At 40.4% G+C, this 461373-nt stretch carries 368 protein-coding genes, 9 tRNA genes, 3 rRNA genes, 1 pseudogene and 1 riboswitch (2 of these 382 only partly in view); of the genes and pseudogenes, 209 read left to right on the top strand and 172 right to left on the bottom strand.

Going from position 1 to position 461373, the window contains the following annotated elements:
• Together AB1Z56_RS15940 and AB1Z56_RS15935 are read left to right on the top strand one after the other, a co-directional pair.
• Positions 1-586 carry the end of a peptide MFS transporter gene (locus AB1Z56_RS15940; RefSeq protein WP_309366286.1) on the top strand. 1187 nt of this gene lie to the left of the window's left edge, so 586 of the gene's 1773 nt are visible here — the last part of the coding sequence; its start codon lies beyond the left edge, outside the window; its stop codon occupies positions 584-586.
• A gap of 54 nt (positions 587-640) precedes the next feature.
• Positions 641-2128: a peptide MFS transporter gene (locus tag AB1Z56_RS15935; RefSeq protein ID WP_293903883.1), complete on the top strand. Its 1488-nt coding sequence runs from the start codon at positions 641-643 to the stop codon at positions 2126-2128.
• 54 nt (positions 2129-2182) lie between these two features.
• On the opposite strand, the gene AB1Z56_RS15930 is transcribed toward AB1Z56_RS15935, so the two are convergent.
• Positions 2183-3175, bottom strand: coding sequence for an acyl-ACP desaturase (locus AB1Z56_RS15930; protein ID WP_309366289.1), 993 nt, complete (start codon positions 3173-3175; stop codon positions 2183-2185).
• Between the two features lie 190 nt (positions 3176-3365).
• On the opposite strand from AB1Z56_RS15930, the gene AB1Z56_RS15925 reads away from it, so the two are divergent.
• Entirely contained in the window at positions 3366-4589 is a 1224-nt protein-coding gene (locus AB1Z56_RS15925) for a cysteine desulfurase (protein ID WP_309366291.1), read from the top strand.
• 12 nt (positions 4590-4601) lie between these two features.
• Complete coding sequence (locus tag AB1Z56_RS15920; protein WP_070566085.1) at positions 4602-5021, top strand: SufE family protein; 420 nt, start codon at positions 4602-4604, stop codon at positions 5019-5021.
• 79 nt (positions 5022-5100) lie between these two features.
• Here the strand turns inward: AB1Z56_RS15920 and AB1Z56_RS15915 are convergent, their stop codons facing one another.
• From AB1Z56_RS15915 to AB1Z56_RS15900, 4 genes are all read right to left on the bottom strand, one after another.
• A complete protein-coding gene (locus tag AB1Z56_RS15915; RefSeq protein WP_426789628.1) occupies positions 5101-5922 on the bottom strand; it encodes a VOC family protein in 822 nt (273 codons plus the stop codon).
• Positions 5923-5945: 23 nt separating this feature from the next.
• Positions 5946-6875, bottom strand: coding sequence for a DUF1801 domain-containing protein (locus tag AB1Z56_RS15910; protein ID WP_426789627.1), 930 nt, complete (start codon positions 6873-6875; stop codon positions 5946-5948).
• A gap of 8 nt (positions 6876-6883) precedes the next feature.
• Positions 6884-7312, bottom strand: a complete 429-nt coding sequence (locus AB1Z56_RS15905; RefSeq protein ID WP_426789626.1) for a DUF1801 domain-containing protein — start codon at positions 7310-7312, stop codon at positions 6884-6886.
• A gap of 96 nt (positions 7313-7408) precedes the next feature.
• Positions 7409-7861, bottom strand: a complete 453-nt coding sequence (locus AB1Z56_RS15900) for an SRPBCC domain-containing protein (RefSeq protein WP_293903896.1) — start codon at positions 7859-7861, stop codon at positions 7409-7411.
• A 274-nt stretch (positions 7862-8135) separates the two neighbouring features.
• On the opposite strand from AB1Z56_RS15900, the gene AB1Z56_RS15895 reads away from it, so the two are divergent.
• Both AB1Z56_RS15895 and AB1Z56_RS15890 read left to right on the top strand, forming a co-directional pair.
• Positions 8136-10034, top strand: coding sequence for an alpha-L-fucosidase (locus tag AB1Z56_RS15895; protein ID WP_426789625.1), 1899 nt, complete (start codon positions 8136-8138; stop codon positions 10032-10034).
• 399 nt (positions 10035-10433) lie between these two features.
• The gene (locus AB1Z56_RS15890; protein ID WP_309366299.1) at positions 10434-11834 is read left to right on the top strand and encodes an AcvB/VirJ family lysyl-phosphatidylglycerol hydrolase; all 1401 of its coding nucleotides are present in this window, start codon (positions 10434-10436) and stop codon (positions 11832-11834) included.
• A 502-nt stretch (positions 11835-12336) separates the two neighbouring features.
• On the opposite strand, the gene AB1Z56_RS15885 is transcribed toward AB1Z56_RS15890, so the two are convergent.
• Positions 12337-12409: transfer RNA gene (locus AB1Z56_RS15885), tRNA-Lys, on the bottom strand.
• 267 nt (positions 12410-12676) lie between these two features.
• Positions 12677-13630: an acetyl-CoA carboxylase carboxyltransferase subunit alpha gene (locus AB1Z56_RS15880; RefSeq protein WP_153844744.1), complete on the bottom strand. Its 954-nt coding sequence runs from the start codon at positions 13628-13630 to the stop codon at positions 12677-12679.
• A gap of 160 nt (positions 13631-13790) precedes the next feature.
• Between AB1Z56_RS15880 and AB1Z56_RS15875 the strand changes: the two genes are divergently transcribed.
• From AB1Z56_RS15875 to chrA, 3 genes are all read left to right on the top strand, one after another.
• The gene (locus tag AB1Z56_RS15875; protein ID WP_309366303.1) at positions 13791-15977 is read left to right on the top strand and encodes a glucoamylase family protein; all 2187 of its coding nucleotides are present in this window, start codon (positions 13791-13793) and stop codon (positions 15975-15977) included.
• 96 nt (positions 15978-16073) lie between these two features.
• Entirely contained in the window at positions 16074-16595 is a 522-nt protein-coding gene (locus AB1Z56_RS15870) for an OmpA family protein (protein ID WP_046671760.1), read from the top strand.
• A gap of 201 nt (positions 16596-16796) precedes the next feature.
• Positions 16797-18125, top strand: coding sequence for a chromate efflux transporter (gene chrA, locus AB1Z56_RS15865; RefSeq protein WP_309366305.1), 1329 nt, complete (start codon positions 16797-16799; stop codon positions 18123-18125).
• Between the two features lie 139 nt (positions 18126-18264).
• On the opposite strand, the gene AB1Z56_RS15860 is transcribed toward chrA, so the two are convergent.
• From AB1Z56_RS15860 to AB1Z56_RS15850, 3 genes are all read right to left on the bottom strand, one after another.
• Positions 18265-18349, bottom strand: a tRNA-Leu gene (locus tag AB1Z56_RS15860).
• Between the two features lie 5 nt (positions 18350-18354).
• Positions 18355-18427: transfer RNA gene (locus AB1Z56_RS15855), tRNA-Gly, on the bottom strand.
• Positions 18428-18539: 112 nt separating this feature from the next.
• Positions 18540-19028, bottom strand: coding sequence for a regulatory protein RecX (locus tag AB1Z56_RS15850; protein WP_309364020.1), 489 nt, complete (start codon positions 19026-19028; stop codon positions 18540-18542).
• 77 nt (positions 19029-19105) lie between these two features.
• Between AB1Z56_RS15850 and AB1Z56_RS15845 the strand changes: the two genes are divergently transcribed.
• Both AB1Z56_RS15845 and AB1Z56_RS15840 read left to right on the top strand, forming a co-directional pair.
• Positions 19106-21547, top strand: coding sequence for a bifunctional UDP-N-acetylmuramoyl-tripeptide:D-alanyl-D-alanine ligase/alanine racemase (locus tag AB1Z56_RS15845; protein ID WP_309364022.1), 2442 nt, complete (start codon positions 19106-19108; stop codon positions 21545-21547).
• A 44-nt stretch (positions 21548-21591) separates the two neighbouring features.
• The gene (locus AB1Z56_RS15840; RefSeq protein WP_309364024.1) at positions 21592-22191 is read left to right on the top strand and encodes a DUF502 domain-containing protein; all 600 of its coding nucleotides are present in this window, start codon (positions 21592-21594) and stop codon (positions 22189-22191) included.
• Positions 22192-22354: 163 nt separating this feature from the next.
• Here AB1Z56_RS15840 and AB1Z56_RS15835 read toward each other — a convergent pair whose 3' ends face one another.
• The gene (locus AB1Z56_RS15835; RefSeq protein WP_309364026.1) at positions 22355-23254 is read right to left on the bottom strand and encodes a pirin family protein; all 900 of its coding nucleotides are present in this window, start codon (positions 23252-23254) and stop codon (positions 22355-22357) included.
• 45 nt (positions 23255-23299) lie between these two features.
• Here AB1Z56_RS15835 and AB1Z56_RS15830 point away from each other — a divergent pair, with 45 nt between their 5' ends.
• Positions 23300-23899: a hypothetical protein gene (locus tag AB1Z56_RS15830; protein ID WP_426789624.1), complete on the top strand. Its 600-nt coding sequence runs from the start codon at positions 23300-23302 to the stop codon at positions 23897-23899.
• Here AB1Z56_RS15830 and AB1Z56_RS15825 read toward each other — a convergent pair.
• Positions 23896-24678: a Cof-type HAD-IIB family hydrolase gene (locus AB1Z56_RS15825; RefSeq protein ID WP_309364030.1), complete on the bottom strand. Its 783-nt coding sequence runs from the start codon at positions 24676-24678 to the stop codon at positions 23896-23898. The two genes, AB1Z56_RS15830 and AB1Z56_RS15825, sit on opposite strands and share 4 nt — an antisense overlap.
• A gap of 409 nt (positions 24679-25087) precedes the next feature.
• Between AB1Z56_RS15825 and dnaE the strand changes: the two genes are divergently transcribed.
• Entirely contained in the window at positions 25088-29506 is a 4419-nt protein-coding gene (dnaE, locus tag AB1Z56_RS15820) for a DNA polymerase III subunit alpha (RefSeq protein WP_426789623.1), read from the top strand.
• Between the two features lie 124 nt (positions 29507-29630).
• Positions 29631-29951, top strand: a complete 321-nt coding sequence (trxA, locus tag AB1Z56_RS15815) for a thioredoxin (RefSeq protein WP_046671752.1) — start codon at positions 29631-29633, stop codon at positions 29949-29951.
• A gap of 576 nt (positions 29952-30527) precedes the next feature.
• Here the strand turns inward: trxA and rplI are convergent.
• The 7 genes from rplI to AB1Z56_RS15780 all read right to left on the bottom strand — a co-directional run bounded on the left by rplI (position 30528) and on the right by AB1Z56_RS15780 (position 36720).
• Entirely contained in the window at positions 30528-30971 is a 444-nt protein-coding gene (gene rplI / locus AB1Z56_RS15810) for a 50S ribosomal protein L9 (protein WP_046671751.1), read from the bottom strand.
• 15 nt (positions 30972-30986) lie between these two features.
• On the bottom strand, positions 30987-31250 hold the full coding sequence (gene rpsR / locus AB1Z56_RS15805) for a 30S ribosomal protein S18 (RefSeq protein WP_028071347.1): 264 nt from the start codon (positions 31248-31250) through the stop codon (positions 30987-30989).
• Entirely contained in the window at positions 31250-31618 is a 369-nt protein-coding gene (gene rpsF, locus AB1Z56_RS15800) for a 30S ribosomal protein S6 (protein ID WP_046671750.1), read from the bottom strand. Before rpsF ends, rpsR begins: the two co-directional genes overlap by 1 nt.
• Positions 31619-31765: 147 nt before the next feature.
• Positions 31766-32644, bottom strand: a complete 879-nt coding sequence (gene dapA / locus AB1Z56_RS15795) for a 4-hydroxy-tetrahydrodipicolinate synthase (protein WP_309364041.1) — start codon at positions 32642-32644, stop codon at positions 31766-31768.
• Between the two features lie 37 nt (positions 32645-32681).
• Complete coding sequence (gene ligA / locus AB1Z56_RS15790) at positions 32682-34706, bottom strand: NAD-dependent DNA ligase LigA (protein ID WP_426789622.1); 2025 nt, start codon at positions 34704-34706, stop codon at positions 32682-32684.
• 119 nt (positions 34707-34825) lie between these two features.
• Positions 34826-35857: a glycosyltransferase family 2 protein gene (locus tag AB1Z56_RS15785; RefSeq protein ID WP_309364045.1), complete on the bottom strand. Its 1032-nt coding sequence runs from the start codon at positions 35855-35857 to the stop codon at positions 34826-34828.
• Positions 35854-36720: a lysophospholipid acyltransferase family protein gene (locus tag AB1Z56_RS15780; RefSeq protein ID WP_426789621.1), complete on the bottom strand. Its 867-nt coding sequence runs from the start codon at positions 36718-36720 to the stop codon at positions 35854-35856. Before AB1Z56_RS15780 ends, AB1Z56_RS15785 begins: the two co-directional genes overlap by 4 nt.
• Positions 36721-36807: 87 nt before the next feature.
• Between AB1Z56_RS15780 and AB1Z56_RS15775 the strand changes: the two genes are divergently transcribed.
• Together AB1Z56_RS15775 and AB1Z56_RS15770 are read left to right on the top strand one after the other, a co-directional pair.
• Positions 36808-37419: a WbqC family protein gene (locus AB1Z56_RS15775; RefSeq protein WP_426789620.1), complete on the top strand. Its 612-nt coding sequence runs from the start codon at positions 36808-36810 to the stop codon at positions 37417-37419.
• A gap of 63 nt (positions 37420-37482) precedes the next feature.
• The gene (locus AB1Z56_RS15770) at positions 37483-38169 is read left to right on the top strand and encodes a hypothetical protein (protein WP_426789619.1); all 687 of its coding nucleotides are present in this window, start codon (positions 37483-37485) and stop codon (positions 38167-38169) included.
• A gap of 5 nt (positions 38170-38174) precedes the next feature.
• On the opposite strand, the gene AB1Z56_RS15765 is transcribed toward AB1Z56_RS15770, so the two are convergent.
• Together AB1Z56_RS15765 and AB1Z56_RS15760 are read right to left on the bottom strand one after the other, a co-directional pair.
• Entirely contained in the window at positions 38175-39176 is a 1002-nt protein-coding gene (locus AB1Z56_RS15765; RefSeq protein ID WP_426789618.1) for a YihY/virulence factor BrkB family protein, read from the bottom strand.
• Positions 39177-39211: 35 nt separating this feature from the next.
• Positions 39212-40978 carry an AMP-dependent synthetase/ligase gene (locus tag AB1Z56_RS15760; RefSeq protein ID WP_426789617.1) on the bottom strand — a complete coding sequence of 589 codons (1767 nt, stop codon included), beginning with the start codon at positions 40976-40978 and terminating at the stop codon, positions 39212-39214.
• A gap of 262 nt (positions 40979-41240) precedes the next feature.
• Here AB1Z56_RS15760 and AB1Z56_RS15755 point away from each other — a divergent pair, with 262 nt between their 5' ends.
• A complete protein-coding gene (locus AB1Z56_RS15755; RefSeq protein ID WP_309364055.1) occupies positions 41241-41741 on the top strand; it encodes a hypothetical protein in 501 nt (166 codons plus the stop codon).
• Positions 41742-41793: 52 nt separating this feature from the next.
• Here the strand turns inward: AB1Z56_RS15755 and AB1Z56_RS15750 are convergent, their stop codons facing one another.
• Complete coding sequence (locus tag AB1Z56_RS15750; RefSeq protein ID WP_426789616.1) at positions 41794-43539, bottom strand: M61 family metallopeptidase; 1746 nt, start codon at positions 43537-43539, stop codon at positions 41794-41796.
• Between the two features lie 336 nt (positions 43540-43875).
• Between AB1Z56_RS15750 and AB1Z56_RS15745 the strand changes: the two genes are divergently transcribed.
• Positions 43876-44742, top strand: coding sequence for an N-acetylglucosamine kinase (locus AB1Z56_RS15745; RefSeq protein WP_309364059.1), 867 nt, complete (start codon positions 43876-43878; stop codon positions 44740-44742).
• A gap of 11 nt (positions 44743-44753) precedes the next feature.
• A complete protein-coding gene (locus tag AB1Z56_RS15740; RefSeq protein ID WP_313268687.1) occupies positions 44754-45278 on the top strand; it encodes a glutathione peroxidase in 525 nt (174 codons plus the stop codon).
• 153 nt (positions 45279-45431) lie between these two features.
• On the opposite strand, the gene AB1Z56_RS15735 is transcribed toward AB1Z56_RS15740, so the two are convergent.
• Positions 45432-46568: a serine hydrolase domain-containing protein gene (locus tag AB1Z56_RS15735; RefSeq protein ID WP_426789615.1), complete on the bottom strand. Its 1137-nt coding sequence runs from the start codon at positions 46566-46568 to the stop codon at positions 45432-45434.
• 224 nt (positions 46569-46792) lie between these two features.
• Here AB1Z56_RS15735 and AB1Z56_RS15730 point away from each other — a divergent pair, with 224 nt between their 5' ends.
• Positions 46793-49222, top strand: coding sequence for a TonB-dependent siderophore receptor (locus tag AB1Z56_RS15730; RefSeq protein ID WP_426789614.1), 2430 nt, complete (start codon positions 46793-46795; stop codon positions 49220-49222).
• A gap of 84 nt (positions 49223-49306) precedes the next feature.
• Here AB1Z56_RS15730 and AB1Z56_RS15725 read toward each other — a convergent pair whose 3' ends face one another.
• Positions 49307-50188: a LysR family transcriptional regulator gene (locus tag AB1Z56_RS15725; RefSeq protein ID WP_309364067.1), complete on the bottom strand. Its 882-nt coding sequence runs from the start codon at positions 50186-50188 to the stop codon at positions 49307-49309.
• A 165-nt stretch (positions 50189-50353) separates the two neighbouring features.
• On the opposite strand from AB1Z56_RS15725, the gene AB1Z56_RS15720 reads away from it, so the two are divergent.
• Entirely contained in the window at positions 50354-51067 is a 714-nt protein-coding gene (locus tag AB1Z56_RS15720) for a class I SAM-dependent methyltransferase (protein WP_426789613.1), read from the top strand.
• Positions 51068-51365: 298 nt separating this feature from the next.
• Here AB1Z56_RS15720 and AB1Z56_RS15715 read toward each other — a convergent pair whose 3' ends face one another.
• The 3 genes from AB1Z56_RS15715 to AB1Z56_RS15705 are packed head-to-tail and all read right to left on the bottom strand — an operon-like array spanning position 51366 to position 53848.
• Positions 51366-51821: an NUDIX domain-containing protein gene (locus AB1Z56_RS15715; RefSeq protein WP_075993991.1), complete on the bottom strand. Its 456-nt coding sequence runs from the start codon at positions 51819-51821 to the stop codon at positions 51366-51368.
• Positions 51822-51858: 37 nt separating this feature from the next.
• Positions 51859-52605: a hypothetical protein gene (locus AB1Z56_RS15710; protein ID WP_309364073.1), complete on the bottom strand. Its 747-nt coding sequence runs from the start codon at positions 52603-52605 to the stop codon at positions 51859-51861.
• 52 nt (positions 52606-52657) lie between these two features.
• Positions 52658-53848, bottom strand: a complete 1191-nt coding sequence (locus AB1Z56_RS15705) for a DEAD/DEAH box helicase (protein WP_426789612.1) — start codon at positions 53846-53848, stop codon at positions 52658-52660.
• A gap of 227 nt (positions 53849-54075) precedes the next feature.
• Between AB1Z56_RS15705 and AB1Z56_RS15700 the strand changes: the two genes are divergently transcribed.
• Positions 54076-56490: an alpha-ketoacid dehydrogenase subunit alpha/beta gene (locus tag AB1Z56_RS15700; RefSeq protein WP_426789611.1), complete on the top strand. Its 2415-nt coding sequence runs from the start codon at positions 54076-54078 to the stop codon at positions 56488-56490.
• Between the two features lie 63 nt (positions 56491-56553).
• On the opposite strand, the gene AB1Z56_RS15695 is transcribed toward AB1Z56_RS15700, so the two are convergent.
• The 5 genes from AB1Z56_RS15695 to AB1Z56_RS15675 all read right to left on the bottom strand — a co-directional run bounded on the left by AB1Z56_RS15695 (position 56554) and on the right by AB1Z56_RS15675 (position 61940).
• Positions 56554-57408, bottom strand: a complete 855-nt coding sequence (locus tag AB1Z56_RS15695; RefSeq protein WP_309364079.1) for an ROK family protein — start codon at positions 57406-57408, stop codon at positions 56554-56556.
• A complete protein-coding gene (aroC, locus tag AB1Z56_RS15690) occupies positions 57395-58501 on the bottom strand; it encodes a chorismate synthase (protein ID WP_046671826.1) in 1107 nt (368 codons plus the stop codon). The genes AB1Z56_RS15695 and aroC overlap by 14 nt, the downstream gene beginning before the upstream one ends.
• Before the next feature lie 205 nt (positions 58502-58706).
• The gene (aroA, locus tag AB1Z56_RS15685; protein ID WP_426789610.1) at positions 58707-59957 is read right to left on the bottom strand and encodes a 3-phosphoshikimate 1-carboxyvinyltransferase; all 1251 of its coding nucleotides are present in this window, start codon (positions 59955-59957) and stop codon (positions 58707-58709) included.
• Positions 59957-61069, bottom strand: a complete 1113-nt coding sequence (locus AB1Z56_RS15680; RefSeq protein ID WP_312340207.1) for a chorismate mutase — start codon at positions 61067-61069, stop codon at positions 59957-59959. The genes aroA and AB1Z56_RS15680 overlap by 1 nt, the downstream gene beginning before the upstream one ends.
• Before the next feature lie 46 nt (positions 61070-61115).
• Positions 61116-61940 carry a prephenate dehydratase gene (locus AB1Z56_RS15675; RefSeq protein ID WP_046671823.1) on the bottom strand — a complete coding sequence of 275 codons (825 nt, stop codon included), beginning with the start codon at positions 61938-61940 and terminating at the stop codon, positions 61116-61118.
• 607 nt (positions 61941-62547) lie between these two features.
• Between AB1Z56_RS15675 and AB1Z56_RS15670 the strand changes: the two genes are divergently transcribed.
• The 4 genes from AB1Z56_RS15670 to AB1Z56_RS15655 are packed head-to-tail and all read left to right on the top strand — an operon-like array spanning position 62548 to position 65334.
• Positions 62548-62988, top strand: a complete 441-nt coding sequence (locus AB1Z56_RS15670) for a thermonuclease family protein (protein ID WP_426789609.1) — start codon at positions 62548-62550, stop codon at positions 62986-62988.
• Positions 62989-63002: 14 nt separating this feature from the next.
• Entirely contained in the window at positions 63003-63869 is an 867-nt protein-coding gene (locus AB1Z56_RS15665; protein WP_426789608.1) for an EamA family transporter, read from the top strand.
• Positions 63866-64483, top strand: coding sequence for an IMPACT family protein (locus AB1Z56_RS15660; protein ID WP_088162769.1), 618 nt, complete (start codon positions 63866-63868; stop codon positions 64481-64483). The genes AB1Z56_RS15665 and AB1Z56_RS15660 overlap by 4 nt, the downstream gene beginning before the upstream one ends.
• Entirely contained in the window at positions 64480-65334 is an 855-nt protein-coding gene (locus tag AB1Z56_RS15655; RefSeq protein ID WP_426789607.1) for a nucleoside phosphorylase, read from the top strand. Before AB1Z56_RS15660 ends, AB1Z56_RS15655 begins: the two co-directional genes overlap by 4 nt.
• 101 nt (positions 65335-65435) lie before the next feature.
• On the opposite strand, the gene rodA is transcribed toward AB1Z56_RS15655, so the two are convergent.
• From rodA to AB1Z56_RS15600, 11 genes are all read right to left on the bottom strand, one after another.
• Positions 65436-66701 carry a rod shape-determining protein RodA gene (rodA, locus tag AB1Z56_RS15650; protein ID WP_293907951.1) on the bottom strand — a complete coding sequence of 422 codons (1266 nt, stop codon included), beginning with the start codon at positions 66699-66701 and terminating at the stop codon, positions 65436-65438.
• Complete coding sequence (gene mrdA / locus AB1Z56_RS15645) at positions 66694-68676, bottom strand: penicillin-binding protein 2 (RefSeq protein WP_426789606.1); 1983 nt, start codon at positions 68674-68676, stop codon at positions 66694-66696. Before mrdA ends, rodA begins: the two co-directional genes overlap by 8 nt.
• 27 nt (positions 68677-68703) lie before the next feature.
• Positions 68704-69222, bottom strand: a complete 519-nt coding sequence (locus AB1Z56_RS15640) for a hypothetical protein (protein ID WP_046671817.1) — start codon at positions 69220-69222, stop codon at positions 68704-68706.
• Positions 69215-70057, bottom strand: coding sequence for a rod shape-determining protein MreC (mreC, locus tag AB1Z56_RS15635; RefSeq protein WP_075993981.1), 843 nt, complete (start codon positions 70055-70057; stop codon positions 69215-69217). Before mreC ends, AB1Z56_RS15640 begins: the two co-directional genes overlap by 8 nt.
• Before the next feature lie 91 nt (positions 70058-70148).
• On the bottom strand, positions 70149-71174 hold the full coding sequence (locus AB1Z56_RS15630; protein ID WP_046671815.1) for a rod shape-determining protein: 1026 nt from the start codon (positions 71172-71174) through the stop codon (positions 70149-70151).
• Positions 71175-71615: 441 nt separating this feature from the next.
• On the bottom strand, positions 71616-72926 hold the full coding sequence (locus AB1Z56_RS15625; protein ID WP_088162765.1) for an NAD(P)/FAD-dependent oxidoreductase: 1311 nt from the start codon (positions 72924-72926) through the stop codon (positions 71616-71618).
• 252 nt (positions 72927-73178) lie between these two features.
• Complete coding sequence (locus tag AB1Z56_RS15620; protein WP_426789605.1) at positions 73179-73511, bottom strand: 2Fe-2S iron-sulfur cluster-binding protein; 333 nt, start codon at positions 73509-73511, stop codon at positions 73179-73181.
• A gap of 2 nt (positions 73512-73513) precedes the next feature.
• Positions 73514-74518: an NAD(P)/FAD-dependent oxidoreductase gene (locus tag AB1Z56_RS15615; protein ID WP_426789604.1), complete on the bottom strand. Its 1005-nt coding sequence runs from the start codon at positions 74516-74518 to the stop codon at positions 73514-73516.
• A 2-nt stretch (positions 74519-74520) separates the two neighbouring features.
• The gene (locus AB1Z56_RS15610; RefSeq protein WP_070565996.1) at positions 74521-74958 is read right to left on the bottom strand and encodes a MarR family winged helix-turn-helix transcriptional regulator; all 438 of its coding nucleotides are present in this window, start codon (positions 74956-74958) and stop codon (positions 74521-74523) included.
• Positions 74959-75072: 114 nt separating this feature from the next.
• The gene (gene secDF / locus AB1Z56_RS15605; RefSeq protein WP_313268791.1) at positions 75073-78054 is read right to left on the bottom strand and encodes a protein translocase subunit SecDF; all 2982 of its coding nucleotides are present in this window, start codon (positions 78052-78054) and stop codon (positions 75073-75075) included.
• 257 nt (positions 78055-78311) lie between these two features.
• Complete coding sequence (locus tag AB1Z56_RS15600; RefSeq protein ID WP_426789603.1) at positions 78312-78785, bottom strand: hypothetical protein; 474 nt, start codon at positions 78783-78785, stop codon at positions 78312-78314.
• A gap of 224 nt (positions 78786-79009) precedes the next feature.
• Here AB1Z56_RS15600 and guaB point away from each other — a divergent pair, with 224 nt between their 5' ends.
• The 5 genes from guaB (at position 79010) to AB1Z56_RS15575 (ending at position 86385) form a co-directional block, all read left to right on the top strand.
• Positions 79010-80485 (top strand): IMP dehydrogenase, encoded by a 1476-nt coding sequence (gene guaB / locus AB1Z56_RS15595; RefSeq protein ID WP_075993975.1) that lies wholly within the window; start codon positions 79010-79012, stop codon positions 80483-80485.
• Between the two features lie 142 nt (positions 80486-80627).
• Positions 80628-82907, top strand: a complete 2280-nt coding sequence (locus AB1Z56_RS15590) for an ATP-dependent helicase (RefSeq protein ID WP_070565989.1) — start codon at positions 80628-80630, stop codon at positions 82905-82907.
• A 53-nt stretch (positions 82908-82960) separates the two neighbouring features.
• The gene (locus AB1Z56_RS15585; RefSeq protein WP_309364106.1) at positions 82961-83788 is read left to right on the top strand and encodes a DUF4290 domain-containing protein; all 828 of its coding nucleotides are present in this window, start codon (positions 82961-82963) and stop codon (positions 83786-83788) included.
• A 211-nt stretch (positions 83789-83999) separates the two neighbouring features.
• Complete coding sequence (gene murA / locus AB1Z56_RS15580) at positions 84000-85325, top strand: UDP-N-acetylglucosamine 1-carboxyvinyltransferase (protein ID WP_046671805.1); 1326 nt, start codon at positions 84000-84002, stop codon at positions 85323-85325.
• A 127-nt stretch (positions 85326-85452) separates the two neighbouring features.
• On the top strand, positions 85453-86385 hold the full coding sequence (locus AB1Z56_RS15575; RefSeq protein ID WP_426789602.1) for a hypothetical protein: 933 nt from the start codon (positions 85453-85455) through the stop codon (positions 86383-86385).
• An 83-nt stretch (positions 86386-86468) separates the two neighbouring features.
• On the opposite strand, the gene AB1Z56_RS15570 is transcribed toward AB1Z56_RS15575, so the two are convergent.
• Both AB1Z56_RS15570 and AB1Z56_RS15565 read right to left on the bottom strand, forming a co-directional pair.
• The gene (locus tag AB1Z56_RS15570; RefSeq protein ID WP_075993972.1) at positions 86469-86873 is read right to left on the bottom strand and encodes a DUF5606 domain-containing protein; all 405 of its coding nucleotides are present in this window, start codon (positions 86871-86873) and stop codon (positions 86469-86471) included.
• 26 nt (positions 86874-86899) lie between these two features.
• Positions 86900-87358 carry a peptidylprolyl isomerase gene (locus AB1Z56_RS15565; protein ID WP_046671802.1) on the bottom strand — a complete coding sequence of 153 codons (459 nt, stop codon included), beginning with the start codon at positions 87356-87358 and terminating at the stop codon, positions 86900-86902.
• A 164-nt stretch (positions 87359-87522) separates the two neighbouring features.
• On the opposite strand from AB1Z56_RS15565, the gene radC reads away from it, so the two are divergent.
• Positions 87523-88221, top strand: coding sequence for a RadC family protein (radC, locus tag AB1Z56_RS15560; protein WP_313268803.1), 699 nt, complete (start codon positions 87523-87525; stop codon positions 88219-88221).
• A gap of 17 nt (positions 88222-88238) precedes the next feature.
• Positions 88239-88988: a class I SAM-dependent methyltransferase gene (locus AB1Z56_RS15555; RefSeq protein ID WP_426789601.1), complete on the top strand. Its 750-nt coding sequence runs from the start codon at positions 88239-88241 to the stop codon at positions 88986-88988.
• On the opposite strand, the gene AB1Z56_RS15550 is transcribed toward AB1Z56_RS15555, so the two are convergent.
• The 3 genes from AB1Z56_RS15550 to AB1Z56_RS15540 are packed head-to-tail and all read right to left on the bottom strand — an operon-like array spanning position 88989 to position 92091.
• Positions 88989-90533 carry an MFS transporter gene (locus tag AB1Z56_RS15550; protein ID WP_426789600.1) on the bottom strand — a complete coding sequence of 515 codons (1545 nt, stop codon included), beginning with the start codon at positions 90531-90533 and terminating at the stop codon, positions 88989-88991. It lies immediately after the preceding gene.
• A 2-nt stretch (positions 90534-90535) separates the two neighbouring features.
• Positions 90536-91597, bottom strand: coding sequence for an HlyD family secretion protein (locus AB1Z56_RS15545; RefSeq protein WP_313268807.1), 1062 nt, complete (start codon positions 91595-91597; stop codon positions 90536-90538).
• A 47-nt stretch (positions 91598-91644) separates the two neighbouring features.
• The gene (locus tag AB1Z56_RS15540) at positions 91645-92091 is read right to left on the bottom strand and encodes a MarR family winged helix-turn-helix transcriptional regulator (protein WP_426789599.1); all 447 of its coding nucleotides are present in this window, start codon (positions 92089-92091) and stop codon (positions 91645-91647) included.
• 130 nt (positions 92092-92221) lie between these two features.
• Between AB1Z56_RS15540 and AB1Z56_RS15535 the strand changes: the two genes are divergently transcribed.
• The gene (locus AB1Z56_RS15535; protein WP_313268811.1) at positions 92222-92707 is read left to right on the top strand and encodes a hypothetical protein; all 486 of its coding nucleotides are present in this window, start codon (positions 92222-92224) and stop codon (positions 92705-92707) included.
• A gap of 110 nt (positions 92708-92817) precedes the next feature.
• Entirely contained in the window at positions 92818-93321 is a 504-nt protein-coding gene (locus AB1Z56_RS15530) for a hypothetical protein (RefSeq protein WP_426789598.1), read from the top strand.
• A gap of 71 nt (positions 93322-93392) precedes the next feature.
• On the opposite strand, the gene AB1Z56_RS15525 is transcribed toward AB1Z56_RS15530, so the two are convergent.
• From AB1Z56_RS15525 to AB1Z56_RS15510, 4 genes are all read right to left on the bottom strand, one after another.
• On the bottom strand, positions 93393-96707 hold the full coding sequence (locus AB1Z56_RS15525; RefSeq protein ID WP_426789597.1) for a DEAD/DEAH box helicase: 3315 nt from the start codon (positions 96705-96707) through the stop codon (positions 93393-93395).
• Between the two features lie 9 nt (positions 96708-96716).
• Positions 96717-98789: a TonB-dependent receptor gene (locus tag AB1Z56_RS15520; RefSeq protein ID WP_426789596.1), complete on the bottom strand. Its 2073-nt coding sequence runs from the start codon at positions 98787-98789 to the stop codon at positions 96717-96719.
• 15 nt (positions 98790-98804) lie between these two features.
• Positions 98805-99608 carry a hypothetical protein gene (locus tag AB1Z56_RS15515; protein WP_426789595.1) on the bottom strand — a complete coding sequence of 268 codons (804 nt, stop codon included), beginning with the start codon at positions 99606-99608 and terminating at the stop codon, positions 98805-98807.
• Between the two features lie 107 nt (positions 99609-99715).
• A complete protein-coding gene (locus AB1Z56_RS15510) occupies positions 99716-101026 on the bottom strand; it encodes a BamA/TamA family outer membrane protein (protein ID WP_313268820.1) in 1311 nt (436 codons plus the stop codon).
• A 197-nt stretch (positions 101027-101223) separates the two neighbouring features.
• Here AB1Z56_RS15510 and AB1Z56_RS15505 point away from each other — a divergent pair, with 197 nt between their 5' ends.
• On the top strand, positions 101224-103104 hold the full coding sequence (locus tag AB1Z56_RS15505) for a M1 family metallopeptidase (protein WP_426789594.1): 1881 nt from the start codon (positions 101224-101226) through the stop codon (positions 103102-103104).
• 90 nt (positions 103105-103194) lie between these two features.
• Here the strand turns inward: AB1Z56_RS15505 and AB1Z56_RS15500 are convergent, their stop codons facing one another.
• The 5 genes from AB1Z56_RS15500 to AB1Z56_RS15480 form a co-directional block, all read right to left on the bottom strand.
• The gene (locus AB1Z56_RS15500) at positions 103195-103806 is read right to left on the bottom strand and encodes an alpha-ketoglutarate-dependent dioxygenase AlkB family protein (RefSeq protein ID WP_313268824.1); all 612 of its coding nucleotides are present in this window, start codon (positions 103804-103806) and stop codon (positions 103195-103197) included.
• Between the two features lie 22 nt (positions 103807-103828).
• The gene (locus AB1Z56_RS15495) at positions 103829-104665 is read right to left on the bottom strand and encodes a bifunctional transcriptional activator/DNA repair enzyme AdaA (protein ID WP_309364139.1); all 837 of its coding nucleotides are present in this window, start codon (positions 104663-104665) and stop codon (positions 103829-103831) included.
• Between the two features lie 79 nt (positions 104666-104744).
• Positions 104745-105032 (bottom strand): SelT/SelW/SelH family protein, encoded by a 288-nt coding sequence (locus tag AB1Z56_RS15490; protein WP_426789593.1) that lies wholly within the window; start codon positions 105030-105032, stop codon positions 104745-104747.
• A 178-nt stretch (positions 105033-105210) separates the two neighbouring features.
• Positions 105211-106068, bottom strand: a complete 858-nt coding sequence (gene ygiD / locus AB1Z56_RS15485; RefSeq protein ID WP_426789592.1) for a 4,5-DOPA dioxygenase extradiol — start codon at positions 106066-106068, stop codon at positions 105211-105213.
• A gap of 115 nt (positions 106069-106183) precedes the next feature.
• The gene (locus AB1Z56_RS15480; RefSeq protein ID WP_313268829.1) at positions 106184-107017 is read right to left on the bottom strand and encodes a helix-turn-helix transcriptional regulator; all 834 of its coding nucleotides are present in this window, start codon (positions 107015-107017) and stop codon (positions 106184-106186) included.
• Between the two features lie 970 nt (positions 107018-107987).
• On the opposite strand from AB1Z56_RS15480, the gene AB1Z56_RS15475 reads away from it, so the two are divergent.
• The 6 genes from AB1Z56_RS15475 to AB1Z56_RS15450 all read left to right on the top strand — a co-directional run bounded on the left by AB1Z56_RS15475 (position 107988) and on the right by AB1Z56_RS15450 (position 117401).
• A 16S ribosomal RNA gene (locus AB1Z56_RS15475) occupies positions 107988-109515 on the top strand.
• A gap of 120 nt (positions 109516-109635) precedes the next feature.
• Positions 109636-109709, top strand: a tRNA-Ile gene (locus AB1Z56_RS15470).
• 11 nt (positions 109710-109720) lie between these two features.
• A tRNA-Ala gene (locus AB1Z56_RS15465) sits at positions 109721-109794 on the top strand.
• A gap of 230 nt (positions 109795-110024) precedes the next feature.
• Positions 110025-112904: ribosomal RNA gene (locus tag AB1Z56_RS15460) — 23S ribosomal RNA — on the top strand.
• 103 nt (positions 112905-113007) lie between these two features.
• Positions 113008-113119, top strand: a 5S ribosomal RNA gene (gene rrf, locus AB1Z56_RS15455).
• Together the 16S, 23S and 5S rRNA genes with 2 tRNA genes alongside form the textbook arrangement of a ribosomal RNA operon.
• Positions 113120-113534: 415 nt before the next feature.
• Entirely contained in the window at positions 113535-117401 is a 3867-nt protein-coding gene (locus AB1Z56_RS15450; protein WP_426789591.1) for a TIM-barrel domain-containing protein, read from the top strand.
• A 166-nt stretch (positions 117402-117567) separates the two neighbouring features.
• Here AB1Z56_RS15450 and AB1Z56_RS15445 read toward each other — a convergent pair whose 3' ends face one another.
• The 3 genes from AB1Z56_RS15445 to AB1Z56_RS15435 form a co-directional block, all read right to left on the bottom strand.
• A complete protein-coding gene (locus AB1Z56_RS15445) occupies positions 117568-118446 on the bottom strand; it encodes a pirin family protein (RefSeq protein WP_426789590.1) in 879 nt (292 codons plus the stop codon).
• Between the two features lie 129 nt (positions 118447-118575).
• Positions 118576-118890: a hypothetical protein gene (locus AB1Z56_RS15440; protein ID WP_426789589.1), complete on the bottom strand. Its 315-nt coding sequence runs from the start codon at positions 118888-118890 to the stop codon at positions 118576-118578.
• A gap of 11 nt (positions 118891-118901) precedes the next feature.
• The gene (locus tag AB1Z56_RS15435; RefSeq protein ID WP_309362225.1) at positions 118902-119324 is read right to left on the bottom strand and encodes an OsmC family protein; all 423 of its coding nucleotides are present in this window, start codon (positions 119322-119324) and stop codon (positions 118902-118904) included.
• Between the two features lie 259 nt (positions 119325-119583).
• Between AB1Z56_RS15435 and AB1Z56_RS15430 the strand changes: the two genes are divergently transcribed.
• Together AB1Z56_RS15430 and AB1Z56_RS15425 are read left to right on the top strand one after the other, a co-directional pair.
• Positions 119584-120303: an outer membrane beta-barrel protein gene (locus AB1Z56_RS15430; protein WP_426789588.1), complete on the top strand. Its 720-nt coding sequence runs from the start codon at positions 119584-119586 to the stop codon at positions 120301-120303.
• Positions 120296-120874, top strand: a complete 579-nt coding sequence (locus tag AB1Z56_RS15425) for a TMEM175 family protein (protein WP_313264440.1) — start codon at positions 120296-120298, stop codon at positions 120872-120874. Before AB1Z56_RS15430 ends, AB1Z56_RS15425 begins: the two co-directional genes overlap by 8 nt.
• Here AB1Z56_RS15425 and AB1Z56_RS15420 read toward each other — a convergent pair.
• The 3 genes from AB1Z56_RS15420 to AB1Z56_RS15410 all read right to left on the bottom strand — a co-directional run bounded on the left by AB1Z56_RS15420 (position 120868) and on the right by AB1Z56_RS15410 (position 123624).
• Positions 120868-121428: an AAA family ATPase gene (locus AB1Z56_RS15420; protein ID WP_426789587.1), complete on the bottom strand. Its 561-nt coding sequence runs from the start codon at positions 121426-121428 to the stop codon at positions 120868-120870. The genes AB1Z56_RS15425 and AB1Z56_RS15420 overlap by 7 nt on opposite strands.
• Positions 121429-121506: 78 nt before the next feature.
• Positions 121507-122595, bottom strand: coding sequence for a DUF6688 domain-containing protein (locus AB1Z56_RS15415; RefSeq protein WP_309362233.1), 1089 nt, complete (start codon positions 122593-122595; stop codon positions 121507-121509).
• A 210-nt stretch (positions 122596-122805) separates the two neighbouring features.
• On the bottom strand, positions 122806-123624 hold the full coding sequence (locus tag AB1Z56_RS15410; RefSeq protein ID WP_426789586.1) for a hypothetical protein: 819 nt from the start codon (positions 123622-123624) through the stop codon (positions 122806-122808).
• Between the two features lie 200 nt (positions 123625-123824).
• Between AB1Z56_RS15410 and AB1Z56_RS15405 the strand changes: the two genes are divergently transcribed.
• Together AB1Z56_RS15405 and AB1Z56_RS15400 are read left to right on the top strand one after the other, a co-directional pair.
• On the top strand, positions 123825-124358 hold the full coding sequence (locus tag AB1Z56_RS15405; protein WP_309362237.1) for a hypothetical protein: 534 nt from the start codon (positions 123825-123827) through the stop codon (positions 124356-124358).
• Positions 124339-124896, top strand: a complete 558-nt coding sequence (locus AB1Z56_RS15400) for a hypothetical protein (RefSeq protein WP_426789585.1) — start codon at positions 124339-124341, stop codon at positions 124894-124896. Before AB1Z56_RS15405 ends, AB1Z56_RS15400 begins: the two co-directional genes overlap by 20 nt.
• Positions 124897-124904: 8 nt before the next feature.
• On the opposite strand, the gene AB1Z56_RS15395 is transcribed toward AB1Z56_RS15400, so the two are convergent.
• Genes AB1Z56_RS15395 through AB1Z56_RS15385 form a run of 3 tightly spaced genes read right to left on the bottom strand, consistent with a single transcriptional unit; the run spans position 124905 to position 127052 of the window.
• A complete protein-coding gene (locus tag AB1Z56_RS15395) occupies positions 124905-126146 on the bottom strand; it encodes an RNA polymerase sigma factor (protein WP_426789584.1) in 1242 nt (413 codons plus the stop codon).
• Between the two features lie 51 nt (positions 126147-126197).
• Complete coding sequence (locus AB1Z56_RS15390; protein ID WP_313264429.1) at positions 126198-126536, bottom strand: YciI family protein; 339 nt, start codon at positions 126534-126536, stop codon at positions 126198-126200.
• Between the two features lie 39 nt (positions 126537-126575).
• A complete protein-coding gene (locus tag AB1Z56_RS15385) occupies positions 126576-127052 on the bottom strand; it encodes a carboxymuconolactone decarboxylase family protein (protein WP_313264428.1) in 477 nt (158 codons plus the stop codon).
• A 224-nt stretch (positions 127053-127276) separates the two neighbouring features.
• On the opposite strand from AB1Z56_RS15385, the gene AB1Z56_RS15380 reads away from it, so the two are divergent.
• The 3 genes from AB1Z56_RS15380 to AB1Z56_RS15370 all read left to right on the top strand — a co-directional run bounded on the left by AB1Z56_RS15380 (position 127277) and on the right by AB1Z56_RS15370 (position 132564).
• Positions 127277-127981, top strand: coding sequence for an MgtC/SapB family protein (locus AB1Z56_RS15380; RefSeq protein ID WP_313264426.1), 705 nt, complete (start codon positions 127277-127279; stop codon positions 127979-127981).
• 63 nt (positions 127982-128044) lie between these two features.
• Positions 128045-130741: a magnesium-translocating P-type ATPase gene (mgtA, locus tag AB1Z56_RS15375; RefSeq protein WP_426789583.1), complete on the top strand. Its 2697-nt coding sequence runs from the start codon at positions 128045-128047 to the stop codon at positions 130739-130741.
• 68 nt (positions 130742-130809) lie between these two features.
• Positions 130810-132564 carry a DUF885 domain-containing protein gene (locus AB1Z56_RS15370; protein ID WP_426789582.1) on the top strand — a complete coding sequence of 585 codons (1755 nt, stop codon included), beginning with the start codon at positions 130810-130812 and terminating at the stop codon, positions 132562-132564.
• 62 nt (positions 132565-132626) lie between these two features.
• Here the strand turns inward: AB1Z56_RS15370 and AB1Z56_RS15365 are convergent, their stop codons facing one another.
• On the bottom strand, positions 132627-133616 hold the full coding sequence (locus AB1Z56_RS15365; RefSeq protein ID WP_426789581.1) for a GlxA family transcriptional regulator: 990 nt from the start codon (positions 133614-133616) through the stop codon (positions 132627-132629).
• Between the two features lie 135 nt (positions 133617-133751).
• Here AB1Z56_RS15365 and AB1Z56_RS15360 point away from each other — a divergent pair, with 135 nt between their 5' ends.
• The 10 genes from AB1Z56_RS15360 to AB1Z56_RS15315 all read left to right on the top strand — a co-directional run bounded on the left by AB1Z56_RS15360 (position 133752) and on the right by AB1Z56_RS15315 (position 144325).
• Positions 133752-134174, top strand: a complete 423-nt coding sequence (locus tag AB1Z56_RS15360; RefSeq protein WP_426789580.1) for an SRPBCC family protein — start codon at positions 133752-133754, stop codon at positions 134172-134174.
• A gap of 62 nt (positions 134175-134236) precedes the next feature.
• Positions 134237-134659, top strand: a complete 423-nt coding sequence (locus AB1Z56_RS15355; protein ID WP_426789579.1) for a DoxX family protein — start codon at positions 134237-134239, stop codon at positions 134657-134659.
• Positions 134660-134753: 94 nt separating this feature from the next.
• Positions 134754-135203 carry an SRPBCC family protein gene (locus AB1Z56_RS15350; RefSeq protein WP_426789578.1) on the top strand — a complete coding sequence of 150 codons (450 nt, stop codon included), beginning with the start codon at positions 134754-134756 and terminating at the stop codon, positions 135201-135203.
• 9 nt (positions 135204-135212) lie between these two features.
• Positions 135213-135641 (top strand): VOC family protein, encoded by a 429-nt coding sequence (locus AB1Z56_RS15345; protein WP_426789577.1) that lies wholly within the window; start codon positions 135213-135215, stop codon positions 135639-135641.
• Positions 135642-135737: 96 nt separating this feature from the next.
• Entirely contained in the window at positions 135738-136622 is an 885-nt protein-coding gene (locus AB1Z56_RS15340) for an ABC transporter ATP-binding protein (RefSeq protein WP_075993939.1), read from the top strand.
• Positions 136615-140259: a M1 family aminopeptidase gene (locus tag AB1Z56_RS15335; RefSeq protein ID WP_426789576.1), complete on the top strand. Its 3645-nt coding sequence runs from the start codon at positions 136615-136617 to the stop codon at positions 140257-140259. The genes AB1Z56_RS15340 and AB1Z56_RS15335 overlap by 8 nt, the downstream gene beginning before the upstream one ends.
• Positions 140260-140522: 263 nt before the next feature.
• Positions 140523-140699 carry a RagB/SusD family nutrient uptake outer membrane protein gene (locus tag AB1Z56_RS15330; protein WP_426789575.1) on the top strand — a complete coding sequence of 59 codons (177 nt, stop codon included), beginning with the start codon at positions 140523-140525 and terminating at the stop codon, positions 140697-140699.
• Positions 140700-140758: 59 nt separating this feature from the next.
• Positions 140759-142774 (top strand): glycoside hydrolase domain-containing protein, encoded by a 2016-nt coding sequence (locus AB1Z56_RS15325; RefSeq protein WP_426789574.1) that lies wholly within the window; start codon positions 140759-140761, stop codon positions 142772-142774.
• A gap of 618 nt (positions 142775-143392) precedes the next feature.
• Positions 143393-143824, top strand: a complete 432-nt coding sequence (locus AB1Z56_RS15320; protein ID WP_309362268.1) for a Crp/Fnr family transcriptional regulator — start codon at positions 143393-143395, stop codon at positions 143822-143824.
• A gap of 90 nt (positions 143825-143914) precedes the next feature.
• Positions 143915-144325: a response regulator gene (locus AB1Z56_RS15315; RefSeq protein ID WP_426789573.1), complete on the top strand. Its 411-nt coding sequence runs from the start codon at positions 143915-143917 to the stop codon at positions 144323-144325.
• 133 nt (positions 144326-144458) lie between these two features.
• On the opposite strand, the gene AB1Z56_RS15310 is transcribed toward AB1Z56_RS15315, so the two are convergent.
• Positions 144459-145970, bottom strand: a complete 1512-nt coding sequence (locus AB1Z56_RS15310; protein ID WP_426789572.1) for a SusD/RagB family nutrient-binding outer membrane lipoprotein — start codon at positions 145968-145970, stop codon at positions 144459-144461.
• A 10-nt stretch (positions 145971-145980) separates the two neighbouring features.
• The gene (locus AB1Z56_RS15305; protein WP_426789571.1) at positions 145981-149034 is read right to left on the bottom strand and encodes a SusC/RagA family TonB-linked outer membrane protein; all 3054 of its coding nucleotides are present in this window, start codon (positions 149032-149034) and stop codon (positions 145981-145983) included.
• Between the two features lie 149 nt (positions 149035-149183).
• Between AB1Z56_RS15305 and AB1Z56_RS15300 the strand changes: the two genes are divergently transcribed.
• A complete protein-coding gene (locus AB1Z56_RS15300; protein WP_426789570.1) occupies positions 149184-150077 on the top strand; it encodes a helix-turn-helix domain-containing protein in 894 nt (297 codons plus the stop codon).
• 128 nt (positions 150078-150205) lie between these two features.
• Here AB1Z56_RS15300 and AB1Z56_RS15295 read toward each other — a convergent pair.
• A tRNA-Ile gene (locus tag AB1Z56_RS15295) sits at positions 150206-150279 on the bottom strand.
• Positions 150280-150368: 89 nt separating this feature from the next.
• Here AB1Z56_RS15295 and AB1Z56_RS15290 point away from each other — a divergent pair.
• The 8 genes from AB1Z56_RS15290 (at position 150369) to AB1Z56_RS15255 (ending at position 158049) form a co-directional block, all read left to right on the top strand.
• On the top strand, positions 150369-151001 hold the full coding sequence (locus tag AB1Z56_RS15290; RefSeq protein ID WP_426789569.1) for an HAD family hydrolase: 633 nt from the start codon (positions 150369-150371) through the stop codon (positions 150999-151001).
• 90 nt (positions 151002-151091) lie between these two features.
• A complete protein-coding gene (rpsU, locus tag AB1Z56_RS15285; protein ID WP_046672133.1) occupies positions 151092-151286 on the top strand; it encodes a 30S ribosomal protein S21 in 195 nt (64 codons plus the stop codon).
• A 101-nt stretch (positions 151287-151387) separates the two neighbouring features.
• The gene (locus AB1Z56_RS15280; RefSeq protein ID WP_426789568.1) at positions 151388-152269 is read left to right on the top strand and encodes a tyrosine-type recombinase/integrase; all 882 of its coding nucleotides are present in this window, start codon (positions 151388-151390) and stop codon (positions 152267-152269) included.
• A gap of 14 nt (positions 152270-152283) precedes the next feature.
• A complete protein-coding gene (gene hpf, locus AB1Z56_RS15275) occupies positions 152284-152646 on the top strand; it encodes a ribosome hibernation-promoting factor, HPF/YfiA family (RefSeq protein WP_088162635.1) in 363 nt (120 codons plus the stop codon).
• A 239-nt stretch (positions 152647-152885) separates the two neighbouring features.
• Positions 152886-153278 (top strand): DUF6686 family protein, encoded by a 393-nt coding sequence (locus AB1Z56_RS15270; RefSeq protein WP_426789567.1) that lies wholly within the window; start codon positions 152886-152888, stop codon positions 153276-153278.
• Between the two features lie 373 nt (positions 153279-153651).
• Positions 153652-154179, top strand: coding sequence for a ferritin (locus AB1Z56_RS15265; protein WP_075993930.1), 528 nt, complete (start codon positions 153652-153654; stop codon positions 154177-154179).
• Between the two features lie 223 nt (positions 154180-154402).
• Entirely contained in the window at positions 154403-157081 is a 2679-nt protein-coding gene (locus AB1Z56_RS15260) for a TonB-dependent receptor (protein WP_426789566.1), read from the top strand.
• A complete protein-coding gene (locus AB1Z56_RS15255; protein ID WP_309362289.1) occupies positions 157078-158049 on the top strand; it encodes an NAD(P)H-quinone oxidoreductase in 972 nt (323 codons plus the stop codon). Before AB1Z56_RS15260 ends, AB1Z56_RS15255 begins: the two co-directional genes overlap by 4 nt.
• Here AB1Z56_RS15255 and AB1Z56_RS15250 read toward each other — a convergent pair.
• Positions 158038-158901, bottom strand: coding sequence for an AraC family transcriptional regulator (locus AB1Z56_RS15250; protein WP_426789565.1), 864 nt, complete (start codon positions 158899-158901; stop codon positions 158038-158040). The genes AB1Z56_RS15255 and AB1Z56_RS15250 overlap by 12 nt on opposite strands.
• 144 nt (positions 158902-159045) lie before the next feature.
• Between AB1Z56_RS15250 and fucP the strand changes: the two genes are divergently transcribed.
• From fucP to AB1Z56_RS15210, 8 genes are all read left to right on the top strand, one after another.
• Complete coding sequence (gene fucP, locus AB1Z56_RS15245; RefSeq protein WP_201669475.1) at positions 159046-160311, top strand: L-fucose:H+ symporter permease; 1266 nt, start codon at positions 159046-159048, stop codon at positions 160309-160311.
• Positions 160312-160321: 10 nt separating this feature from the next.
• Positions 160322-160654 carry an L-rhamnose mutarotase gene (locus tag AB1Z56_RS15240; protein WP_309362296.1) on the top strand — a complete coding sequence of 111 codons (333 nt, stop codon included), beginning with the start codon at positions 160322-160324 and terminating at the stop codon, positions 160652-160654.
• 2 nt (positions 160655-160656) lie between these two features.
• Positions 160657-162315: a UxaA family hydrolase gene (locus AB1Z56_RS15235; RefSeq protein ID WP_426789564.1), complete on the top strand. Its 1659-nt coding sequence runs from the start codon at positions 160657-160659 to the stop codon at positions 162313-162315.
• A 49-nt stretch (positions 162316-162364) separates the two neighbouring features.
• Positions 162365-163678 carry an alpha-L-fucosidase gene (locus AB1Z56_RS15230; protein WP_426789563.1) on the top strand — a complete coding sequence of 438 codons (1314 nt, stop codon included), beginning with the start codon at positions 162365-162367 and terminating at the stop codon, positions 163676-163678.
• 2 nt (positions 163679-163680) lie between these two features.
• Positions 163681-164445, top strand: coding sequence for an SDR family NAD(P)-dependent oxidoreductase (locus tag AB1Z56_RS15225; protein ID WP_309362302.1), 765 nt, complete (start codon positions 163681-163683; stop codon positions 164443-164445).
• A 41-nt stretch (positions 164446-164486) separates the two neighbouring features.
• Positions 164487-165344, top strand: a complete 858-nt coding sequence (locus AB1Z56_RS15220) for a fumarylacetoacetate hydrolase family protein (RefSeq protein ID WP_309362304.1) — start codon at positions 164487-164489, stop codon at positions 165342-165344.
• Positions 165345-165369: 25 nt separating this feature from the next.
• Positions 165370-166197 carry an amidohydrolase family protein gene (locus tag AB1Z56_RS15215; RefSeq protein ID WP_426789562.1) on the top strand — a complete coding sequence of 276 codons (828 nt, stop codon included), beginning with the start codon at positions 165370-165372 and terminating at the stop codon, positions 166195-166197.
• A 180-nt stretch (positions 166198-166377) separates the two neighbouring features.
• Positions 166378-167169 carry an SDR family oxidoreductase gene (locus tag AB1Z56_RS15210; protein WP_120336224.1) on the top strand — a complete coding sequence of 264 codons (792 nt, stop codon included), beginning with the start codon at positions 166378-166380 and terminating at the stop codon, positions 167167-167169.
• Between the two features lie 240 nt (positions 167170-167409).
• Here AB1Z56_RS15210 and AB1Z56_RS15205 read toward each other — a convergent pair.
• Both AB1Z56_RS15205 and AB1Z56_RS15200 read right to left on the bottom strand, forming a co-directional pair.
• Positions 167410-167482 (bottom strand) — tRNA-Phe (locus AB1Z56_RS15205).
• Positions 167483-167524: 42 nt separating this feature from the next.
• Positions 167525-167597 (bottom strand) — tRNA-Phe (locus AB1Z56_RS15200).
• A gap of 188 nt (positions 167598-167785) precedes the next feature.
• Between AB1Z56_RS15200 and mnmA the strand changes: the two genes are divergently transcribed.
• Together mnmA and AB1Z56_RS15190 are read left to right on the top strand one after the other, a co-directional pair.
• Entirely contained in the window at positions 167786-168877 is a 1092-nt protein-coding gene (gene mnmA, locus AB1Z56_RS15195; protein WP_046672147.1) for a tRNA 2-thiouridine(34) synthase MnmA, read from the top strand.
• Between the two features lie 185 nt (positions 168878-169062).
• Positions 169063-170127 carry a PA0069 family radical SAM protein gene (locus tag AB1Z56_RS15190; RefSeq protein ID WP_426789561.1) on the top strand — a complete coding sequence of 355 codons (1065 nt, stop codon included), beginning with the start codon at positions 169063-169065 and terminating at the stop codon, positions 170125-170127.
• A gap of 127 nt (positions 170128-170254) precedes the next feature.
• Here AB1Z56_RS15190 and AB1Z56_RS15185 read toward each other — a convergent pair whose 3' ends face one another.
• The 4 genes from AB1Z56_RS15185 to AB1Z56_RS15170 all read right to left on the bottom strand — a co-directional run bounded on the left by AB1Z56_RS15185 (position 170255) and on the right by AB1Z56_RS15170 (position 174566).
• A complete protein-coding gene (locus tag AB1Z56_RS15185) occupies positions 170255-171673 on the bottom strand; it encodes an amino acid permease (protein ID WP_426789560.1) in 1419 nt (472 codons plus the stop codon).
• Between the two features lie 383 nt (positions 171674-172056).
• Entirely contained in the window at positions 172057-172218 is a 162-nt protein-coding gene (locus AB1Z56_RS15180; protein WP_075993917.1) for a FeoB-associated Cys-rich membrane protein, read from the bottom strand.
• Positions 172219-172224: 6 nt separating this feature from the next.
• Positions 172225-174327: a ferrous iron transport protein B gene (feoB, locus tag AB1Z56_RS15175; protein WP_426789559.1), complete on the bottom strand. Its 2103-nt coding sequence runs from the start codon at positions 174325-174327 to the stop codon at positions 172225-172227.
• On the bottom strand, positions 174327-174566 hold the full coding sequence (locus tag AB1Z56_RS15170) for a FeoA family protein (protein ID WP_182983575.1): 240 nt from the start codon (positions 174564-174566) through the stop codon (positions 174327-174329). Before AB1Z56_RS15170 ends, feoB begins: the two co-directional genes overlap by 1 nt.
• Positions 174567-174694: 128 nt before the next feature.
• Between AB1Z56_RS15170 and AB1Z56_RS15165 the strand changes: the two genes are divergently transcribed.
• Positions 174695-175144, top strand: a complete 450-nt coding sequence (locus tag AB1Z56_RS15165) for a MarR family winged helix-turn-helix transcriptional regulator (RefSeq protein WP_426789558.1) — start codon at positions 174695-174697, stop codon at positions 175142-175144.
• 5 nt (positions 175145-175149) lie between these two features.
• On the opposite strand, the gene AB1Z56_RS15160 is transcribed toward AB1Z56_RS15165, so the two are convergent.
• Positions 175150-175959: a ZIP family metal transporter gene (locus AB1Z56_RS15160; protein ID WP_426789557.1), complete on the bottom strand. Its 810-nt coding sequence runs from the start codon at positions 175957-175959 to the stop codon at positions 175150-175152.
• A complete protein-coding gene (locus AB1Z56_RS15155) occupies positions 175959-176540 on the bottom strand; it encodes a phosphatase PAP2 family protein (RefSeq protein ID WP_309362324.1) in 582 nt (193 codons plus the stop codon). Before AB1Z56_RS15155 ends, AB1Z56_RS15160 begins: the two co-directional genes overlap by 1 nt.
• Before the next feature lie 200 nt (positions 176541-176740).
• Here AB1Z56_RS15155 and glmM point away from each other — a divergent pair, with 200 nt between their 5' ends.
• Together glmM and AB1Z56_RS15145 are read left to right on the top strand one after the other, a co-directional pair.
• The gene (glmM, locus tag AB1Z56_RS15150) at positions 176741-178123 is read left to right on the top strand and encodes a phosphoglucosamine mutase (RefSeq protein WP_309362326.1); all 1383 of its coding nucleotides are present in this window, start codon (positions 176741-176743) and stop codon (positions 178121-178123) included.
• Positions 178124-178211: 88 nt separating this feature from the next.
• A complete protein-coding gene (locus AB1Z56_RS15145; protein WP_426789556.1) occupies positions 178212-180287 on the top strand; it encodes a Na+/H+ antiporter in 2076 nt (691 codons plus the stop codon).
• Between the two features lie 82 nt (positions 180288-180369).
• On the opposite strand, the gene AB1Z56_RS15140 is transcribed toward AB1Z56_RS15145, so the two are convergent.
• The 4 genes from AB1Z56_RS15140 to AB1Z56_RS15125 are packed head-to-tail and all read right to left on the bottom strand — an operon-like array spanning position 180370 to position 183488.
• Positions 180370-181392 carry a WD40/YVTN/BNR-like repeat-containing protein gene (locus tag AB1Z56_RS15140; RefSeq protein ID WP_426789555.1) on the bottom strand — a complete coding sequence of 341 codons (1023 nt, stop codon included), beginning with the start codon at positions 181390-181392 and terminating at the stop codon, positions 180370-180372.
• A 13-nt stretch (positions 181393-181405) separates the two neighbouring features.
• On the bottom strand, positions 181406-181879 hold the full coding sequence (locus AB1Z56_RS15135; protein ID WP_426789554.1) for a hypothetical protein: 474 nt from the start codon (positions 181877-181879) through the stop codon (positions 181406-181408).
• Between the two features lies 1 nt (position 181880).
• Positions 181881-182456 carry a hypothetical protein gene (locus tag AB1Z56_RS15130; protein WP_426789553.1) on the bottom strand — a complete coding sequence of 192 codons (576 nt, stop codon included), beginning with the start codon at positions 182454-182456 and terminating at the stop codon, positions 181881-181883.
• 9 nt (positions 182457-182465) lie between these two features.
• On the bottom strand, positions 182466-183488 hold the full coding sequence (locus tag AB1Z56_RS15125) for a LacI family DNA-binding transcriptional regulator (protein WP_426789552.1): 1023 nt from the start codon (positions 183486-183488) through the stop codon (positions 182466-182468).
• Between the two features lie 123 nt (positions 183489-183611).
• Between AB1Z56_RS15125 and AB1Z56_RS15120 the strand changes: the two genes are divergently transcribed.
• From AB1Z56_RS15120 to dctA, 8 genes are all read left to right on the top strand, one after another.
• The gene (locus AB1Z56_RS15120; protein WP_426789551.1) at positions 183612-185096 is read left to right on the top strand and encodes a xylulokinase; all 1485 of its coding nucleotides are present in this window, start codon (positions 183612-183614) and stop codon (positions 185094-185096) included.
• Between the two features lies 1 nt (position 185097).
• Positions 185098-186426 (top strand): xylose isomerase, encoded by a 1329-nt coding sequence (xylA, locus tag AB1Z56_RS15115; protein WP_426789550.1) that lies wholly within the window; start codon positions 185098-185100, stop codon positions 186424-186426.
• Between the two features lie 51 nt (positions 186427-186477).
• Positions 186478-188154, top strand: coding sequence for a sodium/sugar symporter (locus tag AB1Z56_RS15110; RefSeq protein ID WP_153845168.1), 1677 nt, complete (start codon positions 186478-186480; stop codon positions 188152-188154).
• 136 nt (positions 188155-188290) lie between these two features.
• Positions 188291-190246 carry a gamma-glutamyltransferase family protein gene (locus AB1Z56_RS15105; RefSeq protein WP_426789549.1) on the top strand — a complete coding sequence of 652 codons (1956 nt, stop codon included), beginning with the start codon at positions 188291-188293 and terminating at the stop codon, positions 190244-190246.
• An 87-nt stretch (positions 190247-190333) separates the two neighbouring features.
• Positions 190334-190936, top strand: a complete 603-nt coding sequence (locus tag AB1Z56_RS15100) for a 2'-5' RNA ligase family protein (RefSeq protein WP_426789548.1) — start codon at positions 190334-190336, stop codon at positions 190934-190936.
• An 84-nt stretch (positions 190937-191020) separates the two neighbouring features.
• Positions 191021-192898: an Nramp family divalent metal transporter gene (locus tag AB1Z56_RS15095; protein ID WP_426789547.1), complete on the top strand. Its 1878-nt coding sequence runs from the start codon at positions 191021-191023 to the stop codon at positions 192896-192898.
• Between the two features lie 120 nt (positions 192899-193018).
• The gene (locus AB1Z56_RS15090; RefSeq protein WP_120336243.1) at positions 193019-194929 is read left to right on the top strand and encodes a class II glutamine amidotransferase; all 1911 of its coding nucleotides are present in this window, start codon (positions 193019-193021) and stop codon (positions 194927-194929) included.
• 133 nt (positions 194930-195062) lie between these two features.
• Positions 195063-196325 (top strand): C4-dicarboxylate transporter DctA, encoded by a 1263-nt coding sequence (dctA, locus tag AB1Z56_RS15085; RefSeq protein WP_120336244.1) that lies wholly within the window; start codon positions 195063-195065, stop codon positions 196323-196325.
• Between the two features lie 239 nt (positions 196326-196564).
• On the opposite strand, the gene lon is transcribed toward dctA, so the two are convergent.
• A complete protein-coding gene (gene lon, locus AB1Z56_RS15080) occupies positions 196565-199042 on the bottom strand; it encodes an endopeptidase La (protein WP_426789546.1) in 2478 nt (825 codons plus the stop codon).
• Between the two features lie 342 nt (positions 199043-199384).
• Between lon and AB1Z56_RS15075 the strand changes: the two genes are divergently transcribed.
• Together AB1Z56_RS15075 and AB1Z56_RS15070 are read left to right on the top strand one after the other, a co-directional pair.
• Complete coding sequence (locus AB1Z56_RS15075) at positions 199385-200041, top strand: tetratricopeptide repeat protein (RefSeq protein WP_309362354.1); 657 nt, start codon at positions 199385-199387, stop codon at positions 200039-200041.
• A gap of 174 nt (positions 200042-200215) precedes the next feature.
• The gene (locus AB1Z56_RS15070) at positions 200216-200770 is read left to right on the top strand and encodes a ferritin (RefSeq protein WP_309362356.1); all 555 of its coding nucleotides are present in this window, start codon (positions 200216-200218) and stop codon (positions 200768-200770) included.
• Positions 200771-200833: 63 nt separating this feature from the next.
• Here the strand turns inward: AB1Z56_RS15070 and AB1Z56_RS15065 are convergent, their stop codons facing one another.
• The 4 genes from AB1Z56_RS15065 to gpmI form a co-directional block, all read right to left on the bottom strand.
• Positions 200834-203128, bottom strand: a complete 2295-nt coding sequence (locus AB1Z56_RS15065) for a TonB-dependent receptor (protein WP_426789545.1) — start codon at positions 203126-203128, stop codon at positions 200834-200836.
• A 209-nt stretch (positions 203129-203337) separates the two neighbouring features.
• A complete protein-coding gene (locus tag AB1Z56_RS15060; protein WP_426789544.1) occupies positions 203338-203652 on the bottom strand; it encodes a hypothetical protein in 315 nt (104 codons plus the stop codon).
• A gap of 162 nt (positions 203653-203814) precedes the next feature.
• A complete protein-coding gene (locus tag AB1Z56_RS15055) occupies positions 203815-204402 on the bottom strand; it encodes a hypothetical protein (protein ID WP_426789543.1) in 588 nt (195 codons plus the stop codon).
• On the bottom strand, positions 204383-205915 hold the full coding sequence (gene gpmI, locus AB1Z56_RS15050) for a 2,3-bisphosphoglycerate-independent phosphoglycerate mutase (protein ID WP_426789542.1): 1533 nt from the start codon (positions 205913-205915) through the stop codon (positions 204383-204385). Before gpmI ends, AB1Z56_RS15055 begins: the two co-directional genes overlap by 20 nt.
• A 172-nt stretch (positions 205916-206087) precedes the next feature.
• Between gpmI and AB1Z56_RS15045 the strand changes: the two genes are divergently transcribed.
• The 4 genes from AB1Z56_RS15045 (at position 206088) to AB1Z56_RS15030 (ending at position 209087) form a co-directional block, all read left to right on the top strand.
• Positions 206088-206546: a DUF4783 domain-containing protein gene (locus AB1Z56_RS15045; RefSeq protein WP_426789541.1), complete on the top strand. Its 459-nt coding sequence runs from the start codon at positions 206088-206090 to the stop codon at positions 206544-206546.
• A 77-nt stretch (positions 206547-206623) separates the two neighbouring features.
• A complete protein-coding gene (nadC, locus tag AB1Z56_RS15040; protein ID WP_426789540.1) occupies positions 206624-207481 on the top strand; it encodes a carboxylating nicotinate-nucleotide diphosphorylase in 858 nt (285 codons plus the stop codon).
• Between the two features lie 15 nt (positions 207482-207496).
• Complete coding sequence (gene plsY / locus AB1Z56_RS15035; RefSeq protein ID WP_145329740.1) at positions 207497-208147, top strand: glycerol-3-phosphate 1-O-acyltransferase PlsY; 651 nt, start codon at positions 207497-207499, stop codon at positions 208145-208147.
• A gap of 70 nt (positions 208148-208217) precedes the next feature.
• Positions 208218-209087: a M48 family metallopeptidase gene (locus AB1Z56_RS15030; RefSeq protein WP_426789539.1), complete on the top strand. Its 870-nt coding sequence runs from the start codon at positions 208218-208220 to the stop codon at positions 209085-209087.
• Between the two features lie 77 nt (positions 209088-209164).
• On the opposite strand, the gene AB1Z56_RS15025 is transcribed toward AB1Z56_RS15030, so the two are convergent.
• Positions 209165-209641, bottom strand: a complete 477-nt coding sequence (locus tag AB1Z56_RS15025) for a hypothetical protein (protein ID WP_309362373.1) — start codon at positions 209639-209641, stop codon at positions 209165-209167.
• Between the two features lie 466 nt (positions 209642-210107).
• Here AB1Z56_RS15025 and AB1Z56_RS15020 point away from each other — a divergent pair, with 466 nt between their 5' ends.
• The 8 genes and pseudogenes from AB1Z56_RS15020 (at position 210108) to AB1Z56_RS14985 (ending at position 225502) form a co-directional block, all read left to right on the top strand.
• Positions 210108-213341, top strand: coding sequence for a TonB-dependent receptor (locus AB1Z56_RS15020; protein ID WP_426789538.1), 3234 nt, complete (start codon positions 210108-210110; stop codon positions 213339-213341).
• 263 nt (positions 213342-213604) lie between these two features.
• Positions 213605-214846 (top strand): annotated as a pseudogene (locus AB1Z56_RS15015) (M57 family metalloprotease).
• 163 nt (positions 214847-215009) lie between these two features.
• The gene (locus tag AB1Z56_RS15010) at positions 215010-216149 is read left to right on the top strand and encodes a glycoside hydrolase family 88/105 protein (RefSeq protein WP_426789537.1); all 1140 of its coding nucleotides are present in this window, start codon (positions 215010-215012) and stop codon (positions 216147-216149) included.
• Between the two features lie 6 nt (positions 216150-216155).
• Positions 216156-218291: a TIM-barrel domain-containing protein gene (locus tag AB1Z56_RS15005; protein WP_426789536.1), complete on the top strand. Its 2136-nt coding sequence runs from the start codon at positions 216156-216158 to the stop codon at positions 218289-218291.
• 205 nt (positions 218292-218496) lie between these two features.
• A complete protein-coding gene (locus tag AB1Z56_RS15000; RefSeq protein ID WP_426789535.1) occupies positions 218497-221595 on the top strand; it encodes a SusC/RagA family TonB-linked outer membrane protein in 3099 nt (1032 codons plus the stop codon).
• 58 nt (positions 221596-221653) lie between these two features.
• Positions 221654-223216 (top strand): RagB/SusD family nutrient uptake outer membrane protein, encoded by a 1563-nt coding sequence (locus tag AB1Z56_RS14995; RefSeq protein WP_426789534.1) that lies wholly within the window; start codon positions 221654-221656, stop codon positions 223214-223216.
• Positions 223217-223240: 24 nt separating this feature from the next.
• Positions 223241-224008, top strand: a complete 768-nt coding sequence (locus tag AB1Z56_RS14990; protein ID WP_426789533.1) for a hypothetical protein — start codon at positions 223241-223243, stop codon at positions 224006-224008.
• Between the two features lie 30 nt (positions 224009-224038).
• Positions 224039-225502, top strand: coding sequence for a polysaccharide lyase 6 family protein (locus AB1Z56_RS14985; RefSeq protein ID WP_426789532.1), 1464 nt, complete (start codon positions 224039-224041; stop codon positions 225500-225502).
• A 420-nt stretch (positions 225503-225922) separates the two neighbouring features.
• Here AB1Z56_RS14985 and AB1Z56_RS14980 read toward each other — a convergent pair whose 3' ends face one another.
• From AB1Z56_RS14980 to AB1Z56_RS14970, 3 genes are all read right to left on the bottom strand, one after another.
• Positions 225923-226888 (bottom strand): DKNYY domain-containing protein, encoded by a 966-nt coding sequence (locus AB1Z56_RS14980; RefSeq protein ID WP_426789531.1) that lies wholly within the window; start codon positions 226886-226888, stop codon positions 225923-225925.
• A 484-nt stretch (positions 226889-227372) separates the two neighbouring features.
• On the bottom strand, positions 227373-227705 hold the full coding sequence (locus tag AB1Z56_RS14975; protein ID WP_394676371.1) for a hypothetical protein: 333 nt from the start codon (positions 227703-227705) through the stop codon (positions 227373-227375).
• A 134-nt stretch (positions 227706-227839) separates the two neighbouring features.
• Positions 227840-228712, bottom strand: coding sequence for an AraC family transcriptional regulator (locus AB1Z56_RS14970; RefSeq protein ID WP_426789530.1), 873 nt, complete (start codon positions 228710-228712; stop codon positions 227840-227842).
• Positions 228713-228935: 223 nt separating this feature from the next.
• On the opposite strand from AB1Z56_RS14970, the gene AB1Z56_RS14965 reads away from it, so the two are divergent.
• The 14 genes from AB1Z56_RS14965 (at position 228936) to AB1Z56_RS14900 (ending at position 255499) form a co-directional block, all read left to right on the top strand.
• Complete coding sequence (locus AB1Z56_RS14965) at positions 228936-229241, top strand: hypothetical protein (protein WP_426789529.1); 306 nt, start codon at positions 228936-228938, stop codon at positions 229239-229241.
• Positions 229242-229519: 278 nt separating this feature from the next.
• The gene (locus AB1Z56_RS14960; protein WP_426789528.1) at positions 229520-232711 is read left to right on the top strand and encodes a SusC/RagA family TonB-linked outer membrane protein; all 3192 of its coding nucleotides are present in this window, start codon (positions 229520-229522) and stop codon (positions 232709-232711) included.
• A 13-nt stretch (positions 232712-232724) separates the two neighbouring features.
• Positions 232725-234662 (top strand): RagB/SusD family nutrient uptake outer membrane protein, encoded by a 1938-nt coding sequence (locus AB1Z56_RS14955; protein WP_426789527.1) that lies wholly within the window; start codon positions 232725-232727, stop codon positions 234660-234662.
• A gap of 25 nt (positions 234663-234687) precedes the next feature.
• Positions 234688-235875 carry a DUF5000 domain-containing lipoprotein gene (locus AB1Z56_RS14950; RefSeq protein WP_426789526.1) on the top strand — a complete coding sequence of 396 codons (1188 nt, stop codon included), beginning with the start codon at positions 234688-234690 and terminating at the stop codon, positions 235873-235875.
• 20 nt (positions 235876-235895) lie between these two features.
• Complete coding sequence (locus tag AB1Z56_RS14945; protein ID WP_426789525.1) at positions 235896-237074, top strand: DUF4998 domain-containing protein; 1179 nt, start codon at positions 235896-235898, stop codon at positions 237072-237074.
• An 11-nt stretch (positions 237075-237085) separates the two neighbouring features.
• Entirely contained in the window at positions 237086-239107 is a 2022-nt protein-coding gene (locus tag AB1Z56_RS14940) for an alpha-galactosidase (RefSeq protein WP_426789524.1), read from the top strand.
• A gap of 13 nt (positions 239108-239120) precedes the next feature.
• The gene (locus AB1Z56_RS14935) at positions 239121-240161 is read left to right on the top strand and encodes a GntR family transcriptional regulator (RefSeq protein WP_426789523.1); all 1041 of its coding nucleotides are present in this window, start codon (positions 239121-239123) and stop codon (positions 240159-240161) included.
• Between the two features lie 16 nt (positions 240162-240177).
• Entirely contained in the window at positions 240178-241773 is a 1596-nt protein-coding gene (locus tag AB1Z56_RS14930) for a solute:sodium symporter family transporter (protein ID WP_426789522.1), read from the top strand.
• A 34-nt stretch (positions 241774-241807) separates the two neighbouring features.
• Complete coding sequence (locus AB1Z56_RS14925) at positions 241808-244036, top strand: glycosyl hydrolase family 95 catalytic domain-containing protein (RefSeq protein ID WP_426789521.1); 2229 nt, start codon at positions 241808-241810, stop codon at positions 244034-244036.
• Between the two features lie 12 nt (positions 244037-244048).
• Entirely contained in the window at positions 244049-246247 is a 2199-nt protein-coding gene (locus AB1Z56_RS14920) for an alpha-galactosidase (RefSeq protein WP_426789520.1), read from the top strand.
• Positions 246248-246344: 97 nt separating this feature from the next.
• Entirely contained in the window at positions 246345-248330 is a 1986-nt protein-coding gene (locus AB1Z56_RS14915; protein ID WP_309362425.1) for a sialate O-acetylesterase, read from the top strand.
• A 6-nt stretch (positions 248331-248336) separates the two neighbouring features.
• On the top strand, positions 248337-250688 hold the full coding sequence (locus tag AB1Z56_RS14910; protein WP_426789519.1) for a glycoside hydrolase family 95 protein: 2352 nt from the start codon (positions 248337-248339) through the stop codon (positions 250686-250688).
• 111 nt (positions 250689-250799) lie between these two features.
• A complete protein-coding gene (locus AB1Z56_RS14905; protein ID WP_426789518.1) occupies positions 250800-253976 on the top strand; it encodes a SusC/RagA family TonB-linked outer membrane protein in 3177 nt (1058 codons plus the stop codon).
• Positions 253977-253981: 5 nt separating this feature from the next.
• Positions 253982-255499: a RagB/SusD family nutrient uptake outer membrane protein gene (locus AB1Z56_RS14900; protein ID WP_309362431.1), complete on the top strand. Its 1518-nt coding sequence runs from the start codon at positions 253982-253984 to the stop codon at positions 255497-255499.
• Between the two features lie 97 nt (positions 255500-255596).
• On the opposite strand, the gene AB1Z56_RS14895 is transcribed toward AB1Z56_RS14900, so the two are convergent.
• The gene (locus AB1Z56_RS14895; RefSeq protein WP_309362433.1) at positions 255597-255860 is read right to left on the bottom strand and encodes a 5-oxoprolinase; all 264 of its coding nucleotides are present in this window, start codon (positions 255858-255860) and stop codon (positions 255597-255599) included.
• Between the two features lie 66 nt (positions 255861-255926).
• Positions 255927-256020: riboswitch (SAM-I-IV-variant riboswitch) on the bottom strand.
• Between the two features lie 210 nt (positions 256021-256230).
• On the opposite strand from AB1Z56_RS14895, the gene AB1Z56_RS14890 reads away from it, so the two are divergent.
• The 4 genes from AB1Z56_RS14890 to AB1Z56_RS14875 all read left to right on the top strand — a co-directional run bounded on the left by AB1Z56_RS14890 (position 256231) and on the right by AB1Z56_RS14875 (position 261181).
• Complete coding sequence (locus AB1Z56_RS14890) at positions 256231-257001, top strand: DUF3050 domain-containing protein (RefSeq protein WP_309362435.1); 771 nt, start codon at positions 256231-256233, stop codon at positions 256999-257001.
• 222 nt (positions 257002-257223) lie between these two features.
• Complete coding sequence (locus AB1Z56_RS14885; RefSeq protein ID WP_426789517.1) at positions 257224-258543, top strand: TolC family protein; 1320 nt, start codon at positions 257224-257226, stop codon at positions 258541-258543.
• Positions 258543-259604, top strand: coding sequence for an HlyD family secretion protein (locus AB1Z56_RS14880; RefSeq protein ID WP_426789516.1), 1062 nt, complete (start codon positions 258543-258545; stop codon positions 259602-259604). Before AB1Z56_RS14885 ends, AB1Z56_RS14880 begins: the two co-directional genes overlap by 1 nt.
• Positions 259604-261181: a hypothetical protein gene (locus tag AB1Z56_RS14875; protein WP_426789515.1), complete on the top strand. Its 1578-nt coding sequence runs from the start codon at positions 259604-259606 to the stop codon at positions 261179-261181. Before AB1Z56_RS14880 ends, AB1Z56_RS14875 begins: the two co-directional genes overlap by 1 nt.
• Here the strand turns inward: AB1Z56_RS14875 and AB1Z56_RS14870 are convergent.
• The 8 genes from AB1Z56_RS14870 to AB1Z56_RS14835 form a co-directional block, all read right to left on the bottom strand.
• Positions 261178-262485 carry a TolC family protein gene (locus AB1Z56_RS14870; protein WP_426789514.1) on the bottom strand — a complete coding sequence of 436 codons (1308 nt, stop codon included), beginning with the start codon at positions 262483-262485 and terminating at the stop codon, positions 261178-261180. The two genes, AB1Z56_RS14875 and AB1Z56_RS14870, sit on opposite strands and share 4 nt — an antisense overlap.
• A 77-nt stretch (positions 262486-262562) precedes the next feature.
• Positions 262563-265655 (bottom strand): efflux RND transporter permease subunit, encoded by a 3093-nt coding sequence (locus AB1Z56_RS14865; RefSeq protein WP_426789513.1) that lies wholly within the window; start codon positions 265653-265655, stop codon positions 262563-262565.
• A 35-nt stretch (positions 265656-265690) separates the two neighbouring features.
• Complete coding sequence (locus tag AB1Z56_RS14860) at positions 265691-266791, bottom strand: efflux RND transporter periplasmic adaptor subunit (RefSeq protein WP_426789512.1); 1101 nt, start codon at positions 266789-266791, stop codon at positions 265691-265693.
• A 113-nt stretch (positions 266792-266904) separates the two neighbouring features.
• Positions 266905-268281 (bottom strand): HAMP domain-containing sensor histidine kinase, encoded by a 1377-nt coding sequence (locus tag AB1Z56_RS14855; protein ID WP_426789511.1) that lies wholly within the window; start codon positions 268279-268281, stop codon positions 266905-266907.
• Complete coding sequence (locus AB1Z56_RS14850; RefSeq protein WP_426789510.1) at positions 268281-268961, bottom strand: response regulator transcription factor; 681 nt, start codon at positions 268959-268961, stop codon at positions 268281-268283. Before AB1Z56_RS14850 ends, AB1Z56_RS14855 begins: the two co-directional genes overlap by 1 nt.
• A gap of 273 nt (positions 268962-269234) precedes the next feature.
• Positions 269235-270197, bottom strand: a complete 963-nt coding sequence (locus AB1Z56_RS14845) for a phosphatase PAP2 family protein (protein WP_426789509.1) — start codon at positions 270195-270197, stop codon at positions 269235-269237.
• A gap of 49 nt (positions 270198-270246) precedes the next feature.
• Positions 270247-271533 (bottom strand): sensor histidine kinase, encoded by a 1287-nt coding sequence (locus AB1Z56_RS14840; RefSeq protein ID WP_313264306.1) that lies wholly within the window; start codon positions 271531-271533, stop codon positions 270247-270249.
• Between the two features lie 9 nt (positions 271534-271542).
• A complete protein-coding gene (locus tag AB1Z56_RS14835) occupies positions 271543-272217 on the bottom strand; it encodes a response regulator transcription factor (RefSeq protein WP_201638815.1) in 675 nt (224 codons plus the stop codon).
• A 166-nt stretch (positions 272218-272383) separates the two neighbouring features.
• Here AB1Z56_RS14835 and AB1Z56_RS14830 point away from each other — a divergent pair, with 166 nt between their 5' ends.
• Positions 272384-272908: a DinB family protein gene (locus tag AB1Z56_RS14830; protein ID WP_426789508.1), complete on the top strand. Its 525-nt coding sequence runs from the start codon at positions 272384-272386 to the stop codon at positions 272906-272908.
• 124 nt (positions 272909-273032) lie between these two features.
• On the opposite strand, the gene AB1Z56_RS14825 is transcribed toward AB1Z56_RS14830, so the two are convergent.
• Complete coding sequence (locus AB1Z56_RS14825) at positions 273033-273782, bottom strand: hypothetical protein (protein ID WP_070567022.1); 750 nt, start codon at positions 273780-273782, stop codon at positions 273033-273035.
• Positions 273783-274026: 244 nt separating this feature from the next.
• Here AB1Z56_RS14825 and AB1Z56_RS14820 point away from each other — a divergent pair, with 244 nt between their 5' ends.
• Positions 274027-275151: a serine hydrolase domain-containing protein gene (locus AB1Z56_RS14820; RefSeq protein ID WP_426789507.1), complete on the top strand. Its 1125-nt coding sequence runs from the start codon at positions 274027-274029 to the stop codon at positions 275149-275151.
• Positions 275152-275232: 81 nt separating this feature from the next.
• Here AB1Z56_RS14820 and AB1Z56_RS14815 read toward each other — a convergent pair whose 3' ends face one another.
• From AB1Z56_RS14815 to AB1Z56_RS14800, 4 genes are all read right to left on the bottom strand, one after another.
• Positions 275233-276129 (bottom strand): 3-hydroxyacyl-CoA dehydrogenase, encoded by an 897-nt coding sequence (locus AB1Z56_RS14815; protein WP_426789506.1) that lies wholly within the window; start codon positions 276127-276129, stop codon positions 275233-275235.
• A gap of 63 nt (positions 276130-276192) precedes the next feature.
• Positions 276193-278133: an oleate hydratase gene (locus AB1Z56_RS14810; protein WP_426789505.1), complete on the bottom strand. Its 1941-nt coding sequence runs from the start codon at positions 278131-278133 to the stop codon at positions 276193-276195.
• 97 nt (positions 278134-278230) lie between these two features.
• Positions 278231-279127: a helix-turn-helix domain-containing protein gene (locus AB1Z56_RS14805; RefSeq protein WP_426789504.1), complete on the bottom strand. Its 897-nt coding sequence runs from the start codon at positions 279125-279127 to the stop codon at positions 278231-278233.
• 64 nt (positions 279128-279191) lie between these two features.
• Positions 279192-279692: a GNAT family N-acetyltransferase gene (locus AB1Z56_RS14800; protein ID WP_426789503.1), complete on the bottom strand. Its 501-nt coding sequence runs from the start codon at positions 279690-279692 to the stop codon at positions 279192-279194.
• Positions 279693-279909: 217 nt separating this feature from the next.
• On the opposite strand from AB1Z56_RS14800, the gene AB1Z56_RS14795 reads away from it, so the two are divergent.
• Both AB1Z56_RS14795 and AB1Z56_RS14790 read left to right on the top strand, forming a co-directional pair.
• A complete protein-coding gene (locus AB1Z56_RS14795; protein ID WP_426789502.1) occupies positions 279910-280362 on the top strand; it encodes a GNAT family N-acetyltransferase in 453 nt (150 codons plus the stop codon).
• Between the two features lie 19 nt (positions 280363-280381).
• On the top strand, positions 280382-280834 hold the full coding sequence (locus AB1Z56_RS14790) for a VOC family protein (protein WP_426789501.1): 453 nt from the start codon (positions 280382-280384) through the stop codon (positions 280832-280834).
• A 16-nt stretch (positions 280835-280850) separates the two neighbouring features.
• Here AB1Z56_RS14790 and AB1Z56_RS14785 read toward each other — a convergent pair whose 3' ends face one another.
• The 5 genes from AB1Z56_RS14785 to AB1Z56_RS14765 form a co-directional block, all read right to left on the bottom strand.
• Positions 280851-281390 carry a GNAT family N-acetyltransferase gene (locus AB1Z56_RS14785; RefSeq protein WP_426789500.1) on the bottom strand — a complete coding sequence of 180 codons (540 nt, stop codon included), beginning with the start codon at positions 281388-281390 and terminating at the stop codon, positions 280851-280853.
• 3 nt (positions 281391-281393) lie between these two features.
• Positions 281394-281756: a DUF4180 domain-containing protein gene (locus AB1Z56_RS14780; RefSeq protein ID WP_426789499.1), complete on the bottom strand. Its 363-nt coding sequence runs from the start codon at positions 281754-281756 to the stop codon at positions 281394-281396.
• 111 nt (positions 281757-281867) lie between these two features.
• Positions 281868-282791, bottom strand: a complete 924-nt coding sequence (locus tag AB1Z56_RS14775; RefSeq protein ID WP_313264284.1) for a Dyp-type peroxidase — start codon at positions 282789-282791, stop codon at positions 281868-281870.
• A 75-nt stretch (positions 282792-282866) separates the two neighbouring features.
• Positions 282867-283676 (bottom strand): alpha/beta fold hydrolase, encoded by an 810-nt coding sequence (locus AB1Z56_RS14770; protein ID WP_426789498.1) that lies wholly within the window; start codon positions 283674-283676, stop codon positions 282867-282869.
• Complete coding sequence (locus tag AB1Z56_RS14765; RefSeq protein ID WP_426789497.1) at positions 283669-284454, bottom strand: class I SAM-dependent methyltransferase; 786 nt, start codon at positions 284452-284454, stop codon at positions 283669-283671. Before AB1Z56_RS14765 ends, AB1Z56_RS14770 begins: the two co-directional genes overlap by 8 nt.
• A 497-nt stretch (positions 284455-284951) precedes the next feature.
• Between AB1Z56_RS14765 and AB1Z56_RS14760 the strand changes: the two genes are divergently transcribed.
• Positions 284952-285785, top strand: coding sequence for a hypothetical protein (locus tag AB1Z56_RS14760; protein WP_426789496.1), 834 nt, complete (start codon positions 284952-284954; stop codon positions 285783-285785).
• 173 nt (positions 285786-285958) lie between these two features.
• Entirely contained in the window at positions 285959-286999 is a 1041-nt protein-coding gene (locus tag AB1Z56_RS14755) for a linear amide C-N hydrolase (protein WP_426789495.1), read from the top strand.
• A gap of 84 nt (positions 287000-287083) precedes the next feature.
• Here the strand turns inward: AB1Z56_RS14755 and AB1Z56_RS14750 are convergent, their stop codons facing one another.
• From AB1Z56_RS14750 to AB1Z56_RS14740, 3 genes are read right to left on the bottom strand one after another with little or no spacing between them, the layout of a single operon-like run.
• A complete protein-coding gene (locus AB1Z56_RS14750) occupies positions 287084-288181 on the bottom strand; it encodes an efflux RND transporter periplasmic adaptor subunit (protein ID WP_426789494.1) in 1098 nt (365 codons plus the stop codon).
• Positions 288182-288202: 21 nt separating this feature from the next.
• Complete coding sequence (locus tag AB1Z56_RS14745) at positions 288203-291493, bottom strand: efflux RND transporter permease subunit (protein ID WP_426789493.1); 3291 nt, start codon at positions 291491-291493, stop codon at positions 288203-288205.
• Between the two features lie 10 nt (positions 291494-291503).
• Positions 291504-292892 carry a TolC family protein gene (locus AB1Z56_RS14740; protein ID WP_120336299.1) on the bottom strand — a complete coding sequence of 463 codons (1389 nt, stop codon included), beginning with the start codon at positions 292890-292892 and terminating at the stop codon, positions 291504-291506.
• Positions 292893-293062: 170 nt separating this feature from the next.
• Between AB1Z56_RS14740 and AB1Z56_RS14735 the strand changes: the two genes are divergently transcribed.
• Positions 293063-294073, top strand: a complete 1011-nt coding sequence (locus tag AB1Z56_RS14735) for a sensor histidine kinase (RefSeq protein WP_426789492.1) — start codon at positions 293063-293065, stop codon at positions 294071-294073.
• 3 nt (positions 294074-294076) lie between these two features.
• Positions 294077-294772: a LytR/AlgR family response regulator transcription factor gene (locus AB1Z56_RS14730; protein WP_201667452.1), complete on the top strand. Its 696-nt coding sequence runs from the start codon at positions 294077-294079 to the stop codon at positions 294770-294772.
• 27 nt (positions 294773-294799) lie between these two features.
• On the opposite strand, the gene AB1Z56_RS14725 is transcribed toward AB1Z56_RS14730, so the two are convergent.
• Entirely contained in the window at positions 294800-295276 is a 477-nt protein-coding gene (locus tag AB1Z56_RS14725) for an OsmC family protein (protein WP_426789491.1), read from the bottom strand.
• Between the two features lie 380 nt (positions 295277-295656).
• On the opposite strand from AB1Z56_RS14725, the gene lpdA reads away from it, so the two are divergent.
• Both lpdA and AB1Z56_RS14715 read left to right on the top strand, forming a co-directional pair.
• Positions 295657-297060, top strand: a complete 1404-nt coding sequence (lpdA, locus tag AB1Z56_RS14720; protein ID WP_426789490.1) for a dihydrolipoyl dehydrogenase — start codon at positions 295657-295659, stop codon at positions 297058-297060.
• A 149-nt stretch (positions 297061-297209) separates the two neighbouring features.
• A complete protein-coding gene (locus AB1Z56_RS14715) occupies positions 297210-297779 on the top strand; it encodes a Crp/Fnr family transcriptional regulator (protein ID WP_153845230.1) in 570 nt (189 codons plus the stop codon).
• 37 nt (positions 297780-297816) lie between these two features.
• Here the strand turns inward: AB1Z56_RS14715 and AB1Z56_RS14710 are convergent, their stop codons facing one another.
• The gene (locus AB1Z56_RS14710) at positions 297817-298713 is read right to left on the bottom strand and encodes a LysR family transcriptional regulator (RefSeq protein WP_075993836.1); all 897 of its coding nucleotides are present in this window, start codon (positions 298711-298713) and stop codon (positions 297817-297819) included.
• 97 nt (positions 298714-298810) lie between these two features.
• On the opposite strand from AB1Z56_RS14710, the gene AB1Z56_RS14705 reads away from it, so the two are divergent.
• Positions 298811-299422: an NAD(P)H-dependent oxidoreductase gene (locus AB1Z56_RS14705; RefSeq protein ID WP_313264264.1), complete on the top strand. Its 612-nt coding sequence runs from the start codon at positions 298811-298813 to the stop codon at positions 299420-299422.
• A gap of 81 nt (positions 299423-299503) precedes the next feature.
• Complete coding sequence (locus AB1Z56_RS14700) at positions 299504-299794, top strand: putative quinol monooxygenase (RefSeq protein ID WP_313264262.1); 291 nt, start codon at positions 299504-299506, stop codon at positions 299792-299794.
• A 145-nt stretch (positions 299795-299939) separates the two neighbouring features.
• On the opposite strand, the gene AB1Z56_RS14695 is transcribed toward AB1Z56_RS14700, so the two are convergent.
• The 5 genes from AB1Z56_RS14695 to AB1Z56_RS14675 form a co-directional block, all read right to left on the bottom strand.
• Entirely contained in the window at positions 299940-300263 is a 324-nt protein-coding gene (locus AB1Z56_RS14695) for a hypothetical protein (protein ID WP_426789489.1), read from the bottom strand.
• Positions 300264-300359: 96 nt separating this feature from the next.
• The gene (locus AB1Z56_RS14690; RefSeq protein WP_426789488.1) at positions 300360-301091 is read right to left on the bottom strand and encodes a type 1 glutamine amidotransferase; all 732 of its coding nucleotides are present in this window, start codon (positions 301089-301091) and stop codon (positions 300360-300362) included.
• Positions 301092-301102: 11 nt separating this feature from the next.
• Positions 301103-301834, bottom strand: a complete 732-nt coding sequence (locus AB1Z56_RS14685; protein WP_426789487.1) for a YggS family pyridoxal phosphate-dependent enzyme — start codon at positions 301832-301834, stop codon at positions 301103-301105.
• Positions 301827-302372, bottom strand: coding sequence for a GNAT family N-acetyltransferase (locus AB1Z56_RS14680; RefSeq protein ID WP_309362514.1), 546 nt, complete (start codon positions 302370-302372; stop codon positions 301827-301829). The genes AB1Z56_RS14685 and AB1Z56_RS14680 overlap by 8 nt, the downstream gene beginning before the upstream one ends.
• 7 nt (positions 302373-302379) lie before the next feature.
• Positions 302380-302994: an FMN-binding negative transcriptional regulator gene (locus tag AB1Z56_RS14675; RefSeq protein ID WP_426789486.1), complete on the bottom strand. Its 615-nt coding sequence runs from the start codon at positions 302992-302994 to the stop codon at positions 302380-302382.
• Between the two features lie 148 nt (positions 302995-303142).
• Between AB1Z56_RS14675 and AB1Z56_RS14670 the strand changes: the two genes are divergently transcribed.
• Positions 303143-303652: a GNAT family N-acetyltransferase gene (locus AB1Z56_RS14670; RefSeq protein WP_426789485.1), complete on the top strand. Its 510-nt coding sequence runs from the start codon at positions 303143-303145 to the stop codon at positions 303650-303652.
• 140 nt (positions 303653-303792) lie between these two features.
• Here AB1Z56_RS14670 and AB1Z56_RS14665 read toward each other — a convergent pair whose 3' ends face one another.
• On the bottom strand, positions 303793-305595 hold the full coding sequence (locus AB1Z56_RS14665) for a mechanosensitive ion channel domain-containing protein (protein ID WP_426789484.1): 1803 nt from the start codon (positions 305593-305595) through the stop codon (positions 303793-303795).
• A 271-nt stretch (positions 305596-305866) separates the two neighbouring features.
• Between AB1Z56_RS14665 and AB1Z56_RS14660 the strand changes: the two genes are divergently transcribed.
• Complete coding sequence (locus AB1Z56_RS14660; RefSeq protein WP_426792395.1) at positions 305867-308335, top strand: glutaminase domain-containing protein; 2469 nt, start codon at positions 305867-305869, stop codon at positions 308333-308335.
• Between the two features lie 96 nt (positions 308336-308431).
• Here the strand turns inward: AB1Z56_RS14660 and AB1Z56_RS14655 are convergent, their stop codons facing one another.
• From AB1Z56_RS14655 to AB1Z56_RS14645, 3 genes are all read right to left on the bottom strand, one after another.
• Complete coding sequence (locus tag AB1Z56_RS14655; protein WP_426789483.1) at positions 308432-308860, bottom strand: DUF1062 domain-containing protein; 429 nt, start codon at positions 308858-308860, stop codon at positions 308432-308434.
• A 436-nt stretch (positions 308861-309296) separates the two neighbouring features.
• Complete coding sequence (locus AB1Z56_RS14650; RefSeq protein ID WP_426789482.1) at positions 309297-311216, bottom strand: sensor histidine kinase; 1920 nt, start codon at positions 311214-311216, stop codon at positions 309297-309299.
• Entirely contained in the window at positions 311213-311956 is a 744-nt protein-coding gene (locus AB1Z56_RS14645) for a LytR/AlgR family response regulator transcription factor (RefSeq protein ID WP_313264246.1), read from the bottom strand. Before AB1Z56_RS14645 ends, AB1Z56_RS14650 begins: the two co-directional genes overlap by 4 nt.
• Before the next feature lie 187 nt (positions 311957-312143).
• Between AB1Z56_RS14645 and AB1Z56_RS14640 the strand changes: the two genes are divergently transcribed.
• The 8 genes from AB1Z56_RS14640 to AB1Z56_RS14605 all read left to right on the top strand — a co-directional run bounded on the left by AB1Z56_RS14640 (position 312144) and on the right by AB1Z56_RS14605 (position 320810).
• Positions 312144-312797: a Pr6Pr family membrane protein gene (locus AB1Z56_RS14640; protein WP_426789481.1), complete on the top strand. Its 654-nt coding sequence runs from the start codon at positions 312144-312146 to the stop codon at positions 312795-312797.
• Positions 312798-312870: 73 nt separating this feature from the next.
• Positions 312871-313392 carry a hypothetical protein gene (locus tag AB1Z56_RS14635; RefSeq protein WP_426789480.1) on the top strand — a complete coding sequence of 174 codons (522 nt, stop codon included), beginning with the start codon at positions 312871-312873 and terminating at the stop codon, positions 313390-313392.
• Between the two features lie 148 nt (positions 313393-313540).
• The gene (locus AB1Z56_RS14630; protein WP_309362533.1) at positions 313541-313948 is read left to right on the top strand and encodes a VOC family protein; all 408 of its coding nucleotides are present in this window, start codon (positions 313541-313543) and stop codon (positions 313946-313948) included.
• A gap of 259 nt (positions 313949-314207) precedes the next feature.
• The gene (locus AB1Z56_RS14625; RefSeq protein WP_313264239.1) at positions 314208-314477 is read left to right on the top strand and encodes a hypothetical protein; all 270 of its coding nucleotides are present in this window, start codon (positions 314208-314210) and stop codon (positions 314475-314477) included.
• A gap of 125 nt (positions 314478-314602) precedes the next feature.
• Positions 314603-314968 (top strand): hypothetical protein, encoded by a 366-nt coding sequence (locus tag AB1Z56_RS14620; RefSeq protein ID WP_115050065.1) that lies wholly within the window; start codon positions 314603-314605, stop codon positions 314966-314968.
• 85 nt (positions 314969-315053) lie between these two features.
• Positions 315054-316442, top strand: coding sequence for a TolC family protein (locus AB1Z56_RS14615; protein ID WP_426789479.1), 1389 nt, complete (start codon positions 315054-315056; stop codon positions 316440-316442).
• Between the two features lie 6 nt (positions 316443-316448).
• On the top strand, positions 316449-319622 hold the full coding sequence (locus AB1Z56_RS14610; RefSeq protein WP_426789478.1) for an efflux RND transporter permease subunit: 3174 nt from the start codon (positions 316449-316451) through the stop codon (positions 319620-319622).
• A gap of 99 nt (positions 319623-319721) precedes the next feature.
• On the top strand, positions 319722-320810 hold the full coding sequence (locus AB1Z56_RS14605; RefSeq protein WP_426789477.1) for an efflux RND transporter periplasmic adaptor subunit: 1089 nt from the start codon (positions 319722-319724) through the stop codon (positions 320808-320810).
• A gap of 56 nt (positions 320811-320866) precedes the next feature.
• Here the strand turns inward: AB1Z56_RS14605 and AB1Z56_RS14600 are convergent, their stop codons facing one another.
• The 3 genes from AB1Z56_RS14600 to AB1Z56_RS14590 all read right to left on the bottom strand — a co-directional run bounded on the left by AB1Z56_RS14600 (position 320867) and on the right by AB1Z56_RS14590 (position 322883).
• The gene (locus tag AB1Z56_RS14600; protein WP_426789476.1) at positions 320867-321148 is read right to left on the bottom strand and encodes a hypothetical protein; all 282 of its coding nucleotides are present in this window, start codon (positions 321146-321148) and stop codon (positions 320867-320869) included.
• Positions 321142-321909 (bottom strand): hypothetical protein, encoded by a 768-nt coding sequence (locus tag AB1Z56_RS14595; RefSeq protein ID WP_426789475.1) that lies wholly within the window; start codon positions 321907-321909, stop codon positions 321142-321144. Before AB1Z56_RS14595 ends, AB1Z56_RS14600 begins: the two co-directional genes overlap by 7 nt.
• 353 nt (positions 321910-322262) lie before the next feature.
• Positions 322263-322883 (bottom strand): HPP family protein, encoded by a 621-nt coding sequence (locus tag AB1Z56_RS14590; protein WP_309362546.1) that lies wholly within the window; start codon positions 322881-322883, stop codon positions 322263-322265.
• A gap of 412 nt (positions 322884-323295) precedes the next feature.
• Between AB1Z56_RS14590 and AB1Z56_RS14585 the strand changes: the two genes are divergently transcribed.
• Positions 323296-323754 carry a VOC family protein gene (locus tag AB1Z56_RS14585; RefSeq protein WP_426789474.1) on the top strand — a complete coding sequence of 153 codons (459 nt, stop codon included), beginning with the start codon at positions 323296-323298 and terminating at the stop codon, positions 323752-323754.
• On the opposite strand, the gene AB1Z56_RS14580 is transcribed toward AB1Z56_RS14585, so the two are convergent.
• From AB1Z56_RS14580 to AB1Z56_RS14570, 3 genes are all read right to left on the bottom strand, one after another.
• Positions 323751-324089 carry a winged helix-turn-helix transcriptional regulator gene (locus AB1Z56_RS14580; protein WP_426789473.1) on the bottom strand — a complete coding sequence of 113 codons (339 nt, stop codon included), beginning with the start codon at positions 324087-324089 and terminating at the stop codon, positions 323751-323753. The two genes, AB1Z56_RS14585 and AB1Z56_RS14580, sit on opposite strands and share 4 nt — an antisense overlap.
• Positions 324090-324157: 68 nt before the next feature.
• Positions 324158-325321 carry a PepSY-associated TM helix domain-containing protein gene (locus tag AB1Z56_RS14575; RefSeq protein ID WP_426789472.1) on the bottom strand — a complete coding sequence of 388 codons (1164 nt, stop codon included), beginning with the start codon at positions 325319-325321 and terminating at the stop codon, positions 324158-324160.
• 254 nt (positions 325322-325575) lie between these two features.
• The gene (locus AB1Z56_RS14570; RefSeq protein ID WP_426789471.1) at positions 325576-326151 is read right to left on the bottom strand and encodes a GNAT family N-acetyltransferase; all 576 of its coding nucleotides are present in this window, start codon (positions 326149-326151) and stop codon (positions 325576-325578) included.
• Between the two features lie 364 nt (positions 326152-326515).
• On the opposite strand from AB1Z56_RS14570, the gene AB1Z56_RS14565 reads away from it, so the two are divergent.
• Positions 326516-328045 (top strand): DUF2931 family protein, encoded by a 1530-nt coding sequence (locus AB1Z56_RS14565; RefSeq protein ID WP_426789470.1) that lies wholly within the window; start codon positions 326516-326518, stop codon positions 328043-328045.
• A gap of 15 nt (positions 328046-328060) precedes the next feature.
• On the opposite strand, the gene AB1Z56_RS14560 is transcribed toward AB1Z56_RS14565, so the two are convergent.
• Positions 328061-328291, bottom strand: a complete 231-nt coding sequence (locus tag AB1Z56_RS14560; protein ID WP_426792394.1) for a GNAT family N-acetyltransferase — start codon at positions 328289-328291, stop codon at positions 328061-328063.
• 516 nt (positions 328292-328807) lie between these two features.
• Between AB1Z56_RS14560 and AB1Z56_RS14555 the strand changes: the two genes are divergently transcribed.
• The gene (locus AB1Z56_RS14555) at positions 328808-329485 is read left to right on the top strand and encodes an ATP-binding cassette domain-containing protein (protein WP_426789469.1); all 678 of its coding nucleotides are present in this window, start codon (positions 328808-328810) and stop codon (positions 329483-329485) included.
• A 58-nt stretch (positions 329486-329543) separates the two neighbouring features.
• Here AB1Z56_RS14555 and AB1Z56_RS14550 read toward each other — a convergent pair whose 3' ends face one another.
• Positions 329544-330227: a YceI family protein gene (locus AB1Z56_RS14550; protein ID WP_115050093.1), complete on the bottom strand. Its 684-nt coding sequence runs from the start codon at positions 330225-330227 to the stop codon at positions 329544-329546.
• A 310-nt stretch (positions 330228-330537) separates the two neighbouring features.
• On the opposite strand from AB1Z56_RS14550, the gene AB1Z56_RS14545 reads away from it, so the two are divergent.
• The 3 genes from AB1Z56_RS14545 to AB1Z56_RS14535 all read left to right on the top strand — a co-directional run bounded on the left by AB1Z56_RS14545 (position 330538) and on the right by AB1Z56_RS14535 (position 334292).
• Positions 330538-330921, top strand: a complete 384-nt coding sequence (locus AB1Z56_RS14545; RefSeq protein WP_075993811.1) for a winged helix-turn-helix transcriptional regulator — start codon at positions 330538-330540, stop codon at positions 330919-330921.
• A 157-nt stretch (positions 330922-331078) separates the two neighbouring features.
• The gene (gene acpA, locus AB1Z56_RS14540; protein ID WP_426789468.1) at positions 331079-332425 is read left to right on the top strand and encodes an acid phosphatase; all 1347 of its coding nucleotides are present in this window, start codon (positions 331079-331081) and stop codon (positions 332423-332425) included.
• A gap of 34 nt (positions 332426-332459) precedes the next feature.
• Positions 332460-334292 carry a cytochrome-c peroxidase gene (locus tag AB1Z56_RS14535; protein ID WP_426789467.1) on the top strand — a complete coding sequence of 611 codons (1833 nt, stop codon included), beginning with the start codon at positions 332460-332462 and terminating at the stop codon, positions 334290-334292.
• Between the two features lie 30 nt (positions 334293-334322).
• Here the strand turns inward: AB1Z56_RS14535 and AB1Z56_RS14530 are convergent, their stop codons facing one another.
• The 3 genes from AB1Z56_RS14530 to AB1Z56_RS14520 all read right to left on the bottom strand — a co-directional run bounded on the left by AB1Z56_RS14530 (position 334323) and on the right by AB1Z56_RS14520 (position 336217).
• Positions 334323-334928 (bottom strand): hypothetical protein, encoded by a 606-nt coding sequence (locus AB1Z56_RS14530; RefSeq protein ID WP_309362560.1) that lies wholly within the window; start codon positions 334926-334928, stop codon positions 334323-334325.
• Positions 334929-335058: 130 nt separating this feature from the next.
• Positions 335059-335571, bottom strand: coding sequence for a GNAT family N-acetyltransferase (locus tag AB1Z56_RS14525; protein WP_309362561.1), 513 nt, complete (start codon positions 335569-335571; stop codon positions 335059-335061).
• Positions 335572-335857: 286 nt separating this feature from the next.
• Complete coding sequence (locus AB1Z56_RS14520) at positions 335858-336217, bottom strand: response regulator (protein WP_309362562.1); 360 nt, start codon at positions 336215-336217, stop codon at positions 335858-335860.
• Positions 336218-336484: 267 nt separating this feature from the next.
• Between AB1Z56_RS14520 and AB1Z56_RS14515 the strand changes: the two genes are divergently transcribed.
• Positions 336485-337219, top strand: a complete 735-nt coding sequence (locus AB1Z56_RS14515; protein ID WP_426789466.1) for an NIPSNAP family protein — start codon at positions 336485-336487, stop codon at positions 337217-337219.
• A gap of 14 nt (positions 337220-337233) precedes the next feature.
• On the opposite strand, the gene AB1Z56_RS14510 is transcribed toward AB1Z56_RS14515, so the two are convergent.
• From AB1Z56_RS14510 to AB1Z56_RS14490, 5 genes are all read right to left on the bottom strand, one after another.
• Positions 337234-337635, bottom strand: a complete 402-nt coding sequence (locus AB1Z56_RS14510; RefSeq protein ID WP_293897321.1) for a hypothetical protein — start codon at positions 337633-337635, stop codon at positions 337234-337236.
• A gap of 185 nt (positions 337636-337820) precedes the next feature.
• The gene (locus AB1Z56_RS14505; RefSeq protein ID WP_309362564.1) at positions 337821-338615 is read right to left on the bottom strand and encodes a helix-turn-helix domain-containing protein; all 795 of its coding nucleotides are present in this window, start codon (positions 338613-338615) and stop codon (positions 337821-337823) included.
• Positions 338616-338695: 80 nt separating this feature from the next.
• Positions 338696-339253 carry a hypothetical protein gene (locus AB1Z56_RS14500; protein WP_309362565.1) on the bottom strand — a complete coding sequence of 186 codons (558 nt, stop codon included), beginning with the start codon at positions 339251-339253 and terminating at the stop codon, positions 338696-338698.
• A gap of 167 nt (positions 339254-339420) precedes the next feature.
• Positions 339421-340959 carry an ArnT family glycosyltransferase gene (locus AB1Z56_RS14495; protein WP_426789465.1) on the bottom strand — a complete coding sequence of 513 codons (1539 nt, stop codon included), beginning with the start codon at positions 340957-340959 and terminating at the stop codon, positions 339421-339423.
• Positions 340960-341048: 89 nt separating this feature from the next.
• Entirely contained in the window at positions 341049-345113 is a 4065-nt protein-coding gene (locus tag AB1Z56_RS14490) for a response regulator (RefSeq protein ID WP_426789464.1), read from the bottom strand.
• 383 nt (positions 345114-345496) lie between these two features.
• Here AB1Z56_RS14490 and AB1Z56_RS14485 point away from each other — a divergent pair, with 383 nt between their 5' ends.
• From AB1Z56_RS14485 to AB1Z56_RS14440, 10 genes are all read left to right on the top strand, one after another.
• Positions 345497-346612: a glycoside hydrolase family 88/105 protein gene (locus AB1Z56_RS14485; protein ID WP_426789463.1), complete on the top strand. Its 1116-nt coding sequence runs from the start codon at positions 345497-345499 to the stop codon at positions 346610-346612.
• An 8-nt stretch (positions 346613-346620) separates the two neighbouring features.
• Positions 346621-347868: a DUF2264 domain-containing protein gene (locus AB1Z56_RS14480; protein ID WP_426789462.1), complete on the top strand. Its 1248-nt coding sequence runs from the start codon at positions 346621-346623 to the stop codon at positions 347866-347868.
• Positions 347869-347910: 42 nt separating this feature from the next.
• Positions 347911-349257: a BNR repeat-containing protein gene (locus AB1Z56_RS14475; protein WP_426789461.1), complete on the top strand. Its 1347-nt coding sequence runs from the start codon at positions 347911-347913 to the stop codon at positions 349255-349257.
• Positions 349258-349261: 4 nt separating this feature from the next.
• Positions 349262-351271 (top strand): DUF2264 domain-containing protein, encoded by a 2010-nt coding sequence (locus tag AB1Z56_RS14470; RefSeq protein WP_426789460.1) that lies wholly within the window; start codon positions 349262-349264, stop codon positions 351269-351271.
• Positions 351272-351766: 495 nt separating this feature from the next.
• Complete coding sequence (locus tag AB1Z56_RS14465) at positions 351767-354775, top strand: SusC/RagA family TonB-linked outer membrane protein (RefSeq protein ID WP_426789459.1); 3009 nt, start codon at positions 351767-351769, stop codon at positions 354773-354775.
• A gap of 37 nt (positions 354776-354812) precedes the next feature.
• Positions 354813-356525 carry a RagB/SusD family nutrient uptake outer membrane protein gene (locus AB1Z56_RS14460; RefSeq protein WP_426789458.1) on the top strand — a complete coding sequence of 571 codons (1713 nt, stop codon included), beginning with the start codon at positions 354813-354815 and terminating at the stop codon, positions 356523-356525.
• 127 nt (positions 356526-356652) lie between these two features.
• Complete coding sequence (locus AB1Z56_RS14455) at positions 356653-357579, top strand: glyoxylate/hydroxypyruvate reductase A (RefSeq protein WP_343555042.1); 927 nt, start codon at positions 356653-356655, stop codon at positions 357577-357579.
• A gap of 150 nt (positions 357580-357729) precedes the next feature.
• A complete protein-coding gene (locus AB1Z56_RS14450) occupies positions 357730-357861 on the top strand; it encodes a hypothetical protein (RefSeq protein ID WP_426789457.1) in 132 nt (43 codons plus the stop codon).
• A gap of 27 nt (positions 357862-357888) precedes the next feature.
• Positions 357889-359781 carry a M48 family metalloprotease gene (locus AB1Z56_RS14445; protein WP_426789456.1) on the top strand — a complete coding sequence of 631 codons (1893 nt, stop codon included), beginning with the start codon at positions 357889-357891 and terminating at the stop codon, positions 359779-359781.
• Between the two features lie 137 nt (positions 359782-359918).
• Complete coding sequence (locus AB1Z56_RS14440; protein WP_426789455.1) at positions 359919-360557, top strand: dihydrofolate reductase family protein; 639 nt, start codon at positions 359919-359921, stop codon at positions 360555-360557.
• A 51-nt stretch (positions 360558-360608) separates the two neighbouring features.
• On the opposite strand, the gene AB1Z56_RS14435 is transcribed toward AB1Z56_RS14440, so the two are convergent.
• Positions 360609-361106, bottom strand: coding sequence for a DinB family protein (locus tag AB1Z56_RS14435; protein WP_309362577.1), 498 nt, complete (start codon positions 361104-361106; stop codon positions 360609-360611).
• A 345-nt stretch (positions 361107-361451) separates the two neighbouring features.
• Between AB1Z56_RS14435 and AB1Z56_RS14430 the strand changes: the two genes are divergently transcribed.
• Entirely contained in the window at positions 361452-362024 is a 573-nt protein-coding gene (locus tag AB1Z56_RS14430; protein WP_426789454.1) for a hypothetical protein, read from the top strand.
• Positions 362025-362141: 117 nt separating this feature from the next.
• Positions 362142-368162, top strand: coding sequence for an alpha-2-macroglobulin family protein (locus tag AB1Z56_RS14425; RefSeq protein WP_426789453.1), 6021 nt, complete (start codon positions 362142-362144; stop codon positions 368160-368162).
• Between the two features lie 74 nt (positions 368163-368236).
• Here AB1Z56_RS14425 and AB1Z56_RS14420 read toward each other — a convergent pair whose 3' ends face one another.
• The 5 genes from AB1Z56_RS14420 to AB1Z56_RS14400 all read right to left on the bottom strand — a co-directional run bounded on the left by AB1Z56_RS14420 (position 368237) and on the right by AB1Z56_RS14400 (position 374917).
• Positions 368237-369676 carry a TolC family protein gene (locus AB1Z56_RS14420; protein ID WP_293897293.1) on the bottom strand — a complete coding sequence of 480 codons (1440 nt, stop codon included), beginning with the start codon at positions 369674-369676 and terminating at the stop codon, positions 368237-368239.
• A complete protein-coding gene (locus AB1Z56_RS14415; protein ID WP_313264179.1) occupies positions 369669-372830 on the bottom strand; it encodes an efflux RND transporter permease subunit in 3162 nt (1053 codons plus the stop codon). The genes AB1Z56_RS14420 and AB1Z56_RS14415 overlap by 8 nt, the downstream gene beginning before the upstream one ends.
• A gap of 15 nt (positions 372831-372845) precedes the next feature.
• On the bottom strand, positions 372846-373925 hold the full coding sequence (locus AB1Z56_RS14410; RefSeq protein ID WP_309362581.1) for an efflux RND transporter periplasmic adaptor subunit: 1080 nt from the start codon (positions 373923-373925) through the stop codon (positions 372846-372848).
• A gap of 114 nt (positions 373926-374039) precedes the next feature.
• The gene (locus AB1Z56_RS14405) at positions 374040-374465 is read right to left on the bottom strand and encodes a hypothetical protein (RefSeq protein ID WP_309362582.1); all 426 of its coding nucleotides are present in this window, start codon (positions 374463-374465) and stop codon (positions 374040-374042) included.
• Positions 374466-374692: 227 nt separating this feature from the next.
• The gene (locus AB1Z56_RS14400; protein ID WP_426789452.1) at positions 374693-374917 is read right to left on the bottom strand and encodes a YdeI/OmpD-associated family protein; all 225 of its coding nucleotides are present in this window, start codon (positions 374915-374917) and stop codon (positions 374693-374695) included.
• 166 nt (positions 374918-375083) lie between these two features.
• Between AB1Z56_RS14400 and AB1Z56_RS14395 the strand changes: the two genes are divergently transcribed.
• From AB1Z56_RS14395 to AB1Z56_RS14370, 6 genes are all read left to right on the top strand, one after another.
• Positions 375084-376109 (top strand): NAD(P)-dependent alcohol dehydrogenase, encoded by a 1026-nt coding sequence (locus AB1Z56_RS14395; protein WP_309362584.1) that lies wholly within the window; start codon positions 375084-375086, stop codon positions 376107-376109.
• Positions 376110-376422: 313 nt separating this feature from the next.
• Complete coding sequence (locus AB1Z56_RS14390) at positions 376423-377268, top strand: universal stress protein (RefSeq protein WP_426789451.1); 846 nt, start codon at positions 376423-376425, stop codon at positions 377266-377268.
• 98 nt (positions 377269-377366) lie between these two features.
• Positions 377367-378101: a YoaK family protein gene (locus tag AB1Z56_RS14385; protein WP_426789450.1), complete on the top strand. Its 735-nt coding sequence runs from the start codon at positions 377367-377369 to the stop codon at positions 378099-378101.
• Between the two features lie 23 nt (positions 378102-378124).
• Positions 378125-378964 carry a helix-turn-helix domain-containing protein gene (locus tag AB1Z56_RS14380; protein WP_313264171.1) on the top strand — a complete coding sequence of 280 codons (840 nt, stop codon included), beginning with the start codon at positions 378125-378127 and terminating at the stop codon, positions 378962-378964.
• Between the two features lie 70 nt (positions 378965-379034).
• Positions 379035-379649 carry a DUF417 family protein gene (locus AB1Z56_RS14375; protein ID WP_309362588.1) on the top strand — a complete coding sequence of 205 codons (615 nt, stop codon included), beginning with the start codon at positions 379035-379037 and terminating at the stop codon, positions 379647-379649.
• Positions 379650-379866: 217 nt separating this feature from the next.
• On the top strand, positions 379867-380271 hold the full coding sequence (locus AB1Z56_RS14370) for a hypothetical protein (RefSeq protein ID WP_309362589.1): 405 nt from the start codon (positions 379867-379869) through the stop codon (positions 380269-380271).
• Between the two features lie 62 nt (positions 380272-380333).
• Here the strand turns inward: AB1Z56_RS14370 and AB1Z56_RS14365 are convergent, their stop codons facing one another.
• From AB1Z56_RS14365 to AB1Z56_RS14355, 3 genes are all read right to left on the bottom strand, one after another.
• Positions 380334-380510: a DUF6496 domain-containing protein gene (locus AB1Z56_RS14365; RefSeq protein ID WP_200815687.1), complete on the bottom strand. Its 177-nt coding sequence runs from the start codon at positions 380508-380510 to the stop codon at positions 380334-380336.
• A gap of 83 nt (positions 380511-380593) precedes the next feature.
• Positions 380594-382432, bottom strand: coding sequence for a glycoside hydrolase family 2 protein (locus AB1Z56_RS14360; protein WP_426789449.1), 1839 nt, complete (start codon positions 382430-382432; stop codon positions 380594-380596).
• A gap of 269 nt (positions 382433-382701) precedes the next feature.
• Entirely contained in the window at positions 382702-384741 is a 2040-nt protein-coding gene (locus AB1Z56_RS14355) for a M13 family metallopeptidase (protein ID WP_426789448.1), read from the bottom strand.
• Positions 384742-385098: 357 nt separating this feature from the next.
• Between AB1Z56_RS14355 and AB1Z56_RS14350 the strand changes: the two genes are divergently transcribed.
• Positions 385099-388266 (top strand): SusC/RagA family TonB-linked outer membrane protein, encoded by a 3168-nt coding sequence (locus tag AB1Z56_RS14350; RefSeq protein ID WP_426789447.1) that lies wholly within the window; start codon positions 385099-385101, stop codon positions 388264-388266.
• A gap of 25 nt (positions 388267-388291) precedes the next feature.
• A complete protein-coding gene (locus AB1Z56_RS14345) occupies positions 388292-389779 on the top strand; it encodes a SusD/RagB family nutrient-binding outer membrane lipoprotein (protein WP_309362593.1) in 1488 nt (495 codons plus the stop codon).
• Between the two features lie 101 nt (positions 389780-389880).
• On the opposite strand, the gene AB1Z56_RS14340 is transcribed toward AB1Z56_RS14345, so the two are convergent.
• From AB1Z56_RS14340 to AB1Z56_RS14330, 3 genes are all read right to left on the bottom strand, one after another.
• Positions 389881-390891, bottom strand: coding sequence for a CobW family GTP-binding protein (locus AB1Z56_RS14340; protein ID WP_426789446.1), 1011 nt, complete (start codon positions 390889-390891; stop codon positions 389881-389883).
• Positions 390892-390956: 65 nt separating this feature from the next.
• Complete coding sequence (gene folE / locus AB1Z56_RS14335; RefSeq protein ID WP_426789445.1) at positions 390957-391628, bottom strand: GTP cyclohydrolase I FolE; 672 nt, start codon at positions 391626-391628, stop codon at positions 390957-390959.
• Between the two features lie 572 nt (positions 391629-392200).
• Entirely contained in the window at positions 392201-392650 is a 450-nt protein-coding gene (locus AB1Z56_RS14330; protein ID WP_309362596.1) for a helix-turn-helix domain-containing protein, read from the bottom strand.
• A 310-nt stretch (positions 392651-392960) separates the two neighbouring features.
• Between AB1Z56_RS14330 and AB1Z56_RS14325 the strand changes: the two genes are divergently transcribed.
• The 8 genes from AB1Z56_RS14325 (at position 392961) to AB1Z56_RS14290 (ending at position 400446) form a co-directional block, all read left to right on the top strand.
• Complete coding sequence (locus AB1Z56_RS14325; RefSeq protein ID WP_309362597.1) at positions 392961-393425, top strand: CPBP family intramembrane glutamic endopeptidase; 465 nt, start codon at positions 392961-392963, stop codon at positions 393423-393425.
• A 171-nt stretch (positions 393426-393596) separates the two neighbouring features.
• Positions 393597-394217, top strand: a complete 621-nt coding sequence (locus tag AB1Z56_RS14320; RefSeq protein ID WP_426789444.1) for a TetR/AcrR family transcriptional regulator — start codon at positions 393597-393599, stop codon at positions 394215-394217.
• A 62-nt stretch (positions 394218-394279) separates the two neighbouring features.
• On the top strand, positions 394280-395578 hold the full coding sequence (locus AB1Z56_RS14315) for a TolC family protein (protein ID WP_426789443.1): 1299 nt from the start codon (positions 394280-394282) through the stop codon (positions 395576-395578).
• Positions 395579-395594: 16 nt separating this feature from the next.
• Positions 395595-396527 (top strand): HlyD family secretion protein, encoded by a 933-nt coding sequence (locus AB1Z56_RS14310; RefSeq protein WP_426789442.1) that lies wholly within the window; start codon positions 395595-395597, stop codon positions 396525-396527.
• A 6-nt stretch (positions 396528-396533) separates the two neighbouring features.
• Positions 396534-397484: an ABC transporter ATP-binding protein gene (locus AB1Z56_RS14305; protein WP_426789441.1), complete on the top strand. Its 951-nt coding sequence runs from the start codon at positions 396534-396536 to the stop codon at positions 397482-397484.
• Positions 397474-398217 carry an ABC transporter ATP-binding protein gene (locus AB1Z56_RS14300; RefSeq protein ID WP_309362602.1) on the top strand — a complete coding sequence of 248 codons (744 nt, stop codon included), beginning with the start codon at positions 397474-397476 and terminating at the stop codon, positions 398215-398217. Before AB1Z56_RS14305 ends, AB1Z56_RS14300 begins: the two co-directional genes overlap by 11 nt.
• 1 nt (position 398218) lies before the next feature.
• Positions 398219-399322 carry an ABC transporter permease gene (locus tag AB1Z56_RS14295; RefSeq protein WP_426789440.1) on the top strand — a complete coding sequence of 368 codons (1104 nt, stop codon included), beginning with the start codon at positions 398219-398221 and terminating at the stop codon, positions 399320-399322.
• A complete protein-coding gene (locus AB1Z56_RS14290; protein ID WP_426789439.1) occupies positions 399322-400446 on the top strand; it encodes an ABC transporter permease in 1125 nt (374 codons plus the stop codon). Before AB1Z56_RS14295 ends, AB1Z56_RS14290 begins: the two co-directional genes overlap by 1 nt.
• Positions 400447-400596: 150 nt before the next feature.
• Here AB1Z56_RS14290 and AB1Z56_RS14285 read toward each other — a convergent pair whose 3' ends face one another.
• Positions 400597-401889 carry a TIGR00341 family protein gene (locus AB1Z56_RS14285; RefSeq protein WP_309362605.1) on the bottom strand — a complete coding sequence of 431 codons (1293 nt, stop codon included), beginning with the start codon at positions 401887-401889 and terminating at the stop codon, positions 400597-400599.
• Positions 401890-402098: 209 nt separating this feature from the next.
• Here AB1Z56_RS14285 and AB1Z56_RS14280 point away from each other — a divergent pair, with 209 nt between their 5' ends.
• Positions 402099-403067, top strand: coding sequence for an ROK family protein (locus tag AB1Z56_RS14280; protein ID WP_309362606.1), 969 nt, complete (start codon positions 402099-402101; stop codon positions 403065-403067).
• 249 nt (positions 403068-403316) lie between these two features.
• Positions 403317-403700, top strand: a complete 384-nt coding sequence (locus tag AB1Z56_RS14275; RefSeq protein WP_313264153.1) for a hypothetical protein — start codon at positions 403317-403319, stop codon at positions 403698-403700.
• Positions 403701-403760: 60 nt separating this feature from the next.
• Here AB1Z56_RS14275 and AB1Z56_RS14270 read toward each other — a convergent pair.
• The 3 genes from AB1Z56_RS14270 to AB1Z56_RS14260 form a co-directional block, all read right to left on the bottom strand.
• Positions 403761-403842: transfer RNA gene (locus tag AB1Z56_RS14270), tRNA-Leu, on the bottom strand.
• A gap of 194 nt (positions 403843-404036) precedes the next feature.
• Positions 404037-405095: a hypothetical protein gene (locus tag AB1Z56_RS14265; protein WP_426789438.1), complete on the bottom strand. Its 1059-nt coding sequence runs from the start codon at positions 405093-405095 to the stop codon at positions 404037-404039.
• Between the two features lie 107 nt (positions 405096-405202).
• On the bottom strand, positions 405203-405649 hold the full coding sequence (locus AB1Z56_RS14260) for a hypothetical protein (protein WP_426789437.1): 447 nt from the start codon (positions 405647-405649) through the stop codon (positions 405203-405205).
• Between the two features lie 224 nt (positions 405650-405873).
• Between AB1Z56_RS14260 and AB1Z56_RS14255 the strand changes: the two genes are divergently transcribed.
• The 3 genes from AB1Z56_RS14255 (at position 405874) to AB1Z56_RS14245 (ending at position 407760) form a co-directional block, all read left to right on the top strand.
• Entirely contained in the window at positions 405874-406239 is a 366-nt protein-coding gene (locus AB1Z56_RS14255) for a hypothetical protein (protein ID WP_309362610.1), read from the top strand.
• 115 nt (positions 406240-406354) lie between these two features.
• Positions 406355-406921 carry an RNA polymerase sigma factor gene (locus tag AB1Z56_RS14250; RefSeq protein ID WP_309362611.1) on the top strand — a complete coding sequence of 189 codons (567 nt, stop codon included), beginning with the start codon at positions 406355-406357 and terminating at the stop codon, positions 406919-406921.
• Positions 406922-406923: 2 nt separating this feature from the next.
• Complete coding sequence (locus AB1Z56_RS14245) at positions 406924-407760, top strand: anti-sigma factor (RefSeq protein WP_309362612.1); 837 nt, start codon at positions 406924-406926, stop codon at positions 407758-407760.
• 61 nt (positions 407761-407821) lie between these two features.
• On the opposite strand, the gene AB1Z56_RS14240 is transcribed toward AB1Z56_RS14245, so the two are convergent.
• Both AB1Z56_RS14240 and AB1Z56_RS14235 read right to left on the bottom strand, forming a co-directional pair.
• The gene (locus AB1Z56_RS14240; RefSeq protein WP_309362613.1) at positions 407822-408655 is read right to left on the bottom strand and encodes a ferritin-like domain-containing protein; all 834 of its coding nucleotides are present in this window, start codon (positions 408653-408655) and stop codon (positions 407822-407824) included.
• A 20-nt stretch (positions 408656-408675) separates the two neighbouring features.
• On the bottom strand, positions 408676-409401 hold the full coding sequence (locus tag AB1Z56_RS14235) for a ferritin-like domain-containing protein (RefSeq protein WP_309362614.1): 726 nt from the start codon (positions 409399-409401) through the stop codon (positions 408676-408678).
• Positions 409402-410017: 616 nt separating this feature from the next.
• Between AB1Z56_RS14235 and AB1Z56_RS14230 the strand changes: the two genes are divergently transcribed.
• The 7 genes from AB1Z56_RS14230 to AB1Z56_RS14200 all read left to right on the top strand — a co-directional run bounded on the left by AB1Z56_RS14230 (position 410018) and on the right by AB1Z56_RS14200 (position 418122).
• The gene (locus AB1Z56_RS14230) at positions 410018-412834 is read left to right on the top strand and encodes a PAS domain S-box protein (RefSeq protein ID WP_426789436.1); all 2817 of its coding nucleotides are present in this window, start codon (positions 410018-410020) and stop codon (positions 412832-412834) included.
• Positions 412835-412984: 150 nt separating this feature from the next.
• Positions 412985-413719, top strand: coding sequence for an SDR family NAD(P)-dependent oxidoreductase (locus tag AB1Z56_RS14225; RefSeq protein WP_426789435.1), 735 nt, complete (start codon positions 412985-412987; stop codon positions 413717-413719).
• A 182-nt stretch (positions 413720-413901) separates the two neighbouring features.
• Entirely contained in the window at positions 413902-414546 is a 645-nt protein-coding gene (locus AB1Z56_RS14220; protein ID WP_426789434.1) for a MarR family winged helix-turn-helix transcriptional regulator, read from the top strand.
• Between the two features lie 63 nt (positions 414547-414609).
• The gene (locus tag AB1Z56_RS14215) at positions 414610-416088 is read left to right on the top strand and encodes a phytoene desaturase family protein (RefSeq protein WP_426789433.1); all 1479 of its coding nucleotides are present in this window, start codon (positions 414610-414612) and stop codon (positions 416086-416088) included.
• A gap of 4 nt (positions 416089-416092) precedes the next feature.
• On the top strand, positions 416093-416929 hold the full coding sequence (locus tag AB1Z56_RS14210) for a phytoene/squalene synthase family protein (protein ID WP_309362619.1): 837 nt from the start codon (positions 416093-416095) through the stop codon (positions 416927-416929).
• Between the two features lie 18 nt (positions 416930-416947).
• Positions 416948-417406 (top strand): sterol desaturase family protein, encoded by a 459-nt coding sequence (locus tag AB1Z56_RS14205; protein WP_309362620.1) that lies wholly within the window; start codon positions 416948-416950, stop codon positions 417404-417406.
• The gene (locus AB1Z56_RS14200) at positions 417406-418122 is read left to right on the top strand and encodes a lycopene cyclase domain-containing protein (protein WP_426789432.1); all 717 of its coding nucleotides are present in this window, start codon (positions 417406-417408) and stop codon (positions 418120-418122) included. The genes AB1Z56_RS14205 and AB1Z56_RS14200 overlap by 1 nt, the downstream gene beginning before the upstream one ends.
• Before the next feature lie 75 nt (positions 418123-418197).
• Here the strand turns inward: AB1Z56_RS14200 and AB1Z56_RS14195 are convergent, their stop codons facing one another.
• The 9 genes from AB1Z56_RS14195 to AB1Z56_RS14155 form a co-directional block, all read right to left on the bottom strand.
• Positions 418198-420555: a TonB-dependent receptor domain-containing protein gene (locus AB1Z56_RS14195; protein WP_426789431.1), complete on the bottom strand. Its 2358-nt coding sequence runs from the start codon at positions 420553-420555 to the stop codon at positions 418198-418200.
• A gap of 70 nt (positions 420556-420625) precedes the next feature.
• Positions 420626-421966 carry a PepSY-associated TM helix domain-containing protein gene (locus tag AB1Z56_RS14190; RefSeq protein WP_426789430.1) on the bottom strand — a complete coding sequence of 447 codons (1341 nt, stop codon included), beginning with the start codon at positions 421964-421966 and terminating at the stop codon, positions 420626-420628.
• Between the two features lie 6 nt (positions 421967-421972).
• Positions 421973-422305 (bottom strand): hypothetical protein, encoded by a 333-nt coding sequence (locus AB1Z56_RS14185; RefSeq protein ID WP_426789429.1) that lies wholly within the window; start codon positions 422303-422305, stop codon positions 421973-421975.
• Between the two features lie 122 nt (positions 422306-422427).
• Positions 422428-423651, bottom strand: a complete 1224-nt coding sequence (locus AB1Z56_RS14180) for a hypothetical protein (protein WP_309362625.1) — start codon at positions 423649-423651, stop codon at positions 422428-422430.
• Between the two features lie 24 nt (positions 423652-423675).
• The gene (locus AB1Z56_RS14175; RefSeq protein WP_426789428.1) at positions 423676-426096 is read right to left on the bottom strand and encodes a TonB-dependent receptor; all 2421 of its coding nucleotides are present in this window, start codon (positions 426094-426096) and stop codon (positions 423676-423678) included.
• Positions 426097-426227: 131 nt separating this feature from the next.
• Positions 426228-427427: a hypothetical protein gene (locus AB1Z56_RS14170; protein WP_426789427.1), complete on the bottom strand. Its 1200-nt coding sequence runs from the start codon at positions 427425-427427 to the stop codon at positions 426228-426230.
• 9 nt (positions 427428-427436) lie between these two features.
• Positions 427437-428039 carry a hypothetical protein gene (locus AB1Z56_RS14165; protein ID WP_309362628.1) on the bottom strand — a complete coding sequence of 201 codons (603 nt, stop codon included), beginning with the start codon at positions 428037-428039 and terminating at the stop codon, positions 427437-427439.
• Positions 428040-428060: 21 nt separating this feature from the next.
• A complete protein-coding gene (locus tag AB1Z56_RS14160; RefSeq protein ID WP_426792393.1) occupies positions 428061-428624 on the bottom strand; it encodes an RNA polymerase sigma-70 factor in 564 nt (187 codons plus the stop codon).
• 342 nt (positions 428625-428966) lie between these two features.
• Positions 428967-430118, bottom strand: a complete 1152-nt coding sequence (locus tag AB1Z56_RS14155) for a helix-turn-helix domain-containing protein (RefSeq protein WP_426789426.1) — start codon at positions 430116-430118, stop codon at positions 428967-428969.
• A gap of 213 nt (positions 430119-430331) precedes the next feature.
• Here AB1Z56_RS14155 and AB1Z56_RS14150 point away from each other — a divergent pair, with 213 nt between their 5' ends.
• Together AB1Z56_RS14150 and AB1Z56_RS14145 are read left to right on the top strand one after the other, a co-directional pair.
• Positions 430332-433217, top strand: coding sequence for a TonB-dependent receptor (locus AB1Z56_RS14150; protein WP_426789425.1), 2886 nt, complete (start codon positions 430332-430334; stop codon positions 433215-433217).
• Between the two features lie 18 nt (positions 433218-433235).
• A complete protein-coding gene (locus AB1Z56_RS14145) occupies positions 433236-434060 on the top strand; it encodes a tyrosine-protein phosphatase (RefSeq protein ID WP_426789424.1) in 825 nt (274 codons plus the stop codon).
• A 95-nt stretch (positions 434061-434155) separates the two neighbouring features.
• On the opposite strand, the gene AB1Z56_RS14140 is transcribed toward AB1Z56_RS14145, so the two are convergent.
• Positions 434156-435562, bottom strand: a complete 1407-nt coding sequence (locus AB1Z56_RS14140; RefSeq protein WP_426789423.1) for a hypothetical protein — start codon at positions 435560-435562, stop codon at positions 434156-434158.
• 125 nt (positions 435563-435687) lie between these two features.
• Here AB1Z56_RS14140 and AB1Z56_RS14135 point away from each other — a divergent pair, with 125 nt between their 5' ends.
• The 15 genes from AB1Z56_RS14135 to AB1Z56_RS14065 all read left to right on the top strand — a co-directional run bounded on the left by AB1Z56_RS14135 (position 435688) and on the right by AB1Z56_RS14065 (position 457230).
• Complete coding sequence (locus AB1Z56_RS14135; RefSeq protein ID WP_426789422.1) at positions 435688-436986, top strand: hypothetical protein; 1299 nt, start codon at positions 435688-435690, stop codon at positions 436984-436986.
• 27 nt (positions 436987-437013) lie between these two features.
• The gene (locus AB1Z56_RS14130) at positions 437014-437367 is read left to right on the top strand and encodes a DUF4369 domain-containing protein (RefSeq protein WP_426789421.1); all 354 of its coding nucleotides are present in this window, start codon (positions 437014-437016) and stop codon (positions 437365-437367) included.
• 249 nt (positions 437368-437616) lie between these two features.
• Entirely contained in the window at positions 437617-438177 is a 561-nt protein-coding gene (locus tag AB1Z56_RS14125) for an RNA polymerase sigma factor (RefSeq protein WP_426789420.1), read from the top strand.
• Between the two features lie 56 nt (positions 438178-438233).
• The gene (locus AB1Z56_RS14120) at positions 438234-439226 is read left to right on the top strand and encodes a FecR family protein (RefSeq protein ID WP_426789419.1); all 993 of its coding nucleotides are present in this window, start codon (positions 438234-438236) and stop codon (positions 439224-439226) included.
• 13 nt (positions 439227-439239) lie between these two features.
• A complete protein-coding gene (locus AB1Z56_RS14115; RefSeq protein WP_426789418.1) occupies positions 439240-442263 on the top strand; it encodes a TonB-dependent receptor domain-containing protein in 3024 nt (1007 codons plus the stop codon).
• A gap of 4 nt (positions 442264-442267) precedes the next feature.
• Complete coding sequence (locus AB1Z56_RS14110; RefSeq protein ID WP_426789417.1) at positions 442268-443617, top strand: DUF4876 domain-containing protein; 1350 nt, start codon at positions 442268-442270, stop codon at positions 443615-443617.
• A gap of 22 nt (positions 443618-443639) precedes the next feature.
• On the top strand, positions 443640-445253 hold the full coding sequence (locus tag AB1Z56_RS14105) for a DUF6850 family outer membrane beta-barrel protein (RefSeq protein ID WP_426789416.1): 1614 nt from the start codon (positions 443640-443642) through the stop codon (positions 445251-445253).
• The gene (locus AB1Z56_RS14100; RefSeq protein ID WP_426789415.1) at positions 445243-446412 is read left to right on the top strand and encodes a cytochrome-c peroxidase; all 1170 of its coding nucleotides are present in this window, start codon (positions 445243-445245) and stop codon (positions 446410-446412) included. Before AB1Z56_RS14105 ends, AB1Z56_RS14100 begins: the two co-directional genes overlap by 11 nt.
• A gap of 165 nt (positions 446413-446577) precedes the next feature.
• On the top strand, positions 446578-447162 hold the full coding sequence (locus tag AB1Z56_RS14095) for an RNA polymerase sigma factor (RefSeq protein ID WP_309362642.1): 585 nt from the start codon (positions 446578-446580) through the stop codon (positions 447160-447162).
• Positions 447163-447218: 56 nt separating this feature from the next.
• The gene (locus tag AB1Z56_RS14090; protein WP_426789414.1) at positions 447219-448367 is read left to right on the top strand and encodes a FecR family protein; all 1149 of its coding nucleotides are present in this window, start codon (positions 447219-447221) and stop codon (positions 448365-448367) included.
• Between the two features lie 24 nt (positions 448368-448391).
• Positions 448392-451997, top strand: a complete 3606-nt coding sequence (locus tag AB1Z56_RS14085) for a SusC/RagA family TonB-linked outer membrane protein (protein ID WP_426789413.1) — start codon at positions 448392-448394, stop codon at positions 451995-451997.
• Positions 451998-452009: 12 nt separating this feature from the next.
• Positions 452010-453434 (top strand): RagB/SusD family nutrient uptake outer membrane protein, encoded by a 1425-nt coding sequence (locus tag AB1Z56_RS14080; RefSeq protein WP_309362645.1) that lies wholly within the window; start codon positions 452010-452012, stop codon positions 453432-453434.
• 20 nt (positions 453435-453454) lie between these two features.
• Complete coding sequence (locus tag AB1Z56_RS14075; RefSeq protein ID WP_426789412.1) at positions 453455-455905, top strand: zinc-dependent metalloprotease; 2451 nt, start codon at positions 453455-453457, stop codon at positions 455903-455905.
• 2 nt (positions 455906-455907) lie between these two features.
• Positions 455908-456453 (top strand): DUF3347 domain-containing protein, encoded by a 546-nt coding sequence (locus AB1Z56_RS14070; RefSeq protein WP_309362647.1) that lies wholly within the window; start codon positions 455908-455910, stop codon positions 456451-456453.
• A 345-nt stretch (positions 456454-456798) separates the two neighbouring features.
• Positions 456799-457230 carry a hypothetical protein gene (locus AB1Z56_RS14065; protein ID WP_426789411.1) on the top strand — a complete coding sequence of 144 codons (432 nt, stop codon included), beginning with the start codon at positions 456799-456801 and terminating at the stop codon, positions 457228-457230.
• Between the two features lie 38 nt (positions 457231-457268).
• On the opposite strand, the gene AB1Z56_RS14060 is transcribed toward AB1Z56_RS14065, so the two are convergent.
• Complete coding sequence (locus AB1Z56_RS14060; RefSeq protein WP_426789410.1) at positions 457269-458117, bottom strand: NAD-dependent epimerase/dehydratase family protein; 849 nt, start codon at positions 458115-458117, stop codon at positions 457269-457271.
• Positions 458118-458447: 330 nt separating this feature from the next.
• Here AB1Z56_RS14060 and AB1Z56_RS14055 point away from each other — a divergent pair, with 330 nt between their 5' ends.
• Entirely contained in the window at positions 458448-459659 is a 1212-nt protein-coding gene (locus AB1Z56_RS14055) for an enolase C-terminal domain-like protein (RefSeq protein ID WP_426789409.1), read from the top strand.
• A gap of 204 nt (positions 459660-459863) precedes the next feature.
• Entirely contained in the window at positions 459864-460244 is a 381-nt protein-coding gene (locus AB1Z56_RS14050; protein ID WP_426789408.1) for a YidH family protein, read from the top strand.
• Positions 460245-460304: 60 nt separating this feature from the next.
• On the opposite strand, the gene arsB is transcribed toward AB1Z56_RS14050, so the two are convergent.
• Positions 460305-461342 (bottom strand): ACR3 family arsenite efflux transporter, encoded by a 1038-nt coding sequence (gene arsB, locus AB1Z56_RS14045; protein ID WP_426789407.1) that lies wholly within the window; start codon positions 461340-461342, stop codon positions 460305-460307.
• 3 nt (positions 461343-461345) lie between these two features.
• A protein-coding gene (locus AB1Z56_RS14040) for a protein-tyrosine-phosphatase (protein WP_426789406.1) crosses the window boundary here: on the bottom strand, positions 461346-461373 show its 3' end. Its footprint extends 587 nt past the window's final position; only the last 28 of its 615 coding nucleotides appear in the window; the start codon falls outside the window, past its right edge — the gene reads right to left on this strand; it ends in the stop codon at positions 461346-461348.

Genomic DNA, 461373 nt, shown 5'->3' with positions numbered 1-461373 from the left:
CGTATTGTTTATCTGTTTTGGGTTGATCTGGGGAGCAGTAATCTGGATGTTGTACAATGAATTCAATAAAGAAGCATCAGAAATTAAAGTCTCCTGGTTTTCGATCCTCAACTCATTTTTTATCATTGCACTTGCCTCCTCGGTATCCAAAATTTGGGAGTCCAAATATAACCCATCGGCAGCCTTTAAATATGGCTTTGGTTTGATCTTGGTGGCGATAGGATTTTTGATTATTGGATTGGGATCTATGGGAATAAGTCAAGGGGCTAAAATCTCGATGGTATTTTTGGTGCTGACCTATTTGTTCCATACATTGGGCGAATTATTTATTTCACCTGTAGGTCTTTCTTACGTATCCAAATTGGTGCCGGCTCGCATGCTCGCATTTATGTTTGGAATCTGGTATTTGGCGATTGCTATTGCACAGAAGGTTGCGGCCGTATTGGGAGGACAAGTGGAGACCATTCAAGAGGAACACTCCTTGAGTTACTTCTTCTTCTTATTTACCGCAATTCCTGCCCTAGCAGGCCTGTTAGTAATGCTGTTTAATCCATTGATTAAACGATTGATGCACGGAATTAAATAACAAATATATAAGCTTCTTTTACGAAAGAAGCTTTTTTGATTAATATAAATTAGTATGGAGGTTAGTACAAGGGAATCGCTAGAAGAGATTCAAAATTTTGAGGGAAAGTACCCAAAGCAATTATGGTATTTATTTACCATCGAGATGTGGGAGCGATTTTGTTTTTATGGCATGCGGGGTGTTTTGGTCATTTTTATGACAGATCAACTTGGATTGTTTGAAAAAGATGCCAATCTAAAATATGGCGCAATACAGGCTTTTATATATGCGTTTACGTTCATAGGAGGGATTTTTGCGGATAAAATTTTAGGATTTAAAAAATCCCTAATCTTTGGAGGATTAATTATGGCAATTGGTAATCTTATCATTGCTTATAATCCCCATGATCTTTTTTATTTCGGTATTACCTGCTCTATTATTGGTACAGGCTTCTTTAAACCCAATATTTCTTCTATGGTAGGCGAGCTTTATAAAGAAGGAGATGTGCGTCGTGATGCAGGATACGGGATGTTTTATGCTGGAATTAATATTGGTGGATTATTAGGTGGGGCATTGTGTATCTATTTGGGAAAAAACTATTCCTGGAGCCTATGTTTTCTAGCTGCTGCAATCGTGATGATCATTGGATTAGTTACCTATTTTCTAATTCGGAGATCGATCGCACCAATAGGAAATTCCCCATTGGCTCATAACTCAAAATCTTCTCGTACAATAAAGGAAAGTTTGGTTATTGCAGGTGCTATTGTTATGTTACCGATTATTTATATACTCATTCATAATAGTAATTTTACGGATTATTTTATGTATGGAATTGGTATCGCTGCTATTGCGTATTTGGGCTTTGAGTTAACCAAATTGAATAATAGTTACCGAAAGAAAGTTATTGCCGCTTTGATTTTCATTATTATGTATTTAATTTTTAATACGATTTATGAGCAAAGTGGTGGATCCCTTTCATTATTTGCGAAGGATAATCTAGTGGATAATCTACTTTTCTTTAAAATAGATCCTAATATTATCAATAATAGTTCGAATTCTTTTTTCATTATTATTTTTAGCCCTTTAGTAGGTCTGTTGTGGGTATGGCTTGCTAAGAAGAAATTAGAACCGAATACGATCATTAAATTTGGAATTGGATTTTTATTTTTGGCTTTGGGCTTTTTCCTTTTTTACTCCCTGAGATTTTTTGCAGATGCAGATGGAAAGTCATCTTTAAATTTATTCACTTTTACTTGGTTGATTATCACCTTTGGTGAACTTTGTTTGGGACCTATTGGAATGTCCATTATCACGAAGCTATCTCCACAACGTTTGTTTGGTATGATGATGGGCATGTGGTTTTTGGCAAGTGCTTATGGACAGTTTTTCGCCGGTAAAATTGGAGCTGAAATGTCCGAAGCAAATACCGGAGGAACACTATCATCCAAGTTGGTGGCTTATACGGATGGCTATAAAACTTTAGGGATATCTGCCTTGATTGCTGGAGTGATATTAATTCTCTTCTCCTCATTGGTGAAAAAATTAATGCAGGAGGTACGCTAGTTCATAAAATTAGATATAAAAAAAGCTTGATTATTAAATCAAGCTTTTTTTATATTAATAAATCCATTTGAATTTATAATCTTTTTCTGGAACCTTCATTCGATCAGCCAGTCTAGCCAAACGATCTGGTAGTTTTAGTAGATAATCTCTCGCTTTCTCACCCTTATCATTCAGGCCAGTAACTTGATCTATTTTCCATTCACTGTTTAGCTCTTTCAAGATATCGACGTAGTCCAAAGCAGTATATACGCCCAATCGTTGGGCTGCGTCTGAGAAATGTGCAAATGCCTCTCCTTGGGGCTCACCTGCTTCTCTTAAGAACTGGGCTGGCATAACGATTTTTTTACGCATCATATCCTCAAATGCAATCATGACTTCACTCGGGTCTACGGTGATTGCTTTTGAAATAAAAGACATATAGGCTTTCGCATGACGTGCTTCGTCAGCTGCGATGACACCACACATTTTTGCCAAAAGTTTATCACCGCTTTTTTTGGAAAGACCAGATACACGACGATGGGAAACGTTGGTAGCTAATTCCTGAAATGAAGTATAAATAAAATTCCGGTAAGGGTCTGCACCAGTACCGATATCAAAACCATCTTGAATAAGATATTGTGTGGACATTTCAAATTGACGCATGTCTATTCTACCCGACAAATAAAGATATTTGTTCAATAGGTCACCGTGACGGTTTTCTTCAGCAGTCCAAGCGCGTACCCATTTCATCCATCCACCTTGCTCGTTTTTGTTAACGTCTTCTACCATGGTCAACCATGATTCGTACGTTGGAAGGGCCTCTTCGGTAATGGTGTCTCCAACTAATACTGCGACCAAATCATAAGAGAGTTCTTTTGCACTTTCCTGCAACTCTTTTACTTCCTCAAAAAAAGTGTCCCTAGAAGAATCTGGAAGAAAATCGGCAGGTTGCCACATGTCTTCAACAGGCTTCAGGTATTCGCTCATCTCATTGAGCATGAACGGTTCCAAATAGGTCATCACTTCTTTACGTGAGCCTTCTGGTAAATTTAGAGGTAATTCTTGCATATCATTACAAAGGTAACTAAATAGCATCAATAAATTATAAAAGCTAACTATAATTGTTTAAAATGCCAAAAATTACTTTTTTGGCTGAGGATACCTTATAAAACCGATATTGATAATGACATAAAAAACAGATTGGCCACCCCGTATTCGATAAAATACTATTAACTTTGTATAAATTATTTAGAAGACGTTGGAAAAATTTAATATAGATAAAATACGTGCCGATTTCCCGATTCTGAAGAGAGAGGTGAATGGTAAACCACTGGTTTATTTGGATAACGGCGCGACTACACAGAAGCCGAGTTCTGTTATCAATTCGATTGTACATTATTATACAGATATGAATAGTAATGTGCATCGGGGCGTACATTATCTTAGTCAGATATCGACGGACGCCTTTGAGGTAACCCGAAAAAAAGTTCAGGCTTTTATCAATGCTGCTGAAGATAAGGAAATCATTATCACGAAAGGAACGACAGATGGGATCAATCTCATTGCAACCTGTTACGGAAGAGCTTTCATTCATGCGGGAGATGAGATCATTATCTCTGCAATGGAACATCACTCTAATATTGTGCCTTGGCAGATGCTTTGTGATGAAAAGGGCTGTAAAATTCGGGTCATTCCGATGAACGACAAAGGTGAGCTTGATATGGATGCTTACAGCAATTTGTTTAATGAGAAAACCAAATTAGTTGCTGTAACCTATGTTTCAAACTCCCTGGGGACAATCAATCCTGTGCGTGAGATGATTTCAATTGCTCACCGACATGGTGCTGTTGTTTTAGTCGATGCTGCGCAGGCTGTTCAACATATACAGATTGATGTTCAAAAACTTGATGTAGATTTTCTGGTATTTTCCGGACATAAAATGTATGGTCCTACAGGAGTAGGTGTTTTATATGGTAAAGAGGACTTATTGAACGCGATGCCACCTTATCAAGGTGGTGGAGATATGATTAAAGAGGTTACTTTTGAAAAAACAACCTATAATGAATTGCCGTTTAAATTTGAGGCCGGTACGCCTAATATTGAGGCCGGTATCTGTTTGAATGAGGCCATCGATTATATCAATTCAATAGGTCTGGAAAATATAGAGGCCTACGAACATGATTTGTTGCAGTACGCTACGGAGAAGTTGGCTGAAATTCCAGGCATGCGGTTCATTGGAACGGCTGAGCAGAAATGTTCTGTTATTTCATTTGTCATTGATGGCACGCATCCCTATGACGTTGGTGTGATCTTGGATAAATTAGGAATCGCTGTACGTACAGGCCACCATTGTGCCCAACCTGTCATGGATAGGTTTGGCATCCCGGGAACTATTCGTGCTTCTTTAGCCGTATATAATACAAAAGAGGAAATAGATATTTTGGTCGCCGGTATCCAACGCGCGGTCAATATGTTGGTTTAATAAAAAATAGGTATGACCATTAATGAAATACAGGATGAATTAATTGAGGATTTTGCTTTCTTTACAGATTGGATGGAAAAATATGAGTACATCATCCAACTGGGAAAAGAAGTGCCTCTAATTGATGAACAATACAAAACAGATGAATATATCATCAAAGGATGTCAGTCCAAAGTATGGCTTTTCCCGGAAATAAAGGATGGAAAAGTGTATTTTACCGCAGATAGCGATGCGATTATCACAAAAGGCTTGGTGAGTTTAATGGTCAAAGTACTATCTGGACATACCGCCAAGGAGATCGTTGATGCCGATTTATATTTTGTAGATAAAATAGGGCTGAAAGAACATTTGTCACCAACTCGGGCAAATGGTTTGCTATCCATGATTAAGCAAATGAAATTATACGCATTGGCATTGCAAGTGAAAGCATAAAAGGGGATGAATAATCCCCTTTTTTCTTAATACTATTTTAAAATAGCTGTTCTCCTCAAGTTTGAGAATCCTTTTGAAATTATCCAATGAGCTCCTGGATAATGATCTTTTTCATTTTCATGAGCGCTTCATTTGCCCCCGGTCGCTGTAGTAATGTTGCAATTTGTTCGGGTACGATCTGCCAGCTTAGGCCGAATTCGTCTTTGCACCAGCCACACATGCTCTCTTTGCCTTTCTTCGTGATATTATTCCAGAAATAATCAATTTCCTGCTGATCTTTACAGAGAATAGTGAGTGAAATACCTTCGTTAAAGGTGAAAGTTTGGAGAACACCGCTATCCATTGCCATGAGTGTAAAATCCCGGACTAAAAATTGGGTATGTTGGATTGAGCCGATATATTCACCTTCTGTGTATTTCATGATCCCATTGCTTCGAAAATCATGAAATAATTCTGCATAAAATGCTAACGCTTGTTCGCAATTTCCTTGTTGCTCTCCGCAATACATTAGCGTCGGTACAATTGCCTGTTGGTTGGTATCGCTCAGTTTACCGAGGTATAATTGCCAATTGACGCCAAACTTATCGGCCAGCCAGCCGTAGTAAGGGCTCCAAGGGTAGGAGTTTAAAGGCATTAAGGTGTTGCCATCCACGGCAAGTGAATTCCAGATACGATCAATTTCCTCTTTGCTTTCGCAAATGACCATAAATGATATGGATGGGTTGGGTTTGAATATAGGACCTCCATTTATTCCAATAAATTTCACACCGCTTAGGGCAGCTTCAACAACGATGGGAGAGCTGTTGCTAATATGGCTTCCAGGGAAGGTACCAGCGTATAGATCAAAGGCTTCCTGCGCGTTTTGATCGAACCAAATGGATGGGATAATTGAATTATTCATCGTTTTTTTGTTTTAGCGTTCACCTATTTGTATTTGTCGTTCAAGCCCTTTTTAGCGAGGACCAACGGCTTAATTTTTTCAATACGGGATTGTTTCGTTTTTTCTTGCTTGGCCTCATCGATGTACTCGATGTATTCTTTCTGTTTTCCTGGTGTTAAAGCCTGGAAACTTTCTGCAAAGGTGGGATCCGTCTGCAGAGCTTCCAATAATAGACCAGTAGGGGCCTTCGTTGGAGATTTTGTTGGTTTGAGCTCTTTTCCAGCGTCAATGGTTTGGATGGATTCTTGGATATATTTGGCTATTTTTTCAGTATCCATATCCTTAACGTCTTCAAAGCGCCATTGCCGTAATGCTTTCGTTTTTCCTTCGGAGGCACTGATGAGGTGTTTATCCCGATCGGTTAAGAATACACCATTATAAAACCAGAGGGAGAAGAAATTTTTAAAACCACCCCAACCAATAACATTTTTTCCTTTATGCGTATAGATATAGCTCCCCCATTTGAATTCCTTTTTTAAGGACGTTTGCTGGATTATCTGCTGCATGAGTTCTTCAGCCTCCTGCCAGTTCCCTCGGCTTTGGTACCAATTGGGGCCTTGTTTATCTTTAAGTTTATCAATATTAAAATTGACAATATCGGTAATTATTTGTGTTGGAATCGGTTGATCCAAGGGAATTTGTATCGCACCTTTTGTGGTTTTAAAATTTTTGAGGTCCGTAATGAAGTGCTCGATAGCAGCAGGTCCTGGATATAGGCCCAAATGGTTTTTGTTCATTGCAAAATGGATGATATTACCCTTGTATCTGAAGGTAGGCATTTGATAGGAGATCGTTTCATCTGCAGAAGGAGGGACTAGGCCAGCGATAAGCTGTCTCACCTTGATCAGATATTCTTTTTTCTCCCCGTCAAATTGATTGATATATTCGTCTATTGTTGCGAAGCTCGTTGCCATAATTTGTGTTATTCTTTGATTCTCGTATAGGTATTTTCGATAAACTGTATCGTTTCGGACATAAGTTGATGGAGTATCTCTATATTGATGTCGCTTAATCTTTTGATGTATATGCAGGCTTTGCCTATTTTGAACTTGCCCAACTGGTCCACTAGATGCCGCTGTTCATCTCCACCACTGTACACGTAAAGGGAAATCGCCGATTTTCGTGGACTGAATCCAAGCAGGGGGGCATTGCCTTCATGCCCGCTTGCATACTTATAATGATATTGTCCGAATCCGATAATGGATGATCCGAACATCTTTGCTGGTTCACCGGTTGCGGTTGCCATCAGTTTTATAAGTGCTGTGCTATCCATTTGTTTTTGTGGGTCGTCAACTGTTTTTATAAAGTCTTGGACAGATGCTTCGGTATATGCCGTTTTATTTTGTGCCATTATAATTGAACGCTACGAAAAGTCTTCCTATAATTTTAATAGATCTATGCGAGGATCTTGAAATGCAATATTGTCGTTGATTATGTTTTGCAGCGACTATTTTTGGAACATAAAATCAAAGGCTCCCGTTCTCAGATTAATATCATATTCAAGATATGCTTTCAGACATGCGAGAAAGTTGGCCCAACCCTCGGTTTGCCGCATCATAATTAAAATGCCTTCTGCATCATTGTTCATCTCATGTTCGGTAATCTTTACAATAGTAGAGTTTTCTCCAAATGTAGATAATACAATTTCCACCAATTGATTCGGGAGTCCACCGCTCCAATCAAAGGAAATATAGGCGTCTAGGTTGATCGTTTTTCCGGTGACAGGAAAACTATCCGGGAACTCAGGAAATGTCCACTCGACCGTTTTATCAGTCTCTAACCGTCCGGTTGACGATTTTATAAAATAGTGGTTCATCTTAGTGGGATCTACGATTGCCTCAAAAACTTCGTTGATAGGTTTCTGAATCTGTATACTTGCTTTTGCGGTTAACTTTTCCATAATGATTGAATTAAAGTTTCAGACAAATATTCAATAAATAGTAATAGCTTGTATCAGTTGCTATAAAATATTTGCACAGTTTTAAAGATCTCTCTTTAAGTGTCTTTGCCATCTTAAGTAAACAGTCGATTGGAGAATAGGTTTTCCTTGTAGCAATTGGGATCAATATTTCCTCCAAAATGAACAATTTGTACACTTGTCGAATCGTACTTTATGTTACTTTTGATAGAATTCAATCGGAATAACTCTTATTGCGATCCATAAAACCGACATTATGTTTAAAATAAAGTACTTCTTTTTTTTTCTGCTTTCTTCGGTAACAATTGTTTCCATAGCGCAGACTAAAAATGTAAATGAGGGTAACGAAGCTGCGAATATGTTTAATGATGCTACTGTACGTGATAAAAATGCACTAACGGAAGCTGAAAATGGCTGGTGGAAACAAGCGGCTAGCACGAGGGAGCAACGTGTCAAGAGATGGAAAGAAGCAACATTTGGTATGTTTGTTCACTGGGGTGTTTATTCGCAGTATGGTAATATATGGAAAGGAAAACAAGGCGGTGGTTATGCTGAGCATTTGATGCGCGTGATGAAAATCCCACGCCAGGAATATCTTGATTCTGCACGTCGATTTAATCCGCTAAAGTTTGATGCGGAGGAATGGGTGTTGTTGGCAAAGAATGCAGGCATGAAATATTTTATTATTACAGCCAAACATCATGATGGCTTTGCGATGTATCCCACCGCATTTTCAAGTGAATATTCATTAGTGAATACGCTATTTCAAAGAGATCCCTTAGCTGAGCTGGCTGCAGCTTGTCGTAAGCATGGACTTTTATTTGGGTTTTATTATTCGCATGCTTTCGACTGGGAACATCCCGATGCTCCGGGGAATGACTGGGATTATGATAACCCTGGGGGAGATAGATTGTTGGGCGGTGCAAATTGGTTCGACAAGCATCCTGATTGGTTAACGAAAGCTAAACGTTATGTGGATGAAAAAGCAATACCGCAGATTGAGGAGCTTATCCAAAGATATCACCCCGATTTATTGTGGTTTGACACACCGCATAAGTTGCCGCTGTCGGAAAATTTGAGGATACTCAAAGCTATTCGAATGACGGATCCTTCCATTGTTGTCAACGGTAGGTTGGCTCGTACGGAAGGCAAGAATTATGGCGACTATCTGAATACTGCAGATCGGCCAGAGGAATATTATCCGGTTTCTAACGGGGCTTATTGGGAAGCTATACCCACTACGAATGAATCTTATGGGTACTCTTCGACGGATAAAAGTCATAAATCTACAGCACATTTTATTAAGCTGTTAGCAAAGGCTACAGCAATGGGCGGGAACATTCTTATGAATATTGGGCCTAAGGGGGATGGAAGTATCGATGGTCCCGATGTTACCATCTTAAAGGGACTAGGTCAGTGGATGAAGGAGAATAGTGAAAGTGTTATTGCTGTTACACCATCCAAATTGCCTCGCCAGCCTTGGGGAGTCATTACACAAAGAGGATACATTTTATATCTCCATGTCTTTGAACGTCCTCAGCAGGGTGATTTGGTCGTTGGAGGGTTAACAGCCGATGTAAAATCAGTTTCCTTATTGTCCGGTAAAAAACTAGGAAAGTATACTTCCAAAGGAGACGGATTGCATATTTCAGTAAATCGAATTGACCCCCCTGAGGGAGATGAGGTTTTGGTCGTGGAACTGGGGAGTGATGCAGCGAATCCGAACAATAATGATTTAATCTATCTCGATCATAATATTTCCAACAACAGACTTTTAACATTTTACGCTAAGCAGATAGGTCAGCCAATGAAGTTTGGCGATGGTAAAAAAGATCGCTATTATGTTGCTGGATGGACTGGCTTAGACCAGGCTCTGGTATGGAATACATATGTGCTAACTGGTGGAAGGTTTAAGGTTTCTGTCAGATATGTAAAAGATATGGCGAATACAGGAGGGGATTTAAGTTTGACCGTAGGAGGGAAGCGCATCGATTTTGCGATCAACCCCGCTTCTCCTGTTGGTTCACATGGAAGTCAGCTCGAATTGGGAATTGTAAATTTGTCCAAAGGAGAGCAGAAGATCGAATTGAGGGCTAATCGTATTGAAGGAACTGAAATGGTGAAATTTTTGGAAGTAATATTGATTCCTAAATAAGATGAAAAGAGATTGGCTCAGCCGCCATGTTTACCCAGTTCATCCCTGAGCCTCTAAAGGATCAAACCCGGCCGACCATTCTTTCGAATCCTGATAATCTATAAACAAAACAGCTAATCTTGCGATTAGCTTTTCTTTTATGATCCCGCTGGGGTTTGCATCTAGTGCAAACCTTCCTGAAACTGCGGTAAGCGTCCCGCGACTCAGTAGCTGTCCGGAACACTACAGCCAGAACCACATCCCGCGACAATGACAAATCTGATCGCCTACATGATCTAGCCTGGTGCTATGTGGTACTTAGATAGCTCTAAGGTGAAATACCGTAGAAATATCTTTCATAATCCATTCGTATTTTATTAAATTACACTATTAAATATTAACCGCTATCGAAGGATTGCCATGGATCAAACCGCTAAAAGATCATCTCTTATTTTGTATTTCTTGATCATGTTGTTCTCGCAATGTGCCATCGCCCAACAGACTTTCTCCTATGGAAGTTTCGGCAAGCTAAGCATGTACGCCCCGAAAGGTAAACCCAATGCCTTGGTGTTATTTGTTTCTGGAGATGGAGGTTGGCAGTTTGGGGTAATCAATATGGCTAAATTTCTAGCTGCACAGGGGGCGCTCGTTGCGGGTATCGATGCTAAGCATTTTGCTGCTTCAATGGCACGTTCAAAAAAAGATTGTTATTATCCTGCCGCAGATTTTGAGCAACTCAGCATGGCCCTTCAAAAGAAATATAAGTTTGAAAGCTATCAGAAACCCATATTGGTAGGCTACTCCTATGGGGCAACGCTGGTCTATGGCTTGATTGCCCAGGCTCCAGCAGGGACTTTTCGTGGTGGGATTGCCTTAGGCTTCTGCCCTGATATCAATATTGCCAAACCACTCTGTAAGGGCAGTGGATTATCTTCCCATGTCTTAAAACCAGGGAAAAGTTATTATCTGGATCGTAGCGAAAAATTGGCAGCTCCGCTTTGGGTACTTAATGGTGTAAAAGATCAAACCTGTCCATTTAACGCTACGGCAGATTTTCTTAAAGGGATAGAAAACGTCCAATTGGTCACCTTGCCTAAAGTAGGGCATGGTTTCTCCATTGCCGATAGCTGGCTGCCTCAGTTCCGGATGGCTTTTCAAAAGTTGCAGGTGGCGGACCAGCCTACCCAAAATGCAGGCGCACTCAAAACGGATATGCCCATTGAGATACTGGAACCCAAGGGGTCTGTCAAGGAATTGATGTTTATGATCTCTGGTGATGGTGGCTGGACCAGTTTCGATAGGGAGTTGGCTAGTACTTTTATGACAAAGGGGATCAAAGTGATTGGTTTGGATGCACAGAAATATTTTTGGAATGCAAAAACTCCAGAGCAGACGACAAAGGAAGTAAGCGAGATCTTGACCTATTTTCAGGAAAGGGAACCCAATATTACGTTTTCGATCATGGGTTATTCTTTTGGAGCCTGTGTGATTCCCTTTATCGCCAACCGGTTGCCCGAAAAGTTGAAAAAAGCGACTACTGGGCTGGTTTTGCTATCGCCAGATGATCGGGCCGATTTTGAGATTCATGTGGCTGATATGCTAAGTTTTGGTGACAGTAGCGAACCTTATGATGTAGTAGCTGAGTTGAAGAAAGTAAGTCTGCGCAAATTGTGCATTTTTGGCCTCGGGGAAGATAGCGGGGTTGAAGCGAAGTTTAGAAATACAGGAGCACCTGTAGAAATCTTACCTGGAGGGCACCACTTTGATAACGATTACGAAGCCATTGTGGCAAAGGTAATCGGATCTATAGGGATCAAATAACCAAATTTAATCACATAGCGAATCTTATATGAGACTTTTACTTCAGGGTAAGGGTAATCATTATTATTTCAAGGAAATTCTTGCCTTTTTTGTGATTGCCACAATTGCCTGATTATTAAATAATCGAGATAAACATTAAAACTGATCTACCCTAATACCAATTTTCAATCAATTTTTAGACAGTGATCAGTCACTGGTTATTCAGTTGACACTGAGTGATCACTGAGTGATCACTGAGCAAGCACTGAACGATCACTGAACAAGCACTGAACAAGCACTGTCGTAAGGCATAGTTTGGTCACTATTTGATCCTAATTTGCTGTAGCTAAAAATTAAAAAGAAATAGGATTACGTTTACGTAAGAAAACGACTGTTGTTGTGGGGTAATAGGTCATTTTGGGATGGAGATTAACATGATCCGATCGAACCCTATCTATACTTCTTTCGGGCTCAAATACTGTTAAAACAAAAAAAGCCAATCGTAAGATTAGCTTTTCTTTTGTGATCCCGCTGGGATTCGAACCCAGGACCCATACATTAAAAGTGTATTGCTCTACCAGCTGAGCTACGGAATCCTTTCTGTTTTTGAAAGTGATGCAAAGGTAGAAAAATAAGTTATTTGTGCAAAATCTTTTTGTCTTTTTTGTTGATTAAAGTTGTAACTGTTTAAAAATTACTGAATTATTTTTTATTAAAAAAGCCTTTTAGAAAACTTGCGGATAGGATTGGTTCGTATAGAGGCTGTTTTTTGGAACGAGGAGGCGTATTTTTAATGTAGAGTAGTCATAAAAAAAGTCAGCTAATTGCTGACTTTTTTATACTGTAGGGTCGTATGGATAAAATTATTCAGTTACCACACCCATTTTACTAAACTTATCAATTCTTTCAGTAACTAATGTGTCGCTATCTTTAGCTGTCAATTCTGCAAGATCTTTCAACAGCTGGCTTTTTAGATTAGCTGCTGCTGCTGCTGGATCTTGGTGAGCACCACCTAGCGGTTCAGGGATAATACCATCAATCAATCCATTGCCCAACATGTCTTCTGAAGTCAATTTTAATGCCTCAGCGGCTTTTTCTTTATGATCCCAGCTTCTCCATAGGATAGAAGAACAAGATTCAGGTGATATGACCGAATACCAGGTATGTTCCATCATGTAAACCCTGTTTCCAACGCCGATACCCAAAGCTCCACCTGAAGCTCCTTCGCCAATAACAACGCAAATGATCGGAACTTTCAATACGGCCATCTCCATGAGGTTACGTGCAATCGCTTCACCCTGTCCGCGTTCTTCAGCTTCAAGTCCTGGATAAGCACCCATCGTATCAATTAACGTGATCACAGGTTTATTGAACTTTTCCGCCATTTTCATCAAACGTAATGCCTTTCGGTAGCCTTCAGGGTTAGCCATTCCAAAGTTGTGGAATTGACGCTCTTTGGTGTTTTTACCTTTTTGATGACCGATGATCATAACGGCATTACCATCAATGGAAGCCATACCACCGACAATCGCTTTATCATCTTTCACGGTTCTATCACCATGCAACTCGATAAATTCGTCGCAGATAGCTTCTATATAATCATAAGTCTGAGGGCGATCCGGATGGCGTGACATTTGAACGTTCTGCCAACCTGTTAAATTGCCGTATATTTCTTTTTCAGTAGAAGCAAGCTTTTCTTCAAGCTCACGAACGGTTGCGCTCATGTCAACTTGAGTTTTTTCGGCAACTTGAGTTACCTTTTCAATTTGCAATTGCAAGTCTGCAATTGGCTTTTCAAAATCAAACGTGGTTTTCATATATCTATTTTATGAAAATATTCAGAGGGCTAATTTAGCGCATTTTTTCTGAAATTAAAATTAGGGAGGATAATATCATTGGAATTCCTTTGTTACATTTGCGTTATAATCGTACTGGTGGCTTAGTTTTTGATTGTAGGCCTGTGAAAAATGTTGACTTATGCTGAAAAAATATTTTTACTTTCTTTTGTTACTGATCTTACCCACACTTGTTCGATCAGAAAGTTATCCTGAGGTTTTATTTGACAATAGTGTTATCAACGGGAGTTATGCGAAGAGTATCGCTCACTATACTGGTGAATCATGGATCCAAAATGTGAGCTATAGCCTTCCGGTTTCCGATAGTTTGTTTTTTACGCCAGGCAATTCGCTTTCTTTGCGGTACGTTTCTTCTCCTAATGGTAAGTGGGAGGCAAGCATTTTAAACGACAAACAGAAATTTCCCTATTTAATTGCCAAGGATGACCAGCTAACTTTTAAGCTTTTTATTCAAAGCAATACTGAAAAGGGGCAATTGCCAAAAGTTACCTTACAACAACATGATACAAAGACGAACGCTGTGGATATCGCAAATTATATCGATGATTTTGCTTATGATACTTGGCTTAATGTTTCCATTCCAGTCAATAAATTTGGAGGAATTGCATTAGGGAAGTCTGTTTCGGCGTTAATTTTGGAACAGAATGGAACTGCACTGCAGACAAATCAATTATTTATCGATCAAATTGAGTTTTTGCCCAAAAACTATCCAAAGGTAAGACTTTCATCAGCAGCTATCTTATCTAAGATCAGTTCCGTAGATAAACAAGTCGAGCTGGTTTGGCAATTACCGCTAACACCAAGTATTCGCTATGTGAAAATCTACCGTTCGGAAGATAAACTCAATTTTCAGCCAATAGCAATTCTACCTATCTATGTGCAGAAGTCGCTGGATAGGGTGAATGAATATAACAAAACTTATTATTACAAAATCGCTTGGGTAGATTATAATTATGTTGAATCTCCTTTTTCTGAGGTTAGGGAGGTACAGACAAAAAAGGGGACGGATAAGGAAATGTTAAATTTTATCCGGAATGCTCATGTGAATTATTTTATAGACAACTATGATGTGAATAGTGGTATGTTTTTGCCTGACCGAGGCAATAGACAAGCTATTGTATCTACAAATGAAACTGGCTATGCGATCTTGGGTTTGCTTGTGGCAGGAGAGAACAACTTGATCTCGCGACAAGCTCTTTTGGTGAGGTTAACACGGATTGTAAAATTTTTGAGTAGTGCACAACAACATCAAGGGGTCTTTACAGCGCTTTACGATGGACGGTCAGGGGTGCCTTATTATCGCGATTCGATTCCAACGTACGATTTGCGCGGAACCTCCCATATCCTAGAATCGCTTTTAATCGCCCGACAATATTTTTCTAAAGAGGATTCTGAGGAACAGGCCTTGAGGAATGCTATTACGAAGCTCTGGGAACGCATAAACTGGAACTATTTTACGGACACACAGAATCCGGATGTACTTTGGAATAAGTGGTCTCCTGTAGACAGTACAGCGAGATCGAAGCCTTTGGGGGGATTTAACGAGAGTCTGGGCACTTATTTGCTGGCGATGTCTTCACCTACCCACCCTTTAGCTATTTCAGCTTATATCAATGGATTTGCAACCAAACATAAAGGCAACGAATTGTATTTTGGGGATGATGCCAATGATTTGGCTCCTGAACTCAAAATGAAATTAAATGATTCTTTAGCACGTTCAATAAGTGCAAACCCTTTAATCGGCGACGCTGGAAATGCTGGAGTTTCGATCTACTCCGACGACAAAGTTATTTTTGCCAAGAATATTGCCGGCGGCAGCTTAAATGAATCATTGATGTCTGTTTATCGTCCTTTTTTGATTATGGATCCTAAGGGAAAAGTTGATGACTTTGTCGATTATAAGAAATATTTGTCAAATTATATTCTGGCCTATAAACGGAGAGATAATGAAATGAGCATAGGGACACGATTTACAGATATTTGGGGAGTGGAAAATGTGGAAGATACCTATCAGGGCTATTTGGTGAATCCTGCGATATCTATTGCAGCTTACCCCTTTGAAAAGGAGATTGGTCTAAAAGCATTACGTAAGTTTTACGAAGAATACGCCGATGTGTTGTTTACACAATATGGTTTCAGAAGCTGGATTGATATTAAAAACAACGATGTTTCTGAAAGCTATCGTGCGAGGAATCAGGCGACGATTGCCGTAATGATCGAGAATGCAAATTCTGGCATGATCTGGAAATTGTATGAGAATATTCCTGAGGTAAAAAAGACTTTAGAGAAAGTATATACCAAGAAATAGATTTGTTACGTTAGATATGGCGTAGAAGGGATGTCATATTGGACTTTTTTCGCTATATTTACTTGCTTAAATCGATATTAAATACGTTAGAACGACATGCTTAGAAAAATTAATTTGGGGATTTTAACCTTATGTGCAAGTTTATCGTTATTTTCCTGTAAACAACAAGCTATTGTAGTCAATCCAGGTGCTGTTGTAACAAAAGATGGAACTGATGATGGTTTGAAAAATGTGAAGAAGGATTTTAATGATGCGAAAAGAACTGATGAGGGGATTAAGTTTAGTATATCGTCTGATTTATTGTTTCCAACAAACTCTTCTTACCTATCTGAGAAGGCAAAAACTGAAGTTAGTAAATTGGCGTTGATCTTGAAAGAAAGTAATAATAAGATCAAAGTTGATGGGTATACTGATGCTACGGGTACTGTTGAGTATAATCAGTGGCTTTCCGATAAAAGAGCAGCGTCTGTTAAGAAGTTCTTAGTAGATTCAGGTGTTGCTGAATCACGCATCACGGCAAAAGGTTTCGGTCAGTCAAATCCAGTTGGCGATAATAAAACTCCGGAAGGACGTCAAAAAAATAGAAGAGTGGAAGTTACTATTTTGGATAAAAAATAGTTTATCAGACCAATTCTTAATATAAAAAAAGCGGGATATTTAAGATATCCCGCTTTTTTTATATAGTTATATCGCGGTTTTAAACCGCTGTGTCTTTTCTCCCGAAACAAGGTATTTTAAACAGGAGACATCGGAATGAGGACTGTTCTGTGGGATTGTTTTCGATAAAATCCGAGCCTAGGGGAAATAGCGTAGAAAAAGATGAATTTAGAAGAAGAAGATCATAGACAGAAGCCAAATTTTAGGGAAGCCATGTGGTTTTGGTTTGTGTTAGGTTGGATAAGTTTTGGTGGAACAACCGGCCATGTGACCATTATGCACGATTTTTTGGTCGAAAAGAAAAGATGGGTCAGCAATAGGAAGTTTTTTCAGGCACTCAATGCATGTATGCTGTTGCCGGGACCTGAAGCGCACCAATTGACGATCTATTTAGGATGGAAGCTACACGGCTTAAAAGGAGGTGTGTTGGCCGGATTATTTTTTATTGTTCCTTCACTTCTTATTATATTTGGACTCAGTGCGCTATATGCACATTATGGCAACACAGCATTGCTTATAGCTTTATTTTCGGGTTTAAAACCTGCAGTTCTAGCGATCATTATATTTGCAACCTTTCGGGTGGGGCAGAAATCTCTTGTCAGCATATGGCATTATTTGGTCGCATTGGCCGCTTTTCTTCTATCCTATTTTGCTGGTATTCCCATGCCCTGGATTATTGTGGGGGTGATCGCTTTCGGTCTACTACTCTATGCAATCTTGTCAAAAACTTCCAAAATAAATGCCCATCATGAAAAGGAAGATAAGCAGCTCGAATCGGCTTATTATATCAATACGCTCGAAAAACTACCCACGGTATCTTACCGTCGTATTTCTCTTCAGGTTCTGCTGTTTTTGTTCCTATGGTTGATTCCGCTTTCCGTTTTACTGTTTTTTACTGTCGATATGGAATTTTGGAAGACACTTTCTTTTTTGTTTACAAAGTCTGCTTATTTGACGATTGGAGGTTCTTATACAGTCATTCCTTATGTTGCAGCCCTTGTGACAGAGAAATTGTTTTGGCTTTCCAAGAGCCAGATGATAGATGGATTTGCGCTTGCAGAGACCACCCCGGGACCTTTAGTGGTCGTTTTGGCTTATGTTGGTTTCATGGCTGGCTTCAATCATTTTCATCAGTCCTATTCCATGGCAGCAATAGGTTTGATCGCCACAGCATATTTTACATTTTTGCCAAACTTTGCCTTGATTTTTGTTGGAGCACCACTGATCGAACGGACCCAAAAAAATGCATGTATACAATTTATCCTATCTTTGGTAACGGCATCGGTAGTTGGTGTAATTGTTAATTTAGCCTGTTATTTAGGGTTAGGAATTCTATTTCCAAGTGGGGGCAGTTCTTGGTATACTATTGAACCGATGGCTTTGGTCTGGGTGCTATTTTCACTTTTTCTTTTATTCAACTATAAAATAGGCATGTTGAAACTTATACTGTTAAGTTTGGCCTACGGTTTTCTCTTATTTTTATGGCGATAAAATAAAAATGTCCATCGACTGATGAGCTTCGTAAGCAAGTTTATTAAAGATTGAAGGGAGTTCAGTGAATTTGATAGGGCTATTCGGGGTTACACACGTGCATAAACAAGAAAAGCCCATCGTTAGATGAGCTTTCTTGTACCTAGGGCGGGAATCGAACCCGCACTCCCTTAACGGGAACAGGATTTTAAGTCCTGCGTGTCTACCAGTTCCACCACCTAGGCAGGTGAGCGAAAAACGAGATTCGAACTCGCGACCCCAACCTTGGCAAGGTTGTGCTCTACCAGCTGAGCTATTTTCGCATTGGAATTTTATTTCAATTTTTAAAAGAACCTTGCGTTCCTTTTTGGTGATGCAAATATAGAGCGAAAATTCAATATTGCAAAATATTTATTTACTTTCTTTTGATGTTTTTTATAACTCCTTTGAATTCAGTATAGAAAAAATTAAATCACTCTCAAATCCGCGGGATAGTGCAAACTGATAAACTTTGTTTTTAATTGCATAGCGGTCCTTGCCACTAATTTCACGGAGTTTTTTGTCAATGATATGAGTTAAGATTTGTTCATATTCATCGAGATCGATTTGCTTAAATGCAATTTTTATCAATTGTTCGGATACCCGTTTTGCCTTTAGTGCCTGCTTGATTTTTACTTTGCCCCAGCCTTTCATGCGGAGCTTTCCGTTACAGTAGGCAATAGCAAAGCGTTCTTCATTTAAAAAATTATCGGCGATCAAATTGGCCAATATATTTTCGACTTCTATTTCGTGTAGTCCCCAGCTGTAGAGCTTATCGCGTACTTCTTGCTGTGCGCGTTCTTGATAGACGCAATAGCTTTCCGCTTTCAACTGTGCCTGATGCTGCGTTAATATCTTCTTATTTCTTTTTTCTTCGTCAAACATATTGTCAAAATTTCAAAAATAATATGAAATAACTAAAAAAATGTTCAGTTTTGACACAATCAAAAAATATCAGGAGAATGTACAAAATATCGGAAATCGCCCAGATTTTACATCCCAATCGCACATTTATCACGGATCCCAATTCTTTTGTCCAGCATTTATTTTACGACAGCCGTAAAATTGTCCAAGCGGACAACGGGATTTTTTTTGCACTTCAGAAGAACAGAGATGGTCATCGGTATATCCGGGAAGCCTACGACAAAGGAGTTCGTAATTTTGTGCTTCAGATCGATAGTGCACAGGAAATGGAGTTTTTGGATGCTAATATTCTTTGGGTAGCGGATAGTTTGGTCGCTATGCAGGAACTGGCAACTTTTCATCGGCAGAAATTCGATTATCCTGTCATTGGAATTACCGGTAGCAATGGTAAAACGATTGTAAAAGAATGGCTTTTTCAGCTGATGTCTCCTGAATATAAGATCTATAGAAGTCCCAAGAGTTATAACTCTCAGCTCGGTGTGGCACTTTCGTTATGGGGATTATCCGATCAGTATAATCTTGCGCTAATCGAAGCGGGAATTTCAGAAAAAGGAGAAATGCTGCGCCTTGAGCAGATGATAAAACCGACCATAGGACTATTGACCAACATTGGTGTGGCACATAAAGCTGGTTTTAAATCGAAGGAGGAAAAGATTTATGAAAAGCTCGAGCTGTTTAAACATGTTGAAACCATGATTTTTCCGAATAGTTACCTTGAAAATGTTCAATTGCCTTATAGGCCACGAAAATTTTCCTGGGGGCTTGATGAGGGACTTTCTTTGGAAGTGTATTCCATCAAACAGGTTAACGACCGATTTACTATGGTAACCTTCTATTATACCGGACGCACCTTTGCAGTTGAAGTACCCTTTGTAGATAAAGGAAATGTTGAGAATGCCATAAATTGTGTAGCGGTGATGCTACGTTTTGGTTATGAAAATGAAGTGATCGCATCAAGAATTAAAGAGTTGCAGCCTGTAGCGATGCGTCTTGAGTTAAAAAAAGGAAAAAAGAATAGCTCCATTATCGATGACTCGTATAGTAATGATCTGGATGCCCTACAGATAGCTCTGGAGTTTTTAAATCAGCAGGGACAGCATCCGTTCAAGATGTTGATATTATCGGATATCCCCGGTGTTAATATCGAGGATGAAAAAAGTTTATCCAAGCTGAGACGTTTGCTTAGTGAGTATCGTTTGGATAAATTGATATTGATAGGTGAAGTATTGCCTAAAGTGGCTGCACAATTTGATGTGCCTTCCATTTCATATAGCGATACAGCCGCTTTTTTGGCCGATATAAAGTCGCTTTCTTTTGAAAATGCGACGGTATTATTGAAAGGAGGACGGGAGTTTCATTTTGAACGTATCAGTCAGCTTTTGGTTGCAAAATCACATGATACAGTGCTTGAAATCAATTTGAATGCACTGGAAAATAATTTGAACGTATACCGACAGTTGTTGCCAAAACAAGTGAAGTTGATGACGATGGTCAAAGCCTTTTCTTATGGTAGTGGAAGCTTCGAGATAGCAAATCTTTTGCAATTCAATCGGGTAGATTATCTGACTGTTGCTTTTGCGGATGAAGGAGTTGACTTGCGGGGCGCGGGCATAAAATTGCCTATTGTGGTGATGAGTCCGGATGAAAGTTCTTTTGAGTCCATCGTTCAGTATAACCTTGAACCTGAAATTTATAGCTTTAGAATATTGTTTTCCTTTTTGAATTTTCTGAAAACGAAACAAATAACTTCCTTTCCGATTCATATTAAGATTGATACCGGTATGCATCGGTTGGGTTTTATGCCTGACGAGGTCGATCGTTTAATAGCTGTGTTGCGTACGGAGGCGATTTTAGAGGTTAAATCTGCATTTTCCCATTTAGCGTCTGCAGGCAATGAAAAGGATCGAGAATTTACACAGCAACAAATTGATCTGCTGGATGAGTTTACGAAACGTCTAGAAAGTGGTCTAGGATATTCCTTTCTACGTCATATTGCAGCAACATCCGGTATTGAACTGTGGCCGAATGCGTATTTTGATATGGTAAGGTTGGGGATAGGTCTTTATGGTATCGATATTGAGCGTCATGATTTACCCATTAGGGAGGCGAGTACCTTGAAAACTAATGTGACGCAAATTAAATACCTCCCGGCAAGTGAGACCGTAGGTTATAATAGGCACGGTGTCCTATATAGAGATAGTAAGATCGCGACAATTAAAATTGGTTATGCGGATGGTTACGATAGGCGTTTTGGTAACGGTGTCGGTAAAATGTTGGTAAACGGTTTTTTAGTCCCTACTATTGGCGATATCTGTATGGACATGTGTATGCTGGATGTAACGGATGTGGAAGTTGGAGAGGAAGACGAAGTTATCGTTTACCCTGATATAAAGGCAGCAGCGAAGGCTATAGGAACGATCCCATATGAACTGCTGACCAGTATTTCCCAACGCGTAAAAAGAGTATATTTTTATGAATAATAAAGGATATTCTGCATTTTTGAATAATATTTGATTTTCAATTCATGTTTAGCAAATTAATCAGAGGGTTTATTAATTATTTGATACGAGGTATCCTGGTGGTGGTTCCTCTAGCTGGTGCTATTTTTTTAATAGTTTGGATTGTTGCATCAGTTGATTCGGCATTGAATCTAACTGAACATTTTTTGGAGGATGATAGAGGTCATCCTTTGTATATTCCGGGAATAGGTATTCTGACCGTTATTTTGGTGTTGGTTTTGGCTGGGCTTATTTTTACAAATTTTGTTACAGATCCAATTAAAGTGTGGATTAATCATCAGATCCAACGTATTCCACTTTTAAATACTTTATATTCTTCGATTAAAGATTTTACGGAGGCTTTTGTTGGTGATGCAAAGAAATTTAATGAACCTGTCTTGGTAACGGTGAATGAATTTGGTCTGAAGAAGATAGGTTTTTTAACGCAACATGATTTAAAAAGCATTGGTCTTGAAGAAGATGTTATGGTGTATTTTCCATATTCATATTCTTTTGCGGGACAGGTTGTCATTATCAGTGCAGACAAGGTGAAAAAATTAGATATGTCTCCAACGGATGCCATGAAATTGGTTGTATCCGGTGGGGTGAGCGGAATAGCCCATTAGTACTTTTTTGCAACAGTTGACTTTAAGATATACTCAACAAAAAGGCCGGAAATTGTCCAACGATTCCCGGCCTTTTTGTTTTCGTCTGTTTTGTCCTTCTAATTGTACGCCCATTTGGCAGATACGTTTGCGATTGACACGTTTAAATGAAAAAATAGTGCGGCTAATTTTTTTTCTGACCTAAGGTCGGATTTACTGGTGGGATTGGAATATAGCCGTCATCTCCAGGAACTTTTGGAAATTCATGTTTTTCCCATTTTTCGCGCGCTATTTTTAATGTTTCAATATCCGAAGCGACAAAGTTCCAGTCGATATAGCGTTGTTCAGGAAAAGGTTCGCCACCGAAAATGTACACTGAAGTACCCGCCTTCATTTCGAATTCACATAGTTTCGCATCCTTGGCAACTAAAATCTGCTTTGGACCGAATTCCTGACCTTCCGCATGAACAGTCCCATGAAGGATATATAATCCACTTTCGCCATATAGATGATCACCTAGTTTAATAGTTGCATCTTTTTCTGCTTTGATTTCAATAAGGTATAATGGGCTATATACGGGTACCTCGGAACGATGATCTTTAATTTCTCCTGCAATTAAGCGATAGGATACACCATCTTCGGTCCAATGTGGAAGTTGCGGTTCTTCTATGTGAACAAAATTAGGTTCCATTTTTTCGAGTTCTTTTGGTAGGGCCACCCAAATCTGTAGTCCATGTAGGTCGTGCGGTGTGGATCTCAGTTGTTCGGGGGTTCTTTCGGAGTGTGTGACACCCTTACCTGCCGTCATCCAATTGACTGCCCCAGGTTTGATCTCCACGGCATTTCCTAAGCTGTCACGGTGCATAATACTGCCTTCGAATAGATAAGTCAATGTTGATAACCCGATATGCGGATGTGGTGCAATATCCATAAAGTGCGGTTCGGCAATGTTATCAGGTCCCATGTGGTCGATAAAGATAAAAGGGCCGACCATACGTTTCTGCCTGAAAGGAAGAAGTCGCCCAACTAAGAAATTGCCTATGTCAGCGGCTCTTTCTTCAATAACTATTGCAATATTTGACATAATGTTTCCTTATTTTTGTGTTTCTAATCTACAGCAATTTAAGAAATGTCAAGTATAATCAATCGTTTTTTGGGTAAAAAGAGTGTAAGAAATGAAGAGCTTTTGGCACTGGCGGATAGGTTGTCTTTTAGGAACAGTCAGCTGGACAGTTTTTTGATCGATCACCTTATACAAAGTAATAAAATAGATCCAGCGGACTTTTTTGCTTTTCAAAAACAGTTGCTTAAGCTTCATGTTGACCGATTTGAGTCGATACAGGTGCAGCTTAGCTTATTGAGCCAATATTTGCAGTTGGCTGAACGTTTTCTTCCAGCAGGTTTTTCAATCAAATGGGAAAATAGGCTTCAGTCTCAGGAGGAGATTATGTTGCCGCCGCTCATTCTTTTTCCTGTGGTACAGCACGCTGTTGAAAATGGTTATAATACGATGGCCTCTCATCCTGTCCGGATCCGATTATCGGGCTCATCCAAGCTGATTATGCTCGAAGTTAGCTATCGGGTGAATCATTATCTGGAAAGTCAGTTTAGCAGCACACTGATAGGTGATTTTCGACAGCGATTGGAGTATCTTTTTCCGGAAAAACATAATTTACTGTTGAATAGTAACAGCAATACCTCTCGAATAACTTTAACTATTCACCTTTAGATGATATTGAAGTGTTTTAATGCATTCCAGATGCCATTTTCATCAACGCTGTCTGTTATATAATCTGCAATTTCCTTTACCTCGGGGTTTGCATTCCCCATAGCAATTCCAATATGGGTGTGCGCTAGCATTGTAATATCGTTTCCACCGTCGCCAAATGACATGGTTTCTTCTAAGGTGAAGTTGAAATGGTCTAAAAAAACATCTATTCCGATTTTTTTGCTTTGCCCCATCGGGTTGACATCAGCAAAAATGGGTGTCCATCTCGAAGCAACTGAATTTGGCATCACATTTTCCATGAATTCAGCTTCTTCTTCAGGATTGATGAAAACATTGATCTGCATAACGGAGTCCAGATCAAAATCCTTTTCGTAATCCCGAACTGGTGGGGTAGGGACATTGACCTGCTGGTACATTCGGAGTACCTCCGGTGTAACCTGGTTCAAGGAAATTTCCTTTTCAGACATAAAGGAAAAAGTCAGGTCTTCACGCTTTTTAGCATAATCCAATAAGGAGCGAATGTCTTTTTGAGGAATGTTATTTTTATAAATGACTTCCTGTTCCTTTGTGACGCAATATCCGCCATTGAAGGTGATATATCCATCAAAATCGAGGTAACGAATATGTCCTAGTTGATTGTAGGATCTTCCTGTTGAAACAAATACCTTGATGTTTTTTTCTTTTAATAATTGAAATGCCTGTTGAGTAGATTCGGGAACTTGATGTGTTTTGAAACTTAGCAAAGTTCCATCGATGTCAAAAAAGATAGCTTTAATCATGGATTTTTGGGTCAAAATCAAATATACTAAATACTTAGGATAGTGTAACTATTACAATATTAAATTTGAGCTGTTTTATCTCCTATATGGGAGTATCTGGTTTTTAATTATCTTGAGGATACATACCCGAATAGAAAATTGTGGGGCTGTAAATGGTCAGTTGCGGTTTTAGATTTGGCCTGATATTGACTCCTTCGATGTGCATAAAAAAAGGAAGATCGAGAAGTTTATGCTGCTGTTTCTTGTTAAAGCGGAACCAGCCGGCGGTATTGTGTAACGCCAGATTTTCTTTAGTGGATTTTCGCAAAAATCTGACACAATCTTCTCTAATAATTTCGTAAATTTCAAGTTCAAAAAAATGTAAATTGTCTTGTATTTAATGTGTTGTATTAAAGAGGGTTAGAATTTTATGTATATTATTTTCGATACGGAAACGACGGGTTTGCCTAAGCGTTGGGACGCACCAATTACCGATACGGACAATTGGCCTCGCTGTATTCAATTGGCTTGGCAGATTCATGATGAGATGGGGAATTTGGTCGAACATCACGATTTCTTGATTAAGCCAGATGGATTTGATATACCCTATGACTCTGAAAAAATACACGGCATATCGACTGCGTTGGCAGAAGAACAGGGATTGCCGCTGCAAGAGGTCCTAGAGAAATTCAATATAGCATTGAATAAAGCCAAGTTTGTTGTTGGACAAAATATTGGTTTTGATTTGAATATCATGGGTTGTGAATTTTACCGTTATGGTGTCACGTCCAATATGGCTAATATGCCTGTACTAGATACCTGTACGGAAGTAACAGCTGAACTTCTGAAAATTCCAGGCGGTCGTGGTGGACGCTTTAAACTACCCAATTTGACCGAGCTGCATTCCTATTTATTTGGAGTGCCATTTGCTGAGGCACATAATGCAACAGCCGACGTTGAGGCGACAACACGTTGTTTTTTGGAACTTGTAAGAAGAGAGGTATTCACAGCTGAAGAACTTCAGGTAGACACAGGCTACTTCGTCGATTTTAAAACTAAAAATCCAGGCCCTGTACCTACTGCAGGACTTCAACATATCAATTTAAAAGCGGCCTCTGATGAGATTAGAAAGCGGTCTGAACCAGATGAGGTTAAAGTTGTTGTTGACGCGGATGCACTGGCTGCTTTAAAGCGTGCAAAATTTGCCCATTTACATAATCACTCTCAGTTTTCGATCCTGCAGTCAACGATGTCATACGATAAGTTAGTGTCGGCAGCGGTAAAGGATAATATGCCTGCTGTTGCGTTAACGGATCACGGAAATATGATGGGGGCTTTTGAGTTTGTTTCTCGTGTTATAGGTCATAATAAAGAAGTTGAAGCACAAAATGCGGAGGCAGTTGAGAATGGAGAGGAGCCTACCGGTCAGCTTTTAAAGCCAATTGTTGGTTGTGAGTTTTTTGTTTGTGAAAACCACAAAGATAAGTCCAGGAAGGATAATGGTTATCAGATTGTGTTATTGGCGAAAAATAAACGTGGGTACCATAATTTGGCTAAACTGGCTTCTTTTGCTTATACCTCAGGTTTCTATTATGTGCCGCGGATTGATAAAGATCTTATTCTTCAATACAAGGAAGATGTTATTGCTCTGTCAGGTAACTTACAGGGGGAAGTCCCGAATAAAATATTGAATATTGGTGAGAGCCAGGCCGAAGAAGCCTTGGTGTGGTGGAAAGAACAATTTGGGGATGATTTTTACCTGGAATTGATGCGTCATGGTCAGGAAGATGAGGATCGTGTGAACCAAACGTTGCTTAAATTCTCCCGTAAATATCAGGTTAAAGTTGTTGCGACCAATAATACATATTACGAGAAGAAAGGCGATGCGCATGCACATGATATTTTGCTGTGTGTGAAAGATGGTGAGAAACTTTCCACGCCAAAAGGTCGCGGGCGAGGGTTTCGTTTTGGTTTACCGAATCAAGAGTATTATTTCAAGTCTTCAGACGAAATGAAGACTTTATTTAATGATCTGCCTGAAGCGATTTTAAATATTCAGGAGATTGTTGATAAGGTAGAGATATTTAAGTTAAACCGCGATGTCCTTTTGCCTAAATTTGATATCCCTGAGGAATTTCAAGTGGAAGCCGATCTGGAAGATGGCGGAAAACGTGGTGAAAATAAATACCTGGCCCATCTCTGTTATGTGGGGGCGGAGAAACGCTATGAAGAAATTACGACTGATATTCGGGAGCGCCTAGACTTTGAGTTGGCTACCATTGAGAAGACTGGGTATCCAGGCTACTTTTTGATTGTTCAGGATTTTATTGCGGCAGCCCGAGATATGGGAGTTTCCGTGGGACCGGGTCGGGGATCTGCTGCTGGTTCGGCGGTAGCTTACTGTCTGGGGATTACCAATATCGATCCGATTAAATATGACTTGCTTTTCGAGCGTTTCTTAAATCCCGACCGTGTGTCGATGCCCGATATCGATATCGATTTTGATGACGAGGGTCGTGGACGTGTCATGCAATATGTAATCAATAAATATGGTGCTAGTCAAGTTGCCCAGATTATTACCTATGGTACTATGGCAGCGAAGTCATCCATCAAAGATACAGCGCGTGTATTGGACTTACCTTTGGGGGATGCCAATGAAATTGCCAAGCTAATTCCGAATCTTAAGTTATCCAAGATTTTTACCTTAGATGATGCCGGTTTAAAGGAAAAGCTAAGGACTGAGGAAATTGAAGCCGTCAATAGATTGAAATCTATTGCGGATGGTGCTGGATTGGAAGCGGAAACGATCAGACAGGCCCGGGTGCTGGAGGGTTCTGTACGAAATACCGGTATTCATGCCTGTGGTGTTATTATTACACCAGACGATATTACTAATTTCGTTCCTGTTTCTTTGGCAAAAGACTCTGATCTTTATGTGACGCAGTTCGATAACCACGTTGTTGAAAGTGCCGGTTTGCTGAAAATGGACTTTTTGGGTTTAAAGACACTGACACTGATTAAAGATACTGTTGAAAATGTCAAATTAAGCCATGGTATTGTGCTGGATCCGGATCAATTTCCGATCGACGATGAGCTTACATATGAGCTCTTTCAGCGTGGAGAAACCATAGGGGTGTTCCAATATGAATCTCCTGGAATGCAGAAATACATGCGCGACCTAAAGCCGACAGTATTTGCCGATTTGATTGCGATGAATGCACTCTATCGTCCGGGACCAATCGAGTACATCCCAAGTTTTATTAAGCGTAAGCACGGTATAGACCCTATTGTTTACGATTTGGATGCTTGTGAGGAATACCTCAAGGAAACCTACGGTATTACAGTTTATCAGGAGCAGGTTATGCTCTTGTCCCAAAAGCTGGCCGGATTTTCAAAGGGTGATGCCGACGTCTTGCGTAAGGCTATGGGTAAGAAGCAAAAGGCTGTACTCGATAAGATGAAGCCTAAGTTTGTTTCGCAGGCAGAGGAGAAAGGGCATAATGCAAAAGTTCTGGAAAAGATCTGGACCGACTGGGAAGCTTTTGCGAGTTATGCATTTAATAAATCCCACTCGACCTGTTATGCTTGGGTTGCTTATCAGACCGCTTATTTAAAAGCACATTTTCCTGCGGAATACATGGCTGCGGTACTTTCTAACAATATGAATGACATCAAGCAGGTGACATTCTTTATGGAGGAATGTAAGCGTATGGGACTAGAGGTGCTTGGTCCTGATGTGAATGAATCCTATTATAAGTTTACGGTAAATGAATCTGGAGCTATTCGATTTGGAATAGGTGCGGTAAAAGGTGTTGGGGCAGGAGCGGTGGATGCTATCGTGCAAACGCGGCAATCAGGATTGTATAAATCTGTTTTCGATATGGCTAAACGAATAGATCTTCGTGCGGTCAACAAGAAAGCTTTCGAGAGTCTGGCTTATGCGGGTGGTTTTGATAGTTTTGATAATACGCATCGTGCCCAGTATTTTCATTCGGATGAAAGTTCAACAGGAATGGAAAAGGCGATACGATTTGGCCAGCGCTTTAAAGAAAATGAAAGTTCGGCTCAGGCGAGTCTGTTTGGTGTAGGCGGGGCCGCCGAGTTGCCGGAACCGGTTTTGGCGCCATGTCCGCAATGGGGATTGATTGAAAAACTTAAATATGAAAAAGATGTTATTGGTATCTATCTGACGAGTCACCCCTTAGATACCTACCGGTTTGAGATTGAACATTTTTGTCAGAATTCGGTTTCAGATTTGGCCTTGATCAATAAAGTTAAGGCGGCAGAGGTCGATGAAGAGACTTTGCTTGAGTTTAATCGGATCAAGAATAAAGAGTTGGTTATTGGTGGTATTATCGCATCGGCAAACCATCGATTGACGAAGACTGGTAAGCCTTTTGCATCATTTATTATAGAAGATTATAGTGATTCTTATGATATGGCTGTTTTTGGCGAAGAATACGTCAAGTTGAAGGGGTATTTGCAGGAAGGCTATTTTGTGCAATTACGGGGGTTGGTACAGGAGCGTTTCAGACAGGTTGGAAATTGGGGCTTTGAGCTGCGCAGTGTGCAGTTGCTATCGGATCTTCGTGAGAAGATGGCTAAGAGTTTTACGATCAATATCCCTTTACCTAAGCTGAACGAAGCATTTCTTGACGGAATCAAAGATATACTGGCGCAAAATGAGATTGAGGGGGTTGTGCCAAATTGTCAATTAAAGTTTAAAATTTGGGATCCCCAAGATGAGATATCTGTCGAAATGCCAGCTAAAAGTCTGAAAATAAACCTAACAAATGAATTTTTGGACTGTATAGATAAGTTTGAAGGGATAAATTACCGATTGAATTAGTTTGGATTGGAATTTGTGTAATTAAGATTACAAATACATTGGTAGTTGTTACTATCTTTGTTTATTGATTTTAGCAATTAAATAGTATTATAGATATAACTTCGGTTTATAAAATTAAAAGATTATGGCATTAGAAATTACAGATAGCAACTTTGAAGAAGTTGTCTTAAAAGCAGACAAACCAGTATTAATCGATTTTTGGGCAGAGTGGTGTGGTCCTTGCCGTATGGTAGGTCCTGTGGTTGAAGAATTGGCTAAGGATTATGAAGGTAAAGCTGTTGTAGGAAAAGTGAATGTAGATGAGAATCCAGAGATTTCTGTTCGTTATGGCATTCGTAATATTCCAGCTTTATTGTTCTTTAAAAATGGAGAAATCGTTGATAAACAAATTGGAGCTGTTCCAAAATCAGTATTGAACGAGAAATTAGAAAAACAATTAGCATAATTTAGCTAAACAATAGTAAAAAGCCTGAAATATTGTATTTCAGGCTTTTTTTTTGCTATTAAACTTCCTTTATTTTATTTTTATTTTGTGTTTTTCTGATTTTTATATTGATTTTATTCTTTTTATACTGTTTTTATGTGTTTATTTACGTTTTTTTTGTTGTTTTTATGTTTTTTATTAATTATTTGTAGTATTGTAATGGTTTTTAGTGCTCTTATATCCTGTTTCTTTGTTAGTATTTTTGAAAATTTAAAACTATTTATGATTTTTTGATAAAATATTCAATTTAATTTGTAAAAATGGATATTTTTTACTTCTTTTGGGTATTGAAATTGGTTTTCGATAAGAATTTGTTTCGATTTTTCGGTTTTGATGTTATTTTTTCGACTCGGTGTTTTGGGAGTTGTTTTTTTTTAAAAATTAGAGATTGATAAAGATTTTCCCTTTCAAATACCCTAGATTATGCCTCGCGTTGCTCTCCGTAACGCGAGTTTTTTTTGGGGTAAGGTAAGGGGTAAAACAAAAGCGGCTATCCGAAAGGATAGCCGCTTTATATTATTGACTAAATAAACTGAATTATTCAGCAATTACTTCGAAAGGAACTTGAACTTTCACTTCTTTGTGTAAGTTTAAGTTAGCGATGTATTCACCTAATTCTTTAGGTTCTACTTCGAAAGTGATACGACGACGATCTACATCAAAACCTTTTGCTTTCAACGCATCAGCAATTTGGATGCTGTTTACTTTACCAAAGATTTTACCAGATTCACCTGCTTTAGCACCGATTGAAAGTTTGATAGCTTCCAATTTACCTGCTAATTCAGTAGCGTCTTTTTTGATTTTTTCTTGTTTGAACTGAGCTTGTTTGATGTTCTCAGCTAAAACTTTCTTTGCAGATTCAGTCGCTTGGATAGCAAATCCTTGCGGGATTAAGTAGTTACGACCGAAACCTGGTTTTACATTAACGATATCGTTTTGCTCACCTAAGCCTTTGATATCTTGTTTTAAAATTACTTCCATTCTCTATCGTCCTCCTTATTTAATTGCATCAGCTAAGTAAGGTAATAAGCCGATGTGACGAGCACGTTTAACAGCTTGAGCTACTTTACGTTGAAATTTCAAAGATGTACCAGTTAAACGACGAGGTAAGATTTTACCTTGATCATTTACGAATTTCATCAAGAAGTTAGCATCTTTATAATCGATATATTTGATACCATTCTTTTTGAAACGACAGTATTTTTTACGGTTGTCCTCTACTTTAGGAGCAGTTACGTATTGGATATTTTCGTTAGCCATTAGTTTGCGCCCTCCTCAGTTTTAGTTTCAGCTTTTTTGTTGAATGCACCGCTACGTTTTTTCTCGTTGTATGCTTTAGCATGTTTGTCTAAGCTTACAGTCAAGAAACGCATAATGCGCTCATCACGTTTGTATTCAACCTCTAATTTATTGATTAATTCACCTGGAGCCTTGAATTCAGTTAAGTGATAAAATCCAGTAGTTTTTTTCTGGATTGGATACGCTAATTTTTTCAAACCCCAATTGTCTTCAGCGACAATCTCGGCTCCGCCTTCTGTTAAGATGTTTTTGAATTTTGCGATTACTTCTTTCGCAGCATCATCAGAAAGCAACGGGGTAAGAACGATTACAGATTCGTACTGTTGCATTTTGTTAATTAATTTTGTTATTTAAAATTCCACTTTTGTGGAAGTGCAAAGGTAGTTATTATATTGTTATGTTGCAATGCTTTGAAACAAAAAAGTTTAGATCCCTTCGGGGGATCTAAACTTTTCTCAGCCGAATTCGGCTATATCTTAGTTCAATTTCTTTAATTCTTCTTTGATAGCTGCCTGTATTTTCTCGCTAACAGGAACTAAAGGAAGTCTTAATTGATCTTTTCCGATTCCCAATTCCTGCAGAATGTATTTTACCCCAGCTGGGTTTCCTTCAATAAAACATAGCTCTGTAATGTCAAGAAGCTCATTATGGATCGATCTAGCTTCCGCATAATTGCCTTCAGCACATAACTTCGCTAATGTGGCGACCTTTTTCGGTAACGCGTTTCCGATCACTGAAATAATACCAGCAGCTCCCAATGACATCATCGGCAAGGTAACCGGATCATCTCCGGAAATCAATAGAAATTCTGCTGGTTTATCCCGTAGAATTTCGCTGAATTGTGCAAAATTTCCAGAAGCTTCTTTGATGGCTACGATATTGGAAAAATCATTGGCCAGTCGCAATGTTGTATGTGCTGTTATATTGCTACCCGTACGTCCAGGTACGTTGTATAAAATAACCGGAAGCGGAGAGGCGTTTGCAACAGCCTTGTAATGCTGGTAAATGCCTTCTTGTGTTGGTTTGTTGTAGTAAGGAGATACCGATAGAATTGCGCAGAAGCCTGTTGGATCAAAGTTTTTAATTTGCTCCACAATTTCGGCCGTATTATTTCCACCAATTCCAGCAACCAAAGGAAGTCTACCGTTCACGCGCTTGACAGTAAAATCCCAGATGCGCTTTCGTTCATCATTGGTTAAAGTGGCAACTTCTCCAGTTGTACCTAAAGAAACCAAATAATCCATACCCTCGTTGATTTGCAAGTCAATTAGCTGACCTAATGCTTCGAAATCAACAGATTCATCTGAGTTAAACGGAGTGACTAATGCTACTCCTGCGCCGTGAAGCTCGTTCATCTTGTTTTTGTATTTATATAAATTTAATTAAAAAAACTTACTTGGGATTAATGAGTTCAAATAGTTCTTTATCATTAATCATCGGGATACCCAATTTTTCTGCTTTCGCTAGTTTGGACGGTCCCATTTTATCTCCTGCTACGAGATAGCTTAATTTGGCGGAAATGGAAGATAACATCTTTCCGCCATTGCTTTCAATTACTGCTGCCAGCTCTTCACGTGAGTGGTCTGCAAATACGCCGGAAATCAGGAAGGTTTTTCCTTCAAGTGAATTGCTCGCAAGGATGATCTCCTTTTCCTCAATTTCGAAATTTAAGCCATAATTTCGCAGCGCGACAATCTGTTGTTGATGAATTGGATTGTCTAAGTATTCTTTGACACTCTCCGCAATGCGGCGTCCTATATCTTGTACTCCTTCGATTTCCTCTGTTGAGGCTTGCGCGAGTGCATCAATATTTTTGAAATGCTGAGCTAATTTTTTTGCAATCGTCTCGCCGACATGACGTATTCCAAGCGAAAATAAAACTTTTTCAAAAGGTTTTTCTTTGGATTTTTCGATGCCGTTGAGCATGTTATCGATTGATTTTTGACCGAAACGTTCCAGTTGTTGTAGGTCATCTTGATGGTCTTTGAGGCCATAGATGTCAACGATATTGCGTAACAAACCTTTCTTGAAGAAAGTATCCACAGTCTCGTCTCCCATTCCCTCGATGTCCATCATTTTTCGTCCGATAAAATGCTGCATTTTGCCAACAATTTGCGGTGGGCATCCAGTTTCATTCGGGCAGTAGTGTACGGCTTCCCCTTCTTGCCGTATAAGTGCTGTGCCGCATTCCGGACAGGAAGTCGGGTAGACAAAACTTGTCGATCCTGCTAATCTTTTATCGAGGTTTACCCCAATTATTTTAGGGATGATTTCACCTCCTTTTTCTACAAAGACAGTGTCATCTTCGTGTAGGTCGAGACGTGCGATTTCATTTGCATTGTGTAAGGAAGCGCGTTTGACTGTTGTACCTGCCAGTTGTACAGGTTGAAGATTGGCAACAGGTGTGACAGCGCCGGTACGTCCAACTTGATAACTAATTGAGTTCAGAGTGGTTTCTACACGCTCTGCTTTGAATTTATAGGATATTGCCCAACGTGGATTTTTGGCAGTAAAGCCAAGTTCTTCCTGTTGTGCATAATCATTTACTTTAATAACGATTCCATCAATTTCATATCCTAGGTTGTGACGTTCGACATCCCAGTAGTCAATAAATGCAAAAACATCATTTAACGTGCTGCATTTTCTGCTGTGCTCGCTGACGTGGAATCCCCAGTCTTTGACATGGTTTAAGCTATTCCAATGATCGTGAAATAGATTTGTTCTGTTGTCGCAGTACAAAAAGTAAAGGAAACAGTCCAATGGACGTTTTGCAACTTCAGCAGAATCTTGGAGTTTGATGGTTCCAGAAGCGAAATTTCTTGGGTTGGCATAGGTTTGCTCCTCATTATCGGCTCGTTCCTTATTCAGGCGGAGAAAAGCTGATTTATGCATAAATATTTCACCTCGTATTTCGAATTGATCTGGATAATCTCCTTCTTTGAGTTTGATCGGGATAGAACGAATCGTTTTAACATTGTTGGTGACAACATCGCCTTGTGTACCATCCCCGCGTGTAACGGCTTTACTTAGCAAGCCATTTTCATAAGTCAAGCTGATGGATAAACCGTCAAATTTTAATTCACAAACATACTCGAACTGATCGCCGATGATTTTGCGGATCCGCTGGTCGAAGTCAAGTAATTCCTCCTGATTGTATGTGTTGCCCAATGAAAGCATTGGCCAGCGGTGTTTTTCCGTTTGAAATCGGGAGGTAATGTCTCCACCAACACGCTGTGTAGGGGAGTTGGGGTCGGCAAAGTTGGGATATTGAGCTTCCAGCGCTTCGAGTTCCTTTAATTTAAGGTCGAAGTCGTAGTCCGAAATAACACTGTTCGCCAATACATAGTATTGATAGTTATAATGGTTGAGCTCTGCCGTTAAGTCTTTTATCTTTTTTTCAATATCCATCACCAACATTTTGCAAAATTACAAATAAAAAGTACGTTTAAATAAAATAAATAAAGAATCTTGTCGTAATGACTGCTTTATTTTTAAAATGCGGTTTTCTGCATTTTATGTTACCAGGAAATAATACGCTATTTGAAATCCTCTGGATTTAACTGTGAAAATTTATGTTTGTTGTTTGTGTAAAAATCAATGATAATTGATTTTTTATAAAAGCCTTTTGTATTCTCTTTGACCTTGTATTTTTTTCGTTTTTTAGCATTTTTGAAAATATTCAAGAAGAAATACTGATGCGCACGACTGATTGCCCAGGCATCCTTGGGTTTCCTGTCGATCAGAAACTTAGCAAGGGCCGCAAAGTCAAACCAAAGCCTGATGAAAATAATCCATATTGCTTTGCCTAATGGTAGGTTTTTTTGGAGCATTACCAGATTATTTCTAAAATTGAGGTAAGTCTTTTTGGGATTACTTGCATTGAGGGTCCCCCCGCCAACATGATAAACAAGGGATTTAGGGCAATAGCCTATGCCATAGCCCATTTTCTTTAATCGCCAACATAGATCGATTTCCTCCATATGAGCAAAGAAATCTTCGTCAAGGCCATCTGCTTCTTTCCAGGCTTCTGAGCGAATAAAAAGTGCAGCTCCAGATGCCCAGAAAATCTCGGATTCATTATCGTACTGTCCCGCATCATCTTCTACTTCATGTAGGATTCTACCTCGACAGAAGGGAAAGCCAAAGTAATCCAGATAGCCTCCGGCCGCTCCGGCATGTTCGAACTTCTGCTTATCATGAAATGAGCGTATTTTGGGCTGTGCTGCTGCCAGGGAAGGGTTTCTTTCCAAGTATTCAATCACTGGCTCAATCCAGTTTTGGCTCACTTCAACATCCGAATTGAGGAGTACATAGTAATCCGCTTCTACACGCTGCAGTATTTTGTTATAACCTCCTGCGAAGCCATAGTTTTTGTCATTTTCAAGGATGGTAATCGTCGGATAGTACTGTTTCACAAATGAAATTGAATCATCATCGGAGGCATTGTCTCCAATGACAAATTCGACATTCGGATACGAACTGTTATATACGGATGGTAAAAATTTTTCCAAGAAAAATCGCCCATTCCAATTGAGGATAACGACAGCTACTTTTGGTAATTTACTCATTTTCTACGTTTTCTTTTCCAGCGATTATGTGACCATAACCAATATTCTGGGTTTTCACGAATAAGCTGTTCCGCAAATTGATTGTGTATATCGGTAATTTCATGTTCTCCAAAGCCACTTGGATCTTCGATTAAAGTAACGAATTTACAGAAATATTGCCCTCTTTTGGGCTTTCTTCCGATATAGCAATAGACCACTGGTGCTTTACTTATCCTAGAAAGTCTTTCGGCCCCTGTATAGACCAATGTTTCCTGATTTAGCCAATTAATAAAATAATCGGAATCCGAATATAGCGGTGTTTGATCGGCAACGAGTATACTGATATTGGGCTGGCCCTTCAACTTGACGATATGACGGAGTATTTGTTTCATTGGTACCATTTCGGCGCCAAACCTTCCACGCATATCATTGTATACTGTGTCTATATCTTTGTTATTGAGTGGTTTGTATACAATCAGCGTAGGGAAGTTTGTAATTAAGCTCAAACGGTGAATACCCAGCTCCCAATTGGCATAATGTGAGGTCACCCCGATGACGTTTTTGCCCGCTTCGAGGTGTCTTGTCAATTCTTCTACATTTTCCAAAGTCATCTTTTTCTTGACTTCCTCAGCTGTAATCGTTTTCAATTTGAACGATTCGACAAGGAGATCTGGGAAAAAGCGGTAAAATTTTTTGGCAATAACCAGACGTTCTTTATCCGTTTTTTCTGGAAAAGCATTCTTTAAGTTTTGAAATACAATATTCTTCCTATATCCAACAATATAGTAGAGTATGTAATAAAGCCCATCGGAGATCAAATATAGAAACCAATAGGGTAGAAGAGAGATGATATAGATTAATGCGTTTAACGCTTTTTGTTTCATGCTATAGCTAAAATTCCCAGTGTTCTTTACAAATATCCTTAATTTAAGTTATTTTTGCGTCACTTATAACAAAAATCATCAGTTTTTATGGAATCGCAGTTATTACTTCCGGCATGTTATCTTCCACCAATATCTTATTTTCATACGATACAAGAGCATAATCTTCCTTTGATAATCGAGAAATATGAGCATTTTCAAAAGCAGAGTTATCGTACGCGAGCACGCATTGCTTCCGCAAATGGTGTGCAGGATTTGATCGTACCCATTCAACATGGCAATAAAGAACGTGTTCCTATGAAAGATATTCGGATAAGTTATGAGTTTGACTGGCAGCGTTTACACTGGCTAAGTATCCAGACAGCTTACCGTAGCTCTGCATATTTTGAATATTATGAAGATGATTTTATACGGTTCTATGAGGAAAAGTTTGCGTATTTGGTAGACTTTAATGTTGCTCAATTAGAACTCATTCTAAAATCGATCAAACTTAAACGAACAGTAGGGTTTACAGAAGAATATGTTGCTGCGCCTTCGGAAATGATCGATTTCCGTAACCTGATCCATCCTAAAAAAGAAAGTATATGGCGTGATCCAAAAGAATATTATCAGGTTTTTTCTGATAAAAATGGATTCTATCCCGATTTAAGCATTATCGATTTGCTATTCAATCAGGGACCACAATCAAAAAGTTACCTATAGCCTGATGGTTTTTTGAACAAAATGCGTTTAATATTGTTGTTATTCAATATTGAACGCATTTAAATGAAACAATTCTTTTTTACTTTTCTTCTTTTTTCTTTGTGTTGGACTTTCGCGCGGGCTCAGGGCGGTGTTGATACGATACATTATCGAAAAGTTTACTATTGGGGTACAACTGGAATGGGCTTTCCGATCGGAAAAACCAAAGATATACTTTCGCCAAAGTTTTCGGGTAGTATTGGTTTAGATATCTCCCTGAAAAATCCTATGTTTTTTGTGTCGCCCACACTTTATACCCTTTCATTCAAATACAAACAGCGATTGGCCGACCCCAATTATGCCTATCGTATAGAGGACGCAAATACCAGCTTCTATACTTTTGCATTTTCCGGGGGCATTAGAAAGCAGATGCGGCGATTAAATGTCTATGGTTTTGCCGGCCCCGGTGTAGGATTGACGAGTGAGCCAAGGGCGAATGTGCTCGCAGACCAAAAGCTGATTAAGATGGAAAATAAAAATCACCTGAATTTCTCCAGCAAAATAGGTGCTGGTGCAGACTATAAGTTTAATGGTTTCTTCTTAGGGATTGAGCTTGGATACCTCCACAATTTTAGGAAGATACAGGATACTCCTGTGAATATTTTTACCGTCATGGTTGGATTAAAATCTGATATTACGCAAATCGGCGACAAAGTCATCGATGTCATTGGCATCGATGGATCTATCAGCGGTAAAAAAGAGAAAAAATAGACGGCTTATTTTAAGACCTGTATCGTGTCTCCAACATGAGCTTCGGCGTCGCTGCCTGTTTTTTTAACTTTTTCAGTTTGTTCAACCGCTACTGCAAATGTAGAAGGAATAATACCTGCGCCAAATTTAATGGCATAAAACTTGGTGAATTCTGCGCCAAAGTACAATATGGCAGCCGAATAGTAGATCCACAATAACATGACAATGATAGACCCTGCAGCTCCGTAAAAGCTGGCTGTGGACGAAAGATTCAGATAGATTGAAATACCATACCGGCCTAACATAAAAAGTAAGCCTGTAAAGATAGCTCCGCCAAGCATGTCCCTGAATTTTACTTTAGCATCCGGAAGGAAGGAAAAGATAAAGCCAAATAAAATGACAATGATCGAAAATGTGATACCCGTATTCACCCATGAAATGAGTGCAATCGGAATAAAAGGAAAATAAGTCATGACTAAATTGGTCACAGCAACGATAACTCCGTTGATCATGAGTGAGGCAATTAGTAAAAAACCAAGGGCGATGACGATGGAAAAAGAAATCAGTCTGTTGATGATTAATTTTAGCCATCCCTTTTTCGGTTTCGGTTTTACTTTCCAGATATTGTTTATTGAATCTTGTATATCAACGAATAAGGTCGTGGAGGACAAAATCAATGTAACGATACCTATCGTGATCCCCATATTAGATTTATTTTCGAAAGTGATTTTTTGAAGATAAGACTGGATCTGCGTGGTCACATCCTGACCGAAAAGAACCATGACTTCCTCCAGCACCTGATCCTGCGCTGAAGATCCACTTTGAAGATGTTCTCCATAGAAAAATCCAATACACCAGATAACAATCATAAGAAGTGGGCCGATGGAGAAGACGGTATAATAAGCCAATGAAGCACTCTTCTTCATACATTTGTCATCATTGAATCCATTAAAGGCATCAACTAAGACATGCCAAATGTTTTTCCAGTAGGCGAGTGTAAATAAATCTCGTAATGTAACGTGCTTCATAATAAGATGATCAGCTCCAATAATCGTGCAAATTGTTACTCTTGATTTTGTTCCTGATACAATTTGTCGATTGCGGCTTCGTTCTCTTTTAAAATAATTTTTCGTTTTAGACTCAATTTTGGTGTCAATTGACCGTCATTGATTGTCCATTCCTTTGGAAGAAGAATAAATTTCTTGACAATTTCCCAATGTCCAAAGTTAGTAGATAATCGGTTAATTTCTTCTTGATATTTTTGGATTACTTCCGGATTTTTGGTGATTTCTTCATTTGAACCACTGGTAATACCTTTTTGGTTTGCCCATTTGGATAGCACATCAAATGCGGGAACAATCAAGGCTCCGGGAAATTTTCTATTTTCTCCAAAAACCATGACTTGTCCGATTAATGTAGACTCCATGAGTTTGTTTTCAATGGATTGGGGCGCGATATATTTACCACCTGCAGTCTTAAACATTTCCTTTTTTCGATCGGTTATTTTTAGGAAACCATCGGACGTAATTTCTCCAATATCGCCTGTCTTGAAAAAGCCATTATCGTCAAAAGCTTCTTTCGTGGCTTCTTCATTTTTATAATAGCCTGTCGTGATACTAGGGCCCTTGACCAGAATCTCACCATCTGAAGCAATTTTAACTTCTAAGTTTTTCAGGGGTTTGCCTACAGTCCCAAATTTCAATCCATTGGGTAAGTAGGAGTTTACAGCAATAACCGGAGATGTTTCAGTCAGGCCGTACCCCTCAAGTACTTTAAGTCCAGCGGCCCAGAATACACGCGCTAAACGCTCTTGAAGAGCTGCACCACCCGATACAATGATCTTAATATTTCCGCCGAGAGCTTCTTGCCATTTCGAAAATATCAGTTTTCTAGCGATCGCAAGTTTGAGCTTATAAAGCGGTCCATTATGCTCTGGTTCTTGAAATTTCAAACCAAGATCAACAGCCCAGAAGAAAATTTTCTTTTTTAATCCAGTTAAGGCTTTCCCTTTTTCAATAATCTTATCGTATACTTTTTCCAGGACACGGGGTACGGTGGTGAAGACATCCGGTTTGACATCGTTGATATCGGCAACAACATTGTCTAAGGTCTCGGAAAAATAGATCTGGATTCCTTTCGAATAGTACATATATACCACCATGCGTTCAAAAATATGGCATAGCGGAAGAAAGCTAAGTGCTGTTTTGAAATCCGATCGGATGAGATGATTGCATGCCAAGACGTTGCTGTATACGTTTTTGTGGGACAGGTATACGCCTTTAGGTCGTCCTGTGGTACCTGAAGTGTAGATCAGTGTCAATAGATCATCTTCTGTAACAGCCTCTCGAAGTGGAGCCAGGTCGGTTGAGTCATCTTTTGCTGTTTCGATGAATGTTTTTAGCTGCGTATAATTTTCAATGGCATCAAATGTATACAGTTGTGGGTGTATACCGTGCTCCTTGATGGCTTGTTCAATACGGTCAGTCAATTCTCTGTTGCTTACAAAGAGTACATTGACATCCGAGTCATTTACAATAAACGAAAGATCCTGTGCGGATAAAGTGGGATAGAGGGGAACAGTTGCAAGACCGATTTGATTGCAGGCAAAATCAACTAAATTCCACTCGGGTCTATTGCCGGACATGATTCCTACCCGATCACCTTTTTTGAGCCCTAGTTTCAGTAACGCCCTGCTTAAGGTGTCAATTGCGTCGGTGTATTCTTTGGTAGAATAGGTCTTCCACTTGCCATTTCCATCTCGCCCTGCCACCATGATGTCCTTTGCGTATTTTTCTTTATATAAGGTTATAAAGTCAAAAATTCTGCCCATATCACTTGAGTTTATTTGGTTACTACTACATGCTGTATTGACCTAAATATACAGAAATAAAGTTGGATAATTTGGGATTATTGTCATAACAAATTAAACATTGTTTCGTTATAGCTGTAATGGATATTTACCCTAGTGAAAAGGTCCTTCGTAGGGGAAGTTCCGGTAAATAGTTTTTATGTGCACTGCAATTATATTGCATATAAAAAGCAATTTATCTATGTTTGGAAAAATGTAAAGCAAAAAAAAGCGTACGATTTTTATGAAAAAAATATTTTTGGCTGTCGGTGGAATGCTGATGTTTGGAGCATTATCCAATAGAGCTATGGCTCAGTTGGACAATAGGGGTGCTATTGGTGGACGATTCGGGTCTGCTCAGGGAATTACATATCGTCACACGCTTAACTCGGACCACGCATTGGAAGCTATTATGAGTATTCAGAGTAATTCTGATTTTCGCCGTTTCCGCGTTGTGGGCTTATATGAAATCTATAAACCATTGACTGCTGGGTTTAATTGGTATTATGGTTTTGGTGGTAGTATCGGTTCTTATAAGGAGAAAGACAAAATTATCGATGGTCAGCGTCATTCATTTGATTCACAGCTTAATCTAAGTATTGACGGTATCGTAGGTATTGAATATAATATTCCGCAGGCACCGTTTCAAATCTCATTGGATGTAAAACCTTATTTCGATTTTCTAAACGAATCCAGTATCAAATTATTTGATCCGATCGGTTTTTCGGTGAGATATAAATTTTAAAAAAGAATAGCGGGATTTCCCGCTATTCTTTTTTAATGACAATATTTTCGTGTTAAGCCATCCAGATTTTACCCAGCAATTCCTGTAGAAAAGTTTGTTCTTTGAGCGGACGGATTTCGTATATCTTTTTATTGCTCTTTCTGATTTGAACAGGAATTTCTCGCACTAAACCATCTCTTGCCACGAGGAAGTTTAATGTTTCCCCCTCTTTGGCATGTTGAACAATGAAATCAATTTCCTTGTCTTTAACATCGAGCCTGTTATTATTAATGGCAATCAGTTCATCTTTTACACTTAATCCGGCATCATATGCACCAGAATCTTTTTCCACTGTCGCTACCGAAATTAACCCATCCACTTTGTTGGTTGTAATGCCGAGTGTCAACGTGTTGTTATCAACATTGGTATCAACAATTTCATAACCAACGAGATTAAAATAATCGTTGTATTCCAGTTCTCCGTCCTGATGAGCAGCATTGAAAATATCGTCCAGCGAAGTGCCTGCGATACGTTCAGCAAGGCTTCTCAATTCGTTTTCTTCAAATCCACGATCAAGTTTTAGGTAGAACTCCTCATAAGCTTCGCGGATAACATCGTCCAATTTTAGTCTACCTTCTGTAGCGGCAATAATTTTAATATCCAACAATGCTGTTAGCATTGCCCCTTTGTTGTAATAGGAAATTCCTGAATTCATCGAATTTTCATCAGGCCTATAATATTTAATCCAGGTATCGAAACTTGAGGCGGCGGCAGACTGTATCGCATGCCCCGGGCGGTTTAATACAATGTTGAAATCGTTAGCTAGCAAAGCGAGGTACTCTTTTTCATCATAGAATCCACAGCGTTTAATAATTAAATTATCATAGTACGAAGTAAATCCTTCCATGATCCAGAGGCCTGTGGTATAGTTTTCGGCATCGTAATTAAATGGTCCTAATGCTTTTGGACGTAAGCGTTTCACATTCCATAGGTGAAAATACTCATGTGCAACGAGACTTAAATAGTTTTTGTAGCTTGTTTCATTTAGATACGCATTTCTCGAGGCTCCCAATACTGTTGAATTGAGATGTTCTAGACCTCCACCTCCAGATTGGTAGTTGTGGGTAATAATGACATATCGCTCATTGGGGTTCGAGCCCCAGATGCGGGTTTCCTCTTCGACGATACGCGTGATATCTTTCGTCAGGCGTTCTTTATCATAGCTTCCACCTCCGACCATGGCGCATTCATGTTCGACACCGGCAGCCTGGAATTTCCAGACATCCTGATTACCAGCTTCGATGGGCGTATCGTATAATACATCAAAATTTGGCGCATAAAACTTACGTTCTTCAATTTGTTCGAGTCCAGTTGATATACTTGCCCAAGAATTTTTTAGTGCTATGCTGATCGTCGAAGGATTGTCTATACGGCCATCGATATGAAAGAAAGTTGCCGTAGGCACAATAAAAGCATGGTCACTATCGAAAAAGTTGGTACGCACAGAAACTTCAAAACCGTATACTGCGTAGATGACTTCAATCTGATCCAAAGATTCTGTGGGTATTCGCCAGGTGTTCTTTGAAATTTTCTGATAGGCAATCGTATTTCCCGTTTTGTCAAATGATCGGAATCGTTCTACGTTTTTAGCATATTCACGAATTAAATAAGATCCAGGAGACCAGACCGGCATTTTTAGATCGACATAAGGCTGGTTGAGCTTTGCGATGCTCATTTTTACTTCGATATAATGAGCTTGTGCTTCTGAAAATGATACCTCAAAATGTATTTCGGGTATGTTGAAATGGTCACTGTCCATGAAAGATGATTTTAGTATGAGCTTACAAAATTAAAAGTATCGTACGCTTAACCAAACAAAAAAATAGATTGTTGGTTCTACAATTATGAATCAGCTTGCTCCTGTCATCGTTCTTTTAGTAGAAAAAGAACGATGACAGGAGCAAGCTGATAGTACCCTCCAATATACATAAATTTATTTAAGAAATGAGGTATAAATCGATGGCAAAATTGCTGCTTTGGATGAAATGCCGGTTTTAATTGGGTTGGGGAGATGAAGCAAAAAATCTGTTTTTTATCAGAATTTTTGCTAAGTTTGATACAGTAGTTTATAGGGGGAAAATAATCAAGAATTTGTATGATCTTAGTTGTTGATAGCGGCTCTTCAAAGTCGGATTGGAAGTTGGAATTGCCAGATAGCGCGCCTATCTCATTCAGTACAAATGGACTCAATCCTTTTTTTGTGAATGAAAAGGAAATCACACGTGTTATTAAGGAGATACCCGAAATTATTCCCTACGCCGATGAAGTTACTGAGTTGTATTTTTTTGGCGCTGGATGCATTACACCCGATCGTCGGGAAATGGTTTCAAATGCATTGACGCCCTTATTCGAAAACGCTTACATTTCTGTTGAGAATGATCTTTTTGGTAGTGCCTTAGCAACCTGTGGTAATAAAAAAGGTTATGTAGCGACATTAGGGACGGGGTCTGATTTGAGTTTTTTTGACGGGGAGGAGCTGATGCCTTCGCATAATGGAAATGGCTATGTATTAGGTGATGAGGGGTCGGGGGCATATTTTGGGAAAAATCTGGTCAGGCTTTTCTTATATGGCCGTATGCCGAAAGATCTGAACGAAAAATTTGCGAACAAATACAGAATCAATAAAGAGATTGTCATCAAAAATGTTTATCAAAAAGAACGTCCAAATGCTTTCTTAGCATCTTTTGCGCCGTTCATGTCCGATAATATCACCCATCCTTTTATTATTGATCTGGTAAAGAGTGGATTTGAAGAATTTGTTCAAGCTTCGATTTTGACCTATCCAGACTATAATAAATATGCATGTCACTTTGTGGGTTCTATTGCGTATAGTTTTGATTTAATTTTACGGGAAGTGTGTGAAACACATCAGATACAGGTAGGGACCATTTTAAAATCTCCGATCAACGAGCTTTTTGATGCGGTACTGGAAAGAGAGAGTAATTCATTGTTAAGTCTTTAAAATAATTAAATATGATTATTGCAACTATTATGGTGTATATGTCAATGTTATTTGGCAATCCCAACTTTTATGATTTTAAGTTTACGACACTTGAAGGTCAAGAAGTGAAAATGTCCGATTTCAAGGGAAAGAAAATATTGATCGTGAATACAGCCTCGAAATGCGGTTTTACAAAACAGTACAAAGATCTGGAGGAATTGCACAAAACCTATGGCAATAAGCTCGTCATTATTGGCTTTCCGGCAAATAATTTTGGACAACAGGAACCGGGGTCAAATGCGCAGATTCAAGAGTTTTGTGAACAAAATTATGGTGTTGATTTTCTAATGGCCGAAAAGGTCGATGTAAAAGGAGATCAAATTTCACCCTTGTTTAAGTATTTGACCGCTCAGGAGAATCCAGATTTTAAAGGTGAGATCAAATGGAACTTTGAAAAGTTTTTGATCGATGAGAACGGTAAACTTGTCCATCGTTTTCGTTCAGCGACCAATCCGCTGGACCCAGCTATTGTCAACTGGGTAGATAACAAGAAATAGAAAAAAACAATAAAATAAAAAAGCTGCAAAATCTGCAGCTTTTTTATTTTATTGTTGTCCAGTCGATTCGAGGGCCTCTGGTTTCCCCATAAGGCTTAGGGACAAGCTTATAGTTTATGGGTTGGCTTTTGTTTATTTGATGTAAACTGTTGCCTATTTGATATATGCATCGTACAAGGCTACTATACAGTCTTTGAGCAAAGGATTGAAGTCATCGCTGTCGGGAATATTGCAGCCATTAGTTATCACAATAAATCCATATTTCTTTGCAGGGTCGAAAAACAGAGCGCTATATAGTCCATATGCCGAACCGGTATGTCCTGTCAGAGTAACGCCGGGGACAATTTTTGCATTGTTCATAATCGCTAATCCATAGCCCGATTCTTTATTCACAGCTGTCTGCATAATTTTCGCATACTTTTTAGGGATGATGTTTTCCCCCTGACTATGGCCGTAATTCATATGCATCATCATGTATTTAGCTAAATCTAAGGCAGATATTTTCATTCCACCTGTCGGAGAAAGTACAGGAGTGCTATATCCCAAGATGTACTGATTGAGTTCTTCCCGACGTGGATTATAGGCACTCGGCTCTTCATGGGGATTTCCCTTTTCATCAAAGGCATATAAGGGAACCAATCTTTTCTGATCCAAGGAGTCTATGCAGTAACCACCATATAGATTGAGCGGTTTGAGGATATGGTTAACAATATAGCTGTCGACACGTGTATTGGTCAGTTTCTCTAGAACCGCTCCTGCCATATTAAAATTGAGATTACAATATTGGTATTGTGTGCCGGGTTCATAAAGGTTGTAGGAATCTTTCCAATTTGGGTTCTTGGATGGATTGATTACATCTAAGTTGAAATAACCGTTTTTATCATTGACGCTGGACGTATGGGAAAGGATCATGCGGACTGTGATTTTTTTGTCTGGGAAGTTGGGATTTCTGATTGGAAACCCAATCAGATCACCAAAGTCGTCATCCAGTTTGCATCGGCCATCTGCTATTAATTGCATCAATGATGTTGCGGTGAATGACTTTGAAATCGAAGCAATTCTAAAGAGGTCATTTTCTCCGAGAGCTGTTTTGGTTTCCAAATTTTTGTAACCATAATTTTTGTGATATTCAATTTTATTGTTTTTGACGACGACCACACTGAGCCCTACGGTATTATACCGACGCATAATTTCTGTGAGATCATGGTCGACCTGTATCTGCTGGCCCAGCAAAAATGTGGGAACGAATAGAAAAATAAAGACGGAAAGTAAGAGCTTGTGCTTTCTCATTGAATTGATTAGTTGGTATGTTAGTTATGGTATAAATGTAAGGAAATCCTGATGATTAATAGATATAGTTACGATGATTCAGCTAGATATCATAGCCGCTATGCGGCTGAATAATTCATTTATTATAACAATAAGCTATTTTTATTTAAAACTATTCTAAACAATAATATAATATCGTATGTTTGCGCCGACAAATAATTTTTACGAACTCACAATTTATTAACATGAAAAGAACTTTTCTAGGACTTGTTTTAAGTCTAGGATTGGTAGGAGCAATTCATTTGGATGCATCGGCGCAAAGTAAGGGGATACATGGCCGTGTTAAAACCAAAGATGGTGCACCAATTGAATCAGCTACAGTAACCATAGTTTCTTTAGGTAGATCTACTTCGACTTCTGGTGATGGAAGCTTCCATTTCTCTAATCTTCCAGATGGAACCTATACTATTCGGATCAAAAGTATCGGAAATGGAGCTGAGGAGCAGACTATCGAGGTTAAAAATGGAAAGGCGACAGCCATTAATGTTGCTTTGAATATTTCTGAATCTCAATTGGAACAAGTAGAAGTGGTGGGCTACAACTCGCATAACAGCAAAACAGTTAATGTCGGTAAAGCAGGTATTATTGACCGGGATTTGCCGCAGAGTGTACAAATTATAAACGAACAGGTGATTGCGGATCAACAGGTTAATCGCCTGAGTGATGCGTTGAAAAATGCAAACGGTGTTGCGATGGGAGCGAATCGTGGCGGGGTAAATGAAAACTTCTACGCCAGAGGGTACAGTTTAGGTTCAAATAACATATTTAAGAATGGTATTCGGACAAATAATGGGGCGTCTATTGAAGCCTCTACTTTGGAATCTGTTGAAATACTGAAAGGTAGTGCGGCTTTACTTTATGGCGGGGTAACTGGGGGCGCTGTTATTAATATGGTAACTAAAAAGCCTAAATTTAATTATGGAGGAGAAGTAAGTTTTCGAACAGGAAGCTACGATTTTTACAAACCAACTATTGATGTCTATGGCCCTTTAAGTAATAATGTCGCATTTAGAATTATAGGAACCTACGAAAATGCCAGAAGTTTTAGAGACGTTGTTAAGAATAACCGAACGTATGTAAATCCTTCTTTATTGATAAAAGCATCGGAAAAAACAGAGATTGAAATAAATGGTGATTATTTGAAAGCAAGTAATACACCGGATTTTGGTATTGGTACGGTCGACGGAAAAATCGATCAGGCAATTGGACGAAATAGATTTTTAAATACAGTTTGGGCATATAATAATATTGAACAGACTAATTTCCAGACAGCGTTAAACCATAAATTTAATGACAATTGGAAGTTAAATATCGCATTGGGGGCACAGTCTTACAATAGAGATTATTATGGCGCTGAAAGGGTTCAGATTCAGGCGAATGGAGATCTGAATATTGCCTTGAATAAAACAAAATCAAAAGAAATCACGACCAATCAGCAAATAAATTTAACAGGAAAATTTTACACATCAGGGATTAAACATAATTTGTTAGTTGGAGGTGATGCAGATCAGTCTGATACGAAAAACTTTACTTATAATATTTCTAGTGCGGGCAATGTTTTCGGCTGGGATGGAAAAACAAAAGTCTACGATCTTATTAATGTTTTTCATCCTGGTGGCGAACGTACAGATATACCTGATGCCTCATTTAAGAATTCGACAAGAACAGAAATCTATAGATCTGGTGTGTTTGTTCAGGATTTAATCGAACTATCTGAAAAATTTAAAGTTCTTGCAGGAGTAAGGTATACTTATCAGAAAACTCCAGAATCAAGGGTGCTTGATGATAAGGGAAATCAAACGATCACACCGAACAAGCCGGAGGGACCTAAAATTGACAAGGCTTGGTCTCCGAAATTTGCATTGATATATCAACCAATTAAAAGCTCAAGCATTTTTGTTACCTATGCAAGTAATTTTGAAGCAAATACAGGATATGATCGTGACTATCGCTCCTTAGGGCCTTCGATAATTGATCAATACGAATTTGGAGTCAAGAACGAATTTATGAATGGTCGCTTAACGGCTAATGCATCGGTTTATCGAATCAAAAATAACAGGTTTGCTCAAGCTGTTATTTCAGAGGATGGATCTATCAAAGATAATCAGATGAAGGAATTTACCGGAGAGACAACTTCGGATGGGGTTGAAGTTGACTTGCGTGGACAGCTAGTAAAAGGACTAAATATTATTGCCGGCTATAGCTATAATTTTAGACGGTATACGAAAACAAGTGATATGGGCAATGCAGAAGGCGAGAGACAGGTAGGGTCAACTCCACATACCGCTAATGGAACCGTGTTTTATACCTTTCAAGATGGATCAGTAAAGGGGGTGAAATTAGGTTTCTCTGCTTTTTATACAGGCCGTCGCAATGCGGGGTGGAACAATACCAAAGCGAATATCAGAGACGGCCTAAATCGTTTGATATCAGTTAGTCCATTCACAACAATAGATTTTTCAGCTGGTTATGAGTATAAAAACTGGAGTATCCTGGGTAAGTTATCTAATATAACCAATGCGTTCAACTACTATATCCATGAAAACTATAGTGTGAACCCGATTCCACCACGTAGTTTTATGGCAACTCTAGCGTATAAATTCGAGAAGAGGTAATATTGCGCTTTAATCCATAAAAAAAACGGAGTTAGCATGTCGCTGACTCCGTTTTTTTATACTGGAATTTCAATAGATGCTTCTTTAGGACGCATTGAAATCCAGATACTCTTTCTGGATACAGGTTATAAATTCGCCTAATGCACTGTTTTTACTTTTTATATTAGAGACCAGGATCACTTCTGTTTTGCTATCCATATCTTCAAGCTTCATGATTTTTAGGTTTAAATGCGGGTATTGTTTGATGGTGGAATAGGGGACGACCGCCAAGCCCAAACCTTGTGACACTAGCTCAAGGATGGAAGACATCGAATTGCTCTGGTGTACAATCTTAGGTTCGAAGCCCATGCGATTACAGGTGTTAATAACAAGCCTGTGATATTCGGAAGCGTATTTCTGATTGAAAGAAATGAAACTTTCATTAAAAAAGTTGATCGCATTAAATTCCACCTGTGAATGACCTACAATCACCATCGGGTCTTCGAAAAGAGAGGTGGTCAGCAATTCATTTGAATAAATTGGAGCGCGCATGATGCCTAGATCCAATTTTCCATTTTCCAAAGCCAGCTTTTGCTTCTGTGTCGAAGTTTCAAAAAGACTAACCCGTAAGTATGGAAACTTTTGTTGAATTTGTTTCAATACTGTGGCAAGCATCTTTTTTGGTGTTGAACTGATATAGCCCAGTTTGAATTCTCCAGAGATATTGTTGTGAATCTGTTTGGTGATCGTTTTACTGTGCTCGATATTCTGTAGGATTTCCATAACCTCCTCCAAAAAGTATTTACCTGCTTCCGTTAGCTCGACGCGTTTGTTGGTCCGGAAGAAAAGAATAACACCTAATTCGTCTTCTAGATCTTTAATCTGCCGGCTTAATGGGGGCTGGGACATAAATAAGCGTTCTGCTGCTCGGCCAAAATGAAGCTCTTCGGCTACTGTTTTGAAATAAATGAGATGTCGGATTTCCATCGATACTTTTTTGGTATGAATTGATGACAAAATAAATATTTTTAATGAATTCCAGTTAGTCCTACCTTTAAATTATTAAAAATTAATGGATGAAATACCCGACGGACAGTAGATATTGCTGTAGGGGGGAATCTATCTGAACTTTAGAGAATAAACAATTTACAGATGAACAAAGCTACACTACAGGAGATTGAAACACGGTTTGACAATGATGTCGAACGGTTCTCAAATTTAGAAACAGGTCAAGCAACCACATTGGATGCGGTATGGAATATGGAGCTTATTACGGATGCTATCGTCAGTCTTTATCCAAACGCTCAAAATATATTGGACATTGGATGTGGGGCAGGCAATTACGACGTAAAACTATTGCAAAAAATGCAGTCTAATCCAAATGTTAGTCTGTTAGACTTGAGCCAGCCTATGCTAAATAGAGCAAAGGAACGCGTTGAAAAATTAACCAACGGAGAAATTCAGTTGATTAAAGGCGATTTTCGTGCTGCTGCTTTGGAGGAAAACAAATTTGATGTCATTATCGCAACATCCGTTTTACATCACCTTCGAGATGATAAAGATTGGGAAAATACGTTTAGCAAGCTATTCCGCTTATTGAGAAACGGAGGAAGTCTGTGGATTTTTGATCTGATTGAACAAAATAATGAACAGCTTCAAAAACTAATTTATAGGGAAAAATATGGAGAATACTTAGCTGACCTGAAGGATGAACAGTACCGTGATCATGTTTTTGACTATATTGAACACGAGGATACACCAAGATCGCTGATTTATCAACTAAACTTATTGACACAAGTTGGATTTAAAAATGTTGATGTTTTACACAAAAATCTTTGTTTTTCTTCTTTTATGGGATTCAAATAAGGTTTGGAAAACGAGTGTCAAATAAATAAGGCGATACGGGGAGTATCGCCATAAAATCACACTAACTATTAAAAAACCTATAGGACTAGGAATTTACAAATTCAATAAACCAATGTATGTCTCCATCCCACGCTCCTCTACTTTTATTCCTCGTCACATGCGAGATGTCAAATAAATAATAAAATGTAATTATTAAGGTCAATACTTTAAAAAAATCAAGTATTTCCATTGGTTTACGTAAAGATATGTCTTTATTTTTTAAATACAAATAAAAATGATGAAAATTGAAAAATTATTATTACTTGACTGTTTTTAAGAATTCTTCCCAGGCGATTTGATCTGTTTTGAAGGTCAAATCTGCCGTTAAAACCGATTCAATTGGTACCCATCGAAAAGACTGAAGCTTATTATCTTCAGGTCTCTGATCAGGATCGAAATCAAAAGCTTTGGTAGTCGTTCTGATCTGAATAGCTGAGGTATTCTTTACCTGATAATAAATCGATATGATTTGGCTATCGTTAAAGCTGGATTTCTCATAAAAGTCTGTGGTGTAAATATGTTTAACCACAGCAATGTCAAAATCACATTCTTCCTGATACTCCCGGATCAAAGCATCCAATAAGCCTTCCCCGTATTCTAAGCCCCCACCAGGGAATTTGGTAAATGAAACATTTTCCGTTCTTTCGTCGCTGATCAATACTTCTTGGTTTTCATTGATCAATATTCCGTACACTCTTACGTTAAATGGAAACATGGGTTAATGATGTTTGTATATATTTAGTTTCTGTTTTTTACAGTGGCATAAAACCATTGTCTACTGCAAATTCATCCAATCCGATATAGGAATAATGTCTGGGAAGAAACCAGCCTATTGCTTCCATGATATTGGTAAATTCTTTTTCAGTCCTGAATTGATTCGCAACGATATTGAATGCCAAATCTTGTGAAGCATTTTCTTCATCTTTATAATTACGGGCAAGGAGCATCACCTTTGCGTTCTTTACGCCATAATAATCCAAAAATTCACGTAATTGGGTGCGGACAGCTTGTGGAAGAATCGTCTCGGCAGGTTGCCCCACTAATATTTCTTCATCTTGGCCGATAATCGTTTGTTCATTTTTCTTTGAGAAAACACTATCATCTGTATAAAACTCTTCGTTTAAAAAGTAGTTAACCAAGTCGCCATAGGTGAATACCCAGTCGGGGTTTTCATTTTGTGTATTGATAGCAATACCAAAGCCTTTTGGCAACACGTAATCCTTAAGCCGATTTTTAATGACAAAAGCCTGAAAATTCTGATCTTTCGGAACACTTTCAAGTTGGAAATAAGGAAATCCGTCAGGCCCAACAACCACTTCTGTTTCTGCTAATTTTAAGGTGCATTCAGCAATATTGGCCAGAAATATATCACGCCACTCTTCATCCCGCTCTTCAAAGGGAACTTCCATCAGGCTATTTATTATAATCGTTTTTTCCAGGTCTCCCAATCGATTATCATTGGCATTGTTGCTATCGTCAAATAAATGTATTGTATTCATCTCGGATTGTGATTTTTTGATTTGCTGGTAAAAGTAAAAGAATATTTATTAATTAACGACGTTTTCTTGATTTCGAAGCGCCTTTTCGTTGATTGTTTTGGCTACTGGAAAGCATTTTCTCCCAGCTTAATAAATAAGGATGTTGATCATCAATTTTAATTTGCCGTTTTAAGGATAACTGTAATTTTATCCACTTTTCATTATCCTCTGCATCGCAAAAGGTAAACGCATTTCCCGCCGCTTCCGAACGACCTGTTCGACCAATTCGATGCGTATAGAGCTCAGGGCTATCTGGAATCTCGTAGTTGATGATAGCCTCTAAGTCCGGAAAATCTACCCCTCGAGCCAAGAGGTCCGTCGCAATTAATACACGTACCTCTTTTTGTCTGAACTTATCAATAATCTCTTCTCGTTTTTTCTGTGCTATATCGCCATATAATGCCGAACAAGAAATGCCGTGTCGATCTAGATCTGTTGCGATCCGTTCGACTGCATGAACTGTTCGCGTGAAAACAATTACCTGTCGTGAGACACGGTTCTCAAGGAGATAACGGAGAAGATTCTTTTTATCATTTTTATCGACATAGAGTACAGATTCTTCTATTTGGCCTTTTTTGACCGTTGCTTCTAGGTTGATCTCGACGGGGTTACTTAATCTCTTTCGAACAATTTTTTCGATTTCAAGGGTTTTCGTTGCTGAACTGAAAATGGTTTGTCTCTCAGCGGGCAATGTGCCGATAATTTTATTGAGTTCTTTCGTGAAACCAAGATCCAACAATTGATCGAATTCATCTATCACCAAGGTATCTATCGTTTTTAGATCGATAACGCCTTGTTCAATAAAATCTAGCAAACGTCCTGGAGTAGCAAGGACCATATGGGCTTTCGGATAAACGTCGAGTTGACTTTCATAAGTTCCGCCACCATAGAAGCTGGCGATAGTCAACCCCATGCCATCGATAAGGCCTGATATGCGCTGTTTGGTCTGTATACAGAGTTCCCGTGTAGGAAGGAGTATAAGGACCGATAAGTGGTCTGCGGTAATCTTGGTTCGTAAGCGCTGAATAATAGGGATAGCGTAAGCCTCCGTTTTTCCCGTGCCGGTTGGGGCAATCGCCAAACAGTCTCTACCTTCCAAAATGGCAGGGATAGCTATTTCTTGAATAGGTGTAAGCGAAGAAAGCCTTTGTTTTTCAAGATTAGCGGTAAGGATTTTATCGAGTTTAAGTGCTGAAAAATTCAAAATAATGAATGTAAAACCCAAAAATAAAAATTAAAAAGGACAATGGTGTTTTTGCCTGCTTATTGGAATTAAAAATCTGTAAAAATTAGGATTTTTTGTCAAAAAGTACTAATTTGAGAAATTAGAATATTCTATTTCAAATCTGAATTATTGATTATCAATTTATTTGATAAACACCAATTATATAGAATAATATTTTTGTTAAATTTGTTGAAACAAAAAAGAATATGTTTGATACTGCATTTGACCAAAACAATGAATCTATTTCCACTTTGAGCTTTGACGAGTTCAAAAAGATTATTGTGAATGATTATCGAACTGCCTTAGAAAGTCGTTACGTGAGTTTATTGGGACGTAAAGAAGTGCTTACAGGTAAGGCTAAGTTTGGTATTTTTGGCGATGGAAAAGAATTGGCACAAATCGCGATGGCTAAAGTTTTCAGAAATGGGGACTGGCGGTCGGGATATTACCGTGACCAAACATTTATATTTGCTTCTGGCATCAGTGATGTCTACCATTTTTTCTCTCAATTATATGCCCATCCCGATGTCGAGGCAGATCCTTCTTCTGCAGGAAGGCAAATGAACTGCCATTTTTCGACGCGTGTTGTGGACGACCAAGGGAACTGGTTGGATCAAATGGTTCAGAAAAACTCGTTTTCAGATATTTCGACCACCGGTGGTCAGATGGCAAGATTGCTGGGCTTGGGCTTGGCTTCTAAGTTGTATAAGCAGAATAGAAATTTAGACTATCTATCTTATTTTTCAAATAAAGGAAATGAAGTTGCATTCTGCACTATTGGAAATGCAGCTACTTCTGAAGGTGTATTTTTTGAAGTCATTAACGCCGTAGGTGTTCACCAGATTCCAACAGTGATTTCTATTTGGGATGATGGGTATGGGATATCTGTGCCCAATGAAATTCAAACAACAAAGGGAGATATCTCAGAAGTTCTCAAAGGTTTTCAGAAGGAAGAACTGACAAACGGAATCGAGATATTCAAAGTGAGGGGATGGGATTATGCAGGTTTATGTGAAACCTACGAACAGGCCGCCCAAATTGCTCGCGAGAAACATATTCCATGTTTGATTCATGTGACCGAATTGACGCAGCCTCAAGGACATTCTTCTTCAGGTTCACACGAAAGGTATAAATCGCAAGAAAGATTACAATGGGAAACTGACTTCGATTGTATCGCGAAAATGAAAGAATGGATCTTAAGTTCTGGTATTGCTACCATAGAAGAATTGGATCAATTGGATCAACATGCTAAAGATCATGTTCGTCAAGAACAAAAACGAGCTTGGACCGATTATATTAAAACGTTGAGCATCGAAGCTAGGGAAGCCATTGATTTACTTCAGGGTATTCCAAATGAGCGGGCTGATTTTGCGTCAAAGAAATTACAATCGATGGTTGAGCCTTCTTTGAAGGAAGTTTACGGCCAGGTTCGTAAGGTATTGCACGAGCTTAAAGGTCAGCATAGCGAAGGGCGCCAGCAATTATTAAATTGGTACAAAGAGAAGCAAGAACTGAATGAGAAACGTTATAATTCAAAATTATTTACAGATGGTGTAGATTCACCTGCTCATGTGACGGTCGTACCTGCAGCTTACAGTGAAGAAGCTAAAGTGGTCGACGGACGTGAGGTCTTAAATCTATGTTTTGAAGAGAACTTTCGACGTGACGAAAGACTATTAGCGTTTGGAGAGGATGTTGGTAAGATTGGAGATGTGAATCAAGGTTTTGCAGGTTTACAGGAAAAGCTTGGTGTGCATCGCGTATTTGATACAGGTATTCGGGAGAATTCAATTATAGGAAAAGGACTTGGTTTGGCAATCCGTGGACTTCGCCCAATTGCTGAGATCCAATACCTGGATTACCTGATCTATGGTATTACGGTAGCAAGTGATGATTTGGCAAGTTTAAGTTACCGCACCTTTGCTGGTCAGAAAGCACCATTAATTATTCGTACACGTGGCCATCGATTGGAAGGTATATGGCATTCCGGCTCGCCTATGTCTGTAATCTTAGGATCCTTGAGAGGTTTGCATGTATGTGTTCCGCGTAATATGACACAGGCAGCAGGTATGTACAATACGTTGTTCCGCTCTGACGAACCGGCTATCGTTGTCGAATGTCTGAATGGGTATCGTCTAAAAGAACGTCTTCCAGAAAACGTTGGTGAATTTACGGTACCAATCGGTTATGCCGAATGTGTTAAAGAGGGAAGCGATATTACTGTAGTATCCTATGGATCAACTTTACGTGTTGTTGAAGAAGCAGCCGTGGAATTGGAACGTTTGGGGATATTCATCGAAATTATTGATGCGCAAACATTGCAGCCTTTTGACAAAGGAAAACTTTGTGCCGAATCGCTTAAGAAAACAAATAAACTGCTTATTGTAGATGAGGATGTGCCCGGTGGGGCTTCAGCTTTCATCTTACAAGAGATATTAGAGAAGCAAAATGGCTACTACCTATTAGATAGTCAGCCGAGAACACTGACTGCAAAAGCACATCGCCCACCATATGGTTCCGACGGAGATTATTTCTCGAAGCCATCTTCTGACGATGTTGTCGAGACAGTGTATGCAATTATGCATGAAGCTAATCCAGAAAAATATCCATCTATGTTTTAATAGATGGATATCTTTTTTGCTTCACTAAGCTAAATATTCCAGCGAGTGGAATGAGATCTTTTCTTAATTGAATATACTCGCAGCGCCAATCATAGCTGCTTTTTCACCAAGTATTGCTGTATAAATTTGAAATCTTTCAAATTCTTTTCGGTCACCAATGAAAATAGGTAGCGCCTTGGCGATATTGCCACCGACGATAAATATTTCAGCAGAATGTTTCTCTGCGAAGAACTGCATAAAATCAAAGAGATGTTTAGCATATTCATCTTTGATGATTTGAAATTCCTCAGTTTCCCGATGATGATCTAAAATATCCTTAAGTCCCGTAACGTCTTTTCCTGCTACTTCTTTGAAACGTTTGATGAACCACCGTGTGACAAGAAATTCTTCGAAAATACAATCTTCGTAAGGGCTGTTCCATAGGGCGGCATCAAAGGCCTTCTCACCTTGATTCCATACCGCAGATCCAAGTCCAGTACCCAACGTAATTCCTAATATGCGCTTGTTTGTTTGCAAGTTCTGTACGAATATTTCACCTTGTAGGAAGGCTGCTGCGTCATTGATAAAGTGGATAGACGTAGGCGGAAGTTCCAGTTCTTCAGCTAAAAGCGTTTTGACATCCTTGTTGTACAGATTGTCATACTTGCTTTGTCCCTGTATCTTAGATATTCCATTTTCGTAGTCAAAGGGTCCCGGCATGGCAATGCCGATGAACTGAATAGGAGCAGGAGAGGTGGCTATGATATCGCGTATAGCTGATGCCCAGGTTTGTAAAATCGTTTTAGCATCTCCTTGAGAAAAAACGTGGTTTCTGGCCACGTTTTCTAAGTATATATTCCATTGTTTTGTGTCAATGATACAGGCAGAAATATGTGTGCCTCCAATATCAACACCTACGACATAATTATCTTGCAGCATGTTTGTAACTTTGATTTTTAAGTAGATGATCCGCGATTACAAGTGCTGCCATAGCTTCCACAATAATTACTGCTCTCGAAACAACACAAGGGTCATGTCTTCCCTTGCCACTTGCAATAGCAGGGTTGCCATGGATATCCACTGTTTCTTGATCTCTCATGATAGTGGCAACAGGCTTAAATGCTACTTTGAAAGTAATATCCATACCATTTGAAATACCGCCCTGAATACCTCCAGAGAAGTTGGTATGTGTGTGCACTCGATTTAAATCATGGTCATCTGCTACAAATATATCATTATGTTCGGAACCTCGCAACTCCGAACCTGCAAAACCTGAACCATATTCAAAACCATGTACCGCATTGATGCTCATCATTGCTTTTGCAAGGTCTGCATGGAGCTTATCAAAGACCGGTTCGCCTAATCCAACAGGAACATGTCTGATGACAGCCGAAATACGTCCACCAACGGTATCACCTGCTTTTCTGACCGAGTCGATAAACTCAACCATTTCATTTGCTGTTGCTGGATCTGCACAACGTGCAATATTAGCTTCCCGCAATTCGAGCAAAGCTTTGAGGTCTTTGGTATCTACATTTGGTGCCTCGATGGTACCTACCCCCGAAACGTGAGCAAAGATTTCGATGCCAAATTGATTCAGGAAGCTTTTTGCTACTGCACCAGCAGCTACACGGGCAGCAGTTTCTCTCGCCGAGGACCTTCCACCACCACGATAGTCACGTATACCATATTTCATCTGATAGGTGAAATCAGCATGTGAAGGTCTGAAGATATCTTTGATATGGGTGTAATCTTTCGAACGCTGGTCTTCATTTGGAATAACAATTGCTATTGGTGTTCCTGTTGATTTACCCTCGAATACGCCAGATAAAATCTGTGCGGTATCACTTTCTTTTCTTTGTGTCGTGATCTTAGATTGACCTGGTTTCCGTTTGTCGAGCTCAGACTGGATAAATTCCTCGTCTATTGTTATATTTGAAGGGCAACCATCAATAATTACACCTATAGCTTTGCCGTGTGATTCGCCGAAAGTGCTAATTCTGAATAAATCGCCAAATGAATTTCCTGCCATAAAAATTAAATTTCAATAAACTTAGATAAATTTGCCTTTAAATGCAATTCTAAAGCACCAGACTGAATACAAATTTATGGATCTGTAACTCGCAGATGGCCTAATAGACTACATCACAATTTTTTGTCCCAGGCTAAAAGGCTGTCTGGGAGAATGTATCATAAAACAGAGATTAATGTTGATCTTAATCCCTGTTTTTAATATGTTAATCAATTACAAAAGCTTGCGTTTGTAAATGTTTCCAAAAATCAGGATATGATTTTTCTACAACTTGAGGTTCGGCAATCTTGATTTGGTCAAAAACCAATGCCAGCGGTGCGAATGCCATCGCCATGCGGTGATCCTCGTACGTGTCGAAGGTGACATCTTCAGGCTGATATACCTGTGCTGTTTTCAGGTGATAGGTAGCACCGTCTTCAATCAATTCAGCACCGAACTTTGCGATTTCGGTCTGCAATGCCGCAATACGGTCGGTCTCCTTAATCTTTAAGGTTTCCAGACCTGTAAAGGAAACATCACGTTTTAAAGCAGCTGCGACAACGACTACTGTTTGCGCAAGATCTGGACATTCTTTAAAGTCGAACAACGTTTTGTCTGAATTGATTTCTTTTTTAGTTAAATGCAATCCATCCGATTCAAAGCTCGAATAAACACCAAAATGTTCCATAATGCTTGTGATTGCAATATCGCCCTGTAAACTATGTTGTCTTAGTCCGGGCAATACGATCGAGGCATGTGCATCAGCTAGTGCAACAATAGCATACCAATAGGATGCTGCGCTCCAATCTGGTTCGACATATATGGTTTGCTTTTCAAATGCTTGCGGCGCAATTTTAATCGCATTCTCGGTCCATTCATGTTGGATCCCGACACTTTTAAGCATATCCAAAGTCATGGATACATAAGGTCTGGAAGTTAATTCGCCTTCAATCTCTAATGTAAGTCCCTTTTTTAATGCCGGAGCAATTAATAGTAGGGCCGATATATACTGACTGCTAATATTTCCCTTAATCTTAACACGGTCTTTTCCTTGAAATAATCCGCCTTCAATCTTCAAAGGAGGATAACCCACCTTTTTTTCATAATGGATTTCGGCGCCAATTTCTTTCATGGCATCGACCAATATCCCAATTGGGCGCTGTTGCATGCGCTCTGTCCCTGTTAGGATAAAATTGCCTTTAACAAGGTTGAGGTAAGCTGTAAGGAAGCGCATAGCTGTTCCTGCAGGGCCTATGTCAATTGTATTATAACCAGGTTGCGGTTCTGACGCGATTTGTAATACGCGGTTTAGAGTAACCGTATCTGCAGCCTCAGAGAGGTTGGCTATCTCAACTTGTCCTTTGCTCAGCGATTGGATAATAAGAGCACGGTTGCTCTCAGATTTTGAACCTGTGAGTTGGACCGTGCCCTGTATCTTTTTTGAAGGATGCGTCAGCGTGATGACTTGTTGATTCATTATGCTTCTGCTGTTGGTTGCTCTTGCGTATTCATGACCGCATTTTGTTTGCGGATAGATTCGTTGTGAATTAATTCGAGGAATTTTGTTGCAAATTCGCTACCCAAAGAAAGCGCTTCCGCTAATTTTGTGCGTTTTTGAACAATTTCATCCCAACGGTTAACTTGCAAAATTGTTACGTTGTTATCGCGTTTGTACTCGCCGATTTTCTCAGCAATTTTCATGCGTTCACCAATTTTTTGGATGATCAAATCATCTAATTTGTCAATGTTGCTGCGCAATTCTGCTAATTTATCTTCGAATGAAGGGTTATCAGAAGCCGCTTTACGTAATGTCAAATGGTCGATCAAATCGGCTAATGCAGCTGGCGTTACTTGTTGTTTTGCGTCAGTCCAAGCGACAGATGGATCAATATGTGATTCGATAATCAATCCTTGCATATCCATATCCATTGCTTTTTGTGCGATGTATGGTAACAATTCGCGGTTTCCACAGATGTGACTTGGATCGTTGATGATTGGTAGATTTGGACAAGCAGTTTTTAACTGAATCGCTAAATCCCACATTGGTTCATTACGGAATGCTGTTTTCTCGTAAGAAGAGAAACCTCTATGGATAGCACCTAATTTTTTGATGCCAGCGCGGTTGATACGTTCCAATGCACCGATCCACAACGATAAATCTGGGTTTACAGGGTTTTTTACAAATACTGGAATATCTACGCCTTGTAAAGCATCAGCAATTTCTTGTACAGTAAATGGATTGGCCGTTGAACGTGCACCTACCCATAGTACATCCACGCCAGCAGCCAAAGCTTCTTCGACGTGTTTTGCTGTAGCAACTTCTGTAGCAGTTAATAAACCTGTTTCTTCTTTCGCTCTTTTCAACCACTCCAAACCAATTGAACCGATACCTTCAAATTCTCCCGGACGAGTACGTGGCTTCCAGATACCAGCACGTAAAATATTTACTTTTCCGGTATTTGCCAACAAATGCGCTGTCGATACCAGCTGCTCTTCTGTTTCTGCACTACAAGGGCCTGCGATAATTAAAGGTTTGTCTCCTGTGTCCAACCAAGATTTTAAAGGAGTGATGTCTAATGTATTTTTCATGTTAAGTTTGATTATCTATTTTAATATTGTATGCGTAAATTGTTAATTATAGTTTTTCGTTTTTGACATACTCGCCCATAATATTGAAATTGACACTATGTTTGAGTACTTTACGTATTGCTGCTTCGTAGTCGGTTTGTTTTTTCCATTCTACATCAACGAAAAAATCATATTCATTGCGTTTTCCGATTACCGGCATCGACTGAATCTTGCTCAAGTTGATGTTCTGTTCAGCAAAGCATTGTAAAATAGTCGCCAGAGATCCTACTGTATTTCCTGTTTGGAAAGATAATGATGCTTTATTGGCATTCTTATGTTCGACAACCTCATTAGATAATACGAGGAAACGCGTTGCGTTCTTTTTATTGGTTTCGATTCTCTTTTCTAATATTTCAAGACCATAGATTTCAGCAGCCAATGTCCCTGCAATTGCCGCAGTATCCGTTAATTTTCGCTCCGCAATCATTTTCGCAGTTGCAGCGGTATCAGATCCCTCGGTTATACGTACACCTTCAAGTTCAGAAAGAAATTCTTCACATTGGCGAATGGCAATTGGATGCGATTCGATGTGTTTAATATCCTTTAATTTAACGCCTGGCAATACCATGAGATTCTGTTGGATGTTTAGGTAAACTTCCCCAGTGATATGGAACTTGTAATCTCTTAATAAATTATAATTCGGTAATAGACTTCCCGCAATTGAATTTTCGATCGCCATAACGATATAGTCGACTTTTCTTTGCTTCAGCAATTCACAAGTTTTTTTAAATGAATCACATTCTACAATTTCAACTTCTCTTCCGAAAAATTTAAATGCGGCCTCTTCATGAAATGAAGCCTTTGCTCCCTGTATTGCAATTTTTAAACTCATTGTTTTTTGTTCGCTATGTTATCTCCAAAAAAAAGAGTCCCGATCATTTGAACCGGGACTCTTCTTGTTTGTATTTTTTATGATTTATACACAATCTAATCCCGGCTCTTATCTTTAAAATAAAAGAAGTTAAAATAGAAATATGTATATGTTCTGTTCATCCTGTTGTTGTTTGACATTTCAAATGTACGAATGTTTTTGAAATATCAAAGAAAAAAATAATTTTTTATTATAAATATTGAGTTGATTTAATGATTTTTTTATGTGTTTTTATATGATTTTTTTGATTAATTTTTAGTGGTTTATTTGTAATTTTTTTAAAGTGTTTATTTTTCTTTAATATTAGTATTTTGTTGTTTTTTAGTTGTTTAAGATTTTGTTTTGTTGCTTTTCTTTTATAATAAATTATGTTTTTGTGTTATTTTTTATGTTAAAAATAGCTCTGTTTTTATGTGATTTTTTTGTTGTTTTTTTGTGTTAAATTTATGTGTTTTTAGTATTAATATTTCGGTTTATTTTGACTGTTTTGTTAAAAAAGTATTTTACTACCTTTGGGCAAACGCTGGATTTTATGCTAAAACGAAGTAATTTTTATGTATGTGTATGTATGATCTGTTTTTTATTGACAGGTTTTACTTTTAAAGGAGAGGAAAAAGAAGCGAGGGTAAAGCGCGTTATCGATGGCGATACCTTTGTCATTGAAAATGGAACCTCAAAAGGGGAGAAAGTTAGGCTGATAGGGGTAGATGCCCCGGAAACGAGACGGACAGCACGCAAGGAAATCGGTTACTATGGTCAAGAAGCAAAGCAGTATTTAACGACGATGTTAAACGGGAAAAGTGTGAAGTTGGTCTTTGATGTAGGGAAACGGGATCGGTATGGAAGACTTCTTGCCTATGTGTATATTGGAAAGAAATTCGTCAATCGGGATTTGGTTGAACAGGGTTATGCAGTATCCTATACGCTAGCACCAAATGTACAATATGCAGATTTATTTGTAAAATTGGAACGTCAGGCTCGTCGGGAGAAACGTGGCCTTTGGAAATAAATGAATTTTGAATCATGATTTTTGTTTTATTAAGTGTCATCTGCAGCGTCACCGTTGCTGTTTTATTAAAATTGGCAAAACAAAATGGAGTAGAAACTAAACAAGTTATTGTTTGGAATTACCCCATGGCGGTGGCGCTGACCTATTTTGTATTGCAACCGGATCTAAAATTGCTCGTATGGGATGCTATGCCGGTTACGTTGTATATGAGCCTGGCGATATTACTTCCGGGAATGTTTGTTTTTATTGCCTTGTCCATTCGCTATAGCGGTTTGGTTAAGACAGAGATTGCACAGCGCCTATCGTTGTTCATTCCCTTGCTTGCATCATTTTTCTTTTTTCATGAAAAAATGGAAGGACATAAGATGCTGGGAATAGCCCTTGGTTTATTAGCCATCCTGTGTTCTATTGGCTGGCAAAAGAATCAGCATGTTAGCTCGGCAGATAGCCGTTATAAAGCGCTTTATCCGCTATTGGTATTTATCGGTATGGGTATAATAGATATACTCTTCAAACAGGTTGCCTTGCATGTTAATATACCTTATATCAGTTCCATGTTTATTATCTTTGTGATGGCGATGTTTATTGCCATGGTGCTGTTGCTGTATTTCCTTTTTGTGGAAAAGCAACGTTTTTCAAAGCAAGCTGTAGGATATGGATTGGTTTTGGGAGTATTTAACTTCTGTAACATCCTATTCTATATGAAAGCACATCGTGAGCTACCAGACAATCCATCAGTCGTATTTACTGGGATGAATATTGGTGTGATCTCATTGGGCGCTCTAATTGGCGTCTTATTTTTTAAAGAAAGGTTATCATTATTGAATTATTTAGGCATAGCGCTTTCTATTGTTTCAGTTTTAATCATAGCATATCTATGAGTTTATTTGAAGATACTTACCGGACTATTGATGCAAAATACGAGGGAATTTTTAGGGATAAAGGCAGTAAATTTATTGCTTATGCTTTTCCATTTAAATCCGAAGACCAATTAAAAGATCTGATCTTGGAAGTGAAAGCGATTCATCCGAAAGCGAGACACCATTGTTGGGCTTATCGTCTCACGCCAGATCGTGCTGTCTTTCGTGTGAATGATGATGGAGAACCGTCGGGGACAGCAGGACGCCCAATTTTGAACGTTCTCCTGTCGATGGATGTCACCAATGTTATCGTGATTGTCGTTCGCTATTTCGGTGGTACATTGTTGGGTGTCCCAGGTTTGATTAATGCCTACAAATCAGCAACGCAAGATGCTTTGACCCAAGCAGAAATTATCGAGCGTACAGTGAATGACCATTATGGTATTACCTTTGATTACCTCCATATGAATGATATTATGCGGATCATAAAGGAAGAGGGCGTCGAAGTTGAAAAGCAGGAATTTGATAATCAGTGTTATTTGGAGTTTGAAGTCCGAAAAATGCAAGTCAATCGAGTTGTTGATCGGTTTTCCAAAATAGAAGGTTGTCAGTTAACTTATTTATATACGATATGATCAACGAATCGGAATTGATTTTAAACGCAGATGGCAGTATATATCATCTGAATTTGTTGCCGGAAGATCTGGCAAGTACAGTAATTACGGTCGGTGATCCAGACCGTGTAGCGAAAGTCTCGAAGTACTTTGATCGTATTGAACTCAAAAAAGGGAAGCGTGAGTTTATTACGCATACCGGTTATCTCGGAAATAGACGGTTGACGGTAATCTCAACAGGTATAGGTACTGATAATATAGATATTGTGTTGAATGAACTGGATGCGCTGGCAAATATTGATTTTGCCAATAGAACCGTAAAGACTTCGCTGACTTCATTGGATATTATTCGCATTGGAACTTCTGGAGCTGTACAACAAGATGTTGAGATGGGAACTATTTTGGCCTCTGCGTATGGAATAGGTCTTGATGCATTGATGAACTATTATCAGGGATCTTACGACGGCGAGGAGCAGGCGTTTCAGGCAGAATTAGCTGAATATTTTTCCGCATTAAACCTATATCCCTACGTTGCGAAAGCTGGCGCAAGTCTTCTGGATCGAATTGCCTTTGATTTACCGAAGGGAGTCACGTTGACTGCGCCCGGATTTTATGCTCCCCAAGGAAGGACTGTTCGCTCAACTAATACGATTCCCAATTTTATAGACTTGATCAATTCCTTTCAATATAAAGGTCAGCGCTTCACCAACCTGGAAATGGAAACAGCCGGGATTTATGCATTGGCTAACATGTTTGGGCATCAGGCTTTATCCATCAATGCAATCTTGGCAAGTAGGGTAGATGGCCGGTTTTCTTCCGCCCCTGAAGAAGTTGTTGATAAAGCTATACAGCTCGTTTTGGAGCGTATTTAACCGTTTGTCTGAGGCAAGGGAGTCTTTGGTTTTTTCTCAATTGATGCAGTAAAAGAGTTGAGAAGAACTAAATAAGGGTACAAATAGAAAAGGAGTTGTTTTTAGACAACTCCTTTTCTATTTGAATCAAATTTAAGCATGATAAACAGTAAAATGGTGAAACTCCATAAAGATGAACCACCGTAACTGATAAAAGGCAGCGGAATCCCGATAACCGGAACGATACCTATGGTCATACCGATATTGATAAATAAGTGAAAAAAGAGGATGGACGCTACACCGTATGCATATATCCTGGCGAAGGCTGAACGCTGTCGTTCGGCTATATGAATAATGCGTAGGAGTAAGGTGAGATAGATAAGTAATAAGGTAACCGATCCAACAAAGCCCCACTCTTCTCCAACGGTACAGAAAATAAAGTCCGTGCTCTGCTCAGGCACAAAATTGTATTTCGTTTGGGTTCCCTGTAAGTAACCTTTGCCTAGAAGCTGCCCCGATCCAATGGCAATCTTCGACTGATTCAAATTATATCCTTTGCCTTTGGGGTCTTCCATTTTACCCAGGATAATGTCAATACGGTCGCGTTGATGGGGTTGTAGCACATGTTCATAGACTAAGTCCACACAGAGAACAAATACAGCGCAGGCTGCAAAAAGTATACTTAGATTGATAATGTATTTCCTTCTCTTGCGGTAGTTCCACATGACAAGGCCAATGAGCAATGCTAAAATCAAGATAAGTATCCATGGGTTGACCAATAAAGCAAGGACAAAAAGTAAAATGCAGAGACCGCCAAATATAAGTAGCTCATTATTTACGTAGCCCTCACGGTAAAAGACAAAAATCAACGAGAAGAAGGCAAGGGCAGATCCCGTATCGGGTTGTAACATAACCAAAAATACAGGGAATAAGACAATACCGGCTCCCATTGCCAGCGTCTGCATAGTCGGAGCTTTATTACTTTGAGAACTTAAAAAGTTAGCCAAGAGCAGACAGGTTGAAAGTTTTGCAAACTCAGAAGGCTGTAAGCGGAAAAAACCTAAGTCAATCCATGCCTGATTTCCGCCGACATTTCGCCCTACAACGAGTACGATGACAAGCAATACAGCCGTTATACCATAAAATATCGGTGAGGCAGAACTGAAAAATTTAGCATCGATGATCAGAATGGATACCCCTAGAATAATTGCGGAAACAAGATATAAAGACTGTTTTCCATAATTTGTCCCTAAGGTAAAGAAATTAGGCATTTCAGGATTAAACACAGCTGCGCGGATATTGAATAAGCCAATTAAACATAGTGCAAGCCAAAGCGTGATGGTTAGCCAGTCTATCTTTCCAAAGAAACTAGTTTTTTGATTATTCATATCTTCTCTTTATCTCGCTATGGTGAACAATTGTTTCCTTTGGTTTTGTTAAAGCTGCCAACTGGCGTTTTGATTTTAACGTGTCGGTTTTCGATTTGACTGAGTCTGTCTTTTTTACATCTTTAGTCTTTGGATCCACAACTTTTTTGGGTGCAGGAAGGAAATTCGCTTTATAAATGCGGTCCTGAATATATTTTGGTGCAGTTATCGTGTCCTTGAGGTATTTCTCAACCATCATACTTGCGATAGGTCCTGCCCAGGTTCCCCCGTAACCCGCATTTTCAACAAAGACAGCAATGGCGATTTTAGGGTTTTCTCGCGGCGCAAAGGCAAAGAAAACGGCATGGTTTTCACCATGGGGGTTTTGTGCTGTACCTGTTTTTCCGCACATTTCGATGCCCGGGATACGATTGGCCCAAGCGGTACCTTCGGGCGTATTGACAGCATCACTCATCCCTTGGATAACAACAGGATAATACCGCTCATCCACGCCGGCACTGACTTTTTCGGTAAATTCCTTCTTGGCAATTTTCTGTGCGCCAATACCTTTAATCAAATGGGGTCTGTAATAAAAACCTTTGTTGGCAACGATAGCCATAATATTGGCCATTTGCAAGGGGGTTATACCCATTTCCCCTTGTCCAATAGATAAGGAGATATTGAAACTTGAACGCCATTTATCGTTACCATAGCGTTTGGTATAAAAATCTGACGTAGGTAGTAAACCTGGTTTTTCACCCGGCAGATCAATGCCTAGTTTATGACCGATTCCAAACTGTGTTACTGCATTGCGCCATAGATCGTAAGCCTTAGGTCCCGAAAGCCCACGTCCGTCGATCATCTTAGCATAGGTAAATCCATAGTAGGTATTACATGATACAGCTACAGATCGCTGTAGTGTAGTTGACCCATGATAGTGCGTACAGCCCATCCAGCCGCGCCCACCACCATAGCTATAGCCATGCGGGCAGAAAAATACCGTATTGCGATCAATAACACCAGCCTGCTGCGCAGTCAGTGCCGAAACGACTTTAAATACAGAGCCTGGGGGGTAAGAGGCTTGAATAGGACGGTTAAAAAGCGGTTTGGTGTCGTCTTTCAATAATTTCATATAATTATTGCCAGACTGTCTGCCGACCATCATGTTTGGATTGTAACTCGGACTACTTACATACGCTAATATTTCACCTGTTGCAGGTTCAATAGCGACAATGGACCCCAATTTATTTTTCATGAGGTTTTCCCCTAGAATCTGGAGGTCCTTATCCAAAGAAGAAACCAGTCCTTCCCCTGCAACAGCAAGTGTATCGTATTTTCCCTCCATAAATACCCCTTTCGGGCGGTTCAGCGCATCAACCATTAAGTTGTTGACGCCACGTTTTCCGCGAATAAGGTCTTCATAAGAACGTTCTACCCCACTGCGACCAATATAGTCACCACTACGATAAAACCCATTGGAGCGTTCAATATCTTTATCATTTACCTCACTTACATAACCCAAAAATTGAGCCGCTATGCTATCGGGATAACTTCTGATAGTTCTTTTTTGGACATAGAAACCACGAAATTGATATTGGTATTCCTGATATTGAGCCCATGTCCGTACAGAAAGCTGTTTTTCAAAAATGGATGCACGGTAAGGGGAGTGTACTCTTGCCTTTTCCATCCGTTTGATGAAGCCTTCCTTGTCAATGTCTATCAATTTGCAAAACAAAGCGGTGTCGATTTCTTTCACCTCACGTGGAGTAACCATAAGGTCATATACGGGTTCGTTTTGAACTAGCACCTTTCCCTTTCGGTCCAATATAACCCCTCTGGCCGGGTACACAATGACCTTGCGCATGACATTGCTGTTTGCGGAATGTATATAGGAATCGTCTATGATCTGTAAATAGAATAAGCGGGCCACCAAGGTCAATGTGATGGCAATAAAGATTCCTGAAACGACGTACTTACGCGCAAAAAAACTGTTCATAGAAATGAATTTCTATCCATCGATCTACTACAACCGATCTTTCTTTTTGTAGAATAATATGCTAAATAATAGCATGATAATTACTGTAAATATACAACTTAAAACTATACTCAATAAGGTGTATTGGATGTGCTGGAAGGAAAAAGATTCCAAGAGATACAAAAATGTATGATGGATCAATGTTCCGAAAAAGATGTAGGAAAAGAACCAGCGAATATTCATGAAGCCCAACATCGGGGTAAAAAAAGATTCACGTTCTTCAACTTCGAGCGTAATTTTCATGAAGAAAATACGGAAGGCGGCCAATGCAACACAGGCTGCGGTATTGACACCAAGGGTATCATAAAATGAATCTACGGTAAGTCCCGTAAGAAATGCGATCAAATACACCAGGAAATTAGGTGTTCCTGTCGGAAGTAAAAAAATAAATAAGATATAAGGAAATGCAGCGACCAGATTGTAATAACCGATATTTTGAAATAGGAAAACTTGCATGCCTATCAAAACGATAAATCGAATAATATTAAATATTAAAATCCTAGCCATTGTCCTTTGTCGATTCTTCTAGTGTCTTTAATTCTTTATTTAAAAGGTCTTTTACAACGTAGACATGTTGCAAATTGGAGAAATTGGTGCTCAATAATAGTCTAAGATCCAAAAAAGCATCTCCTGAAGAAATACCCGTCTGAATGACCGTTCCAACGAAAATTCCCTTTGGAAAATGTCCTGAATATCCTGAGGTATACACTTTGTCTCCTTTATTGACTTTGATATGGTTTGGAATTTCCTTGACCATTGCCGCGCGGTAATCCATGCTATTGCCCCATACCAACGAGCCGAAGACCTCGGTGTGGCCCAGTGTAACGGATATACGTGTGTCCGGATGCAATAGGGATTGAACGGTAGAGAAGTTAGGGGAAACATTCAATACAATACCAACTACCCCGTTGGGAGCGATAACACCCATACCTCGCTCTATACCGTCTTTACTGCCTTTATCGAGTGTAATCGTATTTGCCTTTTGGTGAATGCTATTGTTGATGACATTCGCAATAATAAATTCGTAACGCCCAAACTCACTGCTATCGATTGCTGGGACAGGACCGATCTTGATGCTGTCAGTTGATCGATAGGCTTGTAAGTCCTTTCTTAATTGTGCATTTTCCTTTGCAAGTGCATCATTGGTCTCCCCGAGGTGCAGATAGCTTTTCCAGGAATTGACCTTTGCATACAGGCCTCCGATGATACTATTTGAAGAATTTAAAACAGAATTACGTTGGAAAGAATTGTTGGTGATCACCAAAAATAACGAGAATCCAAAAAATAGGATAAACCAGAAGAATGCATTGTATCGTCTCAGGAATAACCAAAGGTTTCTCATTTTTTAATGTGGGTATTTAATAAGCAAGCGATATAATAGTTTTGCATATTATATCGCTCTTTAATAAAATATTGTTATTAATTATCGAACGTTATGATTGCATCAAGAATTTAAATCGTCCAATATTTTTAAGTGCAATACCAGTCCCTCTTACGACAGCACGTAACGGATCTTCGGCAATATGTACTGGAAGTTTAGTTTTCGCTTGTATACGACGGTCCAAACCACGCAATAATGCACCACCACCGGTAAGATAGATACCTGTTTGATAAATATCCGCTGATAATTCTGGTGGAGTGATTTCAAGTGCTTTTAAGATCGCCTCTTCAATTTTTGATATGGACTTATCTAGACAATGCGCTATTTCGGTGTAAGAAACAGTAATTTGCTTAGGAACACCTGTCATCAAATCACGGCCTTGAACAGCAAAATCTGCCGGTGGTTCCTGTAACTCAGGAAGAGCCGCGCCGACTTCAATTTTGATTTTTTCAGCCGTACGTTCACCGATCATGATGTTATGTTGTCTTCTGATGTATTGAACGATGTCAGAGTCGAAGTTATCACCAGCAACACGAATGGACTGGTCACATACAATACCCGATAAAGCGATGACAGCAATTTCAGTGGTACCTCCACCGATATCGATAATCATATTACCCATTGGTTCTTCCACATCAATTCCGATTCCGACAGCAGCAGCCATGGGTTCATGAATTAAATAGACTTCTTTGGCACCAGCAATTTCTGCTGAATCGCGCACAGCTCTTTTCTCTACTTCCGTAATACCGGAAGGAATACAAACAACCATACGTAGGGAAGGGAAAAACCAGCTCTTACCATTGTTTACCAATTTTACCATACCTCTGATCAGGTGCTCAGCTGCCGTAAAATCAGCGATTACTCCATCACGTAAAGGACGTACTGTCTTTATATTGTCGTGTGTTTTACCCTCCATTTGCATGGCCTGGCGACCAATGGCGATCACTTTGTTTGTGGTGCGGTCAAATGCAACAATAGAAGGTTCATCCACTACTACTTTGTCATTATGAATTATTAGGGTATTTGCAGTACCCAAGTCAATCGCAACTTCTTGCGTAAACCAATTAAATAAGCCCATCTGCTAATCCTTAAGCTATTTTAAAATAATATGCAAACCTACACAAAAAAAATTAATCTTTTTGAGGTTATACATCAAAAAAAACTACATTCTGAAAGTAAATTCTATCTGGAAAAAACTGTCTTTAAATTTAACGAATATAATCTGTAATTCTTACGTCCCAGGTGAAGTTATTTTTAATTGGATGCGGTGTTAAAAAAGAATTAAGCCGGTGTTTTTGAAATCATTGACCGCGAGAAGAAAGAATCCAATCGGGAAAAGGTGGTTTTGACAACTATCTGGAGAGGGTTGTTGTTTCGAAGGGTTCCTACACGCTGTTATTATATGTTTTTAGCGAGTGGATTAAACAGGTAAAATAGGGGTAAAAAACAGCGCCAGTATCGTTTGGGATAATGGCGCTGTCGGGGTATTGAAATAGTTTATATAGACTCCAATAGAAAACTATTGCGCTGTTTCTGCCTGCTGTTCTTCCGGAGTCGGCTCATCATATTTGTGGAAGATTAAACGTACACCACTGTTTTTGGTGAAAAATTTGACCGACCAGTTGACGAATGTGATCAATTTATTTCTGAATCCATAGATGGACATCAAGTGGACAAACATCCAGGTCATCCAGCCAAAGAATCCATTGAAATGGATTTTTCCCATGTCAACGACAGCTTTATTACGACCTACCGTAGCCATGGATCCTTTGTCAAAATAGTTGAATTTCTCTGTTGGTTGATTGGACATTGTTTGAAGAATATGTTTTGCAACATATGCCCCCTGCTGTTGCGCTACCGGTGCAACACCTGGTAAGCCGCGAGGAAGGTCATCTGTGATAAATGCCGAAACATCACCAATGGCATAAACACCTGGCATATCGATAACACGGCATTGATCGTCTGTCTGTATACGGTTACCACGTTGGATAATCTCCTTTTTGAAACCATTTGGATATTGCCCAGCTACACCTGCTCCCCAGATAACCGTTTTTGTTTCAATGCTTCTGCCATCGGCGAAAGTAATTGAATTGCCATCATATCCTGTTACCTGAACATTCAATAATACTTCTACACCTAAATCTTTGAGGTACTTTTCTGAATCTTTAGAAGATTTTTCAGATAAGTTAGCCAATACTTTTGGAAGTCCTTCAACCAGGTAAACTGACATCTCAGATTTTTTCAATTCTGGATAATCTTTCTCAAGAACATTGTTTTTGATCTCTGCGATTGCCCCCGAAAGTTCTACCCCTGTTGGACCACCCCCAACAATGACAAAATTCAAATTAGCTTTACGATCAGCAGGGTTTTCTATCCGTACCGCTTCTTCAAGGTTCTGTAAAACATAGCTTCGAATATTTAATGCTTCTTGTATGTTTTTCATCGGCAAAGCATATTTTGTGATTTGTTGATTACCGAAGAAGTTCGTCGTAGCACCTGTAGCAACAATTAAATAATCATAGTCAAAATCACCAACATCTGTTCTTACAATCTTAGCTTCGTTGTCTACGCTTTTTACGTCAGCAAGTCTAAAATGAAAGTTGTCTTGGCCTTTGAACATTTTGCGAACAGGGAAGGAGATGGAGTCCGCTGAAAGAGTACCCGTGGCAACTTGGTACATCAATGGTTGAAAAGTATGAAAGTTATTTCTGTCCAGCAACAGAACTTCAACTTCCTTATTTTTAAGCTTTTTAGCAACTTCAATTCCTCCAAATCCAGCACCAATAATGATTACTCTTGGGAATTTTCTATTTGAACTATTGCTTGGCATATTTTTAATAGTTTGTTGTAAAAATTCGGTACAATCGAATTAAGCTGCAAATATCTTAAATTTTGACTCAAAAAGCTAAAAAATATTTATTTATTGTGCTGATCTGTTGTGAATTTTATTGTAAAGAGGCTAATTCTTTCAATAATGTATTTTGTACTTATTTGATTTTTAGTTCTTTATGATGGATATCGCTGTCTTAAAAAAAATTGATTAATAATGTTATCATTGTGTATAAAATACACAATGATAACATTATTGTAGTGCGCCTTTTATCTTGATTTTCATACCGTTGTTGCTGTTCTGCAGATAAAGCTGACAGGCAAGGCGGCTTTGATCATCGGCATCCGGAAGCGTGTCCAGCATGTCGAGCTCCTGATCACTCGCTGAAGGAAGCGTATCCAGGCCTTCGACAACTTCGACATGACAGGTAGCGCACAGCGCCATACCTCCACAAGTGGCCAGAATTTCATATTCGGATGCCTTTAAAATCTCCATGAGTGAAAGATTGATATCGGTAGGAACCTCCAGCGTATTTTCGCTCCCATCACGATCAATAACAGTGACTTGAATTAAATTATCGTCCATGGCTAGAATGTATTTATACCGTTTACAGTGGTGTATTTGAATGTCAATTTTTGATCTGGATAGACAAATTTAAAAGCACTTTGACACATCAGGGCAGCCTCATGGTACCCACAGAGAATGAGTTTCAGTTTGCCCGGATAGCTGTTGATGTCTCCAATAGCATAGATCCGCTCGATATTGGTTGAGTAATCAAACGTATTAACCTCTATGGCATTTTTATCGATATTTAATCCCCAATCTGCGATTGGACCCAGCTTCGGCGTAAGACCATATAAGGGAATGAAATAGTCTGCATCTGTTGCGATAACTTCTTTTTCTTTATTGGTTGTTTCAACATGGGACAAGTAGCCATTGCCATGAATATTGGTCAGATTGTGGGACAATAATAAGTTGATCTTACCCTGTTGGGCCAATTTGAAAACCTTTTCAGCCGAGTCTGGAGCGCCCCTGAAGGAGTCACTCCGGTGGATTAAAGTAACCTGTTGCGCAATATCTGCGAGATGGAAGGTCCAATCGAGCGCGGAATCACCACCACCGGCAATGACAATTTTTTTGTCCCGGTACTTAGCTGGGTCTTTTACCATATAATCTACGCCTTTTCCTTCAAAGAGATGAAGATTTGGAATTTCGGGCTTGCGTGGTTCAAAGCAACCTAAGCCCCCGGCGATAACAATGACCTGTGTATGAACCATCGTATGATCATTGGTTTCTACAATAAAAGAACCATCGTCCTGTTTTCTTATATGTTCCACACGCTCGCCTAAGGTGAATGTGGGATCAAAGGGTTTAATCTGTTCAAGCTGTTTATCGATCAACTCCTGCGCAGTGATACTTGGATAACCAGGAATGTCGTAGATAGGCTTATGGGGGTAGATCTCCGAAAGTTGACCGCCCACTTGGGGTAGTACATCGATCAAATGGCAGCGCATTTTTAAAAGCCCAGCTTCAAAAACTGCGAATAGGCCAACCGGTCCTGCTCCGATGATACAGATATCCGTATTTATCATAGCTATTCTATATTTAAGTTGTTATATATTGTATTCAAAATCCTTGTAAAAGCTTCGAAATCTTCGTCCGCTAGATTTTCCCAGGCCTTCATACGAATCTCCGTAACAATTGGCGTAAGCGATGCTACCTTTAGTTTTCCTTCTTCTGTCAAATGGAGGTAGAGACTCCGACGGTCTGTTTCGTCAGTGATCCGTTCAGCCAGATTTTTTTTAAGAAGGATATCAACGATCCGAGTCAGTGTGGGCTGGTCTTTTCCGCAGCGCTTGGCCAGTTCTTTTTGTGAAAGTTGATCTGTTTCGTACAAAGCCTTTAAAATGGTCCATTGGTCTACAGTAATATCAAATCCTTTCTCGGCAAAAGAAGATTGGGCGAACTGTTTTACTTTCTTGGCTGTTTGGTCCAAGATGAAGGAGTAGCGGTCAAATTTTTCGTTTAGCATACAAATATTTAGTACAACAAATATATTTAAAATATTTAGTGTGACAAGTAATTTGAATGCAATAAAAAAGGGCGTTCATTCGAACGCCCTTTTTTATTTTATCAATATCAGCTATTATGGTCTTACGACTTCAGCTTTTTTAGCAGTATTACCTTCTGCCAAATGTTTTCCTTTACGTAAGTCATATACTGAAGGTGCAGCTAAGATAATAGATGAATATGTACCTACGATAACACCGATTAAGATCGCGAATGAGAATCCACGGATAACTTCACCACCAAAGATAAACAATACAGCAAGAACAAACACGATTGTCAATGATGTGATAATTGTTCTACTTAATGTCGAGTTGATCGCATGGTTTACAACATCACCAAGATCTTCATTATGTGCATTTGGTTTCGATACGAATTCACGTAAACGGTCAAATACAACCACTGTATCATTCACCGAGTAAGCAATTACAGTTAATATCGCTGCCACAAAGTGTTGGTCAATATCAAGTGAGAATGGTACGATACCATCCAAGATAGAGAATAATCCCAATAAAATGATCGCATCGTGAATTGTTGCAATAGCTGCTCCAACTGAATATTCCCATTTATGGAAACGGATCAAGATGTAAGCTGCAACAATAATGATAGAGAAAATTGCTGAGCTGGTTGCTCTAGATTTAATATCGGTAGCGATACTTGGTCCAACTTTTTGAGACGAAAGAATCTCATGTTTATTGGAAGCATCTACTTTCGATAGACCTTGGTTTAATTTGTCCAATACTTCTTTATCAGCAGTGTCCGAAGTTTCTTCAATATGGTAAGTTGTTGTAATACGCAATTGATTGGCTGCACCGAATACTTTTACCTCTGTTGTTTTCTTGAAGATATCATCCAAGTTTGTACGTACAGCTTCTAAGTCCACAGGTTTGTCATAACGAACAGTATAAGTACGTCCACCTTGGAAATCCACACCTAAACTGAATCCTTTTGTGAAAATTGATGCAGCAGAAATTAACACAGCAACGATTGAAATCGCGTAAAAGATTTTACGTTTCTGCACGAATTTGAAGTTTGCGTTATGCAAAGTGTTTGCAGACCAAGGGAAAGAGACTTTGATTTTGAAATCTTTCGCCAACATCCATTCAAAGATAACACGTGTAACTAAGATCGCAGTAAACAATGAAGTAATAATACCCACCATTAACGTTGTTGCGAAGCCTAAGATCGGACCACTACCAAATAAAAATAGGATAATACCAATTAAGAAGGTTGTGATCTGCGAATCCAGGATGGACGGTAACGCATGTTTGTACCCATCGGCAACAGCCTGACGGATCGATTTTCCTAAGCCCAGTTCTTCACGGATACGTTCATAAATCAAAACGTTTGCATCGACAGCAGTACCCATTGTCAATACGATACCGGCAATACCAGGTAGGGTCAGTACAGCATTTAAGGATGCCAATACCCCCATAATGATAAATACGTTTAACAATACCGCGATGTTTGCTACGATACCCGCAGTATTGTAGTAAGCGATCATAAAGATCATGACCACGATAATACCGATAACAGCAGAATTTACACCGGCATCGATGGCAGCCTGACCCAAAGTAGGACCCACAACAGCTTCCTCAACGATTTTAGCAGTTGTAGGAAGACGACCTGCCTTCAATACGTTCGCCAAATCTTTGGTATCTTCTACCGTAAAGGATCCAGAGATTGATGAGCTACCATTTGGAATTTCACCGTTTACAGAAGGAGCCGAATAAACTACATTATCAAGAACGATCGCAATTGCATCTCTGTTTTGAGCTGCTTTTGCTGTAATTTTCTTCCATTGATGAGCACCCTCACTGTTCATTTGCATACCAACCACAGGTTGATTTTTCTCATCAAAGTTTGCTGTTGCGTCAGTGATCACATCACCCGTCAATACAGCACCATTGTCTTGTCCAGACCCTTTAATTGCGTATAATGATAGTTGCTCAGGTGTTTTTTGCTCTGGTTTAACAGACCATAAAAGCTTTAAGTTTCCAGGAAGGATTGATTTCACCTCAGGACGTTGCAAGTAAGCATTTACTTTTGCCGTATCTTTTAATGAAGCAATACCGACCATTGAACCTGGCATAAGTGCCATTTGTTGGTTTTCGCCCATATAAACAGCTGGACGTAAGACTTCAAATAATGGATTTTTCTGACCTAGATTTACAGCAGCACTGTCTTTCTTAGCATCTTTTTTACCACCGGTTAGATTAGACAATAAATCATCTGATTTTTTGCTTGTATCTGCTGTAGCATTTGTCGTAGCAGCTGGAGCAGCTTTTAACGTTGATGCTAAAGTTTTGTCGATATTTTCCAGTATTGGATAAACTTCCTGGTTTGTATATGTTTCGTAGAATTCCAATTTAGCTGAACCTTGTAATAGGTTACGAACACGGCTTTCATCTTTCACACCAGGTAATTCGATCAAAATACGGTTTGTACCTTGTTGAATTTGAATGTTTGGAGATGCAACGCCAAATTTATCGATACGTGTACGAAGTACTTTGTAGGAATTTTGGATGGCATTGTCTGCTTCTTTTTGAAGGAATGATTCAACTTTGGAGTCTGAATCACCAGGTTTAATTAGAGCAGCGTTATCTTTTGTTGAAAAGAATGTCGAAAGCGGAGTTGTCGCACCGATGGATTTGTATTCTTCCATAAATAAAGCAACGACTGTTTTTGCACTCGTTTTGCTTTTTGCTACTGCTTGCTCTAACGCTTTGTTGAATTTCTCATCTTTTGGATTGTTCGCCAAATTGCGGATCAATTCGTCCAATGAGATTTCCATGGTCACGTTCATACCACCTTTCAAATCCAATCCCAAAGCGAGTTCATTTGCTTTGGCTTCCCGATAGGTGTATTTTGCAAAACCTAAATTGTATACTACTTCACCGGCCATTGAGTCGAGGTAGCTTTTCTCTTTCGCCAAGTCTCCTTTGGCAAAATTCTCAGCATCTCGCTCCACATTGCGGGTCACCCAAGTAAATGATAGGGAGTATAGACACGCTAATGACACCACTATCACTAAAAGTTTAATCAGCCCTTTACCTTGCATCGTCTGTTATAATTGTATTAATTTTAATGTTAAATACTGTTTATGTAATTGATAATTAGTTCTCGTTTAATCACATTTTACCAAGAATGGCAAAGGTATAAAATTTTTGTAGAATGAAAAGTTTTATTTACGCCAATCAGGTCAACGGCATAAAAATAGGAGAATTGAAGAAAAAAAGAAATATTAATTGATTTTAATTTATAAAAAAGGCCCTGCTCAAAAAGAGAAGGGCCTTCTATTACTGTTTAGTTGCTTTATTATTTCAATGTGTATTTGATACCAAACGAGAATGTTGAAGCATCAAAATCACTGTTGTGGTTCAATCTCCAGTCGGGTTTCCAATCTGCGTGGAACGCAATCGGAGCAACTGGAATTTTAAATTCCAAACCTAATTGAGGACGCAACGCAGCGTTTGTAATGTTATCACCTACGTCAATAAACGTCAATTGTGCACCAACACCTGCATACCATCCCAAACCATTAACGCCTTGGAAAGGTCTTGCATATTGGTAATCCGCACCAACAGCAACAACATGGTCGTCAAACATCACTTGTGCTTGCCCCATGTTGGCACCACCGAAAGATTGCTTATATTGAACACCCCATAAGTCAGTTGTTGTACCATCGAATACAACACCTATCGCTGATCTAAATGGAGACTGAGCTTTCGCTTCTTGTGCGCCAAATGCTAATGCTGCGACGGCAGCTAATGAGAGTAATGTCTTTTTCATAATTATCTTATCTTTATATTTTCATTAATTAAAATAACTTTTCGTGTTACCAAAAGCAAATAGCCTGCCAAAAAATGATAAAGGCTGGGACGTACCCGAAGGGAATGCTTAATTCATAACGTTTCTAATTTGTCTTCCGATTGTAATTTGTATCTTTTATTTTTTATTATTGCTTATTTTTCTTAAATTTGCCTGGCAAATAGAAAACCCAATACATATTTGCCATGCAATTAGATCCACAAAAATTCGTAGCAGAAGGTCTCACTTACGACGACGTCTTATTAATTCCAGCTTATTCTGAAATTTTACCCCGTGACGTTGATACGAGCACTTCGCTAACAAAAAAAATCAAATTAAATATTCCATTGGTTTCTGCAGCAATGGATACGGTAACCGGTGCTGATTTGGCGATTGCGATTGCTCAAGCTGGCGGTATTGGTATGTTACATAAGAACATGACTATTGCAGAACAAGCTGCTGAGGTACGTAAAGTAAAACGCTCAGAGAGCGGTATGATTCAGGATCCGGTAACGTTATTGGCAACAGCAACCGTGGGTGACGCCTTCAATATTATGAAGGAGCACAAGATCGGTGGAATTCCTGTTGTGAACGAAAAAGGTCAATTGGTTGGTATTGTAACGAATCGTGATCTTCGTTTCCAAAAAGATATGAGCCGTCCAATCAACGAATTGATGACCAAGGAAAATCTTGTTGTTGCTCCCGAAGGAACGGATTTGGTGAAAGCGGAAGAGATTCTTCAGAACGAAAAAATCGAAAAACTTCCTGTAGTCAATGAAGAAGGTATTTTGAAAGGCTTGATTACTTTTAAAGATATCCAAAAATATAAACATTATCCCAATGCTGCCAAAGATAGCCATGGCCGTTTATTGGTCGGTGCAGCAGTAGGCGTTACACCAGATACTCTTGACCGCGTTGAGGCTTTGGTGAAAGCAGGTGTGGATGTGGTCACCATCGATACGGCACACGGGCATTCTAAAGGTGTAATCGATAAGTTGAAATTGGTGAAATCGCAGTTCCCTGAGCTACAGGTAATCGTTGGAAATATTGCGACCGGTGCAGCAGCAACAGCTTTGGCTGAAGCAGGTGCAGATGCCGTAAAAGTAGGTATCGGACCGGGCTCAATTTGTACAACCCGTATTATTGCTGGTGTCGGTGTTCCTCAGCTTTATGCTGTATATGAAGTTGCCAAAGCACTTAAAGGAACGGGCGTGCCATTGATCGCAGATGGTGGTATCAAACAAACAGGTGATATTGCAAAAGCAATTGCAGCCGGAGCAAGCACAATTATGGCTGGCTCTTTATTCGCTGGTGTGGAAGAAGCTCCAGGTGAAACAATTATCTATGAGGGACGTAAGTTTAAATCTTACCGCGGTATGGGCTCAATCGAAGCCATGGAAAAAGGATCTAAAGATCGTTATTTCCAAGACGTAGAAGATGATATCAAAAAATTGGTTCCTGAAGGTATTGTTGGGCGTGTTCCTTACAAAGGTACATTGGCTGAGGTCGTTTATCAATATATTGGCGGATTACGCGCTTCTATGGGATACTGTGGTGCTGCAACAATAGAAAAATTACAGGAAGCACAATTTGTCCGTATTACAGGAGCAGGGTTGAGAGAGTCCCATCCACATAATATTTCCATTACGAAGGAAGCACCAAATTATAATAGCAGAGGCTAGATGCTGCTTGGATCATATAAAAACCGATAATCAAGATTATCGGTTTTTTTGTGTAAAAATATTAGCAAGATAGACCCAGTGATCAATAGGAAATTTGTACTTTTATACCCTATTCTCAGGTTTTAAAATTTAAGGAGTTAATTTGGATTATTTAGCGGGTTTAAACCCTTCACAACGAGGAGCCGTAGAGCAAACAGAAGGTCCTGTGATGATTGTTGCGGGAGCTGGTTCAGGAAAAACACGGGTAATTACCTATCGTGTAGCACACTTGATTCGAAAAGGTGTTGATCCATTCAATATCTTGGTATTAACATTTACCAACAAGGCCGCCAAAGAGATGCGCGCACGTATCGTTTCTGTTGTTGGTAGCGAAGCGAAAAATATTTGGATGGGAACATTCCACTCGGTATTTGCAAAAATACTCCGTGTCGAAGCTGAATTGATCGGTTACCCCAGAAACTTTACCATCTACGATACGGACGATACCAAAAGTTTGTTGCGTGCCATTTTAAAGGAAATGAATCTCGATGATAAGCTGTATAATGTCAATCATGTGTATGGACGTATCTCACAGGCAAAAAACAACTTGATCTCACCGCAGGAATATAATAAGAATGAAGCCATACTGGCCGAAGATATTTCCAATGGTCGTGGTCAATTGGGGCAGATTTATATGACCTATGCACAACGCTGTTATCGTGCTGGAGCAATGGATTTTGATGACCTCTTGTTTAAAACAAATGTCTTGTTAAACAAGCATCCAGAGGTATTGCATAAATATCAGCATCAATTTCGCTATCTGATGGTCGATGAGTACCAGGATACCAACTTCTCTCAATACCTTATTGTCAAACGGCTGGCAGCAGTCAACGAAAATATCTGCGTGGTTGGGGATGATGCACAATCGATCTATGCATTTCGTGGTGCAAATATTCAGAATATCCTGAATTTCCAAAAGGATTATCCAGATGTGAAGATCTTTAAACTGGAGCAGAATTATCGATCGACTAAGATGATCGTGAATGCGGCCAATTCGGTGATAGCCAATAATCAGAATCAATTGGAGAAAAATGTTTTCTCGGATAATGAAGAGGGCGAAAAGATCAAGGTTTCACGTGCTTTCTCTGACAATGAGGAAGGTAAGATCGTTGCTGACCAGATCATCGAAGAGAAATCGTTAAAAGGACTTAATTATAAAGATTTTGCTATTCTGTATCGTACCAACGCCCAATCCAGGGCAATGGAGGAGGCCTTACGCAAAATTAATATCCCCTATAAAATATACGGTGGTACTTCTTTCTATCAACGGAAAGAAATTAAAGATCTGATCGCGTATTTCAGACTCACCTTCAATCCAAATGATGAGGAAGCACTAAAGCGTGTTATCAATTATCCACGTAGAGGGATCGGGGATACGACGATAGAGAAGATCATGATCGCTGCAGATCAGAATCAATACCGTATATGGGATGTTGTTGCAAATGCAGCCCAGTTTCTAGACGGACGTAGTGCAACTTCTGTCGGTGGTTTTGCACAGATGATACAGAGTTTTCAGGCTCTTGCCAAAAACAATAACGCATTTGATACGGCAATGCATATTGCGCAGCACTGTGGTATTCTGAAAGAATTGTATGAAGACAAATCGGTAGAGGGGTTGGCGCGTTACGAAAATATCCAGGAACTCCTCAATGGTATCAAGGAATTTTCGGAACGGGAAGATATCGAAGAGCGCGGACTTGACGTTTATATGCAGGATATCGCCCTGTTGACAAACGACGATAATGATAAAGATCCAAATGCTGATACCGTATCATTGATGACCATCCACTCTTCCAAAGGATTGGAATTTCCGATTGTTTTCATTGTAGGCTTGGAAGAAAACCTATTTCCTTCCCAGTTGTCGTTGAATTCCAGGTCGGAATTAGAAGAGGAACGAAGACTTTTTTATGTCGCTGTTACGAGAGCTGAAAAAAAATTACTACTTTCGTATGCTACTTCGCGATATCGTTGGGGAACGCTGAATAACTGCGAACCCAGTCGCTTCTTGGATGAATTGAATCCGGCATGTCTTGCATTGGATTTTAAACCACGACAAACTTCTGCCTCAGCCGGAAGTTTTCAAGGCGAACGAATTGCATGGCAACAAAAGGATAGTGATGATACGTTTTCTAAACCTAAGCCTAAGCCCATGGTTAAAACGACATCAATACTGCCGAAAGCCCACAAACCTACTGCGGGTTTTGCTCCTTCAGATACATCAAATCTTCAAGTCGGCATGGAAGTTGAGCATGAACGCTTTGGATTTGGCAAAGTTGTTAATCTCGAAGGAAACAAAGGAGATATAAAAGCAACTATTTTCTTTAAAGAGTTGGGACAGAAACAATTGTTGCTTAAATTTGCAAAACTTAGAATAATTCAATAATAAAATACCAAAACGGCATCTTGATCGTTTTATTAGGTACTTATATTAGCTATATGAACTTTGACTACAACAGCACTAGACCAAAATTGATCCTTGCAGAATATGGTCGCAATGTGCAAAATATGGTAGACTACATCTGTACTTTACCCACAAAGGAAGAAAGAAATAAACATGCGCAGATTGTAATCGACATGATGGGGGTATTGAACCCGCATTTGAGAGACGTGTCTGATTTTAAACATAAACTGTGGGACCACCTACAGATTATCTCAGATTTTAAATTGGATATCGACTCGCCTTATCCAATTGCTACAGCGAAAAGTGTGAAACACGAAGTTGAGCATTTAGGCTATCCGCAGCATTCCATTAGATTCAAGCACTATGGTTTTACCGTAGAGAAAATGATTGAAAAGGCTTTATTGGCTAATGACGAAGCCAAAAGAGAGCAGATGGTGATCGGTATCGCCAATTTTATGAAAATGGCTTACCTGACCTGGAATAAGGATTCTGTTTCGGACGAGTTGATCATCCAGGATCTAAAAGAGTTATCAGGTTACCAATTGACCTTACCAGAAGGTACCGTATTGACTAAACTTGACTTTAAAACACCGCCTCCTGGAAATCGTGTTAAAGGTCCGGCTAATAGTAATTCAGGCGGAAATAATAACAATAGCAATAATAATAACTCCGGTCACCAGTCGAAAGGCGGTGGCAAGCCTCGTATGACAAGTAACAACAACAATACGAAGCGCAATAACTACGGAAGCAATAACAACAGCTACGGAAGGGACAACAATAACAATAGCTACGGAAGGGACAACAATAACAACAATAACAGAAACAGAAAGCCGCAGGGTAATTATAATAACAAACGGGGCTAGTTCTTAAAGATTTTGTTTAAAGAAGCAGGCAATTGCGAAGTGATTAACAGATTTCTTTACAATTGCCTTCTTTTTTTTAAGAGTCGCGCTGTTTTAATAAAAAACAAGGTTCTTTGGACTCCGATCCCTGTATGTTAGACGGAAGGCTAAATATCCCAAGGCTAATACAAGAACCGGGATGGGATACTAAGAAGATATCACTTATATATAAATGAACGCATTTGAAATAATCGGTGGAAAACCGTTAAAGGGAGAGATTATTCCTCAAGGAGCAAAAAATGAGGCCTTACAGATCCTTTCTGCAGTTTTACTGACAGAAGAACCTATGACCATCAGTAATATCCCAGATATTAAGGATGTCAATAAGTTGATCGATCTATTGGCTGCTTTAGGTGTTAAAATTAATCGTATAGATAAGGACACATACGTTTTTGAAGCTAAAGATATAAATATAGACTATTTCCAGTCACCCGAATTTAAAGAAAAAGGCGGTGGATTGCGTGGTTCTATCATGATCGTCGGCCCTTTGTTGGCTCGATTCGGAAAGGCTGCTATTCCGAAACCGGGGGGTGATAAAATCGGACGTAGACGATTGGATACCCACTTTTTGGGCTTTGAAAAATTGGGGGCTAAGTTTGTGTACGACGCAACTACCCATTTTTTTAACGTTGATGCAACGGAGCTAAAAGGAAGTTATATCCTTTTGGACGAAGCTTCTGTAACGGGTACGGCGAATATCGTGATGGCTGCTGTATTGGCAAAAGGGACAACGACAATATACAATGCTGCTTGTGAACCTTATTTACAGCAACTCTGTAAGATGTTGAATCGCATGGGTGCTAAAATATCCGGTATTGGATCTAATTTGTTGACCATTGAAGGCGTAGAGCGTCTGGGGGGAACTTCACACCGCATGTTACCTGATATGATTGAAATAGGCTCTTTCATTGGACTTGCAGCAATGACAGGTTCAGAAATCACCATCAAAGACGTCTGTTTCGAAGAACTTGGCGTTATTCCATCTGTATTTTCTCGCTTAGGTATCAAGTTTGAATTACGAGGTGACGATATTTTTATTCCAGCACAGGAATCTTATGAAATCGATACATTTATCGATGGATCTATCCTGACGATTTCGGATGCACCTTGGCCAGGTTTTACACCCGATTTATTAAGTATAGTACTTGTTGTGGCGACTCAGGCAAAAGGAAACGTATTGATCCACCAAAAAATGTTCGAGAGCCGTTTGTTCTTCGTGGACAAATTGATTGATATGGGGGCTCAGATTATCTTGTGCGACCCACACCGTGCAACCGTTATTGGACTGAATAAATCACACCACCTGAGAGGTATTGAGATGACTTCACCCGATATTCGTGCCGGGGTTTCTTTATTGATTGCAGCGCTATCTGCCAAAGGAAAATCTGTGATCCATAATATCGAACAAATTGAACGTGGCTATCAAGATATCGAAGAACGCTTGCGTAAATTAGGAGCAGATATTAAACGTATCGATGCCGAACCAAAAGGTCATTAATTAAAGCGAATAGCCTATGTGCTAGTGTAAGATAAAAAAGCTCCGGATATAAATTCTGGGGCTTTTTTTGTGATATCTGCGTCAAATAAGGTAAATTTGTCTATACTACATTTAAACAGCTATAGATATGAAAAAATATCTAAAAAAGTACGCCTTAGTTTTCCCATTATTAGGCATAGTACTTCTTTTTCACAATTGTCAATCCTCTAAACCTAAAGAGGTTAAGCTACATGAAGAATCAAATACAACAACGGATATCCGCTCTTCTAAACGGATCAATGCCGCGATAATCGTACAAAAAGTTACTTTTCCCAATATGCCTTTTGCTGAACTAATCAGGTTGATGAATCTGACCAAAGATAGTTCACCTGCTGCATTGTGGAAGGCAATATCCACGCTACCCCAGGCGGAACAAATGAAGAAAGATAGCTTTGATATTGAAAATCCCTTGCAGCGTATGGAGCTGATGCTTGCCCCTTTACGTAAGATGGAAATTAAATTTGATCAACAACAAGCGAAATCTGATGCTGCGGGCCTGACGTACCGCTTAGAAAATTATGTGAATTATAACAAAGGTTCAGGCGAGGTTTTTCTAGCAAATAGAGAAGATGAGGCTATCCATGTAGGACTGAACTATCCGGAAGGGAAACTTAATGGATTGGCGAAAGTGCAGATACGAATAAATCCCAAAGAGTATATGATAGATAAGACGGGAAAAACAAAAGTAATTGCCGGAATTACCTGTCAGCAGGCTATTTACAATAAAATCGATGCAATGGATAAGACGCTCCCTAAATTTGTCGTTTGGAAGAGTCCACGGATTCCGAAAGGAATCAATTTGCTGCATCCTTATGTGTTTGATGAAAACGAGGGAATTCTTGAAATTGATGCCTATCTCAATGAGGACGAAAATTCCCTATTGCGCTTTACGACCACTGCTGTTGTCGAAAAGCAATTTGAACCCAAAGAATTTGAGGTAACAAAAGCGCAGACTAAGCTTGATGGGGCCAAGGATCAAAACAATATTGAAAAAAATGTACTTGATGTAGTGTTTCATTAGAAAACAACACATCAAGGAAACATCATAAAAAAGGAGTTGATCACCTGATCAACTCCTTTTTTATTTGGTCAATATGTAAAAGTTTACATTAAAGGAGCTGGTGCTTCTTCTTCAAATAAAGGAAATTCCTTGATAATGTTGTACCATGTGATAACCTTTTTAATATCCGAAGAATAAACACGTGATTCATCATGGCCAGGAGCTACTTCACGGAAGAAATCTCTTAATGTAGCGCCATCAGATTTTGTATCTGGCAGAGCGATGCCTTTCTCTTTGATTGTTTCAAAAATATTCAATAGACGAATTTCTTCTTCTTCACCATAGATTGTAATATCTTCCAAAGTCGCCATTTTTGTAGAAGATAAACTTACTACAGTTTTAATTTTTGCTTGATCAAGGGTTTCTAAAATAAAACCACCTTTATTTTGTCCAACCAATTTGAACAATCCTGGTTTACCAGTTACGGATACTAATGCTCTTAAATTCATTTTAATACTATTTAAAACTCCAAGAATTAATCTTCGATAACTTCAATTGATAAAATACGGTCACCTTGTCTGATATCGTCGACGATGTCTACATTTTCGATTACTTTTCCAAAACAAGTATGGTTACGATCTAAGTGAGCAGTGTTGTTACGGCTATGACAGATGAAAAATTGAGAACCACCTGTATTACGTCCTGCATGAGCCATAGACAATACACCTCTATCGTGGTATTGGTTTTCGCCAGTTAGTTCACAGTCAATTTTATAACCTGGGCCACCTGTTCCAGGGATTCCTGCAGCACCTTCACGTGAATTTGGACATCCACCTTGGATAACGAAATCAGGGATCACACGGTGAAATGCTAATCCATCATAATATCCTGATTTAGCAAGTTTGATAAAATTGGCTACTGTATTTGGAGCATCAGCTGTGTAGAACTCCACAGTCATGTCGCCTTTTTCTGTTTTAATAATCGCTTTACTCATATTCAAAAATTTTTATGAAATACAAAGATAACGTTTCAGAGTGAAATGTGAAGTAAATCCCGATTGCCAATTTTTTTTAATTGATAGATTGTGTATTTCTCAGGATATTAAGTAACTGTTTTTTTGTATATTTATGTACGCTAGCCAATTATAATTAACTGTAGATGTCAAATCCGTATAAACTAGTCATTCGGGAGTGGGCAGAGGCCGACCGTCCGAGAGAGAAGCTATTGAGCCAGGGGCGTAGGGCGCTTACAGATGCCGAATTATTGGCTATCCTGATCGGTTCTGGTTCCAAAAATGAAAGTGCTGTCGAATTATGCCGACGCATATTGGCTGATGTCAAAAATAACCTGCACACGCTTTCGATGATGGAGGTCTCGGAACTGAGCCTATATAAAGGGATAGGCGAAGCAAAAGCCATTGCTATACTTGCGGCATTGGAGCTCGCCCGCCGCAAAAACGATCTGCCCGCAGAAGAACGTAAGCTCGTAAATAGCAGCCGCTTCGTTTACAACTTTATGAAACCCATACTTCAGGATCTGCCCCATGAAGAGTTTTGGACCCTTTATCTCAATACAGGGTATAAAATATTAGACAAACAATTGATCGGACGCGGTGGTAATGATTTTACGCCGGTCGATGTCCGGATAATATTACGATCTGCACTTAGCCTTAAAGCACATGCAATTATATTAGTTCATAATCACCCCTCGGGCACCTTGTATCCAAGCAATGCTGACAAAATTCTGACGCAAAAAATTGTTGAAGCCTCTAAAATTATGGATATTAGAGTTGCCGATCATTTAATCTTTACCGATAACGGATATTATAGTTTTAAAGATGAAGGTATAATCGACTAGTTACAGCAATTCTTAGTATGAACAAAAACAGTATTGATAGATTCACAGACAGGGTTGTCGATTACGAGAAATTTAGACCTTGCTATCCAAAAGAGATTATTCAGGTGCTTAAAGAACAGATAGGGCTGGATAAAAAGTGGCTGGTTGCCGATATCGGTAGCGGGACAGGGCTATCTACCCAACTTTTTCTGGAAAATGGAAATGACGTCTTTGCCGTTGAACCCAATCGGGAAATGCGTGAATCTTTAGTGCATCATTTTAAAACCCATCGGAATTTAATCGCGCTGAATGCCACCGCCGAAAATACATCCATTGAGTCTGGCTGTGTCGATCTTATTTTTGCCGGGCAATCTTTTCATTGGTTTGACCGGGACGCATGTAAAAAGGAGTTCGCTCGCATACTCACCGAAAATGGACATATTGTGTTGGTCTGGAACCAACGTGATCCCGACGACGCTTTTCAACAGGAGTACGAAGATTTTCTGCTCAGTCATATACCAAGTTATCAATCGGTCAGTCACAAAAATATCAGTGATGATGATCTCAAGCAATTTTTTGGAACCCGTTCAATGACCAAGGTGACCTTACCAAATCAACAGATATTGGACCTTCGGTCGTTTTTGGGAAGAGTACGTTCATCATCCTATTTTCCCAAAGAGCAGGCTGAAAACAAAACACTCTATGACGATCTCCGTACACTTTTCGATAAGTACGCCATCTCTGAGCGTATCGTATTTAAGTATATAACCGAAATTTATATCAGTTAACTAAGAAATAGGAATTTGCAAAGCTTCTTTCGTTGCATTTTTTCTCTTCCAGTCGAAAACTCTTCGTATAGGTGAAGAATGAAACGGGAAGATTAAGATGAATAACGTTAGGATTAACCCGATAATAAATAGCCCGGAGTAGGCATCGCGTAAGGATAGCAGCGAGGCTTGGACTTGGACCGATTTCATTATATTTCCTCTTTGTAGCACCAAGCTATTTGTTCGATCGATTATACCAGCAAGATTATTGGCATTAAGGATCTGTAGGTGGTAATACCAATTGGTAATGATGTTTGACCAGACTACAGGTACCAAAAATGAACGTGTAAGAATCAAAAATACTAAGCCAGAGAGGTAATATTTGCTGGGAATATTACCGGCCATATATACACCTATTCCAATGTAGGAAGTGATCACGCCCATTCCTCTTAATGTCAAAGGGAGATAGAACAATGCCGTGTTTGTTTGTTGGTCGATAATCCTTGCAAAGAAAAAGCAAGATAGGGCATAACATGCTGCGGAGAATGCCAAAATGAACTTGCATTTTTTTGTTATTTTGAAATATATATAAGCGATTACTGCGCCGATCATGTAACCAGGAATTACATAGGTATTTATTTCGGCGACTTCCAAGGGGTTTGTACCAAGCGTAATTCCCAAAAGGGAAGCGTACAGCGAGGTCGAGCTATAAAAAATGCCGAAAATAAAAATTGTTCCAATGGAGATAGGCAGAATCCGTGTTGAAAAGGCTTCAAAATTTAAGAGTGATTTTCGGATTAGTGCACTTCTATTTATAAAAAGTATAAAAAAACAGAGTGATGCAATCCCGGTGACCAAAATAAATTTGGAATGAAACCAATTTTGTGTCAGACCATATGTGCTGAAATAAGCAAAATTCAATAGGGAAATACAAAGTAAAATACTTCCAAACCAGTCATATTGATACAGCGGGACCTTTTTAAAATCTGACGATTTCATAAAGATAATGCAGATTAACAACGCTATCGCCAGTAATATATTTTGAAATAGAAAGACAGTTTCCCAATAGAAATGTGTTGCAAATAGAACAGATACATAGCTTGCCAATGCCGGAATAATCATTGTCATCGGGTAGTAGACCGCATATAATTGATAGCGTTCCCCACGGGGCATGAGGAAAGGGATCATTTCCCCAATGATGGCCATTGTGACGATAATTTTGGCACTCCCGATAAAAAATGTGGCCATGCAGATATTTACACCATTATTAGCATGTTCCAAAATCGTGTTGGAAGCGAGGATAATGAAGATGGAAACGATTAATATCGTCTTTTTGGAAAATAATTTCAACAACCTAAATACCAGCGGTATGGCACATACCATTCCCGCATAATAACAATATGTAGCCATACTGAGATCTGCGGTGATACCGGCATATCCATTCATGACATAAGTGTTGATAGACGTTGGGATGCCATTATTGAAGGAAAATAAAATATTGAGTACAAATAGAAAGAATAATTCCCACCCTGAACTCAACCAATCTCTGAATATACGATCTTTCATGATTATTTAATACGTATGATAGCATTCATACCTACGCGAAGCATGGCGAGATCTTTTGGGGTATTGGATGCTGTAAAATTAATTCGAACCGGAATGCGCTGTTGTACCTTAACAAAGTTCCCCGTAGAATTGTCAACCGGAACAGCGGAATACTTAGACCCTGTTGCTTCGGATATCGCGGCTACTTCACCTTCAAATGTCTTCCCGGCCAATGCATCAATTTCAATGTTGACTTTTGCCCCGAGAGCAATATTTTTTAGTTGACTTTCGGTATAATTTGCGGTAATCCATTTCTGCTCATCACGGACAATATTGACCAATGGCGTGCCGTTTTGTACCAATTGGCCCTCTTCTATTGTCCGTCGTCCCAATACACCGTCGTAAGGCGCAGTGATTACCGTATACGAAAGGTTTAATTTGGCCAGATCTATCGCTGATTCGGCCTTTAGTAACGCGGCATCATTGACCGACAGCTTCTGTTCAGACTCATGTGTGTTCAGTTTGGATACACGCTCTTGCGCCAAAAGTGCCTTATATTTGGCCAACATGGCCTCGTAATCTGCTTTTACCTGATCGAATTGATATTGCGTTACTGCTTCATCTTTCACTAGACTCTCGTAACGCTTATAATTCAATTCCATATTGTCCAGCCGGGCTTTCATCTCGTCAATATTGGCATTTGCTATCGCAGCACTATTATCAGCAATAGCAATTCCAGATCGCGATATTGTTTTACTAGCTTTGGCATCGGCAAGAGTGGCTTGTGCATTTTTTAATAAAATGCTGTACTCCGCATCATCAATAATGACGAGTGTATCGCCTTTGTGTACTTTTTGATGCTCATCGAATCGAATGGTTTTAATATAACCGCTGATGCGCGAATTTATAGGGGTAATATGGGCATCTACTTGGGCGTCGTCTGTATAAACAGATTCGTTGATGTGGAAAAAGACCAAGATACCCCATATCATTGTAATACCAATGACGACTGCAGATAGGATGTTGATAATCCATATTTTCCGCCTTCGTTTTATTTCTTTATCACTTAATGTTGAATTACTCATGACTCAATTACTTTTCTTCTTTTTTATGGAAATCAAGGTTCCCGATACTATTGCTGCTCAATAATTGCGGTCAATTTTTCGAGAGTTTCTGTAATTTCCAATATTTTTTTTTCTGATATCTCCTGCAGGATCACACGGTAGAGGTCTTGCTGGACAGGGTCTAATAACGTCCTATATTCGTCTCCCTTTACCGTTAATTCGATTAGATTATTTCGCCTGTCATTGGGATCGCTGACACGCCTAACCAGATCACGTTTACAAAGGTTATCAATCAGCGGAGTGACACTTGCTTTGTTCTTTTGTATCGCTGTGGCTATATCTTGCTGATTCATTTGTTCCTTTTTCCACAGTGCTGCCAATACTTGCAACATTTCGTAGGTGATATCCAATTGCTGTTCCTTTATTTTCTGGATATAGTATTGTTTTAAGCTCGTTCGCAAAGCAATGATACTATCCACCAAGGGTTTTACTGGATTCATGAATTCGTTTTTCATAGCACAAAGTTAAACATAAAACAGTTAAATATCAAACTAATTTGCTTTAGTTAAAAATGTGTTAAAGATGAATGCTTTAGCGAGAGATGGCATTTTATTTGGGAGTACTTAAACGAAAGGAAAAAAAGATATGTTAGGAGTTGAATTAATCTTCTTTAGACGTTGCCTACTGCCACTGCTGATTATAGGAGGCGGGATAAGTGTTGTAAGGGCACAGCAGATGCATGCTTTTAATAACTTAGAAACCGATTATCATTTTGTATATCGGTGGGTAGATCCATTCTTCCCTTTAAGCCCTCAGGTCGATGTGATGAGCTTAGACGTTGCACCTATCGATAAAGAGCCCGTGCAGCAGGAGAAAATAAAAACGTCCACGGGAAAACAACGTTTTATGGGCAGGGTGAGTGAGCGCGTATATGAAGGTTCGGAGGTAATTGCCAGCCCAGGAGAATCGGTTGAAAATATAACTTACAGCTCCGCTAATTCAACCACTCGGTATCGTGTTGCAATTGATCGTCGGATTAATGAGCACTACCATGGAAAGCCTGTATTTATTGATGCGAAGGGAGTAAAATATATAATTGATTCGAAATTTAAAAAGCAAGTTGTCGAATAATTCCTTCATCAAGTTAAAAATGTGTTAAAAATCTTTTTTCAGGTAATTAAATCGAAATATGGCATTTGTATTGTACTTTTATTTACAATTATTTAAATAACAATTGAGTTATGAATGCAATAAATCGTTTCAAAAAAATCACAGCTGCATTAGCTCTGATCGCTGCATTTGGATTGGGACAATCCTATGCACAAACGGCTCCTAAAAAAATGGAAAAGGAAGCCAAAAAGTCTGAACAAAAAGCAAAAGAAGTAAAGACTAAAGCCAACGAGGCCGAAACGAAAACAGCGCCCGTGAAAGCTACAGCGAAGAAGGACGCTGCAGTCAAAGAGAAGAAGGAAGCTGCAGTGAAGGAAAAGTCAACGCAGGCGAAAAAGATGGCTGATACAAAAGCAGTGCCAGCAGCACCAGTGGAAGCGAAGGAAAAAGCCGTGAAAAAAGAAAGCGCTAAAGCTGAAAAAAAAGCCACTGCTGTTAAAAAGGATGCCGTAGCTACAGCCGATAAAGCAACAAGTGAAAAATATAATGGACATACAGTTTATCTCGGTCCAAAAGGTGGTAAATATTATATCAACGGAAATGGTAACAAAACGTACATTTCTGACAAAAAATAAAGAGCAGCTGAAAACGAATTATATCAAAAAAGGGGACATCGATCGATATCCCCTTTTTTGATTTCAATAGTTTAGCGTAGCAAATTCATTAAATAGCTTTTGTCGAGATAAAAGACATCTAAACTTCCGCCGTCATCCAGAATACTGTTGCTAATCTCCTTTTTATGTTGCTGTAAGGTCTGAATTTTATCTTCCACCGTGTTAGGGCTGATTAATCGAACAGCAGTGACCGTCTTTTGTTGCCCCATGCGATAGATCCTGTCGATCGCCTGTTGTTCAACAGCAGGATTCCACCAGGGGTCTACTAGGTACACAACATCCGCTGCGGTAAGATTAAGCCCCGTACCACCCGCTTTTAGACTAACCAGAAAAACGGGGATATCCTTGTCGGATTGAAAATCACTAACCAACTGACCTCGATTTTTGGATTGACCCGTGAGCATCAACGCGCGAATACCCTGTTTATCCAAAGCCTCTTTAATCAGGTTGAGCATACTGACAAACTGTGAAAACACGATCATTTTGTGCTGGTCTTTTTTATGCTGAATCTGCTCGATAAGCATTTCGATTTTGGCAGAGTCTGCAGCGGTAGTCAGATCTTCATTTTGGAGAAGTTTGCTTGAATTACATATCTGACGCAATTTTGTTAGACCTTTTAGTACATGCATGGGGCTTTTCTTGATTTCATCGCCATCTTTGGCAGAGATAAAATCCCGAAATTCCTTTTCATAAAGATCATAAATTCGCCGTTGGGCAGTTTTCATATCACAGTAAAGGACCAGTTCATTTTTTGCAGGAAGATCACGTAATACATCCTGTTTTGTTCTACGGAGAATGAAAGGCTTTATTTTCTCTTTCAGCATTTTTTTTCTCTTGCGGTCATGGAAAGCATCAATAGGAGTCGTATAGACATCTTTGAAATATTTTTTGCTTCCTAGTAGACCCGGCACAATAAAGGAAAGCTGAGCATAAAGATCCATCGTATTATTCTCGATAGGAGTTCCTGTTAAGATAATGCGATTTCTTGATTTTAATAAATTTACCGTTTTGTATCGCTGGGAATCCGGGTTTTTGATTTGCTGCGATTCGTCCAATATGACATAATTGAAGGTTATTTTTTTTAGCGTATTGATATCCGTCAGCAGGTTGTGATAAGAAATTAAAACAAGGTCATATTGTTCAAACTGCATCCCTTTTTCTATTCTATTTGGACCATCTAAAACCAACGTTTGGAAAGATGGAAGAAATTGTTGTATTTCATGCCGCCAATTAAAAATTAAGGTCGTGGGAAGTACAAGTAATGTTGGTGCAGATTGTCCCTTTGCTTTTTGAGTAGCCAGAAAGGCTAATATTTGGATCGTTTTGCCAAGTCCCATGTCATCGGCAAGACAGCCGCCAAAATTAAGCCCATCCAAGAAATGCAGCCATTGTAGTCCTTGTTGCTGATAAGGGCGTAAGTTTCCGACAAAAGTTGGTGGTACCTGGACCTCGGATAGCGAAGAAAAATTAGCGAGCTGCTTTCTCAACGTGCTGAGCTCCGCCAACACGATAGGGTCTAACTCAGCCTGATCAAATAATAGATCGATCTCATTGAATTTGTATTTTGGAATTTCAATGAAATCATCAGCTATCGATTCGGCAGCGTTAAAATAGGCCTCAAATTTATCGAGCCACTGTTGCGGTAAAATGCCCTGGGTGCCATCATCCAAGGTGATGAATTGCGAGCGGTTCCGTACAGCCTTTTCAAGTTTTTTTAGAGAGACACTTTTGGGGCCAAATGTCACCTTTATATTGGCATTGAACCAATTTTGTCCACTGAGGACCTCCACATGAATTTTTCCTTTAAAACGACTTAATTTATTTCCACGTATCGCATTAAATCCAATGATCTGTATACCCTGATGCTGCCACTCCTCAAAAGCATCCAGAAACCAGTTACTGTCCAGAAAGTATTTGCGGTGCAAATAAAAATGCTGAAAGCTTCCCTCATCCATTTGCTCCTGAAAATAGGGATGCTGCTTCAGTAACAGGGAAATAACTTTTGTTTCAGCTTCACGTTTCCGATCGACCAAAAATTGTGTACCCTTGCTGTCTGTGCCGAATATATTCCGCTTGCTTAAAATAGGAATTTCGACCTCACCATAACGCATGACTGGAATAAGGTTGACAAAATCTTCCGATTCCTCCAGAAACAAAAGGGGCTGCATGTCCTGATAATATAGATTTTCCTTTAACTGTGGCTTGCTTGCTTTTGGAATGTCTTTAAAATTCAACTCCACAGAATGTGCTATCTGTTCCAAAAACAACCTATTGAACTCTTCGAACTTACGTTGATAGATCAACAATTGCTCACCCTTGTTGCCGAATAAACGGATCAACTTGAGGTGAAGCTTATTTTCAATCAAAAAAAGCTGATTTTTGAGGAGAATGAAATGGTCCAGAAGAACAACTAAATCCTGTAAACTGTAGGCGATGGTGTGGATATGAATTTCTCCCTGAATGGCATAAAATGCGTCTTTTTTTGTAATAAAGAGCTTAATATCACCTTTGCTTAGGCTAAATTGTACCGGCGATAAGGTAGAGGCTGTTATATTGTCGGATTTCTCATAGTCATGTAGATAAAAATCGAGGTGTAGCGGATTTTTTGCAATCGCCTTCAGGCTGGAACTGATTTCGATATCCTGTTGCACAGCTTGAGAAAATTGGTAAACAGCTGTGTAAAATTGCATTTCCTCAATCGAGCTGCTTTGCCAGATATGAGACTGACTCTCGCTAGAAGAAATCGGATTTTTTGGTACGCCGGATTTCGTCATCGGCGATTGACACAGGAGTATTTGTAGATTTTTGTAATACCGGTTGCGCGTTAACACCACAAAATGATGTTGCTTTTTGACAGCCGTCTTGATTTTCGGAGCAAGAGATTCCTCCACAAGATCAAAGTCATCGATAGAGGTTAGCTGTTTGTCTTTTAACAGAAACTCCAGCTTCCCCGCTTTGATCTGCGCAGAAAAATAGTTTTCCAAAGAGGATTCATTTTCTAGCCCATATTGAATGGCAACTTTTTTTAGGAGATGCTGATAGCGGATGTGATCAAAAAAAGCCAGCCAGTTTTCCTGAGTAAACAGTTTGCTTAAAACAGCTTTTTGATGCCGGCAGAATGCTGTTTCCGGACAGTTACAAAATACAGCAGTTGTGGGAGCTGTATAGATGATCATGACCTCAAAGTGGGTGTAATTTTCCATTACTTGAAAAGTAGCCTGATTCACCTCCATTTCCATCGCATTGACCTGAAAATGGGCCAATGTCAGGTCCATCCAAGGAAAATAAGAATAACGGTTTACCCTTCTGAAGTCGATATTGGTCAATATGTGCTGATGGAATTCCATGTTACTAGCTTAAAAATTAAAACTCATTCCGCCATAATAATTACGTAAAGGGGCAGGATTGAAATATCGGCCTCCAAAAGCATTGATGTCGTTTCCAAGACTATATTTTTCATTGAGTAGATTGTCGGCCCCAACAAAAAATCTGATTTTATGCCGTGAACAGACAGATTTGCTCCAGGATAATTTGCCTTGTAAAAGATGATACCGTTTGGCATAAACAGTGTTTGCGTCGTCCAGTGGTATTGCTGCTGTTAAATTGGAAAGAAGATCCAACTGGAATTCATACGGGAAAAGTATATTCAACGAATTTACCCATACCGTTTTAGGAACTGCAGGAAGTTTGTTGTCCTTATAGTTTTTGTCGCCTACCTGATAGGTTTTGAAACGATAGTCATTGAAGGAAAAATTACTGGCGAGTTGTAAGCTCCGAATAATACCGCTTGTCTGGGGTGTAATCAAATAAGTTAATATTGATGCTTCCACTCCCTTTTGGTTTATTTTACCTGCATTTTGAAAATATTCAGCTCCTGTATCTCGTATCTGGCGGATAATAGCATTGTTCATTTGGTAAGTGTAAGCTGCTGCATCTACTATAATCCGTCTATTCCACAAATGCCAGCGTATCCCCAGCTCATGATTTGTCCCCGTTTCTGGTTTCAGCATCGTGTTGACCATATTGTCTGAGGAGCGCACTTCTGCAACTGTTGGTGCAGAGAAACCTTTAGAAATCGACGCTCTAAGCGCAATTGTAGGTGTGACCAAGTAGGATAGTGCAGCTCTTGGCATCCATGTACTCCCGAAATCAATATGTTCTTTGTTTTCTTGGGTAAGAGGATAGCGCTGTTGATAGGCTATTTTATTTCCATTCAATCCGAGCGACAGCTCTACCTGGAGCCGTTCTAGCCACTCCAGTTGGGTGCGTGCAAAAAATGATTGCTGACTGTTTTCCAATTTGTCTTTGGCCTGAGGATCGGTAGCGATTCCTTTGTCATTGTCATAATTATCGATAGCATACCAGCCTTTTTGAGCCTCTAAGCCCAGTTGGACTTCGTATTTTAGGGCCTTGCTCAGTAAATCTGTGTAGGATAAATACAAGCGTGTTCCCAGATTTTTCTCATCCCTTTTTTCATAATTGGTGATGAAAGGATTTCTGATCTGATTGGATGAGCCGAATACACTGGCAAACAAAGTCATCTTAGAACTGAGATGCGTCTGGTTGCTCAGTCCACCAAAGAATGTTTTATCGTAGATTGCTGCTTTTTGTTCAGCAGCACCAGGATTTGGTCCGCCCTTAGGCCGGGCCTGCCTGCGGTCGCTCTCCATTTGTGCTGCGGTGAGTCCTCCCGGAGTTTGGTAACCGAGATCCGAATAGAAACCGGTGAATTTTAATTCGGATGTTTTTGCATATTGCCAATTGTAATTGAGCTGAATATTCTTTTTATTTAAGGCTGAATTCTGGCGATAACCGTCACTTCTCGTCCAACTCTGATTGATGGCAAGTTGTTGAGTCGTGCTGACGGGTAAGATTGCATTGAGCTGTTCTTGGAAAAGACCGTAGGAACCTCCCGTTAATTGGAGGTTGACTTCAGGTTGGGCAGATCGATCAAATCCTTTACTATAAAAGGAAAGCACTCCGCCTGAATTGGCCCCATAGATCGATCCATCTGGGCCTTTCAATATATTAATTTGCTCTATTGCGTAGGGATCGATCAAGTTAAGGTAGGTGTTCCCACCTGCGTCAGTAAGTGGAAAGTCGTCCAAATAGATTTTGACATTGCGAACGCCAAAGGGGGAACGGATCATACTTCCACGGAGTGCAAGCCGGTAACTTCCAGGAGAACGCTCTTCCATGCGTAACCCCGGTACCCTGTTCATTGCTGAAACCAAGGAGGGCGATTGTTGGGATTGGATCGCTTGGCCGCTTAACACAGCCGCAGAAGATGTCAATCGCAAGAGCGGTTGTTTATTGAAGTAGGCTTTAACTTCGACTTGTTCTAGCCGATTAGTCGTAGTATCCACTTCCTGCGCATATAATTTGCTACATAAACCAAGGGTAGCAAGTAGGTAATATCTTTTCATCATTAGGGTTTGGTCGGCTTAGTCTGCAAATTCCTGACTGAAATAAATTTCAAAAATCTGCTTTTTCTTATCGTATTTTAAGCATTGAAAATTCGCATATACGGAACTGGTCGGTACACAAAGACTGTTGGCCATGGCATCTTTTGAGACTTTTTTGTTCAGACAGCCCTGCTGCAAATCAAAGTTTTTGTTCGTCGAAATATCGGTCACCTCAAAGGAATTGTCGTCAATCAGGTAATTTGAACTGTTTAAACGAATATATTCCTCTTGATAAATCAGTTCGGAAGCAATGAGATAATCGAGCGATCCAAAGCTGGAGTAACAGTCCGTGTTTTGGAGCGTATTGACAACTTTTAATTCTTTATATAAGGTGTTGAATGTATTGCTCTTAAAATTGAATAGGATGATTTCGATGCGATGATTATCTTTGTTGTACACGATATAGCCAAGGTCATCGGCACCATTTTCAAAGATATTTCCTTTAGAGATTGCTAAAACAGCTAAGTTAGGATGCCCAAGAAAATAATCCTTCTGGTCCGCACTTAGTGTTGTCGTTAACTTCTGATGAAGTTTATCGAAGAGACCGGCATCATTCATTTTCATTAACTGCTGCGCTTGTTCCTTTATTCTGTCTGCAAAACGCGGACTATCGTAGCTCGACGTATCCGGAGGGAGTAGTGAGGAGACAGGAAGGGCTACTTGTTCTTTCTTTTGGTCTTCGCTTTTCGTTGTTGCTGTTGGAGTTGTTGGCGTCTTTGTCTGATGACAGGAAACAAGACCTGATAATAATACAATGTATAGAAAAAAGGTTTTTAAATTCATGATGAAATATCGTCAATGTCTATTCAGTCACTCTTCGTGAAGAGAAAGAGCAACAACATCGGCTAATTTAGTCATTTTATGGCAAACAAAGCTGTGGCAACCTGGAATTAGAAAGCTTCATTCAGCCCCAAAAAGAAACCACGGGAACCATATTTTCCAAAGGCATAGTCCAAACATAGATTTGTGCGTGTTGCTTTGTTAAAGAGTACCCTTAATCCGGCACCACCACCTGGTTGCCACCTTTCAAAAAGTTTGGTGCCCAGTTCGTCGCTGGCAGTCTGTAGATTAAAAAAAGCAGCTCCGCTCAAAAAGCGATTCTTTAAAATTGGGAAGCGGTATTCTGTTTCGGCATAACCGAAAGAAATTCCTTTAAAATAACCAATGGTATAACCGCGGCCGCTTCTGACGGCTACGTCCCTTCCCGTTCCTGGAAGATCAAAATAGGGAAGTGTACCGCCAAGTTTATAGGAACCCCAATACCAGAAGGCGAGTACATGAGCCGGGTCGGACTGAGATAGACTAAAGTACTTTCGAAAGTCGGTGGTAAGCTGTACTGCGCTTTTGCTACTCCCTAGCAAAGTGGTGTTCCATCGCACACCGATATCCGAATAGATTCCCTTGTAAGGCCTGTTAGGATTGTCTCGGGTCATATACTGCATATTGAGCAATAGGCCATTGGAATTGTAACTGTCGGGCTCGAAGCCATGTTTTTCGGTGTAGATGGTATTGGGCGTAACGTTGCCATTAGGGCCACTGCTGGTTATTTTGCGTCTTAAGTCGAACGCCAGTCCGGCTCCAACAAATAGCCCATCAGCGATACGTTTGTAGACTTTTTCGTTAAATGTAAAGGCATTGTACTTGGCGCCATACTTTTTATGCTCAGGATTTGCAAGTATCTCTTCATCTGCATTGGTCCATTTTCCATGGGGAGTCATGCCCAAGCCCGCGTCTAAAGCAACCATCTTGACGAGTGCAAAAGCACCCTGAAAATTCAGCTTGTTGTTTGGCGTAAATACATTGTGGCTGATATAGAAAACCATAATATTTTTTGTCGTAATCGAGGCGGATGTCGCAGCGATCGACATGGTAGTCGTTTTCGGGTCACCAAGTACTTTTCCGGCGACTGCCTTGATTCCAATCTGGCCACCAATGGTTGGGTTGTAGGCAATATTGGGCATTAAGGTGATGGGGGAACGTTTACTTGCGTGTTCCTTTTTTCGTTTGGGATGTATTATTCTTCCGATGAGATCGGATATATCATATTGACTGGCCAAGGCAGAGTCACGCTGATGTTTATACTGTGCAACAGAGTCTGTTTTTGCATCAGTTTGGGCAGCAAGTAGCGTAGGGATTGAAATTAAAAGCATTCCTAAAAAAGCATATCGGAAGAAATCGTTATAACGTAAAAGTCGATGCATACATTCGGGCTTATCTTAAAACTAAACGTAAAAAAAAATAAAATGTTTTCTCAGGCACTCGGAGTCTGCCTTTTTTGTTTTTTGAACAAATGCAAATCCAGTATTGTGTTGAAGAAGTTTATTTTTCTTGCGAAGCTGGAGAATTAAACTTGCAAATCACAGCAAATTTATCTTAGTTTGATTATTTAAACTAGGATATGATAGGACGCACTATATTGAATTACGGATTGACGTTGCTTTTATTGACAGGGGCTGCTCATGCACAAGAATTGTATACCCCAAGGAATATTCAGCAAGCGATCGCAAAGGGGACCCGTACCACAACGGGCATACCGGGTAAAAACTATTGGCAGAATTTTGGGAAGTATGATGTGCGGGTGCAATTGGATCCGGCCACAAAGATGGTGAGCGGAACAGAAACTATTCTGTACACAAACCATAGTCCCGATACATTGAATCGCTTGGCTATCCGATTTGTCAACAATGTGCACAAACCCAATGCGGTACGTGCGGCATACGCTTCGGACGATTACCTGACTTCGGGTCTAAAGATTAAATCGTTTAAACTGAATGGTCAAGTTTACGACGTAAATAGTAAGGACTGGGGAACAGTGAAGTTAGGCGATTTTGGGCAGAAAATCCTTCCAGGAAGTACTGCAACATTGGACATTAGCTGGGAATACCCTTTATCTGTAGAAAGTGACCGTGAAGGACTGCTGAATGCGTCTACCTTTTATTGTGCTTACGCTTATCCGCGTGTGTCTGTATACGACGATTACAATGGCTGGGATCTTTTGGAACATAATGGCCGGCAAGAATTCTATAATGGTTTCAACGATTATCAATTTGAGATATCCGTTCCGAAGAACTTTGTTGTCTGGGCGACAGGTGAATTGACAAATGCAGCTGATGTACTTCAGAAGCCTATTTTGGACCGTTTCGAGAAATCAAAAGTTAGCGATACCCCAATACATATTGCGACAGATGCCGAAATGAAAACGGGGAAAGTGACAGCACAAGAAGCTTGGAATACCTGGAAATTCAAAGCAAGCTACGTACCTGATTTTTGTTTCAGTGTGAGTGACAATTATATCTGGGATGGCGGGAGTGTAGATCTGGGAAGCAAGCGCGTGAGTGTCCAATCCAGCTACGTCGCCGGAACGCCAGATTTTGAACAATATATTGGCTGGCAACAATACTGCATTGACTGGTTTTCTAAAAATTGGCCTGGTGTCACCTATCCGTATCCAACCATGACGGCCGTTCAGGGATTTGCAGATATGGAATATCCAATGATGATCAATGATTCGAGTGTCCCAGATAATCTTGTTGATGCACGACAAACGGCAGACCATGAAATTGCACATACCTATTTCCCTTTTTATATGGGTATCAATGAAACCCGATACGGTTATATGGATGAAGGCTGGGCTACTGCATTGGAATTCTGGATTGGAAATGCGGAGATTGGTGCCGAAAAAAACAAAGAGCTTTTCAAAGATGCCCGCGTAAAGCGCTATATTTTTGACCCTTCTACAGAAGAAGATCAACCCTTAATTACCATGACCTCCCAGTTAAGTGGTTTAGGGTACGGCAACAATGCTTACATCAAGGCTGCATTGTCCTATATTGCATTACGGGATTACCTAGGCGATGAACTGTTTAAAAAAGCATTACACCACTATATGGAGTTATGGCATGGAAAGCATCCTACGCCTTGGGACTTCTTTTACAGCATCAATGCCGGAGCTGGACAGAATTTAAACTGGTATTGGAAAAATTGGTATTTCACCAATAATTACATCGACCTTAAAGTAAATGGTTTTAAACAACTTGCCGGTAAAAACACACTTACGATCACCAATGTAGGCGGATTTGCAATTCCGTTTGATGTGTTGATTACCTATGCGGATGGATCGGTGGAGACAAAACACCAAACTCCGGCAATTTGGCAACACAATGAAAAACAGGCTAGCGTGACTTGGAGTTCGACCAAAAAGGTGAAAAATATTACTTTGGACGGTGGTATTTTTATGGATTACACAGCCAAAGACAACAGCTGGAACGTTGTAAAATAATCCGATTGATCGTGTCAGCCTTTATGTTTTGAGAAGGTTGACACGATTGATGACTGAATTCTGTTGTAGTCTGCGGATAAATAGCCACGACTACAGCTGATCGATGCTTCGAAATGTCAGATTAATTCGTGCGCTAAAAGCCTTTTTTGTTGGTGGAAGCCGATGCAGCCAATACGTTTGTGTAAAACCTTTCATCACCAATAAACTTCCATGACCCAAGATGAGGTCTATTTTTTCTTTGCTCGTTTTGTGTTTAAAGGCAAACTTTCGTTCAGCACCAAAGCTTAAAGAAGCAATTGCTCCATTTTTTTTGAGGTCTTTTTCACCGTCACTGTGCCAGGCCATTCCCTCGTCACCATTGTGATAAAGATTCAACAGGCAGGAATTATAAGTTTCCTGTGTTTGTTCTTCGGCAATCTTTTTCAGCTCAAGAAGTTCCTTTGTCCAGGGAAGCGCCCTTTTAGTGGTGTTGGAATAGCTATATTCGAAAGCTTGGTCGCCATACCAGGCCACTTTTCGTTTGGTGACGATTTCATTTCCAAAAATAATAGCACGGTCATTTACCCATTCGATCGAGTCCATGAGGATGTCAAAATAGTGGTTTGCTTCCTGCGGAGGTAGTATTTTACCATAATAATTGACAGTCCCATCGTAAGGGAGTAGATTTCTATTGCCATCGAAGAGATTGTCGAAAAGTTCCATGTTATCGTATTGTATGTGTTTACTAAATAGCGGTATGCAAAGTCTCCCATCCGATCATCGCTGTTTTCCGCATCGGATCCCATCGGTAGCCACCAAATATTCCGCTGTTTTGTATCACACGATGACAGGGGATAAGGTATGCAATCGGATTGCTTCCGACAGCTGTGCCGACAGCGCGGGAGGCCTTGGGGTTTCCAATTTGAGAAGCGATAGCACCGTAGGTGCTTAAGTTGCCCATAGGGATTTTTAATAAGGCTTCCCAGACTTTCAGTTGAAAATCAGTGCCTTTTAAATGCAATTTTACCTGACGTATATCTTTGTCTTGGGGATTTAATGCTTTGAGTGCATTCTCGTGCATGCTATTTCCCTGTTGTAGATATGTTGCGTTCGGAAATCGTTGCTGCAGGGAGTCAAGAGCTGTTAAATCGTCATCGACATAGGCAATATGACAAATACCTTTTGGGGTGGATGCAATTAGCATTCTACCGAATAAGCTCTGATAATATGCGTAGGAAATCAATAGATTGGAGCCTTCATTTTTATATTCAGCGGGAGTCATTCCCTCAATATTGATAAATAGCTCATGAAGTCTACTGCTGCTGGAAAGGCCAAGCTGAAATGTTGTTTCAGCAATGTTATTGTCTCTGAGCAATGATTTTGCATGATTTATACTCACATACTGTAAGAATTTCTTAGGGCTTGTACCTGCCCATGCGGTAAACATGCGTTGAAAATGAGCTTCACTCATGTAAACATGAGAAGCGATCTGACCCAATGTAGGCTGCGTCTTAAAGTTTTCCTGTAAGAAATGTATGGCCTTGGCGATACGTTGAAAATCTACTTCTTGTTGAATAGTCATGATTGTTCATTTAATTTATACAAAGTTGCTAATAAGAAGAAGTCTTTAAAATCCGATTTATGCTAAATTAAATGTGCGACTAAGAAGATTTGTCCGAATGACCCAGGGACTTTTCCGGTGCAACTAAATCACGGATCAGCTGTTTGAGTTCCTTAATCTCTGGAAATCGCCCGGCTCTTTTTCGGTCGAAGATCTCCTGATTCGCTACGCGTATTGTATAGCGGCCTGCAATTTCGCTGGGGACCAGCATAACGCCATGGATCTCATCCGTGAACGAACTCAGCACCTCCTGTGCCATATAGGCGGCGCGCAGCATCCAATTGCATTTTGGACAATATTCAATTTCAATAACGGGTTTTGTTTCCATGAGTCAAGTTAAGGTACATTCTTTTGTTTCAAACAAATTTATTGATCCTGCTGTTGCAATCAAAACCATTTTTGTCATAGAAATTTCGAGATTATTTCCCACTCGGGCGGGTACTGTATAAAAACGGTCAATGGAATGGGCTGGTCGTGTTGGATATCCCGATAGGTATGCTGGAGGCTTAACCGATTTTCAAAGAAGTCATCGTCAGCGATCCAGCCACTGAATTGTCGTTGAAGAGAAACAGCTCGTCATTCTTCTCCTGTAGACCTAAGGTATAGATTAAAGGGAGGTAATGTTCAGGCGTTGGAATTGCCAAGTCAAACTCTTTGCCCTGTTTTCTAAAATCTATGAGCGCCTGATGGTTGCCGTTCTGAATGAATTGCTTCATTTTTTCGTTGGCTATAGTAGCCCACTCATACGCATAGCCTGCCGTATCGAGTTTGTCCCAGGCGACCATCCGTAAGTTGTGCACCATATTGCCACTCCCTATAATGAGCACCCCTTTTTTTCTTAGCGTGTTTAATTGCTGTGCAATCTCATAATGGTATGCTGCTGGCTGTGTGTAATCGATGCTCATTTGAATAATGGGAACGTCTGCATTAGGGTATAGATGTTTGACTACAGACCATGATCCATGGTCCAGCCCCCATTTGTCGTCGAGATGAACGTCTGTTTTGCTGACAATACGCTGTGTTTCTAAAGCGAGCGCCGGGCTGCCTGGAGCCGGGTATTGGACATCAAATAATGCCTGAGGAAAGCCGCCAAAGTCATGAATGGTGGCGGGATGCTCCATCGCTGTGACAAATGTTCCACGTGTTTCCCAGTGTGCAGAAACAACAAGAATAGCCTTCGGTTTCTCGAAAGTCTGACCTATTTTTTTGAATCCCTGTACAAATTCATTGTCTTCGATAGCGTTCATGGGACTTCCATGGCCTAGAAATAGAACCGGATATTTGTCGGTTGCTTCGAGTTCCCCAGAAAATTTATATAAAGAGTTTGCTTTGTGTGCTACTCCAGCTAATGGTAATGTTGCCATAATTTTAATAAAATCCTTTCTACGCATTTGATATGATGTGACTGCGTCAATTTTTATTACAAAGGTAGGGGATGGGCCTGGCTAGGCGGTACCATTATCCTGTCAATCTGTTGTACTATTCGGAAATAAGTTTTTGGATTTCATTTCTAAATTCCGAAGGTGTCATGCCGGCTTTCTTTTTAAAGACATTGGTAAAGTAGGCTTTATCTTGGTAACCGAGTTCAAAACCAATTTCCGAGATCGTTTTAGTCGTTGTCAACAAGAGGTTTTTTGCTTCAATAAGTTTCCGTGTTTCAATAATTTCGGAAACGCTTTGTTGTAAAATGCTCTGACAAATTAAATTTAAGTTTCGTGCAGACATAAAAAGCTTCTCTGCGTAAAAATTAACGCCTTCGGGACGATGATAATTCTCTTCCAGTATGGAAAGAAAGCTTGTGAAGGTTGTACTCTGATTTTTTAATTGTTGTTGGCTGTCTGGAAATTGTCTTTTCCGTTCAGATTCAATCATGGTAAAGATGGTGCTCAATAGCTGCTTGATAACGGCATAATCTACGCTCGTTTGTAAGCATTCCTGCTGCATCAGTTCACATAAGATCGTCAATCTGCCGAAGCAGTTGGGGCTGGCAAAGGTCAATGTCGCATTTTCATGAAAATGGGCGTAGAGCTGGAAAGTCGTTTCGGGGATAAATTCACTTTTAAATCGAATGACCCAAAATTCAATGTTATTATTATGCAGAAGAGGTTTGACGCGGTGGGTTTTGCCCTGAGTGACAAAACTTATAAATGGAGCGGTGTAAGTTTTTGTTTTAAAATCGATAAAATGTTCGAGCTTTCCTGCCACACCAATAATCAGCTCTTCGAAATCATGTTGATGTATTTCGTTTTTGGATTGTTGTATGCGCAGTGCCTCATCGGCATCAACTTTATAGATTTTGAAAAGTCCGTTCAAAATAAGGAAGATTTTAATTTGCTATTTACGAATATACGGTTTCAATTACATATTGTTTGTCAAAGACCATTTGGCTTTTCATATTGATATTTTGCTTGTTTCAGTGGCAGTTTTGACAAAAGGGGAGGCCTGTTGTTACCCCACTTAGGCTCAAATTGTATACTGATTGATAACTAACACCAATATAACACCATTTTAACAGGGGGTTTATAGGGGTTGTACCCCTGCTAACCCCCTGTTAACCCCCTGTTATCTCCCTGTTATCTCCCTGTAATACCCCTATTAATTATTAACAAAAGTTGAACGAAATTGGTAATAGATACAGTGCGAAGCCTGCCTCCATACTATATATGATGACCAGCGTTCTTTGAATGGCCCAATCTGGCAGCTGGATCAGCCTTTTTTCGCCTCCCTCTGCACCTGCCGCTACCAAAAACCAAAAAGAATCTCGCACCGTTACAGGCAGTTAAGGGAAAAATGAAAATAATAAGAACAAAAGGCTTGGAAGTTTGTGTTTAAACTCCCTATCTTTGCACCACTCCGCAAGGGAGGCACGGTTGCTTCGAAAGAAGGAATCATGAAAAAAGAAGGGTTTAAGAGAGTTTGACAGGATTTAAAATCCCGCTGAGTTTATTTTAAACGCGGAAATCGAAGAAAGAGAAAAGAAAAAAAACTTGAAAAAGTTTTTGGAAGTTCAGAAAAGATTTCTACCTTTGCAGTCCCAACGGAAACGGAGGAAAAACAAAAAAAAAGATAAAGAGAGGCGCAATGCCTATCGGAATATAGCGGATACGGAAGTTGAAGCGGCAAAAGTTCTTTAAGAAAACACAATCATGTAAGCGTGACGAGTAGACAGACGAAAGTCGAAAGTCATGAACAAATTCAAGAATTAGTTCAATTCGATCCAAGATCAGAGATATAAAAAAAGAATTCTGATTATGTAAATAGTTGGAATCAAAAACTTCATTTTACAATGGAGAGTTTGATCCTGGCTCAGGATGAACGCTAGCGGCAGGCCTAATACATGCAAGTCGGACGGGATCCGGTGGTAGCTTGCTACCATTGGTGAGAGTGGCGCACGGGTGCGTAACGCGTGAGCAACCTACCTCTATCAGGGGGATAGCCTCTCGAAAGAGAGATTAACACCGCATAACATCAACAGTTCGCATGTTCAGTTGATTAAATATTTATAGGATAGAGATGGGCTCGCGTGACATTAGCTAGTTGGTAGGGTAACGGCTTACCAAGGCGACGATGTCTAGGGGCTCTGAGAGGAGAATCCCCCACACTGGTACTGAGACACGGACCAGACTCCTACGGGAGGCAGCAGTAAGGAATATTGGTCAATGGGCGGAAGCCTGAACCAGCCATGCCGCGTGCAGGATGACTGCCCTATGGGTTGTAAACTGCTTTTGTCCAGGAATAAACCTATCTACGTGTAGATAGCTGAATGTACTGGAAGAATAAGGATCGGCTAACTCCGTGCCAGCAGCCGCGGTAATACGGAGGATCCGAGCGTTATCCGGATTTATTGGGTTTAAAGGGTGCGTAGGCGGCCTATTAAGTCAGGGGTGAAATACGGTGGCTCAACCATCGCAGTGCCTTTGATACTGATGGGCTTGAATCCATTTGAAGTGGGCGGAATAAGACAAGTAGCGGTGAAATGCATAGATATGTCTTAGAACTCCGATTGCGAAGGCAGCTCACTAAGCTGGTATTGACGCTGATGCACGAAAGCGTGGGGATCGAACAGGATTAGATACCCTGGTAGTCCACGCCCTAAACGATGATAACTCGATGTTGGCGATAGACAGCCAGCGTCCCAGCGAAAGCGTTAAGTTATCCACCTGGGGAGTACGCCCGCAAGGGTGAAACTCAAAGGAATTGACGGGGGCCCGCACAAGCGGAGGAGCATGTGGTTTAATTCGATGATACGCGAGGAACCTTACCCGGGCTTGAAAGTTAGTGAAGAGTGCAGAGACGCACTCGTCCTTCGGGACACGAAACTAGGTGCTGCATGGCTGTCGTCAGCTCGTGCCGTGAGGTGTTGGGTTAAGTCCCGCAACGAGCGCAACCCCTATGTTTAGTTGCCAGCATGTAATGGTGGGGACTCTAAACAGACTGCCTGTGCAAACAGAGAGGAAGGTGGGGACGACGTCAAGTCATCATGGCCCTTACGTCCGGGGCTACACACGTGCTACAATGGATGGTACAGCGGGCAGCTACATAGCAATATGATGCTAATCTCTAAAAGCCATTCACAGTTCGGATTGGGGTCTGCAACTCGACCCCATGAAGTTGGATTCGCTAGTAATCGCGTATCAGCAATGACGCGGTGAATACGTTCCCGGGCCTTGTACACACCGCCCGTCAAGCCATGAAAGTTGGGGGTACCTAAAGCATGTTACCGCGAGGAGCGTGTTAGGGTAAAACCGATAATTGGGGCTAAGTCGTAACAAGGTAGCCGTACCGGAAGGTGCGGCTGGAATACCTCCTTTCTAGAGTATCGAAGATCGGTGCTCGTCACGTTACATATGATTGACAAGAAGAAAACATCAGAAGAAAGTGCCCGCCCCGCAAGGAGCAGGACCGAGAGAAAGAGATGAACAAGATAAGCTAGTCCCGTAGCTCAGTTGGTTAGAGCACTACACTGATAATGTAGGGGTCAGCAGTTCAAATCTGCTCGGGACTACGAAAAAATACGGGGAATTAGCTCAGCTGGCTAGAGCACCTGCCTTGCACGCAGGGGGTCAACGGTTCGAATCCGTTATTCTCCACATCTCCGGAAGGAACATCGACAGATGCTCCAGAATAAAAACCGGAAAAAGAGTTCTTTGACATATTGAAAGAGAAAAAAAATTACAAGAGAAGACAACAGTATAGAGACAATACGTGTATGTGCTTGATGTAAAGAGGAGACCCTCGGTCAAGGCCGAACGAATCTTTGCGTAGCATACGGGTATATATATCAAAAGCAGCCGCATAGTAGCAAAAGGCTATGCCGGTGAAGAAAGTAAATAAGGGCACACGGGGGATGCCTAGGCTCTCAGAGGCGAAGAAGGACGTGATAAGCTGCGATAAGCTTTGGGGATTGGCAAATGCGACTTGATCCAGAGATTTCCGAATGGGGCAACCTGACTATTTGAAGAATAGTCGTATAAAACGCGAACGCGCTGAACTGAAACATCTAAGTAGGCGTAGGAGAAGAAAATAACAATGATTTCCCAAGTAGTGGCGAGCGAACGGGAAAGAGCCCAAACCGATCATGTTACGGCATGGCCGGGGTTGTAGGACCACGACATTGTACAGCGCTATGAACTGGAAGCAGGTGGGAAACTGCGCGACAAGGGTGAGAGCCCCGTACAGGTAAAGAATGTTGACATAGTGGTATCCTGAGTACCGCGGGACCGGAGAAATCCTGTGGGAATCCACCAGCACCATCTGGTAAGGCTAAATACTCCTGAGAGACCGATAGTGAACCAGTACCGTGAGGGAAAGGTGAAAAGAACCCCGAACAGGGGAGTGAAAAGAACCTGAAACCGTGTGCTTACAAGCGGTTGGAGCAGACGAGTTCTGTGACAGCGTGCCTTTTGCATAATGAGCCTACGAGTTACTCTTGTCTGGCAAGGTTAAGTCCTTCAGGGACGCAGCCGAAGCGAAAGCGAGTCTTAATAGGGCGCATAGTCAGATGAGGTAGACGCGAAACCTTGTGATCTACCCTTGGGCAGGTTGAAGTTGCAGTAACATGTAATGGAGGACCGAACCGATAAACGTTGAAAAGTTTCCGGATGACCTGAGGGTAGGGGTGAAAGGCCAATCAAACTGGGAAATAGCTCGTACTCCCCGAAATGTTTTTAGGAACAGCGTCGGCGTAGAGTTTGATAGAGGTAGAGCTACCGATTGGGTGCGGGGGAGTCAAATCCTACCAAATCCAGACGAACTCCGAATGCTATCAAATATAGCCGGCAGTGAGGCTTTGGGTGCTAAGGTCCAAGGCCGAGAGGGAAAGAACCCAGACCATCAGCTAAGGTCCCCAAATTCGTTCTAAGTTGAACTAACGAGGTCCGGTTGCCCAGACAGCTAGGATGTTGGCTTGGAAGCAGCCATTCATTTAAAGAGTGCGTAACAGCTCACTAGTCGAGCGGCCGGGCGTGGATAATAAACGGGCATCAAGAACGGTACCGAAGCTATGGATTTGTACTTAGGTACATCTGGTAGGGGAGCATTCCATCGCCGGGGAAGCAGTTTGGCAATGAACTGTGGAGGTTATGGAAAAGCAAATGTAGGCATAAGTAACGATAAGGCGGGTGAGAAACCCGCCCACCGAAAGACCAAGGTTTCCTGATCAACGTTAATCGGATCAGGGTCAGTCGGGACCTAAGGCGCACCCGAAGGGGGCAAGCCGATGGACAACTGGTTAATATTCCAGTACTCTTCATAACTGCGATGTGGTGACGGAGTAGTGACACTGCCGCGAACTGACGGAATAGTTCGTTGAAAGGCGTAGGTATTGGAGTTGTAGGCAAATCCGCAACTCTAGCTGAAACCCAATAGTACAGCAAAGCTTCGGTGGCGCTGATAGAGCAGGTAAACAGACTTCCAAGAAAACCCGCTAAGCTTCAGGTTATGAAGACCCGTACCGCAAACCGACACAGGTGGTCGAGGAGAGAATCCTAAGGTGCTCGAGTGAGTCATGGCTAAGGAACTCGGCAAAATGGCCCTGTAACTTCGGGAGAAGGGGCGCTGTCTCTGAGAAGAGCAGCCGCAGTGAAAAGGCCCAGGCGACTGTTTAACAAAAACATATGGCTTTGCAAAATCGCAAGATGAAGTATAAGGCCTGACACCTGCCCGGTGCTGGAAGGTTAAGAGGGGATGTCATCGCAAGAGAAGCATTGAATCGAAGCCCCAGTAAACGGCGGCCGTAACTATAACGGTCCTAAGGTAGCGAAATTCCTTGTCGGGTAAGTTCCGACCTGCACGAATGGTGTAACGATCTGGGCGCTGTCTCAGCCATGAGCTCGGTGAAATTGTGGTATCGGTGAAGACGCCGATTACCCGCAACGGGACGGAAAGACCCCATGCACCTTCACTATAGCTTAACATTGAGATTGGGTACAGGATGTGTAGGATAGGCGGGAGATGTTGAAGTGGCTTCGCCAGGAGTCATGGAATCAACCTTGAAATACCGCCCTTTCTGTATTCGGTTTCTAACTCCCTTATGGGGAGGACATTGTTTGGTGGGTAGTTTGACTGGGGTGGTCGCCTCCAAAAAGGTAACGGAGGCTTTCAAAGGTAAGCTCAGTACGCTTGGTAACCGTACGCGGAGTGCAATGGCATAAGCTTGCTTGACTGTGAGACCGACAAGTCGAACAGGGTCGAAAGACGGACATAGTGATCCGGTGGTTCTGTATGGAAGGGCCATCGCTCAAAGGATAAAAGGTACGCTGGGGATAACAGGCTGATCTCCCCCAAGAGCTCATATCGACGGGGAGGTTTGGCACCTCGATGTCGGCTCGTCACATCCTGGGGCTGGAGAAGGTCCCAAGGGTTGGGCTGTTCGCCCATTAAAGTGGCACGCGAGCTGGGTTCAGAACGTCGCGAGACAGTTCGGTCCCTATCTGTTGTGGGCGTTGGAAGTTTGAGTGGATCTGACCTTAGTACGAGAGGACCGGGTTGGACAGACCTCTGGTGAACCTGTTATGCCGCCAGGTGTACGGCAGGGTAGCTACGTCTGGAATAGATAAGCGCTGAAAGCATCTAAGTGCGAAACTAGCCACGAGATGAGACTTCCTTATAGGGTCGTAGAAGATGACTACGTTGATAGGCCATAGGTGTAAAGGTTGAGAGACCAAAGCCAAGTGGTACTAATAGCCCGAAGCTTTCTCAAGCAGACAGACACTGTTGTCTTCCTCTTTAATTTTTAAAATGATCTTTCAATATATATGTCAGTTGGTGTGATGTTCCTAACAGGAACCAGCCAATAAAGATTTTTAGGTGCCTATATCGGCGGTGTCTACCTCTTCCCATTCCGAACAGAGCAGTCAAGCCCGCCAGAGCCGATGGTATTGCCGTAACAGGTGGGAGAGTAGGTCGGTGCCTTTTTTTACACGGAAGCCCTTGCTGGAAACAGTCAAGGGCTTCTTTCGTTTAAGTACTCCCGTATTTGCATGTACAAGCTATTGCATATCCTCCGCCTATTGGTTATTGCATCACATGGCCGTCGGTGAGCCCGGTCCATCGGAAGCTGTTCCGCAATTGTCCTTTAGCCTTTACTGTGCTTTAGTGGTATGATGCAGTACCATTAGCCATTTCTCCAGTTTTACGTGTCGTTCATTATCACGCACATTTCATAAGCCATATGGAATTAAACGCTCGATTTTTGCCGAACAGCGTACAATAGCTTGGTTAGCCTGCAACATTATTATTGGACAATCGTTTGCATTCCTGATTCTCTTTTTTACTTCGATTTACTATTGTATTATTGTTAAGTTAATTTAATGCATTATAAATCATACGCATGAAGATATCTTTTTGGAGCACAAAAGCACAAGTCAGTTTACTGATGGGATTGGCTTCTCCTTTTATTTTTCAACCCACTCGAGTTGACGCTAAAGTAAGTACGATCAATTATTATAATACAATAGGTCACGATCAAGGTAACCGAATTATCGCAATTCAGAAAATTAATCCGACAACAGTCGAGATTGTATACGATAATGGTCAACGTCTAACGTTAGATTTCTACGGTAATCATATTTTTAGGATGTTCCAGGATGTTCATGGTGGTATTATCCGTGATCCCGAAGCAAAACCCGAAGCAAAAATATTGGTAGAGCAACCTCGGAAAACGGTCACCGGGCTTGAAGTAAAGGATGAAGGTAATAAGGTCAGCATATCCACTAACGATATTCTTTTTTCAATGGATAAACAGACTTCTCAGTTTAGTATCCTCAATCGGAAAAGCAATAAAATTGTAGTTGAAAGCTTAAAACCAATTGTTTTCGAAGAGAAACAAGTAAGCGTTGAATTGAAGGAAAATGCGGATGAATACTTTTTTGGTGGTGGCGTTCAAAATGGGCGTTTTTCACATAAGGGAAAAGTGATTGCAATCGAAAATCAGAACAGCTGGACCGATGGTGGTGTTGCCTCTCCAACGCCTTATTACTGGTCAACCAAAGGATATGGTTTTATGTGGCATACCTTCAAGAAGGGGAATTATGCCTTTGGAGCCAAAACTAAAGGGATAGTCAAATTAGCACACGATACGGATTATCTGGATGTCTTTTTTATGATTAATGACGGGATAGTACCTTTGCTCAATGATTTCTATCAATTGACGGGCAACCCAATTCTTCTACCGAAGTTTGGTTTGTATGAGGGACATCTTAATGCGTATAACCGCGATTTTTGGAAAGAAGATGAAAAGGGAATTCTATTTGAAGACGGCAAACGCTATAAAGAAAGCCAAAAGGACAATGGTGGAGTCAAAGAATCGCTTAATGGTGAGAAAAATAATTATCAATTTTCGGCTCGAGCAGTCATAGACCGTTATAAAGCACATGACATGCCTTTGGGCTGGATTCTTCCTAATGATGGTTATGGTGCTGGATATGGCCAAACGGCATCTTTAGATGGAAATATCCAAAACTTGAAAGAGTTTGGCGATTATGCACGTAAGAATGGTGTGGAAATCGGTTTATGGACACAGTCTGATCTCCATCCCAAAGATAGCATCAGTGCATTACTGCAACGTGATATCGTAAAAGAGGTACGGGATGCAGGTGTGAGAGTCCTAAAAACGGATGTGGCCTGGGTTGGTCCAGGATATTCTTTTGGTCTCAATGGGGTCGCTGATGTTGGACATACCATGCCTTACTATGGCAACAATGCTCGTCCATTTATAATTTCATTGGATGGTTGGGCAGGTACACAGCGCTACGCGGGTATCTGGTCGGGTGACCAAACTGGCGGGGTATGGGAATATATCCGATTCCATATACCAACATATATCGGCTCGGGACTTTCAGGTCAGCCCAATATTACTTCCGATATGGACGGGATCTTTGGTGGTAAAAACTTTAAGGTCAATATCCGTGATTTTCAATGGAAAACCTGGACACCCATGGAACTCAATATGGATGGTTGGGGATCGAACGAAAAGTACCCGCACGCACTGGGCGAACCGGCTACTTCGATCAATCGTCTGTATTTGAAATTGAAGTCTCAACTAGTTCCCTATAGCTATAGTGTTGCGAAACAAGCGGTAGATGGACTTCCTATCATTCGTGCGATGTTTTTAGAGCAAGCAAATGCTTATACGCTTGGAAAGGCAACGCAATACCAGTACCTCTATGGTCCAAATTTCCTTGTAGCACCGATTTATCAGGAAACACGTGTGGATGAAAAGGGAAATGATATGCGCAATGGTATCTACCTGCCGGATGGTGAATGGATTGATTATTTTACAGGTGAAAAATACCAAGGTGGTCGTATTATCAATAACTTTAATGTGCCTATTTGGAAGCTACCTGTTTTCGTGAAAAATGGTGCTATTATTCCGGTGACCAATCCAAATAATAATGTGCTGGAAATTAAAAAGGATCAACGTATCTATGAAGTGTATCCGTACGGAAGTTCTAGCTTTGTTGAATACGATGATGATGGAAAGACGGAAGCATATCGTTATGGTAAGGGGGTAAATACAACTATAACTTCAAGCCTTAACAACAATAAGGTAGAGTTGATTATTGCTCCAGCGCAAGGTGAATTCGATGGATTTGAGAAAATGAAGTCTACCGAAATCCGTTTTAACGTGAGCAGAGCACCGAAGAAATTGACAGCAAAAGTCAATAAGAAAACGATCAAGCTTAAGGAAGTACGTACATTAAATGAATTTAATGCCTCTGAAAATGTATACTTCTACGATGCACAACCGAACCTGAATCAGTTTGCAACCAAGGGATCGGAATTTGAAAAAGTACCTTTAGTTAAAAATCCAATGTTGCTGGTGCGACTGGCCAAACAGGATGTCTCGTCGACTGCAATAGAAGTACAATTGGAGGGCTTCGAGTATGCTCCTGTAGACAACTACCTGGCTCAGACTGGTGCTTTGAGTTCCCCAAAAGCTGTGATTACAGATCAACATACACAAGCATATACCTTAACCCCAACATGGGAAAAGGTTGCAAATGCCGATTATTATGAAATTGAATTCAACAATCTGATCTATTCAACTATCAAGGACAGTCAATTGCTGTTCGAAGGATTGGCAGCTGAAACTGACTACCAGTTTAAAATTAGGGCTGTCAATAAATCTGGTGTTTCAGATTGGAGTACATTTGCCGCTAAAACAAAAGCGAATCCATTGGAATTTGCCATTGAAGGAATCAAAGCAGAGACTTCTGTAGATAACCAAGGCGGAAATGGTATCAATAAATTGTTCAACTATGATGAAGGGGATATGTGGCATACAAAATGGGGACAGACAGCTGTTCCGTTTGATATGACCCTAGATCTCAAGTCTGTTAATCAATTGGATAAGTTTGAGTATCTTCCAAGGACCGATGGCGGAAATGGTATCATTTTAAAAGGAAAGGTATTCTATAGCAATGATAAGGATACCTGGACGGAAGCTGGTAGTTTTGACTGGAAACGTGATGGCGAAATGAAACGTTTTGATTTTGGAACCCATCCAGTAGCCCGATTTATTAAAATTTCAGTTTCTGAAGCTGTGGGAGGTTTTGGCTCCGGAAGAGAATTATATGTGTTTAAAGTACCAGGATCGTCAAGCTACTTACCGGGCGATATTAATAATGACCGATTGATCGATCATAATGACTTGACTTCATATATTAACTATACGGGATTGCGACTGGGAGATGGAGATTTCGAAGGTTATGTCAGCAATGGTGATGTTAATAAAAATAAGCTGATTGACGCTTATGATATTTCCAATGTTGCTGTTGTCATAGAAGGTGGTGCAAAACCAAATAAAGAAGAAAAGGTCAGTGGTAAATTAAAATTGATTCCTTCAAAAACGACCTTAAAATCGGGTGATATTGTAGAGATCAGTGTTAGTGGAGAGAATCTTAAAGCTGTCAATGCACTTAGTTTTGCTCTTCCTTACAATCAGGGCGATTTTGAATATATCGGTATTGAACCTGTACATCTAAAAGAGATGAACAATTATAGTAACGATCGTCTTCATACCAATGGAAGTAAAGCGCTGTATGCAACTTTTGTTAATCTAGGCAACAAGGAAACTTTGAATGGAGCCGAAGTTTTATTTAAGATTAAATTGAAAGCAAAACGCAATGTCAACTTCAATCTGAAAGCAATAGATGGTATTTTGGTTGATAAAAAGCTGAATTCCGTCACGTTCTAAAAATAGTAAAAAGCCTTAACAAAAAGGGGAGTCTCATGCAGAGCTCCCTTTTTTTTCTGAAAGTGTCTGATTTTATTGGCCAGAAAGAACCTTCAGTTTGCTTTCATTGCTGTTGGTGTCTGCGAAGTCATGAAGGTTTTGTTAATTGATAGCTAAGTGCACACAATTAGTCCAATATCATACTGAGATCCATCAGCAGGATTTCAGTATCTGCTGAGGTTACTTTCAGGTTAATTTCAGCAACATCCCAAATTCCAAAGCCATCTCTGCTTTCCAATTCTTGTCCTTCGACAGTAACACTGCCTTTTATTACAAAAACATATACACCATTTCCTGCCTTTTTAATCTGGTATTTTGTTTGGACGTCCTTGTCAAAGTGCCCCATGGAAAACCAGGCATCCTGATGGATCCATACTCCCTCGTCTTCTGGATTGGGAGAAAGTATTTGTTGGAATTTATTCTGTCTTTGCGCTATATCCAAGGTAATTTGATCGTATCGCGGGCTCACATTCCGTTGATTAGGGTAAACCCAAATCTGAAGAAACTTGACTACCTGATCGGTGTTTTTATTATATTCACTGTGTATGATGCCCGTTCCGGCGCTCATGACCTGAATATCTCCTTTTCGGATAATGGCTTTGTTACCCATGCTGTCTTCGTGTTGCAAATCACCTTCCAAAGGGATACTGATGATTTCCATATTATCGTGCGGGTGTTTGCCAAATCCTCTTCCCTCAGCCACCATATCATCATTTAATACCCGTAGTACACCAAAGTGCATACGTTCGGGGTTGTGATAATTAGCGAAGCTAAACGTATGATTGCTTTCTAACCAGCCATGATTTGCATGACCTCGTGTAGCTGCTTTATGGAGGACACTATGGTTTTCCAATTTGTCCGAATTATAGTTTACATCTTCGGCATCCAGCGTTTCAAGCGGTTCTATCTCGTCAATATCATTCTTTAAAATATCAGCTGAAGAAACTGTTGCTGTAAATATTCCGGAACCTAAAAGGCCTTTTTTTATAAAGTTCTGTCTGTTCATGATCTTCTTATTTATTACTCGAAAGTAGCCTTTTAGCCGCCGATTTTCATTGAACTAGTTCAATAAAGAAAGGGTTTTAACGGTTTTCGGTTTTTTCTCTAGGAAGCTATTGCTATGGTCTGGGCTTTATTAAACGGAGCGTAAGTCTGGAAAAAGACTATAGACCTCATTTTTTAGAAGTCCACTTCCTCCGCCATAATGTTTGATGAGGCCAATCGAATAAGTAAGCCGCGAAAGGTGATCTGTTATTTCACGCTCTTCTTGAGGAGAGAGTCCTGAACTCAATAATAAAACATCTACTGGATCATTTATCAGATGTTTCTTACAGATACCCAGATCCTGTTGTATCGTTGCATTCCAGCCGGGTGTGCTTTCAATGATTCTCTTGAGCGTCAGAAGGATTTCTTCATTTTTACCAAATAGGAGAAAGGTTAAGGTGTTCATATTGTTCTTGTTTAGGGATTTGTCCTGATGACTGTATTAACAATGGCATTACCCTTTAAAATTTTTGAAATGGGACATTCTTCGGCAATTTGTTGAAGGCGTTCTCGGGTATCTTCTGCTAAAAATTGTCCAAAGGCGATCTCGCGATCAAAATACGTGACCACCTGTCCTTTTTCAATTTTTAGATACATATTTGAACTGACGGAAATTTCTGGAATATCAAGCCCTTTTTTATCGATGTACATGCGTAGAGTAGCTAAGGTACAGGATACAAGCGATGAAATCAGAAGGGTGTAGGGGTCAGGCCCAAGATCTCTGCCACCAAGCTTTTCAGGTTCATCCGTAATAAATTCTCCATTTCTCCATTGGATGGTGGTCTTATATTTCTGCTCGGTAATATGACCGATGACAGGGTTTTCCAATATATATTTCATACGGATAATTCTTTTGTTTGTAATACAACAAAAATAAGCTTGAATTGATTCATTTCCATTGATGTAGTTCAATAAATATCGTCATATTGTCTTCTGATGTTTCTTATGGCCAATGGGGCGGATGGATTTCCGCTGATGAATACATATTATCGCTACAGAAAAAATAGAGATTGGAGTAAGTTGAATCACATAAATTTTCTTACTTTTAACAATCGAACACGCTCATTTTTTTTAAGGATTTTAATTTAATATTTCGGTTATGATGAAGAGATTTTTACTTGTCGGACTTTTTGCTGGTATAACCCATTTTGTGGCTTTCTCGCAATCTCATGAACTACGTGTGGGTGTTACCTCCGGTGTGTCCAATTTTACTGGATCGGGAACCGAAGCCAAAAGTATGTTGAATGGATCTACGCAGCAGGAATATTATACCAATAATCCCTATGGAAAAAAATACGGAATCAACATCGGCGGTGCTGTAAACTACCGTTATGTTTTTGCCAATAACGTGATACTGGGTTTGGAAGCTGCATACGAAAGGTTACAGACAAAAATCGATCTGGAGGGTAATGAATTTATGAACGGAAGCCGAGGTCAAACCAGACTCAATCAGCAATTTATTAATTTTAATCCTTTTGTTGGCTATCGTGTCTTTTTTGAACCGATGACAATGGATATACAGCTGGGTATGGATATTGCCAAAACGCTGAGCATCAAAGAAAATGGTAGCATTGAAGATAAGCAGGGAAATAAAACAAGTTTTGATCGTGACCGAGGCAAGGTTATAGATTTGGATATACGCCCTCGATTGCAGTTTAATGTAAATTATGACCGCTATACCGTGTTTGCTGGTTATTCATGGGGACTGAAAGATTATAACAGCGGGATGCTTGGTGCTAATCCCGGTGTGGCACGATTAAATGTATTCCGCCTGGGTTTACAATATCAGTTATTAACTCCGCTATTCAAAAATGACTAAGGGTCGATTAGAAGCTTTCAGTGATGGCGTTTTGGCCATCATTATAACCGTTATGGTACTTGAACTGAAAGTACCTGAAGGGGTTACTTTTGCGAGTCTCAAGCCCATATTTCCCAAAATTATTTCTTATATCGTAAGTTTTATGTACGTGGGGCTCTATTGGAATAACCATCATCATCTCTTTCAAATCGTTCGCAAAGTGAACGGCAAAGTCCTTTGGAGTAACCTACATTTATTGTTTTGGCTTTCCTTAATGCCGGTGACCACCAATTGGATCGGTGAATCCCATTTTGGTCGAGATCCGATCATTGCTTATGGTGTTGTGTTGATTATGTGTTCTATTGCCTATAATATTGTGGAATATTTTGTGATCCAGATTGAAGGGGAAGATTCTGCACTGAAAAAAGCTGTCAAATCAAAGACAAAAGAGAATATTTCTACAGCGCTGTATTTTCTGGGGATAGGTCTGTCTTTTGTAAATCCATATATCAGTTTAGTGCTGTACGGAACGGTCGCTATCATGTGGATTATTCCTGACCGCCGGATTGAGAAAGAATTGCGGAATCAATAGTTTTGCTGATCCAGGGCTTTCAGAATGAACTGAGCGCGATCAATTACTGTCGTTTTTGGAACCTCAATGATTTCATAACCGAGTTTTGAATAGGTCTCTTTCATTATCTTGAACGTATTTTCGGCCTCCTGCCAAGTTTGTTTCCGCTCGCTGTCATTTTCATAGATCGCTGCCCAAGGCGGTAAGATGAATACTTTTTTATGATAACGTCGACCTTTTGCTTCATGAATCAGTTCTTCTTCGATTGCAAGACCTTCCATGGCAATATATGCCAATGTATCTGGAATTCCGCGGTCAAAAAAAACGTAGTCTTGGTGATCTTGCCTTATCTGCATTAAATAGCTGGCTGTTGAAGCGGCTAGCATGAGTTTGGCATAACGAATTTTGTTTTTCCAGGGCAGACCGTCCGCATTGGCTTCCAGTTGTTCTCGGATGATGCGCCTTGCATCCTCTTCCACAATGTGGAATCCCTGCTTATGCAATTCCTTTAATAAGGTTGTTTTACCGACTCCAGGTCCTCCTGTCAGAACGATAAAATAGTGTGAATGATCCATAATGATTAAAATGTAGTGCTTCCCGAGAGATAGAAAATTGGGGGTAACGACGGATTAAAGGCTGCAATTTTGGGAAAATTAGCTGTATTGTTTTGCAATTTTCTTTTCGGGTTCGATGTAAAACATATATAAGAAAAATAAAAATAGGTATTCTAGTGGCTTCATCAAAATATAAGTCATATTTGATGCGCTGGTAGAATTAATTTTGACGGAGATGTTAAAACCATATTTATCATAGCAATATCTGACATAGCGATGGAGTGCTGGCGATAAATCGCTTAATATTTCTTCGAATGCATTGGCCACCTGAAGCTGTCGATTGACAATGATCGTGTTACCATGTCTAGTGCCTAGCCTTAGGGGTTTAACAAGGGCGGGATTTCCCTTAGCTGCAACTGTACAGAGGTAATGTCCCTGATGATCGAGGATAGGAGGGTGCATTTTTTGTGAAAAAGCCCAAGTGGTTGTTTCTGTGAAAACTTTCACCATGGAATCCCGATCCTGTCCCAAAAGGATGAGGATGATCGTTAGTAGGAGAAAGACCGGAATAAGTAAAATAAGCGCCCATGCCGGATAATTTAGCTTTTTCGAAAGCAAATTATTGATCTTATTGAGCGTGCTGTTGGCATAGCTTCTGGTCAAGGCATAACCCTGTTCTTCAACGATGATTTTACGGATTAATCCTATACTCATGATCAAGCAGCATATTGGTGTGAAAATAAAGTATAGGGTTCCTTCGTTGCCAACATACATATCCAATGTGGATGTATCGTGGTGACTGACCTGAACGAGTACAAACACACTGATTATACTGCCTATCATTAACATAATCAGCATCAGAACAAGAGGAATAGGGGGGATTTTTCGTCCTTTGATCCAAATCGCTATTGCGGAAATATTAAATGCGATGAAATAAAACAAAAGTGAGACAAGGTGTTTCCCACCGTAGGGAATATAGCAATCACCATCTACGGGATCTACGGCCTGATTATATTGACTCGAGTGGAATAATAGCCCTACCCCGCTTATCATTAATGAAATGAGGTAGCTGATGATGACGGCATACTCAACAATTGTCATTTTCCGTTGTTGTTTGTTGATAACAGAACGAAGCAGATATAAAATTGCAAAAAGCGTAAGAATAATAAGGAGAAGAATGAAGATCATAATTGGATGAGCAGTTATAATTCTAAGACCAATATCGTCAAATCATTTGGTTTAATTCAGATAGCAGCCAGTCTTTTTTTGCATTCTATTCGTTTAGTTGCTTGAGACCAACATTATTGAAGTGTTTAAAAGGTTGGAATTCAAAATTTCTTCAGCAGTATATTCTATGAGCGGATAGCTATAGAGCCAATGTCTAGCAAAGCTCAGCGCTTAATCTTTGCCGAATAGCCTGCTCCAAAAACTCTTTCTTTTGTTGTTCTGAGAACTCTCTTTGTTTTCAAAATGTTTAGGGTCGGCATGTATTGTCTCTGTTTTGACATTTGGTAAAATCTCATTTTCAGGAAGTCCATTGCGTTGTTCTATTTCCTGGATCTGTTTTAATGCAGTTGTTTGATATAAAAGCGGTCCATCTTTATCGCAGTTAAAGAGGTTGGAGTAGCTTTTTGATTCATTCAGATCAAAAGGTTGTGGTTCGACAACTTCTGTTGCTTCCAAAAGACCAAGGTTACGATCTTTGGCATATTGCAGTGCATTGAGGAAAATAGAAATACGGTTATCAGAAAATAGCGTATCTAGTTCAGTCTTGATCGTTGGGTTGCTATAGTAGTCTACCAACAATTGGGCAACTTTTTCTGCCGGGATAAAGACACCCGAACAATAGTTTTCTACAAGTCTATTTTCGATATTATTGGTTAGAAATTCGTGTTGTACAAATTCTTTCCACTGTTTGTAATAGCCGGATAAATGGTCATTTTTGGAGAAGGATAGGGCTCCACCTCGCACATAGAAGTATTTTTCGAAAAAACCTTGGACAACAGCAATGAAAAATCCATGGGTTTTGTCAAAATAATCATTTTTGTCGGTTTCCCGACCCGCATTTAAGGTGTCTTGGTACTTGGTTTTATAGAAGTCTTCTAGTTGGTGAATTGCAGAAATTTCCTCAATCTTTTCGGGATTTTTGAGCAACTCAAAATACCAAGTTTCTATCTGCTGTTCTGAGATGGGGTGGTAACTAATATCATAGCCCATAATGACTGTTTTTAATCGCTTATGTTGTAATTGCTAATATATTAAAAATTAACAGTTTGTGCAATATGAAATCCTCAGATATCGTGCTTTTTTGGCCTAAACAGACAGGTTGATGACAATTTCATACAGCGATAGGGTGGGATAACATGTTTGCCTATTTCATGATAATTAATTACTTTGGTCACAAACAGAATTTTTATATGAAGCACTTACTATTTATTATTTTCATGTCGGCGAGCTTATTTTTTACAGCTTGTCAATCCCCGAGTCCAGAGACTTTTTTCGGAAAAGTTGTTTTAAACACAAATCTTGTAGCAGATTTTGCCCCTGAACGCTACGGCAAACAGCTCGAGCAGGAGACCGTAGAATTTGCAGATATGCCCTCCAGTAAGAAAGTAGGCGATGAAGCTCAAAAATCTGTCGGGATCAAAATTCAGGTTGTCGAAAAGGCCTTAAAGGATATTAAAGAACTGAATGTTTCCGATGCCGATGCAAAAGCATTGAAAGAGCAGTCTATCGCATTATTTGAAAAAGTGTTGCCTGTCTATAAAAATGAATATACCGCTTATGCAAAGTTATGCGACGGTAAAGGTTCGGCTGAAGAAAAGCAGGCTTTACTCCAGAAGATCGAAAAAAACGATATGCCTTCTATTAATGCGGTGTTTGACAACGTATATGCTCTAGGAAAAGCTTATGCTGAAAAACATAATTTGAATGTTAACTGGGGAAATTAAGCCGATGGAGGAAACAAGTTTATACAGAAATAAACGAAAAACAATGCAGCTATTGTCAATTTCTGGAGCCTTATGTTTGTTGCTTTTGCTCGTTTTATTGTACAGTATCGGTTTATTTGATGGTGTATTTAAAGCCAAACCGACAGTTTTTTCTGCCGGAGCATTGCTGGTACTTCTCATTTTATTGTTTTCCAGCCTACTGAGTCTTCGCGATAAGACAGCGCAAATTGTTTTGAACGACCGTTATTTTCTTGGAAAGACAACACCCGTATCGAAGGCTTTTGGTCGAGGCGACTGGCAAGATGTCAAAAGTATCGACTTACAAAAAGTCGGTGGTGATACCCTGGTTGTTGTAACACTGGGTAATCCCCCTAAATATAAAGAGCAGCTTTCGTCGCTGTTATGGAAGATGGCTTATCAAGAATCCACGCAAGAGTTGTGTATTATGTATTCGTCCTCAACCATTGATTTGGAGCCCTCAGAGTTGTATCAACTTTTTGTTTCTTATTGGAAAGGGGCGAAAGTAATCGATAAGTAGTAAACAAATTAGGCCATGGCAGACTTTATAGCATCAATCTTCTGTTGGATGATTTCCTTTTCCAATGTTGTTTTGGCGAGGGTTTTTGCTCTATTAAAGTTTGCGATGGCTTTGTTTTTATCCAGTTCCTTATAAAGTTCCCCGAGGAGGACAAAATAAAAGTGATTGTCTGCTAGCTGTAAGGTTTTTACTTCGGCCAACGCAGCTTTAGCACCTTTTACTTTATATAGTGCAAATATTCTATTCAATGCAGCTGCAGGTGAATAATTGACGGCTAATAAACGGTCATACCACTGCAGGATTTCGGTCCATTTTTTAGGACTGTCTTCCTTTATACAATGGCATTGAGCAATTTTCGCCTCCAGATGATAAGATGTGAGTTCGTCGCCCGATGCAGCGTTATTCAGAAAATAAAACCCCTGATGTATGAGTTCTTGATTCCAGCGTTCCTCATCTTGTTGCTCATACAATATGAAATCACCTTCATTGGTCAGCCTAGCCTCAAAACGGGAAGAATGGAAACAAATCAGAGCAATGAGCGCATTGGTCTTAGGTGTATTGGTTTTTTCATAAGTTGAAAGCATTAGCGCAAGGCGTAACGCTTCAACACAGAGCTCCTTTCTTAAAATTTGATTTTGGGTTTTAGAATAATACCCTTCATTGAATAAGAGGTAAATAATATGAAGTACATTATCGAGGCGTTTGATAATTTCTGCTTCGGAGGGCAGTTCGAGTTCGATTTTTTCTAAACGTAGTTTTTCCTTTGCTCTGAATAGGCGCTTATTGATGGTTTCTTTGTTGGAAAGAAATGCTTCGGCAATTTCTTCTATACCAAAACCACAGAGGATTCTAAGGGCAAGACCAATTTGAGCCTCACTGGCAATTGCTGGTGTGCAGATGGCAAACAGCATTTTCAATTGGCTATCTTTAATATTTTCCTGCGAGAAACTAAACTCGTCGAAGGTTTCCCCTTCTGGCTCCTTCTGCCGTATTACAGGGATGATTTTATCTGTAAATATTTTATTTCTTCTAAAATGGGCCAAGGTCTTTTGTTTTGCAACTGTGTACAGCCAAGCCGTAGGATTTGCAGGAACGCCTTTGGTCTGCCAGGATTCTGTGGCAACCAAGAACGTTTCGCTGACAATATCTTCCGCTATTTCGATGTACTGGAGACCAAAACTCTTGCTGATGACAGCGACTATTTTGGTGAATTCTTGCTGGAAAAGCTGTTTTAAAAAATCTGGATCCATAAGTTTAAAATAGGAGTGGCTGTGCACGTGTACAGCCACTCCTGTATATGATTAGTTGAGCAGTGCACGTATCTCTACACTACCGTTAAATTCGAGAATAGGACAGCCATGGGCCAAGGTTGTAGCTTCGTCAAGATTCTCTGCTGCAACGACAATAAAACCGCCGAGTCTCTCCCTAATTTCCACAAAAGGTCCATCTGTAACGATACCGCCTGGCTTTAATACCTTTCCGGCAGGCTCAAGACGGGAGCCATGATCCTTCAGTTTACCTTGGGCATCGATGTCATGGATCCAGTCGAACCACCTTTTGTTCACAGCTTTTGCTTCTTCTTCTGTCAGTTGACTTTGCTCATTGGCCCCCTGACGAAATAATAAGATGAAATCTTTCATTTTTATGGTTTAATTTATCGTATAAATATACGTTCGTGTTTATGAAGTTGGTTGTACTTTGTGCTGCCCAACTTTGTAGCTTCCTGCCTGTGTACGGAAGGAAATATTGATCCTATTATAGGAATTGATTGCTGTAATGGCCAAGGTCAGGTCAATAAGTTCTTCTTCCGAAAATAGCGTAGTCGCTTTAGCATAAACCTCGTCCGATACATCGCCATGTGTAATTTTCGTCACGGCTTCGGCCCATTCCAGCGCAGCGCGTTCACGTGCGCTATACAGGGGGGCTTCCCGCCAGGCATCCAATAAGAACAATCGTTGTGGTTGATCTCCGGTGGCCAGTAGATCTTTTGAATGCATATCTAGACAATATGCACAGCCATTGATTTGTGATACACGGAAATAAATAAGATGCAAAAGCTCTTGTTCTATCGAGCACTTGCTCAGATATGCACCTATTCCAAACATCGATTTCATGGCATTTTGCCCTTTTGCGAAAAAATTAATTCGTTGTTCCATTTTTTTATTGTTTTTAGTGTAACTGATTTACACCACAACAATGCTTGAAGTTAAAGAAATTGGACAGCTTGATCTGTAAATTTTATATTTAAATTGTAAACCTCTGTATTTCAGTTTTTTAATTTAGATATTTCTCTAATAAAATTCTAATAATTTTCTAAAAGATCTCTAACGAATCATGGGGGTAGGAATGTGGACCTTTGCAGGCAAAGGAGGACAAAGAGATGAGTGTTTTTGAATTTGCCATACGATTATTTGCAGCATTACTTTTGGGCGCTGCCGTGGGCGTAGAGCGCCAATGGCGTCAGAAAAATGCGGGACTTCGGACAAACACCTTAGTTTCGTTGGGAGCAGCAGCTTTTGTGCTGCTTTCCATAGAAATTGGCGGTGATGCTACCGGACGGATCGCTTCTTATGTGGTCAGCGGAATTGGTTTTCTCGGCGCTGGTGTGATTATGAAGGACGGTTTGAATGTGCATGGCCTGAACACGGCAGCGACGATTTGGTGTTCGGCGGCAGTAGGCGCGCTCTCCGGTTTAGGTTTGTATCCCCAAGCATCTGTCGTTGCGCTGGCTATTATTTTTACACACCTGATCTTTCGTCCAATCGGACAAAAAATGGCCTTCTTGACTTTTAATAAATCGGCAGCATCACAGACCGAATATCTACTGACCATAGCCTGTGGGATAGACATCGAAAACCATATTCGTGTTTTATTGATGCAGATGCTAAGCAGTAACGAAAAGCTATTGTTGTCTTCTCTTTCGAGTGACGATACCGTGGCTACAAATACCGTTGTTATTAGGGCCATTGTTAGAGCCATCGGTCAGCAAGACAGTCTTATTGAGCGGATGGCTAGCCGATTGACCATCGAAGAAAGAGTAACAAAAATAAGCTGGGAAATTATTGGTACAGAGTCGGATTTGTAATACAGGTCGGATCGGTAATAAGAATAGAATCTGTAATAAGAATGGGATTTAAAGAAATTAAAAATGAACAATAAAACAAATAATCCATTGCACAATATGATCAGTTCCAATGGAATGAATGTGGGGACTGTGACCAAATTGCAGGGAGTGGCCAGTCAGGATGAAAAACTTGCCTGCGCAATGTTAGAAACGAGCAGAGAAGGGATTACAGATGAAATGGCTACGGAACGTCAACAGAAATTTGGTCTAAACGAAGTGAAACATCAAAAGGCGCCAAAGTGGTATGTTCAGCTATTGAAATCCTTTGCTAATCCCTTTATATATATACTGTTGTTAATAGCAATTGTTTCCTTTATCATCGATGTTGGGCTACCTGAAGTCGGAGAACGAGATTATAAAACAGTTGTTGTGGTATCCATTATGATTTTGGTCAGTGCACTGCTTCGTTTTGTACAGGAGTATCGAAGTAATGCCGCTGCAGAAAAATTAAAAAGTATGGTCAAAACTACGGCTACAGTATTGCGGAAATTTAAAGGCAAAAGAGAGATTCCTATTGTTGAGCTGGTGCCGGGAGATATCGTATACCTTTCCGCAGGGGATATGATACCTGCAGATTGCCGTATTGTTCAGAGTAAGGACCTTTTTGTGAGTGAAAGTATGCTGACTGGAGAGGCGCTTCCTGTAGAGAAGAATTATTTGCCGATCCGGGATGCAGGGAACAAATCACCTATTGAACTTTGTAATATTTGTTTTATGGGGACCAATGTCGTTAGTGGATCGGCGACAGCCGTGATTGTAACGACAGGAAGTTACACCTATTTTGGGAGTATTAGCAAATCGATTACTGGTGAACGTCCCGAAACAAGTTTTGATAAGGGTATAAATAAGGTAAGTTTCTTATTGATCCGTTTTATGCTGGTCATGGTTCCGCTGATTTTCTTGATCAACGGGTTGATGAAGGGGAACTGGACGGAAGCGCTACTGTTTGCTATTGCTGTCGCTGTAGGTTTAACCCCCGAAATGCTACCCATGATTGTAACCGCTAACCTGGCAAAGGGGGCTGTGAATATGAGCAAACGTAAAGTCATCGTTAAGCGGTTAAATTCCATCCAAAATATAGGTGCCATGGATATTCTGTGCACCGATAAAACAGGGACCTTGACATTGGACAAGATCGTCATGGAAAAACATCTTAATGTCTACGGCGTCGAAGATGATGAGGTACTCAAATGGGCATATCTCAATAGTTTCCATCAGACAGGTCTGAAGAATCTGATGGATAAGGCTGTATTGGACCATGTCGAATTGCACGATTACCTGAAGGTGGAGGATCAATATTTGAAAATTGACGAGATTCCATTTGATTTTCAGCGACGACGCATGTCTGTGGTCCTCAAACAGCATAATGGCAAACATCTACTGATCTGTAAAGGGGCTGTAGAGGAAATGCTTGAGCTTTGTACACATGCTTTTGACCCGGGAGATGACCGTAGCCTGCATGTCGAAAATGACCGTATTGTACCGATGGACGATACGATGCGTAAAATTGTATTGAAAACCTCGAAAAAGATGAATGAGGAGGGATTACGTGTTTTATTGGTTGCCATCCGCGAATTTGAAGGTGCTCACCCCTTGACCTATGCTGTTGCAGATGAAGCGAAATTGACGTTGACGGGATTTATCGGCTTTTTGGATCCGGCCAAACCCTCTTCACAGCCGGCCATTGAATCATTACAAAAATTGGGAATCGGGATCAAAGTGTTGACTGGAGATAATGAGATTATCACACGCAAAATTTGTATGGATGTCGGCATTCCGGTTGATCGGATTGTCAATGGAAATGAATTAGATCGCATTCCGGATACTGAGTTAAATCAATGTGTTGATGAGGTATCAGTATTTGCAAAGTTGAGCCCTCTTCAAAAAGTTCGTGTTGTAAAAGCATTGCGGGATAAAGGACATACGGTTGGCTTTATGGGCGATGGTATCAATGATGCGGCGGCACTTAAGGAGGCGGATGTGGGTATCAGTGTAGATACAGCTGTTGACATTACCAAAGAAAGTGCAGATATCATTCTGCTGGAAAAAGATCTTATGGTGCTGCGCAAAGGGGTTATTTATGGACGTCGAACTTTTGGAAATATCATTAAATATATCAAGATGACGGCAAGCAGCAATTTCGGCAATATGTTCAGTATGCTTGGGGCCAGTGCTTTTCTTCCCTTCTTACCGATGCTGCCGGTGCATCTGCTTATTCAAAATCTACTCTACGATATATCGCAGGTATCTATTCCTTGGGACAGCATGGATGAGGAATTTATCGTCGAGCCAAAGAAGTGGGATGCTGGTAGTGTCTCGAAGTTTATGTTATTTATTGGCCCCATAAGTTCATTGTTTGATTTCGCCACTTTTGCGGTATTGTTTTTCGTGTTCAAGGCCAATACGGTATCGGATCAAACACTCTTTCAGACTGGTTGGTTTGTAGAGGGATTGCTTTCACAAACATTAATTATTCATATGATAAGGACCAAGAAAATACCCTTTATTCAAAGCTGGGCTGCTGCACCGGTTGTTGCCTTGACAAGTTTAATTATGATTATTGCTGTCGTTTTGCCGTTTACGCCATTTGCCGCTGCCTTAAAAATGGAAGCACTGCCTCTGACTTATTTTCCATGGCTTATCGGCATTTTGGTCTGCTATTGTTTACTTACACAGTGGGTCAAAAATTGGTTTATCCAGAAATTTCATACCTGGTTATAGTTTTAAATTATTGGAGTAAAATGCTGAAATTCATCAACAATAATGTTAATTTTAGACAAATTACTCCAATGAAACTTATAACATATACCCTTGCTATCGCTGGATTGGGCCTGATGGCTTCCTGTGGATCGGGAACTCATAACAGACAATCTGCTGCTGATACTGCTGTGAATGAGAAGTTTAAATCGTATGAAGACCGCTTTATTCAGCAGCTTTGGAAAGAAAATCCGGAATGGGCCACCCAGGTGGGCTTCCATCAGTATGATTCTTTATTGACAATACCGGATGCGAATGCGAGAAAACTACGTATGGAGTTTTCAAAGCGACATTTGGACAGTCTCAAAAGTTTTGATCTGAACACCTTGAATCTTTCTCAGCAAACAGATTATCATTTGATTCGAAACTATCTTGAATCAAATGTTTGGTCTATTGAGAAAGAGCGCGCGTATGAGTGGAATCCTTCTTCGTACAATGTTGGGGGGACGATCGCTTTTATGCTTGCCGAGAATTACGCACCATTATCGACCCGACTTAAAGCTATTTATCAACGTTTGACGAAGATTCCGGCTTATTATGAGGCCGCGAAAGGACAGCTTAAAAATCCGGCATTGGTATTGACCGATTTGGCAATTCAACAGAACTTGGGTGGTTTATCTGTTTTTGAAAGCGATTTACGGGATTCACTGAAAAAATCCGAACTGCCGGCTTCAGAAAAGGAGGCTATTCAGAAGGCTTCACAACAAGCTATTGCGGCGATCAAAGGATATGTTCAATTTTTAAAAGTGACCCCTAACCCTTCTCCGCGTAGCTTTAGATTAGGAAAGGAACTTTACGATAAGAAATTTGATTTCGATATTCAGTCTGGGTCAACGGCCGAACAGATTTATCAGGCTGCTCTAGCAAGAAAAAGCTATTTACATGGTGAAATGTATAAAATCAGCAAAGAGCTCTGGCCAAAATATTTTGGAAAATCGGCCCTGCCGACGGATAGTTTGGTCGTCGTTCGAAAAATGATCGATACCCTGTCGGTTAATCACGTGAAAGCTGAAGAGTTTCAGTCAGCTATCGAAGCGCAGATACCCAAGTTGGTCGCTTTTGTCAAACAAAAAGATTTATTATATATAGATGATAGCAAACCGCTCGTGGTGCGTAAAGAACCCGCCTATATGGCTGGTGTTGCCGGTGCTTCAATCAGTGCACCTGGTCCATACGATAAAGGTGGGAATACCTATTACAATGTGGGCAGTCTAACAGGCTGGACCAAAGAGGCAACAGAGAGTTATTTGAGAGAATATAACCATTACATTTTGCAGATACTGAATATCCACGAAGCTATTCCGGGGCATTATACGCAATTGGTCTATGCGAATCAGTCGCCGAGCCTTGTCAAGAGTATTTTAGGCAACGGAGCAATGATTGAAGGCTGGGCTGTGTATACCGAACAAATGATGCTCGAAAACGGTTATGGTGAGAATGCGCCTGAAATGTGGTTGATGTGGTACAAATGGCATCTGCGTACAGTTTGCAATGCTATACTCGATTATAGCGTGCATGTGAAAGACATGAGTGAAAAAGATGCAATGCATCTGCTGGTTGATGAAGCGTTTCAACAACAGGCAGAAGCAGCCGGTAAATGGAAACGTGTGTCTGTGAGCAGTGTGCAGCTGACGTCTTACTTTACCGGGTATAAAGAAATTTATGACCTGAGGGAAGCTGTTAAACAAAAAGAAGGGAAACAGTTTAATTTGAAGGCGTTCAATGAAAAATTCCTGAGTTTTGGAAATTCACCCGTGAAGTATATTCGGGAAATGATGTTAAAATAAATATAAGGAATTCGAGCAATGATAAAGCCACTCTAAGGAGTGGCTTTATTGTTTATCATAGTTTATTGCTCAATGGCGACATCAGCAGTTACCTTGGCAAATTTGTTTCGATAATCTATTGGTGTAAGGCCTGTAATTTTTCGAAAAATATCGCGAAAGGCTTTTGTATCGGTATAGCCTACATCAAACATCACCTCGGAAACGTTTTTTCGTGATGCTTCGAAGAATTTTTTTGCAGCTTCGATGCGTACGCGTTGAAGGTATTCGACAGGCGTGTTGTTGGTTGCTTCTTTGAATCTCCGTTCAAATGTGCGCCGCCCAATATTGACATGATTGGCCAGTTCTTCGACTGTAATTTTCTCCTCGTACTTCTTCTCGATATAGTCTTGAGCTTGTTGGATATCCAGATCAGCATGATTACGTTGGCCTCTGAATATGGCGAATTGCGATTGATTATCCCGGCTGATATCCAGCGCAAAATATTTGGCTATGAGTACAGCTGTTTCCCTGTCGGAGTACTTTTCCACTAAATAGAGTATCAGATTCCATAAGCTGCTCGCGCCACCACTGCTATATATATTTTCATGTTCAGTGATCACAGCGCCATCCTCAATTTCAATGTGGGGGTATTTTTCCTTGAACTCCTCGATATGTGCCCAGTGTGTCGAACATTTTTTTCCATCCAATAAACCTGTTTCAGCAAGGAGGAAAGCACCTACACATAGGCTGGCAAGGCTAGCCCCTTTGTGGTACAGTTTTGTGAAATAAGGGATCGCTTCGGCATTATCACGTATTCCTTTTTCTATGTTGCCAAAAATAGGCGGTATAATAAGCAGATCTGTTTTCTGAACGTCCTGTAGTAGTCGGTTTGTCTTGATGGTATACTCCCCGCTATTGGCCGGGACGTAAGTCGTTAAACCTACATATTCGACTTCAAAAATAGGCGGTTTTCCAAAGGCCATTAGAAATTCATTGGCCGTATGAAAGGTTCTGAACGCAGGGGTAATACCTTCGATAGTGCCGTATTCGGGAACAAAAACAGAGATTTGCATATCATTTTTGGTTTATGATATAAAGGTACAAATAGTTTTTGTCGTAATCTACCCCTAAAGTTGTCGTCTTTGCAACAGCCGCAATGTTGTGATCCTTTGCATCTTTGTTATATCAATATAAACAATAGAAAAACAATGGAAAGACAGACAAAAATTACAGTTGAAGCAACGATTAATGCTCCTGTAGAAAAAGTATGGAAATTATGGAACAGTCCGACGGATATTATGCGATGGAACTCGGCAGATCCGAGCTGGCACTGCCCAAGCAGTGAAAATGACCTTCGCGTGGATGGTACTTTTAAAAATAGAATGGAGGCAAAAGATGGAAGCTTCGGATTTGACTTCGAAGGAACCTACCATGCGGTAAATTTATACCAGGAAATTGCGTATACTATGGCTGATGGAAGAACTGTAAATACGCTTTTTTCAGAAGTGGAAGGAAAAACCAGTGTGATTACAGTTTTTGATGCGGAACAGGAAAATGATCCTGAATTCCAAAAATCGGGCTGGCAGGCTATTTTAAATAACTTCGTAAACTATGTAGAATCTGCGAATTAGTAATTCAAGGATTCAAGGCTGATCATCACTGAAATTATACACTTATACAAACGACTTATACAATGAAAAAGAACAAGATTGCTTTTTGGATAGCAACGGTATTTATAGTTCTCTGGGAAGGACTGATGCCACTTGGAACACTGTTATTTGCGCCGCAATATATCAATGCGGGCACAAAACCATTGGGATATCCCGACTATTTTGCCTATGCTTTAATTATCTGTAAGCTGTTGGGCGTTATTGCAATTGCAGTACCGCAGTTTCCGACCAAATTAAAAGAATGGGCCTATGCTGGATTGACATTCAATTTAATATTTGCTTTTATTAGTCACGCATGTGTTGACAAAAATGCAGCATTTATGTTGATGCCCATTTTAGTATTGGGGATACTTGCTGTTTCTTATTTCTATCAGGCCAAGATTGCTCGTTTAAGCAACAAGGAGACAGCTGGTACAGGAGCATATCATCAGACTTCAATAGTGTAGCAAGTTTACCGGATTGTATTGGACTGAAAGAATGTACTGATAGCGAGTAAAACAAAAAATAAGCAATGGTTATTCACTTATAAACAATATAGATATGAAAACGAATCAGGTTTCTTTACATCGAATTATTCAGGCGAGTCCTGAAAAGGTGTTCCGTGCTTTCGCAGATCCGATAGCACATGCCAGCTGGCTGCCTCCTTATGGTTTTGTATGTACAGTACAACAAATGGATTTTAAGGTAGGTGGAAGTTTCAAAATGACCTTCATTAATTTTAGTACCGGTCATAGCCATTCTTTTGGTGGTGAGTATCTTAAGATTGAACAAGATACCTTTATCAAGTACGTGGATCGATTTGATGATCCCAATTTACCGGGTGAAATGACTACGACTGTCTCCTTGCGTAAAGTGATCTGTGGTACAGAACTTAAGATTGAACAGACTGGAATTCCTGAGGTTATTCCTGTCGAGATGTGCTACCTTGGATGGCAAGAGTCGTTGGAGAAAATGAGAAAACTTGTAGAGCCTGAAATACCGGATGCATAGTCAATTGATATGATGTTAGTTCAGCCAATGGAACGCTTGCAAAGCGGAATTTTCATTACATTCTCAGGAAATTGTAGAGCGGCACTTACGTTTTATCAGAGCTGTTTTGGGGGAACGTTACATTTTGATATGTTCGACGAACCCCTGCAAGGATATACCGAAGTACCTGTGGTAAGTGCCACTCTTATTTCCGGACGTATCGCAATCTACGGTTCTGATTTGGGGCACAACGAGGGACGAAGAGTAGGAAACTACATCGCTGTGTTTTTGCCCTGTCGGGATATTTCCGAGCGTGGGGAATTGATTGAAAGACTGACCTCCCAACAAAAAAGAAGAACAGATTTTGATATGCAGCAGAAATTTATTGAAGTAACTGATTTATTCAATGTGCGCTGGGTTCTGGGAATTGCTTCGTTGTCTGCAGGGCTGTCTATTTGAAGCCTTTTATTTTCGTTTATTTTTAACTTTTACTATATTCATGTAACATATCATGGTTTTGGTATACTAACATATTATTAACAGTTAAAATAAATTATGAATTTATCAATAGAGACCCTTAGTAAGACCTATTCTAATGGGGTAAAAGCTTTAGATGGCGTTAACTTAGAAATTAAGCCTGGGATGTTTGGTTTACTGGGACCAAATGGTGCTGGCAAGTCTTCTTTAATGCGGACAATTGCGACACTTCAGAAACCCGACAGTGGCCGTATTACTTTTGGTGATATTGATGTACTCAAAAATCAGCTCGATTTGCGAAAAGTTTTGGGTTATTTGCCACAGGAATTTGGTGTTTATCCCAATCTCTCTGCATCAGATTTGCTGCAATATTTTGCAAAGCTTAAAGGAATTAAATCGAAAGCGGATCGGGATGCCATTATCAATCGTGTTCTGGAGGTTACCAATCTTTGGGACGTGCGCAATAAAAGCGTAAGTGGTTACTCGGGCGGGATGAAGCAACGTTTTGGTATTGCGCAATTGTTGCTAAATGATCCCAAGTTAATTATTGTAGATGAACCTACTGCAGGGCTTGACCCAGCGGAAAGACATCGTTTTTTGAACGTTCTACGGGAGATAGGTACAGATCATACCGTCATTTTTTCTACGCATATTGTGGATGATGTGCGTGAACTGTGTCATGAGTTGGCCATTCTGAATGGAGGAAAGATTCTTTTGAGAGGCACTCCTAAAGAATCCATCGATCAATTGGATGGTAAGATCTGGGTACGTATCATCAGTCGGGATCAACTGGATGAGTATACACAAAAATATAACGTTATTTCAACCAATTACAATCAGGACAACACACTCAATATTCGGGTGTACAGCGATGTGCGTCCGGATGAATCATTTGTGAACGCTCAAGGCCAATTGGAGGATGTCTATTTTGTAGCGCTAAAAAATGATCAACGCCATGTTTAAAGCCATCTTTCATTTTGAGTTTGCGCGTTGGTTTAAGAGTTCTGCCGTCTACATCTATATGGCACTCTTCTTTGCGCTTTCGTTGTTCATTATGCTGTCTTCGCTCGGTATTTTTGATGGTATAACGGCAACGACGTCGTCCAATACCATTATGAATTCGCCTTGGGCGATTAATGGTATGGTCAATGGCATGTCGACTATTATTTATTTCTTGATACCGTCCATTGTTGGGGCCTGCGTCTACCGGGATTTTCAATACCAGGTGCATACGATACTTTTCAGTTACCCTTTCTCAAAAACGGACTATCTACTTGGTAAATTCTTTGGATCAGTAGCTGTTGTATTGGTTATTGTATTTGCTTCAACCTTGGGTATTATCGTCGCACAATTTGTGCCGGGTATCAATCAATCCTTATTGGGGCCAATTCATGTTTGGGCATATTTACAGACCTATCTTGTACAGGTTATCCCAAATCTGATTATTTTTAGTGCAATTATCTTTGTGCTGGTAACATTGACACGAAACGTATACGTTGGTTTTGTCGCGGTGTTGATCCTTATTATTCTTCAGGTGCTGGTTCAGAATCTGGCGAACAATATGGACAATCGTTTTGTAGGGGCATTGATAGATCCTTTTGGGGATAGTGCCATCTCATACTATACCCAATACTGGTCTCCGGATGAGAAGAATGTCAATAATCTTCCCTTTACCGGAGCTGTTATTTATAACCGGTTAATATGGCTCGCTGTCGCAGCCTTATTCATTGGCGGATTTTATATGTTGTTTTCTTTTTCACAACATTCGATTTCCTTTAAATCATCGAAAAAAGGAGCCCGTTTAACCAAAAATAACTTTGATAGTATCTTCAAAATCAATCTGCCTAAAGTAAACTATGATTTTTCGACACTCCATTATTTGAAAACAACATGGACAATGGCACGGCACGACTATCGCTATATCGTCAAAAATCCGGTGTTTTTAATATTGACTTTAGTAGGGGTATTGTTCATCATTTTGATGGCGAGCACTATTGGCTCGATCTTCGGAACGTCGACTTATCCGGTGACCTGGAAAATGCTGATGATCCCGGGGACTACGTTTAAGTTTTTCCTGCTGATCCTGACGTTTCTTTTTACGGGACTTCTTGTCCACCGCGGAAGCATTACGCGGATGGGGGGATTGTTGGATACAACAGCGACGCCCAACTGGGCTTTTATGGGATCGAAGATTATCGCAATTCTTTTGATGCAATTGACTTTGCTGGCCGTTGTGATTGCGACCTGCATGGGGTTTCAGGTGTACCATCACTATTATAATTTTGAAATTGGACAATATGTGATGCATCTGATGGTGTATGGGATGTTGTCAAATTTGGTATGGCTATTTATTTCACTTTTTGTACATACGCTTTTCAAAAATTACCTGGCTGGATTTTTTGTGTTATTGACCCTCTTTATTGGATTACCCTTTTTATCCATGGTCGGTGTAGAGCAGGAGATCTATCAGTTTAATCAGGGACCGGATCTGGATTACTCGGATATGGATGGATTCGGCTATGTTCTTCCGTTTATAACGTATCGGATTTATTGGCTGCTTTTTGCGGTGTTTTTTGCTGTCATCGCCCTGCTGTTATGGCGAAGAGGTGGTTTTTCGGGAGTTAGGGAGCGTTGGGGTATTTTTAAGGCGAATTTGGGACCGGTAACAACGGCGCTGCTCATTTTTGCCTTTGTGGGCTTTATTGGCATCGGTGCTGCAATATATTACGAAAACCACATTAAAAATCCATATTATACCAGTTTAGATCATGAAAAACAAGCTGTAGAATGGGAAAAGAAATATAAGAAATACCAGTACAGGCCGCAGCCCCGTGTCGTGGATATTAAGTTTAATCTGGATATTTTTCCCGATACGCGAAGTTTTAAAGCGCATGCGGACTATGTATTGAAAAACAAAACCAATACGCCTATTGATTCTATTTTTGTCAATTACAATAATTACGATTATACATTTTCTTTAAGTGTACCAAATAAATTGATTTCTGCCGACGATAAGTATAATTTCAATATTTATAAACTCGAGAAGCCTATGGCTCCGGGCGATTCTATTGTGTTGAAATTTAGTACGGCTAGTCCGGCCAATACCTGGATAAATGAAAAGTCTCCTGTAAAGGGCAATGGTACGTTTATCAACAATATGCTTTTCCCGAATATAGGCTATCTTGACCGTGGCGAGTTGGTAGACAATGATGTCCGCAAAAAGTATGGACTCCCGTATCGCGATAGAATGGCTCCGCAGACTGACAAAAGGGGCCTGCAGAATAACTATATATCCAACGATGCCGATTGGATTCGTTTTGAAGCTACCGTAAGTACAGCCAAGAATCAGTTGGCTATTGCTCCGGGCTATCTCACAAAAGAATGGGAAAAAGATGGTCGTAAGTACTATCAATATAAAATGGATTCGGAGATCCTGAATTTTTTTGCATTTAATTCGGCCGAATATGAAGTCAAAAAAGATAAGTGGAACGGGGTTAATTTGGAGATTTATTATCATAAAGGACATACCTATAACATCGATCGCATGATGGCTTCCAGTAAGGCTTCTTTGGCTTACTATACGAAAGAATACAGTGCTTACCCGCATCGACAATTGCGTATTATTGAATTTCCGCGTACAGCGGGAACTTTCGCGCAGTCCTTTGCAAATACAATTCCTTTTTCCGAAGCGATCGGTTTTATTGCTGATGTTAATGAGAAGAAAGAAGATGCGGTCGATTATCCCTACGCGGTAACAGCCCATGAGATTGCACATCAGTGGTGGGCACATCAAGTGGTAGGAGCCAATGTGCAAGGGGCTACATTGATGTCCGAAAGTATGTCTGAATATTCATCGCTCAAGGTTTTGGAAAAAAGATATGGCAAAGGGCAGATGCGTAAGTTTCTCAAAGATGCGCTCGATGGCTATTTGCAAGGACGAAGTGCTGAAAAACTAGGTGAAAAGCCGTTGATGTATAATGAAAATCAAATGTACATCCATTACCAAAAGGGATCCCTGGTGCTTTATGCCTTGAGCGATTATCTGGGCGAGGGTCTTTTTAACAGGACAGCCCAATCTTATTTACAACGTACAGCGTTTCAAAACCCACCTTATACAACTTCATCAGAGTTTGTGGATAGTTTTAGACAGGCGACTCCTGACTCATTACGTTACCTGATTAAAGATATGTTTGAAACGATCACCCTGTATAACAATAAAATAGAAAAAGTAAGTTCAAAGAAACTTAAGGATGGTAAATACCAGGTTGATATCCAATTTGAAGTGTCCAAGTACCGCGTAGATGGCAATGGGAAAAAGAGCTACAATGACGAAGGAGGACAGCCACTGTCCTTTAAGAAGTCAGATCGTGTGACCCTGAAGTCACTGCCCTTGGCAGACTATATTGAGGTAGGTGTTTTCTCGGATAAGAAAAGCAAGGACGGTAATAAACGTCAGGAGCTTTATCTAAAAAAGCATAAAATCGATCGAATCAACAATACGATGACGCTAATTGTTGATCAAAAACCGGAACAGGTCGGCATCGATCCTTACAATAAATTGATCGATATTGAATCGGACGATAATCGAAAGGAAATATAAGGAGAGCCCGGTAAAAAAAATCCCCATCATACGATGGGGATTTTTTTACACTAAATTGTTTAGGCTGTATTTCTTTTTCTTATAAAACCATAGTAATTTAGACCCTCTTACTGAGGTTGGATCAATGTGCCCCCCTGTCATTGCAAAATAATCAATGAAATTAATGGTAGCTTAATACTGTCTTAACCTTGTATAGGTTAATTTTGGCTGTTGAAAGTTTAGGCTATCGGGATAAAATCGGGCTATTGATTTGCTAAATCGAAATGAGCATCATCGAAGAAGTGAAAAATAACAAACAGCATATTATTCGTTTTGGCCGTTTTATGAACGGATCTTGGTGGGATCATAAAGCATCGAATGATGCAAACAAAGAAATCTATCCAATATTGTATACGCAGCTGGCAAATAATCCTAATCTCGTTCAAAATCCCGGTTATTAACAGTTTTTTTGCGCGCAATTTTTGGAGCCTTTATACATATGAAAAATAATAGACTATAAATGAAAAAAATACTGCTGTCTTTGATGCTCTGTTACGCTACAATTGCTGGAGCGCAGACCGATCGTGTAAATGTTTTCTTAGGATCTTCCGGCGACCACGGCCAGCTTTCACCAGCGGCTTCTTCTCCTTTCCATCAATTGAGCATTGTGCCTTATACTAATCCGGGAACGCATACGGGCTATGAGCATCTTGCCAAGGAAATTAAAGGTTTTACACACAATCGACTCGAGGGGGTAGGTTGTATGGGCAGTGGTGGATTGATCTTTATTAGGCCATTTATAGAAAATGATATAAAACCACTGAATAAAATTGACGAGCACGCCCAGCCAGGGTATTATGCCTTAAAAACCGCAGAGGGCATTCAAGTTGAAGTGGCTGTGAATAATGATTTTGGTCGAGAACAATATACTTTTCCTGTGGGTAGAAAAGGTTTTTTTATTGATTTGGGACATGCTTTCAATGGCGCTTTTGTTGACAATGATTTTACACAGGAGGGCAACCTACTATTCGGTAAAGTGCGAGCGAAAACGACATGCCATGTGGGGACATATACCATTTATTATGCACTGGAAATTCCTACAGCAAGAGGATGGCGAAAGGAGGGTAATAAGATCTGGGTAGACCTGAACGAGGAGGACCAGATAGCAGATGTCAATATTGCATTTTCTGCTGTGGATCAACAGGACGCAAAAAAGGCGCTCGCAGAATATACTAAGCTAGATTTTACAGCTGTAAAAAAACGGGCAGCTGATCGCTGGAAAACTGCCCTGTCGGTATTGCAGGTAAGGGGCGATTCAGATAAGGTAGATTTATTTTATTCCTTGCTCTACCGCAGTTTACAATCCCCCTATGTTATCAGCGATGAGCAGGGGAATTTTAGGGGAACGGATGGGAAAATACATCGTTCCAAAGAAACACGTTATCACGGATGGGCGATCTGGGACAATTATAAAACACAATTACCGCTTTTGGAACTGATAGATCCGCAGATGTATCAGGGCGTTGTCTCCTCGATTGCAGACCTTTACCGTTATGGGAAATTTGACTTTGCAGGAGCTCATGAACCAGCAAATTCGGTCCGGACTGAACATGCAGCTGTCGTTCTTTTGGATGCGATCAAGAAAGGATATCGGGTCGATATTGATGGAATAAAAGATTCCTTAATACACGATACTGCCCGCTATGATTTTAAGAAACCGGACAAGTACCTTGAAGCATGTTATGATATGTGGGCAATGTCCAAGCTTTTTCCGCAGAACAGCAAAGCATATCTGGAGCGAGCAAAATCATATCAGGCAATTTGGAATAAAGATTTTAAAGATCTGACCAAACGGGATGTAGATCGCATGTCGGCACGGGATATGTATCAGGGAACAATTAGGCAATATCGTTGGAATGTACCTTTTGATGTTAGGGGATTAAGGAAGCTAGCGGGTGGTGAAGAAAGCTTTACACAGCAACTGGATGAGTTTTATGACAGTTATTATTTCAATAGGGCGAATGAACCGGATATGCAATCGCTGACTTTGTATAATGCGAGTAAGACCCCTTGGCGCTATCAGGAGTGGGTACATCGAATTGCATTGGACACCACCATACAATATTACTTTAACGACAACAGCCGCGGTATCGGGGCACATATCGACCGGATTTATAAAAATGAACCTAAAGCCTTTGTAAGAACCATGGACGATGATGCTGGTGCGATGTCGAGCTGGTGGGTGCTGTCTGCGATCGGATTGCAACAACCTTTGGTCGGGGAACCAGTTTTCTATATCAGCGTACCATTTTTTGATGAGATTACGCTGGAAAACAAAGGTAATCCGCTCACCATCGAGGTGCCAAATAGAAGCGACAAAAAACGCTATATCAAATCAATTAAATTGAACGGAAAGGATTTGGGGAGGTTGTGGATCACACATCATGAACTCAGAAAAGGGGGGACCTTATCTATAGAATCTTCTGAGAAGCCGACAGTTTATGGTGCTAATATACCCTGGATTAGCGAGATCTAATAAGCAAATCAAGATCTCGAATCAAAAGAGAACAAATTATAGGCTTAATCCCGGTTTATTAGTATTGAGGAGAGACTATCTTAAATTTTTAAGATAGTCTCTTTTGCTTAAATGTGAATCGTTGTCGCCATCATTATGCAGCTCGTTTCACAATGATTATAGAAAAAGTTGATCGGTTAACACAAGGGAATTAATATTTAATACTGTGGTGCATCTTTTGTAAGATTTAATTTGCCCGTTTCTTTGCATATCTCTTTTACGATTATTTCTGCGTCCTCTCGAACACTGTATACCAATCCTGGAGTTCGCAAGCAGAGAGGAAATCATTTATCTTATTCTTAATGTCAGCTGAGGTCTTATCGGAGCCAACAAAAAGTATACATAAATTAGAAAAGTGTTTGTGTTTTTTAATAATTAGCTGACGCATATGAATAATTTTATACGTATTCTGAAAACACTACATGATCTTATATGATATACAAATATGTTACTGAGAAATTTTCACATTTTAATTTAGCTGACGAGGAGATTTTTGCTTTGATAGGAATTCTCAAATTTCGTAGATATAAGCGCAAAGAAACGATTTTTTATATTGGAGAACGTGTAAATACTATTGCAATGTTAGTTGAGGGGGCAGCTTATTCAACGATGTTACATGACGATGGTAAAGAACGAATTACAAGTTTACACTATCCCGATTCCTTAAGTGAAATTGTTTTCAATTATGAAGACTATTTGCAGGAAAGTCCATCTCAAAAGAATTATCTAGTTTATGAAGAGTCTTTGTTATTACTCTTGGATATTAATGCTGTAAGGCGTCTTTATGAACAATTTCCGAGGTTTTATCAGTTGGAGTTAATGCTTATGCAGCCGAATTTATTACTCGCACTGAAGAGTATCCATATCCTTCAAGGCCATACATCAAATGAGAAAATACGATTATTAAAACAGCACTTTCCTAAAATTTTTCAGCTATTTCCGTATAGCTATATCGCATCTTATTTAGGGGTTCATCGGAATACATTCAATAAGGTAATGGCGTCTCTTTAGTAAAATTAATATTACCTATTAGGATATTTTTATGAATATTTTGCACATTTATGTGCATTATGAAACTTTTTTCAAGCCTAATTTTATGTTATGACATCAGAGGTAATAAATGAAACCCCACTAACTATTGTAACTGCAGACGACTCCCTTATTATCAGAACTGTGATCGCAATAGCTATCGACAATGATCCACGTTTTCATCTGCTCGGTAATTTTAGCAATGGCTTGGAATTAATACAGGCTGTTGAGATGATGCAATATCCCCCGGATATCTGTTTACTGGATATCATAATGCCAATTTGTAATGGTGTCGAGACCGCTAAATTTTTGCAGGCTAACTATAGTTCTATTGCGTTATTTGCGTACACCAGTTTATCCATTGACCCAAAGGTTGACCAAATGTATCACTATGGCGTTGAAGAAGTATTTTATAAACAAGGATTGCCGCTGAATAGGATTATGGATAAAATTTACGAAAAGTATATGTTGACGGATAAGTAATATAAAAATATGGTGCTGGCTTAAGGGTAAAAAAAAGCGGGATCAATTCAACTGACCCCGCCTGACAAATAATGCTACCCACAAGTGATCACATTAGCTCTCATCTCAAAATTTTTTAACTTAATCCACACTGTTATTTTACATCCCACCAGATCCTTGCTGTCAAAACGCCATTATCCCCTTGTGCTAATACGTTTGCATTGTTTGTATTGATTTCTGTCTCTGGATACATGAAGCGCAGTGGATAGGCTCCTGGGGTTGGTGAGGACAAAGAATTCGGAATCGCCGGATAGCCAAGGCGTCTAAAATCGTTCCAAGCCTGGATATTATTAATGTTGTGCAGGGCAAGCCATTTTTGGCTTATTATCCGCTCGATCTTATGATTTGCTTCGGAATAACTAACCGTTTTTTGATTTATGTAGGGTTGCACATTGTAATTGTTTTGGTTGAACAGATAGTTAAATGAGGCCTGAATTCCTTTTTCGTAGGCCTGACTTGCAATACCACTTATCCATCCACGTTCAATGGCTTCGGCTTCTAAAAAAGCGGCCTCTGCCAGGGAAACGAGAACTGTGGCTTGACCAAATGATTTAATAATTCCGGCAGGCTGATTCCCATTCTCCAGTGGACCTTTTAAGGCTGAAGTGTGAATAGCTGCATAGGCATCAGCTATCGTATTGTTTCCAAAGATGACTCCCTTAAACTCACCTGAAATCTGTGTATAGTTTTGTTGCAGCCTTGGATCATTATAGCTTTGGTAGGTATTGATCAAAAATTGTGTAGGTCTAATATTCGCATAATTGGCTACGGCGACTCCCGCATTGTTGCGGTAGAATGTTTCGTAAAAAGGATTCATCTTTGTCGCTGTATTGAGATATCCTGGATTAACCGCTGCATTTTCAGTGATATATCCTGAACCCTCCTGTACAATTTTCTGGATTTCCTGTTTGATGTAGGATTCTTGGCTAGCTACCTCAGATTGCTGGAGTAGTGCTCTTAATTTAAGCGTATTACCAAATTTTACCCATTTGCTTTTGTCGCCTTTGAAAAGAACGTCGTCTGTTGTAGGCAACAAGGATGCGATTTTTATATCTGCAATACCTTCGGTAATGAGATCGACAGACTTGGCATATACGTCTTTCCCAGATTCATATTTCGGATGTAAATTAGTTGATCCATTCAAGGCATCACCAAATGGGACATTATTGTAAAAGTCAACTAGTGTAAAATAATGATGAGCCATCATGATTTTGCAGATGCCAGCGTAAAATTTTGCATCTTCGGCGTTGGCCTGATCCAAAATCTCCTTGTAATACAGTAGGTTGTTGTAACTGGACTCCCAGACAGGGATACCATCCCTTGTATCTCTAATCGAAGGACCGTTATAGGTCTTTAATGCCGTAAAAGCACTCACACCTTCATTTGAAGTACCCCAATAACCTCCCCACAAACCGCCGATCTGATTTAATTGTACAGACTCATTTACTGCAGACACGACTAGTGCGGCAGGAAGTTTGGCATTTAGGCTCAGGTTTTCCTTTATTGGCGCATTTGGATTATCATTGACATCGAGGAATTCCTTACAGGAAATAGCTGTAAAAAACGTCATCGCAACTAAAGCTGATTTTATAATAGTGAATTTCATCTCTGTAGTGTTAAAAAGTAATATTGACATTAAAACCCATCGATCTTGAGGTCGGAATCTGTCTGAAGCTGTTATAACCATCCGTTTGATTATAGAGCGCTTCAGGGTCGCCAATCGTATTGGATGAATGCCTAATGATAAAAAGGTTATTTCCTACAAAGCCAATGCTAGCTTTCTTTATTACGCGTTGATTGGCCAGCCAAGATTGGGGCAAATCATAACCAATATAGAGTTCCCTCAGTTTTAAATAATCGCCTTTGGCAGCGGTGACCGATTGTATATTTCCATATGCTGTCCACCATGCTTTATCGCCTTTGGAGTAGATGTCATTGTTTTCAACGATCGAGCCATCGGCTAGGCGTACCATAGAATTTGGCATGATAAAGGGCTGTCTGTCGTATTTTGCTGTCTCTGGATGTGTTCCGGCAGCAAACATCCGTGGAATTACCTCAGAATACATCCAACTTCCTAGCCTTGCGTCTACCTGAAATCCCATCGTAAAAGATTTATAGTTGAATTTGGTGTTAAATCCAAACAGATAGGGCGGTACCATCGTTCCCAACACCGTTTCTTTTTCTTCTGGGATAACATTGCCGTTTTGGTCCAAAACGATTTTGCCATTTTCCCTTTTAAAATCTGTCATTCGTAGCGTTGGATATTGTAGGCCTTTGATGGCATAGGCTTGTCTAAAGATGTTAAATTCGTCGCCTGCATACAGATTCTTGGCTTTTGTATCGGTGTAACTGAAATTGATACCAAATTGCAAGGTCATGTCTTTTCTTTTAATGGCGGTTCCATTAACCATTATTTCCAATGTCTTATTGATAATCTGACCAGCATTTACAATTGTCGAATTGAATCCAGTTGCCCGGGAAATGCCCGCATCAAATATCTGTCCATCCGAGTCCGAATAAGCGTAAACGATATCCGTCCGTAAGCGGTCATTAAAGAATCCCAATTGTGTACCGACCTCAAATGATTTAACAAATTCGGGCTTTATTGATCGGTTAGGCTCAGACAGTGATGGGGTAAATCCAACCAAACTGCCAAATGGAAAACCTGCGGTTTGACTATAACTCAGATTCAGACGATACGGATCTAAGGTCACATTTCCAGTTTTATTAAAAGATGTAAAAATACGACCGTAGCTCAATACACTACTTTCGCGCAAACCTGCGATTGCATCTGTAAATACGAAAGAAGAGCTCACACCTGGGGAGAAATAGCTGTTACTTTCTGGAGCAAGTACCGATACCTGATCGTTTCTACCAGTAAGTGTTAGAAAAAGATAATTTTTATATCCGGCCGTAAATTCTCCGTACGTCGCCAAAGAACGATATTTTGTAATAGTTGAGCCACCTGTCAATTCCCCAGTTCTAGATCCTTGGTTGAAAATATCCTCAAATAATAGATTGGCTGCGTTGATATTAATTGATTTGGTATCATCCATTCTCACGTTTTGTCCGACTAGAAATTTGGTAGAGAAATCACCAAAGTTTTTATGAAAATTCAGGATCAAATCATTGTTAAAACGGGTAAAGCCCCTATGCGTATCATTTACACTCCCGTTTATATTTCGGGTTGCTATGTTTGAAACCAGTTTTCTATTTGTCACCCGGCCTGGCTCTGATTGAAAATAGAGTCCAGTTCGGAAAGTAGCATCTAACCAATCTGTAAATTCATAATTGAATTCCAGTTTTGAGTTTAGTGTATGCTGGTCGGACGTATTTCTATTGTTGTCGGCCATAAAAATCGGATTTCTTGTTCCGGCAACAGGATTGTACCAGTTTAAAGGATGATTTGGTGAACTAGGATCTTCCCAGTTACGGGCATCTTTGTAATCAATGTTGGCAGGCTGTGTATAAACAGATAACCATGGCCCGTCGCTGGTTGTATTATTTTTGAAGAAAACGTAATTCGTATTGAAAGACGTATTCAATTTGTTGAATCGACGTGATCCATTAAAGCGAACACCTGTACGGCTTGATTTGTCACCAGGAATTACGCCTTTTATGCGAACATCCTGTAGCGAAACATAATAAGAACCTTTATCATCACCCGAAGAGAATGATAAGTCGTTTTGCATCGTTATACCAGTATCAAAAAATCCTAAGCGATTATCCTTACTCGGTGCACTATACACTTTCGTAGGTTGTACGCCGTTGATCGGTAGACCGAAATCTCTGATTTCGCCATTAAAACGATCACCCCAAGATTCATTTGCGACAGGACTGTATACACCATTCTGTCCTTGACCAAAAGTTTGTTGAGCTGGAGGCAGTAAGAACACCTTAGAAAATAGTGTACTGTTGCTATAATTGATTTGACCTCTTTCTGCCCGACCTGATTTTGTAGTGATCATAATGGCCCCGTTGACACCTTCAGATCCATATAGTGCAGCAGCATTTGCTCCTTTCAATACCGTAATATCTTGTATATCATTGGGATTAATCCGTGTGATATCTGGAAGAGGAACACCATCTACCACATAGATAGGGTCATTTTTTGAACGATTTAACGAGCGTGTTCCTCTTAATCTAATTTGAATCCCGGGGTCAGTTTTGCCCGTTGTTAGGTCTGTTGCATTGATTCTTAATCCCGCAACTTTACTCGATAATGCTAAGAGAGGATTTACCACCTTACCGAGGTTCAATTCTTGGTTGTCTACTGACTGCGCTGACGTACCAAGTTCTCGCGCCTGTCTTTTTATCCCCAAGGCACCAGTTACAGTTACTTCAGATAGCATATGTGCATCTCCAGCTAGTCGGATGATGAGATTAGATTGGTTGCTCCGTACCGGAATTTCTTGAGATGTATAATTAAGATGCGAAATAACTAAAGTTTGCCCACGTTGAAGTTGAATACGAAAACTTCCCTGCGAACTTGTCATTACCGCATTGGATTTGCTGGTTTCTTTTACACGAATTGAGACACCGCTAATTGGCTCGTCGGTTTTTAAATCCAAAATACGCCCTTCTACCGTGAAATTCGTTTGCGCAAATACCTCTGCATGGAATTGTGCGCTAAAGAATAGAAATAGGATTAATAAGTAGCTTTTTAACATTTTTTAATGTTTAATTGAATAAGTAGTATGATTTCAATACCTTTGATTATATTAAGTCTAAATAAATAGCTCACGAAGATAGTTGGTAATATAAATTACCGAATAACGTAATCGGAAATAAGAGTTATACTATTGGAAATTTCTATTCGATGGAGTTACTTCAAGCAGAAAAAAGAACATTTAAATACGATCATCCCGATTACAATGTAAGGATGGTTTATCCTTATGAAAGCCATGAGATTGTCCCTGAAAATCAGAGCTATCTTGTTGTTATAGCCATTGAAGAGGGGTGCAGCTTGTCAAGTGGCTCAAAGAAAATTGTTTTGAAAGGGGGGAGCAGTATGCTGCTGCGTCTGGATAGCAGTGTGGTGAGCATAAGCTCTAAACATACGAATTCACGTTGCCTCACCCTGCTCTATCGGGATTCCTATGTTCAGCAAATGGATATTTCTGAACAGGACATCACTGCGATCAATGAAGCCATCATCAATGCGGGGAAAATTTCAGATGATATATCACGGATTGCCTATGTAAAAGCGACTGATTTTTTGCGAATGAGCGTTAGCAGCTTGCTTTTACCCGCATTTTATAAGTCCAAATCATTGTTTATTCTTTCGACCTTGATGGATGCCGTACAGCCCAAGACGTCGCCTAATAAACTTGAACTGCGCGAATCAGATGTGGAGAAAATTAGACAGGTAAAGTTACTTATCGAGAATAATCTCCACGAGACATATACCATACATCAACTTGCTAAAGAAGTTGGTACCAATGTCCAATATCTTAAACAGCATTTTAAAAGCTATTATGGACTTACCATATTCAATTTTGTGTTGAAGTGTAAAATGCAAAGGGCTCAGCATTTATTAAAAGATCGAAGGTTGACGATCAGTTTTATTGGGAATCAGCTGGGTTATAAGCATGCGAGCCATTTTACCACTGCATTTAAGAAATTTTTTGGCTATGTACCAAATAGTTTACGCTATGTATTACTAATGATCTATGACGAATTGGTGGCTACTTTAGAAATGGTGCTTGTCTAACTAATTGCTCTAATTTCAGTCCTGGAATTTTCGTTCGTCCATTGTTAAGATTTTATGGATAATGAAAATCGATGCGAAGAAACGAAAAAAGTCGCTTTTCTATTTAGAAAAGCGACTTTTTTGTTCTGTGCTCCCACCTGGGCTCGAACCAGGGACCAAAAGATTATGAGTCTTCTACTCTAACCGACTGAGCTATAGGAGCAGGTCTTTTGTTTTGTCAATTTAAACAGCTGTTGTGCCGTTTTGACGATGCAATTATCGATATTTGTATCGATATTTCAAAATAATTCGATGGAAAAAATTAAAAATATTGTTCTTGATTATGGGAATGTGATCTTTATGATCGACTTTGTAAAATTGAAAGATGCTTTTACTCAGTTAGGTATAGAAAATGTTGATGCCGTATTTGGACATCATGGTCAAAGTGCACTTTTTGATAATTTTGATAAAGGAAAAATTGATTCAATGCAATTTCGTGAGGGGATAAGAGAATTAACCCAAAATCCAGCACTGACGGACGCACAGATTGATACGGCCTGGAACAGTTTACTGATCGGTGTACCACAGGGTAATCATGAGATTTTAATCCAGTTGAAAGATCGATACCGTACCTTTTTGTTAAGTAACAACAATGCAATTCATTATGCCTATTGTATGAATGATATACATGAAAAATATGGTATTGCCGACAATGAAGGTTTTTTTGAAAAGACCTATTACTCCCATTTGGTAGGGATGCGCAAACCGGATGCTGAGATTTTTGAATTGGTTATGCAAGAGCAACAATTGGATCCGGCAGAGACTTTATTTATTGATGACAGTCCTCAACATCTGGCGACAGCAAAACAATTGGGTTGGCATACAGCATTGTGTACTAAGGAGAAACCGTTAAGAATTTTGTTGGAAGAATTCGAATTGTTATAAAAAGTAATTTTGTTTTCCTTTTTAAAAATAAATAGCTTACCTTTGTCCCACTTTAAATTTAAAAGCGGCGAAAGGAGGTATATATAACGCATGATTATCGTAAATGTAAAAGAAGGAGAATCTTTAGATAGAGCATTGAAACGTTTCAAAAAGAAATTCGAAAAAACTGGAGTTTTAAGAGAGTTGCGTTCACGTCAAGCTTACGAAAAGAGATCTGTAACTCGTCGCATTCAAGTGAAAAAAGCGATTTACAAACAATCTTTGAATCAAGATGTAGCTAACTAATTGATTCGCTGAGAATTTTAAAATATAAAGGGAAAAGCAATGCTTTTCCCTTTTTTTTGTGCTTTTAAGTTTGTAATTTAAGCTATATAGCGAGGGAAAATATGTTGGAAAAGGAGTTTATTCGGTTTTTGCAGATTGAAAAAAGGTTTTCAGAACATACGGTTATTGCCTATAAGCATGAGCTGGAGATGTTCCGGTCTTTTTTGGATCGTGAGGGACTGACCGTGCCGGATATCGTATACCGTGATTTACGCCATTATTTCGCGCAAATGGTAGAGTCCGGAAAAAATGCAAGTTCGGTCAACCGGAGTATGTCTTCAATGCGAACTTATTTTAAATTTTTGCAACGTGAGGAGTGTATCGCGAAAAATCCCATGACGCTCATCAAAGCGTTAAAAACTGCTAAAAAACTACCTGTAGTCGTTGAAAAGGAAAAGCTGGTGCGTTTATTGGATCAGATGGGACAGGAGCAGGATGGATTTGAATCCTGTCGCGATTATATGGTTATGGAATTGTTGTTCGGTACCGGGATTCGTTTGGCCGAATTGTTGAAAATTAAGGAACAGGATATCGATTTTTTTAATAAAAATATTCTTATATTAGGTAAAAGGAACAAAGAACGCTTGGTTCCGATCAATAATCTTTTATTGAAAGAATTGAAAAACTATTTGCAACAAAAGGCGACGCAATTTGTTGATACTAATAACAGCTTACTAATCGTTACGAAAGAAGGGAAGCCGGGCTACGCTAAGCTGATCTATGATATTGTACATCGGCAATTGACGTTGATTTCCACTCAAGGTAAGAGAAGCCCTCATATTTTGAGACATACTTTCGCAACAGCCCTATTGGACAATGGGGCAGATTTAAATGCAATTAAAGAGCTGCTGGGGCATGCAGGGCTTGCGGCAACACAAGTGTACACGCATAACTCAGCAGAGCGATTGAAGTCAATTTATAAACAAGCTCATCCAAAAGCTTAAAAAAAGGAGGAAAAATGAACATTACTGTGCAATCCATTCGATTTACTGCTGATCAAAAGCTAATCGAGTTTATCAAAAAGAAAACAGGAAAATTGGAGCAGTTTTTGGATTCCATTATTGGTGGCGAATGCTACCTGCGATTGGAAAATGTCGATGATGAGGCAAATAAAATTTCAGAAATTAAATTAAATATCCCAGGAAGCCAGCTTTTTGCAAAAGGGCAAGCGAAAAGCTTTGAGGAGGCGACAGATATTGCTGTAGAATCCTTGCGTAGGCAGATTAACAAACATAAAACAAAGACGAAAAATACGGTTATCAATGGACGTAATGAAGTTCTTGCCGTAGAGGAAGAAGAAGAGGAAGAAGAATACGATTAATAACGATCAAAACATAGATATACATACAGGAGGTCAGTAGCAACTGGCCTCCTTTTTTTTGTGTAATTTTTGTTGTTATTGTCAGAAAAAACGCCAATTGGTTTTCATCATTTGCTGCAGGCGAAATCATGGAGGTTTTATTTCCACTACTCGTCGAAAGGCTTATTTATATTAAATCAAAATAATCTTCTGTTTTACTTGGATTGATTATAAATAATATTTATTTTTGATCGATTTAAATGATAAGGGAAATAGAAATGTCAGAATTGGTTTGTCCGTTAGCAAATGTTGAGGAAGTTTTTTCAACCACAACAGGTACAGTTTATCAATGTAGCCGCAAAAATTGTTTCTGGTTGGAATACAATAATGAAACAACCTCTTTCTCCGTATCGGATTTTTTGAAGTTTAAGAAACGTATCGATGCGATTGATGTTGAGCACATGCTTCACGATACAACACGTTCATCGGATTTTGAAATCATCATGCCTTTCCGTACGGAAAGATGTTTCATCTTAGCTGTAGAGGACGTACTTCAGTTGCGCGAATTGTTAGATGGCGCTAAATTTATGATGGAACTGAATAGCGTCGTTAGAACTTGTTTGCAAGTTTCGCCATTTGCAGTTTTTGCATAAGGCTATACATATAAACGAATTGAAAAAGCGGTGTACGTCTGTGATGTACACCGCTTTTTGTTTGGAAAGACCTTATTTAATTTTAATTTAAATAAGTGTCAATGAGGCCGTCTTCTGGTTTTATTGACATTCAATGATTTTAAGCACTTTCTGCCACTTATTGTTTTAATTGATGGCTTATTGAAAGTATCAATAGCGCGTATTTGTAATTGTATTGATTCTAAACAACTTGCGGTTTGTTTGTCTAATTTAGACTGAATTTGTATTGCATATTCTTGATACACATTTTGAAAATCTGCTGTATCTTTGTGATGTAATCAGGTGATGATGTGTTTCACTTGTTCATGTTTTAGAAATTAAACTTAAGGTAAATATGAAAGATTTATTGAAATTAAAATCTTCTTTGAAAGAAGAAATCGAAAATATATTGAATGCACAGATTAAAGTTGAAGCTCATTCTTCAGCATTATATTTGGCCATGTCTTCCTGGTGTGACGATCAAGGTTTGGAAAACGCTTCAGAATTTTTTGCGAAGCAATCCAACGAAGAGCGTGAGCACATGTTGAAGCTTTTCAATTATATCAACAATCGTGGTGGCCGTGCAATTTCTCCGGAAGTTACAGGTATTCCTCAAGATTTTGAATCATTCCGTGGTGTATTTGAGCAAACATTGGAGCAAGAGATGTTTGTTACGGAGCAATTCAATAACATCGCCGATAAATGTGCGAAAGCGAAAGATTATGTTACTTTTAACTTTGTACAATGGTTCTTGGAAGAACAAGTGGAAGAGGAATTTGTTGCAAGACGCATCCTTGAATTATTCGATGTAATTGGTGAAGACGGTACTGGTCGTTGGGAAATTGACAAACACCTTGTTAAGGTTGCCTTTGCAGGTGAATAATAAACTTTTAAAAAAGTATAAAAAAACGAGCTGTTTTCCCGACAGCTCGTTTTTTTATATACAAAATCACAACTTTTTACGTTAATAGCTTAAGAATTCTTATATTGAATTGTATTATTGCAAAGTCTATTTGATGGAACTAAGGGGCGGGAATATTATCCGGTTAGTACTTTTTTTAGCTATAACGAGCTTGTTTTTTTTACCCAAAAATGCTTTCGGGCAGGTGTCAAAAAAAGAAGTTTACGGGATTGTTGTAGATACGGCAGGAAGACCCCTAAGTGGCGTCAGTGTCCATTTAACAAGTTCCCGCGATACCTTGTTTTCGTCCACCTCCACAACAGGTTCTTTTCATTTTAGTCGTGTGCAGGGTAATGATATTCGTATCAGTTGCAGCCAGTTGGGCTTAAGCATATTGGAACGGAGTTATCCGCTCTACAATAGTACGACAGCTAAATTGGATGTCGGAAAATTAACGATGTTCCCCCATGTATCCCTGTTAAAAGAAGTGGTTGTACTAAAATATAAACCCATTGTATATAAGCAGGATACTGTTCAATTTAACCTGGATGCCTTTCAGTTTGATCGTCGGGCACTCTTGGAAGAGGCTCTCAAAGCATTACCAAATATACAGGTGTCCCGGGATGGTTCGGTCTATGCCTTTGGCAAGCCCATATCCTCCGTCAAGGTGGATGGAAAGAAATTTTTTGGTGGTGATGTACTGACGGCCACGCGCAATCTTCCCGCAGATTTTGTGAAAAGTGTACAGGTGATTGATTTTTATGGGGATGAGGCGACAGCAAAAGGGATTAAAAGTACCGATTCTGAAAAAGTCCTGAATATCGTTCTCAAAGACGATAAGAAGAAAATTACTTTTGGTCAAGCGACACTGGGAGGCGGTTCTGTAGATCGTTATTTGGGTAGTGCTGGACTGAATCGCTTCAATGATGGGAAAGAGTATTCCATTATCGCCTCTGTTAATAATACAAATACAAACCTCTTCTCTTTCGGTTCTCCCAATGGCGGTGAGCGGGAAAGAGACATGGGCGAACTGGCCGATTTTGCAGATCCTACGGATGGTGTCAATCGCATTGGATCTATTGGTGGTAGCTTTTCCAGTCCGCTTTCTAAAACGGTAACAGCAAGCGGTAAATATGCTTTTACGCAACGCAATAATTATATTCAGGGAAATTCCCTATTGCAATCGGTCTATGGATATGGCAAAGGTGCTAATAATCTAATTAGTAATTTCGAAGATTATAAAATAAAATCAATCGATCGTACGCACAAAATGGATTGGGATTTTGATATGAAGCTGTCTCCCAAAGATCAGCTTAAAATATCGCCCAAGCTGTCTTGGACCAATTCAACAAGCAATACGTTAAAAGATAGACGAATACAAAATAACAGATTAAGCAGTACGGGGAACTATGGTGCAGCCAATAGCACCGAAAGTCCCGCAGCGGCTTTAGATCTTTTTTACGTACGAAGTTTTTCCAAGCCCGGGCGAAAGGTACTCTATACTTTGCACACGGATTTTAATTCCCTGGATAAGGATGAGGAGGTTCGCGATTTTAATAGAGCGATTGACAGCAGTACAAACATACCCAAGATAACAGAGACTTACCTCAATCAAATGGTTCGCTCCAGCAACGAGAATAAAAATATTCAAAGTCGGTTGTCGTTGGTGGAGCCTGTTGATTTAGGTGGTACCTTGGAGATCAATTACGATTTCGATTATACCAAGATTGATGCTCGTCGCTCCACTTTTGATAATAACAATAATTTTAACAATGGGCCCATACTGGTAGACTCACTTAGTTTGAAGTACGACTATTCCTTTGCTAGCAATAAAGTCGGCATGATTTATCGGCAAGATTTAAGTGAAAAAGTGAAAGTGAGTTTCGGTTTTGCGGTTCAGCCTTCGGAATTGACAGGCAGTTCGATGGATAAGCTGATAAAAACGTCCTATTCAAATGTCAATCTTGTACCTTCTGCCGGATTGAAATGGAAATTTACAAAAGAAGAAGATCTTTCTATGGACTACTATGGCCGTAATAATCAGCCGAGCTTCTATCAGATACAGCCAGTTGTCGATAATACCAATACCCAAAATATTGTGGTTGGGAACAAGGATCTGAAATCTGAATTTGCCCATAGTATTGTCTCTAAATATCGCAAATCCATCACAGGTAGAGGGCAATATTTAGAAGCTAGTCTTGCTTTTAACCTCGTGAATGACAAGATTGTAGCTAATCGGACCATTGAGCCCAATTCGACGATTCAGAAGACCACTTATCGCAATACAGAAGGTTATTATGATGTTAAAAGTTATTACTTGTTTACGGCGTCATTATTGTCGGACAACTTGCAGATGAGCTTGAACGGAAATGCAGACTATTATAATAATATCTCTTACATCAATGATAAAAAAAGCTTCGGTGGACACTTTTTGTTTACACAGGCGATTCAATTCCGTTATAGCTGGAGTGATATTTTCGAGGCAGAATTAAATGGGAACTATTCTTTGAATAGGGCAACATTCGACTGGCCAGTACAAGATAATATAACAGCACATTCCGGAATTGTTGGTTTGGGATCTAAAGCTTATTTGGGAAAACATTTTACTATGGGACTTGAGCTTTCTCAAAAATTTAATGCTGGTTATTCGAGTTCATGGAGTAATATCAATCCGACGATAATTAACGCCTATATGGAATATACTTTTGGTAGAAACAATCTAGGTATGCTGCGATTTCAAGGATTTGATTTGATGAATCAGAATACAGGTATCTCGCGTGCAGTCGTTGGAAATGATATTCTGGATGTTCAGAATAATCGGTTGGCCCGTTATTTTATGCTTTCGCTCAATATCAGATTACAGAAATACCCAAAAAAATCATGATGAAAGCCGTAATTATTACTGAACCGGGCGGCCCGGAAGTTTTGGAAGTCCGCGATGTGGAGATGCCGCAGATCGGTGAACTTGAAGTTTTGGTGGAAGTAAAGGCTGCGGGAGTGAATAGACCTGATGTCTTTCAGCGTAAAGGTAACTATCCGGCACCAGCCGGTGTGGATGCGCGAATACCGGGATTGGAAATAGCAGGGATTGTAGTCGCAAAAGGGAAGGATGTGGTCGATTGGGCTATTGGTGATCGTGTATGTGCACTTGTAGCAGGTGGAGGTTATGCGAGCTATGCTAAGGTCTATCAGGGACATTGTTTGCCTATTCCCGACCATTTAGATTTTGTGGAGGCAGCCTCGCTCCCCGAGACCGTTTTTACAGTATGGGACAATGTCTTTCGAAGAGGTAAGTTGCAGGCCGGCGATCATTTTTTGGTACACGGTGGTGCTGGAGGGATTGGCAGTACGGCCATTCAGTTAGCGGCCTTGTTTGGTGCTGTAGTATATACGACAGTCAGCTCATCTGAAAAGGCTAGCTTTTGTAAATCATTGGGAGCCAACAAAGCAATAAATTATAAAACGGAGGATTTTCTGGAGGTGCTGAAGCCTTTGGGAGTTGAAGTTATTTTAGATAGTATTGGCGGTTCATATTTTGAGAAAAATATTAGTCTATTGAATCCTGACGGCCGGTTGGTTTACATTAATGCGATGGAAGGTGCAAAAGTTGAATTGAACTTGCTGAAATTGATGCAAAAACGGATTGTTTTAACGGGTAGTACACTGCGGGCGAGAGACCGTGAATTTAAGCAAGTGCTGCGGGATGATATCTGGTCTCAGGTATGGCCGAAGCTTAGCGCTGGCGATTTCAAACCTACATTATACCGTGTTCTTCCTTTTGCGGAGGCTGCAGAAGCCCATCGGTTAATGGAAGATTCAAGCTTATTGGGCAAAATAGTCTTAAGTTTTTGATCGCTGAAAGCTGAGTGGAGTAGTGCCAGTTACATTTTTGAAGTATTTATGGAAGCTCGAAAAGTTTTGAAAACCTGATTCAAAGCAGATTTGCTTCACCGTCTGTTTGTTTTCTATTAATAAATTGCAAGCGGTTTTCACGCGCATTTCAATTAGAAACTGAAAGAGTGTTTTTCCGATCTGTGATTTGAAATAACGGCAGAAGGAGTTAGGTGTCATCCCTGTTAAGGACGCTAGTTCCTGCAGCCGTATCTGGTCGCGATAATTTTCACCGATATATTGCATGGCAATCTGCATGCGGTTGGCGTCCTGATCTTGCAGTTGGATGGTAAAAGTAGGGCTCGTTAACAGATCATGCTGTTCTTCGGCCGAAATATATTGTAAGATTTCTAATAGATGAATAATACGTGTGGTACCTGTTGCTGCCAAGATAGCGTCAATTAATTGTACAGTTTGTAGTCGGCTAGTCTCCGATAATGAAATGCCTCTTTTGGATACACGTATAAGGTCTTTGATGGATTTATTTTCAGGTAAATTAATAAAATCATTTCCCCAAAAGTTTTCTTTAAAATGAAGCACACGAATATCTGCGCTTTCTGCTCCTTCATCTTGAAGATAAATTTCGTCAAATAGCCAATAATGAGGCAGGTTTGAACCAACAAGGGTAATATCGCCTGATTCAAAGCGCCGAACACTATCGCCAATAAATTGGGTGCCAGAGCCTTTGGCAAAATAAATTAATTCCAGTTCTTCGTGGTAGTGCCAAAGATTATGGTACTGGGGTGTATTGTCTCTTCTCGCATTGAAAGAATGCTCAAGATTGCTATTTAAATGAAGCAGTTGTGCTTTCATAATTATGAAATATATGCAGTAAAGTTACATAATTCAGTTTAGCTATGGTAATATAGCTTAATAATTTGATAATATACTTGAATATTGTCTAGCATTTTTAAGCTTATTTTACATTAAATAACTACTTATAACCATTTGAAAAATATGACGAATAAAAAGAGTTACGCATTTGCTTTGATTTTGGTGACATCCTTGTTCTTTTTTTGGGGATTTATTCATAACCTTGATCCAATCTTAATTCCGCATTTGAGGAATGCGTTTAGTTTATCCCATTTCCAGGCTTCCTTAGTCGATTCGGCTGTATTTATCGCTTATTTTGTGATGGCGATTCCTGCTGGAATTATCATGAAAAAATATGGCTATAAAGCTGGTATTCTGATCGGATTGATCTTTTTTGCCATTGGCTGTTTTCTTTTTGTACCTGCGGCCAATACGATAAGTTATGTTTTCTTTTTGGGAGCCTTGTTCGTTGTAGCCTGTGGTCTTACGATTTTGGAAACTGCAGCAAATCCGTATGTAGCGATTTTGGGAGATCCAGCTTCGTCGGCACAGCGACTTAATTTTGCGCAGTCCTTTAATGGGTTAGCGGCCTTTGTTGCTCCGATTTTTGGAGGAAAATTTATTTTATCACATGAGCCTAAATCACAGGAAGAACTGGCGCAAATGGCTGAGCAGGCAAAGATGGCGTATATTCAGTCGGAAACAGCTGCTGTGAAATTGCCTTATGTGGTACTAGGGATATTGATCTTATTGATTGCTGCGTTGTTTTTCTTTACCAGATTACCTGATATCAAAGATGCTGAGGAAGAAGGTCGAGCTGGTTTTTTTCATGCGTTGCGTCATAAAAATGTGCGTTGGGCAGTGGTGGCTCAATTTTTCTATGTGGGAGCACAAGTTTGTATTTTAAGCTTCCTCGTATTATATGCTACAGAAGCTGCCGGCATATCGGGTAAGGATGGTGCCGACTATGCTGGGTTTGCTGGATTGGCTTTTATGTTGGGCAGGTTTATCGGTACATTTTTTATGCGTTTTGTGTCTGCATCCAAGCTCCTGATCATCTATTCCGCTATAGCGATCGTTCTATCCCTATTTGTCATCTTCGGATCGGGTATTCAGACCCTATATGCGCTGATTGGCATTGCGTTCTTTATGTCCATTATGTTTCCGACAATATTCGCGTTTGGTGTACAAGGTATCGGTGCCGATACTAAATCAGCGTCTAGTTTGATCGTTATGTCTATTGTTGGTGGCGCATTGTTGCCTCCAATATTAGGTTTTATCTCCGATAAAACAGGACATTTCCAATATGGTTATTTTGTACCATTGGTCTGTTTTATTGTTGTCTTGTTGTTTGCTTTCCAAAATAGAAATGTCAGTATTGCGGAAACGGAAAATCTTAAATCACATTAATTAGTTAATAATGAAAAGATATGTCATGGCTTTGGATCTTGTGGACGATCCACAATTGATCAAGGAATATGAGGATTACCACCGTGAAGTGTGGCCGGAAATAAAACGCTCGATTCTGGATGCAGGTATTCTGCAGATGGAGATCTACCGTTTTGAAAATAGATTGTTTATGAACATGGAGGTAGGCGAAAACTTTTCATTTGAGAAAAAATCGGCTATGGATGCTGCCAATGAAAAAGTGCAGGAGTGGGAACAATTGATGTGGAAATATCAGGCGGCTATTCCGGGGGCAAAACCGGGGGAGAAATGGGTAATGATGACCAAAATATTTGAATTAGTATAATTATGGCTATACAGCGCTATTTACAGATCCATCCGATGGATAATGTCCTTGTTGCATTACAGGACTTGGCAGCAGGAACAACGGTTGTTTTTGAGGGTAAGGAATTTACATTAAAGCAAGCTGTTGCTGCCAAACATAAATTCACCATACAGCCAATGGAACAAGATACCGAGATATTAATGTACGGTGTTCTGGTTGGGAAATTGAATACATCTTTAGCTGAAGGGGAACTCATTACGACTGAAAACTTGCGCCATGCGTCGGAAGATTTTAGAATGGGGAACCGCAAGACAGCTTGGACAAAACCTGATGTTTCTGCGTTTAAAGATAAAACGTTCAATGGATTCCACCGTTCAAATGGGACTGTTGGAACTGCCAATTACTGGTTGGTTATCCCGTTGGTTTTTTGCGAAAATAGAAATGTATTGACCTTGAAAGCTGCTTTTGAGGAGAAGCTGGGCTATAAAGTAAAAGCGAATAATTATGTCTCTGAGGTAGAAGACCTCATTGGTTTATATAAGTCTGGTGCCGATGTAAATGCGATTCTCAGTCAGGATCTACTTGCTAATTCGACTTCCAGTGAGCAGGAACGCTTATTCAAAAATGTCGATGGAATCAAGTTTTTGAATCATGAGATGGGATGCGGTGGAACACGTATGGATTCGGATGCTTTATGTGGTCTGTTGGCTGGCTATATTACCCATCCGAATGTTGCGGGGGCAACCGTATTGAGTTTAGGATGCCAACATGCGCAAGCTTCAATTCTGAAGGCGGAAATTGAAAAGCGAAGCCCGGGTTTTGATCGCCCGCTATATATTTTCGAGCAGCAGAAAGAAGGAACTGAAAAGGAACTTATGCAAAAGGCTATTAAGGCAACTTTTGCGGGGATGATGCAAGCTGATAAAAATGAGCGCAAACCAGCGACATTGGACAAATTGTGTATTGGACTGGAATGTGGTGGCTCGGACGGATTCTCGGGTATCTCTGCCAATCCTGCGCTCGGTTTTGTATCGGATATTTTGGTGACTTTAGGCGGATCGGTGATTCTGGCGGAGTTCCCTGAATTATGTGGCGTGGAACAGGAGTTGAGTGATCGTTGTATCGATGAGCCAACTGCGGAGCGTTTTATGTCGCTGATGCGTACTTATAATGCAAAAGCCGAAGCTGATGGCTCGGGTTTCTATATGAATCCTTCTCCGGGCAATATTCGTGATGGCTTAATTACTGACGCGATTAAGTCTGCAGGGGCAGCCAAAAAAGGAGGAACCTCGCCTGTTGCAGCGGTGATTGACTATCCTGAATTGGCCAACGGTCCGGGGTTAAACTTACTATGTACTCCTGGTAATGATGTGGAAAGTACCACTGCAGAGGTGGCCGCAGGTGCCAATATCGTCTTGTTTACGACGGGCCTAGGTACACCTACAGGTAACCCGATTACACCCGTTGTGAAACTTTCGACAAATACCAAAACTTTTGAGAAAATGCCCGATATCCTGGATCTGAACTGTGGTACCATTATCGAAGGTACAGAGACTATTGAGGAGGCTGCACACCGTATTTTGGATTATGTGATAGAAGTTGCTTCCGGTGAAGTGAAACCAAAAGCGGTGTTGTTGGGTCAAGACGATTTCATTCCATGGCGTAGAGGTGTTTCATTGTAGTTGAGTATAATAAGTTTATTGAAAATCCATGACAACTAATTATTTACATATGAAACTTAAACATGTAATCTGTGGTTTGGTCTTGCTGATGGGATCTGTATCCGCGAGCTATAGCCAGCAACATTATCAACCGAGTCCCGAAAATCTAAAAAATAGGGAATGGTTCGAACAATCTCGGTTTGGAGTTTTTATCCATTGGGGGGTATATAGTGTGCTGGGAGATGGTGAATGGGTCATGAACAACCAAAATATCAGTTTGGATGAATATGCATTGCTACCTAAATTTTTCAATCCAATTTCTTTCAATGCGAAAGAATGGGCGAAGTTATTTAAACAGGCCGGAGCAAAGTATATCACCTTTACCACCAGACATCATGATGGATTTTCGATGTGGGATAGCCAGATTTCGGACTATAACGTGGTGAAGAAATCTCCCTTCAAACGCGATATTGTGAAAGAGTTGGTGGAAGCTTGCCATGCTGAAGGGATAAAAGTGATGTTCTACTATTCGCTTTTAGATTGGCACCGGGATGATTATCTACCCGTTGGTAAAACGGGCGGCGGCATTGCGGGCCGCGATTCAACAAAAGGGGATTGGAATCATTATGTCCAGTTTATGAAAAGCCAATTAACGGAGCTGTTGAGCAATTATGGCGAGATCGATGGGATCTGGTTTGATGGTCATTGGGACAAGCCCAATGAAGATTGGCATTTCAAAGAAATCTATGAATTGATTCATAAGTTACAGCCGCAATGTTTGGTCGGTAACAATCACCATTTGGCACCATTTGAAGGTGAAGATTTTCAGATGTTCGAACGTGATTTGCCTGGGGAGAATACCACTGGGTTCGGCACGAAAGCGCATGATGTTGGGAAATTGCCGAAGGAAGTATGTGGAACAATTGCAGGATCGTGGGGATTTGAGCTGAAAGATCGGACACGAAAATCTTTTCAGGAAGTGTTGAAATACCTGGTCAAGGCAGCTGGTCATGGTTCCAATTTATTGCTCAATGTAGGTCCAATGCCGAACGGCGAGATTCAGGACTATCAACAGGAGCGCTTGAAAGAACTTGGAAAATGGCTATCGCTGTATGGTGAAACAATCTATGGAACAGAGGGGGGAGCTGTGTCGCCAACAGACGATTATGCGTTGACAAAAAAAGGAAACCAGGTGTATCTACATGTGTTTAAAACGGATAAAAAGGAATTGTTGATCAATAACCTGCCTTATCAGGTGAAAAAAGTAAGCACATTTATCGGAAAGAAAGAGATTAAGTTTAGTCATAAGAACAATAGTCTACGCGTGGATTTGCCAACATCGACAGATGAAGCAGATTTGGTATTGACATTAACAATTAAATAACAATGGGAAAATTAGAACAAAAAGTAGCTGTAATTACCGGTGGTGGTAGTGGGATAGGCCGTGCGATCAGTTTGCAATTTGCTGCAGAAGGAGCAAAAGTTCATATTCTGGATTTGAATGAAGACGGTGGTAATGCGGTGGTTGGTGAGATCTTGGCTTTGGGTGGTCAGGCTGTGTTTAATCGTTGTAATGTAACTGACCAGCAAGAAATTACTGCTATAGCGCAAAATATCGGAAAAATTGATATTTTAGTAAATAATGCAGGTATTGCTCATGTTGGTAATTTGGAAAATTGTCAATCAGAAGATTTTGAGCGTGTTTTTAATGTGAATGTTAAGGGCGCTTACAATGCATTGCATGCTATCGTGCCGATGATGAAAGCGCAGGGTTCTGGAGCAATCCTTAATCTAGCATCCATCGCTGCATGGGTTGGTATCACGGATCGTTTTGCTTATTCGATGAGCAAAGGTGCTATTTACGCGATGTCAATGTCTGTTGCAAGGGATTACATGGCCTACGGTATTCGTTGCAATAGCATTTCGCCTGCACGTGTACATACGCCATTTGTGGATGGATTTATCGCGAAAAACTATCCTGGAAAAGAGGAAGAAATGTTTGAGAAATTATCCGCAAGCCAGCCAATAGGCCGCATGGCACAACCGGAGGAAATTGCCAAATTAGCACTTTTCCTGTGTAGTGACGACGCGGGCTTTATTACTGGAAATGACTATCCAATTGATGGTGGTTTTATTAAATTGAACAATTAAAAAGCTAAAAATAAAATATCTATTATCTCAATACTATAAAAATGAAATTAATACGTTTTGGAGCTCAAGGCAAAGAGAAAATCGGTGTTCAGATCGATGGCGTAAATTACGATGTAAGCGCATTTGGTGGTGATTACAATGAGCAATTTTTTGCTGAGGATGGTGTAGCTCGTTTAGAAGAATTTGTGAAGGCAAATGAAGGTAAGTTGATTGAAGTTCCTCAAGGCGAGCGTATCGGAGCACCTTTTGCCCGTCCATCCAAAATTGTTTGTATTGGATTGAACTATTTAGACCATGCAAAGGAGACCAATGCACCTATTCCTGCTGAACCGATCATCTTTATGAAATCGACCACTTCGTTGGTAGGTCCATACGATAATGTGATGATTCCTAAAGATTCTCTAAAAACAGATTGGGAAGTGGAATTCTGTATCGTGATCGGTAAAAAAGCCTCTTATGTAGAAGAGCATGAGGCCTTAGATTATGTGGTCGGTTATGTGTTGCACAATGATGTTTCTGAACGTGAGTATCAGTTGGAGCGTGGCGGTACCTGGGATAAAGGAAAAGGATGTGATACTTTCGCACCAATGGGACCCTTCATGGCGACAAAAGAGGAAATCAAAGATATCAACAATGTGCGTCTATGGTTAAAGGTAAACGGAAAAACCTATCAGGATGGCAATACCAAGGATTTGATCTTTTCGGTAGCACATGTGGTATCGTATGTTTCTAAATTTATGACCTTGTTGCCTGGCGACGTTATTTCAACAGGTACACCTGCAGGTGTTGGGTTAGGATTTAATCCACCGATTTACTTGAAACCTGGCGATGTTATCGAGTTAGGAGCAGATGGTCTTGGGGAGTCCCGTCAGACTGTTGTAGCGTATTCAAAAAATTAATTGCTCATCAGGTTTTCATTTCATTATGCGTATAGATACCCATCAGCATTTCTGGAAATTCGACCCAATTAGAGATAGTTGGATTACCGAAGAAATGCAGGTCATAAGACGTGATTTCAGCCCTTTAGATATTCAGTTTGTGCTTGAACGAAATGGATTCGGAGGGAGTGTTGCTGTTCAGGCAGATCAATCCAAAGAAGAGACTGCTTATTTGGTTCAGCTGGCTAATGATTATCCTTTTATTAAAGGCGTTGTGGGCTGGATTGATCTTCAAGCAGCAGATATTCGACAACAGTTGGATGGCTATCAATCAGATACGGTCATCAAAGGATTTCGTCACATTGTTGAAGGAGAAGCGGATCCTGATTTTCTTATCCGCCCTGCCGTACTAAATGGACTGAAGGCATTGGCAGATTATGGTTATACTTATGATCTGCTCATCCGTCCACGTCATTATGCAGCAACGCTAGATTGTGTGCAGCAAAATCCAAATCTCCAATTTGTGTTGGATCATATTGCCAAACCGCCAATCAAGTCGAAGGCATTTGATGAGTGGGCAACGTTTATCGATGCGCTATCGGCTTTTCCGAATGTTGTATGTAAAGTTTCTGGACTTGCAACGGAGGCCGATTGGGAGGGATGGAAGCTTGATGATTTTAAACAATATCTGGAGCATATCTTTGCACGTTTTGGAAAGGAGCGCATTATGTATGGGTCAGATTGGCCGGTATGTCTATTGGCGGCATCTTACGAAGAAAGTATTGCTATAGTTGAAGATAAATTGGGGCAATTTACAGCTGCAGAGAAGAACGCATTTTGGGCAGAGAACGCTATACGCGTGTATAATCTTTAAAAAGAAAAACTTCAGCATGTTATGAAAGGGAAAAATAACATGCTGAAGTTTTTTATTGGCCATGAAGCCGGATAAATGGGCTGAATAACGCCAATATAAATTAATCAATAACCAGAGAACGAGTTCATTGTTGCGAATGTTAATCACAATCAATGAAACAAACCATTCAATAAAAGTATTATGGATCTTCATTTAAGAGATAAAGTTGTTATTGTTACCGGCGGAGCAAAAGGAATCGGGCGGGCCGTAGTTCATGCGTTAGCTAAAGAACAGGCTATTCCGGTCATTGTTGGTCGTAAACAGGCGGATAATGAAAAAGTCAAGGAAGAAATCAAGCAATTTGGTGTGGATGCACTCTGTATTGAAGCAGAGTTGTCTAAACCCGAAGATTGTGAAAGAGCCGTTCAAAAGACATTGGAAGTATACGGTCGCATTGATGGCTTGGTGAATAATGCCGGACAAAATGATGGTGTTGGATTAGCATCAGGTAATTATGAAAAATTTGTTGCTTCCCTGCATAAGAACTTAATTCACTACTACCTCATGGCACATCATGCCTTGGATGCGTTGAAAGCTTCTAAAGGTAGTATCGTGAATATTTCGTCCAAAACTGGTGAAACGGGACAGGGGAATACCTCGGCTTATGCGGCATCCAATGGTGGACGCAATGCGCTTACACGCGAGTGGGCTGTAGAATTGTTGCCTTACTCGATTCGTGTAAATGCCATTATCGTGGCAGAATGTGCAACTCCGCAATACGATACCTGGATTCAAACCTTATCAAATCCGGAGGAGACCTTGAAGAAAATTACGGATCGCATTCCATTGGAGCATCGCATGACGACAGCAGAAGAAATCGCCGATACAACAGTCTTTTTGCTGTCTAACAAGTCAAGTCATACAACTGGCCAATTGATTCATGTGGACGGTGGTTATGTGCATCTGGATCGCTCTATTATTGCTGAATCCTAGCAGAGCAGCGATTGGATTTTGGAAATTAAACTTGTGTGGTTTTTAAAGTGACAACTCCGGTTCATTTCCAAAATCCATGATCGTTTTTAGATACTGTCCTTCAATCAGTGAAAAAATCGTCATTGAACTCGGGCAGTAGGGACATGGTGAATGTTCTATATAGCAGAGATGAAGGGGAAGTTATATGAAATGCAGTTAGCTAAAACAAAAAAAGCTTGTTCAATGAACAAGCTTTTTTTGTGGTGCCACCTGGGTTCGAACCAGGGACACAAGGATTTTCAGTCCTTTGCTCTACCAGCTGAGCTATGGCACCAGTTGACCTTTTATTTAAATCTGTGATCATCAGATTGAAGCGTGGTGCCACCTGGGTTCGAACCAGGGACACAAGGATTTTCAGTCCTTTGCTCTACCAGCTGAGCTATGGCACCGCTTTTTTGCTATGGGTTTGTTCCCCTATTGCGATGCAAATATAGTCCGATAATTTGAATTCTAAAACTTTTATGCAGATTATTTTCGTACTTTTTTCGAACGTGTTGATTTTGATCGAGATAAAATTACAAGAAACTAACATATAGAAAAAGGAATAAGCTGTATCTTTGCATTTCAATAATTAGAGATGAGTAAAAGAGGAAGAGTTTTAGTTGCAATGAGTGGAGGGGTAGATAGCTCCGTTGCTTCTGTCATGCTCCACGAACAAGGATATGAAGTTATCGGTATCACGATGAAGACATGGGATTATGCATCCGCAGGTGGTTCGTCGAAAGAGACCGGATGTTGTAGCCTTGATAGTATCAATGACGCTCGTACATTAGCCGTAAACTATGGTTTCCCTCATTATATATTAGATATACGTGATGAGTTTGGAGATTTTGTGATTGATAATTTTGTAGAAGAATATATTGCTGGACGCACGCCTAACCCATGCGTATTGTGTAATACCCACATCAAATGGGAGGCTTTAATGAAACGCGCTGACAAATTAGACTGTGAATTTATTGCTACAGGACATTACGCAAATATTCGTATGCACGACAATGGCCGTTATGTGATCTCCAAAGGTAAGGATGAAAATAAAGATCAGTCTTATGTTTTGTGGGGAGTTTCACAAGAGAACCTTGCGCGCACACAATTTCCGTTGGGATCTTTCACAAAAAAGGAGATTCGTCAGATGGCTTTGGATATGGGACAAAAAGAATTGGCCAATAAATCTGAAAGTTACGAAATCTGCTTCGTTCCTGACAACGATTACCGTGCATTCTTGAGACATAAGGTGCCTACTTTGGATCAACAAATTGGTCCGGGTAATTTTATCCTTTCTGATGGTACCGTCGTCGGTAAACATATTGGCTACCCTTATTTCACCATCGGTCAACGTAAAGGCTTAGGTATTGCCTTAGGTAAACCGATGTTTGTGATCGAAATCCTTCCAGAAAGTAATACGGTGGTATTGGGTGAAGAACACGAACTTGAAAAGTCACACGCGTACGTTCGCAATGTGAACTTTGTGAAATATGCAGGACTGGATCAACCGATGGAAGCAATTTCAAAGGTACGTTATAAAGATTCTGGTGCTTTGTCGACCATCTCCCAAGAAGGTGACAAAGTGCGTATAGACTTTGTGCATAATGTAAAAGGTATTGCCCCAGGGCAATCGGCCGTTTTTTATGAAGGCAATGATCTACTCGGTGGTGGTTTCTTAATGAAATAATAGGAATCTGACCTGAGATCTAGCATAAGAATTTTAATCCCTATACTGTAACGACAGTATAGGGATTTTTTGTTTGGTTTAAAATGCGACTTATTTGGGCTTCAAATTCGAAGATATTCACTTTCCACTATAAATATTGAGAAATATTAATTTGTTATTACTAATAATTTTAGTAATTTTAACTTATGAATTCGTCAGAATATTTTAAGGGTAGAGGGGCACAGATCAATCCCAATAACAAATTTTTTTCTAACCAATACGTGCAGGAGCATGTTGAAGGGTTGGATGAGGAGTTTTTGGGGGGCGAAAAAACACAATTTATTCCGACTCATCCAAAATCCATTATTTCTAAGTCAAATAGTCCGGATCTCCGTTTTGAAAGATCCATTAATCCGTATCAGGGCTGTGAACATGGCTGTATTTACTGTTATGCGCGCAATTCGCATGAGTATTGGGGGTTCAGTGCGGGATTGGATTTTGAACGTAAGATCTTAGTAAAACATAATGCGGCTCAGCTTCTCGAACAGGAGTTTAGAAAATCGAGCTATCAGCCCGATTTGATTATGCTTTCAGGCAATACAGACTGTTATCAACCTATTGAACGGAAGCTGGGTATCACACGTTCGCTTTTAGAATTAATGGTCAAATACCAGCATCCGGTCTCTATCATCAGCAAAAATGTACTGATGCGGCGGGATTTTGATCTTTTGCGTGAGCTTGCAGCACGCAATCTGGTTTCCGTTGCAGTAACCATCAATTCGTTGCGCGAGGAGGTACGTCAGAAAATGGAACCACGTACTGCAACGGCATCGGCCCGGTTGAAACTGATCGAGGGATTGACAGAGATAGGTGTACCCGTCATGCTGATGATGGCGCCCATCGTTCCTGGGATCAATAGTGATGAGATTTCAGATTTGATTCGTTCGGGAGCAGATGCGGGAGCAATTACGGCCTCTTATACCATCGTACGGCTCAATGGACAGATTGGTGGTATCTTTAAAGATTGGCTTTATCAGAACTATCCTGACCGTGCTGAAAAGGTATTACATTGGATTGAAGCCTGCCATGGTGGAAAAATTAACGATACCGATTTTGGAAGGAGGATAAAAGGGGATGGCCATATGGCCGAGAGTTTACAGCATTTATTCAAGCTTTCCGTCAAGAAATATATGAATAATGGGACACTTCCATCCTTGAGAAGGGATCTTTTCCGCTTACCCGATGCAGGCACGCAGCTGGGCTTGTTTTAGATGGTTGGAGCGACAATTATGAATTTGCTGTTCTCGAGGAGGAATATCTGTATTAAATTTTAGCAAAAAAGCCTGATTCATGCAATGAATCAGGCTTTTTTTATTGATAGGATCGAGGTTCTGTGAACTAAGATTTCTTTCTTTTGATCAAAAGATAACTCACATAGAGTAATATAAGCCAAGCAGGGATCAATTCTACCGGAAGTTTCATTCCTGTTATCCACATGATGCCAAGTACAGCGATCAAAAAGATCAGACAGATATAGTTACTTAGGGGATATAGAAAGGATGGAAACTTGGTCCGTAAATGCGCGTCGAGTTTATTTTTTCTGAAATACAAGTGTGTAATGGAGATCATTACCCAGTTGATAATCAGTGAAGACACCACCAGCGACATTAGAATCTCCAGTGCATTTTTGGGTGCCACATAATTGATAAATACACAGACAGCTGCAAACAGAGCCGAGACCAAGATTGCATTGATCGGCGCATGATTTTTGTTGAGTTTTGAAAGAAAACGAGGGGCATTACCCTGTTCTGCAAGACCATATAACATTCTACTGTTACTATATACACTGCTGTTATAAACCGACAACGCTGCTGTAAGCACAATAAGATTTAACGCATTTGCGATAATTTTAGTGAAATAAAAAGTCTTTCCAAAGATGGTAAATTCAAATCCATTGAGTTTATCAAAAACAAGTACAAAGGGACTCGTATCTGCGGTGATATTTGTCCATGGTGTCAAAGAGAAAAGAATGATCAAAGCACCGACGTAAAAGATCAAGATCCGATAGATCACCTGATTGGTTGCTTTCGGTATGTTCTTTTCGGGGTGTTCAGCTTCAGCAGCAGTAATACCAACCAATTCCAGGCCACCAAAAGAAAACATAATCAAAGCCATTGCCGAAAGGAGGCCTTCAAAATTGCCGTCCGCAGTTTGGCTAAACCAGCCTTTTGGGAAAAAACCGCCATGTGAAGTCAGGTTGCTGAGGCTTGCTTGCTCGCCTCCTGTACCGCTTAGAAGCAGGTAAACACCAAAAACAATCATCGCGATGATCGCAATAACCTTAATAATGGAAAACCAAAATTCCGTCTCGCCATAAATTTTGACAGAGGCAAGATTAAGGGCGTTGATTGCAAAGAAGAAAAATAAACTTGATGCCCATAGAGGTATTTCAGGCCACCAGAACTGCACATAAACACCTATTGCTGTGAGTTCGGCCATGCTCACCAAGATATACAGAACCCAATAGTTCCAGCCTGAAGCATAACCCGCAAAAGAACCCCAATATTTATTGGCGAAGTAGCTAAAACTTCCTGAAACAGGCTCCTCAACGACCATCTCGCCCAATTGGCGCATAATAAAAAAAGCAATAATTCCGGCGAAAGCATAGCCGAGGATAACAGCTGGCCCAGCTAGTGTGGCAGCCTTTCCGATACCTAGAAATAAGCCCGTTCCGATTGCACCACCCAGTGCAATTAATTGAATATGTCTATTTTGAAGTCCTCTTTTTAATTCTTCCTTATTGTTCTGTTTCTCCATGTGTATGGTTAATACGGTTATTAGTCTGTTTTGACCGATCCTTGGCAGGGAAAACCTGTGAAGACTTTACTCCGTACCAGAATCGAATTGGTCAAAATTGCTGCCGCTGTATAATGTGCCGACGAATAACGTGACTCCCAGCGCATCTTTTGCCCTAAGCGCATAAAGTTAATAAAACACTTAGGTATTTGTGCACATTCTGTTGTGGTTTTACTGTATTTCGTTGTTTTTTTATAAACAATGGCGGAGACCATGTTTGACTATGAAATAGAAAGCGCCGTAATTTGGAAATACGGCGCTTTATGAATTAGTAGCTAGTGTGATTTTTGGCCACTCTAACTAATAACGAAATCTTATTTGTAAATGCTACTCAAAAAGGCAGATTAATTTGCTTTTTGTGTTTTTTCTACGCTGCAGTCACATCCGCAGCCTTTCGAGCAGCTTGACTTGCCCTTTAATGATTTTCGGACGTTTTTAACGACATACCACACAGCCGCCAAAACGAGAATTCCTACGATGAGATATTGTACTGTTAAATTATCCATAGCTTTTTATTTTAAAAGTTGATAAGCAATTAAGGCGCTGAAATAGGCCAAGCCTGTCATAAAACCAAGCTGTATTAAAGTCCATTTCCAGGAGCCTGTTTCCCTTTTTACGGCCGCTATTGTACTCATACATTGCATAGCAAATGCGTAAAATAGCAATAAGGATACGCCAGAAGCCAGATTGTAAGCAGGTAAGCCGGTATTCCGGTTAATTTCGCTTTTCATTTTACCTAATACCGTTGTTTTAGATGCTTCATCTTCGATATCCACTTCGTCACCAAGGCTGTATACAGTGGCCATGGTTCCCACAAACACTTCACGGGCAGCAAAAGAAGAAATAAGACCAATTCCCATCTTCCAGTCATAGCCCAATGGTTCAACAACAGGTTCAATAGCCATGCCAAGATAGCCAAGGAAGGAGTGTTCCAGACGATAAGATGAAACTTCATGCTCCAAATCTGCTTCGGACAGGTTGGGGTTATTTTTTGTTACATATTCTTCTGCTTGGCTAAACTTGTCGTTTGGACCAAAACTACCTAATGCCCAGAGTATAACAGAAATGGCTAAAATAATTTTACCTGCGCCGAAGACAAAGCTTGATGCTTTTTCCCAGACATTTAAAGCAACATTCTTCCAGTCAGGAGTTTTATAGGTGGGGAGTTCAAAGATTAAAAATGATTTGTGTTTTGATTTGATAACCTTCGTCAGAATAATTGCGGATAGCAGGGCTGCGAATATTCCAAGCAGGTACATCACAAACAATACAATACCTTGTATTTGAAAGCCCCCTAATTTCGTGTCTGGTATCACCAGTCCGATCAGAACGATATAAATGGGGAGACGTGCTGAGCAGGTCATAAAAGGTGTTACCAGAATCGTGACCAGTCTTTCTTTGCTATTTTCGATGTTACGTGCAGACATGACCGCAGGAACAGCACAGGCCACTCCAGAAATCAATGGAATCACTGATTTTCCATTCAGACCAAAGGGACGCAGCCAGCGGTCCATCAGGAAAACAACACGGCTCATATAGCCCGTTTCTTCCATGATCGAGATAAAGATGTATAAAATAACAATCTGCGGAATGAAGATCACAATTCCCCCGATACCTTTGATAATACCATTGCTGAGCAAATCGGTCAGAGGTCCTGCAGGAAGTGCTGTTTGTGTATAGGCTGCAAGATCACCAAATAAACCATCGATAAAATCCATGGCTGGTCCAGACCAGGTATAAATTGCCTGGAAGATCAGAAAAAGAATTCCAAAGAAAATGACATAGCCAAAGATTGGGTGAAGCAAGATGCTATCGATCGCATTGGTTTTGTTTTTATTGGAAGCTTCATCTTTTACATAGAGGTCAGCAAGACTGCTATCTAAGGATTTACTACGTAATATGGCTTCTTCTTTTTGTAGTTTTTCGGCCCGCAATTGGTATTTGTCACGGAGTTGTTGAATGGCCTGATTTTTTTCTTTTGATAAAAAGGATACCTCACCCTTTGCTAAATATTGCCAAGTGTGGTATTCGGTATCTAGGGGAAAAAGGCGTTTGGCTTCTTCCAGTGCAGCATCGGCTTCCTTTGGTAGGCTGAATTTGCTAATATACATCGGCGGAACAGCATCAAAGTTTTTGATCAGCTGATCGATACCTTGCCCCGTACGGGCGTTGGTTTCGTATACTTTTGTGTTTAATAAGTGTTCAAGTTTTTGAACATCTATGGTAATTCCTTTTTCTTTGGCTTCATCGATCATGTTGATGACAAAGATCGCCGGCAGACCGAGTTCCCGGGCCTGCTGATAAAGAATAATAGACCGTTTTAAGTTCGTAGGTTCAGCGACGACAACAACAAGATTTGGTCTGAAACTACTTTCTTTGTTGACTAAAGTGTTGAATACAACTTCTTCGTCCAGTGAGCTTGGGAACAGGGTATATGTTCCCGGTAAATCAATAATACGATAAATTTTGTTGTTGGCTTTTACTTGCCCCTCACGTTTTTCGACTGTAATACCGGGATAATTTCCTACTTTCTGATTTAATTTTGTAATCCGGTTAAATAGCGATGTTTTACCCACATTTGGATTACCCAAAAGTGCAATAATCGGGTTATTCATTATTTCTGATCAATAAGGATGACTTTAGCTTCTGATTTGCGGATAGCAATTAAGGCGTTATTAGCACTAATATTTAGACATATGGGACCGTCTAAAGGAGCGATATGTTTCACTTCTATCTCAGTACCAGGTATAAACCCCAATTCGAAAAATTTAGCTGGAATTTCGTGCGAATCAAAATCTATAATTACCGCCTTTTCCCCTTTTTTTAGCTTATCTAAGCTAGTTCTATTACGCATCTGCCTGTTTTTTTGAATTCTTCAAATATACAGAATTTATACCATTTAGAATGATTCTAATGTCATAGTTATGTATTTAGTAAAAAACAGCTATCTTTACTATCCAGAACGATTAATTATCAACCAGAATGAAGATTGAGGACGAAATCAAAGTAAGTAAATTCAGCAATGAATGGCATCGTTGTACGGTAAATATTCTATATACGTACAATTGGATTAACAATGAGCTTGAACAGCGTGCTGCCAAAGAAGGGATCACTTTGAAACAGTTTAATGTCTTGCGCATATTGAGGGGCCAATATCCCAAGCCTGCAACCAATAATCTGATTAAATCAAGAATGTTGAGCACTACACCGGATATTTCGCGTATGATTGATCGCATGGTTTCCAAAGAATTGGTTTCACGTTGTCAATCGGGGGGAGATAAACGGGCTGTGGATTTGTTTATCACCGAGAAGGGTCAAGAGATTCTTAAGAATCTGGATGAGGATATGTTAATGAAGGATCTTTTACCCGATCGAATAAGCGAAGAAGAGGCAATGACGTTAAGTGCACTGTTGGATAAACTTCGCGGCTAAAGAAATTAATGCGCATGGTCATGATGTTCATGATCATGCGGTTGTTGGTGTTGATCGTGCCCATGATCATGTTCTCCGACAAATAAGAAACTTCCGAGTGCTATAGCAACACCGGCTATCACAGCAATCATTTTCTTTTTATTGAATTTATGATGGTCAATGGAACCCGATTCAAAAAGTATTGTTGTCGATATGTGCAAGAAGATACCAATAACCACGGCCATGATTTTATCAAAATATTGCTGGATATTGCCTACTTCACCTGCACTGATGGCTTTGCTCAGCAAAAAACCAAAAGGGGTCATTGCCGCAAATAAAGCTAGTGTAATGAGGATGGTGTTTTTCTTTAAATGTGTGCTTATTAGGATACTTCCCAATGCAAATGCTGCCGGAATGTGGTGGATGGATATACCTAGTGCTAGTTCAGTCTGATGTGTTGCTGCAAGTGGCATGCCCTCAAGGAAAGCATGAAGACATAGACTGAACATAATACCGATTGGAAAACGATGATTGTGCTGGCCGTGATCACTGTCGGTATGGATATGGCCATGTTCTATCCCCTGCGAAAACTGTTCAAGAAAGAGCTGGAAGAGAAATCCTGCAAGCACATAAATACCCAGTACTTCAGGTGAAGTATTGTTGGACTGATAGACATGTGGAATAAGATGAAGTACGGTAATGGAGAATAAATAGGCTCCACTGAAAGAAAGGATGAGTTTAAGAAAATTTGTTCCTTTCTTTTGTACAAAAAATACGGCAATTCCACTTGCAAATGCAGGTATGAATAAAATTAAAATCAATAAAATTGAATTCATTATACGTGTTCAGTTTTAAAAAAGCTCGGTACAAACCGTTTGAATAAGTAGCCTGTAGCCAAACCGACCAGGATACCTAAGGCCGAACCGCAAAGCACATCAAACGGGTAATGGACACCAACATAAATTTGAGAGACTGAGATTAGGGTTGCCCAGGTAATACAAAGCCAAAGCGCATGTTTCCATCTTCTCCGGAAAAGTACAATCCAGAAAAAAGCAAGGGAAAAATGATTGGCCGCATGAGAGGAAGTAAAGCTGAAGCCAGAGCCACATCGTACACGGATGTTGACATTTTCTTTAAACTCCACATCGTTACATGGTCTAATCCTTTTTACAGTCTTTTTGATCAAATGAGATGATATACCATCGGAAATTCCGAAGGTAACCAAGGTCATGGCAACAATTAGGATTCCTGTTTTTCCATAGGTCTTAATGAAAAAAATGACCAAAAATAAATACAGAGGTGCCCAGGTATATGGATTGCGCAAGATAGGCAATAACCAATCAAACACGGGGTTACTCAAGCCTTGATTAATGGCAAGAAAAATCTCTTGATCGATGTGTACTAATTGTTGAATCATAAATGTTGCTGATGACAATGAAATTCCCAAACTTTAAAAACTCACTTTTCAAAAGTAAAAATAATTTCATTGCAAACGGTTGTTTCTTTTAAAAACAACTTTGTTGCAACAAATATACGTTAAATATTCATTAATTATAATTTTAATTCGATATTTTATTGCCATTGTGCTAAATTTACACGTTAATCAATTCAAGAGAAATGACTTTAATTAAATCAATATCAGGAATACGCGGTACGATCGGCGGGCGTGCGGGAGAGGCACTTACCCCAATAGACATCGTTAAGTTTACAGCCGCATATGGCAAAATAATTGTCAAACAGAGTGGTATCAAAAAAATTGTTGTTGGAAGAGATGCACGCGTTTCCGGAGAGATGGTCAGTAATTTGGTGATTGGTACCTTACAAAGTATCGGTGTTGATGTGGTTGATCTGGGTCTTTCAACGACTCCAACTGTGGAGATTGCTGTACCTATGGAAAAAGCGGCCGGCGGTATTATTTTAACTGCTTCGCACAATCCTGGTCAATGGAATGCACTGAAGTTGTTGAATGCAAAGGGAGAGTTTATTTCAGATGTTGAAGGACAGGAAGTATTGGCGCTTGGTGAATCCTTAGACTTCGACTTCTCGGAAGTAGAAGAGATCGGGCAGGTTCATAAAGATTATTCATACTTACAGAAGCATGTTGACGCTGTATTGGCCTTAGAATATGTGGATAAAGAAGCGATTAAAGCAGCTAATTTTAAAGTTGCTTTGGATGCCGTTAACAGTACCGGTGGTACATTTATACCGGCGTTGTTGGATGCACTTGGTGTGCAGACAATCTATAAAATCCATTGTGAGCCGAACGGTCAATTTCCGCATAATCCAGAACCATTGAAAGAGAATTTGACGGATTTATCCGCTGCGGTTCTTGAAAACAACGCTGACTTGGGTATTGCTGTGGATCCGGATGTAGACCGATTGGTCTTCATGATGGAGGATGGTGAATTATTCGGTGAAGAATATACATTGGTTGCGGTAGCAGATTACTTATTGCAGCATAAAAAAGGAAATACAGTTTCCAATTTATCTTCCACACGTGCATTGCGCGATGTAACGAAAGCGCATGGTGGCGAATATTATGCCGCGGCCGTGGGTGAAGTAAATGTGGTGACAAAGATGAAAGAAGTCGATGCGGTAATTGGCGGAGAAGGAAACGGTGGTGTTATTTACCCCGCATCCCACTACGGCCGTGATGCTTTGGTTGGTGTGGCTATCTTCTTGACGCATTTGGCAAAACTTGGTAAAAAGGCTTCAGAATACCGTGCTTCTTTACCGCAGTACTTTATGTCAAAAAACAAGATTACCTTAACTCCGGAATTGGACATTGATAATCTCTTGGCCAAAATGGAGGAAAAGTATAAAAATGAAGACCATTCAACAATTGATGGACTGAAAATAGACTTCGAAAATGAGTGGGTTCATTTGCGTAAATCGAATACCGAACCGATTATTCGGATCTATTCTGAGGGGCCGACGCCCGAAGCTGCTGAGCAGATCGCGCAGAAGATTATCAGAGAAATTGAAGAAATAATTAAATAGAGATAAAAAGCTGCATATGCAGCTTTTTGTTTTAAGACTGATCTCAGCGAAAGCGTATTGTCTGAGCGATTACGAAGTTTTATAATGTATGATTAGAAAGATCATTTTAGGTACGTATTGTTTTCTTAGTTTAATTTTATTTGCCTTGCCAATAAGTGCCCAGCAACCTATAGAAGAAATCAATAGGCTATTAGATCAATGGCACAAGTCTTCAGGCGAGGTAAAGTATGGTCCATTTTTGAATGTTATTGCTTCGGATGGCGTTATTTTGGGAACCGATCATGACGAAAGGTGGGATAAGGCGCATATAGATAAGTTCTCTGATCAATATTTTAATCCTAAAAATGCCTGGACTTATACCTATGACAAGCGGCATATCAGTTTTAATGCAGATAGCACAACAGCCTGGTTTGATGAAACATTTAAGATCAATACCAAGTCTTTTCGTGGTGTTGGAGTATTGAGCAAGCTGGATAATGAGTGGAAACTTCGTCAATATAGCATGTCCATGTCTGCTCCCTATGCGGATGTAAAAGCTGCCGTAGGTGGAAAAGCTGGCCAGAAAATTCATAGCAACCTCTTATTGGTCATGGTGCTGTTTTTCTTTATGGCCATGTTATTTGTGCTGAGCCAGCGCTTGAAAATTTCTTATCCCATTCTTCTGGTTATTGGGGGGCTGGTGATCTCTTTGATTCCAGGTGCCCCGGTCATTAGTGTTGATCCTGATATTGTATTTATGGTGTTTTTGCCACCTTTGCTTTTCGAAGCGGCCTGGTATACCAATTGGGGGAATTTCCTAAAATGGCGCCGGTCGATCTTTATCATGGGATTTGGTTTGGTCTTTTTTACCTCCTTGGCCATTGCCTACTTTTCGGTCAGTATTATTCCTGGCTTTACTTTGGCGCTAGGCTTTTTGCTGGGCGGGATTATCTCTCCCCCAGATGCTGTGGCTGCTAGTTCTGTCCTGAAAGGGGTAAGTATTCCTAAACGGGGAATTGCGATATTGGAAGGAGAAAGCCTGGTCAATGATGCGGCTTCGCTTACCGTGTTTAGATTTGCATCCATCGCAATTCTTACAGGTCAGTTTGTCATGGGCAATGCGACTACACAGTTTTTGATGTTATCGGTCATGGGCGTTGTCGTTGGTTTGGTCATAGGTCACATCCTCTATATTTTCTTGCGTTATGTCGCTAAATCGTCGAGTATTTCGACTCCTATTACCCTTATCGCGCCGTACTTGATGTATATTGTTGCGGAGCATTTTGAATGGTCAGGAGTTTTGGCCGTGGTTAGTGGCGGATTATTTCTTTCCTTCCGGGCAGGGGATTACCTCAACTATCATACGCGCATCCAAACGAAAGAGGTTTGGGCGACAGTGGGTTTTCTATTAAATGGATTTGTCTTTATCCTCATTGGACTTGAGCTCCCGGTGATCATCAATGGTTTGGGGGAATACTCCATGGAGGAAGCTATTGATTATGCATTGGCGATCTGTGTAATTGTTATTGTTTTGCGATTAATCGCCGTTTATCTTTCGGCTTTTGTTCCCAGGATATTATTCAAACGGGTCCGCATCAAGGAAAAGAGTCCAGGATGGAAATTGCCGCTGGTCGTTGGCTGGGCCGGCATGCGAGGTGTGGTTTCTCTGGCTTCAGCATTGGCGATCCCTTTGACTTTATACGATGGAACGGCTTTTCCACACCGTAACCTGATCTTGTTTATTACCTTTGTGGTTATTTTGGTGACACTTGTTTTTCAAGGGCTTACCTTGCCATTGCTGATCAAGCTGATCAAAATAGAGGAGGTCGATGAACAAGTTTCGATGGAAGAACAAATAGATGAGATCCGCGTACGTCTTGGCAAAGAATCTATTGCGTATCTGGATAAACATTACGCAAAGGAAATGTTGGAGCATGAGACAATTGCCCGTGTTAAAGAGCAGATCATCCGGAGCGTAAATGCATCCGAACGAGCGAAAGAGGAGGATACACGTGCGCAGCTTTCTGCAGTAAGGGGGCTCTATAATAAAATTATGTTGGAACTTTTGGCGCTACGTCGTGACGGCCTGTATAAGATCAAGGAAAGCAAGGCCTTTGACAGTGATGTTATTAAAGAGATCGAGTATTCCCTGGATTTGGAAGAATCACGTTTATCGCGTAAATAGATAATTGAAGGAACAAGTCCACGGATCTTCCCGCAGATTGAGCTGGTATCGCAGTAAAAAAAGCGAAAAATAGCGACTTAGTTTATAATACTAATTTCGCTATTTTTCCTTTATCTCCTGCCAGAAATACAGCTTGTCCTTTTTTTGCTTTTTGAACGGCATTGAAGCTTTCCTTTCCGATAGGTGTCCAGTTTTTACCCCCGTCATTCGAACGGTCTGTACCCGAGGTCCCCGTGCAGATTAGTTGTTTTTTGGAGAGATAAATGACTGCCGACTTAAAGCCAGCAGGGGCTGTCTGTGGTGCAAACCATGTCTTGCCGCCATCATTGGTCAAAAGGCTGTTTTTGTCTTTATTTTTATCGTCCTTGTAATCGCCGCCCACCACAATGCCGGTTTTCGACGTGTAAAATGCGACTGAAAAAGGACCCGTGCTATTTTTTCCCTGAATCATGGGGCAACTGTAACGTTTCCACGTGTTGCCGTGATCCTTGCTGCTGTATATATTGGCTGCAGTTCCACCTGTGGCAATCCAGTATGTTCCGTTGTTATCGCAATATATTGACGTTCCGCTCGCTGCAAAACCTGCCTCCCCATCGGCAATTGTAAAGTGCATATTGGCAGATATATCTTTCCAGGACTTTCCGAAATCGATACTTTTTAATAGCGGCATTTTGCCATTAATGGCATCGCCAAAGGCAATTCCCACACCTTTTGACGTAAACGCAAATCCATCATAAAATATTTCCGGGCGCTTGTCACTGAATACTTCTTTCCAGCTTCGACCACCATCCTGTGTACTTAAGATAATGGCAGGCGAACCAGCCGAAATAATAAGGGCCTCATTTTCATCAAATGCTTCGATATCTCTAAAATCGATTTTTTCATAGCCAATGGGATTGACCCACTGCCAGTTTTTTCCGGCATCCGTACTTAAGCCAACAGTACCATTGCTTCCGCTTACCCAAACGGTTTCATCATCGACTACACTTAGCCCCCGATAGCTGCTGTTGCGTTCTTGATTGACGATGTTAATTGTAGCTTGCTGAGCACTCAGCAGGTTCAGAAAGAAGATTTGGATAATAAAGCTCAGAAATAAAGGTTTCATGTGGTTATGCTGTTTATTTAAACAAATCTACTTGTCTTTTTGAAACTTTCCGTGGTTTTTTTAGGATTGTTTTACGGAGTTGCAGAAATCCAACAGTCATTTTCCGTGGTGATTTGAAATAAGGAATGCTTAAGACGACCAATAGTGCAATACAGGCAGACGTCCCCAGTGCTCCACCGTAGCCGGTAAAAAATTTGCTTGTATTGAGCAGAATCGTTGTAAAGATAACGCCGGCAAGGGCTAAACCGAAATAGGTTGATAACTGACTTTTTGATACCATGCCTATAAATGATGCACCTATGAAAATCGGCGGAATATATTGTGCAAGATAGGGGGAAACACTTTGTGGAAAGAAATGAAGAAAACCTGCGACAAGTAATGTTAGCAATGCTGATGAACGTACTGCCCCTTGGTGAAATTTGGTATTGACATAGTATGTCGCCGTGCTCCCGATGATGCCAACTAGGTATAAAATGAATGTTTCCATATTATTTAAAAATATATAAAAGGAGGTAGGTCAGTGAAACGCCTAGAAAGGCCAATGTCCCCAGTTTACCGCCGACGCCATTTAATAAACTTTTCGATACAATCAGAAAGATCGCTGTAAAAATACTGGCTGCTAAAATAAAAGAGAACCCATGCGCCACCTGCGCATTGGACATTCCTACAAATGCTCCACAATAAATTGCTGCAGGAAGGTGAGGCAGGTAAGCTGAGTTTTTGTTGATGTTGGGGATGAAGGAGGCCAGGGTGCCTGTCAGTGCTGCTCCCAAGACGGGACCCAAACCGAATATCTGATTGAAGTAGTAGGATGCAATCGCTCCTATAGGTACCCAAATAGCAATTTTTATCGATTCATATTCATGCCTGTGATGGTGAATGGGCGACTTGAGGTAACTGTATAAGATCAGTAGGGATAGTAGGCCGATAAAAGCTAATACAATATAAGAATGTGTATTTTCTACAAAGATGGCCACTAAAAAAAGGGCCTGAATGACAAATAATAAACAGATGCTTATTATCCTAAATTTCTGCCGGGCTTGCATTTCAATAAATTTAGGCAAAGGTACTGATTATTTGTCTATTCTATTGGTAGATTTTCTTTTTATCAATATAGGATCAAGAACAATCTGTTCAATTGCTTCGTACGGACTTTTTTGTTTGACCATTTTCAGAAAAAGCTTGGCACATTCTTCCCCCATTTTGTTTGCCTGCTGGTCGATACTTGACAGTGTGGGTGTGATGAAGGAAGAAAAGGTCTGGTTTGCGAAACCGATAACACCAGTCGCTGGAATAGCAATATTGGCAGTTTTTAATGCTTGTATAATCCCGACAGCTGTAAAGTCATCGCCACCAATAAAGGCGTCCGGTTGGATTGCAGATTTTAGAATCTGTTCGGTGCCTTTGATGCCGGCTTCAATAGATAAGTCGCCACGCACAATAAAGTCTTCCTGCTGGGGAAGTTGAGCCTCTTTTAGTGCTGCTTCGAAGCCATGAAAACGATCCTGGAAAATAGAAATTTCTTTGTCTGTCGTGATAAAAGCAATGTTTCTATAGCCCTGTTCGATCAGATGCTGCGTTGCAAGATAGCCGGCTTTAAAGTCGTCAAGTTTGACCACGGGAGCAGGAATATCTTGATGGGTACGGTCAAAAATAACCAGGCATTTGCGCTGATTGATCACTTCTTGAAAATGCCGGGTTTCCTGTGTTTCCAGGGATAGTGAGGCAATAATGCCATCTACCTGCGCTTCCAGCAAAGTTTTTACGCCGTTGACCTCATCTTCAAAAGATTCATTTGACTGGTAAAGCAAGAGACTGTAATTGTGTTTCTTCAGTTCTTTTTCAATACTGTGCACGGCTTCTGCAAAAAAATGAATTTGCATGGTAGGAACAATGACACCGATGGTATTGGACTTGCCCGAGGAAAGAGAAGAGGCCAACTTATTGACGCTGTAATTCAATTCCTTTGCTTTGTCGAGCACTAGTTTTCGTGTCGCCTCGCTAATCGTAGGCACATTGTTCAATGCGCGTGATACAGTAGAGACTGTCACACCAAGCGCACGGGCAATATCATAAATTGTCGTTTTTTTATTCACGATCCAAAGTAAATAATTTTATTTAATATTTTGAAAATTCAGAAACATATCCTACTTTTATGCAACCGGTTGCAATATTTGTTTCCGCCTTTGTTTTTAAATAACCAGTTTCAATTAATTACCATGTATTTATTAGGTATAGACGTAGGTACTTCTTCCGTAAAGGTTTCGATTGTTGAGGCCTCTTCGCAACGTAAGGTTTGCTCGGTGCAATATCCGGACGTAGAAGCTCCCATAATTACAGTGGAGCCCAATTGGGCCGAACAAAATCCGCTGGATTGGTGGGACTACTTTAAACAGGCCTTGTTGAAAGCAAATGCGCTAGGGCTGTACGATCCCAAAGCCATTTCCGCTATTGGAATCGCTTACCAAATGCACGGTTTAGTGGTCGTCGATAGAGATCAGCAGGTGCTGCGAAATGCGATTATCTGGTGCGATAGCAGGGCTGTTGAACTTGGAAATAGGGCCTTTGAGGAAATTGGACGTTCGTTTAATCTGAGTCATCACTTGAATTCTCCAGGGAATTTTACCGCTTCAAAGTTAGCTTGGGTAAAGGCCAATGAACCGGCGATTTACGAAAAGATAGATAAGATCATGCTACCAGGCGATTTTATAGCCATGAAACTTTCGGGCCAAGTAACTACTTCCATATCGGCCTTATCGGAGGGTATCTTCTGGGATTTCAAGAACAATACGCTGTCAGATACCATCATGGATTACTATGGCTTCGATGATCATCTTATTCCTGAGATCTTACCGGTATTTTCGACCCATGGGCAGATTAAGGCAGCCGTTGCAGCGGAGCTCGGCCTTTCCGCTGCGGTGACGATCAATTATAAAGCTGGCGACCAACCCAACAATGCGCTTTCCCTCAACGTCCTTCGACCCGGAGAAGTAGCTGCCACCGCAGGTACTTCTGGTGTTATCTATGGGGTGAGCGACCAGTTGATTGCGGACCGCGAATCACGTGTCAATACATTTGCGCATGTGAATTACCGTGAAGATGATATTCGGACCGGCGTACTGCTGTGCATCAATGGAACGGGTATAATGAATAGTTGGGGAAGGAAGTTGCTGGGGCGCGATTTATCGTATGAACAGATCAATACCATGGCTGGGTCATCACCTATAGGAAGCAAAGGCCTGCAGGTTATTCCATTCGGGAATGGTGCCGAGCGTATGCTCAATAATCAGACGGTGGGGGCTTCAATTACAGCAATAGATTTAAATAGGCATGAGGCAAGCGATATACTCCGGGCTATACAGGAGGGAATTGCTTATGCTTTTCGTTATGGACTGGATATCATGCGTGAAAATGGCTTGTATCCAAGCATGATCCGTGCGGGATATGCAAATTTATTCTTGAGCGCTGTTTTTCGCGAGTCTTTCGTAGGTGTCACAGATGTCCCCGTGGAAATTTTCAATCATGACGGCAGTGTTGGTGCAGCACTGGGGGCAGGTATAGGCAGCGGCTATTACACGGATTTTAGTGAAGCTTTTCGCAGCTTGAAACCCGTGTATACAGTTGAACCCCAATTTGTCGCCCAGTATGAAGAGTATTACCAACAATGGAAGGAGTTGTTAAATAAAAACATAAATAGAAAATAAGATGAATATTATCACAGGAAAAAAAGAATTTTTCAAGGGCATTGGCCAGATACAATTCGAGGGAAAAGACAGTACAAATCCATTGGCTTTCCGTTATTACAATCCACAGCAAATTGTTGCCGGAAAAACCATGGAAGAGTATTTCAAATTTGCCTGTTCGTACTGGCATTCATTTAATGGCAATGGATCTGATCCATTTGGCGGACCGACACATCAATTTCCATGGGATGAAAGCAACGATGTAATCACTAGGGCAAAAGACAAAATGGATGCGGCATTTGAATTTATCAGTAAATTGAATATTCCTTACTACTGTTTCCATGATGTCGATCTAGTTGATTATTCGGATAATGTCGTTGAAAATGAAAAACGTCTGTCAACTATCGTTGATTATGCGAAGGAAAAACAACTGGAGAGCGGTGTAAAATTGCTTTGGGGAACAGCCAATCTTTTTAGCCATAAACGCTATATGAACGGGGCCGCGACCAATCCGGATTTTCATGTTCTTGCGCATGGTGGTGCTCAGGTAAAGGCCGCCTTGGACGCAACGATTGCGCTAGGTGGTGAAAACTATGTGTTCTGGGGTGGAAGAGAAGGGTATATGAGCCTTTTAAATACCAATATGAAACGTGAGCAGGAGCATCTCGCACAGTTTTTACATATGGCAAAAGATTATGCCCGTAAAAATGGCTTTAAAGGAACATTCTTTATCGAACCTAAACCATGCGAGCCTACAAAACATCAGTACGATTATGATGCGGCTACGGTGCTCGGCTTCCTTCGTCAGTATAATCTTTTGGAAGATTTTAAACTAAATTTAGAGGTAAATCATGCGACTTTGGCTGGACATACATTCCAACATGAGTTGCAGGTTGCTGTCGATGCAGGTAAATTGGGGTCCATCGATGCTAATCGCGGCGATTATCAAAATGGATGGGATACGGATCAATTTCCGAATGACATCAATGAACTGACCGAAGCCATGCTGATTATTTTAGAAGGCGGTGGATTCCAAGGTGGTGGTGTAAACTTTGATGCCAAAATCCGTCGGAATTCGACAGATCCTGAAGATTTATTTTATGCACATATCGGTGGTATGGATCTTTTTGCGCGTGCACTTATCACGGCAGATCGTGTCCTGCAGGACTCGGACTACAAAAAAATTCGGACAGACCGCTATGCTTCGTTTGATGCAGGCCATGGCGCATCGTTTGAAGGAAATAAATTGACTTTGGAAAACTTAAGGGATTTAGCAGTGGAATTGGGGGAGCCAAAAACCATTAGTGGTAAGCAGGAGTATTTAGAAAATTTGATCAATAGATATATATAGTTCTAAAAATATTTCTATATTAGGCGATCAAATTAAACCAATTACCAATACATGAATAATTATTTAAGCACAAAAGATTACATCGTTTTCCTGATATACTTTGTTATTGTAGCAGGTTATGGATTATGGGTGTATTATCGCAAGAAATCTGAATCTGTCGGTTCCAAAGATTATTTCCTGGCTGAGGGTTCATTGACCTGGTGGGCTATTGGAGCATCACTTATTGCATCCAATATTTCGGCCGAGCAATTTATCGGTATGAGCGGTTCCGGATTTAAGATGGGATTGGCTATTGCGACTTACGAGTGGATGGCTGCCATTACACTAATTGTTGTTGCCGTATTTTTTATCCCGGTATATTTAAAGAACAAGATCTTTACGATGCCACAGTTTCTCCATAAACGTTATAATGGAACTGTAGCGATGATTATGGCCGTTTTCTGGTTGTTGTTGTATGTTGTCGTTAATTTGACATCCATCCTCTATTTGGGCGCCATTGCGGTAAGCAGTATTTCTGGTATCAGTCTGGACGCTTGTATGTATGCCATAGCGATTTTTGCTGTTATCATTACGCTAGGCGGTATGAAAGTAATTGGCTATACGGATATTATTCAGGTTTTCTTTTTGGTCTTAGGTGGTTTGGCGACAACTTATCTGGCCTTAAATCTCGTTTCGGAGCACTATGGTGGCTCAGGCGTATTGGAAGGCTATCATTTGATGACCGAAAAAGCTTCTGATCATTTCCATATGATTCTGGATCGTAAAAACGAGAATTATCTTGATTTACCGGGGCTGACCGTATTGATCGGGGGTATGTGGATCGTTAATTTAAATTACTGGGGATGTAATCAATATATCACGCAACGCGCGCTTGGAGCAGATTTGAAAACCGCGAGAAACGGTATCTTGTTTGCCGCATTTCTGAAGTTATTAATGCCTATCATTGTCGTGTTGCCAGGTATTGCAGCCTATGTAATGTGGAAAGATGGCTTGTTCCAAAACGAAATGATGCAACATGGTGAGGTAAATCCGGATCATGCTTATCCAGTTTTGCTGAATCTATTGCCAGCAGGATTAAAAGGCTTGTCGTTTGCGGCATTGACAGCTGCAGTAGTTGCTTCTTTGGCAGGTAAAGCAAACAGTATCGCAACTATCTTCTCCTTGGATATTTATAAAAAAGTCTTCAATACAGAAGCATCGGACAAGAAATTGGTCAACATCGGTAAGCTAACTGTTGTGGTTGCTATGATTTTGGGCGTGCTGATCGCTCCACATTTAGGTATTGATAAAAAAGGTGGATTCCAATATATTCAGGAATATACAGGTTTTGTATCTCCAGGTATTTTTGCGATGTTCATTTTAGGATTCTTCTGGAAGAAAGCAACTTCAAACGCAGCTTTGTTTGCAACAATTGGTGGTTTTATTTTCTCCATTATCTTCAAAAAATTGCCTGATTGGGTCGATCTGTCGTTCTTGTCATCGACAGGTTTCTCCGTTCCGAATCCAACAACAGGAGTCTACGAAATTCCATTTTTGGATAGAATGGGATTTGTTTTCGTGATCTGTATTATCGGTATGATTCTCATCAGTATTATCGACAATAAGCGTGGTGTCGTGCCAGCTGGATTGGAAGTTGATACCACGATGTTTAAACCACACCGGGCGTTTTTGGTCATCGCATTGATCGTAGCGCTATTGGTTACAGCATTATATTCTATTTATTGGTAATCCAATAGTAAATAAGATTTTAAAAACTCCTATCAATCTCGGTTGATAGGAGTTTTTTGTTTGTTTTAAAAATACCTATCTTGGTTTTACTAAAACCTTTGCTTAACGAAAGATTACTTAACGAAAGATTGCTGCTATGAAAAGAAGATCCCCCTTGCTACTGATGACGCTGTTTGGATTGCTCACTACCTGTACGCCGATGCTGAGTTCCGCTCAGCGTACGCAGAAACCACCTTTACATGGGAAACATTGGATGGCCATTACAGGTAAGCCCTTGGCGGCAACAGCAGGTGCCCAACTATTCCAGCAAGGGGGAAATGCCGTTGACGCTGCTTGTGCCATGCTCGCAGCAACCTGTACGATGTGGGATGTACTGAGTTGGGGCGGCGAGACGCAGGCTTTAATTTATCATCCGAAACTAAAGAAGGTAATTGCTATAAATGCCTTGGGGGTAGCTCCAAGTGGAGCGACAGTCGATTTTTTTAAATCAAAGGGCTATGAATTTCCACCGGAATACGGTCCTCTTGCAGCTGTCACACCCGGTACACCCGGTGGATTGTGCTACATGTTGGCTCATTATGGAACGAAAAGTCTTGCAGAGGTATTGGCTCCAGCTCTTGAAATGGCTGCAGGGTACCCGATTGACGCACAAACTGCAACGAGTATTGAGCGTGGCAAAGAGCGCATTAAAGAATGGCCGTACAGTAAAAAGGTGTTTTTAGTACATGATGGTAAATCCTGGGAAGCTCCCGAGGCCGGAGAGGTTTTTGTACAGCAGGATCTGCATAATACCCTATCCAAATTGATAGAAGCGGAAAAGAAAGCTCTCGCAGCAGGAAAAGACCGGAAAGCTGCGATCATGGCTGCTTATGATCGGTTTTACACCGGCGATATTGCAGATGAATTTGTCCGTGGCAGTAAAGAGCAAGGTGGCTTAATCACGAAAGCAGACTTAGCCAATTGGAAACCTATTGAGGAGGAACCATTGCATGTCAATTATAAAGGCATTGATGTGTATAAATTACAAGAATGGACACAGGGACCGGCCATGCTGCAGAGTTTGCAGTTGCTGAAAAACTTCGATATAAAGGCAATGGGTTATAATTCGGCTCCTTATATCCATACACTCTATCAGGTTATGAATTTGGCCTTTGCCGATCGGGATTTTTATTACGGTGATCCCTACTGTAAACCTAAGACACCTATTCAAGGTCTTTTGAATGAATCCTATGCCAAGGCGAGGGCTGCAACAATTGATCTTCACCAAAATAACCCGAATGTACTTCCCGGAGACCCTTATCCCTACGAAGGTAAGCAGAATCCGTACCTTTCGTTACTGGAGCAGCGTAAGAAGGAGTTTACGCCACATACGGAGCTGAAAAATGATTTTGTCCCTAAACATGACGCGCGCTCAAGTTCGTCGCTAACGGAATTGCCAAAAACAGCCCTTTTGGCATCTTTAGCGGTGGATAGTGCTTATGTCGATCGGCTCCTTCGGGGGACAACAAGTGTTGAAGCGGCCGATGAAGAAGGATGGGTCGTTTCGATTACTCCGAGTGGCGGCTGGTTGCCTGCATGTATTGCCGGGAATACCGGAGTAGGTATGAGCCAACGCTTACAGAGCTTTGTATTGGATTCATTGATAAATCCCTTCAATGTGGTTGAGCCGGGCAAAAGACCGCGAGTAACACTTACCCCTTCAATGGCTTTGAAAAACGGAAAACCTTACCTTTCTTTTGCTGTGCAGGGCGGAGATACACAGGATCAAAACCTATTGCAGTTTTTCTTGAATATGGTCGAGTTTGGAATGACGCCACAACAGGCCAGCGAGGCGGCCAATATCAATAGCAATCAGCTTTGGTTATCCCTGGGAGGAACGAAAATTGACGATCGAAAACCACGGTCAGGTAGTCTGTTGCTCGATAAAAATACAGCGCCAGCTGTCATTGAGCAGCTGAAAAAAATGGGCTACAGCATACAGTTAGGCGATCGTACCAGTGGACCTATCAATGCTATTTATTTCGATCAGCAGCACCATACACTTTGGGGCGGCAGTAGCAATAACGGAGAGGATTATGGCATCGGGTGGTAGTGTTTCATTAGCTAGTTGCTAGGTTTTGGTTTTGTTATCTCCACGGTATTTGCTATCTTACCTACTGATCGGAAACTGATTTTTGTTATGGAGGGTAGCGTGAATAAATATTCGTTTGTTTTTCAACCTGATGAAGCGGGTATTATTTTGGTAGATGGTTTGAAGCGACGGTTGCGTGCATCGCTGGCCGAGGTGTTCCCTGACAAAAACAAGGGTTGGTATCGGAGTTGTAATTCGAAAGCCCATGTCACGATATGTGCTTTTGAAACTGACGAACATAAGCTCGCCTCGGCTATTGCAGATTTGCAGGAGGCCTTGCACTACGAGCGAAGTCAGTATGTTTATTTCGATCATTTTTCATCATTTGCCGGTGGTGCTTACTATATTGCACCGACAGTACATGCCCGCAGTTATCTCAAGGATCGGGCGCGAAAGGTTGTTCAAACTTTATCGGAATTTGATTTGATCGAGATTAGCGATGAACCCCATATTTCAATTGGACGACGCCTTGAACCAGAACAGCTTGAAATTGCAAAAGAACAGTTGCGGTCTGTCGACCTTAGTTTTATGTGTAAGGGCGTTCATGTGCGGCAGTTTAAACCTGATTTAGGTCAGTATGAGATCATCGATTTTATACAGTTTGGCAATCAATCGAAGGAAAATTCTGGCCAGCTGGCATTTAAATTCTAATAATATCGCGGTTTAATTGTCTAATAATGTAAAGCTTTTTATCTTTAAGGCTGACAATAGACGATATTGCACTTATAGTACTTTATGCATTACGACGAATCTCATCATAAATCCCTATCTGATATCCATGAAAGTGTAGATGTCAATCAAGGGAAATCCAAATTTAAGAAGATACTTAGTTTCTTTGGTCCAGCTTATCTCATTAGTGTCGGCTATATGGATCCAGGCAACTGGGCTACCGATCTTGCTGGAGGAAGTCAATTTGGATATGCCCTAATCTGGGTATTATTGATGAGTAACATCATGGCCTTAGTACTGCAGAATCTATGTGCGCGCCTAGGTATTGTACGGGGGAAAGACCTTGCGCAGTGTAACCGCGAGACCTATCCTAAAAGGATGAATTTTGTGCTTTATGTCCTTGCTGAAATTGCGATTGCTGCCTGTGACCTGGCTGAGGTCTTAGGGATGGCAATCGGTCTTAACTTACTTTTCGGCATCGATCTGCTCTGGGGAGTAATGATCAGTTTTGCAGATACCTTCCTGTTGCTATACCTTCAGAAGCTGGGGATGCGAAAAATGGAACTTTTTATCATTGGACTGATCGCGCTTATTGGCATGTGTTTCATGGTGGAAATGTTTTTGGCGAAACCTGATTTTGCAGAGGTAGCCACTGGATTTATACCCAGTATCCCGAATAGTGCCGCACTATATATTGCCATAGGAATTATAGGAGCGACCGTCATGCCGCATAACCTGTATCTGCATTCGGCTCTTGTGCAAACACGGAAGATTGACCGGAATGAAGTTTCGATCCGTAAATCGCTCAAGTATAACTTTTGGGATAGTGCCATTGCCTTAAACCTGGCCTTTTTGGTGAATGCGGCAATATTGATTCTTGCAGCCTCTGTTTTTCATAAAAACGGTATGCACGACGTAGCCGAACTTGAAGATGCTTATCACCTCTTGGGCAATCTTCTTGGTACGGAATGGGCCTCAAAATTGTTTGCTGTTGCCTTGATTCTTGCCGGACAGAGCTCAACGGTGACCGGTACCTTAGCCGGTCAGATTGTGATGGAGGGATACCTTCGATTGCGGATTAGTCCGACTTTGCGAAGGATTATAACTCGACTTTTGGCGATTATCCCGGCTGTATTGGTGATCCTCATTTCGGGTGAAGGTCGCGTTGGACAGCTGCTGATCTTTAGTCAGGTGATCTTGAGTATGCAGCTCGCTTTTGCTGTTATTCCGTTGATCCATTTTGTGAGCGATAAAGTCAAGATGGGTATTTTTGCCATTAAACCGTTAACAAAAGTAGCGGCCTGGTTGATAGCGGCCATTATCGCGGTACTTAATTTTAAATTGGTCTACGACGAAGTGGTCGGCTGGATTGGCGAAGCCAATAATATTGTGGTCACCGTATTATTGATCATGGGCGCAGTGGGTTTGTTTGCTTTATTAATGATGACCGTGTTATACCCTATTTTACTCAAATCAAAACCAACGGAGCTGGAGGTTCACCCGCCATTTGAGGCCTTACATTTTGAGCATAAGGGTTCCTTTAAGAAAGTCGTGATTGCCTTAGATTTTTCTAATTCTGACCAGAAAGTCATTCAATATGCCCTGCAGCTTTCGCATGAAGACACTACATTTGTGGTTGTACATATCGTGGAAAGTGCATCCGTAAAATATACCGGAGAGTCGACAGATGATTTTGAATCGCGTCAGGATCTGGAGCGCCTAAAATTATATGCTGATTTTCTATTATCGCAGGGACATCAAACGGAGTACGAATTGGGTTACAATAACCGGATCAAGAGTATCGCTGAGGTTTGTGAAAAATACGAGGCGGATCTGCTGGTTGTTGGAAGCCATGGGCACAGTGGTGTGAAGGATTTTGTTTTTGGTGAGACAGTTAACAAGCTGCGGCATGCAGTGAAGGTACCTGTTTTTATCGCCCAGTAAGCTTTAAGGCGCTATCCCAAAGAGCCACTGTCTATTCACTGTAATTTTATTACGGAAAAAGTGAGGGGAGGGATCGGTAAGTGCTAAATAATTCTTATTTTTGCGACATCAAATCAAGATATGAGCGACGCTATTAAACACGAGTGCGGAATCGCACTAATTCGCCTGTTAAAACCCTTATCTTATTATCAGGAAAAATATGGTACGCCATTTTATGGCATCAACAAATTGTACCTATTAATGGAAAAACAGCACAACCGTGGACAAGACGGGGCTGGAATTGCAACCATTAAATTTGATGTTAAACCTGGAAATCGTTACATTTCGCGTTACAGAGCTATGGGCTCTACTGCTGTGGCAGACATATTCGAATATGTACAGAAAAAATTCGCTTCTGTTCAGAAAGCGTTTCCAGAGGAATCAAAAGATACGCAATGGTTAAAAGATAACGTAAGTTTTACCGGAGAAGTACTTTTAGGACATTTGCGCTATGGAACGCATGGAAAGAACAGTATCGAGAGCTGTCACCCATTTTTAAGACAAAACAACTGGATGTCTCGTAATTTGGTGGTAGCGGGTAACTTCAACATGACCAATGTGGATGAATTGTTGCAACAATTATATGAGTTGGGACAACATCCAAAGGAAAAAGCGGATACCGTAACCGTTTTGGAAAAGATTGGTCACTTCCTGGATGATGAGAACCAAGATCTGTTCGATCAATTCAAAAAAGAAGGTCATTCTAATATTGAGATCAGCTCGCTGATTGCCAAAAATATTGATGTTACCAAAATATTGAAGCGTTCGGCCAAAACTTGGGATGGAGGTTACACCATCGCTGGTATCTTTGGTCATGGTGATGCTTTTGTTATGCGCGACCCGGCTGGTATCCGTCCGGCGTTTTATTATCAGGATGAGGAAATCCTGGTTGTAGCATCGGAAAGACCGGTCATCCAAACTGCATTCAATATTCCTATTGGTGCGGTGAAGGAAATTAAACCAGGCCATGCCCTGATCGCCAAAAAAGATGGTACAGTATCCCAAGAGATGTTTAGACAGCCCGTAGAACAACGTTCTTGTTCTTTCGAACGGATTTACTTCTCCCGTGGATCTGATGCTGATATCTATCAAGAACGTAAAGAATTAGGAAGATTACTGGTGCCTCAGGTATTGGAATCTGTCAAAAATAACATCAAAAATACCGTATTCTCGTTTATTCCAAATACAGCCGAAGTATCGTACTATGGCCTAATGGATGGTATCAATGCCTACGTTCGGGATTTTCAAAAAGAGACCCTATTAAATCGCTCAGAAAAAATATCTGATGAAGAATTGGATGAAATCTTGAGTATTAAACCTCGTTTTGAAAAACTCAACGTGAAGGACGCTAAACTGCGTACGTTCATTACGCAAGATGCGGACCGTACAGACATGGTACAGCACGTATACGATACGACGTACGGTATTGTTAAGGATCACGAAGATACCATTGTTGCCATTGACGACTCTATCGTTCGGGGAACAACATTGAAACAAAGTATTCTAACAATCCTGGATCGTCTGAATCCGAAAAAAATCGTGATTGTTTCATCTGCGCCTCAGATTCGTTACCCAGATTGTTATGGTATCGATATGTCACGTATGGGTGAGTTTGTCGCATTCGAAGCCGCAATTAATCTCCTAAAACAACGTGGTATGGCGCATATAATCGATGAAGTTTATCAAAAATGTGTGTTATCAATGACCCAGGACGTTAATGATATCGATAATTATGTCAAAGCGATCTATGCACCTTTTACTGATGAAGAGATCTCGGAAGAAATCGCTCGTATCGTAAGACCTCACCACCTGAAAGCAGAGCTCGAAGTAATTTACCAAACTTTGGATAATTTACACAAAGCTTGTCCAGACCATAAGGGTGATTGGTATTTCTCCGGTGATTACCCAACACCTGGAGGAAACAAGATTGTTAACAAAGCTTATATGAATTGGATTGAAGGAAAGAATGTGAGAGCATATTTCAGTAATTAAGTTCAAAAAAATATCATAGGAAGGGATGCATTTATGCATCCCTTTTTTTTATATTCGTACTCAGAAAATTCTGAATCCTAAATAAAAAAACCAATTAAAGCAAAGGGAATTACTGTCCGTAAATAAATCGATCATGAAGCATATTTTTAAGAGCCTCTATTTTCAAGTCATCGTGGGTATACTTGTGGGGATCATCTGTGGTATCTATTACCCCGATTTTGCTGTTAAGCTAAAACCATTGGGAGATGCTTTTATTAAACTGATCAAGATGGTTATTGCGCCATTGATTTTTAGCTCCATTGTGATCGGTATAGCGGGAATGCAGGATACGAAAAAAGTGGGGAAAATCGGTTTAACCTCCATTATCTATTTCGAGATCATGACAACCATTGCCCTGATTATCGGTCTAGTCTTTGTTAATTGGATACAGCCGGGTACCGGGATGAACGCCGATCCAGCGAGTCTTGATGTATCTTCGGTATCCCATTATATTTCAGAATCCAAGGAGCCACATAGTTTTATGGATTTTATCATCGGGATCATTCCAGGTAATGTGATTGCTGCGGTAGCGTCGGACAACATGTTGCAGGTACTCGTTTTTGCAGTGCTATTTGGGATCGGTATGACAAAAATAGGACAGAAAGCTTCTGAGCCTGTGCTCAATGTATTGCAATCTTTTCTGAAGGTTCTCTTCTCCATTATCAAAATGATCATGTATCTGGCTCCAATCGGGGCAATGGGAGCAATGGGTTTTACGATCGGTAAGTTTGGAATCCAGGCCTTATCTAAACTGGGTATGCTGATGTTGAGCTTCTATCTGACCTGTTTTATCTTCGTGATCGTTGTGATTGGGGCGGTATTGTATTTTTATCTCAAGGTGAATGTTTTTAAGTTTTTGAAATATATCAAAGAAGAGATTTTGATTGTATTGGGGACTTCCTCTTCCGAGTCTGCATTGCCTGGTATCATGCAGAAGATGGAAGATGCAGGCTGTGCTAAACCTGTTGTGGGTTTAGTGATCCCCACGGGTTATTCTTTCAATCTCGATGGGACAAGTATCTATCTGACTATGGCCGCGGTCTTTATTTCGCAGGCCCTCAATATGCATCTCAGCTTGGAACAGGAAATTACCTTATTGTTGGTATTGCTATTGACCTCCAAAGGGGCTGCAGGCGTAACAGGAAGTGGTTTCGTTACCCTTGCTGCGACTTTGCCTGTAGTTGGCCATGTACCGGTAGAATCTGTCGCTTTGATCTTTGGTGTGGATCGTTTTATGAGTGAAGCAAGAGCGATAACCAATTTGATCGGAAATTCAGCGGCAACGCTGGTGATTTCAAAATATGAAGATAGTTTAGACGAGGAGCTCCTACATGAAAAGTTAGGTTCTAAACGATGATTTCTGCAATCAAAAGCTATGATAAAAGAAACTTGGCTCCAACAAAGAAAATGTTTGGAAATCAGCTCAAACTGTTTAAGAATAACTGATAAGGTTCTGTGAGCGAAATACGTATAATGAAGGAATGCATATAATGAAGGAATGCGTATAATCTGTGAGGGGAGTACCTATAAATTATATAACAAAGGGGTTATCCAATTTGGACAACCCCTTTCTATTCAAAACCTTTCGGGTATCTATTAATTCTCTTTTTTGGTATTTTCTATATCTTGAGCCAGATCGATGGCACCAGTTACTTTTTCTTCCAATAGCGCGAGTTTGATCACCTGCGACATTTCAGTCACATAATGGAACTGCATGTCTTTGATATAATCTTCCTTGATTTCCAAGATGTCTTTTTCATTGGATTTACAAAGGATAATATCTTTGATGTTCGCACGTTTTGCGGCAAGGATTTTCTCCTTAATACCGCCAACAGGCAACACTTTTCCACGTAACGTAATTTCACCTGTCATAGCTAATTTCTCCTTCACTTTACGTTGGGTAAATAGCGATGTCAGTGCTGTGAGCATCGTTATACCAGCTGAAGGACCATCTTTTGGAATGGCACCGGCAGGAACGTGAATATGGATATCCCAATGGTCGAAAACACGATAGTTAATGCCGAAATCCGAAGCGTGAGCTTTCAGGTAGGCTAGTGCTATCGATGCAGATTCTTTCATGACATCACCCAAATTACCTGTCAGGCTCAAACGTCCTTTTCCTGGGCTCAGAGAAGATTCTATAAATAAGATATCGCCACCTACGGAAGTCCAGGCCAAGCCCGTTACGACACCGGCAACATTGTTATTTTCGTAGATGTCCTTGTCAAATATTGGAGCACCTAAGATATCGAGCAGATCTTGTTCGTTAATACTCGGACTGTAATCCTTTTCCATGACAATGCGTGTTGCAATACCACGTACCACGGAGCCGATCTTTTTTTCTAATCCGCGGACACCAGATTCGCGTGTGTAATCCTCGATAATCTGTTCGATGATCTTAGACTTTAACGAGACATCTTTGGCTGCCATTCCATGCATTTCGCGTTGTTTTGGCAAAAGGTGTTTTTTCGCGATTTCGATTTTCTCCTCGATGGTATAACCATTCACTTCGATAATTTCCATCCGATCCAATAATGCAGGTTGTATAGAGCTCAAGGAATTGGCTGTCGCAATAAACATCACTTTGGAAAGGTCAAACTCCATTTCGACATAATGATCATAGAAATGCGTGTTTTGTTCCGGATCCAATACTTCCAATAAGGCCGATGAAGGATCTCCCTTGAAATCTGCGCTCATTTTATCGATTTCGTCTAAAATAAACACCGGATTCGCTGCTCCTGCTTTTTTCAGGGACTGGATGATACGACCCGGCATTGCGCCGATATAAGTTTTGCGGTGACCTCTGATTTCTGCTTCATCGCGTACACCGCCCAACGCCATACGGGTATACTTGCGTCCTAAAGCTTTGGCAATAGATCTTCCCAAAGAGGTTTTACCCACTCCTGGAGGGCCTACCAAACAAAGAATAGGCGCTTTCATATCATTTTTTAATTTCAATACCGCAAGGTATTCAATGATACGTTTTTTTACTTTCTCGAGCCCGTAATGATCTTTGTCGAGCACTTTTTGTGCCTTGTTTAAATCAAAATTATCTTTTGTTGTTTCATTCCAGGGCAGATCTAGCAAGAGCTCAAGGTAATTGAGCTGTACCGAATAATCTGCAGCAGCAGGATTGATACGTGATAGTTTTTCGAGTTCCTTTGTGAAATGTTTTTCTACATCAACGTTCCATTTCTTTTTCTTGCCCCGTTTTTTAAGCTCTTCCAGCTCAAGATCAGGGGTGTTTCCACCCAGCTCTTCCTGAATTGTTTTAAGCTGTTGGTTCAAGAAATAATCGCGTTGTTGTTTATCAAGGTCGACACGTACTTTATTTTGAATCTGGTGCTTTAGTTCCAGCATCTGGATTTCTGTTGTCAAAAGCTCCAATAAAAGTTTGGCACGGTTCTCTACTTTAGGTATCTGAAGCAGTTCCTGTTTTCTGATCATTTCGACATTGATATTCGACGAAATGAAGTTGATCAGAAACGAAGGGCTTTCAATATTTTTGATGGCAATACCAGCTTCACTCGGTAAGTTTGGTGACAGTTGAATAATCTGAAGTGCCATTTCTTTTAAGGTAGAAATTGTCGCCTTAAAGTGCTTGGTCATCTTCGGTTTCGCTTCGTTGAATTTCTCCACACGCGCCTTTAAATAAGGTTCGGTTTCGACAATTTCCAACAAGTTGAATCGTTGTTTTCCCTGGATGATGACGGTGGTATTACCATCAGGCATTTGGAGTACTTTAATGATATGAGCTACAGTGCCCACTTTATTTAGTTCTTCAAATCCTGGGTCCTCTACAGTCATATCCTTTTGAGAAACAACACCGATAGTTTTACTGCCTTTATAGGCTTCCTTGACTAATTTGATGGACTTATCTCTACCTACAGTAATCGGAATGACAACACCGGGAAATAATACGGTATTACGTAAAGGCAAAATAGACAATGCTTCTGGAATTTCAGCATTCGCCATGTTATCTTCATCCTCTTGTGTAAGTAAGGGGAAGAATTCGGTATCCTCTGCAACGATTGGAATTGCTTGACTGAAATCAAAAGTTTCGAATTTGCTCATAGTATTTATTTTGTGTATTTGGCAGTCGCTGACATGTTGACGGCTGACTTTCAAATTTTAAGCTTCTATTATTGTTTCCCCTGTATTGCAAGCGGAGTGCCAATTGCTAAAAGTCAGCAAAATTACAAATCTATTTTCTAGAATAGGAAAAAAAGGCAGGTTAAATAAAATTTATCTGCCATTTGTTGGAGAAATAGGCATAATAATTGTAATATTGGAATGTGAAAGGGCGCCGATGTCAGTTTTTAAGTTGAGAGAAATCAATCGGATGCTTTTTTACAGATGTAGAAACGATCACTAGTGATCATTATAGAGTGAATATAAAAACGTAACTATTTAGATATGAATTTAAAATCATTTAAATTGGGTTTGTTTACTGGGGTTTTTGCCTTAGTTGCTTTTAGCGCAAATGCACAACAACCAAAACAAGCTGAGCATAGCAACGCTAATGTGAGAATGGGGCAAAAAGCTCTTTTGGATGGTGATTTCAAGAATGCGGAGTCATACTTGACTAAAGCACTTCCTCAGGAAGGGAAAGATCCGGATGTATTATACATGTTGGGATATTCTCAATTTCAAAATGGTGACTATAAAAAATCAGCTGAAACTTTTGGGAAAGTAGTTGCATTAAACGGTAAAAATGCAAATGCTTTATACTTCAAAGCTAAAGCAACAAACAATCTTGCTGTTCAATCAACAAACAAAACATCTGTTGCCAACAAAGAGCAGTTGTTGAAAGTTGCTATTGAGGATTATTCAAAAGCAATTGCTATTACACCGACGGATTCGAAATTTTATCAAAATAGAGCGATTGCGAATCGTGATTTGGGTATCTTGATTGGAACAGAAGGTACGCCTAACTACAATAAGGCAATGGCAACTGACGCTTATAATAATGCAATCAAGGATTATGAAAAAGTGTTGAGCTTTGATGCATCGAAGAAAGATATCCAGACTGAAATCAAAAAAGCAAAGGTATATAGAGATAACTTGAAATAGTATCACTATTAAACATAGAAAAGGGAATTCCAGCTGGTTTTCCCTTTTTTTGTGCCACTATAAAACGAAGGACTGCCTCATTTCTTCAATAATGATTTAATAATTTTTAGTTTGATAAATTTCAAACGAAATATGCGCTGATACTGTTCTACTCCTAAATCAAATAAGTTACATATGGAAACGAATCGATTGTCAAAGGAAATGCAACAAATTTTAATCAGTCAGATGACGAAAGAAGCTGAGGCCGCGCAGATTTATTTGTCGTTGGGGGTATGGGCAGATGATCAGGGGTATGGCGGAATCGCCAATTTTCTATATAGACATGCCCAGGAAGAGCGAAATCACATGACCAAAATTATGGGTTATATTCTGGAAAGAGGTGGCCGCCCCAGAATACAAGCTATTGCAGCGCCCCCAGCTGATCCGCAATCATTGACAGAATGTTTCAAACGTGTTTTTAAACATGAAGTAGATAATACGGAAGCCATCTATAATATCGTAAACCTGGCAATGGCCGAAAAAGACTGGGCTACATGGAACTTTGCACAGTGGTTTGTTAAGGAACAGATTGAAGAAGAGAAATTAGCGCTGGAATTAATGGATAAATTGAAGATTGCCGGTGGTGACCGAGCTTCAGATGAATCCTTGTTTGCATTGGATTCCTCTTTGGAAGCCATGCCCGACGAAGTGGCCTTGGCAAGAGAAGGAACAGCAGATGACCCCAAATAATTGTTAAATAAAAAGAGGGATCTTCAAGATCCCTCTTTTTTTACGTTATGTTAAGTGTTTATTTTACTTTATGCTAAGAGGAAGGTAAACACCGAAAGTGATGTTTCTACCCATATTGTAGACACCAAAGCTCGTGTCCTCCTGTGAAAGACGTCCTGGGCGCAATCTGCTCAACGCATCGTAATAACGTTTGTTGGTCAAGTTTGAAGCTGCAGCAAATACTTTCAGTTGCTGCGATCCGAGATGTAATGTCGTACCTATTCCTGCGTTCAATAAAGTATAAGAGTTTGCTGGCGTTTCGAAGGTTTCATCAATGCGGTTCTGTTTGAAATAATTGTCCAGCCCCACAGAAACGTAGAACGCATTCAATCCACTAATCTTGGGCTCAAGACGCAATGTATTGTGTACAACGCCAGCTGGAATCAATGCCAAGGGTCTGTTAAAGGTATTGTTCTGTGCATGAGTATAACTAAACGTATTGTCCAGGTGTATCCAGTTTAACAAATGAAAATTTAGACTTCCTTCGACACCGTAAAGATTGGCGTTTACCTGGCCATAGCGATATACGTCGTAGGTATGAGAATCGCCATTTTCACCTACCACGGTTTTAGTGTCGCCTTTTGTTGTTGAGGCATAGATAAAATTGTGGATATAGTTTTCATAAATTCCGATACTTCCTGTAACGATGCTATGTCCAAACTCGAGGGTTGCATCCGCTTGGTAACTTCGTTCAGGTTTCAGGTTTTCATTACCAACTTCATAGCGGTACGTTCCTTCGTGTACCCCGTTGGAACCTAATTCTGCAGGATTAGGAGCTCTAAAAGCCGAACCGGCATTTGCTTTGAAATTGAGGTCTTCACTGAAAATATGTGTATATCCAAGCGCTCCGCTTACATTGCTGAAACTATTTTTAAAACCGGCGAATTGTTCTTCGTCTTCAATAAAGAGTTGTTTTCCTTTGTTGTTGACGTAGTCATAACGTAATCCGACGTTAAAGGTATTTTCGCCCCAGGTTTTCTTTGCATATCCAAAAGCGCCCAATTCCAACTGATCATAGGCCGGAATTAAGAATTCAACACCTTTATTTATACTGTGTTCCTGGCTTGCACTAATGCCAAATACATGTTGCCAGCCATTTTTTTCACTTAAAGAATATTTTGCGTCAAGTGAATAAGTGTTTAGATCAAAGAATAAGGAAGGAGTTGCTTCTTCAAGCTCCCGACGTTGATTTTTTTGATAACCCAGGTCAACTTTTAAATTACCGGTTCCGATGACAAAGTTATTGTTGAGGGCCAGTTTATAGTGACGGATGTCCTGCTTGGGGAAATCCAAAGTACGGCTTTTTGAGTTGATATAAAGTGGATCTCCCGGCTCGGCATCGTAGAAGCCGATATTATTTTTCAGATATGAAAAATTCAAATGAGAGTAGCCCCATTGCTTGTTTAGCCCGAGCATACCACTGAAATTACTGTTGTTAAAACCACTATTACCATATCGGCCTGCCGGTGTGTTATAAGAATAGGCATTTTGATAAGAACCACGACCCCGCCATACGAAGCCATTTTCATTACCGGTCAGCATGACAGAGCTATTGGTCAGTCCGTTGTTGGTGGAATAGCTACTCAATATTTCACCTTTAATCTGGCCTGCAGTAGGAACGTTTGGTTCAAGTACATTGATCACACCACCAATGGCGTCAGATCCGTACATCAACGATGCGGCACCGCGAAGAACTTCTACACGATCCGGTTGATTTTGATCGATCTCAATACCATGTTCATCGCCCCATTGCTGTCCCATTTGTTTGACCCCATCACTCACTGTAACGACACGATTATAACCGAGACCCCGTATAACAGGTTTTGAAATGCCTTGTCCTGTGGTGATCTGGCTTAGACCGGGGACTTGCCGGGCAAGTGCATCGATCAGATTTGTTGCATTGCCTTGAAGTTCGTCCTTGGATATTACGGCAACCGAAGTGCTGTTGCGGCGGCTCTGTGAAGTGACCAGTGTACCCGTAACAACGACCTCGTTGGTTTCAATAATACTTTCTGTCAGGGAAAAATCAACAGTAATATTTTCTGAAGTTAAATCGACGGACTTAACAATGGACTGATAACCTAAAAAACGGACTTCGACCAGGTAACGTCCGCTTGAAGGAAGTGATTTAAAGGTATAGTGACCCTGTTGGTCTGATGATGTGCTCGAACGAAGCTGCTGCAATGAGATCGTTGCACCAGCAATCGGAAGATTTGTTTTGGCGTCCGTTACCTTGCCGCTGATGGTTGAAGCAAGGGCTGGAAGTATGGAGAAATAGGAGACAAGCATAAAAATGCAGCCTATAATTTTAATTTTCATCTGTACGAATAATTTTTACGTATGTAATATCAAGGATAACATAAATTACATTGCTAAGCGGAACCCTAAGGTGCCAGTCTTTGGCCCAGCAATTAAATAATTCATGGCATGGATCAATGATTGTTGAATTCTAAAAACTCTTATGGAAGTTGTTTTATGGCAATAGTGTTATGCGTATAGCAACAGCACTATTGGAATTAGCGTAAAAATTAACCGATGGGGGGACCACGGTTGCCTGAAAGCAACGCTCTGATCATTTGGTCTCCGGTAATAAATAAACCAAATTCAAATTGGCTTACCGGAAGAATTAACTCATCTAGAGCAAAATGAAAAACAATCTGCGGGTGCGAGTTTTGATCACAAATGGAACACTTGGGATGATCTGCATGGTGTTTTTTTGCAGGGCTGTCCACGATGCTGAGGGCAGTTTGCGGATGTGCATGGGTATACACAATGAACTGACCAATTAAGAAGGTCATTAAGAGCACTAAAGCCGCCAGTTTGTTCAATGAGATACCTTTCACGCCGAAATCACTACGTTTAAACCCAAGTTGTTTCTCGAGTTATTTTGTTAATCTGGTCAAAGATAAGGAAAATAAAATATAAAGCAATTGTGTTGCATTAAAAATGCCCTCAAAAATGAATGTTATTCTTGAGGGCGCTATGTACGGTGCTGATCAGCCTGTTTATTTTTTTGAAGGAATCAACTTCCCTACAATCTCATATTGGTTGGCATCTAATCCCTGGACGTCCTGCAATTTGATAATCCGATAGAGTGAGTCGCTGTAGTAATCTAATTTTTCTTGACTATCGTACAAGGTGTTTGTGATTTTTTTGTCGATATGGATGTGCTTCACCTTTTCGTTTCTGTCAAATTCGATCCGTAATTTTTGTATCTGCAGATCTTTCTTCTTAGCCGTAAATTCCGTTACACAGTCGATGGCTTTGACGTCATACAGTGAGGGGTCGAAGTTTTTACTGATGTCAGCAGCTTGAAAGGCAGAGAGTTCATTTTTCCAGTTGCTAATTTTCAGTTCCTTTTGTTCTTTTTCTCCGTCTTTGTTGACAGATTTTAGAACCGAGGGGTTGAGTTGCTGAAGGCGATTGACCTCGGCAGTAAAGAACGAATCAACAGAAAATATGTCTGAAGATTTTTGAGGGTTTTTTGTAGCGGAGGGTGATCCACAGCTCCAAAAAAGCAGAGCACTGCCCAGAAAAAGGGAAAGTGCTCTGCTGCTATTTTTTAGTAAGTTCTTATTCTGATACCAATACATTTCCTGTCATTTCAACGGGGATATTGACGCCTAAAAGTTGTAAGACGGTTGGGGCAATATCACCTAATTTACCATCTGCTATTTTCTTATATTGATCGTCAATCAAGATACATGGAACCAAATTGGTTGTATGTGCCGTATTTGGCGATCCATCTTCATTGACCATAAACTCGGAGTTACCGTGGTCGGCCAAAATAATAAAAGAGTAACCATTTTTAAGGCCTGTTTCAACCACCGTTTTTGTACATTGATCGACAGTTTCTACTGCTTTTATTACGGCGTCAAAAACACCTGTGTGACCTACCATGTCTGGATTTGCAAAATTCAGGCAGATAAAATCAGGTTGAAGTGTTTCCATATCGTTGACGATAGCCTCAGTAATCCCTTGGGCAGACATCTCCGGTTGAAGATCGTAAGTCGCTACCTTTGGTGAGGGAACCAACAAACGGTTTTCACCTTCAAATTGCTGTTCGCGGCCTCCTGAGAAGAAAAATGTGACGTGTGGATACTTTTCTGTTTCAGCAATACGCGTTTGCGTTTTATGATTAGCCTCGAGCACTTCACCCAAAGTGTTTGTTAGGTTATCTTTTTGAAAGACAACTCTGACATTTTGAAAAGTTTCATCATATGACGTCATGGTCACATAATATAGATCTAGTGGTTGTAGATCATATTCTGGAAATGCCTTTTGAGTTAAAGCGATGGTGATCTCGCGGCCACGGTCCGTTCTGAAGTTGTAACAGAATACCACATCACCTTCCTGGATCGTTGCTACAGGGGTACCGCTGGCATCTACCAATGCGATTGGTTTCACAAACTCATCGGTTACACCTTGGTCGTATGATTTTTGGATAGCCGCAACAAGGTCATTTGTTTTTTCACCTTCTGCTTTTACCAAAAGATCGTATGCTAATTTTACACGTTCCCATCTGTTGTCGCGATCCATAGCATAGTATCTGCCTATAGCGGAAGCGAAAGTACCCGTTGTCGTTTCTAAATAAGCCTGTAGATCTTTTACATAACCAATACCAGAGTTTGGATCTGTATCACGGCCATCTAAAAATGCATGTATAAATACTTGATCACTTGTCAAGCCAGCATGTTTTGCAGCATCACATAGGCCTTTTAAGTGCTTTGTATGTGCGTGTACACCACCATCGGAAAGTAATCCGATAAAATGTACCTTCTTGTTATTTTCTAATGCATATTTAAAGGCATCTTGAATGATCGGATCCGAATTGAATACGCCGTCATTGACAGCTTTGTGAATACGTCCCAATTCTTGGTAGACGATTCTTCCGGCGCCAAGATTCATGTGACCAACCTCCGAGTTACCCATTTGTCCTGCAGGTAATCCGACAGCTTCACCAGAAGCCTCTAAGGTCGAGTTTGGATAAGCTTCTAATAAATGATCTAAAAATGGGGTGTTTGCAGCTTCAACTGCATTTGATTTATCATGTTTTCCATATCCCAGTCCATCTAGGATCATGAGTGCAACTTTTTTCTTATTCATCGTATAACAAAGATAATCTTAATTTTAGAATCTATCAACGCATCTTAAAAAGTTCCCTTGTTAATCCCCAATAATTTTATAGGTTTGTGGCATAGTTTATGTTCGGTAAAAAACGGAACTACCTAATGATTGATATGGATGATAGAAGCTGTTCTATAATATGTTGAGCTATATGAAATTTTTAAGCTATTGCGCATTTATACTTATTAATAGTCTTTTTGTACACACTGCGGCCTTTGGTCATTATTTAAGTGAAGTGAATACAGCGGTAAAGGTAGCTTTGCCAGGTGATGATGATTCTTTAGGAAGTATTTCAGAGGAACTGAAATCGTATTTGAAAGAAGGTAATGCAAAAAATATGGCCAAATATTTCGGTTCAAACTTAACCTTGTCTATTTTGGGAGAGAATGGCGTTTATACAAAATATCAATCTGAAATCATGTTGGGTACATTTTTTAATCAGCATAAACCCAAAGCTGTTAAATTGACGCAATCCAGCAATGCCAACAATGGCTATCAATATTTTACATTTACATTATCAACCGAACAAGCCAATTACCGTGTCTTTATTAAGATCGGCGTAGGAAATAATAACCATTCGATTGAAGAGCTGAGAATCGACAAAAATTAAACGGAGCCACGTTTTTTTTATAAATCTATTTTTCTATTAAAAAATTATTCCACATCTTAGCCCAATAAATAGTATTTATGGAGAAGGAAATCAAGGACTATCTGGCCCATTTTGTAAAACAGGCTGTCGAGGAGGATTTGGGCGATGGAGATCATACCTCACTTTCTACGATTGAAACTGGGGCGCAAGGCGAAGCCAAATTGATTGTTAAGGATAACGGTATTTTGGCCGGGGTTGAAGTGGCGCAGGCGATTATTGCCTATATTGACGATACGTTGGCCTGCGAGGTGTTTATCCAAGATGGAAGTCAGGTTAAAGTAGGTGATATTGCTTTCTATGTGAGGGGAAATATTCAAAGTATTTTATTGGCAGAGCGTTTGGTGTTAAATGTCATGCAACGTATGAGTGGCATTGCGACAACTACCCGAAAATACGTAGACCTTCTCAAAGGTACGGATACGAAAGTTTTGGATACCCGGAAAACCACACCATTGTTGCGTGTATTGGAGAAAGAAGCCGTTCGTATAGGGGGTGGGACCAATCATCGTTTTGGTCTTTTTGATATGATTTTAATTAAGGACAATCATGTGGACTATAGTGGCGGTATTGTACCGGCTCTAAAGCGCGCAAATGATTACAGAAAGAACCTAAATAAACCAATAGAAATAGAAATTGAAGTCCGAAATTTTGCGGAGCTTGATGAAGTTCTTAACTTTGGCGAAGTGGACCGAATCATGTTAGATAATTTTTCGCCGCAAGATGTAGCCAAAGCTGTTCAGATTATTGACCATCGATTCAAGACAGAGGCCTCTGGGGGAATAACTTTCGACACGATTCGATCGTATGCGGAGGCTGGGGTAGATTATATTTCAGTAGGTGCTTTGACACACAGTGTAAGGAGCCTGGATCTTAGTCTGAAGGCCAAATTAATATAAGAACTGATTTAATTAATGATATCGATTTATTTAGTAACTGCAGTATTACTAGCTTATTTGTTTGGGTCCATACCTACAGCAGTTTGGTTGGGACAGGCATTTTATGGGGTAGATGTTCGTGAGTATGGAAGCGGTAATGCAGGAGCAACTAACACTTTTCGCGTATTGGGCCCTAAAGCGGGATCGATCGTGATGTTTGTAGATATATTTAAGGGTTGGACGGCAACAAATTTGGCCTATTTAATAGAGCTGGGGCAAAATACAAGCGATGTACAATTTGTCAACTTTCAGTTGGCATTAGGTGTTATCGCGGTATTAGGGCATTTATTTCCTGTTTTCGCTGGATTTAGAGGCGGAAAAGGGGTAGCAACACTCTGTGGTATGATTCTCGCCATCCATACGCCTGCAGCATTGGTCTGTGTATCGGTATTTATCATTATTTTGTTGACCACACACTATGTGTCGCTGGGTTCCATTTCTGCAGGATTTGCATTTCCCTTTAGTTTGGCATTTATTTTTAAAACAACGATACCTTCTGTTTTACTTTACGGAATAGCCATCTGTATCCTGTTGTTGATCACCCATCAAAAGAATATCGAGCGATTATTGAAGGGGCATGAATCCAAGATTTATCTCTTTAAGAAAAAGTCGAAGGAAAAAGAATAGGCACAATAATTGCATCCGCTAAGAGGTATTTAATAATTTATTGTGAAATATCCATGTTGAAAGGGCTGAAATGCCAATAAACATCGCTTGGATATTCCATAAGGCCATTGAAAGAAAATATATACATATGAACGGAATGTTTAAGTATTCGGCTATGGTATTAGCGTGTGTGACACTGGCATCGGGGCTGTCAGGTTGTGCAACTTCAGCTGTTACTGGGAAAAAATATTTGAAATTGGTCAGCGCTGATCAAGTCAACCAACAAGCAGCATTGGCTTATAAAGATTTCTTATCAAAGAATAATAGTAAGGTAGTAACAGGGACAGCAGATGCTGCCATGGTAAAACGAGTGGGTAATAAGCTTGCTACGGCCGTTAACCAATATTTACAGAGTACAGGTCGTGCCAATCAATTTAACTTCAATTGGGAATTTAATTTGGTGAAGAGTGATGACGTGAATGCATGGTGTATGCCTGGTGGTAAAGTCGCGGTATATACGGGAATATTACCAGTAACACGCACAGAAGCAGGTTTGGCAACGGTAATGGGGCACGAGATCGCGCATGCTATTGAGGAGCACTCTGTTGCTCAGGCATCGAATCAGATTGCACTACAATTGGGTGGACAAATTTTAGGTTCAGCGGCAGGTGTATCAGGTAACAGTACGCTGGGTGTTTTTAACAATCTGTATGGATTAGGAGGCAACTTGGCGCAACTGAAATTTTCGAGAAGCGATGAATCAGATGCAGATGCAGCAGGTTTAATCATTATGGCTTTGGCCGGTTACAATCCCAATGAAGCTGTAGATTTCTGGAAACGTATGGCATCGGGTAGTCAAAAAGGGCAGCCTGAGTTTTTGAGTACCCACCCGAGTGATGAACGACGGATTGCGGATATTCAGAAATTGATTCCAAACGCCATGAAATATTATAAAAAATAAGGAGTCAATACAATAGAAAAGCGGAGTATGTCAAGAAGCATACTCCGCTTTTTTTATAAGCTTTATTGAGGACAGTATTATACACCGGCAAAAGCGTCACTAATACCAAGCACTATTCCAACGACCAGTCCCATAAAATTAAAGGCAATGGTGATGATGACCATGATTCCAATAAACTTGTAGTGCTTTTTGAGGGCATCTAAACATAATTCCAGTTGGATACTGTCGCGGTTTTCTATTGCTTTTTTTGCTTTAGATCCAAAATTATAGAGGAAATAGATGGGAAGGCAGAAGAAAGCAAGAAATAAAAGATAAAGTACACCGAATGTGGATAAAGCCCCTGCTGTGACATATTCGTCGGCACCGAGTGACAATGCACTGGCTCCGAAGATGAGACTGACCATGGTTATGGCAGAGATACCGATGAAAATAAAACAGACAATGGCTAAAAAATTGGCCCACTTGGCTGCTGAAGCCAAGAAGGAAAGCCCTGCAGGAGATAGTTTAATATCTGCGGGTTCTTGAAAAGAAGAATTTTGAATACCGTCTTCCATGAAGTATAAATTATTAGGTGTGCGAATTTCTGAAAAGTTCTTGGCTTTTGAAATAAGTTTTTAAAGAAACCATTAAGCAACAACAATCGTTTAGATTTTTTGATAAGATTAGGCTTGCGGTAGCTCAAATGCTACAAAAAACTGAGTTGTTTAATAAAATTCTCGATTGACAGAAAATTAGCTAATTTTTTCCAAAAACTTAAATTCCGATTGGAAGAATGTTGTTACAAAAGAATTTCGCTGATTTGATGTGGAAAATTATTTTTGCTCAGACAGTGCGGAGTGCAATGCTGGTTTAAAACATGTTACAACGTTTTTTTTGCTGATAAATTGTATGTTAATATAGTAAATTTCGTGTGTATTTCATGAAGTATGTGTGGTTTAGTGTGTTAAGTTTATATTAAGTCCTTTGTAATTTGAAATCTCTTAGTAATTTTGCTTAACATTTTTTAACAAATCACATTATATGAAAAGATCTTTACTCTTTTTCGCTCTTGTTATGGCTAGTTACGGTGCTGTACAAGCTCAGGTTACAACAAGTAGCGTTACAGGTATTGTAAAAGAAGCAAACGGCAGTTTAACTTCGGGAGCTACGATTAAGGCTACACACGTTCCATCCGGAACTGTCTACACTGGTTCGGCAAATGCTGCTGGTCGGTTCAACTTAGCCAATATGCGTGTAGGTGGGCCTTACAAAATTGAAGTCACCTATGTTGGACAAGACCCTATTATCTATAATGATGTCTACTTACAATTGGGACAGCCATTTGTATTAAATCCTGTTTTTGCAGATAAAAATACAACTTTGGAAGAAGTTACGGTTACAGCGCGCAGAGGTGCCACTAAAACTGGTGTTTCAACTATTGTAAGTAGAAAGAAAATTGAGGAAATGCCGGCCATTTCCAGAAGTATTACAGATTTAACGAAATTAAATCCTCAAGCGAACTCACAAGGAGACGGTTTCTCGTTTGCTGGAAGAAATAGTTTATTCAACTCATTAACTTTGGATGGTGCTCAGATGAACAATGCATTTGGATTATCATCTCTTCCTGGAGGTCAAACTGGTGCTCAACCATTTTCATTGGATGCAATTGAAGCAATTCAGATCAACCTTTCTCCTTATGATGTAAAACAAGGTGGTTTTACTGGAGCTGGAGTCAATGCAATTACCAAAAGCGGTACAAACACTGTAACAGGATCTGCTTATTGGTATTTCAAAAATCAAGATCTTCAAGGCTATAAAGTTGATGGCGAAAAATTGCCAAAAACAGAATCATATAAAAATAACCAGCTTGGATTTAGCGTTGGTGGTCCAATCATTAAGAATAAATTATTCTTTTTCTTAAATGGTGAGACAACTAAGCGTACAACTCCTGGTTCTAATATCCTTGCTAACCGTGGTACTGGTGCTGCAAATGAGTCAAATGTTCAAGCGTCTGATTTAGATTTAGTAAAGAAAACTCTGATCGATAACTATGGCTACGATCCAGGTGTTTATGAAGGATTTAATAATGATCAGAAGGCAAATAATATTACAGCTAAGATTGACTGGAATATTAACGAGAAACATAAGTTTACTCTTCGTTATAATCATTTGGATTCTTATAGAGATATTAATCCAAGTGGATCCAATAGTAACAAAGGGCGTGGACCAAGTACCACCTCGATGATTTTCTCCAATCTACGCTATCGTCAAAACAACAATATCAATTCCATTACTGCGGAGTTAAACTCCACTTTCAATAGTAAGTACGCAAATCAGATTCAAGTCGTTTATTCGGCATTTAGAGATTTTAGAGATCCTCTAGGAACTGCTTTTCCAACTGTTGATATTGAAAATGGAAGTGGTGGAAACTACATTTCATTTGGACAGGAACCATTTTCTGGATTAAATAAATTGGATCAAAATTTATTCAGTATCACTGATAACTTTAATATTTTTGCTGGAGCACACACTTTTACATTTGGTGGTTCCCTAAGTTATCAAAAGTATAGTAACGCATTTGCTCAATTTATCAACGGTCAGTTTAGATACAAGAGCATGAGCGATTTTATTGCAGCAGCTAACGGCGATAAAACTGTAAATCCTTCTTTATATCAATTGACGTATTCGGTAGTTCCTGGTGTTAGCCGTCCGTCTGCTGATTTCAGTATGATGCCAATAGCACTTTATGCACAAGATGAATGGTTTGTAAAGCCAAACTTTAAATTGAGCTATGGGGTGAGAGCAGATATTCCTGTGTATACAACGGATATCGTCACTAACGAAAAAGTATTGGGGATGACATTTGCTAATGGAGAAAAACTTGACGTTTCACGTTTGCCGAAAACTCGTGTACTCGTTTCTCCAAGAGCAGGATTTGATTGGGATATCAGACAAGATAGATCTTTCGTATTGCGTGGGGGAACTGGAATTTTTACTGGTGGTGTCCCGGGAGTATGGTTGACTAACCAAGCTGGCCAAACTGGTATGACCTTTGGGAATATGTTTATTAATAATCCAACAGATAAACCGTTTAATCCTGATCCTTCAGCTTATATTCCTGCGAATCCACAAAATCCAGCGACTTATGAGATTGACGTTACTTCTAAGGACTTTAAAATGCCTCAAATTTGGAGATCTAATCTAGCTGTTGAATATAGCTTACCATGGGATATGAAAGCTACATTAGAGGGGATTTATACGAAATCGATCAATGAGGTTTACCATAGAGATGCAAACTTGTCAGATCCAAAAGGAACGTTTTCAGGTACAGGAGACACGAGAGCGTATTGGTTAGCTTCTGATAATGCAAGACAGATCAATCCATCCATTACACGTGCCATTGTTTTAGATAATACTTCTAAAGGAAATGCTTATAGTCTTACTGCGCAGTTGGAAAAACGTTTTGGAAAATATGGTGATGCGATGGTAGCCTATACCTATAGCAGCGCTAAAGATATTACTTCAAACCCTGGTTCTCAAGCAAACTCTGCGTATACAGGTAATGCCATTGTAAGCAATCCAAATTCTCCGGTATTGGCTTATTCAAGCTTTATGGTTAGAAATAGAATAATTGCAGCAGTAAATGTCAATTTCAATATTACGCCACAATTACCTACAAGAATAGGTTTAGTATATGAAGGTAGACCATATGGGGATACCTTCGGTGCAACACGATTCAACTATACAGTTAGTGGAGATATTCTTAATGGAAGTGGACGTTTTTCAAATGTGTTAATGTATGTACCTAAAGACCGCGCAGATATCGCTTTAGTTGATATTGTGGATTCTAAGGATAAAACGAAAGTTCTTGAAACTGCAGATGCACAATGGACACGTCTTGATGCTTATATTAATCAAGATAAATATTTAAGTACAAGAAGAGGCCAATACGCAGAAAGAAATGGTGCTGAATATCCATGGATGAACCGTTTTGATATTCGGATTATGCAAGAATTGTCCAAAGTATTAAAGACAAAAGACAATCACAGGTTGCAAGTTTCATTCGATATTATCAATGTAGGTAATTTATTGAGTAGCAAATGGGGTGTTACAAAAACACCTAATATTACCAACTTTATGCAATATCAGGGTGTGGCTAACAATAAACCTACTTATACTGTTAGCCAAAATCTTAAAGAGCAGACTTTTAGAAATAATACAGGTATTGATTCCAGATACCAAATGCAGTTAGGTATTCGTTATATCTTTAATTAATGATAGGCTAACTACATTAAAAACTTGAAAAGCCGATCGATTTGATCGGCTTTTTTATTTAATAATAGGCAGTATTTTAGAGAGTATCGCAATCCATTTTACTTGAATAAAAAATTCGATAGACCATTCAGTTACACCTAAGCCGAGTTTGTTTTGTTAATTTTTTTCATAAATAGAAAAGTGTTTTTGATTAATTAACGATTTGTTTATTGATAGTTTTCTTGGTTTTATTATCTTGGTGTATAATTAATTGACTATATTTTATGAAAAGAATTTTATGCATTCCATTCGTATGGATCTTTCTGCTATTACATTCATGTAATAAGGCTGATGTTACTTCGATTGAAATATCACAAAATGATGTTTATATTGAAAAACTTAAAGCACTGGGTTTCGATTTATCGCAGGGTTTTTATGAGGAGGACGGTGGTTTTATAGTTGAAAATGATATTTTTCTCTCTAAAGAGGATATCGATTTTCATTCAAATAGAAAATTACTTGAAGTCGTGAAGTTACATGATTTGAGTACTTATGCTTCATTGAATTCTGCAAAAGCAGGTGGAGGTAAAAAATCACAATATCGTTCTACAAATATTGTTAGTTTCATTGATCACAGTTCTTATACAAAAACAATTTCTCTCTATTTAGATCCCTCATTAAATAGCGTTCTTGGAAGTGGGTTAGACCAGGCTATCACTCGTTATAATAATCTAGACATTGCGCTAAAATTTATTCGGGTTCAAAATGCAAATGTTGCCTCAATAAGAATTACTCCGGCAGATAATAGCACACCGAAAAAGTACCTTATGAAAGCTGGATTTCCACAATCATCATGAGCCCCGTATAATAGTATTTTGGTCAATACCAACTACTATAATAATAATACAATAAGGTATGATATTGCTTCAACATTAGCACATGAAATTGGTCATTGTATAGGCTTAAGACATACCGATTATATGAATCGTGTGTTTAGTTGTGGCGCTGAAACTGATGTAAATCCAAATGAAGGGGCTGGAACTGATGGAGCTGTACATATACCAGGAACTCCTACGATTCCCGAGTATAATTCCTTTATGTTAGCTTGTGTTAATGGCGTAGATAGGCCGTTTACTCAAAATGATATTTTGGCTCTCAAAACACTTTACCCGTTAAAAGCCCCGTCCTTTTATGTTGCTTTGAGCACAATTATTCTAGACGATAGATCATCTTATAGTTCTTGTTGTGATTATAATGATTATGATGTTAAATATGAAGCAAAATTCTATAAAGACCAGACTGGTACAACTCCATATTACCCTACTTCTCCATTTGTTCTTCGTGGAGCACTTTTTCACAATAATTCGCTTGTTCAGCAATTAAATATAACCATTCCCACAGGGGTTCAATCCTATGATTTGGGAACATATACTAATTCATCTGTATTAGAATGGGGAACTACTGTATCTCAGGACGAACATCAAGTAATAGTTTATCCAAGCTATGACCTTTATTTAATGAGATAGTATATATCAAGATAGTATAGGAGATAACAGAAAAGGTCAAGATTATATCTTGACCTTTTCTGTTATAATTACCAATTTATCCACCTAAAAGAACAAAATATACCCCCTAAAAACAGGCCGTCGCTCCGATATTTGGTTTATAACTAAATTATAAACCCGTCTGATGATGAAGAAGTTCTGTATGTCCATACTCGTGGGTATTGGTGTCTGCATGTCTCTTTGTACTTTCGCACAAAGCATGGACTTGGTTAATTGGCCAGCGCAGGCCGACCCCCAATTAATAGGTGATCTGGTGGCACAACGCTTCGTAGCAAGTCCCCATAACAGTTTTAAACCTCCAGCTCCCCCCAAATCAATTACTTATCCCGAAGTCTGTACCTGGTATGGGGCATTGAAGTATGCCGAAGTGAGCAACAATAAGAAACTACTGGAGCAATTGACGCATCGGTTTATGCCACTTTTTGACACCGAAAAACACTTGGTCCCCAAACCTTGGCATGTAGATTTTTGTGTCTTTGGAACGGTACCACTGGAACTCTATTTACAAACAAAAGACCAGAAATTCAAGACGATGGGAATGCGTTTTGCAAATGCGCAATGGACGATTCCGATTGACTCTCCGCAAGTTGTAAAAGACAGCTATCAGAAATTTCTCGATAAAGGCCTGACTTGGCAAACCCGCTACTGGATTGACGACATGTATATGATTACCATGATTCAGTCCAAAGCTTTTCAAGTGACGGGTAATCCGCAGTATATCGACCGGGCAGCACATGAGATGGCCGTCTACCTCGATACCATTCAAAAAGAAAATGGTCTTTTTTATCATGCCCCTGATGCACCCTTCTTCTGGGGGCGTGGCAATGGCTGGATGGCAGCAGGCATGAGCGAATTGCTCTCTTCATTGCAGCACGATAACCCCAATAGGCCCAAAATATTGGCTTCTTATCACCAAATGATGGCAAGCCTCAAACAATATCAGCGGCCAGATGGCCTGTGGGGCCAGCTCATTGATAAACCTGAATCTTGGGTGGAAACGTCGGGCTCCGCTATGTTTACCTATGCGATTATCCTCGGCATAAAAAATGGTTGGCTCGATGCAAAGGAATATACCCCGATCGCACGCAAAGCATGGATTGCTTTGACTGGCTACATCAACAAAGATGGCGATATCAGCAACGTCTGTGAAGGTACTAACCGAAAAAATGATTACCAGTATTATCTCGATCGAAAACAGAAAACAGGAGATATGCACGGTCAGGCTCCTGTACTCTGGTGTGTTTATGCTTTACTAAAAAAGTAATCAGCTATGATGAGATTATGGACAATTTTGCTGGTATTGCTCGCCTTAAAAGCGTCCGCACAAAGCCTTCGCTTTCAAGAGCAATATCCAGGGGTATGGAAAGGTACATTTGGAAAGCCGGATAAATATACGCTGCTGTCAGCAGCAGCGCCGACTCCTCAAGTGGAAACGCTCGAACGACTGCAGTCTATTGATTTTCCCTTACCCAAGATGGAGGTGCATGCCGAACTGATTGATGGTAAAACTTACCTGCGATTCCCATTGCAAAAGAATGAACAGATCTTCGGACTGGGACTTAATTTTCAGACGGTACATCAGCGAGGCAAGATTCTTAACCTGCATGTCGACCATTATGGCGGCAAAGATAATGGGCGCACTCATGCACCTGTTCCCTTCTACGTCTCTTCCAGAGGATATGGTGTATTGATCAATTCAGCGCAATATTTAACCTATTATGTTGGTACAGGGGTACGCAAAGATGCCAAAGTCCCTGCAGAAGTAAAAGATCGCAATACCGATAAAAGCTGGAACTCCCGGCCTTACTCGGATGCTGTGGAGGTATATGTACCCACAGCAGGTGCCGAAATTTATGTGTTTGCAGGTATCAACCCGCTCGATGCCATAAAACGCTATAATCTCTTTTGTGGCGGTGGCACATTGCCGCCAAAATGGGGGCTTGGTTTTACACAGCGTGTGCAAAAATTATATACAGCAGATGACGTCATCAAAGAAGCTGCGGAATTTGAAGAACATGGTTTTCCGCTCGATTTTATTGGTCTTGAACCGGGTTGGCAATCCAAAGCTTATCCTTGTTCATTTGAATGGGATGCTGGACGTTTTCCAGATCCGGCAGCCTTGGTAAAGAAACTGGCCGACAAAGGTGTGCGTTTAAACCTCTGGACAAACCCCTATGTTTCGCCCGATGCTCCTATCAGTAAGTCAATTGAGCCTTTTACAGGGTCTCATACTGTGTGGAACGGGACCGTTCCGGATCTGTATCACCCAGATGCAAAACGTATTGTTGCAGAACAGCTGAAACGTTCGCAGATCAATATTGGAATCAGTGGCTATAAGATTGACGAAGTAGATGGTTACGACTACTACCTGTGGCCAGACATGGCTAAATTTCCATCGGGCATCAGTGGGGTACAAATGCGGCAAACCTATGGCGTGCTTGCACAGAGGTTGACCGACAGTCTGTACCGTCAGCAGAACAAACGAACTTTTGGACTTGTACGGGCATCCAATGCCGGAGCCAACAATATGCCTTATGTTATTTACAACGACTATTACAGCCATCAGGATTTTATTACAGCATTGGTCAATAGTGGTTTTTGCGGTGTGCTATGGACGCCGGAGGTTAGAGGTTCCAAAACTGGAGAGGAGTGGCTGCGCCGTTTTCAAACGGTCGTGTTTTCACCGATGGCGATGATTAACGCTTGGTCTAGTGGGACCAAACCCTGGTCTTTTCCAGAAGTGGCCGACAAAGTGAAATACTATGCGCAGCTGCGGATGGAATTGATGCCATATCTGTATAGTGAATTTGCAAAATACCATTTTGAAGGAACACCGCCTTTCCGGGCCATGGCACTGGAAGATGGATTTCAGGGGCAAACAAACGCAAGCCTGAGCAATCAGGATCTGGAAACAAATCCTTATCTGGAAGCGGTAAATAAGGAAGTGAAAGATCAATATATGTGTGGTGAATATCTATTGGTTGCGCCTTTGTTTACGGGAGAGTCCACTAGAAAGGTGCTGTTGCCCAAAGGCAACTGGTACGATTTTTATTCGGGCCGTTATGTCGGTAATGGGGAGGAAATCGTTGCTAAACCCGAAGATGATCGGATACCGGTCTATGTGAAAGATGGGGGAATCATTCCAATGACGACAGCACGACTTCATGCACCTGCAGCAGGAGAAAAAGTCAATTTGATCATTCGGCATTATGGCGAAAAGGAAGGAGTGTATAACCTGTATGATGATGATGGTGTGAGTTTCGATTATGAGAAAGGTGCTTATTCTTGGCGTAACATACAAATTAAAAGAAGTGCCGGTGGAAAATTGGTGGGGGAGATCTCAGCGGCAAGTAAAAATAAGCCTGATAATTTTGGTACAGTAAGATTTGAGTGGATGAACCAATGATGCTGTTTTGATTCATATAAGATGTTTTATGGGTCTAAAAACCATTTTTTACCGCTAAAAAGACCAAAAAATACACTGTCTAACCTTGAGGATTGACTGATATTTGAGGTATAACTGATTACAAAAATAACCAATTTATTAAATGCATGGCTTAGCCATCAATAATCTACTTAGGGTAGGCTATTGCCATAAAAACTGATTTATTATGATAAAAAGTATCACAAAAATGGGGTGCTTTGTACTCTTCCTGTTTCTTGCTATGGGGAGTATAGGCTTACCGGTCTTCGCCCAGCAAAACATTCGGCTTTCAGGAAAGGTGACCAACAAAAAAGGAGAGGTCCTGCAAGGAGTCAATGTTCGCGTTAAAGGGAAAAGTCAGGGAACAAGTACTGATGCTGCGGGGAAGTATCAGCTGGATGTTACCCCTTCAAGTACGGTTGTCTTTAGCCAAGTGGGCATGAAAGAGCTGGAGCGAGCCGTCGGTAACCAGCGGCAACTGGATGTCACGCTGGAAGATAGCGACAATGCGCTGGATGAGATTGTGGTCACGGGTTATGGTGGTGTCGCAAAGAAACGTGACCTCACAGGTGCCATATCTTCTGTCAACGCAAAGAAAATAGAAGAACGTCAGCCTATCAATCTTTTCGATGCCCTACAGGGCCAAGCGGCAGGTGTTCTTATTGTCAATGACGGTGGTGGTGCACCCGGCGCTACGGGGTCCATCCAGGTACGGGGCACGTCGACTTTGAATGGTGGAAATGGTCCTTTATATTTGGTCGATGGGGTAATTAACCCAGACGGTGCCACCATTAACCCAACAGATATCGAGAATATCGAGGTGCTGAAAGATGCCGCTTCTGCATCTATTTATGGATCGCGTGCGGCCAATGGGGTTATCCTGATCACCACCAAGCGCGGTTCCGAAGGGAGACCCATGGTTAATGTCAATTACAATCATCTTTTCGGACGTCTAGCTCATTATATCCCAGTAAGCAACTCGGCAGAGGTAAGGGCTTTTAGGTATATTCAAGGACTCAATACCAATACGGATTCCATCAACCCAAGTTTCAATTCCGACAACGATTTGCAGCGACTGTTATTGGGAAATCTGGCACAGAAGAAGGAAATTAAGGTGAGTGTTTCCGGTGGTCAGAAAAATCTCCGCTACTACAGTAGCTTAAATTACCTGGACGATAAATCTATTATCCTGAATAGTTACGCCAAACGTTTGCAGTCACGCATCAATGTGGAATATCAGTTTTCATCCAAATTGAGGTACTCCAACAATATTTCCTTTTCCTGGCAGAAAGGTAATACAATTCCGATCGGGAATACGATCCGTGTCGTCATGGACCGACCTGCGTATTCACTGATTTATTATCCTGACGGTTCCCTAACAAGTTATATCGGCTCGAAACGGAATCCAGTCGCCAACGCTTTGTTTGAGAAGAATATCGATGAGACCTATTCCGGACAATTTAACAACCAATTGGATTATCAGATCAGGGACGACCTGAAATTTACGACTTTGTTTAACGCACGGCTGGACAACTTGCAGAATACGCAATTCTCGCCGCGTTTTCTCTCGGCAAATAAGGATCAGAATAGCGGAACAAATGAATTTAATAAGACCTTTACCTGGGAGTTTCAATCCTATCTGAATTATAATAAAACTTTTGCGCAGGATCATAATGTCACTGCTTTATTGGGATTCAGTTCGGATCGCAGACGCTATGACCGTTTTCATTCCGAATATATGAACAGCGTAAATGAGGAGGTTCTGGTGACTTTTCCAGATTACCTCACGCCGTCAAAAACCTATACCACAGCAACGGCCAATGCTTCTGCTTCTGTTTTTAGCCGGATCGGCTATAACTACAAGGGGCGTTACATCGTTCAGGGATCGTACAGAAGGGATGGGTCTTCGCGGTTTGGTGCCACAAATAAATGGGGGAACTTCCTGTCTGCATCTGCTGCCTGGCGTTTCTCGGATGAGGACTTTATGAAATGGGCCAAACCGGCTTTGGTGGATGCTAAACTGCGATACAGCATCGGACAGCTTGGAAATGATAAAGTCGGTGATTACGAATCGTACACGAAAGTGGCCTTTGGTGGATCTTATAACGGTGTTGGTGGAGCTGCTTTGACCAGTACTTTTGGTAATAATAGGATCAAATGGGAAACAACCACGCAGAACAATGTGGGGCTGGATCTGACTTTCTTAAATGGTCGATTGGGGTTTACCGCAGATTACTACGTCAAGACGACTACGGATCTACTATATCCAAGAGAGCTGGCCAAGGAAACAGGCTATGCCAAAGTTAATGTCAATTTAGGGACAATTCGCAATCGCGGGATGGAATTTGTCATCAGCGCCAAACCAATCGTAACACCTGATTTCAGCTGGGAGGTAAACGGCAATATTTCCTTTGAGCGCGGTAAGATCGTGAAGCTGGCCGATGGAATACCATTTTTCCCGGGCAATAAATGGTACGCGGAAGAAGGTGGCCGTATCGGTAATTTCTACGGCTGGCGTAATCTGGGTGTATATGCCTGGGATGAATCCAATGCCTATAACGACAACTGGGAAAAATTGACACTGGTACTTGACGATCAGGGCAAACCATTGTATCGCGATGGAAAAGCAGTCTATACATTTAACGGCAATGATTACCAGGGAACTGTGCATCAGCTTTACGCACCAGACGGTAAATTAAAAGGCGGCGATGCGGAATGGCTCAACAATAAGAAAGACAGCTTGATCAACGATGAAGACCGCATGATCCTCGGCAATGCGACACCTGATTTCTATTTTGGTTTTATGCAGACTTTTAGATATAAACGATTTACGCTAAATGTGCTCTTCAACGGCTCTTTTGGCGGTGAAGTCTATAATGCTTTGCTGCAACGCCAAAATTATCCGACCAATACGGGGGCAGGTTCACCGGATATGGTCTACAATGTATGGCGCAAACCCGGGGATGTGGCCAAATACCCAAATTATGTGGAGCGAAACAACCGTGGAAATATGAAAACCAATCAGAATAGCCTCTATATCGAAGATGCGACTTTTGTTCGTTTGTCAAGTGCACGGCTGGCCTATACCTTCGATCCTCAGTTGATCAATAGGCTGAAAATGAAAGGGCTTACTGCCTTCGTTTATGGCAGCAACCTGCTGACATGGACCAATTATCGGGGCTACGATCCTGAATTCAGCACGAACAATCCGCTGACACCGGGAGAGGACGATGGCCGTTATCCGAGGAGACGGGAGTTTGGATTTGGGGTAAATATCAATTTTTAGCATATATCTTTTAGGGGAAGTTCCGTCTGAAGGATGGGACAGATAAAATATTTTTGACATGAAAACAAAGATCTTAGCACTGTTACTGCTGTCAGCTACATTGGGGGGCTGTAACAAATTTTTGGAAGAGAAACCGCTGGCCGAAGTCGCACTGGACCAGCATTATAAAAACTTATACGATGTGCAGGCCGCAATCGCTGGAATGTATAGCTCCTTTCAGCTTGAAATGGTTGGTAAAGGGAATTATCAGGATAACAAAGACAATTATCTCGAAAAATACCTATACTGGGGAGAATATCGTGCTGATAATTTTGACCGGGCGATTAGTTACACGAAAGACTATGTGGACGAGATCGTATTAAATAGCCTTACGCCAACCAATCAGTTTTCAGACTGGAGCGGGCTCTATACCGCCATCGGGCGTATTAATAACAATATCAAGTATATTCCAAAGGCAGCGGAATTGGATAGCCGCATTACCCCGGAGATGCTGAAAGATTATCTCGCGCAGTGTTATGCCCTTCGAGCCATGTGTTATTTCTATCTCGTCCGTGTCTGGGGGGATGCTCCGATATGGCTTGAACCGTATGAGGACGTACAGCAGCCTGCTGCTAGCGCACGTGAATCGAAAGATAAGATATTGAACGAGGTCATTATACCGGATCTGGAAAAAGCCTATTCCCTGGTCGATAAAGATGCGAAAAACTCCCTATGGACAATTGGAGGAGCAGGGATCTGTGCCATCATGTCCGATGTGTATATGTGGAAGAAGGATTATCAAAATGCGACAAAATGGATCTCACGCCTGTTTTTGACAAAGTCTCCTACAGGAGTGAGCTATGCCGGAACCAATGAAACCAATTTACAGGATGGCGCAAGCTGGAAAACTATTTTTGTCAATCCAACTTCCAGCAAAGAAACCATCTGGAGCATCCATTGGGATTACCTCAAAAATGGCTGTGCCTGTATGCAGACATCATGGTCTCCCAACAATAAACAGATTGTAGTCGATGAAGGAGTGTGGGCAACCTGGTTTCAGCCGCAGACGACAACTTCCCCAAGTCCTGATATCAGACCTCAACAAACATTGGATGTCTATTTTGGATTGCCAAGCAACAAGCGAGATCGCTTTATCAAATGGTATCCTACGGATGCCAACCCAACCAAAGCGGATCCATGGCCTGTAACAAATCAGGCACTTCCAGTTTATTTAACCATGTACCGTTTAAGTGACATGTACCTTTTATATGCCGAAGCGTTGAATGGCTTGGGGGATCGGAGCAATGCCCTGAAATACTTAAACTTTGTACGCAAGCGTGCACGCCTGCCACAATATGATGCAAATGACGCAACTATTGCTACAAGCTACCAGTTGGAAACGGCAATTTTGGATGAACGTCGTTTGGAGCTCTTTGGTGAGGGGAAAAGGTGGTTTGATCTGGTGCGCACTGGACGTGTGAAGGATGTGATGGACCCCATCTTGAAACGTAGACAGGAAGAAGCCGGCAATTTAGAAAAACCCGGATTCCTGGATCCAACAAACAGAGTGTATTGGCCTATTCACCGGAATGTTTTAAACTCCAATAAATCATTGGTTCAAAACCCGGGATATACAGATTAACAGAAGAATTTAAATCAGAGCGTCATGAAAAGAATGTTTAAGACCAAATGGACCTATAGCGCTATCATCGCCGTAAGTCTATTAATGACAAGTTGTTCACTTTTCGATTTGGAACTGCAAAAAGATTACGATTACCAACATAAAACTTTAGATCCTAATATCGGGATCAGTGCACGGAAATTTTTGGAGAACCGATCGTATGAGACGGTAGAAAATCCGACAGATACAGTTTTCAAATGGATGCGGAAGGGATTAGAATATGCTGGTATCCCTTTGGAAGAATTTGAAAAAAACGATCGAACCTTTATTTTTTTACATAATGACGGGATAAAGACCTGGGATACTAAAACGAAGAAGGTGACAGCAGGCCTGTTTTTTGACTTTCCAATTGTGACGGGAGTGGATGGAACAGGCAAACCGATTACGAGACCGGCGACAAAATGGGAAGACTACAATAAAGATGATGTCCGTAATTATTTCCTTTATCTCATGCTGGAAGGGAATTACAATTTTGATAAGCTGAATATTGAAAATACAAAAGCAAAAACAATGCTTCCGGCCAATACTGTTGCCAGCAAAAGTTCGCTGTTGGGGTACATGAATGAGGGCAAAGGTTTTGATCAGGAAGGGCTGATGGTGTTACGCTTGGTCAACAACAGCGATTTGGCCCCGATTCAAATTAATAATAAGACAACCAATCGATCTGGGGGATATATTGTCACGAACGGTGTGGTTCATGTCTTTGGAAGCAAGGGGAATACCACTGTTTACCCTTTTGCGGGAGCACTTTAACGAAAGAACCTTTTAAAACAAATTTAAAATATGATCAAGAAGAATTCAGTTATTGCTTCACTGTTGCTGCTGCTGGTGGTGGGAAGCAGCTGTGAGAAATCTCCAGGCGAAAAACTCACTTTAAACAGTATTGCCTGCGTGCAATGTCACACCATTCAGTCGGCAGCGGATCTTCAGGCATTGAGCTTGCAGCCCGGAGACACGGTCATCATGAAGTCCGGCCAATGGACCAATCAGGAACTGACCTTCAGTGCTCAAGGGACAAAACAGCAGCCTATTGTGCTGATGGCAGAGCAGCGTGGAACTGTTATCATGAAAGGTACCTCATCCGTTAGTATCACAGGACAATGGTTAGTTGTGGACGGACTCGTATTCCAGGAAGGGTATACGACAGGCAAAAATGTGGTGGATTTTACCTCTTCCTCTTCAAACTGCCGCCTGACCAATACGTCGATTGTGGACTATAATCCGCCGGCAGCAACGACCGACTACCGTTGGGTTTCCATCAATGGTTCCTATCATCGTATTGACCACTGCTATTTAAAAGGAAAGACCCATCAGGGACCGACCATGGTCGTATGGGGGACCAGTAAACCAATGAAACACCGGATCGATCACAACTTCTTTGGGGAGCGTGCTGCGGTACCGGACAATGGCGGGGAGACCATCCGCGTTGGAACCAGCGACTGGTCGATGACAAATGCACTGACAACCATTGAAGATAATATTTTCCAGCGCTGTAACGGCGAAACGGAAATTATATCCAATAAGATGGGGGCTGATACCATTCGGAACAATTATTTCTACGAAAGCCAGGGAACCTTATGCCTGCGGCACGGCAATGGATCAGCCGTTTATGGCAACTATTTTGTCGGTAATGGAAATAGTGCCGCTGGCGGTATTCGTATCATAGGTGAAGATCATTTGGTCTACAACAATTACTTCCAGAATATGGCCGGCACGGGGCAAAAGGCTGCGTTAGCCATTATGGACGGTGTACCAAATTCACCTTTAAGCGGTTACTTTCAGGTAAAACGCGTGAAAGTTGTGGCAAATACCATGATCAAATGTAAGCAGTCATTCGATATCGGTTCAGGTAAAGGTGGCAACAGCCGGACATTGCCGCCGACGGATGGACATATTGCAAACAATGTGGTATCCCAATCTGCGCAGTCAACGATGCTGACCTTTACCGATCAACCCGTCAATTTTGTTTATCAGGGAAACATTGTTTTCGATGTGCCGACAAGTCAACAGCTGCCGGCAGGGTTTACACGGGTGAATCCGCAGTATTCGTTAACAACAGATGGTATCTATGAGCCTACGAGTAGCAGCCCGGTATTGGGTGCCTTTGTAGGAAATTATCCTTTTGCGGCTGCCGCAGATGCCGGAGCGCCTAAACTGGATACGAAACATCGCGATCTGCTGAAAGCCCAAAATATTGGGCCTGTATTTATGACTGGTCTGGGGAGCAGCTTGGTCATTAATCCTTAAATGAATGTAAATAATATTTTATGCGGGGAATAAGCGGTTTATTCCCCGCTTTTTTTGCGGCAAATATGCTTGTATTTACCGCATATAATTATGAGATCAACGGAAACATACTGCTACCAAGTTATATCAAAAAACAATATTCATTCAGTTTTTAGACAGTAATTAGTCATTGTTTATTCAGTCTACACTGAGCAATCACTGAACAAGCACTGAACGAGCACTGAACAATCACTGAACAAGCAGTGTCAAAAGATAGAATATGGTTACTATCTGATCTTAGTTTGTTGCGGCTATATTATTTTTCAGTGGATTGACTATTGTTCAATGAATTCCTGTTACGAAACTGGAGTTACTATGGTCTTATCGAAAAAATTAAATATGAAGCGAAGATGGTCGGCATTAACATTATTATCGAATAATTTACTGCAATTTTTCTCCCCGGTAAAACTTAGAATAGGCATCCCGTGCATAGCCATTGTCTAAATACTCAAAAGTGCTAGCACCTGCTCCCTTTAACTCCTGGCCGCGATAGAAAACAGCCCAGGCGTCTTTTGCATATCCGCCTCCAAGCGCTTTAAATGTAGATGGCGAAGCGCCTTTAACTTTAACTCCTTGATAGTAAACTGCCCAGGGATCTGCTGCATAGCCGTTTCCGATTAATTTGAACGAGTTGGGGCTGCCGCCCTCGACTTTGATTCCGCGGTAAAAAAGGTTCCAGGCATCTTTGGCATAGCCATCATCAAGGTATTCAAAGGTTGAAGCAGAAGCCTCTTCCACTTTCTGATTTTTATAAAAAACAGACCAATTGTCCTTGGCGTATTGACCGCCAAGGGGCTGGGTGGTAGGACCAGCAGATTTATCATTCTTTTCGCCCCTATAATAGGTCGACCAATTATCTTTTGCATAACCACGGCCAAGATTTTCAAAGCTTGAAGCATTGGCTCCATTAATTTCCTTGTCTAAATAGTAGACTTTCCAGGGGTCTTTGCTGTAACCATTTCCCAGTATCTTGAAGGAAGACGCTGTTGCGTTTGATAATGGCTTACCGTAAAAATAAACTTTCCAGGCATCGCTAGCATAACCGTCTCCCAGGAATTGGAAAGTGGATGGACTTGCATCAGCTATTATTGCTCCTCGAAAATAAACCTTCCAGGTATCCTTTGCATAACCCGAACCTAAAAATTGAAATGAACCGGCATTGGCGTTCGGAATTTCTTTACCGCGATAATAAACACGTGATCCGATTTTGCTGTATCCATCGCCCAGATGATCCTGAAGCAAAAGGGTAGTACGGTTATGTTGCACAATGTTTGCACAAATAGCCTGTGTGGCAGTAGTCAACAAAAGAAGAACGAACATGGTTTTAAATGGAACTTTTGTCATCATATAGGGCATCGGGTTAAATTTGAAAGCAAATGATCATGTTGTACTCTTGTTAATGAGACCCGGTAATACTAGTAAAGTTTAGTCATTAATTAAATTTTTTTGAACTGTTACCTTGCACTTGTTCGGCGATTGGTTTGCTGTTCCTCTGCTGGTTCATTGGTGGTTGTTTGCCGTTTCTTTGCTTATTCTTCGGGGCTTCTTTGTATCTGCTTCGAGAATGGTTTGCTATTCGTTTGCCGTTTCTTTGCCGTTTCTTTGGTGTTTTTTCGCTGTTTCTGTGCTAAAATGGCAATTAAATAGCAACCAATCGGCAAAGAATAGGCAAAGAATAAGCAAGCAAGGGGGCTCGTAGGCCCCTTGCATACCTTACGCGAATACGAGCAATCCCCCTAGAGAAGGCAAATGCGATCGCAAAAATGCGGTCTATGGGTAAGCTAACCTGCCTAACAGCGAAACGCTGGATACAAGGTTCAATAGAGAACACTTATTTGGTCGGCTGTAAGTGTATTTCGGGAAAGGAGTAGCTGGAATCCTGGACCGTGGTAAACAGGGAATAATCGGTGTAATCCGGAACGGCTATCCTCAGGAGATAGCTGCCCTTTTTTACCACCTGTATTTTAAATTCGCCATTACTATTTCTAACAGTGTCCCGACCTAATAAAGCCAAGGGTTCCCTTTCCTTATTGGACGCATAGGTTTCAATAATAAAATACCCAACGGGGTTATACTGATGGTCAACCAACCGACCGGTAATACGGTAAGGTGGAGTAGTAAACAGCCCATACAGTGAACAAGAGAGTAACAGTAATTTTAGCATATTTTTCCATTGTGTGGCTCGATAACATACAGGTATCCAGCTAATGAATCTTAAAACGGAGATTGTCACCTCACGATTGGAATGACGATCTATGCAAAGGTAACCTGCTGCGTCATTGAATAAATATCACAAGTTTATGAAAAACTATCATTTTGCATTTTCTGCTTGTATGCGGAAGGAGATAAGCCCGTCAGTTTTTTGAAAAAGCGGGAAAGATTATTAGGATCGCTGAAATGAAATTCAAAGGCAATTTGGGCGATAGACTGTTCATCCAATAGAAGCCGCTGTTTGATTTCTTGTATTTTTCGGTGTTGGAGGAGGGTAATTGGACTATGTCCAGTGTAGGCTTTGATTTTGTGATTCAGCTCATTGCGATGTATTTTTAGTAAACTAGCATATTGGTTACAGTTCAGGTTGGCATTAACATGCTCTTCCATGAGCATTTTAAATCGAGTGAGCAAATTGTTATTTGTGCTTTCGTCGGCTATATGATGAAATGCGCGAAATAGTCGATCCAGTCGGAGTAAAATACTGGCAAGTAATGCGCGGATCATATTGGGACTGTCGGATCGGAAAGCGCCGATTTCAAAAACAATTTCGGAGAGCATGGATTTGAATAACTCAAAATCACTGTCCATCGCAACAATATAAGGAGCAAATGAATAATTGTAAAAATAGGGTAGTTTGTAAACCAGTGTTTTATCCTGAAAGAAAGATTCCAAAAACTCGGGTTTAAAGATTAAATGAAATCCTTTGACACCGTTTTTATCAAAGTCACATTGCTTAATCTGATTGGGAGAAGCAAATAAGATGGTTCCTGGAGTTAACTCGATGCGTTTTTCATTGGTATATGCTACACCCTTTCCTTGTTCAAAAAACATGATTTCAAAAAAGTTGATGGTGTGCGGACCAGCCTCAAAAATCAGATCGGTATTATCCTCAAACCGATGGGCATCCATCGCTAAGGGAAAGCCGTATTTGCTGTCGTCAAAATCAAAATAACGCATAATAATGCCTTTAACCCTGTAGGAAATGTATAGGTACTAAACCCTTGCTCAGTAAATATAATAGTTTTTCTGGATATTGCTTTATAGGGAAGGTAAGGTCCTCTCTGGACAATGAAAGTGCTACAGAAGGAAAAAATACAGATACTGTCATATTCAGGTCAATGAAGGGGAGGGATAGCTTCCTAATTTGGAGAAGCAATATTTTTTTTGTATATTGCTGGTTATGAGTTTTAAAGAAAAATTAGAGAACTGGCGCACGTCAATCAATCGCGCCGGTAGTGGTGAGGAATTGTATATTTTGCTTTTGAACTATAAAAGGTTTATCAACAAAAATTGGGTGGACGATTTTGGCGATCCGGGCAACTGGAAATCGGAATTAAATCAGGTCATCAGCAAAGTAAGAAACAAGGTGGATGTAGCAGATATCAGCGCCTGCCAAGATTTATCGTCCTATCAGGACGATGCCCGGCAGACCGCACATTCACTCAATCATACGTTAAAATATCATCACTCATTGACAAAAGGGTAGGCTAGGCCTACCTTTTTTTGTGATCAAAATTTTTGAAATTATTTACTAAGCGGGATGTATAATCAGCCATGATTGTACATCCCGCTTTATTTTTTTCCTATTTCCTCGTAGTAAATAGGGGTTCGCTAGCATAGTTGTGCCCCACAGCGTGAACCGATTATTGAAAAAAATATTTGTACATGTCAGAAAATGTTTTTACTATTGTATAGTAGTATAGAATAGTATAGATTACTAGGCTCTACTAGAAAACAATAACCAATCTATAAGAAGACCAATTTATGATCTACCACATGTATTACCGAATCTGTAAATGGCAGCGATGTAGTCTTGTCTTCCTTTTTCTTCTGCTGGCGGGCTTTGCCAATGCACAGTCCAAATCGTTTGAATTAAGAGGAGTTGTATTAGATAGTGTCGGACATTTACCCATTTCCAATGTTACAATCGCTTTCGTGGGAAAAAGCGCTGTTGTATCAACGGATGCACAGGGACAGTTCCTGATCAAAGATGTACACCTCAATGATCAGCTTGTCCTGACTTCGGTCGGATTCGACCGCAAGACTGTTCAGGTCACCAGCACCAACCGGATGACCATCTTTCTGTCCTCATCAAGTTCAAATCTGGATGAAGTGACGGTTGTCGCATACGGCACACAGAAAAAAACGAGTATGGTAGCCTCTATCACCTCGATCAATCCAAAAGAAATTAAAGGGCCTACATCCAACCTGACTACCATGCTGGCCGGTCGGGTAGCTGGACTGATTGCGTATCAGCGAAGCGGTGAGCCCGGAAATGATAATGCCTCTTTCTTTATCCGCGGTGTGGGGACCTTTGGTGCCGGAAAGAAAGACCCCTTGATCCTGATTGACGGGATGGAATCCAATACAACAGCTTTGGCCAGGCTCCAGCCTGACGATATTGCTGGTTTTTCGGTGCTGAAAGATGCTGCTGCTTCGGCACTCTATGGCGCAAGAGGTGCAAATGGTGTCGTGTTGGTCAATACCAAAAGTGGTATCGTGGGAAAAGCAAAATTTAATGCACGTTTCGAAAACTCCATTTCTACCAATACACGAAATTTCCAATTTGCCGATAACATTACCTATATGAATCTGGCAAATGAAGCGGTATTGACACGCAATCCCAAAGGGGCTTTGCCTTATGATCAGAATAAGATCGATCATACCGCAAGGGGGGACGATCCGCTGCTTTATCCAAATAATAACTGGATCGATCAATTGATTAAAGATTATACCAACAACCAACGTTTCAATTTCAATGTAACTGGTGGTGGAAATCTGGCGCAATATTATGTTGCGGGTACGTTCAACAATGATAAGGGAATTTTGAAATCGGAAAGCGGCAATAATTTTGACAACAACATTAACCTCAAAAATTATTCGATACGTTCCAATATCACTTTAAATGTAACGCCGACAACCATAGGAATTATCCGTACTTCGGCACAATTTGATGATTATAAAGGACCTATCGGTGGCTATGATGACTGGGGAAATCTGATCAATGGTGGTCAACGGGTATTCAAAGAGGCGATCTGGTCCAATCCGGTGATGTTCCCGGCAGTCTATCCGGCTTCTTACGCACCGTTTACACCCCATCCGCTCTTCGGAAATAGCTTTATACCGACGACAAAGACTTTGTACAATAACCCCTATGCCAAGATGGTCAACGGTTTTCAGGAATACAATAGTTCGACAGTCAATGTACAACTGGAGCTGAAACAGAACTTTGATTTTATTACAAAAGGTTTGTCGGCGCGCTTGATGGCTTATACACAACGGTACTCGTATTTTTCAGTTCGCAGAAGCTTTGAACCCTTCTACTATAATTTGCTGAAAATACCGGGTACAAACAATACGGTATTGAGCTTGTTGAATGAAAATCAGGGAACAGAATACCTGGACTACAGTCAAGGCGATAGAATACAGAATACAACGACTTATGGTGAATTTGCGGTCAATTATAACCGGACCATTGGAAAGGATCACGACATCACGGGTATGCTCATCGGTATCATGCGCAATTATCAGACAGCAAATGGGGGCAATTTACAGGCCTCTCTGCCAGCACGTAATATCGGTGTGTCCGGACGCGCAACGTATGCGTATAAAAATAAATACCTTTTTGAAGCGAATTTTGGTTACAATGGTTCCGAACGCTTTTCTAAAGATAAACGATTTGGCTTTTTCCCCTCTTTTGGGGTAGGCTGGAATCTCCAGGAAGAGAAGATGTTTGAGTTTATTACGCCGGTGGTATCTCGTTTAAAACTACGGGCAACCTATGGTTTAGTGGGTAACGATCAGATCGGAAATAGCAATGACCGTTTCTTCTATCTGTCGCAAGTAAATCCAAATGATGGTGAGAAAGGCTTTTCCTGGGGCAACCTTTGGGACTATACCCGGCCGGGCTACTCGGTCTCGCGCTATGCTAATCCCAATATTACCTGGGAGCGCGCCAAAACATTTGATGCGGGCTTTGACCTCAATCTTAAAAACGGATTCGGCGTTGTCTTTGACTATTACAATTCCAAGCGAAGTGATATCTTAATGGTACGTTCAACTATTCCGACTAGCAATGGTTACCAGGTCGCTATCCAATCGAATAAAGGAAAAGCAGAAAGTAAAGGGTTTGATTTGGCATTAGACTATAACAAGTCGTTTGCTAATACTTGGTGGACACAGTTGCGCGGTAATATGACCTATGCGACCAATCGCTTATTGACCAATGAAGAACCAAATTACCCGGCTAATTTGTCTTACCTAACGCATCTGGGCTATCCGCTCGGTCAACAATATGGTTTGATCGCCGAACGCTTATTTGTGGATGATATCGAAGCCGATAACTCACCGGTTCAAAATTTTGGTGGTACATTCAAAACCATGGGCGGTGATATCAAATACCGTGACATTAACGGCGATGGCAAGATAACCGATTTGGACAAAGTACCCATTGGTTTTCCAACGGATCCTGAAATTATCTACGGTATGGGATTCTCTGTTGGTTTTAAAGGCTTTGACGTCAGTGCTTTCCTGCAAGGCTCTGCACGCTCATCCTTCTTTATCAATCCGGGCAATATCACACCTTTCGCCATCAATGGCCCCTATCAAAATGGGTTGTTAAAACAGGTGGCCGATAGTCACTGGTCGGAAGATAATCAGGATATCCGTGCGTTTTGGCCACGATTGACGGATGGATTCAATAACAACAATAATCAATTCTCGACCTGGTGGATGCGCAATGGCGCCTTCCTTCGCCTGAAATCTGTTGAATTGGGTTATACGGTACCAAAGAAGATCCTAGATCGCTGGAAGATGTCCAATATCCGCATTTATACCAATGCCCTGAATCTTGCGGTATGGAGCAAATTTAAAATGTGGGATCCTGAAATGGGTGGTGACGGTTTGGGTTACCCGGTTCAGGCGGTATATAATATCGGAATCAATGTAGGATTATAAAAAACAATGTATCATGAAAAAGTTAACTGTATTTAAATCGATGGTGGTATCAGGTCTATTGTTTTTTCAATCCTGCAACTATTTGGATGTCGTACCCGACAATGCCCCCACAATAGATAATGCCTTTACCATGCGTAGCGAAGCGATCAAATATTTGGCAACCTGCTATTCTTATTTGCCCAATGATGGTGAACCAACTGTAAACCCAGCTTTTTTAGCCGGTGATGAATTTTGGCTGGATTACCCAACGCGTAGTATTGATGGGACAAACTGGAACATCGCCCGTGGCAATCAAAGTGTCACCGAGCCCTATGTCAATTACTGGGATGGACGTGTTAGAAATATCAATGGAATCAATGTGCGGGATCGATCGATGTTTATAGCCATTCGCGACTGTAATATCTTTTTGGAAAACATCCAAAATCCGGAGAAAGTACGCGATATGACACCAGATGAACGTACAACCTGGGAAGGGGAGGTCCTATTCCTGAAAGCCTATTACCATTTTATGCTGATGCGCCACTATGGTCCTATTCCGATTATGGATGTCAATGTACCGGTTACAGCTCCGATCGAGGAAACGCAGGTAAAGCGTCAGCCGATTGACGATGTGGTCAATTATATTGTGAAGGTACTGGACGAAGCCGCAGGTAAATTGCCTAATACGGTGCAGTCGCCAGTAACTGATCTGGGGCATATTACCAAACCGATTGCCTTAGGCATCAAGGCAAAAGTCCTGTTGTACGCAGCTAGTCCATTATTTAATGGCAATGTAGACTATGCAACCTTCAAAAATGTGGACGGCACCTTATTTTTTAATCAGAGCTTTCAGGCCGAGAAGTGGCGGAAAGCGGCTCAAGCCGCAAAGGAAGCAATTGCTGCCTGCGAGGAACTGGGGATGAGCTTATATGAATTTCCAGCACCTGTACGCCCACTGTCGAATACGACAATGATTCAGATGAGCATCCGGAACGCTGTGACGGAAAAATGGAACCGCGAGATCATCTGGGGGAATTCTAATTCGCGGACATGGCAGCTCCAATACTCGTCCATGGCTCATATCGATCCCAATAATGCCGGCAACAACAGCGTCAACGGTACCTTAGCTCCAACGATCAAAATCATTGAACAGTTTTATACGAAAAACGGCGTACCGATGGACGAAGACAAAACCCTGGATTTTAGCAATAAAAGTCAGCTCCGTACAGGAACGCATGATGAACGGTTCAACATAATTGAAAACTACAGAACAGCACGTTTACATTTCGACCGTGAAAACCGTTTCTACGCCAACGTGGGCTTCGATGGTGGAGTGTGGTATATGGAAAATAGCCCAAGTCAGACCGATGAAAATACCTGGACGACTCAGCTTCGTCTTGGCTTATTTGGCAGTGGGGTTTCTGTGCCGATCACAACCTATTATCCAAAGAAGCTGGTCAATTGGAAATTTGCCTTTAAAGATGGAAACAGTTCACATATTGAAGAATATCCTTGGCCGATGCTGCGGCTTGCCGACCTGTATTTGATGTATGCGGAAGCCTTAAACGAAAGTGAGGGACCTGCGGCCGATGTATTCCTCTATCTGGACAAAATTCGGAAACGTGCCGGTCTGGAAGGAGTGAAAAATTCTTGGGCGAAATATGCTTTTAATAGCGCCAAACCAACGACCAAAGAAGGACTTCGTGCCATCATACAACGTGAACGTAATATTGAAATGAGTTTTGAAGGTTCGCGTTTCTGGGATTTGAGACGCTGGAAGCTTGCCGCACAGGAACTCAACAAAAATATCACGGGTTGGGATCGCAATCAGGATAAGGACCATCCGGAGCTTTTCTATCAGGAACAGACCTTCTATCAACAACGATTCGTGGCACCGAGAGACTATTTTTGGCCGATTAAAGAAAGTGATCTGTTGGTCAACCCGAATTTGGTACAAAATCCAGGTTGGTAATTATCGTTTTAAATTCAAGAAAATCATGAAAAATCGAATATATCGCAATAGTATCTATGTCATGGCTGGCCTGCTGTTTCTGCTGCTCGGCTGTAAAGAAGAAAAGGGCTGGACCTTAATGGAGGATGATCAAACCAAACCTGGATTGGTGCAGCATCCCTCTGTCGTGAATGGCTATGGGCAGGCAACGATACATTACAGTCTTCCGGAAAATGACAACATACTCTATGTCAAAGCTGAATACGTCATGGCAAGTGGCGTGACCCGTGTTGTCAAATCGTCTACCTATACCAATGAAATTTTAATTGATGGATTCCCTGATACCAAACCACATACTGTGAAACTGTATGCCGTTAGCAAGGCTGAGGTGGTATCGGATCCCGTGGACGTGATTGTGGAACCGAAGACGCCGATCTTTAATCTGGTGTTTGGGGAGATGAAAGTAACGGCTGCCTTTGGTGGTATCCGCATTACCTCAACGAATAAGGAAAAAGGAAATATCGTGATCGTGCCGATGGTAGACTCGCTCAATAATGGTGAGTACCTGCCTCTGGATAATTACTATGGACAGGATTCTGTCATCCTGTATAATGTCCGCGGATTGAGGGCTAAAGAAATGAAGTTTGCATTTTATGTGCGCGATCGCTGGTTAAATAAATCCGATACTTTATACACCTCGATTACACCATTAGAAGAAAACCTGTTTAACCGGCAATTATTCACACCGTTACGTTTGTCGGGCGATGCACAGATTCTCTATGGTTCTATGGACAACCTATGGGATGGCAATCTCAATACGGGTAAATGGCCAAGTTTCTATACGGTAGAGAACGCAGGTGTACCGCAATCGGTGACTTTCTCGATCGGTAAGGAAGCAAAGCTAAGCCGTGTGGTGATTTTTCCGAGACGGGAAAATGGATTCTATGATAAGGGCAATTTACGTGATTTTGAGATCTGGGGAAGCAATACGCCGAATTTGGATGGCTCTTGGGAGTCCTGGACCAAATTGGCTACCTGTACGGTGCGTAAACCATCGGGAACACCGTCGGGAACAAATACCAATGCAGACGAAGTGTATGGTACCTCGGGCTGGTCATTTGATCTACCGGAAGATGCTCCGAAATACAAATATCTCCGGATCCGCAATCTGCGCAATTGGCGGGGTAGTTATTTTATGCAGATTAACCAGATTCAGGTATGGGGCGTTTATTAATCAATTTAAAAAGCAAAGTTATGAAAAGATATATCGTATTGCTGTCCTTGTTTATCGTGGCGCTGTTGGCGGCTTGTTCCAAAATGGACGAGTTTACTGAGCATACGGATGGGAAAGCAATTATCTATCCGGCAAAGCTCGACTCGATTAGAGTTCGTTCGGGAAAATACCGTATACAAGTAGAAGGTGTCTATAGAGCTTCCTCGGGTGTGTCTGAGCTACGGATCTATTGGAACAGTAAGCAGGATTCGATTAAAATACCGGTCAAACTGACGGGTAAAGTGGATACCGTACGTTATTTAATCGACAAACTGCCTGAAGGGCCTATGAATTTAGAAATTCGTAGTTTGGATGCCGCAGGACGCTTTTCTGTTCCCACCTATGTGGTCGGAAATGTCTATGGCGATCGCTACCGCGAGGGACTATACCAGCGCGTGGTACTCGAACAGAATTTTATTGCTGGACAGCAACTGCAATTAGGTTTGCAAAATGTATCGGAAACCATGGGCTTTGATGGACTGCGTATCGCGTATAGAAATTGGGATGGCGGCACCACAGATACCGTGGTGCGTACTAAAAATCAGGATGAAAAGATTGGTCTTCAACGCTATCTTCCTGGTGCCGAAGTTTCCTATCGTACCGTGTTCAGACCAGATAGTTCGGCCATCGATACCTTTATGGTAAAATCGACCAAGTTGGCGATAAAAAAGGATAATATCACACCTTGGTACCTCCAGAATTATAAAACGCCATTTACAGCGACGGTCTATGACGGTAATCGCTGGGGAGTTTTGGACAACTGGAACACTAATGCCGCGATGAAAAACCACAATGGTTATGGTGGTTTTGGATCGGACGATGGTGGTGTGGTGAATATTGAGGCGGGCTGGGGTGCTCCTGCGATTGTAAACGGTAAAATTGAGCAAAAAGTAACCTTATTACCCGGTAAGTATCGTTTTTTTTGTAACTTATCCTGGACAAATTATGATCAACCGCCAGCAAAACTGGTTGTTAGCAAAGCAAACAGTGGAATTCCAGATCTTGAGCAGATTCAACAGGCAATGGCCCATGCTGATGTTAAATCAGATGGCGTTTATTTTGAAATCAAAGAAAAGGTTACGGTCAATATAGGGATGCTGGTCAATTTTCAACCTGACCATTACATGAAGATCAATGCTTTTCAAATCAATTTACAATAATATCAAGCAGAATGAAGACAGTTATTTTCGCGCTAAGTTTTATCCTATGTACCTTCATGTTATATGCGCAGCCTTTTCAGGTCAAGAAAAATGGCCTAACGTTGACCTATAACAAACAAGAGGGAACATATTCCCTAAGTAAAGATCAAGTCGCCTATATACATCAAGCAAGTGCCTATCTGGCACTTGCTAATGGACAAAAGATTAGTACCGATAAACTGAAAGGAAACCGCAGCGTCACAGAAAAGCCCATTCAGGACAATTTAGGCAAAGGTATACAGTATACCATTTCGGTTAAAACCCAACAGGGCATCACATTGCTGCAGCATTTTTATTTCTACGACACAATAGACGGTGTTATCCTTGAACTGGAAGTAAGGGGTAAAAATATTGCCAGTAATGAACTTGTTCCTATCTGTTCAAATGCTTCGGTTGTCGGCCTGGGGAAATCTTTGTATCAGCTGGCCGTTCCTTTTGATAACGATACGTTTATTTCTTACGAAAACAATGCCATTTCTAATGACAGCAAGAGCAGCGCTGAGGTCGGCGTTGTGTATGATAAGGAGAGCGGAAAAGGCTTGCTGATCGGTTCTTTGGATCAATCCGTTTGGAAATCGGGTATTGTGATCAAAGGAGATCAGGGGCAATATACCCACCTGACAGCACAGGCCGGATTTACAGATGTCACTATCACACGGGATTCCATGGCGCACGGGACTGTGAAGGGGGATGTAATTCGCTCTCCAAAATACCTCGTGTCTTACGACAAGGATTGGCGCATTGGGCTTGAAAACTATGCTAAAATCCACCGGAAGCTATCACCTGCCTATGTGCAATCCTGGCAGGGAGCGACACCTGTGGGCTGGAACAGCTGGGGGGTGATTCAGGAAAAACTTAATTTTCAGAATGCAACGGCAACAGCACAGTATTTTGCCAAGGACATTCCTTATTTCCGCAATGCTGATGGTGAAGCCTTTATTGATTTGGATTCCTTTTGGGATAATATGACTCCTGGTGGAATGTCGGGCGACTATACACAGCTGAAACAATTTGTACGTTATTGTGATTCCCTGGGACTCAAACCGGGCGTCTACTGGGCACCTTTTACGGACTGGGGACATGGAAGTGGCCCTGATCGCAAAGCGGAGGGAAGCCAGTTTACCTTTGGTCAGCTCTGGACCAAAACCCAAAAAGGCTATCACAATCTCGATGGCGGTAGGGCCCTCGATCCGACACATCCCGGTACGTTGGCCCGTATGGATGTGATCCTGGGCAAATTGGTCGACTGCGGCTTCCGAATGATCAAAGTGGACTTTCTTTCTCACGCAGCAATCGAATCCACTGGTTTTTACGATAAGAAAATTCAAACGGGTATGCAAGCTTATGCGGTAGGCATGAAGCATCTTGTCGACGTCCTGCAGGGGAAAATGTTGATTTATGCAGCGATTTCGCCCTCACTTGCCACAGCCCAATTTGCTCATATGCGCAGAATCGCTTGTGATGCCTGGAAGACGATTGATCAAACTCAATATACGCTAAACAGCGTCAGTTATGGCTGGTGGCAAACTTATCTTTATGATTTTATCGATGCCGACCATTTAGTTTTTCACGATGAGAATCCAGAAGTCAATAAAGCTAGACTGCTTTCGGGGGTAGTTACCGGAACAATCATCTTGGGCGACGATCTCTCCAAAAAAGAAAACTGGCAGCCTAAAATCAACCAATATCTCCAAGATCCGGAAATTTTAAGGATCATTGCCGATGGTAAGAGTTTTCGTCCCGCAGGATTTGTGGAAGGAAAAGCTGCTAATCGCTATTTTTATAAAAAGGTAGGAAATGATCTCTATGTGGCGGTATTTAACTACGTACATGAACCTACCTCCGTCACGATTGATTTTAAACAGCTTGGTCTGGAGACGAATGGAACATACAAGGCTGTTGAATTATTTGATAAAAACATCCAGGAGCTTGCAGCCCAAAAAACCATTGGCTTTGAACAGGAGGGCGCTAAATTATTTAAAATTGCGCTCTAGTTAATAATAATATATGAAGATATCCAAAGAAGAACATTTTAAAGCATTGATCGATAGGATCAAACGATTGGAAGCATTGAATACCCTTTCGAAACACGAATGTATTGTTCAGGGAGTATTGGATGCGATTGACGCGAATGAGCTAGAGGTACATTCCAGTCTGCCCTCCGTTAATAATCTGATTCAGTACCTCGGTTACGCCCGGGAAACATTCGCGAAAGCTTACCGTGATCTGATTGCTCATGGCGTGGTGGAATCCAAAAATAGAAAGGGATATTTTGTAGTCAGCAACAACACGCAGTTGAAACAGAAAGTTGCCGTGTTGTTATATGCTTACGATACTTTTCAGGATACCTTAGTATCCGAATTGCGGGCCAATCTTCCGGAGGAAGTGACGGTCGATCTTTTTTTCCATCACAACAATATGGAAACCTTTGAGGATATCTTTAACCGTATTCAAGGCCGTTATACGGTATATATTGTCGCACCGATAGAAAATGCCGATTCTGAGCGTTTGTTGCGCAATATTCCGGTATCAAAACTATTGATTATCGATCGGCTGATGGATCTGGGTGCGGAATATTCTTATGTTTCTCAGGAATTTGAAGCAGCCACCTATGCTGTATTCCAGCAACTACAACCAAAGATCAAAAAGTATAAAGAAGTGATCTTCTATTTTAGGGAAAATACTGCCGAACCCAATGAAATCAAAAATGCTTTCTTACGCTTTTTGAAAGACTATAAGATAAAGGGACGTATCGAAAAGCAATACCATGTGGGCGACCTAAAAAAGGGAAAACTGTATTTTACCATACATAATCCGGAGCTCTATCAGATGCTAAAAGAGGTGCTGCAAAAGGGCTGGACCCTGGGCGAGGATCTGGGGATTTTATCCCATAATGATGATGTCATTAAAGAGATTATCAGCGGCGGTATTACCACCTTTTCGACAAGTTTTGCACGTATCGGTTCGGAAGCGGCCAAGTTTGTGCTCGAAAGAACATTGATCCGGGAAGTGGTGCCGACAACGTTGGCAGATCGCGGCTCTGTATAAAAAAGGAAGTTTTACGATGATAATTTTTAGTTTTTGTCTTTTTACCGGCTTGGTTGCATTATGGTCCTTATGGAAATTTAAGACCACCTATTCCTCCACGCTCAACGGTTTCTTTCTGGCCGGAAAGAGCAATAGCTTTTGGATGGTGGGTTCGGCCTTACTGTTGACAAACTTGAGCGCCAACCAGTTTATAGGTGAAAACGAATCGGTTTATATCAATAATCTTTCGGTCATCGGCTGGGGCGTTAGTTCGGTTGTGGCTATGCTTTTGGTGTCGGAATTTCTGCTACCTATTTATTTTAAGCATGGCTTTCGGACGGTTCCGGATTTCTTGGCTTTGCGATTTGACGCTAAAACAAAAATGCTGGTCTCAGTCCTCATCTTGATTGGATACATCGTCAATTTACTGCCACCTGTATTGTATGGTGGAGCATTGAGCCTGGCGACCATGTTTGATGTCCCAGCGCTATTGCATATTACCTACTGGCAGAGCATCTGGTTGCTGGTATGGGCTTTAGGCGTGATTGGTAGTTTATACAGTATTTTGGGTGGTCTCAAGCTGATCTCCTTATCGGATTTAAGTTTAGGCTTATGTCTGTTTTTACTTGCGGTGCTCATTCCTGTCTTTGCGCTCTGGCACCTTGGAGGTGGGGATGTTTGGTCTGGCCTGGCGCAGTTACTGCATGAGAAAAAAGAACACCTCAATGCGGTTGGCGGAAAGCACGATGCGGTGCCATTTTCGACCTTATTTACCGGCATGCTGCTGATTAATTTCTATTACTGGGGGATGGAACCCTATATTGCACAACAGGCCTTGAGTGCCAGGGATTTAAAGGAGGCTCAAAAGGGGATGACCTTGGCTGCTGCTGGTAAGCTCCTGATGCCCTTACTGATCAATCTGCCCGGGCTTTTGGCCGTGCATCTGTTGCCCCATGTGCAGCCTACCGCTTCTGTCTTTCCGAAACTTATTGTTTTAATTTTCCCCGATATCCTGATCGGTTTTTCCTTGGCCTTGGTCTTTGGTGCAGCGATGACAACATACACTGCAGGGCTGCAAAGCTGTGGCAGTTTATTTATTTTTAATATTTACAAACCCTATCTGGTCTATAAAAAAAGGACTCATACTGAAAAGGAACTGGTGCGAAAAGGGAAATTGTTCGAATTGATTATTTCAATTTCAGCGATGTTTATAGCACCTTTTATCCTTTTTGCCCACGATGGATTTTATACCTATTTGCAGACCGTATCGGGATTGTTCAATATGCCCATTTTCACTATTATGATCTTAGGGATTCTATCTCGTCGTATAACACCTCGTATGGCGCAGATTGGACTGTTTTTGTACATGTTCAGTTATTTTTTTCTGGTGTTTGTCTGGAAAACAGAACTACACTATCTACACCTGTTCGCGCTGTTGTTTATTGCTGTGGCCCTGGTCATCTGGGGGGGAAGTAAACTGAGTCAGCCAAACTATCTATCGGAGTATCAATTTGAGTTTTCGGGCCAGGATAAAGAAGCCTATTGGAAAGGCCGCTATGGCGTAGGGGCTGTTCTGATTGTCTTGATGATTGTCATATATCTTATTTTTTCACCCTTGGGCATTGCTCAATAAAATTGTATAAACCGCTATGTTGATGCACGCAAAAATGAAATACGTTCTCTTAACACTCTTGATTATTTGTTTTGGCTCAGCCTATGCTCAGCGTTATTATCTCTGGGATGATCGACCTGCCAAAGATTGGATGACCGAGGCTTATCCGATCGGAAATGGACGAATAGGAGCCATGATCTTTGGCGATGTACAGCAAGAACATATTCAATTTAATGAAAATAGCCTTTGGACAGGTGATGAACAGGAAACAGGTGCCTATCAGGCTTTTGGTGATCTTTTTGTTCGGTTTGACTCCGATGGTAATAAATCCTTTACCGCCTATAGCCGGAAATTGAATTTGGATAAGGGCTTACATGAAATAGCCTATCAGCAGGATGGACAGCAAATCAACCGTCGGTATTTTGCCAGTCAGCCCGATCAGGTTATGGTATTTGAGTATACAAAAAGTAAAAAAGGGAAACTCAATGCCCAGATTGCACTTCAGGATGCACATGGGCAGGCGGTGCTGGCAGAAGATGGTCACCTGTGGTTTCAGGGAACGCTCGACAATGGTATGCGGTATGCCGCACAGGTACGCGTGCAGGTCGTCGGTGGTTCACTTTCCAAAACGACAGATAAAAAAGGACAGGCTGTGCTTACCGTAAAATCTGCCGATCGGATTGTTCTGCTGCTGAGTGCCGCAACAGATTACGCCAATACACGGGCGACCAAATGGAAGTCGGCCGAAGAACCGATGAAGGTCAATGAACGTTATCTGCAGCAAGCGGAAAAATATGGCGTAAATAAGCTCCTGGCACGGCACGTTGCAGATTATACAGCGCTGTTCAACCGCGTTGAGCTTGATCTCGACCATAGCCTGCTGGACGCCAAGCAAACAACAAAAGCGCTGTTGGAAGCGTATAAAAAACAGCCGATCCCGGCTTTGGAAGCATTGGTATACCAATATGGACGTTATCTGCTGATCAGTTCCTCACGGAAAGGCGGTTTGCCTGCAAATCTACAGGGACTCTGGAACAATAGTAACAATCCACCATGGCGCTCAGATTACCATTCCAATATCAATGTACAGATGAACTATTGGCCTGCAGAAGTCGCTAATCTGCATGAATCGGCCTGGCCTTACCTCGATTATATCAATAGCATGCGTGAGGTGAAAAAAATAAATACACAAAAGGAATTTCCGGGTGTAAGGGGCTGGACCGTAAAGACCGAAAATAATATCTTCGGTGGGGAGAGCTTCCTTTGGAATACCCCCGGAAGTGCCTGGTATGCACAGGCGCTCTGGGAGCATTATGCCTTTAACAAGGACGAGAAATACCTACGCGAATTTGCGTATCCGATTTTAAAAGAAATAAGTGAGTTTTGGGATGATCGTCTGGTTCGAAGAGCAGACGGAACTGTGGTGGCGCCAAAGGGCTGGTCGCCGGAACATGGCCCTACAGAGGATGCCGTGAGCTATGACCATCAGATTATTTACGATCTTTTTAGCAACTACATCCAGGCGAGCACAATTCTGAAGTTGGACGACGATTACCGTAAACATATCACGGCACTTCGCGATGCGCTGCTCAAACCCAAGATCGGTAAATGGGGACAGCTGCAGGAGTGGGAAACGGATCGTGATGATCCACAGGACAAGCACCGCCATGTCTCGCATCTGTTTGGTCTGTACCCCGGTAACCAATTCTCTGTTTTAAAAACACCGGAACTGGCCAAAGCTGCACGAGTTACCCTCACCGCGCGTGGCGACGAATCGACCGGTTGGTCCATGGCCTGGAAGGTGGCTTTTTGGGCCCGCTTGCAGGATGGGAATCACGCCTATAAAATCCTGACGAATTTCATTAACCTCGTTGGCGGCGATGGTATTGATTACAACAATGGCGGTGGCGTTTACGCCAACTTGCTCTGCGCACATCCACCCTTTCAAATTGATGGCAACCTGGGTTATGTGGCTGCGGTGAGTGAAATGTTGCTGCAGTCGCAGACGGATGTGCTGGAATTACTTCCTGCACTGCCTGATCGCTGGTCGGCCGGAACGGTCAAAGGACTCAAAGCCCGTGGCAATGTACACATCGACAAGATGGAATGGAACAACAGCAGCATTACGCAGCTTATTCTTTCATCGCCGCAAGATCAAACGATTCAGGTATTGAGCCCTTCCCAATTGGCAGGTTTAAGTCCACAGCAGGAAATCAATGGTAAATACCTTTACAAGATTCAATTGAAAGCAAACAAAATAGTCAAGTTCGTTAACAAATCCTAAATTTATTTATATATGCCAACCCATCATTTTAAACATGTTGTACTCGGGCTTTTGATGACCCAGGGGCTTGTCCATCTGGAGGCACAGGCGCAGTCCAAACAGATTCCTATTGAAACCAGATCGAATGCCCTAGTGTTGGAGTACGATTCCACGAAGACACTGAAAATGCTCTATTACGGGGAAAAATTGAGTGATTCTAAAGAGTACTCGACCATTGCAAGCGGTTATAGGCAATTGACAGATTATAGTGGCCTCTCCAATGCGGCGTATACCCCCTCAGGTTCGAAAAACCTATTGGAACCGGCCATCAGCGTTGTTCATGCCGATGGTAACCGTTCCCTGGACCTGCGCTATGAAAAGCATGAGGTTAAAAACCTAGATGCCAATGTCAAACAGCTTGATATCACCTTAAAAGATCCGGTATACGATATTTATGTCGTTTTACACTACAAATCGTTTTTGAATGAAGATATCATTGAGCAGTGGGCAACGATCCAGAATAAGGAGAAGAAAGTCGTCACGCTGGAAAAATTTGCTTCGGCCAATCTGACCCTGCGCTCCAACGCGTATTGGCTACGGCAGTACCATGGCGACTGGGCAAAAGAAATGCAGGTGGACGAGGCTCCGTTAACACATGGCATTAAAGTGCTGGACAGTAAGCTCGGAACACGCGCGAATTTATTCCAGCCACCTTCCTTTATGGTGTCACTGGGCAAGGCGGCATCCGAAGATGAAGGAACAGTACTAATGGCAAGCCTTGGGTATAGTGGAAATTTTAAGGTGGATTTTGAAGTGGATTACCTCAATAACCTACGTATTATTGCCGGAATAAATAACTATGCTTCCAATGTAAAATTAGCCAGCAACCAGGAGTTTACAACACCCAAATTGATCTATACCTTATCGACGAAGGGAAAAGGCGCCGCCTCCCGAAATCTGCACAATTGGGCCCGTAAATATCAGCTGCTGGATGGAAATGGCGAACGCCTGACGCTACTCAACAATTGGGAGGCGACCTACTTTGATTTTAATGAACAAAAATTAAAAGGTTTACTCCAGGATACAAAAAAACTAGGGGTAGATCTATTTTTATTGGATGATGGCTGGTTTGGAAATAAATATCCGCGTAACAGCGATCACTCCAGTCTAGGAGATTGGCAACCGAACCGAACAAAACTGCCCAATGGTATCGCAACACTTGTCGAAGAAGCGACCAAGCAGGGCGTTAAATTCGGTATCTGGGTAGAACCCGAAATGGTAAGCCCCAAATCCGAACTCTACGAACAACATCCGGATTGGGTCGTCAAACAACCACAACGGGAAGAACATTACTTCCGTAATCAGTTGATCCTGGATCTGACAAATCCCAAGGTGCAGGATTTTGTTTTCCAGATTCTGGACGATCTGTTTACTAAAAATCCGGCATTGGCTTATATCAAGTGGGATTGTAATGCGGTCATTTACAATGCGCATTCCGCATTTCTAAAAGACCAGGGTGCTTTCTATATTTCTTATGTGGAAGGCCTTTATAAAGTGCTGGAGCGCATTCGTTCGAAGTATCCGAAAGTGCCGATGATGTTATGTTCGGGCGGTGGTGGTCGTGTGGACTATGCGGCACTTCGGTACTTTACCGAATTTTGGCCTTCGGACAATACAGACCCTTTGGAGCGTATTTTTATGCAGTACGAGTATTCGTACTTTTTCCCAGCAATCAGCACCTCAAACCATGTGACAGACTGGGGAAAACAGTCCCTCAAATTCCGTACGGATGTAGCCATGATGGGTAAACTGGGTTTTGATATTGTGGTGAGCCACCTGAAAGAACAGGATCTGTTATTCTGCCAGCAGGCGGTAAAAAATTACGACGCGCTTAAAGGAACAATCTGGCATGGGGAGCAGTATCGTTTGGTCGATCCACGTGAAGGTGACTTTGCCGCGCTCAGCTACGTAAATAGTCAAAAAACCGAGGCTGTCATCTTCAACTACCTGGTCAATAACCGCTATGGTATCGGCACAACCGATCCTGTCCGTTTAAAAGGACTGGATGCCCAAAAGCAATATCGGGTGGAGGAGATCAACTTGTATCCGGGAACCAAGTCGAGCTTAGGCCAGGGACAAACCTATTCGGGCGACTACCTGATGAAAGTTGGCGTAAATCCAGACCTGAATAGCAACCGTCCCAGTGTTTTACTAAAAATATCGGCACTCTAAAAGAATAACTGTGGCACATCCGAAGCTCCGACTCCAACAGTTAAGACTTCGGATGCGCCAAATGTATAAACCCAATTGAGCAACAAACTCAAAAATCATGATAAAACCTAAACAGTATAAACGGACTTTGTTGGCTCTGCTACTCAGCGTTGCCAGTGGATTTTCTGCCCTACAGGCCAAAGTACAGCTGCCGGCTTTTATTGGCGACAATATGGTGCTGCAGCAGAAAGAAAAGGTCAAGATCTGGGGAACCAGTACCGCAGTAGGCAAGGAACTTAGCGTAAACACCAGCTGGAACAACAAAAGCTATCAGGTTGAGGTCGATCAGCAGGGAGGCTGGCAAGTCTATCTGGAGACACCGAAATACGGTGGACCCTACCAAATTACCATCAATGATGGTGATCAATTGATCCTAAAAAATATTCTGATCGGTGAAGTCTGGTTTTGTTCAGGACAGTCAAATATGGAAATGCCCCTGGCGGGCTGGGGTAAGATCAATAACTTTGAGCAGGAAATCAAAGCAGCTAACTTTCCCAATATTCGTATTTTGCAGATTCCAAAAGCAACGGCCAATCAACCTACCACAGCAGTGAAGGTGGAGTCCGGTGGATGGAATCCGGTCACGCCACAAAGTATTCCGGAGTTTTCGGCGACAGCCTATTTTTTTGCACGTGAAATCTACGAGAAAACAGGCATTCCCATTGGCCTGATCCATTCCTCATGGGGCGGAACAATCATTGAAGCATGGATGAGTCGGGAGGCACTTTCACCTTTTTCAACCTATACAGCTGCCATTGAAAAAATCCAACGTCCGGATGCACAGGAAATCTATGCGAAAGATCTGGCCGAATGGAATGGCGTCGCCGAACAGCAGGATCAGGTGAAGACAGCAACGCAGGGCGAGTGGTTTGCGCCACAATTGGATAAAAGCAGCTGGTCTACGATTACTATTCCGAGCTTTTTTGACAAGAATCTGTTTCCGGGAATGGATGGCGTCGTTTATTTTGGCAAAGACGTTGAACTACCGGCACATTGGCAAGGTAAACCCCTCAAGTTGATTTTGGGAGCGATTGATGACAACGACATCACCTATGTCAATGGCACAAAAGTGGGCGAAACTGTCGGTTACGACCAGGTTCGGAAGTATACTGTTCCTGCGACGGCCAACAACGGCAGCCTATTGCATATCGCCGTTCGCGTATTTGATGGAGCTGGCGATGGCGGAATATATGGCGGAACAGAACAGCCGCGACTGGAAGGACCAAATGGTGAACAGCTATCTCTGGTTGGAGACTGGAAATGCAAAGTAGGTTATGATCTGGCGAAGCTTCCCGCAAAACCTAATGCGATGGAGGGACCCAACAGACCTACTGTGCTTTACAATGCCATGGTTAAGCCTTTTGTGGATTTTAAAATAAAAGGCGCTATTTGGTACCAGGGTGAAAGTAACGCGGATTCAAAAGACGCTCCTTATCAGCAACTGCTGCCCGCACTAATTCAGGACTGGCGCCAGCAGTGGAACAATGAAAAGATGCCTTTTTATTTTGTTCAACTGGCCAACTTTAAAGCGAAAAGTGTAACACCGCAGCCTTCTTCTTGGGCGAGATTACGGGAAGCGCAGCGCCAAACACTCAAATTGCCTTATACAGGTATGGCTGTTATAACGGATATCGGCGACGCACAGGATATCCATCCGAAAAATAAGCAGGATGTCGGTAGAAGGCTTGGCTGGATCGCAACAAATCAACTTTATGGCAAGAAGATCCCTTATTCGGGTCCTGTCCTTCAGCATTGGACGACAAAAGGAACAGAAATGGAGCTTAACTTTAACCCCATGGGTAAAAAGCTTGTGCTGAGCAGGGCGGATAACCGCAACGGTAGTTTTACAATTGCTGGTGCCGATCAGGTTTTTTATCCAGCAGAAGTCAAACAGGTCGGAAATAAGCTGATCGTATCTGCCAAAGAAGTACCGTCGCCCGTCGCAGTGCGCTACGGCTGGGCCGATAACCCGGATCTGACTTTATACAACGAAGCCGGGATACCCGGATCTCCCTTCCGAACCGATGACTGGACAAAAAATTAAAACCACATGAATAGATCATCAAAAATAAATCTTCGGAAAGGTCAGTTACTTTGCACGCTTGTGGTTTTCTTTTTTTCGGGCAACTTATTTGGGCAAGTGCAGGGCGGCAAACTTTGGTATCGGCAGCCGGCAAAACAATGGGAGGAGACCCTACCCCTGGGCAATGGAAAAATTGGTATGATGCCCGATGGTGGATTGAAGAATGACCATATTGTGCTCAATGATATCACCCTATGGTCGGGAAGCCCTCAGGATGCCAATAATTATGAGGCCAGCAGGTATTTGGATAGTATTCGAAATTTGATCAAAAGCGGAAAAAACGACCTCGCTCAGCGTCTGATAGATCAGCATTTTATCTGCAAAGGCCCCGGATCGGGCGGCAAGCAATGGGGCTGTTATCAAGTGCTCGGCAATCTGATGCTTGCCTTTGACGGACAAACGGATCTCAACGCAGTGCAGAACTATCGCCGGGAATTGGACCTCGATAAGGCGATGGCAAAAACAAGCTATGAGCTCAAAGGTGTCAGGTATAGCCGCGAATATTGGACAAGCTTTGCTGACGACCTGGGTGTTATTCGTTTACAGAGTAGCAAAAAAGGACAGATTAGCTTGGAAATCAAGATTGACCGTCCCGAAAGGGCTACTGCCAAGACCGAGGATGGCGAGCTTGTTTTGGTAGGACAATTGGACAATGGTGTGGACGGTAAAGGAATGCAGTTTAAAACACGTGTCCGCGCGCAGATAAAAGGAGGGAAACAGCTTGTAAAAGGACAATCTATTGTCATCCAACAGGCTGACGAAGTGCTGATTTACGTGGCAACAGATACTGATTTTAAAGGTAAGGATTTTGAGCGTACGACAACTGAAACGCTAGCAAAGGCTTTGAAAAAATCCTATAGCGAGCAGTATGCCGAACACTTACGAAACTATTTGGCAAAGTTCAACCGTTTGTCGCTCCGATTGGGGCAGTCAAAAGATGAGTTGCCGACCGATGAGCGTTTGGTGGCTTTCGGTAAAGAACCGGATCAGGATCCAGGATTAGCAGCTCTATTCTATCAGTATAGTCGCTACCTTAGTATCAGCAGTACGCGCTTAGGCTTGCTACCACCAAACTTACAGGGCTTATGGGCAAATCAGATTCAGACACCCTGGAATGGGGACTACCACCTGGATATCAATGTGCAGATGAACCATTGGCACCTCGGGGCGGCCAATCTGGGCGAGCTCAATGAACCCTTGGTGGGGCTTGTGGAAGGTCTTATGGCCCCAGGGGCAAAAACCGCGAAAGCGTATTATAACGCACCGGGCTGGGTAGCCCATGTGATCACCAATGTGTGGGGCTATACCGAACCCGGAGAGTCTGCTTCTTGGGGCATTGCCAATGCGGGCTCAGGCTGGCTCTGCAATAACCTTTGGGAACATTACCTCTATACCGAAGATATGGACTATCTACGGCGGATATACCCGATTCTCTATGGAGCAGCACAGTTTTACTCCAGTGCCCTGACCGAACATCCAACCAAGGGCTGGTTGTTGACTTCGCCCTCTGTATCTCCCGAAAATTCCTTCAAGCTCCCGAATGGGCAGCAGGCAAATGTCACGATGGGACCAACGATAGATAATCAGATCGTACGTGAATTATTTGAAAATATTACCCATGCAGCGGGATTATTGGGCAAACAATCGGATCCTTTTTTAACGCAGGTTGCGGCGCAACTGAAACGTTTAGCACCAGCTGTGCAGCTAGCCAAAGATGGTCGCATTATGGAATGGATCGAAGATTATGAAGAGGTGGATCCACAGCATCGGCATATCTCGCATCTGTACGGTTTGTATCCGGGCTATCTGATTCGTTATGATGAACATCCAGATTGGCAGCTTGCCGCTAAAAAAAGCCTAGATGTGCGGGGGGATGATGGACCGAGTTGGGCCATTGCCCATAAATTACTCTTTTGGACCAGACTGCATGAAGGCGAACGGGCTTATAAATTATTTCGGCAACTCATGACCCCACGTGTCGATACACATATCAATTATGGCGCCGGTGGTGGTGTTTACGCCAATTTGCTAACAGCAGGACCTCCATTTCAGATCGATGGTAATTTTGGTGGAGCAGCTGGCATTGCCGAGATGCTGGTGCAGTCCCATAAGGATACGGTGTATCTTCTACCGGCGGTTCCTCAGGCCTGGAAAAAAGAAGGCCGGGTAAGGGGCATGCGCATCAAGGGAAATCACACACTAGATATGGAATGGAAAGATGGTAAGATACTGAACTATCAGATTTATTCACCCAAATCACAACAACTTAACGTATGTATAGATCATAACTGGATCGCCTATCGTACAAAAGAAAAATAACAATACATAGCGTCCTCAACCGAATTGGATCATGCAATTTTTTGCATGATAGGGGATGCTTTGTGTCAAAAATTTCAAGATAAAAGCACCTTATAAACAAAAAAAGTAAATATGAAAACAGAAAAGACAAGACAATGGCCTTTGATCAAGGGCCTGTCCTTCGGTCCTGAGGCCAGTATAATGGCACTCTGTCTTTCGATAGCTGTACCCTACACGGGCTCAGCAGCATCACTAAGGACGACAGACCGTCGTTTTGCCCCAACAGAAAAAGCCCCTTCCGCCGTCCTTGATAGGATAGGTCAACAGCGTACAATAAAAGGAAAAGTGCTGGACAATACAGGGCGCCCGCTACCCGGTGTGACAGTACGGGTCAAAAATACAACGCAGGAAACACAAACGGATCAGCAGGGGCAATTCGAGCTCAGCCTGACGGGTGGAACTGCCGTACTGACGTTCTCTTCACTGGGATTTGAAACCAGGGAAATGGCTGTTGCTGCCAATGAGGGAACCGTGAATGTGCAGCTGAACGACGCTTCGTCGAGTTTGGAAGAGGTTGTTGTGGTCGGTTACGGTACGCAAAAGAAAGTAAACCTAACCGGTGCCGTGGCTACAGTGAGTGGCAAAGATATGATCAAACGACCCGTTGTCAATACAGCTTCCATGCTGCAGGGGGCAATCCCGGGTGTACAAATCAATCAAGGGTCGGGAGAACCGGGCAATGAAGGTGTATCCATCCGCATTCGTGGTAAGGGCACCTTTAGCGGCGCGGGATCGGATCCCCTGGTGCTGATTGATGGTGTGCAGGGAAAATTCTCAGACGTCAATCCCAATGATATCGAAAATGTCAGTGTGCTAAAAGATGCAGCCTCCGCAGCAATCTACGGCTCGCGTGCAGCCAATGGCGTTATTCTGATCACGACAAAACAAGGGAAATCGGGAAAAACAACCGTTCAGTATGACGGGAATGTGGGTATCTATAAGCCTACGAAAATGTTTGATCTGATCACCAACTCGGCGCAGTATATGGAACTGTACAACGAAGCGCGTAAGAATTCCAATCTTAACGATGGACTATATCCCGCCGATGTGATCGCTGCCTATCGCAACAGCAACGATCCTGTAAAATATCCAAATACGGACTGGCTGGGGCTTATTTTCCAAACTAAACCGACTTATACCCATAATCTCGGTATCCAGGGCGGCAACGAGAAGACAACTTTTAATGTTGGTTTGGGTTACGTCAATCAGGATGGAATGATCAAAGGTTTTAACTACGACCGTTATTCCGCCCGCCTCAATCTGACGACCAAAATCTCGGAAGGTATTAAATTCGGAACAAATATCTTGCTCAAAACAGGACATACCGAATCTATTCCAGGGGGATCCAAAGACCTCTTCCTATCGGCCATGTCGCAGGCACCAACTTATGGCCCATTTTTGCCGGATGGTAGCGGGCGATATACTTACAAAGCTTACGACTGGGAGTACAACAATAAAAATCCTATGGCGGTATTGGATCGGAAATTCACCTACAATACCGATGACTATGCCGCCAATTTACAGGCTTGGATGGAGGTACAGCTGTTTAAAGGTCTTTCCTGGTACACCAAAGGTGCCTATAATTTCAATATGGACAAGTACAAGGATTATAAATCAACGTTGGATGAATATTACTACCATACGGGCACGCTCGGAACAACTCTGGATCTGGGAAAAGGCCTTACGGATCAGGATCAGCAAACGATATACACCAATTTATTTACTTACCTGAACTATGATCGCGCGTTTGGGGCACACCACCTCAAAGCTCAGGCCGGATATAGCATTGAAAAAAGTAAGTATACCTACCTCCAGGGCTTCAGACAGAATTTTGTCGACGATACACTAACGGAATTAAATGCGGGAGGATCGGATATTCAACGGGCAAACGGAACGGCCAACCAATGGGCGCTGATCTCTTATTTCGGCCGACTGAACTATGATTATCAAGGGAAATACCTCTTGGAAGCCAATATGCGTTACGACGGTAGTTCCAAGTTTTACGGTAAAAACCGTTGGGCAGCGTTTCCTTCTTTCTCTGCAGGCTGGCGTGTATCGGAAGAATCTTTTGTCAAGGAATTCGCTTCCGGTTGGCTGGATAATTTGAAGATCCGTGGATCCTGGGGCCAACTCGGAAATCAGAATACCGGCAACTATCCGTATCAGCCCGTATTGGGACTTACCGGAAATTATTCTTTTGACAATAGTACGCTAAATTCAGGTGTTGCTCAACAGGGATTAAACAACCCGATTATTAAATGGGAAACAACGACGATGACCGATGTGGGATTGGACTTGAGTCTGTTTAAAAATTTAGATATCACTTTTGACTGGTATAAAAAGAGAACGACCGATATTCTAAGACAGTCACAGATTACTGCAATCGTTGGTTTGGGAGCTCCTTATGTAAATGATGGAACTGTCGAGAATAAAGGTGTTGAGTTGGGAATTACTTATCGTAATCAGATTACTACCGGAGCATTGGAAGGTTTACGTTATCAGCTAGGTGCAAACCTCGATCGTTTCAAAAACAAGCTGGTCAAATTTGGTGAGCCTGAAATCGGCGGCTATACGATCAAAAAAAATGGCTATGCGATGGACAGCTTTTATACCTACGAAGTCATCGGCATATTTCAATCCGATGCCGAAGTAGCGGGGTCGCCTAAGCAGTTTAATGATAATACACTGGCAGGAGATCTTAAGTATCGTGATGTCAATGGGGACGGAAAAATAGATGCGAACGACAGAACAATTATTTCTGGTGTAGATCCAAAGCTGAACTATAGTTTTAATCTAAGTGCAAGTTTTAAGGGCTTTGACTTTTCGGCTCTATTGCAAGGCGTATATGGCGTCAAATCCTATGTTTCGGGCTGGGGCGTAACCCCATTTGTACAGGGTAGCCCGCCGACAAAAGATTGGTTAGACCGTTGGACACCTGAAAACCCCTCGACAACGATGCCCCGTATTTATTGGGGTTGGAGTGCTCCGGAGAAATTCAGCCGTGCTTCCAGCTATTTTATACAGGACGCTTCATACTTCAGGTTGAAAAATCTTGTGTTCGGATACACTTTACCTGAAGGACTGTTGAAAAAATATAAAATTGACCGCCTACGGGTTTATTTTTCGGGTGATAACCTCCTTACTGCGACCAAATTTAAAGGCTTGGACCCTGAACGCTATGGAAATGGTGATCTGGTGCAGTATCCACAAAACAAGATTTATTCATTTGGTGTACAAGTTAACTTCTAAGTGCTATGAAAAAGAAATTTATAACAGCGTTGATGCTATCCGGACTATTTTTGGGTTCCTGTAACAGTGCCTTGGACCTCAATCCTTTGGATCAGATCGCTTCGGACAACTATTTTAGCAAAAAATCGGATTTTGATAATGCATTGGCCGGTGTATATGCCTCGTTGCAGAGTGAGACTTTCTCCTATGGGATGCCTTTCCGGGACTGTCTGACCGACAATGGCTACAATCAGTTCAACTCAGGTAGCGTCAATGAAATCGTAGGTGGGAATTTAAATCCGACCACAGGGGGCTATGAAACCGGAATTTATAACGATGCCTATGTGGGAATAGGACGTGCCAATCGCCTGATCGAGAAGCTTCAGGGCTATAACGGCTCCGATATGAATGATGGGGAGAAGAAAAATATGGAAGCCGAAGCCCGCTTTATCCGTGCTTTTGTTTATTTCCAATTGTACAGTATTTATGGTGAGGTGCCGCTTGTGCTGACTTCCCTCAGTCTGGAGAATCAGCGTCAGCCAAAGGAAAGTGCGGAGAATATCCTAAAACAGATTCGCGCTGATCTGGATTTTGGGATCGCTAACTTAGCGGCTAAACCTTATTTCAATAATGGGGGGCATGCGACCGCAAGTTCGGCAAAAGCCTTGAAAGCACGGGTTTTATTGTTTGCGGCTTACGGTGATAAAGGGGTGCCCGATTTAGCAATTTTGAAAGAGGTAAAAGACTTATGCACCGATGTCATGAAAGAGTATACCCTGAGTACGGCTTTTGAAAATGTCTTTCGTGATGCAACACAGAAGAACAATACCGAGATTATCTTTTCGGTCAATTTTCTGGCACCGAATAATACAGCCCCTTGGGACATGTACCTAGGCGATTGGATCGCTGCTTCACCTTTACAAAACCTCGTGGATACCTATGAATGCAAAGATGGTTTGCCTTATGGTGAATCACCCTTGACTGATCGAGCCAATCCCTTCAAAGATAGGGATCCGCGCTTGAGCAAAACAATTTTTGTGGATCATCCCGACTTTGGCGGCGGTAAGATCCATACACCGTCCAATCCGCGGCCTACAGGTTATGGGGTGCTGAAATTTTTGGATCCGGCCAACTTACCTTTTGGCTTTTCAACATTGAGCCAACAGGATGCTGTTGTACTGCGGTTTGGGGAGGTGTTATTGATGTATGCCGAAGCACAAAATGAAATCGCCGGGCCAGATCAATCGGTTTACGATGCCATGAATACCCTGAGGAGCCGCGTTCAGATGCCCGGATTCCCTGTCGGTTATACCAAGGAAAAAATGCGCGACCGTATCCGCCACGAAAGAAGGGTTGAACTTGCTTTCGAAGGACTACGGCATTACGACCTGATTCGTTGGCATATCGCAGGCGAAGTACTCAATGCGGTCAAAGACAGTAAAGTGCCCTATCATTTTGAAGACAAATTTTACCGCTGGCCTTTACCACAAACAGAAATTGAGAAGAGCGCAGGTGTGTTAATTCAGAATCCAAACTATAAATAATAAGATTATTGCCTTCTTTTAAATCGGCAATTTCCTAAACCAACCACAGCAGCGCGCACGAAGTCCTTTCGATGCGCGCTTTTTTTGCCGATAAAGATTACTGCAAAGGGATCAAGACATTCTGTTCCAAGCGTACAGGGACATGCTTCACCGAGGTAAAACCGTCTTCCTTGGAAATGATATTGGAAAGATCCAGTCCTCTTTTGGAGAACGTACTGATCAAAGCTGTTCTAAAGGTTGCCTTGGCTGAACCCCAGCCTTGTCCTAAGATGGTGTCGTTGTTGAGCTGGATCAGTTCATCTATTGAGTAATAACTGAATTTTTCCAGTAAGTGGTGGTAAAGATTTGTTGTAGTAGCCATACAATTTAAAAATTTAAAGGATTAAACCATAAACTGTATCCAGATCTTGTTGGGAAAATAATCGTTCAGCGACGTTTATTTTGGTCGAAACCCGTATTAATTTACCACCGCGGTGCCTGCACTCGGTTGGTATTGCATCATGCAATTCTGAATACTCTACAAATATAGTAGATTATTTTTTATAATAAAAATTATTTTTGTTTTTAAGGGTAAATGAGCGCTGACAACAGGAATAGGGAGGTCAAAAGCGAGGCGCATTGTTGGCTGTGATTTGGTTATGAAGCGGATAGCTGGTCGAAAATTTTATCATGTTACTGTAATCTCACCGAAAATACTTTTAAAAACAGAGATAAGACAATACTTTTGCGCCATGAATAGAATTGCGGAAATTAACGAATACATTGCTGCCGAACGCGAGGTATTATTGCAACACCCTTTATATCGTAAGATCAAAACGATCAAGAATCTACGTTCTTTTACAGAAGGGCATGTGTACGCTGTATGGGATTTTATGTCTTTACTAAAAGCTTTACAGATTAAATTGACCTGTACGACTTTACCTTGGTTTGCGAGTGAGCATCCATCAACGCGCTATCTAATCAACGAAATTGTATTGGCAGAGGAGTCGGATGAATACATTGATGGCCGCCGTTTGAGCCACTTTGAGATGTATCTGGACGCCATGGATGCCATGGGTGCCGACCTTCATCTGGTCAACAAATTTATTGCTCACGCCAAAAAATCGAACAACATATTCGATGTCATTGCAACGACCACATTGGACAAGCGGATCAAAGACTTTTTGAATTTTACATTCGAAGTGATTGCTGAGGGCGAGGTGCATAAAATTGCTGCAGCATTTACATTTGGACGCGAAGATCTTATCCCGGGAATGTTTACCTCTATTTTGGAAGAAATTAAAACAAACTTTCCTACAGCCAATCTGGATAGCTTTATTTATTATTTTCAACGCCATATTGATCTTGACGGCGACGAGCATGGACCGTTGGCGATGCAGATGATCACAGATCTTGCGAAGGACGATGAGGTTAAATGGACGGAAATGAAAGAGATCAGTAAAATTGCGCTACAAAAAAGAATCCAGCTGTGGAATGCAATAGAGGATTCCTTATACGGATAATCTATTATTATACCATCGAGAAAGGCCTTTCAAATTGTGATTTGAAAGGCCTTTTTTATGTGCTGTAAAAAAGGATATTGTAATGGCTTATTGGCAGATATTGGTCTTTTTGCTTGAATTGATGAAAAAATGTCTTTTTTCCATAACATATTGGCGTTTGTGAAGAAATCCAAGTTCCAATAAGTGTCTAAGTTTGCAACGCAAAAAAATAATAGAGCACACGTGAACTTTTTTCCTCCCTATTGGGCAAAAGGAATACTAACCATGGGGTTGTTGGTATTCACTATTTCGGACACCTTCGCCCTCGACTCTTTGCGTATGTCCCTGAAAGACATGATCGACAAAGCGCTACAGAACAGTAAATATATCGAGCAGTCTTATTTGCAGCTCAAAGAAAGTGAGGTGGCAGTACAGCAGCAACGCATGGAATTGCTGCCCAAGATTTCCGCCAGAGCTTCTGCTAGTTATGCAAGTAATATGCCTGTGTATGACCAGGGGCTTTTAAATAAACCCGCTCAGCATGATATCATTCATTACTTGTACGATAGCGGCCTGGATTTTTATCTGAACCTTTACAATGGGCATCGGGACCTGATGAAAATTGAGTCCAAAAAATTGGAAAATGAGCTGGCCAGAATCGATTGGAAGAACGCCGCAGCGCAGACGAAATTGGAGGTTTGCAATCTTTTTCTGGATTTGGAACTGTCATATAGTAACCGATCTTTAATCGAGCAGGATATTGCTGATCAACGGGTACAGCTCAAGGAGATTGAGCATCTGTATAAGGCGGGCGTGGTATTGCACAGTGACGTCTTGCGTATTTCGTTGGAACTGTCGAAACGGGAGCTATTGCTTGTGCAGATTTGCCATGATATTCAGGCTGCAAATCAGAAGCTGCAGCTTATTGGCGGTATTACAGCGGAGATTGTGCCTCTGCCCGAGCAGTTTCAAGTGGAAGGCCCCAGCTATGAAGCGCTTGTTGCCGAAGCGCGAAGCCATGCTTTTTCCCTTCTAAAATCCGAACAGGAAGTTGTTTTGAAGAAATTGTCGGTCAAACAGGCGCGATCAAATTATCTTCCTGAGTTGGGGTTGACCAGTACATTCACCTTTGCCAATCCACAGGTCTTCTTGTATCCCTATAACCCCAGTTGGTATAATCTGAGTATCACAGGACTCAAATTAAACATACCAATCTCGGCAATTTATCTCAATAAAAACGTGGTGCGCGGAGCACTGATCGCATTGGATCGACAAGAGGTAAAACACCATCATGAGGAGGAGATTCTGGAAAATCAGCTGTTACAGGCCCTGTTGGATTATCAATTGGCTATTAAGCAGCAGGACGTCTGTCAAAACAATAAGGCGTTGGCGCAGGAAAATGCACGGATTATAAAAAACAGGTATTTTAAATCATCGGCTTTGATTACGGATCTATTGGATGCTGATATGCAATACCTAAAAACACTTTTTGATCTTGAAACCGCACATATTGCGATACAGAAACATTATTATTTTATCGAATTTTTGAAGGGTACTATCTAATGAAACCTAAATCACGTAGAACAGTTGTGGAGGCACAACTCACTCGAATCACCAACTGGTTGGCCGGAATTGTCTTGTTGGCCTTGTTGTTATGGGGCGCTCAAGCATTATGGATGCGACTGCGGTATACCTACACAAATGATGCACAGGTAACGCAATATATCAATCCCATTGTTTCTCGGGTAGGAGGATATGTGGTTTCTGTGCATTATCACGATCATCAATTGGTTAAACGGGGTGATACCCTGTTGCTTATAGATAATAAGGAGTATAAATATGAGGCTGATCAGGTAGCAGCATCCGTCAATAAGGAAGCTGCAGAGATCAATGTTCTTCACAGTCAAAAGGAAATTCTCCAGGCGGAACATGAATCTTTACGGACATCAATTGCTGCCGGGGAGGCTCGGGTAACCAAGCAACAGTTGGAATATGATCGATATAATTATTTGTTTCAGGAAAAGTCTGCAACGGCACAGCAACTGGAGGATGTAAAAGCGACGTTGGATGTGTATAAGAGTGAGCTGGCTTCGTTAAAGCATAAATTACAGGCTTCACAGGAGCGTGTGCATGATGTGGATATAAAAAAAGGTGTGGTTGATGCCGAACGTGTTCGTTTGACGGCAGCTGTCGGCCGCAAGCGGCTTGATGTTGGCTATACCGTTATTCGCGCACCTTACGATGGACAGATTGGCAAACGCACGATTGAAAAAGGTCAAATGATAAGTGCTGGCGAAGTTTTGGGCTTTATCGTCAATAGAGAAACCCCAACCTGGGTAACGGCTAATTTTAAGGAAACGCAGTTGCGCTATTTGCACCTTGGCAATAGGGTTGAGGTGGTTGCTGATGCGTATCCGGATCAAAAATTTTATGGAAAAATTATTTCCATCTCCCCGGCTACAGGTTCTGCATTCTCCCTTTTGCCGCCAGATAATGCAACGGGCAACTTTGTGAAGATTGTACAACGCGTACCTGTGCGCATTGAGCTAGATAGACAAAAGGGAGCGCAACAGCTTCTTTCGGGAATGAATGTGAATGTGTCGGTATCAAAAAAGCAGCAATAGTGAAAGGAATTTTTAAAGAATGGGTGCCGGAGTGGTTGATCAAGCTTATCCTGTTTAGCAGTTTGATGCCGAGTATGGTCTTATTTTTCCTGCCAGGTGCAAATACAAATGTCACCGCTGGATTCTACGGTGCCCAACCCAGTGATGTCCAGTTTCTGATCATTTTGTTTTATGCTGGTTTTGTTGGATTCTACGTTTTAGAACGACGCTTTTTTTTATACTTTCCCATCAAGCAGTACTACATTATTTTTAATCTTCTGCAGCTATTGAATTGCTTTTTGATGTACAGTATCACCGATATCAGCTGGGTATATGGCCTGCGCTTTTTCCAAGGGATGTTGTTTGCTTCTGCCGTAAACTTATCGATCTCCATGATATTCTCACGGTTGAAAAGCGATCGGGCGAAGGAAGTAAGTTATGCTGTCTTTTTTGGCATGTTACTCTGCAGCTCCCCATTTAATACGTTCGTCACGGCTGAATTTATCGATTCATTCAATTTTGATCAGCTCTATCTATACGCCGCATTATCATTTGTACCGGGTTTATTGTTGATTATGCTGTCGATGCGCTCTATACGGCATATACGCCCTTATCCTTTGTTTTCTTTAGACTGGGCAAGCTGCATTTTCTATAGTCTTGTGATTGTCAGTTTTGGCTATTTAATGGTGTATGGACAAGAAGTTTATTGGTTTAACGATCAGCATATGCTGATTATATTAGGGGCAGGTCTAGCGTTGCTTATTCTTTTTATTGTTCGGCAAATGGTGCTCAGGCGTGTGTATGTTCATTTGGCGATTTTTAAAAACAGGAACTTTCTCTTGGGCTTATTGATTTTGTACATGATGTATATCGAACGCTTCTCCCTGACCATCTCAAATCAATATCTCGTACAGGTTATTCAACTTGATCCTATTCATTTGTCCTATATCCAGTGGTTTAATATTGCTGGTATTGTCGCTGGTGTTCTAGGTTCATTGTATTGGATGCTTGGGCAACGCCCCGTAAAATGGATCTGGATTTCGGGCTATTGTTGCTTGCTGCTGTTTCACCAATGGATGTTTTTCTCCTTTGAGGGGCAGGGTAATGATGCGCATTTTTGGATACCCTTAGTTTTACACGGACTCGGAGTAGGGCTTATTATGGTACCTACCATCTTATTTTGCATTACCAGTGTCAGCCCTCAATTGGGGGCTTCTGCGGCTGCGGTCTGTCTTGCTATCCGATACTTGGGTTACACGAGCAGTATCGGTTTACAGAATTTTTTCAAGTTGTTTGAATATGCCCAGCACCAACAGGTTTTTAGGGACCAAACGGAAGTGGGCAATCCCTTATTTCGGGAGTACCTGCAGCAGGAATCTGTCAGCATCTTGCAGCATGGACTGCAGTATAAGGAACATACGGCTGCCTTAAAGCTCGTTGCTGAGCGGGTCAAGATCCAATCCTTTGTGAGGTATGCCATGGATTATTATGAGATTATGTCCATGATCAGTATCAGCATACTTTTGCTGATACTGATCTCGCCTTCCTTGAAAAGCATGTATAAGAAACTAAGAAAAAACAGAATTTCTCCAGCTTAGATCTCCTGAATATCCCATATTCCAGCTGTTCGTTGGAGTTCGACCAGGGCGATCGCATAATTGTAACGGGCTTCATAATAGCTAAGCTGTGTTTCATTGTAGGTCCGTTGGGCATTTAAAACTTCCAGTAGGGATGTTTCGCCTCTTTTATAGCTGTAAACCTTTCCTTCCAAAATTGCTTTTGCTTCCGATAGCATAGCGCTGTCAAATAGCTGTACCTGTTTTTGAGCGGCCTGGTAGGAGAGGAACGCTTGCGTAACTTCGATCTGAATGCGTAGGAGCACGTCCTGATAGGTAATCTCATCCTGATCAATCTTAAATTTTGCGGCTTTAAGATCGCCTGTTTTAAAATTCGAAAACTTTAGCGGAATTGAAATACCTGCATTTATAGCCGTAAACTGAGGCGTTGGGGCAGTTTCATTTCGTGCTTCTCCATTATGAGTGACGCCAAATGAAAGTCCAAGGTCTACTACCCGATTGGCCTGAGCCAATTGGAGCAGACGCTGTGAAAGCTGTTTGTTTTGCAGGGCGACTTTTAGATCGCTGCGGTCATTTTGTGCAATCCTGATTAGTTCATTTAAGCGGTATTCCCGGTCTAAATGAACAAAAGGATCTTGGGGCGTCTTTATACCCGTAGCTGTTTGTTCACCCATAAATACAGCCAGGTTTACAGCCGAAGCCTTCCAGGTTGCTTCTGTTGCCAGGAGGGTATTGCGCATATTGGCAGCTTCCAGTTTAGATTGACGGAAGTCGATCTCAGGAATGCTTCCCAATTGATAGCGAATACTATCTGATACCACCAACTGCCTGAGTTGCTGGTAAGAGTTTTGGTATGTTTTTACCAGTAGCAATTGTTGTTTTGCCATCAGAAATGCAAGCGTAGCGTCGGCGCGTAAATTCCTAAAATAGTCTTCAAGCAATAGACGGGTTGCTTCTGCTTCATCTTTAGCTAGGTTTATTCTAGCTTTTCGTTTAGATCCCAGCTCCAATGTCCATGCAAGTCCGGCATTATAGCCGCGGCCAAGTTGTTTTGTCCGTTCACTGTTATCAAACAAGCCTACGCTAAATTCGGGATCAGGGAATACCCTGACGCTGATGAGATTGGCCTCTGCGATATTGAGGTTGAATTTTTCAGCTGCATAACCCAGGTTCTGTTGACCAACAGCCGTTATAAATTTTGAATAATCAAGTTTCTGGGCTGTATTTAAACTGTCTCTATCCTGTGCGATCGCAGTAGGAGACAAAGTGAGTATGAAAAGAAAAAACGTCAGGCGTTTCTTTGTTAAAATAGGCTGTTTGTTCATGATAATCTATTTTTCTGAATGGTCAGTTTTTGAAAAAAGCGTGTTCAGAGGTCGTTCATCCATTATTGGACATGTATTTAATCTGCTGTGTTTTTTGAGGATCTACTTTCTAAAAGATAATAGAGCGGTGGGAGCACAAACAGTGTCAGGATCGTCGAAAATAACAGGCCATAGACAATAACTGTGGCCAAAGGGCGCTGTACATCTGATCCGATTCCTGTTGCCAGTGATGCCGGAAGCAAACCGAGAATGGCTACCGTGGCGGTCATCAAAACGGGGCGAAAACGACTAAAGGCTCCCTGTGTTACCGCTTTATGCAGCGGCAGCCCATTTTTACGCAGTACATTCATCTGTGAAAGCATCAAGACACCGTTTTGTATGGCAACACCGAATAAGGCAATAAAACCGACTGCTGAGGATACGTTTAGCGTCATGCCACGGACATTGAGGGCAAGCATCCCGCCAAACAGCGCCAATGGAACGATACCCATTAAGAGACCTGCTTGCCTAAATGAACCAAATGTACCGTAGAGTAAGATAAATATAATGGCTAATGTCAATGGAACAATAATGGCAAGCCGTGTGTAGGCCCGATGTTGATTTTCAAATTGTCCGCCCCATTTTAAGGTGATTTTATGTTGATCATAGCGTATATTTTTGGCAATGGCCTGCTGTGCTTCGGCGAGGAATGTGCCGAGGTCCTGTCCACGTACATTTAAGCGGACGGTCAGCTGGCGGTTGTTGCGTTCACGTGAAATCATACTTTCTCCGGTATTGAGCTTAATTGTTGCAACCTGGGCCAGAGGAATACGGTTTCCATTTTCGGGATATAGCATTAGGTTGCCGATTTTTTCGGGCGAACTTCTGTTTTCCTCCTGATATTGACAGGTTATATCATACACTTTGATTCCTTGATAGACCTGTGCTACGGCTTTTCCCCCGATAGCGATCTGGATCAGGTCAGTCACATCAGCGATGTTCAGTCCGTATTGCGCTATTTTATCGCGATCGGCAATAATTTGCAGCTGCGGCAGTGGCGGCTCCTGGTCAATAGCGAGATCGACAGCTCCCTTTACCTGTTTAAGTGTTGTGATAAGCTCCTCGGCAACTCGGCGGGTTTCTTTTAAGTCATCACCAAATATTTTGACTACAAGCTCACTATGTGCACCGGCTATTTTGTCCATGACACCGTCGATCATGGGTTGGGAAAAAGCAACATTGAAGCCCGGCATTTTCGCATATTCTGCAGCAAGCTCATTGATCAGGTCTTCCTTGGTTTTTCCCCATTTCCATGTTTTGTAAGGTTTTAATCCCACACTAACTTCGAAATGGGAGGGTGTCCAAGCGTCGGTACCATCGTCATTACGCCCTGCTTGCACCATGACATAGGAGATCTCATCATGTTTAAGTGTACGGGCACGTAGGGTATCACTCATTTCTTTTGACTTTTCTACCGTGATGCCTGGGGGAAGCGACACTTGAAGCCAGATCGAACCTTCATCCAACGACGGAAGAAAGTCCTTCCCAACGGAGACCGTGAGCAAACCTGTGGCAAGCAATACGATTGCCAATGGAATAAAAACTTGTTTGGGAGCCTGCATAACCTTTTCTATCGCCGACTGATAAGCCGCAGTCAATTTTGCCAACCATTTGTTGTGAAAGATTTTTTGGGGTTTGCGATAGATCAAATAGGCCAAGCCGGGAATAAGCACAAGAGCGACAGCCAAGGCGCCGAAAAGGGCATAACCTACGGTATAGGCCATCGGCGTAAAAAGTTTTTTCTCGACGCGCTCAAATGCGAACAGGGGAAGATAGGCTGTAATAATGATCAGTGTCGCAAAGAATATGGGTTTGGCGACTTCAGAAATTTTCTGCGCAATAGTTTTTTCCTGCAGCAGACCTTCCGGTTCATCTTCTCTTTTTTTAAGAATGGTTTCGAGTATAACGATGGCTCCGTCTACAATAATCCCAAAATCAATTGCCCCTAAGGAAAGCAAGTTGGCGGGGATATGGGTGAAGTGCATGAGTATAAATGCAATCAACAAGGACAATGGAATTGTTATGGCCACCAGGAGTGCTCCACGCCAACTTCCCAGAAAAATGATGAGGACAAAAATAACCAGAATCATCCCCTCCAAAAGGGTTTTGGAAACGGTATGTAGCGTATTGTCGACCAAACTGGTTCTATCGAGCACGACATGTATTTTTACACCTTCCGGAAGAATCTTTTCGTTTAGTTCGTCGACCGTTGCGTTTACCCCAGCCAAGACAGCGGAGGGATTTTCATTTTTCAATAGGAGTACAATACCTTCGATGTTGTCTGAATAATTGGCACCGCGTTTATCCGAATATCCTAAAGCCCCTTTACGTGCTAAATTACCAAGTTTGATCTGCCCGAGGTCACGCATATATATGCGGTTTCCGTTGGTGGATTTTACGACGATGTTGCCCAAATCATCCAATGTCTTGACCAGACCGATGCCACGGATGACGTACGACTGATCACCCCGGTTCATCACACTGCCGCCGGCATTGGCATTATTGCTTTCTATTTTCGAGACCACCTCTGCGAGTGAGATCTCGTATTGATCGAGCTTTTTAGGATCCAGCTCCACCTGAAATTGGGTCGTTATTCCGCCAAAATTGGTGACATCAGCAACGCCCGAAACCTGTTTGATTTTGGGGATAATAACAAAGTTTTGCAGATCAGTCAATTGCCGTAGATCGTGGGTTTTACTCTCGAGTATATAACGAAAGATCTCACCTGTTGGTGAAGTCAGCGGATCTAATCCCGGACTGGCACCATATGGAAGGGATAAATCAGCTAGACGCTCCTGTATACGGGCTCTCGCCCAATAATCTTCAACACCATCTTTGAAGACAATGGTGACCATGGATAGACCAAAAGTCGTTTTACTGCGCATCACTTCCATCCCGGGCAAACCATTGATGGCCTGTTCGATCGGGATGGTGATCTGCTGTTCCATTTCTTCGGCAGCAAGTCCCGGCACCTGGGTTACGACCTGTGACGATACATCAGCGATATCAGGGTATGCCTCAACCGAAAGTTGTCGCCAGGCATAGTAACCGAAAAAGCCGATCAATAGAAAAGATGCGGCGATTACCCATCTCTTTGCAATGATATGGCCAATCAATTGTTTAATATTCATGTGTTTCTATTTTAAAAGTTGAAAGCCTGAGCCCATCACAGGCCGGGTGTTAAATAAAAGGCACCTTCACCAACAATCTGCTCCTGCGGAAGCAGGCCTGTTAAAATCTGGATCGCATCACCTTCTGTTACGCCAGTAGTAACATAGCGTTTAACGAAGGTATTGGACGATGTTTTGACCCAAACAAAACTCTTATCGTTAAATTGAAATACAGCTTTTGCCGGAATGAAAAGTGTCGGAGTCGTTTGCCGTTCGAATTCGACGTTGACATACATCCCTGGTTTTAAGGTACGATCAGCATTTTCACAGGCAATGAGGACCTCAATATTCCGACTTGCTTCGTCGACAAATTGGTTGATATGGACAATTTTTCCGGGTATTTTTTTAGTAGGGAGCGCATATACGCTCACTTCAACACGCGCAAGTTGATCGATTGCTGGCAAGTCCTTTTCTTTGATGTAGGCCGACACCCATACTTTTGACAATTCTGCAATGCGGAGTAATGCCGGAGCATCTTCTTTCGTGTATTGACCCAGTACAATCGAACTACTTAAAATTTCTCCTTGAATAGGTGAACGAACAAGGAGAGGCTCACCGAGAACGCTATGGGTCGGGTTGCTGTCGAATATTTTTAAGGCGGCAGTGGCATTTCCAAGCGCAGCATTGCTCATTGCAAAATTTGTTTCCGCTTCCTCGAGTTCTTTTTTAGTGCCAACACCATGCGCGATCAGATCTTTTTGGCGTTTTAACATATTGTCGGCAAGCATAAATGCGTTTTTGGCGTCGAGGTAAGCCCTTTGTGCCTCAAAATAGTCGGATGAACTAATTGAAAATAAAGGCGTGTTGATAGCAACTTTTTGGCCCAGTTTCACGTGGGATTTGACAATTCGTCCAGCAAAAGGTACCGGAATCTCCACATAACTGCTGGGAATAATCTTCACTGTAGCAGCTGCATTTAGTTTCAGTGCATGTTGTGCATTGGTCGTCGTAACAAATTTGAGTTTCGATAACAGTGGTGTGTTTTCACTGACGGTCACGGTGTCTCCAACTGCGCTGATGGTCGGAGATTGGTTGGGGCTTTCGTGAGACTGGCTGTTGCAAGCTTGCAGCAACAGCAGCACAGGGATCCAATTCATGTACCTCAAGGATTGGGTCGAATAGTTGATTGTATGGTTAATCATACCGCAAAACTATCCACCTGCTCCCGATAAGCCGGTTAGAGGGGCTTTAGAAAAAAATTAGAATTTTATTAGAATAATGAACGATGGGGGATATCAATGCTAAAAACACTTCCAACGCCTTTTGCCGAGCGGACGCTAATCTCGCCTTGATGGAGAAGCACGATTTTTCGGGTAAGCGATAAACCAATACCATTTCCCTCGCTATAATCTTTGTTGCTTCCACGATAGAATGGCGTGAATATATTGGGCAGGTCGACCGGGTCAATGCCTATTCCGTCATCTTTAAATTCCAGCTGAATCCTATTTTCATCCGCCTTGATAGCGATTAGGCATTTTTGATTGGGTGAAAATTTACAGGCATTTTCAATGAGGTTGACAAAGGCGACCTGCAATAGATACTCATTTGCATTTATGGATAGAAGTTTTTCATCTTCAATCGCTGGATCGACAAAAATGTCGAGTTTATAATTTGGACTTGACTGGAGAACCTGCTGGCATGCATCAATTAGTATTTCGTCTATACGTAAGGTTTTAAACGCGATTTCAGAACTGTCGTAACTTGCTTTTGCAAAATCAAGTAAGCTATTAAATAACTTCTTCAGTTTCTGTGCATCATTTAGCGTATAGTCGATGACAGTTTTATACTCCACTATGCTACGGTCCTTATTGGCAGAAATCTCGAGTTCTGCAATCATGGCGGCCAAGGGCGTTCTTAGCTCATGCGAGATATTGGAGACAAAATGCTTTTGGGCATCAAAGGAGTTCTCGAGGCGGTCGAGCATCGCATTGAATGTGCTGGCCAATTCGGAAAGCTCGTCTTTATTTCCGCTACTCGTAAGCCTGGCATCCAAACTTGTCGCAGAAATGGTTTTTACACGTTGGGTCATTTCCAGGATAGGTTGAAAGACCTTTTTGGAAAAGAATATACCTGCTGCATAGATCAGAAATATAGACAAAATGAAAACCAAAAGAATAGTAGATAATAGACTATTGAGTTTATTGTAGCCGTATTGATCATAGGCCGCGGCTGTGATGATGTAAATTTTGTCTTTATATGGAAAGGTTATGCCGATGACCTGCCATTTTTCCTGATAAAATCGTATTTCTTTATTTTTGAGAATATCCTGCAGCATGGCTGGTGTCTCTTTGACAAAGTCGATATCTACGGCATCATGATACAAGAGATCAAAACGGGTGTCGTAAATTGCAACCTCGACTTCGTTGAGGATCTTTCGGTTGTTGTGGTAGATATCTTCTAAGGTCTTTTTATCAACTTTTGCATTCAAAAAAAGGTTTGCTTTGGTGTAAGCTTCTTTTTTCAATAGGGCGTAAAATTCCCTTTCCCGATTCTCCACTGCTGAAAAATATACTGTACAGGCAAATACCAGCAATATGGTGGCTGTAATCAGCGTGAACAATATGGAGATTCGTGTCCTGATTCGCATTAGTCTTGTTTTAGAATAAAGCCCATTCCGGATTTAGTATGGATATATCTGGTTGCAAAATCTTTGTCGATTTTTTTACGGAGATAGTTGATGTAAACATCAATGAAGTTGGTTCCGGTGTCGAAATGCGTTTCCCACACTTTTTCAGCAATTTCCATTCTGGAAAGTACGCGCTCGGGGTGCTGCAATAAGTAATGGAGCAGTTTAAACTCTTTGGGTGTCAAATGGATTTCGACAGCATTCCTTTTGACGCTTTTGGTATGGAGGTTCATTTCCAGGTCTCCATAACGCAAAATTGTTCCCGTGAGTGTATCTTGTTTTTGATATCTTTTGAGCAGGACTCTGATGCGGGCTAGGAGTTCGCGCATTTCAAAAGGTTTGACCAGATAGTCATCCGCTCCGGCGTCAAAACCCTCAATTTTATCGTCTGTAGTTCCTAATGCTGTTAACATGATAATGGGAACATCGGGTTTGATATGACGAATTTCTTTGCAGAGATCCAATCCATCCATCTTAGGGAGTACGATATCGGTTATGATAAGATCAAAGTCGTGTTGTAAGGCCATTTTCTTTCCAGATATGCCGTCGTAGGCAATAGCTGTTTGAAATTCATTTTCATCAAGTCCGCGTTTGATCAATCCTGCGACACGTACGTCATCTTCGACTAGGAGAATTTTCATATAAAGAAAAACGTTAAAAACTTCGATGAATCAAAGTTTATCTATGATACCAAATCATGGGCTATCCATGCATTGTCCCTACAAATGTATCAAACTAAGCTAAATTTACACGGATATGCAAATAAAACTTTCTGGATTTCATCAAGCAGCACATACGGATAAGCTGAAAACCAAACTGATTGCGCAAGTGCTTGCTTGGTAATGGAAGGCTATTCGAGATGAAAAATATTTTTGATAATTTCTGCATGCATAGGCTTTAAAAAATTAGGCTGGTTAAAATTGCTTGGCATAACTTAAACCAAAGTGCTTATCCTGGTAGAATGGCATTAGCGTAGCAGAAGTTGTTTTGTTGTCGTTGAATAATAGATGATTGATCCGCGGATGCACCCAATAGGCTAGTTCTGTTGCTAAAATGCCAAATCCAGCTCCGGCAACGATATCGCCGACCCAATGTTTATTATTGATGGCGCGGTAGGTACCTGTAAAAATCGCAAATGGATAGCCTGAAATGCTTAACCAAAAATTGCTGTCATGATATTCATGAAACATAAATTGTGCAGAAGAGAAGGCTGTAGCGGTGTGTCCTGAAGGAAAGGAAAGATTATTAGAACTATCTGGACGGACTTCTTTGACGATATGTTTCAATGGAAGAACCATTGCTCCTGAGATCAGCTGTGATGTTAAATAAATGACCGTTCTGTCCTTAAAATTGTGTTTGCCTTGCACCCCCAACGCATTTAGTCCATATACCATAACTGCAGGAAGATATTGACTGTAATTGTCGAGGTTGCTGTGCTTTAACTGATGTTCGCTGATCTCGTCTTTGGTCGATAAATTGAGGTTTTTTAAACCATTGATGCTTAAACTCGCCACCCCGAAACCAATAAAGGCTGTCGGTACGATAAAGCTCGTTAAATGTGGTTTGTAAGGCGTTTCATCAATTGCTGTTTCGAAGAAACGGTTTAATTTTGTTTTCCTGCTCGGATGATGGATTACTGGAGACAGTACTGTGCTGTCTGTTGACAGTAAAAGGCCGCTGGCCGCTATGCCTTCGGTTGGCCTGGTATCAGTCAAGTTTATATAAAATGCACTATTATTTCGCTCAGGTTGAGCGATGTTTGTCGGCACTTCCCTTGCGATTGTAGTCTGACTTTTGACAATGCTGACATCCAAAAGAAATAATACACTTATCAGTAGCTGAAATGCAAATAAGTGTGTTGTCTGGTTTTGCTTCATGTGGATCATAAAACAAAACTGTCATCCAAATTAGAATACTTTTGGAATTTTAAAAATGAATGGAAAAAATATGTTGATTATTTTCAAATTGATAATCAACAGTCCAGCCTTGATACCGGGCGATTTCGGTAATAATTGCCAGCCCTAAACCGCTCCCTTGGCTATTTTTTGAGAGCTTGGAGAATCTTTTGAATAAAAGTACTTTATCTAGTGACGTTGAGCCGGAGTTATGTACTGCCAAAGATGTTTGATTCAGATGTACGGCTATTGTATCGCCGACATTACTGTAACGTATGGCATTCAGAAGTAAGTTGTTGATCAGAATCTCGGTCAAACTACTGTTTCCCGTGAGCAACACTGCTGGCTGGATTTCCTGCTGCAGGAGCAGCTGTTTTTGTTCAAAATGTTCTTGCATGACTTCAATGCATTGTGAAACCAGCGCGTCCATATTGATCCTTTCCGAATGATCGAATTGACTATTATCTATTTTCGCAAGGAGCAGCAGGTTGCGGTTTATTCGGGTACTCCGTGATAGCGCTTTATGCATATCTTCGATAAGCTGGTACTGTTCATCGCTTAGATCCGGATCTTGCAATAAGATATCCAGTTTATTTTTGAGTATTGCCAATGGTGTCTGTAACTCATGTGAAGCATTTTCCGTGAATTCCTTTTGTGATCGGTATACGGCCAGGTTTTGTTCAAGAAGCTTGGATAAAGATTGATTAAGCTCATGGAACTCTATCGTATCCGTTTGCTGAAAGTCAACCTGTTGTTGACTATTGAGATTAAATGCCTTCAATTTATCAACGGTATCTCGAAATGGTTTCCAGAGCCTAAGTGATATTTTTCTGGAGATAATAAGTAAACCAATGACTAAGATAACGAAGAAAAACAAAGTTGTTGCGGCGATGGCGGCAATAGTCTCTACGGATTCCTCAATATTTGTTTGTACAGTAAAACGATAAGGCGCACCATTGATCTGAATAACCGAAGACAAACATCTAAATCGGTCAATAGTCTTTGATTCGGCAAAGTGCTGTGGTTTTTCAATGGTATATACGCTATCTTGCAGTAAATCTCCCGGCTGTACTTTGTGTATATTTGTTTCAGGTTGTATACTATTCCACAAGGCAATGCTGGCTTGCAGCTTGTCTTCGGATAGTTTTAAACTGTTCAGTTCGTAGGTTGTTTTTTTAACGATAATTTCGTTATGTTCGTCTAATTCACTTTTCCATATCCCGTCGATTACAAAATAATAAACAGGAATACTGACACCTAGTACAATCAATACATAGAGTAGAAATGGGGTCGTTATTTTGCTCAGTAGGGGTTTCATCTCACTATTTTAATTTTCCCATTTGTAGCCCGTACCGTATACCGTTTTGATATAGGATTGACTTCCGGCGTCCTGTAGTTTCTTTTTTAAATTTTTGACATGAGCATAGACAAAGTCATGGTTATCGAGCATATCAGCAATGTCGCCGGACAAGTGTTCTGCTAAGGTGCTTTTTGAAATTACTTTATTTTTGTTGCCAATAAAAAACATCAACAGATCGAACTCTTTTTTTGTCAATACAACAGGAAGGTCATTGACGATAACAGTTTTTGCAAGTAGATCAATCTGTATTTCATTTTGCACAACAATATTTGAGCTATTGAATTGTTTTCGACGGATCAAGGAATAGATTCGTGCTGTGAGTTCAGATAAATGGAAAGGTTTCGTTAGATAATCGTCTGCCCCCAGTTGTAGTCCATGAATTTTGTCGTCCAATGCATTTTTTGCAGAAATGATGATCACACCGTCCTGCTTTCGCTGCGTCTTCAACTCTTCGAGTAGTTTCAGACCATTTCCATCTGGTAGACCGATGTCCAGTAAGATACAGTCGTACTGGTATAACTGAATTTTGTCCAGAGCATCCTGCAAAGTTGGCGCAAATTCGCATAAATAGTGTTGTTCGCTAAGGTATGTAGCGATGCTTTTGGCCAGCTCCAATTCGTCTTCTATGATCAAAATCTTCATGTGGTAAAGATAGAATTTCAATTTAGTAGAAATTTAGAATTTATTTCGCAATGATCTATCAATTTTGTTCATTTTTATTTCTTGTCATACGACAAGTATAATCTCTATTGAAACATGTAATTTTAGTATAAATCAGTTATTTAGTATTTAAAAAAATCAAAACGAAATGGATAAACCGAAATCATTAAAATTAGAAATCATCATTCCTGCTTATCGCATGCACAGTCAAATTTTTTTGAATGCGTTGGATGGCGTTTCGGAAGAAGATGCATTAAAACGAATTGATGGACAGACCAACCATATCGTATGGATGGCAGGTAATTTTGTAAATGTGCGTTATGCAATGGCACATGTTCTTGGGCTTCAGGAAAATGATCCTTACCATGAGCTATTTTTTATGGGAAAGACACTCGATGAAAGTTATCACTATACCAGTGTGCAGGAATTAAAAGAAAATTTTAAATCGATATCTCCGAAAGTCTATGCTGCTTTGCTGCAAGTGGATGATACGCAGCTGGCTGAACTATTTAAAATTAATATGAATATCCCTTTTATTGAGGAGGACAAGCTAAATTTCATAGGGATGTGTATCGGACGGGAGGATTATCTTGCCGGTCAGATCGCCTTGATGCGAAGATTGCTGAATTATCCGGGCATGAAATACGATATTGACGAAAAAATCCAGTACTAAAAATAGAGACTCAAGATCGGCCGCTGCATAGAACGTCCGATCTTGAGTTTTTTAAGTACAAACCTGGTCGCATGATCTGTCTATGCTGAAAAGTCAATACGTTGGTTATACCTAGAAATAAGGTTTACTCGCTACCTTTTATCGTCAATATAACACCTGAATATTTCTCGTGGTCTTTACCGATATAGAGCAGATCGACTTTTTTTGTCGCAGCATCCTCGAGCTGCTTTTTCAATAGATTTAAATCCATTTTTTCTGTTTTTTCCTGCCATTCATCGGTCGATTGAGGCCTGAACGAAGCGATGTTCTTCATGTCAAAAAGTGCCGAATTTGTGTCGAGCTGCTTTGAACGATGTATAAAAACAGTGTCGCCCACGATTTTATCTATTTTTATCCAACCTGCAGGAAGTCCATTTATACTGTTACCATCCTGATCGGTAAAAAAAGTAGCGCCATAAAGTTGACCTGCCTTTAGTTGTTTCAAATTATCAATCATCTGACCGACTTCTTTTTCCCGTTGTTGATTTCCCAATTTATTCTTTACCCCATAAATGACTGCCCAGATAAGGATTGCCGCAGTGACAATAAGAAATCCTTTCCATAACTGGAAATAGGGGATGCTATACTGACTTTTGAACGCTTTGATCTCTGCTTTTAATTCATCTGAATAATTCCGTGCGTGAATCAATTTACCCTGTTCGTCATAGAGCCTGGAAAGTTTGACAAATCCACCGCCAAAAGGTAGACCTATAAACCGACGGGCTGGCGTAATAATCTGTAAGGTGAAATTTCTTGGGGCGTTTTCTTTTTTTAAGGTTGCTGTTACCGTTTTTTCTGCTAATACAAAGTCGTAGATACTGAAAATAAAAAACATAGTCTGTCGTGATTTTTAATGAAGAACTGAGGGAAGGATTCCGGATCAGTTCGACTTCATGAGAAATGAAGTATGAAAGCAAAATTAAAAGAAATAAATAAAAATCAATAAAAAGACCCGGGCATTGCAAGAAAATTTCGATTTTTGAAGAGTGTATTTTTGAAAAGCAATAAGATCAAATTGATTTAATACGCTGTGCCTCTCAGGAGGCTGACAATATAAACCGAAATGTGCGGTATAAAATATGATAAACCTAAAACTGAGTTTTATTTTGATCTGTGTAACAAGTGTTGTTATGGGGCAAAAAATTGATAAATCAAAATTGGATAGTACAATTGCGGGCTTTTATAAGGACCCGGCAGCTCCGGGGATTAGCTGTGCAGTTAGTCAGAACGGCCGCCTTATTTATCGTTATGCAATTGGACGTGCAGATTTGAAGGAAAAACGTGCAATCACATCCAGTTCACATTTTCGCCTGGCATCGGTAAGCAAACAGGTGACTGCACAAGCGATATATACCTTAGTGATTCAAAAGCGTTTAAAACTAGATGACCCATTGGCCCTTTTTTTTGAAGATTTGCCAGTCGTGCTGAAAGGTATTACTGTTGCGCAGCTTCTGCAACATACATCCGGAATCTGGGACTATGAAGAGCTGATACCGAAAGAGAGGAAAGATCAGGTATCGGATAAGGATGTGCTGAAGTATATCAGACAGACCGATCGTTTATATTTCCCTTCGGGAAGTCAATTTCGTTATAGCAATACAGGATATTGTCTTTTATCGCTGATTGTCGAGCATGTTGCAAAAAAATCCTTTGCTTCATTTGTCAAAAGTCAATTGTTTGAACCCATAGGCATTAGCAAGGGATTGGTATATGAACAGGGCAAGACGGTTGATGAAAGAGTCTACGGTTATCATCCGAAGGAAGGTTCCTACCTGTTTGCGGATCAAAGTGTGACAAGTGCGACACAGGGTGATGGCGGTGTTTATCTATCTGCGGATGAATATCATACATGGGCCAATTTTTTGGTAAAAGATCGGTTAATACAGCCGGGACTGGAGCAATTGTTAGATCAAATGGCCTACCCGGTAAAGGATGGAATAGCGTATCATTTCGAATGGTTTATTCAAAAAAATGCAGGTCATAAAATCTTGTTTCATTCAGGTGAATCTACTGGGTTTCATCATATCGTATATATCGATGTACAGAAAGACCTTGTGGTTTCACTTTTTAGCAATCGTGATGATTTTATGATCGGTGAAGCTTTTGATGCCATCCTTAAAACAATGGGTATCAGCAAACCCGTGTTAAACGCCCCATCTATGTCAACTTTTGCATGGTTGAACGGTGTTTATGCCAACGAGTGAAAGCGGGAAGTGGATTGAAATAAGAATAAACAATAAATCGTCACAGCTTCACCCGTGACGATTTATTGTTTCTGAAGAGACCTATTTTAAAAAGTCGGGCGATTGATAGGCCGGATTGGGATAGGTATAGAACCCTTCCCCAGTAGCGACGCCCAATTTGTTTTTGTCTATAAAATGCTCCTTGAGATAGGCCACTGTTTTGATCTTTAAGGGGTCATTGGTCGCATCGGCGCTCATTTTGTTGATATTATAAGCTGTTGTGATGCCAACGATATCGAGTATGCCGAAGGGGCCTGTTGGCGCCCCTGTGGCAACCATCCAGGTTTTGTCGATCGTTTGGGCATCTGCCACTTCGTTGACCAAAAGATCCGTTGCTGCCGAAAGTAATGGGACAAGTAAGGAGTTTACAATATAGCCAGGCTGCTCCTTATGCAGTGGGAGGGCAACCATTCCGATAGACTTCGCAAAATTGACAACCTGATCAAATACTGTTTTGTCTGTACCCGGATGCCCCATAATTTCTGCTGTATTGTGTTTCCAGATTTCATTGGCAAAATGCAGTGCCAGGAACTTCTCGGGACGACCGGTTTCTTGGGCAAATTGACTTGGTAGCAAGGTTGAGGAGTTTGTGGCAAAAATGGTTTTCTCCGGAGCGACTTTCGCTAACTCCTGATAGAAACCAATTTTAATGGTTGGGTTTTCGGGAACGGCTTCGATAAGAAGATCTGCTTTTGCTACCGCCGCGGCCAGATCTGAACTATAACTGAGCCTATCAAAGGTTGAAGCCAGTTGTTCTTTACTCGCATGAAGATCTTTCTCGAATGCCTGCGCCAAAATATCAAATTTTGCTGCAGCTTTTTTTAGTACATCGTCGTTGATGTCGTATACGGTGACATGATAGCCATGAAATGCTGTTTGGAAAGCGATTTGATAACCTAAAACCCCACTACCAGCTATGGTTATATTTTTAAAGTCCATGATGTTATTGTTTTTCAATTCGTAAAAATCTGCGCCACGGAACCATGGCGCAGGTTGTGATCCTTATCCTTTAATTCCTTTTAACCAATCTTTGAATTTGGTGATCTGCTCTGTCAGGAAAGATTCATGGTCTTCTTGTTCCTCAGAACCGATAGGCAGGATATGTTCAAAATAAGTGCCTTTCAGAATTTTACGTAGTAAGCCTTCGCCCACAAATGGTTTGTCATCATTTAATGTTTTGGCCGCTTTTAAAAGATGGCGGATGTCATATTGTAGGGGATTGATATCCGGAACTTGCTTGTTTAAGTTCAGCAGTTCGTATACCGCAATACGTGCGGTACGTACCGAGCTTTCCATGGTAAAGACAACGTCATTGTTGGTTTCGACAAACTGACCGATCAAGCCCAGGTTTTTACATCCTTCAGGTACGACTCTCGGACGATCACCTTTTGCTCTTGGCATAAACATCGAGGTGATGTAAGGCATGAATGTCGTACGTACAATCGTATTTTTGATGACATCGTCCAGTTGATCAATAATGCCCAAATGGTGACATAGTTCGGCTAAAATTTCATCTCCGGTACATTGTGGCATTGGCTTTTTGATGTAATTTCCTTCTTTATCCATAAATAAGGCATATACCCACAACACAAGAACATCATCCGGTTGGCCAGGGAAGTGTGGCTGTCTATTACAGGTGAAACTCATCAACCAATCGGAATCGGTAATGGTAATAATACCGCCAGTAACAGTTTTGCCGGAATAAGGATCGTTGACGGAATATTCTTTTAATTTTTCGACTAAAGCCGAAGGTTTACAAGTCAGGGTTGCAGACTCCCATGCCGATTTTTCGATGTTACTACAGAACTTTTCGGGTTTACCAAAGATGGTTGATTTAGCAGCAAGATTTTTCCAAAGTTTCCAGCCTGCACTTTGACCGCTGCTGCTATTGTCGATACCGATGATCGGAGCATTTTTGTTGTCTCCGTAGAAGGTATCTTCTGTCATTGATCCAGTTGTTACAATGACGAAGTCGTCTTTTTCGATTGGAATTTTTACTTCTTTGCCATCTTGTTCTGTAATTAGGGCCTCCACAACTTTTCCATCGGTATTGCTTTGGATATCCAGGTCTTTGACCAATACATTGAATCGAATGTTTACACCTTTGCTTTGGAGTACTTTACGCAAAGGGGTCACAAAGGTGTCGTATTGATTATATTTCGGGAATACGAGTGATGAAAGATCATTCAATCCGTCTATCGCATGTAAAAAGCGGTGCATGTACAATTTCAGCTCAAGTAAACTATGCCAGTTTTCGAAAGCGAACATGGTACGCCAGAAGGTCCAGAAATTGCTGGATAAAAATGACTCGCTGAAGTAGTCTTCGATGGTTAAGTCATCTAAATCTTCTTTATTTTTGAGGAGCAATCGAATGATGGCCAGCTGATCCATTTTGCCCAATCCAAACTTGCTGAAGTCTTTTATCTCACCAAGTTTATGAATAAGCCTTGCTTTGGAGTAGTTGGAGTCGTTGTCATTGATCAAACGGTACTCGTCCAGAACACTGTAGGGGGCAGGCATTTCCAATGCAGGAATGTCCTGAAACATATCCCAAAGATTTTCGTAGGTCATATCCATTTCCCTACCACCGCGGATGACATAGCCGTCGGTTGCATTACCGGCGCCATCTAAGGAGCCGCCTTCCACATGGAGCTGTTCAAGGAATGTGATGTTTTCAGCAGGAACATGACCATCACGGATAAAATAGTAGGCTGCAGACATCCCTGCTATACCGCTTCCGACGATGTAGATTTTACTGTCTTTATATGATTTTGGTGGAATACCTTTATTGCGTTGATAATTTCCGATCTGATCAGAAAAGGGCATCGATTTTTTCGGTGTGTTACGTTGTTGTTCTTTGCTTGAATCAGGTTCATGATTTACATTTCCATATTCAGCAGATGCATTTAATACTTTGTCGAATTTTGAGGTGATTTCTTTCATGATTCTTATGTTTTTTTAATTCTTGAGTAAAGTTACTAAGACCACCTTAATCATTTGTGCCCTCAAATTCGCTATTGTTCTACCGAATTTCCTCTATCTACATATTTTGTCGCTTTCGGTACTCTGATGGCGATAAGGTGGAGTATTTTTTGAAAAAACGACCAAATGCTGAGATGGAATTAAATCCGATTTCATAAGAAATTTCTGAGATAGTCTTTTCGGGATTCCCGAGCAGCACATAGGCTTCTTTAAGGACACGCTCATCAATAATTTCATGTGGTGTTTTACCTGATGCTCTTTTAACAATCTGAATGAGGTATTTGTTTGAAATAAATAACTGGTCGGCGTAATATTGTACTTCTTTGTATTGATTGCTATGTCGCTGAACCAGGTCTGTAAACTTATAGAACAGGTTGTTGGTCTCTTGTACACTTTCCGTTGTATTATGGTCTTTAGAGGCCAATTCATCGGCGATTTCTAACAGGAGATTAAAGATGATCGTGCGGATGATATCTGCTGTAAAATGCGTTGTTCTTAAGGTAACTTCTTTGAGGTAGTCTATTAATTTTAACAGCTTGTCAATTTGTTTGTCTTGGGAGCTGACAATGGTAAAGGTCGAATTTTTGAAAAGTCCCAGTTGTTCGATAAAGAATGGATTGACAATATGTTTAAGCAGGAATGCTTTGTCAAAAAAGAGCAGTTTCATTCTAAAGTCGGGGCTGACCTGCGAAAACCGGATAATTGTTGTTGGGGCGGATATGAGGATATGATTTGTCGAGATATGGTATTCCTGATTGTCTACCTGAATATGTATATCGCCTGCCGTACAGATACAGATGGCATAATAATCAATACGAAAAGCATTGCTTGGGTATTCAAAAATTGGATTTCCAGAAGAAATATAATAGGGGCGGTGGCAATTTACGCCAAAGAATGATAAGGTATCTTGAAGACTTTCGTGTGTGTTATAAGTTGTTTTTACCTTAAACTTCATTGACTTTTTGTTCGGCTTGGGCATATACAGTTCCTATTGTTTTTAATATTCGAATGAGCTTTGTTTATTCGGATGCTGTCCGTTTGAGTATGAGTTTTTCTGTGGCAATATCGTCTTCTATCCCGACGAAGAAACTTTTGAATCCGAATTTGTTCAGTAGTCGTCTCGATGCGGTGTTATCGGGATCAATGATACCAATCACATCTTTACCTGGATTTAATGTTGTGGCAAGGGCGAGCATCGACTCGCAAATCTGTGTTCCCAGCCCCTTTCCCCAATGTTCTTTGCGCAGCAAATAGCCAATTTCGAATACGCTTGGATCTTTTTTGTAGTTAACAAGCTTACAGTCGCCTAAAAGCTTTAGCGTATCCGCTTCGATTACTTTAAAATAGCCTAAATCAGGATCCTGGTTGATTTCTAGAATCGAATCGAATTTCTTCCGGGCCTGCTCTTCGGACAATCCTTTGCCGGTAATGTATTTCATGACATCATCCGCTTTAACCAAGTCGTGGAAAGCGTCAAAATCTTCTGGGAGATATTTTTTGAATAGAAGTGTATTGTACATGGCTAATGTGTTTATTTACAAGATAAGGTTGTTTTCTCTTAAATCAAATTATCGGAACCTAAATCATCATCTTTCTGTCTTATTTAACTTTTTCATGATTTTAGTTCTCCAATTTAACTTACATTGCCTTTCTGTAAAGCAGATGGGAAGCTTTTATAAGAATGCTATTCCGTAGCGATACGGTGTAAATAAGAATTTTTAGAGGGAGATAATAGTTATGGAAATAAGAGCGGCAAGCGAAGCCGACTATGCGGCAATCCTGCGCATTTGGGAAAATTCGGTTCGGGCGACACATGATTTTTTGAAAGAGGAGGATCTTCAGTTATATAAGAGACTGATCCCAACCGAGTATTTACCACAATTAAAGGTGTATATAATCGATGATAATGGACAGCCTACAGCTTTTTTCGCTGTCTCCGATGATAATCTGGAAATGTTATTTGTGGATTCAGCATACAGGGGAAAAGGTATTGGGACTGTGGCACTACAGTATGTGCTGGATAAGCTGCAGGTTTATAAAGTTGATGTCAATGAGCAAAACCAGCAGGCTGTTGATTTTTATCTGAAAAAAGGATATCAGCTTATCGGACGCTCAGCTGTAGATGGTATGGGCAAATCCTATCCGATCTTGCATTTACATCACGAGCGCGCTATCAATGGATTGAAATAATTTTAAAATGAAATAACTTATGATACAAGGTTTGTACGAAACGCATATTCAGGTGCGGGATTTAGCTAGATCTGTCGCATTTTATACGGAGGTATTGGGATTACGCGTGGCACATCGCGACCCGACACGTCCTATTGTTTTTTTATGGATTGGAACCGGCAAAGACTATATGTTGGGTCTATGGCAGGAAGAAACAAACTTTCAACCGAGACATTTTGCCTTTAGAGCGGATAAAGAGGATATTTTGAACTATGCCGTGGACTATCTGAAAACACGTGACCTGACACCCTATAATTTTTTAAAGGATGGGATCGAAGCACCGATGGTCTTTGCGTGGATGCCTGCATTGGCCATTTACTTTAATGATCCGGATGGCAACCAATTGGAGTTTATCGCACTTTTGGAAGGGGAGGGTAGGCCCGAACTGGGCGTGCTTTCTTATGCCGATTGGATCGATCGTACAACACAATAAGTCGCGAAGAGACGACTTATTGTGTTGATTTCCATTCTTCGGCAAGGATTGCAAAGACCACATCGTCTTCCCATTGACCGTTATGGAAATAGCTTTTTACAAAATGAGCTTCCTTTCGGAGTCCCAAACTTGTTAAAAGCTGCATGGATGCCCTGTTTTCTGGAGCGACCGAGGCCGTGATCCGATGTTTATTATATTGACGGAACAGGGCCTCTATAACTGTTTTCAGCCCTTCTTTGGCATAACCCTGTTGCTGGAATTCTTTTTTTATGGTACAGCCCAATTCCACCTGCAGGTGTCCATTGCCAAAGAAATGTACACCAATATCACCGATTACAGCGTTTGCTATTTTGTCGATCATTATCAGTTGAAACCAGGACTCTGGAAGATTGAACGTGTTTGGGTTTTTTGCTATAAATTCATCGACTTCTGCCAAAGAACTTGGAATCCAGCCTTGGTATTTATTGGTTTCTTTATCCGAACGGTAACCGAATACTGCCCGACTGTCTTCCGGCATGATGGGCCGAATCAATAATCTTTCTGAGTCAATCTTCATGGCTTAACGTTTTGAAAATCTGGCTATCGCTTCTTCACGCGTACCTACAAAATTGATTTTTTTTGATTTATTGCTTTCGTAGATAAAATCGTTTAAACTTTTGCTGTTGTATCTGGAGAAATCGCCAACGATGGCAATGTCAAAGCCATACTGCGTATATTTTTGAAGAATTTCACCGGCAAGTTTTGTTTTAAGTTCGAAGAAATCGTCTGTGATGTTCTCTTGATAAATAATTGCTTTGTATGCTTCTTGCGCGCCACAGTCGACCATAATCTGTAGACCATCATCGAGATTATGGATAAAGACGCTTGAACCTTTAACTTCAGCAATGTTTTCGTCACCTAGCTGAATAATAGTGATTTCCATTTTTTTGTTGTGTAGTTTTAAAAATAAATTTGTTTGACCATTTTCCATGATCCATGGCACTTCGTTGGGATATCCTATTGGACATGATCCGAGATAGTTGGTATACAGCTTTTAACCTGCAAATTCTTTCAGCATATTGATTGTTGGGCAGAAGAACAGGGAGCCCGTATGCGCCGTACTAAAGTCCAGTATTCTATCGTAATTCCCCTCGGGTTCACCAATAAACATTCTTTTCAGCATCAATTGTACGGTACTGAATGTGCTGGCGTAAGCGATAAAGTAGGTTCCCATTTCATTTGTTGCGATTTGGCCAAAAGGCATATTGTCGCGAACAATTTTCAAATCGTCACCGACATTGGCTAGCGCCGAATGTGAATTGGCCGGTTTTTCATCGTCGCCCATCTCAATATCGTTTGCTTTGCTTCTGCCGATGACCTTCTCCTGTTCAGCGACGGGTAAAGAACGCCAGGCGTTCATGTCGTGAATATATTTTTGTACAAATAAATAGCTTCCACCCTTATAGGCTGCATCCTCATCACCAACGATACCAAAGAAAGCACGATCCTCACCAAGAGGATTCTCCGTTCCGTCGACAAAGCCCAAGATACTTCGGCCGTCCCAATATCTGAACCCATGAACTTCCTCTTTGCAGTCGGCAACGGGACTTAATAAGGCTGCTATTTCGGTGGCCATGTCAATGCAATAGCTTTTTTCATAAGCGCGAATGTGAAAATGTAAATCTCCGGGCGTCGCAACGGCAATATGTTTTTGACCGACGATAGGTTCGAAAGGTACCAATTCCTTAGGCAGGGGTTCACTTAGTTCCAGCTTTTTCCAGGCATGGTGGCTAATGCCTAATACCACACTAGCTTTCACGAGATTTGAACGTACCTGCGCCGAATTATTCAGATTGACAACCAATGCACATAAGCGTTGAAATACTTCTTTTATTGCCACATTTTCGTGGAAGTTCCATACCATAAACACCGTATTATTGCTTGGTGTATCGATGACATTTTGGGCCTGATGATCCATAAGATAAGTTGTTGTATGTGTTGTATAGCCTTGCTAAGCTACAAATAAAATCGGTTGTAAGGATAGACTTTTTGATTACTCGAATGCGGTTTTTTGATAGAGTTTAATGATTTCATCAATGACCAGATCCGGTTCGTCATAAAAGACATGATGCTCCGCATGTTGAGCCAAAAGATAACGTCTATTGGCTTTTTGATCTGCAAATTTTTTAAGGGCAGCAATAAATAAACTGCGATCGGGTTCTTCAAAAGGTGATTTTCCTGAACCAATGACAGTCATAGGAACATTGATTTTTCCTGCAACCTCATGTAAAACAGCCGTTGATGCTTCGTAGTTTAAAACGAGATGATAGAACCCTAAGCTTTCTTTTTTGATGTTATCAAGCTCACTGGCATATTCTCTCTTCAATGATTTGGATCGCTCCATGGTCATGAGATAAGGGGATACAATATCGATCATTACTGTGCCAACAACCTGACCTGGATTGGTCGTTATAAATTTCATCGTATAGTTACCACCGAAGGAATGAGCAACAAAAAAGTACCGATCGCGGTACCCCAATTGCTGCAAGGCAGTTTTAAGATCCTTTACTTCATTTGTCAAGCTAATGTTGACGGTGTCTATTTCACTTTTTCCAAAGCCCGCCCTGTCATAGGTTATTAAAGGTGCGCCTAATTTGCTCGATAGCGGTTCCAATAATTTTCTCCAAACGGAACCATCATTTCCCCCTCCAGATTCAAAGACAATGGGGATACCTTTCCCTTCCATTAAAGTAAAATGAAGGTTGTGGTTGCCTACATTGATGAGGGTATCCCTAAGCTGTGCTTTTACAGCCAGCCCAAGGCTTGCGAGTAGCAGGAGAATGCAGAAGCGGAGTTTATACATAAGCCCGTACATCGTTCATTTTAAGTGTCATGCTTGTCGCTTCTGTCTCGATCCATTGGCTGTATTCTGCGATAGCCTGTAAGCGAAGTTCGTCCGTAATATAACCTTCGATGACCATTTGTCGCGATTGCGCGACTTTGTTCCAGATGGCCAGATTGGTATCAAAGTTAGCTTCTCCTTTTTTGTAGGTCTGATCGGCATTGATAACCTGAACCGAATGGAAACCGGTTTCCTGGAGCAATTCAGCGACCTCATCAGCAACACGATTGTTCATACCTGCATCTGCTCTCCACTTCAGGAAGGTGTGGTAAAATGTGAGCATGCTTTCCGGAGGGGCGGGGTTCCATTCAATGGCCATGTGATTGTAGTCTAAAATAGAAATTTGTCCTCCGGGTTTTAACCAGGATTTAAATAAGCCCAATGCTCGGGGAATATCACTTAACCATTGCATGGTGCGTGCCGTTATAATCAGGTCGAACGGATGTGGAGGTTGATAATCAAAAATATTGCTGCAGACCAGGTTCAGATTTTGGGTATCCCCATAGAGTTCATTGCCGCTGTCGATAAAAGACTGTGTATTATCGAGTCCGGTTATGGTTCCGTCGCCGATATAGCTTGCTACCTCATTCGTGAGAGTTCCGGTACCACAGCCCACATCCAAAATTTCCATGCCGGGAGACAGTAGGGGAATAATCGTTCTATAATCGGAGGATAATGTTCTTCTTTCAAATATCTTATTGGCCTGTTGATCTTTTCTGTCAATAAATTTCTCTTTCATTGGATTGGGTTTAGTTGACTGTAAATATAGCTTTTGCTTTCCGGTTAAAAAAACTTCTATTCGTTTAACCGTTTTCGTTTCGCTAACCTGACCAACAGTTGAGGATATTCCTTGATTTGTTTATGGTTACTATCAGTCGAATACCATATTCTCCATTAAGAAGGATATAGTAGTCTTTTTACAAGGTATTAACAAGGGATTAACAGGGGATTTACCCCTGCTAAACCCCTGTTATCCCCCTGTTAACCCCCTGTAATATCCCTGTTATTATGGAAACTGATGTAAAGCAATTTCAAACCTGTATCGGGCGATAAAAGAGGACCATTTACTGCTTTATGACGATCATTTACTATTTTAAAGAAACAGTGATACTTTGCGATTAATACCCTAATTAGGAAATTATTTTATGTGGTTTCGCTGTTTTTTTAATAATAGTTTTTTATATTGTTATCAACAGCACTCGTGCCGTTGTAGTTACACTAAGATATCCTGATATTATGCGAAAAGTATTCAAAGTTCTCATGCTATTGTATTGTGCTGTTTTTCTTTCAGCCTGTTCTTCCAACTATCTCATGACATTCAATGGGGAGAATGTAAAAAAAGATGAAGACAAGGGGACGTTTTCATTTAATAATGATACGGTACAAATTGATTATTCCTTTGCCGACAGAGATGGTCGAATTTACCTTCGAATAGAAAATAAAATCGATAAACCGATCTTATGGGATCTTAAAAGTTCGGCCATGGTTATTAATGGTAAAACGCAAGGCTATTCTGCTGAACAAGTTGCTTTTAATGGAAAGATGAATGCTTCGGTTTCCGATATAAACGCTAGTAAATCCACTATATTCAATGATACTTGGGTGAACGGTTCTATCACAGGATCGGTAAGTTTGCCAAAAGATGTGGTACTTATCCCACCACATGCCTATGTGGATGGGCATTATTTTGATTTTAAAAACGATGTTAAATCCATTGTACGATCATCCCAAAAAGAAAAAGTGTATATGTATGATATGAGTGGCGAGAGTTTTGCGGTAAAACTTGCTCGATTTGAAGGCGCTGATTCACCTTACAGTTTACGTAGTTATTTAAGTTATTCGATTTTAGAAGATGGTAAAGCTGTTTTTAAAACTACGGAGCAAAAATTTTATGCTGCCCAGCTTTGGCAGACCGGTTCAGTAGCGCTTAATAATATTATTGAACTGTATAATAAGCGTGGAGACGTGTTGGCTGTTAAGGAAAAAAAGGGGCAGGAGGCTATGATCGTTGGGGGTGCCTTAGCATTAACTGCGGCAGCAGCAGCGATTGATCCGAAAGCGGCTGAATAGTACCCAGAGCCATCTATTATGGCTATAGATTATTCTCGTCTAAGCTGTACCGGATGAAATCATTCCGGTTAAAGTTTAAACAAACAATAAGTCCGAATTATTGTTTAAGATATTGGATCCTTTTGTCCTCAAAGGCAAAAAAGCTGTATCACTTATTAAAAAAATCTATACATATGAAGTATCTTGCACAATTTATGTTGATCGTCTTTCTTTTTGTTGCTAACGAAGGTCGATCCTGTACACGCGTTGTTTATAAGGGGCCTAATCAGACCGTTATTACGGCAAGGAGTATGGACTGGAGAGACGATATAGCGGCCAATTTATGGGTGTTTCCGCGCGGCGTAGCAAGAAGCGGGGAGGTCGGTCCACAGTCATTGCAGTGGACTTCACAATATGGCAGTGTTATTTCCAGTGCATGGGACATTGCTACAGTCGATGGTTTAAATGAAAAGGGATTGGTGGCCAATGTACTCTGGCTTGTCGAATCTACTTATCCTAAATTTGATCCTGCAGGACCAAAAAAAGGGCTTGCAATCTCGGCTTGGGCCCAATATGTTTTGGATAATTTTGCGACAGTCAATGAAGCAGTGTCTGCCTTAAAGGATGAGCCATTTGTAGTCGTAAGTGATTATATCCCGGGAACTACCAAATTTACGACGGTGCATTTATCACTTTCAGATGCCACGGGGGATAACGCTATATTTGAATACATCAATGGGAAATTGGTTATTCATCACGATGCGGCCTATACCGTCATGACAAACTCGCCCGTCTTTGACGATCAGCTTGCACTGAACAGGTATTGGCAGGGGATTCCGGGGACCATCATGCTGCCCGGAACAAACCGTGCTGCGGATCGCTTTGTCAGGGCTTCCTATTATATCAATGCAATTCCACAGACAGATGATCTACGGCTTTCTATTGCCAGTGTCTTTAGCGTAATCAGAAATTGTTCGGTTCCATTTGGAATAAGTTCAGAAACCGAACCAAATATTTCTTCTACGCGTTGGCGATCTGTGGCTGATCAGAAGAATAAAATCTATTATTTTGAGAATGTATTGGTTCCGGGAACACTTTGGGTAGATCTGGCTAAATTTGATTTAAAGAAGGGGGCTCCGACGATGAAGCTGGACATGAAGCAGGGGATGGCAATAAATGGCATTTCAAATAACCTGTTTAAGGCTGCTCAACCCTTTAAATTTATGGGCATTTAAATTAGAAAAACCGAATAAATTAGAAAGACCGAACCCGGTTGTAATGGGTTCGGTCTTTCTTTTGTTTAGGATTTAGGAGATGTCCTATTTGACTGATGTTCCGTCTATAATCTCTTCATCCGCTTTGCTGACCAATTTGGTGTCTTGTTTTAAGTCACCAAATATTTCGATCTGCCCATCTATGCTGCGCCCTTTTTGTACAGGGATACGTAGTGTTTTGCCAGCAACGACAGCAATCACAAAACTTCCTTCGCCCGAAGTAAATACCGCCGATTTCGGAACTACAAACGTACTGTCTTGGGAGGTTAAAGGTAATTCAACCTCTGCGACCATGCCGGGCAATAGCTTGTTGTCGGTATTTATAATGTCAATTTCGACTCTTTCAGATCTGAGCCTGCTATCTAGGGCTCCCGACTTGCGTGCAATCTTGCCGGAAAAGGTTTGCCCTGGCAATGACTTAACCGTAAATTGCAAGGGCTGGTTTTCCGCTAAAAAACCGGAATATTGTTCTGGAACGGCTACCGCTAATCTGAGTTTACGTTGTTGCTGAATGGTCATGATCGGCATTTCCGAGCCACGTCCAGCAGGCCCGACGTAGGCGCCCTGATTGACATTTCTTGTTGCGATTACACCGTCGAAGGGTGCCCTGATTTCCAAATAATTCAACAGGTTTTGTACCTCTGCGTAGGCCGATTTAGCGGCTTGGTACTGCGCAAAATCAGCATTCTTTTTCGCTTCGGCCACCTCTAGATCGAGTCTGGCCACCGTTCCCTCGACTTTGCTGGTTTCAAAGAGTCTGTCGTAAGTACTTTTTGTAGCCATATAGACCGCCTCCTGTGATTTCAGACGCGATTTGGCTGCTGACAGCTGTGAACTCAATTCGGGAGCCTCCAGGACAGCCAATAGCTGACCGGCATGCACTTTACTTCCGATGTCCACGTTAAGACTTTTGACGTAACTGCTGACCTTAGCGTAAATCTCGACCTGCTGGAATCCCGTGATTTCCCCGGGGATCTGCATTTTATTTGTTAATTTCTGTTTGGTGGGTACAAATGTCTCCATTGCCGGAGCTGCAGCTTCCGGACTTTCTTTTTTTGCATTTTCCTCGGCAGCTGAATGGCATCCTGTTAAGGATGCGATCAGACCGGCGATAGATAATATTTTGAACAAATTATTTTTCATGTTTTATAGATTATACTGCTTTTACGATAAAGGTTTTAATGCCGCAATATAGTGTTTACTTTCTTTGTCTTCAGGATCTAATGAGATCGATTGTGTACTGCTTTTTTCTTGCGCCCAAGCAAATATAAGCGGCAAGATGACGAGTACGGCGAAAGTCGAAAATAGTAATCCTCCAATTACGGCTCTACCGAGTGGTGAAACCTGTTCGCCACCTTCACCATGGCCTATGGCCATAGGGAGCATACCCACAATCATGGCCAAACTGGTCATGATAATAGGCCGAAGTCGTAAGGATGCTGCCTCACGGGCTGCAGCTAGCGCATCTCCATTATGCCGGCGGATATGTTCAGCATTGGTGATGAGCAAAACGGCATTCGCGATGGATACACCCACCGACATGATAATCCCCATGTAGGATTGTAAGTTGAGGGTTGATCCGGTCAACAGCAATAGAAGCAATGAGCCCAGTACAACCGCAGGAACTGTGGTAAGCACAACCATAGAAACTTTGAACGATTGGAAATTGGCTGATAGCATCAAAAATATGACGATGATAGCTACGGCAAGGCCCGATTCGAGGCTGCTCATGGTCTCTGACAATACTTTTCCAAGCCCTATTTGCTCCATTGACAAGCCGCGAGGAAGTTCACCAAGGGCTTTGATACTACGCTGTACATCCTTAGAAGCCGTTTTTAAATCTGTATGATCAATATTTGCTGTAACTGATACATAGGGCATTGCACCTAAATTGTCGTTTTCACCATAGGTGAAGGACGGTGTGATCGTTGCGACGTCACTCAGAATTGGCCGCGCTGAATTTTTCAATAAAGGTATTTCACCGATTTCTTTCTCATCTTTCATTTTATCGATGGGAACCTGTACTTGGACGTTGTATGATAGTCCTGCCTTTTCATCAATCCAGGTGTTTTTTTCAGTATAACGCGAAGAAGAGGTGGACGCGATCAGAGATCGTGTTACTTCGCTGAGATCGATGCCCAGTTGTGCAGCCCTGATGCGATCTATCTTAATATCATACGAAGGGTATTTAATGGATTGTGCTAATTGTACATCTCTAAAATAAGGGATGGCTTTTAGTTCCTCGATCAATTTACCGGCATACTTCTCGTTGTTCTTTTTATTTTTTCCTGCTATCCGAACTTCAATAGGAGTGGGCGATCCCTGACTTAGTACTTTATCTGTAAGCTCGATCGGTTCAAAGGATACCTGTACATCGGGAACTGCTGCTTTCAGGCGTTTACGGTATTCATCACGGAAACTGTCCATATCGTGATGGTAGTCTTTCAGTGCAATCTGGAAAACAGCTTCATGTGGACCAGCCATGAAAAGATAGATCGGTGATACTGAAAACTGCCCAGGGTGTTGACCGATATAGACAGAAGATATGCTAATGTGTTCTTTCCCAACCAGTTTTTCCAGTTCGGCCAGCGCCAGTTTTGCTTTTTCTTCGGTTCGTTCGATACGTGTACCTTCAGCTGCACGAAGGCGCATTTGGAACTGACTCGAGTTGACTTTTGGAAATACATCCTGTCCGATTGTGGAAAGTAAAATGACAACAAGACTTATTGCTCCAAGCAGATAGATCACAGTAATGGTTTTCTTTCTTTTGAACAAGTGATCGATCATTTTCATGAATCTGTTTCTAAACCGTTCAAAAATACTGATCTTTCCATCGTTGTTAAAGTCTTCCCGTTCCACCAATAGTTTCTTCTGATTTAGGGTATCCTGTTCAGATTCTACACTCAGTCCAGTTGCTGCGAATTGCGCTTCATCTGCATTTAAGCCCGCTGGTTTGGTCGCTTGTGGCGCTTTATGCGCATGATCTTTCATAAACCAGTTGGCCATGATGGGAACGAATGTCTGCGAAAGGAGAAAGGATACGATCATCGAAAATCCAATTGACAAAGCTAAGGGAAGAAATAACGATCCCGGGATGCCTGTCATGGTAAATGCCGGCGCAAATACGGCTAGTATACAGAGCAGGATCAATAATTTTGGTAGGGCGATCTCCTTACAGGCATCCCAGATTGCCAAGGCTTTGGGTTTACCCATATCCAGATGCTGGTGTATATTTTCTATCGTTACCGTACTTTCGTCGACCAGGATACCAATAGCCAAGGCTAGTCCACTAAGGGACATGAGGTTAATGGTCTGCCCGAAGAGCTTTAGAAAGAGCACTCCGGAGATCACGGATATCGGAATGGTTAGGATAACGATCAATGCGGCTCTTCGATCACCTAAAAATAGGAGGACCATTAGTCCGGTCAGGATAGCACCGATTGCACCTTCGGTAATCAAACTCTTTACGGAATTGATGACATAGACGGATTGGTCAAATTCATAGGATAACTTGACGTCGTCGGGTAAATTTTCCTGAATTTTTGGTAAGGCTGCTTTTAAGTTTTGAACGACTTCCCATGTTGAGGCATCGCCGGCTTTGGCAATACTGACGTACACAGAACGTTTGCCGTTGACCAAAGCATAACCTGCGGTAACGTCGGCACCATCTTTTACGGTAGCAATATCGCCTAAGTAAAGATTTTGTACCCCACCTTTAAATAACGGGATTTTTTCAAAATCTTTGACATCCTTGATGGTATTGTTCGTTGGTGTAATGTAGTTTTTATCCTGAATACGTACGTTTCCTGCGGGAGCGGTTTGATTGTTCAGTCTTAGCGCTTCTACGACCTGATCGGGTGTCATATTGTGGCTCCGCATTAAATCGGGATCAACGTTGACCTCAATTGTACGTGGACTTCCCCCAAAAGGAGGGGGCGACAATAGACCGGGGATTGACGTAAACGATGCCCGGACATAGACGTTGGCCAGATCTTGCAGTTCATTATTAGATCGTTTGCTACTGCTCAATACCAGTTGACCAACAGGAAGTGACGAGGCGTCAAAACGAATAATGAAAGGCGGTTGTGAGCCTGGAGGAAAGGAGGCCTGGATCCGATTGGCCAGGGCACTTAGCTCGGCTGCAGCCTGTGCCATGTTGGTGTCTTCGTAATACGATACTTTCATTAAGGTCAGACCTTGAATATTCTTGGTCTCAATAGATTTGACCCCATTGGCAAAAAGAAGGATATTAACGTAGTTTTTGGCAAAATAAGATTCCATTTGATCCGGCGAATAGCCACCAAATGGATGGGCGATATAAATAACCGGAAGGTTCATTTTTGGCAGGATATCCACCTTGATCGATCGAACGGCACCTATGCCAAAGACAATAAGTCCCAATACGAGTACGAGGATAGATATCGGCTTGCGTAAGGCAAAACGTATTAAATTCATGTAATGTTATTTATAGTTCTTTGTTGAAAATATCAAAATCTCCCGCAGCAGCGGCTTTTAATAAAAGCGACTGCCAAAGATTGATGTGGACGATCTCACGATCTGTTTCGGCTCTATTTAGTGTATAAAGGGTCTGCGTCACATCGACAAGCGTAGCTAGACCGTTTTTATACATCGTCATTTTTTGATTGTAAGCTTGCTGGGCTGCCGACACTTGTCTCGGAGCTTCTAGATCACTTTTTCGGGCCAATTGGATTTTCACATCAGCGGCATCCAGCTGTGCTGTCAATTGGGCTTCGGCAGTTTGGTATTCTTCTCTTAGGGCATCATTCGTAAAGCGCTGTGCACTGATTTTTTTATTGATACGCGCAATCGAAGTCAGATTCCAGTTTATGCCCAATCCCAAGAGATAATTTTGCCTACTGGGACGAACTCCTTGCCAATAATTTGTGCTATACGCTTGTAGGTCAGTGATGTAGTCGCTCTTAAAGCCAGATCCTCTGGTCTGAAAGACCCCAAAGGCGCTTACAGTGGGAAGATACTCTTTCGTTGATAGTTTCAATTGTTGTTCGCCAAGTTCAATTTTACTTTTATAAAATTGCAGAATAGGATTACTTTCAATCAGATTGGGTGAAAGTGGAGTTAGCTCGACGGGTGTTTTCTGGACGAGCAAGGTGTCTATTTGCAGGTCTTTTGCTGGTATTCCCATCAGTACTGTCAATTTGTTGTTTTGCTCTTTGACATTTTCGCTGGCCTGGTTGAGGCTGATTTTAGCGCGTGAAACTTCCGCTGAAGCTAGCGTTGAATCCACCCCGGGTAATATTCCATTTTTTACTTTGGTGGCAGCAATATTTAAAAATACCAGTGCACGATCGAGATTCATCTGTTGATTTTTTTCCAATCGTTGACTGGCCAATAAATTGAGGTAAGCAGCAGCAATCTTGACTTTATGCTGGAACTGTTCCTGACCGAGATCGGCCTGTAGTCGTTTGGTATCGGATTTGGCCAATTCGATACGTTCTTTTTTTCGTCCAAAGGTGTAAATGTCCCAATTGACATTGGCTAAGTAAAGCGCACCAAATGCGGCATTCCAATTTTGTTCTGGAAGAGCGGCTCCTGAAGAAGCTACACCCAGCCCACCAAATCCATACAGTGGACCATTTTGTCCGTTGACTGTTCCAAAGTCCTGTTGGGCTACGATGTTCAGATTGGGCCAAAAGTCGCGTTTGACCTGTTCATTGGTCTGCAGGGAGGACTGGAGATAATATTCCTTTGCCTTGATATTTCCATAATTTGCAATACCTTGTTCTACGGCATCGCGAAGCGTAAGCTTCTGAGCGAAGGAAGAGGAGGTCGCAAGTGATACAGCCAATGACAGCACTAAATTCAATTTCAGCATAGGTTATCTATCATTTTATGGACACGAAGATAGCGATGAGATGAACTGTGATGTCCCTTTAAAATGATCTATAGCGTTTAAAAGTGACCAATTTAATTCGTCATTTATTTTTCTGCTGTTATAAACATAAAACTTTTACTTTGTAACAGAATTTTAACAAAAAAAGGATTATGAGAAAGGTTTTGGAGAACAAGATCATACAGGAGGTCGTGCTATTGGTCTTTTCGTTTATCCTCTTTACTTTGAACGATTGGATTTTGATCCTGAGCTGGAAGGGATTTTTGATGGGCGTGTTCTATTTCTTGATCCTTTATGCGCATGCGCAGTTGAATCGCTTTTTTTTATTGCCCTTGCTGCTCAAAAAGAATAAACCCCTGTTGTACGTTCTGGCGTCGGTGGCAACCCTATTGGTTTTTTCACTTATATTGAAAGAGCTAACAGATAACGTGATCTACAAGAATTGCTTTCTCTATAAGAATCTTGTTCAGAAAACGTTCCATTATCAATTTGGCGTATTATTGGGCTCATTGATCTGTATCTTGGGTAGTATCCAATTTATTGAATTTTATCGCTTTCAGCGTGTGAAGACCCGACGTGAACTGCTTTCCAATCAGACGCAATTATCGCATTTAAAAAAACAGCTCAATCCACATTTTCTATTCAATACATTGAACACCATTTATGGTATTAATCTGAAGTATCCGGAACGTACGTCCGAATTGATCATCAAAGTTTCTCAACTTCTTCGTTATCAGATGGAGAGCAGCGATCGGGAATTTGTTGCGATGGATGATGAGATTGATTTTATCTCAAGTTATATCGAGTTGGAGCGCGAACGATTAGGTTACCGAACAAAAATTGAATTTGATTATCAAAAAGAAGAAGATATCAACTATCAGATAGCGCCGATGCTATTGATTACTTTTGTAGAAAATGCTTTTAAACACGGAACCTGCAGTATTGAAGATTGTTTTGTACATATTTCGATCAAGATTGAAAAAGGGAACTTATATTTGCATGTACGGAATTCTGTTCCTGTTAAGAAAAGGAATGTTTTTTCGGCGAAAATAGGTTTGGAAAATACAATAGCGCGATTAAAGCTTTTGTATCCTAATCGATATACATTAACGACAAATTCCAAGAAAGAGGAGTATGAAGTGTCATTGGTTATCAATCTTTAAACAATGAATAAAAATAGCTGTATCGTGGTTGACGACGAACCTGCGGCACATTATGTACTGGTAAATTATATTGAAAGAAGTACTGATCTGCAGTTGGTCGCTCAATGTTATAATGCTTTTGAGGCATTGGAGTTTCTTCGGGAGAACAAAGTAGATTTAATCTTCCTGGATATTGAAATGCCCGAAATTAATGGGATGGAGTTTCTGAAGATGCTGGATAACCCACCCAAAACGATTTTGACAACAGCATATTCCGAATACGCATTGGAGAGTTATGATTATGGCGTTGTTGATTATCTGTTAAAACCTATTTCATTTCCCCGTTTTTTTAAGGCTGTTCAACGTTTTTTATCCTATAACACGGCTGTGTCGCCCCAGGAAGAAGAACCCAAATCAATTAGCATACGTATGGATGGTCGTATTATTGACGTTAAATTATCGCAGATCGATTTTATCCAGAGCTTTGGCAATTACGTGAAAATTGTCACTCCTAGTCAGACATTTTTGACTGCAAGCACCACCCAACAAATTCTCACACAGGTACCGGCATCAAAGTTTATCCGTATCCACAAATCCTACATTGCTTCGATCAATAAGGTGATCAAATATGAGCATGGAATGGTACAGATCAATAATACGTCCCTACCGGTCGGTATTACTTTCCGTCGGGAGTTACAGGAGCGGCTAGCCAATAAATAGCTCATGTGAAGAAGAAAGTTCACTCAATTAGCTGGATGTGCTGATGCTGACGTTGGGCTTGTGCAAGACCGGAAAGTTTACTGAATTGGCAATAAAACAATATTCACCTGCTTTTTTATGTAATTCAATGGCTTGTGCAATCATCGTTGAATCTTTTACCCGGACCGAAGGATTTAGCGTAACTTCTTTAAAACGGCCTTTTCCACTTTCTTCTTCAAGCATGATTGCTGTTGCATGGTCTACATATTCTTCTACAATAATTTTATTGACCGAGCAGAAATGCAGGTACCATAACATATGGCAGGAGGACAGGGAGGCAAGCAATAGCTCTTCGGGATTGTGTTTGCTGGGGTCTCCCAGGAACGCTGGATCCGAAGAACCTTCAATCTCAGCTTTGCCGTCAATGCTAATGCGATGGCTTCTTTCGTAGTTTTTATAATGATCGGTTCCGCTGCCGCGATTTCCTGTCCACGTAATTGTGGCGATGTAGTTATGCTGTTTCATTTAAAAGTAGCTATTTGACTTGTTGTGCCAATCTAGGTACAAGTTAAAAAATATAGCTTGAATTTAGAAGGCGTAGAAAGCCTGTTCGCTAGAATTGACTTTTATATTATTTTATAGCCTTCTATTTTTTTTATTTGTAATAATATACTGATTGGTATTTTATTTGTAGATTTGTGTATAATTTAATTTGTTTATTTAATTTCTGTAAATGAGATGGATTTTATTGTTTTTAAATATACCTTTTGGTATTTTATTTTATACTATGATTGGCGCATATAGGACGGTTTTTATAAGAGGTTTTTGGAAAGAAGGTATTCTGGAGATAAACGGAAGGCCTGTTTTGGATGTGAATTAATCAGTTAACTAAAAATAATTTATATATGGAACACTATGATTTAGTGGTTATAGGCTCTGGCCCAGGCGGCTATGTTGCGGCGATTCGCAGTGCCCAATTGGGGTATAAAACCGCGCTTGTAGAGAAATATGATACATTGGGTGGTACCTGTACCAATGTAGGCTGTATTCCCACAAAGGCAATTTTGGATAGCACACATCACTATCATGAAGCACAGCATCATTTTGCTGCACACGGGATTCACGTAGCGGGGCTATCGATGGACTTTGAACGCCTATATGCGCGTAAAGATAAAGTGGTGTTGCAAAATACACAGGGGCTGAATTTCCTGATGAAAAAGAATAAGGTAACAGTGATCCATGGAACGGCTTCTTTTGTCGATAATTCAACGGTGGAGATTGCTACGTCGGCGGGGGAGCGGCTTTCCCTTGGCGCAAAGAAATTTATCATCGCTACGGGTTCCAAGCCAGCAACAGTTCCGGGAGTAACCATAGATAAAAAACGTATCATCAGCTCAACAGAGGCGTTGTCCTTGAAAGAAAAACCAGATAAAATCGTTATTATCGGTGGCGGTGTAATTGGGGTAGAGATGGCATCCATATTCAATAGATTGGGTTGTGAGGTCACTATTATCGAATATGCCGATCGCCTCCTTGCCAATATGGATCATGAATTGGGGGACGCCTTGAAAAAGATACTGCTGCATGATGGCATTAAAATTTTGCTTGAACAGGCTGTTTATAAAACAGAAAATATAGGCGCTGCGGCAAACGTTTTCTTTAGGGATCGAGCTGGTCAGGAGCAACAATTACAGGCGGATTATATTTTGGTCGCTGTCGGACGGAAAGCATTTACAGTGGGGCTTGGTTTGGAGAATACAGCTGTTCAACTAGACGCCAGAGGTATGATCGTTACCAACGAGCAGTTACAGACGGCCGTTCCCCACATTTATGCTATTGGTGATGTGATCGGCGGGGCAATGCTGGCTCATAAAGCTGAAGAAGAAGCAATCTTTGTTGTCGAACACATGGACGGCCAAAAACCAAAGGTACATTACGATCGGATCCCAAGTGTGGTTTATACCTGGCCCGAAGTGGCTTCCGTTGGCGCAACAGAAGAGGAGCTCAAAGCAAAGGGTATAACGTATACGATTGGGAAATTCCCGTTTTCCGCAAATGCCCGTGCCCGCGCAGGGATGGAAACGCAAGGTTTTGTAAAGGTGTTAGCAGATCCAAAATATGGCGAACTATTGGGAGTTCATATAATTGGAGCACGTGCCGCCGATCTGATCGCTCAAGGTGTTTTGGGCTTGGAATATGAAATCACCGCCGATAGCATGTCGAGGGTGTCGTATGCACATCCTACTTATTCAGAGGTCTTGAAGGAAGCGCATACCATTGCTTCGGGGCGGCCATCTGTAAATATATAAGTATCCTATGCGTCTTTTCGGCGAAGAACAAAACGTATTTCTTTTAGAAGAGCTAAGCGTATCCCCTTCGTAGAAAAGGCGCTGCTTGTCTATTTTTTTGGATACAAAAATCAATTTATCTATGTTTGTTGTGTATCATCTTTTAATTTATGGACAAACAGCTATTGTTGGACAGTATTCAGAAAGAGATCGACCTCACGGAAGATGAAATCGTACGCCTATTGGCTGTTGTGAAATCCAAAAAAGTGAAGAAGAAACAATATTTACTGTTGGAGGGCGATCTGAGCAGGTATGCTCTTTTTGTCGCTTCGGGTTGTCTAAGAAGTTATTGTGTGGATGAAAACGGCTTTCAGTATATTCAACAGTTTGCTCCCGAAGGTTGGTGGATTGGCGATATGTATAGTTTGGTAACCGGAAAACCGGGCAACCTATACATTGATGCGGTATTTGAATCTGAGGTATGGATGATTTCCAAAGTAGATCTGCATCGGCTCTATCAGGAGATTCCGAAACTGAATGTCTATTTTCGGATACTTGCCGAAAATGCGTTGGTTTATTATCAAAGTCGATCGATGGAGAATCTCCGTCTAGCTGCCAAAGAACGTTACGAAAAGTTCTGTACACGTTATCCTACATTGATCGACTGTCTTCCGCAGAAACAAGTTGCTGCATATATTGGTGTTACGCCCGAATTTTTAAGCAAAATGCTGCATCAATAGCGGAAATCGGGCTATCGGCAAGAAATTGACCGGTGATCTACCATTTCTCTTTTAACAGCGTTTCCAATTGACCGATTTCTTCCTGATACATGGTCTTCTTTCTCGTTCCAAAGTAAAGTATATTCTCCACGGGAGAAGTCCCTTCCCAGATTAGTTTTATTTTTCCAGATGCAAGTGCTTCGGCACATAGGAAGTCGGGAACAATGGAAAAGCCAGTATTGTTGCTTAAGCAGCGTATGATTGAACTGATATTTGGGACGATATAATTGGGACTGAAGTCCGGATGTTCGCCAAAATGTGTCGACCAATAGTTTTTTAAATGATCCATATCGGCAGCCGTGCTATACCACAATTGTTTTTTTAGGAGTTGAGCTGCCTCCTTAATTTTATTGTCGCTCAGCAGTGACTCAAGTGTGGATGTGTCGGTCTGACAACCTGCAATCAAGACAATACGCTCTTTTGAGAAAGCTTCGTATTGTAAATTCTGTTGGTTTCCTTTTTGAGGCGTAATAATAAGGTCCAATAAACCATTATCAAGATCCTGCTGCATCTGAGGATATTCTCCAAATTTTATAATTAAATTGAAAGGGAGCTGCGCAATATGTTCTTCCAGCGTGTATTGAAAGGTCTCAAAACACATTCCGATACTAATTGTAACACGTTCGTCCAATGCACGCTTGTGAAAATGTTGTTCACCGGTTTCTAGTTTTTTAAGCGGGTCAATAACATAGTTGTACAAGATTTTCCCCTTTTCGGTCGGCACCATTCTTCGCGCAGATCGATCAAAAAGCTTGTGGCCGGTAAAGGCTTCCAGGGAATTCAGATGTAGGCTGACTCCAGGTTGAGAAATAAACAATTCCTGTGCAGCCGCAGATAACGTTCCGGTCTCATAGATTGCCTTAAATGTACGAAGCCATTCTAAGTTCCATTTCATAGTTATTATTTTTATGATACAAATATACAATTTAAATTATTTGTATGATTTAAAAATATGATAGAAATTTGTGTTATCAATAAGAAAAATTATAGAAATGAAAATATTTATTATCAACGGCGGACAGAAATTCGCACACTCGGGTGGTTCTTTCAATACCACAATAACAAATTGGACTGTTGAAACATTGGCTGAAAATGGACTTGAAACAAGGGTAACCAATATCAACGATGATTTTGATCCAATGGTTGAAGTTGAAAATTTTAAATGGGCAGACATTATCGTTTACCATTTCCCTGTATGGTGGTTTCAGGTTCCGAACCGTCTGAAGCTCTATATCGATGAAGTTTTTACGGCGGGTCACAACAACGGTATCTATAAAAATGATGGTCGTTCACGTAAGAATCCGGCCATTAACTATGGTACAGGAGGTTTGATGCATGGTAAAAAATACATGGTGACTTCGAGCTGGAATGCTCCTGACACTGCATTTACATTAGAAAATGAGTTTTTCGATCAGCATTCTGTTGATGAAGGAGTTTTATTCGGTTTTCACAAGATGAATCAGTTTGCCGGGTTGGAGCGTATAGGCAGTTTCCATTTTCATGATATGGAGAAGGGGGCGTCTCAAGAACGTGTCGACAACTACGAAAAGGAATATAAACAATATTTGGAAGAGGTCTTCCATTTGGAAACTACGTTGAACTAAAAATTTATTGATCGATAAATCGCTTTATCCATGGCGTTATTGCGATGAAAAGAGTAAATTACCAAAATAAAAATCAATAACATGAAGGTATATTTAACCGCAATTTTAAAGGCAGTTCCTGCACATCGGGAAGAAGTATTGGCATTATTGTTAGAAATGGTCGAAGCAAGTAGAAAGGAAGAAGCTTGTATACAGTACGATCTGCACCAGGTAAACAATGATGAAAACCAGTTTATATTTTATGAAATATGGGAAGATCAGGCGGGCTTGGATGCGCATAATCAACAACCTTATATTGTTGCATTCGGAAAAGTTGCCGGTGAAAAATTGCAGGAAGCGCCTCAAATTATATTAATGAATAAAATCGCTTAATTTACAATGTGGTCTGTAAGGACCGTATTGAAAAGATAGCAAAGAATATCATGTAGTGGATGATGTGTACAGGCGGAAGATATGAACTATAATTGAAGTATTGGTGGGTACCAAAATCATTTGTGTTGCCTTGAATAAGCTTGTTTTATTCTGATTTAGTGACGCGAATGATTTTGTTGGTACCTTGCTGAACAGCGACATCGACTTTATTTCGTTGCGTGTAGCTCTGTTGCAGGAGGTTCAATTTTTTCGCCAGTTGACCATCTTGATTGTCTAGCCAGAAGGTCGCAGCCATAATACCAATTTGAACTCTATAACTGGAATCAGTTTCCGGAACAAGCTGCTCGATAACCTGATGTTGATACCAAGTGAAGTTTTTGTTTTCTTTTTGGGAAACACAGGCATGTAGGAGAAGTACCAGAAGGGCTAGATAGCCGATTTTTAAAAGTTGACTGCGTCTTAGGTTCATCAATAGTTTTTTTGTGTTGCACCAAATCTACTATTTTTTATCCAATGAATGAATTAGCTTTGTAAGTTTTTACGCTCCCGTTTAGACAGATACGCTTCATTTATTTATTAGACTTCTCGTGTATGCATATTCAAGTAAATCTAAAAATGTATGAAGTTTGCTGTTCATTTCGCTGTAATCATAAGCCTGAATTTCTTCAGGTGATTGCACAAATTGGAGCGATTGGCTTTGAAGAAAGAGATCATCTTCTGTAGCTATCAAAAGCCGGACGACTTCAGGTGTGAGTTCCATATGGCATTGAAATCCGTAGACGAGATTAGTATAGCGAACAATTTGTCTAGGGCAGCCGACGCTGCTTGCTAAGATTTTACTTTCCGGGGTAAGTCCAGGCATATCGTTGTGCCAATGTCCGACCGGTAATGAGCTGCCAAAATGTGCTATTTTGCTGTCGTTTATTCCTTCCTCTGTGAGCGTGATGGGGAAAACTCCAATTTCTTTTTGCGGACTATGTCTGTACGTTGCCGACAGCGCTTCGCCAATCAATTGTGCGCCCAGACATATACCAACAACCGCCTTTCCTGCATCAATACATCGGCGGATAAAAGCGATTTCGGCCTTAGCGTCAAAATAAGGGTATTCGGACGGGGATGAATCTGGGCTTTGAGGTCCGCCCATAATGATCAACACATCGATGGAATCTATTTCTTTTGGAAGGTGATCCTGTTGATAAACATGGGAGAAAGTAACTGAATGTTGCTGTTTTTCTGCCCAGGTTAAATAGGCACCGGGTGCTTCAAAAACTTCGTGTTGTATAAAATGTATCCGCATTGGTTTTTATGTTATAGGTTCTCATTCCAGTAATAACTATCTGCTGTAGGACGCTGTCCAAAAATTGCCGTGCCCACTCGGACAATTGTTGCTCCTTCTGCTATTGCTATTTCTAAATCGCCGCCCATGCCCATTGACAATTCTTCCATCGATACCTGAGGGATATGTAAAGCTATGATTTCTTGTTGAATATGTTTGAGCAATTGGAAGCACTGTCGTATTTTTTTGGCTTCAGCACTCAGGAGACCTATTGTCATCAACCCTTTAATCTGCAGCGTGTTTAATGTGGCAATTTGCCGAACGAGGTCAAGCACCTCCGTGGGGGAAACTCCGTATTTACTGTCTTCGAAGGAGGTATTCACCTGAATAAGTACTTCCATAGTTTTATTTTCCTTTAAAAGTCGCTGATGCAATTTTTCAGCAAGATCGAAACGGTCTATCGAATGAATGCAGGATACATTGTATTTGAGGATATCTTTGATTTTATTGGTTTGCAGATGTCCAATAAAATGATTGACATGGGGAATGGTATTTAAATACTCAAATTTGTCTTTCAGTTCCTGTACTTTATTCTCGGCAATCAATGTTTGTCCTGTGCGCAATGCAATTTCAATACGTTCGGCGGGAACGGTTTTGGTTGCCAGCAATAATTTTACGTCCTGTGGATTTCGATTATGTGTCTTGCAGGCTTTGTCTATACGCTGTTGAATAATGCGTATATTTTCGGTAATCATCTCATTCATGGTAGGGCTGTACTATTTTTTTCATCAGGACATCTGTTTGCTTATCATCACCTAATTGAAAAATATGTTGATCAAATGCGACAAAACCATTTTTCTGATAGAAATTGATTGCACGGAGATTCTTCTCCCAGACACCCAGCCAAACAAATGGGGCTTCTTTCCGCTGTGCCAGGCTGAGTGCTTTTTCATACAATAATTGTCCTACTTTTCTTCCATGAAATTCCTGTAATACATAGATACGTTCAATTTCTAGCGCTTGTGAGGATTGCTGTTCGGTCTGGGCCTGGCCCGTATTTACTTTCAGATAACCGACAATCTTATTTTCCGCTGCGGCAAAGTAAAATTCCGATTCGTCGTTACAGAGTTCAGACAATAATTTTTCCCTTGAAAAACCTTCAGCCAGATAAGCCTTCATATTGTCTTCGGTATTCGTATCCGAAAAAGTCTGGACAAAGGTTTTTTTTCCTATTTCCTGCAGAAGGTCAATATCTGTTAGTTTTACTTTTGTGATGTTGATGTCGATGTTATTTTTTTTCATTTTTTATTCATTCGTGGGATTGATTTTTCATCGATGCTGCAATATCGCGTTCGTGCGTTCTATTGCTATTTTCCAAAAAATCACTGATCCGCTGTCTTTCTGTTTCGCTTTTATTTTGACTTAATTTTTTTTGTCCCTGCAAATCCGTCACGACAAGTTCAAATGCGACAATACCCCGCATCATTCCACTTTTAAATCGATCGGAGAGTTCATTCCATTGTGTCAGATAGGCTTCATCATAACTGAGGATCATCTGCTCCAATACTTTGTTTTTTGCCTGTTCGTCTGTTAGGATTGATGCAAGACCATAGGCATGTACTGCGATGTAATCCCAGGTTGGCACGCTTTCCACTTTGTCGTAGTGCTGCGGAGAAATATAGGCATGAGGTTCGGAGAATATAACCAGTGATGGTGAATTTTCGATATAATCTGCTTGTTCGTTGGCGCGGGCGAAGTGTGATGTCAAAATCAGCTGGTCTTTGTCCATACGGATATGGAAGGGAAGTTGTGTTGCTATCGGAATGCTATTTTTTATCGATACGATGGTCGCAAAGCTATATTGTTGCATAAATGCAATCTTCTCGGCATAGCCTTCGAATTGGAAATGTTTGGGTACATACATGCAAATAACTATTTCTTGATTTAGTTCAAAATTACGGCCAATAGCTTGGAGAAAGCTAGTCCAAATTGAATAAAGCAGATAGTCCAGTGGCAGTATGTTGTGCTTTCTTAACTATATTTACGTTAAAAGATCACGTAATTTGTTGCATATGGAAAACTATGAGCTGAGGCATTTTGGAATAGAAGATTGGCAATCGTATAAGAAGATCAGGCTAGAGGCATTATTTTCTACTCCGGAGGTTTTCGGGAGCAATTATCAGAAGGAATCTGCCTACAGTGATGAGGAGTGGATAGCTTTGCTTGAAAATCCCAAATGTGCGATGTTCGGCTTGTATGATCTTGGAACTTTAGTCGGACTAACGGGTGTTGTATTGGATAGAGCGGATGAATCAAACGCGATTTTGATAGCTTCCTTTATTCAGGAAGCCCATAGGGGTAAAGGTTTGTCCGGCCTTTTTTATAGGGCGCGTATTGCCTGGGCAGCAGCCCAAGGATGCGTTCGGGTTACCGTGTCCCATCGGGTTGGAAATGAAGCCTCCAAGGCAGCAAATCAGTCGTTTAATTTCAGGTATTCACATTCACAGGAGGTTCTTTGGCCCGATGGCCTCAAAGCAGAGGAGCTTATTTATGTTTTGAATCTTTCATCTTTTATGCTTTGAGTCTTTCAGGTGTTTACTTCATTTTGCTGATAATCAATTTTTTTTGCGCTCCTTTTATCTTTTAAGTACCACGTTTTTATGGAAAGCTAAAATAACCTGAGTGGTAGTCTTTACTGAATCTCTTATTTAAAAAATGCAGACTAATTGTTGCTCATTTTTGGATTGTATTGCTGGACGTGATCCACTTTGGCAAATATATGTGGCCCATTCATTTCAATTCCCGCAGCTAAGAAGTCATCAAGGATCGATTGAAAAATCTCTGATTTTGCCAGTTCAATTTCTGCAGATTTAGCGATATAGACATTGAGTTCATACAACACATAAAAGTCATCTAGTTTTTTTTGTAAGACAAACGGCGCTGGGTTAAGGTTTACACGTTTTATTCGAGGTGGAATGTTTAGCAACAACTCGTGTATACGCTGCCAAGGTTCTTCATAACCGACTGTTAATTCTACCTGGAAACAAATTCCGTCTTCCGAGAAGGTTGAATAATTGACCGTATTTCCGGAAAGTACCGACGAGTTGGGGATGGTGATTTCTTCATTTTTTATTGTTCTAAGTCTCGTTACCAGCGGTGACTTTTCAATAACAACCCCAGTTTTATCAGCAATAGTGATGCGGTCCCCGATACGAAAAGGGCGCATATAAGTGATCACTAAACCAGCTATGATGTTGGATATTGCAGACGATGATCCTAAAGAGAACAAGACGCCAATAAATACGGATATTCCTTTAAAGATGTCCGAATTGGCGCCGGGTAAATAAGGGAAAATAAGCACGAGTGTGAAAGCCTGAAGCAGAAAGCGGACAATGGTGAAAGTTGGCATGGCAAAATCACGATGAAAACCATTGACCTCCAATTTCCCTTTGTCGATTTCGCTAAATATGTATTTTACGAATCGAACGGCATAACGCATGACAACTAGTATGACAAATACAGTAATCAGATTTGGAATATAGTCCCAGATCGCCAGAACTGCTGTCTTCAAAGGTTTTGTGAAGAGTCCAATGAGGTTGGATGCCCAGCTCTGTGTAAAAGGGAAAACACTAAAGACAATCGGCAGCATAATAAAGGCAATTAGGATAATTAATGCCCAGCGCAAGATATTAATTGCATTAATAAACATACGCGTTTTTTGTACAGAAGTAACAAGTACGTAATTTTTGATCTTAATATCTTTGATCCGTTGTGTTCTTTCCGTCAATATACGTTGCGTACCATATTTTTTCAATTTGTTTATCAATAAAATCAATATTGAAAAAACGACGAGAATGAGAAATACAAGTCCAATACGGGTAAGAAGTTTTGTAATGCTGTTATCTGCACGTTCCGTTGTGATTGAATCCTGAATTCTTTTTAGGTAGTTTGTCGCAATCTCTTCTTTGCTTTTCCCTTCCAGAAGTGCATCGAGTTCTGTGACGGAAGTGATCACGAGATCTTTGTAAACAATGTCTGTACTGATTTCGTTATTTTCGATTTTAAATGAATCTACTTTCACAAAATCATCTTCATATAGATTATGGATCCGGCTGACTACATTGTAAGCCCGGTCTTTGGCTAATGATGATCCCAGTTTATTATAGATATAGAATAGCGTATCATTAAATGGGACAACAGCATATCTTTTTGTGTTTTTTTTGATAGAGTCTACTCTAATTTTCAATTGCTGCTGCCGAATGTTATTTTCTTCATCAAACTCATTGAGCTGTTGTTTTAAGTTCTCCTTTTTAGGACTATTTTGACTTTTGAGATCGGCAATTTCGTTCTGGAGTTTTACGCGTTCGAGAGAATCATTAATTTGCTGCTGTCTAATTTCGTTCAGCAGGGAACTTAATCCCATTTCTTTTTTATTGACTGAATCTGTCTCTTGTGCATAAAGCTGTGTGCTTGTTGAGAAAAGACAAGATAGGGTAATCAGGAAAAAAATGTAAATACTTCTCATCGTTTTGCGGATAAAATTGAAGCCGATGTTTGCAGGTCATGATGCGAAGAACAATCGGACAGGTTTCCAAAGATAATAATTATCTCTATTACCTAACCAAGTGTTAAATATGATATAAATTGAATATAAAATGATACGATGCGACAGCTGAATTTAATTTATTCCCACTTTCTTTGTTAAAACGATTGGGCATAAGCTCAATGCCAAAAAACTGTATAGCTAATTTTATCCAAAAAATATGATTAAACCTTTTCAAAAATCTATTTATGCCATGAATAAAGTTGGGAAAATAGGCCTTTGTTGTCTCGTCGCCTGTGTTTCTACCTTTTTACATGTGCAAGCCCAAGAAAGGAAAGCTCCGGCTTATCCATTGATTACGCATAATCCTAATTTTAGTATATGGTCGATGACGGATCAGCTGAATGCATCTACAACGAAACACTGGACTGAAGCTGATCATTCGTTGTTAGGCTTAATTAATGTTGATGGTCATATCTATCGTTTTCTTGGTAAAGAGGAACCTAATTATGCGGTTATTCTGCCAACTGCCGAAGATAAATCTTATACAATACATTATTCAGAATCCAAGCCACAAGGGGACTGGCAGTCTGCCGCTTATAAAGCGGAGGGCTGGAAATCGGGTGTTGCCCCTATTGGTGACGATGAAAAGCAGGTGAAAACTCTTTGGAAATCGGACGATATCTGGGTACGGCGTGAGTTTACTGTTGCTAATCCGCAGAACATTAATGAACTGTTTCTGAAACTGAATCATGATGATAATGTGGAAGTATTTTTGAACGGAAAGAAAGTCTATGAAAAAACAGGCTGGACAAATAGCTTTCACTATTTACCGATCGATAAGGCTAATTTGAAAGTCGGGCAAAATACGATTGCCATCCATTTGAAGAATACTGCAGGCGGCCGTTATCTGGATTTTGGTCTGGTTGACAGACTTAAAGAGCGTGGTCCGAAGGTGCAGACGGCAATACAGAAAGATGTGGAAATAACTGCCACGCGTACGGTCTATAATTTTCAGGCGGGTAAAGTGGATCTAAAATTGACTTTTACGTCGCCTTTGCTTATGGACGATCTAAATTTATTGGCTAGACCTGTAAGCTATATCACGTACAATGTAAAAGCAAACGATGGCAAGCAGCATGCTGTCAAAGTGTTTCTAAGTGCGGCATCAAATATCGCGGTATATAAACCTTCGCAGGAAGTGACCGCAGAGAAATATGAGACCGAAAAATTGGCGGTACTGAAAGCCGGAACCGTCGAACAGCCCATCTTGCAGAAAGGTGCCGACGATATGCGGATTGACTGGGGCTATTTTTATGTCGCTTCGCCAAAGAAAGATAAGGCACAGCAGTTTTTAAGTCCTATGGCAGGTGCCGTAGATGCCTTTAGAAAGGGAACCGTGACAACCGCAAAAAGTTTAAAAGGTACTTCACTTGCGCTGAACACGATCATTCCATTTGGCAATGTAGGATCGAAGGCGGAGGAGCGCTTTGTTGAATTAGGTTATGATGAAATTTATGCGATTCAGTATTTTAAAAATAATCTAAGACCCTGGTGGAACAATTCCGGCCAGGAAACGATTGAAAATCAGTTGACGCTGGCGGCAGACGAGTATCGCAGTGTGCTCGATAAATGTGTGGCATTCGATAAAGCTGTCTATGCTGATGCAGTAAAATCGGGCGGAAAAGAATATGCACACCTGAACGTTCTTGCTTATCGCCAAAGTATTGCAGCACATACTTTGGTAAAAAGTCCACAAAATGAACTGCTATGGCTTTCCAAAGAAAATAACAGTGGCGGCTTTATCAATACGGTCGATGTTACCTATCCATCAGCGCCATTATATTTAATTTATAATCCTGAGCTGTTAAAGGGAATGTTGAGCGGAATCTTTTATTTTAGCGAAAGCGGGCAATACCCTTATCCTTGGGCGGCGCACGATCTGGGTACTTATCCATTGGCCAATGGCCAAACGTATGGCGAACCTATGCCAGTGGAGGAGTCGGGCAATATGATTATTTTAACCGCTGCAATCACGAAAGTGCAGGGGAACGGAGATTATGCGAAAAAACATTGGAAAACGCTGACCACCTGGGTAGATTATCTTGTTAAAGACGGTTTTGACCCTAAAACACAGCTATGTACGGATGATTTTGCTGGTCACCTTGCACGAAATGCAAATTTATCTGTTAAAGCGATCGTAGGTATTGCTTGTTATGCGCAGCTCGCTGAGACAATCGGTGAAACAGCCACAGCAAAAAAATATCGTGCAATTGCCGAAGAAATGGTTCCAAAATGGATGGAAATGGCAGATGCTGGCGATCATTATGCCCTGACATTTGATGATAAAAATACCTGGAGTCAAAAATATAATTTGATCTGGGACAAAGTCTTGGAATTGAATTTGTTTCCTCAAAAAGTGTATGATACTGAAATCAAATATTACCTGACGAAGCAAAATAGATTCGGGATACCATTGGATAGCCGCAAAGCCTATACGAAAAATGACTGGATCCTTTGGACAGCGTCATTTGCTCCATCGAGAGAGGCATTTGAAGCATTGGTGAAACCGGTATATAATCATTCGATTCAAACAGGATCTCGTGTTCCTTTAAACGATTTCTATGATTCCACTACTGGTATCCGTGAGAACTTTAAGGCGCGTAGTGTTGTTGGAGGTTTTTATATGAAAATTCTTGCGGACAAGCTGAGACAAAAATAACAGTAGGTCAATGTTTAGGGGGAAACCCACAATGAGACATTTAGTTTGTGTTAGTTAATTTAGACGGCGAGCAATTTAGGGGTGCTCGCCGTCTGTTTATTGGAGGATATGTTTCAGTGTTTCGGATGATATCTCCACAACAGTAGCGTGTTTGACACGATGTTTCTTTTCTAGAAATTTCCCCTGAACGGTAATTGCCTGCAGGACAATCAGTCTATCGAGCTGCTTTGATGATAGTTTTAAACAGGTACGAATAACAGTGGCTAGTTTCAGCTGAAAACCGAAAGGATAGATCACTTTGAAGAATAAGCTATCTGTATTCATTAGGTTTAAATCTGGCATGGACAGCTCTTCATATTGTATGTTATAGGTGACAGCAGCTAAATCAGGCTCAACCTGATTCTTTTTCCTGATTGCTGCGGAAAAAGCATATTCCCATGCCAACGCTCTATTGTTTTCCTGAAATTTATGGAACAATTCCTTGTTGATGGATTCGGGTCTTGTATTTTTTTTCTGTGCATTCATTCTGAACTTTTCACTGCAGTAGAATCTATCACTATCACAATGGCTGCAAGATCTTTTGAGAAGGGGAGTGCTATCTGCTTTTATCTCCCAGGTATATTCTTTTTGCATGAGTTATAGTCGCGCTTAATATTCTTTGTAAGAGTTTGATATTATCGACGATATTGCGAAGAATGGGTCAGGTATTTTACATGCTGAATGAGCATAAATCACAGACTTAAACTAGTAATACCGCGAATAATAGGGTGAAATAAAAACCTGTTCGGATAGGTTTATCCGAAGAAAAGAATAATTAGCCTGTGGTTTGTGAGGCTAAATTATGCGACTATAAATTTGAAAATTGTGCTCAAAACGCTATTTCGTTGGTTTATACACGAATATAATTAATTTATCTGGTTTTCTGCAAGTTGCGAGGAAAATAGTGTTAGCATGGCAATCGTTAATAGGTCACAGGGATGTGGAGTGTAACCGTGGTGCCGGCAGTTGGGGATTTGGTGATCTGTACACTTGCTTTTTTGCCTAACAATTGCATGCGTTCTCGGCTGATCGTTCCTGAAAGCGAACGATGTGAAACTTCAGGAAGGTCGGGGCTGTCTTTTCCGCTATCTTCAATTCGCACCTGTAGGATATCTGCCGACAACTCAAATTGGATATCAATGTTCCCATTACCCGTTTCGAAGTCTATGCCATGCAGAATTGCATTTTCAACATAGGGTTGTATTAGCATTGGCGGCAGCATGACCGCACTCAGATCTTGGTCTTCAGGTTGTGTGATATGGTAATGGAAAGCATCCTCAAAACGCATTTGCTGCAGAATCAGATAGTTTTCTAAGGTCTCCAATTCCTCATTTAGTGGAACAAGGTTTTCACGGCTTAACTCGAGATTGCTACGTAATAGTCGACTAAAACGGTTTAAATATTTAATGGCATTTTCTTTTTTATCCAGGCGCATGAAGCTTTGTACAGCCGAAAGGGTGTTGAAAATGAAATGCGGTTCCATCTGTGTGCGCAATAGCTGTTGCTGCAATAAGACCTTTTCTTTCTCCTGTCTGAAACGCCGCTGGCGAAAACTGTAATACAGGAAGAAAAGTACGATGATCAATAAAATAACCGCCAAGGAGGAAATGATTAGCCACAAGCGATTTTGTTGTAACTGAAGTTTATTGATCTTGATATTTTCGTTCAGTATACGAATAGACTGATCTTTGGCCTGGAGTTGATATAGGGCATTCATTTCCGCGATCGCTTGTGTATTCTCCGATTGGTAAATCCCCCTTTGTAATTGAACAAGGTGATTCAATACATCAATTGCTGCTTTATCTTTTCCTTGCAAGCGGTATACGGCTGCAAGACTGTTCTGAAATGTAATTTCGTTGTTGGGAAAGATTAATTTGGGAAATTGCGCTTTCAGTTTGCCGGCTTTTTGGATGAATTTTTCTCCCAATGTCGGCTTATATAATGAAACATAGATAGCGGCAACATTACTGTAGTCGACGAATAAATTGTTCATCAATATGGAGGATGCTGTCTGTTGGTGCAAACGTTCATCGATTGCTATTTTAAGCAATTCATAATGTAAAATGGAATCCGGTTTTTTTGCAGTTTCATAGTACTGGATTTTGGAATCGTACAGAAAACTAATGTTGTATTTATCTGGATTTTTAGCGTGCAATTCTTCGAGTCTATGAAGATAGGGGGCAATATCTGCTGCAGGTCTTTGTAGGGTGTTGAGCGTCTGTATCATTTGTACCAGAACACGTTGCCGATTAATATGTCCTTCTGGTAGCGAATCAATTAGTGGTAACACTGATCGATTCATTTTTTCGGCGAGGTTATACTGGAAGGCGCTCAGATTGTTTTGTGCTGCGGATAGCAATATCGCTGATTTTGCTTCGGTTGACAGTCCTGCCGCGGTATCCGACAAAACAATGGTGGCTGCTTTGTTATAATAATAGCCTGCTTCACGTTGCTTGGCTTCGATACTGCGGATGTTTCCTATGCCATTGTAGATAAGTGCTTTGTATTTTGCATTTCCAGTTGTTGGTTCGATGAGTTCAAGCGCTTGTTTGACAAAAAAAAGAGCCGAATCCTGATCGCTCATGGCGTATAGTCGTGCCAGGTAATATTTTACACGGGCGGCGAGTACAGTGTCTTTTTTTACAGTAGAATTGCGGTCTAATTGTAGCCAGATTCTCCTGATGGAATCCCCATTTGTTGGATTTAACTTTAGGTCTTCGAGCGCTTTGATCTGTGCAGCAATAGTTTCGCGATCTGGCGAAAAAGAGTTTTGTTTTCTGCTACAGGCGATAAAAAATAAGGACAATAAGAGCCCAACGAAAATGCGGTTCAGTGATCTCATTTTTCTGGAAAGAGCTGATTTAAGATCGAGTTTTTCCGGCGTGATGAAATTGGAATTTCCTCTTTGTTCTTTAAGACAATATATTCGGAACGATTGACGCCAGAAATATGCGATCTGTTGACAAGATAAGATTGATGCGTGCGTAAGAAGTAGGGTTGAGGCAATAATTCTTCATAATATTTGAGGGGCTTGGAGATTAACTCTTTAGTGCCATCATTCAAAAAGAAAAAAGTATAAGGACCATCGCCCTTACAGTATACAATATTATGAACGGGGACGATACGTACATTGTGAATCGACGCCAATGCAATGCTTTCGGGTAGCTCACTGGCATGCAATGCCTCATGCGCCATTGATAAACGCTGCATCCATTGCGGATTGTTTTCTCTTTTGCGCCGATAGCGTTCCAGTGCTTCGTTCAACTCGGTTTGATCAACGGGTTTTAAGAGATAATCCAAAGCGCCATATTTGATGGCTTTGATTGCGAAGTGATTGTAGGCAGTAATGAAAATAATATTCTGTGGAATTACAGTTAGCTTTTTTAAAATATCGAATGCTGTACCATCACGGAGCTGGATATCCATAAGTATGACATCGGGCTGTTTTTCTTCAATCAATTTTACCGCATTTGTCACCGTATCGCTCCAGCCAACAAGTTCAACATCGGTTTCCTGCTGGACCAAATAGCTGATCTCTTTGCGCACTGCAGGTTCATCTTCGATAATAGCTATTGTTATCATGTATCCATCCTTTATATCCAGTAAAAATAATAATTGTAAGTAAGGAAACTGAATTCATTTACAATTCGTCGCCATTATTTACAATCTGGATTCAGATTCTCAACAGGGTAGCGAGGAAATTGGTCATTTAAAATTCCAAAAGGCAGCTGAATTTTTTATATTTAGTATTGTATAGACCACTCGTAATATGGAGACTCAAAAGTCATTAAAATCGGTTTTTGCTGGTAGCATTGGTTTGATTACCTTATTTGCAGTCGTTGGGCAATTTGTATTAAGCGCTCTTGTCTCTAAGCTTGGCCGCATGGACTATATTGTTCAGTTTTTTAGTTATTTTACGATTCTGAGTAATGTAATGGTTCTGTTATGCTGTTTTTTTTCTGTTTGTTGGTCGAAAAGTCGAATCGGGCTATTTTTTACTAAACCCGAAACCATTACGGCTGTAACACTATATATTCTTATTGTCGGTATAATCTACAATGGTATACTTCGCTTCCTGTCGCATCCACAGGGTTTATCAATGGTGGTTGACGAATTATTGCATGTGGTCACTCCTTTGAGTTTTTTTCTTTTTTGGTGGCGTTTTCTGGACAAGGGAGCAATCCGTTGGAATCATATTTTTTATTGGTTGATCTTCCCATTAGTCTATCTTTTTTATACGTTGTGGCATGGTTCATTTTCTGGGTTTTATCCATATCCCTTTGTAAATGTTTCCGAATTGGGAATGGACAGGGTTCTTTTGAACAGCTTTGGAGTGACCTTGGTTTTCATCGCCATTGGTGCATTATTGATCGTATTGGGAAAATGGCAAAACAAACGGTATTCTCAGCGGATTAAAAAATAAGAAAACTCAAAGCTTGTCGATATTGTTATATTACTAGAACAGCGTTCTATTTTTTACTTTAATTGAATTTAAAATGGTTATACGATTTTTTGTCTGTGTCTCTTTGGTATTATGTGGGATATGTTGTTTTGGTCAAGTCGATGTTGATAAAATGCGAGCCGAGTACGCTACTGCTGTTCAAAATAAGAAACTCTGTGAAGCGAATCTGAAATTATTGGAGGGAGCTGCCAATTCCGCAACGGAGAAGGGATACCTGGCTGCTTATGAAATATTATGGGCGAAACATATGGGTAATCCGTTTACAAAATTAGGTCAATTCAAGAAAGGGAAAAAGCTTTTGGAGGAAATGATCATGAAATATCCCGATAATATCGATTTACGTTTTATTCGTTGGAGCGTGCAGACACATGCACCTTCTTTTTTAAGCTATAGTAAAGATCGATTACGAGATAAAGAATACTTGGTCCACAATTTACATAAATTGCCCAATCCAAAGGGGCGAGAAGTGATCTATATCTATTTGAAGGAAGCAAATAATTATCTCAAAGGTGATCATGTGTTTTCACAGGCCGAATTGAATGAGCTTTCTAAGTAACAAGCTATCCATATAATGAGCTCTCCATATAAGGTATGACCATTCCGCTGCCTATTTATTGATGCTGAATAAAAATCTTCGCATAGGTCAAGTTTTTTTTGGATGAAAATTTCCAAATTTGTAGGATAAGAAGCAATTAAACTTTAAAATGATGAAACAGATATTTATTAATCTCGCAGTAGCAGATGTGAATAAGTCAATGGATTTTTATACACAACTGGGCTTTACGAATAATCCTCAGTTTTCCGATGAACAAGGCAAATGTATGGTTTGGAGTGAGCATATTTTTGTGATGCTTTTATCTCCGGATAAATTTAAAACATTTACAGAAAAACCGCTAGCAGATACAAAAAAACAGATTGCAGGACTATTTTCACTTTCTGTTTCCGGTTTGGATCGTGTGAACGAAATTGTCGATAAAGGACTGAAAGCTGGTGGCATTGAACCAACGCCAATGAAAGACTACGGGTTTATGCAACAGCGGAGTATTGAAGATTTTGATGGTCATACCTGGGAGATATTTTATATGGATATGAGCAAATTTCCAACTGCATAAAAATCAGGTCGGAATAATCGGTTATCGTAAAGTCCCTTGCAGTAATGTAAGGGACTTTTTATTTTGTTGTTAAGGTAGCGAAATAGGTGTATGCCGACCATTGCTGATGCCGATTTTTTTACCGGTGCAACGAATATTAAACCATCGAATGCGAATTATAGTTGTGCCTTGCGAAAAGCTGGGTTAGGTCTTACATTTGACAACATATCCGTTTGCTGTTTAGATAAACGGATGGCTAACAAATCATAAAACTTGACACATGTTTAAAAATAAAAAGCTCAGCAACAATCCGCTTCATTATGTTTATGCGATGATATGGTTGGTGTTATTTGGTTCCATCGCTTACTACGTTTATTCGGGCGCGGCGTTTAAACCTGAGAATGGTAAAATTCATCTGGTAGCCATACTTATTGCTTGGGTCGTGGAGTATCTGGGGCTTACAATTACAAGTCTACTATTCTTATTGTATGGAATCTATCGGGCCATGACAACCGTTTTAGAGGATGTGAAGGATAGTCCTGATATTTGAGCGATTTGTGCAACATAGTGTTTACAAATCCTATGGCTATGCTAATGTTACAGTAGCATTTTACGACGTTAATTATATTTGTTTTGTAAATACATATTGTGGTTTACGTGTAAGTCGTGGTACCTATGTTCAAACAAATTACATTTCGAGTTTTGCTGTTGATTAGCGCTTTGTTGCTTGTCGTAAAGCCATTAATTGGTTTTACGTTATATCATCAGGCCAAAGCTCAGGGCGAGAATGAGTTTATAACGGTTATCAAGGCTTTCAGCAAAAGAAAGCAGGAATACCTGGATTGGGTTGAAACCAGCGAAGGCAGCATAATCTGTAATGGTATGTCTGCAGTAGTGGGACGCATCCGAACGTTGCTTATTTTCCATTTCTCCAATTTTTTCTCACCTTCCGTTGGGAAAAATCCGACAAACAATTTCTTAAGTCAACTATTTAGCCCTTTTGAGCGGCTCTACCTGTTGCATCTCCGATTGACTTTATGATTTGATAGCTGTTTAAAATAGACGAAAGGCGTTATTCTGCTTAAGAATTTCGTTGCTGTAATTTATTTAAAATAAGATATTAAACATGTTTAAGAAAATAGTCCTGATAGGAGTTTTCTTGCTTTCCTGTGGCGTTTTTTGTCATGGGCAGGAAAATAATATACCTATCAAACTCAATGATTTATTGTCTGCGGTAGCACAACATGCACCTTCTTTGCGTACTGACTATACGGGTACTATGGTACAAGAAGCACGTGCGGAGGAGATACGAAACAACCGTTTGCCGAGTTTGCAGCTATCCTATCAAGCTGATCTCGGTTCAAATAATAATGTACCCGGACCTTACTTTGGTTTTGGTATTGTGCCGACCAACAATGGGGGAATACGTGAAAATAATAATTACCATGCCGTCAGCAGCAACCTTGCTATTGCGGCATTTCAATGGGAGATCTATAATTTTGGCGCGTACCAGGCGCAAGATCAATTGGCTCAATCGGCGATTAATGTTGAAAAGAAACGATTTGATCAATCAAAATACGACCTGCAATCGTTTACGATCTACAGTTATCTTCAACTGTTAAAGTTGCATGACCTTATTGAAATTCAGACAAGGAGTATCGATCGAAACCGAGAGATCAGGCAATCGATATTTGCTGTAGTTAAAAGCGGTATCCGGGCGGGGGTTGATACCAGTATGGCGGATGCGGAGATTTCAAGAGCGAAACTGAGCCTAATTGAACTTGAAAATCAACAACGGCAGTTGCAGATTCGTTTATCGACGCTGTCTGGATTGCCCTCCGATCAAATTGTTGCCGATACGACCGCTGAAAAGATCCTCTTTGAGCAGGTGAAAAGTTCGCCCATTGAATTGAATGGGGGTACGCAGCATCCCTTAGTAGCCTATTACAATGCTTTATTTGATAAAACCAAAATGGAGGAAAAGCTGGTGTCGAAAAGCTACCGTCCTAAGCTCTTTCTTTCGGGGGCAGTGTGGGGACGTGCTGCGAGTGTAGATCACAGCAATAGTTATCGATCCTTAGCGGAGGGGTTTGGAGTGGAACGGGGTAATTATCTCGTTGGTGTCGGAATCAATTACAACATCTTTGATCTTCAGCGGAAAAAAGTAAAACTCAATACCCGGCGGTTGATGGTTGATCAAGCAGGTCAAAAGTTGCAGGAGGAACAGGCAAATATAACCATGAATATTGAGCAGTCTTCTGCAGAGGTTGCTACCGCCGAGAAGAGGTTAAACGAGATTCCACATCAGACTAAAGCCGCTAATGCAGCCTATCGGCAAAAGTTTTCGCTCTATAAAAACGGGCTAACAGATATTGTAGAAGTCAATGTCGCTCAAAATATGCTCTATCAGGCCGAACGGGATTATATCGCTGCCAAGTATAATTATTACCTCGCATTATTCCATCAGGTCGTTGCCCAGAATAATGTAGACGGTTTTCTCCAACTTTTTAAATAAATGTCTATGTCATTAGTTACAGCTGCTTTAAAACGGCCAATTACGACAGTGATTATTACGCTGAGTCTACTGTTATTTTCCATCTTATCACTTTTTAAGATACCTATCGATATATTTCCCCAGCTTAATTCGCCAACAATATATGTGATTGAGTCCTATGGGGGGATGTCTCCCCAGCAGATGGAGGGATTTTTCTCCTCCCGGATGCAGGATCAATTTCTATATGTTAACGGCATAAAAAATATTTCTGCCAAAAATATTCAGGGGCTTACTCTACTGAAATTAAGTTTTTATGAAAATACGGATATGGCTGAAGCATCGGCACAGGTTGCGTTGCAGGTAAACCGGGCCATGAAGTTCTTTCCTCCGGGAGCGCTGCCTCCACAAGTTGTCCGCTTTGACGCTTCATCACTTCCTGTCGGACAGCTTGTTCTGTCATCAAAAACAAGAAGTTTAAAGGAAATATACGATATGGCAAGTACGCTTGTACGCCCGATGTTTTCCGCTGTGCCTGGACTTTCGGCACCACCACCTTTTGGAGCCAACTCACGAACTATAACGGTCAATGTTGATCCCAATAAATTACGGAGTTATAACCTGACTGCGGATGAAGTCGTGATGGCATTATCAAAATTCAATGTGATGTCCCCTTCTGGGAACCTGCACCTTGATAATACGATGTATGTCACGACGATAAACTCCCTCATCAAGAATGTCAGTGATTTTGCTAATATTCCAATTTTGACGAAAAATGGGATACCTATCTATGTAAAGGATGTCGCGCGTGTATCGGACGCATCTGATATCACGGTAAGTTATGCCTTGATCAATGGAAGAAGATCCGTTTATATTCCTGCGGTGAAAACCTCAGATGCATCAACCTGGGCCGTTGTGCGTAATCTGAAAGCTAAATTGCCGGAGATTCAAAACTTGCTTCCTGAGGATGTAAAGGTGTCTTATGAGTTTGATCAGTCTGTGGCTGTGATGAATTCGGTTCAAAGTCTTTTGCATGAGGGCGGACTGGGTGCTTTATTGACCGGGTTGATGGTGTTGTTATTTTTGCGGGATTGGCGCAGCAGCCTGATTGTCATTGTTACGATACCAGTTTCCATTTTATTGGGGGTACTGTTGTTGAAGCTTTTTGGCCAAACAATTAATATCATGACGTTGAGTGGTTTGGCGCTGGCGATTGGAATTTTAGTTGACCAAGCTACAGTGACGATTGAAAGTATACATCAGCATCAAGAAAAGGGGACACCTAAGCGGAAAGCAATTTATATTGCCTGTCAGGAGATTGCAGTGCCATTGCTACTGATTCTCTTTTGTATTTTAGCGGTATTTGCGCCTTCGTTTATGATGGAAGGTATCCCAAGAGCCATGTTTTTACCCTTATCGCTGTCCATTGGTTTAACTATGATTGCTTCCTATTTTATGGCGCAGACGTTGGTTCCGATTTTATCGAATTGGCTGCTTAAGGATCATGCTATCGGACATGTTAAATCGGATTCTCCGGGTCTTTTTGATCGGATAAAAAAGCGGTACCGAGTGATATTACATCGATCCATGCGTCATAAGGGTAAGGTTGTCTTAAGCTATTTATTTTGTACGATTGTGATGTCGGCGCTCGCATTCCTATATATTGGTAAGGACATGATGCCGAAGGTCAATAATGGACAGTTTCAATTGCGTATCAAGGAGCCGGACGGGACAAGGTTAGAACGTACGGAAGAATCTGTTAAACAGGTGCTGCAGCTGATTGATAGCACGGTCAATCATCAGGTTGCGATCAGTTCTTCTTACGTTGGTTTGGTTCCGAGCAGTTATGGTGTTAGTAATTTGTATGTTTTTAATACAGGAACACATGAAGCCGTCATTCAGGTTAATTTAAATGCAGATTATCATGTCAATATGGATGAACTTAAAGATGTACTCCGACGTAATATTCAGTATAAGATGCCACGTTTGCGGTTCAATTTTGAGCCCATAGACATGACCGAGAAAATCATGAGTCAAGGTGCGGCGACACCTATTGATGTACGTATTGCCGGAAAGAAGATGGATGAGATGAAGTCATATGCTGATAAGGTTGTTTCGGCACTGCATAAGATCGATTATTTACGGGATGTGCAGATTGCTCAACCCTTAAAGCTACCGACAATAGCAATAGGCATCGATCGGCTTAAAGCATCACAATTGGGTTTACAGATGGATGATATTGCGCGCTCTGTGACGGCGAGCACTTCTTCGAGCCGTTTTACGCAAAAGATACAATGGCTTGATGAAAACAATACCTATACCTACCAAGTGCAGGTTCAGGTTCCCGAATATGTCATGAATACGATGGACGAATTGCGTGAAATCCCATTGGTTAAAGGACAGTTAACTCCAACCTTAGGTGATATTGCGAGTTTCAATACACAATATATGCCCGGCGAATACGATCGGCAGGGACCAAGACGCTACCTCACCGTGATAGCCAACATACATCAAAAGGATTTGGGAACAGCGACTTCGGATGTTCAAAAGGCTATTCGCGCGTTGACTGCTCCGCCGCGTGGCGTTATTGTTGAGATGAAAGGGATGTCGACACTTTTGCTGGAAACCATGAGTAGTCTGCAAATAGGTTTGCTGTGTGCTGTTGTTGTTATTTTTCTTTTGTTGGCTGCAAACTATCAAAGTGCGAAACTTTCATTGACGGCTTTGGTGACTATTCCAGCAGTTATCCTAGGAGCGTTGTTAATGCTTCTAGTGACGGGTTCAACGTTAAACCTGCAATCCTATATGGGCATGATCATGTCTACAGGCGTTTCGGTTGCAAATGCCATTCTTATCGTCTCGGGTGCGGAAAATCTGCGGATCGATCTTCGTAATGCACGGACGGCGGCTTTTGCGAGTGCTGCTACACGTTTGCGTCCCATATTAATGACAAGTATGGCTATGATTGCGGGGATGATTCCGATGGCTATGGGAATGGGAGAGACTGGGGAGCAGGCGGCTCCACTTGGACGTGCTGTTATCGGCGGTTTATTTGCGTCGACTTTCGCAGCTCTTTTTATCCTACCACTGTTGTTTGTATGGATGAAAGAAAAATCCAACTATAATTCTGCCTCGCTTCTGCCTCATGAAGAACCGGTGAATGCAGAGATTATTATAGAAAACAATTCCTATATCGCAAATTAGTTATTAAGTGCTGTAAGCTTAAATTCGATTTTACGTTAGGCTGGAGATTAAAATTTTTAGAAAAAATATGCCATCGTTAGGATGGGAAAATCATTACATATGAAAAAATTATGCTATGTGTTCATGTCGATAAGTTTGCTGACCGCTTGCGGAAGCACGGAGAAGCCTATAGACCTTACGCCAAAACAACCGGGGAAGACGGCAGCTCATGAAGTTGCGGTATTGCAAGAAAAGGTGATGTCAAGCAGCGTGAGATTGCCTGGGAAGCTTAAACCATATAATGAAGTAAATATCTATGCAAAGATGAATAGTTTTGTCAAGCATATCCATGTAGACCGTGGTACAATTGTCAAGAAAGGCCAATTGTTAATCCAATTGGAAGCACCTGAAATGCTAGCGGCGGTACAGGCCGCACGTTCGCGTTATGTACAGGCGCAAGAAACGGCTTCCGCAAGCAAAGATAAATATCGCCGGCTTAAAAATGCCGCCCAGGAAGAAGGTGCCGTCTCACCTTTGGATTTGGATAATGCACTGTCCAAGATGAAAGCCGATGAAGCCGTTGCTATGTCTGAAAAGGCCAACGTAGAGGAGGTTGAGATGATGCAGTCTTATTTGGATATTAAAGCTCCTTTTAATGGTATTATTGTGCAACGTAATGTTTCGGAAGGTGCATTGGTAGGTCCAGGAAAAGGCAACGACCAACCTTTACTTATTCTGCAGGATCTTAATCGATTAAGATTGGAAGTGCAAATTCCGGAGACCTATGTGGACAAAGTTGATTTGTCTAAAAAAGTTGCTTATCGTTTCAATAATAAACCGAATAAGATATTTGAAGGGATGATCGCTCGGTCGGCCAATTCGCTGGGGGCCATGCAGTCTGAAGCAATTGAGGTTGATGTTCCCAATGCGGATAATTTGCTGAAACCTGGTTTATATTGTGAGGTTGATATTCCACTTTCTGCTGGGGCCAGTTCTTTGCTGGTGCCATCCAATAGTATTGTTCGTTCGACGGAAAGGCAATATGTTATTCAAGTCATCAATGGAAAAGCTCATTTTGTGGATGTCAAAGAGGGGGTGTCTACGCATGATTCAACGGAGATTTTTGGTCAATTGAATATAAACGACCGGATTCTGCTGCATGCAAATGATGAAATTAAGGAAGGGGTGGCACTTTCTTTGGAAAAATAAGAAGAGGTCATAAAACAATGGGGGCGGTTTGTACTGTCCCCATTGCTTATTGATTCTTAGTTGTTATGATTTAATATGTCATAAAGACTTTTAATCAGAAGCCGTATTTGGCTGTTGTTGTGATCCGAAAATGAAAACTCATCGGCAAAACGGTTTGCTCCTCTTATAAATTCTCGTAATTCTTGTTCATTGTCTATCGTGGATGCGGTTGAAAATTTACTTTTATAAGGGAGAACATAGTTTAAAAACGCCCCAATCGGAGGGTTGAGTGATGCTTCCTGTTCTAGTATCGTCAAGAGTTGCAGATAATAATTTTTTATGTGTTCGATATTTACCATGGTAAAGGAATTTCTTGTACTAATTTCTTAAAGGCGTCATCTCTGACCGTTGCGGGTATGAACAATTGAATTGCTTTACCCGGAAGGTGTGGATTAATGACACCTGCGGCAATAGGCTGTCTTGCTGTGGTCCCTTGCCATACTTTTAAGGTTTGTGTTTGCGGTACTTCATAACGGTAAAATTTACTGAAATTGTTCCATGCTGGTTGAACGGCAGTACCGCCGATTACGTCGCCAACGGACTTCGGTATATCTTTTGTCCAGTAACCACCGGCAGGATTTCCTCCGGTGACACGATATATTTTTGTACCCGCTGGTAGTTCTATTGCTGTCGCATCGACAAAATTGGCTGCCTCAACGGCAGGTAAATCTAAATCTGGGTTATTCCAGGGACTTATTTTTCCACTGGATAAGCCATTCGGTACATAATCAGATTTCTCTATGCCAGGGATATTGTTCCAGTCTTCGATATATACCCTTTGGTGGTAAATGCTTTGTGCAGTTTCTAGGTTATTCATCAAAGCAGCTTTATCCTTCGATTTGGAAAATGCCTCTTTGAGTTTGGTCTGATCCAAGCCCTTTGCTATCCAGTTATTTAATTTGGCTTTGGTTCCTGTTCCCAAAGATTTTTCAAGGTCATCCATCCAACTGGTCGAATTTTCAATTTCATTGATTGAATCGTCATCCGAGGAACAATTAACAACAAGTTGGCTTGTTAAGATTAATAGAATCAACAGCAGTGTTTGTGTAAATCTAGTCATGATTGGTTTACGTTGTTTAGTATAAAATTAAATGCAATGAATAAACGAGTTAACGCTATTTCGGAACAATTGTTTTGGTAAAAACTAATTTTATGTTAAATAATTATTTTTACAGAAATACTTTTGTGTATTAATATGTTTTTTATTTGTTAAATTAGGTAATTGTTAAAATTTATGCAAACTGTTTTTAATAAACTGCTGAATTTAAAGAGAAAGGTAATTTTATTGATTATAGGGGCTTGATGGGGTCAAATAGACAATGCCAGCTTATTCTTGGGTGGGATTTTGCTTGTATATGAGTTAGTTGACCATTCTATCCGATAGATTTGGATAGAATGGGGGATTCCAGAGCCTTATAGGTTTGATGGACTCTTGGTTCTGTCAAAACGGGTTTTTAAATGCTGCCTTCTTGAACGGCGCAAACGTGATTTCTTTACGGGATAATGTCTATTTTTGGTGATATTGTTAAAGATTAGCGCCACAAGGAATAAAATTAAGCAGCCCGATAGTACTGGACTTAATACATACCAGTACCCCATTGAAGAGATTTTTGTCCCACTACTGACGGCAATAAGTGCGGTTGCTCCACCAGGAGGGTGCAGCGTGCGCGTGTGCTGCATACAAACGATCGATAATGCAACAGCAAAGGGAGCGGTCAGCCAGATAATATCGGGAAGGAGCTGTGCAACGGTAACCCCGGCGATTGCTGAAACAACGTGGCCGCCGATTAAATTGCGTGGCTGTGCAAGTGGACTTTGTATGGCACCATAAACCAAAACCGAGGAAGCTCCGAAAGAACCTATCAAAAAGATATTTTCCAGCGAAGGTAAATGAAGTGATTGGATATAGGCGATAATAAATATCCCAACAAATGCACCAATAAATGACCAAAAATGTTCCCAAGGATCGACTAATGTCTCTCTATAGATCACATATCTATAGATTCGTAATTGTCTGTGAAGATGCTGTTTCATTTTATTTGCAAATATATATAGACCAAGGGCTTTAAACTTTGCGCATTCTATCTTGATTTTTGAAGAATTTATAACATTCGATTTCTTATGCTGGATGTCACGATACTTTGGCAGCAAAGTCCATCGAAATGATGTCTAAGGAATGCCCCATTTTTATAAACTCATGGTAGTTACAACGCTTTTGTCTCTTGTTCAGATCGAAGAATTTACCGGGCAAAAGTACACTAAAATAATAAGATCTAACTCCTGTAATTTAAAATCTCCCTTTTGATACCGCTAGTTTTAACGTATACTCTTTTCTGGTCCAATAGAATTGGTTGTTGGTTTTCGATACGACCAACGCAACTTACAATTTTGTAAGTTGTTCCAGTCTCCGGAAAAACACATTAGTTTTGTTCAAAAATTATACCCTATGGAATTGAAAGATAATATTGTGGGTTTTCACCACCTATCGATTAAGGCTCAGGATTTTGATAAGACGATTGGCTTTTATGGAAATCTTGGTTTTATTGTCGTGCATGAATGGTCGCTACCCGAGTTCAATTTAGAACGCTGTGCCATGCTTTTTAATGCCTCTGTAGGCTATTATTTGGAAATTTGTGATAAGAATGCTGCTATTCCAACGCAGGGAAGAAGGCGTAAAGAAGGAGAGGAATATGTCGAGAATGCGCTACTTCATCTGTGTTTTACGGTAGAAGATGCCGAAGATGCCCGAATACAGGCTATCGCCCATGGTGCAGAGGACCTGAGTGCTGGTGTTTTCGAACTCAGGCTCAGTCAAGGTAAAAAAGATGTTTTTGTACGCAACAGTCTCGTTTATAGTCCAAATGGAGAGGTGATTGAATTTTTGGAGCAGGTTGATTTTAGTTAAGGATAGTCGTTATTAAACTCAGAGAGCGCTCCCAATAGGGGTTTTAGCTGATGACTTTTGTCGGTCAGTGAATAGACGGATGCTGTTTTACTTCGGTCTTTTTGAATGAGTCCATCCAGCTGCAATTCTTTCAATTGTTTCGCAAGTGTACGATCGCTTACTTGGGGCAGAAGAATTTTGAATTCCGAATAGTTTGTGTCCTGCTCGAGGAGTTTGAATAGAATCGAAAGTTTCCATCGACCACTGAATAATGCCAACGTTTTTGAGGCATTACAGAACTGTTTTAATGTTTTTTCATTGATTGCATTCGTCGAATTTTCTTTGCGGTCTGTCATAGCTACTAATATCGAAAAAAATTGGATGAGTCACCAAGATATTATTTATGGATAACACGCATGGTATGCTATGCTATGGTTTGAAGTTGAATTGATTTATTTTTTTTGCTTTTTGAGGGTTTCTTCTTCTTTCTTTTGTTCAGCCATATCCATATCCCTGTGATGGGGAGAGACGCAGCAAGTGTAACGGCTAAGAATGCAATAATTTTAGAGGGTAGTCCAAATATCGATCCCATATGGATGGATTTCATCATACGTTGAACCTGCTGTGCCAAAGGTAACTTTTCTAAAGGGTTATTTTTAAGTAACTGTCCGGATTTGCTGTCAAAGAATGCCTGGTTGATCTGTAAAGTTGCATTTGAAAAGTTTTCCTTGGTTAGCGCAAAAGCTAAATCCTTCTTTTCAGGAAATGTGACAATTATATTTCCCGAGGTAGGGTATAGGCTGTTTAACTGCTGATAGATCGTATCCAGTACAAGGTAATCTGAAAAAGCCAGTTTATTGGCGTTGCTGATCTTCTCTTTTGTTGATTTTTGGGTTGAACCCAATACTTTATAGAATTGTTTATTGTACCAATCGAAACTCCAGGTCAATCCTGTTAAGGTAAAAATAATTAAAAACAAAGATGCGTAGAAACCGCCGACTGCGTGAAAATCCCAGACCTTTCTTTTGAGAGAGGCTGCCATTTTCATCGTTACACGTTGTCTGAGCATGGATTTATTTTTGGGCCACCAAAGGTAAATGCCACTTAGGGCAAGAAAGAGAGCCGCTAGAGCTGAGATTCCCGTTAGGGTACTTCCGATTTTTTCGACGAGAAGAAAACGATGGATATCTAAGGTTTTTTGAAAAAAACGGTCACTCTGCCGACCTTTGGATAATAGTTCTCCAGTATAAGGATTCATATATGCATACCAGTATCCGGTCTTCTTTTGTCCATACTGTATACGGACACTGCGGGAAGGATCCGCTGGAATTTCGACACGAAACAACTTTTTGTCCGGAAATATAGATTCGGCTTTTTGGGAAATATGTGCAAGGGAAAGACGATTGGTTTGTACGGTTACCTTCTGTTCTTTCGGCCATAAAAGTGGGGTAAGCTCTTTTTCAAAACTCAATAACATTCCTGTAACGCAAACAGCAAAAAAGATTACACCAAATAATAAGCCCAAATAAAGGTGGAGTTTTCCAAGTATATTTTTTAGAATATTTTGTTTAGCTCTTTTATTTGTCATAGATGCGCTGTCAATAGGATGAACAGCGCAAAAATACAGTATTATCAGTAATTATTCTAAATAAACGTAAAAAGTTGATCACGTTGTTAATCGTCCCAATCTTCATTATCAGCGTAATACTCTTCAGGTCTTCTGTCAAGAGGTAGATCTTTGACCATACGAATTGTGGCATTTCTTAATTCAGGATTTTGTTTTAGGTGGTACTGATTGGCGGAATAAGGACTGAAAGGCAACAAATAAGATAAACACTGTATTTAATCAAGGGAAATATACATGTGGTAATATTCGCCTCCTGCGAAAGGCGTTTTTTTAACAAGCTTAAAACCAATCCTTTCATAGAGCTTTTGCGCATTGGGATTCTTTAGGTCAACGAGCAGGCCAACTTGTTTAAAATCATGTTGCTTGGCATGTGTAATCGCATACTGTAAAAGTTGTGTTCCGATACCTTTACCTCGTGCAATGGGAGCAACAGCAATTGAATCGATATAAAATTCGTCACCAGCTGTTTCGGCTTCTGGAATCAAATTATTGTTGTATTGCTCCTTCATGTGATCCAAAATCGGCTGCCTTAATTCAACAAACTGATCAGCATCATACCCGGTTAAAGAGCCTACAATACGTTCATTGTCGTCAATTGCGACAAATGTATTCTCATAACTATAGAGATTACCTTTTTGCCTAAAAAGCTGGGTTAGAAAAAGTACTGCCTCTGTTGGATCTTCTTTTTGAATAAAACGAAATATAATGTCTCCCATCGCCTGAAGCATAATTTCAGGTACGACATGCGAATCACTTTCTTTGGCTTTTCTAATATTATTATGTATATCCATGATTTGAAGAATAAAAACGAAGTTAGTAAACTTGATCGACTTTCCTTAGCGGACCTTTGATTGGAGTGTTTTCGAAGAATTTTTACTATAACGAGCGATATCTCGCTGGAGAGAGGGGGGGAGCTGGACCTTTACTGACTGTGTTTGAAATGGCCCAGGGTATCGATTTTGGCGAAAACCGATAAAAGTTAATTAAATACATTCTTGTTAAAAGAATATATTGTCTACTTTGGGTCGAATATTTGATCAATGTAGTTGAATATCGATCGATTTATATTCCTAAAACATTTCTTGTTATTTTTGAAGTGTGTTGTTGTCGGTTAGGCGAAATCAACAGATTTTTTTGGATTAAAAACAAATTACAATGATTTTAAGAGCTACAGTTTCTGCTTTTTTGGTTGCCATCATCAGCCTAATCGCGACCCTACTTGTACAGAATGCAGATTTAAATTTGGTTTATGCTGCATTTTGTTGTTCGCCTTATTTTATTGTTATCGCCTTGGTTTATTTCCATTTTAATTTCTTTCGGAAAAAGTTAAAGGTCTTAGAGAAACCAAAATTCCCTTTTGAACTTGGCTATGGTTTTCTTTTTTATTGCTTATTTTCTTTATTGCTTCCGGTACTTCTTTTTTTATCAACCTTGGGTGATGAATACGAGCATCGGCTTTATGCAGATCTAGGGGGAGTGATTAAGGAAATGTTTCCCTTGATTTTAACACTCAGTATTTTCCTGACATTCTTTAGTAGCGTGATTATAACATGGGCCGTAAAATCCTGGAAATATTTAGTTCCGACTTTGCTTGGATATCTTATTTTGCTACCGATTATATTCGCGTTCTCAACGACAATACGTGAGTTTAATGACCTCAGGGAAGAACGCCTGACACAAGAAGATAATATCAGAGAAGGGCGGTATAAATGGTTTTGTGCGATGAGTAATCCAACAGCTTATCCCGTTCAGTTGTTTAAAGGCCGTTTTATCTTTCCGAAAGATGAAGATTATGAATTTACATTTAGTGAGGGTAATATCGTGAACTATAGTGCGGTGTGGGGGCAAGCTGGGGGTGGTACATATGAGCAAGTGATGTCATTGCCTAAAGCATTGGACATTACCTGGTATTCATTTGTTGAAGATGTTTTTTATCGCATGAATGGTCCGATTGATTATGGTAAATTGCGGACGTTATTCAGTACAGCATACCAAGAAAAGAGGGCGACGAAAACTGTTGATGAACATTACAATAAGATTATTTTGGGCTTTGCTCCGGGAGGCGTACTTGTAATATGGGCCACTGGGACAGGACGTCGTCAGGTCGAAATTGGTCGTTATCAAGCAGAGAAAGTAACGATCAAGGCTGTGGATCAATCCAAGGATAATGGTGAGTACGGTAATATCTTTAATCAGAAATGGCGCGAACAGGTATTGTCCGATACATCGATTATTCCTTCGGATGTTCAACAAGCTATTGCAAATAAACCTATTCCCTATGGGTATTGGGATAAATTGCGCACGCGGTATTCTTTACAGCCAAAACTTGTTATGTCTGCCGATATTAAAACATTCGACGCGGACTTTGAATTTTATAATGCAGAGCGTTTTGTCTTTGATGAGCGTCTTCGGGATATGGACATGGCATCTCGAGGTATTCCCAAAGATGTTTACATCAAATGGTATGATCAGCAAAATAACCGATGTGCTGTGCGTTTTTTGTTTGATGAAACTGAGACTTTTAAAAACTTTGATTCATTTTTTAATGGTAAAAAGAACATTGGGGCTGTGCTGGAGTTCAATGTTGATACAAAGACTAAAATAGCAACAGCGACATTAAGGAATGATACTGAAAGTGAGCTGATTTTGAAAACTGACGTAATCGACTATGGGGAGCATTTCTAAAATTCGGAATTGAGTCTAAAGATCTTTTTTCATGTTATAGTTTGTTATTTCGACTTCAGTTCGTATTTGGATCTGCTCAGCGATAACTTTGAATCCATTCGCTTCAAAAAAAGATTTCGCGGTTTTACTTACATCAGCCGTTACGAAAGTACTTTTTTGTCCTTTTGCTTCATCTTCCAATGCATTGTAGAGTTTTTGCGCAATCCCTTGGCGTTGAAAATCTTTATGGACATACAGGACGTCAATATAATTTCCATGAGCTCAGGAGGCAAAACAGCGAGTGAAGAAAAAATTGGATCAAATCGAAGATTAATAATGATCCCGTAAACCTTTGAGCTGTATCAGCTGGGGTTAAGGAATGTTAAAAATGATGCTAAGGCATTTTTTTTGGCTATATTCATTTCAGCATTTAAATCCTGTTTATAATGATGACGCCGATTATAATCTAATACATTTCTTATTGAAGCATATTAAGACGATTGGGTTGAGTTTGAAGTTTTTCAGATTCATTATTCTTTTTAATTTATTTGTGACAGGCTGTATTCTTTTACAGTCACCTCGTTTTATGCTGAGTTCCATCGGTATGGTGTCATTCTATATGTTCATCTTTTGGTTTAAAGTCATTGGTTCTATTATTTCTTTTATTGCCGAATATATTTTTCATCTTCCTAAGAAAGAAGTATTTCTAAAAAATTTGCATATATCTCCCATAAGTCTGCTAATAAGGCTTACTATAATAGACTTTTTGTTATTTATAATTTTATGTTGGAGTCTGAAAATTTATCTAATGAGCTATTATACATAGATAGTTTATCGTTTAGTCGTAGCGACAGGAGCATCCTTTCGGGGCTTTATTTGACATGTGCGCAGCACGAAGTAGTCGGAATTTTGGGCAGAAATGGTAGTGGGAAATCTACCCTGATGAACGTTATATTTGGACGTATCAAAGCGGACTTTGCTTACATGCGTTGCAAAGGTGTCAAATTTGAAAAAGGCTACCAGACAGGAGAGATTACCTATCTCCCTCAGGAAGGTTTTTTGCCTAGAAATTTGCTGCTTTCTGAAGCCCTTCAATTTTTTCAAATAGATGATGTTAATTTGCTGGAGCTCCCATTGATTCAAGAGAATTTAAATAGGCGATTGAGTAGCTTATCTTTGGGCATGATTCGTTTGTTTGAAACGCTATTGATCATTTATACCAAAGAATCCATCACTTTACTTGATGAACCCTTTGTCGGTCTTAGCCCTATTTATATTGAACTCATTAAAGAACATATTAAGCTAGTAAAACATCGAAAAGGAATATTGATATCAGATCATTATTTTAGGCAGGTAATGGATTTAAGTGACCGATTATACCTTCTAAAAGATTCACATTTGATCCATGTCTTGAATGATGATGATCTTGTATTTGGAGGTTATTTAAATCAAATAGATTAATCAAGTAGAACCTACTCGATTAATCTATTTACTAAAAGCGACTAAACGCTATTGAAAACTATTTCGCATTTTTTGCAGTGACATTAAGTTCAATGTCAACATTTTGTGCAATCATCCAATCTTGTGGATTACCTTCTGTACCGTAAGAAAGACCCCAATCTTGTCTTTGGATCGTAAATTTAGAGTAGAATGTTACTTCGTCACCATTGAACGTAATTTTTGCAGGGAAAGTTACATTCACCGTTTTATCCTTGATGGTTAAGTTACCACTCACCGTATTTGTCGCATCAGCAACAACACTTTTTCCTTGCGCTGCATCGAATGGACCAACTTTGGTGATTTCGAATTTTGCAGTTGGATATTTTGCTACATCAAAGAAATCAGCACTTTTTAAATGTGCATCCAAATCTGATGATTTTTTGCCACCGGATGTTGCAGGATCTACAGAAGCTGTATCTGTCAAAATAGAATTGACGTCGATCGTGAAAGTACCACCAGTAACGGCATTATTTTCAGCTGAAAGTGTGCCTTCGCTTTTCAAAACACCATATCTTGGGTTTAAACCACCTTTATGATAACCAGTCCATTTTAATGAGCTTTTATCTGCTTCCACAGTGTAAGTCTGTCCTTTTTGTTCAGTTACTTCCTGAGCAGTTGTTGTTGTTGCTTTGTCTCCGTTGGTATTTTGACAAGAAGCTAACAACAGGATAAGGGCTAAACCCGAGATTAATTGCTTTTTCATTTTTAATCGTTTTATTTTTTATATGTTATTTACACTTTACATTTTGCAGCATCAACTGTGCCAATTTGTGCTTTCTGATGTTGCCGATACAAAGGTAGATGATAGATAGTTTATTTTTGGTATCAGTTTCCTTAAAGAAACTACTTTCCAAAAAGATAGTGGTCTGTAACTTTATAAATGCGTATTTTTGTAAGAATAAAGAAATCATGTCAGTGGCGTGAAGCTTTGCTGGTGTGTTCATTTATCGTTGATCGTATAGGGGATAAGGAAGGTTGTGAGGGTGGACAATACATGAATAAAAAAAAGTAAAATGAAAAAAGAAGCAACTTTAACGTCGTCAGGTGCATGTAAAACGAGGGTGTTGGCCATTAACGATACCATGGAGATTTTGGCAGGAAAATGGAAATTTCATATTATAGGTACTTTATTGTTGGTCGAAAAATTACGTTTTATGGAACTGTTGCGCGAAGTTGAGGGGATAGGTGCGAAGATGTTGTCTAAAGAACTGCAGGATTTAGAAATGAATCAGCTGATTAGAAGAACCGTATTAAATACCAAACCCCTGACGGTGGAGTATGAATTGACCGAATGCGGAAAAACGTTGGGTCCAATCATTGATGAGATTACCAAGTGGGGTATAACCTACCGGAGTAAGCTTTATACCAAGAATGAGGAAGTGGAAGCTACAAGTTAGTATGTAAACACGCCTTTGTTTTTAGTGGCAAGAGGAAGGAGGCCTGTAAAGAACCTGATACGTTGGTCGCAAATCCCTTTGATTATAGGTTATGAAAACGATAATAATTGTAAGTTTGTTCTTGAAATTACAGTCTAACCTACTAAAAGAAGACAGGATGCGGTTACAACACTTATTTTATTTGTCTCTTGGAGTTTTGAGTATCAGCAGTTGCGGAGTTACCAAAAACGCCCGACACCAAGAGATTCCCTTTGATGAAGGTATCAAAAAGATTAACCATGTGGTTGTTATTTATATGGAAAACCATAGTTTTGACAATCTTTATGGCGAATTCAAGGGAGCTAATGGCATAGCGAATGTCAAGAAGGGGGATTTTTTACAGGTAGACGAGAATGGTAAAGCCTATCAATACCTGCCCGAAATTCCACGTAATAATTCCTTTCCAACCAATCTACCCAATCAATTTTTTAATATAGATCAATATGTACCTTCGGATAAGGCGACGCCCGATGTTACACACCGTTTTTATCATAATCAATTGCAGATCAATGGTGGAAAAATGGATAAATTTGCACTCTATAATGATTCCAAGGGACTGGCGATGGGGTACTATAACACAGCGAAATTGCCACTATATCCATTTGCCAAAGATTATACATTATGTGATAATTTCTTTCAAAGTGTATTTGGGGGATCTTATTTAAATCACATTTATATGATTTCAGCAGCGATTCCTGTCTGGCCTAATGCGCCTAGCTCAATGGTTGCCACACTCGATGCAAAAGGTCAGATGATTAAGGACGGTGTGGTTACGCCAGACGGTTATGCGATCAATCATGTACTTTCTCGCAACAAACCTTATCCCGCGAAATCTGATACTTCCAAATTATTACCTTCTCAGACTATGCCGACCATTGGCGATCGCCTGACAGAGAAAAATGTAAGTTGGGCTTGGTATTCAGAAGGTTGGGATGACGCTGTTGCCGAACGTAAAAACAACTTTGCCTACAATCATGAGCCCTTTTTATATTTTGCCAATTATGAAGAGGGTAAGGAAGGGCGAAAACACATGAAGGATCAAAACGATTTTATCAAGGCCGCAAAAGAAGGAACTCTTCCTAGTGTCTCTTTTGTTAAACCAGGTGGGGGCAATGATGAGCATCCTGGAAGTTCGGCGGTCTATTCATCGGAACAACTTGCCGTTAATTTGATCAATGCTGTATTGGAGGGACCAAACGCAAAAGATGCGTTGGTGATTTTAACATACGATGAATTTGGCGGTTTTTTTGACCACGTTAACCCACCCGTCGTTGATCGATGGGGACCTGGGAGCCGTATCCCGGCAATTGTCATTGGACCATTTGCTAAGCGTGGTGTAGTGGATCATACGCCGTATGAAACAGTGAGCATTCTTTCATTTATAGAAAAACGCTGGGGAATAGAGCCTCTTGCTGAAAGAGATAGAAAAGCAAATCCCTTTAGAAATGCGCTCGTTTTCAAATAGACGTTTTTTATATCGAGAGATAGGAAATTGAACTATGTGTAAAAAGGTTGTCGTGTTTTTCTTATTGGTTGCAATAGTATTTGCCCTTGGATTTACTACAGGGCAGCCTGTTTATACAAAACAAAAAGAGGGCAATGCCCGTGAGCATCTGATTCAGAAAGAAGTACTGGGTCAGATGCTTTCTTTTAGAACATATATCAAGGATACGCTGAATTCCGAAGTACAGAAAGGTATAGTGGATACGCTACGGCTCAGAAGAGCCTTTTTGAAGACAAGGCTACTTTTTAAAAAGTTTGAATGGGCGTCCGAATATTTTACTGCAGATCTATCCAGGAGGTTAAATGGACCTCCGGTGGAGGAAGTTGAAAATGCGGATTTGTTGGATCCCTCTTTGGCCAGGGGGGTGGAGCCTATTGGATTGCAGGTGATTGAAGAGCTTATCTATCCCACTTACGATAATCTTAATAGGCAAAAGCTAATTCGTGAAATCGAACATTTGATAACGAATACGGATTATTTGATTTCCTATTTTGAAGATCATCAATTGGAGGATTGGCGCATTTTGGATGCAACAAAATTGGAGGTGTTTCGGATTATTTCCTTAGGAATTACTGGATTTGATAATGCGCTTTCTCGAAATAGTATGATCGAGTCTTCCATTGCATTAGGCAGTTTACAGCAAATTCTTTTGCAATATAAAGGTAGAAAAGAAACGCTAGCTTTGATGCTTACAGGGGCGATCAAATATTTGCAACAACACGCGGAATTTGAATCATTCGATAGGGCGCAATTCATTACCCAATTTGCCAACAACATCAGTACGGAAATAGCAGAGTTGGAACGTAATCTTCCAGGCCCTAAAATCAGATACAATCGAATGCTTCGGCAAGACGTCAATACGATGTTTGATCTAAATGCATTTAATGTAGATGCCTTTAGCCCGGGACCGAAATTTCACTTCAGTAATGAAAAAGCCGTATTGGGCGAGAAATTGTTTTATGATGTTGCTTTGTCAGGGACACATACGAGAAGTTGTGCTTCATGCCATCATCCTGACCTCGCATTTACAGATGGGTTGAACTTGCAGGTGGACATTCATGGTTCGGGACGTTTGCTCAAACGTAATACGCCTACTTTGCTCAATGCGGCCTTACAGTCCAACTACTTTTATGATATGCGTTCGTTGACGCTGGAAGATCAGATACACGATGTCATTGGTAATAAGCAGGAAATGGACGGCTCGGTAACTGACATCATTCAATACGTTTCTTCGGATAAAATCTATCGATCATTATTTAATAAAGCATTCAATACAGCGGATGGCCCGATCTCGGCTGAGCAGGTAAGCAATGCACTTGCTTCTTATATCCGTAGTCTAACTAAAATCAATAGTCGATTTGATGTATATATGCGCGGAGACCGAACTGCTTTATCTGCTTCGGAGGTGGATGGCTTTAATTTATTTATGGGTAAAGGAAAGTGTGCAACCTGTCATTTTCTTCCTTTATTCAATGGTGTTACGCCGCCCAAATTTATGCAGAGTGAGGTGGAGGTTTTGGGCGTGCCTAGTTCTCAAAAAAGTGCTGTTCTTGATGCTGATTTAGGGTATTACACTATTATTGGTGTTGATTCATATAAATATGCTTTTAAAATTCCTTCTGTCCGAAATGTGAAAAAGACGGCACCTTATATGCATAATGGAATTTATCAGACCTTGGATGAAGTCATGGAGTTTTACAATAATGGCGGCGGGGCAGGATTGGGGATCAAATTACCCAATCAGACACTGTCAGATGAAAATCTGCATCTGACCGAAAAGGAAAAGAAAGATATTATTGCATTTATGGAAAGTCTCGAAAGCCAATGAAGTAGCTTGTGAGATAGCCCTTTTAGCATTCTATTGATTTCTTCGGGTTGGCTGAGGAGTCTTATTGAGCCTAAATGAAGGGGCATCAAATTGATTGAGTTCTTGCAGTAGCGGTAAGGGATTGATTTTTATCGTAGTTTTTCTTTCTTGGATATTCTCTTCGGATCCAAGTGCTTTTACCTGTTCGGTTTTTATTCCGGTCAATAAGTTGAATTGGGTTTCTGTCGTTGTATTTTTGCCATCCCAGGTTCCTTTTTCTAGGTAGATCAATTCGAAATTTCCATTTCTGCAACGAAATTTATAATTGGCATGCCCATCTGTTATATCGGCTAAAATATGAAGCTGACCATTTTCAATAGCGAAGTTGGGCAGCGGAAAATGGGGCTCGATCATCGTTGTGGAGGAGAGGGCCAATCGTAGCTTTCCATTGGGTTTGGACAGAAATACCTGCGTTTTAATTGGTGTTGCTGTATTTGATGTGTCCATGGTAAGAACAATTTTATCCGGATAACCATCATGATTTATATCGCCTTCTAGCTCCTGAATTTTTGCTGTAAAACTATCTTTTATTGATTTTTGTTGGCCATATAAGGCTAAGTTGCTTAAAAAGAATATGCTCAAGATTAGTTTTTTCATCCGGTATAAACGTAGCATTAAATAAATCATAAATCGATTCAATATACGCATTCAAGATGGGAAAGCTATTATTTTACCATAGCTTGCTTTCTCGGGATAGATTAACAATCAAGTTAGTACACCCTACTGACTATAGGGAAAGACTATAGTACATGGAGTAACCAGTTGTTCCGTCGAGCCATTGCACAAGTTCTTTATGACTATAATGAAAACCGGCTTTCTGAATAGCGGCTTTTGAAATCATATTTATTTCACGATGGCTTATAGTCAGTTTTCTCAATTGATTCCCGGTGGCCCACATCATTCTTATTTTATACAAAAGACTCGATAGACCTAATTTTCTATACTGTGGCTGTATGAAAGACTGACCAAAGTAGGCTTCTTCTTTATTGAGCAACAGCATGCTCGTCATCCCAATCATTTTTTCATTTTCGAAAAGGCCAAAAACAATGCGTGGGTATCTTATGCGTTCTGCCCAATCTATATCAGATAGTTCTATTTCAGGAGGAGTGCTGCGTCGAAAAAGTGTTGGTTCGGTTTGAATTGACTCGATACGCATTACCTTATAAAGTGCCGATTCGTTCTCTGCCAGCTGACGTATATGGAATGAACCTGCTTGAAATGTTAAAACGGGGACTGACATGGAGTACTGATGCTGGCTTAATGATTAATTCTCTTAATTATATTGCGAAATTATATATTATTATCTGGATTTTAAATACGTATTGGATATATGTTCAATCCTCGATTCCTCGTAATTGTGCCGCGAGAATTTGGACTATATATATATGCAATACAATAAACCACGATAGCATTAAAACAATGCTTAATCATATTCGCTACAATTGGACCAAATGGACCAGTAGGGAGGCAGAACAAGAATTGTACTAGTAGCCTTTTCGTAGCAGTACAGAAGTATAAGAATAGAACTACAGCAGTTCAGCTATTCTATTTTCTAAATCTTCTAGATCAAAGGGCTTGGAAAGATAGCTGTCTGCTCCGGCTTGCTGGGCCAGTGTTTCGATATCGGTATTAGCGGATAGATAGATGACAGGGATATTGCGATATAGGGGATGATTTTTGAGCAGCCGCGTGGCTTCTACACCGCCTATTTTGGGTATCCAATTGTCCATCAAAATTAAATCAGGACGTACCTCTTCTACTTTTTCGATAATATCATGAGAAGTCTCAGAGACGGCCATATGATAGCCATTTGTTTCGAGGATTATTGTACATATTTCAAGGACATGTTTATCATCGTCCAACATAAGTATTGTTTTATTTGACATGTTGCAGCTTTAAAAAAGGTGGAGCTAAATTAAATAAAAAGCTAGCGAGAGAATATGGTTAAAATACCGATTCTAATAAGTATAAATCCGTATTTTAGCTGTAGAAAACTGAAAAAGCGAGGAGATTTGGTGGGCTGGTCTAATTTTGAAGTTGCAAAATTAGTATTATCTTTATTTTCTAATTAATATCCAATTTTGTCCTGATTCATAATGAAAAAATACAATTTTATTCCCAACTGGCATTGCATATTGCTTCTATCATTAATCATGGCAGGAAATTGCCTGTTCGCTTTTGGGAAATCGAAGCAAGCGTATTTTCAATTGAAAGTATATCATTATGAGAGCGATGAGCAGGAGAAAGTCATCGATCAGTATCTTGAGCTGGCTTACCTACCTGCATTGCATAAATTGGGATTTAAAGATGTCGGGGTATTTAAACCCTTGGAAAATGCAGCTGGCCAAGATAGATTGGTTTATGTGTTCATCAGTGCTTCTGATCTCAATTTACTGGTTAATTTGGATCAGCGGCTGGCCAACGATCAAAAATACCTAGAGGCTGGTAAGGCTTATATGAAGGCAAGTTATAGTAAGCCTCCTTTCAAGAGATTGGAGACAATATGGATGAAAGCATTTGAAGGAATGCCCAAATCAGTGCTTCCTAAATTATCCGCTGAAAAAAGTAAACGCATTTATGAATTACGAAGTTATGAGGCCGCAACGGAGCAACTGTCCGCAAATAAGATAGCGATGTTTAACAGTGGAGAGATTGATATTTTCGAAAAACTGAATTTTAATGCTGTTTTTTATGGACAGGTGATTGCCGGTAGCACAATGCCTAACTTGATGTATCTAACGACCTTCGAAAGTATGGAAGATCGGAATATACATTGGAAAGATTTTGGACCTTTATACAAACCAATGCAAGACTTACCGCAATATCAAAATAATGTATCAAAGAATGTTACGCTGTTATTGCACCCTACAGCATATTCTGATATTTAATGGTCTAGTTGGGTTTATCTTCTTCTAACAAACAAATTAAATTTTTTGCACCAGTCAAAGAAGCTAGCTAGGGTTTTTCTGTCCAATTTTTCAAAATTGTAAATCTTATGGGGATAGGGAAGAGCATTGGTATAAATACCAGTATCTGCTAATATTAGCATTGGATTGGTATTGTCAATTTTGTCGAAATATTTGCTTAGGATCGTATAATGAGTGTTAAATAGTGATTCGACAGTTTCACTGTTAGAGACAAACGATATGGTATAATCGTAGTCATCATGTTGCATTTTTTCACAGTCGCATATCATATTTTTACCTAAAGCAACTTCATTTCCACTGTCCCAAAGAAAATTTGCGACTTCAAAAAATAAATCGTTTTTGATATGCCCAACGGGCTCAGCGATAAAATATCTCATTCGTGTTCTCTTTTACTTGTGGTTTTCTGATCTAATGGATTACACGATCCTGTCTGTCGGATTTCGGTAATTAATTAAAGATGGTGTTCAACAGGTCACTAACAGTAAGCAGGACCAATATTTCTAACACAAAGAAATATGAATTTGCTGTAGTTTAAAAGAGATAAAAAGTGGTAAGTATTGGATTATTCAAGGTTTTTGTTTCGAAAGGTAAGAGCTGTCATACCGGTTACCTTTGAAAATAAACGTGAAAAATAAGGATAATCATCGTATCCCAGTTCCACTGCAATTTCTTTTACAGATTTAGTTGAATGATAGAGCAGACGTTTTGCTTCTAATACAACACGTTGCTGAATATGATACGTAACGGGCTTTCCGGTTGTTTTTTTGAGACATTCATTGAGATAAGCGGTTGATATTTTCATTTTCTCTGCATATAGCTTTGGCTGTTTAACATCAATAAAATCTTTATCTAAAAGAGATGTGAACTGTTTGCTGATAAGTTCAAATCTAGACTGTGCATCATTTTTAGTTGATTGTATTAAATACTGGGAGATAATAAGTGCCGCAATGGTATTGCAACTATCTTTCATTAATGCCGCATATAGTTTTTCGTGTCTTCTTTCATTGATTTTCAAACAGGTGTCTACTGTTTGGGATAGGACCGCCAATGTATCCTGATCAATTTCGATGGGAGCAATCGTGGCAATGTCCTTCAGTGCATTTATGTAGTCTGAGTTTAGATTTTCTACACTGATCATTAAGACACTAAAGGCACTGTAATCCATAACTATTCCCCGATGCACTTGATAAGGCTGTATGACCATTACTGAGGAGGAACCCAATTGATACCGCTGAAAATCTATCTCAAATATTCCATTTCCCTCTTCGAGAATGAAAAACAAATAGAAATCGTCACGATGCGCTTGACTTATCTTGGCTAATTCTAAATTTCTAACAGCGTTCCTTTTTATAGCCATTCCAAGATTAAACTCATTGGGAAATGAATTTAAAGGGATCGTGTTATTTTTTTTAAGAGCTGATGAATGCACCCTCAAATTTAAACATTTGTCAAGATACTAATAATGTTTTTTCTATACTCGGGGTCTTTTTCTCGAAGTTCGAGAATATTGTGTTTTAAATCTATATTGACATACCATTCCGCGTAATGATGTTTTTCATTTCCGTCGTCAAAGAAAACTTTAGCTTTAATATATTCTTCATCAAAATATTCGGGTTGTCCACTGACGATAAATGCGGTTGATCCAATAGTATCGTGCATTTTAGAGGATGTACCTTCAATTTTAAAGAGACTATTTAAGGCTTTAGTAAAATTGTCACTTAGCTTTCCAATCGAATAGAAATTAATTCCTTCGCGATAAAACCTTTGTTTGTCGACTTCCGTATCGACAATACCCAATTTCATGTCGGGACGAAAGGCGATTGCCAATCCGACCGTCTCTCTCCCCCAAAGCCCTTTAGCTTGGACAATGTGATGCTCGTCATCATCTTTCCAATATTTTGTGATTGTCAGTTGTAAATCTACAAAATCATCGTCCTCACTAACGTCAATCTGTCTCAAATTGCTTTGTCCATTCAAGAAATTCAAAAAGCGCATAATCATCCTGTTAATTTGGTGTTTAGTTCCGTAGCATAGTGATGAGACTAGAAGATATACAACGAGTATCATTTGCGGCGGAAGCTTTTGGCTATTAAACTAAATATACTATTTTTTTATTGAAAAAATAGCCTGCACTGGGCTTAATTGCTTGAAAAATGAATTATTTACAAAGGAAGTTTCTTCGCTTTTTTTGCTGATTCAACCTCTTTGGAGATACGTTCGTTGATATTGATTTTTGCATCAATAAAGGTAAAGATGACTGTACCATGTTCTCTTGCATAACTATTTGTGATGGAGTCGGCCAGCATTGATTTGCTGAAGAAGGGACTTGTTGTTTTAAGTTCTCTTTCTCGTTCCCAGCGGTCTTTAATTCGAATCACATTGCTGTATGCTTTATTCAAATCAAACCAATTGATGTAGTCTGCGTTGAATGAAACAGCCTTTATTCCGCGTTTGGAATAATAGTTGATCGCACCGGCCTGACCATAATTGTCGCAAAGTACAAGGGTATTTTCCGATTTGGGTATTTGGTCATACACACTATCGACTTTTTGGGCAAGTTCTTTCCATCCCAGCATATCTGCAAAATCCTGTGGAAGTGGATGCTCTTTGCCATCTTCCCATGTTAACATTCCATATTTCCTATATTTATCAGGATGGTTCACAAAATAGGCGGGATTTCTATTGGGGAATGCAATATTGTAGATCGGAAGAAATAGGATAGCCGTTAAAGCGATCAAAATAGGTTTTAAAATTTGACCGGTTTTATTTTCCAAAAGTGATGAAATATAGACTGCGCCAAAAGCAAAATATATTGGGTAGAGACCTATTGCATAGTAGTCTTTTGCTCTCAGTAGTAGGAAAATTCCGAGGGTGATAAAGAAAGAATAGAAGAATAGGCGGAATGTTTTAAATACAGGGTATTTCAGGAGTGCATAGAGACCTAAAATGACTACAGGAAAGGTCCCGAAGAAAAATAGAAACTGAGATCTCATAAAGCTCCACCTGTTGACATGTACAAGCTGCGTATCTTGAAGTTCTTTGAAATGAACAAATACAGGGAAGTTATTGCGGTACTGCCATATTAAATTTGGAAGGATAATCAGTATAGCGATGAGTATCCCATAATATAACTTTTTTTCGGCAAAGATTTTTCGTTCTCGAACCAAGACGACTGCCGGGATCAGGCCTAAGATCAGAAATGCGATGTTATATTTATTCAAAAATCCAAATGCAAATACAACGGCTATGTAGAATAGCCACTTAGATTGTCTACTAATTAAATATTCGATAATGAGATAATATATGGAAGTCCAGCAGAGGACATCAAAGGAATTGGGCTGATATAGACCATTCAAACGAAATAAGACAGAAAACATGATGCAACAGCATCCGAAGACTCGGGCAAAAAGATTACCTTTTAGAGCCTCTATTGTTTTCCAGACAACAAGAATCGTGAGGGCTCCAAAAAGTGCTGGAAAAAACTTGATCCAAAAAACAGAATTACCCAATAATTTGATCAGATAGGAGATCCAAGATGTTAGTGGCGGAACAGAAAGGAATCCCCAGGCAAGATGGTTCGCTTGATCTAAATGTAAAAATTCATCACGTTGCAATTCATAGGTCGGACTGATCAACTGGTATTGAATGATGAATTTAAAAAGGATTAAACTGATGAGAATAATTCGGTTTCTAAGTGCCATCTTGATCTTTGTTTAGGGAAGTCATCTACCAATTTACGATAAAAATACAATGAAAACCGGGTTATTTTTGTTTTATTTCCTATTCACAACTATAAGGGAATAAAGGTGTTTGCCTCTTTATTTTTTTGAAACTCACTTGGAGTTACACCAAACGCTGCTTTAAAGCAGGTCGCGAAATAACGTGGATCTGAAAAACCAGTCTCAAAAGCCACTTCACTCACTGAGATGGACCGATCTTTTTCCATAATTTGACAAGCATGTTTTAGGCGTATGTTTTTAATAAATTCGCTGGGAGATACATTCAATAAAACTTTTGTCTTTCGATATAATGTTGACTTGGACAAGCCTAGTATATCTCCAAGTTTGACTACATCAAATTGATCGTCCGAAAGATGTTGCTGGATAACCTGAATCATCTTGTGCACAAACTTTTCATCCAATGGCGTGTGATCAAGTGTTGCTATATTAATCTGTGTATTATTTTGGAAAACGAGTTGACGGCAGCGTTTATTGATGATGAAGCTTTGGATTTTGGCTTCTAGGACTTTAATCTCAAAGGGCTTGCTAATATAACCATCGGCACCTGCTTGATAGCATTCAATACGATCTTCAATGCTATTTTTGGCCGTTAAGAGCAAAATGGGAATATGGTTGAGCTCTGCGTTTGATTTTATGGTTCTACAAAAATTGAGACCATCGAGTTCGGGCATCATAATATCACTTACAATAATATCAATTTCTGTGTTTTCGAGTACTTCCAATCCCTGAAGACCATTATTTGCGATATGGACCTGATAATTGTGGGCTAAAATTCTAGCCATGGTTGCACGAAGCTCTTCATTATCTTCCACTAAAAGTAGGTTAAGTCTGGGCTGTAATATATTTTTTGATAGAGGCTGATCGACGGCATTAGACTCAATAATGGTCGCTTTAATTTCTTCGGTAAAAGGTTGTTCCATCACGTCTATTCCTTTCTTACAGTAGTATTGTTTATCTACTGGAATGGTGATCTGAAACATACTTCCGATACTTCTTTGACTCTCCACATGGATTACACCATAATGAGCCTCTATCAGTTGTTTCGTTACCGAAAGTCCAATACCATTACTTTCAAGATGTTTTGTAGAATTATTGGTGTAGAAGGCGGTAAAAATTTTATCGACGTCTTCGGGGTATATTCCTACGCCATTATCACGAACATAAATGAAGAGTCTATTGGAATCTATTCCTTCTTCTACATGATAAGAAAGCGTAACCTTTCCACTTTGCTCGGTATATTTAAATGCATTTGATAGGAGATTGAAAAGAATTTTGTCGATTTTGTCGATGTCATAGAAAAGGATTTCGGGACAGTCTCCATGTTGAATTTCAAAATCGATGTTTTTCTTTTTGGCAATTGGACCAAAATGCATGGCTCCCAATTGAGTAACAAAAGAGGGGAAATTGGATGCACTTATTTGTAGCTTCATGCCGTTGTTTTCCATTCTTCTGAAATCTAAGATTTGTTGGAGCAACCGTTTTAGACGGCTTAGATTAAGGCGCATTTTATCAAATTGTTCCAAATTATTTTTCGTAGTCATCTGAACATCATCAACTAAACAGGATATAATAGTTAGCGGCGTGAGCAAATCGTGTGAAATATTGGTAAAATAACTGAGTTTGGACTGTGTTAGTTCCTTAGTCTTTTCTTTTTCAATTTGGGCAATTTTTAGATCACCGCTCAATTTTAAACGCTTAAAAGAATAATTTATAAAAAAGAAGACAATCCCCCCGAAAACACATGCGTATAAAAAGTAAGCTAAATTGCTTTCGTAGAATGAAGGTTTCTTTATGATTTCAATTTGAGTAAAAGTTGTACTCCACTTATTGTACAAGTCCGTCGATTTGACTAAAAATCTATAGCTCCCTTTGCTTAAATTGTTATATGTTGCAAAGATGCGATCTCGAGGGGCGTAGATCCATTCTTTGTCAACACCTTCTAATTTATAAGCATAACGAATTTTTCCTTCCTGCGTAAAAGGCAGGGTGGAGAAGGATATTTCAATGTTTTGATCTTGGGGATTCAGCGTCAATTTAGGGGGGACATCACTGAATATTCCCGGTTTTGATTCTAGGATAATGGACTTATTATTAATTTTTATGTCCGAAATAAGAACTTTTTCTTTGAAATTAGGTAAAATGCTATGGTCATTGAGCTGAACTATACCGTTGTAACCACCAAAATAAATTGTATTGGAGGTTTTATCCACGGCAAAGGCCCGCTTTGAAAACATGTTGACCTGAAGGCTGTCGGAAGCAGAAAATTCACTGATGTTCTTGTTAGAGTTGCTAATCTTGTATAAATTACGCGTAGTAGATAACCAAGTATAACGATCAAGACAGATAACATCTAGAAGCTGGTTTTTCTCAAATAATGTATTATTTGCGATTTCTGATACTTTTTGGTTAGCGACCTGATAGTTCAACAGTCTATTATCTTTCGTACCAATCCATAAATTGCCATTATGATCAATATCCATTGTTTCAATCTGGTCGCTTTTTAAGCCCGAAGTCTCTTTACCAATATGAGCGAGTATGGACTGGAAATTATGGTTATCGATACAATAGATTCCATTTTCTTTGGTTGCAATCCAAATATGGTTTTGATTGCCCTGTGCAATAGCTACTGGTTGATCCTTTATTTGGGGAATAATTGTGATGTTTTCCGATTCCGACCTTTTCAGGAGCAGACCCTGTGTTGTTGCGATCCAAAGCCGATTTTCTTTATCTGTAAAGAAAAAAGAGGGTATCCCCCGATGGTCGACATGTTGGGTTAAATCTATCTTCCGTAAGAATTTGATATTATTGTTTGTCTTTTGAAAGACATTAATTGACGGTTCATACGCTGAACCTACCCAAAGTTCTTGTCTAAAATCTGTGGCGCAAGTAACCGCACGTATAGAAATCAAGTCCCTAAAATTGGAATTACTATATGTATTTAACTGATTTGTTTTTGTGGAGAGACTACCAAATCCAAACCTTTCGAGATTAAACCATAAGATGCCATTAGGATCTCGATAAAGCATATTTAGGTTTGGAGCGATACTGTACAATGTTTTGATTTTTTTGAAACTATAGTTTTTAACAATTGGTTTATCAAAAGTAAACATCGATACTCCTTTCCCTCCGACGGCTAGCCATAAGGTGCCGTTTTTATCTTGATAAATATCGTTGAAGATATTCGTCGTATTATTGAAGTGGTTAGAAAGGTCGATTTCTTGCAATTGACCATTTTTGTACTGAAGTGTTGATATGCCTGAGAAAGAGAGAATCCAAATATAATGACGGCTCTGATCCTGAATGATATTGTAAAAAAGATCTTCTTTACCTACATGACGGCGTTTGTTTTTGATTTCAATTTCCGTATATGGATTGTTTGACTCTTTTGGATTGAACAAATATATTCCATCACCCCAAGTACATATCCACAATTGTCCGTGATCATCTTCCATGAGTTTGAAGGGACTGTTGCGCTGGCCCAGTCTAGGGTAGGCGTGAAGTGTTTTGTTCTCCGGACTGAGTTTGAATAAGCCAGATCCCCAGACACCGATCCAAATCTGCGCTTGGCTATCTTGAAATATTGTATTAATCGTTTTGCCTCGCATGGTACTGTTCAGGATATATGAACTTTGGGCTTCTGTCAGAGGTTGTAAATCACTGTTATAAATAAAAATACCATTATCTGTGCCGATCCAAAGTCGTTTTGAATGGTCAACCATCAATGCATTGACACGGACGGTTGCTACACGTGGATCGTTTAGGGGGAATACTTTATAGTTACGCTTATCTAATACGTAGACACCTTTCTCACCGCCCAAAATCAGTTTATTTTCTAGTTCTATAAGCGTCCGGATCGCTTGCTGGGAGGTCACTTTTCCGGTAGCATCCTTTAGTTTAAAATTCAGGATATTATAGGCATCATAGCGGCTTAATCCCTGTGTGGATGCAAACCAGATGTAGCCTTCTTGATCCTGAATAGTCTGATTGATCGTTAGAGAGGGAAGCTCATAATTTTTTGTCACAGGGTTGAGTCCCATTTGTTGGCTAAAGACAAAAGTTACTAGGGATAGAGATAGATATAAAAATGTAATAATCTGCTTTATACTTGCATTCATCTTAATAATTTTTAATTCCACCTGTCCAATCCAGTTTAGGTAAATTTCTTATCCCAGTAACAGGTTCTGTGCTCCATCTCTTAGGAGGTAACCCTGCTGCGGTGTAATTGTGCTTCAATAATATCCGTATCGTATCGCGAAAAGAAAGAGACCAACTGAATATTTTTAGGTTTATATTGATTAAAGATACAAATGTTTTTTTAAATAAGTGTATATTGTACGCTTATTTGAAATAGAGCTCTTAAACACGATAGATGGGCCTTCTAGACCTAAATTGATCCCATTTTGGGTCATGATTAGTCTTTATTCAAACATCTTCCATATTGATTTGAAGTAGTTTTGTTTATCCCGGTTTGGGAATCAAAAATTATAAATCTTAAGACATGCGTATCAATTTTATTTTATGCCTATTGTTTATCGGACATTTCTCTTTTGGACAGAAACTAAAAAAAGAAGTTGTCCTTTCTCAACTTAAAAGTGCAAACCGGTATTGGCAATCGAATCACAAGCCCGAGGTTTGGGCATTTTGGGATCAGGCGGCCTACCATACTGGAAATATGGAATTCTATAAGATTTCCAGGTCGAAAAGTGATCTGAAATATTCTGAAGATTGGGCAAAGTTCAATGGTTGGAAAGGCGCTAAATCAACCGACAAGCAACATTGGAAATATAGCTATGGTGAAACGGATGATTATGTTCTTTTTGGAGATTGGCAGATTTGTTTCCAGACCTATATTGATCTTTATAATCTATCGCCAAGTCCAGAAAAGATAGCCCGGGCCAAAGAAGTTATGGACTATCAGATCCATTCACCTCATACTGATTATTGGTGGTGGGCTGATGGTCTTTACATGGTCATGCCTGTCATGACCAAAATGTACAAATTGACCCAAGATCCACTTTATCTGGATAAGATGTATACCTATTTGTGCTACGCGGATAGTATGATGTTCGATAAGACGGATAAGTTATACTATCGTGATGCAAAATATGTTTATCCGAAACACAAAAGCCTTCATGGCAAAAAGGATTTTTGGGCGCGAGGTGACGGCTGGGTGTTCGCAGCCTTGGCGAAAGTTCTTCAAGATCTACCCAAGCAGGATAAACATTACGATTATTATCATCAAAGATTCAAAGAAATGGCGGTTGCGATCATAAGCTGCCAGCAGGACGAAGGGTTCTGGACACGGAGCATGTTGGATCCGGATCATGCACCCGGGAGGGAAACTAGCGGGACCGCATTCTTTACTTATGGTTTACTTTGGGGAATCAACGAAAATATACTCATTGATCCGAAGTTTTCCCAGGCAGCGCTTAAAGGCTGGCATTACTTGAGTGAAGTTTCGCTACAAGATGACGGAAGAATCGGATATGTACAACCTATCGGTGAGAAAGCTATCCCCGGACAGGTAGTTGATGCCAATTCTACCGCTCCATTTGGTGTAGGCGCATTCTTATTGGCGGGTACAGAAATGTATCGTTATCTGGATAAAAAATAAAATAGACTATGAAAATTAAGATGCGAATTATACCTTTTTTCCTGTTGCTGTTGGCGGTTCAATTTGTCCGTGGGCAAATTGTAAAGCAGAAATCTACTGGTAATAAGGAGACCGGAAGGACTTTTTGGCTTCAAGAAATGGACCGTATGTTGCGTCCGGTTTTGCGGAGTTTGGCGCATGATAGCCTGCGATTAAACATGCCTCAGATGACATCAAATCGTGTGGATAACAGGGAGCATCGTATAAAGGTGCAATATGTTGAGGTATTGGGACGAGCATTGTCAGGTATAGCCCCTTGGCTTTCACTGAATGGTGGTTCTGTGGCTGAAAGAAAGCTACGTGATCAATATAGAACTTGGACAATTCAAGCACTTAAAAATGCGTTGGATAGTAATGCAAGGGATTTTATGCGTTTTGATCTCGGGGGGCAACAGCTTGTGGATGCCTCCTTTATTGCTTTAGGCTTTATGCGAAGTCCGTGGCTGTGGGATCACCTTGATCAGCAAACCAGAAAGAATTTGATTGCATCGATAAAGATTACGCGGCAATTTCGTCCCGCATATTCAAATTGGTTGCTTTTCTCGGCGATGAACGAAGTGTTCTTAGCCAAATATTCGGAGGATTGGGATGCAATGCGCGTCGACTACGCCTTGCAACAACTGGAGCAATGGTATGTTGGTGATGGTATGTATATGGATGGTCCACAGTATGCTTTCGATTATTATAATAGTTATGTTATTCATCCTTTTTTGGCGGGTATCATGGATTTGATCCAATTGAAAACCCAGAACTATGATAACATGTTTGCGAAAATCAAACTTCGAAACGAACGCTATGCTATTATTCAAGAGCGGCTGATCAATGCCGACGGTAGTTTTCCTCCGACAGGAAGATCTGTAATTTATCGGGCTGCGGCCTTCCATCATTTGGCAGACATGGCATTTAAGAAGCGGCTTCCAAGAGAACTGACAAACGGGCAGGTGCGTGGTGCCCTGTCTGCTGTATTAAAAAAAACAACAGAGAATCCAAGTACTTATCAAAATGGCTGGTTGACATTGGGCATGTACGGCAGTCAACCTGGTCTCGCCGACTCTTATAATAATCAGGGAAGTCCTTACCTCTGTTCGGTGATTTTTTTGCCTTTGGGGCTACCGGATGATGATCCTTTCTGGACAAGTGAAGTTACTGACTGGAGTGCCAAACGTATCTGGTCAGGACAGGATTGGAACTCAGACCATAGTAAGGGCATTCACTAATACAGCATCGATGAAACGAGGTGGGCTCAATTAAAAAAATGAATGAAAAGATATCTTAGTCAAATTTTAAGAATAGGGATGCTCTATTGTACATCCCTATTATTTCTCTGTCAGGTGCAGGGACAAAAAATTAAGGAAACAATAGCTGGGAGCGGATGGGCAAAGAATACGGTTAATACGGCTGTATTTCGCAAGAATTCCTTAACAAGCGACCGTAAATATCAGTATATAGCTTATTATGACGACGAGGGATATGTCGTCTTAGGTCGACGTCTGCTATCGGGGAAGGCTTGGCAGCTACGCCGTACCGCTTATACCGGCAATGCCAAAGATGCGCACAATGTTATCAGCATCATGGTGGATAAGGCTGGATATCTTCACGTATGCTGGGATCAGCATAACAGTCGATTGAGGTATGCACGTTCTCTTCATCCAAACAGCCTCGTTCTTGGTTACGAGCAGTTTATGGTAGGTCGAGATGAGACACTAGTGACTTACCCCGAATTTTTAAAACTCCCCAATGGCCAGCTGTTATTTCTATATCGAGACGGGGGATCGGGCAACGGCAATCTCGTGGTGAATAGCTATGATATGAAACAGCAGCAATGGAAACGTATTCATAGCAACTTGATTGATGGTGAAGGAAAGAGAAATGCGTATTGGCAAAGTTATGTCGATCATCAGGGAACGATACATCTATCCTGGGTCTGGCGTGAAAACCCGGATGTGGCAAGCAATCATGATATGGCTTATGCCTGCTCAAAAGATGGCGGATTAACCTGGGAGAACAGCAATGGAACGAGATATAATCTGCCGATAAATGCCTCTACCGTAGAATATGCGGCTCGTATCCCACAGCAGCACGAACTGATTAATCAGACATCGATTGCTGCTGACGACAAGGGAAATCCTTTTATAGCAAGCTATTGGCGTGATCCAGGATCTCAGATTCCGCAGTATAAAGTTATTTATTTGCAGGATGGGGAATGGAAAGTCCGATCTTTTGATTTTAGAAAGACTCCATTTAGCTTAAGTGGTGGTGGAACAAAAGAGATTCCTATCGCTAGACCGCAGATATTGGTCCGGGGCAAAGACAATAGAACTGCCTTAACGCTGATCTTTCGGGACCAGGAACGGGGATATCGGCCATCGATTCTGACCTTGCGGGGGATGCAGCAAGAGGCAACTGACCTTGTTGATCTTTGTGATGAATCTGTGGGATCTTGGGAACCTACTTACGATACTGAGCTTTGGCAAAAAAAACGCAAGATAGCACTATTCGTACAGGCTACGGTGCAAAAAGATGGCGAAGGATTAACCGAAACAGCTCCGACAGCCGTTAAAGTACTGGAGTGGCGCGATAAAACTAGAAAAAAATGGAGAAATTAAAAATATGAAAATAAGACAGCGAATGCCTCGAATTTTGATGCTAGTTTGGCTTTTTGTTATGATCGGAACGGTTGTACGGGCGCAGAAAAAAGCGGTTTTTGAGTTGAAAAATCCAGATTTTAAAAGAAGCCCTTATACTGGTCTGACACGCCAGCATTGGTTGGATGCGGCATCCTATTTGTTAGAGGGCGCTTTTTCGAAAGTTCAGGATCTTAATAGTCCCATGTTATTTGCCAAGCAGCCTGGACGGAGCTATCCCAGAGATGGGGTGCACAACGAAACGGAACGATTAGAGGGGCTGTGCCGCACGCTTTTCATAGCTGTCCCCCTTTTAAAGGAAAATGCTGACTATAAGATTCGAGATATTCGTGTGGCGGATTATTATCGGCATCAACTGGAATGTCTATTGAATGAGAGTTCTGAAAGTTATATTGCCCCACTTCCCACAGATGGAGGACCAAGTCAAAAGCTGGTGGAATTTGGTGGTTTAGCTGTCGCACTGATGGCCGCTCCGGAAGTGCTGTGGGATCCTTTGCCGGAACATACCAAAAATGCACTCGCACAGACCATGCTAAGTTATGGCAATGGACCAACAATAGAGATGAATTGGCGCTTTTTCAATATTATGATTCTAAGTTTTTTTAAAAGTAGAGGCTATGCTGTTCGAGAAGATTATCTCAGGGATCTGTTAGAAAAATGCTTAAAGGACTATCATGGCGATGGTTGGTATAATGACAGTCCATATTATGATTACTACAGTATGTGGGCTTTTCAGCTCTATGGGACACTATGGGCAAATTACTATGGCGCGACAATGTATCCTGAACTTGCCATTCAATTTAAAGCAAATCTACATGACGTTGTTAAAAGCTATCCTTATTTATTCAGCCGCAATGGCGAAATGATTATGTGGGGGCGTAGTATTTCTTATCGTATGGGGGCCGCTGTACCCTTTCCGTTATTGGGGTTATTGGGTGATCCGTCCATTAATTATGGTTGGATGCGAAGAATTGCATCCGGCACGCTGTTACAGTTTTTAGAAAACCCCGATTTTCTTTCAGATGGTGTTCCAAATCTTGGTTTTTATGGTGCTTTTGATCCTGCAGTACAGGAGTATAGCTGCCGGGGAAGCGCATACTGGTTAGGAAAGTTTTTTCTAGGTCTTTTAGTTCCTAAAAGTAGTAGGTTTTGGACGGCACCGGAAAATTTAGGTGCGTGGGATAATCAAATTCCTGAAGCGAAGACATTAAATACCTATGTTAAAGGTGCTGAAATCCTCATAACTGATTATGATAAGATCGGCGCCTCTGAAATTCGCTCTTGGAACTCAAGCGAGAAAGTAGGCTATTACCAAGGAACAGAAAATTATAATAAGCTATCCTATAGCAGTGCATTTCCTTGGCAGGCCGATGGAAAGAACGGAGAAATTTCGATGAATTACACCTTTCAAAACGGTTTGAAGAAATGGGAATCACTTCGTATTTATCAATTTAAAGGTTATGAGCAGGGAATATATCGTCGTTTGGCAACCTTAGCCTCGGACACGACGGTGCATTTGGCCTTATCGGAGATGACATTGGCAAATGGATTTTTGAGATGTGATCAAGTCCTTTCCGACAAACCGTTGGTCTTTCGTTTAGGACACTACGCCCTTCCAAAATGGAAAGATAAGCCCATTCATACGCATAAACTTCAGTATAAAGGACAGGAGGCGATGATTTTAGACAATGGTGAGTACCAATTGGCTATGGTGCGGCTAATGGGCTGGCAGGGAATAGAAAGCGTAAGTTGTTATGGGCTTCATCCTGTAGCCGAGGAGAGTGCTGTGTTGAACTGTTTTGTCAGAGAGGGGAGACCGCGAGAACAATGGTATGTCACTTTGCAGCTGTGGAAAAAGTCAGGGGAAAAATGGGCAAATGAAGAGCTGTTTCCACAATTGAAAGCGACGGATAAGAAAGTGGAGATCCGGTGGCAAAATGGAGAAAGACAAGTGTTTGATACCTTGATAAAATAAGTACTGCTTTAATGTCAGGGAGGGGCTGTCCAGAATTGGACTGCCCCTTTGTTATTTAATTTTAAAGGTACTCTGCTGCGGTTTTATTTCAATTAGCTGTGGCTCACAAGGCTTGAATCTTCTTTTTCGAGTCTTTACTGAACGTTCAATTGTGAGCAATAGTACAGCGTCAATAGAATCTCAAAAAGGTTCGATAACGGCTTTTTTCGGTGTTTTGAAGCAAATTTCAACTCAATTGAACTAAAATTAAACACACTGATTTCACTTCAGAGCTACTTTTGTCCTAAGTCTAACGGTACTGTCTGACGAAATTATTTGCTTGTTTACACGGAAAATGTGCGCGCTATTCTCCAGTAAAACAAGAACACCAATTATAAACAACAAGCTATGAATCCAAATTGAGAAGAATATCCAATGGACATTCTGGCATTGCTAGGTTGATTCCAGAAATATTTAGAAAATAATATTCTAACCAAATCAATTATTAAATAAACTATGTTAAATCATTACTATAACAGATACACAAAAAGAGGACTCTTATTGAATAGCCTTTTTTTGATAGCTATGTCCAGTTATGGGCAAAGCACAAATGTGAAGGGGATAATTAAAGACACTTCAGGAAAGGGGATTGCAGGGGTTACAATCCGTGTCAAAGGTGGGACAGAAACGGTACAGACAAATGCTCAAGGGAATTTTGTGATTCAAGCATCCGCTGGAAGTACTTTAATCATCACATCGGTTGGATTTCAGGAAAAGCAGATTACGGTTGGGCAGCAGGCCAATTTAGACATTGCACTTTTGCCTTCAGAAAATGTTTTGGAAGAGCTTGTTGTGGTGGGCTATGGTAGCCAGAAAAGATCGGATATAACAGGATCAGTAGCCTCAGTTCCCAAAGACCGTCTTTCAAAAATTCCTGTGAACAATGTGATGCAGGCGATTCAGGGGGCTGTGTCCAATGTGACTGTCTCTCAGGCCTCATCCATTCCCGGGGATGCACCTTCGGTGCAGGTAAGAGGAAGAAACTCAATCAGTGCGACAACGGAGCCTTATGTTGTGGTGGACGGAATTCCCTTGACAAAAACAGATGGTTCCATCAATGATATTAATCCTAATGACATTGAATCGGTAGAAGTACTTAAAGATCCTTCAGCAGTGGCTATCTATGGTGTAAATGGCTCTAATGGTGTCATATTGATTACAACAAAGAGAGGAACAACAGGTAAGCCTTCGATTCGTTACAGTGGTTATGGCGGGGTGGAGAATGTCGCGCACATCCTCGAACCGGTTTCTGGCGAAGAGCTGTTAAAACGTTATGCGGAATATGCGCGTATCACGAACACTAGTTTATATAACGGCGGTCCGGTACGTAATCAATACGAATATGACAATTATACAAATGGAGTGACGACAGATTGGTTGGATGCGGTGATGCAGACAGGTGTTGTGCAAAACCACAACGTAAGTTTGTCGGGCGGAAGTGAAAATGCCAAGTATTTTGTGTCAGGCGATTATTTAAATGAAAAAGGAGTCTTGCTGGGGTACAATTACAAACGTTACTCCTTTCGGACAAATACCGATTTTAAGGCCACCAAATATCTATCTGTAGGTACATCTTCATTTATCGTTGCACACAATAGAGATGGCGGTCGGGCGAATCTTTTGCAGGCTGCGGCAATGAGTCCTTATGCTAGAATGTATAACGAAGATGGTTCGTTGACACAATACCCCATGTATTCGGAGCAATTATGGTCCAATCCATTGTTGCCAACGACCTTGGATCCACAACGCCGACAATTTAATATTTCATTGAATGGCTATGCCGATTTAAATTTTGGCGAATTATACAAACCATTAGCTGGATTAAAGTATAAATTGAATGCAGGTTATTCTTATGTACCGCTCAGGAACAATGAATATGAAGGCGAATCGGTCTATAATTTTGCCGGTCTTGGACGCATTACCAATAGTGAAACACAGACGTATACCGTAGAAAATATATTGACTTATGTCAAAGACTTTGGTAAGCACCATATTGACTTTACGGGGCTATATGCCGCTAAAAGCAAATATTGGCAACAGTCGATTGCGACAGGCGAGGTATTTCCCAATGATGCACTTGGTTGGGGTAATTTAGGGGCGGCGTCGACACAAAAGGTTTCTTCGACGGCAGATTTATATCGAACAATCTCACAAATGGGTCGCTTAAATTATGCTTATGATAGTCGCTATATGTTGACCTTGACCGTTCGCCGGGATGGCGCTTCTGTTTTTGGAAGAAACAATAAATATGGTGCTTTTCCATCCGCAGCTGCGGCATGGAATATTCACAATGAATCCTTTATGCAAAACGCCAAACATATTGTCAGTAACTTAAAATGGCGTATTTCTTATGGCCTTTCTGGAAATGAGGCTATTCCTGTTTATCGCACTCAATTTTTAATGGACTCAAACCCAATGGCAATGAATGGCTTGTCGAATACAGCCTTAACTATTCGAACCTTGATGGGCAATTATGATCTGCAGTGGGAGAAAACAAAAGGATTAAATACCGGTGTCGACTTTGGACTATTTAATAATCGGATCTCCGGTAGTATTGATGTCTATAAGTCCAGTACATATGATCTACTGCTACTACAAGCTTTACCCAAATTAACTGGTTTTGCTACTATGTACTCGAATATTGGTAAAATTGAAAATAAAGGTATCGACCTGACTTTGAATACCAAAAATATCGTAAAGGATCATTTTAATTGGTCAAGTACATTGGTTTTCTCTCGTAATAAAAATAAGATTACTGAAGTATATGGCAACGGTAAAGACGATCTAGGCAATAGGTGGTTTATAGGGCAGCCGCTAGGTGTTATCTATGATTATACGAAAGTTGGGATTTGGCAGGAGGATGAGATTGCATCTGGTGCGAATAAAGGTTGGGATGATGCTGCGCAAGCGGGAGATCTTAAATTGGCCGATCTCAATGCTGATGGAAAAATTGATGATGGTGATCGATCTGTTCTGGGACAGACTGCACCGAAGTGGACCGCAGGTTTGACCAACACGTTTACTTACAAGGCATTTACACTCAATGTTTTTATCAATACAGTGCAAGGGGCATTAAGTAACAATCCACAAATCGGCGGTGCGTCGGATGAGATGGGCCGTCGCAGTACACCTGCTGCACTCGGGTATTGGACGCCAGAAAACAAAAGCAACGAATGGCGTTCTCTGGGTAATCACTCTAATATTCATGGTTATGGTTTCCCCTCAAATGCGAGTTTTACCCGTTTGAAAGATGTGACCTTAAGTTATACAATGCCACAACAGCTTGTCGAAAAAATTGGTGTACAGGGGCTGACAGTATATGCTAGTGGCCGCAATTTGTATACCTGGACCAACTGGTTGGGCTGGGATCCGGAGGCGCGCGATATTACACGTGGATCTGGAAATGATAATATCAATTACCCAATGGTCAGGACTTATGTTTTAGGGATTAACCTTAGTTTTTAACGATCCCGCATCATTTTTCAAAATCAATTATATACACATGAAAAAGACGATAAACAATTATACAACTTTATTTTCCATGCTGGCTTTGTTGTCCGTAGGAGCCAGCTCCTGTGGTAAAGGCTATTTGGACGAGAAACCCTATTCAAGTTACGACGCTACCAATGTTGATCCGACTACGGTTGAGAACAGATTGTTAGGCTTACACTACAATTTTGCGCAGCTCTGGGGATATAGTGGCAGACAAGGATTTCTTTCCTGTTGGCAGATTGGGACAGATATTACCAGCGCTGGATCAACTGAGGGAGTCGAAAATCCTTTTTATCAGTATGCCGATCTGAACTCCGAAAATGGAGGCGTAAGCTTTTTATGGGAAAAATGTTATGCATTTATTAATAATGCAAACCTTGTGATAGATGGCGTGGGGGATAGTAATGCGAAAGCTTCTGCCGAGGCAAGATTTTTTCGCGCTTATGCCTATAATATGCTTGTTACCCTTTGGGGTGATGTGCCTCTGTTGACAAGTTCGATCAAAGTACCTTCATTTAATTATACACGGACCTCAGTCGCAGAAATTGACAAAGTTATAATCGAGGATTTGGATTATGCTATTAAAGAACTTCCTGATCTTGGAAAAGCCAGTGCGCCTAGCCGCATTAACAAAGATATGGCAAGACAGCTTGCTACAGAAGCTTTTTTACGAATAGGTATGCGGGATGCGAGCTATTTGGCACAGGCAGAAGCAATGGCAACGGCTATAATCGATGGCGGTAATTATAAACTGATCGAAGCACGTTACGGAAAATATCTGTCCGAAGGCGGTGATTATTTTAGAGATATGTTTCGGCAGGGTAATATGCGTCGTGGACAGGGAAACACCGAGGCGATCTGGACTTTTGAAGTAGAGCTGAATCGAGAAGTAAATGGTGGTACTATTGATAACCCCCAACAACGTCGGGTATGGCAGCCGGCTTATCACAAATGGGATGGGATGGTTAATGCCGATTCATTGGGTGGAAGAGGAAATGGCCGGTTAAGACTTAGCAATTTTATGAAGTATAAGGTCTGGCAAGGTCTAAAGGGAGATATCAGAAATAGTAATTTCAATATTCGACGTACAACGAATTATAATCGTCCAAACTTTAGTGCAGAAATTGGTGTTGACGTGGATGGATTTCGGGTAGCAAAAGGTGCCGGAATTAAAAATGTTGTCATCAAAACAGGGGATAAAGTTGTCCCTTTCCGAACCGATAGTTTGGAAGTGTGGTATCCTTTTCCAACGAAATGGGGCGGTTATGATCCATTAGACGATTTTGGCTATGCACTGGTAAAAGATTGGCCTGTCATGAGATTTGGAGAAACCTACTTGCTACGGGCTGAAGCTCGTTTGCGTCAGGGAAATACCGCAGGTGCCGCAGAGGATATCAATAAACTGCGAGACCGCTCATTCAAAGCAGCACGTGTGGAGTCCAGTAATAATCAATTGGGAAAAGTCGCTGCCAGTCAATTAACGATTGATTTTATTCTAGACGAAAGAGCTCGTGAACTGATTTCAGAGGAGAATCGTCGAATGACGTTAGTCAGAATGAATAAATTGAAGGAACGTATTTTACTTAACGGTGATTCCGGTCCAGCAAATAAGATAACGACTGGTTTTCAGGATTATAATGTCTTATTGCCTATTCCACTAACTGAAATTCAGCTGAATAATAAAGACGGAGATAACCTGAAACAAAATCCAGGCTATAAATAGCATTTTTCTTCTTGAATAAGGATGCTATCCGGTAGGTGAATCAACCCAAAAAGACAATGGACTTATTCTAGGATAAGTCCATTGTCTTTTTTAGGATAAATGTTATTTTCGTGTAAACGAACGAAATATGAGTATAGCATTGATACTGAATAGAGCCAGGGCCGAAGAGTGGAAGGTTGAAATCAATCAACATCTACCTAAAATAAAAGTAGAGATCTTCCCTGAAATCGAAAATTATGAGGAGGTTGAATTTGCGCTTTGTTGGAAACCTGAGATAGATTATTATACTCATTTTCCCAACTTAAAAGTTATCCAGTCAGGGGGAGCCGGAATTGACCACCTATTTCCGAAAGATATCCCATCACATCTCCATATTTGTCGGATTATCGATCCCATGTTGAAAAGCGATATGTTTGAGCATATTTTGACCTGTTTAATGTATTCAATGAAGAAGTTTTCGGCGTATATAAAGGGACAAGAAAAGAAACATTGGCGTCCCTTGTTATACAAATCAATTGGAGAAACTAAGGTTACTATTTTAGGTTTAGGGGAAATTGGCGGTTATGTGGCGGAACGGTTAGCTCAGTTGGGATTTAACGTAAACGGATGGTCTAGTTCGCCTAAAAATCTACAGAGTGTCAGCTCGTTTACCGGAATGGATGGACTTAGCACCGCCGTAGAAGACGCAGATTTTGTTGTTAATGTCCTCCCTCTGACAGATGCAACAAAAGGAATTTTAAATCATAGCCTATTCAATTTGTGTCGAAAAGAAGCTGTATTAGTTAACGTTGGTCGAGGTGAACATCTCATAGAAAATGATTTACTGGATGCAATTGCAGAGAAAAAAATTGCGGCGGCTTATCTTGATGTATTTCATAAAGAACCGTTACCGCAAGATCATCCATTTTGGGACTGTCCATCTATTTTTATAACGCCTCATGTGGCTAGCAGAACCAACATAAGATCCTCGGTTGAACAGGTTGTGGATAATTATATAAGGATGAGCGAAGGGCGTTCTTTACTTAATGAAGTTTCTTTAGAAAAGGGATATTAAATAGCCGACTCATCGCCGAGCTTCGCTGTTGTTGGTCCTTGTCGTTAACAGTTGATCTTTTTTGTTTTTATCTTTTATAAACCTTTAGGTAAATGAATTTTATTTAATAGATTTATGTTATCTATTAACCCTTTCTTTATTAACAGGTTTATGAAAGTACAAGTCTCTGCAAACTTTAAGAAACATGCGCGTAAAACAATAATATCCATTATTGTCTTCGCAATCACTTATATTATTCTACTTATTCTGGCGATAGGTATTACTGTTGGTTTTACCTTATAAGGTGTATTGATATTTGCATCTAAACCTATGTTTTTAACAGCCGTGTTATGTTTGGGTTTATTCGGTTCGGGACTTACCATATTATTCTTTTTATTGAAATTTGTTTTTGCGTCAACAAAAGTGGAGACGGGTCATCTTACGCAAATATCTGAACGCGACGAGCCTCAATTATTTGCCTTGATCCATGAAGTGGTGAATGAGGTTCATACAAGTTTTCCAAAGAAAGTTTTTCTGTCACATGATGTCAATGCATCTGTGTTTTATGATTCGAATTTCTGGAGTATGTTCCTTCCCATTCGAAAGAATTTACAGATTGGTGTTGGTTTAGTAAATTCGGTCACGCAGCAAGAATTAAAGGCTATTCTTGCCCATGAATTTGGACATTTCTCGCAGAAGAGCATGAAAGTGGGGAGCTATGTTTACCACGTCAATCAAATTATCTACAACATGCTGTATAAGAACGAATCGCTTGACAATATGTTTGAGAAATGGGGAAATATCAGTGGTTATTCGGCGATCTTTATTAGCCTGTCGGTTTTTATTATTCAACAGATTCAAAATATTCTAAAGCATCTCTATACGTATGTTAATCTCAATTATCTCGCCTTGTCTCGTGAGATGGAGTTTCATGCGGATGAAATTGCTGCACACGTTGCTGGCTCTCAGGCCTTGGCAGACTCACTGCTGCGGCTAAGCTTTGCAAATCACGCGCTCAATAATGTACTTACTTTCTATGATGGCAAATTTTCGGAAAATATCCGGAGCAGTAATATTTATCCTGAGCACAGGTATGTTATGCTGATGTTTGCCGAGCGAAATAAATACCAAATGCGGGATGGCTTTCCACAGATTGAACTGTCAACGTTAAAAAAATATGATAAATCGAAGCTAAATCTTGAAAATCAATGGTCATCGCATCCATCCGATGAAGATCGGGTAAAGGCATTGCAAAAACTCAATATCGTGAAGCAGGAAATCCGAAATGAACCGGCCATTGAATTGCTTGCCAATGCTGCTGCGGTAGCGCACACAATTTCTGATAAGTTATTCTCAGGTGTACAATATGAACAGAATCCCTCAATGTTAGAAATAGCAGCTTTTAGAGCCGATTTTGAAAGTAAAATGAATAAATATGCTTTCGATCAAAAGTTCAATGATTTCTACGATTACAACCATCCTGTACTGAAAGAAGGCACTCCACCTTTTGGAAAACTAATCAAGCAATCTTTTGAAGAATTATTTGACGATAGTAAAGTGGATACTTTATATGAACTTAATAGTTTGAAAAATGATCAATATGTCGTTGAATCAATTATCAAGGGTGAGCTGAAATTAAAAACATTTGACTATGATGGTACGAAATATCAACCCGCAGATGCGGTTGAGTTACTTCAGCGGATTGAATATACTATAGCTGCTACAGAGCAGAAAATTACCGATTATAATCAACAGATCCATGCTTACTTTTTACGGCAGGCCGATTTACAGGGAAAGGGTAAAGAGTTTGAGCAAAAATATAATGACTTTGCCACATTCGATAAAAATTATGGGGAAGGACAGGTACGGTATAATGAGATGGTGGAGAATACTGAGTTTATTTTTCAAACGGTGCCGTTTGCAGCTATTGAAGCGAGGCTGAGCGATCTGAAAAGACGGGAAGAGGAATTGAAAAAGCAGCTTGTATTGCTTTTGGCACTTCCAGAAAGCAGTCGGGAGCTGGATGAGGATTTAATTCGATCGTTAGAGAAGTATGTCAACAATGAACTCGTATATTTCCATGTAGACCATTACAATGAGGAGAATCTTCAGATTTTATTTAATGCTATTTCAAGCTATAAAAAATTATTGGATGAAAATCATTTCACGAAGAAAAAGTGCTATTTAGAATTTATGCTTTCGCTTGAAGAAAACAAAGAATAGTTCAATGCTCTGTCGTAATTGCCCTCCAAGATTGACGATTTGTCCCCCATTAACTGTCAAAGCAATGGTCTATTTTTGATGTATGCTGATCCAATTTGGAATTGGGTTTATTGTATTAAAAACTAACCTTTTTTGTTATGCGGAAATTAATAATGAAAATGTCTATTTCGATTGACGGTTTTGTTGCCGACGTCAATGGTGAAACGGGGTGGATGTTCAAAAGTGGTGATGATCATTCTAGGGCTTGGGTTTTAAATATCTGTGCGTCTGCTGGTATTCATATTATGGGGCGAAAGACCTTTGAAGTGATGGCCTCTTATTGGCCTGCTGCGACAAGCCCTTTTGCGGGAGCAATGAACGACATCCCCAAAGCTGTCTTTACCCGTAGGGGATATAATCCTACAGTCAAAGGCTTTTCGAATAAATTGAATGCCAAACAGTCGAGCGAACAAGGGGATGATTTCTTCAATCGTGAGGGGGATTTGCTGAATTCCTCTTGGACGGATGCCCGGGTTTTTGATGGAGATCTCTTGAGCGGGATACAGGAACTCAAGGCGGAGTCTGGTCGTCCTATTGTTGCTCATGGCGGTGCTGAATTTATGCGAAGTTTAATTGAAACCGGACTAATTGACGAATATCATTTGATCACACATCCAATTGCTTTAGGAGCTGGACTATCTATCTTTGACGGTCTTTCCAAACCCTGTGAACTAAAGCTTGTGGATGCGCAGGTTTTTCCGGGCGGTGTTATCGCGCATACCTATTGTCCAGAATAAAATGAAAATACGACATGTAGATGTCGTATTTTCATTCGGGTAGCTAGTCTTTTAGAAATTCTGTGAATCTGCAGAAGGTCCATAACTTGCCGGTAGAGGAATGTTATTGAGTCTATAATAAACACCCAACTGTGCCCTATGGTGTGTAATCTGATTTAACGAATGGCGAATAGCTTCATATTTGCTCCAGCTCGCCAATTCATGGCCATCATTTTTGATGGTCCAGCTTGGAATCAAGTCCTCTTCTTTAGCTCCTTCCAAAGCTGTTTTTCCAGCTTCATAATCTTCATCGAGCTTTTTTAATAGGTCCTCTCTTGTTGATAGACTTGTTGGTACATAACCACTTTGAGCAAAATCAAGTTCGGAAGTTTTTAAAATGGTACTTGGCCATTCGAAAACTTCGACTAAGTGAGTTGCTAGACGCATCATCTTCATGCTTTTTTCATGTGGGGCATATTCATTCTTGCCTTCAGGAAAAAGTGCGATAAAGTTTTTTGTGATTTGATACTCACTCGCTAACTCTGATTTTAATTGTTGTAACGTGTCCATGTTTTTTACTGTAATGGTTTAAAATTCGATTTGTTATCCTACTAATGGCCTTTGCTCTGGAATTGTTTTTTGTTTGGTATTTCTTTTCCTGCTCGGGTTTAACAAAGATAATACCGGTTAGTGACAGCTATTTGTCAGTAGTTATGGAAAGGTTTATTCGTTTATGATCAAAAATGGATGCAAGATGGATTCAGTTTCCATCAACTGCCTTGCACTAGATCAGATTGCGCTTATTGAGACAGTTGCAGCAAATAATAAAGCAGGTCGAGCGAATTGTAAATAGTAGAGAACTGAGCCGATAGCCTGTGTATATTTGGTTGATAGTTAATTAAATAATATTGAGATATGAAACATAAAAAGGCAATATTCATCGTTGTTGGACTTGTATTGATTGCAGCAATTGCTATCGGTATTTGGGCGAACAGCGTATTGGGTGATATGGAAGAGGATCAAACAAAAACAGAACAATTATCTTCCAGAATTTTAGCTGATTTTGGCGATCATACCGCTATCAATAAATATCCGGTTCAATTAGCTGCATTAAATTGGGGAACGAATTGTTTAGTGTTGGAAAATGGCGGTATAGGCAATTTAGGGGTAACTTATAAAAGCAAATGGAATGAAGGATTGGGCACAGCTGATAATTATCCTGGCGAGGGTGTAAAAGGTATTGTTATGATCGCTATGGATATGAAGGAAAAAGGGGAATATGTCAACAGGATCGGACAGAAAGATAAAGCTTATCAACGAAACTATATTGTTAGCTATGTCGATCTTGATAAGAAAGTCATTGTTGCCCGTGATACGTTATATGGGGAAGAACCACCTTTGATCAATCGTTCAACTGGTTCTGGCGCCGGCGATTTTCCATCTGATACAGCTATAATCAATTCGATCAAGGGCCGTTTGAAATTGTGATTTTTTTTCTTTTTTCGGTTATGGAATTTTGATATTCTTTGCATCCCTGCATGAAAGTTGAAGTGCTGGGTGAAAGAAATCTAGTGCTTGGCTTTAAGTTAATTTATCTATTTTTAAATGAATTTAGCCAGTATCTTAGTTATGAAATGGAAGTCAATTATTGTTAGTGTTTTAGCTGTTATTTATTCAGTAACTCTTTTTGGACAATCAACGTTGCTCAATAGCCAGCGTGGATCTTCTGAATATTACATTTATAAGTTGAGTCCCGAAATTTTAAGAAAAATTCACCTGGAAGAGGAAAAATTCGATGAAACCATGCTTAACGAACTTTTTCTTAACTATAAGGTGGGCGATCCGCAGCCCACCTTGCCACGAGGTAATTACGTCCGGGTCGTAGCTAGGGGGAGTGAACTCATCTACCAAGAATTGGTTAGTGACGATCTTTATGTCAAAAGTATCCCGACAGAAATGTTTGCTATTTGTTTATACGATTCATTGGGAACGATTATAAATGATGCACGGCTAACAGTGAACGGTCATAAAATGTCATACGATAAGAAACTGCGTTATTATAAGGCATCGAATGCACGTGATGAAGATATTGTCAGCATTGAGCATAGGGGAGTATATCACTACCTGAGCGTGGAGAGAGGATGGCCATACAGCGAGAAGACTTCGTTCTGGAAAGGACTAAAAAATCACTGGCTCCGAACTAAATTTAAGATCAAAAGGATCTTCCATAAAAAAGAACGTCGGAATACGGAGAGCTTTATGGTTTTTAGCAAGCCTATGTATAAACCAAATGAGAACGTAAAATTTAAAGCTTACCTTGAGAAAGATCAAGGAAAACCGTATCGGGATTCAGTAGTGGTACGTTTAACAGGTGGTTATGGCTATGCGAAAGACACGGTATTGGCGAAACTGGCTCCTTATCGTCCCGGGATGTACAATTTTGCTTTTGACCTGAAAGGCCTTGGACTTATTCTGGATAGACATTATGGTATCTCATTAGCGTCCACAAAAAGTAAAGAGATTCTTTATCAACAGAATTTTCGTTATGAAGACTATGAACTCAAAAGTCTTACTTTTAGCATGACGTCGGGGAATACGGATTATGCAAAGGGTGACAGCATAAGGCTAAAGCTAAAAGCTGTCAACGAGAATGAAATGCCGATTTATGACGGTAAAGTAGATTTGCGTGTTGTGACAAGTCCGCTTTTTGACCCTAGCATGAAAGCCAATCGGGTAAATTTTATCCCCGATACACTGTGGCAAACTACGGTATCCCTTGCCGATGTGGCCGAAAAAGAGATTGTGTTGCCGGATTCAATTTTTCCGGCAGATATTGGATTATCTTTTCAAGTGATTGGTACTTATCTAAGTTCGGATAATGAAAGACATGAGCGGCGGCTTAATCTTAATGTCTTAAATAGCGAAAAGGAAATTCGTATTGCAGTTCGGGATGGTCAGGCTGAGTTGAAGTATTTTGAAAGGGGGATCGAGAAAGCTAGTGATGCGCAAATTCAGCTATTGGGTGAAAATGATGAGGTACTGAAAACTGAACATCTGAGTTTGCCGCAGGTGATACCAGTCTCTTGGCAAGCGTCAGAAATCGTCGTTAAGTCGAATGGCTTGACTAAAGTGACTTATTTAAAAGAGGAGCAGCAAGCACAATTGAATTATCGATTTTATCGAACAGTAGATTCTGTCATATTACATGTCAATAATCCTGCTGCGATTCCATTTTGGTATCGGGTCTATAGGGCTAATCGTATGGTCGCTTCGGGATATGATACCAAATTGAGCCACGCATTTTTAGCGCGAGGAAAAGAAGGATACAGTCTGGAGCTCAGCTATCTTTTTGGAGGGCGTTCGAAAGTTATTCGTGAAGAACTACCTTTCGTAGAGAAAAATCTAAACTTAGCCGTCAATACAGCAACGACCGTATATCCTGGACAAAAGACTCCTGTGGAGCTTTCCGTTACCGATAAAAACGGTAAACCATTGAAAGATGTCGATATCACAGCATATGGTTTTACATCCAAGTTTAAATCGGCTAATGCACCCAATATTCCTATTGGTGGGCTAATGCGGAGTGCAAAGGTGGTACAAAATCTCAATTTTGAGCTGGACGACGATAGTAAATCTCATCAGAGCGCTTTTCAAAATTGGGCGAAATGGTCGAAAGTAATGCAATTGGACACGATGGCTTTTTATCGGTTTTTGTTTCCGAAAGATTATTATCAGGAGTCTTTGCCTCTTGATGATGTCAGAAGCCAGATATCACCCTATATTGTTGTCAATGGTGCGGTTCAGGGGGTACATTTAGTATGGGTAGATGGTGTGTTGACTTACGCAAAGCAAGGCCAGCAAAATGAAAATAATATTTTTGAGGTTTATCCCGGACAGCACGATTTTCGATTTAGGACAAAGGACAGAGATATTCATGTGCGTGGGTATTTTGTGGAGAAAGGAAAAAAAGTAATTGTTTCTTTTAATGCATCACAGGATACCATAAGTTTTATTTATGCAGATAAAACCCTCAGGAAGGGACAGATTTTGACTCGTGTGTTGCCTAAAAAAGAGGTTGGAAAGCTCTACGATACAGAAGTGGCTGAGTTGAATCGTCAGTTAATTTCGGTAACGAATAATTTTGGTGCATGGCAGCTGCCAAATAACGGTGCACTGGTTGAATTGCCGGCCTATATACAGACAGCCGGAGATCTTTATTACTTAAATCCGGTGAAAAGATCAACTTACGATAGTCGATTACGGACACAGGTTCCTGTCCCCGTATTGGTGGGACCATTTCCTCGGACAGAAATGTATAATGGAGTATCTAAAATAGCGACTTTAACGGTTGATACTACAAAAATTGGACGATTTGAGATTGAAGGCGGTTATCAGTACACGCTTTATAAAAATTATCAAAAGCAGAAAAGTTGGGACGCTAATTTTATTCGTCAGGATCTGTATGATTTTATACCGAATTTAGATTTTAATGCGAAAGTGTTGTCATTGACGGATATCAAAGAAAATGTGGAGAGTAAATTTAGGGAAGCAATGCAAAATAGCAGCGGGACGGCCCAATTTGCCACAGTCAAAAAAGAGTTAAAAGCTCCGGTATTTAAACTAAGCGTAAACTTAGGCAAAGATATCGCTGGTCAAGCCATTCTTCCCACATTGATCTTTATTGAACCGACCAAAGCGGAAGATAGAATGTATTTCCGTTTGTTTTATGGTGGGCAACGTAATTTCGGCGATCTTCCTGTCGACGATGTTATTTTACATATTGTAGAAAATGATTCGACTGCCTTTAGTTTACCTATGAAGCTAAAAGCAAATGGGATGAATTACCTTAGACTGGACTCCATCCAGTGGAACAGAACATCGAATGCAGCGAGATTAGCTTACAAACTAGTGCGGGATGAAATTATTGTACGTACGGTTGATAATCCATTGCGGGATTCTGTTCAGCATGAGCAGGAGCTGGCTCTGCGTGTCAAAAAAATAGACAAAGCCGATTTTAGGACGAAAAGGAGGGATGATGGGCACACCAGACTTTTGATTTATGATGGTGATACACCATTAATCGGAGCTAAAATTGTTGATCTGAGTTCGAAAAAACAGTATTTCGCTAGTTTTGACGGCAGTGTAGAGTTTGAGCTATCTGGCGATAGAAATACACGGTTGGAAATAGCTGCTTTGGGATATAATACAGCAGCGATCGAGGTTTCAAGAGGAGAGGATTATTTCGTGGAATTAAAGCCTTCCGAAAACCAATTGGATGAGGTTGTTGTCGTAGGTTATGGGGTACAGCGAAAGAAATCGTTGACTCTCTCAACGAAATCTATCAGTGCTAATATGGACATGGGAACAGTAGCCCTGTTGCAGGGAGCAGTTCCAGGGGTTACTATCCGGGGAGCTGTTAGCACAACCGCGAATGCAAAACCTCTGATTTTAGTGGATGGAGTTCCCTTTGAAGGGGATATCACGAGCTTAGATCCATCTTCCATTGCATCAATAAATACAATAAAAGATCAATCCATGCTCTCCTTGTACGGATCGCGGGCTGCCAATGGAGTGATTATGATACAGACCAAATCAGGAACTTCTGTTGGGGCAAAAGGTGCAGTTGAGATGCCCTATTTAGAAGCTGGAAATACCATGCGTGTAAACTTTCACGACGATGCTTTTTGGCAACCTAAACTGACGACTGATGCTGAGGGGAAAGCTAGTTTTGAAGCGACCTATCCGGATGATATTACCAATTGGCGGACGTTTTTTATAGCCAAGGGAGCGAAAAATTTTGCAGACACCAAGGAATTAAGCATTAAATCTTTTAAGGCTGTTTCGGCACATCTGGCAACGCCACGCTTTGCTGTCCGTGGCGATCAATTTACGGCTATGGGACGCATTGTCAACTACCTAGGCGATAGTTTGCAAGTCGCACGAACCATAAACAATGGATTGGCGTCGCAAGAAGCATCTTTGAGAATCGCTAAATCATATCGGGATCCGATAGCGGTGCTAGCCAATCAGGGGGACAGCCTTCAGCTTTCCTATTCGATAGGTCTTTCCAATGGGTATTTTGATGGTGAAAAACGGAGTATTCCGATCTTTGAAAAAGGACTTGAACAACATGAAGGTGATTTTAAAGTACTCAATAGTACAGCCGAATACCTGTTAAAAACTTCACCGGCATTAGGCGAAATTACGGTGCATGCCGAGGCAAGTTCACTCGAATTTTTACAACGTGAAATAGAATCCATCGATCGTTATAAATATCTCTGTAATGAACAGATGGCTTCTAAATTGAGTGCCCTCCTTTCAAAGAAAGAGCTGGCCAAATTAGTTGGGAAACCTTTTGAAGAAGATAAAAAGATCATCAGTCTTTTAAAAGAACTTCAAAAGAACAAAAATACTGCCCAAGGCTGGGGATGGTGGGATAAGAGTGAAACGGTGTCGTGGATTAGTAACTATGTTATAAGCGTACTGCTTGATGCCGAGGAGGCAGGTTACCAGGTGGTGCTCGATAAAGCATACTATACCGAACGTGAACAGGCACTATTAAAAAATAGCCTTGCTTCTTTAGATCTTCTGTTGGATAAAGATAAACTTCAAACGGCTAAAGAGAATCTGTTTGGCTCCCTTGTTTTCTTAAACCGTTTGGATCCGAAGGCCGATTATAGACATTATTTCAATGAAATTGATGCCAAGCTGAAGAGCAAATCTACTAAGGATAAATTGCTGCGGTATCTTTTGATTTCTAAACTTGGAATTGCTGATGTACATGCTGCTGACAGCGTCCTGAAATACGCTTCAAAAACAATTTTAGGCGGATTGTATTGGACCTCGGGTGTCATCGCAGAAAAAGAAGTGTTATTTGCACGTCCTACAGAAACGAATACAGAAAATACATTACTGGCTTATAGTGTTCTAAAATCAATCGGAGGACATGAAGCGGATCTGGAGAACATTCGCAATTACTTCTTTGCGCAGCGTCAAAACAATCGTTGGAGCAACATTTATGAATCTTCCCGTATTATACGGCGTATTTTACCCGATTTATTGAAAGCTGGAGAATCTTTCCAGCAACCTGTGATGGTCATCAATGGCAAACGGATTACTAAATTTCCATACACACAGACTTTTACGTCCGATGAACAAATTAAGGTAAGGAAAGAAGGGACGGGGCCAGCTTTTGTGACGGCTTATCAAAATTTTTGGAATCCAAATCCAGCTGTAGAAAAAGAAAAGGGACTTGTCGTTGAAACTCGATTCAAAGAGAATGGAGCTACAGCAGCAACACTGAAAGAAGGAAAACCAGTAAAACTTGAAGCAACGGTAACATTGACTGGTGAAGCTGAGTACGTACAGATAGAGGTCCCTATCCCGGCAGGCTGTTCTTATGAGAGTAAATCAAATGGATACTTTAGGATGGAGGCACACCGTGAACATTTCAAAGATCGTGTTGTCATTTTCTGCAATAAATTAGGAAAAGGTACGCATACCTTTGAAATAGAACTCTTACCTCGATTTACAGGAACCTATACGGTCAATCCAGCAAAAGCTGAATTGATGTATTTTCCAATATTCTATGGAAATGAGAAAATTAAAGAGATTGTTGTGGAATAGGTATATTGTTAAAATAAAAAGGGACTTATCACATGATAAGTCCCCAACATATAAAAACTAAAATTAAAAGCGTATTACTGATGGTCCCATCCACCGCCTAGCGATCGGTATATCGCTACACTTGCTTTGAGTTGGTTGACTTTCTTTTCAACAAGCTCAAATTTGGACTCCAATGCATCACGTTGCGTTAACAGAACTTCCATATAATCGGCACGTGCATATTTAAATAGATCATTAGAAATACCAATAGATTCATTTAATGCATCCACCTCTTTGGTCTTAATATCCAGACCATTTTCCAGATTTTTAATTTTGGAGAGCTGGTTTGCCACTTCTATATATGCCCCCAGTATCGTTTGCTCATAATGGTAGACAGCTTGTACTTGTCGTGCGTTGGCGTTATAATAAGCCGCTTTGATTGCTCGTTTATTGATCAGGGGTGCAGTGAGTTCTCCAACGAGCGAAGACAGAAATGACTCCGGCTTAATGAGGTAAGTTGGATCAAAGGCTTGAAACCCTACACCAGCAGCAATATCTAGTGAGGGGTAAAAGCGGGCCTTAGCCGATTTTATATCCAGCTTGGAAGCTGCGAGTTCATACTCCGCCTGTTTAATATCGGGTCTGTTTTCTAATAGCTCCGAGGGAATACCTGTGTAGACGGTTTGAGGAACAAGCTTGTCAAAGGAGGCTTGGTCTCTTTGAACCGGCTGCGGGAACCTACCTACGAGGTAATTGATTTTATTTTCTGTCTCCGTGATTTTCTGCTTAATATCATATTGCATACCTTGTGTTTTCAAAATCTGCGCTTCGAATCTTTTGACTGCTAGCTTATTGGAACGAGCATTTTTTTTCAGGTCATTCACAACAACCAAGGCATCGTTTTGAATCTTTACATTTTCATTGATGACCAGCAGTTCATTGTCTAGTGCCAGCAGTTCATAATAAGAATCCGCGATTTCGGAGATCAGGTGTGTTACCATGAAATTTTTACCTTCCACGCTGGCTAAATATCGCTGCAGTTGAGCCTTAGTGGCGTTGTGCAGTTTACCCCAGATATCTGTTTCCCATTGTGCTTGTAGACCAACGCCAAAATCAAATAAGGGTTCAGGCATTTCCCGTCCAGGTTCGATCTCGGTATTCTTTTCCATTGCTCCAATATTGGTGTATCGGCTCACTTTATCGACACCAGCACCAACCTTTACACCTACGGAAGGTAAATATTCACCTTTCTTGGCATTGACCTCATTTTTGGCAATTTCAATTTCTTGAAGGATAATATGAAGCTCCTGATTATTGGCCAAGGCCTGGCCTATCAATGTCTGTAAGTTAGGATCATTGAAATAGTTGTTCCATTTTATTTTTCCTGTATTTGCTGTGTCGCTGTCAGCATAGCCATATTTTTCGGGTACGGCTCTATTTTCAGTACGCTGTTTTATTTCTAAGGGTTTGCAGGATGCCAAACTAAGTAAGAAAAGTGCGAAACCTGTATAGTGATATAATCTATTCTTATTCATAATGTATCATGTCTTCGCTTAAAGGTGAGTCGTCTTCGGCCTGGATCATTTTTCTTCCATCGGCCAATTTTGCAAAAATGTAATAGAGTCCCGGAATGACGATAACGCCAAAAATTGTTCCGACCAGCATACCGCCCAAAGCAGAGGCACCTATGGTATGGTTTCCGATCGCACCTGCACCGCTAGCAAAAACGAGGGGTACAAGTCCCGCTATAAAGGCAAAGGAAGTCATCAAAATCGGTCTGAAACGAGCTCGTGAGCCCTCGATTGCGGCCTCTAATATGCTATCTCCAGCCTGGCGCCGCTTAACCGCAAATTCTACAATAAGCACCGCATTTTTACCAAGTAAGCCAATAATCATAATCAAACCTACCTGTGCATAGATGTCATTTTCAAGGCCCATTGCTTTTAATAAGAAAAATGATCCGAATACACCGACAGGTAGCGAGAGGAGTACTGCAAATGGAATGATAAAACTTTCGTATTGTGCAGCGAGCACGAGATAGACGAATACCAATACGACCAAGAAAACGTAAATGGCTTCATTCCCGCGTTGAGCCTCATCATAAGAAAGGCCTTCCCATGCGACTTTATAGCCATGCGGTAAGGTTTTGAGCGCTGTTTCATTGATCGCTTGGATGGCATCTGCTGTTGTATAACCATTTGCCGGAAGACCACGGATGGCAGCCGAGTTATACATGTTGTAGCGTGTAATCTCATTTGGTCCCTGTGTTTTTTTCAAACTCATAAAGGCTGAATAAGGAACCATCTGATCGTGGTCGTTTTTGACATAGAGATTCATGATATCGGAAGGCAATCTTCTAAATTCAGGCGATGATTGTACATATACCTTAAAGAACTGCCCAAAGCGGATGAAGCCTTGTTCGTAAGTACTGCCGATGAGGATGTTGAGGTTGTCCATCGCTTTGCCAATGGAAACTCCTTTTTGCATGGCCGCATTATTGTCAAATACCAACTCATATTGCGGGTAATTGGCCGCGAAGAAGGTGAAGACTCCGGTTAGTTCCTTGCGTTTCTTGAGATTAGCAATAAAAGCTTTATTGACCTTATCAAAGTCCTGGTAGTCCGTCGTTCTATTGAGGTCCAACAAGCGCATGGAGAAACCACCAGAGGATCCAAATCCGGGAACAGCAGGTGGTTCAAAGAACTCAACCGTAGCACCTAGGTTTTTTGATTTTTCTTCAAGTTCTTCCATGATTTCTTTAACAGAGTGCTCCCGCTCACCCCAGGTCTTTAGGTTGATAAGGCATGTTCCTGCATTTGAACCTCGGCCTTCAGTCATGATTTCATAGCCAGCCAACGAAGAGACAGATTCTACACCATCTACGCCCTGACAGATCTTCTGAAGTTCCCGAGAGAGTTTATTGGTCTGTTCCAAGGTGGATCCCGGAGGAGTCTGGATGATGGCATATATTGTTCCCTGGTCTTCACTTGGAATGAAACCTCCGGGAAGTGTTTTGTTGATCACAAAAATCCCCGCACAGAAAGCTATTAAGATGCTCCATGTGATCACTCTACGGCTTGCGATTTTTCGAAGGAAGCCGGCATATTTACCTGTTATCTTATCGAAAGTATTGTTGAAAAGATCGAGTGATCTGGTGAATATATTTGATTTTTTGGGTTTTCCATGGTTGTTCTTAAGTAACATTGCTGCAAGCACGGGCGTGAGGGTAAGCGCTACTACAGCAGAAATTACAATGGAACTCGCCATGGTAATCGAAAATTGACGATAAAATGTTCCAACGGGTCCCGTCATAAAGGAAATAGGGATAAATACAGCTACCATAACCGCGGTAATAGCGATAATAGCACCTGCAATTTCGGCCATTACTTCCTTCACTGCGTTATAGGGGGATATTGCACTTTCTTCCATCTTAGCATGTACGGCTTCAATCACGACAATGGCATTGTCTACCACAATCCCGATAGCGAGGACCAATGCAAAGAGTGTGACCAGGTTGATCGACATACCGAACCATTGGATGACAAAGAATGTACCGATTAGGGATACGGGAACGGCAATGATGGGGATTAATGTTGAACGCCAGTCGCCAAGGAAAATAAAAACGACAATGGCAACCAGGATAAAGGCATCCCGTAAGGTGTGCATCACCTGTTCGATGGATGCATCCAAGAATTGGGATACGTCATAGCTGATTTTGTAGTCTATGCCGGGAGGGAAGTTGCCTTTCATTTCAGCTAGTTTTGCTTTTACATCTTTGATGACGTCATTTGCATTACTGCCGTAGTTTTGTTTTAAGACAATAGATGCCGAAGGGTGTCCGTCCAAGTTGGAGTATATATCAAAAAACTCACTGCCCAGTTCGATTTTGGCAACGTCTTTCAGCTTAATGTTTTCTCCATCAGCATTTGCGCGGATGATTATGTTTTCGTACTCCTCCGGTTTGTTATATTGCCCTTTATAGGTTAGCACATATTCAAGTGATTGTGCGGCGATACCTGAACTCTGTCCCAAACGTCCAGGCCGGCCGATAATGCTCTGCTCACTTATCGCTTTCATCACTTCATCAACAGATAGGCTGTATGCACGCATGCGGTCAGGATTCAGCCAGACGCGCATGGCATATCTCCGGCTACCTAGGATTTGCGATTTGGCGATTCCATGGATACGATTGATTTCGGGAATGATGTTTACTGTAGCATAATTGTACAGAAACTTCTCATCCATGCTTTTATTGGTGCTGTAAAGGTTGACATACATCAGCATACTGGGCTGAATGGGATTTACAACGACCCCTTCTTTTTGTACGAGCTCGGGTAAGAGGGGCATAACCTGATCTACTCTGGTCTTCACCAGTACGACGGCATCGTTGGGGTCAGTTCCGGGATCAAAGATAACGTTGACGGTTGCCTCACCGGCACTGGTTGCATCTGTCGCTATATAGCGCATGCCCTGGACGCCATTGATCGCATTTTCTAACGTAATCAGGGAGGATTTGACGAGCACGTCAGCACTTGCCCCCGGATAGGCAATGGAAACTGCAACAGTCGTTGGTGCAATTTTTGGAAATTGTTCGGTCGGAAGCTGTTTTATCGCTAGGCCGCCGATAAATAGGATGACAACCGATATGACAATAGCAAATACCGGTCGATGTATTACTTTTTTAAACATAACGTTGCTTTTTAATTACTCTGCATACAGATCTAGATTTGACATTACTTTTTCGGGAGTTTGGTACTTTGATTCGATTGTCTGGTTTTCTTGTACCATACGAAGTCCATTCAGCAGAATTTTTTCGTCTTTATTCAACCCCGAAGAAACAACATAGATGTGTGGCAGCTCGGCAGCAACTTTTATTTCTCTTGCTTTTACTTTATTATCTTTTGTGATGACATATACATATTTCTTTTCCAGCTCCTCAAATGTGGCCTTCTGTGGTATCATAAGGGCATTGGTATAGGGCGATGTAATAACAATATTCCCTGTTTCTCCATAGCGAAGCAATCCTTTTGGATTCGGAAATGTCGCTCTATAGGCAATATTCCCAGTTTCATTATTGAAGTCTGATTCAATTGTTTCAACAATACCGTCTTGATTAAATTCCTTCCCATTAGCCATATTTAATCGAACATGCATTGGACTGTTGTCTTTTTTGGCTTCCATCTGATTGAGGTATTCTGCCTCTGGTACATTGAAGTAAACCCACATTTTACTATTATCGGAAAGTTCAGTAATCAATTCACCTTCATCAACAAGACTACCTTTACGGACATGCAGTTTACCGACGATACCTGAAAATGGTGCCACGATATCGGTAAATCTGAGGTGTGTATTCATGGATGCAAGTTCTGCTTTGGCTTTTTCATATTTTGCTTTCGCCATTTCAGTTTCCTGAGGAGCTACAATATCCTTTTCTGAAAGATTTTTGGTGTTTTGGTATTCGATCTCTGCATATTTGACCTCGGCTTTTGCCCGGTTAACATCAGATTCATAAAGGTTGGGCATTATTTTAAATAAAGGTTGTCCTTTTTGAACAAATTGCCCCTCATCGACAAATATAGATTGAATGTACCCTTTTTCTTGTGCACGTAATTCAATATGGTTGATTGAACGGATCTGCGCAACATAGTCTTTGTTGACCAATGTATCTTTGACTAAGGGGGAAGTAACGTTAAAAACTGCAGCTTCTTTTTTGTCATTTTTCTCTGACTGGCAGCTCGTAGATAGAATAATAAGGCACAGGCTTATATACATGAAGCTTTTCATGACCATGATAATCGTTTTTTTAATAATTTTTTCGAAAAATTGAACAATAGTGTGACTAGCTTTCAAAAGCTTTGAAAGCTATTTTTGATGTTTTTTTAAAAAATTAGTTAAAAATCACAGCCTGAAGACACTGTAATGGATATAGAGTGCGTTTTTTCGTGAAGTAAGTTGGTTGGAATTCGCAAGCGAAATAGCTGTGCGCGTATTGTGAAATTCGGGATGGATGTAGGAAATTAGATTTCCAAAATCATTTCCGCTTAGTGCGAATAAATTCGGGCTATTGGAATCGCTTCCTGCGTCATCATTTTCATTATCATTTTCTGAAAAATAAGCCCTTAATTTTTCATGTGGATGACGTTTACCTTTACGAATGACCTCGATTTCATCATACCCACTTTTTACCTGTCTATCGAAGTGCTTAACCGCATGAAGACTATAGGACGGATTATAATTATTTGGTGTTGAAGCGCAGTACCAGCCAAAACTGACAAGTATTGCGCATAATACGCCGAACAAATATTGATGGAATTTTCCTTGCATCCTTGAAGCAAATGTAATTAAACTTTAAAAATGATACAAGCAATTTAGGTGTGGAATTTTTAAAATTTATCTAATATTGTTACAATTATTGAAAAATGGCTGTCTATGTGATTTAAATGTTTATGTGATATAAAAAAGCTGTAATTCAGTTCTAAACAGCTTTGCTTACTAAGTTTGCTTTTTGATCGACCTTTACCCATTTTTCAGAATTTATTAACCGTCTGTTTTTAAACAGTTTTAAGTGTTTTCTGATTATTTCTTAGCATCTGCATTGCCTTTTCTGCTCTTGTCTTTCTGGTTTGTTCCTGTTTGGCTGAGCCTACCCAATCACAGTACCCCTGTTTATATGATTTAGAAAGTGTTTCAAAAAAAACATTGGCTTGTTCGTCTCTATCCAAAAGTTGCTGAAGTTCTGTTGGCACTCCTTCAATATGTTCACCTTTTTTTAGCATGGTCTTTTACTTTAATGTTTTCTGCATAAAAATACATAAATATCTTTTGCCTGGAACCTTTGTGACTATTAATTGGGTTGGAAAGTTGAACCTGGTTGGAAGCTTGGTCGTTCAAACATATATCTGTCTTGTTTGTATTTCTATTAGTCAACTAATTTTTTTTATTATGAAAGCAGTACGATTTTTCGGACATAAGGACGTCCGTGTTGTCAATGATCTAGAGAAGCCTATTCCTAAAGGCGATGAAGTATTACTAAAAATTGGCGGGGCTGGTGTTTGCCATTCCGATCTTCACATTATAGATGAGGGGACTGTTGTTGGTACGGTATTTACGCTAGGACATGAAAATGCAGGTTGGATAGAAGAAGTGGGCTCTGATGTAAAAGGGTATAAGAAAGGAGATGCAGTGTTAGTTTATGGTCCTTGGGGATGCGGTCATTGTAAACCTTGTCAGCAATCGAAGGAAAATTATTGTGATCATCAGTCTGAGATGGCTTATGGAGGAGGGCTGGGCCTAGATGGGGGCATGGCTGAATATATGTTGGTCCCATCCTCGCGTTTATTGGTGCCGATTTACGATCTTGATCCAGTTGTTGCCGCTCCATTGACCGACGCAGCACTGACACCTTATTCAGCTATTAAAAGGTCGATCGGTAAATTAACTGCAGATGAGTATGTTGTTGTGATCGGTGTGGGCGGATTGGGGCACGTCGCTCTTCAAATATTAAATGAGGTAAGTGCGAGTACAATTATCGCATGTGATGTCACTGATGCTAAATTAGCTTTCGCGAAGGAACTGGGGGCTGCTCACGTGATCAACTCTAAGGATGACAACGCAGCCGCTCAGATAAACACAATAACCGGTATAAAAAAGGCAAAAGTTGTTCTTGATTTTGTGGGAGCAACATCAACCATTGAACTGGGAACAAAGGTGGTGGGTTTGGATGGTGATTTAACAATAGTCGGATTAGGTGGGGGCCATTACCAATATAATATGGCTGGACTTCCATTCGGTGTGAGTATGACAAACCCGTATTGGGGGTCTCGTGTGGAGCTTATGGAAGTCGTTGGATTGGCTAGACAGAAGAAAATTCACATCGAAATCGAACAATTTAAACTTGATCAGGCTAATGAGGTTTATGATCGAATGCGAAATGGCAAGATCAAAGGAAGGGCTGTCCTCATTCCCTGAAAAAAAGTCTACTTTTTTGGTAGTTTATTTTGTTTTTTATTTTTTGATGCCTATATTTGTAGTATCATAATTTAGGTTTATAATTGGTTATTTAAGGTTTTCATTCTCCCCGTTTGAAAACCTTTTTTATTTTATGATTGTTGAAAAACTGCATCTACAATGGGTTTTCAGCCTATGGAGCTGTTTTCAATCTACTTGCCGTCAACTTAACGAAACTAAACTTTTGATCCTACTAAAATTATCTTTTAAAAAACTTCTGATTCTTATCGTTGTTTTTAAAGAAACAATCTCGCTGATTTATCTGCAAACATTTATGAACAAGACAATTCTCGTACTAACCGATTTTTCTGAAAATTCATGGACTGCTATTACCTATGCCTCATATTTGGCAAAGGAATTTAATTGGAGAGTCCAGCTTCTGCATACCTATTCAAGTACAATTAAAGACAATATCAACATCCAGTTTGACAATCCAGCGTTTATTTCCCAGAAGGAGTGGGCCGAAAGTCTGCTTGAGGAATGGCGTACACGTTTAGACAATGCATTTCCAAACCTCGGCTGCGAAATGCTATGTTTACCTGGAGACCTAATAAAAACCGTATTGGATTTATTGCCTCAACAGGAATATACCTTTATCGTGATGGGGGCCAAAGGCAGAGGGATGATAAAAAAAGCGTTTTTAGGAAGTAATACCTTCGCATTGATAAAGAAGAGTCCAATTGGTGTATTGGCAATACCCATTACTTTCACAAAGTTTCAGTTATTAAATGTAGGCCTGTTGAGCAATTTTAAGGAATCTGAATATGATTTATTGGGTAGTTTTACAAGTCTATTATCGACTAATTTTAAGCTGAGTCTATTGCATGTCACCCAAAAATATATTTCACCAAAGCAGGAGGACGTTGAGGAATGGAAACAAAAACTGTCAAGTAAATTTTCGTTTGATCAGATCGATTATTTAGAAAAAAATGCGGTCAATAGGTTAGATTATAACATGCCTATACCACGTTGTATAGAATATATGGTTGAACAAGGGGGCATTGATCTTTTGCTGGTCTCTTATAGCCCTAAAAGTTTTTTTAAAAGTCTTTTTTCACGGAACCTTACAAAAGCAATTTATCGAAATCTAGCGGTCCCCACTTTTTTTAAAAGTTCCTGACCAGCATTGACTATCTTTTTTAGGTTAGTAGCTAGCCCTGTTGGACGATTTTTCATATTTTTATAAATATTTTCTCTAATTTATAAAGATCGATTCAAATGTTTAGGCACCAAGGGAGAGGAAGGAATTATGCGCACAACTTAAAGTTAGCTTCTATTTTATCCTGTGTTGCGGGGCTGGTTAATATCGCAGGCGTTCTTGCCGTTAATACCTTAACGACGAATGTTACAGGCCATTTTGCTTTTTTTTCAGAGCAATTGATTTTATTAAATTATAAAATGGCGTTGATTTATCTCTTGTATATTGCTTTCTTTTTAATGGGAGCATCCCTTTCAGGTTTTATCGTCGAATTGGCTTCAAAAAAGAAATCGCATAACGCCTATGTTGTTCCAATTTGTATAGAGTCCATGATCTTAATTATCGTGGGACTGCTGCCTACTTTTGTCGAAATAGGGCGGTCATTTTCAACATTAATTTCATTCGCCCTTCTTTTTGCTATGGGACTTCAAAATGCCTTAGTCACGAAGGTTTCCCAATCAGTTGTTAGAACAACACATTTGACGGGATTGTTTACTGACCTTGGTATAGAGTTTTCACAGTTGTTTTTTTATCGGGAAATTGCTGAGAAAATGAAGTTGCACAAAAGTATTTTTCTTAAGTTAATGATTATTAGTGGTTTTTTTATCGGTGGAATTATTGGCGGCTTTTTATTTCAATATTTTGAATTGAAAACATTGCTATTACCGGCGATCATGCTGCTGTTCGCTTTATGGTATGATAGTATTCTACTCAGGTTTTATCATCTGAAACGAAGTTTGAGACACGATGAATAAAATTTATATCTTCAATTAATAATATGGACTCTTCCTTTATCCTACTTGAAAAACTAGTATTATTTGTCGAGAAGTTCGAGATCAGTGAGCCGTTGTATTGTATTCTTTTGTTTGAAGAGGAAGCTCATTTTTCGGTAGATCTAATTCCCTACCATGCTAATCCGAAAGATATTTTGTTTTTGTCCCCTTATCAATTGTTTACGTTGGAGATGACTTCACCTCGTACCATCAACATACTAAAATTCCATGGAGATTTTTATTGTATAGAATATCATAAAAACGAAGTGGCCTGCAATGGTATTTTATTCAACAATATATATCAGGTACCCAATGTAGCGCTTACAGCAGAACTCTATGAGGAGATAATGGCTATTATGGAGAAAATAGATCGGCTAAAAATGTCTCCGGCATCCTATGATCAGTCACTCTTAAAAACCTACCTGCAGCTTATTTTAGCCTTGGCAAGCAAGCAAAAGATGGTTGTAAATGATCTGCAACAGTCTAGGTCGGCTTATAGGGATGTTATTGATGACTTTGAGCAGCTTCTGGAAAAAAATTATATAGCACATAAAGAGGTTACATTTTATGCTGAAAACTACAGCTTAAGTCCAGCGGTATTTGCTAAAAAGGTAAGATTGAAATGGGGTAAATCGCCGTCAAAACTGATTCAGGAACGTCTTGTTCTGGAAAGCAAAAGACTGCTCCATCTGAGCTCCAGAAGTATTAAAGAAATAGCTGCTGCGTTGCAGTATAAAGATGAATTTTACTTCAGCCGGTTTTTCAAGAAGATGGTCGGTGTATCTCCTAAGGAATTTCGAAAACAAGTCGGTTTATCTATTGTAGCCAAAAAGTCTATGTTATAGAGGTATTTGTCCATGTTGCCAGTTTATCTCATTGGTTAGTTTTGTTTTGTATTAAACAAAGCGATATATTATGGAAAAAATAATAAGCACATTAGCCCAGTCACAGTATACCTTGACTAACTTTATGAGAATTTCAATCTTTATTGTGATGGCATGGATTGGAGGATTGAAGGCGTTTCAATATGAAGCCGATGGCATCGTTCCTTTTGTGATCAATAGTCCAGTAATGAATTTCTTTTATCACAATGCCGGAAAGCAAGCCTTGGATAATAATGGAAAGCTAGTGCCAGAATATCAGATCTTCAAAAATCCAGAAGGCAAGGTTGTTCTTAAAAATATTGCCTGGCACCAAAAAAACGGAACATATTTCTTTTCGTATCTGCTGGGCCTTGTGATTATTGTGATCGGTTTGATGACATTGCTTGGTATCTGGTTTCCTAAAATCGGGATTTTAGGAGCTTTATTGACGGTAATCATGTCATTCGTCACGCTTTCTTTTCTAATTACAACACCAGAAGCATTTGTGCCCAAATTGGATGGTGATTTCCCTTCGCCAAATTACGGTTTTCCTTATTTATCCGCCGCCGGTAGGTTGGTGGTGAAAGATATCATTATGTTGGCGGCAGCATTGATGATCGCCGCAGAGAGTGCTGGTCGTTTAGCAATAAAATCGAAAATAAAATAAGATATAAATTTAATGTTTATTTCACACAGCTTATTCGGAGGTTTGTTCAGAAAAAAACACTATTTACCAAATGAAAAGGGAATATATATTCGGAACTCTATTAGGTATTGTATAAGTTTAATCTAAAATAGTGTAGATTATCAAAATGATGGAAGATATTTTGGCAGTATCTTTGTGTCTCGTCATTACACATACAATATGTTAGAAAATAGACGATATGAAAATAATACTGACGGCCCTTCCATTTACACTGTTTAGCTTCATCCTCTTAGTTGGATGTAATAATAATCAACAGATTCGGATGGTTGATAAAGAAGGAAATATACATTTATTAACCAGAGAAGGTGATCGAAAAAGTGAATTAGGGCTGCAAAAAATCATAGCACATGGTAACGACACCGTAATAACTATCGATGCCGTGGGGCATCAAATGATTTGGACTGCTTCGGATGTGAGCAATATCGATACGACTAAGATTCAGTATTATCTTAAAAAGAGAAATGGCAGCAGCGTTAATATTTATACCCCATTGGATATCAATCAAAATTATATAGAAGGAGAGGACCAAAACGTATTGTCAGATCCCTACGACCAAAAGAACAAGAAAGAGTCTTTGTTGTAAATCGAAGATACTGAATGAACTTCTTCAGGACCTAAAAAGAAATCCTAGCAAGTGCTTACTTGCTAGGATTTCTTTTTAGGGACTTTAGCACCTTCTTTTCTAGCCTCGGATAAACCAATGGCTATAGCCTGTTTTTTTGAAGTGACCTTTTTTCCGCTACCGGATTTTAACTTCCCCTCTTTCATTTCATGCATCGTTTTTTCGACTTTCTCTGATGCTTTTTCTGAATATTTTGCCATAATAATCTGGGGTTTTAATACGCTTTCATTGGATTCTTAATGAAAAAAGAACAGCTATAAATGCGGAATCGTTTGAAAATTATTTACTTCAAAGGGTTATTTTCCTTGTTTTGTACATTTAAAGAGCTCCCAGCTTTAATAACGGCCTGATTGACTGCTCTAATCTTATTCAGTACCATTTTCTGTATTTTGCGGTCGTAGGTTAATAGACCATTGACTTCATGCTCCACATCTGTTGTTTGTGTGTAAATTGCTACACTCAGTCCTTTGTATCGAACCAGTTGCTCGACATTGTCCATTAGAAATATATAACGATCAGTGAGCGCTTCTACTGTTGGCTCGTAAGCATAAGCATTGTTTTCGACAGGCCACATATGGTCCCGGACAAATAGGCCAACGCCACCAAACTCACCGAGCGAGGCGGCCCGTTTTTGATCTGGTACTGATGCTCCATTTGGTCCAACATAAATATGTGTATCAACAAAGTCCCCATTTCCGGGATCACCATAGGCTTTTTGGTAGGACGGGTTGTTGTTGAATCCGGAATTTCCGTTTACTAACCTTGATGGATCATACTGTTTGGTCCAGTCTGTTATATTCTTCACATCGAAAGCACCCCAGTTTTCGTTAAAAGGGACCCAGGCAATAACGGAAGGCGAATTGTAATGTTCATCAATGATAGCCTTATATTCATCGCGAAAGGCTTTTCGATAAACTGTTGTATCTTCATCCGGATACCAGAGGCAGGGCATATCCTGCCAGACCAGCAGTCCCATTTTGTCTGCCCAATAGTAAAACCGTTGTGGTTCGGTCTTCATATGTTTACGGATAAGATTATATCCAGCGTTCTTGGTGAATTCGATATCATGTTTGAGGGCTTCTTCAGTAGGCGCTGTTAAAATGCCGTCGGGCCAGTAGCCCTGATCTAACAAACCAAGCTGCATCACAAATTGCCCATTCAATAGTGGTCTCATGATCCCGTTTACATTGCCTAACCTCACATCACGCATTCCAAAATAGCTCTTGATTTCGTCAATGACTTCGCCATTTCCGTCATGAATGCTTAATTGTAAATCGTATAAAAAGGGGGAATCAGGAGACCAAAGTTTTGGATTTTCTATTGGAATAGCAAAGTCGACACCAGACTGTGAGACAATCTTTGCAAGCTGTTTTCCTTCAGCAGAAACGATCGCTGTAACCTTAGCTTTGCTAATGCTGTTGACCTGCACTTTTAGCTGTTTCTCGACAAGCTGAGGCAGTAATTTTATGCTTTGGATATGATTTTTATTTACAGGCTCGATCCATACAGTCTGCCAGATACCGGAAGAAAAGGTGTAGTCTCCCCGAGGGCCGTTTTTACCTGAAGGATATTTCCCATCATTGCTGTCATGTGCGGCCACGACAAGTATATTCTGGCCTGTTTTTAAAAATGCCGTGATGTTGAACGAAAAGGAATGATAACCACCTGCATGAGCCCCTACTTTCTTGCCGTTTATAAATATGGTGGCGTTGTGATCGACAGCGCCAAAATGAAGTATAATATCTTTATTTCTCCATTGTTTGGGCAGCTCAAATTTTTTACTGTACCACATATTAATTTCTTGTTTGCGTTGTATGCCGGACAAGTAAGACTCAGGGCAGTAGGGAACAAGAATGTTTTCTTTAGCGTGATCAAAAGAAATTGATGTCGATGGATTTAGGGCATCCGGAGCATCTTTTCCGCCAATATAATCCCATGTACCATTAAGACATTGCCATTCTTTTCTTTCCAGTTGAGGACGGGGATATTCTGCGAGTGGTACTTCTGTCTGCTTGGCTATTTCCGTCCAGGGTGTCGGAAGCTGTGCATGTTGTGCAATTGCACTAAGCCAGCTCAAAGAGAGCAGAAGTAGTGCAAAAATTAAGGTTTTGGTTCTTATCATAGTATATTTCTTGGTTTATTCTTAGATGAATATAAATATACTAAATTGATTTAGTTAAGCATAGATGAAAAGCTTTCAGTAAATCTTAAGTAAGATGCCGGAACTTATATCCGATAGGGGAGTAGGCTATTTATGAGGTCTCTCCAGCACATAGGAAGGAATTAAAATCAAGGCAATAAAAAAGGAGCTAACCTTTTGTGGGATGTACCCAGAAAGTGTCTAACTTTTAGGGGTACTGCACATTGAGATAGCTCCTTCAATATACTTTGTTACCAGATTTTGATTCTTTCTTCTGGAGTTTTGTACAGTTTGTCACCCTGTTTTACATCAAAAGCTTTGTAAAAAGCGTCGACGTTGATCAATGGACCGAAACTTCTGAAATATCCGGGAGAATGCGGGTCGGTTTTAACTTGATTGACCATATATTTTTCACTGGATAAAGTTCTCCAAACGGTCGCCCAGCTAAGGAAAAAGCGTTGATCTTGTGTGTATCCACTTATTTCACCGGGGTTTCCTTTGTCTTTCAAATATAGTTGAAGAGCATCATATGCAATGTTTACACCCCCAAGATCGGCGATATTTTCACCATTGGTAAATGTTCCGTTGACGAAAGTTCCTTTTACAGGTTCATATTTATCGTATTGAGCAGCAAGAGTTTTCGTTGCTTTTTCAAAATTAGCTTTGTCTTCTGGTGTCCACCAGTCTACCAAGTTGCCATCAGCGTCAAATTGAGCACCAGAATCGTCAAATCCATGGCTCATTTCATGGCCAATAACAGCTCCTATGCCGCCGAAGTTGACTGCTGCATCGGCCTTTGGATTAAAAAATGGAGGTTGAAGAATAGCTGCAGGGAATACGATCTCGTTGTTCACAGGATTGTAATATGCGTTAACAGTCTGCGGAGTCATTCCCCATTCCGATTTATCAACCGGTTTCCCAATTTTAGCGAGATCCTTATCATATCGCCATGTCGTAATATTTTGAAGGTTAGCATACAGATTTCCACCTTTGCTTTCCGATAGAATATTCAATTTAGAATAATCCTTCCATTTGTCAGGATAGGCAACTTTTACAGTAAATTTATTTAATTTTTCAAGTGCTTTACCTTTGGTGACAGAAGACATCCATGTTAAATCATTGATATGAACTGCAAAACTTTTCTTTAAATAGTCAATCAATTCCACCATTTGCGCTTTGGCTTCTGCAGGAAAGTATTTTTCAACATATAATTTCCCAAAAGCTTCACCTAAAGTGGAGTTGATAAGTTCAAATCCTCTTTTGTTTAGTACTCTTTGCTCTTGTTGGCCTCTTAAATATTTTCCGTAAAAAGCAAATCGCATATCTCCCAGTTTTTCACTCAAATAAGAGGCGCTCCCATTAATAAGATGAAACTTAAGGTAATCTTTAATGACAGGAAGGCTCTGGTTGCTGACCAATTTGTCAAAGTTCTTATAATAACCTAATTCTCCGATGATTACTTTTTCTGTATTGACACCAACTTTTTTGAGGTACTCAGGTAGATTTACATTTTTGACTAGAGCAGATAATTCAGCCATAGTCTGCGGGTTGTATTGTAATGTATTGTCCCGGCTTTGTTCATTGGTCAGGTAAGTCTTTGCAATGCTTTTTTCGTAGTCTACGATCCCTTTAGCAGCAGCTTCGGCATTTTTATACCCCAACTCCTTTAACATGGAAGCTACATATTTTTGGTATTCAGCTATAGCCTCTGTATTCTTTTCATTTTCTTTTTGGTAATAATCCCTTCCCAAACCTAAGGACGCTTCACCTAAATAAACCGCGTTCATTTTAGAGTCTTTTAAATCAGCACCGACCCCCCAGCCGTAGAAGTTATTCTCACCTTCTTTGGTTACTGAACTTAAGTAATTCTGAAGATCTTTTAGGTTTTTTATCGCGTCAATTTTGCTTAGATTCCCCTGGATGGGCTTAATCCCATCTGCATTTCTTTTCTGCAAATTCATGTAGGATGCATACAGATCTTGTATTTTTTTTCCTTCGCTTCCTTCTGGAAATTTATCCTTCAAAAGAGAGTTTAGGATTTTCATAGAATTGTTATCCGTATCTTCTGCTAGTTTATTGAAGCTTCCCCAAGTAGGTTTATCGGAAGGAATTTTAGCCGTTTTCATCCACGTTCCGCTCACATAGTTGTAAAAGTCATCTTGTGGACGTACTGATTTGTCCATTAAGCTTAAGTCGATCCCGTTATCGGACCCAGATCCTCCTGTTTGTGCCATGGCTTGCTGTGTAGAGACTCCAGCCAATAAAATCAGGGCAAGTGTTAATTTTTTCATCGTTGTTTTAATGTTGTGTGAATTTTCTTTTATAATACACTAATGAAATATGCGCATGTTATAAATAGGAAACGTCGTATCATTTGTTCTGAATAATTCAATTAGTGTCAACCATGTTAATAATTAGTGACAATTTTTTTACGGCAATAAAAAAATCATTTACACAAATGACGGAAAATTCTATTTCAGCAACAAGTAAATTTGATGATTATCTATAATATTTATGAGAAGCCTAATGTGTTGAATTTCCCTAATAGCTTTTTTTAGAAAGGGTGTACTAAAGTTAACAAGGATTTAGTTTAGCCTTAATAAACAATGTTTAATATTGCTTACATTTTCAAATATAAGTAAGTGATCATGTTTAAACTATCCTATTCAATTTCACCTAAAGTTACTGGCTTGACATTATCGTTGGCGATGATGGCAGTACAGGGGTTTAGCCAAACCCAGTCGTTCCAGGCTAAGCTGGTCGATTCATTGAGTCAAAGTGCTATCCATGGCGCGACGGTTCGTAATTCTCATTTGGGCAAACTGGTTTCATCGGATCCATCCGGTAGATTTATCATTGAGGCCCGTATCGGAGACACATTAAAAATTGGCTACATGGGATATCTTCCTAAGGTTTTTGTTATTCATAATCAAAACCCCGTAGTGATTACGCTAGCTCCTAACCAGCAATCCCTTAATGAGGTTGTTGTGACTGCTCTTGGTATAAAAAAGGAGAAGCAGGCTATAGGTTACTCTGTTCAGGAAGTCAAGGGCAAAGATATGATTAAGGCACGTGAGCCAAATGCTATTTCTGGCCTGGCGGGCCGGGTATCTGGCTTAACGATTGCATCAAGTACCAATTTATTCGGTGATCCAGGCATCACTTTGCGCGGTAGGAGCAATATTCTTATTGTCGTGGACGGTATGCCTATTAATACAGATTCATGGAATCTTAGCCCAGATGATATTGAATCTTATTCCGTCTTAAAAGGAGCAAATGCAGCCGCATTATATGGAAACAGAGGCCAAAATGGAGCTATTGTGATAACGACCAAACGGGCAAAATCGGAGGATAAGGGATTCTTGGTTGAATTTAATTCAAGTACGCAGCTGCAAACCGGCTATAACGCTATTCCAAAAATCCAAACCGAATATGGTCCAGGTTCAAATTATCAATATGCTTTTAAAGATGGACGTGGTGGCGGAATTAATGACAATGATTATAATATCTGGGGCCCCCGATTTGAAGGTCAGCTTATTCCGCAATACAACAGTCCTATCGATTCAAAAACAGGGCAGCTTGTTCCATTACCGTGGGAAGCTAGGGGGAAAGATAATCTGAAAAAATTTCTTCAAAACGGTCTTCTCAGTACAAATAATATTGCAATTTCTACCAAAAATGAACATGGTGATGTACGATTGTCTGCATCTCAGATGTTCCAGCGCGGCACAACACCCAATACAAAGCTTGGCAGTACAAACATCAATCTTTCGGGAGGAATTAATGCAGGGAAAAAATTGCGTTTTGATGCAAGTATAAATTACAATAAGCAGTATTCTCCAAACTATCCAAATATCGCTTACGGGCCGAATAGTCCGATCTACATTCTTACTTTATGGGGCGCGGCAGATTATGATATTGACGATCTCCGAAACTATTGGCAGCCTGGAAAAGAAAACGTACAACAGTATAATCGTGAGTATACCATTTACGATAATCCCTGGATGACAGCATATGAAAATCTGAGAACATACGACAAGGATGATATCTATGGTTATGTATCTGCCAATTACAAATGGAACGATAAGCTGTCACTAAATGCACGGACGAGTGCAAGTACCTGGAATAGGAATAGGACGATTAAAATTCCAATTTCAGCCAATTTATATAACTACAATATTGGCGGGAGCCGTGTAGGTGGTTATCAGGAAACATACGATACTTTTTGGGAGAATAATACGGAGATCTCTTTGAAATATCAAAATCATATCAGCGAGGATATCGGTTTCACGGGGTCTGTTTTTGGGAATTTGCGAACTGTTAGTGTTAAATCGCTGTTTGCACGTACAGATCGTGGATTAACTGTGCCAGGTGTTTATGACTTAAGCAATTCGATAATGCCTACAGTGGCTACAAATGATCGTGCTTTGCGCCAGGTTGGAAGTGCTTATGGATTTATGGATTTCGACTATAAAAGTATGTTGTTCTTGAATCTGACCGGTAGATTCGATAAGTCGTCAACCATGCCTATTAAGAATAATACTTATTTCTACCCTTCAGCTTCATTAAGTGCCGTTATTTCGCAGATGCTCTCTTTGCCAAAAGTAATTTCCGCTTTAAAGATTCGTGGAGCATACGCCAATGTTGCAAGTGACTTTGTCAACGAGACAGCCCAATACGATATTTATAAGCTTTTGCCAGCATACAGCAATTACGGGCGCTGGGCCAATTCGATGACAGGTGTCACCTATACTGATGTTTTGCCGAATCAGGACTTAGTTGCTGAACGTGTGAAAACCGCAGAAATAGGCTTGGAGACGCGTTTGTTCAACAATCGCTTGGGTTTCGATTTTTCTTTTTTTAGAAACCTTGAGGGGCCCCGGATCATAGAATTGGCAACCTCCGTTACATCTGGTGTACGAGCTAGACAGACCAATGGATTGACGTTGTTGCGTAAAGGTATTGAATTAAGTATCGATGGTACATTGATTCAGAAGCCCAACTTCAACTGGAATGTCATGGTCAATGCATCAACTAACCATGCCTGGCTTCACGACATCGATGGACATCAAACACGTTCAGGGAATGTTCGTATAGGCGAACGTTGGGATGGCTATTATGTGAATGATTTTCAACGCGACGAAAACGGATCTCCGATAGTAGGGACAAATGGTCTGCCTGCTTATAATCCTTATGTCAGCAAAATAGGTTATAGTGATAATAAATTTACGGCAAGTATCAGCAATAGCTTCCGTTACCGTGATTTTAATTTTAGTTTTCTTGTGGACGGCCGCTTTGGTGGGTTAATTAAGAATGTGCAGGATGCTAAACAATGGGGATCAGGTACACATCCCGAATCTGCAAATGCCTATCGGCTAAAAGATTGGGAAAATAGGGATGTTAAGGATTACAAAGGAAGTGTCATGACTGATGGACTAAAAATCGTCAAAGGCCAATTAAATACAGATCAGGATGGTAAGATAATTTCGGATACACGTGAATTTGCTGCAAATGATATTCCTGTATTGTGGCAAAACTGGGCGACAAACTACTATCAGTCGGGACCAGTCACAGCCAAAAACAGAACGTTTGTCAAATTGCGTGAGATCGTTTTCAGTTACAATTTGCCAGCCAACATCTTGAAAGATTCCAAATTCCTAAGAAGTGCAAGCATCTCTTTGGTCGGTAGAAATTTACTGTATTTCACTGGAAAAGGAACGCGAAATATGGATCTGGACCAATTTACTAGCGCTAGCTCAGACTATCAGACACCGTCTGTAAAGAGCTTTGGTCTCAATCTTAATGCAACATTCTAAAAATTTAGTCAAGAAAGTCAAAAAAATGAAGTACTTCAAATCCACTCTAATCTTATTATTATTCGGATGCTCTTTGAGCTCCTGTAAGAAAATAGCAGATCTGCAAAAAGATCCTGCAGCTGTATATAATCCCGCACCAAAACTTTTGTTTACAGGGATACTTATGCGTTCATATGATGCTCCATGGAGCGAAGATCATCGTCATAATCAATACATGACACAAAATGAAGCTTATTATGCAGGGCAGCCTTACGGATGGACCTCAGGATCTTTCGATACACCGTACGGGATACTTCGTGATGTTTACCGTATGGAAATTGAAGCCTCAAAAACAGCTGAATTAAGTGCTGCTTATATGACGATGGCTAAGTTTTTTAAGGCCTATTTTTTTGCCCGAACTACGGAAATGTTTGGCGATATTCCACTAACAGAGGCGCTTCAAGGGGAATCCGTAAGTAATTTTACTCCTAAATATAATACGCAGCTGGAGGTGTATCAACAGGTGCTTAACTGGTTGGATGAGGCTAATAATGAATTAGCTATCCTTAAAGAAAAGGGGAGTACGCTGGAAGGAGATTTGTTTTACAATGGAAAACCCGAGCAATGGCAAAAGCTCGTTAACTCATTTAAGTTACGTGTTTTGATAAGCCTCAGTAAACGTGCCGACGATAGTGCGATACTGCGTATTAAAGAGCGTTTTGCAGAGCTCCTGTCAAATCCAGCCAAATACCCTCTTATCGTTGAAAATAAAGATAATTTTCAGCTCCTTTATAATAATATTAATACTTATCCCCTGTGGCCTACAGATGGTGTAATCATAAAAAAAGATGTGCGCAATACTTTAGGCGCGACATACTTGAATATTCTAAAAGCTTCTCAGGATCCACGGTTGTTGATTCAGACATTGCCCGCTTCGGGTCTGCCTTTTGATCCAATACACCCTTTTGAAGCCTACAATGGAGGAAAAACAGGCGACTTGCAGAGTACACTATTGAAACAGGCAGCGGAAGGACAGCTTTCAATGATCAATTTTGATTATTGGCTTGCATCCCCATCCGGTCTACCTGCTATTCAGCTCGGCGCTTCCGAGGTACAATTTGCTCTTGCCGAAGGTATCAATAGAGGCTGGGCCAATGGAGACGCAGCCGTTCGATTTCAGTCAGGGATAAACCAGTCAATGCAATTTTATGGAGTTTCCCAAGATAAGATTAATTCGTTCCTACAAGCAAACCCGTACAAAGGAAATAATGTGGAGGGGTTAAAACAAATCTTAACACAGAAGTATGTCGCATTTTTTGAAAATTCTGGAAAACAAGCGTTTTTTGAGCAACGTCGGACTGGAATACCTGAATTCGGTGTAGGTCCGTCAAATGCCAACAACAATCAGATACCTAAACGTTGGGCATATCCGAAAACGGAATACACGACCAATGAAACACATTTGAAGGAAGCGCTGCAACGCCAGTTTAACGGAGCAGATACCCAGAATGATATTATCTGGCTGATTAAATAATTCAACTAAATACTTGTATATGTTGATTGAAAAGCCACGCTTGGATGAAACCCCAAACGTGGCTTTTAGGGTGTATTAATTTAGATGGTGATATTGTTTGTTTACTTTTGAGGATGATTCGCTAACATTTGTAGGAGAAGATCCTCTATGGATAGGCTATCCAGTTCCTTTCCGATAAAGACCATCGTATTGATTTTTGCTTCATTGGCTTTCCATTGGTTACCATAATCCATATCAACACGTGAGCCCACAGCCTGAATAATGATTTTTTTGTCATTATCTCTTTTATAGCCGATTCCTTTTACCCTATAGATTCTGTTTGTGTACTTCCCGACAAGTTTGCTTAAGCCTAGAAATAGATTGATAAAATTAAATTCTTCAACAAAGGTGTAGATTCGTGTAGAAATGTCATTGAGATGTGGTTTACCCAGGCTCGATTGGCCTATTATTGTTGCATGATTGCTCGTCGGATTTTTTAGAAAAGAAAACGTTTCGCTTTTTTTTGTATACATGATATTTTCGATTATTTCAAAAGGGAATTCCTTTTTTCCTTTCGAATATAAGGTTTTGGCAAGGGGATTTAGGTGAGCCAGATAATCATATAGCGATTTCAAATAGGTGGGATGTACATCGTCAGCTTTGTTAATGATGACGACATCAGCAGCCGTAATTTGTCTGAGTACTTCATCTCTTTCCTTGATCTGATCTTCGATAAGCACCGCATCTACCAAACAAATAATTTTTTTTAGTGGAAAGAGATCTTTAAATATTGGATGTGTGGTAAAAGGTTCCATAATTGCAGCTGGCATTGCTAAACCAGTACATTCTATAATCAGCTCATCAAAGCTGTCTTGTCTTTGATAAAGCAATTCGAGTGAGCTATAAAACTCGTCATTCAGCGTACAGCAGATACAGCCTTCCTGAAGTGGTACAAGTTGCCCATAATTTTCACTAAGTAAAAAGCTGTCAACGTTTAGTTGTCCGATTTCATTTTCGATGATGGCGTACCTTTTTTGGGGATATGATTTCATTAGAGCGTTTAGAAAAGTAGTTTTTCCCGCACCTAAAAAGCCAGTCAGTATGGTGACCGGACGAGCATTACTTTTGTCCATGTTTTATGATGTTACGTTCGATCAATATGTATCGGGAGCTCATGAAAAACTGTCCGATAGGCATCTTATTTTAATAAATTAATAAAATCATTTCTTTTACTTTCTGATAGAAATACCCCACCGTATTCCATGGTAGTTGTACTACTTGTGGTATCTTTAACGCCTCGGGCGGATACACATAAGTGGTCTGCTTCAATTACCACAATAATATCATCCGTCTCCAAAGTTGTTTTAAGCTCATTAAAAATCTGTAATGTAAGACGTTCCTGAACCTGCGGTCGATGAGCATAATAATCTACTACACGATTTATTTTAGACAATCCGATTACTTTATCCTTTGCCAGATAGCCAATGTGCGCCTGTCCAACGATTGGCAGAAAATGATGCTCACAGGCTGAATTTACCCGTATATTTTTCTCAACTAATAAGTTCTTATAACCATAGCGATTTTCAAATGTGGACAGTCTGGGCTTATTGGTTGGATTGAGACCATAGAACAATTCACTGACATACATTTTAGCAACCCGATAAGGGGTACCCCTAAGACTGTCATCTTGGAGATCAAGACCGAGTTCATGCATGATGTCCTGAAAAAGCTGTGCGATCTTACTGATTTTTTCGCTGTCTGTCTGTGCAAAAGCGTCATGACGCATGGGGGTATCTACCGAAGTCATGATATGAAAATCTCCCAGATACTCTGTTTCGGATGGCGTGTTTTTTTTTACTGATGTGTTCATAAATACTTGTTTTATTGATGTGGTCGATCTGTCCCCATGAAGACCATTGAAATTAGGTGCTGACAATTTATTTTATAAATATAGTTAAAAAAACATTAAATGCAATTAAGTTGCTTTTAATGTTTTTTTAACTATATTTTTTATGACATTTTTAATAGCTAACACCATTTGGGATGATTGCTATAATGAATTCCTTATGTTGTAGTTAAAGGTGAATATTAAAACGGAAACATGCTAATACCAAGTTATGCCTAATCACACTTATTACTCTATTTTTAAACAGTGATCAGTCAGTGATTATTCAGTCTGCACTGAACCATCACTGAACGATCACTGAACAAGCACTGAACAAGCACTGTTAAAAGACCTAATTTGATTACAGCCTGATTCTGGTTTCCTGCTCCTTTACTACTTCCCCTTTCTTCGCTTGATTAATGAATCGAAAGAAAAAAAACTGCGGCGAAAACGATAAATGCAATGGAAATATTAGCGTGAGTTCGCTGATTAAAAAGACACGATTTGGTTGGATTTTTTGTTTGGTAAGTATGCTTGAAAAAATAGAAAGGAAAGCCCTAACTGCGCCAAATGTACCAAAGTATTGTTGCATAAATTGCTACAACAAGGGTAAGCATTAAAAACAGTTCAAAACTAGTTTCTGGGAAACTGCTTGATTGGGATAGAAAGGCAGCTATTAATAACATACCAATTAATCCAAGACCAATACTTAATATAAGTTTTCGCGGTTTATTAACTGTATTATGGATCTGATCGGCTTGCTCTGCATCTGAGGTTTCCGGAATATAACTAACCTCTGCCAGTAGCAAGGCGATATCCAGATCAAGTTGCTCAGCTATAAGATTAAGGTTATAGACCCTGGGGAGTACTTCGGCTTTTTCAATACGTTGTACAGAGCGAAGATTAAGTTTGACCAGATCGGCAAGCTGTTGCTGGGAATACCCCCTTTGTATGCGGGCATTTTTGACGAGAAGTGCAATCTTTTCTTTATTTGATTTATTGGTCATTTTACGGCATTTTACGACGTATTCAAATGTCGTAAAATTAAATGATTTAAGACTATAGCTTTGTAGAAAAAACATGATCGGTATTCTTGTTGAATTGTTGATTTCTTGGCTTTTGCTAAAATATCTCTATAGTCAGGATCTTAAAGTACTGGGCTTTTGTGCAAATAGCAAACCTCTATTTTTATGTTTGGCTGCGCCAATGTTATACCTGTTTATACTTTATTCAGGAATCGCTTATTTAGTAGAAAACCCCTATAAGTTTAATCAAGATTATACGCTTGAAGATTTTCTCCGAAGCTCTTATTACGTATTGAAAGCAGTTGTATTTGAAGAATTAATCTTTCGGGGAGCTTTATTGTATATTCTTGTCAATTATTGTGGAAAGACAAAAGCAGCGTTTATAAGTGCTATAGCCTTCGGAATTTACCATTGGTTTTCATATGGTATAATCGGACAATTGTTGGAAATGCTAAAAGTTCTTTTTTCGACTGGGGTAATTGGATATTTATTTGCATGCATTTGGATAAAAACGGGTAAAATAGCCTTTCCAATTGCCTTGCATTTTGCTTATAATTTCACTGCAATGATTATATTTTCAAAGGAAAAAAATATCGGAATGCAGCTTTTAATAAAAACACATGCAGTCGATCCTGCCAGGCCTGAAGGAATATTGCCTATGCTTATATTGGTTATTTACTATATAGGCTTTGCGGTATTATGCTTTATTTTTCTTCGCCTATTAAAGTCAGATCATGATCAGTGCAAAGTTTTCTGATATTCGCAATCAGCTTATGCTATATCGAGATATTCATTTATTTAGCGTAAATATCCCATTTCGAAGTCGAGAATTTAGATTTATATATTTGTTTTAATCATTTGATTAAAACATTTGTTTATTTCAATTTACTTTATGTACTTTTACATAAAATACGAGCGTATAATTGTAATGAAAGAAAAGAGAATAGATCTATCGACTGAAACTAAAATTAAGGAAGCGGCAAGAACTGTCTTTTATAAGAAAGGTTTTTCAGCGACGAGAACACGGGATATTGCCGAGGAAGCAGGGATTAACCTTGCCTTGCTTAATTATTATTTCCGAAGTAAGGAGAAACTTTTTGAAATCATTATGCTGGAAACCTTTTCGGCCTTTGTACAGAGCATGACTGTTATTCTGAATGATGAAAACACGAGCCTTGAAAATAAAGTCGAATTAATTGCCAACAGATATATCGATTTTATAATTAGAGAACCTGAGGTGCCTACGTTCTTAATTTCCGAAATAAGAAACAATCCACAGGAACTTCTTGAGAAGCTGCCTGTCAAACAAATAATAAACAAGTCTGTTTTTTTTAAACAGCATGGCGAAGCAGTAAAGCAGGGGCTTATTATGGAGCCAAATCCTTTACATTTTTTATTGAATTTATTGGGACTTGTTGTGTTCCCGTTTATTGCCAAACCTTTGATCATGGGCGGACAAGATTTAGATATCGAACAGTTTAATGCACTTATGATCGAGCGAAAGAGTCTTATCCCAATATGGATAGCGGCTATGATGAAAGCAAAATAATTTTTTTGTTCTGAAATTAATCAATTGATTAAATCTAAAGATTAAAAATGATGCCAAAAAATATGAACCCAGTTTTTATGAAGTATAGTTATTTAATGCATGTTATTTTGTTTCTGGTATTGATGCATAGAGCAGATAATTCAGCCGCACAAGAAACAGCAATTAATTTGGAAGGTTGTTATACACTTGCGAAAGCGAATTATCCGACAATTAAAAAGCTTGATCTGATTGCCAAAACAGGTGAATATACTATTCAGAATGCCAACAAGAGGTTTCTGCCCCAGATTAGTTTTTCAGGTCAGGCGAGCTACCAATCGCAAACAGTAAGTTTTGCAGATGCTATAGGAGCATTACCGGGAGTTTCTCTGCCTTCACTTAGTAAAGATCAGTATAAAATACAGGGTGAGGTAAGTCAGCTTCTGTATGATGGTGGCAATACCAAAAGCCAGAAGGATCTAATTGCAGCAAATACAGCTTTTCAGGAGCAGACCTTGGAGTCAAATCTTTATGGGATTAAGCAACGTATCAATACTCTTTATTTTGCCATTTTATTGATTGATGCTCAATTAAAGCAAAATGAGTTGAATAAAATGAGCTTACAGACGCAGGTACAAAAAGCGGAGGCAGCTTTGAGCAATGGTGTTGCATTCCGTAGTAATGTGGATGAGCTAAAAGCCGAGGTACTGAATATAGAAATGCAGACCACAGAATATAGATCTAACCGAATAGCCTATTTAAAAATGCTGTCATTATTTGTTGGAATGGAATTGCCTGAGACAATACAATTGGAGTTGCCGCAGTCCGAGCTGTTGCACACAGCAATAAGTAGGCCCGAATTAAAAGCATTTGACTTGCAAAAATCGATCTATGATGAGCAGGAAAAACAGTTGAAATCGGATTATCTTCCACAAATAAGTGCTTTTTTTCAAGGTGCCTATGGGAGGCCGACCCTCAATATCATCGAAAATAAATTTGGTCCCTGGTATGTGACCGGCGTGCGTTTTGCCTGGTCATTGAGCAGTTTGTATTCACTGTCGAATAAAAGAAATACACTTCAATTGAGCCGTCAGTCAATTGACATAGATAAGGAAACGTTTTTGCTGAACACCAAAGTAGATCTTGCCCAACAGGACGAACAAATCAGTAAGTATACCTCCTTGATTCGTCAAGATGACGCTGCGATTGCCTTACGAACATCAGTGACTCAGTCTGCTGAAGCACAATTGAGTAACGGAGTGATCACGACCCATGAATATATTCAAAAAGTAAATGCAGAACATTTAGCAAGACAACTCAAAATATTACATGAAATCCAGCTGCTACAGGCAATTTATAATATAAAATTTATTGCTGGACATTAATTATAAAAGACAAAAAATGAAAAGATTAATCGTATTTGTTGCTGTACTTTCCTTGCTTAGCTGTAAGCAAAATAATGCATATGATGCCTCCGGTAACTTTGAGGCAGACGAAGTGATCGTGTCTGCACAGCAGAATGGGATATTAATGCAGTATACTGTAGAAGAGGGAAAACAATTGAAATCCGGTGATACCGTCGGGAAAATAGATGTACGCAGTGCTGAATTGCAGAAAGAACAGGTACAAGCCAGTATCGAAGCCCTATCCCAAAAAATTGTAAATCCCAAAGATCAAGTTGAATTGGTACAACGCCAGCTGGTTGTGCAGGAAGCTCAATTGGAACAACAGTTGCGTGAAAGAACCCGAACAGAGAATCTAGTAAAGTCAGATGCAGCAACACGTAAACAGCTGGATGATATAAATGCAGCCATCGATCAATTACGAAAACAAATTGAGGTGACCAGACAACAACTTGCCCTGAATACTTACAATACCAATACGCAGAATCGAAGTATTCTGAGTGAGAAAAATCCATTGGAAAAATCGGCAGCACAGATTCAGGAACAGATCAATAAGGGGCTTGTGATCAACCCCATCGGTGGAACGGTTTTGGTAAACTATGCATTACAGGGAGAATTGCAGGTGGTGGGGAAACCCTTGTACAAAATCGCTAATATTGATAAGCTTTGTTTGCGCGCTTATATTACGGGCAATCAATTGCCGGAGATAAAGCTGGGAGGACAAGTGATCTTGCGTGTTGATAACGGTAAAGATAACTACAAGGAATATCCGGGAACAATTACCTGGATTTCGGACAAATCCGAATTTTCACCCAAAACAATCCAGACAAAAGATGAGCGAGCCAATCTGGTTTATGCCATAAAAGTACGTGTTAAAAATGATGGGTACCTAAAAATAGGGATGTATGGTGAAGTTCTTTGGACTAAGTAAAGCATAATGATCGCTGTAAGTGTAAAAAATATTGTTAAATCCTACGGAAATGTAAGCGCCGTAGACGATGTTTCTTTTGATGTGAAGAAAGGGGAGCTGTTTGGATTAATCGGCCCCGATGGAGCCGGAAAAACATCAATCTTTCGTATCCTTACGACGCTGCTCCTTGCCGATAGCGGAACTGCAACTGTTGCCGGTTTCGATGTAGTCAGTGAATATCAACAGATACGTAATCGGGTAGGATATATGCCAGGGCGTTTTTCGTTGTATCAAGATTTGACGGTAAAGGAAAATCTCACTTTTTTCGCGACGATTTTTGGTACGACTATTCAGGAAAATTATACACTCATCAAAGAAATTTATGATCAGATTAAACCTTTTAATGATCGTAGGGCAGGAAAGTTGTCTGGTGGGATGAAACAGAAGTTGGCTTTATGCTGTGCTTTGATCCATAAGCCTGATGTGCTATTTCTCGATGAGCCGACAACAGGTGTCGATGTTGTCTCTAGAAAAGAATTTTGGGAAATGCTGGCAAAGCTAAAAGAGCAGCATATCACGATTGTGGTCTCTACACCTTATATGGACGAAGCTAGATTATGTGATCGGATAGCCTTGATACAAGGGGGAAAGATTATGTCGATAGATGAGCCAGCAGCTATGGTAAAGAATTTTCCAAAGACACTCTTTGCTGCAAAAGCAGACAATATATATCGGCTCCTTGAGGACCTTCGTTCGGACCCCTCGATAGAGAGCTGTTATGCATTTGGGGAATATTTGCATCTGACCCTAAAATCAGACGAAGATCATAAAGACGCTATTTTCGCCGTTGCAAACAAGTATAGTCCAGCGAATCTTGTGGTCGAAAAAATTACAGCAAGCATCGAAGACAGCTTCATTCGATTGATGCGGGATCGCGCCATTACAAAGGAATTCAAACAAGTCAACGATGGAAAATAAAGCAATAATTTGTAAGGATCTGACCAAGCAGTTTGGAGATTTTAAAGCTGTGGACAAAATTACTTTTGACGTTGACCAGGGGGAGATATTTGGTTTTTTGGGTGCTAATGGAGCCGGTAAAACCACCGCTATGCGCATTCTTTGCGGACTATCTTATCCGACATCCGGAGAGGCGACTGTTGCTGGATTTAATGTATATAAAGAGCAGGAATTGATCAAAAAGAATATTGGTTATATGAGTCAGAAATTCTCCCTGTACGATAACTTAACTATCCTGGAGAACATAGAATTTTATGGCGGTGTTTATGGTGTTTCAAGGGCGGAAATAAAAGCACGCAGTGCTGATTTGGTGCATACGCTAGGCCTGGAGAAAGAAGCAAAAAAACTTGTAGGCGAATTGCCCTTGGGATGGAAACAGAAGCTGGCATTTTCAGTAGCTATTTTCCATCGGCCTAAGATTGTTTTTCTCGACGAACCCACTGGGGGGGTAGACCCGATTACCAGGCGGCAATTTTGGGATATGATTTACGAAGCTGCAGCCAGCAATATTACCGTGTTTGTTACGACTCATTATATGGACGAAGCTGAATATTGCAATCGTATCAGTATTATGGTGGATGGAAAAGTTGAGGCAATGGACAGTCCTACAAATCTGAAGCAAAGATTCAACACCCATTCGATGGACGAGGTATTTTATCAACTGGCGCGCGGGGCCAAAAGATCAGGAGATTGATATGAAACAGTTATTCGCTTTTATCCGTAAGGAGTTTTATCATGTTTTCAGAGATCGTAGGACCTTGCTCATTCTTTTTGGGTTTCCCATTGTACAGATCCTTCTTTTTGGTTTTGCCTTGAGCAGCGAAGTCAAAAATATCGGGGTTGCGATACAAGACAATGCCCATGATGTAAATTCTAGCGAAATTATAAACCGTATTCAGAAGAGCTCTTATTTTAAAGTGAAAGAAGAGATTGTCTCGTACAGTGATGTTGAGCGCCGGTTTAAAGATGGAAGTATCAGATGCGCAATCATATTTCCTGTCAATTTTGGTCAGGATCTCTATAGGAAAGAAGGGAGTCGTATTCAGATTCTGGCCGATGCCTCCGATCCGAATACAGCCACCATAGCTGTAAATTATCTAACCGCTATTATCAGGGCCTATCAGCAGGACCTTAATCCCAATAGAACCCTTAGCTATCAGATTGTGCCCCAATTGAGACAATTGTACAATGAAGAACAGAATGGTTCCCTGAACTTTATTCCCGGAGTAATAGCACTTATATTTATGATTGTAAGTACAGCCCTGACTTCAGTCGCTGTCGTTAGGGAGAAGGAACTTGGGACGATGGAAATTCTATTGGTCTCGCCGTTCAAACCCATCCTGGTTTTAATAGCTAAAGCAATTCCATATCTCGTGCTTTCGTTGATCAATTTCATCATTATCCTTCTACTCGCTGTGTTTTTGCTGAATGTGGAGATAAGAGGAAGCCTGGTGTTGATTTTTGCGGAGAGCATTTTGTTTATAATAACTTGTCTTTCGCTTGGTCTGTTGATCTCCAATGTTACGGACTCTCAGCAGACAGCCATGTTAATTTCTATGATGGGCATGATGCTGCCCACTTTGTTATTGACAGGTTTTATGTTCCCACTGGAAAATATGCCCTGGATATTTCAGGTTATTTCACACATTGTACCGTCCAGGTATTATTATGCTATTATCAAGGCTGTTATGCTCAAAGGCCTGGGCTTTGGTTATGTTTGGAAGGAGACATTGATTCTGGCCGGGATGGCAGTTGTATTGTTGTCAATTGCATTGAAAAGATTTAAAATCAGATTGTAATGGAGGTGTTAAAATTTATATTACAGAAGGAATTTCGGCAAATTTTCAGAGATAAGATCATCTTGGCGATGATGTTTGTCATGCCTACTGTTCAATTGATTATTATGCCATTTGCAGCCAATTTTGAAGTTAAAAATATTAATGTGGCGTATGTCGACAATGACCATAGTTCGTATTCGCAGAGATTGATCGAGAAAATAGCTGCTTCCGGATATTTCAAAATTGTCAGTAGTCCACAATCCTATAAAGAAGGGTTGAAGATGATTGAAAAGGGGGATGCCGACCTTGTACTGGAGATCCCGTTGGGTTTTGAGCGGAACTTGGTTAGGGAAGGGCTGCAAGAGGTTAATATGGCTGTGGATGCGATAAATGGAACGAAGTCATCTTTAGGCGGAGCATATTTAACAAACGTAATTGCCGATTTCAATAGCAATTTGGATGTCAATATCAAAGCCTCAAAGTCCGTTGTTCCGGGGCAAGCTGCAACCATTGAAATCGCCAATTCCAATTGGTACAATCCACATGCCGAATACAAATACTATATGGTACCCGGTATTTTGGTTTTGTTGCTTACAATGATTGGTGGATTTATTACAGCACTCAATATTGTTAAAGAAAAAGAGATTGGGACCATTGAGCAGATCAATGTAACGCCTATTAAGAAATGGCAGTTTATTTTAGGTAAACTTATTCCATTCTGGATTGTGGGAATGATCGTATTCACTGTCGGAATGATCGTGATGTATATTGTTTATGGGATTTTCCCCGAAGGAAGTCTACTCCTTTTATACCTTTTTGCTGCAGTTTATCTAATTGCATTATTGGGCTTAGGTTTGTTGATTTCGACACTTGCAGATACGCAGCTGCAAGCGATGTTCATCGCTTATTTCTTTATGATGGTCTTTATGCTGATGAGCGGTTTTTTTACGAGTACAGACAGTATGCCTGGATGGGCAAGAATAATATCTCAATGCACACCGGTGACTCACTTTATTACTGTGGTACGATTGATCGTATTAAAAGGAAGCAGCTTTCAAGAAGTAAAATTAGAATTATTGTATCTCATCGGATTTGCATTTTTGTTAAACAGCCTGGCAATCTATAATTACAGAAAGACTGCTTAGAAGTGATAAATACCCCATGTTTTTTGCTTTTTAACATGATCGTGATTACGGTCGGTATCAAAAAGTAAAGCTGACTTCCAGTGTGTTGTGTATTGGAACAAGAATCGATTTTTACAGCCTTTCGGCTGCTAATTGATTAACTTTAAGTGTTTACTTACCTATAATCGCGACACTGTCTTTCGGGAAATGATTCTGTAACCATCGCGTTAATTTTTCTTGTTGAGTTAAGGGGAATGGAGTTTTCGTCGTATAAATAAATGCGACAAGATTAGCGACGCTATCTGTTTTTACATAATATTGTTGTGTACCAATACTGTAGGAGCTCAGTTCGGGAAACAATACTGAGATATCTCGATCGAGTTGGGGATTGGCCAACTGATATTTAGTGAGCTCATTGTTGAGTGCCCGTATGGTGAGATCCTTTTCACTCACTGCGGCCGTCCGCCTGTCTATTTCACTAAGAATACTTGATTTTAAATCCAGGCTGTCTTGATGGATAACAAGAGTGGTATTTGTAATTCCAAAAGTTTTCATTGTCTGTTGCAGTGATTTGACTTCCTCACTGCTAAATTTTTTTGATAGAAAAGCAAGCTCCAGTTTCTTTGGTTTACTATTCATTTCAAGCTTTTCGTAGATCACAGTATAGCCCTTATTGCTAAGCTCCTGTTGAACAAATTGATTTATTTTGTTTGTGTATTTCTTCTCTTGGAGCATATTGTAAGCAAAATAGATACTTGGCAGCACAAGTATAATGGTTATGATCGTGATGCTTTGTGTAATTCTTTTTTCACGTTGTTGATCGATATAGTGCTTTTTGGGGTAACGCAAATATTTGACAATAATAAAAGTGGAAATACAGATAAAAACACAGTTTATGATATATAGAAATAGTGCTCCAGCAAAATAGCTGATATTGCCTATTGCCAATCCATACCCGGCGGTACAAAGGGGAGGCATGAGAGCCGTTGCAATTGCAACACCAGGAATTGGGTTACCTTTATCAACCCTTGTAATGGCAATGACACCTACTAAACCTCCAAAAATGGCAATCATTACATCGTAGATATTGGGAGAGGTACGTGCCAACAATTCCGACTGTGCTTCTTTGAAAGGGCTTAAAAGAAAGTAAATAAAAGAAACGACCAGACTGATCAGTGTGGCTATCAATAGGTTTTTTATAGATTTTTTAAGTAATTGGAAATCGAAGGTTCCGAGGGCAAAGCCAGCTCCTACAATTGGTCCCATTAATGGCGATATCAGCATCGCACCGATAATGACAGCTGTAGAATTGACATTTAGCCCGACAGAGGCAACCACGATCGCACAGGCAAGGATCCAAGCGTTGGCTCCGCGAAAGGAAATATTGCTGACAACATTTTCTAGAACAGTTTCCTTTTTATCTTCGCCTTGATGCAGGTCGAAAAATCTCAGTATTTTATTCATAAACTTACCTTTATCCTTCCTAATATAGCAAACAATATGTGTTACCCCCTTAAAGTTACATAGCTTTTCCTGATTTGTGGTGCCTGGACTATAAAATAGCTGCGGCCCTAAAAGACGCAACCGGGTAATTAATCGTCAAGAATATTTTGTCTATTCCCCATAAAATATTATCTTTTAGTAATTTTAGAACTTAGAAACAAGGAATAGAGATGTCATTAATAGATTTATCAAAACGCGTCGCGTTAGGCATAGATATCGGTGGGACCAATACTAAATTCGGCGTGGTCAACCATCGGGGAGAAGTGCTTGAAAAAGGAAGTATAAGAACGGATGATTATGAGACCGTAGAAGAGTTTATCGAAGCTTTGTATGAAAAAGCTTATCCGTTAATTCAAACGTTTGGCGGCGAAAAAAGTTTTGATGGAATTGGTGTTGGTGCCCCGGATGCGAATTATTATACCGGAACAATAGATCATGCACCGAATCTTCCCTGGAAAGGTGTGATTCGATTTAGTGAGTTAATGACTGCTAGGTTTAATATTCCCTGCACCATTACCAACGATGCAAATGCTGCAGCTTATGGTGAAATGCTCTTTGGGGCGGCGCGAGGGATGAAAGACTTTATTATGATCACCTTGGGAACCGGTGTGGGAAGTGGAATTGTCGCTGGAGGAAAGCTTATCTATGGGCACGATGGATTCGCTGGAGAATTAGGGCACACTATTGTTAAACCTGGCGGAAGAAAACATTGGAGCACGGGCTCTGAAGGAAGCCTAGAAGCTTATGCGTCTGCGACAGGGATTACAATTACGGCCAAGAAAATGAGAGCTGAATTTCCAGAATCGATGTTGAACCAGTATCCTGAAGATGCTATCAATTCGAAGACAGTTCATGAATGCGCACTTCAAGGTGATGCAATAGCGATTGAAGTATTTCGGTATACAGGTCAGAAACTAGGTGAAGCATTGGCAAATTTTGTGATGTTTTCCTCTCCGGAAGCAATACTGCTTTTTGGCGGAGTAATTAAGGCTGGAGATTTTATTTTAAAACCCGCAAAGTTACATATGGAAAGAAACCTTTTTCCCTTGTTTAGAAACAAAGTGAAACTGGTCTTTAGTGAATTGGAAGAGGCCGATGCTGCTATTCTTGGCGCAAGTGCATTGGTTTGGGAAAAATAAAGTATTCATTTGTTCTCTATGTACAAGAGCTTTCGCTATAGAAAGCCCTTGTACATAGAGCGTGAATCTGTTCGGATTGCTAAGATTTCACCATATCCCTAAGATAATTGTTCCGCAAATTTAATCGATTCTCCAGCATTAGGGAATAAATAACCGACCATTTCATTCTTTAGATAACTAGTCATTATTTTTTGCGGCCTAAAGGCATAGTCTTTGCTGATAAGTTCTTTTAAACTTAAAACTATTTATATGAAAAAGACTATTTTTCTTCTTTTGTTATTATGCACCGTTTTATTTTCAAAAGCAGATCAGCTTCAGGCACTAACGCAAAAGCAAGCAGAAACTGCTGTTGCATATCTTAAGAAAGAGCCTGTTGTTATTTTGTGGTGTAGCTGCTGCGATAATCAACCAGCTAAAAAGATTACTGTTAACGAGGTTTATTTCAAGAAATACCCGGACGGAAAATATTATTCAGTTATTGTAAAAGGTAGAGATGAAAGTGGAACTGAAGTAGAAGAATATGTGGACTTAGCTTATGTGTTTGTGAAAAAAGGGAAAAAGGCAAAAAGCTTGGGTAAGGTGTTGAAATTTGAATGTGATCCCTGTACAAAACCGTTCGATTGGTCGGTTTAACTAGAATAGGAAAGAAGGATTAAAAAAAACTCCCGAGATTTTAAGCTCGGGAGTTTTAAGTGCGGAAGAAGGGACTCGAACCCCCACGCCTCGCGGCGCCAGATCCTAAGTCTGGTGCGGCTACCAATTACGCCACTTCCGCATTAGGATTTCTTATGATGTCGCAAATATATGAACCAAAGTGATATCTTGCAAGTGAATAGACCATATTCCTTGTTTTAAATATGGATCATCCTGTTTATGAACAGAATATTTTTTTCATCGATCCTTGCCTTTTACCACACGATCTACTAGCGGGTTGTTTGGCCTATTTTTTACGACTGGATATTTGCTATCCTAATTAAGTTTTGTTAATGCCTTTGAATTTCTTAATAAAAAGACATATTGAAAATAATCTGTCGTATAAGTTGTTTGTACTGGTACAATATTTTCGCCAAATAGCCTAGATTTCACTGTTATTAAATTTTGGGATCTAAGGTAAGGAGAATGCGGCGCATCGAGTTTAAACAAAGAAATACTATTTGGCTGACTTAATTCCTTTAGATCTCCAATACCCTTAACGAGCATAAGGGGGCCATCTGCATTTACCCAATTTACTTTTTCGTTTGAAGGAGTAGGAAATTGAGGATTTTTTGGAAGGTACATGTCACTATCGATAGTATAACTTACAAAGCTGGATACTTTATACCCTTTGTTTTTTAAGCGTGTAGCAAGTGGATCTTTGGCTACATCTTTTCCTTTCTGTAAAACATGGAAAAAACCAAATAGTCCATATAGTTTTTCACCCTCAATATGGTGCTTTTTGATATAATTTTCTAGGTTTAACAGCATAGCTGAGTCTCTGGATATTGTAGATTTATCGTCTGTAAAGCTTTTGTCAATACCAATTACTGTAATTTTTGCGGTGTCGGCTAATTTTTGGTTATAGTCATAAATATCAGCCCATTTTTGATATAGTTCCAAGCTCGATTGCTGCGGAATTCGCTTTCGTATAGAACTGACCACATCTTTTAATAACGCGTTATCTTTCGCTGGGTTGGAGAGAAAAGTATTTAGTTTATTTGCATTGTTGCTATCCATTTCTGCGATATAGTATTTCACATGAAGTTTTTTATTCAGAAAGAATAAAAGCTCTTTGTCTATTTTTTGATTATCAGCATAACCATGGATTTCTCCAAGTAAAAATACATCAGACCTGTAAAAGTTATTGTCGAATAATGTAGCCACAATACTGTCTTTAATATCGGCCCTATGCTGGCTGAGGTAATCTGTGTTTTCCTTGCTGGTACTTCCGATAAATACTTTATTGGAAATAATAAAATAAAGGAATAACAGGATAATGATAGCCAGAATAGAAAAAAATGTGATCTTGATAAATTTAAAAAGCTTTTTCATAAATAGGGTTTTGGCAAAGATATTATTTTTCAAGGAATGAGTCAATAATTATCTATGTATATAATTATAGGTAGCTTTCTGTATCTTTAAAGATTTGGGTTATGCAATCAATTACGCCCTAGTTTTTGGACTAAAATAGCTATTTTATAGCTGCCTTTTAATCCTTGAGTTCCCTGTTCTGCGTTTGGATAGGGTAAGACATTTTGCAACGTGATCGTATATCCGTTGAAATTAGTCGATTTCTGATAACCTCTTTCCTGCATGTCCATTGTGGCAAGATTCAATTGAACCGGTTTGGTTGATTTTTCCATGATTTCAATTTCTGCAACAGCAACTCCCGCCCAAATACAGTTGACTCCTTCCGGGCAACGGCTATCTTCTGAAATACCGTTAAATTTAATAGCTATCGGAAATTCTTTTAGGGATTTCTCCTGCCCTTCAGTCAGGTATATGGGGGGAGGACCTGCCGTATCTGACTTCACTTCCTTTTTAGTAAGACAACTTGCTAGTGTAAAGATTACTAAGCCAAAAATAAGAGTTTTGTATCGTGTCATATGAATGTTCTTAATACCCAAAACTAAGCCATATTGAAGAAAATTCAGCATGTTAAATAAAATAAGTAAAGGACCTTTCGAGATCTTTTTCCACCTATTAGACCAAAATCTACCCCATTTACTTCGTTCATTGGAGTAGATTTGGTTTCACCTCTGATGGACAATTGAGCTGTGCTTAGTTGTTTAGGCAGATTAATGTGAATTTTATAACCAATACTAAATAGATGTCAATACTGAATCACTTAAATGCACACATGCATCTCAAAAAACATATCCGCCTGAATGTAATTGCTGATCTTAATATGAGTATTTTCTACTTTAAGAAAAGACCTTTTATTGTGATGGATTTGTCGAATGAAAAGATCTATTTCAATGATAGTGGATTAGAATGGCTGCGTTCAGAAAAACAGCATGAACAGCCTCTTCAATGGATGCGAAGTAAATATCTTCCTTCCAAGAATTGGGTTGGATTAGCTGTGGATAACGAAAAGAATGATTTAATTATTCAACTGATAGACGAATTTTATTTAGCGACGTGTGAGATGTTGTTGATAAAGCCTATTCGTGCGGAAATTCTTCCCTCAAGTTAAAGGTTTATGTAATAGGTATTTTAACCTGTTTGACAAGTACTTTAACTTGTTTTATTTCAGGGGCTTTTTTTTCTGATCTTTAATATTCATCTTTAGGATACTATAAACGTAAAATTTGAGTCCATTACACAATCTTTCTGAAGAGACATTAATTCTTTTATTGAAAAAAAAGAACCAACAGGCTTTTAGTTATCTCTATGATCACTATGCCAGTGCGCTCTTTGGGGTGATTTGCCGTATCGTGGGTTCAAGTGAACATGCTGAAGAAGTCATTCAGGATGTATTCGTCAAAATCTGGCGGCATATCGATCTTTTCGATGCGGAAAAAGGCCGTCTATATACGTGGATGATTAATATTGCCCGCAATACGGCCCTTGACCATCGGAAGTCCAAAGCGATAATCAACGAAAAGAAAAACCAGCCGCTTTCAAATATCGTAAATAGGGAGGAAGAACAAGATCAAAGTCAAGGTGAAGAGCACACAAAAGCAGATTTTATTGGATTCAAAAATATTTTAGATAAATTAAGGCCTGAATGGCGTATCTTGATTGAAATGGCCTATTATGATGGGTATACACAACAAGAAATTGCCGAGCAGCTTGAAGTGCCTCTAGGAACGGTAAAGACACGGACTAGAGCTGCATTTTTACAGTTACAACAATTATTAAAGGAGTATCGTTAGTTTTGGATATAAAAGCATACATATCGTCGGGGATTATTGAATCGTACGTTTTAGGCCTTGCTTCTGAAGAGGAAGTGAGCATCCTAAATTGTATTCGAAAAAATAATGTCGAAGTGGAACAGGCCATCGCTGAAGCGGAAATTGCGCTTGAAGCGTTGGCCGATAGCCAAGCGATGGAGATGCCTATGCAATTAAAAGAAGTTATCTGGGATAAACTGAATGCCGAAAAACTAATTCCTAACCAAGATATAGAAATTACCGAACATAGTGGTGTGCCGTCAGAAGAAGTTAATAAGCAGATTTCTATTGAAGGCAATAAGGCAACTGTCCCGCTCAAATCTTATCGTTGGGCCATCGCTGCCAGCTTGTTGTTCGCAATTAGTATTGGGGCCAATATATTTTTTTATCAGCGTAATGGTGATCATGAGAATCAGTTAGTTCAGAAGACTAGTCTGCTGCATAAACAGCAATCGAAATTAGCTGTTTTACAGGATAAATGGAATCTTGTTCAAAATCCAGCGATCAAAACAATACCTCTCAAAGGAGTCGAGAATAAACCTGATTACCGTGCACTTGTATTTTGGGATCAAGCGTCAAAGGCAGTCTATCTTAGTCTTGAGCACATGCCTGCTGCACCTAAAGGAAAACAATATCAGTTGTGGGCAATGGTCGATGGCAAACCCGTGAATGCGGGTGTTTTTCCGTTGGACGCAAATGAAGAAATTGCAAGTAAAATGCTGGACATTCCATCAGCCCAAGCTTTCGCAATTACCTTAGAAGATGCGGGTGGAAAAGATGCGCCGACGCTTAGCGCGCTTTGTGTGATGGGAAGTATTTAAAAAATGCCCTGACAGGATTAACTGATCAGGACATTCTAAAAACAGGTAACTACTTCTTTTGTTAGGATTTTATAAATAAACCTGCAATATTAAGTACAGCTTCTGCAGAAAGGGCTTCATCAAAGGATTGTGTAGCCGCACTTGCTGAAATTTTTCCCATTGGACCACTGAGAGTGGTAATATCAACATTTGCTTGCTTTACATTATCTTCACCAGCATATACAGGATCGACTACAGCACCGATTCCGGTATCATTTGCTCCTGTAATCCAGGGCTTTTGGTTTGCTGCTGCACCTCCGCGTGCACGGCGCATCTGACGGATATGTGAGGCATGTCGTGCTTCGACCGAGTGGATCTGCAATGCCGCTGTGAGCACAACGCGATTGCCGAGCAAGATCCCAGCCTGACCTTTATATGCTCTTACACCTGTATCCTCAAATGCCTGTGCTACGGCTAAAAAGGTATCATAATCACTGAAGACATTTCCAAATGTTCCCCCTGCCGTAAAATCGAAAGTTGGCTTGGATACGGCCTTATTTCCCAGTACCTGTTTCAAAAAATTGACATGTGCAACTTCATGGTCACGGATGGTGGTGATTGCTCCTAGTGGTTTGCCCGACGGGATCAGTCCAGATTTGGCAACGCCCATCGTATAATATTCCGCTTCAAGATATTCCAGGGTCAATGCATAATTAAGAACGCCAGTAACGTCCGTTGGTGCTGTTGCTCCGTAGGCTTTTTTAAAGAGCTCCGCTACAAAAAACGGGAGAGCAGCTAATGTGACTTTTTTGCTCATGGAAGCTAGATCTTTAATAGCCTCACGACGTGGGCTGATGCGATCGCTGAACTCAGGATCTACAGCATTTATTTGTTCAAAAACGTTTAAAAGGTTCATGATAATTAAGTTTAGGTGGATTAATAAGTGGGTAGATCCGATACATCGATTTTCGATTTGATAAATGGAGCGGCGGCACTCAGCACGACGCTTGGGCTTTTGGCAACATCTAGTCCATTGGAATCGACAACTTCTTGATTGGCAAAACTGCCATTATCTATCATGTCTCGAACCCAGGCTGCATGCCTTGCTTCGACTGAAACAATCTTACCAGCCAATAACAGATAATTTGGGTCCTTTATTAACCAACCTGCACCGTTATAGGCCGATACACCCAGGTCTTCAAATGTTTTGGCCGTTGCCAGTACGTTTTCACGGCTGCTGAAATTGACTCCTGAAAGATTTAAATCAAGACTGGAAATCGCTTTGGCTCCTAAAGCGACTTTAAAAAATTCACGATGGGCGATCTCATGATCACGTATATCGGTGAAAAATGCTTTTTCCATATCGGTCATACCAGCGTATGGATTGTTGACAAGCTGAATGTAAAATGCTGCTTCTAGCTGCTCAAGTGCATAAGCATAGTTCAGTATGGCAATATCGCCACTACCAAAATATAATCCTTTACCGCCATTGTCCATGCCGTCATCGCGGTCTTTCTTGCAGCCGGACAGCCCCAGGATGGCGAGCGATGCGGCACTGGCTCCTGCAAATTTTAGAAAATCTCTTCTGCGGAGATCCTTTTTGTCCATTTCACTATCCAGGGTCAATAGTGATTCATTGTGGGACGTTGTTGTCTTTTCCATAACAAAAGTCTTTTAGTTTATAATTTTCTGTACTTATGCCTATTTACGACGTTTTGGAGATCTTGGATTTATCAGATTTAAATTTTTTACACAATATTTCCCGATGTTGAAAAATTGATGCGATCATTCGTCGCAACGATATGTTTAATAGACTATTTCGAACAATGATTTTTGTGAATCTTTATTTTGTCCGGGTCAGTATATGTTATTGCCTAAAACGGTATTCGCTAAGTGCTCATGTATCTCAGGTCGATATTAGGAAATAAAAGAAGTTAGATCTGGATAATTTCAATCATATAAAGGTATATAATACCTCATTTACGATTAATAATCAGTGGGATAGATTCTTTTTTTTAAGTTAAATGTTTTTTTTATTTAAAACTTTTTTAATGTGGTGTTGTTCATGTTTATATTTTAAGATGCTGTTATTCCTCCGCTTTTAGACATTTAATATAGATTTTGTTGAGCTCTCTATAAGTCTTGTTCGGTAGAAAATAGGATTATCGAGGCCAATCGTTAAAGAATCGCGGCATATAACAGCGACTTTACCACGAGTTATAATTGAAGACCTATAAGTAATTAAAAAGAGTAAGTAATAACGTATAAAGACTTTTGTATGAATGCTAAATTATCGACTACAAATGAATCAGATCGGATACGTGTGTTGCATGAATACGAAATTTTAAATACAGCAACAGAGGAGGAATTCGACCGTATCACAAAAATTGCATCGCTCGTATGCGGTACACCTATTTCACTGATTTCCTTGGTGGATAGAGATAAACAATGGTTTAAATCACGAGTTGGCCTGGAAACACAAGAAACCTCACGTGATGTATCTTTTTGTCAGTATGCACTCGAAGAAGATCAACTGATGGAAGTGGAAGATGCCGAAAAAGATGAACGCTTTAGAGCCAATGAACTTGTTACTTCAGAACCACATATTCGTTATTATGCCGGTTTACCATTAATTGATCCCAATGGATATGCTCTAGGTACATTATGTGTTATCGATCGTGTTCCAAGGCAACTTGATCAGCATCAAAAAGAAATACTGGAACTTCTACGAGATGAAGTCGTCACACTTATTGTCAATCGGAAGGAGAAAGAAAAGTATAAAGAAAGCGAGCAAAAACTGAAAGCTTTTTTCGATAATTCTCAAGGACTTATGTGTACGCATGACCTGAATGGTAATTTCATAACTGTCAATGATGCTGGGGCTAAGATATTAGGCTACACAAGAGATGAGATCCAAATGTTATCTCTTTTCGATATTGTTCCTTCGGAAGGACACAAGAATTTACAAGGTTACCTAGAGGCAATCAAACAACGGGGAATAATTAAAGGTGAAATGCGTACCCTAACTCGTTCAGGTGAGATGCGCATTTGGATGTTTAATAATATTCTGCAAACCCATGGTAATAAGATTCCCTATGTGATAGGCAATGCGGTAGATATTACCGAGCAGCACTATCTGGAAAAAGAACTTAAACATGCGCAGGCCATGTTGATAAGAACCGGACGAGTGGCACGAATAGGAGGATGGGAATATACACTGCTCGATGGAAAGATTGTTTGGTCTGAAATTACAAGAGAGATACATGAAGTACCTGAGGGGTATGAGCCAGACCTTACGACTGCACTCAATTTCTATAAAGTGGGACCAAGTCGGGATAAAATTCGTACAGCTATTGAGCATGCACTTGCGACGGGAGAGTCTTGGGATCTGGAACTTGAGATTGTCACCTTTGCAGGCCATGAACTGTGGATACGTGCTCTGGGGAATGCCGATTTTGAAAATGGTCATTGTGTTCGCCTATATGGTACCTTCCAGGATATTGACAAACGTAAACGGATAGAAGCTGAATCTTCGAATTCGAAAAAAATGCTTGCGGAAGTGCTTGATGCAACTTCCGCCGTCGCGATTATTGCGACCGATACGTCTGGGGTAATTACATTGTTCAATACAGGAGCCGAAAATCTCCTGGGCTATAGCAGCGAGGAAGTGATCGGCAAATTTGGCCCTGAGCATTTTCATGTAGGACAGGAGCTGTTATCGAGAGCTAAGGAACTGGAAATGGAGCTGGGGCATTCGGTAGATGGTTTTAGGATATTTGTTGAGACTGCCGAGTTACACGGCGCCGAACAGCGGGAGTGGACCTATTGTCGGAAAGATGGAACTAGATTACATGTTTCTTTGGCGGTTACTATTATAAGGGATATTAACGAAGAAGTCATCGGTTATCTGGGCGTTGCGACAGATATTAGTAGGATTGTTCATCAACGGGAGGAACTGGAAAAGGCAAAACAAATAGCAGAACAGGCAAGTGCGGCAAAATCTCAATTTTTGGCTAATATGAGCCATGAGCTTCGTACACCTTTAAATGGAATTGTTGGCTTTACAGATTTATTGCTGGGGACAGCGCTTGAAGATACACAACGTGAGTACCTCACTATCGTTGATCAATCTGCCAATTTGTTGCTTGGGATTGTAAATGACATACTAGACTTCTCTAAAATAGAAGCCGGCAAGCTTGAACTGGATATTGAACAGGCAGATCTCTACGATTTGGTCGTTCAGCTCACCAACTTTCTGAATATGCAGATCAAAGCCAAAAATTTGGAGTTTTATCTGGATATCGCCGCCAATGTACCCCACTATATCTGGATTGATGCGCTCCGCATTAAGCAGGTCCTGATGAACCTGCTGAGCAACGCTACAAAATTTACCGAAAAGGGAAAGATTGAATTAAGCATTACAGTCGTGTCACATGAAGCCGACGCGGCAGTTTTGTGTTTCAGCGTCAAGGACACGGGCATAGGAATTAGACAAGACAAATTGGAGGAAATATTTGATGCATTTTCGCAAGCGGATAACTCGATGACCAAACGGTATGGCGGCACCGGTCTTGGACTGACGATATCAAATAAATTGCTTAAAATGATGGGAAGTGAATTGAAATTGGAAAGCAACTTTGGTGTCGGGAGCCGTTTCTTTTTCACTATTAAAGTGCGTTCTGTTTGGGAAATGGATGAATGGGAAGGATTGAGAAAAGTTGGGAATGTGCTGGTCGTTGCAGAGGAAGATTCAGAGCGGAATGCTTTGGCTCAAATGTTATTTTTAAAGAAGGTTAATACTGTACAGGCAAAAAATGGCTTTGAAGTCTTACAGATGTTGAAGGCAGGACGTCATTTTGGTGCTATTCTGATCGACAATCAATTGCCCATCATGAGCGGTATAGAAACAATAAAGAATATTCGCGAAAAAAAATTTAACAACAGTTTTGAACAAAATATTATTCCAATATTTGATTCAGGTATACAGAATATAGAGCAGAATTGTCAATCCATGGGTATAAATAGATGGCTAGTCAAGCCCGTTAAACCAGAAGACCTTTACACAATTTTGTTAGGGGGGGGCAACCGATTATGATGATCAAAATATAGGTTATTCCAACTAGCCTTTTACGGATACGCTCTTTTTGTAATCTGGCGTGTCACGTGAATTCTTATTATCGCATATTTCGGATTTGATAGGACTATCTTTCAGAATAGCTTTGTGTTGAATTATAACTAAAACACGATGCAAATTTTTAAAGACAAGGTCATTTTGATTACGGGAGCCAATAGAGGCATTGGCAAATCCTTCGTAAAGGCACTCCTCAACAGCGAGGCAAGGAAAATATATGTAACCTGCCGCGATTTAAAAAAGATGCCAGCATTCGATGATGATCGGATAGTGCCGCTGCAGTTAGATATCACGGTTGATAAGCAAGTTGCCGTAACTGTAATGACTGCGCAAGATACTGAAATTCTGATCAATAATGCTGGGGCCTTAAGCCCAGGGAATATGCTTCAGGGAGACCTTTCAGGCATGGAAAACGACTTGAATGTAAATTATTTCGGAACAATAAAAATGATGCGCGCGTTTGCTCCGATTCTAATCAAGAATAAGCCATCTATTCTGATCAATATTGTTTCGATCGCAGCTTATTCTCCTTTACCTTCTATTGCTGGGTATGCTGCTTCTAAAGCTGCTCTCTATTCTGCCACACAATCTGTGCGAATCGAATTGGCTAAAACAGGGGTGTCTGTATATGCTGTCAATCCTGGAGCTATTGACACCGACATGAACAAAGAGAGTGATTGGGATATGCCAGATCCAGACAGTACCGCAGTAAAAATATTAGCATGCGTAGCCTTAGGGAAATCTGATATCGTTCCGGACGAAATGGGACAGGAGATGTATGCTGCATGGAGGGAAGAACCGGCTAAACTTGCAAAGATATTTTCCGATCTCTATCACGGTGAAAATTAAGTCTATATTAAATAAATCCGGTTTCTATTTCTTTATACAAATCTTGGACTAGTAGCCGGATATTTCATCCAAGCTAGGTTAAAACAGTTATTTTATTTTTTAAAGTGTATTTTTATTCTATTTTTAGGTTTTTTAAAATAATTAAAACTATTAATAGTATATTTATGTTCTAATTTAGCATTATGAAGTATAGACTTTTGAAAGAGATACTCAGCTTGGTCGAGCAATTTGAAGATGAAAATTCGGAAAAGAGGTACTCTGATGATGTAAAGGGGTTTAAAACTTGGATAGCAGATGAGATGCTTGGCGCGTCAGTAGAGCCAGATTGGGAAGGTAAAGAAAATGGGCGTAGTCCGGAGAGCGTAATAAGCACCTTACTTGTACACATGAATAGATTTGCAAAGAGCTATTCGAAGGCGGCAATAAGTGGATCTGACTTTTCTACGCAAGAGGAATTTATCTATCTGATCACATTGAAATCATTTGGTGAGATGACGAAGATGGAATTGATCAAACGGAATATTCATGAGAAACCCGTTGGTATGGCGATTATCAATAGACTGATCAAGCAGGGCTGGATTGCACAGCATGAATCTGAATACGACAAGCGGAGTAAGCTGATTAATATCACCGAAGTGGGATTAGCTGCTTTGGAGGGACAAATGGGAAAGATACGTCATGCGACCAAGATTGTTTCAGCCGATCTCAGCCATGCAGAGAAAATAGCGCTTATTGGCTTATTAAATAAATTGAGCAATTTTCATCAGGTTATTTATGAGAGAAATATTGCTCCGGAAAAATTGTTGGAAGAAATTGAAATAAAATAATGAATCGGGTAAATCATGGACTCGTATTCATCAGCTATAGAGGAAATTAAAGTTCAACGGGAAATGAGAAAGAAAGTTGCAGTCATCGGTGCCGGTTTTTCGGGCCTCTCGGCGGCGTCTTATATGGCGAAAGCGGGCTATGATGTACATGTTTTCGAAAAACATGGGCAGCCTGGCGGGCGTGCTAGGCAGTTTTCGACTTCAGAGGGCTTCAAGTTCGATATGGGCCCCAGCTGGTATTGGATGCCTGATATTATTGAGTCCTACTTTTCGGATTTTGACTGCAGCGCTGCCCATTTTTTTGAGCTCGTCTCGCTGAATCCACAATTTGAGATGATCTTTGATACTGGGAAAATTAGTGTTCCCTCTTGTTATGAGGATCTGAGACAATTATTCGAATCCATTGAAGAGGGGGCTGCAAAGCAGCTGGATAAATTTATGGAAGCAGCAAAATTTAAATACGAAGTAGGGATGCGTGATTTTGTGTACAAACCATGTCACAATTGGCGTGAATTTATGTCTCCAAAAATAGCTTTGAGTGCCTTTAAATTGGATTTGCTTTCCAATTTCAGATCCTACGTGGCACACTATTTTAAAGACAAAAGACTCCGGACACTGATGGAATTCCCAGTCATTTTTTTAGGCGCTTCACCCAAAGATATTCCCGCATTGTACAGCTTGATGAACTATGGTGGTTATGCCTTGGGCACTCATTATCCCAAAGGCGGATTTTATCAGCTGGTGCTGGCGATGCAGCAAGTCGCTGAAAAGCAGGGAGCAAGATTTTATTTTAACCATAATGTTGATGAATTTGAGATCAAAAAAAATACCATCACTTCGATTACAGTTAACGGCAGCAGCATCGCATTTGATCTTATTATTGCCTCCGCCGATTATCACCATGTCGAAACACTCTTGCCCAAGGAACTGAGAAACTACGATGATGCTTATTGGGAGAGCAGGACCTTTGCGCCTTCCAGTTTGATTTATTATCTCGGTATGAGATCAGCCATGCCTAACTTGAGACATCATACGCTTTTCTTTGAACACGATCTAGATGACCATATTGATTGTATTTATGGTGAAAAAAAATGGCCTCAAAATCCACTATTTTATGTATGCTGTCCTTCGAAAACAGACCCAGATGTCGCTCCAGAAAATCAGGAGAATCTTTTTCTACTGATGCCATTGGCGACAGATATTGTAGATAGAGAGGAGACGCGGGAAGAATACCTGAAGCAGATGTTAAAACGTCTTGAGAAGCAAACAGGAGCAATAGATCTGTATGAACAGATCGTTTTTAAACGAAGTTACTGTGTCAGTGATTTTGCCCTCGATTATAACGCGTATGGCGGGAATGCCTATGGCCTGGCAAATACATTAAAACAGACTGCTGTCTGGAAACCCAAAATCAGGAATAAGAAAGTGCATAATCTTTTTTATACAGGGCAGTTGACGGTACCCGGGCCAGGTGTACCACCATCTATCATATCTGGAAAATTAGTCGCCCAGGAAGCTATTAAATTAAATTATAATCCATAAGACCATGAAACAGCTATTTGATGAACTTGCTTATGAAGTGAGCAAAAAGACGACCGAAAAATATAGTACGAGTTTTTCGCTTGGTATTTTGGCCCTTAAGCCCAGCATTCGCGCTAGTATATATGCAATTTATGGATATGTTAGACTCGCAGACGAGATCGTAGATAGTTTTCATGGTTATGATAAGCAACGGTTATTGGCAAGATTATACCTGGAGACAAATCATGCCTTGGAAGAGGGGATTTCGTTGAATCCAATCTTGCAATCTTTTCAGGAAACTGTAAGGAAATATCGCATCGACATTGATCTCATCCGCCAATTTCTCCATAGCATGGAAATGGACTTAAAAAAGGTAGACTATAGTTCGGAACTTTATAAAGAGTATATCTATGGTTCAGCCGAAGTGGTTGGACTCATGTGTTTACAGGTCTTTACAGAAGGAAATAAACAGCGCTATGATGAATTGAAACCTTATGCAATGAAATTGGGGTCCGCGTTCCAGAAAATAAACTTTTTGCGGGATCTCAAAGATGATTATCAGACCCTTGGCCGTACTTACTTTCCAAATTTAGATATGGCCGTGTTCGACAATACACTAAAAGGTCAAATCGAGGAAGAAATTCAACAGGAATTTAAAGAAGCGCTTTTGGGAATTAAAAAATTACCGACATCAGCAAAATTTGGGGTTTATCTAGCCTATAAATACTATCTTTCGCTATTCGCCAAGATTCGTAAGAAATCTTCAAAGGAAATTTTAGAAAAGAGAATCCGTATTCCCAATACCGAAAAGGCTTATGTAGCCTTTAAAAGCTATTTGCGTTATAAGGCGGCTTATTTATAAATTATCAGCAGACAGCATATGAATTTTATTATTGTAATAATCACGTTTATTACCATGGAGGGTGCTACCTGGTTGATTCACAAATATATTATGCATGGTTTTTTGTGGATCTTGCATCGAGACCATCATGACCACAGCAACGACGGCTTTTTAGAAAAAAATGATTATTTCTTTGTCATATTTGCTTTGCCTACGATCGCCCTGATGTATTTTGGTTCTCTGAGAGATTATAATTATCTGTTTTTTATCGGCTTGGGTATCATGCTGTATGGTATGGCCTATTTTTTTGTACATGATATTTTTATCCATCAAAGGTTTAAACTATTGAGCAAAACAAACAATAAATACTTTTTGGCACTCCGACGTGCCCACAAGCAACATCATAAGCATCTGGGCAAGGAAGAAGGGGAGTGTTTCGGCTTTTTGTATGTTCCGATTAAATATTTTAAAATGTATAGTAATAATGACAAAACGTGATGCAGTATACTTATGCGCTTATCTTATTTTTTACGGTAATTGTCTGCTTTGTCGCATCTTTCGATAAGCGACTGCGATTTGACCGTGAGTTTGTTCCATTTTTTAAAGCATCAGGTCTTGTTGCCGTCTTTTTTATTGCTTGGGATATCTGGTTTACTAGCCGTGGAGTCTGGTGGTTTGACACAAAATATACGATAGGTTTGGTCATAGCAGGCCTTCCCTTAGAAGAATGGTTATTTTTTATCTTTATTCCGTTTTCCTGCATTTTTACCTATTTCTGTATTGACAAATTTTTTAAATTAGAATCGTTAAGTGCTTTTAATAACATTTTGGTTTTTGTGAGTACGATTATATGTGCAGTCATTGCGCTTCGATATGTTGACCGTATCTACACGCTAGTGACTGCTCTTGTTACTATGTTTACACTATTGATCTTTCATTTTGTGCTCCGGGTACAATGGATTACCCAAGCTTCCCTGGTCTTTACTTTGCTGATGCTAGGTTTTTTACCCGTGAATGGTATACTAACCGGAACAGGGTTAGAATCTCCGGTAGTCAATTATAACCCAAAAGATTTTATGGGTTTCAGGATACTCACCATCCCCGTTGAAGACGCCGTTTACGGATATTCCCAGTTTTTATTAGTTCTTTATTTCTTTAAGGAATTTCAGAATAGATCCGATTCGAATTCTTCCCATAAGGTTGAAGCTGTTTAGGGGTTTCTATTCAATCAATAGCTTTCAAATGAAATTGTTGGATTAGCTGGTTTTCATTTAATAATTTTTATCCTGTTAGCTTCCGAATCGATAGCTTAGGGACAGCAAGACTTTTCTATTATCTGGAAAATCTGAATAAAACACTTTTAGGTCTCCATACTCGCTGATTAATTGCGGATTTGCATTTCTGAGTAAACCATTAGCGGTCAGTTTGATCATGCCTCGATCTCCGAACATCTTCTTTTCTGCTGCCAGATCCATACCGTACCGTTTGTCTGTTCGTGAAGGACCTGTGGTAATTCCTGACCGATAATAAAGTGCTATTTCAGTGCGAAACCCATATTTGAATTGCAGTGTATGCCGGCTGTTAGCCGTCCAGCTAGATCCTTTTGAATCTAGATTTACATTTCCGATTTCGCCAGAATAGTTGTTGTAAAAAGCATTGATATAGTGACTTGCTGTCCACCAGGAGCGAAACGTTTGATTGTACATGACACTTCCGCTATAATTCAGATAGCGTCCAATATTTTCTGGTCTAGATAGATTTTCGCCAACTTTATCTCCTTGACGGACAATCCAATTGATCATATCTCGCCCATAAGAAACACCCAAAGTAGTAAATAACTTGTTTTTGTAGCCATGGCCTATTTCGGAGATGTAACTCTTTTCAGGTTTTAAGTCTGGATTCCCTTCATTGTAACTATAAGCATCTTCATAGACCCTAAATATATTAATGTCGTGATCGCCGGGTCTTTCAATACGGCTGCTAAAAGATGTCCTCAGCGTGTTTTTATCGTTCAAGTGGTATAAAAAAGATCCGCTAGGAAACAAATCAAAATAACGTTGATCATTTTTTTTGTCCAATGTAACCTGATTGGCATTGATGAAGGTATATTCACCGCGCAAACCGACCTGATATTCTATTTTTTTTGATTTCCGGGAAAATATCGCATAGAGTGCTTCAATATGCTGTGTGTATTGAAAACGATTGGAAGTATTTGGATCCTTTTTCCAAGAGCCGTTATCCAATACGGTATTGATGACATCATTATTGATAAAAAAATAGGTGCCTTTCCAGCCCAGTTCGATTTTACTGGAATCAGTTAACGGTTTACTATAATCAAGCCTTCCGGAATAAGTCGTATTGCTTAGATCTTGTACATTGGTCCTTCCAGTAGTGGAATTTTTTTCCGATTGCAAATCGAATTTATTTGTTTCGAAACGATTATTGTAGTCATTTCCGTGAGGAGCAAAGTCAAAATTAAATTTTAAAAAATGATCTTCTCCCTCGTATTTATTGACATAATTGATGTTAAATGTCCAGTTTTTGAAAGATTCATCAAACTGATTGTTACTCCATGCACGTTCAGTTTGCACGTTTGCTGGATAGTTCCAGGTATCCATTTCGATTGAGGCATACGGCTTATAATTGCCATACATCCAGTGTACACTTCCATCGAGGATTCCGCCATCAGAAAATTCATATTTTGCTCCAGCCCGAACGCTATGAAAAGAGGCGTCGTCTAGTTTTTTGTTTTCATACTGTCTTTGAAAGGACGTCAAATTTCCCTGATTAAAAAAGCTTCTTTCGGTCAGATTATGGCTGTTGCCACGGTCATAGCTCTTATTACCCTGTACGTACATATCTAGGCCGTTTACTTTATAATGTAAGCCGCCACCAAAGCCACCATAGAATTTCCGGCCATGCCCGGCACGCAGGAATGCATCGCCTCCGAAACCTACTTTTGTATTTCTCTTTGTTACGATATTGATAATCCCTGCCGTTCCGGAAGCATCTTCACGGGCAGAGGGATTGCTGATCAGCTCTAGTTTTGCCACTTCAGATGCCTGAAGTCCACGCAAAATGCTTGCGAGCTGCTCGCCCGATACATACATGTCACGGCCATTAATTCGTACATTGGCTCCAGCACGGCCTTGAATTGAAAAATTGCCTTTTCCATCGGAAACAAGACCAGGTGTTTTTTCTAGTAGCTCGAGGACATTGTTTCCTTCAGCCAAAACGCTTCCCTCTACATCAACAACCATTTTATCGGCGTATTGGCGCACGCCGGCCTGCTTTCCGGTTACATGAACTGTTTCCATCTGATGTTCGGCCGGCTGTAGAAAAATAGGAATTGTTGTTTGATTTTCTCCTTTCAGCCGATAGGGTCTACTTAACACGCTCGTGTGCCCAATAGAGCTATAGCGGATAACATAGTCTCCATTTTTTATGACATGGAATAGAAATGAGCCATCTTTGGCTGCATTTGCCTGCATGACTAATGCTGAATCCGGCAAATGTAGAAGGCTGGCGGTAGCGCCTTTAATCGGATGCCCATCTTTGTCAAAGATTTTTCCGGCTATTTTTGTCTGTGCCATTAACCCTACGGCAGAACTTGAAAGCAGAATAGATAATAATGTCGATTTAGTCATAAAAGTATCCTCTTTGTCCTTTCTAGTGAAAGGACTGTCATTAGCATAAATTAAACAGTGGTCAGTAAACCTATGTATTTGTTGATTTTGGGCGAAAGCGGATTTTTGGTTTTCTTATCTGTGCATCTCCCTGCGTATTTGGAACCATATTGTCACAAATAGCATCAGATTCTTTCATTGAATTATTACGGCCTTTTTTCTTTCCCCATTTACGATTATACCAAATAATAAAACCTGTAACAGGCAGTGATCCTGCAATAAATGTTAGAAAAAAAGCGAGTAATTTTGTTGGAAATCCCCCTATAGAACCTACGTGTATATCGTAATTAAGTCTTCTGAATTTTTCACCGGCGCTGAGTTCGTAGAAGTCTTTATTAAACAGTGTTATATTATTTGGTAGAAAATTTCCTGTATACTGATCGAATGAATAATAGCGGTTATTATACTGTCTATCCATATCATTACGGATATATACCGAAATGGTAGCGTCTTTTTTTTCAGCGTCCGGATAAGTGATTGTCAGGTAATGAGGATCTTTATATTGCGCTAGAATGCCTTGGATCTCTTGATCAAAAGCCTTTGGGAAATATGCTAACTGATCGATCCTTGTCGAATCTGAATGCACAGAAGTTCGTTCGGCCAATGGGGTTCCCCAGTTTGTAGACCAATAAAGTGCTCTGTTAAACCAGTCGATACCATAGTACATTCCTGTCACAGCCAATAATAGAATCAAAAGAAAAGAATAAAAACCAACTACATTATGAAGGTCCAGATTGACCCGTTTCCAGCCTGCCTTCCACTTGATCTTAAAGCTTTTTTCCCGTGTTGATTTTGTCCATTTTTTTGGGTACCACCACACTAATCCAGTAATTAGAGTAATACTGAATATCAAGGTGGCATAGTTGACAATGGGACGTCCAATATCCCGTGGAAGCCATAAGAAACGATGTCCATTGAGTGTCCATGCAAAAAAGCTGTTTAATTTTTCTCTTCGTCTTGCTTCTTCTGAATTGTCTTCAGTTTTTACGCCAAGATACGTACCTGTATAGGGATGCAGCAGGTGGACTTCCGGTTTTGTTTTCTCAGTGTGCCCAGTTTCTTTTGCTGGCATGGTAAATGAAACTGGATAATCTCTTGTATATGTAATACTACGGACCTTGCTGTTCGGGTAAAGAGAGTCTGCGATTCTGCTAATTTGGGATGGGGAAATCAGAGATTTGCTAGCTGCAAGGATATATTGCCGTTCTTTTTTCGGAATAACAAGATCAGTAATTTCATGATTAAAAACCCAAAGACAGGCCATCAGACAGATGACAAAGACAATAATTCCAGAGATCAATCCAAGCCAGAGGTGCAGCCAATTATTGACCAGCCGAACCGTTGAATTATTTCTTTTCTTTCTTATCGCCATTTCCATTTATTTTACGGCAAAGCTCATCGAGCTGGCACGACTATATTCTTCAAAAGCTTGTCCTTCTGCCTTTTCCTTTTTCGAGACCTCAGTAAAATATTTACCTTTCCATTCTGGTGTAAATCTGACGATACCATTGTCATCTGTTTCCATCCATTTGATCCAGCCGCTTGGGGCGATGATCTGAATAGATGGAATCATTTCATGCTCATCATAAACCACTTTTACAGTATGAGATTTTCCTTTAACACCTTTCAGGGATGTATCCATAAATACAGCGTGTGCTGAAGCAGATAGCATAATAAAGTATAGTAGGAAGGTTATTAATTGTGTTTTCATTTGATTTGAACGTATGCGTTGTCGATATAGAAATACCTAGCTCCGAATTTGCACACTGAGCATTAGGAAAATTCACGCTGACTGTATATCCGGCTAGGTATTTCTTAAAGTTTGGCGGTTATTTATTTGAGCTTATTGAGGTGATAAACTTGCGTAATTCCCGGATCGATCTCGGCACCGCGTTTTACCGAATTTTTTGCTGGATCGTATTCATATACATACCATTTAGACTCGTCTGTTTTAAAGATATCGTATAGTTTTCCATTCTCCATAAAGTTCATTGTGGTTTTTGATTCGCCGCCGCCGACTAAAATCCGTAGATCTGCCACGATTTTTTTATTTGCGGGATCAATTACAAAAGGACTTATATATACTTTACCATCACCTAGTTTCTGTACCTGTGATATGTTGTTGCTAAATACGTTGTAATCTTTTAAGTCGAAGAAATAATCTGGATCGAAAGTAGTCTGTCCCGATTTAATACGTAACAAGCCATATGTCGCTGCATCTGTCTTTTTGGTTACAATGTATAGGTCGTTATTGTCATCTGTAAAAGTAAGTGTCTGAACTTCCCAGTGGCCGGCGGCAAAGCCCCCACGAGCATCTTTTACGATTTTACCATTTGCCAAACTAGGGTAATCACATACATACATATAGGCTGTATCGATAATATCCTTACGGGTTTCATTACTTCTATATTTGTGACCGACAAATAATTTGTCGCCTATTTGCGAAAAGCTTGTTGGTACGATATAAGGGTTATGGTCTTTACCTTCTGGAGTTTTAGGATTAAACGTGATCATAGGTATTTCGATACCCATTGTTTTATTGATCGTCATGTTGTTGATGTTCATAAAATAGATGGGTTGTTCCAGCACATTTTTCTCCTTATTTGTTGTCCCCGCAGTTTTGGTAAATACCATCTCGTCTTTCGTGCTGATATCTTTTAAGACTTTACCCAGGTAGAAGTTTCCAGGGAAGGCATAGTTGTTCGTTTCTTTCCAAGACTTACTATTGACCACTTCAAATTGACTGAATCGGGTGCCGTCATTTGAGAGGTAATATTTACCTTCATAGGCGTAGGCATAAACAGCATAAAATGATGCTGGTAGGTGAGAAGTAATATCAATTCCTTGATTGTTATTGGGAGTCAATAACGTATCTTTCATTAAATTATCAGCTGTGAGTAGATAAGAAGATCCAGCCGCGGTTGTCACCCATACACTATATAAGCTATTTGAAGTCGGTGTAGTTTCATCAGGTGAAGTGGTGTCGGGAGATTTCTTGCACGAAGTAAATAATGCAGCCGCAGCGAATATTGCAATGGCGAATTTGTTGATTTTCATAAAAAATATATATTTATTTGTTTTTTACATAATGGATAATCTCAGCTTGACGTAGAATGCACGTCCAGGCCGCTGTAGGCGAAAATTGTCGTATGCTCTTTCATCTGTTAGATTTCTCGCCTCAAAGGATACATTGTATTTGTTGCGGTCCCAGGCGTAACTAAGTACCGCGGAGTGGACATTTTGAGATGGAATGAGATCTTTGGATTCAAGCGATCCTTGATCTGATTCGGTGAGGTAAAACCAATGTGTATATTGATATAAGTATGAAAGTTGTATTCTGCTTCCTTTCTGAAACCAGTTATTCTGGATCAGGCTAATGTCTGCATTTCCATAAACCCAAGGCCGGTTAATGAGTTGCTTGCCATAATTTATACTGATTTGCTGACGTGAATCGTCTGTGTATTTTTTGTTGTAAGTAGCTTTATCGTAAGAGCCATTTAGGGTAACCGACAACAGATCTTTAAAGCCGTATTTGACTTCGGCCTCAAAACCGTAGAGCTTCACACCTTCCTCATTATAGCTTTGAAAAAAGGCATTTCCATTCTGCATGACCGCACGGCTGTTTATATAGTTATCTGCCAAACGATAGAAACCTGTTACGTCGACATTTAGAAAATGGTCCTGATGGATGTACGTATTGTAATAAAATCCGGTATTGATATTGTCGCTGCGTTCCGGCTTCAAATCCCAGTTGGAGATTGTATTGATACCGTCACCATAAAGCGCTGTCATGGACGGTAAATTGTATGCTCTTTCATAAGATAGTTTCCATCCACCGTCCTTGGTTATCCTATACCGTGAGGCTAGGCTCATGCTATAGTAATTCCCTTGTTTTTTTTGACTGATTATTCCGCCGCTGATTAAATTGTTATTTGCATCAAAGATGCGTTCATCAATATCTTTTGAGGCATTCATGCGGTAGTATTTTACAGCTAATACATTCGATAGGCGCTTGTCAAACCATTGGTTTTGCCATGATAAACCCAAAATATGTCTGCCTAGATAGGATGGCAAACCTGAACGGTCATAATTGCCGATTAGATCATATTGTTTCTGATCGTTGCTGTTGAAATTGTAGTTGAAGTTTAAGCTTTGATTACGGGCTTCGTCAAAATCATAGTTTAGATTCACCCGCGCCAGATAGTTTGACAAATTGTATTTTGTATCCATTTGCGCATTCGGCGCAGTGCCTTTGTAATTCGAGATCCAGTTTCCAGACCAGTCGTAATTGTACATAGCTGTATCGCGCACATATCTGGTATCGTAGCTATAACTTGTGAAAATATCTGCATATAGGCGATCAACAAGAAAATTACTCTTTTTATAGCTTAAGGTTGGCATCAGATAATCGCTTTCAGACCACATTCCGCCAAACACTTTGCTAATGGAAGCTCCGAGCTGGTTTTCCTTGTGATTTTGCGAATAGGTCAGACCGGCATAAAATTGATCAGCCCAGTGTACATCGCGAAAACCAACCTCCAGTTGTCCCATTGCCGAAGTATAGGCATCGTTAAATCGCTTGGCTTTAGGAAGCATGACATACTTGTTTTCAACCGTTTTCTCAATAAGAACATTGTACTTTTCATTGGTATACATGTTATAATCATTGTCTGAATGATTGTAAAATGCATTCATCCGGAAGGATAGTTTGTTTTTGGGGTTAGTAAATGTACCCACGATAGCCGCCTGATGGGTGTTAAATGAACCATAGGAATAACTCAGATCCAGATAAGGCCTTGCACGGCGTTTTGTAATGATATTGACAGCACCTCCGAGCGCATCTGAACCCAAAAAAGCAGGCACGACACCTTTGTAAACTTCGACGCGATCAATCAGATTGACTGGAATATTATTTAATGACATCGAAGAACCAAAGTTCTCCATGGGCACTCCGTCGATGTAAATTTTAGCATTCAGCCCATTGATGCGGAATACAAAATTGGATCCTAGTCCACCATCTTCACGTATAGTCACTCCGGTAGCTCTTTTCAATATCTGGGTTAGATTGGCAGCTTCGTTGGCATGTTTATTCATGTCAATGACACTGACATTAAAGCCCGATCGCTTTATCTCAGCAACTTTGTGTTCATTTTCTGTTTTTCCACGCGCAGAGACAACAACTTCATCGATATAATTACGATCTTCTTTGAGCTGGAAATCCTGAATAAACTTATCATTTATTGCCCGCTCCTCGGAGCTATACCCAACTGCGGTAACCTGTATGATAGCGTTACCAGGTAGGGCTGTCTGCAGTTTGTAATAGCCGTCAACATCTGAAGATGTACCTGTGCTCTGATCTTTCAGTCTTATTGTCGCCCCTGGAATAGGTATCCCAAAATTATCTTTGACAAAGCCTGAAACAGCATTCTTTTTGGAAGTTTGCGCCTGTGTAAATACAGTAAAAATGAATAACAGTACAAAAGTAGATGTTGATTTCAACATTTTTATTTAGATTAAGTATATACAAGAGAGTTGCCTATACTGATCTTTTACCGAATGTTGATTTTAGATATTTTTTGAAAAAATATACAAATGGTTGATTATGAGTGTTATTTTTTTGCGGTAATAGTTTACTATTTCATATAATTCATACGAACAGTAAAATTTGCTGTATTGGGAAGTTTGAGACCTTTCGAAATCTCTTTTGTCTGTAGATTGTACTTCCATACACGGTGCTCATCATGTGCGTCATCAATAGCAATATATACATATTTTGTATCCGTCCAGACATTTTCTTTCTGCGTCCCTTTATCCAGCGGAAACTGAATTTTTTCGATATAACCAGATTTTAAATCGACTATCCTATATTCAAACTGATAGACGGAATGATAATTGGAAAAATCAGTGTACAGTTTTTTCTGCTCATTGCGTATAATGGCCTTCCCATTTCCAGCGTACCAGATCCCATACGCATGATTTCCGATTGACTTGGAAATATTAATCATAAAGTCTTGATCGACGAGCTGTTGACCTTTCTTTTTTCTAAAAATAGCCGTTGGTAATTTAAGGTTGTTGCCCAGTGCGATACCTGGGTTAGTCATAAAATAATAATCTCCCTGTTCGTCTTTAAAGCTATACGATTGGATAATATTGAAGCCGCCGGGATAAGTTGAACGGGTTTCTTTCTGAACATTTAAAAGTTTAAAGCTATCGTATTTTATAGTTGCGTAATAGGTTGTGTCAGATGTAGTATGCCCATATTTACCGGATGATTTAAAAAAAGAATAGGCGATCCAGAGATTGTTATTTTCAATATCCACAAGACCAAGATGCAGCGCTTTATATTCTTTTGTAGCAAAAGGCAGGACAATCGTATCCTCCTTGATGATTTTCATAGCCGCAACGTTGATCTGGTAGAGTCTAGCTTGAGATGTATTCTCAGTAAGATTTTCCCGACAGAGCGCAACAAGATTTTTATCGTCTTTCCATGTTATGGTTTCAAAATCACTGTTTTTTAATTGAATGCTATCGATAAGAACTAGAGAAGAACCTTGCAATTGGTATTTTTTAAACAGGCTGGTCTGACTTGATAATCTATAAAAAAAACCGTTTTTATAAATATATTCTCTTTCTTGTATACGCGAAGTAGACAGCGGGATTTCTAAAGTCGGACTATTCGTGTCGTCCAAATGCTCGGAAAACAGTAAGCTTGTTGGGGTCTCTTCTTTATTGAACAGGCAAAAAACAAAATTCGGATTTATATTTTTTTCAGGACGTCGGCTACAGGAAAAAATAGAAATTGCAAGGAAAGACAACAACAATAATCGCTTCATGTTTGTCTATTAAATGCTTTGAAATTGTTCCCTGATTTTAATCTGCATATTGGATGGTAAAAAAGCTAAATCACTTTTCTGAAAGGCAACTATTTTACCAAAATCTGGAGAGTCAGAGACAAAATATTCTCTTCCAGCCTTAAATATCAAGGTATTGTGGTTACTATCCAAAAGCTCGAAATCCCTTTTGGGTTTAATGATAAAATCGCCTGAAAAAGTAAGTTTTTTATTGACCAGATCGATATTGGCTGTGCTGTTTTTACTTAATTGGACATCATAATGATCTTCAGTAAAGAGTTTGCTATTTTCAACCGATGTGTTGGTAAACGTAACATTATTCAAAGCAGGGTGAGAGAAATGGAATACTGAAAAACCGAGGACAAAAATTACTGCAGCAGCAGCTGTCAATTTAGCCCAATATAATTTTCTATTTGGAGAAATGGCCGTAGCAAGATTATTCCATAAGTCAGATCCGATTTCCTCGTTTATATCCTTATTTTCCGCAATACTATCCCAAGAATCATTGTTCAGCCATTTTTCTACCAAATGCTTGTCGCCCCCAGAACATTGACCTGAAGCATATTTTTTAAGTATATCTTGGTTGATTTCCATCTTCTGATAATACGTGTACATTCAAAAGTACAAAAAAGTAATTAATAGGAATCTAGCAATATTGATATTACAATACTTTTTAAGTTTTATTTTAATAACTGATAATGCCTTGCTGATATGGTATTCAACGGCTCTTTCTGTAATTAATAGGTTTGTTGCGATTTCCCTGTTGGTTAATCCTTCATCACGGCTTAGTTTATAAACATTTTTACATTGTCTCGGTAAAGACTCAACAGCATCATCTAAATGATTTTTTAGTTCTTTGTAATAGATATAATTATCTTCGTAGGATTCGGTAGTATTATTTGAGATCACTTCATGGTGTCTCTCTTTATTTCCTTTATTCCTTAGAAACTCCAACGATTTTAATTTAACCGAACGTATGAGGTAACGTTCAGCATCTTGTAAATGAAGGTGATATCTTCGTTCCCAAAGAGATTTAAAAACATCTTGGACAATTTCTTTTGCATCATCTTCATCTTCCACACTTTTAAGCGCGAATGAAAACATTCTCTTCCAATACAATTGAAAGAACTCTTCGAATTGTTTTTTGTTAATCTCTATTTTACGTATCGAGGTTTTCAAAGCATCCAAATATACACTCTATTTAGACTTGTTCCAAATAAAATGTAGGTAGAACAAAATTCAGCCCATCACAATTTCGATTTCTCAGAATAAAGTTGAGCCAATACTATCATAAGACTTAAACAATAAATGGATAACAGCATCTTAATTGATACTTATTTTACAATTACATGAGACGTATATAAATCGGAGCTTATACGTTTTCATCCGAATGAGGTCCCTATTAGGTCCGAATAAAGTCCCTATTAACTCCCTATAATTATTAATTCTGTGGTTAAGAGTTCCTGCTGCTAATAGCATTGATCCGATATCTTTATTTAGCTCATCTGAATGGCCGATGAGCTAGATTGCTTTATCCGGAGATAGCATTTTGAAATAGTGCGTCGGAGTGAGTCCAGTCATTTCCTTAAAATATTTATTGAAGGAAGATTTTGAGTTAAATCCGGCGCTATAGGCTATGGTAAGCATATTGATATCCAGTTCATTTGTCGCATATCGCTCTATTTTACCTTTTATATCCAATATCCTATATTCATTGATGTAGGTATAAAAAGATTTATTGGCATAGTTGTTCAGTGTTTCGCTGATATAATATTTGTTTTCCTTGATTAATTGGGAAAGTTTCTCTAATGTCAGTTCACTATCTTTATAATACCGATCGGATTTCATTCCTGTTTCCAGTTTGTTCCAGATTTCTGCCATACGCTCTTTTGTGAGAATTTCTTTACGCTCTTTTTGGTTCATTTTATGAACAACAGTATGTTTTGTTTCACTCTCTTCATGACACGCATTATCCGGATTCAGATCGGCTTGGACTTTGGGAATGATATTTTCATGTGCCATGCTCTTAAATTTATACCGTCCTATCAAGATGCATATGATTGCAAGGGATGCATAGGCGATACTTCTGATGAAAAGATCTTGATGATAGAGGTCGTGATTACCGATACTATAATAAACTAAACCGATGCAATTCAAAGTAAGAAGGATAGAAGATATACGTGTGATCAATGTCCGCGTAGCTGAAGGCGACAGATTTCGGTATGAAAAGTACAGCGTTTTGGCAGATAATATAATTGCAAATGGCATAAAAGTAAGGGTAGTTGCTAAGTTATAAAGCTGCAGTACACCTATACCCTGTGCGGGGGCAGCGTATAGTACCGTGGCTGTGGAGAAAAAACCAATGGTCACAATAAAAATAGGAACAAAGAGGTACCAGTTGGAAATCATATTTTGTTTTCTCTTAGCCTCATTGCGCGCCAAAAGATATACTATGGGAGTGTAGAAGAAACCTATAAACGTATTCATAGCTTTGCGAACATTTGGTTCATCAACAAAATGGTAGATGATAAACTTGATGGACAGATGGACAACGATGCATAGAACCAATACGAATAAAAAGGTGTCGGTACTTTTTCGCAACTTGTTGCTATAGAGAAATAGAGCTGTCAATATTGCTTGAAACAGCCCCAATACAATGATATAGTTCAGCATGGCAGTAACGGTTCAATTGTATTCAAAGCTAAGATCCTTGTGTTATTTTAATATTAATAATTTGATAACAATATTGTAATTAGTGTAAGTTGCTGATTTGCAGGGTATATTGGTGCTTCTGGAGCAAAAAAAGAAGACGGACGTCCCTAAAATTTTGGAAGTCGAAAATCATCGGTCTGCATATAATCTTTGCGGAAAAAAAATATGTCACCAATGTCTACCAAATTTAGGAACAAAAATTTACTCAGTTTAAAAAAGGGGGTAAGCGCACTGTTGTTCACTTTTCCCTGGTTTATACCGACCTATGGTCAAGTGATCAAATCTTCTGTGCAAAGCGGTTCGGGGAAATTGCCCGGAGCTTCTATTGTCGCGATCTCTTTCAAAGGTAATACATCCTCAGATTTACAGGGTAATTTTACATTAACAGCCCCTGATACTGGGATGGTATCGTTACAGGTATCTTATATTGGCTATCAGACACGTACCTTCGATATTCGCTTAAAGCGAGGTATCAATGAGATTTCGCCAATTGAGCTGGCCGTGGGTGATGGTAGTGCTTTGACGGAAGTCATCGTATCCGGTACGATGGCTCCTTCACAGGCTAAAGCCTTCAGCATCAAGAAACAGGCTGTAGCAATAATGGATGTACTGGCGGCTGACGCAATTGGCAAACTGCCGGATCGAAATGCAGCCGAAGCGGTACAACGCATGCAAGGTGTTGCAGTTGCCAAGAATCACGGCGAAGCTGATATTGCAACGGTAAGGGGTACTCCATTTGCTTGGACCTCAGTTTTATTCAACGGAAGTCGTCTTCCTAGTCCAAATGTCATGGGCAATCGGTCAATGCCCCTGGATGCAATTCCATCTGAGATCATCCAATATGTACAAGTTGCTAAGGCATTAACGCCAGATATGGAAGCAGATGCAATTGGTGGTTCGATCAATTTTGTCACTAGAACATCCCCTAACAAACGTACACTTAGTGTCTCGGGGGCTGGAGGCTATAACACATTTAGTAAAAATGGAACATACAACGGCTCACTTGTTTATGGAGATCGCTTTCTGAATAATAGGTTGGGATTGATTCTGTCGGCAGCAACATGGGCGAGACAATGGGGATCAGATGCTTTTGATGTTTCCTACAATACAGGTTTGGCCAATGAACAGCAAAGGAATTCTATTGGATCGGTCATGCTCAAGCGTTATATTGGTGAACGCCAGACTAAGGGAATAAATCTGGGGTCGGATTACAAAATTTCACCCGGACATACGGTATTCTTTCGCGCTATGTTCAATAAATTTGACGATATCCGTCCCGTGTACGAAGCCTATGTAGATTATAATAAGAAACGCTATCAATATAACAACCGTTACTCACACTATCAGACGGCAATCTATGGAGGTGAAATAGGTGGGGAACATCAACTTTCGGGGATTGCTAAAGTGGACTGGAGTGTCAGCGATCATAAATCAAAATATTACCTTAACACACCACCAGCAAGCGATCGTAAAGGATTGCCAATAGCGACTTTCCATCAGCAGATCACGAGTGGATTTAATAATTTGTCCAATGATGGACTGCGCTATTGGGGATTCGATTCACCTAATGCTGTCGGTGGCTCTCCATTGGATTTTGATCATGGAATTAAAGATGCCAACGAAGTCCTGGATCCCAATAAGCTTAAATTGACGCAGTTGGTCATCACTCAGTTGGACAATAGTGAACGAGACCGTGTAGCCCAGATTAATTTTCATCTTGAAGCATCGCCGGCATTAAAGTTTAAAGTTGGCGGTAAGTACAGGCATAAAGACCGGGACAATTTTTTTGGCTCCAATTTGGTGTTTCTGCCGGGTGCTGCGCTCGGTGTTGAAAATGCTGCTCCCTTACGAAGTTTATCCTCGTTTGAGACACAAAGTTTTCCAAAAGGAACATCTTTCTTCGGTAGTCTGAATGGCAACTATAACTCCTTTCAGCTAAATCCCTTGACCAAAGATCAACTATTGGATCTCTTTAGTTCGGAGTTTATGAAGGTAAATGGCTTTATTGATAAAACGGATCCGATGAGTGCGACATCGATTTATACTGGACAGGAGATCGTATCCTCGGGGTATGTTATGGCTGATTATGATCTCTCCGAAAAACTAAAGTTGGTTGCGGGTTTGCGCAATGAATATACAAAGACTAGACTTCATGGACAACGTGTGGAGCCTACGGCATCCGGAAACCAACTTGTTGCATCTGAAATTGAAAATAATTACAATGCTTTGCTGCCCATGTTTCATCTCAAGTACAAGTTGAATAAAGATGCAAATTTGAGGGGAGCTTTCACCCGGACTTTTGTACGCCCTAATTTTGGAGATATGACCCCCGGAACATCCATTGATGTTTCTTCTACACCAGCGACAATCAGCCAAGGTAATTCCGAGCTTAAGCCCACCTTCAGCAACAATTTTGATCTCATGGGAGAATACTACTTTCAGAATGTTGGGATCCTGACTGGGGGATTGTTTTACAAAGATATTTCAGATGTGATATTTACAGATATCAGCATGCAAAACATCGATGGGACAGACTACCGCATATCCCAAGCGAAAAATTTGAACAAAGCAACATTGTTCGGCTTGGAGTTTGGCGTAAACCGAAGATTTGATTTCCTTCAAGGCTTTTGGAAGAATTTCGGTATCGAATTTAATTACTCTTATGTGAATTCTGAAACGAAAGTGCCGCGTGTCGGCGGTGTCGAAGCTTCATTCGATAAAACAGCGTTACCTAATCAATCCAAGCATCTGTTCAATGCCATTCTATTTTATGAAGGTAAGGGCGTAATGGTACGTCTGGCAGGAAATTATAGAGGGAAGTCAATTGAGACAATCGATCAGAAATTAGGGCCACAATTTTATAAGTGGACGGACAATAATTTTACTTTGGATGCCACCGCTACGGTGTCGTTGTCTGCACGTGTAAAAGCATTTTTGGAGTTAAACAATCTGACAAATTCGGCCGTGAGTATGTACATGGGAGATAGCCGTCGCATTAGTAGCCGCGAGGTGTATGGCAGTAGGGGGCAGGCCGGGATTAGATGGGATATAATTAAATAATTAGTTTAAAACAATCATATGAAAATTTCAAATTTGATGATGGCTCTTTTGGGGACCATTCCGGCACTTGCCTTTGGGCAGCTGTCCGATAGTACAAAACGTGTGCTTCCAGTTCAAGGAGCTGTTAACTTTAGAGATATTGGCGGTTACGAAACCAATGATGGAAAACACGTCGTTTGGGGTAAAATATTCCGTAGCGATGGTATTGATAAACTTACCGATAGCGATGTCGCACTGATGGATAAAAAAAGAATTCACACTGTTGTTGACCTTCGTGGTATAGCTGAGGCTAAGGCTGCACCTGACAAGCTTGTCGCCTATACAGATTATACACTCAGTCCAGCCGGTAGTGACAATTTGCCTAATCCACAAGATATGGTGACGGCATTAAAACAAAAAGACTTTTTGGTGAAATTCTATGCTGAAGGCGTTAATTATTATGGGGATAGATACCGACCTGCATTTATCAAACTGTTGGGAGCTACCGATGGAGAGGCTGTCCTGTATCATTGTACAGGTGGAAGAGATCGTACTGGTATGCAGACAGCTTTGATTCTATATGTACTTGGCGTCCCATATCCGACTATCGAAGCAGATTATTTAGCGTCTAACGTATACCTTAGCCACAACAAGCAGATGAACGCTTATACCGATGCAATGGTCGCCGCAACTGGAATGACTAAAGAACAGATTGAAGATCAGATGAAACTGAAACCCGAATTGTTAAAAGCATTTTTTGACGGAATTAAAGCTAAGTATGACACAGTGGAGAAGTTTCTTCAGGAGGAGATGGCCATTGGACCGAAAGAGATCAAGATACTGAAAGCAAAATATACACGCTAAGAAAATCTATTCAGCTTATAAAACAGCTAAGCTCGATTTCGATCGGACTTAGCTGTTTTAGATCGGATCTATACTGTAGTGTGCAATCTGTTAAGCTATTTTTCCTTAATGAATTTCATCTCAAATCCGTTCTCTTTTCTCACCACCTGCTGTAAGTCGGGCGTAAATTGCAATTCTATACCGAACCCCATTTTAAATAGGTTATTTCCGAGATAATCAAGTGCTACATTTTCTTGATTAGGGGCCTCTACAATTAACATACCATCCTTTTCTACAAAGGTTAGCTTAAATGTGGGAGCTGTCTCATCCGCATAGGTACCCAAATAGCTATCGAGATGTTCGATGGAATGTTTTCTTTCCTGATATGGTTCTATAGCAGTAATATTTTCCATATTTTCTAAACGTGCCATTAATCCCCAGCCATAAAAATCATTAGATACCCCAACGAGTAATTGGTTTTCACCTTTTTTAAGCTTTAATCGAATATTCCCATTCTGTATAGATATTCTTCCGTCAGGGTATTTTTTCATATTTTGTCTAAAGATATTTTTGTCTGTGTAGGTGATCTGATCATTGAGATAAAGCCATATTTCATCTGAAAATCCGAGCTGGAGATTGACGGATGTAGGTTCTTTCGTAGTAATAACAGCTTTTAGCCAAACTATCCTGCGTTTTTCTGCAGAACCAAAACGTCTCGTCAGGTTTATCAATCCATATCGCTCAGCTGCTATTTTTTCTGTAAAGGCTTCGTCTTTAGGTAAGTCACGAAACGTAGTTGGCTCTCTTCCTTCCTCCAAAACTGTGGGCTGGGTTATAGACCAGTTTCGGATATAATTTGTTTCATGACGGGTCAGATCTGCACCTTCAATCTGCGGTAATCCTTCCATTTGGTTGGGTTTGATCTCAATATTGCTGATGTAGGAATCTCCGTCAAATGCAATGCTTCCGGTATGTTCGCGCCCCTCAAGTTTTGGTACAATCAATCTGAGGTTATTGTTGACGAAAACCTGCATTTGCATGCCTGAAATGACGAGTTTAATATGATTCCATTCATCTGCTTTGGCCGCTGCAGAAGACTGATATTGGGGATACATGTCCCACATGTTGACACCGTCTAAGATGGGGCAGTACTGAATACCTTCATTAGCAAATGGGTCGGTCATTTTAGGTACTCGCAGATAGACAATCTCCTGTTCTTTTTCATTTTTTCGATGAAAATAAATGGCGCTGGCAAATTCTGTTTTCGCAGGTAGCACATCATACTCGATGGTTCCATCTCTGAAAATGAAGTCTTTAATCACTACCGGACCAGATGCTGGGGCGATTTTCATTGCTTTACGACCCCTAAAATTTAGAAAATCGACCTTTCCGCTCTGAAAGATCCATTTTTCTGCGCTTAATGGAATGTTTGTGCCTGCTGATGTCTTAATTTTCTTTTCTTGAGCATAACTTTGGAATAAAGCCACCACTATTAAGACGAGTATCAAGAATGTTTTTTTCATGTTAATAAAGTTTTTGATAAATTTAGAGCATAGGCATTATTTCAACACGCTCAACCTTGCGTCAAGTTTATTCAAGTTTGTTCAAGCTGATTGTTTATTTTTAAAATACTGATATGTAGTAAATTATGTTTAAATCGAGTCATCCTGAATTGTTTCAGCATCTTAAGAATTCCATTGAAAATAAACTTGAATGGGGTGAAACTGCCAATTGGAGTACCACCGATTTTGAAAAACTTTCGGAAAAGATTCAGGAGAAAACGGGCGTTATACTTAGCGTTTCTACATTGAAGCGCATTTTTGGTAGGATTGATTATCGAAGTAAACCTGCCCTGACGACATTAAATACATTGGCACAGTATCTTGGTTACGAAGACTGGCGGGCTTTCCGCAATGCTCATGTACAGCAAGAGATACCGGAGAAGCAGGTATTTATTAAATCTGCTTTTGAACCACAGGTGAGTGTACAAAAGAAGTATGGTTCCGTTTTTATTATAGCCATTTCATCTGTTCTTGTCCTGGTCTTGGTCGGCCTTTTAGGTAATAGGTTTATCCAGAAAAAGAAGCATTTTAATGGTAGTGCTTTCCGGTTTTCGTCGAAGACAATGTTGACACAGGGTTTGCCCAATTCAGTTGTATTTGATTATGATGCTTCGGCAGCAAGTGAAGCCGATTCGGTATTCATTGCACAAAGCTGGGACACCAGCCGCAAGACGCAGGTGGATAGAAATGGCAAACACCACTCCGCTATTTATTATTATCCAGGTTACTTCAGGGCCAAGTTGATTATTGGGGATAAAATTGTTCGAGAACATGATATACAGATTAAAACAGATGGCTGGTTGGGATTGGTAGAAGCAGCGTGGGGAAAAGAGCCCTTATATTTCAAAAAAACTGAAATTACATTACCACATGAAATTGCCGTTACTCAGGAACTGCTGAAAAGTTACAAAATCGATCTCCTCCCTGAAGCTCCGCCGGTTAGATTTTACAATCAAAAGAATATGACAGGCGTTATGACCAATAATTTTAGTTTTGAAACAGCCATTAAAACAGAAACAGGCGGCGTTGGCAATATTTGCCAACGCGTAGAAGTACTCTTACAGTCTAAAAACGATATATTTATTGTACCCTTAGTAAACACAGCCTGTATCGGTGACATAGCCCTTACTGCTGGTGGTTTTTATACAGATAGCAAACAAGATGACCTCAGTGGATTTGGCTGTGATCTTTCCGAATGGACTAAGCTTAAAATAGTCTGTAAAAATCAGCAGATTAGATTTTGGATTAATGATAAAGTTATATATACAGCTACGATTAAAAATGCACCAACTGAAATAGTGGGTCTTCAATATCGTTTTAAGGGAGCCGGTTCTGTTAGAAATACGCGTTTAAGTGGATCGGATATGAAGGATATTATTTTTTGATCGGGAAACTAATTACCTTTCGCTTGCTTGGCTCATCAAGAAAAAGGTAAGCCTTTCGAAATAAAATTTGATCTTTTGGGATTTTCCAATGGCGCAAAGCTCGAATTGAGCAGCTTTCATGAAGGTAACCGTTCCTATGTCGCCATTCTTAGAGATGGAAAATGTACCATAAAAGGAGCTTTGGAAGAGCCTTCGTTGTATATATTAACGGCAAAACCCAATCTGAGGACAGTCATTTGGATTGAGCCGTCGCGTATGAAGATATTAGGCGATAGTCTGTATTTTTCGAATATAGAGGTGCTGAATTCGAGATCACAGGCTGCAGCCATTCCGATCAATAAGCAACTGGATCAATGTAGGGGATCAGCAAGCATTGCATAGCAAAACTGCCATCACCTATCGGGTACAGGGGTTACCAAAAGTTTATATCATTGACCGAAATGGGATTATCCTTGAAACTGGAGGCTCTGGGGTAGACTTAGAACACGTGTTAAAAGAAATTTCTTTTTAATCCGTTAAAAATGTCGTTTTTATAAGATTAGACGATCTGTTTGGATTGTTTTTATCCTTTAAGATGTTAAAACATCTAGTTATTTGGAATAGTTCTAAATAATTATTTATTTTGCACACTTGGACACACATAAAATATGGAATGGGGTCAAGGTAGGAGACAGCGATAGCTTTCTAGCCTTGTACGACGCAGTTTATACTGCGCTTTTCCGATATGGCCTGAAAATAACTCCCGATCGCGAAATAGTGAAAGAATCCATTCATATTTTATTTTGTGATCTATGGGAGCGGAGGGAGAAACTTCCGGCATTAAATACTGATCCTAGGTATTATTTGTTTGTATGGCTCAAGCGGATCATCTTTAAGCAGCGTGCAACGCAAAATCTATCGCTGGATGATCTTTTTGATGCCCCTGTAGAAGATTCGATTGAAGTGCAAAAAATAGCTATCGAAGAAACCTTGGAGCGAGATGATGCGCTGGAGCGGGCGATGAGCAAGCTTACAAAAAAGCAGTACCGTTATATCGAGTTAAAATTCTTCGACAATAAATCCTATGAGGAGATTGCTGTGATTGAAAATGCTGCGATAAGAACAGTTTATAATGTGGTACATGAAGCGATTAAAAAATTAAAAGGCTCATTGACAGTGTTTATTGTTTTTATTTTGAATTTTTCCAAATAAAAATAGGTAAAAATAGTGGAGTAGTTGCACTACTGATTAAAAGCAATTGCTATTACATGGAAAACCCTACCTTAGAAAAACTGATCTGTGACGAGTCTTTTCTCGATTATTGCTTAAAGTCGCACCGTGATGAGGGGGACTATTGGCCACAGTGGATAGCCGCAAATCCACAACATCGGGAGCTTATAAAGGAGGCGGAACTGATGGTCAAATTGTTGCGGAGTAGCCCGACAAAACTAGAGGTCGCTGCAGAACGCAATAGACTTCAGTCTATTATTGATGGAGGAAAATTGCCCGTCAAAAGTCTGTTAAGTTACCGATGGATTGGCTACGCAGCAGCCTGCCTCTTCATGCTCTCACTAAGTATTTTTCTTTATAAAAGACAGCAGATGTCTTCGGATATAACTGCCCAACCTGAGTTTGTACAACAGTCTGTGCCGACAGGAAGCTATATGAATGTGCTTTTGGCTGACCATACTCAGGTAAAACTTGGACCTAAATCCATATTGGAATACCCAAAACAATTTAGTGGAAACGAAAGAAAAGTTGAGCTCAATGGTGAAGCATATTTCAAAGTTGCACATAATGAAAATAAACCTTTTGTCATACAAACAGGTGATTTAAGCATTAAAGTGTTGGGCACATCTTTCAATGTACATGCATTTGCCGGAGATGAGGTTTCGAAGGTGGCTTTATTCACCGGTAAGGTGGAGGTTGCCAGAGGTGCAGTGAGCCAGCAGATCAAACCAGGTCAGGCTATTATTTACGACAAGCGTAAAGGGACATTTACAGTCGAGGAATTTGACCTGGTCAAAGAAAAGGATAATATGGATGGTATCCTACATTTTGAGCAAGCTTCCTACCTTGAAATCGCTAAACAGCTAAACCGAAAATATGGCTTAGCGTATCAAGAAAGAGCGGATATTCAATTGGTTTACTCAGGTACGATAGCACATGAGCCGCTGCTGCAGGTACTTGAAAAACTCACGCTCACAACCCCCTATCATTTCAGTGTGAAATCCAACAAACTTATTGTTCGTAAAAAATAATATCATCTATCATATGTCTTCTAATTCCATCAACAGGAGTGCCCTGCTCCTTGGTGTACTTTTCTCTTTTAACGTGTTGTCGGTACATGCACAGCAGTTGAAAATTGAGAGTAAAAATCAACCACTAAGATCTGTTCTAAAACAGATCGAAGAAAAATCGGGCTATAGTTTCCTTTATGACGAGTCTCAGATCAATCTTGACCGGACTGTTAATCTGCATGCAGATGGATCTTTAAGAGAGATTCTAAACAGACTTGAACAGCTTACCTATTTCAAATTGCAAGTTTCAGGAAAGAATATCCTGATAAGCAAAACCTCTGTTGGTACACTTTCGGGACGTGTTGTCGATGAAAATGGAAAGGGAATTTCTTCGGTTACCGTGCACTTGAAAGAATTGAACCAGTATTACTTTACTGATCAAAACGGCGCATTCAAATTTCAGTTTCCTGCACACCGACTCAAAAGCGCAGAATTGAAATTTTCGATGATCGGTAGGCAAGGGACAACCCAAACAACAGCTTTGAATGGGGTAAATACCAGTATTCCAGAAGTGAAATTACCAACACTGAGTGTTGGACTCGAAGAAATTTCAGTTACTCCCCGTACAAACCGGCAGCTAGAGAGTAATAGTTCACTCTATATAAACAGAGAAGTCATCGAACAATCTGGCGCGCTAAGTCTCAATGATCTACTAAGCCTTATTCCTGGGCAAAAGATTGCTGCCCCTTCTTTACAGCAAGTACAGCAGGCTAATCTGAGAAGTGCTACATTGAGTACTAATTCTTTTGCAAAAAAAGATCCATTTGCACTTAATAATTCCTTCGGAGTCGCGCTGATTATGGATGGTATTGCACTTTCCAACAATGCGAATATGCAAACCTTAAATTCGGGTATCTATGGCATGGGCAATTCGTATGTCAATGGAAAGATATCAGGCCTGAAGGGTAGCGACGCGGGGACTGATAACTATACGGGTGATTACACCTTTGGCGGGACCGACTTGAGACAGATAGCGATCGACAATATTGAAAGTGTTGAAATTGCAGCCGGAGTACCTTCGGTAAAATATGGGGATATGACCAATGGTGCAATTATAATCAATCGAATTGCCGGAAAAACACCGTTGAATTTCAATGTACAGCTTCGCGATAATACCACGGTATATGGCTTGAGCAAAGGCTTTGATACCAAAAAATATGGAGCTTTTACGGTCGGCGGAAACTTTACCCGTTCTTACCAAGATAATAGGGATAAAATGAAATCCTATGACCGTATTGGCGGTAATTTGATGTGGAGTACTTTTGCTGGTAAAGAAAAGGCATTTACAAATACCTTCTCTGTAGATTATGGTCGTCATATGGATAATGTCCGCCGTGATAGCGACGATCCAACAGGTGCGATGATGCGATTCAAATCTTATAGCTTTTCAGTCGGAAGCCGTGCCAATTATCGAATCGATCATGGTTTTCTTTCCAATATCGGTTTAAATGTCCGCTATAGCCAATCTTATCAGAATACCTATAAAGAGCAGGATGTCAATGGTACCTATATTGTCTATTCAGATGCAACGGAAACCGGGGTGCATCAAGGAAAATATGCCAGTGGTATTTATCAGGCTGTAACTAATATTGAAGGCAAGCCGATCGATTTTACGACCCGATTGGATCTTACGGGAACATTTCAGACTGGAGAACTTCTCCATCAGGTGAATTTTGGTTCTTCTATTAACTATTCAAAAAATATAGGTAAAGGACAGATTGTCGACCCTTCTCGGCCTAGAACGAATACAGTTGCCGCCAATTCTGATCTTCGAGCAGAACGTTATTACGATGTTTCACGTATTCATGGGCAAAAGCAGATTGGATTCTATGCCGAGGATCAATTTACGGCAAAAATTGCCGATCGGGATCTTAACGTTCGTTTCGGGGCGCGGGGGGATATATTTGAGAAGTTCGTTACATTTTCACCGCGCACCAATATCAACTATGCCATCACTCCCGAGTTAACAGTGGGGGTTGCCTACGGCTGGGCGAGTAAGGCTCCAGCACTGGCACAGCTGTATCCGGGGCCTGTTTTTTATGAGCTGTCGCTGTTTGAAAAGACTGCTTTCAAAGATGGTGGTCTGGATGAGGCGAATAGTCTTTATCTTATGTATGTGGATAAATATACACCAGATAACAGTAAACTCAAACCATCTTTGTCCGAACAGTTGGAATTCTCTGCCAATTATGAGCACAAAGGATTTAGATTGGGTATGAACATGTACAATAAACGAAACTACCGGGATATTATATCTGCTGCAAGTTTTGAAAAGATCATGCTGGATAATTATGCAACGAATCCAGACCCTGACGCCGAGGTTCCTTACGTGATCGACGGGCAGAAACAATATCGACTTTCTCGCTTTGAATTTTTGAATGGTAGCGAAACTAAAAATCAGGGGATAGAATTGATGCTCTCTACGCCGAAATGGGCTGCGATAGCCACTTCATTCAATTTCAGGGGGGGACTGACCAAGTCTAACTACAAACCGCTAAAGAATATGCGGCTCTTTACAAATGAAACGGACAATCCCGATCGGGCGGAAACGGCTGTTTATCCGACGGATAGAAGAACAACAACCGTTAGTAATGCCGCCATTACCTCAATTACGCATATTCCAAAGGCTAAATTGCTGATCAATTTTACAACGGAATTTAACCTGATGAATAAGACCAATACAAGTGCAAGTGATGGTATTCCGGTGGGGTATTACACCCAAGATGGAACCTACCATGCCATAAACAATTTTGATGCGAACAATATAAACTATAAGCATACATTGATCCCTATCGAGGAAATCAACAATCAAAATCAGCCTGCTGTCTATACAAATTTCCATTTGAATGTATCCAAAGAAATCAGTAAACGCCTGAGCTTAGCCTTCCATGTCTATAACGTGTTTAATTATCGTCCGCAATATAAGCGTTCGGACAGTACCATGGTTATTCCAAATGACAAGCCTTCTTACGGTGCACAACTTAGACTTAAACTATAATGCTATGAAAGCAATACATTTTATTATACTATTAATCCTTATTTCTGGTTGTTTTGTAATAGCTTGCCAGAAAGATATCTATCCCGAAAATGGATCTGTTGATATCACCTTAGATATCTCTTACGAGAGTGAAGCCTATATTGGTAAGTTGCCTTTAAGCGATATTACTTTAAATCTCTATACACTCAAAGGTAAATTGGTGACAACGATGAAATCAGACGAAAATGGTCACGTTGAATTTGTGGATCTGGCACCCAATACGTATAAAGTTCAGGTCGTGAAAAACTATAGCGCGGCCGAATTTAATGCATTGACGGGACTACGGGAAGACAGTGAGGTAGCATTTAGTTCGGCGATCAAACAGATCGAAGTAATCAAAGGATCGGGAGAAACGCATTGGGATCTTACGCTTATAACAGGCAATAGTAATCCCAGTGGACTAATTATAAAGCAGATCTATTATGCAGGTTCTGATGCTAACCAAGGGGCAAGTTTTCGCGATCAGTTTATTGAAATTTATAACAATTCGGATAGTATCCGTTACGCGGACAGTCTTTACCTTGCCGAGGCTTATGGCGCTAATAATGCTAGTGCCACCTATGTTTATCAAGCGAACAGCGGGCAATATGATTGGAGCAAGTCCTATGGGATGCCGCAGGGTATAAACGCCAATACAGACTATGTATATGCGTTTCTCATTATTCAGCTTCCGGGCACGGGTAAGGATTACCCCATCCTTCCGGGAGAGAGTATCGTTGTTGCTTCCACTGCTGCAAATCATCGATCGCCTTATATTGGTGCAGATGGGGTGGCTATTTCAGTAAAGGATCCTAGTCTGACTGTCGATCTGAGTACGGCGGATTTTGAAGCGTATTTTGCACCCTATCTGGGAACTACCAAGCCTTTGGCTTCGGATATCGACAACCCTAATGTTCCCAATGTCAGGGTCGTCAACAGGGCAAATGGTGTGGATATGATCATGAATCAAGCCGGACAACGCAGCTGGATTATTTTTCGTGAAGAGGGTATGGGATCTTCAGATCAATGGAAGGGTTTTATGCCACCTTACGCAGATGGGCGAGAGAGTTTGGGAACAGACTATAAGCAGATTCCTGTCACAAATATTTTAGATGGGGTAGAGCTGCAATCGGCAACTTCTACGCAATATCCAAAGCGTTTTACGGCAAAGTTAGACGCTGGCGCAATTGCCGTAGCTGGTGGAGCCCGCTCCTCCAATTCGGTGATCCGGAAAACCAAAGCGGTTGTCAATGGCCGACGGATCTTACAGGATTCTAACAACTCAAGTGATGATTTCGTGTCTATGAAAGCAAATCCAAAGGGATTTGTAGATTAAGGCACATTAAGAGGACAGAACAATGTATAAAAATAGTGCTATTGCACCCATATTTATTCAGATGAAAAATAGTATTCAATTTGTCATGTGTCTATTAATTGTTGGGATATCCCAACTTCAGGCCAAAGTAATATCAGGCCAAGATACATTAAAATATATCCAATATATCGATCAGGATAGCTTGCAACTGCGGTTGCGGCAATTCGCTGTTGACAATCCCATGTGGTTGGAAAAATTGGTGCCTGTACGTTACAGTTTAATTCGCATGGGCTATAATTCCGTTTCGGGCGAGTATCGTCGTGCTCAGGAAGCACAGGCTGTAAAAGGTTTAAATTTTAGTTCAGAAGGAGCAGTTACGATTAAAGATGTGCGCCTATGGGGACGGTTTAATTATAACAGATCCATAGAAGACAGTACGCGATTTGCACATCAAACACGGGAAAATACTTCTACACCTTGGTATTTTGGTTCTTATGGGTATAATCATTATGAGCGTACGACCTATCGGATTCAGGCACGTGGTCAACGTTCTTTTGCCGCAGGTAAATATGACCTGTTCGGAGGTTTTGACTATCAAGTCGGTAGCCATTTTAGTAATAATGATCCAAGGGGCAGTATCGATGTCATACAGTTCAATAGTTCGTTGGGTGGAAGCTTGCGTATTGCCCCGACATGGCGTATTGGTCTGGAAGGAAAATATGGTTATGGACAAGAGAACGTTGAAATTGCTTATAAAAATTCGAACTCAGCGTCAAGTGCTGTCGAATCTCCATACATGAATTATATCATAAGGGGATATGGCTGGAAAGTGGGGGATTGGCTGACAGAGAAAAGCATGTTCTACCAGAATGACATGCAGCGTTTGGGCGGTAAGTTAAACTTTTCATGGAATTCGACCTTTGGTGATTTTTACGGAAATGTAGCTTATCAACATGAACAACAGAAATATAGACAGGTATTACGAAACGAGTCCCGTATCAATGAGCTTAGTTTATATAACTTGAACAAATTAGATTATACATTGCTATGGAGTCTGGCACGGGCCAACCGGCGATATATGGCTTCATTTGTATGGTCTGATCAGCGCGGGAAAGATCAGGTGACGGAAAGTGCCAATGCGCAAAATTATGTCTATCAAAATGACAATGGAAAACTGGAGCTGTCGTATTTGGTCGCTCAGAAAAAATGGAAGCAATATTACAGTGCTTCCATTGGGGTGCTGAACGAAGTCAAAAGAGATGGCGGAACGGGAACGACTTTGGACTATGATCAGTTAAACTATGGGGTGAATGCAGCATGGACGTACTGTACCTCGACTAATCAAGAAATAGAATTCGGTCTTGGTGGTTTCGTTCGGAATAACATTGGGCTCTCGTGGTCCTTGCCTGCGATCAATGAAAATGTGTTTCACCAATATGTATTCTATCATGATATCCTTTACAATCGTGCAAATCTATATGGTGGTAATGTAAAATTGGGATTCAAACAGCGTTTGCGAAAAGGAAATTTTATTCATGTCGTGGCCGATTATGGTTATCGTAAAGCCGATGGTTTTGGTGAGTTGGAGCGAACAAATCTTGCTCCTTTGGGGACTGATCGTAAGCAATTTAATTTAATGCTTTCTTATGGTTTTTAATAGGGTGAAGCTACTAAAGAAGAATATGATATGGGGAGCAGCCATAGTGCTAGTTCCTTTTTTGATTTCGGCATTTGCCAATAGACCGAGCGAGCAGGAGGACCTGGTCGAATTGCGCAAACGCTATAGCAGCGGTAATATGGCACTATGGCCAAGGCCAAATATAGACCCTTCTGTCAGCAAAGGCTTTGTGGATATTGGGGTATTGCCCCAGGTGAACTATCCTGCTGATAATCCATACAGTAAGGAGAAATCACTTCTAGGCAAGCTGTTGTTTTTTGACCCTCGGCTTTCGGCTTCAAAGCAGATTTCCTGCGCGAACTGCCACGATTCTCAGCTGGGCTTTGGCGATGGAAAAAGTTTGGCGCATGGTCACGGAAGACGCGAAGGCAAGCGAAATGCAATGACCTTATATAATGTCGCTTTCTATAAATCCTTTATGTGGGATGGGCGTGCCAAGAGCTTAGAAGATCAGGTGCTGCTGCCTACACAAGATCACGTTGAAATGAATACACCATTGGATACACTCGTAGCGCACGTCAGGGAAGTCGCAGGCTATGCAGCCTATTTTGAAAAGGCTTTTGGAGACAAAAAAATCACCTTGATGCGTATACAACAGGCATTGGCTACATTCGAGCGTGGTATAGTTAGCTATCCAACGAAGTTTGACCGTTTTGTAAGTGGACAATCCGATGCCCTAAATGATGCCGAACTGACGGGCTTACATCTGTTCCGTACGAAAGCACGCTGTATCAATTGCCACAATACAGCTTTGTTTTCGGACAATCTTTTTCACAATGATGGACAAACTTTATATGGCACTAGACAAGAAGATTTTGGACATTATAAACTGACTGGAGATCAAAAAGATATTGGTGCATTTCGTACCCCATCGCTTCGTAATGTCTCGTTGACGGGCCCTTGGATGCATCACGGCAATTTTCCAACATTGCGTGATGTCGTCGAATTGTACAATCTTGGCAATCCTGCACCGATTCAACGACATGTAGAGGTGGATGAGAAGACACGACCTATCCACTCGCCTTTATTAAAAAAACTAAATTTAACACCAGGGGAAGTTGAGGCTGTAATCGCATTTTTACAGGCAATAAGTTCACCTACGCAACGCCGTATTGCAATGCCTGAGCTTCCGCATTAATACAATCTTTCTATGGTAGTATATTCTGCCGTAGAAAGATAAAGCCTTTTGATAGCATGGGGCACTTCGAAGTATGCTGTGTTTTTTATATGTTAAAAAATCGTAAATTCGACTGCTTTTTTCATTTAGTATAATGAAAAGCACTAACCATTAGAAAAGTTTGTAATGGAAGCTACCGAAGAGAATACAATTTTGAATTCGTTATCCCAAGGAGACGAACTCTCTTTTTTTATTTTGTATGAACGATATAGTCATGCCTTATTCTCCACTGTTTTTCGAATGGTGAAGGATAAACAAGTCAGTGAAGAGATTGTACAGGATGTGTTTCTAAAAGTTTGGCAAAAAAGATCCACCATCGATCCGAATCGAAGTTTTAAGTCTTGGATCTTTACTATAGCTAAAAATGATGTTATTTCTTGGTATAGAAAATTAGCGAAAGAGGCCGCGTTGCAGGAAAATTTATACCAGCATTTTGAGCAACTTTATGTTCTGGAAAAAGAGGGGGATATTCAAGAAAAACAGGCTGCATTATTAGACCGAGCACTCAATTCCTTAAGTGAGCGAAGAAAAGAAATATTTGTTTTATGTAAAATAGAGCAAAAAAGCTACGAGGAGGTCGCTCAGAAATTGAATATTTCTGTATCTACAGTAAGCAATGCCATGGTCAAATCCAATCAACATATTCGACAATTTGTGCAGGATCACTATGATGAGATTTTAGTTATTCTTGTAGGTTTCTATTTTTTTTAAAAAAAATACAGTAACGATAGTGTTTTTGCTAATAAGTTGCGTATTAACTTATAGATATGGCAAAGAAAATAGAAAATATTTACAAGAGCTATTTGGATGGAAGCATCAATCGTGTTGATCTTGATACGTTGCTCTGTTATTTTGAGCAAGCGAGCGATGCTGAATTGGAAGATCTTACATCCTTAGTTTTTAACAACTTTGAGCTTGATATAACCGAGGAACCATTTGTTGAACATATCTCCGTTATTCGACAAAGACTAGAAGATAAGCTTAGTGAATCCAAAAAGAAACCTTTTAAACTAGGACAAATATGGTGGGCAGCAGCATCTATTCTGCTGGCATTAGGAATAGGCACTTGGTTTTATATGGGGCAAGAAGCATCGGATATGCCTATTGTGGCTCCCTCTGAGCATATTTTGTATGTAAAAGATAAATTGGGCAAAGAAATTGCGATTTCACCTGAGACGGATTCTATCTGGGAGATGGGAGATATTGCATTTTCTCGGATTGACAGCCAGACTGTGAAAGTAATCGCTTTAGGTAAAAAACCTAGCTTGCAAACAATATACACGCCTAACTCTGACTTTAAACTTGTATTGGAAGATGGATCAAAGATTACACTGAACGCGGCCTCTACCTTACAGTTTCAGATTCCTTTTGGTCTTCAGGAAAGAGACGTATCGCTAACAGGAGAAGGATATTTTGAGGTCGCGCATGATGTCCAAAGACCATTTATTGTACATGCGGGGGTGGCAAGAGTAGAAGTGCTGGGCACAGTATTTAATGTGCGAAATTATGCCAATGACGGACATGTAATTACTTCTCTACTTTCTGGTAGGATCGCTTTAAGCAAAGCTGGAAGCACTGAAAGAATTGTACTCCATCCTGGAGAAACAGCCGTAACCGATCATAAAGGAATACATCTTGAAAATCTTGCTCCTAAGCAGGTATCTGCTTGGACCGTTGGTTACTTTGAGTATCGCGATCAGCCCATCAGTACCATATTGTCCGATTTGTCCAGATGGTATGCCGTCGATGTAGATACCAGTACATTGCCTGCCGATCAAGCTATCTTTATGAAAGTTAGAAAGAATATTCCATTGCAAGAAATGCTGGACTTATTGAATGAAGCGAGTGGCTTAAACTTTCAGGTGGAGCATAAAAAAATCACATTAAAAACAACGAATAAAAATAATAACAACTAAATATTACATTTACCTTCATCTACCATGTCACACCTAACCCAAAAGCGACCGGTATTTTTACGGAAATACCTGAGTTTGGTCGCTGGAATTGCCTTGATGAGCATGCTCGACCCCTATGAACTGCATGCACAACAAGTACAATTAAATTTTAAAAATGCCGACGTCAAAGAGGTCATTACCAACTTATCGGATCGTTATGGCTTTGAGTTTGTTTTCGATGGCAGTTTGCTCAAATCGGCACGCCCAATAACTGCTAATCTAAAACTATCGAGCGTTGAAAACGCTTTGTCTATTTTGTTTAAAGATCAGCCCTTCAGCTACCGTTTGGAGAATAAACGAATCATTCTCTATCGTAAGGCTGTATCGACAAGTCATCAGGTTGTACGTGGGAAAGTTATAGACAGTTTGGGCAATAACATTCCGGGTGTTTCTATTCACAATTTACAGGACAATAGCCAGGCGATGAGTTCGGGCGATGGCGATTTTGAGATCGCTGTTCCCAATTCAGCAATTGAATTGTCTTTCAGTCACGTGTCTTTTAATGAGAGAACGATGCGTTATACGGCAGAGCAAGTCGAGCGACCTGTACGAGTGATGTTGAGTCCAAAAGAGTCTATGCTGAACGAGATTATGGTAACGGGATACCAACGGATCAGCAAGGAGCGTAGCCCAGGGGCCTATGCTATGATTAACAACGATCAATTGAACAAACAGATTAATGTCGACCTAACCTCTGCGTTAGAGGGACAGGTAGCTGGATTGACGTATATCAAAAGTGCGACGCGTACGGATCCAGACAAGCCCGTACTCCGGGGTATCGGAACCTATTCCAGTGCGGTAACCACCAATCCATTAATTGTCGTGGATGATTTGCCGACCGAATTTACCTTGAATGATATTAATCCCTATGATGTAGAGTCAGTCACGGTCTTAAAAGATGCAACAGCAGCGTCGATATACGGTGCCCGTGCAGCCAATGGTGTTATTGTCGTGACGACGAAGAAAGGTAAGGGGCAAGGTGTTTCTGTAAACTTTAATGTGGATCAGTTCATTACACAGAAGCCAGATATCACTAAGATGCATTATGCAAGTACGTCTGATCTGATCGATTACGAAACAGATGTGTATAAGCGGGAATTGTCACGTTATGCGAATAGTGAAGCCTTATTTGATCACTATGGAACGCTTGGAAGTGGTAATCTAAAATATTATTCGCCACTGTACGATCTCTTTCGAAAAGAATCTATCGGTGAAATTAGCGCACAGGAGCGAGAGCAAACGGTTAATTCATGGCGGAGCAACGATTACATCAAGGAGTTTGTCGACAATGTATGGCAGAATGAAACGCGCCAACGTTATAATGCCAGCATCTCGCAAAACTCCAGCAAGAGCAATACTTTTGTTTCCTTTAATTATGATAAAGGTAAAGGACAGGTGATCAATGATAAGAACGAGAAATTTAACCTTTATCTGAAATCGACTTTCAATCTTACCAAATGGTTGTCGGCAACAGTGGGATTGAATGGTACCTATGGCGTCGACAAAAGTACGGATGGTGATTATAACAATTTGTTTTTACAACCACGTTATGCGCAGATCAAAGATGAAAATGGGAATTTGGTTTATAGTCCGTATGTAAAATTGCCCAGTGCAGTAGGTCCAGGATCAGCCGTTAACGGCGAGACCGCAGAACAGATTGCTGCAAATGGAAATTTGAAAAGTACCTCCTTTAATGTGCTTGAGGCAGTAGGAGAGGGTGTTGAGAGCAATAAGAGCTTAGGTCTTCGCGCATTTACGTCTTTGCGGGCTAATCTATACAAAGGACTTTCATTTCAGACGCAGTTTTCATACGAACTGGGTCAGACATCACGGGAGAGTTTTTACGACGAAGACAGTTACATGATGCGCATGGCTTCCAATGCGATGGTTAGTTATAACGCTGCAACAGGGGTGTATACAAAGAATTTGCCAGCAGGCGGCCGTTACTATCAATATGAGACTAAACGTTATAGTTATACCTTTCGTAATCAGTTTAACTACGATAATACCTTTGGACAATATGGAGAGCATCAGTTGACGGCATTGGCCGGATTTGAGATGCGCCAGGCGCGCGTACCTCGTCCTATTGAACAATTGCTCGTAGGGTACAATCCTGTAACATTGACTTCTACCACAGTTGATTGGGCAACTTTAAGCAAGTCTGGCATAACGAGCTATATCTATGGTGGTAATAATCGTCTGTCTGACTTGAACAGTGGGGCGCAAAAGGAGACCCTACATCGGTATACTTCTTTGTACGCCAATGCAGGGTATACCTACAACAATCGGTACAATTTGACTGGAAGTATTCGGGTAGATCAGGCGGATTTATTTGGTGTGGATGCTAAATTTAAGTATCGTCCACTTTGGTCTGTCGGAGCAGGTTGGAATGTCAGCAACGAAGACTTTATGAAAACTGAAGACTGGTTGAATTCCCTTAAACTGCGGGCGACATACGGTATTACCGGTAATGTGGATCAAGCAAGTTCCAGTTATGGTACTGCCACCTGGAAATCAGATAAGCTTTTCCCTTACCTCCAGTATCTAGAGCAAAGTTCGCTGCCCAACCCGATGTTGCGTTGGGAAAAAACAAGTACGACAAATTTCGGGGTGGATTTTTCGATTTTGGACAATCGCTTGTCGGGAAGTGTTGATGCTTATAATCGTTATAGTTCGGATTTATTGATCAATTCTGTCTTGGATCCTACTGTGGGCGCAAGTTCGCGTGTAATTAACAATGGTGCGCTGCGCAATAAAGGTATTGAATTTAATGTTAATGGTGTCTGGTTGAAAAAGAAAGACTTTACAGCGAGTACGCAACTTGTATTTTCATTCAATAAGAATAAGGTCGAGAAAGTGAATGGCTTAACTTCTACAGCACAGTCTTATATAGGTTCTCCAAGTGATTATTTTTTTGAGGGAAGCAGCTATAATTCGATTATGGCCTACCGCTATGGAGGAATGGTGAATGGTTACCCTTATTTCTTGGATCAAAATGGTGAATCAAATGTTGTCTTTGATGAGAATGGTACACCAACAAGCATCAAGGAGATCACCTCACCAGATGCATTAGTAAATATGGGAACCTTGTTTCCTAAATATACGGGCTCTATCAATCAGCGTCTGCGCTACAAATCTTTCGATCTTTCGGCTATGTTTGTGTTCTCTGGTGGACATAAACTGCGTAAAGATGCGATCGACCTCGGTAGTAATGAGCTGACAAATGCTGGTTTGGTCAATCGATGGGTCGCAGGTGCCGATAACGATTACCCAAGATTGGTGGTTGACTACCCGGAACAATTAGTTACCTATGCGGATAGAGTATCTACCTTATGGCGGTATAGCGATAAGCAGATCGTTTCGGCAGATTACGTAAAGTTGCGAAATGTTGCAGTAGGCTATCAGTTGCCAAAACAATGGGCAGGGAAAGCCGGTATGCAAAATGTAAAATTAACCTTGCAGGTGAATAATTTGTGGACCTGGAGTGCAGCTGGTGATGATATTGATCCGGAAGCGTATGCCCTCAATAGCGGAACACGTACTTTTCCATTGGCTAAATCATTCCTTATGGGGCTTTCACTAACTTTTTAATCCGAATTTAAGATGAATTTTAAAACTTTAGCGGCGGCATTTTCGACTCTGATAGTCTTTTCTGCTTGCGATAAATATCTTGATATAACACCTAAAGGCTCACAGTTGGTGAGTACAGCACAAGATTACTATGATTTGGTAGCCTATCCGAATAGGGGGTATCCCATCAATAACTTTCAGTATCTGGTCGATGACCAGTATATGAAAGAGTCCAATGTAATCGGTCTGACGCCTAATATCAATACGATAAACTTCTTGTTTCAAGAGCAGGAAGATCGGGTAGCTCGACTCAATGGATCCAATTTTTACAATCAATGCTACAAATATATCGCCCAATGGAATATGATTATTTCTTTGGTCGATGAGAGTACAGGAGATACTGCATTAAAAGGACTTGCGAAAGCTGAGGCCAAGATGTTGCGGGCATTTGATTATTTCCATTTGATCAATGTCTATGCAAAGGCTTATGATGCGACGACTGCAACTCAGGATGGTGGAGTCTGTATTATGGACAAATATGATCTTGAAGCGACTCCTGTCAAATCAACGGTACAGCAGGTTTATGATTTTATTCAAAAAGATATCGAGGAAGCATTGCCTTACTTGCAGGAAAAACCTTCGAATCCCTACCATCCATCATTAGCCTTTGCTTATGCATTGAAAGCCAAAGTACATCTTTTCAAAAGAGAGATCGCCGCGGCGCAAGCTGCGGCAGAAAAAGCCTTGCAGTTGAATGGTCAGCTTGTTGATCTGGTTCAATATGAGAAATTAGGGGGACCTAGCGTTGTGCCGATGATCGCAGAAAATAATCCTGAAGTACTGAGTTTTATGTATGTAACAGGCTATAATGAGATGAATTATGGATACAGCTATATGCTGAGTCCAGAATTGACAGGTATGTTTGACAAAGAAGACAAACGCTTTAGTTTATTTTATACAAAATCAAATGCTAGCTTTCTAGATATTGGCGCAGGAGCAAGCTACTACAACGTCAAGTATACTGCCTTTTTCTTTCCTACGGTAGGTTTGAAAACACCGGAACTCTACCTCATGTTGGCTGAATGCTATGCGCGTCAGGGTCAATTTGCCAATGCGGTTAACATGTTGAATACCTTGCGCAAAACTCGGATCGAAGGCGATAAAGCAATTTTAGCAGTGCCAGCAACGCGCAAGGAAGTGATGGATTTGGTCATTAACGAACGCCGTCGTGAATTGCCAATCGGTTTCCATCGTTTTTTTGATTTGAAACGTTTTAACCTGGAACCTGACTATGCTAAAACACTCGTGCGTGTATTTCCGATTGTAAACAAAACCGTGGAGCAAAAGACCTATACGTTGGCGCCAAATTCAAGAATGTATATTATTCCATTTCCATTGGATGTCATGAAATTGAATCCAAACTTGCGCTTGAATACCGATGAAACTGTACCGTTTTAATATATGCTATAACATTACACATGAAAAATAAAATTATCTACAGTACTCTTGCCTTGCTTTTGTCTGGCAGTATGGTTCAAGCCCAACAAAACTTGAACAAGACAGACACTGTAAAATCAAAAAATGATCTGAATGAAGCTTACAGCAAGATTCTAAATAAGAAAAAAATTGTTAGGTCCGGTGTTTTTAATGTCGTGGAGTCTGAAAAGAAATGGTATCTGGAAATACCGGATAGTTTGTTGAATCGTTACTTTTTGACGGTAACACGTTTGGTGTCCGCCCCACAGGGGTTTTCCATGTATGGTGGCGAAAAATTGAATGAGCAGACACTTTATTTTGAAAAAGGCCTAGGGGACCGTATACAGTTGCGGGCCGCTATCTACAGACAGGATGCGCCGGAGACCGATGTCATTCGCACAGCATTAATGCAGTCTCAAGAGGATCCTATAGTCGCCGTTTTAGACATTAAAGGACTTAATGCTGCAAATAATGGCTATTTGGTGGAGGTGACTGATCTGTTCAGAAAGGACAATACAGCAATTTCATTTGATAGTAAGCTGAAAAGTGAAAATAAGCTATCATCGTTAGCAGACGATCGGTCTTTCATTACAGACATGAAAGTATTTCCAATCAATTTGGAAGTAAAGACAACAAAAACGTATTCGTCAACAGCAGGCACACCGGCTGCAAGCTTGACTGGGGCGATGACTTTTACAACCAACACTTCCATGGTACTACTACCAAGGGTACCGATGAAAAAGCGGATCTTCGATGAGCGAGTGGGCTATTTTGCGAATAAGTACATCTTGTTTACCGATAAAGATCAGCGTTCTAAAGCATTAAATTTTATACAACGCTATCGCCTTGAACCAAAAGCGAAAGATGTAGCACGCTACTTAAAAGGCGACCTTGTGGAGCCTCAAAAGCAGATCGTGTACTATATTGATCCGGCAACACCAAAAAAATGGCGTCCTTATTTGATCGCGGGTATCAATGACTGGAATAAAGCATTTGAACAGGCGGGGTTTAAAAATGCAATTGTCGGTAAAGAATGGCCGGAGCAGGATACGACAATGAGCCTTGAAGATGCACGGTTTTCTGTGATTCGTTATTTTGCATCCGAAAAGGCAAATGCTTATGGGCCACGTATTTCTGATCCTAGAAGTGGTGAGATCATCGAAGCACACGTCGGTTGGTACCATAATGTGATGAAACTTGTACAACAATGGTTTATGGTGCAAGTAGGGCCATTAAATAAGGCCGCTCAAAAAATGCAGCTGGATGACGAGGTAATGGGCCAGCTAATCCGCTTTGTTTCGTCGCATGAAGTTGGGCATAGCTTAGGTCTCCGTCACAATATGGGAGCAAGTAGTCAAACTCCTGTGGAGAAATTGCGCGACAAGAAATGGGTGGAAAAAAATGGCCATACCGTCTCTATTATGGATTATGCACGTTTTAATTATGTCGCACAGCCCGAAGATGGAGTCGGTTTGTCCGGTATATATCCGCGTGTAGGTATGTATGATAAATGGGCTATTCAATGGGGATATCAGTATCTTCCACAATATTCGAATGGCGAAGACGAAGAGATTTACCTCAAAAAACAAGTAACTGATAGCCTGACCGCTAACCCGAAGTTATGGTTCGGTGGCGAAGGAAACGATGAGGATCCGCGCAGTCAGAAGGAAGATCTTGGCGATGATTCGATGTTGGCAAGTACGTATGGTATCAAAAATCTGAAAAGAGTTGTTTCCCACTTGGTCGAATGGACTGATGAACCGGGAGATGATTATAGCAACCTAAAAGACATGCATAAAGCAGTGCGCGGACAGTTTAATCGCTATCTATATCATGTGTTGAAAAATATTGGAAGCCAGGAGATTACCAATAAGGTGCGTGGTCAGAAAGGAGCTGTTTATACGGCTGTTCCCCGCGAGAAGGTAAAGGCTGCAGTCCAATATGTGAACGATAATGTATTTGCCCCACCATTATGGTTGTATCCGCAGAATATTCAGGATCTGATTGGAAAAGATGCGAACAAAGAAATTACGGATCAACAGGAACAGATGTTAAATATGTTGTTGAGTCCCGGTTTACTTTATAATGTTTATATGAAGTCCTTGAACAATGAAAAGGCATACGGACTCGCTGAATATTTGAAGGACATTGGTCAGGGTGTTTGGACCTTGCCGGGAGGAGATTTGCGGATAGATGCATTTAAACGTGGGCAACAACGTTACTTTTTGGAAAAGGTAAATCAAATTGTCAACCCTAAAATCGCGCAAGGATCGGATATCATTACGCAGGCACAGCGTAGCGATGTACAGCTGTATGTCCGGACTTACCTGCCTACTTTAGTTGAACAAATTACGCAACTCGCGACAAAACAGGCAGCTAGCCTGAATAAACAACATCTGGATTTGATGTTGTTAGAAATTAAACGGATTCAAAATCAAATTAACAAAGACTAAAAATGAAAAATAGTTTAAAGAAAATGTATCTGACATGTCTGATCGGCCTAATGATGATTTCTTGTCAATCAAGTCAAGGACAGGATATTGCGCAAGAACAACGGGATAAGTTATTTAAGGCTTATATGGAAGTGAAAAAAGATATTACGGATGATAACTTTGCCGGTAGTCAGGAGCATGTAGCTCAATTAGAAAAAGAAGTACAAAACTTTCGACTAAAAGGTCTGCAGATCGATGATATGATGCGACTGAAAAAGGTAAGTCAAACCATGAAGACAGATGCTGCTGGATTGAAATCAGCCCAAGATATGGAATCGATGAAAGTCTCATTTTCTGCAGTATCTCAATCCCTTTTTACCATTTTAGAAACGATGAAATGCGTGGATGAGGCTGTTTATTTACAGTATTGCCCGATGGAAAAAGGCTATTGGTTAAGTTATGATAAAGAGATTGAAAATCCTTACGCGGCTTCGATGCGTCATTGCGGGCAATTGGTCAAAAGGATGGCCGACGCAGATTATCCCGAGCCTCCTGCTAGCTGCCATTAAGAATGTTTTATGATAAGTAAAACATATTCAGGGAGTTCTTTTCCTTGGATATGTTTTACTTTTACCTCTCCAAGAATATCTTTGTTTTCTCACCTATAATAAGTATTCATATTACAGTTAAATGATGCGATGAAAATGTCATAGTTCCGAATAAAAAATACTTCTTCTTCTTGCTTTCTATTTTAAGTTCAACTGGATTAGAGCTGACCAAGTGTTACCGAAGTATCGCGATTATGAATTAAAAGTACACTAATATTGGGGAAATCAAAGCGATAATTATCTGATGCGATAGATTACTCTACTTTTGGCTATTTTGGTGTATAAAATCAATTTTTTAAAACTGGTATGAAAATTAACTTATCAAAACACACACTCATCTTTTATAGCATTTTGGCTCCCTTTATTATTTTTGGATCAATCTATAATCTTCTGGGAATTATCTCTGGTACAAGTACGGTTATTTCTTTTGGAGCATTCGCGCTCTTTGGTTTTGTGCTTCTGCCCGCCTTACTTGTTTCCACCTATCGGCAAAATCGCTGTACAATATCGGATGACCGAATAAGTATTGGAAAAAAAGATTATGTTTTCAACAGTTATGCTGTGTCTATTGTTGAGAAGTATTTGCCGATAAAGGAAAGACCGCTGTTTTCCTTATTTAGAAAACAGTATGCCAATTTAATTATTCGGGAAAAATCAGGCGGACAAATAGTGCTCAATAAAGATTTAGATATTTCCGTGGTGACTATAAAAAAAATGAAGGAATTTTTGGCGGTATAGATTTATGGCTTTAAAAGCTGATATATCAGCCTATTGGTTTATGGAAGCTGATCGAGCAGAAATTCGAAACTATACTGAGGAGTGTAACCAAGTAATTGCATTGCTTTATCACTTCGGTAGACTCTATCTATCGATGTTGGAAAACTCCAGCCTCTCTGTCGGTATATTTCAAGGGCATTTGGAATACGCTTAGCGATGATATGGGAAGGGTTAGATTTTAGCTCAATTAAATCCTCAATTTCAAAAGGCGAACCGCTAGAAACATTAAAAATCTGAAACGACGTAAAGTTGGTCTCAACACCTAGTCGAAGAGCCTCAGCTCCATCTCTTTCATCTAATCCCCGATACAAACGATGATTTAGCATAAGGTTATCGGGCTCTGGAAGAAATCGGCCAACGCGATAGACGCTGGTCATGAGCTGTTCTTTTTCGAAAAAGTCTCTACAGAGCTCTTCACAAGCCTGTTTGGTAATATCATAAATATCACGGGGTTGGGCTATAAGTTCCTCTGTAACCCACACCGCTTTTTCCGCATCAACAAGTGCATTGCCATATATGGAGGTTGTAGAGGTAAAAAGAAAACGCTTTATTCCGTTCTTTATACAGGCATTTAACAGATTTAATGTTCCTGTTATATTGGTATCTATAAAACTTTGCCGGCTATAATTCAAATCCATATGTCTACCATGCAGCGCTGCCGTATGGATAATGGCTTCATGCCCACTTGTGAATTCAATAACGGTCTCAGCTCGCTGCACATCTAATAAATGATCAGTGGTATCGCTTGCTAATAAATCAATTCCAGTGACATCATGTCCAGCCCGACGTAGATTCCGTACTGTTACACTACCCAATTTTCCTGAAGATCCTGTTACCAATATGCGCATATAGACAAAATAAAGGAAAATTTAAGATATCGGCATTTATATACAATTTTTTTTGCGGTATTGGTATGAGGTAATAAGGCCACTCAAAGCAGTAAAGATAGTCATAGGGTAATTGTACACGACAGAGACATTTATAAAAGAAATGATACAAATTGTATAGCAATTGATACGCCCTGTCAATAAATACAAACGCGTATGTAGTATCTTTCATATGGATATTTATAAACTAATTATAAAGCTTTGGTGGCTAGTTATGCCTACGCTGGTGTAAAGGAAAAAACTAGAAACAAGTCTATCCTGACGGTTTCGAATAATCAAAATAAATCAACTATGAAAAGAAGAACATTTATTCAAGCGCTGAATTTTGGCATTAGCTCAGCTATGTTGTATAAAGGTTACGCAAATGAAATTTTATTTTCCTCTGATGCTGAACCAGGAAACAAGGTACTGTCCTATCACAAGATAAAAGATATCAGATTTTCTACCGTAAAGATGAATTATCCGAGGCTTGTGGGGAAAAATGCCCGTCTCGACCTACACGGTTATGGACCTGATGTGGAAATATGTGTTATAAGGACAGATCAGGGAGCAATGGGCTGGGCTTCACTTCGCGGCTCTAGGCGTGACGCCGAACAAATTTCGGAAGAATTGATCGGTCAGAAAATATCAGATTTGTTTTCCTCGAAACTCGGTACACTAAAGGATACACATATTCCCTTCGATATAGCTCTTCATGACCTTGCTGGAGTCATTTTAAATAAACCTGTTTACGAAATACTTGGACGCAAAGATCCTTTCATCACAGATTATTATAGTGGCATGATTTATTTCGATGACTTAGAGCCTGCAGATCGGCCTGCGGGAATTGACCGTATACTCGAGGAGTGCCAATACGACTATGGAGTGGGGTACAGGCAATTCAAGTTGAAGATTGGAAGGGGACATAAATGGATGCCTTTTTCCAAAGGAATTCAGCGGGATATAGAGGTTACAAAGGCAGTGGCAGAGGCATTTCCCGACTGCAGAATTTTAGTTGATGGAAATAACGGTTTTACATCAGACCAATTTATTCAGTATTTAAAAGGTATCCCAATGGTAAATCTCTTTTGGATAGAAGAACCTTTTCATGAAACGGTGATGGATTATCAAAAGCTTAGAGACTTTTTAAAATCGGAAGGCATAAATACTTTGCTGGCGGATGGCGAAGCAGATCCTGATCAGAACTTGCTGAGAACCTTATTTGAAAAGAAACTGCTGGATGTTCACCTTACGGATATTGAAGGCCTAGGATTTACGAATTGGAGGAACTTAATGCCAAAGTTAATACAACTCGGGGCGCAAGCATCTCCACATGCCTGGGGATCGCTTCTCAAGAGCTTCTATACAGCGCATTTAGCCGGAGGGCTCGGGAATACCGTAACCATTGAAGGAGTTACAAGTACATCTGATGATGTGGATTTGTCGGGATATCATGTCAAAGATGGGAAACTTATTCCTTCCTCCTCTGCAGGGTTCGGTATGCCATTGCTAAAAAAGATTTGAAAGATAAAACTATTGAAATATTATTCAAACTTTTCAACGTTCTGCAACGTTTATTGAGGAACAAACAAAAAGATTTCTTAACCTTAAAAAGATCGCTAACCTGTGAACGAAATGTACTAAAGCGTAGTCACAGTTGTAAAACTTTTTTAAGGCCAGTGAATACATTTTTGTAATTCTTTTAATGTTGATCAAATTTTATTTCGAATGTCTAATCATGCTCCACAAAAGGTAAATGACCATCTTGCGAATGAACGAACTTTCCTAGCTTGGATCCGGACAAGTCTAGGGATTATGGGCTTCGGTTTTGTGGTTGTTAAATTTTCACTATTTATTCGTCAGATTGAACTTATCTTAAAAAAAGATGTAGTTGCAGGTTCACAGCACGAACATTCTGGTGCTGTTGGCGTTTCCATTGTGGTCATTGGTGCTTTGACGGTTATTGTCGCTTTCTTTAAATATCGTAAAACGAACAAACAAATCGAAGAAGAGAACTTCGCTCAAACTTCAAATAGCATCACCATTGTGGCCGTATTAATTTTTGTCATAGGTATTATTCTGAGTTGGTATCTTATCGATGGTCTTTAAGGAATAAAATAGCTAATCTATCAAAGGAACCCAGACTAATTTAAAATGGAATCTTTTATCTTATCTATACAAGTTATACTTGCCTTTTAACCATAAACTTGCCCTGACCAAAAGTATTAATACCGGCACCTCAACCAGTGGCCCGATGACGCCAACAAAAGCTTGTGGAGAATGTATGCCGAACAGGGCAATTGAAACCGCTATTGCGAGTTCAAAATTGTTTCCTGTGGCCGTGAAAGCTATCGCTACATTTTTGTTATAGGGAACTTTTAACGATTTGTTCATGAGGAAGCTCACAAAGAACATGATCACAAAGTAGACAACCAATGGAATAGCAATTTTTAGTACATCCAATGGTAATTTCATTATTTTGTCTCCTTTTAAGCTGAACATCAAAATAATCGTAAATAGCAGGGCATATAAAGTAAGCGGTGAGATTGCGGGTACAAACTTTCTGTTATACCACTCCAGCCCCTTGGTGTGTACAAGCAATTTTCTGCTTAAATATCCTGCTAGAAAAGGAATTCCTAGATATATCAAGACACTTTCCGTAACGTCTCCAATAGACACCTGTACATTGAAATTTGCTAAGCCTAATTTGTTTGGAAGGATGTTAATAAACAGCCAGACTAAGAAACTATAGGTGAATACCTGAAAAATTGAATTTAATGCAATCAATAACGCTGCATATTCGCGATTGCCATTGGCGAGATCATTCCAAACAATCACCATTGCTATGCACCGAGCTAGTCCGATCAGAATTAGGCCTACCATATAATCCGGCTCATGTCTTAAAAAGACGATAGCTAAAATAAACATCAGGATAGGCCCGACGATCCAGTTTAAAAACAGAGAAATCGTGATGATCTTTTTATCTTTAAAAGCAACTGGTAGTAGTGAATAGTCTACCTTCGCCAAAGGGGGATACATCATTAAGATTAAGCCTATCGCCAGGGGAATGTTGGTTGTCCCGACGCTCAAGCTGTCTGTCAGTGAGGATATATGCGGAAACACTACCCCTAATGCGATTCCTGCGGCCATAGCCAAAAAGATCCAAAGCGTAAGATAGCTGTCTAAAAATTTTAATTTCGATTTCATTCGCTATTTTTTAATCATTGAAAAGATGTAA

It is taken from the genome of Sphingobacterium sp. WOUb80, assembly GCF_050058145.1.
GTDB lineage: Bacteria > Bacteroidota > Bacteroidia > Sphingobacteriales > Sphingobacteriaceae > Sphingobacterium.
Note: the sequence above shows the minus strand (reverse complement) of the source record. Positions and strands in the feature narration are given on the sequence as shown.

Coding starts and splice junctions, on each gene's coding strand:
- AB1Z56_RS14430 (WP_426789454.1), top strand. CDS start 361,452: ATGAAACATAAAAAGGCAATATTCATCGTTGTTGGACTTGTATTGATT.
- AB1Z56_RS14595 (WP_426789475.1), bottom strand. CDS start 321,909: ATGACTAGATTTACACAAACACTGCTGTTGATTCTATTAATCTTAACA.
- AB1Z56_RS15355 (WP_426789579.1), top strand. CDS start 134,237: ATGAAAAAGAACAAGATTGCTTTTTGGATAGCAACGGTATTTATAGTT.
- AB1Z56_RS14155 (WP_426789426.1), bottom strand. CDS start 430,118: ATGCTGAACTATATCATTGTATTGGGGCTGTTTCAAGCAATATTGACA.
- hpf (WP_088162635.1), top strand. CDS start 152,284: ATGAACATTACTGTGCAATCCATTCGATTTACTGCTGATCAAAAGCTA.
- AB1Z56_RS15345 (WP_426789577.1), top strand. CDS start 135,213: ATGATGTTAGTTCAGCCAATGGAACGCTTGCAAAGCGGAATTTTCATT.
- AB1Z56_RS15000 (WP_426789535.1), top strand. CDS start 218,497: ATGATAAAAAGTATCACAAAAATGGGGTGCTTTGTACTCTTCCTGTTT.
- nadC (WP_426789540.1), top strand. CDS start 206,624: ATGGAGAAGGAAATCAAGGACTATCTGGCCCATTTTGTAAAACAGGCT.
- AB1Z56_RS14330 (WP_309362596.1), bottom strand. CDS start 392,650: ATGACCAATAAATCAAATAAAGAAAAGATTGCACTTCTCGTCAAAAAT.
- AB1Z56_RS15025 (WP_309362373.1), bottom strand. CDS start 209,641: ATGGAAGACGGTATTCAAAATTCTTCTTTTCAAGAACCCGCAGATATT.
- trxA (WP_046671752.1), top strand. CDS start 29,631: ATGGCATTAGAAATTACAGATAGCAACTTTGAAGAAGTTGTCTTAAAA.
- AB1Z56_RS14790 (WP_426789501.1), top strand. CDS start 280,382: ATGATACAAGGTTTGTACGAAACGCATATTCAGGTGCGGGATTTAGCT.
- AB1Z56_RS15600 (WP_426789603.1), bottom strand. CDS start 78,785: ATGAAAAAGACATTACTCTCATTAGCTGCCGTCGCAGCATTAGCATTT.
- AB1Z56_RS14055 (WP_426789409.1), top strand. CDS start 458,448: ATGAAAAGAAGAACATTTATTCAAGCGCTGAATTTTGGCATTAGCTCA.
- AB1Z56_RS15845 (WP_309364022.1), top strand. CDS start 19,106: ATGTACAAAATATCGGAAATCGCCCAGATTTTACATCCCAATCGCACA.
- AB1Z56_RS15575 (WP_426789602.1), top strand. CDS start 85,453: ATGAAAAAATATCTAAAAAAGTACGCCTTAGTTTTCCCATTATTAGGC.
- AB1Z56_RS14675 (WP_426789486.1), bottom strand. CDS start 302,994: ATGTATGTACCCAAACATTTCCAATTCGAAGGCTATGCCGAGAAGATT.
- lon (WP_426789546.1), bottom strand. CDS start 199,042: ATGAGCAAATTCGAAACTTTTGATTTCAGTCAAGCAATTCCAATCGTT.
- AB1Z56_RS14465 (WP_426789459.1), top strand. CDS start 351,767: ATGTTAAATCATTACTATAACAGATACACAAAAAGAGGACTCTTATTG.
- AB1Z56_RS15380 (WP_313264426.1), top strand. CDS start 127,277: ATGAGTGTTTTTGAATTTGCCATACGATTATTTGCAGCATTACTTTTG.
- AB1Z56_RS14440 (WP_426789455.1), top strand. CDS start 359,919: ATGCGGAAATTAATAATGAAAATGTCTATTTCGATTGACGGTTTTGTT.
- AB1Z56_RS15545 (WP_313268807.1), bottom strand. CDS start 91,597: ATGAGTAATTCAACATTAAGTGATAAAGAAATAAAACGAAGGCGGAAA.
- AB1Z56_RS14375 (WP_309362588.1), top strand. CDS start 379,035: ATGGAAAAAATAATAAGCACATTAGCCCAGTCACAGTATACCTTGACT.
- AB1Z56_RS14735 (WP_426789492.1), top strand. CDS start 293,063: ATGAGAAAGGTTTTGGAGAACAAGATCATACAGGAGGTCGTGCTATTG.
- AB1Z56_RS14625 (WP_313264239.1), top strand. CDS start 314,208: ATGTTTAAAAATAAAAAGCTCAGCAACAATCCGCTTCATTATGTTTAT.
- AB1Z56_RS15155 (WP_309362324.1), bottom strand. CDS start 176,540: ATGATTCAACAATTAGTACACATCGATCAAGAGATTTTTCTTGCCATT.
- AB1Z56_RS15450 (WP_426789591.1), top strand. CDS start 113,535: ATGAAGATATCTTTTTGGAGCACAAAAGCACAAGTCAGTTTACTGATG.
- AB1Z56_RS14385 (WP_426789450.1), top strand. CDS start 377,367: ATGTTTAGGCACCAAGGGAGAGGAAGGAATTATGCGCACAACTTAAAG.
- AB1Z56_RS14170 (WP_426789427.1), bottom strand. CDS start 427,427: ATGAAGCGATTATTGTTGTTGTCTTTCCTTGCAATTTCTATTTTTTCC.
- AB1Z56_RS15370 (WP_426789582.1), top strand. CDS start 130,810: ATGAAACTTATAACATATACCCTTGCTATCGCTGGATTGGGCCTGATG.
- AB1Z56_RS14175 (WP_426789428.1), bottom strand. CDS start 426,096: ATGTTGAAATCAACATCTACTTTTGTACTGTTATTCATTTTTACTGTA.
- AB1Z56_RS14205 (WP_309362620.1), top strand. CDS start 416,948: ATGAATTTTATTATTGTAATAATCACGTTTATTACCATGGAGGGTGCT.
- AB1Z56_RS14870 (WP_426789514.1), bottom strand. CDS start 262,485: ATGAACAAACAGCCTATTTTAACAAAGAAACGCCTGACGTTTTTTCTT.
- AB1Z56_RS14760 (WP_426789496.1), top strand. CDS start 284,952: ATGCGAAAAGTATTCAAAGTTCTCATGCTATTGTATTGTGCTGTTTTT.
- AB1Z56_RS14780 (WP_426789499.1), bottom strand. CDS start 281,756: ATGGAAATCACTATTATTCAGCTAGGTGACGAAAACATTGCTGAAGTT.
- AB1Z56_RS15350 (WP_426789578.1), top strand. CDS start 134,754: ATGAAAACGAATCAGGTTTCTTTACATCGAATTATTCAGGCGAGTCCT.
- AB1Z56_RS15920 (WP_070566085.1), top strand. CDS start 4,602: ATGACCATTAATGAAATACAGGATGAATTAATTGAGGATTTTGCTTTC.
- AB1Z56_RS15900 (WP_293903896.1), bottom strand. CDS start 7,861: ATGGAAAAGTTAACCGCAAAAGCAAGTATACAGATTCAGAAACCTATC.
- feoB (WP_426789559.1), bottom strand. CDS start 174,327: ATGAATAACCCGATTATTGCACTTTTGGGTAATCCAAATGTGGGTAAA.
- AB1Z56_RS14765 (WP_426789497.1), bottom strand. CDS start 284,454: ATGAAAGAGAAATTTATTGACAGAAAAGATCAACAGGCCAATAAGATA.
- AB1Z56_RS15505 (WP_426789594.1), top strand. CDS start 101,224: ATGATAGGACGCACTATATTGAATTACGGATTGACGTTGCTTTTATTG.
- AB1Z56_RS14795 (WP_426789502.1), top strand. CDS start 279,910: ATGGAAATAAGAGCGGCAAGCGAAGCCGACTATGCGGCAATCCTGCGC.
- AB1Z56_RS14120 (WP_426789419.1), top strand. CDS start 438,234: ATGGAAAACCCTACCTTAGAAAAACTGATCTGTGACGAGTCTTTTCTC.
- AB1Z56_RS15010 (WP_426789537.1), top strand. CDS start 215,010: ATGATGAAGAAGTTCTGTATGTCCATACTCGTGGGTATTGGTGTCTGC.
- rpsU (WP_046672133.1), top strand. CDS start 151,092: ATGATTATCGTAAATGTAAAAGAAGGAGAATCTTTAGATAGAGCATTG.
- AB1Z56_RS15825 (WP_309364030.1), bottom strand. CDS start 24,678: ATGATTAAAGCTATCTTTTTTGACATCGATGGAACTTTGCTAAGTTTC.
- AB1Z56_RS14550 (WP_115050093.1), bottom strand. CDS start 330,227: ATGAAAAAGCAATTAATCTCGGGTTTAGCCCTTATCCTGTTGTTAGCT.
- AB1Z56_RS14850 (WP_426789510.1), bottom strand. CDS start 268,961: ATGAAAATTCTCCTAGTCGAAGATGACGTACGTGTCGCAGGATTGATC.
- AB1Z56_RS15180 (WP_075993917.1), bottom strand. CDS start 172,218: ATGGATAATTTAACAGTACAATATCTCATCGTAGGAATTCTCGTTTTG.
- AB1Z56_RS14680 (WP_309362514.1), bottom strand. CDS start 302,372: ATGAAAAAAAATAACATCGACATCAACATCACAAAAGTAAAACTAACA.
- AB1Z56_RS14965 (WP_426789529.1), top strand. CDS start 228,936: ATGAGTTTTAAAGAAAAATTAGAGAACTGGCGCACGTCAATCAATCGC.
- AB1Z56_RS15890 (WP_309366299.1), top strand. CDS start 10,434: ATGGATCAAACCGCTAAAAGATCATCTCTTATTTTGTATTTCTTGATC.
- AB1Z56_RS14165 (WP_309362628.1), bottom strand. CDS start 428,039: ATGGAAATCAACCAAGATATACTTAAAAAATATGCTTCAGGTCAATGT.
- AB1Z56_RS14105 (WP_426789416.1), top strand. CDS start 443,640: ATGTATAAAAATAGTGCTATTGCACCCATATTTATTCAGATGAAAAAT.
- AB1Z56_RS15610 (WP_070565996.1), bottom strand. CDS start 74,958: ATGCTAAACGAAAAATTTGACCGCTACTCCTTCATCTTGGACCAAACA.
- AB1Z56_RS15640 (WP_046671817.1), bottom strand. CDS start 69,222: ATGGCTAGGATTTTAATATTTAATATTATTCGATTTATCGTTTTGATA.
- AB1Z56_RS14230 (WP_426789436.1), top strand. CDS start 410,018: ATGAATGCTAAATTATCGACTACAAATGAATCAGATCGGATACGTGTG.
- AB1Z56_RS15665 (WP_426789608.1), top strand. CDS start 63,003: ATGATTTTTGTTTTATTAAGTGTCATCTGCAGCGTCACCGTTGCTGTT.
- AB1Z56_RS14525 (WP_309362561.1), bottom strand. CDS start 335,571: ATGTCAGTCCCCGTTTTAACATTTCAAGCAGGTTCATTCCATATACGT.
- AB1Z56_RS15770 (WP_426789619.1), top strand. CDS start 37,483: ATGAAACAATTCTTTTTTACTTTTCTTCTTTTTTCTTTGTGTTGGACT.
- AB1Z56_RS15525 (WP_426789597.1), bottom strand. CDS start 96,707: ATGGAATTCCATCAGCACATATTGACCAATATCGACTTCAGAAGGGTA.
- AB1Z56_RS15360 (WP_426789580.1), top strand. CDS start 133,752: ATGGAAAGACAGACAAAAATTACAGTTGAAGCAACGATTAATGCTCCT.
- AB1Z56_RS15030 (WP_426789539.1), top strand. CDS start 208,218: ATGCCAATAAACATCGCTTGGATATTCCATAAGGCCATTGAAAGAAAA.
- AB1Z56_RS14140 (WP_426789423.1), bottom strand. CDS start 435,562: ATGAAAAAAACATTCTTGATACTCGTCTTAATAGTGGTGGCTTTATTC.
- AB1Z56_RS14830 (WP_426789508.1), top strand. CDS start 272,384: ATGGATAAACCGAAATCATTAAAATTAGAAATCATCATTCCTGCTTAT.
- AB1Z56_RS15710 (WP_309364073.1), bottom strand. CDS start 52,605: ATGAATACAATACATTTATTTGACGATAGCAACAATGCCAATGATAAT.
- AB1Z56_RS15535 (WP_313268811.1), top strand. CDS start 92,222: ATGTTAGGAGTTGAATTAATCTTCTTTAGACGTTGCCTACTGCCACTG.
- AB1Z56_RS14320 (WP_426789444.1), top strand. CDS start 393,597: ATGAAAGAAAAGAGAATAGATCTATCGACTGAAACTAAAATTAAGGAA.
- AB1Z56_RS14445 (WP_426789456.1), top strand. CDS start 357,889: ATGTTTTTAACAGCCGTGTTATGTTTGGGTTTATTCGGTTCGGGACTT.
- AB1Z56_RS14820 (WP_426789507.1), top strand. CDS start 274,027: ATGATAAACCTAAAACTGAGTTTTATTTTGATCTGTGTAACAAGTGTT.
- AB1Z56_RS15400 (WP_426789585.1), top strand. CDS start 124,339: ATGTTAACTGGGGAAATTAAGCCGATGGAGGAAACAAGTTTATACAGA.
- AB1Z56_RS15750 (WP_426789616.1), bottom strand. CDS start 43,539: ATGGACAGTGACCATTTCAACATACCCGAAATACATTTTGAGGTATCA.
- AB1Z56_RS15500 (WP_313268824.1), bottom strand. CDS start 103,806: ATGGAACTTTTCGACAATCTCTTCGATGGCAATAGAAATCTACTCCCT.
- AB1Z56_RS14535 (WP_426789467.1), top strand. CDS start 332,460: ATGTGTAAAAAGGTTGTCGTGTTTTTCTTATTGGTTGCAATAGTATTT.
- AB1Z56_RS14280 (WP_309362606.1), top strand. CDS start 402,099: ATGTCATTAATAGATTTATCAAAACGCGTCGCGTTAGGCATAGATATC.
- AB1Z56_RS15765 (WP_426789618.1), bottom strand. CDS start 39,176: ATGAAGCACGTTACATTACGAGATTTATTTACACTCGCCTACTGGAAA.
- AB1Z56_RS15230 (WP_426789563.1), top strand. CDS start 162,365: ATGAAACTTAAACATGTAATCTGTGGTTTGGTCTTGCTGATGGGATCT.
- AB1Z56_RS15775 (WP_426789620.1), top strand. CDS start 36,808: ATGGAATCGCAGTTATTACTTCCGGCATGTTATCTTCCACCAATATCT.
- AB1Z56_RS15930 (WP_309366289.1), bottom strand. CDS start 3,175: ATGCAAGAATTACCTCTAAATTTACCAGAAGGCTCACGTAAAGAAGTG.
- mreC (WP_075993981.1), bottom strand. CDS start 70,057: ATGAGAAACCTTTGGTTATTCCTGAGACGATACAATGCATTCTTCTGG.
- AB1Z56_RS14485 (WP_426789463.1), top strand. CDS start 345,497: ATGCGTATCAATTTTATTTTATGCCTATTGTTTATCGGACATTTCTCT.
- AB1Z56_RS15740 (WP_313268687.1), top strand. CDS start 44,754: ATGATTATTGCAACTATTATGGTGTATATGTCAATGTTATTTGGCAAT.
- AB1Z56_RS15625 (WP_088162765.1), bottom strand. CDS start 72,926: ATGCCAAGCAATAGTTCAAATAGAAAATTCCCAAGAGTAATCATTATT.
- AB1Z56_RS14290 (WP_426789439.1), top strand. CDS start 399,322: ATGGAGGTGTTAAAATTTATATTACAGAAGGAATTTCGGCAAATTTTC.
- AB1Z56_RS15515 (WP_426789595.1), bottom strand. CDS start 99,608: ATGAATTTAAAAACCTTTTTTCTATACATTGTATTATTATCAGGTCTT.
- AB1Z56_RS15250 (WP_426789565.1), bottom strand. CDS start 158,901: ATGAAAGCACAACTGCTTCATTTAAATAGCAATCTTGAGCATTCTTTC.
- AB1Z56_RS14975 (WP_394676371.1), bottom strand. CDS start 227,705: ATGCTAAAATTACTGTTACTCTCTTGTTCACTGTATGGGCTGTTTACT.
- AB1Z56_RS14100 (WP_426789415.1), top strand. CDS start 445,243: ATGGTTTTTAATAGGGTGAAGCTACTAAAGAAGAATATGATATGGGGA.
- AB1Z56_RS15440 (WP_426789589.1), bottom strand. CDS start 118,890: ATGAACACCTTAACCTTTCTCCTATTTGGTAAAAATGAAGAAATCCTT.
- AB1Z56_RS14685 (WP_426789487.1), bottom strand. CDS start 301,834: ATGAATGAGATGATTACCGAAAATATACGCATTATTCAACAGCGTATA.
- AB1Z56_RS14190 (WP_426789430.1), bottom strand. CDS start 421,966: ATGGCGATAAGAAAGAAAAGAAATAATTCAACGGTTCGGCTGGTCAAT.
- AB1Z56_RS15020 (WP_426789538.1), top strand. CDS start 210,108: ATGAAAAGATCTTTACTCTTTTTCGCTCTTGTTATGGCTAGTTACGGT.
- AB1Z56_RS15755 (WP_309364055.1), top strand. CDS start 41,241: ATGAAAAAAATATTTTTGGCTGTCGGTGGAATGCTGATGTTTGGAGCA.
- AB1Z56_RS15425 (WP_313264440.1), top strand. CDS start 120,296: ATGACTAAGGGTCGATTAGAAGCTTTCAGTGATGGCGTTTTGGCCATC.
- AB1Z56_RS15720 (WP_426789613.1), top strand. CDS start 50,354: ATGAACAAAGCTACACTACAGGAGATTGAAACACGGTTTGACAATGAT.
- AB1Z56_RS14350 (WP_426789447.1), top strand. CDS start 385,099: ATGTTTAAACTATCCTATTCAATTTCACCTAAAGTTACTGGCTTGACA.
- AB1Z56_RS14860 (WP_426789512.1), bottom strand. CDS start 266,791: ATGAATTGGATCCCTGTGCTGCTGTTGCTGCAAGCTTGCAACAGCCAG.
- AB1Z56_RS14050 (WP_426789408.1), top strand. CDS start 459,864: ATGTCTAATCATGCTCCACAAAAGGTAAATGACCATCTTGCGAATGAA.
- AB1Z56_RS15405 (WP_309362237.1), top strand. CDS start 123,825: ATGAAGCACTTACTATTTATTATTTTCATGTCGGCGAGCTTATTTTTT.
- AB1Z56_RS14700 (WP_313264262.1), top strand. CDS start 299,504: ATGAAGGTATATTTAACCGCAATTTTAAAGGCAGTTCCTGCACATCGG.
- AB1Z56_RS14605 (WP_426789477.1), top strand. CDS start 319,722: ATGAAAAAATTATGCTATGTGTTCATGTCGATAAGTTTGCTGACCGCT.
- AB1Z56_RS14145 (WP_426789424.1), top strand. CDS start 433,236: ATGAAAATTTCAAATTTGATGATGGCTCTTTTGGGGACCATTCCGGCA.
- AB1Z56_RS15335 (WP_426789576.1), top strand. CDS start 136,615: ATGTTTAAAGCCATCTTTCATTTTGAGTTTGCGCGTTGGTTTAAGAGT.
- AB1Z56_RS14200 (WP_426789432.1), top strand. CDS start 417,406: ATGCAGTATACTTATGCGCTTATCTTATTTTTTACGGTAATTGTCTGC.
- AB1Z56_RS14940 (WP_426789524.1), top strand. CDS start 237,086: ATGAAGACAGTTATTTTCGCGCTAAGTTTTATCCTATGTACCTTCATG.
- AB1Z56_RS15220 (WP_309362304.1), top strand. CDS start 164,487: ATGAAATTAATACGTTTTGGAGCTCAAGGCAAAGAGAAAATCGGTGTT.
- AB1Z56_RS14585 (WP_426789474.1), top strand. CDS start 323,296: ATGGAATTGAAAGATAATATTGTGGGTTTTCACCACCTATCGATTAAG.
- rodA (WP_293907951.1), bottom strand. CDS start 66,701: ATGAATAATCAAAAAACTAGTTTCTTTGGAAAGATAGACTGGCTAACC.
- AB1Z56_RS14645 (WP_313264246.1), bottom strand. CDS start 311,956: ATGATAACAATAGCTATTATCGAAGATGAACCTGCAGTGCGCAAAGAG.
- AB1Z56_RS14995 (WP_426789534.1), top strand. CDS start 221,654: ATGAAAACAAAGATCTTAGCACTGTTACTGCTGTCAGCTACATTGGGG.
- AB1Z56_RS14690 (WP_426789488.1), bottom strand. CDS start 301,091: ATGCGGATACATTTTATACAACACGAAGTTTTTGAAGCACCCGGTGCC.
- AB1Z56_RS15090 (WP_120336243.1), top strand. CDS start 193,019: ATGAGCGACGCTATTAAACACGAGTGCGGAATCGCACTAATTCGCCTG.
- AB1Z56_RS14515 (WP_426789466.1), top strand. CDS start 336,485: ATGGCAGGAAATTGCCTGTTCGCTTTTGGGAAATCGAAGCAAGCGTAT.
- AB1Z56_RS14955 (WP_426789527.1), top strand. CDS start 232,725: ATGAAAAAGTTAACTGTATTTAAATCGATGGTGGTATCAGGTCTATTG.
- AB1Z56_RS15760 (WP_426789617.1), bottom strand. CDS start 40,978: ATGGGCAGAATTTTTGACTTTATAACCTTATATAAAGAAAAATACGCA.
- AB1Z56_RS15660 (WP_088162769.1), top strand. CDS start 63,866: ATGAGTTTATTTGAAGATACTTACCGGACTATTGATGCAAAATACGAG.
- AB1Z56_RS14360 (WP_426789449.1), bottom strand. CDS start 382,432: ATGATAAGAACCAAAACCTTAATTTTTGCACTACTTCTGCTCTCTTTG.
- AB1Z56_RS14610 (WP_426789478.1), top strand. CDS start 316,449: ATGTCATTAGTTACAGCTGCTTTAAAACGGCCAATTACGACAGTGATT.
- AB1Z56_RS15280 (WP_426789568.1), top strand. CDS start 151,388: ATGTTGGAAAAGGAGTTTATTCGGTTTTTGCAGATTGAAAAAAGGTTT.
- AB1Z56_RS14740 (WP_120336299.1), bottom strand. CDS start 292,892: ATGCTGAAATTGAATTTAGTGCTGTCATTGGCTGTATCACTTGCGACC.
- AB1Z56_RS14315 (WP_426789443.1), top strand. CDS start 394,280: ATGAACCCAGTTTTTATGAAGTATAGTTATTTAATGCATGTTATTTTG.
- AB1Z56_RS14410 (WP_309362581.1), bottom strand. CDS start 373,925: ATGAAAAGCTTCATGTATATAAGCCTGTGCCTTATTATTCTATCTACG.
- AB1Z56_RS14990 (WP_426789533.1), top strand. CDS start 223,241: ATGAAAAGAATGTTTAAGACCAAATGGACCTATAGCGCTATCATCGCC.
- aroA (WP_426789610.1), bottom strand. CDS start 59,957: ATGAATCAACAAGTCATCACGCTGACGCATCCTTCAAAAAAGATACAG.
- AB1Z56_RS14670 (WP_426789485.1), top strand. CDS start 303,143: ATGGAAAACTATGAGCTGAGGCATTTTGGAATAGAAGATTGGCAATCG.
- chrA (WP_309366305.1), top strand. CDS start 16,797: ATGAATTTAGAAGAAGAAGATCATAGACAGAAGCCAAATTTTAGGGAA.
- AB1Z56_RS14695 (WP_426789489.1), bottom strand. CDS start 300,263: ATGAACCTAAGACGCAGTCAACTTTTAAAAATCGGCTATCTAGCCCTT.
- ygiD (WP_426789592.1), bottom strand. CDS start 106,068: ATGGCAACATTACCATTAGCTGGAGTAGCACACAAAGCAAACTCTTTA.
- AB1Z56_RS15235 (WP_426789564.1), top strand. CDS start 160,657: ATGGCTATACAGCGCTATTTACAGATCCATCCGATGGATAATGTCCTT.
- AB1Z56_RS15135 (WP_426789554.1), bottom strand. CDS start 181,879: ATGGAAACATTCATTTTATACCTAGTTGGCATCATCGGGAGCACGGCG.
- AB1Z56_RS14565 (WP_426789470.1), top strand. CDS start 326,516: ATGATTTTAAGAGCTACAGTTTCTGCTTTTTTGGTTGCCATCATCAGC.
- rplI (WP_046671751.1), bottom strand. CDS start 30,971: ATGGAAGTAATTTTAAAACAAGATATCAAAGGCTTAGGTGAGCAAAAC.
- AB1Z56_RS14070 (WP_309362647.1), top strand. CDS start 455,908: ATGAAAAATAGTTTAAAGAAAATGTATCTGACATGTCTGATCGGCCTA.
- AB1Z56_RS15170 (WP_182983575.1), bottom strand. CDS start 174,566: ATGCGTAATAGAACTAGCTTAGATAAGCTAAAAAAAGGGGAAAAGGCG.
- AB1Z56_RS14985 (WP_426789532.1), top strand. CDS start 224,039: ATGATCAAGAAGAATTCAGTTATTGCTTCACTGTTGCTGCTGCTGGTG.
- AB1Z56_RS14150 (WP_426789425.1), top strand. CDS start 430,332: ATGTCTACCAAATTTAGGAACAAAAATTTACTCAGTTTAAAAAAGGGG.
- dapA (WP_309364041.1), bottom strand. CDS start 32,644: ATGAACGAGCTTCACGGCGCAGGAGTAGCATTAGTCACTCCGTTTAAC.
- AB1Z56_RS14915 (WP_309362425.1), top strand. CDS start 246,345: ATGATAAAACCTAAACAGTATAAACGGACTTTGTTGGCTCTGCTACTC.
- secDF (WP_313268791.1), bottom strand. CDS start 78,054: ATGCAAGGTAAAGGGCTGATTAAACTTTTAGTGATAGTGGTGTCATTA.
- AB1Z56_RS14655 (WP_426789483.1), bottom strand. CDS start 308,860: ATGAATGCACAGAAAAAAAATACAAGACCCGAATCCATCAACAAGGAA.
- AB1Z56_RS15055 (WP_426789543.1), bottom strand. CDS start 204,402: ATGTATTGGTATCAGAATAAGAACTTACTAAAAAATAGCAGCAGAGCA.
- AB1Z56_RS14635 (WP_426789480.1), top strand. CDS start 312,871: ATGGTTATACGATTTTTTGTCTGTGTCTCTTTGGTATTATGTGGGATA.
- AB1Z56_RS14470 (WP_426789460.1), top strand. CDS start 349,262: ATGAAAATAAGACAGCGAATGCCTCGAATTTTGATGCTAGTTTGGCTT.
- AB1Z56_RS15315 (WP_426789573.1), top strand. CDS start 143,915: ATGACATCAGAGGTAATAAATGAAACCCCACTAACTATTGTAACTGCA.
- AB1Z56_RS14775 (WP_313264284.1), bottom strand. CDS start 282,791: ATGGATCATCAGGCCCAAAATGTCATCGATACACCAAGCAATAATACG.
- lpdA (WP_426789490.1), top strand. CDS start 295,657: ATGGAACACTATGATTTAGTGGTTATAGGCTCTGGCCCAGGCGGCTAT.
- AB1Z56_RS14880 (WP_426789516.1), top strand. CDS start 258,543: ATGAAACCTAAATCACGTAGAACAGTTGTGGAGGCACAACTCACTCGA.
- AB1Z56_RS15415 (WP_309362233.1), bottom strand. CDS start 122,595: ATGATCTTCATTCTTCTCCTTATTATTCTTACGCTTTTTGCAATTTTA.
- AB1Z56_RS14225 (WP_426789435.1), top strand. CDS start 412,985: ATGCAAATTTTTAAAGACAAGGTCATTTTGATTACGGGAGCCAATAGA.
- AB1Z56_RS14575 (WP_426789472.1), bottom strand. CDS start 325,321: ATGACAAATAAAAGAGCTAAACAAAATATTCTAAAAAATATACTTGGA.
- AB1Z56_RS15490 (WP_426789593.1), bottom strand. CDS start 105,032: ATGGAAACAAAACCCGTTATTGAAATTGAATATTGTCCAAAATGCAAT.
- AB1Z56_RS14905 (WP_426789518.1), top strand. CDS start 250,800: ATGAAAACAGAAAAGACAAGACAATGGCCTTTGATCAAGGGCCTGTCC.
- AB1Z56_RS14450 (WP_426789457.1), top strand. CDS start 357,730: ATGAAAGTACAAGTCTCTGCAAACTTTAAGAAACATGCGCGTAAAACA.
- AB1Z56_RS14090 (WP_426789414.1), top strand. CDS start 447,219: ATGGCAAAGAAAATAGAAAATATTTACAAGAGCTATTTGGATGGAAGC.
- AB1Z56_RS15075 (WP_309362354.1), top strand. CDS start 199,385: ATGAATTTAAAATCATTTAAATTGGGTTTGTTTACTGGGGTTTTTGCC.
- AB1Z56_RS15700 (WP_426789611.1), top strand. CDS start 54,076: ATGTTTGATACTGCATTTGACCAAAACAATGAATCTATTTCCACTTTG.
- dnaE (WP_426789623.1), top strand. CDS start 25,088: ATGTATATTATTTTCGATACGGAAACGACGGGTTTGCCTAAGCGTTGG.
- AB1Z56_RS15520 (WP_426789596.1), bottom strand. CDS start 98,789: ATGATGAAAAGATATTACCTACTTGCTACCCTTGGTTTATGTAGCAAA.
- AB1Z56_RS15655 (WP_426789607.1), top strand. CDS start 64,480: ATGATCAACGAATCGGAATTGATTTTAAACGCAGATGGCAGTATATAT.
- AB1Z56_RS15070 (WP_309362356.1), top strand. CDS start 200,216: ATGGAAACGAATCGATTGTCAAAGGAAATGCAACAAATTTTAATCAGT.
- AB1Z56_RS15695 (WP_309364079.1), bottom strand. CDS start 57,408: ATGCTGCAAGATAATTATGTCGTAGGTGTTGATATTGGAGGCACACAT.
- AB1Z56_RS14970 (WP_426789530.1), bottom strand. CDS start 228,712: ATGCGTTATTTTGATTTTGACGACAGCAAATACGGCTTTCCCTTAGCG.
- AB1Z56_RS15185 (WP_426789560.1), bottom strand. CDS start 171,673: ATGGAGAAACAGAACAATAAGGAAGAATTAAAAAGAGGACTTCAAAAT.
- AB1Z56_RS14180 (WP_309362625.1), bottom strand. CDS start 423,651: ATGAAAATCAACAAATTCGCCATTGCAATATTCGCTGCGGCTGCATTA.
- AB1Z56_RS15395 (WP_426789584.1), bottom strand. CDS start 126,146: ATGGATCCAGATTTTTTAAAACAGCTTTTCCAGCAAGAATTCACCAAA.
- AB1Z56_RS14500 (WP_309362565.1), bottom strand. CDS start 339,253: ATGCGCTTTTTGAATTTCTTGAATGGACAAAGCAATTTGAGACAGATT.
- AB1Z56_RS15550 (WP_426789600.1), bottom strand. CDS start 90,533: ATGAAAGATCGTATATTCAGAGATTGGTTGAGTTCAGGGTGGGAATTA.
- AB1Z56_RS15895 (WP_426789625.1), top strand. CDS start 8,136: ATGTTTAAAATAAAGTACTTCTTTTTTTTTCTGCTTTCTTCGGTAACA.
- AB1Z56_RS15570 (WP_075993972.1), bottom strand. CDS start 86,873: ATGAATTTAAGAGCATTAGTATCCGTAACTGGTAAACCAGGATTGTTC.
- AB1Z56_RS15310 (WP_426789572.1), bottom strand. CDS start 145,970: ATGAAATTCACTATTATAAAATCAGCTTTAGTTGCGATGACGTTTTTT.
- AB1Z56_RS15730 (WP_426789614.1), top strand. CDS start 46,793: ATGAAAAGAACTTTTCTAGGACTTGTTTTAAGTCTAGGATTGGTAGGA.
- AB1Z56_RS14530 (WP_309362560.1), bottom strand. CDS start 334,928: ATGAAAAAACTAATCTTGAGCATATTCTTTTTAAGCAACTTAGCCTTA.
- AB1Z56_RS15110 (WP_153845168.1), top strand. CDS start 186,478: ATGAATAATTATTTAAGCACAAAAGATTACATCGTTTTCCTGATATAC.
- AB1Z56_RS14460 (WP_426789458.1), top strand. CDS start 354,813: ATGAAAAAGACGATAAACAATTATACAACTTTATTTTCCATGCTGGCT.
- AB1Z56_RS14310 (WP_426789442.1), top strand. CDS start 395,595: ATGAAAAGATTAATCGTATTTGTTGCTGTACTTTCCTTGCTTAGCTGT.
- AB1Z56_RS15620 (WP_426789605.1), bottom strand. CDS start 73,511: ATGGACGATAATTTAATTCAAGTCACTGTTATTGATCGTGATGGGAGC.
- AB1Z56_RS14545 (WP_075993811.1), top strand. CDS start 330,538: ATGAAAAAAGAAGCAACTTTAACGTCGTCAGGTGCATGTAAAACGAGG.
- radC (WP_313268803.1), top strand. CDS start 87,523: ATGTCAAATCCGTATAAACTAGTCATTCGGGAGTGGGCAGAGGCCGAC.
- mnmA (WP_046672147.1), top strand. CDS start 167,786: ATGAGTAAAAGAGGAAGAGTTTTAGTTGCAATGAGTGGAGGGGTAGAT.
- AB1Z56_RS14435 (WP_309362577.1), bottom strand. CDS start 361,106: ATGGACACGTTACAACAATTAAAATCAGAGTTAGCGAGTGAGTATCAA.
- glmM (WP_309362326.1), top strand. CDS start 176,741: ATGACTTTAATTAAATCAATATCAGGAATACGCGGTACGATCGGCGGG.
- AB1Z56_RS15830 (WP_426789624.1), top strand. CDS start 23,300: ATGTCAAGTATAATCAATCGTTTTTTGGGTAAAAAGAGTGTAAGAAAT.
- AB1Z56_RS14110 (WP_426789417.1), top strand. CDS start 442,268: ATGAAAGCAATACATTTTATTATACTATTAATCCTTATTTCTGGTTGT.
- AB1Z56_RS15330 (WP_426789575.1), top strand. CDS start 140,523: ATGAGCATCATCGAAGAAGTGAAAAATAACAAACAGCATATTATTCGT.
- AB1Z56_RS14305 (WP_426789441.1), top strand. CDS start 396,534: ATGATCGCTGTAAGTGTAAAAAATATTGTTAAATCCTACGGAAATGTA.
- AB1Z56_RS14755 (WP_426789495.1), top strand. CDS start 285,959: ATGAAGTATCTTGCACAATTTATGTTGATCGTCTTTCTTTTTGTTGCT.
- AB1Z56_RS14960 (WP_426789528.1), top strand. CDS start 229,520: ATGATCTACCACATGTATTACCGAATCTGTAAATGGCAGCGATGTAGT.
- AB1Z56_RS15325 (WP_426789574.1), top strand. CDS start 140,759: ATGAAAAAAATACTGCTGTCTTTGATGCTCTGTTACGCTACAATTGCT.
- AB1Z56_RS14835 (WP_201638815.1), bottom strand. CDS start 272,217: ATGAAGATTTTGATCATAGAAGACGAATTGGAGCTGGCCAAAAGCATC.
- AB1Z56_RS14815 (WP_426789506.1), bottom strand. CDS start 276,129: ATGGACTTTAAAAATATAACCATAGCTGGTAGTGGGGTTTTAGGTTAT.
- AB1Z56_RS15850 (WP_309364020.1), bottom strand. CDS start 19,028: ATGTTTGACGAAGAAAAAAGAAATAAGAAGATATTAACGCAGCATCAG.
- ligA (WP_426789622.1), bottom strand. CDS start 34,706: ATGTTGGTGATGGATATTGAAAAAAAGATAAAAGACTTAACGGCAGAG.
- AB1Z56_RS15680 (WP_312340207.1), bottom strand. CDS start 61,069: ATGAAAAATACATTAGACATCACTCCTTTAAAATCTTGGTTGGACACA.
- AB1Z56_RS14640 (WP_426789481.1), top strand. CDS start 312,144: ATGGAGACTCAAAAGTCATTAAAATCGGTTTTTGCTGGTAGCATTGGT.
- rpsR (WP_028071347.1), bottom strand. CDS start 31,250: ATGGCTAACGAAAATATCCAATACGTAACTGCTCCTAAAGTAGAGGAC.
- AB1Z56_RS14475 (WP_426789461.1), top strand. CDS start 347,911: ATGAAAAGATATCTTAGTCAAATTTTAAGAATAGGGATGCTCTATTGT.
- rpsF (WP_046671750.1), bottom strand. CDS start 31,618: ATGCAACAGTACGAATCTGTAATCGTTCTTACCCCGTTGCTTTCTGAT.
- AB1Z56_RS15630 (WP_046671815.1), bottom strand. CDS start 71,174: ATGGGCTTATTTAATTGGTTTACGCAAGAAGTTGCGATTGACTTGGGT.
- AB1Z56_RS14590 (WP_309362546.1), bottom strand. CDS start 322,883: ATGAAACAGCATCTTCACAGACAATTACGAATCTATAGATATGTGATC.
- AB1Z56_RS14805 (WP_426789504.1), bottom strand. CDS start 279,127: ATGAAGTTTAAGGTAAAAACAACTTATAACACACACGAAAGTCTTCAA.
- AB1Z56_RS14890 (WP_309362435.1), top strand. CDS start 256,231: ATGAATAGAATTGCGGAAATTAACGAATACATTGCTGCCGAACGCGAG.
- AB1Z56_RS14785 (WP_426789500.1), bottom strand. CDS start 281,390: ATGAAGATTGACTCAGAAAGATTATTGATTCGGCCCATCATGCCGGAA.
- AB1Z56_RS15670 (WP_426789609.1), top strand. CDS start 62,548: ATGATCTGTTTTTTATTGACAGGTTTTACTTTTAAAGGAGAGGAAAAA.
- AB1Z56_RS15390 (WP_313264429.1), bottom strand. CDS start 126,536: ATGAAAGATTTCATCTTATTATTTCGTCAGGGGGCCAATGAGCAAAGT.
- AB1Z56_RS15510 (WP_313268820.1), bottom strand. CDS start 101,026: ATGCATCGACTTTTACGTTATAACGATTTCTTCCGATATGCTTTTTTA.
- AB1Z56_RS14185 (WP_426789429.1), bottom strand. CDS start 422,305: ATGAAAACACAATTAATAACCTTCCTACTATACTTTATTATGCTATCT.
- AB1Z56_RS14420 (WP_293897293.1), bottom strand. CDS start 369,676: ATGAATAAGAATAGATTATATCACTATACAGGTTTCGCACTTTTCTTA.
- mrdA (WP_426789606.1), bottom strand. CDS start 68,676: ATGAACAGTTTTTTTGCGCGTAAGTACGTCGTTTCAGGAATCTTTATT.
- AB1Z56_RS14825 (WP_070567022.1), bottom strand. CDS start 273,782: ATGTTTTTTATTTTCAGTATCTACGACTTTGTATTAGCAGAAAAAACG.
- AB1Z56_RS14255 (WP_309362610.1), top strand. CDS start 405,874: ATGTCAATACTGAATCACTTAAATGCACACATGCATCTCAAAAAACAT.
- murA (WP_046671805.1), top strand. CDS start 84,000: ATGAACGCATTTGAAATAATCGGTGGAAAACCGTTAAAGGGAGAGATT.
- AB1Z56_RS14930 (WP_426789522.1), top strand. CDS start 240,178: ATGATAATTTTTAGTTTTTGTCTTTTTACCGGCTTGGTTGCATTATGG.
- AB1Z56_RS15935 (WP_293903883.1), top strand. CDS start 641: ATGGAGGTTAGTACAAGGGAATCGCTAGAAGAGATTCAAAATTTTGAG.
- AB1Z56_RS15100 (WP_426789548.1), top strand. CDS start 190,334: ATGGAGGGTAGCGTGAATAAATATTCGTTTGTTTTTCAACCTGATGAA.
- AB1Z56_RS15915 (WP_426789628.1), bottom strand. CDS start 5,922: ATGAATAATTCAATTATCCCATCCATTTGGTTCGATCAAAACGCGCAG.
- arsB (WP_426789407.1), bottom strand. CDS start 461,342: ATGAAATCGAAATTAAAATTTTTAGACAGCTATCTTACGCTTTGGATC.
- AB1Z56_RS14800 (WP_426789503.1), bottom strand. CDS start 279,692: ATGTACAATACACTTCTATTCAAAAAATATCTCCCAGAAGATTTTGAC.
- AB1Z56_RS15005 (WP_426789536.1), top strand. CDS start 216,156: ATGATGAGATTATGGACAATTTTGCTGGTATTGCTCGCCTTAAAAGCG.
- AB1Z56_RS14355 (WP_426789448.1), bottom strand. CDS start 384,741: ATGAAAAAATTAACACTTGCCCTGATTTTATTGGCTGGAGTCTCTACA.
- AB1Z56_RS14630 (WP_309362533.1), top strand. CDS start 313,541: ATGATGAAACAGATATTTATTAATCTCGCAGTAGCAGATGTGAATAAG.
- AB1Z56_RS15165 (WP_426789558.1), top strand. CDS start 174,695: ATGAAGATTGAGGACGAAATCAAAGTAAGTAAATTCAGCAATGAATGG.
- dctA (WP_120336244.1), top strand. CDS start 195,063: ATGAAGCATATTTTTAAGAGCCTCTATTTTCAAGTCATCGTGGGTATA.
- AB1Z56_RS14615 (WP_426789479.1), top strand. CDS start 315,054: ATGTTTAAGAAAATAGTCCTGATAGGAGTTTTCTTGCTTTCCTGTGGC.
- AB1Z56_RS14865 (WP_426789513.1), bottom strand. CDS start 265,655: ATGAATATTAAACAATTGATTGGCCATATCATTGCAAAGAGATGGGTA.
- AB1Z56_RS14080 (WP_309362645.1), top strand. CDS start 452,010: ATGAATTTTAAAACTTTAGCGGCGGCATTTTCGACTCTGATAGTCTTT.
- AB1Z56_RS14705 (WP_313264264.1), top strand. CDS start 298,811: ATGAAAATATTTATTATCAACGGCGGACAGAAATTCGCACACTCGGGT.
- AB1Z56_RS15240 (WP_309362296.1), top strand. CDS start 160,322: ATGAAAAGATATGTCATGGCTTTGGATCTTGTGGACGATCCACAATTG.
- AB1Z56_RS15215 (WP_426789562.1), top strand. CDS start 165,370: ATGCGTATAGATACCCATCAGCATTTCTGGAAATTCGACCCAATTAGA.
- AB1Z56_RS14725 (WP_426789491.1), bottom strand. CDS start 295,276: ATGAAACAGCATAACTACATCGCCACAATTACGTGGACAGGAAATCGC.
- AB1Z56_RS15320 (WP_309362268.1), top strand. CDS start 143,393: ATGTTAGTTGAGGGGGCAGCTTATTCAACGATGTTACATGACGATGGT.
- AB1Z56_RS15300 (WP_426789570.1), top strand. CDS start 149,184: ATGGAGTTACTTCAAGCAGAAAAAAGAACATTTAAATACGATCATCCC.
- AB1Z56_RS15210 (WP_120336224.1), top strand. CDS start 166,378: ATGGATCTTCATTTAAGAGATAAAGTTGTTATTGTTACCGGCGGAGCA.
- fucP (WP_201669475.1), top strand. CDS start 159,046: ATGACGAATAAAAAGAGTTACGCATTTGCTTTGATTTTGGTGACATCC.
- AB1Z56_RS14950 (WP_426789526.1), top strand. CDS start 234,688: ATGAAAAATCGAATATATCGCAATAGTATCTATGTCATGGCTGGCCTG.
- AB1Z56_RS14600 (WP_426789476.1), bottom strand. CDS start 321,148: ATGGTAAATATCGAACACATAAAAAATTATTATCTGCAACTCTTGACG.
- AB1Z56_RS14390 (WP_426789451.1), top strand. CDS start 376,423: ATGAACAAGACAATTCTCGTACTAACCGATTTTTCTGAAAATTCATGG.
- AB1Z56_RS15555 (WP_426789601.1), top strand. CDS start 88,239: ATGAACAAAAACAGTATTGATAGATTCACAGACAGGGTTGTCGATTAC.
- gpmI (WP_426789542.1), bottom strand. CDS start 205,915: ATGAATAAGAAAAAAGTTGCACTCATGATCCTAGATGGACTGGGATAT.
- AB1Z56_RS15160 (WP_426789557.1), bottom strand. CDS start 175,959: ATGAATTCAATTTTATTGATTTTAATTTTATTCATACCTGCATTTGCA.
- AB1Z56_RS14060 (WP_426789410.1), bottom strand. CDS start 458,117: ATGCGCATATTGGTAACAGGATCTTCAGGAAAATTGGGTAGTGTAACA.
- AB1Z56_RS14910 (WP_426789519.1), top strand. CDS start 248,337: ATGAATAGATCATCAAAAATAAATCTTCGGAAAGGTCAGTTACTTTGC.
- AB1Z56_RS14235 (WP_309362614.1), bottom strand. CDS start 409,401: ATGGAAAAGACAACAACGTCCCACAATGAATCACTATTGACCCTGGAT.
- AB1Z56_RS15140 (WP_426789555.1), bottom strand. CDS start 181,392: ATGAAACCTTTATTTCTGAGCTTTATTATCCAAATCTTCTTTCTGAAC.
- AB1Z56_RS14980 (WP_426789531.1), bottom strand. CDS start 226,888: ATGATGACAAAAGTTCCATTTAAAACCATGTTCGTTCTTCTTTTGTTG.
- AB1Z56_RS15120 (WP_426789551.1), top strand. CDS start 183,612: ATGTATTTATTAGGTATAGACGTAGGTACTTCTTCCGTAAAGGTTTCG.
- folE (WP_426789445.1), bottom strand. CDS start 391,628: ATGAACACATCAGTAAAAAAAAACACGCCATCCGAAACAGAGTATCTG.
- xylA (WP_426789550.1), top strand. CDS start 185,098: ATGAATATTATCACAGGAAAAAAAGAATTTTTCAAGGGCATTGGCCAG.
- AB1Z56_RS14570 (WP_426789471.1), bottom strand. CDS start 326,151: ATGGATATACATAATAATATTAGAAAAGCCAAAGAAAGTGATTCGCAT.
- aroC (WP_046671826.1), bottom strand. CDS start 58,501: ATGGCAGGAAATTCATTTGGCGATTTATTCAGAATTAGCACTTTCGGC.
- AB1Z56_RS15530 (WP_426789598.1), top strand. CDS start 92,818: ATGAATGCAATAAATCGTTTCAAAAAAATCACAGCTGCATTAGCTCTG.
- AB1Z56_RS15225 (WP_309362302.1), top strand. CDS start 163,681: ATGGGAAAATTAGAACAAAAAGTAGCTGTAATTACCGGTGGTGGTAGT.
- AB1Z56_RS14580 (WP_426789473.1), bottom strand. CDS start 324,089: ATGACAGACCGCAAAGAAAATTCGACGAATGCAATCAATGAAAAAACA.
- AB1Z56_RS15340 (WP_075993939.1), top strand. CDS start 135,738: ATGAATTTATCAATAGAGACCCTTAGTAAGACCTATTCTAATGGGGTA.
- AB1Z56_RS15585 (WP_309364106.1), top strand. CDS start 82,961: ATGAACTTTGACTACAACAGCACTAGACCAAAATTGATCCTTGCAGAA.
- AB1Z56_RS15675 (WP_046671823.1), bottom strand. CDS start 61,940: ATGAGTTTAAAAATTGCAATACAGGGAGCAAAGGCTTCATTTCATGAA.
- AB1Z56_RS14275 (WP_313264153.1), top strand. CDS start 403,317: ATGAAAAAGACTATTTTTCTTCTTTTGTTATTATGCACCGTTTTATTT.
- AB1Z56_RS14115 (WP_426789418.1), top strand. CDS start 439,240: ATGTCTTCTAATTCCATCAACAGGAGTGCCCTGCTCCTTGGTGTACTT.
- AB1Z56_RS15270 (WP_426789567.1), top strand. CDS start 152,886: ATGATAAGGGAAATAGAAATGTCAGAATTGGTTTGTCCGTTAGCAAAT.
- AB1Z56_RS15565 (WP_046671802.1), bottom strand. CDS start 87,358: ATGAGTAAAGCGATTATTAAAACAGAAAAAGGCGACATGACTGTGGAG.
- AB1Z56_RS14840 (WP_313264306.1), bottom strand. CDS start 271,533: ATGAAACCCCTACTGAGCAAAATAACGACCCCATTTCTACTCTATGTA.
- AB1Z56_RS14395 (WP_309362584.1), top strand. CDS start 375,084: ATGAAAGCAGTACGATTTTTCGGACATAAGGACGTCCGTGTTGTCAAT.
- AB1Z56_RS15905 (WP_426789626.1), bottom strand. CDS start 7,312: ATGGCACAAAATAAAACGGCATATACCGAAGCATCTGTCCAAGACTTT.
- AB1Z56_RS14195 (WP_426789431.1), bottom strand. CDS start 420,555: ATGACTAAATCGACATTATTATCTATTCTGCTTTCAAGTTCTGCCGTA.
- AB1Z56_RS14900 (WP_309362431.1), top strand. CDS start 253,982: ATGAAAAAGAAATTTATAACAGCGTTGATGCTATCCGGACTATTTTTG.
- AB1Z56_RS15190 (WP_426789561.1), top strand. CDS start 169,063: ATGAATTCGTCAGAATATTTTAAGGGTAGAGGGGCACAGATCAATCCC.
- AB1Z56_RS14945 (WP_426789525.1), top strand. CDS start 235,896: ATGAAAAGATATATCGTATTGCTGTCCTTGTTTATCGTGGCGCTGTTG.
- AB1Z56_RS14400 (WP_426789452.1), bottom strand. CDS start 374,917: ATGCTAAAAAAAGGTGAACATATTGAAGGAGTGCCAACAGAACTTCAG.
- AB1Z56_RS14405 (WP_309362582.1), bottom strand. CDS start 374,465: ATGCAAGGAAAATTCCATCAATATTTGTTCGGCGTATTATGCGCAATA.
- AB1Z56_RS14075 (WP_426789412.1), top strand. CDS start 453,455: ATGAAAAATAAAATTATCTACAGTACTCTTGCCTTGCTTTTGTCTGGC.
- plsY (WP_145329740.1), top strand. CDS start 207,497: ATGATATCGATTTATTTAGTAACTGCAGTATTACTAGCTTATTTGTTT.
- AB1Z56_RS15715 (WP_075993991.1), bottom strand. CDS start 51,821: ATGTTTCCATTTAACGTAAGAGTGTACGGAATATTGATCAATGAAAAC.
- AB1Z56_RS14265 (WP_426789438.1), bottom strand. CDS start 405,095: ATGAAAAAGCTTTTTAAATTTATCAAGATCACATTTTTTTCTATTCTG.
- AB1Z56_RS15435 (WP_309362225.1), bottom strand. CDS start 119,324: ATGAAATATATATTGGAAAACCCTGTCATCGGTCATATTACCGAGCAG.
- AB1Z56_RS14555 (WP_426789469.1), top strand. CDS start 328,808: ATGTTGGAGTCTGAAAATTTATCTAATGAGCTATTATACATAGATAGT.
- AB1Z56_RS15045 (WP_426789541.1), top strand. CDS start 206,088: ATGAAATTTTTAAGCTATTGCGCATTTATACTTATTAATAGTCTTTTT.
- AB1Z56_RS14510 (WP_293897321.1), bottom strand. CDS start 337,635: ATGAGATATTTTATCGCTGAGCCCGTTGGGCATATCAAAAACGATTTA.
- AB1Z56_RS14745 (WP_426789493.1), bottom strand. CDS start 291,493: ATGAATTTAATACGTTTTGCCTTACGCAAGCCGATATCTATCCTCGTA.
- AB1Z56_RS14210 (WP_309362619.1), top strand. CDS start 416,093: ATGAAACAGCTATTTGATGAACTTGCTTATGAAGTGAGCAAAAAGACG.
- AB1Z56_RS14750 (WP_426789494.1), bottom strand. CDS start 288,181: ATGAAAAATAATTTGTTCAAAATATTATCTATCGCCGGTCTGATCGCA.
- AB1Z56_RS15290 (WP_426789569.1), top strand. CDS start 150,369: ATGGAAAAAATTAAAAATATTGTTCTTGATTATGGGAATGTGATCTTT.
- AB1Z56_RS15105 (WP_426789549.1), top strand. CDS start 188,291: ATGAAAAGAAGATCCCCCTTGCTACTGATGACGCTGTTTGGATTGCTC.
- AB1Z56_RS15265 (WP_075993930.1), top strand. CDS start 153,652: ATGAAAGATTTATTGAAATTAAAATCTTCTTTGAAAGAAGAAATCGAA.
- AB1Z56_RS14855 (WP_426789511.1), bottom strand. CDS start 268,281: ATGCGAATCAGGACACGAATCTCCATATTGTTCACGCTGATTACAGCC.
- AB1Z56_RS15875 (WP_309366303.1), top strand. CDS start 13,791: ATGCTGAAAAAATATTTTTACTTTCTTTTGTTACTGATCTTACCCACA.
- AB1Z56_RS14380 (WP_313264171.1), top strand. CDS start 378,125: ATGGACTCTTCCTTTATCCTACTTGAAAAACTAGTATTATTTGTCGAG.
- AB1Z56_RS14065 (WP_426789411.1), top strand. CDS start 456,799: ATGAAAATTAACTTATCAAAACACACACTCATCTTTTATAGCATTTTG.
- AB1Z56_RS14365 (WP_200815687.1), bottom strand. CDS start 380,510: ATGGCAAAATATTCAGAAAAAGCATCAGAGAAAGTCGAAAAAACGATG.
- AB1Z56_RS15785 (WP_309364045.1), bottom strand. CDS start 35,857: ATGAGTAAATTACCAAAAGTAGCTGTCGTTATCCTCAATTGGAATGGG.
- AB1Z56_RS14135 (WP_426789422.1), top strand. CDS start 435,688: ATGTTTAAATCGAGTCATCCTGAATTGTTTCAGCATCTTAAGAATTCC.
- AB1Z56_RS14095 (WP_309362642.1), top strand. CDS start 446,578: ATGGAAGCTACCGAAGAGAATACAATTTTGAATTCGTTATCCCAAGGA.
- AB1Z56_RS15365 (WP_426789581.1), bottom strand. CDS start 133,616: ATGCAAATCTCTGTTTTTGTTCCCGAATACGGCACTATCGAAGGTATT.
- AB1Z56_RS15615 (WP_426789604.1), bottom strand. CDS start 74,518: ATGATAAATACGGATATCTGTATCATCGGAGCAGGACCGGTTGGCCTA.
- AB1Z56_RS15255 (WP_309362289.1), top strand. CDS start 157,078: ATGATGAAAGCCGTAATTATTACTGAACCGGGCGGCCCGGAAGTTTTG.
- acpA (WP_426789468.1), top strand. CDS start 331,079: ATGCGGTTACAACACTTATTTTATTTGTCTCTTGGAGTTTTGAGTATC.
- AB1Z56_RS14240 (WP_309362613.1), bottom strand. CDS start 408,655: ATGAACCTTTTAAACGTTTTTGAACAAATAAATGCTGTAGATCCTGAG.
- AB1Z56_RS15410 (WP_426789586.1), bottom strand. CDS start 123,624: ATGGGCTATGATATTAGTTACCACCCCATCTCAGAACAGCAGATAGAA.
- AB1Z56_RS14505 (WP_309362564.1), bottom strand. CDS start 338,615: ATGGCTATAAAAAGGAACGCTGTTAGAAATTTAGAATTAGCCAAGATA.
- AB1Z56_RS14650 (WP_426789482.1), bottom strand. CDS start 311,216: ATGAGATCACTGAACCGCATTTTCGTTGGGCTCTTATTGTCCTTATTT.
- AB1Z56_RS15495 (WP_309364139.1), bottom strand. CDS start 104,665: ATGACTATTCAACAAGAAGTAGATTTTCAACGTATCGCCAAGGCCATA.
- AB1Z56_RS14660 (WP_426792395.1), top strand. CDS start 305,867: ATGAATAAAGTTGGGAAAATAGGCCTTTGTTGTCTCGTCGCCTGTGTT.
- AB1Z56_RS15745 (WP_309364059.1), top strand. CDS start 43,876: ATGATCTTAGTTGTTGATAGCGGCTCTTCAAAGTCGGATTGGAAGTTG.
- AB1Z56_RS14810 (WP_426789505.1), bottom strand. CDS start 278,133: ATGAAAGAAATCACCTCAAAATTCGACAAAGTATTAAATGCATCTGCT.
- AB1Z56_RS14620 (WP_115050065.1), top strand. CDS start 314,603: ATGTTCAAACAAATTACATTTCGAGTTTTGCTGTTGATTAGCGCTTTG.
- AB1Z56_RS14295 (WP_426789440.1), top strand. CDS start 398,219: ATGAAACAGTTATTCGCTTTTATCCGTAAGGAGTTTTATCATGTTTTC.
- AB1Z56_RS14455 (WP_343555042.1), top strand. CDS start 356,653: ATGAGTATAGCATTGATACTGAATAGAGCCAGGGCCGAAGAGTGGAAG.
- AB1Z56_RS15725 (WP_309364067.1), bottom strand. CDS start 50,188: ATGGAAATCCGACATCTCATTTATTTCAAAACAGTAGCCGAAGAGCTT.
- AB1Z56_RS14345 (WP_309362593.1), top strand. CDS start 388,292: ATGAAGTACTTCAAATCCACTCTAATCTTATTATTATTCGGATGCTCT.
- AB1Z56_RS15735 (WP_426789615.1), bottom strand. CDS start 46,568: ATGAGAAAGCACAAGCTCTTACTTTCCGTCTTTATTTTTCTATTCGTT.
- AB1Z56_RS14845 (WP_426789509.1), bottom strand. CDS start 270,197: ATGAAGCAAAACCAGACAACACACTTATTTGCATTTCAGCTACTGATA.
- AB1Z56_RS14495 (WP_426789465.1), bottom strand. CDS start 340,959: ATGGCACTTAGAAACCGAATTATTCTCATCAGTTTAATCCTTTTTAAA.
- AB1Z56_RS15840 (WP_309364024.1), top strand. CDS start 21,592: ATGTTTAGCAAATTAATCAGAGGGTTTATTAATTATTTGATACGAGGT.
- AB1Z56_RS15095 (WP_426789547.1), top strand. CDS start 191,021: ATGCATTACGACGAATCTCATCATAAATCCCTATCTGATATCCATGAA.
- AB1Z56_RS14710 (WP_075993836.1), bottom strand. CDS start 298,713: ATGAAATGGAACTTAGAATGGCTTCGTACATTTAAGGCAATCTATGAG.
- AB1Z56_RS14730 (WP_201667452.1), top strand. CDS start 294,077: ATGAATAAAAATAGCTGTATCGTGGTTGACGACGAACCTGCGGCACAT.
- AB1Z56_RS14300 (WP_309362602.1), top strand. CDS start 397,474: ATGGAAAATAAAGCAATAATTTGTAAGGATCTGACCAAGCAGTTTGGA.
- AB1Z56_RS15910 (WP_426789627.1), bottom strand. CDS start 6,875: ATGGCAACGAGCTTCGCAACAATAGACGAATATATCAATCAATTTGAC.
- AB1Z56_RS14220 (WP_426789434.1), top strand. CDS start 413,902: ATGAAGTATAGACTTTTGAAAGAGATACTCAGCTTGGTCGAGCAATTT.
- AB1Z56_RS14480 (WP_426789462.1), top strand. CDS start 346,621: ATGAAAATTAAGATGCGAATTATACCTTTTTTCCTGTTGCTGTTGGCG.
- AB1Z56_RS15540 (WP_426789599.1), bottom strand. CDS start 92,091: ATGAAAAACGAATTCATGAATCCAGTAAAACCCTTGGTGGATAGTATC.
- mgtA (WP_426789583.1), top strand. CDS start 128,045: ATGAACAATAAAACAAATAATCCATTGCACAATATGATCAGTTCCAAT.
- AB1Z56_RS15305 (WP_426789571.1), bottom strand. CDS start 149,034: ATGTTAAAAAGCTACTTATTAATCCTATTTCTATTCTTTAGCGCACAA.
- AB1Z56_RS15385 (WP_313264428.1), bottom strand. CDS start 127,052: ATGGAACAACGAATTAATTTTTTCGCAAAAGGGCAAAATGCCATGAAA.
- AB1Z56_RS14520 (WP_309362562.1), bottom strand. CDS start 336,217: ATGTCAAATAAAACAATACTTATGTTGGACGATGATAAACATGTCCTT.
- AB1Z56_RS14925 (WP_426789521.1), top strand. CDS start 241,808: ATGAAATACGTTCTCTTAACACTCTTGATTATTTGTTTTGGCTCAGCC.
- AB1Z56_RS15870 (WP_046671760.1), top strand. CDS start 16,074: ATGCTTAGAAAAATTAATTTGGGGATTTTAACCTTATGTGCAAGTTTA.
- AB1Z56_RS14895 (WP_309362433.1), bottom strand. CDS start 255,860: ATGGCTACTACAACAAATCTTTACCACCACTTACTGGAAAAATTCAGT.
- AB1Z56_RS15065 (WP_426789545.1), bottom strand. CDS start 203,128: ATGAAAATTAAAATTATAGGCTGCATTTTTATGCTTGTCTCCTATTTC.
- AB1Z56_RS14715 (WP_153845230.1), top strand. CDS start 297,210: ATGGACAAACAGCTATTGTTGGACAGTATTCAGAAAGAGATCGACCTC.
- AB1Z56_RS15430 (WP_426789588.1), top strand. CDS start 119,584: ATGATGAAGAGATTTTTACTTGTCGGACTTTTTGCTGGTATAACCCAT.
- AB1Z56_RS14340 (WP_426789446.1), bottom strand. CDS start 390,891: ATGGACAAAAGTAATGCTCGTCCGGTCACCATACTGACTGGCTTTTTA.
- AB1Z56_RS14665 (WP_426789484.1), bottom strand. CDS start 305,595: ATGAGAAGTATTTACATTTTTTTCCTGATTACCCTATCTTGTCTTTTC.
- AB1Z56_RS14370 (WP_309362589.1), top strand. CDS start 379,867: ATGAAAATAATACTGACGGCCCTTCCATTTACACTGTTTAGCTTCATC.
- AB1Z56_RS14490 (WP_426789464.1), bottom strand. CDS start 345,113: ATGAATGCAAGTATAAAGCAGATTATTACATTTTTATATCTATCTCTA.
- AB1Z56_RS15145 (WP_426789556.1), top strand. CDS start 178,212: ATGATTAGAAAGATCATTTTAGGTACGTATTGTTTTCTTAGTTTAATT.
- guaB (WP_075993975.1), top strand. CDS start 79,010: ATGCAATTAGATCCACAAAAATTCGTAGCAGAAGGTCTCACTTACGAC.
- AB1Z56_RS14425 (WP_426789453.1), top strand. CDS start 362,142: ATGAATTTAGCCAGTATCTTAGTTATGAAATGGAAGTCAATTATTGTT.
- AB1Z56_RS14085 (WP_426789413.1), top strand. CDS start 448,392: ATGTCACACCTAACCCAAAAGCGACCGGTATTTTTACGGAAATACCTG.
- AB1Z56_RS14285 (WP_309362605.1), bottom strand. CDS start 401,889: ATGAATAAAATACTGAGATTTTTCGACCTGCATCAAGGCGAAGATAAA.
- AB1Z56_RS15835 (WP_309364026.1), bottom strand. CDS start 23,254: ATGTCAAATATTGCAATAGTTATTGAAGAAAGAGCCGCTGACATAGGC.
- AB1Z56_RS14260 (WP_426789437.1), bottom strand. CDS start 405,649: ATGACACGATACAAAACTCTTATTTTTGGCTTAGTAATCTTTACACTA.
- AB1Z56_RS14770 (WP_426789498.1), bottom strand. CDS start 283,676: ATGTATAAACTCCGCTTCTGCATTCTCCTGCTACTCGCAAGCCTTGGG.
- AB1Z56_RS14935 (WP_426789523.1), top strand. CDS start 239,121: ATGAAGATATCCAAAGAAGAACATTTTAAAGCATTGATCGATAGGATC.
- AB1Z56_RS14415 (WP_313264179.1), bottom strand. CDS start 372,830: ATGTTTAAAAAAGTAATACATCGACCGGTATTTGCTATTGTCATATCG.
- AB1Z56_RS14920 (WP_426789520.1), top strand. CDS start 244,049: ATGCCAACCCATCATTTTAAACATGTTGTACTCGGGCTTTTGATGACC.
- AB1Z56_RS15880 (WP_153844744.1), bottom strand. CDS start 13,630: ATGAAAACCACGTTTGATTTTGAAAAGCCAATTGCAGACTTGCAATTG.
- AB1Z56_RS14215 (WP_426789433.1), top strand. CDS start 414,610: ATGAGAAAGAAAGTTGCAGTCATCGGTGCCGGTTTTTCGGGCCTCTCG.
- AB1Z56_RS15445 (WP_426789590.1), bottom strand. CDS start 118,446: ATGAACAGACAGAACTTTATAAAAAAAGGCCTTTTAGGTTCCGGAATA.
- AB1Z56_RS15780 (WP_426789621.1), bottom strand. CDS start 36,720: ATGAAACAAAAAGCGTTAAACGCATTAATCTATATCATCTCTCTTCTA.
- AB1Z56_RS15420 (WP_426789587.1), bottom strand. CDS start 121,428: ATGGATCATTCACACTATTTTATCGTTCTGACAGGAGGACCTGGAGTC.